We start from the raw sequence: 453,327 nt of genomic DNA on the forward strand, positions 1-453,327 counted from the left end.
GCAGGAGTGAGCGGGTAGTGGTCTCCGACAACCGATCCAGACAGCAGTACGGCCAGTTCGAGAACGGCATGTCCAAAATGGGCTTTCCCGGCCCGGATGAAGATGATGGTGGTGCGGCGGTGCCGAACGAAGACACCGCGGGGGTGGGAGGGACCCCTGCGCGGGAAACCGGAGACGGTCCTGGCGGGAAGGTGGCCGGGTCGTTCCTGGGCCTGCGTAACTGGCGCCTGCGATCCAAGCTCGCGGCCGTCCTGATCATCCCGACGCTGACCGCGCTCGCGCTCGGCACGCTGCGCGTGATCGACGACAGCGGCGAGGCGGCGAGGTTCCAGGACACCGCCGACCAGGTCGCGTTCGCCGACAAGATCACGCTCGTGGTGCACGAGCTGCAGAGCGAACGCGCGCTCGCCGTCGCCAACATCGCCTCCGACGACCCGTCGCGCCAAGCCGGTCTCGACGCGCAGATCGCCAAGGTCGATCGCGCCGTCGACGACCTGCGTGCTTCGGCGAACCAGATCAATCCGGACGACCAGGACACGAGGGACCGCTACTCGCGTGGTCTGCAGCGGCTCGACGCCCTGCGCCCGCTGCGCGGCGCGATGAGCACCTCGCTGCTGGGCGACACCCCGGTCCTCATCGCCTACTCCGGCGTCCTCGACTCGCTGGTCCAGCTCGGTCGCGAGGTGACCACCGCGGTCGCCAACCGCGACGTGCTCCGGCTCGGTGTCACCGTGCAGGCCATCAGTGAGAGCAAGGAGTTCATCGCCCGCGGTGACGCGGCGCTGCTGATCGCCTCCTTCCGCTCCTCCTTCCCCGGCGACCTGTTCGACCAGGCCCGCTCGGCGGTCGCGAGCGGCGACGCCTCGACGGCGGCCTTCCTCGCGAACGCCAGCCCCGAGCAGCGGCAGCTCTACTCGGACACCTTCTCCGGCCCCGAGGTCGACGACCGCCGCCGGATCACCACGATGGCGTTCTCGCTGCATCAGCAGAACGAGACGCCGTCGATCGACAACGTCGCGCTGGGCAACGACAGCCGCGTCGCGCTGGACAAGCTGCGCGCGGTCGAGACCAACCTGCTCGGCCAGCTGCGGGCACAGGCCGACGGCTTGGCGACCGACGCGATCAACTCGGCGTGGATCGGTGGCGCGATCGTGCTGCTGGCCCTGCTCGCGGCGCTGTTCCTGATGCTCGTCATCGCCCGCCTGATGCTGCGCCCGCTGCGGGTGCTGCGGAAGACGGCGCTCGACGTCGCCTACACACGACTGCCGGAAACCGTGCAAGCGATCCTGGACGACCCGGACCCGGTCAACGCCGCGAAGCGGTCGGTCGAGCCGGTGCCGGTCACCTCGCGTGACGAGATCGGTGAAGTGGCGCGGTCGTTCGACGTCGTCCACGAACAGGCCGTCAAGATGGCCGCCGAGCAGGCCCTCCTGCGCGAGAACGTCAACGGCATCTTCGTGAACCTGTCCCGCCGGTCGCAGCGGCTGGTGGAACGCCAGCTCGGCGTGATCGACCGGCTCGAGGCCGACGAGCAGGACCCGGACCACTTGGCCAGCCTGTTCGAACTCGACCACCTCGCCACGCGGCTGCGCCGCAACGGTGAAAGCCTCCTGGTGCTTTCGGGCGCCGGTCTCGCGAAGTCGGTGCCCAAGCCGGTGCCCGCCGCCGACGTCATCGGCGCCGCGGTCTCGGAGATCGAGCAGTACGCCAGGATCGAGGTCGGGATCGTCCCCGAGGTCGCCGTCCAGGGCTTGACGATCCACGACCTCGTGCACGTCCTCGCGGAACTGCTGGACAACGCCACCTACTTCTCCGAGCCGGAGACGAAGGTGACCGTCCGCGCGGTGATCACCCGCAAGAAGGCCCTCGCCATCCAGGTCACCGACCACGGTGTCGGGATGACCGAGGAACGGCTCGCCGAGGTCAACACCAGGCTCGCCGAACCGCCGGACCTCGACGTCTCGGTGACCCGGCGGATGGGCCTGTACGTGGTCGCGCGCCTGGCCCGCCGTCACGGCATCGAGGTCAGGCTGCGGGAGAACGAGGACATCGAGGGCGGCGTGATCGCGCGGGTCGTCGTACCCGCCGAGCTGCTCACGCAGATGCGGCCCGGCGTGCGGAACGCCCCGCCGTCGAACCGCTCGGAAACGTCGATGCCGTCGATGTCCGAGATGTCGGCTTCACTGCCGAGCATCCCGGCGTCCGACCGCGGCCTGGAGATGACCCCGCCACCGCCGTCGAAGCCGCCGGCCGCCCCGCAGCCGGTCGCGAACCAGGGCGGGCTCGTCCCGCTCGACCAGCCGATCAGCCTCGACGACCTGGTCGCGGGCAAGAACGCGGCCGGACCGTTCCTCAGCCCGGCGTCCCCCGCTGAGGAGGTCCCGGCGTGGCCGACGGCGGACGACATCTCGCCGCCGAACGGCGACGGTGCCTCCAGCGGCACGGAGACCCAGTTCGCGTCGCTCGTGCTGCCGAAGCGGGAGCCGAGGTACGCCCCGGTGAACCCGGTCGAGTCGCCGCGGCAGCCCGACGAGTCCGCCGACGCGGGCAAGTCGGCGCTCGACGACGACGTCCCGACCAGGCGGCTCCCGATCTACCAGTCGGTGCTCTCGCGCTGGTTCAGCGAAGGCGACGAGGCCGGCGGTGACACCCCGACCACCTACACGGAGCCGGTCGAGCCGGAGCAGCAGGACCACGACGGTTTCGACGAGCCGGTCGAAGCCGTCGACGAGTCCGCCGAAGAGGCGTTGCCCACTCGGACCCCGCAGAGTGTTCCGCCGGAGACGGTGCTCCAGGACAATGGCTGGCGCAGCGCGTCCGACGACGGCTGGCAGGCGGCACAGGCCCTGTACGAAGACCGGAACGACGAGATCACCCCGGCGGGCCTGCCCAAGCGGGTGCCGAACCAGTACCTCGTCCCCGGTTCGATCGGCGGGAACGAGCCGAAGAAGGAAGACTCGTTCGCCGACAAGACCTCCGGAATGCCGGGGACGGGCGCTATCGCCCGCTCGGCGACGGCGGCGAGGAGTCGGATGGCAAGCTTCCAACAGGGCTACAAGTCGGGACGGCACGCGTTGAAGGAACGCCCGATAGACGCGCTGGATGACAACGGCGTTCCGGTGACCGGCGGAGGTTCCTCCGCCGATGACAGCAGTAAGGAGTGAAGGTGACACGGGCGGGTGCGATGCAGCCGGGCGGTCCGGCGCAGCCTGGCGGCCAGGCGCAGGGTAAAGGACACACGAGCAGCTTTGCCTGGCTGATCACGGATTTCGTGCACCGGGTCCCGGGCGCGGCGCATGCCGTGGTGGTGTCGGCGGACGGTTTGCTGCTGGCCTCCTCCAAGGGGCTTCCCAAGGACAGGGCCGACCAGCTCGCCGCGGTCGCGTCGGGGCTCACCAGCCTCGCGCGCGGTGCGGCGAAGGTCTTCGAAGGCGGCACGGTCGCGCAGACGGTGGTCGAGATGGCCAACGGCTTCCTCTTCCTGATGTCGGTGTCCGACGGTTCCTGTCTGGCGGTCCTCGGGTCGCCGGAGAGTGACATCGGCCTGGTCGTCTACGAGATGACCCTGCTGGTGGAACGCGTTGGGCAACAGCTGACACCGGAGATGCGCGCGCAACTGCAGGGCGCGTCGGTCCGCCGCTGAGCGACCGGGAACCGAGGAGAATGCCGTGGACGACGGGCGCTTGAGGGGCGATGGCCGGCTCGGTGACGACTTCTCCGGCGGGTGGTCGGAACGTGACGACGGCCGGGAGGACTGGACGTCCTTCCGGGACCGGGTCGACCGCGAATGGCGATCGCGCCGGGCACAGGGGTCGGACAACGACCCCGTGTCACCGGACGAGGCCTCCCGCTGGCTGACCGATTCGAACGCGGGACAGGGACCCGCCGATTTCAGCGTCACGGACTACCGGGAGCGTCTTCTCGGTGGCCCTGGGGCGGAACTGTTCGGTGGTGGCAGCGGCCCGCTGTACGACTCGGGCGAGTTCGCCAAGTTCTCCTTCGACAAGGAGGAGGAGCGCCGGGCGGCGGCCGCCGATCCGCTCGCCGCGGCACTGCCGCAGCAGGCGCAGAACGAGTTCGTCGACGAGCAGTACACCACCGACGTCGAATCCTCCGGCCTGGTCCGGCCGTACTTCCGCACGCGGGGACGGACCAAGCCGACGTACGACCTTGCCATCGAGGCGTTGATCTCGACCAGTGAACAGGGACGTGTGCTCGACCGGGTGCGCGTCCCCGAACACCGGTCGATCTGCGACCTTTGCCTGGACACCCGGTCCGTCGCCGAAGTCGCGGCGCTGTTGCGCCTGCCGCTCGGCGTGGTCCGGGTGCTGATCGGAGACGTGGCCGGCCTCGGCCTGGTCCTGGTGCACACCGCCAGCCAGAACGTGGGTGACCGGCCCAGTATCGAGTTCATGGAGAGGGTGCTCAGTGGGCTTCGGAGAATTTGACTCCGACGCGAATGCGCCGCAGGTGGCCGGGCCGACGTCGTCGGCCAAGATCGTGGTCGCTGGCGGATTCGGATCGGGGAAGACCACGCTGGTCGGGGCGGTTTCGGAGATCGATCCGCTGACCACCGAGGCCATGATGACCGAGGCCAGTACCGGCGTCGACGACAATTCGGCCACCCCGAACAAGTCGACGACGACCGTTGCCATGGACTTCGGCCGGATTTCGCTGGACTCGGATCTGGTGCTGTACGTGTTCGGTACGCCGGGCCAGCACCGGTTCTGGTTCATGTGGGACGACCTCGCGGTCGGCGCCATCGGTGCCGTCGTGCTGGTCGACACGCGGCGGCTCGCCGACGCGTTCCCGTCGATCGACTTCTTCGAGAACCGGAAGCTGCCGTACGTCGTGGCGATCAACTGCTTCGACCGGCTGCTGCACCACCAGATCGAGGACGTCCGGCACGCGCTGACGATCTCGCCGTCCGTGCCGATCATGGCCTGTGACGCCCGGGAACGTGAGTCCGCCAAGCAGGTGTTGATCTCGGTCGTGCAGCACGCCATCGCACACGATTCGGCGTTGCGCGCGGGATAGGACAGACGAAAGCCCGGAGCGGATGCGGCCGTTGGAGTGAACTCGGCAGGCTTCACCCGCTTCGGGGTGTGGTGCACCAGCCGGCGCGGGCGCGGGGCGATCCCTTTCACGCGATCCTGTGCGGGCCTTGCCCGATCAGGTGATTGAAATGTCGGTGACCTGCGGCGACATCGCTTCACACCTGGTCGCGTCCGGCCACCATGGGGTGACCCACGAATGCGCGGTTCGCGATGAGTCGACGCGGTGAGCGGCTGGACGTTCACGTTCGGTCAACACCCTCGGCCGGGTGGCGGGCTCGACACGATCGGCGTGACGAATACGCTGGGTGGAGGCGTCTTTCGGCTCGCCGGTGCCCAGGTCGGTGCCGACCGGGGAGAGATGTCCGGACCACGCCGCCCAGGTGGTCTTGACGCAGCGAGGAGGGACTTGTGACGGCATCCGGACAGCAGAGCTCGTTCGGCTGGCTCATCACGGATTTCGCGCGCCGGGTTCCCGGTGCCGCGCACGCCGTGCTGGTCTCGGCCGACGGACTTCTCCTCGCGCCGTCGGAAGGGCTGCCGCAGGAACGCGCCGAACAGCTGTCCGCGGTCGCGTCCGGATTGATCAGCCTGACCGCCGGCGCGGCGCGCTGCTTCGACGCGGGCGGGGTCAACCAGACCGTCGTCGAGATGGAACGCGGGTACCTCTTCCTCATGTCGGTCGCCGACGGTTCGTCGCTCGCCGTACTGGCCGCGCCGACCTGCGACATCGGCACCGTCGCCTACGAGATGACCCTGCTCGTCGAGCGGGTCGGGCAGCAGATCACCCCCGAGCTGCGGGCGCAGCTGCAGGGCGGCGTCCGTGGGTAGCCGCCGATGAAGATCACCGGATTCACCGAACCGGAACCCTCCGGCTGGGACTCCCTCTACCAAGGCGCCGAGCGCGAAGCCTACGACTCCCCGAGCAGGTTCGAGCTGAGCTCGATCAGCATGGTCATGCCGCGGCGTCCGGCCGCGCCGCCGGAACCGGTCCCTTCGCCCATGCCGTCGCCGCTCCGGCAGCCGTCGCCGCGTCCCGCGTCCGCGGGAAACGGTGCCGCTGGTCCGGGCCCTTCGGGTAGCGCGCCCGCTTCGGTCTATCTGCCGACTTCGGGCTCCCGGGTCCGGCCCTACACGCGTACCGGCGGGCGCACCCGCACCGCGCACGACCTGGCGCTGGAGGCACTGGTCTCGACCAGCGACCAAGGCCGCCGGTATCGCGGCGTGCGGACCATCGAGCACCGGCAGATCTGCGACCTCTGCCTGGACACCCGGTCGATCGCGGAGATCGCCGCGCATCTGCGGCTGCCGCTGGGCGTCGTGAAGGTGCTCGTCGGCGACATGGCGGACGCGGGGCTCGTCCTGATCCACCAGACGGAGCTGATCCTCGGCGACTCCTCCTCGCGCGCTTTCATGGAGCGCGTCCTTCAAGGCCTTCGCGACCTCTGACCCTCCCCTCCCCGCGTTTCGTCCTCTAGTTGCGGTCGTTCGCTTCCCTAACTACCGCAACCAGAGGACGAATTGCGGTCCTTGCGCCGGGGCAACGATCCTCGAGTTCGACTACCTTGCGGTGACTTATCGGCACGTTCGGTAGTGCCCTGGGCTGCTTTTCGATAGAACCACGGTCGTACGTGGACTGAACCTCAGCGTGACGCCGGTCCCCGTGATCTGCGTTAACCTGGTCGAGGAGTAGCCGGTGGGATACTGGAGAAAGCATCCTAGGAAGGATCTGGAAGCTGTTCTGGATCACTTCCATCGGGCAGGATGGCGGATCTTGGATCCACCCACCTACTACACCGTCAGGTGCCCGTGCGGGCAACATCAGCGTTGGATCCACCTGACACCGAGCGGTTCCAACTACGGGAAGAACGCGTTGTCCTGGCTGCTGCGCCAACCTTGCTACGAGATCGAGGGAGGTTCCTGATGGGCGTGACCGTCCATGCGCATTGGGTCTTCATCGCCGACGGCGCCGATGATCTCTTCGGCTACTGCGACAAGGTGATGCAGGCTCTCCTTGATCAGGAGCGCTGTGTCACCGGGTTCGCGGACAGCGCGGTCTCCGCGGACGCCGGTCGTCGGGTGATGGAGATCGAGGCCGATATCTCCAGCGACGACCTGTCGCACGCCATCGCCGAAGGGCATGCGGCGGTCCGGGCCGCCTTGCACTCGGTCGGGATCGGGACACCTGAATGGCCGACTCATGGCGAGGCCATGTCACTGGTGCTAAAGGATCTCCGGACCGAACAGCTCGTCTAGCCCGGCCCAGGGCTCGCAACCACTACCGCAAGCAGAGGACGAATTGCGGTCGTTCGCTTCACCAACTACCGCAACTAGAGGACGAAACGCGAGGGTCAGTCTTCGACGAGGGCGGCCGAGGTGATCCGGTGCAGTGGGTAGCGCTCGTTGTCGGTTCCTTCGAGGACCCCGCCGCCGACTCGCATCGGCCGCACCACGCGCTGGCTCGCCGTCCCGCGTGAGTCGACGAAGCCGATCCACACCTCGCGGCGCTCCATGGTCGCCTGGGACAGCAACGCCAGCGTCGCGGACGTGTCCCCGGCGCCGCCGCCCTGCGGCGCGCGCACCGTCTCGCCGCGACGGCGCGCCGAAGCGGCGTCACCGGCCCGGACGTGCGCGACGATCTTGCCGACCTGATCGTCGGTCAGCCCGGCCTGCTCCCCGGGTGCCCGGCGCGCGGCACGCGCCTTCGCGGGCAGACGACGTCCAGACGGCCTGATGTCCATGACGCGTCCGTCAGGCCCTTCGGCGGCCGGAGCGAACCCGGCGGTGCGAAGGGCGTCGAGGACTTCGGCGAGCGGGTACGAACTGATCAGCACTGTGGGCGCGATCATGCGCAGCCCGTAATCCGCGGCGACGGGGCTGCCCATGACCTCCGCGAGCAGCGACGCGTCGTCGCAGCGCAGGAACGACTCGGCGGCCCCGCCGCGCAGCCGCCCGTGACGGCGGGCGACGTCGTCGATCAGATAGGTGAGCCCCTGCGGCACCGGCGTCGCCGACCGGGCCGCGAACAACGCGTGCAGTTCGCCCGCGGTCCGCCCGGTGTCGAGCGCGCGCCGCACGGAGGTCTCGGTGATCCGGTAGACGGTGGCGTGCCCTGCCGATTCGATGTCGGCGACGGCGGTCATCTCGCCCGCGAGTTCGGCTTCCAGCGGCCCCGGCGCGACCACGGTCAGGTCGGCCTGTACCAGGACGTGGTCCACCGGACGCGGCAGCGCGTCCACCATCGCCTCGACCGCGCCGGGCCGGTCATCGGCCAGCAGTGCCCGCGTCGCCGTGGTGAGCCCGCCGAGCCCGATCAGGCCGAGCGCGGCCCCCTCGGCCATCGTCCAGCGGACGGTTTCGTCCCGCAGCCGCCCGCCCCGCCGCGGTGCGCGCCAGGCGAGCGCGGCGACCAGTTCCTCGGTGCTCTTGACCCCGGCGCCCTCGGGCAGCGCGGCCAAGGCGAGGAGGATCCGCCGCCGAGACGTCGGCGCCAGCGGCCTCCGCAGGTCTTCCGACAGCGGTGCGATCGGCTTGTCCTTCACGTCCCGCCCGCCGGCGAGACCGGGCAGCCGGGGCAGTTCGAGCCAGGCCTGCGCGACCGTCATCCAGCGCTGCGCGGTCGGCGACGCGAGCCAGGAATCGGTCAGCGTCGTCGGCACCCATTCCGGCGTGGTCGCTTCGCTGTCGGCCACCAGCCCGGCGCCGACCGCGATCTCCGCCAGCAGCGACACCCGTGCCTCGTCGGCGTCGAGATCCTTGGCGAGCTTCTTCAGTTCGCGGACCCCGAGCCCGCCGGACTTCAGTACCGGTGGCGGCGTTTCCGACCACGCGCGCAGCAGGTTTTCGGTCTGGCGCAGGAACTCCATCGCCTCGCCTGCCGCGGTCGAGTCCACTGTAGACCGCTGATGCGGATGCGCGGGGAGTGCCGGTTCGCGCAGCGACGCCGGTTCGAACACCGACCCGCCACGCAACGCGATCCCGAGTTCACGCGGCAGTTCGACGGTCTGGTCGTCCCGGCGCAGCAGCAGGCCGCGCGCGAGCAGCCGCTGCACCGGCGTCCGCGCCCGCTCCAGCGGCACGTCGGCGGACGCGTCACGAGTGCGGCCGATAGGCGGCCCGGCGGCCAGCGTCGTCAGCAGGGCACGTTCGTCCTCACCGGCCTCCGCGAGCGCGGCCTCGATCTCCGGTCCCGTGAGCGCGGGCGATGACGCTCCCAGCCCGGCGGGGAAGGGGCCGAGCGCGTCGCGCGCCGAGGGCGGGACGCGCAGCGCGTCGTCCTCACCCCAGACCAGCGCCCGCGTGCGCAGCAGCGCCAGCGGTTCGCCGATCCCGGTACCCACGAGCCGCGCGACCTCGGCCGCGGCGACCGGAGCGGTGTCGGCTCCGGACAGCAACAGGGCGTCGAGCACGGCGAGGGTGAAGGTGTCGAGGTCTTCGCAGGCGCGCGCGACGGAGCCCGGCGTGCCGGCCCGGGTGGCGAGCACGATCGTGTCGGACGGGGGTGGCGTGGACAGGTCGCGACGCGTGCGCAGGAGCGCGGCGAGTGCGTCGTCGGACTCCTGGCGCAGCCAGTCCGCCAGGGATGGCGCGGGCATAGACGACCAGGATACCGGGCGGGTGGTAGCCCGGCAGTCGCGTTCGGGCAGACTGTCCCGTGAGAACAGCTTGACCATGCTCTGGAGGACGTTGTGGCGAAGGGCGAGAACAACAAGCGCGCGGGCATCGATCCCACGTGGCCCGGTGAAGACGGGGAGCACCCCGTCACCGAGCTCGCATCCGATCGGCAGGGTGCGCTGTCCCCGTTCGGCGACGTGACCTTCCCGCTCGACGCGGTGCCGTACGTGCACCCCGAGACCGAGATCAACCGGTAGGAAGTTACTGGTCAGTCACCCCGGCGAGGCTTCGTGGCGGTCGTCACGGGAGTAGGTTTTCGCTCGACCTATTCGAGCGTTCCTCAGCGGGGGTAGTGCCATGCCGGTTCCCGGTCCCGGATATTCGATCACCGTCCGGGTGGAGGCCCCCGCGTCGTCCACCGCGGCGGGTGACCTGACCACGGCCGTCGGCCGGGTCGGCGGCGTGCTGACCGCGTTCGACGTCGTCGAGTCGCACCCCGACTCGATCGTCGTCGACATCAGCGCCAACGCCCTGTCGGAGAATCACGCGCAGGACATCACGCAGACCCTGGACTCGCTTCCGGGCGTACGGGTCCGCAAGGTCTCCGACAGGACGTTCCTGATCCACCTCGGCGGCAAGATCGAGGTCACCCCCAAGGTCGCGCTCCGTAACCGTGACGACCTCTCCCGCGCGTACACGCCGGGTGTCGCGCGCGTCTGCCAGGCGATCGCCGCGAACCCCGAGGACGCGCGCCGCCTGACCATCAAGCGGAACACCGTCGCCGTCGTCACCGACGGCTCGGCCGTGCTGGGGCTGGGCAACATCGGCCCGGCCGCCGCGCTCCCGGTGATGGAGGGCAAGGCGGCGCTGTTCAAGAAGTTCGCCGACGTCGACGCGTGGCCGGTGTGCCTGGACACCCAGGACACCGAAGAGATCATCAAGATCGTCAAGGCGATCGCCCCGGTCTACGCCGGAATCAACCTGGAGGACATCGCCGCGCCGCGCTGCTTCGAGATCGAGGCACGCTTGCGCGAGCAGCTCGACATCCCGGTGTTCCACGACGACCAGCACGGCACCGCGATCGTCGTGGTCGCCGCGCTGCGCAACGCCCTGCGCGTGGTCGGGAAGAACATCGAAGACTGCAAGATCGTGGTCAGCGGGGTCGGCGCGGCCGGATCGGCGATCATCCGCCTGCTGCTGGGCAAGGGCCCCGGCGACATCGTGGCCGCCGACATCGACGGCATCGTGCACTCCGCGCGCGGCAACCTCGACGACAACCTCACCTGGATCGCCGAGCACACGAACAAAGAGCAGCGGGCGGGCACGCTGCACGAGGCGCTCGTCGGCGCCGACGTGTTCATCGGGGTCTCGGCGCCGAACCTGTTCGGTGCCGAGCAGGTCGCGACCATGAAGTCCGACGCCGTCGTGTTCGCGCTGGCCAACCCGGACCCGGAGATCGACCCGCTGGAAGCGCAGAAGCACGCCGCCGTCGTCGCCACCGGCCGCAGCGACTTCCCGAACCAGATCAACAACGTGCTCGCCTTCCCCGGCGTGTTCCGCGGCCTGCTCGACGCGCACGCCCACCAGATCGACGACTCCATGCTGCTCGCGGCGGCCGACGCCATCGCGGACGTGGTGGACAACGGCAAGCTCAACGCGTCGTTCATCGTGCCGAGCGTCTTCGACAACGCCGTCGCGCCCGCCGTGGCCGAGGCCGTCAAGCGCGCGGCCAAAGCCGTCCAGAAGTGACAGCAAAGGTCCCTTGCTCCATTCGGGGCCGACGTCATCACTGAGACCGACCCCGGGGCCGACTTCAGGGTGACGCCCCCGGCCGTCGCCCGCTCCTAGGCTCGATTCCGACCAGGAATTCGATCTTGACCGGGGGTTGGGGATGAATCGCTCTGTCCTGAGCAGAATCGGGGCACTCACGGCCGCGGCGGTGACCGTGGCGGTACTCGTACCGGCCACGGCGTCCGCCGCGGCATCGTCTGTGGTCTGGGGGCCGTGTCCGGAGGACGTGGCCGCGCCGGGGGTGCAGTGCACCACCTTGAAGGTCCCGCTCGACTACCGGAATCCGGGCGGGCCCGCCATCGACGTCGCCGTGTCGAAGCTGGCCAGCACCGAGCCGGCGAAGCGGCGCGGCATCATGCTGACGAATCCGGGCGGCCCCGGCGGCCCGGGGCTGACCATGCCCAACGGCCTGCGCGCCGCGGGGATGCCGTCGAGCGTGCTCGACGCGTACGACATCATCGGGTTCGACCCTCGGGGGATCGGCCGCAGCACGCCGGTCACCTGCGATCTCGAACCCGAGCAGCTGGTCAGCAACGTCCCGCCGTACGCGCGCGACGCGGCGGCGGTGGCGAAGCGGGCGACGGACGTGGCCGGTGTCGCGAAGCAGTGCGGTGAGTCGAAGACCGCGGCGAACCTGCCGTACATGACCACGGCCAACACCGCACGGGACATGGACCGCATCCGGGAAGCGCTCGGCGAGAAGAAGCTTTCCTATTACGGCGTCTCGTACGGCAGCTACCTCGGCGCCGTGTATTCGACGCTGTTCCCGCAGCGGACCGATCGTGTCGTGCTCGACAGCGTGACCGGCCCGGGCGGGCTCGACCCGGCGACCTCGCGCCGGCTCGCGGAGGGTTTCCAGGACCGCTTCCCGGACTTCGCGAAGTGGGCGGCGGCACGGCACGCCAGCTACGGGCTGGGCCGTACTCCGCAGCAGGTGACGGCCAAGTTCTACGAACTCGCCGCCAAGCTCGACGGCGGCACGGTCCCGGGGGTGGACGGCGCGGCGTTCCGGATGGGCACGTTCGGCGCGCTGTACTCGACCCGTTCCTTTCCCACGCTGGCGCAGCAGTGGCAGGCGCTCGACGGCGAAGGCGTCGTGAAGCAGACCGAGCAGACCGCGCAGGTCGACATCGGCAACGTGCTGTCCGGTCAGCTGCACGTGGTCTGCAACGACGTGAACTGGCCCGAGAACGTCGCGACCTACCAGCGCAACGTCGAGAAGGACCGGGTCAAGTACCCGATGTTCGGCGCGGCCGGGGCCAACATCTGGGCGTGCGCGTTCTGGCCGTCCGAGCCGATCGAGCCGCAGGTGCGGATCGGTGACCGTGGCCCGTCGAACATCCTGCTGGTGCAGAACCTGCGTGACCCGGCCACTCCGCTCAGTGGCGCCAAGGAGATGCGGCGCGCGCTCGGTGACCGCACGCGGATGGTGTCGGTCGACGACGGCGGGCACGGGGTCTGGCTGGGCTCGGAGAACGCTTGCGGTAACAACGCCGTCAACCGGTTCTTCGTGGAAGGCAAGCGTCCCGCGCACGACACGGCCTGCGCCGCGGACAAGGGCGGCCTGTTCGACTCGATGACTCCGCGGCAGCGGCAGGATCGGGAGAAGGCGCTCGACGAGGTTCGCTCGAAGCAGCGCGTGTTCTGAGGACTAGCCTGCTGGAGTGAGTGAACTCAGCCACGTCGACCATACGGGCGCCGCCCGGATGGTCGACGTTTCCGGCAAGACGCCCACCGCCCGCACCGCGCTGGCGGGCGGCACCGTGCACACCACGGCCGAGGTGCTCGGCCTGCTGGCCACGGACGGGCTCCCCAAGGGCGACGCCCTCGCGACCGCTCGGATCGCGGGCATCATGGGCGCGAAGAAGGTGCCCGAGCTGATTCCGCTGTGCCACCAGATCGCGCTGTCCGGGGTGAAGGTCGAGTTCGTCCTCGACGAGACCGCCGTGCACATCACCGCGACCGCGAAGACGAACGACCGGACCGGCGTCGAGATGGAGGCGCTGACCGCCGTCGCCGTCGCCGGGCTGACCCTGCACGACATGATCAAGGCCGTCGATCCCGCCGCGACCCTCGACGACGTCCGCCTGATCCGCAAGGACGGCGGCAAGGCCGGGACCTGGGAGCGGTCGTGAGCCGGGTCGCGAGGGTGATCGTGGCGTCGAACCGCGCCGCGAAGGGCGTCTACGAGGACAAGACCGGGCCGGTCATCACCGCCTGGCTCGCCGCGCGTGGCTGGGACGTGCCGGACCCCGTGGTCGTCCAGGACGGGGATCCCGTCGGTGAGGCCCTGCGCGACGCCGTCGCGGCCGGGGTCCGGGTGATCGTGACGACCGGCGGCACCGGTATCTCACCGACCGACCGCACCCCGGACGTCACCCGCGCGATCCTCGACTACGAACTCCCCGGCGTCGCCGACGCCATCCGAGCCGCTGGTTTGCCCGCTGTGCCCACGGCGGTGCTCTCACGCGGGGTCGCCGGTGTCGCCGGGCGGACCCTCGTGGTGAACCTGCCAGGGTCACGCGGCGGTGTGAAAGACGGCTTGGGCGTCCTCGACGGGATCCTCGACCACGCCGTCGACCAGCTGGCGGGCGGCGACCACCCACGGGAGGCACAGCAGTGAACGTTCGGGTCGCACGGATCGCGGTGGTCGACGAGCCGCTTTCGGTCGAAGAACACGCCCGGCTGGTGGACGACGCGGCCGCGGGCGCCGTCGTCACCTTCGGCGGGGTCGTGCGGGACCACGACGGCGGGCGCTCGGTGAACCGGCTCGCCTACGAGGGACACCCCAGCGCTTCGGAGGTGCTCGCGGAGGTCGTCGCGGATCTCTCGGCGAAGTGGACCGGCGTGCGGGCCGTCGCTGTGAGTCACCGGCTGGGCGCGCTGGCCATCGGGGACGTCGCGCTGGCGTGCGCCGTGGCCGCCGAGCACCGGGGCCAGGCCTTCGCCGCCTGCTCGGAGCTGGTGGACGAGGTCAAGGCGCGGCTGCCGGTGTGGAAGCACCAGCACTTCACCGACGGCAGCGACGAATGGGTCAACTCGCCGTAGACCGACGGCGGACGCAGCGACCGACCGGGCCGCGGGACGTCGCGAAAGCCACTTTCGGGACGTCTGATGTCTCGAAAGTGGCTTTCGCGACAGGTGGCTCCCAGGGCGACACCTCGCACCATCGCCGTTTCGCGGCAACTACCGGCGGGGGTGTCGGACCGGGTATTGCCTACCTGTGCCGGACCAGGCCGAGAGTGGACGATGGAAGATCTCGGACCTGAGCGTTCCGAATCCTCCACGCTCGATTTCTTGCCCGCGCCGCCGTCCCGGGACGCAACAGAGCCCCACCGCCGGGGGAATGGCGCGGTGGGGCTCTGTCAGTCGCGACGTGGCCACGCGGGGAATCCCGCGGGCATCACGACTTACTGGTGCTCAAGAGCTCACTTGGTGGCGAGCTTCTGGCCGACGACGATGAAGTCGGCGTTCGGCACGTATTCCTTGTTCAGCTCCTGCAGCTTCTGGTAGCCGCCCTGGACGTTGAACTTGGAAGCGATCTTGGACAGCGTGTCGCCGGCGACGACGGTGTAGTCGCCCTTGGGGTGCGAGCCCGCGACATTGGCGGCGGCCGGAGCCGGGGCCTGCTGCTTGGCGACAGGAGCGGTCGACTTCTTCGGGGTCACCTTCTTGGTGGCCTTCGGGGCGGTCGACTTGGCCTTGGCGGGGCTGGCGGAGCCGCCCTTCTTGCCACAGTGCGGCCACGCGCCGATGCCCTGGCCCTGGAGGACCCGCTCGGCGACGGCGATCTGCTGCTCACGCGACGCGTTGGCGGCGCTGCCGGTGCCACCGTAGGCACGCCAGGTGCTCTGCGAGAACTGCAGGCCACCGTAGTAGCCGTTGCCGGTGTTGGTGCTCCAGTTGCCGCTGCTCTCGCACTGCGCGATGGCGTCCCAGTTGGTCGCCGACGCGGGGGTCGCGGCGATAGCGAGGGGGGCGCCGACCGCGACACCCGCGATGGCGACGCGGGCGATGTGACGGGTGGCGGCGGACATCTTGCGGTGCTTGCCTCGGTACGACATGTGAGTGGATCTCGCTCCCTGCGCCTACGAGCCTGTGCTGAGGGAAAGACCCGCGGGTCTGGCCGGCCGTCTCAGGCCGGCTGACTTCACCGGACGCACGTCGCGTCGGTTCGGTCCCCTCGTCCCTGTCCGGAAATGCTTTCGCTCGGGGTTGGGTCCGGGAATTCGTTGGACAGGGCTAGGCGCTACGGGTTCCCGGTGGTGCGTGGTCGGTCGGGGCCAACCGAAAAGCGACGGTACGTAACGAACGGCCTGATCGGAAATTATTCGAGCTGTGACCTACATCACAGTAACAGCACGCAACCCATAACGATTCGGCTGTTTCCGCAGGTCAGTGGGCCGTTATCGGACCGTTTCCTGGCCGAGATAATTCACGGATCGTGAGGCTTGCATCACGTGGATTAAGCGATGACTGGACCATTCGTGCGCCTTCGCGCGGTAATGGGCCGCGCACTTTAGCGAGACCTCAAGAAGTTCGCCAGTCCACTCAGGTCATCCGTATTCAGGTGGTCGACCCCGGCTGCGACCAGCTCTTTCCATAACGCGTCGCGCCCTGGTCCGGCGATATCCGGCGTGGCCCAGAAACGCACGCGCTGACCCGCCGCGTGGGCCCTTTTGACCATTTCGTGTAGTTTCGCCCGCTCCCCGGCCGGGAAAGGACCGACGCCGGTCCAGGTGAACAGGCCGGTCCAGGAGTCCGAAACCAGCGGGGTCACGCGGGGGTCCGAGCCGATGCCGAGGTCGTTCTCGTCCTTGATCCGGCCGTCATAGAAGGCGAGCCGGAACTTCTGCCCGAGCATCACGTCCTTCGGCCGCCCGCCGGAGATCACCGCGGTGACCGCCCGCTTCTGAACGTGCCCGAACGCGTACAGAGAGAAGAGGAAGGAGTAGCGCGGATCGTACAGCCGCTTCTCCAGCGCCGCGTAGGTGCTGTTCGCGTCCCCCTTGACGTCGATCAGCAGTTGGAACTCCGCTGACGCCTTCCCGGCGGGAAAGCGTGCCTCGAAGGGGGCCCGCTGCCGGTAGACGCCGGCACCGTGGTTGGCCAGGACGCGCTTGCGCAGCGGCTCCAGGTAGAGCGACTCCAGGGTGCGGTCCGGGCGGGTGTCCGCGAGGTCGTGCGCGACCAGCAGTTGCCCGTCCACCAGGAAGATGTCGGCCTCGACGCTGGTGAAGCCCTGATCGAGCGCGTCGTGCAGTGGGCGCGTGTGCTCGTAGTCGTTGTGGCTGTGCGCCCGCGGCAGCGGCCGGACGCCGCGTTCGTGGGCGGCGGCAGGCGCGGTCGCCAGGCTCGTGGCGGCGACCGCGGCGAGCAGCGCGGCGATGATGCGGCGGGGAGTGATCACTGGCGCATCCTCGGCCGCTTCGGCGTCCGGTCGGTGAATTCCGGACGGACGGGGGGTCAAAGGCCCCGGAACGGCTCGCGGGGGAGCAAGGGACCTTTGCTATCGCTTTCCCGCGTTCGCGCTGGTCAGCCGCCCGCGAACGGGGGTAAGACGTCCAGTTCGGAGGCGTCGGCCACCGGCTTGGTGAGATCGCGCACCGCGACACCGTCCAGCAAGTACGAGACCGCGTCGAGCAGCTTCGCCAGCTTCTCCGGGTGGATTTCCCGCAGGCGGGCGACGGCGTCGGCGACGCGGGCGCCGTCCGGCAGCGTCACCTTCTCTTCGTCGAAACCCGCGGCCGCGCGGGCCGAGGCGAAGTACCGCACCACGATGGTCACCATGTCAGCCGCCGATCGCGCTCATCGGCCGGATCGGCTGCGCGAAGCCGGCCTCGTTGATCTCGTGCCCGGCGAGCTTGCCCCACATGGTCGCCCGCCACGCGTCCGCCACCTCTTCTTCGCGCGCGCCCGCGCGCACGAGGGCGCGCAGGTCCGTCTCGTCGTTGCTGAACAGGCAGGACCGCACCGCGCCGTCGGCGGTCAGCCTCGTGCGCTCGCAGGCGCCGCAGAACGGCCTCGTCACCGAGCCGATCACGCCGACGTCGCCCGGCCCGCCGTCGACCAGCCAGCGTTCGGCGGGCGCCCCGCCGCGCGCGGCGGGGAACGGGGACAGGGAGAACGCCTCGCCGAGCATGCCGAGGATCTCGTCGGCGGTGATCATGTCGCGCCGGTTCCAGCCGTGCTGCGCGTCCAGCGGCATCTGCTCGATGAAGCGCAGGTGGTAGCCCTCGTCGAGGCAGAACCGCAGCAGTGGCACGGCCTGGTCCTCGTTCAGCCCGCGCATCAGCACCGCGTTGACCTTCACCGGGTCCAGCCCGGCCTCGCGGGCCGCGGCCATGCCGGCGAGCACGTGGGGCAGCCTGTCGCGACGCGTGATCGTCTCGAACAGCGCGCGGTCGACGGTGTCCAACGAGACGTTGATGCGGTCCAGCCCGGCCGAGGCGAGCGCCTTCGCGCGCTTCGCGAGGCCGATCCCGTTGGTGGTCATGGAAAGCCGCGGCCGCGGTTCGAGCGCCGCGATCCGCTCGACGACGTGCTCCAGGCCCTGGCGCAGCAAGGGTTCGCCGCCGGTGAGCCGGATGTCGGTGACGCCGAGCCGTTCGACGGCGACCCGCAACAGGAACACGAGTTCGTCGTCGGTCAGCACGTCCGCGCTCGGCATCCATTCGAGCCCTTCGGCGGGCATGCAGTAGGTGCAGCGCAGATTGCACTTGTCGGTGAGCGACACCCTCAGGTCGGTCGCGACCCGGCCGAAGGTGTCGATCAGGGCTGGGTTGTCCGGCCTGGGCACGGCGGGGCGACCACGTGTACCGGGGACACGGGGAAACCCGAGATCGACTGCTGTCATTACCACCACACTAACCCCGATGCGGGCGAAAACCGACTGTCTGGAATGTATTTCGCAGCGAATCGGTTTCTCCCGAAGGGTTTGCCGGATGGCGAAATACCCGCTCTCGGCGGAGGAAATGGCCCGCTTCGCCCATCCCGGCAGGGAAGGCGGCACGCTGACCGTGCTCCGGCACGCCAGGATCGCCGAGCGGAGGGGCCTGTCGGCCACCGACCACGACGTCCTCGAACTCATCGGCCAGACGCCGGGACCGTTGACACCGGGCAGGATCGCCGAACTGACCGGCCTGCCGACAGGCGCTGTGACCGCCGTCATGGACAGACTCGAGAAGGTCGTTCCCGGCGCCATGGACCGCCACGCGCCGCTCTTCGAATCCGCCTCGAGGAGCCCTCCCCGGCGGAGCGGAAAGTGCTCGAGCGTTTCCGGAGCGCGCTACTCGATGGCCTTCGCCCGCTATGGCAATTCCTCGCGTCCATAGCTTTTCCGCATCTGCGCCAAGTATCCTCCGGTCATGCCGCAATTTCGGTTGTCTGAAGCCGCTCGCCTGCTCGGAGTCAGCGATGACACCGTCCGCCGCTGGGTGCGCGCCGGCCAGTTGAGCGCGTTCGACGACTCGGCGGGCCGCAAGGTCGTCGACGGCGCCGAACTCGCCGCGTTCGCCAAGGCGCAGGCCGAGCAGCCCGAGGATCCCTCGAACGTCGGCCGTTCCGCGCGCAACCGGTTCGTCGGCCTGGTCACCGAGGTCATCACGGACAAGGTGATGGCGCAGGTCGAACTGCAGTGCGGTCCGCACCGCGTGGTCTCCCTGATGAGTGCCGAAGCCGTTCGCGAACTCGGGCTGCGGCCGGGAGTGCTCGCGGTCGCCGTCGTCAAGGCGACCACCGTCGTGATCGAAACCCCGGAAGGAAGCCGATGAGGAGACTTGCCCCCGCACTGCTCGCGCTGGCGCTGGCCGCGACGGCCTGCGGTTCTTCGGAGCAGCCCGTCGCCGCGAAGGCCGAGGCGAGGACGTTGACCGTGTTCGCGGCGGCGTCGCTGACCGAGTCCTTCGGGAAGCTGGGGAAGCAGTTCGAGGCGCGGAACTCCGGGGTCACCGTGAAGTTCAGCTTCGAGGGCTCCTCGGCGCTGGTCCAGAAGCTGACCCAGGGCGCGAAGGCGGACGTGTTCGCCTCCGCCGACCAGGCCAATATGGACAAGGCCGCCAAGGGCGAGGTGATCGACGGGCAGCCGTCGGTGTTCGCCACCAACCGGCTCGCCATCGCCGTCGGCAAGGGCAACCCCAAGGGCACCAAGGGGTTCGCGGACCTGGCGAAGGACGGGCTGACCGTGGTCGTCTGCGCGCCGCAGGTGCCGTGCGGGTCGGCGGCGAAGAAGGTTCAGCAGTCGTCCGGGGTCACGCTCAAGCCGGCGAGTGAGGAGCAGGACGTCAAGTCGGTGCTCGCGAAGGTGCAGTCGGGCGACGCCGACGCCGGTCTCGTCTACGTCACCGACGCGACGTCGGCCGCCGGGAAGGTGGACAAGGTGGACTTCCCCGAGTCGGCAGGCGCGATCAACGACTACCCGATCGCGGTGGTGAAAGACGCTCCCGAGGCGCGGCTCGCCGGGCTGTTCAGGGACTTCGTCCTCAGCGCGGAGGGCAAGAAGGAACTGGCGAAGGTCGGTTTTGGCGCGCCCTGATCCCGCGTTTCGTCCTCTAGTTGCGGTAGATGCGCGTGCATCTACCGCAACTAGAGGACGAAACGCGGGGGCCGGGGTCCCGTGGGTGCTCTGGCCGCCGGCCGTATGCGCGCTGGCGCTGGTGGTGCTGCCGGTCGTCGGCCTGCTGGCGCGCTCGGATCTGAGCCGGTTCCCGGGTCTCATCGCTTCGCCGTCGTCGCTGAACGCGCTCAAGCTCTCGCTGGTCACGGCCGGACTGTCCACTGTGGCCTGCGTGCTGTTCGGCGTCCCGCTAGCCGTCGTCCTCGCGCGCTCGAGGGCGCGAGGCATCCGCGTACTGCGCGCGGTGGTGCTGCTACCGCTGGTCCTGCCGCCGGTGGTCGGCGGGCTCGCGCTGCTGTACCTGCTGGGCCGCAAGGGTTTCCTCGGCATCCTGGTGACCGCTTTGACCGGTGAGCAGGTGCCGTTCACCACGGCCGCGGTGGTCATCGCGCAGACGTTCGTCGCGATGCCGTTCCTCGTGGTGAGCCTCGAAGGCGCCCTGCGCGGCGCCGGTGACCGCTACGAACGGGTCGCCTCGACGCTCGGCGCGAAGCCGTGGACGGTGTTCCGCCGGGTCACGCTGCCGCTGCTGATGCCCGCACTCGGTTCGGGGATCGTGCTGAGCTTCGCGCGGGCCTTGGGCGAGTTCGGCGCCACGATCACCTTCGCGGGCAGCCTCGAAGGCGTGACCCGGACCCTGCCGCTCGAGGTCTACACCCAGGCCGAGGTCGACGTCGACAGCGCCGTGGCGCTCGCGCTGCTGCTCATCCTGGTCGCCGTCGCGGTGATCGCGCTCGCCCGGCCGCGCGCGCTCGAAGGAGTCCGGTCGTGACCCTTTCGGCCGAGATCGCCCTCCGGCGCGGCGAGTTCGCTTTGGACGTCGAGTTCGACGTTCCCGACGGCGGTGTGCTCGCCCTGCTCGGCCCGAACGGGTCGGGGAAGTCCAGTGTGCTCGGGTGCCTCGCCGGGCTGCTCCGCCCGGATCGGGCGCGGATCACCTTGGACGGCCGCGGCCTGGCGGGCCTGCCGCCGCACGCGCGCGGCATCGGCCTGCTGTCCCAGGACGCCCTGCTCTTCCCGCATCTGTCCGCTTTGGACAACGTCGCCTTCGCGCCGCGTTCGACCGGCGCCGGACGCGCGGAGGCGAAGCGGCGTGCGCGGGAGTGGCTGACCGAAGTGGACGCGCTCGAACTGGCCGATCGCAAGCCCGCGCAGCTCTCCGGCGGCCAGGCGCAGCGGGTCGCGATCGCGCGGGCACTGGCTGCCGAGCCGGGACTTCTGCTGCTCGACGAGCCTTTCGCCGCTCTCGACGTCGACGCGGCGCCCGCCATCCGCGGCCTGCTCCGGCGGGTTTTGCGCTCCGGGCCGCCGACCGTGCTGGTCACCCACGACCCGCTCGACGCGCTGGCGCTGGCCGATCACGTCGCCGTCCTCGGCGGCGGCCGGATCGTCGAACGCGGCGAGACCCGGAAAGTCCTCGCGGCGCCGCGCACGGCGTTCACCGCGCGGATCGCCGGGCTGAACCTGGTGCCCGGCGTCGCCGTCGAGAGTGGTTTGCGCACGTCAGGCGGGCACTTGGCGGGGATTCCGGCGAAGGACGTCGTCGCGGGCGAAGCGGCCGTGGCCGTTTTCGCGCCCAGCGCCGTCGCCGTGTACCTGCGGGAAGGCGAGCACCGCGGCAGTCCGCGCAACACCGTCGAGGGAATCGTGGACGCGCTCGAACCACACGGACCGGTGATCCGCGTCCGGGCCCGCGGTGACGACTGGGCGGCCGGTCTCGCCGCCGATCTGACCCCCGCCGCGGTCGCCGAACTGGCGCTCGAACCCGGGACCCCGGTCAACCTTTCGGTCAAGGCGGCGTCCGTGGCTGTTCACGCCGTCGCGGATCACTAAACTCAGCGGCATGAACGAGCGCCGTTGGACGTACCTCAGCGACATGGATGGCGTGCTGGTCAAGGAGGAGCACCTCGTGCCCGGCGCGGACGAGTTCCTCAAGGAGCTGCGCGCCAACGACGTCGGCTTCCTGGTGCTGACCAACAACTCGATCTATACCCCGCGTGACCTGCGGGCGAGGCTCGAGCGGACCGGTCTCGACATCCCCGAGGAGGCCATCTGGACCTCCGCGCTGGCGACCGCGAAGTTCCTCGCGTCGCAGCGGCCGAACGGCTCGGCGTTCGTGATCGGCGAGGCCGGGCTCACCACGGCGTTGCACGAGGTCGGCTACGTGCTGACCGAACGCGACCCGGACTACGTCGTCCTCGGCGAGACGCGCACGTACAGCTTCAGCGCGATAACCCGCGCGATCAGGCTCATCGAGGGCGGCGCGAAGTTCATCGCCACCAACCCCGACGCCACCGGCCCCAGCGTGGAGGGCTCCATGCCCGCCACCGGCTCGGTCGCCGCGCTGATCGAAAAGGCGACCGGCCGTTCGCCGTACTACGTCGGCAAGCCGAACCCGCTGATGATGCGCTCGGCGCTGCGGCGGCTCGGCGCGCATTCGGAGTCGACGCTGATGATCGGCGACCGGATGGACACCGACGTCCACTCGGGAATCGAGGCCGGATTGCAGACGATCCTGGTGCTGACCGGCATCTCCAGCCGGGAAAGCGCCGAGCACTACCCGTACCGGCCGACCAAGATCATCGACTCGATCGCCGATCTGGTCGGGCGCACCGGCGACCCGTTCGGCGAAGGCTGAGCGAGGCGGCGGCGGGAGCAGGGATTATCGTCACAGAGATGCACGACGATCAGCCTCCGTCCCCGACCTATGTGGTCGGTGACGTGCACGGACACCGGGACGAGCTGGCCGGGGCGCTCCGGGAGAAGGGGCTGCTCGACGCCGACGACGACTGGGCCGGTGGTGAAGCGACCCTCTGGTTCCTCGGCGACTTCGTCGACCGGGGCCCCGACGGCGTCGGCGTCATCGACCTGGTGATGCGGCTGGAACGGCAGGCGGCCAAGGCGGGCGGGCACTGCGGGACGCTGCTGGGCAACCACGAGATCCTGCTGCTCGGGATGTACCACTTCGGCGACACGGAGGTGCCGTCCGACTTCGGGCCGCGCAGCTTCGCGCGCAGCTGGGAGATCAACGGCGGGCTGCTCGCCGACCAGGACCGGCTCACGCCGCAGCATATCGAATGGCTGACGTCGCGCCCGATGCTGACGCTGGCCGCCGACCACCTGCTGATGCACTCGGACACGCTCGAGTACCTCGACTGGGGCGCCGGCATCGACGAGATCAACGCGCACGGCCGCGAGATCCTCGAAGGCAGCGACATCCAGGCCTGGTGGGACGTGTGGCGGCGGATGACCACGCGGTACGCCTTCCGCGGCCCGGAAGGCGCCGGCGTCGCGCAGCAGCTGATGGACCGGCTCGGCGGCGAGCGGATCGTGCACGGGCACAGCGTCATCGCCGACCAGCTCGGCATCCACCCGGCGCAGATCGAGGGGCCTTATCTCTACGCGGGCGGGAAGGCGCTGGGGATCGACGGCGGGTTGTTCGTCGGCGGCCCTTGCCTGATCATTTCCCTGCCGTGGCGGCCCGAAGACTGAGCCGAGCGCACGGCCGGCACGCCTTACGGCAGCTCCACGATCTCCTTGCCCAGCGGCATCAGCGAGACCGGGATCATCTTGAAGTTCGCCACGCCCAGCGGGATCCCGATGATCGTGACGCACAGCGCCACTCCGGTCAGCACGTGCCCGATCGCGAGCCACAGCCCGGCGAAGAGGAACCAGACGACGTTGCCGATCGTGGAGGGCGCCCCGGCGTCGTGCCGGTCGACCACGGTGCGGCCGAACGGCCACAGCGCGTAGGCCGCGATCCGGAACGACGCCAGCCCGAACGGGATGGTGACGATCAGGATGCAGCAGATGACGCCGGCGACGACGTAGCCGAGTGCCATCCACAGCCCGCACAGCACGAGCCAGACGACGTTCAGGATCAGGCGCATCAGACGTGCAACTCCCCACTGGCCACGGTGACCGCTTGCCCCGAAAGCAGGATGCGGCCGCCTTCGGATTTCATCCGCACGATGCCACCGCGCGCCGAGGCCTGCTCACCGACGAGGTCGTCCCGGCCGAGGCGTGCGGCCCAGTACGGCGCCAGGACGCAATGCGCGGAGCCGGTCACCGGGTCCTCGTCGATGCCGATGCCCGGCGCGAAGTACCGGGTGACGAAGTCGATTCCGTCAAGATCACCCGGGGCGGTGACCATCAGCCGCCCGGTCCAGTGCGTGCGCAGCGCGGCCAGGTCCGGAGCGAGCGATCGGACCACCGCGGCGTCGTCCACCACCGCGAACAGGCTCTGGCGGCCACGTCCGACGTACTCGAGGGAGACACCCGGCAGGATCGAGGACAGGTCGTCGTCCGATTCCCGGGGCGGATCCGCCGGGAAGTCCATCGACACCCAGCCGTCCTCGGCACGGCAGCGCAACTCGCCGCTTCTCGTCGTGAAGATCTGCTCGCCGCCCAGGACGTGCGTGGTCGCCAGCGTCGCGTGCCCGCACAGGTCGACCTCGGTCTCCGGCGTGAACCAGCGAAGCGACTTCGGCCCTTCACCGCTGACCTCGACGAAGGCCGTTTCGGCGTGCTTCAACTCGGCCGCGACGGACCGCATCCAACCCGCGTCGCCCGGCGAGTCCAGCAGCACGACACCGGCGGAGTTGCCGGCGAAGGCCTCGGAGGTGAAGGCGTCGACGATGTAGAGGCGCATGTCCACGACGATAACGGGCATCCGGGAGCCCGGCCTCCGGGTTTCCCCCGAGGTGTCGCGGCTCTCCACTTGCCGGTGGCCCTGGTCACCGGGGCTTTCTAGACTCGACGCGTCGATGCCGCCGAACGCAGGAGTCTCCATGCCCGACGCCCTCGCTTCACCGAGCTATGCATCGGGAATCTCGGCCGCCCCGCTGCTGGGGGACACCATCGGCGACAACTTCGATCGCACCGTCGCCGCCTTCGGCGACCGTGACGCTCTGGTCGACCGCGCGGCGGGGAAGCGCTGGACCTACGCCGAACTCGCCGCCGACGTGGACGCGCTCGCGCTCGGTCTGCTGGACCTCGGCGTCGCGAAGGGTGACCGTGTCGGCATCTGGTCGCCGAACCGCGCGGAGTGGACGCTCACTCAGTACGGATGCGCGAAGATCGGCGCGATCCTGGTCACCATCAACCCGGCGTACCGTTCGCACGAACTCGAGTACGTGCTGAACCAGGCCGGGATCAAGCTCATCGTGGCCGCGAACTCGTTCAAGACCTCGGATTACGCGGGCATGATCGCCGAAGCCGGGCCGAACTGCCCGGCACTGGAACACGTCGTGCTGCTCGACAGCCCCGCGTGGCCGTCGCTGCTGGAGATCGGCGGCAAGGCCGACCGCGCGTCGCTGGCCGAGCGGCGGAGCGAGCTTTCCGCGGACGACCCGATCAACATCCAGTACACCTCCGGCACGACGGGCTTCCCCAAGGGCGCCACGCTGAGCCACCACAACATCCTGAACAACGGTTACTTCGTCGGCGAACTCTGCGACTACACCGAAGCCGACAAGGTGTGCATCCCCGTGCCCTTCTACCACTGCTTCGGCATGGTGATGGGCAATCTCGCCGCCACCAGCCACGGCGCGTGCATGGTCATCCCGGCGCCCGCGTTCGAACCGAAGGCCACGCTCGAAGCCGTCGCGGCCGAGAAATGCACGTCCCTGTACGGGGTTCCGACGATGTTCATCGCCGAACTGGCCGACCCGGACTTCGAGTCCTATGACCTCTCCTCACTGCGCACCGGGATCATGGCGGGCTCGCCCTGCCCGGTCGAGGTGATGAAGCAGGTCATCGACCGGATGGGCATGGCGGAGGTGTCGATCTGCTACGGCATGACCGAGACGTCGCCGGTGTCCACGCAGACCCGTGCGGACGATTCGGTGGAGCGGCGGGTGTCGACGGTCGGGCGGGTCGGGCCGCATCTGGAGGTCAAGGTCGTCGATCCGGAGACCGGGCTGACCGTGCCGCGCGAGGAGCCGGGCGAACTCTGCACGCGCGGCTACTCGGTGATGCTCGGCTACTGGGAGCAGGCGGACAAGACGGCCGAGGCGATCGACGCGGCGCGGTGGATGCACACCGGTGACCTCGCGATCATGGACGCCGACGGGTACGTCACCATCGCCGGCCGGATCAAGGACATGGTCATCCGCGGCGGGGAGAACCTGTACCCGCGTGAGATCGAAGAGTTCCTCTACACCCACCCGGACATCCTCGACGCACAGGTCATCGGTGTCCCCGACGTGAAGTACGGCGAGGAACTGATGGCGTGGGTCCGCCTGCGCGAGGGCGCGTCACCGCTGACGACCGAGGCGCTGCGGGAGTTCTGCGAGGGGAAGCTGGCGCGCTACAAGATCCCGCGCTACGTCCACGTCGTCGAGGATTTCCCGATGACGGTGACCGGCAAGGTGCGCAAGGTCGAAATGCGGGAGCGAGCGATCGGCATCCTCGGACTGGAGGCGGCGGCCTCGGTCCGACACGCTTGACACTTCAAGGCAACCTGTCACAGCGCTGAGGCGTGTTCTTGGTGCGGCAGGAAGTTCCGCAGAGCGCGGGACGGTGGGGGCCGCCTAGGGGAAACATGTCCATCCACCAGGGTAAACGTCTACTGGCCACGCTCGCGGTGGCCGCGGCTCTTCCGCTCTCCCTTCCCGCGGTCGCGAGCGCGGCGGCGGGCCCGGTCGATCTCGGTCTCCTGCCCGGTGACGAGCTGACGACGGTGACGGCGGTCGGCGACCGCGGGCAGCTCGTCGGGGAGTCCTGCGGCACCGAGCCGCACACACATTTCTGCACGGCGGTGAAATGGGACCGGACCGGCCGGATCTCCGTGCTGCCGTCACTGGGCGGCGGTTTCGGCTCGCCGAAAGCGATCAACGGGACCGGGGTGGCCGTCGGCAACTCGACCGGACGGGACCTGAGCACGCGGGCCGTGCGCTGGTCGCCGGACGGCGCGATCACCGAACTGCCCGCGTCGCCGGGCGGCCGGACCTGGGAGGCGACGGGGATCAGCACGCTCGGCGTCATCGTCGGATCGGGTCAGGACGCCGGCAGCCGTCAGCACGGGCTGCGCTGGGACCCGTCCGGGAACGTCACGGTGCTCGCCGCCCCGCCGGTGGCGGGCAACTACCACGCGACCGCGATCAGCCGTGACGGGCGGTTCATCGCCGGGCAGCTCCACGGCGACGACGGCCTGCGCCGGGTCCTGCGCTGGGACGCGTCCGGCGCGGTCACCATGTTCGCCTCCACCGAGGACAGCTGGTTCGGCGAGCTGAACGCCTCCGGCGAGATCGTCGGCAGGACCACGGTCAACGACCGGTACGCGGCGGTGAAGTGGACCGCGGACGGCCGCATGACCGAACTCGGCTGGCTGAACTCATACGCCACGGAGGCACTGGGGCTCAACGGTTCCGGGGTCTCGGTGGGAATGGGCTACGTCGATTCCCCGAGCGGTTCCCTTCCCGCTCCGGTGCGCTGGGCGAGTGACGGGACGATGACGCTGCTGTCCGGTACCGACGGCCAGGCCGAAGACATCGACCCGCGGGGCCGGATCGTCGGTCGCGCGGGCAACGCCGCGCTCTGGGACGCGAACGGGGTGCGGACCGACCTCGGAACGCTGCCGGGCGGCGGTTTCAGCCGCGCGCAGCTGATCGGTCCCGACGGGACGATCGCGGGCGGCGCGGTCGCCGCGGACGGCAACTGGCACGCCGTCTACTGGCCCGCGAGGTAGGTCCCGGAACGCGCTAAGCCGTCGCAGCGGCCGCGGCCGCTGCGATCGCCTTCGCGTCTTCTTCGCCGAAGGTCTCTTCGAGGTTCTCCGGTGAGTAGTCGAGGTCGATCCGCTCCACCGGCATCCCGCGCGCGGACTCGATCGCGCCGAGCCGCCGCTGCGCCCGGTCGGCCGCGTACTGGATGATCTCCTCCGGCTCGTTGTCGAACGGGACCTCCTCGAACTGGTCCTGCACCCACTGGATCATGTGGAGCGCGTGGGGAAGCAGCTCACCCATGCGTTGCTGCACCGCGTCCCAGAGCGAGTCGTCGGCGGCGACGTGGCGGCGGCAGGTGAAGGTGCCCCAGGCCATGTGACGGCGTTCGTCGTCTCCGATGCGGCGCACGAGTTCCTGCATCCCCGGCAGGATGTCGTGTTGCGTGCAGATCAGCTGCCACGAGTAGTAGCCGGTCAGCGCGAGGCTGCCTTCGACGACGTGGTTGTAGGTGACACTCGCGCGGATCTGGTTGAGCGGACTGGGATCGTCCTCCAGCGCCCGCAGCGACCGCGGTAGCTCTTCGTAGAAAAGCTTGCGGTAGTGGGGATTCTCGGCGACGTACGGATGCAGGTCCTCGGTCAGCCCGACGGCGTCCATCCAGCGCCGGAACACCTCGGTGTGCTTGGCCTCTTCGAAACAGAACTGCGTCAGGTACATCTCGTCGCCGAACCGGCCGGTCGCGGACATCGCCCGCATGAACGGCTGGATGTCTTCGGTGACAGCTTCTTCCCCCGCGATGAACTGCGCCACGAGGTACGTCGCCGATCGCCGCTGCTCCGGGTTCAGGGTTTCCCAGCCCTCGCGTTCACGGGAGAAGTCGATGTCGGCGGGATTCCAGAACTTCTCGTTGCCCTTGACGAACAGCCGCAGCGGGAACGAGTCCCAGTTCAGCCCGCCCTTGCGCAGTGAGGAAAAACCGGTGCGCAGCTCCGAGAGCGTGTCGGTCATGACGTCCCCTTCGAATCGGTGATCAGCGCCCGGATGGCGGGCGCCAGCACGGCGACGACGGATGCCGCCGCCTCGTCGGCCGAATGCGTCGGCATGACGAGGTGGGACAGGGAAAGCCGCACGACGGTCTCCGCCAGGAGCGTGGCGGACCCCGCCGGAAGCGACGGCTCGAACTCGCGGTACTGCCCGGCCGTGACCTCGGTGGCGACGGTCAGGATCGGTTCGCCCCTGGTGGTGAGCAACGGCAAGAGGTCTTCACCGGCCCCGGTCCCCAGCGCGGTGGCGACGAGACGGTTCTCGCGGGCGTGCTCGATCGTGTAGACGACGGCCTCGCGGATCCCGCCGAGGAGGTCTTGTGCGTCCTCGACGCGCAGCCGGATGCCGTCCAGGAACTCCGATGTCGTCCGGAGCACGACGGCCTGGGCGAGCGCGGCCTTGTTGCCGAACTCGTTGTAGACGGTCTGCCTGCTCACCCCGGCGTGCGCGGCGACGTCCGCCATCCGCAGCGTCGTGAAGCCGCGCTCGGCGAGCAGTTCGGTGGCGGCGTCGAGGAGGGCCTCCCGCAGAGAGGCCTTGGTCCGATCGGAGAAGCTCGTGATCTCGCCCACACCCCAGCTTGACACAGAACGCGCCCATGTCAAAGAAGTTGACGAGTACCTGTCCGATGTAAATCTGTCGGTGGTGGCGGCTACCGTGGCGATGTGGGCATCACCGTGGGGTTCGACCTCGACATGACACTGATCGATCCGCGGCCGGGCATGGTCGCGGTGATGAACGCGCTCGGCGTGGAATCCGGTCTGCCGCTGGACGGCGAGTTCTTCGCGGCCAACCTCGGCCCGCCCCTCGACGACAGCCTGCGCGGGTTCGGGGCACCGGAAGCGCGCATCCCGGAACTGGTGACGCGGTTCCGCGCGATGTACCCGGAGACCGTCGTGCCGGTGACGGTGGCGCTGCCAGGCGCGGCCGAAGCACTGCACGCGGTCCGCGAAGCGGGCGGGCGCACCGTCGTCGTCACCGGGAAGTACGGGCCCAACGCGAAACTGCACTTGGACGCCCTCGGTCTCGAGGTCGACGTCCTGGTCGGAGAGCTGTGGTCGACACAGAAGGCGGCCGCGCTCACCGAGCACGGCGCCAGTGTCTACGTGGGGGACCACCTGGGCGACGTCCGCGGCGCGCTGGCGGCGGGCGCGGTACCCGTCGGGGTCACGACGGGCCCGTGCACCAAGGCCGAGCTGCTCGCGGAAGGGGCCGACGTGGTGTTCGACTCCCTGACCGAGTTCCCCGGCTGGTTCAGCTCTTTCGGCGAGCCTCGCGAACCAGCGCGATCAGGCCGAGGGCAAGACCCAGCGGAGTGATCACGCCCGCCGCGGCGGACAGCCACACCGGCAAGTTCTCCAGCCCGGCCGCGAACAGGACGAACACGGCTGTGACGGCGATCATGCCGATCGCGAACAGGCCGATGCCCACGCGCATGAGGACGGGTTTGCCGGGCTTTTCGGGGACGGCCACGGCGGCCTCCTTTGCTGCGGTCTCCATGAAGCAGAGGGTATCCGCCGGTATCGGCTTCTCCACAGGGCGTGTGTCGGGATACGCTTAGGGGACGCGCGCCCTGGGTACGCCCCCGGGCGCGTTCGTTGTGAGCGGGACAGCAAAGGATTGGTGAGAGAAGTGCCGACCGGCAAGGTCAAGTGGTACGACGCGGAGAAGGGTTTCGGTTTCGTCACCCAGGATGGGGGCGCCGACGTCTACATCCGTAAAGCCGCGCTGCCGCAGGGCGTCGAAGGGCTCAAGGCGGGCCAGCGCCTCGAGTTCGGTGTCGCCGACGGCCGCCGCGGCCCTCAAGCGCTCTCTGTCCGCTTGCTGGACCCGCCGCCCTCGGTCGCCGAGGCGCGCCGCCGTCCCGCCGAGGAGCTGCACGGGCTCATCGAGGACATGATCAAGCTGCTCGAGCTCAAGGTGCAGCCGGACCTGCGGCGCAACCGCTACCCGGACCGCAAGAACACCAAGCAGATCGCCGAGATCATGCGCGCCGTCGCCCGGGACCTCGATCCCTGATCGGCGCCCTTGCCGGTGTTATGAACGGTCCGTTCATAACAAATCCTTGTAATGAACGGACCGTTCATAACAGAGCCGTCGTCGGGTCCGAGGCACGCCAGGTGCCTCAAGATCCCCCGCGGCCCCGCGAGACCGGACCCGCCGGTGGCCCCACCAGTCACTCGCGGCCAGGTGAACTCAAAGGGTCGACGGCTCGACCTGGAGCGACCAGATCGCCGTGGTGACCGCTTCCGCGTCCTCCGGACGCCCCGTCTGGCTGATCACCGAAGCCTGCGCCACCTCGACGACGAGGATCTGGTCGTCGGGCCGGGGTGTCGTCACGGTGTAGGCGAACCGGTCCAGCGACGTGATGATGTCCTGCTTCAGTTCCTGCGGCTCACCTTGGCCGTTCACGTACTGCACGGTGACCTTCCACGGCGATTCCGCGATCCCGCTCGGCACCGAGATCTGCACCGGTTTCCCCGGCCGGACGCGCAGTTTGCCCGCGGCGTCGGGTTTGGTGGTGCACTGGGCGCTCGCGATGTCGCAGGACGCCAGCGGGGTGACGTTCACCGTCTCCCCGTCGGCGAAGAAGGTCACCTCTTCGGGGCCGGGGGCCGAGCAGCCGGCCACCACGAAACCACCCGCCGCGAGCAGGGCCAAGATACGAAGTCGCCGCATACGGTGAAGATTACGAGCCCGGCCGCCACCGGGAGTCACCGGCCTCCGACGGAAGGGGTGATTCGCTGGTCGGCTCGGGGCGCAGCGGCCGGTCGCCGCCGAGACCCGGGATCAGCGAGGTCCCGCGCCGGACCATGAACGTCTGGATGAAGCCGAAGGCCAGCAGGATCGACAGCACGAGGAAGCCGATCCAGTACGTCGGCGGCAGCAGCAGGCCGACGGCGCCGCCGAAGCACCAGGCCATCTGCAGCACGGTCTCGGACCGCCCGAACGCCGAAGCGCGAGACTCTTCCGGCAGGTCTTCCTGGATGACGGCGTCGAGACTGATCTTCGCCAGCGCGCTGGCGGTCGCGCCGACGAGCGCGACGATTGCCGCCGTCGCCAGCCCGGCCGCCACGGTGGCGATGATCGCGATGCCCAAACAGGCTCCGACACAGGCCAGGATCACTTGATCCGGTTTGCCGAAGTGCAGCCGCGAGCCCAGCGCGTTCCCCAGGAAACCACCGGCGCCCGCCGCGGCGCCGATGAGGCCGAGCAGCAGCAACTGGTCGAACGGGCTCTGCCCGCTGCCCTCGGCCTGCGCCTTCACCGCGAACGCGGAGAACATCATCAGGAAACCGGTCAGCACGCGGACGGTGCCGTTGCCCCACAGCGAGATGACGATCTGCCGTCCCATCGGCTGCCGCTGTTTCTTGATCCGCCGTTCGGGATGAGCGGACAGCGAAGCCGGGACCTCGCCCTCGGTCTTCTCGACCCACGACGGGATCCGCATCGACTGCACGGCGGCCGCGACGCAGATCAGCATGGTGAACCACAGCGCGCCCTGTGAGCCCCAGATCGCGTTGACCCCGCTCGCCAGCGCGCCGAACACGCCGGCGGCGACCAGGCCGAACACGGTGAGCCGGGCGTTCGTCTTCGAAAGGGTGATCTCGGGTGGCAGCACCCGGGGGGTCATCGCCGCCTTGAGCACGGTGAACGACTTCGACAGCACCATCATGCCCAGCGCCGCCGGGTACAGGAGCCAGTCGTCGAAGTGCAGTGCCATCACGATCGCCATCAGTGCCTGACCGGCCGAAGACACGCACATCGCGAGTCTGCGGCCGCGCTGGATCTTGTCCAGTGCCGGGCCGATCACCGGCGCCACCAGCGCGAACGGGGCGATCGTGATGAGCAGGTAGAGCGCGACCTTCCCCTTGCTCTCCCCGCTGGTGGCGGCGAAGAACAGGGTGTTGGCCAGTGCGATCGCCATCGCGGCGTCGCTGGCGTAGTTCAGCATCACCGCGTACGTCAGCGAAGTCAGCCCCGATTTGTCGGCGCCGTCCGCCTTCGTCGCGCGCTGGAACGCGCCGACGGCCTGCCCGGTGAGCTGACGGCTGCGCATCGCCGCGACCCGGGTGACCGTGATCTTCTTCGGCAGCTTCGGCATCGCGCCCGCCCGCGGCGGGACAGCCGTCGTCGGATGCTCCTGCGGCACTTCCTCGGCTCCGCGTGGCTCGCCCGCGTAGCCGCCGGTGTCGTAGTGCTCGTACTCGCCACTACCCGGCGGCCGCTCGTCGTAGAACCCACCGGGACGACGCCGGACGGGTTCGGTCTGCCGCTGCGAAGGATCGGGATACGGCCGCGCGCCACGCGGCGGTGTCCGAGGCGGAGGCTGGTGGTGCCCCATCGGGATCGCGCCGGTGCGCGCCTCGTCGGCGGTCGGCCCGGCCGGATACGGCTGGTACTGCGGGTGGGGCTGTGGCTGGGGGCGGGGCGGGACCGGCGGCACCGGCTGCTGGTCGACCCGGGTCGGCGGCGGCGCGGACCAGCTGCGCGCCTGGGACGCGCCGGGCTCCGGCGTCCACTTCCGCTTGCTCTTGCGGCCGCGCTCCTTACCCGACCGGCCGGAACGCGTGCCGTCGGGTTTGGAGTTCGAGCCGAAGATTCCCACCCTTCAATCCTGCCTTACCCGGGACCCGCCGTGCGCGCTTACCACTGCTTTCTAGGCAGCGGGGACGAACTTCACCCGGAACATCTTGGGCCAAAGCTTGCCGGTGAGCAGGAACTCGCCGGTGCCGGGCACCGCCGCGATGCCGTTCAGGACGTCGGCGGAGCTTCGTTCGTCGGGAGTGAGGAGCCCCGACGCGTCGATCTCGCCGGTGACCCGCCCGGACGCGGCGTCGATCCGCAGGATCTTGTCCGTCTGCCAGACGTTCGCGTACACCGAGTCCCCGACGCACTCCAGTTCGTTCAGCTGGTCACGCCCGACATCGACGCTGCCTGTCGGCGCGAAGGACACGGGATCGCGGAACGTCAGCTTCGACGAGCCGTCGCTCATCACCAGCCGCCCGTCGTGGTGGCACAGGCCCCAGCCCTCGCCCGTGTAGTCGACGCGCCTGCGTTCGGCCAGCGTCTTGGCGTCGCGTTCGATCGCGACGCCGTCCCTCCAGGTGATCTGCCAGGCCGTCGCACCGAGCACGGTGATGCCTTCGCCGAACAGCCTCGGCAGTTCCTGGCGAACCGATGGCGCCGCGCCCGCGGGCCCGGCCCGCATCGACGACTTCCCGGCCAGGCCGGTCCCTTCGTACAGCGTCTTGCCGGAGAACTCGAGGCCCTGGGTGAAGGCGGTCGCGTCATGGGGCAGGAACGAAAGGACGCGCACCTCGAGTTTCTCCGGCGCGGGCGGGGCGGCGCCGCTCACCGGCGCGGCGGCGCAGCCACCGAGGACGGCGGCCAGCAGGAGCGAGGTGGTCATCAGCGTGCGCACGCGGACAGCCTGACACGGCTCGCGATATCGCGTGCGGCAGAATGGGGGCATGACCCTGCTGTTGACCCTGGACGACGGCTCTATCCAGCGCAAACTCGCCGAGGCGGTCGATCTCGCCCGCGCCGCGGTGCTGGAGGACGCCGGTGCCGAGCAGGTCGGCGCGCACGTCGGCGTCGACCGGGAGGACGCGGTTTCCGCGAGCCACCTGTTCGAGGCGACCGTGTCGGGTTATCGAGGTTGGCGCTGGTCGGTCACGGTCGCGCTCGCCGGCGAGGCGGAGCCGATCACGGTCAGCGAGGTCGTGCTGATCCCGGGCCCGGAAGCGCGGGTCGCCCCGGCGTGGGTGCCGTGGGATCGCCGCGTCCAGGCCGGTGACCTCGGGGTCGGCGACATCTTCCCGGTGGAGAAGGACGACCCCCGGCTCGCCCCGGCGTACCTGGCGTCCGACGACCCCGCGGTCGAAGAGGTGGCCATGGAGACCGGTCTCGGCCGGATCCACGTGCTTTCCCGGTACGGCAGGCTCGACGCCGCCGCCCGCTGGCACGACGGCGAATTCGGCCCGCGGTCGGACATGGCGCGCAGCGCGCCGGACGTCTGCGGCAGTTGCGGGTTCTTCGTGTCGCTCGCGGGGTCGCTCAGCGCGGCCTTCGGCGCGTGCACCAATGACATCTCCCCGGCGGACGGCCACGTCGTCGACGTCGCGTACGGCTGCGGCGCGCACTCCGAGATCGAGGTCGAGGTGACCTCGTCGGTGCCGGTGGCGGAACTGGTCTACGACGACTCGCTGATCGACTTCGAGTCCGCTCCTGAGGCTCCCGCCGAGCCCGAGCCCGCCGAGGTCCAGCCGGAGGTCGAGCCCGAGGCCGCCGCCCCGTCCGCCGAGACGGAGACCGCCGACGAAGCTCAGGTCGAAGCCGAAAGCGCCAGTGAGCACTGACCCGTTCGGCACCGAGCGGCTCCGTGCCGCCGTCCTGCGCGCCTGGGCGGATTCACCGACGCGGTTCACCGAGGACACCAACACGGAGAACGATCTGCGTGTCGGCGGCTACCGTGACCGGCTGTTCGTCGAGCTGGCGCAGAACGCCGCCGACGCCGCGCTGGCCGCCGGTGCGCGTGGCAGGCTCCGGGTGTCCGTTGTGGACGGTGAACTGAGATTCGCCAATACGGGTGCGCCGCTGGACGCGCGCGGCGTCGAATCCCTCGCCTCTCTTCGTGCTTCCGGCAAGAGTGAAGAGACTGTCGGCCGCTTCGGCGTCGGATTCGCCGCCGTGCTCACGGTTTCCGCCGAACCGCGGATCGTTTCGGCGACCGGCGGGGTCGCGTTCTCCGCGGGTCGCACACGTGCGGAAGCGGGTCGCACCGGCGATGTCCCCGTGCTCCGGCTTCCGTGGCCGGTCGAAGGCGACGAACCTCCCGTACCCGAAGGCTTCACCACCGAGGTCCGGCTTCCGGTGCGTGAGGGCGTCGACCTCCCCGCGTTGCTGGCGGACCTGAAGAACGACATCGGTGATCTGCTGCTCACCCTGTCCTGGCTGGAGAGCATCGAGGTCGAAGGGGGCGCCTGGCACCGCACCGATCTCGGCGACGGCGTCGTGGAACTCTCGTCACCGGACGGTTCCGCCGAGCACTGGCAGGTCCACCGCGGTGAGGTCGTCTGGGCCGTCCCGCTCGACGGATCCGGCTCACCGCGTCCGCTCGGCGAGGACGTCCTGCACGCCCCGACGCCGACCGATGACGAACTTTCCCTGCCCGCGCGGCTGATCGCGACGCTGCCGATCGAGCCGTCGCGCCGTCGCGCCCTGCCGGGGCCGGAGTTGACCGCGGCACTGAAGGACGCCGCGCGGGAGTACGTCGATCTCGTCCGTTCCCTGCCCTCGAAGGAACGTCTGGCGCTCGTCCCCGGTGGCGGCTTCCCGCGTTCCACTGTGGACGGAACGCTGCGCGAGGCCATCCTCGAAAATCTCACCGATTCGCCTTGGCTTCCCGCGCAAGCAGGTGATGACTTGCCGGGGCGTCAGGCGCGGGTGCTCTCGGTGGACGTACCGGGGCTGGCGCCCCTGCTGGCCGATTTGGTGCCAGGACTGGTCTCACTGTCCGGTGTGGACCTTCGCGCGGTGGGTGCTCAGGCCCTTTCGCCCGCCGAGGCCATCGAACTGCTGACCGGGGCCCGGCGCGAGCCGTCCTGGTGGCACTCGCTCTACGACGTGCTGCTCCCGGCGCTCGAAGCACACGACCTCACCAAGGACGATCTCGGCGCCCTGCCGGTCCCGATGTCGGACGGCCGCACCCTGCCCGGCGTGCGTGACGCGCTGCTCGTCGGCGGCTCGGCGGAACTGCTCGAACTTCTGTCCGATGTGGACATCATCGGCCTCCGGCTCGTGCACCCGGCCGCGGCGCATCCGTTGCTGGAACGCTTGGGCGCCAAGCATTCTGAGGCGAGGGACCTGCTCGAAGCCGACGCGCTGAGCGCCGCTGTCGAGCGCAGTGCCGAAGACGTCCAGTCCGGTTTGGACGGTATGGCGCTGGCGGGCGCGGTGCTCCGCCTGATCGCCGAAGTCGGCGACGACGCCCCCGAATGGGCGGGTGCCTTGGCCCTGCCGGGCGAGGACGGCTGGCGGCGCGCGGACGAACTCGTCCTGCCCACTTCGCCGCTGGGCGACATCTTCGACTCCGAGGTGTTCGAAGAAGACGGCGCGTTGTCCGTGCTGGACGAAGATTTCGCCGAAGACTGGCCGGTGGGCACGCTCGTCGCGGTCGGCGTGCTGGATTCCTTCGCGCTGGTCACCGACGAAGACCCGCTGGAGCCGGAACACGGCCTGCCCGACGAGCACGACTGGTGGGACTCGTCCGAACGGCCGCCGTCCCGGGTGCTCGCCGTGCGCGATCTCGACCTCGTCGCCGACGACGCCTGGCCCGAAGCCCTGCGGCTGCTGGCTTCCCGCCCGGAAACCTGGCGGGCCCTCACCGAACCCGGCGGGCACGCCGGCTGGTGGCTCGCGCGGTACGCGCTGCTCGACGGGCACGCGCCGCTCGACTGGCGGATGCCGGACGCCGCCGCGTTGGCCGGTCTCTACGACGTCGTCCCGGATTCGGGGCTGAGCAAGGAGATCCTCCTCGCCGCGGGGATACGGACGGAGCTGGGAACCGAGACCGCCGAGGACGTCGAAGACCTGCTGGAGCGACTCGGAGATCCCGAGCGCACGGTGAGCCCCGGGCTCGCTTCCCGGGCGCACGCCGTTCTCGCGGAAGCAGGAGTGGACGTCGAAGCGCCGGAACGTGTCCGGGTCGCGGACGGTTCGGCCGCCGACGCCGGGAACGCCGTCGTACTCGACATGCCGTGGTTCGCCGCCGTGCTGGCGCCGGAGCGGATGGTCGTCTCGGCGAGCGGCGCCGGGGCGCTGGCGGAACTGCTGGACCTGCCGCTGGCGAGTGGTCTCGACGCGAAGGTCACCGAAGACGGCGAGTTCGTGCCGTGGACGGAGCTTTCCGCGCTCCGGCTGGCCGCCGATCAGCTGGGCGTCGAGCTGCCCGAGGGCGGGGTGCTGCTGCACGAGGCGCTGACGGTGACTTTCGAGGACGCGGAGCACGACGTCGCCTGGTGGTCCGACGACAGGCTGCACGCCGCCGACACCCCCGAAGGCCTCGGGCGGGCCTTCGCCTGGGCCACCGACCGGTGGGCCGATCGGCACGTCCTCACCGCCCTGCTCGACGACCCCTCTCCGTCGGCCCTCCTCAACTGACGCGATTCGTCCTCTGGTTGCGGTACTTGCGCGTGCAAGTACCGCAACCAGAGGACGAATCGCGCGGGAAGATCACAGGCGTTGGGCACTTTTCGAGCCACGCCGGGCGGCGGCGCGCTGCCACGCGATGATCGCGAGGCCGATGAAGCCGAGCACGAGACCGGAGAAGGACGTCTGCACCCAGATGCCGTCGGTCACAAAGAACAGGACCACGGTCGCGATCGCCCACAGCGCGGTACCTACGATCACGACCGGCGTCAGGTCGGTCAGCCGTTTCGGCAGTTCCGGCGTTGGCCGCAATGAACCGTTCACTTCCCCGGAATTGATCGATTCGCCCACGTGGGGAAGGGTACCCGGCAACGGGCGAAGGGTGGTACGCGATGGCGGAGCAGCGCACCCGGTCCACACTGGACCGGTACTTCAAGATCAGCGAGCGCGGCTCGACACCGGGACGTGAGGTCCGCGGCGGGATCGTCACCTTCTTCACGATGGCGTACATCGTCGTCCTCAACCCGCTGATCATCGGCAGCTTCTCCGCTTCCGACGCCGGCGCGCACAAGGACGTGCTGGGCGACATCCTCCCCGTCCCGCAGGTCGCCGCGGTGACCGCGCTGGTCGCGGGCGTGCTGACCATCATCATGGGGCTGGTCGCGAACTATCCGTTCGCCATCGCCACCGGCCTCGGCATCAACAGCCTGATCGCGGTCACCTTCGCCTCGCAGATGACCTGGCCGGAGGCGATGGGCCTGGTGGTGATCGAGGGACTGGTCATCGTCCTGCTGGTCTTCGCCGGGATCCGCACGGCGGTGTTCAACGCCGTCCCGGCACCACTCAAATCGGCGATCGCCGTCGGCATCGGCCTGTTCATCTGCCTGATCGGCCTGGTCGACGCGGGATTCGTCCGGCGCGTCCCGGACGACGCGAAGACCACCGTGCCGGTCGGGCTCGGGATCAACGGCTCGATCGCCTCGTGGCCGACCGTCGTGTTCGTCGTCGGCCTGCTGGTCACCGGCATCCTGGTCGCGAAGCGGGTCAAGGGCGCGATCCTGATCGGTGTCCTCGCCTCGACCGTGCTGGCGATCGTGGTCGAATCGATCGCGAAGGTCGGCCCGTCCAAGGGTGTCAACCCGCAGGGCTGGAACCTCGGCTACCCGGCGCTGCCCGAGCAGGTCCTCGGCCTGCCGGATCTTTCCCTGGTCGGCGACATCTCCTTCGGCGCCTGGACGCGGTTGCCGGTCATCACCGTGGTGCTGCTGGTGTTCACCCTGGTGCTGGCGGACTTCTTCGACACCATGGGCTCGATGACCGGGCTCGCCAAGGAGGCGGACCTCCTCCCGCCGGACGGCAAACTCCCGAACGTCGGCAAGGCCCTGTTCGTCGACGGCACCGCCGCGGTCGCGGGTGGCTTCGCGTCGTCGAGTTCGAACACCGTCTTCGTCGAGTCCGCGTCCGGCATCGCCGAGGGCGCCAGGACCGGGCTCGCGAACGTGGTCACCGGCGTGCTCTTCATCGCGGCGATGTTCCTGACGCCGCTGTACCAGGTCGTCCCGGTCGAGGCGGCGGCTCCGGCACTGGTCGTCGTCGGCGCGCTGATGATGAGCCAGGTCAAGGAGATCGACTTCGCCGACTTCACCGTCGCGCTGCCCGCGTTCCTGACCATCGTGGTCATGCCGTTCACCTACTCGATCGCGAACGGCATCGGCGCGGGCTTCGTCAGCTACGTCGTCATCCGCGCGGTCACCGGCAAGGCGAAGGGCGTGCACCCGCTGATGTGGGCCATCGCGGTGATGTTCGTGGCCTACTTCGCGGTCGGGCCGATCCAGGCCGCGCTCAACTGACCAGCGGTCATGTCAGCCGTGGGCGATCTCACGGGCCGATGATCCGATCGTGAGGTATGCTAACTATATGTCCGGAGACACGCACGAGCGCTCATTGGCGAGCCGCCTGCGTCTCGCGGTGGTGCGGCTCAATCGACGGCTACGGGCCCAGCGGGCAGGCGACGGTATCTCGCTGACCCAGGTGTCCGCGCTGTCGACGCTGCACAAATGCGGTGCGCTGACCCCTGGCCAGCTCGCCGCGAAGGAAGGCGTCCAGCCGCCCTCGATGACGAGGGTGATCGCCGCGCTCGAGGAGATGGGTTACGTCGAGCGCAGGCCGCATCCGACGGACGGCCGTCAGGCCATCGTCGAGTTGTCGGACCGTGGCCGGTCGTACGTGGTCGAGCAGATCACCGCGCGGGAGATCTGGCTGGACAAGCAATTGGCGGAGTTGAGCGCGGAGGAACGGGAAGTGCTCTCTCGCGCCGCCGAGATCATCGACAGGATGGCGGGGAACTAACAGCGGTGACGACCACGGGTAGCGAAACGCAGTGTCCTTCCAAGACCACCGCCACCCGGGAACCCGCTCCACCACCGCCGCCCGCGCGCGAGAAGCCGCGCGCGTCGATGTTCTCCTCGCTGAAGGTGCGGAACTACCGGCTCTTCTTCACCGGCCAGGTCATCTCGAACATCGGGACCTGGATGCAGCGCATCGCGCAGGACTGGCTGGTGTTCACCCTCAGCGGCAACGACCCGATCGCGCTCGGCATCGCGGTCGCGTTGCAGTTCACGCCGACTCTGTTCCTCTCGCTGTGGGCCGGGGTGCTGGCCGACCGGGTCGACAAGCGGCGGCTGCTGATCGGCATCCAGATCGCCGTGCTGGCGCAGGCGGTCGTCCTCGGCGCGCTCGATCTGAGCGGTGTCGCGGCGTTGTGGCACGTGTACCTTCTCTGCTTCACGCTAGGCGTGACGGCATCGCTGGAAGTGCCCGCGCGGCAGTCGTTCGTGGCCGAGATGGTCGGCAGGGACAAGGTCACCAACGCCGTCGCGCTCAACTCCTCGATCTTCAACATGGCCCGCATCGTCGGCCCGGCCATTGCGGGCTTCGCGATCACCTGGGTCGGCACCGGCTGGCTGTTCATGGCGAACGCGGTGAGCACGGGCGCCGTCATCGCCGCGCTGGTGATGATGAACCCGGACAAGCTCTTCCGCGGCCCGGTCATCCCGCGTGAGAAGGGGCAACTGGCCGAGGGCCTGCGATACGTCCGGCGGCGCAGTGACCTGATGACCGTGATGGTGCTGGTGTTCTTCGTGAGCACGTTCGGCATCACCTACTTCACTTCGCTGCCCATCGTCGCCGCGAACGTCTTCCACACCAACGCCGACGGCTACGGTCTCCTGTCGACACTGGTCGCCGTCGGCACCTTCACCGGCGCGCTGATGTCGGCCCGCCGCAACACCCGCGGTGGTCCTCGCGTGCGGTTGCTGCTGATCTCGGCGTTCCTGCTCGGCGCGTTCGAGGTGGTTACCGCGTTCATGCCGACGTACCTGACCTTCGGCTTCGCGCTGATCCCGCTCGGCTTCGCCACGATCACCTTCCTCAACACGGCGAACGCGCTGGTGCAGACCGCGGTCAGCCCGGAGATGCGCGGCCGCGTGATGGGCCTGTACGTCCTGGTGCTGATCGGCGGCAATCCCATCGGCGGCCCGATGACCGGCTGGATGGCCCACGCTTTCGGTGGCCGCTCGCCGTTCTACATCGGCGGCGCGATCTCGGCGCTCGCCGCGGTAGTCTGCGCCGTCGTGCTGATCCGGCGCGGTGGGGTGAGTTTGCCGGTACGGCGGTTCGGAAACGGGCTGCGCGTGCTGAAGAGGGAGCGGGTGTGAACAAGCTCGGTGTCGAACCGTCGGTGACACGCTGGAACGACGGCGAGGCCCGGTTCCTGGACTGGACCATCGACGGCGTCGCCGTGTGCTCGACGGTTTCCACCCAGCACCAGACGCCGCTTTTCCTGGACGACGCCGGGTGGCGTGAGTGTGCGGTCGAAACGCTTTCACGGCTGCTGGGCCACTTGCCGGGTGACTTCGACGACGGACGGGTCGCGTTGCTGATGTGCCCGCTGTGCGGTGACCTCGGCTGTGGGGCGTACAGCGTCGAGGTCGTCTTCAACGACGACAGCGTCGAGTGGCGGGCTTTCGGCTGGCAGGTCGACTACGAGGCTTTCGAGCCTGAGCAGGAGGAGTACCGGTCCGTCATGGCCCGTTTCGACCGGACGGCGTACGAGGCCCTCCTCGGAGACCTCCTGTCGAACTACCGGGCCTAACGGCCGAGCAACGGCGGCACCGTCTTCTCGGCGAGCCCGGTGAGATCGCCGGTGCCCTTGAACTTCACCGTCTCCCCACGCGGATCCCCGGTGAGCTGCACGACCACACTTTTTTCGCCGACCTGGGCGGGGAGTCCCGCGATGGACGTGGTCGCCCGGACGTCCGACGACAGCTCGCTGTAGTCCGCCGTCACGCCGTTCAGCTCGCAGGCGGCGAAGAAAGTGGGCTTCGCGCCGTCGGCCGGGACCCCGAGCGCGCGGCCGAGTTCGGCGCACAACAGCCACGAAATCACCGGGAGCGGCTGATCCTTGATCGGACCGGGCGCGGTCTTTTCGTACGGGATCTCGCCGTCTTCGCCGATTTTCGGCAACTTCGGACCGGGCGGCGTCGCACCGGCGATCAACGCCTCGGCGAGCGCCTTCGCCTTGCTCTCCGTCTCGGGGACTTCGAGGACCCTGCCGCGGACGGCGACGTTCAGCACCGGCGAGGCGCCATTGCGCGGCGCGACGTCGACCAGCTCGACGCTCAAACTGGTGCCGTCCTTGTCGGACGCGATGACCGCGAGCTTTCCGGCGACGGTGGTCCTCGTGGGCACACCCCGGCTCGTGTCCTTGGGCAGCGCGGGGATCATCTGGGCACTGACGTCGAGTTCTGCGGTGACCGCGTGACAAGCCCTTCCCGCCTCCCGCAACGTGCGGCCGCCGAGGATCTCTTCCCAGCGCTGCTCCGGGATCGCCTGGCAGAGCACCTGCGCGCCGGTGCCACCCGTCAGCGCGGTCACCATCTCACCCGTCGGCATCGGGACCGGGCGGAGCGCTTCGCCGGACGTGGACGGCCAGACTTCCGGGAGCTTCGACTCCGGCTCGTCGTCCTTGTTCAGCAGGGTGATCGCGACGACGATGCCCACGCCGAACAGCAGCAGGACACTCGTCAGCGCGCAGCCCGCCCAAATCCACATCGGACGGTCGGTCTTACGCGCGATGGCGCGATAGTCGTTCCCGGTGGTCACGGGGTGAAGCTAGCCTTTCGCGGCGCGGCTGTCCGGCGAAACGCCACCCCGATGAGAGATCGGAGAGTTGGGGGGCTTCAGGACGCTGCGCAGGGTCGCGAAGGTGGCGCAGAGTGAGGGGTGAGTGGAAACTTGCCGCTCAGAAGACTCAGGGGAACAGTCGGCCGTCACCCGGAAGGGTGAGATCGGCGTCTCCCGGTCGAGCCTCTTGCCGAAGTAGATGAGGTTAGGCTAACCTCATACGTATCCGCTTCGTGGTGGGAGCGGCAGTCAGTTCGGGAACGGACGAAGCCCCGCAATCGGGTCACCCCCGGCGGCGGGGCTTCGTTCATGCCGGGGGTTCATGGTCGGTGACCTCGCCGGTCTGGTCAAGGCCGTTCCGGCACTCGGGCGAGTTCGATCCCGGACTCCGTCCAGGATCTCCCGGTCGAGGTAGGCGGCGACGGCCTGACACCTCGACGTCGCTGGAGGTCAAGAAACGAAAAGCGGGGCCCTTCCGGAGGAAGAGCCCCGTTTCGTGGTGGAGGGTCAGCCGAGCAGCAGGCCGTTGCCACCGGCGACGGCGTTGTCGAACCGCTTGGAGATCTCGGCCCAGTTGAAAATGTTCCACAGGGCCTCGACGTACTTCGGCTTCACGTTCTTGTAGTCCAGGTAGAACGCGTGCTCCCAGACGTCGACCAGCAGGATCGGCGTGGTCGGCAGGACCAGGTTGTTGTGGTGGTCGCGCAGCTGCTGGGTGATCAGCGTCTTGCCGATCGGGTCCCAGGAGAGCGCGGCCCAGCCGTTGCCCTGGATCGTGGTGGCGACCGCGGTGAACTGCGCCTTGAACTTGTCGAAGGAGCCGAACGCCTCGTCGATCGCGGAGGCCAGTTCGCCGGTCGGCTTGTCGCCGCCTTCCGGCGACAGGATCTTCCACCACACGACGTGGTTGGCGTGCCCGGCGAGGTGGAACGCCAGCGTGGTCTGCAGGCCGACGATGTCGCCGAAGTTACCGGCGTCACGGGCTTCGGCGAGCTTGTCGAGCGTGTCGTTCGCGCCCTTGACGTAGGTCGCGTGGTGCTTGCTGTGGTGCAGCTCGTTGATCTCGCCCGAGATGTGCGGCGCCAGTGCGCTGTAGTCATAGTCGAGATCGGGGAGCACGTAGCGGGCCATCGGCCCTCCTTCTGTCTTCGACACAAGCTTCCAAGGACGAACTTAGTCGTCTTCACCCGTTTGCGGCGACTGGGGCGCCGTGTTCTCCCCAGGTGGAACGACTCGTTCGTAGCGGCTGTACCCGTAGGGGCGACCGCTCGAAACCAGCCTGCTAGCTCCAGTTAGGTGGAGGTCAAGGCGATGTGACGGCGGTCATCGAGGGCCGGTGAGTTCGCGTGATCCAACGGACGACACATGTGATCCGATGGACGACACGTGTGTCCAGCCGGACGACACGCGGCGGGACCGGCCGCGCCCGCGTGTCGTCCGTCCAGTCACGCGTGTCGTCCATTGGAGCACAGGTGCCGTCCCCACAGTCACGCGAAACGCCACTCACGACCCACGTGGGTCAGGCCGCGCGGTAAGAGTCCAGCTCGCCCGCCAGTTCGTCGAACACCGCGATGTTGCATTCGAAGGCCACGATCGCCTCGTCGATCAACCGGGCGCGCTCGTCCTCGGTCCACGGCGCCGAGTTCAGCTGCTCGCGGTAGTTGTCGCGGAACTTGGGCGCGCTGCCCAGCTGGTCGAAGTGGTAGAACAGCGACCCCGCCTCGGTCACCCCGTACTTGCGCTCCAGCAGCCGCCGGATGACCTGGCCGCCGGCGATGTCGCCGAGGTAGCGGGTGTAGTGGTGCGCGACGAACCCGCCGGACCAGTCCGACGCCTCGGCCACGCGCCGCGCGTAGCGCTCGGTCGAGGGCAGCGGGCGGACGGTCTCGCGCCAGTCCGGGCCGACGAGGTGTTCGAGGTCGCGTTCGAGGCTCGGCAGCCGCCGCAGCTCCTCGAACACGAATTTGCCGGCCACCGGATCCTGCGCCAGCTTGTCGGCGGCCTGCTCGATGGCCTGGTAAATGAAGTAGTACTGGATCGCCAGCCGGGTGTACCCCTCAAGCGAGAGTCCGCCGCCGAGCAGCGCGTTCATGTACTCGGAGTGGTTGGCCCGCTCGTGGGCGGGCAAGGTGGAGGCGCGCAGGGTCGCGGAGAACGGCCCGGATGCGACGTCGGTGGTCACCGGCATGGACAGAGCCTCCAAGCATCGATCTGACATGCTGTCAGAAAGAGCGTAAGCCACAATCCCGGGTTAGATACCCTGATTTTCAGGTTTTTCCCGGTCATCCGCCATTCCGACCGCTCTGAGCACGAAGCGGACGGCCCCCTCGATCGCGTCGTCCAGCCGTTCGGGTGGCACGTCGACGACCTGGCGGCTGCCCAGCGCGGCGGTGATCATCGGGATCAAGACCTCGGGGTCCTCCTTCGGCACCCCCTCGGCGAGGATCTCGCGCAGCTGGCCGGTGATGGGGTCGGCGTGCGCGCTGATCCGCCGGTACGCGGCGGGCGCCAGCGCCGACGCGAGCGCCGTCCCGGGCGGCAGGTGGTACTCGGCCAGCACCCGCAGTTGCAGCCGGACGAACGTCGCGAGCTTCGCGATCGGGGTGTCCGCGGTCGCGACGGCCGCCGTCAGCCGTTCGACGTACCGAGTCGCCTCGTCCTCGACGAAGGCGACCAGCAGGCTTTCCTTGTCGGGGAAGTGGTTGTACATCGCCGTCCGGCCGAGGCCCGCTCCGGCGGCGACTCCGGCGAGCGTGACCGCGTCGAACCCGCGCTCGTACAGCTGCCCGCGCAGGACGTCGAACACCCTGCTGCGGACCTCGCGCCGATGCTCCTCCAGCGACCGGCCGATGATCTTGGGCACGAGCCACCTCCCTGGAGGAACTCTAAGCCTCCAGCGACCAGGTGTGCACCGGAGTCTCCGTGGCCGACAGTTCCAGGTACCTGCCGAGCATCCGGGTCAGCGCGGTCTCCCGTTCGGTGCCGCGCTCCTCCGCGCGCAGGACGTACTCCCGTTGCCACGCGGCGCCGGTCCGCCTGGTGAGACAGCGCTGCTCGATGATGCCCAGATAGCGCTCTCTCGCCTCGTCCGAAACATCCGATCGGCGTAGTCCCTCGTGCGCCAGCGGCAGCAGGACCCGCAGCACCAGCTCGTCCGGCGGGATCCAGCCGATACCCGGCCAGTACAGCTGCGCGTCGAACCCCCGTCGCGCCGCCGCGTACATGTTCTCCTCGGCCGCCTGGAACGACATCTGTGTCCACACTGGACGGTCGGCTTCGGCCAGTGCCCGCTGCGCGCCGTAGAAGAAGGCGGCGTTCGCGACCATGTCGACGACGGTCGGGCCGGCGGGCAGCACGCGGTTCTCCACCCGCAGATGCGGCAGGCCGTCGACGACGTCGTAGACCGGCCGGTTCCAGCGCCACACGGTGCCGTTGTGCATTCGCAGTTCGGTGAGTTTCGGGGCCTGACCGGAGTCGAGCGCCTCGATCGGGTCCTCTTGGTCGGTCTCGGGCAGCAGACCGGGGAAATACCGGACGTTCTCCTCGAAAAGGTCGAAGATCGAGGTGATCCACCGCTCGCCGAACCACACCCTCGGCCGCACGCCCTGGTTCTTCAGCTCCTCGGGCCTGGTGTCGGTGGCCTGGAGGAACAGCGGGATCCGCGTCTCGTGCCAGAGCGTCTTGCCGAGCAGGAACGGCGAATTGGCGCCGACGGCGATCTGCACCCCGGCCAGCGCCTGCGCCGCGTTCCAGTGCGCCGCGAACTCCTCCGGCGCGACCTGCAGATGCAGCTGGACCGAGGTGCAGGCGGCCTCGGGCAAAATCGATTCGGAGTAGCTGCGCAGGCGCTCCGGCTGCCTGCCCGGCAGCGGCGCGCCTTCCATCGAGAGCACCGTGCGCTCACCGCGTGCGGCGAAGATCCGATCGTTGAGCAGCGAATACCGCGCGTTATTGGTGAGCCACTTCTGGTCGAAGTGCTCGTGCCGCAACGTGGGAAGAATGCCGATCATCGCCAGCGAGGCGCCGGATTCCTCGGCCTTGCGCGAGGCCGCGCTCAGATACGCGCGGAGATCGTCCTCCAGCTGGAGCGCGGACTCGCCGGCCAGCGGCCGCGGTGGCACGTTGAGTTCCAGGTTGTGCTGGCCGAGTTCGGTGGTGAAAGAGGGGTCGTTCAGCGCTTCGAGCACCAGCGCGTTCGTCATCGACGGGCGCATTTCCTCGTCGACGAGGTTGAGTTCGACCTCGAGCCCGATGTTCTTGCGCGGGAAGGAAAAACTCCCGTCGGTGAGCATTCGGGCGAGCGTGTCGAGGCAGCGCTGGACCTTCCGGCGGTACCGTCCGCGATCCTGCGGTTTCAACGGGTCCGCCGAAAGTTCCTTACCCATGTTCGTCGAGCTCCTCTTGGCCACGATCCGCGGGGTTCCAGGCGGGACTGCCAGGCGGCCCAACGGTTTCACGCCTCGCCATCGCCCGGCTAGCGGCCAAACTGGTGCTCTCTGTCACTAGGGGTTAACTTACAGCAAAATGCGCCCGTTCGTACCACCTGCCCGTGGACGTTCGGAGGCAAACGGTTCGCGGCGGGCGGATGACACACTCTCCGGGTGGCTGAACTGATCACCATCGACGACCCCGGCGACCCGCGGCTGGACGATTTTCGCGACTTGTCCACCGCTGATCGGCGGCCGGACCGGCCAGGTGGGCGAGGCCTGGTGATCGCCGAAGGCACCGTCGTGGTCGAGCGGCTCCTCAACTCCCGGTATCCGGTGCGCGCTCTACTCGGGGTAGCGCGGCGATTCGAAGAATTGCGCGCCGAACTCGACGGCGTCGACGTCCCCGGTTATGTGACGTCGGCCGAGACGATGGCCGAAGCCGTCGGATTCCACCTGAACCGCGGGGTGCTGGCCGTCGCGGACCGGCCCGTCCCGCCGCCGTCGGTCGAGGAGGTCATCGACGGTGCGCGCGTGCTCGCGGTGCTCGAAGGCGTCGGTGACCACGAGAATCTCGGCTCGCTGTTCCGGAACGCGGCCGCGCTTGGCGTCGACGGGGTCCTGCTCGGCAGCGGCTGCTCCGACCCGCTGTACCGGCGCAGCGTCCGCGTTTCGATGGGGCACGTCCTGCGCGTTCCCTTCGCCACCTTCGGGTCCTGGCCCGGTGACCTGGATCTGCTGCGGGAACGCGGTTTCCGCATCGCGGCCCTCACTCCCCGTGCGGACTCTGTTTCGCTGCGCGAGTTACGGGACCAGACGCCGGAGCGGATCGCGTTGATGCTGGGCGCGGAAGGACCGGGACTGACCGAGGAAGCCATCGCCGCCGCCGACGTCGCGGTGCGGATCCCGATGCCCGAGGGCGTCGATTCGCTGAATATCGCCACGGCGGGCGCGATCGCGTTCTATGAGACGCGTCCACCGCTATCGTGAGCACCCGAGCGATCACGAGGAGAACCCATGGAATTGCGGATCCGTGAGGGACGCGCGGTGCTGGCGGGCCCCGGCGGCGACAGCGCGCACGAGGTGGACCCGCACTCACTCGCGATCGGTTCGGATCTCGCTCAGGCCTTGCACGAGTGGGCCCGCGTCGCGTCCGCCGTCGAAACCGCCGCCCGGCCCGGGGAATCCGGCACCGAAGCCGCTTCCGTGATCTCCCAGCGAGGCCGCCAGCTCGCTCAGCGCGTCGCCGCCACGATGGGCACTTCGGTCCGGTTCGTCGACCCCGTCTCCGGCGACGGCGTCATCATCGACCCGCCTGCCCCCGCGCCCCGCAGCGAACTCGCGCGGCGGCTATTCGGCACACCGGATCCCGCCGGGGAACCGACGCCCTGGCTGACCGGCCTGACCGTCTCCGCGTTCGCCGCCGCGGTGGTCGTCGTGGCGATGCTGGCGCTGGCGAACACCCTCGCGCGCGAGACCAGCGGCTGGCTCGCGCTGATCGCGTCCGCCGTGGTGACCGGCGGGATCACGCCGTCGCTGTGGCTCGCGCGGCGCGTGCCGATCGTGCGGTGGGCGTCCTTCGGCGCCGCCGCGGGGATCGCGATCGCGTGGATCGGCGTGCTGATCGTGGTCTTCTGAAAATCGGAAACGGCGCAGTTCCCCGGGCGCACGTAATGGCCCCTCCACCGGAAGGGGCCATCACGTGCGAATTCAACCTCGTTGCGAGCGGACGCCCAGTAAGACGTCTTCCCAGGATGGAACGATGGGGTGGTTCTTCTTCCCCTTCGCCCGTGGGGCGGGTTCGGCCACTTCCTCCGGCTCGTCAGCCGGAAGTGGTGGCTCGGCCTCTTCTTCGGGTTCCGCGATCGGCGCGTCGATCACCTTCGCGACCGGCTCGTCGGGTACCGCATCCAAGGTGGGCTGGATGACCGCGTCCCTGCCGGGGTCCAGCGCCCGAACCGTGCGCGGGGCACGGTAGGCGTTGGGGTTGAGCAGGACTTCGGCGTTCTCGTCGAGCGCCTGCACGGTGCCACCGTGCGCGCCCGGCGCGAACGACCAGTGCGCGCGGTTGTCCGAACGACCGGCCTTCCAGCACAGCACGACGACCCACTTGCCGTCGTCGCCGCGCCAGGAGTCCCAGGTCGCTTGGCTGTAGTCGTGGCCGCGGAGACCGAAGGAGTGAGCCATGACCTCGCCGAGCGTCTGCACGTCGGGGCCGTCTTCGCGGATCGGATGGGCGCGCTGCGCGAGTTCGGCCGTCCGCGAGCGCTCGAGCAGGACCGGGTACGCGAACCGCTCGACCCGCTGCACGGTCACGCCGGCGCTGCTCGCGACCTGCTCCACGGACTCACCGGCCCGAATCCGTGCCTGGATCTCGCGTGGCCGCATTTGGCTCTCCAACTCGATCTCGATCTGGCCGAGGCGGGTGATGTCACCCCTCGCCGCCGCTCGCAGCCTCTCGTCCGCGGGGAGCAGGAAGCGTGTGCGGCTCGCCGGGTCTTCGCACACGATGGACTTACCGTCCTCGTGCAGCCCAACCACACGTAGCGCTCGCATTCTCGCCTCCCCTGCTCTTCTTCACCTTTGTGGGTGTCAACGCTAGTACGGCGCGTCGCCTTGACGTGCGAGGCGCGCCGATGTCCTGTGTCCTGCTCACTATTTTCTTCATGGCCGCAAGTGCATTCTGCTGGAGCAATTCAGGGCTCGCAGAGTGACGCGCCGGACACGCACTGTCACGATCGGGGGAATCTACGGCAGCCGCACCCGGACGACCAGTCCACCGCCGCGACCGCCGGGTTCCGCGCCCGCTGTCCCGCCGTGCGCCTTCGCGATGGACCGGACGATCGACAATCCGAGCCCGGCGTTGCGCGAGTCACCGGTCCGGTCGCCCGAAAGCCGCCGGAACGGCTCGAACAGCGCGGGCACGGCGTCCAGCGGCACCCGCGGGCCGGTGTTGCGCACCGCCAGCGCCGGATCGCCGCCGACGTCGACGTGGATCCAGCCACCCTCGCGGTTGTAGGTGATGGCGTTGTGCACGAGGTTCGTGGCCAGCCGTTCCACCAGCACGGGATCGCCGGACACCGTCCGCGGCCGCAACCGCGCCTCCACCGTGACCCCCGCTTCTTCGGCCATGGACGCCGCCGAGCGGATCACCGTCGCCACGACCTCGTCCAGCCGGACGGGGCTCCGCGCGGCCAGTCCGCGGTCACTGCGGGCCAGCACGAGCAGCCCTTCGATCATCCGTTCGCTGCGTTCGTTGGTGTAGATCAGATGCTCGCCGAGCTTCCGGACCTCCGGGCTGACGTCGGGATCGGCCATCGCCACCTCGACCAGCGTGCGCTGCACCGCGAGCGGGGTCCGCAGTTCGTGGGAAGCGTTGGCCACGAAGCGTTTCTGGCTGTCGAACGACACGGCGAGCCGGTCGAGCATGCCGTCGAAGGTGTCCGCGAGTTCCTTGAGTTCGTCGTCGGGGCCGTCGAGGTCGATCCGCCGGTCGAGGTTCTCGGCCTCCAGTTTCCGCGCGGTCGAGGTGATCGCGTGCAGTGGCCGCAGTACGCGGCTCGCCATCAGCCAGCCGAGCAGCACCGCGAGCGCGCCGGCGATCGCCAGCGCCACCAGCGATTGCCACAGCAGTGCCGAGAGGACGTCCGAGCGGTACTCGGTGATCGAGGTCGCGACCAGCCGGCTGGCTTGGGCGCGCTCGGCGGGCATGATGGTCGCCGTGTCCATGGGATACGCCGGGACGCGCTGGAGCGAGACCTCCGCGGCGGTGTCGGCGAACGCGGCGGTGTCCGGCAGCGACGAGCTGACCAGCAGGTAGTTGACGATCAGCAGGGCGAGCCCGACGACGAGGAACGCTCCGCCGTAGAGCGCCGTCAGCTTGGTGCGCAGGGAAAGCCGGAGGGGTTTCACGACCCGAACCGGTAGCCGGCGCCGGGCACGGTCTCGATCAGCGGCGGCTCGCCGAGTTTGCGCCGCAACGTCATCATCGCCACCCGGACGGCGTTCGTGAACGGGTCGGCGTGCTCGTCCCACGCCTTCTCCAGCAGTTCCTCGGCGCTGACCACGGTCCCTTCGGCGCGCATGAGCACCTCCAGTACCGCGAATTCCTTGGGGGACAAGGGAAGAAACCGGCCGTCGCGAGACGCCTGATGCCGGGGCAGGTCGAGGACGACGCCACCGCGTTCCAGCACCGGCGGCAGCGCCGGCCGCGCGCGCCGCGACAGCGCCCGCACCCGCGCGACGAGTTCGGCGAACGCGAACGGCTTCGTCAGGTAGTCGTCGGCGCCCAGTCCCAGCCCGGCCACCCGGTCGTCGACGTCGGCGGCGGCCGTCAGCATCAGGACCCGTGCCTCGCCGCCCGCCCTGAGTACCGCGACGCAGACCTCGTCGCCGTGCACGACCGGGAGGTCCCGGTCGAGCACGACGACGTCGTAACCGTGCACCCCCACCCGGTCCAGGGCCTGTTCACCGTCGTAGCAGACGTCGACGGCCATGGAGAACCGTCGCAGGCCCTCGGCGATCGTGTCCGCCAGCAGGCGCTCGTCTTCCACCACCAGCACTCTCACCAGGTCAGTCTGCCCCGGGTGGGGGTAAGCGCGGGATAAGCGTCCCCTTCAGCAGACCGGGTGCGACTGCCGCGCCGGGATCACCCGCTGGGGCGTGTTCGGGGCGGATCGCGTACGACTTTCCGGCGACCAGGTCGCCGAGGTGTGGTCGCCAGGGGCTAGTTCGCCCGGAAAGAAGCAAATCTCTGTGCTGCTGGACTGTAAGCACGGCATAAGCGACTTCGCTTACCGCCCCGGAATCGCCCGCTCCGTAGAAATCAGGCCGTCGAGACGACCGAAGGAGCAGCGATGCGAAAACGACCGATGGCGGCACTGATCGCCGGAGCGGTCTTCGCGCTGGTGGCCGGTTGCGGTGGTGGCGGGGACGGTGGCGACAAGGTCGCCTCGATCTCCTCCCCGCCCGCCGCGGGCACGGGCGACGGGAAACAGGCCGACAACGTGTCCGACGAGGACAAGATGCGCAACTTCGCGAAGTGCATGCGCGAGCACGGGATCGACATGCCGGATCCCAAGACCGACGGCGACGAGCAGGGCACGATATCCATCGAGGCGGGCGAAGGCAGGCCCGACGAGAACAAGATGAAGGCCGCGAGCGACGCGTGCCGGAAGCTGTTGCCGAACGGTGGCGAGATCAAGCCGCCCACGCCGGAAGAACTCGACAAGATGCGCAAGGAAGCGAAGTGCATGCGGGAGCACGGCATCGACTTCCCGGACCCCGACCCCGGCAAGGGCGGGGCCGCCATCGCGCTGGGCGACGCGAGCGGTGACCCCAAGAAGTTCGAAGAAGCGGCGAAGGCCTGTGGTCTCGGCATGAGCATGAGGGTGGCCCCGGCGAAATGAGCGAACACGAAGGACCCGGCGGCGTACGGCGTTCGCGCCGGGCGCGCTGGTTCGTCATCGCGGCGGTCCTCGTCGTCGTGGCCGGGACGATGTCGGTGGTCGTGCTGACCAGGGTCACGTCGGAGGCTCAGCAGGCCGGGCAGCCACCGCCGCGGGTGGAGACCGCGAAGGTCGAGAAAACCGACCTTCAAGAGGAGGAAGAGGCGAACGGAACACTCGGCTATGGCACGGAAAACGCGCTCGCCGGCCGGAAGCAGGGGACCATCACGTCGCTTCCGGAAGTGGGCTCGGTGCTTACGCGTGGCAAGGCTGTCTACGGTGTCGACGCCAAACCGGTGCCGCTGTTCTACGGCACCCTGCCGTTCTTCCGTGACCTCGCGGACGGGGCGGCGGACGGCCCGGACGTCAAGCAGCTGGAAGAGAACCTGAAGGCACTCGGTTTCGGCGGTTTCGGCACGCCCGACAAGAAGTTCACCTCGGCCACCGCCGCCGCGCTGAAAAAATGGCGGAAGTCGCTGGGGCTCGAGCAGACCGGCACCTTCGGTCAGGGCGACGCCGTCCTCGCCCCGGGAGAGATCCGGGTTTCGCAGGTCGCCGCGCAGCTCGGCGGCCCGGGCGGCGGTGAACTGCTGAAGTACACCGGCACCGAGCGCCTCGTCGAGGTCAAACTCGACGCCGCCGAACAGGCCATCGCGAAGCGGGGCGACAAGGTGGGGATCGACATCACCGGCGGCGAGACCGCGACCGGGGTGATCACCGACGTCGGCAAGGTCGCGGAAACCGGCAAGGACGCCGCCGGGCAGGACGACGGCAAGCCGACGATCAAAGTGAAGATCACACTGGACGATCCGGCCGCGGCGGGATCGCTCGATTCGACGCCGGTCTCCGTGCGTTTCACCAAGGAAGTCCACAGTGGAGTGCTGGCGGTCCCGGTCGGGGCGCTGCTCGCGCTCGCCGAGGGTGGATATGCCGTCGAGGTCGACGAAGGCGGCAAACGGCGCCTCATCGCGGTGAAGACCGGCCTGTTCTCCGGCGGCCGCGTCGAGGTCGCCGGAACCGGCCTCGCCGCCGGGATGCGGGTGGTGACCACCTCATGACCCCGGTGCTGGCCGTGCGCGGCGCCTCGCGCACCTATCCCGGCGGCGTGCGCGCCCTGCACGAAGTGACACTGTCCATTGAGGACAGGGAGGTGGTCGCCATCGTCGGGCCGTCCGGCTCGGGGAAGTCGACGCTGTTGCAGCTGATGGGCACACTCGACCGGCCGACCGACGGGGTCATCGAACTGCGCGGGCACGACGTCGCGAAACTGCCCGACCGCAAGCTTTCCGCGTTGCGGTCGCGATGGATCGGCTTCGTGTTCCAGCAGTTCTTCCTCAGTGAGGGGGTGAGCGCGGTCGACAACGTCGCGACGGGCCTGCTGTACGCGGGGGTGCCGCGGCGGAAACGGCACGAACGGGCGCTGGCGGCGCTCGACCGGGTCGGCCTCGCGCATCGGGCCGGTCATTTCCCGAACGAACTCTCCGGCGGGGAACGGCAACGGGTGGCGATCGCGCGGGCGGTCGTCAACTCGCCGTCGATCCTGCTGGCCGACGAGCCGACCGGGAACCTCGACACGGGCAACGGCGCGGCGATCCTCACCCTGCTCGCCACGCTGAGCTCACAGGGGACGACGGTCGTGATCATCACGCACGACCGGGAGATCGCGGCGGGCATCCCACGGCGGATCGAACTGCGGGACGGCCGGATCCGGCTCGACACCGGGACGGGGGTGCTGGTGTGAGCGCACCCGTCCTCGACAAGGTGCCGACGCCGAATCCGGCCCGGCTCGGCCCGCGTGACGTGCTGACCCTCGGCGCGCACGGGATGCGGACGCGGCCGATGCGGGCGGTGCTGTCCGCGCTCGGCATCGGGATCGGGATCGCCGCGATGGTGGCGGTGCTCGCGATCCCGGCGTCGGGAGCGAAGGCGCTTCAAGACCAGCTGGCCGCTCTCGGCACCAACCTGCTTTCGGCGGGGCCGGGCAAGACGATGTTCGGCGGTGACGCGACGTTGCCCGACAGCGCGGTGCCGATGGCGAAGCGGATCGCGCCGGTGACGGCGGCGTCCGCGACCGGGTCCACCGACGGGACCGTGCGGCGCACGGACAAGATCCCCGAGGACGAGACCTCCGGCCTAGGCGTCTACGCGGCGACGCCGGACCTGCTCGACGTCGTCGGCGGACAGATCCGGGACGGGTGGTTCCTCCGGGACGCCACTCGCGACTATCCGGTCGTCGTCCTCGGTTCGGTCGCGGCCGCGCGGCTCGGGATCGACCACATCGACCAGGCCGAACCGCCGCAGGTGTTCATCGACGGGCATTGGTTCACCGTCGGCGGGATCCTCGGCCCGATGCCGCTCGCGCCGGAGATCGAGCGGTCGGCGCTGGTCGGCTGGGACGCCGCGAAACGGCTCCTCGGCTTCGAGGGACATCCGAGCACGGTGTACGTCCGGGCGAAGGATTCGCAGGTCGAAAGCGTCCGCTCGGTGCTCGCGCAGACGATGAACCCGGAAGCGCCCAACGAAGTCGAGGTGCGTCGCCCGTCGGAGGCGCTGGAGGCGCAGAAGCTGACGGAGAACACGTACAGCGCCTTGTTCCTCGGGCTCGGCGGTGTGGCGTTGCTGGTCGGCGGCGTCGGCGTGGCCAACACGATGGTGATCTCGGTGCTGGAGCGGCGCCGGGAGATCGGCCTCCGTCGCGCACTCGGCGCAACGAAACGGCAGGTCAGAGGCCAATTCCTGGCCGAGTCGGTGCTGCTGTCCGGGCTCGGCGGGATCGCCGGGGTGCTGGTCGGCGTCCTCGTGACGTCCGGGTACGCGCTGAGCCAAGGCTGGCCGGCGGTGCTGCCCGTCGGCGCCCTGCTCGGCGGCGTCGGGGTCTCGGCACTGGTCGGTGCCGTCGCCGGTGCCTACCCGGCCATGCGCGCGGCCCGGCTCCCGCCCACCCAGGCCCTCGCCTAGCCCGCGTTTCGTCCTCTAGTTGCGGTAGTTCGGGTTACGAACTACCGCAACTAGAGGACGAATTGCCCAGAGGACGAGTCGCGGAGTGGCGGTGGGTAGCCTCGCCGGGTGCTGGTGGGATTGTCGGGGCGGAAACTCGCGGGGGCGTTGCTCGCGCTCGAAGTCGTCGTGGTCGCCGTGCTGTTCACGCTCAAGGTGTTCGACGGCCAGGACCTCGAGGTCTACATCGGCGGCGCGCGGCTGCTCCTCGACTCGGGCGACCCGTACGGCACGTGGGTGCAGACGCACGGTGGCTGGCTGCCCTTCACCTACACGCCGTTCGCGGCGGCGGTCTTCCTGCCCGGCACGCTGCTGTCCGCCGCGCTGGCGACGAGACTGGTCGGACTCGCGTCGATCATCGCGGGCGGAATCGTCGTCTACGTCTTCGTGGCGACGCTCAACGGCTCGCTCACCGACCGTGCGAACGTCCGTGGCCGCGCCATCGCCGTCCTGGCGGCGATCGGGGCACAGGCCGTCGGCGGCATCATGGAGCCGGTCCGCTCGACGCTCGGCTTCGGCCAGGTCAACACGCTGCTGATGCTGATCGTCGTCCTCGACGCGCTCCTGCCGGGCCGCGCCCGCACGAAGGGGCTGCTGATCGGCGTCGCCGCGGCGATCAAGCTGACCCCGGCCTTCTTCATCCTGTTCTTCTTGTTCCGCAAGGACTTCCGCTCCGCTGCCCGGGTCGTGGCCGGGTTCGTCGGCGCGGGCGCGCTGATGTTCCTGGCCGCGCCGGACGCGTCCGCGAGGTTCTGGACGAACATCCTCTTCGACACCAGCCGGATCGGCGATCGTGGTTACGTCGGCAACCAGTCGCTGCGCGGGATGCTCGCGCGGTTCGGGCTCGGCTCGGCGGAGGACGTCGTCTGGGTGCTGGCCTCGGTCGTCGTGGTCGCGCTGACCGCGTTCGTCATCGTGCGCGTCGCGGAGCCGGTGTTCGCGCTGACGGCGTGCGCCGTCGGCGGGCTGCTGGTGTCCCCGGTGTCCTGGACGCACCACTGGATCTGGTGCGTGCCGATCCTCGCGCTGCTGCTCTGGGCCCGGTCGGTCGTTTCCCGCGCCCTCGCGGCCGTGACGGTGGCGCTGTTCGTGATCGCGCCGATGTGGCTCGCGCCGCGGCCCGCCGGGAGCTTCGGCTGGTGGCTGGTGACGGAGTCCTACGTGCTGTACGGCCTCTTGCTGCTCGCGCTGGCCGCCAAGTACGTGAAGGCCCCCTTCATTGCGTCCAGCGCAATGAAGGGGGCCTTCACGGAAAGCTAGCTCAGCCCAAGCGCTCGACGACGTACTCGATGCTTTGGGTCAGCTTCGTGATGTCGTCCGGGTCGATGGCCGGGAACAGGCCGACGCGCAGTTGGTTGCGGCCCAGCTTCCGGTACGGCTCGGTGTCGACGATCCCGTTGGCGCGCAGCACCTTCGCCACCGCGGCGGCGTCCACCTCGTCGGCGAAGTCGATGGTGCCGACGACCTGCGAGCGCAGCGACGGGTCACTGACGAACGGCGTCGTGTAACCGGTCTTCTCGGCCCACTCGTACAGCCGCGTCGACGAGTCGCGAGTGCGCGCGGTGGTCCACTCGAGACCGCCGTTGGCGTTCATCCACTCGATCTGGTCGGCCAGCAGGAACAGCGTCGACACCGCCGGGGTGTTGTACGTCTGGTCCTTGCGCGAGTTGTCGAGCGCGGTGGTCAGCGACAGGAACTCGGGGATCCAGCGGTCGCTCGCGCCGATCTCACCGATGCGCTCGACCGCGGCGGGCGAGGCCAGCGCGATCCAGAGGCCACCGTCGGAGGCGAAGGACTTCTGGGGCGCGAAGTAGTAGACGTCGAAGTCCTCGGCCTTGACCGGCAGGCCGCCCGCGCCGGAGGTGGCGTCGATGGCGACCAGTGCGCCTTCGCTGCCTTCGGGGCGACGGACCGGCACCGCGACACCGGTCGAGGTCTCGTTGTGCGCCCAGCCGACCAGGTCGGCACCGGCCTCGTAGGCGATCTCGGGCGCGCTGCCCGGGTCGGCCTTGACGACGATCGGGTCGGCGAGGAACGGGGCGCCCTTGGTCACCGTGGCGAACTTCGAGGAGAACTCGCCGTAGGTGAAGTGCTGCGCGCGCTCCCGCACGAGCCCGAACGCGGCGGCGTCCCAGAATGCGGTCGTCCCGCCGTTGCCGAGGACCACTTCGTAGCCTTCGGGCAGGGAGAACAATTCGGACAGACCCGCACGCACGCGGCCGACGAGGGACTTCACCGGCTTCTGACGGTGCGAGGTGCCGAGGTAGGTGGCACCGGATTTCGCCAGGTTGGCGAGCTGCTCGTCACGGACCTTGGACGGTCCGCAGCCGAAGCGGCCATCGGCAGGCTTCAGGTCCGCGGGGAGGGTCAACTCAGGTGCGTCGGTCATGAGGCCAGTCTCTCAGGTCGGGATGGACCTGCTGACAGTTGGTGCCGCGTGTCCGGCATATGAGATCGGCGATCTCCCTCCCGCCGTTGCCGACCGCCGGGTAGCTTCTCGCCCCATGGCGACAGTGCACGAACGATTCCCCGTGCCCCCCGAGGCGTTGTGGCAGGCGCTTCCCCACGGGGTCGACGCGGTCAAGGGGCAGAACCCGTACTACGACGCGGCCGCCGGCTACGTCACCTTCTCGACCAAGCTCGGCTTGTTCAGCTACGGGCAGACGGTCACCGTGAAGGTCGAGCGGACTCCGGAGGGCTCCGGGCTGGCGATCCAGACGAGCCTGAAGTTCGGTTTCGTGGACTGGGGCGAGGGCAAGCGCATCGCCCGCAAGTTCATCGCCGCCGTCGGGCACACTCCGGCCGTCTGATGCCCGATCCGCAAGGGGTGCCTGTACGTGAAGGACCCCTTCATTGCGTCTAGCGCAGTGAAGGGGTCCTTCACGTACTTCAAGCGAGTCAGCGCCAGCCGTCGGGGTCCACGCCGCCCGGGATGGGCGCGGCCGGGTCGAACGGCGTGCGCGAGAAGATGAACGTCGCGAGGTCGAGGTGGTTCGGCTTTCCGGCCGAGTCCCGTCCGACCCGCAGCGTTTCGCCCGCGTAGTAGGCGTCGAGGCCGACCCAGGTGTCTTCGCCGACCGGCGCGAACCGTGACGCGCGGCCGGGGCCGTCGGTCGGCGCGAGGGAGAACAGGCCGCCCGGGAGCAGGCGCAGGTGGTACGGCGTGGGGCCCCAGTGCCAGAGCCCGGTCAGCTCCAGCAGCTTCGGGTCCACAGTGGACGGCTGCCATTCCGCGGGCATGGACGGCTCGTGCTGTTCGGTCAGGTTCATCAGGTCGAGGCACAGCTGCGTGATGCCGACGCCCGCCGTCGAGTTCGTCAGCACCAGCGCGCCGATTCCGGCGCCTCCGTCGACCAGGGAGCAGGCGAGGAAACCCGGCATCGACCCGGTGTGCCCGGCCAGCCGCCTGCCCTCGGCGCGGACCAGCATGACGCCGAGACCGAATCCGGTGGTCCAGGTGTCGCCGTCGTCCACGGTGACCATTTCGCGCATCTCCGCGACGGTCTCTTCGCTCAGCACGCCACCGGTGTGGCCGCCGAGGAACGCCGTCCAGCGGCCGAGGTCGGTGACCGTCGACCACAGCTGCCCGGCGGGCGCCATCGCGCCCGCGTCCGGCGACGGCTCCGGCAGGAGGACGTCGGCGAAGGGGTGGACGGCGAACCCGTTCGCGTGCGCGCCTTCCGGATGCGGCGAGGTCCGGGTCATCCCGAGCGGCCCGAGGATCTCGGCGCGGACGACGTCGAGCCACGACTGCCCGCGGTGGCGGGCGACCAGTTCGCCGAGCACGCCGTAGCCGACGTTGCTGTAGTGGAACCGGCTGCCCGGCCGGAGCCGCGTCGCGCCGTCCTTGAGGCTCTCGACGAGCGCGGCCCAGTCGGCGCCCACCGTGCGCTCCCACCAGGAACCGGGTGATTCCGCGGTCAGGCCAGAGGTGTGCGAAAGCAGCTGCGCGATGGTGGCCGCGCCGAACGCGGTGCCCGGTAGATGCTTTTCGAGCGGGTCGTTGAGGTCGAGCTTGCCTTCGTCGCGCAGCCGCATGACGGCCGTCGCGACGAGTGTCTTGGTGATCGACCCGAGCCGGTACTGCGTGTCGTCACCCGGTGTCTCGCCGTCGACGCGGCCGCGTCCTCCGGACCAGGCGATTTCACCGTCGCGGACGACAGCGGCGACGAGGGACGGGGCGCGGCACGAGGATTGCTCGTGCGCGAGGCGGCGAAGCAGCGCCGATTCGGTCGTGGCAAGCATGGGATGCATTGTGCCTACCCGAGCAGGCCCAGCCGCATAGCGGTGGTCACGGCGGCCGTCCGGTCCGAAACGTCCAGTTTCCCGAAGGCGCGCAGCAGATGGGTCTTGACCGTCGCTTCGCTGATGTGGAGCACCCGCCCGATGTCGGCGTTCGTGCTTCCCCGCGCCACCAGCCGCAGTACCTCGATCTCACGCGCCGACAACGGCGACGCCGTCGGGTTGCGCACTCGGTTCACCAGCTTCCCGGCGACCGAAGGCGCCAAGACCGTCTCGCCACGTGAGGCCGCCCGGATCGCTGCGGCCAGCTCCGCGCGCGAAGCGTCCTTCAGCAGGTACCCGGAGGCTCCCGCTTCGACGGCGCGCAGGATGTCGGCGTCCGTCTCGTAGGTGGTGAGCACGACGACGCGCTGCCCAGGCCGGTCGGCGAGGATCTTCCGGGTCGCGCCGACGCCGTCGAGACCGGGCATCCGCAGATCCATCAGGATCACGTCGGGCTGCTTGACCCGGCTCAGCGCGACGGCCTCGTCACCGGAGCCCGCTTCCCCGACGACGCTCAGATCCGGTTCGGCCTCCAGCATGCCGCGCAGGCCTTCCCGCACCACGGGGTGATCGTCGACCAGCATGATCGTGATCACGCGGGCACCTCCAGTTCCAGCGTCGTCCCCGCACCGGGTTCGCTCGCACACCTCACGATGCCACCGACCTGCTCCGCGCGTGCCCGCATCCCCGCCAGGCCGAAGCCGCCGGTGGGCCCGGCGGGGTCGAACCCCGCGCCGTCGTCGGCCACGCCGAGCCGGACTTTTCCGTCCATGACGGACAGACGGAGGGAGATCCTGGTGGCGCGGGAATGTTTGCGGACGTTGCTCAGTGCCTCCTGCGCCCCTCGCAGCAGGACGACCTCGGTGGCCATCGGCAGCGCGGGCAGCGGGCCGTGGATCTCGATCGTGGCTTCGATCCCGGCCTCCTCGGTGAGCCGTTCGGCCTGTCGTCGCAGGGCCTCTTCCAAGGAGTCGGAGGCGAGCGCCGACGGCCCCCGCGCCGCGACCATCGCCCGTGCTTCGGCCAGGTTCTCCCGCGCCGTCCGCGCCGCCAGCCCCAGATGGCGCCGGGCCGCCTTCGGATCGATGTCCATTTCGGACTCGATGGCCTGGGTGAGCGTGACGATGCTGGTGAAGCCCTGCGCGAGCGTGTCGTGGATCTCGCGGGCCATGCGCTCGCGTTCGGCGGCCGTGCCGGCCTCACGGGAAAGCCGGGCGACCTCCGCCTGACTGGCTTCCAGCTGTTCGATCAGCGCGGCCCTGCCTTTGCTCTGCTCGATGATCTGCGTGGTGTAGCGGCCCGCCAGGAGGCTGAAGATGATCAGGATCGCCGTCATCGGCACCAGGATGCGCAGCGCGGGCTGGTCGAGGCCGCCTCGGACGATCGACGACAACGGCCCCAGCAGCACCGCGACCGTGGTGAGGACCGACGCCGTCTTCGTCGGCAACGTCATGTAGAGCACGGGGCAGGCGAAGAACAGGATGAAACTCGAAGTGGTGGTGGCGAACGTGGCCGCCGTCAGCAGGACCATCAGGACCCCGGTGGACAACCAGGGGGTGTCCTCGTGGTCCGGGCCTTTGATGAGGCCGCGTCCCCGGACCAGGTAAGTGATCCCGACACCGACCAGGCACAGGATCGCGACCGTCTTGTCGGCGGTGGTGTCGTCCCCGATGAGGATCAGCGCCGTCGTCGCGACGAACGTGATCCCGAAAAGGACCTCCCAGAGCCAGAAAAGCCGCTCCCAGGCGTTCACCTGCCGTCGTTCGACCAGCGGAACGCCAGCTTCGCCAGCAGCAGCCCCGCGGCGCACCACGCCGTCAGCGCCAGTGCCACCATCGGAAGTTCCCATGTCCCCGCCATCTCCTGTGTCGCGGCTTCGGCCGGAAGGAACACCGAGCGGAAGCCCTGGCAGATCCACTTCACCGGGAAGAACGAAGCGATGTCGACCATAACCTTCGGCAGGGTGGTGATCGGCGTGACGAACACCCCGGAGATGAACTGCAGCGCGATGTAGATCAGGTTGGTCACCGCGACCGCGCCGCTGACCGTCTTCGTAGCCGAGCTGAGCGCGATGCCGAGGAGCGTGCAACTGGTGATGCCGAGCAGGAACACCCACAGCGCGGTCAGCAGCTTCATCGGATCGGTGGGCAGGTCGAGGTCGAACAGCAGGCTGCCGACAATCGACATCAGCACCACCTGGGCGATGCTCGTGGAGCCGACCAGGATGATCTTGCCGATGAAGTAGGACGCGGCGGGCATCGGCGTGCCGCGCAACCGCTTCAGCGCGCCCAGCTCGCGATCGGCCGCGAGGTTGATCCCGATGCTGGTGAACGACGTCGAGACGATGCCGGACCCGATCATGCCCGCCGCCAGCACCTGGCCGGTGGTGATCGTCGTGCCGGGCATCGAGGAGTTCAGCATCGAGCCGAGCAGGATCATGAGCAGGGACGGGAAGGCGAACGTGAAGATCACCTGTTCCCGGATGCGGAAGAACTGACGGAGTTCGGCGGCGCCGCGGATGAGGCCGAGCGACAGGGTGCCGGGAAGCTTGCCCGGGTGGGTCAGCGTCGTCAGCGTTGTCATCGGGTTTCTCCGATCAGGCCGAGGTAGGTCTCTTCGAGGGTGGGCCGGTGGACGGTCAGCTCCGACGGTTCGCGGCCGTCGGCGGAAAGCTCGCGGACGAGCTTGGCCGGAAAAGGGGTCCGTTCCCGGTGAACGCCGTTCTCATCGGCCCAGCGGACGGTGGCTTCCGCGGTCGCACGGCCGCCCAGCGTCCGCGGCGTCCCCTCGGCGACGATCTCACCGCGCGTGATGACCGCGACGCGATCGGCCAGCGCCTCGGCCTCGTCGAGATAGTGAGTGGTGAGCAGGATCGTGGTGCCCTCGTGGGTGAGACTCCTGATCAGCTCCCAGAACCGGCGCCGGGCCGCCGGGTCGAACCCGGTCGTGGGCTCGTCGAGGAACAGCAGTTCCGGCCGCCCGATGATGCCGAGCGCGACGTCCACCCGCCGACGCTGTCCCCCGGAAAGGCTTTTGACGCGGGCACCCGCGTTCTCGGTCAGGCCGACCTTCTCGATCACTTCGCCGACGTCACGGGGATCCGGGTAGTAACGGGCGTAGTGCCGGACGGTCTCGGCGACGGTGAGTTCGGCGGCGTCGTTGGCCGTCTGCAACACGATCCCGAGCCTCGCTCGCCAAGCCCTGCCCGCGGTGCCGGGATCCTCGCCGAGGACGTCGACCTCGCCGGACGTCCGCCCGCGGTGCCCCTCCAGGATCTCGACCGTCGTCGTCTTGCCCGCCCCGTTGGGGCCGAGCAGCGCGAACACCTCGCCCCGTTCGATGTCGAGGTCGACGCCCCCGACGGCCAGGTGGCCCGGGTACTCCTTGCGCAACCCGCGCACTTTCACTGCGGTCTTCATCTGTCGATCGTGCTGCGCGGAACCCCTCTCCCGGGACGCCCGCAGGACTGAACCCGGTTGTCCACCGGTCGATGGACACCGGTGTCACCGCCCCTCCCGCGATTCGTCCTCTGGTTGCGGTCCTTGCACGCGCAACTACCGCAACCAGAGGACGAATCGCGGGAGGGGGAGCGGGTTGTGCACAGGCGAGGGGGGTTGTGGACAAGTGCGGCGAAGATGATCTTGGAACCGTGGTGATGGCCGGGGTTTGGGGCATCGTCGAGTCGTGTCCAGAAACCTCACCAGCGAGTTCTCCGGTCCCTTCCTCGGTAGCCATGCCGTCAGCGAAGGGGACCTCACTCGCGCCCAGCTCCGTTCAGGCCTGTACAACCGCCTGTTCCAGGATGTCTATGCCCCGGCGGGTATCCGCCAAGACCACGGGCTGCGGTGCAAGGCCGCGGCCCTCGTCGTGCCCGACGGCGCGGTGCTGACCGGTTGCTCTGCCGCGACGGTGCGCGGGTTCCCGTTCGCGCTCGCGGATGATCCTGTTGAATTCGTCGTGCCCGAGCAGGAGGGCTTTCACGGTCTGTGCGGAGCTCACCTCCGCCGCACCAGGCTCCTCGGCGAGGATTTCGAGCCGTGGCGCGATGGCCGGATCGCCACCCCTCTGCGCATGACGATGGACATCCTCACCAACACTCGCCTCCATCGCTCCTTCCCGCGGGTGGTCGGCTTCCTGGATGTCCTGCTCCGCGCGGGATTCGTCGACCGCGACGCGCTGGAGGGGTACCTACGATCCAGGCATGACCACGGCATTGTCCGGGCGCGCCAGGCGTTCGCCCTCTCGGATGGGCGAGCGGAGTCGATTCCGGAATCCGAGGTCAGGGTATGGCTGAACCTCCACGACATCGAGGCGGAGCCCCAGGTGGAGGTCTACCGGGACGATCATTTCCTCGGCCGTCTGGATCTCGCGATCCGGGAGGCGAAACTCGCCATCGAGTACGACGGCGCGTGGCACCTCGAAGGCGAGCAACCGCGCTTGGACGCCCGGCGGCGGGCACTCATCGAGGCGGAAGGATGGGAGTTCATCGTCATCACCAAGGAAGAGTTGTACGTCGACCCGAAGGCGATGGTCCACCGGGTGCGGGCAGCCCTCGCCGCCCGCGTTTAGTCCTCTAGTCGCGGTCCTTGCACGCGCAACTACCGCAACTAGAGGACGAATTGCGGGGGGTGGGCGTGAGGAGGGTGCGGATGGAGGTTTCCAGGGAAGGGACCAGGGCGGCCGGGTCGGCGGACGTGAGCATCCGGTTCGCGAAGCCGTCGGTCAGGGCGAGGACGGCGTCGGCCAGCTCGGAGGCCGCGAGGTCGTCACGGACGTGTCCCTCGGACTGGGCTTTCTCGAGGTACTGCGTCGTGAGCTCCTGTAGTTCGTCGTAGCCGGTGCGGAGGAACTCGGCCCACGACGGCAGAACGGCGGCCCGGGCGGTGAAGGCGTTGATCACGATCACCTCCGCGCGGCGCTGCTCGTCGAGGGGCATCGCCTCGATCAGCAGCCGCAGCAGCAAGTCCAGGAGATTCCCGGACTGATCGAGGGTGTTCCAGCGCTGCTCCAGGAACTCACTCGTCAGGTCGAGCGCGAAGCGGAACAGTTCTTCCTTGGTGGAGAAGTACTTCTGCACCGCACCCGCGGACACGCCTGCCTCGACGGCGACCGAGCGCACGCTGACCGCCTCGACGCCCTCGCGCGCGACGATGCGCAGGACGGCACCGGCGATCTCCCGGCGGCGCTCGGCACGATCCACGATTTTCGGCACGGCCGCATCCTACTTTTCGGCGGACTCCTTGCCCGGCTGGAGCCTTTGGAATACATTCGTATCCGAAAAGGGGGTACTGGGGTGGACGAAGTCGCGCAGAAACGGCGAGCGGAGGAGAACCGGCTCGCCGCCGCACTGGCCAGGGGGCCGGCGGAGGTCCTCGACTTCCTGCTGCCGTTGTGGGTGGGGAGTCAGCTCGGCGCTTCCGCCGCCGAGGTCGGAGCGCTCGCCGCGTTGGAGACGCTGGTGTCGTTCGTGGTCCGGCCGATCGCGGGCTCGCTCGCGGACCGGTTCGACCGAGGGCGGCTGGCGGCTGCCGGTGCGGTCCTTTATGGACTGTCCTTTGTGGCCTACGCATTGGCGCCCGGAATCGAGGTCGCTTATGGCGCGGCGGTTCTCGGGGGCACCGGAGGGGCGCTGTTCTGGGTCGCGTTGCGGGCCCGTGTGGGGGAAGGGCTCGAACGCGACGACGGCGCCTTCAGCAAGCTGTTCGCGGCCGAGGGCAGCGGCACGTGGATCGCGTTCGTGGTCGCGCTGACCGCGATCGCCTGGATCGACTACCGGGGCGTGTTCTGGCTGGGTGCGGCGGCCTGCGCGGTGGCCGCGGTGGTGCTGCTGAACGCCAAACCCGCGCCGGTGCGGGAAGAAAGCGCGCCACGGCTTCGGCAACTGGGCAGGCGGCTGCGACCGATGCTCGTCCTTGTCGCGCTCACCGCGATGGCCGAGGCCGGGGTCGCGCTCCTGCTCCTGATGCACCTCCAACGCGGGCACCGGCTGGGACTCGGCGAGATCGCCGCCGTGTTCATCCCCGGGTTCATCGTGTACAGCTTCCTGCCGGACCACCTCCACGGCTTCGTCCGCAAGGTCGGCCGGACGAGGGTGCTCGCCCTGGCGATGGTGGCGAGCGCGGCCTTCGCCGCAGGGTTGTCCTTCGCGCCGAACCCGATCGTGCTCGCGGTCATGTGGATCCTGTCCGCGGCGGCGTTCGCGGCGGCCATCCCGGTGGAGCAGGCGGTGGTCGCCGAAGCGGCCGGGCTCAGCCTCGGCCGGGCGATGGGGATCTACGAGAGCGCGGCGCTACTCGGAGCGACGATCGGGATGTTCTCGGCGGGCCTGTTCTACGGCTCGGACACCGGCTGGCGCATCGCGTGCTTCGGCGCGGCGGCGCTTCTGCTTTCCGGATCGTTCGTGGTCCGTGGCACCGTACGGCGGGTCGGAGTTGCGGAGTTTCCCGTGGAACCAGCGAAAACGGTGTCACAGAAGGAAGAACCGGCGCTCCGCATGATCGAGGAGGGATCACAAGAGGCCGAACCGGTGAAGGCCGATACGAACAAGCGCGCGAATCCGATCCGGAACTGGGCGATCCACGCGGGCGTCTATGTCCTCGCGCAGGCGGCGCTGGCGATGGCCGGATACAGCTGGCCGGTCGAGGCGGTGTTCGGCGGGCCGCACGACGCCGGCTGGTTCTGGAACTGGAGTGGTCACTGGTTGTTGAACCTCGGCCGGATCTGGACCTTCGTCTTCGTGCTCGACACGGTCTGGACGGCGGGCCGCGCGATGATGGGAAAGCGGCCTTATTGACATGTTGTCTAACATGACATCATGTCTCATACGTGGGTGACGGCCGGCGACGGTGTCCGCCTCTCGGTCCGGGTGACCGGTGTCGACGACGCGCCCACGGTGGTGCTCGTCCACGGATATCCGGACAACGGGTCGATGTGGGACGGTGTCGCCGCCCTGCTCGAATCCCGGTACCGGGTCGTCGTCTACGACGTCCGCGGCGCGGGTCGTTCGGACAAGCCTTCGGGACGCAAGTCCTACAAACTGGACCAGCTGTCCGATGACCTCGCCGCGGTCGTCGATGAAGTCCAGCCGCAGGGCAAGGTTCACCTGCTCGCGCACGACTGGGGCTCCATCCAGACCTGGCATTCCGTCACCGGCGACAGGCTGCGGGGACGGCTCGCGTCGTTCACGTCGATCTCCGGGCCGAGCCTCGACCACGCGGGAGCGTGGTTCCGCGCCCAGGTGCGCCCGAGCCCGAAGCGGCTCAAGAACGCGCTCGCCCAAGGAACACACTCGACGTACATCCTCGGCTTCCAGATTCCTTTGATACCGCAGCTGTTGTGGCGCACCGGCGCGATGGGCGCGCTCATCGGCCGGATGGACCCCGCCGCCGCGGCACCGTCTACTTCGGACGGCTTGTACGGGCTCAACCTCTACCGTGCCAACATGTTCACGCGCCTCTCCCGGCCGCGGCCCCTTAAGGCCGAGATCCCGGTGCAGGTGCTCGCGCCCACCGGCGACAAGTTCGTCACCACGCCGTTGCAGACCGAGATCGAGCGCTGGGCGCCGGACCTCCGGGTCCGCCGGATCGTCGGCACGCACTGGGTGGTCCGGGAAAAGCCGCGGGTGATCGCCGATGCCGCCGCCGAGCTGATCGATCACGTCGAAGGCGGCGAGGAAAGCCGCGCGCTGAAACGAGCCCGGCGCTCGGGTGGGTTCGCGGACAAGCTCGTCGTGGTCACCGGCGCCGGCAGCGGGATCGGCCGCGCGACCGCGCTCGCTTTCGCGGACAAGGGCGCCGACCTCGTCCTCACCGACATCAACGGTTCCGCCGCCGCGGACACCGCGAAACTCCTGCGGGACAAGGGCGCCACCGTCGGCGAGTACACAGTGGACTCTTCCGACGCCGAAGCGGTCGAGAAGTTCGCCGTGCGGGTCAAGGAAGAGTTCGGGGTTCCGGACATCGTCGTGAACAACGCGGGCATCGGCCTGTCCGGCCCGTTCCTCGACACGACGGTCAAGGACTGGGAACGCCTGATCGACGTGAACCTGTGGGGAGTCATCCACGGCTGTCGCGTCTTCGCCGAGCAGATGCGGGATCGCGCCGAAGGCGGCCAGATCGTCAACGTCGCCTCGGCCGCCGCCTACCTGCCGTCGAAGATCCTTTCCGCCTACGCCACCACGAAATCCGCCGTGCTGACGCTGAGCGTGTGCCTGCGCGCGGAGCTCGCCGCCGAGAACATCGGCGTCACCGCGATCTGCCCCGGCATCGTGAACACCAACATCACCAGCACCACCCGATTCGTGGGTGTCGACGACGTCGAGCAGAAGCGGCGCCAGAAGTCGAGCAGCAGGCTGTACGCGAAACGCGGTTTCGGCCCGGAGAAGGTCGCGCGCGACATCCTGCGCGCGGTCGAGAAGGACAAGGCGATCCAGCCGTCGACGCCGGAGGCCAAGGCCGCGCTCGTCCTGTCCCGGCTCACTCCAGGCCTGCTGCGGGCCGCGGCGAAACTGGACGTCACCCCGTGACATCCGCCAGGCGGCCCCGCCGGATGACAGCGGAGGCACGCCGAGAGGACCTGATCCGCGCCGCGCTGGACCTGTTCGGCTCACGCGCGCCCGAACTCGTCACGGTCGACGACATCATCGCCCGCGCCGAGGTCTCGCGACCACTGTTCTACCGGTACTTCTCCAGCCTGCGGGAACTGCAGGTGGAGGCGCTGAAAACGGTCACTGAAGGGCTCATCGACGGTCTCGCCGGACTAGACGAAGGCCCGCCCGAAACACGGCTGCGGGCCGCCGTCCGCGGACTGATCGACGTCGCCGACCACTACCGGGCGGGTTACGTCGCCTTGCTGCGCAGCGGTTCGGTGATCGCGACCTCGGAGACGGACGCGGCGATCGACGAGGTCCGCAACCGCGCCGTCGAGCTGATTCTCGACGCGCTGGGAGTGTCGGAGCCCTCGCCTATGCTCCTGCTGACCTTGCGCTGCTGGACAGCGGTGGTCGAGGGCGCCCTGTTGAGCTGGCTGCAGGAACGCGCCTTGTCCCGGGAGATACTCGACGGGTGGCTGGTCGATCAGCTCACGGCCATGCTCGCGACGACCGCTTCGCACGATTCCTCGGTCCCGCAGGTGTTATGAACGGACCTTTCATAACACTTTCTGTTATGAAAGGTCCGTTCATAACACGCGCTAGGACTGCTTCGCGACCAAGTCCCAGCCTTCGACGTCCTCCGGACGCCGCGGCTCGGGACCGACGTACTTCGCCGACGGACGCACGAGGCGGCCGGTCTTCTTCTGCTCCAGGATGTGCGCGGCCCAGCCCGCGGTCCGCGCCGAGCTGAACATCGCGGGCATCATGTGCGGCGGAACCTGGGCGAAGTCCAGGATCACGGCCGCCCAGAACTCGACGTTGGTCTCGATCGGGTGATCCGGACGCCGCTCGCGCAGCTCCTTCAGCGCGACCTGCTCCAGCTCCGCGGCCGCCTCGTAGCGCGACGCGCCGAGTTCCCGGCAGGTGCGGCGCAGCACGCGCGCCCGCGGGTCCTCCGCGCGGTACACGCGGTGCCCGAAGCCCATCATCCGTTCCTTGCGGTCCAGGATGCCCTTGACCAGGCCGACGGCGTCGCCGGTCTTCTCGACCTCTTCGATCATCGGCAGCACCCGCGCCGGCGCGCCGCCGTGCAGCGGGCCGGACATCGCGCCGATCGCGCCGGACAGTGCCGCGGCCACGTCGGCGCCGGTCGAGGCGATGACGCGGGCGGTGAAGGTCGAGGCGTTGAGGCCGTGCTCGGCGGCCGAGACCCAGTAGGCGTCGATGGCCTTGACGTGGGCCGGGTCGGGCTCGCCGCGCCAGCGGACCATGAACCGCTCGGTGATCGACTTCGCCTCGTCGACCCGGGTCTGCGGGACGGCGGGCTGCCCGATGCCGCGGGCGGACTGGGCGACGTAGGAAAGCGCCATCACCGAAGCGCGGGCCAGCTGGTCGCGGGCCTCCTCGTCGGTGATGTCGAGCAGCGGCCGGTAGCCCCAGATCGGGGCGAGCATGGCCAGCGCGGCCTGGACGTCGACCCGGACGTCACCGGTGTGCACGGGCAGCGGGAACGGCTCCGCGGGCGGTAGCCCGTGGCCGAACCGGCTGTCGACCAGAAGGCCCCAGACGTCACCGAAGGTCACCTTGCCGGCGAGGTCCTCGATGTCGACACCGCGATAGCGCAGCGCGCCACCGTCACGGTCGGGTTCGGCGATTTCGGTCCGGAAGGCGACAACGCCTTCGAGACCCGGTCGGAAACCGTCGTCGACCTGGTCGGACGGCTGATTGGTGCTGATCGTGGAGGCACTCACTGTGGTGAAACCTTTCGATGCGCATTCCCCGGCTTTGTGTTTCACGCGTGGACGGGATACACGCAGCGAAGGCGCGCCACATCGCACGGATGGACAAACTTTCCTCCACGTCGGGGCCAGGGGCAATCGAAAGATGTGGTGGTTTCGGTCACGATTACGAGAACGATTCAGTGAAAGTGGCCTTCGTACGCGAAGAGTTACGGTGACGTTCACTTTGCGTGCACCGGGTGCCGAGGTAAATCCTGCGTTTCGAGAACCGGCGCCGGGCGGTTTCCGGTGATAGACCTTTCTCATGCTCTTGAGTCTCTATGACCGGGACAAACTGCTCATCCCCGTCGCGGCGGACGTAGCTCGCAAACGGCCGAACTACCCAGAAGCGGTGGCGTTGATCACCGGCCACGTGCTCGAAGGCGCCTGCGTTGAAGCTGGCGATACTAAAGGTCCCTTGCTTCGCTCTGGAGTGGCTGGTGGGCTTGTGTGGCGACAGCACATGTCGCGAAAGCCACTTTCGAGACGTCAGATGTCCTGAAAGTGGCTTTCGCGACATGTCCGGTAGGACGCGAAGAGCGCTAGAACTTGGTGCCCAGCCAGGTCATCGCGACCGGGCCGCCCGTCGTGACGCCGCCGATGTGCTCCAGCAGCGGGAACTCCTGCCAGGTGACGTCGGCGCCGAGAGCGCGGTAGCGGTCGCGCAGGCCCTTGCCGACCGAAAGCGGGATCAGTTCGTCCAGCGACGCGTGGTACAGGTAGACCGGCGCGCCCGGTTTGGCCCTGCCTGCCAGGTTCTCGCCGAGCCGGGCCTGCCAGCGCGGGCCGGCCGAAACGTTCGGCACCGTCGTGAAGTCGTTGAGCCGCGCGAAAGGCGCCGCCGCGCCGAGTTCGACGGTGCACGCTTCCTTGACCTTCGCGACGGCCCTCTCGCCCTTCGCGTTGAGCACGTCGTCGAACGGCAGTTCCGGGTACGCCGTCGAGTAGCCGACAGCGGCGCCGAGCACCAGGCCGAACGCGGGACCGCCGTCGTTGAACTTCAGGACCGCGTTCAGATCCGCCGGGACACCGCCCTCCGCGACCCCGACCAGGTTGACGTCGGGCGCGTAGGAAGGTTGCAGTTCACCGGCGAACGCCGCGGCCTGGCCTCCTTGTGAGTAGCCGAAAACGCCGACCGGCCCGGTCTTGGACAGTTCGGCTTCGGGAACCCTGGCGGCCGCGCGGGCGGCGTCGAGTACAGCGCGGCCTTCGGACTGGCCGACGGCGTAGGTGTGTGTGCCCGGCGTGCCGAGGCCTTCGTAGTCGGTCACGACGACCGCCCAGCCGCGCGAAAGCGCTTGGCTCATCAGGAGGACTTCGTTCTCGGACCCGTTCATGAGCCGGTTCGACGGCGCGCAGCGATCGCCGAGGCCGTGGGTGCCGACGGCGTAGCTGATCAGCGGGCGCGCCCCCTTCGTCCACGGCGTGGGCGGGACCAGCAGAATGCCCGACACCGTGTTCGGCTGTCCTGTCGCCGAGGTCGAGCGGTAGGTGAGTTTCCAGGCCTTCGCCGGCGCGGTGGCGATGACCGGCTTGTAGTCGACCAGGTCCCCGGGGGCGCTCGGCGCGGCTTGCGCGGCGGGCGCGCCGAGCAGGGCGGCTGCGAGGGCTGAGACCAAAACTGTCCGAAGCACCGTTGCCTCCAGTTTGGTAATCGAGATTTTCGCAATGTAGGCGGTGTTGCTAGCATCTGGCAATCCCTGTTACCGAATCGGGGGAGGCCGAGTGGCCCGCACGTACGGCGGGGTCGGACCCGAGCAGCGGCGCGCCGAACGGCGTGAACGCCTGCTTGTGGCGGCCCTCGACCTGTTCACCTCGACGGGCTACCAGCAGGCGAAGATCACCGAGTTGTGCACGCGAGCCGGCGTCTCGACGCGGAACTTCTACGAGGAGTTCGAGAGCAAGGAACAGGTGCTGCTGACCCTGCACGAGCGCATCAACGCCCTCGCGCTCGAGCACGTCACCGGCATCCTGAAACGTCTGGAGGACGCCGACGCGGTCATCCGGATCGGGACCCTGCTGGACGTCTTCGTCAGCACCGTGACGTCGGATCCCCGGATGCCGCGGCTGAACTACGTCGAGGCGGTCGGTGTCAGCGCCGCTTTGGAGGCACAGCACCGGGAATGGGTCGACAGGTGGGCCGCGTTCATCGAAACCGAGGCCCGCCGCGCCGCCGCGCACGGCGTGGCGCCGGACCGCGATTACCGCCTGACGGCGATCGCGCTCGTCGGCGCGGCGACCGGGCTGCTGCGGGAATGGCAGGCGCACTCGCCGCCGTTGCCGGTCGCCGACGTCGCCGCCGAACTCCGGGCCCTGATGCTGGCCGCGATCACCCGGCCCGTCTGACCCCCCGCGTTTCGTCCTCTAGTCGCACACGCATGTACCGCAACTAGAGGACGAAACGCGTCAGGAGACGGCGGAAGCCCGGCGGAAGGTGTTGTGCAGGACGGCCAGCAGCGCGTCACGGACCGACAGCCGCTGCCGGGCGTCGAAGGTGATCAGCGGGACGTCTTCGCTCACCGCGAGCGCCCAGCGCACGTCCTCGAGATCGTGTTTGAGGGAACCGTCGAAGATGTTCACCCCGACCACGAACGGCAGTCCGGCCTTCTCGAAGTAGTCGACGGCCGGATAGCAGTCGTCGAGCCGCCGGGTGTCGACGATGACGAGCGCGCCCAAGGCACCCAGCACGAGGTCGTGCCACATGAACCCGAACCGGTCCTGCCCCGGCGTGCCGAAGAGGTACAGTTTCACCTCTTCGTCGATGGTGATGCAGCCGAAGTCCAGCGCCACCGTGGTGGTGGTCTTCGACGGCACCTCCCCGCCCGTGCCGTCGACGGCCGCGCCGGTCGAGGTCATGGCCGCCTCGGTGGTGAGCGGTTTGATCTCCGAGATCGCCCCGACGGTGGTCGTCTTGCCGACGCCGAACCCGCCCGCGATGACGATCTTGACCGGGGTCGGCGGTTTGGCCGCCACCGGTTCAGCGAATTGCTTCGAGTCCACGAATGACCCTTTCGATCATGCCGAGGTCCTGGGTGAAGGCTCCGGCCGGGCGCCGGAGCACCACATAGCCGAGCGCGGCGAGGTCCGCCACGAGCACCCTGGCCACGCCGATGTGCAGGCCGAGCATCGCCGCCACTTCGGCGACGGATTTCGTTTCCCGGCAAAGGGAAACGATCTCCCGTCGTTCGAAGGTCAGCCTCGCCTGCGACGCCGCGCCGAGCCTGCTGGTGAGCACCTGCGCTTCTATTTCGAGCGTGCCGTCTACCGGCTGCGCACGGCCGGCGGTGAGCAGATACGGGCGCAGCGGCGAGATGCCCTGTTCGCCGCCGCGGGGCCGGGGTACCTGATCGTCGCTCATTCCCTATCCCCTCGTCATTTCAGCTGCCGACGCTCTTCTTGAGTTCCTCGATCAGCGCGGGGGTGAGCACCTCGGTGGCCCGGTTGGCGAACATCGCCATCTCGTAGGCGATCGTGCCGAGGCTGGCCTGCTTCGTGGCGAGCACGCCGAGCGAACAGCCGATGCTGATCGTGCAGACCAGCAGGTAGCCCTGCTCCAGCTCGATGATGATCTTGTCGGGTGAACCGAGCGGGTGGCTCTCGGAGACACCGTGTGCCAGGCCGAGCATCGCCGAGCAGATCGCGGCCAGCCGGTCGGCGTTGGCGCGTTCCAGTTCGGACGACATCGCGATCAGCAGGCCATCGGCCGACACGGCGATCGCGCCCATCGCACTCGCCGTGTTCTGTGCGAAGCGCGTCACCAACCAGTTGAAGTTCCGGGCTTCGACGCTGACTCCGGTCGTCATCTCTTGCTCTTCTCTCTCTGTTCCATCTCCGGGTTGACGGCTTTCTCCAACCCGTCACTGAAGGCGTCGAACGCGGCACGTTCGGCCTCGGGGTCACGCATGCCCTTGGGCTTGGCGGTGTTCAGGGCGGCCCGCGCGGTCTGGTGCCGTGCGGCCGGTCCTTTCGACAGGCCCGGTGCCAGCTGGGCACCGGGGACCCGCCGGGTGAGGCCGCCGCGGGAGGCGGCGGGCACGGGGGTCGGGGTCGGCATGGGCATCGGGTTGCCCGCCGGTGGGCTCACCGGGGGTGGCGGGGCTTGCGGCGGCACCGATTCTGCTGGCCCCCCGGTGGCCTTCGCGAGTCCTGCCTCGAAACCGTCGAAGGCCGCTTTGGCCGCTTCTGGATCATGCCTTGACTTCTGCCGCGACGGTGCCTCGGGGGCACCGGGAAGCTGCGCGCCCTTGACCCGGCGCCGCAGCCCGCCGCGGGTCTCCCCGGAATCGGCGACCGGTGCCGGCGCGGGAGGCTCGTAAACGGGCAGTGGCACGGGCGGCGGGGTGGGTTCTGGCATCGGCGTCGGCTCCGGGAGTTCCTGGTCGGTCTTGCGGAACCACCGGAAGTCCTTGGGGCGCTGGCCGTCGCGCGGGATCATCCCGGTGATCGCCAGCGTCGGCAGCTCGCGCCCGGACGCCTTCTCCCGGGGCTGGGGCGAGGACTGCCTCGGGGCGGGTTCGTCGCCCGGTTCCGCGGTCGGCCACGCCGGTGGCGGAACGGACTTCCGCACGGGCTGCCGATAGGTCAGCAGATTCGGCGGCACGGCGATCCGCGCGGTGATGCCGGCACCCGGCTCGGTCTCGGTCAGCTCGACCTTGAGCCCGTGCCGCCGCGCGAGCCGCCCGACCACGAACAGGCCGAGCACACTGGTCGGCGCCAGTTCGAGCCGCTCGCGTTCGACCAGCCGCCGGTTCTCCTCGGCGAGCCGTTCGGCGGTCATGCCGATGCCCTGGTCCACGATCACGATCAGGCAGGAGCCGTCGGGGAGGATCTTCGTGCCGACGTCCACAAAGGACTCCGGCGGGGAGAACGACGTCGCGTTCTCCAGCAGCTCGGCGAAGATCAGCACCAGATCCGAACCGAACGGCGACGACAGCAGGACGTCGCCCATCGAGCCCAGCCGGACCCGCTGGTAGTCCTCGATCTCCGCGAGCGCCGAACGCAACGCCGTCGACAGCTCGATCGGCCCGGAAATCCTCGCCTCGTCGCGGTTTCCCGAAACGACGAGGAGGTTGTCCGCGTTCCGGCGCAACCGGGTGGAGAGGTGGTCGAGCCGGTAGAGGCTCGCCAGCAGGGCGACGTCCTGTTCGTTGCGCTCCAGTTCGTCGACCAGCGCCAGCTGCCTGCCCACCAGGTTCTGCGTCCGCTTCGCGACGTTGGCGAACATCAGGCCGACGTTGCGCCGCGTGACGGCCTGCCGTTCCACCAGTTCGGCCGCGGTGGCCTGTACCCGGTTGAACGCCTCGGCCAGTTTCCCGAGTTCGTCCTGGGAGGACACGTCGATGGTGGCCAGTCGTGGCGCGAGTTCTTCGGCCTGCTCGGTGTCGGTGACGCGGACCAGTTCGGTGCTCGCGAGGTCCGCGACCGACGTCGCCGCCGTGGTCAGCTTCCGCAGCGGATCCGCGATCGACCGGCTGACCGCGATCGCGAGACCACCGACCAGCAGGAACAGCACCCCGGCGCCGGCGCCGATCGTCCACGCCAGGTTCTGCGCGGCGTCGGCTCGCGCGGTCGCCGCGTCGGCGATGCCGGTGGTGACCGTGTCCTGTGCGAGCCGCCGCTGGTTCGACTGGGCCTCGACGGCGCCGAGGATGTCCGGCAGCAACGCTTGCACGGCCTGCTGGCCCCTGGTCTCCGGGAGCTTGGCTTCCAGCGCGTCGACCCGGCGGCCCGTCTCACCCTGTTCCACCGCGACGACCTGCGTCGCCTGGGCGACATCGGCCTGCTGCACGAACCGTTCGAGGAACAGCGACGATTGCTGCTTCGCGTCGTCCAGCACCGGTTCACCGGAATCGGGGGTGATCGCCACGATGATCAGCGCCACCCCGCGCAGCGAGTTCTCCTCGTTCGCGCGCAGCAGCGCGTCGAGCGCCGTCAGCTGCCGGGTGCCCTCCGCGTCACTGGTCTGCTGCGGGACGAGCCGCAGCGAGTTGATCACCGAGTCGATCACCGCGTGATACGTCCGCGCCACGCTGTCGAGCGAGGCGCCGCGCCGGAGCGCGTTCTCCCGGATCTCGTTCAGCGACCCGATCCGCACCAGTGCGGCCGCGAGTTCTTCCGGCGCGTCGGCGCTCAGCTGCGAACGCACCTGGTTCACCGTGTCCGCGACGACGCCTTGCTGCTTCTGCATCGCCGTGCTGCTCGCCGACGAAGACGCGATGTAGTGCGCCGTCAGCAGCCGTTCCCGTTGCAGTTCCCACGCCAGCGTGCCGAGGGCGCGGGCCTGTGACGCGACGTCGGCGGTGGTGCGGGCGGACCGGGCGTCGTCGATCTCCCCGGCGACGTAAGGCACCGACACCAGGACCACGGCGGTCAGCGGCAACATCAGGAGCAGGTTGAGCTTGCCCCGGATGCCGAGTCTGCCGAGCAACCCGGAACGCGGGGTGCGTTCCGGCCGGGTCTTCCCGTGCCTCATGATCACCTTTCTTCTCAGCCCCGCCCGAGGTGCCCGCGGTGCTGCTCCCGGACGAGGTCTTCGATGGACGCGCGCAACGCGAGGAACTCGGGCGCGCGTTTGACCGCGAGGTCACGTTCGCCGGGCAGGTCGACCACGATGTCGGCGGCCACCCGGCCGGGGTCCGAGGCCAGCACCACGACGCGCCGTCCGAGGAACACGGCCTCTTCGACGTCGTGGGTCACCATCAGCACCGTGGTGCCGGTGTCGGTCCAGATCCGGCGGATCAGGACCTGCATGTCCTCTTTGGTCTGGACGTCCAGCGCGCCGAAAGGTTCGTCCAGCAGCAGCACGTCGGGCTCGCACACCAGCGCCCGCGCGATCGCGACCCGCTGCTTCTGGCCGCCGGAAAGCTGTTTGGGCAACGACTTCCGCAACCCGTCGAGCCCGGTCTCTTCGAGATACCAGTCGATCCGGCGCGCGCGTTCGGCCTTGTCGATGCCGAGCAGTTCGAGTCCGAACGCGACGTTGCTCTCCACCGTGCGCCACGGGTACAGCGCCCCGTGCTGGAACACCAGCCCGCGATCGGGGCCCGGTCCGGTCACGGCGTCGCCGTCGAGGGTGATCAGGCCCTCGGTCGGTTCGGCCAGCCCGGCGATCAGCGAAAGCAGGGTCGACTTGCCGGACCCGCTCGCGCCGACCACGCAGACGAAGTCGCCGCGCGCGACGTCGAGGTCGATCCCGTCGAGGGCCCGGGTTGTCTTGCCTCGAACGGTGTAGTCCTTGGCGACGGCCTTCAGCTCAAGCGTCACGCCGCCCACTTCCCGACCCTGGACCGCAGCTGCCGCAGTGCGACGTCGATGACCAGGCCGAGGAGGCCGATCACGATCAGCAGCGCGAAGATCCGGTCGGTCTGGGTGAACCGCTGTGCCCGCATGATCCGCAGGCCGAGCCCGGCGGTGGCGTTGATCAATTCGGCGACCACCACGAAGTTCCACGCGGCGGCGGCGTTGACGCGGGTCGCGTCGATCATGCCGGGCAGCGCGTGCGGGACGATCACCTTGCGCAGGACCTCGCCGCGCCGCGCGCCGAGCGTGTACGACACGTCGATCAGCGAACGCGGCACCCCGCGGACGGCGTCGGCCGTCATCAGCGTGTTGAAGAAGACCGTGCCGAGGAACAGCACCGCGACCTTCGACGGCTCGCCGAGGCCGAGCCAGATCATCAGCAGCGGGATGAACGCGCTCGCCGGAAGGTAGCGCAGCATCGCGATGACCGGTTCGAACAGCGCCAGCCCGGCGTTGAACGTCCCCATCACGATGCCGAGCGGGATCGAGACGATCACCGCGAGCCCGAAACCGAGCAGTACCCGCTGGGTGGTGGCCCAGAGATCGCTGAACAGTTCGCCGGACTCGATCATCTTGAGCAGCGCGTCGAACACCGCGACCGGGGTCGGCAGGAACGTCGGCTTGATGGTGCCCAGCGCGTTCAGCGTCACCCAGATCAGCAGCGGGATCGCGAACGAGGCCACCGCCAGCGTCCACCGCCAGCGCGCGGGGATCGGTGTCCGGAGCGAGAACAGCGGGGAGGCGTTCGGCTTGAGGCCCGCCCGGCGGGGCAGCGGCGACCAGTCCGGTCGCGCGCCGCCCCGGCGACGGTCTTCCTGCGCTTCGGCGAGCCGCTGCTCGTCGTCGAGAAGCCGCGCTTCGGCCTCGTCAGCGGCGTCCGTCCGCTGAGCGGCCTGCCTCGCCGCGTCCGTGGTGCTCACTTCACCGCCTTGACGTACTGGTCGTCGAACAGCCCGTCGAAGTTCGGCCGGTTCTGGGCGAGGCCGTTGGAGATGATGAAGTCGGCGATCCTGCCCGCCTGGAAGTTCAGGTGGGCGGGGGTGACGCCGGGGGTGAACGCGTCGAGGTTCTGCTGCTTGGTGAAGATCGTGGTGCCCGCGTCGTAACTCTTGTACTCCTCGATCGACACGGCGCCGCGTTTCGCCATGATCCGCACGGCCTCGTCCCGGTTCTGCTTGATCCAGTCGATCGTCTGGAACCAGGTGGTCACCAGTGCCTGGACCTCCTTCTTGCGCTCCTTCGACATCTGCTCGGAGACGACAAGGTGGTCGGGGATGGCGCCGGGGAACTCGGCGGAAGTCGCGATCGCGCGGCTGCCCGGGCGCTCGAGCGCTTTCGAGGTGAAGGGTGCGAAGGCGGCGACGGCGTCGACCTGCTCGCCGACGAACGCGGCCGCGGCGGCGTCGGTCAGCAGCGGGACCAGTTCGACGTCCTTCTCGGTCAGCTTCGCCTCTTGCAGTGCGAGCAGCAGGAGGTAGTGGTCGACGGTGCCCTGCTCGACGGCGACCTTCTTGCCCTTGAGGTCGGCGACGCCGGTGATCCCCTGCCGGGCGATGATCTTGTCGTTGCCGGTCGAGTTGTCGTTGACCAGGACGACCGACAGCTTCGCGCCACCGCTGACCGAGGCGAGCGTGTCGTTGAGGGTCTGGCTGTTCGCGTCGATCGCGCCGGAGGAGAGCGCGTTGATGCTCTCGGTGTAGCTGTCGAACCACTTCAGGTCGACAGTCACGCCGTTCTTCTCGAAGAGGCCTTTCTCCTGGGCCACCGCCCACGGGAACCAGCCCGGCCACGCGCTGTAACCGATGGTGACCTTGGCGCCGGAAGCGGCCGTGCTGTCGGAACAGGCCGAAAGGGCCGTCACACCAGCCAGCGAAAGTGCACACAACAACGCCGTCATGACACGGCGGGAACGGGAAATCACAACGCACTCCTGGGGAAGGGGAGTAACAAGGTCGTAGAAAGTTCCGGCGGCTCGAGCGCAGGAGTGATCGACCGGTGTCGTGCCCCCTCGCGGGAGTCCGGCCGGCAATAGCGGATGGAGCGACCGCACACCCGGCCATCCCCTCCGAAACCTCTGAACACACTGGATAGAGGTGATCACCCCGTTGCCCTCGGCGGCGATCCTATCGAGTGGCGCAAGGCCTACCTAGTGTGATCATCAGCTCTTGCCCGAATTCCTGTCACATTCTGCTAACCGGATGCCGCTCGCCCCTTCGGGCGGCGTCTCGGCAGGTGGGCAACCCCGGGTGCGGCGGCGTGCGTCCTCCGGGTGGCGGGTGAAAATTTCGCCGGTCTTCGGGAGGGAGCAGAGGATGAAGATTCGTTCGGCCGCGCTGTGTGCCGCGGCGGCGGCGTTGGTGGCCACGGTGCTCGGAGCGGGACAGGCGAACGCGACCAGACCGTCCAGTTTGGTCCTTGCCCCGGCCGCGATCGTCGCAGGTGGGACGGTCATCGCGGATATCTACTGCCTGCGCCCGTCAGGGGCGGGCGAACTCGCGACGACACTCACCGCCGACGGTCTCGCCGCGCCGATTCCCCTGCGGGTGGTGGGAGACGGCGGCACCGGCGGCATCGGTGTCGCGTTGCGGGGCGACGGTCCGGTAGGGACAGTGCCGGGCCGGTACACGGCGTCGTACGACTGCTGGGGCTGGATCGTCCGCGCGGAGTTCGTCGTCACGAACTGACAGCGCGACACCGGGGAAGCGAAGGCCGATTTCGGGATTTCGACCGTCCCGGGAGTGGCCTTCGCCGTGTTCTCCCGCTCACGGTCTAGGCGCATCTCGTGGCTATGTGTCGCGAGGATAATTTCTATCGTCCGACAGAATTAGACCGGATCCTCGTGCGGCGCGAGTGGGTGATGGGCCGAATGTCGTAATCAATTATCCGGAATCGCGGAAGAAAAGGGGCGGGGAATTGCGGGAGGGCCGTCGATTTTCGAAGAACAAGTTCGTGTGAACTGGTGGAGTCGTGAGTGGCGAGGACGGTGGGAGCCGCGAACGCCCCTGTAGCTCACTTCAAGCCGCCAGGACCGACCTTGATCGATCAGGGGCCGGCAGGTGAGCAGAAGGTGACGGCTTGCGGTCCGGCGGTTGCACACCGATGATCGGCGAGGGGTGTCCGGTGTCACCGTTCAGTGGGTTTCGCCGCCGCCTTCCAGGCAATACCGTCGGCGGCAAAGCCGAAGTCACAGATGCCCTGACCGGGTACGGAGGTTTGGCGGATGATGCCGGAGATCAAAGATGGCGCTGTCGGCGGAGACGACGCCGTCGTACGCCTGCCCGGGATGCGGGTCGCCTACGAAGGCGCGGCCTTCGACGAGTCCGCGCTGGCGGAGACCTGGACCGTCCAGCTGCAAGACTGGCTGAACCAGGCCGTCTCCGCGGGGATCGCCGAACCGAACGCGATGGTGCTGGCCACGGCCGATCCGGAGGGCAGGCCGTCCTCCCGCACCGTCTTGTGCAAGGGCCTCGACGAGCGCGGCGTCGTGTTCTACACGAACTACACGTCCACGAAGAGCCACGACCTCACGGCGACGCGCTACGCGTCGGTCACTTTCCCGTGGTACGCCCTGCAACGCCAGGTCCACGTGCGCGGCGAGGTCGAGAAGGTCAACGTCGCCGAGACCGCCGAGTACTGGGCCTCCCGCCCGCGGGGCTCGCAGCTCGGCGCCTGGGCTTCGCCGCAGTCCCGCGTCGTCGACGGCCGCCGCGCCCTCGAGACCGCGCTTCACGGCATCGAGCGCCGCTTCGCCGACGTCGAGAACATCCCGTTCCCGCCGCACTGGGGCGGATGGCGCATCCGGCCCGACTACGTCGAATTCTGGCAGGGCCGTGAGGACCGCATGCACGACCGGCTCCGCTACGTCCGCAACGACGACGGCTGGCGAATCGAGCGCGTCGCGCCGTAGCTCTACTCGCGTGAAGGCCCCCCTTTTCTCGGCTCAGCCGAGGGAAGGGGGCCTTCACGCGCCAGCCGGGTGACGTAAATCGCGCGCGGTTGGTTAGTTAGCGCGGCTAAGCTACCGGGTTGTGGGTGACGACGTGGGGGTTGAACAGCGTAAGGGTGTCCGCAAGCTGTTCGGCTCGATCGTCGTCGACACCCGGCCGCTCAAGATCCCCGCGTTCCGCCGTCTCTGGCTGTCCACCGCGGTCACCGCCGTCGGCAGCCAGCTCACCGCCGTCGCGGTCCCCAAACAGGTCTTCGACCTCACCGGTTCGTCGGCCTACGTCGGCCTGACCGGTCTGGTCGCCCTGATCCCGCTGCTCGTCTTCGGCCTCTGGGGCGGCGCGATCGCGGACGCCGTCGATCGCCGCAAACTCCTGCTCGTCACCAACGTCGGGGTCACCGCCACCTCGGGGGTCCTGTGGCTCCAGGCGTTCCTGAACATCGGCTCGGTCTGGCTCGTCCTCGCCCTGCTGGCGGTCAACCAGGCGTTCTTCGCGATCAACATGCCGACCCGCGGCGCCGTCGTCGCGCGGCTGGTGCCGGACAACCTGATCGCGCCCGCGACCGCGCTGAGCAGCACGATGGCCACCTTCGGCGCGGTCTTCGGCCCGCTGCTCGCGGGTTCGCTGATCCCGATCCTCGGCCTCTCGACGCTCTACCTGATCGACGTCATCGCGCTGACCCTGACCCTCGTAGCGGTCTGGAAGCTGCCCCCCATCCCGCCGCTCGGTGAGATCGCGCGCCGCGCCGGGATCCGCGACATCATCGACGGCTTCAAGTACCTGGCGACGCAGAAGATCCTGCTGGCCTCGTTCCTCGTCGACATCATCGCGATGGTCGCGGGCATGCCGCGCGCGCTGATCCCGGAGATGGCCGAGCGCACCTTCGGCGACCCGCCCGGCGGCGGCCCGGCGCTGGGCTGGCTCTACGCCGCGCTCCCGGCGGGCGCGATGCTGATCGGCCTCTTCTCCGGCTGGCTGACGAAAATCCAGAAGCAGGGTGTCGGCGTGATCGTCTCGATCTGCGTCTGGGGTGGGGCGATCGTCGGCTTCGGGCTCGCGAATTCGCTGTGGCTCGCGGTCTTCTTCATGGCGCTCGCCGGGGCCGCCGACATGGTCAGCGCGATCTACCGGATGTCGATCCTCCAGGTCGCCACCACCGACGAGATGCGCGGCCGGCTCCAGGGCGTGTTCACCGTGGTCGTCGCGGGCGGCCCGCGGATCGCCGACCTCACTCACGGCTGGGCCGCCGCCGGGGTCGGCACGGCCGCCGCGGCCTCCGGCGGCGGGGTGCTGGTCATCGTGCTGGTCATCGCGGCGGCGTTCCTGATCCCGTCCTTCCGGCGGTACCGGGCCCCGGTGGGCTGACCGGCCGGGGCTATCGTCGGGCCCATGCGTATTTCACGGGCGATCATCCTGTTCGCCGCTGTCATCGCGACCGTCACCGCCTGCTCGTCCGGGGACCAGAAATCGGACGACGCGGCCAAGCCGTCGAGCCAGGCTCCCGCTCCCTCCGCCGCGCCGAGTTCCTCGGCCGTGCCCACCGGTGGCACCGGTGCGAAGGAGCCGTGCGCGCTGTTGCCCGCCGAGGCCGTCGGGAAAGCGGTTTCCCTCGAAGGTGTGACGTCGGCGCCGGGACCGGTACAGGACAACGCCGCCAACGGCGGCAAGGCCAAGAGTTGCGTCTACTCGGCGGCCGGCAAACAGATCGGCGCGCTCGCGGTGACCCGCTTCGAGGGCAACAAGATCAAGCCCGCGGAAATGGTCGCGGCGTTGAAGAAGGCGAAGCCGGGCGCGAAGGACGTCGCCGGTGTCGGCGAGGGCGCGCTCTACTACGTCGACGAGAACAAGACCGCGACGCTGGCCGCGGCCGAACTCGTGAGCGACGTTCCGGTGCTGGTCAACTACACCGGGCCGACGAAGATGACCCAGGAGATGATGACGCCGCTGGTGAAGACCGCGGTCGACGCCAACTGACCGATTTACCAGATCCGCGCTTCGCCAACCCGTGACGAAGAACTGACCAAACCGGACTGTCGGCCACACAGGTGATGCGGCACACTCTTGCCGCATGGCGGACACGACGACAACAGAACAGACCGGTCCGGCCGGTCAACCGAGCCTCAACCGGGTCATGGGTTCCAAGCTCCTGCTGTTCTTCGTGGTGGGGGACATCATCGGGACGGGCGTCTACGCGCTCACCGGGCAGGTCGCCGGCCGGGTGGGCGGGGCGCTGTGGCTGCCGTTCCTGATCGCGTTCGTGGTCGCGATCATGACCGCGTTCAGTTATCTGGAACTGGTCGGCAAGTACCCGCAGGCGGCGGGTGCGGCGCTGTACACGCACAAGGCGTTCAAGATCCGCTTCCTCACCTTCATGGTGGCGTTCGCGGTGATGTGCTCGGGGATCACGTCGGCCTCGTCCGCGGCGAAGGCCTTCGGAGACACCTATCTCGCCGAGTTCATCACCGCGCCGATGCCGCTGGTGGCGATCCTGTTCGTGATCGGCCTCGCGCTGATCAACTTCCGCGGGGTCTCCGAATCGGTGAAGACCAACGTGGTGCTGACCTGCATCGAGATCGGCGGCCTGCTGATCATCATCGGGGTCGGCGTGTGGGCGGTGCTGAACGGCAACGGGGACGCGTCGCGGCTGGTCGAGTTCGACACCGAGAACCAGACGATGCTGGTGGCGATCACCTCGGCGACCTCGCTGGCGTTCTTCGCGATGGTCGGCTTCGAGGACTCGGTGAACATGGCCGAGGAGTGCAAGGACCCGATCCGGATCTTTCCGAAGGCGATGCTGTGGGGCATGGTCATCGCCGCGACCATCTACATCCTGGTCTCCGTCACCTCTTCGCTGCTGGTGCCCGCCGACGAACTGGAGGCCGCCAAGAGCAGCGCGCTGCTGAAGGTGCTCGACGTCGGCGCCCCCGGATTCCCGCGTGAGGTCTTCTCCGCGATCGGTCTCTTCGCGGTCATCAACTCCGCGCTGATCAACATGCTGATGGCCAGCCGCCTGCTCTACGGCATGGCGAACCAGCGGATCATCCCGAAGCAGCTGGGCACGGTGCACCCGTTCCGCCGCAGCCCGTGGGTGGCGATCGTGTTCACCAGCGTCATCGCCATCGGCCTTGTGTCCTTTGTGGACATCAGCGTGCTCGGCGGTACGACGGCGTTGCTGCTGCTGGGGGTGTTCGCCATCGTCAACGTCGCGGTACTGGTGCTGCGCAAGGAGAAGTCGGCGCACAAGCATTTCCGCGCGCCGACGATCATCCCGGTGCTGGCCGCGATCTTCTGTGTCTACCTGGTGACCCCGTTGTCCGGGCGGCCCGCCCGTGACTACAAGGTAGCGGCGATCCTGCTCGGCGTCGGCATCGTGTTGTGGGGGATCAACTGGCTGGTCATGCGGGCGACGCACCGCGAGGAGGACCGGCAGCCCCTCGAGCCGCCGATCGGCTGACCTGCGCTAGCCACGGCTGAGCGATTGGTACTCGACCGGGCTGTGGGCCGAGAACACGGTGATTTCGTCAGCGTGTTCCCGGCTCAGCTCGCGCAGCCGCTCGACGTTCTCCAGTCGCGGTTGGCGCAGCGTCTGCACCATGTTCTGGAACAGGGTCATCCCCGGCGGGCAGTGCGGCTTCACCGGATCCAGCTGACCGTGGAAGAAGTACGCGTCGCCGGCGTGCAGCAGCCAGCCGTCACCGGTGTCGACCGCGACACCGGTATGTCCCTCGGTGTGTCCCGCGAGCGGCACCAGCAGGATCTCCGAGGGCAGGCCCTTGAGTTCACGGACCGCCTGGAAGCCGAACCATTCGTCGCCGGCCTCGTCGTACTTGCTCCACAGTGGACGGTGCGCGAACTGGTTGGCGCGGAAGCGGAGTTTCTCGCTTCCGTTGCGCGGGGCGGTCGCCACGTCGTGTTCCTCGGCGCGGACGTGCACGACGGCGTTCGGGAAGTCCGCGAGCCCGCCCGCGTGGTCGACGTCGAGGTGGGTGCAGATGATGTGCCGCACGTCCTCCAGTTCGTGGCCGAGCGCTTCGACGTGATGGGCCGCCGTTTCCGTCTCGACAGGTTTCGCGCCGACCATCACCGTGAACGGCGTGCCGAGCCAGGCGCCCGGCCGCGCCACCCCCTGGCGGCCGAATCCCGTGTCCACCAGCACGAGTCCGTCGCCGGTCTCGATGAGCAGGCAGTGCGCCACCAGCTCCGCGCGGCGCAGCAGACCCGGCTGGCCGTCGAGGAACTTGCCTCCCGGGGCGCGCATCGTGCCGCAGTTCAGGTGGTGGACCTTCATATCCTGCTCCTCTGGCCGAACCGTTCGAAGGCGGTGACGTCGTGCGCGGCGAAGACCGACACCTCGTCACCGTTGTTACTGACAAGTTCGCGCAGCCGGGGCTGGTTGTCCAGTCGTGCCGTTTTTCCCGTCCGCATGTACGACTCGAAGAAGCCCAGTGCGATGGGGATGTGCGGCTTCCGCCCACAGTAACCTCGTCCGCATGGCCAATCCCACCGGAGAGCAGTTCGAGATCACCCGCGGCAACGCGCGCGCCGTCGTCACCGAAATCGGTGCCGGGTTGCGCGCGTTCGAGGTCGGCGGGGTGCCGTACGTCGAGGCGTTCGCCGCGGACGAGAAGCCCCCGAAGGGTGCGGGGCAGGTGCTGCTGCCCTGGCCGAACCGCACCAAAGGCGGCCAGTGGGTGCATCAGGGGGAGAAGCAGCGGCTCGCGATCACCGAGGAGGCGCGCGGCAACGCGATCCACGGTCTGACCCGGCACGAGGAGTGGGAGCTTCTCGAGCACGCCGAGTCCTCGATCACCCTGGCCATCGACGTGCCGGCGCAGGAGGGCTGGCCGGTGCCGCTGCGCGCGACGATCACCTATGAGCTCTCGCCGCGCGAACTGGTCGTGACGCACGAGATCCGCAACGAGGGAGAGAGCCCGATCGGCGTCGGGCTCGGCACGCACCCCTACTTCCGTATCGGCGACGTGCCCACCGACGAGCTGACCCTGACGCTGCCCGCGAGCCGCGTGCGGCCGTACCTCGGCGACGAGCAGATGCCGTACGCCGACGAGCAGGACGTCGAAGGGACCGAGTACGACTTCCGGTCCGGCAAGCTGCTCGAAGGCGTCGACCTGGACACGGCGTTCGGCGGGCTGAGCGTCGCCGAAGACGGCAACCACCACCACGTCCTCTCGCACGGGGAACAGGAACTGGTGGTCTGGGCGGGGCCGGACTTCCACTGGGCACAGGTGTTCACGCCGGACGACCTGGTCGGCCGCGGCCGGGCCGTGGCCATCGAGCCGATGACCTGCCCCGCCGACGCGCTCAACACCGGCACCGACCTGATCGACCTGGAGCCCGCCTCCTCGTGGACCGGCAGCTGGGGAATCCGGGTCCGCTGATGACGTCACCGTCGCCGCTCCGGCTGGGGCCCGTGGACGCGGGCGAAGCATTCACCTTGCAGCTCGCGGCCTACGTCCCGGAAGCGAGGGCGCACGGGAACCTCGACCTCCCACCGCTGCTGGAGACCCTCGAACAGGCCAAGGAGGCCCTGGGCGATCCCGCGTGTTTCGCCTGGGGCATCAGGGAATCCGGACGGCTGGTGGCGAGCGTCCGGATCGTCGTGGACGGTGCGGCCGGACTGGTCGGCAGGCTCGTCGTGGCCCCGGACAGGCAGGGACACGGGCTCGGCAGCTCGTTGCTGCTCGCCGCCGAAGCGGCGATGCCGTCGCCGGTGACCGTGTTCCGCCTGTTCACCGGCGAGCTGAGCGCCGGTCCGCTGCGGATGTACTCGAAGCTCGGCTACGTCGAAACGCACCGGACGCCCGAGAAGCACTACGAACTGGTCCACTTCGAAAAGCCCCGCGTGCGCCAGGACGGCCCAGTTCGTTAGCGTGTCAAAGTATGTCGAACAAAGCATTGGTCAAGGCCATCGTCGGTGGTTACGTCGTCCCTGTCGACGGTGAGCCGATCGAAGGCGGCACGGTCCTCATGGGGAACGGGAAGATCGTCGCGGTCGGCACCGACGCCGACGTCGACGTCCCCGACGACGCCGAACTGATCGACGCCGCGGGCGCCTGGGTGCTGCCCGGGTTCATCGACGCGCACGCCCACCTCGGCGTCCACGAGGACGGCGAAGGCTGGTCGGGCAACGACACCAACGAGATGACCGACCCCAACGGCGCCCGGTTCCGGGCGATCGACGGGATCGACCCGTACGAGCCCGGCTTCGACGACGCGCTCGCGGGCGGCGTCACCAGCGTCGTCATCAAACCCGGCTCGGGGAACCCCATCGGCGGGCAGACGATCGGCGTCAAGACGTGGGGCCGGACCGTGCTCGACATGATCTTCGCCGAGGGTGTCAGCGTGAAGAGCGCGCTCGGCGAGAACCCGAAGCGGGTCTACGGCGAGAAGAAGCAGACGCCGTCGACCAGGCTCGGCGTCGCGTCGACCATCCGCGACGCGTTCACCGACGCGCGCAACTACGCCGCCAAGCGTGACCACGCCGCCGGTGAGGGCAAGCCGTTCGACGTCGACCTGACCAAGGAGACCCTGTCGAAGGTCCTGGACGGCGAGCTGTTCTGGGACCAGCACGTCCACCGCGCCGACGACATGGTCACCGCGATCCGCCTCGCCGACGAGTTCGGCTACAGACTGGTGATCAACCACGGCACCGAAGGGCATCTGATCGCGGACCTGCTCGCCGAGCGGGACGTGCCGGTGATCCTCGGCCCGCTGTTCACCACCAAGTCCAAAGTGGAGCTGCGCAACCGCACCCTGCGCGCCCCCGGCATCCTCGCCAGGGCGGGCGTGCGGATCGCGATCACCACGGACCACCCGGTCGTGCCGATCAACTTCCTGGTCTACCAGGCGGCGCTGTCGGTGAAGGACGGCCTCGACCCGGAGACCGCGCTGAAGGCGCTGACCGTCAACCCGGCCGCGATGCTGGACCTCGACGACCAGGTCGGCTCACTGAAGCCGGGTCTCGACGCCGACGTGGTCATCTGGTCGGGTGATCCGCTGGACGTGATGAACCGGGCCATGCGGGTGTTCGTGCGCGGGCGCGAGGTCTACCACTTCGACGAGGAGACCGGAGTCGGCGTCACCGAGGAACGCCGGTACCGCGAGGGCTGAGTTCGGTCTTGCCAGGACAGACCCATCTGTGCTCTCATGTGTGACACACTGGGGAGGGTGTGTAACACATGAAGCGCTGGGTTCTTGTCCTGGTGATCGGGTTCGGCTTCTTGGGTGTCTGCCTGTTGTGGGCGACCGAAGACTCGAGCGCCATCAAATGCGACGGCAGGATCATGTCGTACGGCGACGTCTGCGAGACCACCAAGGGTGGCCGGACCGTCCGTACGGAGACCTACGACCAGATGAAGGCGGGTGCCGAAGTCCGGGAGAGGGCCTTCAAGAACCATGGTGGGTGGGTGGGTGGAGTCGGCGTCGCGCTGACCGGGCTGGGCGCGACGATGCTGATCCGTGGGCAGCGGCGCGCGTCGCGGGCCGGTGTGACGGCGCCGCGAGGTGGACAGCCGCAGTGGCAAGCGCGGCAGCGGTGGCAAGGCCAGCCTCAGCCGGAATTTCCGCTGTGGCAAGGAAACCCGCCGTATGTGAACCAGGCGGTTCAGCAGTACCCGCCGCCCCGACCCGGCCCGCCGGCGCAGGCCGTTCAGCAGCCGTACCCGCCGCAGGGGGCCTGGCCGCAGCAGCACCCGCCGCGACAGCAACCGCCGCAGCAGTTCGGCCCGACAGGGCACTGACTACGAGCGGCTAGGCCAGAAGCTGATCGAGATCGAGTTTCACCGGAAACGGCTCGGCGGCGGCGATGACACCGGTCATGGCCGGAGTGTCCTGGTAGCCGAGTTCGCCCGCCTGGTGGCAGGCGACCAGGGAGACGGGCTCGCTGAGATCTACGATCCAATAGTGCGGAATCCCCGCGTCGGCGTACTCGCCGTGTTTGGTCACGTAATCGGTGCGCTTCGAGCCCGGTGACACGATTTCGACCACGACGACGACGTCGTCCGCGTGGTACATCGTATCTTCCTCGTCGATCCGCTCACCTGCCTCACGGAGGGCGATGATCAGATCCGGTCGCCGGGCGAAACCCGGCTCGCCGGGCGGCACCAGTCCCAGATCGACGTCGATGTCCTGGACGAACTCGAGGTGATCGGGTAGCTGTGGTTCCAGTTGCCTGGCCAAGGCGTACAGCGCCTTGTTGTGTCTCCTCTCGGGGCTCGGCGACAGGACAAGACGGCCTTCCACGAGCTCGGTGAATCCGGAATCGGGCTCACCGAGCGCCGCGTATCCCGCGACCGACAGCAGGTGATCCAGGATGGCCCACCCTGGTTCACCGTGCGACCCGACCGTGGAGTCGGGAAGGGCTGTCACAGCGTCTCCTCACGTCTTCCACAGTGTCTCACGGCTCCTGAGTGACCAATGGTGATCGTACCAGCGCTCAGAGTCAGCCTTTCCGTAGTTCCCGTGCGATCACCATGCGCTGGATCTGGTTCGTGCCCTCGAAGATCTGCGGCACCTTCGCCTCCCGCATGTACCGCTCCACCGGGAAGTCCTTCGTGTATCCGGCGCCGCCGAGGACCTGCACCGCGTCGGTGGTCACCTTCATCGCGCCGTCGGTCGCGACGAGTTTCGCGATGGACGCCTGCCGCTGGAACGGCAGTCCGCGGTCGCGGCGGCGGGCCGCGTCGAGGTACATGGCGCGCGACGTCTCGACGGTCGCGGCCATGTCCGCCAGCAGGAACTCCAGGCCCTGGAACTCGATGATCGGCCGTCCGAACTGCGTGCGGCCCTTCGCGTATTCGAGCGCCTCGTCCAGCGCGGCCTGCGCGAGCCCGACGGCGCACGCGGCGATGCCCAGCCGTCCGGAGCTGAGCGACGACAGCGCGATCTTCAGTCCCTGGCCCTCTTCACCGACCAGCCGTTCGGTGTCGACGGCGGCGTCTTCGAAGATCAGCTGAGCGGTGGTCGATCCGGTGAGGCCCATTTTCCGTTCGGGCGGCGCGGCCGAGAGGCCCGTCGTCGAGGAGTCGACGAGCAGGCACGAGATGCCCTGTCCGCCGTCGTCGCTCGTGCGCACCATGGTCGTGTAGAAGTCGGCCTCGCCCGCATGGGTGATCCACGCCTTCGTGCCGTTCACGATGTATCGGTCGCCGTCGAGCCGCGCGCGGGTGGAGAGGGCGGCCGCGTCCGAGCCGGCGTGGGTTTCGGACAGCGCGTACGCGCCGAGCAGGTCACCCTCCAGCATGTCGGGCAGCCAGCGGTCGCGCTGCGCGTCGGTGCCGTGGTGCGCCAGCGCGAAGCAGGACATGGTATGCACCGAGAGCCCGACGCCGACGGACATCCACGCGGCCGCGATCTCCTCCAGAACCTGAAGGTAGACCTCGTACGGCAGGTCGCCGCCGCCCCAGCGTTCCGCGTACGGCAGGCCGAGCAGCCCGGCGTTGCCGAGCAGGCGGAACTGCTCGCGCGGGAAGTGTGCGGTCTCTTCGTACTTGCTCGCGATCGGAGCGAGTTCTTCCCGCGCGATCTCCTTGGCCAGGCCGAGCAGATCCTGGGCCTCGGTGCTGGGCAGCAGACGGTCGGCAGGCATGACTTCTCCGAGCTGAGCTGTACTCAAAACAGTACTGTGGGCTGATTCAGCGTACAGTAGAAGGCGCTGGGAAGACACCATCCGCGTAAGGGATAGTGAGCCGATGACCTCGCGCCGCCAGCCCACCGCGCGCCAGAGAGCACTGCTCTCGGAGCTTGAGGCGGTCTTCCTCGCCGAAGGCTTCTCCCAATTCACGCTGGACGACCTCGCCGCCAGGTTGCGCTGCTCGAAGTCGACGCTCTACGCGCTCGCTCCCAGTAAGGAGCAGCTCGCGGTGAAGGTCGTCACCCATTTCTTCAAGGGCGCCGCCGAGCTGCTGGAGGAGCGGATCGCCGGGATCGACGACGCCCGCAAGATCCTCGGCGAGTATCTCGCGGGTATCGCCGAATACCTGAATCGCGCCTCGGCCGCGTTCATGACCGACATCGCGGAATTCGCGCCGGCGCGGGACGCGTATCAGCTCAACAGCCGCGCGGCGGCCGCCCGGATCCGGTCGTTCATCGACCGCGGCGTCACCGACGGCGTCTTTCGCGAGGTGCACGCGCGGCTGATCGCGGAAATGGCGGGATTGATCATCGAGGGAATCCAGACCGGAGTGGTCGGGCAGCGTGCCGGGGTGACCGACGCCGAAGCCTTCACCGCGCTTTCGGAACTCCTTCTGAGTGGGATTGGCACGCGCCGGCGTCTCCGTTGAGGGTGGCGGCGGGGGCATGGAGGGAGGCTCCCGCGGAAATTGTCTTGAAATGACAATTCTGGTGGTGGAACCACTGCCTCGGCTAGCATCGCGCCCGTGATCGTCGTAGGTGGAGAGGCGCTGGCCGACCTCGTTCCCGGTGCACCGTTGGATTCCACTGTGGACGGTGGGTTGCGCGCGTTGCTGCCCCGGATGGGTGGTGGTCCCTACAACGTCGCGCTCGCCGCCGGTCGGCTCGGCGTGCCGACGGGCTTCCTCTCGCGGGTCTCGAACGACCGTTTCGGGGTCGCGCTGGTGGACCGGCTGCACGCCTCCGGCGTCGACACCGCCTTGCTGCAAAGGGGAAACGAGCCGACGACGCTCGCCGTGGTCGCACTCGACGAGAAGGGTTCCGCGCGCTACACCTTCTACACCGAGGGCACCGCGGACAGGCTGGTCGGTGATCCCGGTCCACTGCCGGAGAATGTGACGGCGCTCTCGCTCGGCACCCTCGGCATGGTGCTGGAACCGGGTGCGAGCACCTACGAAACCGTGTTGCGCCGCGAATCCGCCCGCGGTGTCCTGACCGTCCTCGACCCGAACATCCGGGCGGCGCTGATCACCGACCCGGCGGCGTACCGGGCGCGGTTCGAGTCGTGGCTGCCGCATGTCCGCCTGCTCAAGATCTCCGACGACGACACGGAATGGCTCGCCGAAGGGGCCGATCCGGTCGAAGCCGCAAAGGTCTGGACCTCTTGTGGAGTCGACGCCGTTGTGCTCACCCGTGGTGCGAAGGGGTTGTCCGTCATCACACGGGCGGGGGAAATCGCCCAGGTCCCGTCACGCCCAGTCGCCGTCGTAGACACGATCGGCGCCGGTGACACCGTGCAGGGCGCGTTGCTGGCGTGGCTGTACTCGAACGAGGTCCGCGACGTGTCCACTCTCGACGCCGGCGGCTGGCGTTCGGCGCTCGAATTCGCGGCGAAAGCGGCGTCGATCACCGTCTCGCGGAGTGGGGCGGAACCGCCGACGGCCGGGGATATGGCATCCGCCGTGTGAACCTGGTCCCAAAGCGGCTGTTGTGAGCAACTCACCCGCTGCGCGTTGACCCCACTCTCGACTAGCGTGGTGGGGAATTCATACCCCAGCGGGGCGGTGTGCAGCGAGGCCGTGGGTCACGCGCGTGAAAGAGGGCGTACCTGTGGAACCTACAGGCGCCGCCGGCCCGTGCTGAACGTGAGAGGGACTTACATGTCCGACGCGACGACGGCTGCGGGGCAGTCCGGCGAGACCGCGACGCTGCGCCTGCCCAATGGCGAGCACGAGTTCAAGGTGATCCACCCCGTCGAGGGCGCGCCTGGGATCGAGCTGGGGAAGCTGCTGGCGACGACCGGGTACATCACCCACGACCCGGGGTTCGTGAACACCGGTGCCGCGTCCTCGGCCATCACCTACATCGACGGTGACGCCGGCATCCTGCGCTACCGCGGATACCCGATCGAACAGCTGGCCGAGAAGTCGACCTTCATCGAGGTCTCCTATCTGCTCATCTACGGCGAGCTGCCCACCGAGACGCAGCTGTCCGAGTTCACCGAGAAGATCCAGCGCCACACCCTGCTGCACGAAGACCTGAAAGCCTTCTTCAGCGGCTTCCCGCGCGACGCGCACCCGATGCCGGTGCTCTCCAGCGCGGTATCGGCGCTGTCGACCTTCTACCAGGACTCGCTCAACCCGTTCGACGAACCGAACGTGGAGCTGTCCACCATCCGCCTGCTGGCCAAGGTCCCGACCCTGGCGGCGTACGCGTACAAGAAGTCCGTCGGACAGCCCATGCTGTACCCGGACAACTCGCTCGGCCTCGTCGAGAACTTCCTCCGGATGACCTTCGGTTTCCCGGCCGAGCCCTACGAGGTCGACCCGGACGTCGCCAAGGCACTCGACCTCCTGTTCATCCTGCACGCCGACCACGAGCAGAACTGCTCCACCTCGACCGTGCGTCTCGTCGGCTCGTCCGAGGCGAACCTGTTCGCCTCGATCTCGGCGGGCATCAACGCGCTCTTCGGCCCGCTGCACGGTGGCGCCAACAGCGCGGTCCTGGACATGCTCGAGGGCATCCAGGCCGAGGGCGGCGACGTCGCGAATTTCGTCACCCGCGTGAAGAACAAGGAAAAGGGTGTCCGCCTGATGGGCTTCGGGCACCGGGTCTACAAGAACTACGACCCGCGCGCGAAGATCATCAAGAACACCGCGGACGACATCCTCTCCAAGCTCAAGGGCGGCGACCAGCTGCTCGACATCGCGAAGAAGCTGGAAGAGACCGCGCTCTCGGACGACTACTTCATCGAGCGGAAGCTGTACCCGAACGTCGACTTCTACACCGGTCTGATCTATCGGGCGCTCGGCTTCCCGACGAAGTACTTCACCGTGCTGTTCGCGCTCGGCCGCCTGCCGGGCTGGATCGCGCACTGGCGCGAGATGATCCAGGACCCGGCCACCAAGATCGGCCGCCCGCGGCAGATCTACACCGGCTCCGCGGAGCGGGACTACGCGCCGATCTCGGAGCGCTGACCTTCGCCTCGGCAAGTGTTATAAACGGTCCGTTCATAACAAGATCCGTTATGAACGGACCGTTCATAACATCCGGGACTGCGCTCACCGGCGGTACCGCATAGGGTTGCCGGAGTGACCAGAGAAGCCCCCGTAGTGCTGTGGTTCCGCCGCGATCTCCGCCTCGGCGACCACGCCGCCCTGCTGGAAGCCTCGGAGCACAGCAAGCACGTCCTCGCCCTGTACGTCCTCGACGACGCGCTCCTCAAACCGTCGGGCGCCCCGCGCGTCGCGTTCCTGCACGGTTGCCTGAAAGCGCTGGACGACCAGCTCGGCGGCCGTTTGATGCTCGTCAAGGGCGATCCGGTCAACGAAGTCGTCAAGGCCGCCCGCGAGATCGGCGCCTCGGCCGTGCACGTCAGCGCGGACACCGGCCCGTACGGCCGCCGCCGCGACGTCGAGGTCAAGAAGGCGTTGGCGGAACACGACATCGCGTGGACCGAGACGGGCTCCTCGTACGCCATCACGCCCGGCCGGATCACCAAGCCCGACGGCGAACCCTACCGCGTGTTCACCCCGTTCCACCGCGCGTGGGCACGCCACGGCTGGCCAGGGCCCGCGGACACCGGTGAGTCCATAGTGGACTGGGTGGAGCCGCCCTGGTCGGTGAAACTCCCGAAATCCCCTTCCCTCAAAGGGATGGAGCTACCCGAGCCGGGCGAGAAGGCGGCGCTGGAGCGCTGGCACGAGTTCCTGGACGACGGTATCGAGACCTACGACGAGGATCGCGACCGTCCGGATCGTCCCGGTACGACAAGACTTTCGCCGTATCTGCGCTGGGGTTGCGTCCATCCGCGCACCCTGCTCGCCGACATCGCCGGGAACGAGGGCACCGGCGCGAAGTCGTTGCGCGGCGAGTTCGCCTGGCGTGAGTTCCACGCCGACGTGCTGTGGCATCGCCCCGAAACCGCGCGGAAGAACTACGATTCCCGCTTCGACGCCATGGAGTACGAGAGTGACGACGAAGCCTTCAAGCGGTGGTGTGCGGGACGCACCGGGTTCCCGATCGTCGACGCCGGGATGCGGCAGTTGCTCGCCGAGGGCTGGATGCACAACCGCGTCCGGATGATCGTGGCGAGCTTCCTGGTCAAGGATCTGCACCTGCCGTGGTGGCTCGGCGCACGGCATTTCATGCAGCATCTTGTCGACGGCGACCTCGCGTCGAACCAGCTGAACTGGCAGTGGGTCGCCGGCAGCGGCACCGACGCCGCGCCGTACTTCCGGATCTTCAACCCGACCACACAGGGGGAAAAGTTCGACCCCACCGGCGAGTACGTCCGCCGCTACGTCCCCGAACTCCGTTCCGTGCAAGGGAAAGCCGTGCACAAACCGAAGGACGTCAAGGGCTACCCCGCGCCCATGGTCGACCACGCCCACGAGCGCCAAGTCGCCCTGGAGCGCTACGGCGCCATCAAAGGTACGTGAAGGCCCCCTTCCCTCGGCTCAACCGAGGGAAGGGGGCCTTCACGCGCGAAACGATCAGCCCTTCAGGGCGTCGGTCAGCTTGATGCGGCTGCCGACCCGCAGGACGCTGTTCTGGTAGATCCGCGCGCCCAGCCAGGTGAACAGGGCGATGGCGCCCACGGTCAGGCCCAGCGACAGCGCGATCTCCCACACCTCGACGGTCCCGGCCGCGATCCGGGCGGGCATCAGCACCGGCGACAGCAGCGGCACCAGGGAAAGGATCTTCGTGCCCGTGCCTTCCGGCGACTGCGCCAGCAGGTTGAACCCGACGACGAAGCCCAGGATCAGCACGATGTTGACCGGGCCGATCACCGACTGGGTGTCCTCCTGCCGGGAAACCAGCGAACCCATCGCGCCGTAGAGGACGGCGTACAACAGGAACCCGAGCAGGTACCACACCACGCCCCACAGCAGCGCGCCCGTCGCGACCCCGGACAGCGTCAGCACGTTGGTCGCCGACGCGACGATCAACCCGGCGCCGCCGATGATCACCAGCTGCGTCAAGCCGACCAGGCCGAGCCCGATCACCTTGCCCAGCAGCAGATGCCACGGCCGGACGGTGGACAGCAGGATCTCGACGACCCGGCTCGACTTCTCTTCGACCACGCCCTGGGCGACCAGCGTCCCGTAGGTCACGATGCTCATGTACAGCAGCACCGCCACGATCAGCCCGATCACCATCCGCTGGGCCTTCTCCGGATCCGGCGGTTTGATCGAGTCGACCTGGACCTGGGTGGCGGAGACCGTCCGCAGCACCTGGTCCGGGTTCTCCACGACTTCGGAAAGCTTGCCGTTGAGCACTTCCTGCTGCGAAACACCGGTCAGCAGGGCACGCAGCTTGTTGTCCAGTTCGGACTTGACGAGCACCTTCAGTTCGGTGGCGTTGCCGGACAGCAGCGCGTCGAGATCGCCGTTCTCGACCTGCGCCCGGCCCTGCGCCGGATCGGCGACGGTGACGGTTTCGATCTCCTCGCCGACCGCCGCACCCGCCGTCTGGAGCTGCTGCGCGATCCCGGCGGTCTGGCCGGTGAGGCCGATCTTGCTCTTGTCCTCGTTGCTGATCAGCGTGGACTGCAACAGGACGTAGCCCATCAGCATGACCAGCAGTACGGCGGTGCCGATCACGAAGGACCTGGTGCGCAGCCGCGTGTTCAGCTCACGTTTGGCGATGAGCCAGACCGCGCGCCATGGCGAGACGGTGTTCATGCGGAAACTCCTTGTGTGGCGGGCTTCTCGGCGACGGCGTCGCGGAACAACTCGGTCAGCGAACGCCTGCGCTTGGTGAACTCGGTGACCGGGCCGGTGGCCAGTGCCGCGGCGAGCACGGCCTGATCGTCGGCGTGGGCTTCGAGTTCGAGGATCGCCGTCGGGCCGTTCTGCTCGACCGACCGGACACCCGGGACGGCCGAGGCCCAGCCGGGCGCGGCGTTGGGCGCGGTGACGACGAGGCCGTTGCCCGCGCCGGCGGTCAGTTCGCCGACGGTGCCGGAGGCGACCATCCGTCCACTTCGGATGATGCCGACCCGGTCGCACAGCCGCTCGACCAGATCCAGCTGGTGACTGGAGAACACCACGGGCACGCCGGTCGCGGCCTTCTCCCGCAGCACCCCGCTCATCACGTCCACGGCCAGCGGGTCGAGGCCGGAGAACGGCTCGTCCAGCACCAGCACCCGCGGGTCGTGCACCAGGGCGGCCGCGAGCTGCACGCGCTGCTGGTTGCCGAGACTCAGTTTCTGGACCTCGTCCTTGCGGCGTTCGGTCAGGCCGAGCCGGGCGATCCAGTTCTCCGCGCCGCGGTGCGCGTCGTTGGCCGACATCCCGTGCAGTTCGGCGAGGTAGACCAGTTGCTCCAGCACCTTCATCTTCGGGTACAGCCCGCGTTCCTCCGGCATGTACCCGATATGCGTGCGGGTCTCGTGGGTGATCGGCGCGCCGCCGAACCGCACCTGGCCGGAGTCGGCCGCCAGCACCCCGAGGACGATCCGCATCGTGGTGGTCTTGCCCGCGCCGTTGCTGCCGACGAACCCGAACAGTTCACCGGGCTGAACCTCGAAGCTCACCTCGTCCAGCGCGACCTTCGCGCCGTAACTCTTGGAGATCCGGTCGATCTCAAGCTTTCCCTCGCTCATTTCCACTTCCCCTCCTCGAAATACCGCACCAGCGCCGTGAAACCCCGGTGGACGCCGGAGACCGTGCGGTTTCGCTGGACCAGGCCGTCCAGCTTGACGTTGCTCACCACCGAAGTGGCCCGGTACACCAGGATCGCCCGCCCCGCCCCGGCGAGGACCCCTCCGGCCACCAGCACGACGGCGACCATCCCGATGGACACCTTGTAGCGCTTCTTGTCCCCGGTCACGCGGGGCTCCCCTCGTCGAAGTCGGTGAAGTCTTCGGGATCGTCGTCCGGCAGCGTCCAGCCGAGGATCGTCGCCGCCGACGTGGTCCCGGCGAGCAGCAGCGCGGTCAGCATGATCGCGATGCGGAACCCCGCGTCCTCCGTGTTCGAGATGATGATCGAGTAGACCATCCCGACCATCATCAGGCCGACCAGGATTTGGTAGCTGACGTAGGTGACCCGGTGGCGCATTTCCCGTTCGCGTTCGTCGAGCCGGAGCGAGAAGCCGCCGCTCATCTTGCCGGTGAGGATGCGCAGCAGCCAGTGAGCGGTTCCGGTGATCAAGGCGCCGCCGAACCAGAGCCCGAAGAAGATCGGCCCCTGCTGGGTTACGAACAGCGAGGCACCGACGAGCAGCATCAGGTTCCCGAGGATCACGAGCAGGCTCAAGTGGCGGCGACGGCGTCGCGTGCGCCAGGTCGGCAGCTTCCTGGCCCGTCTGAGTTCCACCTCCTCGAACCGCTCCTGCTGTCGCTCCCAGCGCGCGGCGAGCCACCCTTGTTTCCCGGTCATGTTCCCCCCTCCCGGTAGACCTGAGTGGACAGTGGCGTGAACGGTTCGCGGCTGAACACGGCCTCCACCGGGAGGTCGAACACCGCGCAGATGCGGAACGCCAGGTCCAGGCTCGGGTAGTGGTCCCCGCGTTCGAGTGCGCCGATGGTCTGCGGGTTGACCTCGACCGCCGCCGCGAGGGCGGCCCTGCTCAGTCCACGCTCCGCCCGAAGCACGGGAAGCCGGTTGTAGATCGGCAGCTCTTTGCCGCGTCTGACCGGACTCATAGAACATACTGTTGCAAAAACCCAACGTCTCGTCAAGTTGAGGGCGCGCTTCACCGCAAGTAGAGGACTGGTTGCGGTGGGTCAGCCGAGCCCGGCGAGCGACTTGCCGACGAGTTCCTGGACGCGGGCACTGGCGGCCTCGGCTTCGGGGGCGACCAGGCTGAGCCGGGTGCGGCGCTCCAGGACGTCCTCGACGTCGAGCGCCCCCTCGTGCCGCACCGCCCACACGACCTCGGCCGCGCTGATCTCGGTCCCGTCGAACAGGGGCAGGCCCAGCTCCGGATCGACCTCGCCGAGTGCCGCGATCTTGGGCGCTTCGGTGCCGTACTTCGCGACCAGCCGGGCGGGGGCATCCACAGTGGACAGACGGCTACGCTGGATCGCGCCCAGCAGGGGAAGCCTGGAAGTGGTCGACGGCCCGGCGCGGAGCCCGGACCGGTTCACCGCGGCGTCGACGGCGTCCTCCGCCATCTTCCGGTACGTCGTCAGCTTGCCGCCGACAACGGTGAGCACACCGTCGGCGCCGGTCACCACCGCGTGTTTGCGGGAGAGATCCGCGCTTCTCCGATGGGCTCTCAGCGGGGAAGAGTGCTTCGAGCCGAGCCCCCCGGCGCCTTCGACCAGCGGCCGCAGCCCGGCGAACGAACCGGCGACGTCGGCGCGGGTCAGCGGGCGGGTGAACGCCTTCGACGCCACTTCGAGCAGGAAGTCCACATCGGACTCCGGCACGACCGGTACGCGCGGGACCGGGCCGTCGGTCGGTTCGTCGGTGACGCCGACGAACACGCGACCGTCGGGTTGCGGCAGCAGGAAGACGAACCGGTTGTTCTCCCCGGGGACGGGCACGTTGACCGACGTCGCGCCGATCCGCGCCGCACCCGAGGCCAGGATGAGATGGGAACCGCGAGACGGCCGCAGCCGCACCGATTTCGCCAGCTCGCCCGCCCAGACGCCCGTCGCGTTGATCACCTGACCGGCGCGGATCTCCACTTCCTGCCCGGTGAGCCGGTCCCTGGCCAGCACCGAACCCGCGTCGAGCCGGAGCGCCTCGACCCTGGTCAGGATCTTCGCGCCGCGTGACGCCGCCGTGCGCGCCAGGCTCACCACGAGCCGCGCGTCGTCGGTCAGCGCGCCGTCATAGGCCAGCAGCGCGCCACGCAAGCCTTGGGGGGTCAGGCCTGGCGCGAGCGCCAGCGCCTCCGCGGCCGGGATCGACCTCGGCCGGGGAAGCACCGACGCGGGCGTCCCGGCCGCGCGGCGGAGACCGTCTCCGGCGACGAGTCCGGTCATGATGAACGCCTGCTGGCCGCGGGAGGTCTCGCGGTACAGGGGGAACAGCTGCGGGATCGCCCTGGTGAGATGCGGCGCGGTGCGCGTCATGAGGATCCCGCGTTCGACCGCGCTTTCGTGCGCCAGCGCCAGATCGCCCTTGGCGAGGTAGCGAAGACCGCCGTGGACCAGCTTGCTGGACCATCGCGACGTCCCGTATGCCAGGTCGTACGCCTCGATCAGGGCCACCGACAGGCCGCGCGCGGCCGCGTCCAGCGCGATCCCGGCGCCGGTGACCCCGCCACCGACCACCGCCAGGTCGACCCGCTCACCGCCGGCGAGTGCCGCGAGTTCCCGCTCGCGGCGCAGGGCGTTGAGTGAGCCCGGCGTCACGGCCGCAACGCCGCGTCGAGCACGTGGGCGAATTCCGCCATCAGGTGGTCCTCGTTCACGTCCGCGGTGGCGGGGCGGTAGGAGAAGGCGAAGGACTGGATGAGCAGCAACAGGGTGCGTGCCTGCGAAGGCAGGTCGCCCTTGCGGATCGAGCCGTCTTCGTGGCCCGCCCGCAGCAGGTGCAGGATCACGCCCTCGGCGAAGCGCTGGGTCTTCCCGAGCCGCTCGACGATGTAGGGCAGGACGAGTTCGGGGTCGAGGTCGAGCAGCGTGCGGAACAGCGGATCGCCCGACAGCACGGCGACGGCGGCGGCCGAACTCCGCACCAGCCTTTCGCGGAAGTTGGCCGGTTCGGCGTCCGGCTCGGCGGCGCTTTGCAGCAGTCCGCCGAATTCACGGGTCATGAGGGTCGCGAGCACACTGCGCACGTCCGGGAACCGGCGGTAGACGGTCATCCGGCTGACCTTCGCGGTCCGCGCTATCTCCGCGAGCGTGGTCCGCCTCACGCCGACGGCGAGAACGCACTTCTTCGCCGCGTCGAGCAGAACGTCGTCGGACACACGCGTGGAGGCCTGGCGGGACCGGGTGTCCGCCAGCGCCGAAACGCCTGTTTCCGCAGGTGAGTGACGTTGTACGTCCATATGTAACACTGTAGTCGTGACAGAGCTTGTTGACCACCGGTTAAGACGATCCTGGACGCCTGAGGCCGGTGACGCGGCCCACCTTCCGGCGAGGGCACTGCGGTGGCTCGTCCAGCGTATCGGTCCGCTGGGCCCGGCGGCACCGTTCGCGGAGATTTCAGCGGCGTCCGTTCCCGATTCCGCGCTCGGCGAACAGCCGAAACATGACCTCGAGGAACTCGTCGGCGCCGAGCACGTCTCGGTGGTCCCGGGGGAGCGGCTCGCGCGGGCGAGCGGCCTGTCCTATTCGGACCTGTTGCGGCGACGGGGGTTCGGTGACTTTCCGGTGCCGGACGCCGTCGTCCTGCCGGGGAATCCCGACGAAGTCCAGTCGGTACTGGAAATCTGCGCGCGGCACGACGTCGGCGTCGTCCCCTTCGGCGGTGGGACATCGGTGGTCGGCGGGGTTTCGGCACTGCGCGGTGACAAAACCGCGGTGATCGCGCTCGATCTCACCAGGCTCGGCGACCTGGTCTCCGTCGACCCCGTGTCCCGGATCGCGGTCCTTCAGGCGGGTGTCACCGGCCCGGAGGCCGACCGGCTGCTCGCCGCGCACGGCTTCACCCTCGGGCACGTGCCGCAGTCCTACGAACGCGCCACCATCGGCGGCTTCGCCGCGACCCGGTCCGCGGGGCAGGCCTCGTCGGGTTACGGCCGGTTCGAGGACATGGTTTCGGGTGTCCGGCTCGCGACCCCGCGCGGTGAATGGAAACTCGGTGTCGCGCCCGCGTCGGCGGCCGGACCCGACCTGCGGCACCTCGCCATCGGCAGCGAAGGCGCGCTCGGCGTCATCACCGAGGTCGCCCTCCGCGTCCGGCCGGTGCCGGAAGTGCGCCGCTACGAAGGCTACGTCGTCGACGGCTGGGAGAACGGCACCGCGGCGGTGCGTGAACTCGCCCAGCGGCACGCGCTCGCGGACGTCACGCGACTGTCCGATGTGGAGGAAAGCGAGGTTTCGCTGGCGCTCAACGACAGTTGGAAGACCAAGGCGTTGCGCCGGTATCTCCGGGCTCGCGGGATCTCAAGTCCTTGCCTGCTGATCGTCGGCTGGGAAGGCGCGTCGAAGCGCGAGGTCGCGCGGCGCCGTCAGGACACCACGAGGGTGCTGGCGCCGTTCGGCGCCGTCCGGATCGGGCGGACACTCGGCGAATCCTGGCGGCGCGGCCGGTTCTCCGGGCCACGCCAGCGGGATGCCTTGATGGACAACGGCGTCTGCGTCGAGACCTTGGAAACGGCCGCCTATTGGGCGGAACTGAGCGACCTTCGCGACGCCGTGCGTGCCGCGCTCACCGCCACACTCGGCCGGGCCATCATCATGTGTCACGTCTCGCACGCCTACGAAACGGGCGCGTCGCTGTACTTCACCGTGCTCACCGCCCGCGACGAGGCCGACCCGATCGGCCAGTGGCGGCGGGCGAAGGCGGCGGCGTCGGAGGCGATCACCGGGATCGGCACCATCACGCACCACCACGCCGTCGGCGTCGACCACGCGCCTTATCTGGCGGGGGAAATCGGTGAGATCGGCGTCGCAGTGTTGCGGGCGGCGAAGAAAGCCGTCGACCCGGCCGGGATCCTCAATCCCGGGAAGCTTCTTTGACCAGGCTTCCGGCGTCGACCAGCGTGCAGTCCAGGCCGTGCGTCTCGGCGGGGATCCCTTCCAGTGCCGCGGCCCGGCGCTGTTCGAGGTCGGCGACGCGGATGTGCCTGCCGTCCACGAGGATCGGCAGCCGGATGTCCGCCGCGCCGACGTACGCCACCACGTCGTCGAGCACGGTGCCGTCGTCGAGGGTGATGGCCGGCGCGGTCAGCCGAACCAGGCTGTAGCGCCGGCCGTTGCCTTCGCAGCGATCGAGGACGCCGAGCTGCTCCGGCGTCGCGAACCAGACGGAGTGCTCCTCGACAACGCCCGGCGCGGCGGCGAGCGTCGCGGGCCGTTGCCCGTCCCGGAATCGCAGGCCGGACGCCCAGACCGCGGCGAGGTCGGTGCAGCGCGCGTGGCAGACGACGACCGGACCCGTCAGGCCCATTTTTTCCCGCAACCAGGTGATCTTGGCCGGGCAAGCGTTCGAGCCGTAGGCGAGCACGGCCTGGCGTTCGCGCCAGCCCTCCGGCGCCGTGTCGAGGCTGTGCCCGGCGCCGTCGAAGTGGACGAACGAATGCCCCGGCCGCGCCCCCGGATACGGGTCGGCGGGGAAATCGGCGTCGGTGAAGAGTTTCACCACGTCACCACGCTGCGGAGGACGTCACCCTGGTGCATGCGCGCGAAGGCCTGCTCGACGCCGTCGAGCGCGATCCGTTCGGTGACGAACTTGTCGAGCGGTAGCCTGCCCTGGAGGTAGAGGTCGATCAGCATCGGGAAATCACGTGAGGGCAGGCAGTCGCCGTACCACGACGACTTGAGCGAGCCACCGCGCGAGAAGAAGTCGATCAGCGGCAGCTCCAGCCGCATGTCCGGGGTCGGGACGCCGACGAGCACCACCGTGCCCGCGAGATCACGGCCGTAGAAGGCCTGGCGCCACGTTTCGGGCCTGCCGACCGCGTCGATCACGACGTCCGCGCCGAACGAATCGGTGAACTCCTGGATCGCCTCGACGACCTGGTCTTCGCTCAGCCCCTTGCTGTTCAGCGTGTGCGTGGCGCCGAAGTCCTTGGCCCAGGCCAGCTTCCGGTCGTCGGTGTCGACGGCGACGATGGTCTTCGCCCCGGCGAGGTGCGCCCCGGCGATGGCCGCGTCACCGACACCGCCACAGCCGATGACCGCGACGGAGTCGCCGCGGCTCACCGCGCCGGTGTTCAGCGCCGCGCCGAGACCGGCCATCACCCCGCAGCCGAGCAACCCGGCGACGGCCGGTTCGGCGGCCGGATCGACCTTCGTGCACTGTCCACTGTGGACGAGCGTCTTTTCGAGGAACGCGCCGACCCCGAGGGCCGGGGACAGGGCGGTGCCGTCGGCCAGTGTCATCGGCCGGGCGGCGTTGAACGTGGAGAAGCAGTACCACGGCTTTCCTCGGCGGCAGGCGCGGCAGGTGCCGCAGACCGCGCGCCAGTTCAGGATCACGTAGTCACCCGGTTCGAGGTCCGTGACGCCGTCGCCGACGGCCTCCACGAACCCGGCTGCCTCATGGCCGAGCAGGAACGGGAATTCGTCGTTGATCCCGCCCTCGCGGTAGTGCAGGTCGGTATGGCAGACGCCGCACGCCTTGACCGAGACGACGGCCTCGCCGGGCCCGGGATCGGGCACCGTCACGGACTCCAGCGAGACCGGTTCACCCTTGGCGCGGGAAACGACGCCCTGGACCTCGTACGGCATGCCCACCTCCGATAGTCGACTCCGAAGCTTGCCACGGAACCGCTTCGGATCGCGACATCCGCACGGGTGCGTTATCGGTTCAGTGCCCCGGAGTGATGATGTAGGCGACGCCGCCCGGAGCGCCCGAGACCCCGCCAGTGGTGTTGTACCGCTTGGTGCGCTGCCAGATCGTCTCGAACTGGTGTCGCTTGTAGACATTTCGGACCTGGTCGTTGCTACTGGCGGCCGGGTCGTTCGCGATCACGTCCCCGTCCTTCGTGAAGCCGACGACGACCATGATGTGCCCGGCCGTGCCATAGCCCGCGCCGTCGAGTTCCTCGGCCTTGAACGACTGCGACGTGATCACCGGGATGCCGCGCGCGATGTAGTTCTCGAGTTCGTTCAAGGAGTGCAAACGGGTGATGTGCCCGCGCAGTCCGAGTGAAGCGGCGTACGCGGTGTTGAACGGCCAGTTGCCGGTTCCGTCGTAAGCGTGATCGAAGGTGTAGCGGGCGGCGTACGCGACGGTCGGATCGATGTAACCCTCCGGGATCCACGTCATGTCCTCGCGCTTGGGCCGTTTGCCCCAGTACTCGGCGACCATTTCGGTGGACGTCGGGCTGCACCAGCTCTCGCCGCCACCGCCGTACTCGGGGAACTGTCCTTTGTGGAGGTTCTGGGCGTAGGGGGGCACCTTGAGTTCGATCCCGGTGGCGCGGCCCGGTTTCGTCGCCTGGACCTCGAACCGGTCCGGGACCAGCGACGTCATCGCGCCGAGCGAGGTGACCGACGGCGTCGCGCGGGAGCCGGCCTCGCGGTACAGGCTGATCCGCAGTCGATACGACCGGAGCGCGACGCCGGCCTTCATGATCAGCGTGTCGACGTCGACCGCCGCGTCGGCGTCGCTCTGGCCGTCGACGCTGGTGCGCTTGATGTCGGCGTCCCCACTGGCCCACCGGCCCATGACGTACCAGGCCGTCTCGGTGCCCGACGAGGTGCGGCCCTTCGCTTCGATCTTGAGCCAGGTCTTGGCCGGTGTCTTCGCGTTCCACGAGGCGATCAGCTGGGAGGCGTCGAAGCCCTGAGTGTGGCTTCCCGACGTCCATCGGCCGTACTCGTAGGTCTTCGTGGTGCCGAGCGCGGGTTCGGTGTGCTCGATGGTGCCGATCGGGCGGTCGATGCGCAGTTCGCCGTGGTGGAGGTCGAGCCCTTCCAGTCTGCCGTCGCGGAAACCGCGCTGACCGGACCATTCGTGGTAGTCGATCGACTCGTCGTCCGGCTTGCCGGGGCTCGCCTCCACCGTCTGTGCCGTCACCGCGGTCATTGTCGCGATCGTCAGCAGCGTGACCAGCCCTCGTATGCGCATCCCGGCTCCATCCTCCGTGTCCACCCAGTAGGCAAGGGATTTTCGCCGGTCGCGCGAGGTATGTAAACAGTTGTCTGCAAGACGGCCTGAGTCTGTGTCGTTTTCGCGACCAGCCCCCGCGTTTAGTCCTCTAGTTGCGGTACTTGCACACGCAAGTACCGCAACTAGAGGACGAAACGCGGGAGATCCGGGTCGTGGTCAGGCGAGGGGGTTCGGCAGCAGGAGTTCGGTGTTCTGGTCCTGTGGCGTGCCGACGGCGGTGAGCGAAGCGTGGATGTCGTTGTACGAGAGTTCGCGGTACAAGGACGCAAGCGCTTGCGTCGAGGTGTCCGAGTACGGAGCCTCGTACGGCGCTTCGGCTTCGATCAGGGTCGTGAACAGCGACAGCGTGCCGTCGGCGTTGTCGGCGACCTCGATGATCCGAGCGTGCTGCGGGAAGTCGATGTGCGACGCGGTGTTGATCTCCCAGAACCCCTGCTTCGCCGTCTTGCCGGGGTGCGGGGTGATCTTGTTGCGATGCGTGTGCCCGTTGACCCACGCCAGCACGTTCGGGAACCGGTGCAGCAGCGAGACGAACGTGTCACCGTTGAGCCGCGGCTCCAGCGGATGCCGCGCGTCCGGGAGCACGTTGCCCATGGTGTCGCTGGTGTGGTGGCTGAACAGGATGAACAGCTCGTCCGTCACGTTCCGGGTGACCTCGCGGCCGAAGAAGTCGTAGTACGTCGAGCTGTTGCGCTTGAGCGTGTTCTCCACCCAGGTGAACTGCCCGAGCCCGATCGACCCGTCGGCGAGCCCGGCCATCGTCGTGGTGTCGAGGCTGATGCCGACGACGCCCGGCGCGATCCGGAAGGTGTAGTACACGTTCCGCCCGTCGGCGTTGTTGCCGCTGAACCCGTGCCCCACCGGGCCGGGGCCGGTGTTGGCCGCGTCGAGGTGGTGCTGGACGAACTCCGCGGTGCTGAACGGCCGCCGTCGCGCGTCGGGGGTGATCTCGCGGATCGTGCCCGAGCCGCCGAACAGCTCCGTGATCGGCACCCCGGATCCGGCGTTGATCGCCTTCGCGAGCCTCCTCGACGTCGTCTCGTCCTTGCCGATCACCTTGAACCGGCCGGTGTACCAGGCGTCCATCCCCGGCAGATCCGGCACCGTGCCGACGATGCTGTCGTCGTGGTTGCCGAAGGTGCAGAACCACGGGACGTCGAGACCCGGCGACGTGAACGTGTTCGAAGCCGCGCCGAGCAGGCCGGGCAGCTGCGGGAAACCCTTCTTCGTGTAGGCGTCGTCCAGCGGCTTGCCGGGGTTCCAGTAGTGCGAGGACCCGGAAGTCTGGACACCTTCGTGCGTGTTCGGATCACCCGAGGCCGGGTTCACCGTGCCGCCGTTGAGCACCTTGAGGAACCATTCGAGTTCGATCAGCTCGTGGTTGTCGGTGTTGTCGCCGGTGGTGACCATGAAGTCGATCGCCCGCCCGGTGAACGGGCCCGCCTTCAGGCTGTTCACCCGCTCCACCAGCGCCGTCGTCGCGACCGGGCCGAGGGTCTCCTGCGGCCGGTGCGCCGAGCCGACGAACGGGTGCAGGTACTCGAACCGCGCCGGGCTCTCGGCGTCGGTGAAGTGCAGGTCGGTGAACTGCGCGAACGAGGCCATCGCGCGGCGCCGGTCGTCGCGGCCGGACTTCGGCGCGGCGAGATCGCCCCGGACCACGAGCGGCCAGCCGGGGCCCGCGGTCAGCCGGGTGTAGGCCGGACCGCTTTTCACCGGCGCCGCGGCGGATTCCAGTGTGGTACCCGCGGTGCGCGCCGCCCGGCTCGCGGTGCGCGCCAGTGCCCGGTCGAACGCGTTGGCGGTCGGGGTGCACAGCAGCAGGCCGACGCCGGCGGCGCCTGCGGTGGTGAAGGTGCGCCTGGAGATGTCGGCCATGGCGGTGCCCCTACTCGTCGCGGGTGGGTGTCGCGGAAGGACGATGCCGGACGACGTTAGCCGGGGAGTGAACAGCGGAAAAGGGTAATGCGAAAATTTGTCACGTTCGGCCGAACGCTTTCGTCGTCGTGGTGGTTAAGCTGGTCGCTCGGCTGGTGAGGAGGTGGCCCCGGTGGGTGCTTCGGCTTGGTCTGTCCGCGGCCGGTTCGACGGCGACCCGGAAGCGGCGCTGGACGCGATGAAGGCGCGCGTCTTCGAGGAGGGCGACTATCTCTGGGAAGAGGACGAACTCGGCCGCCCGGATTCGATCGAGGACTTGTACGAGGTGGAGAGCGTCCAGGAGTCCGGGACCCATTCGGTGCTCGACGTCCACGAGTTCATCAGCGCCACCGGCGAGGACGACTTCGGCACGATCCGGCCCTTGACCGACGCCGAACTCCTCACCGCCTTCGGTACCGAGGAGCCGTCCGTCGCCGGCTTCGACGAACTCGACAAGGCCGGACGGCTGCCGTACGAACGCCGCCCGCGCTGGAGCGCGAACTGCGCGCTGCTCTACGAGGACGACGTCGCCGTCGAATTGGCGATCTGGGGCGTTTCCGGAGATTAGAGCCGGGCTTCGAGCCCGTCGAGGATCACCTCGACGCCCAAAGCGAAGACGTCCTCCCCGGTTTGACGAGCGAAGGCCGTGCCGAGCCTGCTCACGTGGGGATAGGCGGCGAGCCGCTCCAGGAACCCTTCGTCCGGCTTGCGCACGGGGAGGGTGTCCACCGAGGCGAGCACGTGTGCGGTGAGCAGCCGCGAAATCCCCGCCGTGTCCTCTTCGGAAAAGCCCGCCTCCAGCAGGATCCGCGCGGTCGTTTCGATGTGGCCCAGCCGATGCGGCCCGGTCGGAGGTCGCTCGCGCAGCAACGCGGCAGCGTCCCGATGGCTCAGCAGCAGAGCGCGGAACTGGTGGAGCCCGCTCACGAGCTGGTCACGCCACGGCTGGGTCCGGTCGATCTCGAAGGCGTCGGCGCAGATCGCTTCGGCGACGAGGTCCAGCAGTTCCGCCTTGTCCTTCACGTGCCAGTACAGCGTCGGCGAGCTGACGCCGAGCTTCGCCGCCAGGCGCCGGGTGCTCAACTCCGCGAGCCCGGTTTCGTCGAGCAGGTCGACCGCCGCGTCGGTGATCTTGGCGAGATCCAGCGAGCCTTTGCGTGCCACCCGCCGACTCTATCAGTGATAGATTTGTCCCTATCACTGATAGAGAACGGGGGAAGTGATGCTCTGGACACCGAAGATCCGCCTGGTCACGGTGCTGTGCTCGATCGTTTTCGTGGCCGGGACCGCACTGCAGAACTACGTCGTCATCGATCTGGACCTGATCGAAGCGAGCATGCGGCGCAAAGGCGTGGAAACCGGCGACGCGCCCGCCTACCTGAACGCGTTGCGGCTGGTGGGAAAGGTCTTCATCGTCGGGAACGCGCTCGGCCTGCTCGTGTGGTTCCGGTGGCGCCTGCTGTTCTGGCCGGTGCTCGCGGTCAACGTCGGCCAGTCGTGCGGTGTGTTCGTCGTGCCGTTCGAGGTGCACCGGGCGGCGATCGACGCGCACGGCTGGCCTGGCGTGCTTCCGTCGCTGGTCACCGATGGCGGCGCGGTGATCCTGTCGATCGTGTTGAGCGTCGCCTACGTCCGCTCGCGGCGCCTCACGCGGACAGGCGGCCCAGTTCCGCTTTGACGGCCTCGACCGCGGCCTTCGTCTCGGCGGCCGGATCGGCGCCGTCGCGGACGATCCGGCCGAGCGCGTCAACGAGCGCGGTGTTCGCCGTCGATGTCCACAGTGGACCGGCGGCACGGCCGTTCTCCTTGACCAGCCGGGCGGCGTCGGTGGTGGGGGCGAGCTTGTCGAGCACACTCAGGCGCGCGGGCAGATGAAAGCCGAACTCGGTGGCGAATTCCTGCTGGAAATCGGTGCGCTCCAGCCACAGCCACTTGACGAAATCCTTGGCGGCGTCGGGGTTCAGGCTCTGGGAAGACACCATCGCGCTCAACCCGCTGACCGGGACGGACGGCGCGCCCGCCGCGTCGAGCCGGGGGAAGGCCAGGACGCCGAAGTCGTCCTTCATGGTGTCCTGGATCTTCGGCAGGTTCCACAGCCAGGTCCACTGCATGGCGGTGAGCCCGTCGATGAACGGGATGGGGTCCGCCCAGTCCGTCGAAGCACCCAGGAGCAGCGAACCATTGAGGTCACGCAGTTTCGCGAACGCCGTCGCGGCGCGGGGATCGTCGAAGCCGACGGACCTGCCGTCCTTGAGGTAGTCGAGCCCCGCGGCCCACAGCAGCGGACCGGCGAGCGCGGCCGCGCCGGCGTCGTTGCCCGCGAACAGCCCTTTGACGCCGTCCTTGGAGAGTTTCCGTGCCGCGTCGACGAGTTCGTCGAGCGTCTGCGGCGGCTGGACGCCCGCCTCTCGCAGGAAACTCTCGCGGTAGAAGAGGACCTGGGTGTCGAGCGACTGCGGGATCCCGTACGTTCTGCCGTCGACGGTCTGGGCCGCGAGTACAGACTGGGTGAAGTCCCCGCGCACGGGCCCGATGACGTCGTCGAGCGGGACGAGCAGGTTCTGCCGGACGCGGTCGACGGTGACCTGGCCTTCGAAGACGTCCGGGACCGGGCCGGCCTGGAGCGCGGCGGCGAGTTTCGTCTCGTAGTCGTCGGGGTTCCACTGCACCGTGACCTTGGACTTCCGGTACGCGGCCGCGTAGCGCGTGACGGCTTCCTGGACACCCGTTTCGGGGTACGGGTGGTACCACTGCGCGAGGTCCACCGGCTTCGGTTTCGGCCGGGTCACCCCGGCGGAGTAAGCCGTCGACGGGGCCGGCTTTCCTGAGTGGACGGTGTTCGACCCGCAGGCGGAGAGCACGGCCGTCCCCGCCATCGCGAGGAACGCGCGCCTGCTTGTCTTACCCACCGACAAAACCCTTCCGTGCGGGTCATCTCGGGAGACAGCGTCCCTCAAGATGACCCGCACGGGAGGGCAGGCGCGCGGGAGATTAACCCGTTAGAGCTGGCTGATGTCGAGTTTCCCTTCGGAGTGGAACGCCCGCAGCCGCTTCTTGTCGAACTTGCCGACACTGGTCTTGGGGACTTCGTCCACAAAGGTCCAATTCTCCGGAAGCTGCCACTTCGCGACCTTGCCGGACAAGAACTCGCGCAGTTCTTCGGCCGTGACGGTCTGGCCTTCCTTGAGCACGACGGCGACCAACGGGCGCTCGTCCCACTTCTCGTCGGGGATGCCGACCACGGCCGCCTCGGCCACCGCGGGGTGCGCCATCACCTGGTTTTCCAGGTCCACCGAGGAGATCCACTCGCCGCCGGACTTGATGACGTCCTTCGCGCGGTCGGTGAGCGTGAGGTAGCCGTCGGAGCTGATCTTGCCGACGTCGCCGGTGCGCAGCCAGCCGTCGTGGAACTTCTCCGGGTCGGGCTCGTCACCGGTGGTGCCGCCGTAGTACGACGCCGCGATCCACGGGCCCTGCACCTCGAGTTCGCCGACACTTTCGTTGTCCCACGGCAGTTCCTCGCCGTTGTCGCCGATCAGCCTGGCGCTGACGGACGCCGGGAACCGGCCCTGGGTGTAGCGGTACTCCCACGCCTTCTCGCCGGTCGCGGCGGCGGGCGGACGCGCGACGCTGCCCAGCGGCGACGTCTCGGTCATGCCCCAGGCGTGCAGGATCGGCACGTTGTAGCGGTCCTCGAAAGCGTGCATCAGCGACGGCGGCGCGGCCGAGCCGCCGACGACGACCTCACGCAGGTGCGAGATGTCCTGCGGGTTCGCGTCGAGATGTGAGAGCAGGCCCTGCCAGATCGTCGGGACGGCCCCGGCGAAGGTCGGCTTCTCGACGTCGAGCATCCGCGCGATCGGGGCGGGCTGGAGGAACCGGTCCGGCATCAGCAGTGACGCGCCGACCATCAGCGCCGCGTACGGCATGCCCCAGGCCATCGCGTGGAACATCGGGACGATCGCGAGGGCCTTGTCGTGCTGGGCCAGCCGCATGCTGTCGGTCATGGTGACCTGCATCGAGTGCAGCCAGATCGACCGGTGGGAGTACGCGACGCCCTTCGGGTCACCCGTGGTGCCCGAGGTGTAACACATCGCGGCGGCCGAGCGCTCGTCCACCTCGGGCCAGTCGAAGGTGTCCGGCTGGCCCGCCAGCAGTTCGTCGTAGGAGTGCACCTGGACGCCGTCGGGCGCCGGGAGAGTGGAGGCGTCGCCGTTGGCCACGATGACGTGACGCACGGTCTTCAGCTCGGGGAGCTGCTTCGCGAGCAGCGGCACCAGCGTGCCGTCGACGATGACGACCTGGTCCTCGGCGTGGTTGGCGACGAAGACCAGCTGCTCGGGGAAGAGCCGGATGTTCAGCGTGTGCAGCACCGCGCCCATGGCGGGGATGGCCAGGTACGCGGCCATGTGCTCGGCGTTGTTCCACATGAAGGTGCCGACGCGCTGGTCGCCGGTGATGCCCAGGCTCCGGAGGGCGTTCGCGAGCCGGGCGGCGTGCTTGCCGAGCTCGCGGTAGGTCTCGCGACGGGCTTCTGAACCGGTCCAGGTGATGACTTCGCTCTCGGAGTGCACCGTGGTGCCGTGGCGGAGCAGCCTGCCCAGTGAGAGCTGCCCGTCCTGCATCGTGCTCAACATCGTGTACTCCCGTGGGGCTCGTTCTCCGGTGAACTGGGACTGTAAACCGGACCGGCGAACTGGTCGGTAACGTCGCAGGCAACTGTTCGGTCACAGTGTCGCGCTAACGGGTGGCCGTCGGTTCGGGTCAAGATCGTCAATAATTCGTTTTTTTCCTGCCATGAAACGAAAAATGGCTAGCAGTGCGAAGTCGCGGCATCGCTCATAAGGGTGATGAACGCCATCGAATCGCTGCCCGAAAGGCGTGTTTCCGCAGGCTGGGGCGGGTTGCCCATGGCGTGGTCGAGGGGTAATAAGTGCGTGTCGGTTTCACGGTCGCGGAACGGGTGGCGTTTACTGGGGCCGTGGTACAGAGACGGCTGGCCAGCGCTTGCTCTCGCAAGCATGGGTAAAGGCCGTCGGCCGCGAAAGCGGAGACCTGAGATGAAAGGACTACTACGTTGGCTCTGCCCACGTTGACTCCGGAGCAGCGCGCCGATGCCCTCGCCAAGGCGGCTGAGGCTCGCAAGGCGCGCTCCGAGCTGCTTGCGTCGATCAAGTCCGGCAAGGAGAGCATCGACAAGGTGCTCAAGCAGGCCAAGGAGAACAAGACCATCGGCAAGACGAAGGTCACGCAGCTGCTGAAGGCTGTCCCCGGCCTGGGCGCGGTCAAGGTCGCCGCCCTGCTGGAGCAGGCCGGCATCGACCCGGACCGGCGCGCCGCCGGCCTGGGTGAGCGGCAGCGCGAGGCCCTCCTCGAGGCGCTGAAGTAACGCTTCCGCCCAGGTCACGGGCTGTCCGGGGGAAGGTGTTGCCTGAGAGGCTTGTTGCCCGGGCAACACTTTCCCCTGGTCTCAGCCGGAGCCTGGGACGCTGGTGAGGTGACCACCAGTACCGCACCGGCGACCCCGGCAGACCTGGCCGCCCGCTACGAGCGGGGAGACTTCCTCCTGGCCACGGCCCGGCACGCGCTCCTCGCGAGCGGTGTCGCGGCCACCGCGACCGACACCGATCCGGCGCGGCTGTCCCGGGCACTCCCGGGGCTGTTCACCGGCTCGGGTGCTCCGATCGCGGTCGGAGTGCTTCCCTTCGACACGAGTGAGGGCACTTCGACGCCGGGCCACCTGGTTCTGCCTCGTACGGTGCGCCGCGCGTCGTCCGATCGCGCGGCCGTCCCGCCGCGCACCGCGCTTGTCCGGCCGGTGCAGGTCACTCCCGTGCCCGAACCGGAGGCGCATCTCGCCGCCGTCCGCGCGGCCGTCTCGGCGCTGAGCGACCGGGACCTGCGCAAAGTGGTCCTGGCCCGCGCGCTCGATCTCGACTTCGCCGAGGCCGTCCCGGTCGCCGACGTCGTCCGGAACCTGGCGAACGGCAATCCCCGGCACACCACCTACGCCGCGCGGCTGCCCGGCGGGCGCACGCTCGTCGGTGCCACCCCCGAACTCCTGCTTTCCCGCACCGGCGGTTCGGTCCTGTCCCGGCCGCATGCCGGGTCGATGCCCCGGTCGGCGGACCCGGCGATCGACAAGGCCAAGGGTGAGGCCCTGCTGGCGTCCGAAAAGGACCACCTCGAACACGCCGTGGTGGTGGAGTCCGTCGTCGAGATCCTGCGGCCGTTCTGCCGCGTCCTCGACGTCCGCGGCCCCGAACTGGTCTCGACACCCGCGATCTGGCACCTTTCGACCACCGTCACCGGCGAGCTGGTCGACCAGGACGTCACCGCGCTGGACCTCGCCGCCGCGCTGCATCCGACGCCCGCCGTCTGCGGCACCCCGACCGCCGCCGCGCGCTCGCTGGTCCGGGAACTGGAGCCGTTCGACCGCGCGTACTACGCGGGCGCCGTCGGCTGGGTCGACGCGGCCGGAGACGGCGAATGGGCCGTCGGGATCCGGTGCGCGGAGATCGCCGACACCTCCATGCGGCTGTACGCGGGCGGAGGCATCGTGCCCGCTTCCGACCCCCGGACCGAACTGGACGAGACGTCGGCGAAGTTCCGCACCCTGCTGGCCGCCATGGGTTTGGAGATCTAGACCCCCTCGCGTTTCGTCCTCTAGTTGCGGTAGTTGCACGCGCAACTACCGCAACTAGAGGACGAAACGCGGGGTTAGAGGGTCACGAAGGTTTCGGTGACCGAGATTTCGTCGGTGGTCAGCAGCGCGACGGCGGCGCGGTAGCCCTCGGTCGCCTTCAGGTCCACGAGCCGCGTCCGCGCCGGGTCGAGGGCGGCGTCGCCCGACCGGACCAGCCGCGCCTCCTCGTCGTACCCGGAGAACGTGATGCTCTGGAGCGGGATCTTGAGGCCCTTCCCGGTGGCCTTCATGACGGCCTCCTTGCGCGTCCAGTACGTGAAGAACGCTGTCGTGCGCCGCACGTCGAGCAGACCGGAGATCGCGGCCTGCTCCGCCGGGCTCAGCGCGTATTCGATGAGTGAGTCGTCGGCCCGCCTGGTGGCGGTCTCGACGTCGAGCCCGACCGGGGTCCCGGCGGTGGCCGCGACGCCGATCAGGTCGCCGGAATGCGAGATCGACAGCATCAGCGCGGCACCAGGCACCCTGGGACGGCCGTGCGGTTTGCCGCAGTCGTCGCAGGTCGCGTCGAAGCTCACGTCCTCGACCGCCACGCCGAGCCGCTCGGCGGTGACGGTCTTCGCCAGCACTCGGCCGGTCAGGAACCGGCGTTTGTCGATGTCCTGGCGGTAGTTGTCGTACCGGCCCTGCTCCAGCTCGTCGAGCAAGGCAAGGAACCGGGGTTCAGCGGGCAGGGGCGGGGACCAGCGGACCGCACATTCGATCACGTCTCCTTTCTACCCGATTCCGCATGTTCGTCGAGCAGTGTCGCTTCGTCGAACGGTGACCGGCCGCTCAGCGTCCGGTCCAGCTGCTCGCGGTCGATCTCCTTGGTCCAAGTGCCGATCAGCACGGTGGCGACGGCGTTGCCCGCGAAGTTCGTCAGCGCGCGGGCCTCGGACATGAACCGGTCGATGCCGACGATGAACCCGACGCCGTCCACCAGCTCCGGCCGATGCGACTGGAGGCCGCCCGCCAGCGTCGCGAGCCCCGCGCCGGTGACGCCCGCGGCGCCCTTGGACGCGATGATCATGAACACCAGCAGGGAGATCTGCTCGCCGATGGTCAGCGGTTTGTCGAGCGCGTCCGCGATGAAGATGGACGCCATCGTCAGGTAGATCGCGGTGCCGTCGAGGTTGAACGAGTACCCGGTCGGCACGGTGATGCCGACGACCGGTTTCGACACCCCGGCGTGTTCCATCTTCGCGATCAGCCGCGGCAGCGCCGATTCCGACGACGACGTCGACAGGATCAGCAGGAACTCGCGGCCGAGGTACTTCAGCAGCTTGAAGATGTTGACCCTGGCCAGCAGGCCGAGGATCAACCCGAGTACGACGAACACGAACAGCGCGCAGGTGATGTAGAAGCCGAGCATGATCACCGCGAGGCTCTGCAACGCCTTCCAGCCGGTCTCGCCGACGACGGCGGCGATCGCGCCGAACGCGCCGATCGGGGCCGCCCACATGATCATCGCGAGGATCCGGAACACGAGCCGCTGGATGTGCTCGATGCCGCGGCGGATCGGCTCGCCCTTCGTGCCCAGCTTCTGGAGCGCGAACCCGGCGAGCAGCGCGACCAGCAGCGTCTGGAGCACCTCGCCCTCGGTGAACGCCGAGACCAGCGTCTTGGGGATGATCCCGAGCAGGAATTCGACGGTGCCCTCGGTTTTGGCGATCTGGTCCTGGCCCTTTTCGGCGATCTCGGGGGTCAGGTGCAAGCCGGAGCCGGGTTGCAGGATGTTGCCGACGACCAGGCCGATGACCAGCGCGACCGTCGACATGACCAGGAAGTAGCCGAGCGCGAGCCCGCCGACGCGGCCGACCTTCGCGGCCTTCGCGACCGAGCCGACGCCGAGCGCGATCGTGCAGAAGATGATCGGCGAGATCATCATCTTGATCAGGTTCACGAACCCGGTTCCCAGCGGCTTCAGTTCCTTGCCGAGGGCGGGGAACAGGATGCCGACCGCGATGCCGAGCACCACCGCGACGATGACGGCGATGTAGAGGTAATGGGTCCGGTCCCGCTTCGCCGCGGGTGCTTCCGTGCTCATGGGTGCCCTTCGACGAGATGGGGACAGCTCGCGAAAACTTATGACAACTTCTCGGCGAACGACAAGCCAGGCGGTACGCTGAACTAAGCGAGCGCTTAGTCAATGTCGAACAGGAGCGGGCTGACCATGGATTTCTCTCTGAGCGTCGAGGAACGCGAGGTGCGCGACTGGGTCCGCACGTTCGTCCAGCGCGACCTGATGCCGCGTGAGCAGGAGGTGCTGCGCCGCGAACGCGCCGGTCAGCCGGGCCTCACCGGCGAGGAACTGCGCGAACTGCAGCTGAAGGCCAAGGAGTCCGGCTTCTGGGGTGTGCAGACGCCCGAGGAGTACGGCGGCATGGGGCTGTCCGCGGTGATGACCGCGTTGCTGGAGGCCGAACTGGGCCGCACGTTCGTGCCGTTCCGCTTCGGCGGCAACGCGGACAACATCCTGTACTACGCCAACGACGAGCAGAAGGAGCGCTACCTGCTCCCGACGATCTCGGGCGAACGCAAGTCGTGCTTCGCGATCACCGAACCCGGCGCGGGCTCGGACGCCAAGGCCATCCGGACCTCCGCCCGCAAGGACGGCACCGACTGGGTCATCAACGGCGAAAAGACTTTCATCACCGGCGGCAACGAGGCCGACTTCGTGATGGTGTTCGCGATCACCGATCCTGAGAAGGGCGCGAACGGCGGCGTCACCTGCTTCCTCGTCGACCGTGACGCGGGCTGGAAGTCCGAATACATCGACACCATGGGCGAATGGGGCCCGGCGGCGCTGGTCTTCGAGGACGTCCGCGTGCCGGAGACGCAGATCCTCGGCGAACTCGGCCACGGTTTCGACCTGGCCATGCAGTGGATCGGCGCCGGGCGCTACCTGCTGCCCGCCCGCGCGATCGGCTCCTGCGAACGGCTGATCTCGATGGCCATCGAGCACGCCAACACGCGGGAGACGTTCGGGCAGAAGATCGCCGAGCGCCAGGCGATCCAGTGGATGATCGCGGACTCCGGCACCGAACTGGAGGCGCTGCGCTGGCTGGTGCTGCACGCCGCCTGGCAGGTCGACCAGAAGGTGGACTCGCGGCACGCGCAGTCGATGGCGAAGCTGTACGGCGGGGTGAAGGCGAACGAGATCGTCGACCGCGTCCTGCAGATCCACGGCGGAATGGGCTACACGCGGGAACTGCCGGTCGAGCGGTGGTACCGCGAACTGCGGCTGCTGCGGATCTACGAGGGCACCGACGAGATCCAGCGCCGGACCATCGCGCGCAACCTGCTGAAGGGGCACGTCAAGGTCGGGGGCACCTTGGGCTGAGGCGTGTTATGAACGGACCTTTCATAACAAATTCTGTTATGAAAGGTCCGTTCATAACATCGGCCGCTAGTCGTCGTCCTTCTGAGTCCGCATCGCGATCGGGACCCCGGCGAGGTCCTCCTCGTTGCAGAGAAGCTTCACGTCATAATACGGCGAACCCTTGCGGTCGTCGTAGTCGAGATGGACGGCCAGCACATCGACCGGTTCCCCGAGCCACTCCTGAGCCTGGCGTAGCCATGTCGCGCACCGTTCGAGGGCCGTGGGCAGGTCGTCGTCGCGGAATCCCACCGGGCGGTAGGGGACGTCCTGCACCTGATCACGGGGGTTCGAAGGCACCGGCAACGCCGGCGAGAGACCCGAGTCGTCCAGTTCGAGTTGGATCGTTTGCTCAGTCACCCTTCGAGCGTCCCCCAGACAAGCCGTCTGAGCAAGGCGTACAGGGCAGGAGTCGCCGCTAAACGGGCACTCGCCACACTCCCGAGACCACTTCACGGCAGTTTTGCAGTGCCGTGACGTCCAGACGACGTGTGCAGCCTAACGCCCGCAGCGCCAGTTCCGCGTAATGCGACGCCAGTTGGTCGAGGGTGAGCGGCCCGTGTGGCGAATACCACCGCGCGACCCCGCTGCACATCTCCACCAGTGCGAGCCGGGTGACCGAAGGCTGGCCGGTGTGGAAGACGCCTGCCGCGACACCGTCTTCGATGGCGTCGGCCCACAGCCTTTCGTAGGCGTCGCGCAGCGCCACCACTTCGGCCCTGGCACCGGGGGTGAGCGCGTGCACCTCGTTGTCCACCACGCGGGTGTCATCCGGCTGGATGGCGTGCGCGAGGACGTGCAGCGCCACCAGGGATCCGAGCCGCGACACGGGATCGGCCAGCCCGGCGGTCGCCAGCTCGGCCGCGTCGAGCAACCGCCGCAGCGACTCGTTCATGATGGCGACCAGCAGATCCTCTTTGGTGCCCATGTAGTGGTACAGGCTGGCCGACGACAGATCCGCCTCCTGGGCGAGATCCCGGATGCCGGTGCCGTGGAAACCCTTGGTGGCGAACAGTTTCACCGCGGCCTGGCGGACCCTTTCGCGGGTGTTCAGAGCCATTTTTCAGTGGTCCTGTCCCATGAACCGGCACGCGGGTCCGCCGCCTTCTTCAACTCACCCTTGGCGACCCGTTCCGACGGCGTCATCGGCAGCTCGGTCACGAACGCCCAGAACCGGGGAACCTTGAAGTAGGCCAGTTTCGCCGAGCAGAACTTCGCCAGGTCGGCCGGTTCGCACTGGTGGCCCTCGTGCTCTTCGAGGACGAGATACGCCTTGACCTCCTCGCCGCGGATCTCGTCCGGCACCGCGACGACGGCGGCGAGCTTGACCGCCGGATGTAGCTGCAAGGCCCGCTCGACCTCGTCGGCGGAGATGTTCTCGCCGCTGCGGCGGATCATGTCCTTGGTGCGGCCCACGTAGTACACGCGGCCCTCGTCGTCCATTGTGGCCAGATCGCCGGTGTGGAACCAGCCGCCGTCGAAGGCGCGCCTGGTCGCTTCGACGTCGTCGTGATAGCCGTGCATCAGTCCGACCCCGCGGATCAGCAGCTCGCCGGTTTCCCCGCGTGGCAGGGGTTTCCCGGCCGCGTCCGCGATCATCACCTCGCGGGTGGGCGCGGGCCTGCCGAGGCAGCCGGTGCCGATCGTCTCCTCGTGATCGGCCGGGTACATCCGGATGTCGCCGCCGGTCTCGGTCATGCCGAAGGCCTCGTACCACGGCGTGTCCCAGCGCGCTTCGAGCGCGGCGTGCAGGTCTCGCGGGATGGCCGAGGCGCAGATCGCGCGGACCTGGTGTGCCTTGTCCAGTTCGCTTTCCGGCTGGCGCAGCAGGAGTGTCGGCATCAGGCCGAGGCAGTAGAACCAGGTGACGCCGTGTTCGCGGACCTTCTCCCAGAACGTGGACGGGTGGAACCGGTCGAGCACCACCAGCGTCGCGCCGCCCGCGAGCCCCAGCGCGACGTTCCACTGTGGATCGATGTAGTGGAACGGTTGCGCGGTCAGGACGACGTCGTCCGCGCCGACCGTGGGGAAGTCCGTTGCCAGGCTGATCGCCAGTGTCGTCCAATACCGGTTCGGCAGTACGCAGCCCTTGGGCGCGCCCGTGGTTCCCGAGGTGTACTGGATGTTGACCGGGCGCTCGCCTTCGCTCGTGAAGGCCTGGTCGCCGCCGGGATCGGTGAGTTCGCCTGGCGTGAGCACCCGTTCCAGGGAGGTTTCCGGCGCGATCTTGTTCAGCAGCTCCAGGAATTCCTCGGCCGCGACGGCGAACCTGGCGCCGGAATGCCGGAGGACGTGGGCGCCGTCGAATTCGCGATACCCGGTGTTGACCGGGACGAGCACCCCGCCGATCTTGGCCAAGGCCAGCCACAGCAACGGGAATTCGGGCTGGTTGCGCAGCATCACCGCGACCCGGTCGCCCGGCCGCACGCCGAGGTCCACCAGCGCGCGGGCGAATTCCGTGCTGCGCGCGTCGACGTCGGCGAAGGTGAAGCGTTCGCCGCCTGCGTCGAAGACCCACGCCGTCTTGTCCGGCCAGAGCGCGGCGGCCCGGCCGGTCAGTCCGAGGAGGGTGTCGATCCCGGCGAGCGAGGTCATGTCCGGCTCCGGAACGCCTCGGCCGACGCGGCGACCTCGGCGGAGTGCTCGGTGATCAGCGCGTGGCTGACCTCGAGTTCGAGCGCGGCGTCCAGTGAACTGTCGATGCCGGAATCGAGGGCGCGTTTGGCCATGGTGGCCGCGGCGGCCGGATGGGCGGCGATCCGGGCCGCCCAGTCGAGCGCGGCGTCCATCAGGTCGTCGGCGGGCAGGACGGCGTTGACCAGGCCGAGTTCGCGCGCCTTGGCGCCGCTCACCCGCTCGCCCAGCAGCAGCAGTTCCTTGGCCTTCAGCGGGCCGACCAGTAGCGGCAGCAGCCGCGACGCCGCACCCGTGACGCTCAGCCCGAGCGAGACCTCGGGGAAGGCGAACACCGCGTCTTCGGCGGCGAGGATCAGGTCGCAGCCCATCGCGAACTCCGCCCCCGCGCCGATCGCGTACCCGTGGACCGCGGCGATGACGGGCTGGCGGAGCCCGCGAAGGCGGCGGGTGACGTCCTGTAGCCGATCGAGCCGAGCCCTGGAATCAACTGTATCCCCGGACGGGGCGGGCTCCTTGAGGTCGTGACCGGCGCAGAACGCGCGACCCCGGCCGGCGAGCACGACCGCCCGCGCGTCCGAGCGCGCGGCCGCGTCGAGCGCTTCCAGCAGGTCTTCGACCAGTTCGGCGACCACCGCGTTGAGCCGTTCGGGGCGATTCAGCCAGATCACGCAGATGCCGTCGTCGAGTGCGTAGTCCACGGTGCTCATGACGCCGAGCCTAGACGACCGATCGATCGATCGATAGGGTCGGATCCATGCGGGTCGACACGGTTTACGAGAATGCCCGATTCCTCACCGGTACAGGGGAATCCGTAGCTCTTGCCGCGCTGAATGGCCGAATTGTGGCGTTGGGTCACGATGCCGCCGCGCTTTCCGCGAAACGTCGGGTCGACCTCGGCGGCTTAGTGGTGGTGCCCGGCTTCCACGACGCGCACAACCACATGGCCTGGTTCGGCATGGCTCTCGACGACGTCGCGCTGTCGGATTGCCGCAGCGTGGACGAGGTGTACGACGCCGTCGCGCGGCGCGCGGCCGACACGCCGCCCGGCGGCTGGATCATCGGCAGCGGCTACGACCAGAACAAGCTCGCGGGCGGCCATCCGACGAGGCAAGGGCTCGATCGTGCCGCACCCGGGCATCTCGTGCGGCTCAAGCACACGTCCGGGCACATGACCGTGGTCAACTCCGCGGTGCTGGAGCGGCTGGACCTCGCCGACGTCCCGGTGGGTGGTGACGTCGTCCGCGACGAGGACGGTTCGCCGACCGGGCTGCTGGCCGAACAGGCCCAGCTGATGCTGCGGCCGCTGACCTACCCGACGCCGGTGGAGACCGTCGTGCGCGGGCTGGACCGGGCGAGCGCGCGCTACCTCTCCGAGGGGATCACGAGCGTCCAGGAAGCCGGGATCGGCGGGGGTCTCGTGGGCGAGACCCCCGCCGAACTCGCCGCGTACCAGCTGGCGCGCGACCGCGGGGTGCTGCGGGTGCGGAGCACGGTGATGGTCGCGGCCAGTGTGCTGCATGAGCTGGACGCCGATGCGGGCTTCGGTCTCGACCTGGGGATGCGCACCGGGTTCGGCGACGAATGGCTGCGCATCGGCGCGATGAAGCTGTTCGCCGACGGTTCGCTGATCGGCCGGACCTGCGCGATGCACGAGCCGTTCGCCGGCGAGCCGGACAACGTCGGCTACTTCCAGGTGCCCGAAGACGAGATCGCGCGGACGATCGCCGCGGCGCACAAGGCCGGCTGGCAGATCGCGACGCACGCCATCGGCGACCGCGCGATCACCGTCGTCCTCGACGCCTACGAAGCCGCGCTCAAGGCGGATCCGCGGCCCGATCACCGGCACCGCATCGAGCACTGCGCGGTGCTGCGGCCCGGAGAGCTGAAGCGGCTGGCGTCGCTGGGGCTGATCGCGTCGCCGCAGGGCCGGTTCGTCAACGAGATCGGCGACGGGATGCGCGCCGCCCTCGGCCCGGAACGCGAACCCTGGTGCTACCGGCTCAAGAGCCTGCTCGACGCGGGATGCGTCCTCCCCGCCAGCTCGGACCGCCCGGTCGTCGAAGGCGCGCCGCTGCTCGCGCTGGCCGACATGGTGCGGCGGAAGACCGCGTCCGGCGTCGTCCTCGGTCCTGACGAGCGGCTGACCCCGGCCGAGGCGTTGCACGCCTACACCTACGGCTCCGCTTACGCCGCCTTCGCCGAGAAGGACCTGGGCACGCTGGCGCCCGGCAAGCTCGCGGACTTCGCCGTCCTCTCGGCCGACCCGGCCGACGAGTCCACTTTGGATTCGATCCAGGTCGTCGCCACCGCCGTCGGCGGCGACCTCGTCTACGAACGGAGCTGACACTGATGCCGGTACGGGACGCCGTCGCGGACGACATCGAGGAGATCTGCGCGCTCATCGAGGAGCACGCGGTCTACGAGGACAAACACGACCTGAAGCTGGACCGCCAGGAGATGGCCGGGTTTCTCTTCGGACCCGCTCCCAAGGCCTGGGTGCTGCTCGCCACCCCGCCGGACGAGCCTGCCGAGGTCGCGGGTTTCGCCTTCTGCAACTGGAACTTCTCCACCTGGGAGGCCAGGCCGGGAATCTGGCTCGACGACCTCTTCGTGCGCCCCGCCCACCGCCGGTTCGGCCTCGGCCGGGAGCTGCTCGACGAGCTGGCCGCCCGGACGCCGGGCCGGGTCGAATGGGACATGCAGGAGGGCAACGAGAAGGGTGAGGCGTTCTACGCCCAGCTCGGCGCCGACACCGTCCCCGGCTGGATCCGATACCGCTGGCGGCCGCACGCGGGGTGAGCCGCGAGCGAGCGGCAAGCCGTAAACTCGCACCCATGGGTGAAGGGGCACATCGCAGGTCGTCGTCCGTTGAGGACTACGTCCGGGTGATCTACGGGCTGGTGGAACGCGGTGAGGCCGTCACCAACACGTCGCTGGCCGGACGGCTGGAGGTCAGCCCGTCTTCGGCGTCCGGCATGGTCACCAAACTGTCCCAGCTGGGGCTGGTCGCGCACGTCCCGTACCGCGGGATCGAGCTGACCACCGACGGCAGGCAGCTCGCCCGCTCGGTGCTCCGCCGCCACCGGCTGATCGAGACCTACCTGGTGTCCGAACTCGGCTACACCTGGGACGAGGTGCACGCCGAGGCCGACGCGCTCGAACACGCGGTGTCGGACAGGCTCGTCGAACGCATCGCCGCGAAGCTCGGCAACCCGGTGCGGGACCCGCACGGCGATCCCATCCCCGCCCCCGACGGCAGCGTCGAGGAGATGCCGATGCGCATCCTCGACGACCTCCCGCCCGGCGCGGTCGGCGAGATCGTCCGCGTCTGGGACACCGATCCGGAACTCCTGCGGTATCTCACCGAGCACGCCATCAACCTCGGCGAGCGGATCGAGGTCGTCGAACGCCGGCCGTTCGGCGGCCCGATGGTGGTCAAGGTCGGCTCGCCGCCGGACGCGGCGACGCACGCGATCGGCAAGGAGATCGCACAGGCGCTGTCGGTCGCGCTGCGCTGACCTGTGTCCACTGTGGACACATTTCGCCAAGCGGCTCCGGTGGGAATTTCCCCTACGTCCCTGCATAATTCGGCTCTCGGGCACGTCACCCACATGCCGGGCGGATAGGTGATCTAAGGCCCTTCCGATCATGTGTTCGCCCGCCTAGGCTGCGCTGTTCCGGGTGGCTAGCGAGCGTGCGAAGGCGATGACGATGACCGGTCAGCGGACACACACCATCGACCGGGGGGTGGCGGAAGGACGTGAACTCAGGCGGCTGCTGGAGCGCGGACCGTTCGCGGACGCCCTCAGGGCGGCGATCAGGGCGAGGGGTCTCGGTCTCGACCGGATCCGGTATCGGCTGCGGGGCCGGGGGTGCTCGGTCAGTCTCGCGACGCTGAGCCATTGGCAGTCGGGACGGTGCCGTCCCGAACGGCCGGAATCCCTGCTGGTACTCAAGAATCTCGAGGAGGTCCTCGGGGTGCCGCCGGAGTCCCTGTCACGGCTTTTGGGGCCACCGCGCGGCCGGGCGGCCCGGTGTACGGTGCCCGGCGAGGGCTTGGTGATGCCGCGAGGCCGGGAGACGTAGAGGCTGGGTGGCGGAGTTGGGCCGTTCCCCTTGGAACCAGACCACAAGCGTGAACCCGCCCCGGTCGAAGGCCCCGTGATCGCGGACGCGGGTCCACCGAGAGACAGAGGGAGAGCCGGTGCGGGCGGTCGTTTTCGAGGAGTTCGGGGTGCTGCCCGAGGTGTGCGAGGTGCCGGATCCGGTGGTGCCGCCGGGCGGGGTGGTGATCGCCGTCGACGCGACCGGCGTATGCCGCAGCGACTGGCACTCCTGGCAGGGTCACGACACGTCGGTGAAACTGCCGCACGTCGCCGGGCACGAACTCGCCGGCCGGATCACGGCGCTCGGCGAGGGCGTCCGCGGCTGGTCGGCGGGTGACCGGGTCACCGTGCCGTTCGTCTGCGCCTGCGGCACCTGCGCCCAGTGCGTGGCCGGTGACCAGCAGATCTGCGATCGTGAGTTCCAGCCGGGCGCGACGCACTGGGGCTCGTTCGCCGACTACGTCGCCATCGAGAACGCTGAGGTCAACCTCGTGGCGCTGCCGGACTCGCTGTCCGCGGCCGAGGCGGCGGCGCTGGGCTGCCGGTTCGGGACGGCGTTCCGGGCGGTGCTGCGCCAGGGCGGGGTCCGGCCCGGTCAGTGGGTCGCGATCCACGGCTGCGGAGGCGTCGGTCTCTCGGCGATCCTGCTGGCCGTCGCGGCCGGTGCCTCGGTCATCGCCGTCGACCCGTCTCCGCAGGCCAGGGCGCTGGCCACGCGGATGGGGGCTGTTTCGGTCGTCGACCCTTCCGGCTTCGAGGGCCACGAAGCCGTCGCTCTCCATGTCCGGGAGCGGACCGGCGGCGGCGCGCACGTCTCACTCGACTGCCTTGGCTCGCCGGCCACCTGCGCGGCCTCGGTCGGCAGCCTCCGGAAGCGGGGACGCCATGTCCAAGCCGGACTGATGCCGCCCGCGCAGGGCATCGCGCCGATCCCGATGCACCGGGTGATCGGCGGGGAACTGGAGATCGTCGGCATCCACGGCCTGCAAGCGCACGAGTACCCCGAGATGCTGCGGGTGGTGGAAACCGCCGGGATCGATCTCGCGGGCATGATCGGCGGACGCGTCGGCCTCGACGACGTCCCCGCCGTGCTGGCGGAGATGAACGACCCGGTGCCCGCGCGGGCCGGGGTGACGGTGGTCGAATTCGGTCCGTGACCGGGTGAACGCACTGGGGTCAACTGGCCGATCGGAGTAGTCCGAAAGGTGGCTTCCCGCGGCTCGTTGTGGCAGGTTTTTCCGCTGTGACAGTCACGGACGCTCCGTCCCGGCCGCGTTTCGTCCAGCGCCTGCTGGCCCGGTTCACCGCGGCCGGTGTGCTCGTGCGGGGCCATCGGATCGTCGGCGCGCGTCCTGGTTCAATCGACGCGTGGATGCGCTGATCCCCCGTCCGAGGGCCGAAGTCGCGCCCGGTGCCGTGCACATCCCCGACTGGCTCGATCTCGGGGAACAACGCCGCCTGGTCGAAGCCTGCCGCGGCTGGCGTGGCTACCGGCAGACGCGGCTGCCGAACGGCGGCGTGATGTCCGTGCGGACGGTCTGTCTCGGGTGGCATTGGTACCCGTACCGGTATTCACGGGTGACCGACGACGGCTCCCCGGTGCTCCCGTTTCCTTCCTGGCTGGGCGATCTGGGGCGGCGGGCCGTCCGTGACGCCCACGGGTCCGCGTCGTACGAGCCCGACATCGCGCTGGTGAACTTCTACGACGCCGCCGCGAAGATGGGGATGCATCAGGACAAGGACGAAGCCTCGCTGGAACCCGTCGTGTCGCTGAGCCTGGGGGACGCGTGCGTCTTCCGGTTCGGGAACACGTCGGATCGCGGGCGGCCCTATACGGATGTGGACCTGCGGTCGGGGGATCTGTTCGTGTTCGGCGGGGAATCGCGGCTCGCGTTTCACGGGGTGCCGAAGGTGCTGCCGGGGAGCGCTGATCCGGAATTGGGGTTGGCGGGGCGGTTGAACATCACTTTGCGGGTTTCGGGGCTTCCTTCGCGTTCTTAAGGTGCTTCGCTTTACTTGGGAGAGTGGCGTTTGAGTCAGCCGAGGTCGTACAACACAGGCCGACCACAGTGACAGTGCCAAAGGTCGGCGGCGGCTCCGGTTCACGGCTCGCCGGGACACGATATCCCGGATGCGGCGTGCTCGGATCTGTGGCAGGTTGCCTCCGTGCCGGACGATCACCACGCAGCGACCCCGAACTGGCCGAAGCCGGATGTTCGTATCGTCCAGCTGGCCGGTCCCGAACTCGATTCGCTCGCCTGCGGCGACCTCGCGGGAGCGAATGCGACCAGTCCCGTGCCGCTGACCGCCTACCTGGCCGGGCCGGATCGGCGCGGGCTGTGGCGGATGCGCAGCGGACAGGTCGCGGCGGACCCCGACGCCGCCGCCTGGGTCACCGGCATCATCTGGGATCGGCGGCAACTGCTGGCAGTGGGCACGGCCGGCTACCACGGGCCGCCCGATGCATCGGGGATGGTGGAGATCGGCTACGCCGTCGACCCGGTATATCGGCGACGCGGTTACGCGCGGGCGGCGCTGGAATCGTTGTTGGCCCGTGCCACCCGGGAGCCGCGGGTGCGCACCGTGCGGGTCACGATCAGCCCTGACAACACGGCCTCCTCCCGGTTGGCATCGCAGTATGGCTTCGTCGAGGTCGGCGAACAGTGGGACGACGAGGACGGGCTCGAGATCATTTACGAGACCCCCGCGGACCAAGAGCGCACCGGTGCTTGAGTGAGCCGGAACCGTACCCGCTGCCCCGGCCGAACCTGCGCGGCCAGATCCAAATCGGCCTCGTCCACCACCGCGATCACCGGGTAGCCCCCGGTCACCGGGTGGTCGGCCAGGAACAGGATCGGCTGTCCCGAAGGAGGAATCTGCAACGCGCCCGGCACGGCGGCCTCAGGCGGCAACTCCCCGTCGCGCGCCCGCCTGAGCGCCGCACCCGAAAGCCGCACGCCCACCCGATCGGCGTCGGAGGTGGCAACGTAACCAGAAGAGGCCAAAGTGGACAGTGCGCCGGGAACGAACCACGGAACCCGGGGCCCCGGAGTGATCCGCAGAACCGGCGCGTCGGGCAAGGGGGCACGAGGTGCGAGATCGACACCGGGATGGTCCAGAACCCGCCGGCCCACCGGCAAGGTCGTCCCGGCCGACAACACCGGGGGGCCCAGCTTGCCGAGGGTGTCGGTCGCCCGGGCACCCAGCACCGGTGGGACGTCGATGCCGCCGCGCACGGCGACATAGCACCGCAAACCCCGGGAAGCCGTGCCGAGCACGAGGTCTTCACCCGCGCGGAGGAAGACCGGCGAGTCAGGGCCGGCGGCCCGTCCGCCCGCGGTGATCGAGCAGGGCGCGCCGGTGACGGCGACGGTCGCCGGTGCCGGGAACCGCAGGACGAGGCCGCCCAGCACCGCCTCCAGGGCCGCGTTGCCTTCGGGGTTCCCGACCAGCCGGTTCGCCAGCCGCAGCGAACCGCGGTCGGCGGCGCCGGACCGGCCGACGCCGATCGCGGCCAGGCCGGGACGCCCGAGATCCTGCACGGTGGTGAAGATCCCCGGCCGGACGACTTCGATCTTCGAGGTCATCGGAGACCCGCTGAAGAGAACCGGATCCGGGTGCCCGGCGCCAGCAGGTTCGGCGGCTCCCGGTCGACGTCCCACACCGGCAGCGTGGTCCGCCCGATCAGTCGCCAGCCGCCGGGCGAGGCGTTCGGGTACACCGCCGTGTACTCGCCCGCGATCGCGACCGATCCGGCGGGCACCCGGGTGCGCGGGCTCGTCCGGCGCGGCAGGCGCAGGGCGGGGTCGAGCCCGGTCAAATACGCGAAACCCGGTGCGAAGCCGCAGAACGACGAGACATACGTGCCGTCCTCGTGCCGCCGGACGACCGCCTCCGCCGACATTCCGGCGGCCGCCGCGACGTCGGCCAGGTCCGGGCCGTCGTAGTGCACCGGCACGACGATCTCGGCCGCCTCGCGTGGGGCGACGTCCACAGTGGACCTGTCCAGGATCGCGCCGGCGAGGCGATCGTGGTGTGTCCGGCCGGGATCGAACCGGACGAGCAGGGTCCGCGCTGCCGGGACCAGTTCGATGACGCCGTCCGGCGGATCCCGCTCCAGCGACGCGTGCAGTCCGAGTACCTCCGACGGATCATCGAAGTCGACCATGGCCGCGCGCGCCCCATAGGGCAGCACTCGCATCACGCGGCCTCGAGGAACGATCCGATGTGGACACTCGCCCCGCCGAGTCCCGCGCGGATCCGGCGCGCCAGTTCGACGGCGCCGGGTGTGTCGCCGTGCACGCAGAGCGAATGCGGCCGGAGACTCAGTTCGGTCCCGTCGTCGGCGACGACCTTGCCGGTGGTCGCCATCACGACCGCGCGGTCGGCCACCGCGTCGGCGTCGTGGAGCACGGCGCCTGGCAGTTTCCGGGACACCAGCAGGCCTTCCGGCGTGTACGCGCGGTCCGCGAAGGCTTCGGCGTACGCGGGGATCCCGGCTTTTTCGGCCTGCTTGGCCATTTCCGATCCAGGCGGGCACAGCAGCGCGAGCCCGGGGTGGAACCGCCGGAGCGCCTCGACCACCGCGCCCGCCTGCTCCGGGTCCACCGCGGCCGTGTTGTACAACGCCCCGTGCGGTTTGACGTACCGCACCCGGGTGCCCGCCGCGTGAGCGAACGCGTCGAGCGCGCCGATCTGGTAGAGCACGTCGTCGGCCAGGTCGGCCGGGGCGACGTCCATCGCCCGCCGTCCGAAGCCCGCCAGATCGCGGTAGGCGACGTGGGCGCCGATGACGACGCCCCGTTCCGCCGCGCGTTCGCAGACGCGCCGCATCACCGACGGGTCACCGGCGTGGAAGCCGCACGCGACGTTCGCGCTGGTGACGATGTCGAGCATGGCGTCGTCGTCGCCCATTTTCCAGGCGCCGAAACCCTCGCCGAGGTCACTGTTGAGATCAATACTTTCGAGATCCATCAGGCCACCCTGAACTCACTGTCGAGCTTGTCGGTCACGAACATGTGGCCCGGCGCGTGCGTGATCGCGAACGGCGGCCGCGAGGCCATGAGCGCCGCCTGCGGGGTCACGCCGCACGCCCAGAACACCGGCACGTCACCGGGTTCCGGGTCGACAGGGTCCCCGAAATCAGGGCGGGCGAGATCCGCGATGCCGAGCGCGGCGGGGTCGCCGATGTGCACGGGCGCACCGTGCACGGCAGGCATCCCGCGGGTGATGCGTACCGCGTCGTCGACGCGGTGTCCGGGGAGCTGCCGCATCGAGACCACCATCGGCCCGTGCAGCCGCCCGGCCGGGACGCACTCGCGGTTCGTCACGTACATCGCCACGTTGCGGCCCTGGTCGACGTGCCGCAGCGGGATCCCCGCCGCGGCCATCGCCGATTCGAAGGTGAAACTGCAGCCGATCGAGAACGCGACCATGTCGCTGCGCCACACCCCGCTCGCGTCCGAGATCTCGCCGGACAGCGCGCCGTTCCGCCAGACGCGGTAGCGCGGCAGGTCGGTGCGCAGATCCGCGCCGCGCGCCAGCCGCGTCGAAGGGTCGCCGGGGTCGCTGACGTCGAGTACCGGGCAAGGCCGCGGGTTCCGCTGGCAGAACAGCAGGACGTCGTAGGCCCAGTCCTCGGGGACGGCGATCAGGTTGGTCTGGGTGAAGCCGTTCGCCCAGCCGGTGGTCGGCTGTTCCGTGCCCGCGCGGAACAGGGCGCGGGCCTCGCCCGGGGACATCGTCGCCGGTTCGCCGAAAGTGGTCATCGCGGTGCCTCCTCCTCGATTGTCGTCACAGGAGTTCGCGGCCGCGAGTCTCGGGCAGGCCGAGCAGCGCCAGTACGGCGATGCCGTAGCCGACCGCGCCGAACACCATCGCGCCGCCGGCGCCGAGGAAACCGACCACGGCGGGGAAGGTCGCGCCGATGGCCCGGCCGAGGTTGTAGGTGAAGCCCTGACCGGTCCCGCGCAACGCCGACGGGTACAGCTCGGCGAGGAACGCGCCGAACCCGCTGAAGATCGCGGACATCGAGAACCCGAGCGGGAAACCGAGGAACAGCACGAGGGTGTTCGCGCCCTCGGGGATCTGCGTGTAGGCGATGATGAGGCCCGCCGACAACACCGAGAACAGCAGGAACGTCTTCTTGCGCCCCAGGATGTCCGTGAGATAGCCGCCGGTGACGTACCCGATGAACGCGCCGGAGATCAGGAACGCGAGATAGCCGCCGGTCCCGATCACGGTGAGGCCGCGGGTGGTCTTCAGATAGCTCGGCAACCAGGTGGCGAGCGTGTAATAGCCGCCCTGGACACCGGTGGCGAGCAGCGCGGCGAAGAACGTCGTGCGCAGCAGGTCCGGTTTGAAGATGCCCGCCAGCGAGCCGCGTTCCTTCTTGGCGGTCCGGGCCGCTTCCGCGACGGGCGCGTCCTGGACGTTGCGGCGGACCCACAGCACCAGCAGCGCGGGGATGACGCCGGTCCAGAACATGACGCGCCAGGCGATGTCCGGGCTCCAGACACTGAACACGACCGTGTAGACGACGACCGACAGCGCCCAGCCGACCGCCCACGCGCTCTGCACGAAGGCGACCGTGCGGCCGCGGTACCTCGCCTGCGAGTACTCGGCCACCAGCGCGGCGCCCGCGGCCCATTCACCACCGAAACCGAGGCCTTGCAGGGCGCGGAAGACGAGCAGCGTTTCGAAGTTCGGCGCGAACCCGCAGAGCACGGTGAAGATCGTGTACATCGCGATGGTGATCTGGAGGGTGCGCACGCGGCCGATGCGGTCGGCGAGGACACCGGCGCCGATGCCGCCGATCGCCGAGACCACCAGCGTCGTCGTGCCGAGCAGTCCGGCTTCGCCGCCGGAGAGGCCGTAGTACGCGGTGATGGCGGCCAGGCCCAGCGGCAGGGTCTGGTAGTCGAACGAGTCCAGCCCGTACCCGCCGAACGCGCCGATGAAGGCCCGGCGGCCTCGCGAACCGAGCGTGCGGAACCAGGCGAAGGGGCGTGTGTCTTCGGTGGTGGCTGTCGCGTTCATCGGCACCTCCAGAGGATGGATCTCATCGTGGCACGGGTCACATGAGCAACCACTCTAGGTATTGTTCAACAATTCCACAAGAGGATCTCTGGCTTGTCCTCTTGTGCCTGAGTAGGATCGGTTACGTGACGATCGCGGAGGGTGGTCCGGTCTCAGTGCGAGGACTCGAAGCCGACCGGGGCATGATCAGCCGCACCAGCACCGCCGAGCGGGTCGCGGGTGTCCTGCGCACGCGGATCGCCGAAGGGTTCTTCCTGCCCGGCGTCCGGCTGTCGGAACACGACATCGGCTCGGCGCTCGGCGTCTCCCGCAACACGCTGCGTGAGGCTTTCCGCCTGCTCACGCACGAACGGCTGCTGACCCACGAACTCAACCGCGGCGTCTTCGTGCGGGTGCTGCCCGTCGAGGACGTCGTCGACCTCTACAAGGTGCGCAAGGTCGTCGAGTGCTCGGCGGTGCGGGCGGTGACGGAGAAGCCTCCGACGTTCGCGAAGCTCGCACGCCTGGTCGAGGACGGCAAGCTCGCCGAGCGGGGTGAACGCTGGCAGGATCTCGGCACCGCGAACATCCGGTTCCATTCGGCGATCGCGGAACTCAGCGGCAGCGAACGGATCGACGAGCTGATGCGCGGCATCCTGGCCGAGCTGCGGCTGGTGTTCCACAGGATGGCCGACCCGCGGCGCTTCCACGAGCCGTACCTCAAGCGCAACGCGGAGATCCTCGAGCGCATCGAAGCCGGCGACGGCCTCGGTGCCGAAGCGCTCCTCGCGCAGTACCTCACCGACGCCGAAAACCAGCTCGTCGAGGCCTACGCCGAACGCTCCCCCTGACGCAATTCGTCCTCTAGTTGCGGTAGTTCGGGGTACCAACTACCGCAACTAGAGGACGAAACGCGGAGGAGGGGGCGGGGTTAGGGGGTGGTCCACTTTTGGTTGGGGGCGCCGGAACAGGTCCAGAGCTGCAGGCGGGTGCCGTTCGCGGAGCTGTTCCCGGTGGCGTCGAGGCATTTGTCCGCCTGCGGGTTCACGATGTCGCGCGCGCCGCTGATCGCCCATCGCTGCGCGCCGGAACCGTTGCAGTCCCAGAGCTGGACGACGGCGCCGTCCGCGGTCGAGCCGCCGGAGACGTCCAGGCATTTGCCCAGCGCGCGGATCGTGCCGTCGCCGCCGATGGTCCAGTTCTGCGCCGCGTTGCCGTTGCAGTCGGTGATCTGGATCGGCGTGCCGTTGGCGGTGTTCGCCGCGGCGACGTCGACGCATTTGCCGCCGATGCCGGTGATCCGCCCGCTCCTCCCGGCGGTGTCGCCGGAGTTGACGTGCACGTAGTCGACGACGAGGTGCTGCGGGAAGACGGTGCCGGAATTCGGGTCACCCGGCCAGTAGCCGCCGACCGCGAGGTTCAGGATCAGGTAGAAGGGGTGGTCGAAGACCCAGCGGTTGCCGTTGAGGTCGGCCGGGGTGCGTGTCTGGTAGAGGTTTCCGTCCACGAACCACCGGATCTGGTTCGGCGCCCAGTCGACGGCGTAGGTGTGGAAGTCGTCGGAGAAGTTCGGGCCGTTGTAGCCGGCGCCGATGCCGCCCGCGCCCGAGTAACCGGGGCCGTGGATGGTCCCGTGCACCGTGGTGGGCTCGAAACCGACGTTCTCCATGATGTCGATCTCGCCGCTGCCGGGCCAGCCGACGTTGCCGATGTCGGCGCCGAGCATCCAGAACGCGGGCCACATCCCTTGTCCGCGCGGAAGTTTCATGCGGGCTTCGAACCGGCCGTAGGTCTGGGTGAACCGGCCCTGCGTGGACAGCCGGGCCGAGGTGTACTCGCAGCGCCCGTACCAGCAGTTGTAGTTGCCGGGATTCTCCTTCTTCGCGGTGATGACCAGGTTGCCCTGTCCGTCGAGAGCCGCGTTGTTCGTCCCGGAGGTGTACCACTGGCGTTCATGGTTGTTCACGTTGTCGCCGGTTTCGAAGTGCCACTTCGAGGTGTCGATGCCGGCGCCCGCGGGGCCGTTGAAGTCGTCGGTGAACGTCGCGGCCAGGACCGCGGCTTCGGAGGCGGGGGCGTGGGCTGTCGCGGGGAGCGAGCCGAGCAGGACGGCGGCGGCGAGGACCGCGGCGCTCCTTTGGAAGACACGGCGGAACCTGGAGGAGATGGACATCGTTGTCGCCTCTCTGACCGTGGGGGACCCGAGGAGAAGGCGCACGGCGGAACCACTTTGTTGCGCCTGGCAACAAAGTATGCATGGTCTTTACCCTTGCGACAAGACGTATTTTTCGGCCTCGAATTAAGGCTCAGGCGGCCGTGCCCCGCTTCGAACCGGCCGTTCGCGGGTCCGCGCCCTGGTCCAGCAGGGCGGCGACCGGAAGGGTGGCGGCTCCTATGGCGACGGCGTCCGGCCCCAGCTGGCCGAGCTCGATCTCGGTCTGGTCGAACACGTGCGCGAGCGCGTGCTCGCCCGCCACGCGCCGGATCTCGGGCAGGTACTCCTCGCCGAGTGCGAGCCCGGCCCAGCCGCCCAGCACGATCCGCTCCGGGTTGAACAGGTTGATCAGGTTCCCGATCCCGGCGCCGAGGTAACCCGCGGTCTCCTCCAGCACCTTGGCCGCGGCCTTGGCCTTGCCCGCCGACTCCAGCAGGGCGGCGAACTGCGTCTGTTCGTCCTCACCCGTGGTGGGTTTCCCGCCGCGTGCCTTGCGATAGCGCGAGAGGACACCCTCCGCGCCGACGTAGGACTCCAGGCAGCCACGCGATCCGCAGCGGCATTCCTGCCCGCCGTAGACGATCGTCGTATGGCCCCATTCGCCCGCGCTGCTGGTGGAGCCCCGGTAGGTGGTGCCGTCGGTGATCACGGCCGCGCCGACCCCGGACCCGATCAGGACGATCACCGCGTGCCGGGCGCCGCGGCCGGCCCCGAACCACATTTCCCCCTGGCCCTGGGTTTTCGCGCCGTTGTCGACGAACAACGGCAGCTCGACGCCTTCCGCGCGCAGAAGATCGGTCAGCGGGACTTCTTTCCAGCCGATGGTGGGCGCGTGGACGCGGAGCGCCGCGCCCTGTTCGACGGTGCCGGGAACCCCGACGCCGACGCCGAGCACGGTCGCTTCGTCGATCCCCGATTCCGCGATCACTTCCCGGAGCCCGGACGCCACCTGGGTGACGGCCGCGGCCGCGTCGGGTCGCGGGGAGGCGAGGGGGTGTTCGACGGTGGCGAGCCGGTTCATGGTGAGGTCGAACAGTTCGACCTTGACCCCGGTTTCGCCGATGTCGACGCCCGCGACATGGCCGTACGCCGGGTCGACGCGGAGCAGGACGCGCGGCCTGCCGCCGTCGGACTCGACCAGCCCGGCCTCGGTGATGAGGTGTTCTTCGCCGAGTTCGGCGGTCACGTTGCTGACGGTCGCGGCGCTCAAACCGGTCAGACCGCTCAATTCGTGGCGGCTGAGCGGGCCGTCGAAGTAGAGTTTCGACAGCAGGAGGGAACGGTTGTGCCGCCGCAGGTCACGGACGGTGGTGCGCTTGGCAGGCATGCGGATACCCATCTCATGGCGGCGGACCTTTCCAGAATGCCCCACGACCTTAGCCTCCGCCATGTATCAACTGGTGAAATAAGGCGGGCAGGCGCTATGGCGGGGGACGCGAACTCATCGGCATCCTGCCCCCGATTTCCGATGGGGGTCGGCAGCTCGGCTTACCAGATCGAAGCGCGGTCGCCGAAGACGGACGAACACCGTCCATTCGGGACACCTACGGCCAGTCGCACTGGGCGATCGACAACGATGACACCGGCGAGGCCGCCTGCGACCACTACCACCGGATGCCTGCCGACATCGCACTGGTGAAGGAACTCGGCGTCGACACCTACCGGTTCTCCGTTTCGTGGCCGCGAGTGCAGCCACGCGGGCGCGGCGGTGTCAACCCCGCCGGGATCGGCTTCTACTACCGGCTGGTCGACGAACTGCTCAACAACGGCATCGATCCGTGGCTGACGCTCTACCGCTGGGATCTGCCGCAGCACTGCGATGCTCGTGTTCGAGCGGCTGAGCGACCGCGTCCGCTACGTCCACGGCGAGGCCGACCGCGGGGCCGCCCGGTTCGAGGACGGCTCGGGACGCGCTTCTACCTCGACGCGCTCGTGCGCGGCCGGTATCCGGAGGACGTCCTCGAGGATTTCGCGCGGCAGGGCATCCGCCTGCCAGCCGAGCCGTGAGATCGGTCCATCATCGCGGCCCCGCTCGACTTCCTCGGCGTCGACTACTACTTCGGCACGCGGTATTCCGGGGTGGAGGAGAACGGGGACGCCGTCGGGCATTTCGGGCTGCCGTCGACGGTGCTGGGCCGGGAGATCCTGCCGGGCAAGCTCACCGAACTGCTCGTTCGCGGCTACTTCGCCTGATCCTTTTTGGACAGTTTCGAATGGGCGTACGGCTACGCCAAACGGCTCGGCCTGGTGCGGGTCGACCGGGACACCCCGGCGCGGACGATCAAACGGAGCGGGCTGGCCTACCGCGACATCGTCGAGCGGGTGCGTGGCGGACGGCGGTAGGGCCTGCTCCACCATCGATCCGGCGGTCCGCTCCCTGTTTCCCGATGGGCCCGCGTCCTAGGTTCGGCAGCGGAAAGTTCTTGCCCGTACCGGAAAACGTGGGGGACAGTGATGACCGTCAGGCTCGAACAACGTGACCGCCAGGGGGCGGCGCCACGGAAATCGTGGTGGCGAAGGCCGTGGGTGGGGCCCTTGGCCGTTGTCGTCGTGGTGTTCTTGGCCTTTTCGCTGCCGCCGTATCTGGCGATGGACCCGTCGCTGTCACGGGTCCCGCAGCCGCCCGGGTTCACCTCGCACTACTGGTTCCTCTCGGCGCATGTGCTGTTCGGCTCGATCGCGATGGTCGGGGCGCTACTCCAGATCTGGCCGTGGTTCCGGGCGAAATACCCGGCGGTGCACCGGAAGATCGGCCGGGTGTACGTCTTCGCCGGGGTGCTCCCGGCCGGGCTGCTGGCGCTGACCGTCGGCGCGATGAGCCCGTTCGGCCCGACGACGAGGGTGGCCAACGTCCTGGCCGGGGTGCTCTGGCTGGCGTGCACGTTCGCCGGCTGGCGCGCGGCGAGGCAACGCCGGTTCGGCGACCACCGCCGCTGGATGATCCGCAGTTTCGCGCTGACCATGTCGATCGTCGTCAGCAGGGTGGTCGGTCCGGTCACGGTGATCGTGCTCGGACCGCAGTTGGAGACCACGTTCGGCGGCAGCGAACTCGCCTTGACGCAATCGGTCGCCGGGATCACGGCCTGGCTGAGCCCGGCACTGGTCATCCTCGTCACGCAGTGGTACCTCGACCGCCGCCCGGTCAGGACGAAGCCAGCGATCGCGCGATGATCGTCCGCTGGACCTCGGACGCGCCTTCGTAGATCCGCGGCGCCCGGACCTCGCGGTAGAGGTGTTCGAGCAGATGCCCCCGCCGCAGCGCCCGCGCGCCGTGGATCTGCACGGCCGAGTCGACTACGTACTGGGCGGTCTCGGTGGCGAACAGTTTCGCCATCGCGGCCCGGCCGGCGAGGTTCCGCTCGCCCGCGTCGTAGGCGGCGGCCGCGGCGTAGACGAGCAGGCGGGACGCCTCGGTGCGGGTCGCCATTTCGGCAAGAGTGTGGGCCACGGTCTGCTGCTTCAGCAATGGTCCGCCGAACGCGACCCGGGTCTGGGCGTGGGCGACGGCGGCGTCGAGCGCGGCCTGCGCCATTCCGACCGCGAACGCGCCGACACTCGGCCGGAACAGGTCCAGCGTCCGCATCGCGACGCCGAAACCACGGTCCCGCTCACCGAGCAGTTCGTCCCGCTCGACCCGGACGCCGTCGAAGACCAGGGTGCCGATGGGATGCGGGCTGACGAGGTCGAGATGGTCACCGGTGAGCCCGGCGCGATCGGCGGGGAGGACGAACGCGGAGACGCCACGCGAGCCCGCTTCCGGGGTGGTGCGGGCGAAAACGCTGTAGAAGTCGGCCTCGGGGGCGTTGGAGATCCACATCTTCTCGCCGGTGAGGCGCCAGCCGTCGCCGTCGGGCTCGGCGGCGAGTTCCAGCGCCGCCGCGTCCGAACCCGCGTTCGGCTCGGTGAGCGCGAAAGCGGCGATGGCGTCACCCGCGGCCACGGCGGGAACCCACTTCGAGACCTGCGAATCCCGTCCGGATTGGAGTACCGGATACGTGCCCAAGCCCTGCAGTGCCAACGCAGTCTCGGCTTCGGTGCTCTGGCTCGCGAGGGATTCCCGCAGGATGCAGAGATCCGTCGCGGCGGCCTCGCGGCTCGGACTGCCGCCGTCGACACCGGGGAACAACCGGGAAAGCAGGCCGAGCGCGCCCATTCCCTTGAGCAGTGGCCGGTTGACCGCGCCTTCGGTGCCGGATTCGGCCAGCGGGCGGAGCTTTTCGGCCCCCAGCCGCCGGACCTCGTCGGCGAAGGCGCGTTGATCGGGGGTCAGCGCGAAGTCGGTCATCGATCGCTCCCAGGTCGCCAGCGGGCGTGCGCGGTGCCGGATTCCCCCGAGCGAAGGAGTTCCAGCCGTGGTTTCGGGTCGTCGCTGCGGCCGCCCCGCGGTTTCCGGCTGCCCGCCGCGTACTGTTTCGGCCACGGCATCGGGTAGTCCTGTTCGGCGGCGGCGTGCAGTGTCCACTGTGGATCGTAGAGGTGTGTCCGGCCGAGGGCGCAGAGATCCGCGCGGCCTGCCAGGATGAGCGAGTTGACGTCGTCGTAGGAGGAGATCGCGCCGACGGCGATCACCGCGATCCCGTACTCGCGCCCGATCTCGTTGCGGACGCGGTCGGCGTACGGCGTCTGATAGCTGCGGCCGTACTCGGGTTTCTCCTCGCTGACGACCTGACCGGTCGAGACGTCGATGCCGTCCGCGCCGTGCTCGGCGAACGCGCGCGCGATCTCGACGGCTTCGTCGACGTCGATCCCGCCGTCGTACCAGTCGGTCGCGGAGATGCGGACCGTCATCGGCCGGTCGGCCGGCCACGCCGCGCGGACCGCGTCGAAGACCTCGAGCGGGAAGCGCAGCCGGTTCTCCAGTGAGCCGCCGTGCTCGTCGGTGCGGCGGTTGGTCAGCGGGGACAGGAAGGACGACAGGAGGTAGCCGTGTGCGCAGTGGAGTTCGAGGAGGTCGAATCCGGCGCGGCCGGCGGCGCGGGCGGATTCGGCGAACTGCTCACGGATCTCTCGCAACTCGGGGACGGTGAGTTCGCGCGGGGTCTGATTCGCGTCGCTGTACGGGATCGCGGACGGGCCGCAGACCTCCCAGTTGCCTTGTCCCAGTGGCTGATCGATCCCGTCCCACATGAGTTTCGTGGAACCCTTGCGCCCGGAGTGTCCCAATTGGACACCGATCCGCGCGGGCGTGTTGCCGTGGACGAATTCGGTGATCCTGGCCCACGCCTGCTCCTGCGCCGAGGTGTACAGGCCGCCGCAGCCCGGGGTGATGCGGCCGGTCTCGGACACGCAGACCATCTCGGTCATCACCAGCCCGGCGCCACCGAGTGCCTTGCTCCCCAGATGCACCAGGTGGAAATCGGCCGGGACGCCGTCCTCGGAGGAGTACATGTCCATCGGCGAGACGACGACGCGGTTCGGCAGGTCCAGGTTCCCGATGCGGAACGGCTGGAACATCGGCGGCCGGACGTCGGAGGCTTGAGTGGACGCGAACCAGGTGTCCAGTTCGGCGGCGAACTCGGGGTCGCGCAGCCGGAGGTTGTCGTAGGTGACGCGGCGGCTGCGGGTGAGGATGTTGAACGCGAACTGCGCCGGGTCCTGATGAGTGTACTGGCCCAGGTTTTCGAACCACTCCAAGCTCGCCTGTGCGGCGCGCTGGGTCGAAGTGACGACAGGACGGCGCTCGGCCTCATACGCCTTGAGTCCACTGTCCATATCGGACTGCTCGTGCAGGCAGGCGGCGAGCGCGAGCGCGTCCTCCATGGCGAGCTTCGTGCCGGAACCGATGGAGAAGTGCGCGGTGTGGGCGGCGTCGCCGAGCAGGACGACGTTCTCGTGCCGCCAGCTCGCGCAGCGCACGGTGGCGAACGCGGTCCACTTCGAGTTGTTCGCGAACACCTGGTGGTCGCCGAGGACTTCCGCGCACAGTTCACGGATGACCTCGATCGACTTCTCGTCGCTCTCGCCTGGCGCGAGTGACGTGGCGGCGATCTCGCCGAACGCGCGCTGCCAGACGTCCTCGTGGAGTTCGAGGATGAAGGTGCTCGCGGTGTCGCTGTAGGGGTAGCCGTGGATCTGCATGATCCCGTGCGGGGTTTCGAGCACGTGGAACTTGAAGGCGTCGAAGACCAGGTCGGTGCCGAGCCAGATGTACTTGCAGCGCCGGGTCTGGATGTCCGGCTTGACGGTCTCGGCCAGCGCGGCGCGGGTCGGCGAGTTGACGCCGTCCGCGGCGACCACGAGGTCGTACTCCGCGCTCGCCTCGGCCACGCCCGGCGCCTCGGTGCGGAAACGCACGTCCACGCCGAGTTCCGCGCACCGGCTCTGGAGGATGCCGAGCAGCCGTTTGCGGCTCATCGCGGCGAACCCGTGCCCGCCGGAGGTGTGCACCGTGCCGCGGAAGTGGACGTCGATGTCGTCCCAGCGCGCGAACTCGCGCCGCATGGCGGCGTGGATCACCGGATCCGCGTGTTCGATGCCGCCGAGGGTCTCGTCGGAGAACACCACCCCGAAGCCGAAGGTGTCATCGGGCGCGTTGCGCTCCCAGACGGTGATCTCGTGATCAGGATGGAGCTGTTTCGCCAGCGTGGCGAAGTAGAGCCCCGCCGGGCCGCCGCCTAACACCGCGATACGCACGTCGCTCAGGGTATGTCGCGGTATGTACGACCGTCAACGACGCGGGATATGCTGACCCGCATGGAGCGCATCAACCCGCCCGGGCTCGGCCGCCCTTCCGGTTTCTCGCACGCTGTCGCCGCGAGCGGACGATTCGTCTTCCTCGCTGGTCAGACGGCACTGGACGAGGAGAACCGCATCGTCGGCGAAGGCGTTGTCGAGCAGTTCGAACGCGCGCTGTCCAACCTGCTCACCGCGTTGCGCGCGGCGGGCGGATCACCGTCGGACCTGTGCAGCGTGACCATCTACATCGTCGACATGGACGACTACCGCGCCCACGCGCGCGAGATCGGCGCGGTGTGGAAGCGGCTGGCCGGGAGTGAGTATCCGGCGATGGCGGGGATCGGCGTGAGCCGTCTTTGGGACGTCGAGGCGCTGGTCGAAGTGCAGGGCTTCGCGGTGGTCTAGTACGGGATTCCGACACCGTCTCGTCCGTCCAAGCACGCGTGTCGTCCGTCTGATCACACGTGCCGTCCGTTCAATCACGCGTGCCGTCCATTAAGCCACGTGGCCTCAATGGACGACGCGCGTGATCAGGTGGACGACGCGCGTGATCAGATGGACGACTCGCCTGAGGGCTGATGCGGGCCGGGCTAATTGGGCAGCGTGCGCGAGACGTGGGCGGCCGCGGCCTCACCCAGCCGCGAGTGCAGCGTGAAGAACAAATCCGCGGCCCGGATCCCGGCCCACGCGGGCGGTAGCAGTTCGGCGGGCAGCCCGGGGTCGAGGTAGGGCAGGCGCCGCCAGTCGGTCAGCACCCGGACGTAGTCGGCGAACGCTTCGGCCTCGTCCGTGGTCTTGCGCCGTTGCCAGCGCCGGAGCGCGGGCGTGTGCTCGTCGAGGAAAGCCGTGTAGAGCGTTTCGAGCTGGTCGAGGTCCCACCAGTCGCGGATCTTCTCCCGCACGTCGCCGAACGCCAGGTGCTCGGCGTGGAAGAGGTCGGCGTAACTCTCCAGTTCGAGCCGTCGCAGCATGTCGGCCGTGGCGTCGCGCAGGTGCGCGGGCGCGATCCAGACACCGGACGACGCGGTTCCGAAGCCGAGTCTGGCGAGCTGGGTGCGAAGAACATGCCTTTTGTGCCGTTCGGCTTCCGGGACGGAGAACACCGCGAGCAGCCAGCCGTCGCCGGGGGTGGCGCGTGCGCGACGGAAGATCCGCTCGTCGCCTTCGCGCAGGATGGCCAGCGCGGTTTCGGAAAGTTCGTACCCGGCCGCCCCGTCCCGCCGCACCGCGGAAAGGATCCCGCGCCGCTTCAGCCGGGAAATGGACGACCGGACGGCTGGTTCCTCGACGTCCACCCCGGCCAGCAGGTCGATCAGGGAACGGACCGAAAGCCAGCCGCCTTCTTCGCGTGAGTAGAGGCCGTACACGGTCACGATGAGCTGGCGCGGTTGCGCCGTTCGCCCCGCGCCGTCGACTTCGGTTGTCTCCGACACGACCGTCACCCGGTCACCATAACAACGACCGTGAGCCCATGTTTCGGTCGTGACCGAAGCGTTCCGCACTTAGCGTCGCGGTATGGAGAATCCGCTGATCGAAGCCCCCGTCCCGCCGGTGCCCCAGGACGTCGAGCCGGGTGGCGTCCGATGGCTGCGCGCGAACGTCGCCCGGTTCAGCCGCCCCGGTGACCATCCGCGGCGCCGGGCGCTGGTGCTCGCCGAACTCGCGCCGATGGCGTCGTTGCGGGACAAGGCCTTCGCGCTCACCCGGGAACTGCGGGACGAACCGGTGGACCGGATCGGGTGGACGGTCCCGGTCGCCGTCCTGGCCGCCGAACTCGGCCTGCCGGACGTTTCCCGTGACATCGCAACGGTTTCCGCCGCCTACCACCCGCACACCGAGACCGGCCCCGACGCCGAGGAGGCCATGCGGCGGCTGATCGAGGCCTGCGGCGGGGACGTCGGTGAGCGGACGGCCGCGCGGATCGGCCTGCTGGTGCAGGCCTGCGACGCGACGGCGAGACTGCTCGGCAAGGCCCTGGCCGCGCGTCGGCCCGGTGAGGACGCCGTGAGCCTGCTCGACCGGGTCCTGCGCGAGGACCCACCGGTCCGGATCACCCGGCGGTGGGTCGGCGGCGAGGTCGTAGAGGTGGACCTGGCGAAGCATCCGTTCGGAGCGGGGCCCAAGCGGTGCCCGGGGCGGGCGCACGCCCTCGAAGTGGCCGCGGGAATTCTCGACGTCCTCTTGCGCGGAGACTGAGTAGCCTCGGCGGGAGAAAGATCGATTCTGGAGGAACGATGCCGGACCCGCTGGACTGGAACAGGAACATCATCAAGGAATTCCGTGAGAACGAGGGGAAGGTGGGCGGCCCGTTCGAGGGCGGCTCCCTGCTGCTTCTCACGACCACCGGGGCGAAGAGCGGCGAGCCGCGGACCTCACCGCTCGCGTATGCGGAGGAGGACGGCAAGTACGTCATCGTCGCGTCGTACGCCGGGGCCGACAAGAACCCCGCCTGGTATCACAACATCGTGGCGAACCCGAAGGTCACCATCGAGGTCGGCACGGAGAAGTTCGACGCGACCGCGACCGTCGTGCTCGAAGACCGCGCCGAGCGCGACCGTCTCTACGCGAAGATGGTCAGCCTCATGCCGGGCTTCGCCGAGTACCAGAAGAAGACCGACCGGGTGATCCCGATCGTCACGCTTTCGCGCTGAGTCAGCGCGCGCCGCTGGGGGCCTCGACGGCCTCGGGCTTCTTCAGTTCGGCTTCGGCCGCACGCAGCGCCTTGTGCTCCTGGCGGCGCGCGATCAGCTTCTTGCCGGTGACGATCATCGGCTGCTCCACCCAGCGGTGGATCAGGTCCGCGATGCCCAGCCCGACCGCGAACACGGTCAGCGCGCTGATCATCCGGTGCTCGCCCAGTGGCGGGATCGCCGCGACCACGACGAAGTGCACCGGTCCTTGCAGCAGGTAGAGCGAGTACGAGCGCTCACCGACGAAGCGCATCACCTTCGTCGCGAGCAGCCAGCGCAGCGGCCCCGGCGAGACCAGCACGACCAGCAACATCGCCGACAGCAGGCCGTAGGCGATCAGCAGGCCGAGGTTGCTGCCGGTCTCCCACCACAGGCTTTCCATGTTGACGTGCAGTGCCGCGAACGCGCCGAACACCGGGATCGCGGCAAGGGGATGGGTCAGCGGTTTGATCACCGCGTAGGACCGGCGGTAATGCATCGCGATCGCCAGCACGCAGCCGATCAGCAGGATCGCGTAGTGCACCGTCGACCGGTAGATCGGCGCCTGCGGCCCGTTGAGCACCCAGCCGCTGGTGACCCCGACCAGCCCGGCCATCAGCGCGAACGCGGCGAACGCCAGCGCGAACTTCCGCCAGGCCGCGGCCAGCCCGGCCGCGCCCGCGACCACCAGCAGGAACGGCCAGAACAGGTAGAACTTCTCCTCGATGCCCAGCGTCCACGAGCCGCTGAAGAAGTTGTCCGGGCCGTTCGGGCTGCTCGCGGGGAAGAACTCGTTGAAGAACGTCAGGTAGTACTTCAGCGCGTGCGGGAACTCGCGGGTGAAGAACTCGCCGCGCAGCCATACGAACACGACGATCCCGCCGAGGATCACCAGGTACGGCGGCAGGATCCGGAACACCCGGCGCAGGTAGAACGCCGAGAGCGAGATCCGGCCGGTCCGGTCCTGCTCACGCAGCAGCAGCGTCGTGATCAGGAAACCGGACAGCACGAAGAAGATGTAGACACCGACCCAGCCGGAAAGCCAGCTCCACTTCGGACCCGCGAAGTGGAAGAGGATCACGATGGTGGCCGCGATCGCGCGCAGCCCGTCGAGCGCGGGGAACCGGCGCATGGCGAGGAACTCGTCATGGTCCAAAGTGCGCACAGTGCCCCCTGATGGCGGTATCGGCCCGGAAGTATACGGGTGCCCGCCGGTGCGCCTTCCGCCCGGATCGATGCCTCCTGCATGCGGATTTCGGAGATCACCCAGCGTCACTCGCCGGTTCGACGTTGTGCGTGAGCCGGAACCGGTTCGCCGGGTCGACGGCCTTCTTGATCTTCGCGAGGCGTCGCAGGTCCGCGGTCGAGTACACCTCGGGCGCCTCCTCCGCCGGGTCGCTCTCGCCGTAGACGAAGGTCAGGAGTTTGCCGGTCGACCAGGGCTTCAGCGCTTCGAACAGTTTCCCGTGCGCGCTTCGGATCTCCGCGATCGAAGCGTCGTCCACCACGGACAGTGCCCGGACGGTGAAGCGGGCTTCGCGGTCCCAGCCCACGCCCGGGTGCTCGGGCACGTCGGACAGCGCGCCGCCGAGCAGGTCCAGCAGGACGACGGTCGGCACCGGGGCGTCCGGTCCGGCGTGTTCGAGGATCGCGTCGAGCATCGTGTCGTTCAGTTCGGACACGGTGGCGTTGTCGGCGCGGTAACCGTGCGGGAACGGCGGTTCGTTCGCGATCTTGCCCGATTCGGTGAACGGGATCTCGGCGAGCGTGTCACCCAGTACGGGGGCGGCGGCACGCAGCGGCGCGACGAGGCGTTCGCCCTCGGCGGCGTCGCCCAGGTACGCGATCCGGATCTGCGCGACGTGCTGCCCGCGCAGCGGCTCGGGCACCATCGGCAGGTCCGGCATCGGGACCATGCCCAGCGACGACGTCATCTCACGCGGCGCCTCCGCCGCCCAGTCACGCCAGGCGCGGAGCACCGCGGCCAGCGATTCGGTGCCGAATCGCAGGCTCCCGCCGTACAGCCGGGTGACCGGGACGAGCCGGAATTCGAGCGCGGTGACGATCCCGAAGTTGTCGCGGCCACCGCGCAACGCCCAGAACAGGTCCTGTTCGGTGTCCGGGGTGGCGCGCCGGAGTCCGCCGTCGGCGGTCACGACCTCGATGGCGGTCACCCGGTCGGCGGCGAGGCCGTACTCGCGGCCGAGCAGGCTGAACCCGCCGCCGAGGGTGTAGCCGACGACGCCGACATCGGGGAACGAGCCGCTCAGCGGCGCCAGCCCATGTTCGGCGGCCGCCTCGATGACCGCACCCCAGCGCACGCCCGCGTCGACGCGGGCGATGTCGCCGTCGATCCGGATCCCGGTCATGTTCCGGGTGGTGACGAGGACGCCGCCCTCGAAGGGGACGCCCACGCCGTGCCCGGTCGAGTGGACCGCGATCGGGAGGTCGTGTTCACCGGCGTACCGGACGGCCTCGACGACGTCGGTGGCCGAGGCCGCGGGCACGATCACGGCGGGGCGGCGGGGGACGGCGGTCTGGAAGCCGGCGAGTTCCTGGTCGTAACCGGAATCGCCAGGGCGGAGCATCGTGGTCATGACACCAGCCTGGTCTCGATCCGGTCAGAAGTCCAAGATCTGGTTTGTCTGGAAACTAGAATCACCGGTTATGGAACTGCGTCAGCTCGAATACTTCGTCGCGGTGGCCGAGGAGGCGAACTTCACCCGGGCCGCCGAGCGGCTGCACGTCGCGCAGCCCGGCGTCAGCGCCCAGATCCGCCGTCTCGAACGCGAACTCGGGCAGCCGCTGCTGGACCGGTCGGCTCGGGCGGTGCGGCTGACCGAGGTCGGTGCCGCCGCGCTGCCGCACGCGCGGGCCGCGCTCGCCGCCGTCGCCGGGGTGCGGCTGGCGGTCGAGGAACTCACCGGGCTGGTCCGCGGCCAGGTCGCGATGGGCATGGTGTCCTCGCGCGGCCCGGTCAACCTGCCGGATCTGCTGGCGCGGTTCCACGAAGACCACCCCGCGGTGGACATCACGCTCGCCGAGGCGACCTCCGACGTCCTGCTCGCGGGCGTCGCCGACGGCCGGTTCGACATCGCGCTGATCGGGCTCTCCGGCGAACCGCCGCCGGGGATCGGCTTCGAGGTCGTCCTCGACGAGCCGCTCGTCGCGATCTCGGGCCCGGAGGATCCGCTCACCGCGCAGGCCACGATCACGCTGTCGGAACTGGAAAGCCGCTCGCTGGTGAGCCTGCCGAAGGGCACCGGCATGCGCGCGATCGTCGATGCCGCCTTCCTCGCCGACAGCGCGCGGCCGCGGGTGACGCTGGAGGCCGGCGATCCGAACGTCGTCGCCGAACTGGTCGGGCGCGGGCTCGGCGTCGCCGTGGTGCCGATGTCGCTGGCGACGCACTACCCGGAACTGCACGCCATGGAGATCACGCGGCCGGCCGGGCTGCGCGCGAAGCTGGCGCTGGCCTGGCGGACGGAGGGGCCGGTCAGCCCCGCCGCCCGCGTGTTCATCAGTCAGGCGAGGGCGCTGCTCGGTTTGTGAGGCCGGAAATCGGCGGCGTGGTCGGCCGCCCAGGTCTCGAAGTCCAGTCCCGGCCTGCCGGTGACGTCCTGGACGGTCGAGGTGACCTCGCTCGGTTCCGTCGCCAGTGCCCGGAACCCGGCGAGCATCGTGTCGACGATGAAGTCCGGCATCTTCGCGAGCATCGCCTCCCGCGCGGCCTCCAGCGAAAGCTCCTCCCAGCGCGCCGGGCGACCGGCGGCCTCGCCGATGATCCGCACCTGCTCGATCTGGGTGATCGGCCGCGTGCCGGTGAGGACGTACTTCGCTCCCGCGTGCCCATCGCCGGTCAGCGCCTCGACGGCCACCGCGGCGATGTCCTTCTCGTGGATCAGCGGCATCGAGGCCTCGCCGTACGCCCCTCGGACGACGCCGTCCGCGCGGATCGCGGGCGCCCAGCCGAGAGCGTTCGTCGCGAAACCGTGTGGCCGCAGGAAAGCCCAGTCGACGCCCGACGCTTCGATCGCCTCTTCGACGGTCCGGTGCCAGGCGCCGATGGGGTTGTCCTGCTCCGCCAAGGAATCGTCGACGGCACCCGAGGACAGGAACACGACGCGTTTCACGCGTTCGCCGAGCAGTGACACCGTGGGCACGAGTGCCTCGGCGGAACCGTTGAGCATCAGGAACACGGTGTCGACGCCGTCGAGTGCCGGCGCGATCGTCTCCGGTTTCGCCAGGTCACCGCGGACACCGTCCGGCGGCGGGTTCCGGCTCAGCGCCCGGACCGGCACGTCCCGCGCCCGCAACTGGGCGACTACTCGCGCACCGACGTTGCCGGTCGCTCCGGCGACCAGGATCGGCTTCACGCCGCCACCGCCGAGACGATCGGGCGGTACCGCTTGACCGACCCGCCTTCGGTCATGCCGGGATAGGTCTGCACCTTCTTCCAGGTGTCCGTCGTGCCGATGCCGTTCGCGCCAGGAGCGGCGAGCGCGGCGAGGTGTGCCTCGGCGCTGGCCCATTCCGCGTAGTTCAGAACACGGGTCCCGTCGGTGCTCACGTGGAAGTACCCCGAGATCCCGCCTTCCGGTCGCACGGGTTCCGAGTCCAGCGCGGTGAAGACGAGGTCGATCCAGTCCCGCTGCCGCTGTTCGTCGGGCCCCTCGAACTCGACCGAGACGACCACGAGCGCTCCAGGGGCCCCTTCGCCCCGGTTCCCGCGGTAGAGGCGGTAGACGGGCGCGCCGTTCAAACCCTCGACAGCGTCTTCGCTGGTCCACTGCTCGTAGGTGAAGGCGCCGTCGTGATCGATTCCCTCGTACGCGGTGAAGGAGACGAGTCCTTCGCCACGGCGTCGCTCGAACGCCTCACGCGCGGCCTCGGCACTCGGCCACTCCCGCGCCACCGTCACCAGTTCCCCGTCCGGTGTCGGCCAATGTCCTTTGTGGATGGTCATTTTCGCGATCCCCTGTTCCGTCATGCCTCCAGCGTGGAACTTAAACAAGGGTTCAAGTCAAGCTAGGATCGTGGACATGTCCGAACCGCCGGCCGAACTGACCATCGGCGAACTGGCCCAACGCAGCGGTGTCGCCACCTCCGCCCTGCGGTTCTACGAACGCCAGGGCCTCATCAGCAGCAGGCGGACCAGCGGGAACCAGCGCCGGTACCCCCGAGCCATGCTCCGCGTGGTCGCGTTCGTCCGCGCGTCGCACCACCTCGGCATCCCACTGGAGGTGATCGGCGGCGTGCTCGACTTCCTGCCGGAGGGCGCCGCGCCGGACCAAGCGTTCTGGCAGCGCGCCTCCCAGTGCTGGAGCACCGAACTCAACCAGCGCATCGAGAAACTCGAATGCCTGCGCGACCGGTTCACCGAGTGCATCGGCTGCGGCTGCCTGTCCTTCGAGCAGTGCGTGCTGGTCAACCCCGGTGACGTCCTCGCCGCCCAAGGTCCCGGCCCGGCCCGGCTGATCAACGACTGACCGCGGCCAGTTTCCGTTCCAGCAGCCGCCGTTCGGCACTGTTCTCCGCCCGCCGGATCGCCGCCTCGTAGGCCTGTGCCGATTCCGCCGGACGGCCGAGCCGGTGCAGCAGATCCGCGCGGATGGCGTGGTACAGGTGGTAGTCCTCCAGGTGGAGTTCGTCGATCGCGCCGAGTGCCGCGCCGGGGCCGTCCACCTCGGCCACCGCGACGGCGCGGTTGAGCGCGACGACCGGCGTCGGGTTCAGCGTCAGCAGCAGGTCGTACAGCTGGACGATCTGCGACCAGTCCGTGCTCGCCGCGCCGTCGGCGTCGCTGTGCACGGCGTTGATCGCCGCCTGGATCTGGTACGGACCGGGCTGGTTCCGCCGCAGGCAGGCGCGGACCAGCGTCTGCCCTTCGGCGATCAGCTCCCGATTCCACCGCGACCGGTCCTGATCGGGCAGCAGGACGACGTCGCCGTCCTGGCCGGTGCGGGCGGCCCGGCGGGACTCGGTGAGCAGCATCAGCGCCAGCAGCCCGGTGACCTCGGGTTCGTCGGGCATGAGGTCGGCGAGCAGCCTGCCGAGCCGGATCGCTTCGGCGCACAGGTCGTCGCGCATCAGCCGTTCGCCGGAACTGGCCGTGTGGCCCTCGTTGAACACGAGGTAGACCACGGCGAGCACCGAACGCAGCCGGTCCGGCAGATCGGCGTCGCCCGGGACGCGGTACGGGATCTTCGCGTCGCGGATCTTGCCCTTCGCCCGGACCAGCCGTTGCGCCATCGTCGTCTCGGGGACGAAGAACGCGTGCGCGATCTCGCCGGTGGTCAGCCCGCCCAGCAGTTTCAGGGTCAGCGCGACCTGCGCGGTGACGGCCAGCGCGGGGTGGCAGCAGGTGAAGATCAGGCGTAAGCGGTCGTCACGCACGGGCCCCTCCTCCGCTGGTTCGTCGGCCGCGTGGACGAGCACGGCCTGGGCGTGTTTGTCATCGCGCGCGGCTTCCCGGCGCAACCGGTCGATGCCCTTGTTGCGGGCGGTCGTGATGATCCAGCCCGCCGGGCTCGGCGGCAGACCGGTGGACGGCCACCGGTCCACCGCCGCGGCGAAGGCGTCCTGGACCGCTTCCTCGGCGAGGTCGATGCTGCCGAAGACGCGGACCAGGACGGCCACCGCGCGGCCGTACTCCTCGGTGAAGACCCGGCCGATGTCTTGCGTGCTCAGGGGACGCACGAAGGGTCTTCCTCGCCCTGGAACGGCCGGACCTCGATCGGCAGGCCGGTGATCTCGGCGATGCGGCGGCCCCAGTCGAGCGCGGCGTCCAGATCCGGCACCTCGACGATGGTGAAGCCGCCCAGGTGCTCCTTGCCTTCGGCGAACGGGCCGTCCGTCATCACGATGTCGCCGTTCTCCTTGGCCCGCAGCACGGTCGCCGTGGTCGGCGGGTGCAGCCCGGCCGCGAACACCCAAGCGCCCGCGGCCTGCATCTCGGCGTTGAGCGCCTGGAGCTTGCGAGCGATCGGCTCGAGGAACTCCGGCGGCGGGGTGGGGCCGTCGGGCTGGTAGAGGCTGAGCAAGTACTGGGTCATGGCGTCCTCCTGTGTCGAAGCGGCTTGTCACTTCCTATACGAAGGACGTCCCGCCGTTTCGACATCGGCGTCGAGATTTTTTCTTCGCGGATGTTTCCGCGGTTCAGACCGCGTTCAGTAGCTGTGTGGTGGCGGCGTGGAGCCGCTCGGCTTCTTCGGCGGTGGCGTCGTCGAGCGTGAGTCGCTTGCTTCGCGCGTAAGCGCTCAAGGGGGTATCCGGCCGGTTCGCGATGAGGTCGAGCATCGGGAGGATCGCCTTTTCCGGCGGTGTTCCGAGGACCTGCGCCATGACGGACACCATCGCCCGCGACGCCTTGCCCAGCGCGCCTTGGTGGCTCGTCCGGACGAAACCGGGGTTGTAGAGCACGTACCGCACGTGGTCGGACGCGAGCCTGAGCGCCGACAGCAGACCCATCCGCCTGCTCTGCATGTTCGCCGTCTTCCAGGTGAACCCCTGTGACAGCTGGAAATCGTCCCAGTGGATGGCGTCTTTCGGGGCACCGGGAACGGTGGTGTCGAGGATCAGTGGCCGCTCGGCGGCGGCGAGCACGCCTTGCAGTTCCGACGCGAAGATGTGGCGGCTCAGGTAGTAGAGCGCGAAGGTGTGTTCGAAGCCTTCGCTGGTCACCTGCCTGTCTCGGTGCACGTACGCGGCACCGAGTACCAGTGTGTCGACGGCGGGGAAGCGTGCGGCGATCTCCTTGGTGGCGCGGCGATTCTCCGCGACCTCGCGAAGGTCTGCCTGGACGAAGTGCGCGTCGCCCTCCAGCGTGCGGAACTTCGCCTCGCTCCGGCCGACGATGACGACGGTGTGGCCCTCGCGCAGCCGGTCCGCGGCCAGTGCGCGGCCGAGGCCGTCGGTGCCCCCGGTGATCACGATCGTGGACATGGTCTCCTCCTGTTCCGGAACACTTGATCCGGAAAACCACCGTATCCGAAACATGTGTTCCGGAACAGGTAGGATCGCGGCATGACCACTTCGCGGCGTCAGCGCTGGGACGCGGCGCGAAACCGGACGCAGGTGCTGGACGCCGCGCGCGAGTCCTTCGCCGAACGCGGTCTCGCGACGGACGTCCGGGAGATCGCGCGGCGGGCGGGCGTCGGCGTCGCCACCCTGTATCGGCATTTCCCGACGAAGGACGACTTGGTCAAGGCCGTGCTGGAGGAGGACGTCGCTGAGTGGACGGCCGTCTCGGAGCGGGCGAAGGCCGCCGAAGACGCGTGGGAGGGAATCGGCCTGTTCGTGGAGCGGACCCTCGCCATGATGGCCCGGCACCGGGCGTTCCTCGACGGGCTCACCGTCACCGAAGGCGCGCTCGACGCGTGCCGCGCCCACCTCGCCGAGAGTCTCGGCGACCTGGTCGAACGTGCGCACCGCGAAGGGCGGCTGCGGGCGGGAATCACCTCCGCGGACATCGGCCTGCAGATCCTCGCGCTCGGCCGGATCGTCGAACTGACTGCCGGGCAGGACGACGTCTGGCGCAAGCACGCCGGTCTCGTCCTCGGCGCGCTACAGGCCTGACTGGTACTGCCGGACCCAGGTCGGGCAGGCCGTGCCACCTCTGCGCGCGAGCCGGTTTCCTGGATTCCGGAAGCCGACAGCGAGTCCACTGAGGAGAGACAAATGACGAACACCCAGGCACGGCACTCCGGCAGGGTCGCCGTCGTCACCGGCGCGTCCAGCGGAATCGGCGAAGCGACCGCGCGGCGGCTAGCCACCTCCGGTGCCGCGGTCGCGCTCATCGCCCGGCGGGCCGACCGGCTGGAGACCCTGGCCAAGGAGATCGAACAGGACGGCGGGACGGCGCTGGTGATCGCGGCCGACGTCGCCGACGCCGGCGCGATGCGTGCCGCGGCGACCGAGGTCGAAGCGAAACTGGGCCGGGCGGACCTGCTGTTCAACAACGCCGGCGTGATGCTGGCCGCGCCGATCGACGAACTCGCGACCGGCGACTGGCAGCGCATGATCGACGTCAACATGACCGGGCTGATGAACTCGATCGGCGCGTTCGTCCCGCACCTCGTCGCTTCGGCGGCGGAGAAGGGCGTCGCCGACCTGGTGAACACGTCGTCCATCGGTGCGCAGGCCATCTTCCCGTCGTTCGCCGTCTACGTCGCTTCGAAGGCATACGTCACGCACCTGTCGAAGAACCTTCGCGCCGACCTCGGCCCGAAGGACGTACGGGTCGCGGTGGTGGAGCCCGGTCTGGTCGACACCGAACTACAGGGCCATGTCACCGACGCCGGCGCGAACGAGTGGCTGGACGGCGTGCGCGAGACGCTGACCTGGCTGGAGCCGGGTGACATCGCCGAGACCGTGGCGTTCCTGACGTCGCTCCCGGCGCGGGCCAATGTCCAGCAGATCACCGTGATGCCCACGGCGCAGGTCTGATCACGGGAAGAGGATCCGGGCGATCGCGCGGGCGGCGGTGTCCGGATCCTCCTGGAGTTCGGCACGTAGCGCGCCGGTGAGCCACAGGTTCGCGAAGCCGTGCATCAGCGACCACGCGGCGACTCCCGCCATCTCGTCGTCGCTGACCGAAGACGCGCCATTGGTCAGCAGGGCGCCCGCGCGGTCACGGGCGGCGGCCAGCGCCGCGTCGTCCGCACGGTGGAGTTCGGGGCGGAACATCACCTCGAAATGCGCGCGATGCTCGATCGCGAACCGCACGTAGGCCACGCCGACCTCGACGAAGTCCCGCTCGCCCTCCGCCGCGAGGGCGTCCGCGAGCAGTCCGTATCCCTCGGCGGCCAGTGCGGTGAGCACTCCGGCCTTGTCCCCGAAGTGGTGCACCGGCCCGGCGTGCGAGACGCCCGCGCGCCGGGCGAGATCGCGGAGGCTGATCCCGGCCGGACCGTGTTCGGTGATGGCCGCGATGGCGGCGTCGAGCACGGCCCGGCGAAGGTCGCCGTGGTGGTACGGACTCATGCCGATGAATCTAGTCATTGACAAGATGGCTCGCAACAGCGCATCTTGTCAGTGGAAAGTTCCCGGCTCGGAAGGCTTGGTCATGGATCCCGGTCTCGTACCCGTACTGATGTTGGCCGCCGTCACGGCGACGTTGTTCTTGTTGGGGCTGGCGGGCGTCCGGCGCCTGAAACCCTGGCCGGTGGCCGTGCGCGGCGGCGTCGCGGCACTGTTCGTGACGACAGGACTCGCGCATTTCATCGGCATGCGCGAGGAACTCGTCGCGATGGTGCCGCCCGCGTTGCCCGCGCCCGCGCTGCTGGTCACCGTCACCGGTGTCCTCGAACTGGCGGGCGCCGCGGCGGTGCTGTGGTCGCGCACCGCGCCGTGGGCGGCCGCCGGGCTGACCGTCCTGCTACTGGGGATGTTCCCGGCGAACGTGGACAAGGCGCTGAACGGGCCGGTGACGTCGGTGCTGGACGAACTGGTGCCGAGGAGCCTGACGCAGGTGGTCTTCCTCGCCGCGACGGTATCTCTGGTGGCGCATTACGCGCGTACGCCGAACAGACCCTTTGCCCAAAGGAGACCTTAAGTCTTTCCCAAGTCCGGGCCTCGCTCTCGGGAACCGCCCTACCATCTGAGAATGAAGATCTCCTTGTGGATCGGATTCTGTGGGTTGTGCATCCTCGCCGGGCACATGCTTCTCGGTGCGGTGGGTCTCGTACTGCTGATGAGCTGTCTCCCGGCGGGGCGCGATCACGAATCCGGTGACAGAAAAGGGAAAACGCCCGCCCGGCTGGCCTGAGGAAGGCCTCACCCGAGTGAGCTCGCGAAAGCGAGAGCGCCCAGAACCGGAACGGCGATCGCCGTGATCACCACCGTCCGTCGGCTCGGTTCGGGACTTTCCAAGAATGCGCCGATACCGGCCGGAATTAACGCGACACAAAGACCGACGGTGCCGATGATCGACACGATTTCGGTTCCTTTCAGTACGCCGAGCGGCAGCAGTCCCATCGTCGCCAGCCCGATCGACTGGACGACGCCGAGCGCTTTCGCGCGATAGGCGGCGAACGCGAGCACGTACCAGCCGAACATGATCGTGAACGACAGGAAACTGAACAGATGTGGATCCTGATATGACTCGCTGACCACGTTCTCCGCGAAACCGGCGCCACGCCGGGTGGCGAGTCGCATCGCGGCCTGGTCGATCCCGGCGTGGAAGGTCCGTTCGAAGAGTCCGATGAGGACGAACAGACCACCCCAGGCGGCCAGTGCCTGCTTGGTGCGCCCGATCTTCGTCGCGAGCGCGATGATCGCGGGGAACAGCAGGACGTTGCCAGCCAGGAAACACGTGTAGGCGGCCGTCATCAGGCCGGGATGGTCGCTCATCGCCCTGAGCTGATCGGGGAAGAAGAAGGAGAAGCGCGACCGCAGCAGCGTGCCGGTGAGCAGCAGCACCGGGCCGAGGACCATCGAGACCGCGGCGACGCGGCGGCCGGGAAAGACGTAGTCGGTTTCCATGCCGGTGAGCCTGCCGATCGCGGCGCCTGCGCGGATCGGCCCACGGTCCGGTTCGTGGCCTCAGACCGTGGGTGGACACTTGAGCGGGTTCGCGGCAGGTGCTGGGGCGGCGATCGCCGGTTATCGGGCTGTTCCGTTGGTGGGGCGGCTTACCGCACACGAGGCTGGACAGGGCGCGTGAGCGGTTCGGGGAGCGGTAGCCGATTTTCGGCAACGGGCCCAGAATGGCGACCGAGGGCCGACCGCGCCTTGCCGGTCTCGCGATAACTGTTCGGTTGATGGCACGACCGGTGACGCGCGTGACGAGGACGGCCGTGTGGCTGCTTTTTGGCTATAGGTACCGGAAAGGCTGGAAGATCGTCCCGGATCTCGCCTCAGCGGTGGCGACCATCGCACCCGCGTGACCATCCACAAGCGACAATGCGAACGCGACTTCCTGTGTCACACTCCGCGTGCTCTCACGACACTGCGACAACCGCGCCAGGGCCCGGAACCGGAGTGCGATGCCCTCCGACGCCGCGACAGCCGCAGAATCCCTGATATCCAACAACTTCAACGAATGAGTGACCTCCTCCAAAAACCCTCGGATCGGTTGCCTCTTCCACTAGCGCCACAGACGCGGCCTTGTGCAGGTCCACGCAAAGAAGCCTACAACCCGCCACCGACACTTCCAGACCACGCGGCCACGGCAAGACATCGCGAGGCTTCGATCGGTCGAGCCCGCCGAGCGTGCCGCTCGACCGCGCTCGGAACGGTGTGTGCCTTCGAAAGCGTGAAGACTCCAAGCCGCCAGCCCGGCCGGTTCGCGCCGCTGTTCGGTGTCCGGCCGAGGCCGGACACCGAACAGCGCGACTCCCTCAGTTCGTGTCGAGTGCGACCGCGACGTCCCCGATCGGCAGCGGGAAGTCGCCGATCTTGCTCGCCGCGCCGGTCAGCAGATTGACGGTGGCGAACGTCGACGGCGAGCCGTTCGGCGGGTTGAGTACGGCGAACGCGGTCGCCGAGACCGTCTTGCCGTTGGTCAGGTCGCTATAGATGTCGAAGCCCGCGAGCGGGCCGGTGTCGAAGCCGAGCGCGCCGGTCGCCGCCAGGAAGCCGCTGTTGGCCGGCGATTGGACGAACACCTGGTCGCTGTTCGTGCCGATGACGAACAGGGTGGTCGCGGTGTCGAGGTTGAGGTCGTTGTTCGTGTAGGCGGCGGCCGTGACGCCCCGGGTGGGGCCGCCCAGTGGTGGCGTGGTCAGGATGGTGTCTTCGGTCGTGGTGTGGCCGCCGAGATCGTGCCGCAGGTTCTGGCCGTAGTCGCTGATCACCCGGAGCCGGTCGGCGGCCGGGTTGAAGTCGACGCCGAAGTTCGTGCCGTACAAGGGAACGCTGAGTTGTGAGACCTTCGTGACGACGACGTCGGGTGCCTGGGGCGGAACCTTGATCGTGTAGACGCAGCCCTTGTTCCCCACTCCGTACAACACGCCGTTCTGTACCCGGAAGTCGATCCCGATCAGGCTCGTCTCCCCGCAGGTGAGGCCCTGCGCGAGCCGGACCCAGTCGAGTACCGCGGGTCTGTCGGTGGAGAACATGGCCATCAGCTTGCCGTCCGACGAGATCGCGTACGCCTTCAGACCGGCGGCCTGTGCCGAACTTCCGCTCGCGGTCCCGACGACGAGCGCCGCCGTGACGGTCACCGTGGTGGCCGCCGCGAACAAGGCCTTCTTGAGTCGTGCCCTCATCCGTACTCCCCTCAATGGAGAAACTGTGCGGCACAAGCTAATCGGTGACTCTGGACGGCCATTGGACGTCGATTGGACCCGGCGTCCGGCGGATTGCGGCCGCGGGGAATCGGCGGAACAGTGGGAGGACAACGGATTCAGGGGGAGCGATGATGATCAAGAACGCCGCCGGGGTGATGGTTCTCTTCGCCGGCCTCACGTTCGCCGCGGAAGGTGAGGCGAACGCGGCGCGGGATTGCGCTTCCGGCGTCAAGACCATCAAGCCGGTCGTCCTCGAAACGCCGAAAAAGTGGACCTACACCTACGGTCTTTCCTGGTGCGCGGACGGCGGAAAGGTCACCTGGGCCGAGCCGTCGGTGACGCCGCGGGTGCACGACGTGGCCTGCCGCTGGGCCGGCCGGATCGAGGAATCGGTGCGCCCGGTACCGGACAGCGTCACCTGGAGCGCGTACGACATGGGTGAGTTCTCCTGCCGTGACAACGCGGGCAAGGAACACGGCGTCAACCCGTGGGTCGTCGTCACCTTCGACCCGGCGGGTGGATACGACACCCGGAGTGGAATAGCCGCGGCGTGAATCAAAGGCGGAGGATCGACTCGACGGCGGCCGACGCCCGTCTTCGCAGCGCGCGGTAACCGGCTCGCTCGGCCAGCGCGAGCGCTTGGCGGGCCTGGCCGAGGTCGCCGGTCGCGGTGGCAAGGCCGATGAGCGCGTCGACTTCGGGATACCTGTCGCCGGTTTCCCGCAGCAGGGCCAAGGCCTGCCGGTACCGGTGGACGGCGTCCCGCCGATGCCCCGCGCGGTGATGCACGACGGCGAGCGCGACCAGCGCTTCGCCCTCACCGCGCGGTTCGCCGGTCTCCCGCGCCAGCCGCAGCCCGTCGCGCGCGTGGTCGAGCGCGTCGGTGAGACGGCCGAGATCGCAGCACACCGAGGCGAGCCTGCCGAGCGTTTCCGCCTCCCCGGCGCGATTCCCGGCGTCACGGTGCAGGGCGAGCGCCTCGGCGAGCAGTCCGGCCGCTTCGGTCGCCCGGCCGCGAGCGTGCTGCACCTGCCCGAGGTTGCTCAGGTTGATCGCCTCCCCGTAACGCGAACCGATCCGGCGATACCGGCGCAGGGCGCGGGCGTAATGCCCGGCCGCCTGGGGCAGATCGCCCATCTCCCACTGGACGAGTCCCAGATTGCCGAGCGCGACGGCTTCTCCGGCTGGCCTCCCCGCCCGTCTGCTCAACTCAAGTGCCCGGGAGAACCGCGCCGCGGCGGCCGGAAGCCGTCCGGACTGCCAGTACGCGCAACCGAGGTTGCCCAGCACCGCGGCCTGCGTCTCCACCCAGCCCGCCCGCCGGGCGAGCACGAGCGCGCCGGTGTAGTGCCGGACGGCCTCCCGGTACCGGCCCTGGCGGAAACTCAGGTCGGCGAGGCTCAACCGGGCGGCCGCGCGGGCGCGCGGATCGCCGTCCTCTTCGGCGGCGGACAGCGCGGCCCCGGCGGCCGCCCGCCATTCCACCTGACGCAAGGACATCCAGAAGTAGCCGCGCAGCGCGTCGGCCAGCAGCCAGGCCACCGGACGCGGCCCGTTCCGTGCCGCGTCCTCGACGACGGCGACCAGATTGCCCAGTTCGGTCTCCAGCCAGTCCGCCGTGTTCTCCCTCACCGCGGCCGGAACGGGACCGTCCGGTACGGACAGCGGGATGCGGAACATGTGCGGGTAAACGATTTTCGCCGCGTGGTCGACGGCTCGCAGATACCACTCGTGCAACCGGCGGCGGGCGGATTCCCGTTCGGCCGGGGATTCCCGCGACTCCAGTCGATCGGCCGCATAACGCCGGAGCAGGTCATGGAACCGGTAGCGATCAGGCGCGTGCTGTTCGACCAGATGCGCGCCCGCGAGCGTGTCCAGCATCCGGCTCGCCTGGTCCGTACCACTGAGGATCTCCACCGCTTCGACACCGATGTCGTTGCCCGGAACCAGGCTCAGCAGCCGGAACAACCGTCGCGTCCCGGCGGGCAACGCAGCGTAAGAGAGATCGAAGGCGGTACGGACGGCGATCTGTTCGTCGCCGGGGACCGTGAGCGCGGCGAGCAGATTGCCCTTGCGCAACTCGATGGCGTAGTCCTCGATGCCGTCTCCGGGATTGTCGGCGAGGTTCGCGGCGGCGATCCGCAGCGCCAGCGGCAGATACGCGCAGAGTCCGGCCACCTCGGCGGCCGCCTCGCGTTCGGCGCGGATCCGGTCGGAACCGAGCACCCGCCCGAGCACTTCGAGTGCCTCACCGGGATCGAGCATGTCCAGGGTGAGCCGCCGGGCGCCGTGCAGGGCGACCAGGCCGGTCAACCGGTCGCGGGCCGTCACCAGCACCAGGCAGCCGGGCCCGGCGGGCAGCAGCGGCCGGACCTGCTCGGCGGTGTCGACGTTGTCCAGCAGTATCAAGGCCTTCCGGTCGGTCATCAGCGTCCGGTACAGCGCGGACGCGGTCTCGGTGTCCGCGGGCAGCCGTTCGGCGGGAACGTCCAGCGCGGACAGGAACCGGGTGAGCACTTCGAGCGCCGTCGCCGACGGGGCGGGCGAATGGCCGCGCAGGTTCGCGTAGAACTGCCCGTCGGGGAACCGGTTCTTCATCCGGTGCGCCCAGTGCACGGCGAGCGCGGTCTTCCCGGCGCCCGCGGTTCCCGTGACGGCCGCGATCGCCACCGTGCCACCGGAACCCGCCGCCCTCGGTACCAGCTCGTCCAAAATGGACAGTTCGACGGCCCGGCCGGTGAAGCCGGGTGGTCCGGCGGGCAGCTGCCGTGGGACGCGAGCGGCTGGACGCGGGTTCGCGGGCGGGTCCCCCTCGTCGAGCAGGGCGGCGTGCGCGGCGAGGAGTTCGGGTCCGGGTTCGACCCCCAGTTCTTCGACGAGCCGCTCGCGAACCTCCTGGTAGAGCCGGAAAGCCGTCGCTCGCTGGCCCGCGCCGTGGTACGCGCGGATGAGCCGGGCCTGGGCGGGTTCGTCCAGCGGCTGGTCCGCGGCGGCCTCGGCCAGCTCCGTCAGCACCTCCCGGGCGGCGCCGATGGCGAGCATCGCGTCGCCGTACCCGGCGAGCAGCCAGCGGCGCTCCGCGACCAGAGAAAGAACCTTCGGATGCGTTGCGAGCAAAGGGAGATCGGCCAGCGGTTTGCCGCGCCACCAGCGCAGCGCCTCGCCGAACAGGGCAGCGGCCCGGCCCGTCTCGCCGTCGCGCCGGGCTTCGTTCGCCTCGGCGACGAGCCCGCGGACGTGGGGAAGGTCGACGTCGACGGCGTCCCAGCGCAGCGCGTATCCACCGCCGACGTGCGGCAGGATCTCGCTCCCGGACCGGGCCGGGCGGTCGGGTTCCAGCAGCCGCCGCAGGTGTTTGACGTGCGTCTGGAGGACGTTCACCGCACTGCGTGGCGGCCGTTCACCCCAGAGCGCGTCCACCAGGTCCTGCTTGGACATCGCCTCGCCGCCGGCGAGCACCAGCAAGCCCAGCACGGCCCGGCGGCCGGGTGGGCCGAGGTCGAGTTCCGTACCGCCGTGCCACACCCGCAACGAACCCAGCACCTGGATCCGCACTACCGTCGGCGCCACCGATGGGAACGTAGTGAGCCTTCCCGCGCCGCACAAGGACGAACCGCGGAAAGGGCCCCGCTGCGACCGGCTTTGGGGCCGCTCAGGCTAATGCCCGGCGGGCTGGAGGTCGTGGCCGTTCCAGGTGAACCGGGCCGTGGTCACCGCGTCGTCCCCGTCGCCACCGGTGATGAGCTGGTGGATCCCGACGCCGCTGAGTTCGGCGTAGGTGCACCACTCGTGGTCCGACGTCAGCATCAGGTCGAGGTCGAGCGCGGACAGCAGCCCGAACACCTGCCCGCGGTTGGTGGTGTCGACGCCGACGAACACCTCGTCGAGCAGGATCACCCTCGGCGCCTCCGGCACGGCCTGGTAGTGCGCGGCGACGGCGGCGAACAGCGGCAGGTGCAGCGCGATCGCCTTCTCCCCGCCGGAAAGCGCGCCGTGCAGCTTCTTGGTCAGCAGCTGCCAGCCCGCCCCGTTGGCGCGGTCCACCTTGACCACGAACCGGTGCCACGACGTGTAGTCGAAGACCTGCGCGAGCTGCTGCTCCCAGCTGGTCGCGGTGTCGTCCGCCTTCGCCTGCTCGACACGCTCCCGGAAGAACTTGTGCAGCGATTCGCGGTCCTCGGCCCTCAGCTGGTCCGGATCCTTCAGCAGCAGGTCCCGCGCGGTCTTGGTGCCCGGCGGCAGGTCGGGGGAGACCTGCCAGACCAGCCGGACGGCGACCCTCGACGCGGTCCGCACCCGTTCCAGGCGCGCGTTCATCCCGTCGACGAGGTCGTTGGCCTGCCGGATCCTCGCCGCGAGATGGCGGCGGGTGTCGCCGGTCAGCGTCTTGTCGAACAGGTCGCTCTCGCGGCCGGTGATCTCGTGCCTGCTCTGTTCCGCTTCCGCGTAAAGGATCTTCAGCAGTTCGGCGGCGCCGACCCGCAGCCCGTCGACGACGGCGGTGAAGATCTGGACGTCCTCGTCGGTCTCCAGATCGAGTTCCGCGCGCGAGCTGAGCGTGTTCCGGCAGGTGTGCACGGCCTCGGAAAGCCGGTGCAGTGCCTCGCCGAGGTTGCTCGGCGCGTGCGGCACGGACGGCCACGCCGCGGCCACCAGGCGAGCCGTGTCGAGGGCCGCCCGCACCCCTTCGGAGGCGGACAGGGTGGCCTGGAACTTCGGCAGGTCCTCGATTCCGCCGTCGGCGGGGAAGACTCCGGTGGCGAGCTTCCGGAACCGGAGCGCGGCGGCGTCCTGCTTAGCGGTGGCGTCTTCGCGGGCCCGCGCGTCGGTCGTGCGCCGCACGCCGAGCGCGCCCAGCCGGACCGCGAGTTCCTTGGCGTCGGAGTTGGCCGCGCGGAGTTCGTCGGCGAGTTCGCGCAGTTTCGTGCGCAGGCCGTCGATTTCGGCGAGCACCTCACGCTGGCCGGTGCCGACGGTGCCCTCGATCGCGTCGAGCTTCGCGGTGAGCTTGGCGCGTTCGGTCTCCGCCTCGGAAGCCTCGTCCTCGCGGCGGGCGGCGTTCGCCTCCGAACGCTCCGCCTGCTCGGCGAACGTCTCGGCCCGCTGGGTCGCCGTGAGCAGGTTCCCGTGTTCGTACAACCAGTTCTCGCCCTGGTCGGAGTAGGTGCGCAGGGCTGTGGCGAGCGCGGTCAGCGGCGTGCGTTCGGTCGGCAGGCCGCCCTCGGAAGCCTGGCCGGTCAGCTCGTGCAGTGCGGTCTTGGCTTCGATCTCCAGCGCGGAGACGGCCGCCTCGCGGTGGCGGACGGTGGTGTCGGCGGCGGTCAGGTCGGCCTCGGCCGTGGTCAGTTCTCCAGTCGCGGCAAGGAGATCATCGTGGCTGGGACGGGCGGCGCGTTCGATCTTGATCAGCTCACGCCTGCCACGCAGCGCGGCCAGTTCGCCTTCCAGCTCGGCGATGGTCTTCTCATGGCCGGAGATCTCGTCACGCAGTCCGGCGATCCGGCGTTCCCTGGCGTGCAGGCGGGCGGAAGCACCGATGTAGGTGGGGGCCCCCTTCGCCCAGCTGCCCGACAGGCTGCCCATCCGCCAGCCACCGTCCGCGCCGATCGCGGCGGGACCCGCGGGCAGCGTGTCGTCGAAGGCGATCACCTCCAGCACCCGCCGGATCTTCGCCGGGGCGACCCCGGCGTCCGGTTCCGGCACGAGGACGTCGGCGAGCGAACGGCCGGACGCCACGGGCAGCGTCCCGGTCTCGGCGAGCACGTCGTGCCCGTCGACCACACCGTGGGAGTTCACCCAGGCGTCCAGCAGCCCGGCGCCTTCGAGCGCGGCTTCGATCCCGGCGTGCGTGTCCTCCGGTACGGAACCGGCGAAATCGACCAGCCGCCACAGCGGGGCGCCGCTCATCTCGGCCCGGTCCGCCGTCCGGGTCTTCGGCGCCGCGGGCGCGAGGACGTCCTCCGTTTCGAGCACGCCCGCCTCGACCAGGAGTTCGTCGTGCTCGGCGCGCGCGGTGGCCAGCGCGGCACCGGTCGCCGCCTCCTGCCGGACGATGTCCTCCAGCACGGTCTCGGCGACCGCGCTGATCTTGCCCAGCAGCGAGACCTCCGCCTCGGCTTCCCGCACGAGCGCTTCCGCGTCGGGGAAACGCAGCTCACGGCAGCCGATCGCCCATTCGGCGAGCCGGGTGCGCAGATCGCTCAGCGCCAGTTCGCGCGTCGCCGACGTGAGATCCAGTTTCTCTTGCGCGGCTGAGAAATCCGACCTCGCCCGGTCCAGCTCCGCCTCGGCCTGATGGCGGCGGCCGACGGCGCGTTCGTGGTTGTCCAGTGCCCGGCCGAGGGTCTCGACCTGGTCGCGTTTGCCGCGGACGGCGGCCTGCAACAGCGGACGGAGCCGGATCGGTTCCGCCAGTCCGGCGACGAGTTCGTCGTGCACCCCGGCCAGGTTCGCGCGGGTCGCGGCGGCCCGGACCTCGGTCTCCCGCGAGCGGACGAGATCGGCCTGCCGTTTCGCGACCTGCCGGGCCGCCCGCGCGCGCTCCTCGTCGGCGTTCGCTTCGGCACGCAGCCGGTCGGCGTCCGCGCGAAGGGATTCCGCTTGTTCCGTCGCGGAAAGCGCGCGCTGTCGCAGCTTGTCGAGTTCCTGGCCCTTTTGGTACGACTCGGATTCGGTCAGCCCGGAGAGGCGGGCTTCGGCTTCCTCGACGTCCTTTTCAAGCTGCACCGCACGTTCCTCGGCGGCTTCCTTGCTCGCGGCGACCTCGTCGTACTCCTCGGCCGACCGGCGGGCGGCCGCGGCGAGCTTGTCGAGTTCGGCGGTCGCGGTGATGAGGTTCGCGGCACCCGCGCGCAGGACGCGCTGGGCGTAGGTCTTCTGCCGCGCGGCGAGCGCGCGGGTCGCGTCGACCTCGGTCTCCAGCGAGCCCAGCTTCTCACGCTGCGCGTCGAGCCGTTCGAAACCCTCGGCGAGATCCGCGATCTCCTGCTGCCCCAACGGCGGGAGCGCGCGGGACAGCAGGTTGGACAGCAGGCTCGGGTCGAGCCGCTGCGAGAGTTTGGGCATCCGCAGCTGGAGCAGCGCGGTGATGAGCGCGTCGTACCGCTGTTCGCTCAGGCCGGGGAACAGTTTCGCGCGGATCTCGGTGCGGTATCCGGCCGCGCCCGCGTGCACGGTCCCGCGTTCGCCGAGGTGCTCCTCCAGCGCGTTCTTGGTCAGCGGCTGGCCAGCCTCGTTGACCAGCGGCAACCTGTCGCCGACACGAAGCCCGGTGGTGAAGAAGTCGGCGTGCACCGTGCTGGTGTGCGTACTCGCCTGCAGCCGCGCGCCGCAGGTGAACCACTTGTCCTCGGCCATGCGGAATTCGAGCCATACGTACCCGACGCGCGTGGCGCCGGAAGCGCCTTCGCCCATCAGGTTCCAGTGCATGCTGCGTTCGCTGGTGCCGAAGGTCGACAGCCGGTTGGCGCGCAGGCTCGCGTCGAACAGGAACGGCAGCAGCAGTTCCAGTGCCTTGGACTTCCCGCTCCCGTTGGGGCCGCGCAGCAGCAGGCGCCCGTCGTGGAACTCGAAGATCTCGTCGTAGTAGCGCCAGATGTTGAGGATGCCCGCCCGGGACGGGATCCACCTCGTCACGGTCACGGCGCCTCCTCGTTTCGGTCGGTGTACCTCGCGGCGGCCGGGAGTGGCCGGACGAGTTCGGCTTCGACGCGGACCAGCCCGAAACTCCTCAGCACCGCGAGCGCGTCCACGGTCAGCCGTCGAACGCCGTCCTTGCCCCGGTGGGTCCTGGCCCAGCGCGGGAACCGTTTCAGCAGTTTGGCGGTGGCTTTCTGCAGGTAGTCGGTCGTCCGCGGCTCGTCCAGCGCGTCGAGCAGCAGGAGCGCGGCGACCTTGGCGTTGCTGCCGTCGTCGGGGAATTTCTCGTCGGTGGCCAGCCCGTCGACGTCGACCAGCAGCACACCCTCCGCGCGTTCTTCGAGGACGAAACCGCCCTGTTCCGCGGCGCGGCGCAGCAACTGGCGCCCGGTCGGCGACCCGAGGTACGCGCGCTCCTCCGCGGTCAGTTCGCCGAAGTAGAGGACGGGATCGTCGACGAGGCGCCGGAAGACCGCATGCCGGAGCCACAGGTTCCGCTGGACGTCGGAGGCGCTCGGCGTGTCCTCGTGACGCCCCGACGAGAGGCCGTAGCGCTGCTCGTACGACACCGCGTCCAGCAGTTCCTCGAACCGCAGCACGACGTCGTCGGCGGGCACGGCCAGCCGCGACGGCCCGACCGGGGCGGCGAGCAGGCGCAGCAGCAAGGTCGCGTCGACCCGGAACAGCGCCTTCGCCCTCGCATCGTCCACAAAGGACTCCGCGTCGCCGTCGGCGACCGACAGGACGCCGTAGGACTCCAGCAGGTGGAGGACGTCCACGAACGCGATGCGCTCGGCCCGCGCGGTGACGTCGAAGGTGGTGACGAGGTCGTCGGCGGAACTCGCCCGTGCGACGCGGTCGGCGAGCAGGCCGATCGTGGTCACCGGCACCGTGAGCAGTTCGGCCGCGACCACGCACAGCAGGACGTAGCGCCGCCGGTCGAACGCCGGCCTGCCGGACCGCAGCCGCCGGGCGGGACGGCTGGGGTCGGCGGCGGCGCGGACCTTGACCAGCCGGGCGTAGCCGAGCCGGGGTTCGACGGTGAGCGTCCAGCCGCAGTAGTAGTCGAACCACTGCCGGATGGGTTCGCGGCGGCGCCGGACGAGGTCGAAGGTCTCGGGGGAGCCGCGTTCGCCGATCAGCGGCGTGGCCAGCATCGCCCGGATCCCGCGTGCGACCTCTTCGCGCTCCGCGATGACCAGTTGGTTCGTGAGGCTCACGCACCGCCTCCGGCCGTGCTGATCTCGATTTCGTAGTCGGGGCCACGGAAGACGCCGCTCGTGGTGGTCAGGCGCGCGACCGCGCCGTTCGGCGGCGGCCGCAGGACGATCTCGATCTGGCCGTCGGACGTCGTGCTCCGCCGGGCGCCGCCGGTGCCGGGAGTGCTGCCCAGCGCCTGCCCCAGCAGGTCCAGCAGCCGCTCGAAAACGGTGTGGTCCAGCTTCTCGAACGCCGAAAGCCGCACGACCCCGCCGGTGTCGAGCATGCTCCACGCCGCCTCGAGTTCGGCACGCTCGGCGACGGCCTGCCGGACTCGTGCCGCCCTGATCTCGGAGACGTCACGGACCCTTCCGGTCCTGGTGAACCGTTCGGTGCGGCCCGCCGACCGGAGCAGCTCCGACACCTCGACCGGCGGCGCGTCGAGCCAGGACGCCGTCGTGCTGACCACTTCGGGGTCCGCGTGGGCCAGGTGCGCGTGTCGCGCGGAACTGAGCCCGAACATGGTGGACCACAGGCGATGCAGGTCCTCCTGAGCGGGGACGACGGTGAACCACCGCGCCAGCTCACGGAAATCCGCGACCGCGCTGCTCGCCCGGCGACGTGACTCGGTGATCCGGTCCAGGACCTGGAGAAGCGTGATGATCGCCCGCCGCGCTACCTGATGGAGATCCTCGACCCGCGGCGTCGCGCCGTTTTCGGGCAGGAACCACGCGCGAAGCCCGTCCCAGCGGGCCTCGCGGGCTTCGAGCCAGCGCGGGTCCGCGCTCGGCAAGGTGGCCCCGTTGAGCGCGCGCCGGTGCACGCGCTCGACGCCGTACTCGTCGATTTCCTTGATCCGGGTGGCGATGGTGTGGGTGTGGTGCTCCAGGTCGTTCAGGAACTCTTGCAGGTAGGCGACCGTGGACGCCTTGACCTCGTGGAACGTCGCGAGGTCGGCTTCGGCGTGCAGCAGGCGCTGGAGGTCGCCGTTGAACCGCTTCGTGTTGTCCCGGAACGCCTCGAGGTGGCTCTCGATTTCGGTGAGCACGCTGAACACGCGCCGGTCGGTGCCGTCCTCCAGCTGCTTGACGAGTTCGCCGAGCCGCTCACCCAGCGCGTCGAGGGTGGCCGTCTGAAGCGCACCCGTCGCGTTGAGCACTTCGTTCGCGCGGACCACACCCGCGTACGCCGCTTCGCCGAGCCGGGTCAGCGAGTACTGAAGATTGCGACGCTCGTACTCGGAAGCCGTCCGGTAGTCACCCGCGTGGTGCTGGACGACGTCGAGATGGCCTTGGTTCCTGAGCTGGTCCAGCGCTTTGACCAGCTCTTCGTCGTCCAGCGTCTCCAGCCAGCCGGCTTCCCGCAGCCGCGGGCGGAGGTCGTCGATGCCGAGCGCCGTCACGAGCCGTTCGTTCGCCTCGCCGAAGGCGTGCAGGATCGCCAGGGGAAGCCCGGACCTGCTGCCGTCGGTGAAACGGAACATTTCGGGCGGTACCCGGATCGGATCCATGCGACCTCCGGCACTGATGCGTGGAGCTACACGTTAGGGGGTCACCCAGGCGAGTCCGAACGGCCCATCTTTTTCACGCTGCGTGCTCACGTGGTGAACAGTTCGAGGCGCACCGTGGTCCCATCGACGGTGACCTCGCGGACCACGCGACGGCCGTCGACGACCCGGTCGTCGTTCATCACCCCGGGAGCGAAGTGCGAAGCCTCGAGCAACTCGGGTAGGTCTTCCGCCGGAAGGGTGAGGACGACCTCGTACCTCGCGTCGATACCCCGGTCGTACTTCGTCTCCAGCACCTTCCCGCTCGCGGGCATCGAGATCCCGCCGAAGCGGAAGGCGTCTTCAGGCTTCGGGACGTCTTCTGACGTCGTGCAGCCGGCCAGCAGAAGGGCCAGGGCCGCGAGCAGGAGCTTCACGCACGGTGGGACGTAAGCGTTCCGTCACACTTGGACAGGGATGACAGGAGCGCCGTGGCGCGTTCTACTGGATACCAACGACCAGAGGAGATTTACCGTGACGGAAAAGGCTGTTCTCGCGGGCGGCTGCTTCTGGGGCATGCAGGACCTGTTCCGGCGGCACCCCGGAGTCGTCTCCACCAGGGTCGGCTACACCGGTGGAGACGTGCCCAACGCGACCTACCGCAACCACGGCTCGCACGCCGAAGGCATCGAGATCGTCTTCGACCCGGCGCGGCTCACCTATCGCCAGATCCTGGAGTTCTTCTTCCAGATCCACGACCCGACAACGCGTGATCGTCAGGGCAACGACATCGGCGTCAGCTACCGGTCGGCGATCTACTACACCGACGACACCCAGAAACAGGTCGCCGAAGAGACGATCGCCGACGTCGACGCCTCCGGCAAATGGCCGGGCAAGGTCGTCACCGAAGTGACCCAGGTCGGCGACTTCTGGGAAGCCGAACCCGAGCACCAGGACTATCTGGAGCGCATCCCCAACGGCTACACCTGCCACTACGTTCGGCCGGAATGGCAGCTGGGCGAGCGCTGAGCTATGCCATGGCGGTGAGGCTCTGATTGGCTTCGTCGAGGTCGAAGCCCGCGGGGTCGAACCGGCTGGGGTCTTCGAGGCCTAGCCAGTGGAGGACGTCCTGGTGTTCCTCGTGGCGGGGATCGCCGAGGATCTGGATCAGCCGCGCGTAACCCCCGGTGCCGCCGACGTCCTCCGGCGGGCACGCCGCCTGGCCCGCGACACAGCGCGGGTAGTGCCCGTCGGCCGTGGCGGCCGTGGCTTCCTCGACGAGGATCTCGTGGTCCCAGCCGTCTCCGAAGTCGTAGGTGTACAAGAGGCGGCCACCAGGCTTCACCAGTTCGTCCAGCCGTACTTGCCGTTCGTCACGGTATTGCAGCTCAGGGTCGGCCTCGCCGTAGTGGGTCTGCCCGTCGAGGAAGTAGTGCAGGTGGTAGTTCTCCCAGCCCATCGCGGCCTGGACGACGGCGTGCAGCCGGTCGAGCCGGATGGCCGCCGGAACCAGCACCCGTCGCCACACCGGGAGACCTTCGATGTTCAGCAAGGTGATCTTCACCTGGTAGATCGGATCACCGGCTTCAGGCGCGCCCGATAGCTTTCGCATGCCCGACCGGCCGAGCTCGGTCAGCTCCGCGGATTCGTCCTGGAGGGTCACCGCCCCCAGCCGCCGCAGGACCTCGAGTGTTTCCTTGGTGTCGCGGTCAGTCGTGATGCGCAATGCCTCGCGTTGAAGTTCGGTGACGTCGTCCAGGACGTAAGGCGCGCTCACCACATTCCAGACGGTCGTGCGCAAAGTCGCGATGCCGACAGCGCCGTCCGCTTGGTACAACGAGGTCAAGACCGCACTGCTGCCGTCGGCGAATTCCGGGCGCAGCAAGGACTCACCGAAGCCCGAGGGCAGAAAGGCCTGGCCAAGCTGGTCTAACCCGGCGAACAGCGCGAGCCACAGCGCCTCTGGGTCGTCAAGCAGGGCCCGATTCTTCTTCACCGGCACCAGTCGCTGCCCCGTTTTGCGGACCAGCCGCGCCACCTTGGCGCATTCCACGACGAGCGCCAGGTCGAGCAGGTCCTCGCTCGACCTGGTCCGGTACACGCGGTCGCCGATGACCGGGTCGATCACGTCACCGGTGCCCAGCAACGACACCAGCGTCCTGGCGTCGACCAAGGTGATGCGCCCGGTCTGGGTGAGCTTGCGCCCCGTGCCCACCCATCCGGTGAACGTGCGCACCTGCTCGACCAGTTCGGACTTCGCCGCGAAATCCATGCCGTGAAGTCTAGGTTCCGGCTTCCGCGACCGCGGTCTCGCGGTGATGTCGAGCCAAGCCAAAATGTGAGGCAAGTCACGTCTTATTTGTCCGGTTACCGGGGGTCTCCGCCCCGCCATGATGCGAGCACCGAGTTCGACATCGTGAGGAGACTCCATGACCGACAAGGCGGATATTCCGCTGTTTCCGATGCCGCGCGCGGCGGGTTGCCCCTTCGACCCGCCGCCGGAATTGACCCGGCTCGCCGACCGGGCGCCGGTGTCGCGGGTGAGGCTGTGGGACGGCAGTACGCCGTGGCTGGTCACCCGTTACGAGGACGTGCGAGCGGTCCTGGCCGATCCGCGGATCAGCGTCGACGCCACGCGGCCTGGCTTTCCGCACACCAACGCGGTGAGCAAGGCGCGCGACACGCGGATGAAGACCCTGATGCAGCTGGATCCGCCGGAACACACCGCCCAGCGGCGATTGCTGACCTCGGAATTCACGATCAAGAAGATGGAGGCCTTGCGGCCCAGGATCCAGCAGATCGTCGACGACCACATCGATGCCATCCTCGCCGGTCCGAAGCCGGTGGATCTGGTGGAGGCGCTGGCCTTGCCGGTCCCCTCGCGGGTCATCTGCGAACTGCTAGGCGTGCCCTACGCCGACCGTGAGTTCTTCCAGGGAGTGGCCCGCACGCTGGTCATGGACCAGTCCGATCCCGAACAGGCGATGGCCGCCAGCGAGGAGCTGAACGCCTACCTGGAGGCGCTGGCGGTCACGAAGAACGCGGACATGCTCGGCGCCCTGGCCGTCGATGGCGCGATGACGCCACGCGAGATCGCCATGCTTGGCCAGCTCCTCCTGGTGGCCGGGCATGACACCACCGCCGCCATGATCGCTTTGGGCACGATCGCGCTCCTGACGCGTCCGGATCTCCGTGACGGCGACGACTCCGCGGTGGTGGAGGAACTCCTCCGGTACTTGTCGATCACTCACACCGAAGCCCGTCGTGTCGCGCGCGAGGACCTGGAAATCGGCGGCAAGCTCATCCGCGCCGGCGAAGGTGTCATCGCGGTGAAGAGCACCGCGAACCGGGATCCCTCGGCCTTTTCAGACCCCGGCACACTCCAGGTTCGCAACGCCCGCCACCACGTCGCCTTCGGCTACGGCAGGCACCTGTGTCTAGGCGCTCCACTGGCTCGTGTGGAGCTACAGGTCGTCTACGGCACTCTCCGTCGCCGCATGCCGACCTTGGCACTGGCCATACCGCCAGAAGAGCTGCGATACAACGAGAACGCGATCTTCTACACGGTGCGGGAGCTGCCCGTCACCTGGTAAAGGTCACTCAGACCCGCTTTGACTTGTTCCGGCGTCATGCCGTCCTGTCGCAGGTAGGCGTACTGGGCCGCCGCCAGCGGTGCGAGCAGCGCCTCCGCCCGGAATCGCGCATCCGCGGTCGGCTCGATCTCGCTGATCAGCGCGACCAGGTGACTGCGGTGCAGCCGGTACGCGCCGGTCACGAACCGGGCCATCGGTGTCTCGGTCTCCGCGACCATCAGCAGGGGTCCGTGCGCCTCAAGCCTGTCGACGTACGCGCTGATGAACGCCCTGAGTCGTTCCTTCGGCGCCGCCCCCGGCCCCAACGGGGGCGGCCCGCTGATGAACGACTCCTGGAACTCGCGCTCGTTCTGGTCCAGAAGCGCCTGCGCCAACGCGCCCTTGTCCGGAAACCGCCGGTACACCGTCCCGATCCCGACGCCCGCCTCCGCCGCGACCTCGTCCAACGCGAGCCCCTCGACCCCCTTGGCCGCCACGAGCTCGGCCGCGGCCCGGACGATCTTCTGCCGGTTGCGAGCCGCGTCCGCCCGCTCGACCGGGCCGGATCCTGCGATGGGAAGCACGCGGTGAGTTTAGTCGGTGGACAAGTGGAACTTTCTCCGCTTAACTAAGTGGAGAAAGTTCCACTTAAGGAGACTTGGATGTCCGTCGAACACTTCACGAGCGCCGGCGCTTCGACCTGGTTCCAGCGGCTTGACCAGCAGATCTTCCTCGCCGACGTTCTCTCTGAGGACAGCAACGCGGCGATGTCCGTCGGTTCGGGCGCTACCGGAAGGGGGAGAAGAACCCGTGGAAGATGACCTACGACGAGGCTCTCGTCATCACGTCGGGCACTTTCACCGTCGAAGGGCCCTCAGGGCCGGTGACGGCTCGCGCCGGTGAGGTGATCTACCTGCGTGCCGGAACCGAAGTCGTCTACGTCGCCGAGGAGGACACGGAACTGGTCTACGTCACCTATCCGCACTGGCTGGCGGCGACCGAAGCCTCCGCCGAAGCGCACCGCCTCGACGACTTCCACGAGGCCTGAGGTTCGGAAAACGCGTTATCGCGCGGTTTCGAATACGAATTCAATTGAATTCGGCGTGTTCTGGTTCATGAACTTGATTGTTGCTTGGTGGGTGCGGACTATCAGGATCGATTGCTATCCTGCGGCGTAATCTTGATCGCCAAGATCGCTGGAGGGTTCCGGAATGGGGCGGAAGAAAGCGACGTCGACTGGTCCTCCTCCGTGGACCCAGCGCGACGAGGCGTTGCGGTACACCTGCTATCTCGCGGCCATGGTCGCGGGTGGACACGACCTCAGCCTGACACCGGAAGTGCTCGCTCCCTTTCCGGCCGTCAACGCCGATGATGAGCGGCTGTGGGCCGTCGGGCAATTCATCCTGTCCGATTTCCGGGCGTTGGGAAATGGAAGCTGGCAGGTCAATACGCCGATGGTCGTCGGCACTGGGGCGGTGGGGTTGGGTTTGGTCGCCGGATCGCTGATCGGTGGGGCTGTCGCCAAGTCCCGGGCGCGCGCGGCGGCGCAGGCGGCTGCCGTTCCTCGATGGGTGCCGATGGATCGAGGTTCCGTCTATGCCAGCAGCTACGGCTTCTACCTGTACACGCCACAGGTGTTTCGGTGGCGCTGGAGCGCCATGACCGCGGCGAGCATCGTGGCTCCGGCGACGTTGCATTTCGCCGGGGACAGCGCTAGTGGCCCGATCTCGTGGCTTCTGCAGTCGGACTACGCGGAGCTGTTGTTCGTGATCTGGGCTCTCAATCAACATCCTCAGCATCCGCAACTGGTGACGGGTGGCTGGCTGCCCCGAGGGTGGCTCCAGCACGCCCGGGCTCATGGCAGGCAGCCCGACATCGTTCCAGCACTCATGCCCGCCCTGCCGCCGGCGGACACTTCAGTGGCTGCCGACTGAATCGGCGAGAGCTCGCAAGTCGTCCATCAGGGCAGGCAACATCAGTTCTTCCTCGATGCGCAGGCCGCGCAGCTCCATCGCCGCACGGAGTCCGGTGTCCCAGGTGGCCTCCACCGGCCTGCCGGTCAGCTCGCCACCGGTCGCCGTCGCCGCGGTATACGTGGTGGCGTCGAACCGCCACGGCTGCCAAGCGACCCGGCCACGCAGTGTGTTGCCGATCCGGATGCCACCCCAATCGAAGTCACCGTGATACCTGAACCGGGCACCGTCCGCGATGAGCAGGTCGAGCAGACGCCACACGGCAGCGGACGGCTGGCCGCTCACGCACACCAGAGGAGGGCAGCGGGGGCCCAGTTCGTCGGCTGCCGAGGCCAGGACTATCGGGTTCTCACAGACCGACACGATCTCGCCTCCGGCTCCGAGATCAGCGAGTGACAGCTGACGCAAGGTCAGAACGCAGGGTTCCCCGGTTTCCTTGGCCAGTGCGAGGATCCGGCCCGTCACCGTCTCGCCGCCGCCGGGCAAACCGAGGCACAACACGGACGACGACAGCTCGTCGCGGTGCACACCGACCGCCGCCCAGGAAGTACGGCGTTCGCCCGCCGTTCCGTCTCCCGCCGGTGGTGTGCCACGGAGGACTCTCGCCGCCGAGAGGACGATCGTCGCCAAGGGGCGCCCGTCGTCCAGGCCGTGCGCGTCGCCCGTGGTTTCCGCCGCGAGGCGGCCCAACGCGATGCCCTCCGAGGGCAGCTCGGCGAGTACGCGGACCGCGGCGGTGATCAACGCCGAAGCGCTCCCCGGATCGGAAGCCAACCTCCGGACCAGGCCGGTGGCGTCCAACCAGCCGCGCCAAGTCACCAAAGCCGGACGTCGTGCGACCAGCTTGTCCAAGGGCAGGTACGCCGCCGCCCATGCCGCGGCTTCGGTCGCCCGGTCCGGTACGGTTCCGATCAGCAGCCGGGTCGCGTCGGCGAGCCCGTCCGGTGCCGAACCGCTGCGCCGGAGCACCGCGTCGACTTCATCGAGAGAAACGCTCAGGGAGCTACCGGTACCGGCCCGGCGGCCGAGCAACCGCTCGATGGCCCTGCGCTGGTCCTGTGTCGCCGAACCGAGGGTGACGATTCCGCTCAACGGCTTGCCGGTGACCATCCTTCTGCGCAAGCGATCGAGCAGCCACGCCGTCTCTTCACCGCCCAAGAGCCTGCGGAGGCGGTCAAGATCGGCCATCAGGCACTCGGGACATACGGGATCGGCCGTCGCTCCTGGACCCGCTCGCGGCCGTTCCATCGCCAGGGCGTCACCAGCACGGCGTCGATTCCGTCGCGCCGGGCGAGCTGCGCGATGGCCAGACCGGGCACCTGCGGGTAGCAACCCCATTCGCGTTCGCTGGTCATCACGACGTCGAGGTCGAACGCCGCGAGCAGGCCGAGGCATTTGGCCCGTGAGTCGTCGTCGACACCGGCGAACGCTTCATCGAGCGCGACAAGACGTGGCGTGTGCGGATTGGCCGAAGACGAGTAGAACGAGGACGCCGCGGCGAAGAGGGGAACCGACGCGGCGAGCACCCGTTCGCCGCCGGAAGCCGGGCCGGTCGCCGACCGCCATTGTCCGTCCTGGTAGCGCTGGATCGCGAATTCGTGCCAACTCCGGTAGTCCAGCGCACGCGTCAGTTGTTCGACCCAGCCACCCGCCGCGTCCTCGGCGTGCTCGCGGTTGATCTGCTCCTGCAGGAACCGGCCGACGGCGTTCCGGTCTTCCGCGCTCCAGGCGTCGGCGATCTGCCGTAACAACCGGTCCCGCACGCGATCGAGTCCGTCGGGCGCCGTCCGCGAAGTACGCCACTGCAACCGCAGGCGCATTCCGGTCGACGTCGGCCGGGCTTCCAGGTCGCCGTTGATGGACCGGACCTGGTCCTCGGCGTTGCCGATCAACTCTTGCAGCGTTCCCGCCACTTCGTTGATGAGGTGGTTCTCGAGGATCTCGCGTTCCTTCGCCGAAAGCAGGTTCGCCCGTTGCTCGTTCTCCACCTCCAACGCGGCCACCAGGGTCGGAATGTCCTGAGTGCGCCCTTGGAACAGCACATCGACCACGATGATCCCGTCCCGCACGGTCATGCCGACCGAGTGGCCGTGCCTCGACAGCGCGTCGGTCAGCAGCTTGTGCTCGGCCGAAACGCGCTGCTGCACCAGCTCCCAAGGCCGGTCCGCGTCGTCCACGCCGTCCAGCGCGGCGTTGATGGCCCGCGCGAGGGCGACCGCCGGATTGGGCGCCCATTCCTTGTCAGGGTCGGGAAAGTCCAATTCGGGAATGGCCGTCGTCAACAGTCCTGTCGTCGCGAAGGCCCGCAGCTCACCGATGGCCTGGTCACGTTCGGCCACGGCGGTCGCGATCGATTCCCGAAGCGTCACGCGCCGCCCGTTGGCCGTACCCCGCTCTTCGCGCACGACCTGTTCGTCTCTGCGCACCTGCTTTTCGCGGGCTTCTCGCTCATCCAGGTCCGTAGCGACCGCGGCCAGCTTCCGGTAGAGCTCATCGACTCCCGCACCCGCGGTCTCGACCAGGACGCGGTGGCGTTCCGCGACGATCTCGGCTTCGGCGCGGGCGTTGACGGCCGACTCCCGCGCTTCGCCGTGGTGTTCGGCAGCGGCCAGCAGTTCGTCTTCCGCCTTGACCGCGTCCGCGCGGGCCCGAGCCAGTGCCCGCGCCGCGGGCCAAAGCCCGGCCAAGGCGACCCGGTAGTCACCAAGGGCTCCGCGAACCCGAGCCAGTTCCTCGAGATCCGTTGGCAGACCGACATCGCCGGCGAACTCGATGACCCTTTCGCGAGCCTGTTCGGCCTCGTCGGAGCATTCGCCGGAAACCACGACGGCTTCATCGAGGCGGACGTCGATCCGGCGTTTGGACTCGTGTTCACCGGCGAGTTTGACATGAGTGTCGCGGAGATCGTTGTCGTTCGGCTGAGCCCGGTGTTCAGCGGTGAGGGCGGCTCGCTGGGCGGTCAGCCTGTCCACGGCGTCCGCCAGCTCGGCAAGGTGCCGATCCAACCGGGCGGCCTCTTCGCGCAATCGCAGAATCCGTTCCCTGCGCGCGGCTTCGCGTGCGCCCTCGCCCAGGTAGCCGGCCTTGTCCTTGCGCCACGCTCCACTCAACACGCCGACGGCGAACCTGCCGTCCACCGCGACCCAGGTGTCCGCACCAGGCCCGAGACCGATCGCGCGCAAGACCGTTTCGACCACGTCGTCGGCCAGGGCCGCGGCTTGGGGATCGGCCCGATCGATCGCCGGTGCGAGCACAGCGGTGAGGCCGCCTGCCGGGGCGGCGATACCGGGCTTGACGACCACGTCGCCGGTCAACCTGCTGTGCAGCCCGCCATCCGGGGTCACCCAAGCATCGAGAATGCCCGCGGCCTCCAAAGCCGCTTCGAGTCCGGCTCGGTGCTCATCGTTGACGCCGGGGACGAAGTCCACGACTTTCCACAGCGGAGCGCCAGGGCGGTCGACTCGTGCTTCTTCGTCACGGGTGTACGGCCTTGGCGGAGCGTCATGCCCGCCTGCCTCCAGCCGTGCGATCTCATCGGCGATCGCTCGTCGCTCGTTCTCCGCCGCTGTTCGTTCGGCGTCCAGGGCTGCCTGCCTGCGACCGAATTCGGCGGTCGCCCGCAGCACCGCTTCTTCCACGGCTGACGCGGCCGGATTCGCGCCCGCGAGGGTCTCGGTCCACGCGTCAAGGGCGTCGAGCAGATCGTCCACATCGGACAGTCTGATCTGCTCCGTGCTCGCCGCATAGGAGCGGTAAGCGTCGACGAGTGCCGCACCGTGCTCGACGATGGCTGCTTCGGCCACGGTGATCCGCTCAGCGGCGCCCTGCTGTTCGGCGGTGATCCGGTCCACGCTTTCGCGTGCCGAACGCAACGCGGCTTCGGATTGTGTCGCGGCGTTGAGCAGCCGCTGCAGCTGGTCGACAGCGTTGCCCTGCCGTTCGATGAGCGCCTGCCCGGCACGCTCATCTTCGTCGGCGACGACAGCGGCATGCCCCTCGGCCACGTAGGCCGCCTCGGCGGCTTCCTGGGCGATGTCCTTGGCCTGCTCCAAAACCGCGAGGTCGGCGGCGGTCGTTCGCCGTGCCGTTTCGGCTTGCTCTTCACGGCGCCGCAGGTTGCCGACGGCCGACGTCAGGTCACGCTCTCGCTCGGCGGCGAACTTGCTAAGCCGGTCGGCCTCTCCTCCCACCTGTTTCAGGTTTTCGGCGTCCCGCATTTCCGGACTGCTCTGCAGCGCGGCACGTCGTGCCTCCAGCCGGGTCCTCGCCGTCGTCAACTCGCCGAGCAGTCTTTCTGTTTCTTCGAGTGCCACCGTCGCTTTTTCATAAGCGGCCTCGGCTTCGCCCAGCTCGCGGCCGAGCTGTTCGTACTTGCTGTGGGTGTGCCGCACCGGAGCCGCCCGGCGTTTGGCCGCGATCCGGGAGTAGCGCCGGTAATGGCCGAGAAACTGTTCCGCCGCCGTCTTCGCTTCGGCGAGAGCGCGTAAGGTCTCCCGCTCCTCGTCCAGCCCACGGAACGCTTCCGCGACCGTGGCCACCAGTGCCGGGTCGAGCGGCGGAAGTGCCTCGGTGAGTGCCCGGGACAGCAGTTTCTCGTCCGGTTTCTTCGACAGCTGCGGCTGCCGAAGCTGGATCAGCAGATTGACGAGGGCTTCGTAGCGGTGGATCCCCAGTCCGAACAGGGCTTCGTCCACCGCACGACGGTATTCCGACGCGGTGTCGTACACCAGGCCGTGCCCGTCCACGGCGTCCTTGAGCTTCTCCCTGGTCAGCGCCACCCTGGTCGGGCTCACCAAGGAGAGGTCCCGGCCGACGCGCTGGTCGGTGACGAAGAACCAATGCCTGGCGATGCCGCGTCCGGCGACGGCCTTGAGCCCGCAGCCGATCGTGCGGTATTCGGCGCTTCCGTCGGGAAGGGCACGGCCGAATTCCAGCCAGGTATAGCCGAGGCGTTCGTTGTGCGGATGTTTCCCGCCGAGCAGCAGGTTCCATTCCATGCGTTTGTTGCGGTCGCCGTCCGGTTCCACCCGGTGTGCCGACAACTCGCCGTCGAGCAGGAACGGCAGGGTGAGCGCGAGCACCTTGGACTTGCCGGTTCCGTTGTTGCCGCGCAACAACAAACGGCCGTCGTGGAAGTGGAACTCTTCGAGGTCGTAGTAGAACAGGTCGACCAGGCCGGCACGGAGTGGTTGCCAGCGGGCCCTGTCCGGGACGGGCGAAGTCATTTCCCGGTCTTCCTCTCCCGAATGGTGGGTGCGTCGAGCCGATAGCGGCCGATCGCGGGCAGCGCACGCACCATCGGCGGATCCCCTTCGGAATCCTCCACGAGGCGCAGTGCGCGCAGCTTGTGCAGCGCGATGGCGAGGAGTTCCTCGTCCGCACCTTCTTCGGTGACCCCGCGACGCCAGTAGGTGGCGTGCTCGCGGGCGATCTTCCTGACATACGCCAGTACCCGTTCGACGGGCACGGGCCCGTTCCGCGCCGCGAGGTACTCGGCGACGAGAAGGGTGACGTGGCCGTCGGTGCGCTGCTCGGGCATCCGCACGTCGGTCAGTTCGTCGTCGGGATCGACCATCGCGATGCCCTCGGCGCGGACTTCGGCGACCAGGCCGACGGCGTCCTCGATCCGGTGCGTTATCGCGTGGCGCTGGCTGGCCAGGTACGCCTGCTCGTCGTCGGCCAGCTCCTCGTAGTAGACCACCGGATCTTCGAGCAGGCGGCGGGTGAGCCGGTGGCGTAACGCCCGGTTGCGCAGGTCGTCGGTGTCGGCGACGGGCTCGTGGGCGAGTTGTTCGAGCCTGGTTTCGAAATCGGCGGCCTTGACCGTCGAGGGGCCTCGGCCACTGGTCAAAAGCGCGGCCAGCACCCGGCGCTGGACGTCGTACAGGACGTCTCCGTTGTCGCTCAGGTAGGAGTCTTCCTCGCCGGCGACACGCTCGAGGACACCCCAAGTGAGCAGCAACCGGACCGCGGCGACGAGATCCGAACGTTCGTCACGCCTGCTCAACGTGAACGACACCCCGGCGTCGATGAGCTCCGGCTCACCCGCGGCCGCGAGCACGCCTTCGGCGAGGCGGCCGAGGGTGATCTGCGCGTCGGCTCGCTCCAAAACGGCCAGTGCCAAGCAGAGCAGGACGTACCTGCGGCGGCCGAACGGTGGTTTGCCCTTACCGTCTCGCGCCGGATGGGTCGCGTCGGTCAGCGTCGGCGCGGTTTTGAACAAGCGCGCGGATTCCGCGCCGACCAGCAGCCGCCAGCCGGTCTCCGTGGCCAGCCAGTCACGCAGGTCCGCCGCATGGCGCCGGACCAACCGCAGTACCTCGTCGTCCGCCCCCGCGGTCAGCAACGGCTTGGCGAGCAGCGCCCGCAAAGCTTTTCGCTTCTGCGCGGCGGTTTCCTCGCCAAGCACGGTCACGCGATCGCCTCCACCCGGCCGTCTCCGGTCAGGTCGATGATCTCGATCAGATGCTCCGGCCCGCGGAGAGTCCCGTCCTCGGTGTCGATGCTCACCGTTCCGCCACCCCGTACGAGGGTCAGGCGAACCTCCATCGTGCCGTCGCTCGTGGTGGTCCGGACCACGGGATCGCCAGGTGCCCGGGCCGAGAGCGCGTCACCGAGAAGGCCGAGGAACAGCCGGAACGCCCGCGCGTCGAGTTCTCCCAAAGCGGACAGCCGTGTCGGTCCCGGCGTCGCCAGCCGCTCACGTGCCGCGGCGACCTGCTCGGTCTCGAGAGCCGCCTGCTCGGCCAGGATCCGCCGCTGCTCCGCGCGGTCCGAGACCCGGTTGGGCTGACCGCGCCGCTCGTAGGATCCTGTCCGGCGTAACTGCGGGCTGATGTGCACCCCGGCCGCTTGCCGCCACGGCGTACTCGGCGCGGGTTGCTCTTCCTCCCACGCGGCAACGGTTTCGCTGTCGACCGTGAGATGCCGCGCCGAACCGAGCCCGAACGCCGTCCGCCACAGCCGATGCGCCGCGTCGTCGTCCGGGGCCTGGGCGAACCACCGCGCCAGCGTCCGGAAATCCGCCGAGCGATCGGAACGCCCGGAACGACGTTCGTTGAGCGCGGCCACCGTGTCGATGAGCTGGGTGATCGCCGTGACAGCGGCCCCACGCAGCAGCCGCGCCTGCGACTGACGGCGAGAATCGGCCGAAACAAACCAGTCGTGCAGCCCCCGCCACCGATTTCGCCAAGTGTCGTAACAACTCTCGATAGCGGCCGCATTCTCGTGATCATCAGGCGCGACATCGACCGCGTCGCGTTTCGCGGCCACCATGAGCAGCTCTCGCACACCGGCTTCTTCGATCTTGCCCAGGAGCGTCGCGATCTCCGCACCCCGGTTGGCAAGATCGGCGATGAACCGGTTGACGTAGTCGATCAGCCGCTGCTTGTAGGCGACGAACGCCTCCACGTCCCCGTCGGCGAAATCGATGACACGACGTAGCGACGCCATGAACGCCTGCGCGTTGTCGGCCAGTCCGGTGAACCGCTCGGCGAGCGCGAGCAGCAGCAAATGCACCTTCGCCGGGTCAAGCTCCCGCGCCCCCGCCAGCTCCACCAGCGCTCGCAGCTGCGCCGCGATGTCCTCCAGCGCCACCGACTGCAGCGAACCCCGGCGCCCCAGCGCCTGGTCATAAACCGCGAGTGCCTCTTCCGCGGCCTGGCCCGCCGCAGTGAGCTGGTACAGATATCGGGCACGATGGAAGTCGGCGACACTGGTTACCCGGCTGGTGTCGGGATCGGCCCGCAGATTGCCCCACTCGACCAGCTTGTCCAGCGCGTCCGCGACCTGTTCGATGTCACCCGGCCTGCCCAGGTCGGCCGCGACGTCCTCCGGCCGCATGTGCACGATGAACCGGTCCCTCGCCCGCGCGAACGTCAACAGGACGTCGCGATAGAGCGCCGCGTTCGGCGCACTCAGGTGCGCGAACGGCTGAGGCTCCTGGTCGGTGGTCACGATCCCATTATGGAGAGGGCACCGACAGTTCCGATGGCACCCCTCCGGATGCCTGGTCAGAGGGGAACCGTTCTTGCCCGGCATCCGGTGTCGTCGGCACCGGCGTCGCAGGTGTGATCAGCGGCGCCGCTTGTGTTTGTCGCGCTGGTCGGATCGGGACATTCCGGCCAGAGGATGCACGGTGGCGTGCCGAGGGCGACCCTCGCCGAGCTGAGCTTGGGCCAGGTTGCGTAGCTCGTCCAGGCCGGTTAGGTCGGGGTGGCCGGAGGCCAGCAGCGCCGCCACCATCTCGCGCGCCTGGCCGGTCGGGATCTCGGCGAGCGCGCCGGTAATAGCGGCGGAGCCGCCGATTTCCAGCAGGTGGAGGAATTGCTCGGTCATCGCGCGCAGCCCCTCCTCCGGGGCGAGCTCGTCGACAGTGATTTCGCCGTCATCGATCAGCATCTGCGTCACGATGGGGCCTAGCTGCTGGTCCGCGCGCAATTCGTGCAAGAACGCGGACCGGTCGGGGATGGTCTGGGCCAGCACGTCGAGCATCGCGGCCGCGCGGATGCGGAACGGGCAGCCGCGCACCCCGTCCAGCAGGCGGGGCAGTCCGCGCTCCTGGCCGCCGTGCGTGGTCAGCCACTCGGCGATCTCCGCCTCGGCCGTTTCCGGGCTGTAGTGCTCGGCGATCATGCCCAGCAGCTGTGCGGGTTCAGCTTCGGACAGCTCACCGACCAGCGGTGCGTAGCGACCCGCGCGCAGCAGCTGGGCGTGTACCGCCCAGGTCGCCAGGGGCGTGAGCGAGATCAGCTCCACGGGACCACCGTCAGGGTCGAGCCCGGCCCGTAGCCGGTCCATGGCGTCTGACGGCAACGGCGCGGGTTCGTGGGGCTCCAGGTCCCAGTCACGGTTCAGATCGGCCCGATACACCGGATCGGGCCGACCGACGGTCAACTCGACCGCGCCGAATTCGGCCACCACGTTCAGCGGTCGCCGCAGGTCCGCGCCGACACCGTCGCGCCACCGCATCGTCGTCGCGGCATCGAAGTCGCCGACGTAGAACGCTTCGGTGCAGGCCGACCAGACGCTTTCGGCCATCCGGATCACCGGTATCGGCTCGGGCAGCCCGTAGACAGTGTTGAGCACATCGGGCAGCACCTCGTCGAGGATGCCGATACGGCAACGCCATCAAGATGCTCCGGCAACTACCCGTTGCAGCTCGTGGTCTTCCTCTCACGGCAGTGGCCGGTCAGGCTGGACCTCGAATACTCGCCGCGTACGGCGGACCTTGTCCATGAAAGGCGGGCTGAACATCTCGACGGTGTGCGAGTACCGGATAATCGCTGATTGTCGTGCATCCGCCTTACGGATCAACGTCAGACTCTGCTCCGTCGATCGAACCGTCCGTCGCTCAACGTAGTGCGTCGTGATCACCGAGAGAGGTGAATCAACAACAACCCGTTCTGCGCTGGTGTTGGCGCAAACGGCCGCGAGCGTGATAACCGATAGTAATAACGGGTTCACCAGATCGAGTGGCGAGCTGTTGTAATGCTTGGGCGTCGATGGCCGACGTGATGTTGTGTTCTGTGCCGCTAGTCGATTTGCGGTCAGGCGTAGGCACACCGAGGGGGTGACGCCACGTGAGTGATGTCTCGGCCGTGGGACGCGCTGCGTTTAACGAGTCGTTTGGCGATCGTGTGCGGGCACTCCTACGTACTCGGCCTGTGGCCGACGCGGCGGACAACGCGACACGCCAGTCATGGGGAGCGTACGGCTACGACGTTGTGACGCTCGCACTGGCAGCCATCGACACGGTGATCGCCAGGCAGGGTTTCGACAACGAAGTCACCTATGACGAGGTTGTCGCTGGGCTCGGTGCGCTGGGCGCGAACGCTCATCCGGACCGTCCCGCCGACGAACACAGTGCGGTCGCGCGATATGTCGTCGACGCGCTGCTGAATCGGCGGGAACGCGAAGCGCCGTACAGCTATCAGATTTCGATCTTCGGCCGTGACACCGACGGATCCGTTCGTCATCGGCTGATTCCGGCCGAGTTTCGGCTGTTGACCGAACACGAGGATCACTCCAGGGGCATCAATGTTCTCCGTGCATCGACGGACGCGATCAACGCCTTGGTCGGCGGACTGGAGTTCGACGTCGAGGACGAGCAGGCCGCGGTCGAACTCATGCTCGCCCGGCAACTCGAACGAGGAGCGTTCGGGCAGGCGGAGAAGGCGGCGGAACGATCACGACTGCTTTCCGTTCGCTATGCCGACGAGCTGCGGACGCTCCTGGCAGACACGGTGCGGGACATTCGGACGGTGCTCGCCCAGTGGGCGGAGCACGTGCCGGAGCAGTTGGAGCGCAACCGCGCGCATCTCGAGGAACGGCTCGCGGCGGAATCCAGGCTGCTTGACCATGTCCGCGGTGCGCTGGACGCCGCGGACGCGGAACCCGCGGTGGCTACGGCGGCTGCCCGCATCGCGGGTCTGCTCGAGGAGTGCCGTAAGCGGCACACCGAGCTACATGGAAGATTGGTCAGCGCGCGGATCATCTTCCTTGACGAGCAGACGCGCCAGTCGTTTCGGCCGGTCGGTGGATTGCGAAACCCCGACATCACAGACGGCGTGCTCGTCCCGCTACTCATGATGCCTGCCGCCGACGCGGTCGACCCTGCTGAGACGTTCGCGATCCTGCTGGCAGGCACCCGGGTGCCACGGATGGTCCGCTTCGCCGACCTGGTCGATGATCTGCTCGCGCCACGTCGCGAACCCACACCGGAGGAACCGCCGGCGCCCGAAGAGGAACTCGGCGATCCTGATCCACCTGCTGTGCCCCCGGCAGTTCTCGCCGCTGCCGCCAATGTGGTTGACGCTATCGGGTTGCCCGCGCGTCTTTCCGATCTCCTCCTCGCGGTTCGGGTGGCAGACCTGACGGACGGGGTCGATCGCCACGCGGTCGAACGGCTCATTGCCCTCGCGGTGCTGTGGAACTACGCACCCGAGACGGCGCAGGACGTGTCCACGGCGGTAGATACGGCTGCTCGTGTTCTCGGGCAGACGGCGGTGGTGGACGCCGACGGCACGCGGATCACCGTGCCCGGCTGGTCAGGTGACGACCTGATCGTGGCTGACGACGAGGAAGCACTCGCACGATGGGCAGCGACGTATTCGGTGGCCGTACGAGGTGATCGGGAGGCATCATGACCCTCAGCCAGCGCGATCTCGCCGATGTGGGCGTGCTCATCGGCTGCGCCCTGCGTCCGAAGACACGCCCCGGTGCCGACTCCGACTATCGGACCCTTCTCGGTCGCTACCGCGCCGATGTGGAGTTCCGGAACGCGGTCGACAGCATCCTCGACGGGTTGGACGCGCAGGTGCTGTCCGACTCGGATCTCGGATTGGTGCTCGGCGTACGCCGAGAGTCGGTGTTCGCTTATCACGTTTCGGATCTCCCGAATGTCGGTGGTGTGCGAGAGCGGTTGCTGGTTGGGCTCGTCAGCGTCGCCATCGCGGCGTACGCATTCCCGACTCCGGCCGACTTCGATGACGACCGCGTGCGGTGGGTGTCTGTCGATGAGATCGAACGCTTCGTCCGCGATATGTGCGATCAGCTCAAACGAACACCGGAAAAGACGTCAAGGGAGGACGAGTCGTTCGAGGAAGCGTGGCGTACCTACGACCGGTTGTCTCCCGGATACAAGGCCGACAAGGGAAAGAGAAAGGCACGCCGGTCTTCGGCATCGTCGCCCTACTGGGTCGCACATGTGCTCACCTGGATGGTCGACCAAGGACTCGCCCGGCCCGCACCTGCTCGTGGACCGGAGGTTTTCCAGCTGCTCGAACGGTTTCGAATCCAGGCAGGCGAACTCGCGGGGAACGCCACATACGACTTGCTGGCCGCGATCCGTCGCGGTGACTACCCGGCTGAGGGGGCGGGGGCGTAGTGACCTACCAACTGTCACGTCTGCGGCTGGCGAGCGTCGGTGACCGGGCCGCACGATTCACCGACCTTACGCTCGATATGTCATCGTCCGAAATGGCTGGTCAGCAGGAACCGATCGACTCGATTCTCTGGTTGCGCAACGGGGGTGGCAAATCAAGTCTGCTGTCCCTTTTCTTCGCTCTGCTTCTGCCCTTGCGAAGGGACTTCATGGGGAGGTCCGTCAAGCGCTATCTGGAGGACTACGTCGCTGCCGGCGACACCAGCCACACGGTCGCTGAGTGGGTGGCGCAGTCCGATGGCGGGTTGTTGCCACCGCCGCGGCTCATCACTGGCGCGGTGTATGAATGGGTCGATCGGCGCAAGCCAGTCGACCCCGACCGGGACCGGGACAAGCTCAAGGGTTGGTATTACACCTTCTTCGCGGTGCCAGGTGTACTCGATCTCGCCCACCTGCCCGTTCACGACGAAACGGACCGGATAAGGCCGATGTCCGATTTTGTCCGGTCGCTGCGTGAGATCGCGGCATCGCAACCACAACAGTTCCTGTTCTCGATCACTGACCAGCGCGGCCAATGGATGGAGACGCTCACCGCACGGAATCTCGACCCTGCGTTGTTCGGCTACCAGAAGCAAATGAACCACTCGGAAGGCGGGGTCGCCGAGCCGTTCAACTTCCCATCAACGGACAAATTCATCGACTTCTTGATCGACCTGACCGTCGACAGCGCGCAACCCGACCTCGTGGCGGCCAACCTTCGGAAGGTCATCGACGTCATCGGCCGCAAGCCGGATCTGCTTGTCGATCGCGATTTCTGCGCCGAGATGGCGGGCAAGCTCGATGTGCTGGCCGAAAGACACAGCCATGCTACGAACGCGGCCCTCGAAGCAGCCGAGGTGCGGCATGCAGCTGCTCGTCTCGCTGGCGCGTTCCGGAGCGCGGCGTCAGCTCAGGAGATTGACAAGGAGTGGTTCGCAGGGGAGGAGAAGCGCCTACGCGACGAAGCCCACGCGTTGGACCGCGAACGCAATCGTGTCAACGACACCGCGAACGAGCTGCTCAGGATCGCTGCCAAACATCGGCACGCCACCGCGGTGGCAGCACGTGCCGAGGCTACGACCGCGGCTGATAGCGCCAAAAACGAGAACTCGGCCTGGGAGGCCGTCGAGCCGCTAGCCGAGCTTATGGAAGCGGAACGTCAGGCAGAACACGTGCGCGTACAGATGGTTGCGGAGGAAAGGGAGACAGCGCCGCTGCGGGCAGGCCGGGATGACGCCGCTGCCACCCTGAAAGCCCGCTACCGGGAACTCGCTGACGACGAGCGCGTCGCCGAGGGACTGGAGAAGGCGGTCGCTGAGGAGGCCAATTCGAACGCGGACAGCGAGTCAGATCGAGTGCAGAAGAACCGCGAACTCGCCACTGAAGCCAGGGTGCGTGCGGAGAGCTTACGTGGTCAGGTGATAGAGATCGGCGAAGAGGTCGAAGCCGCGGTGAACCGAGCCGATCTGCCGGACGTCGATGCCGTTCCCGCAGTCGTCCTCGCCGAGTCGCGCGCGATTAAACGTGAAGCCAGCAAACAACTTGACGGAGTACGCAAGCGGCGGAACGAATGGCCGCCGCTGCGTAAGTTGTTGGGCGAACAGCGGAGAAAGTTGGCGGAAGATCGCGCTGTGAAAGCGGCCGAACGGGATCACCTGGCTGCGGACCACAAAAAGCTCGCCGTGAGTGTCGACGCGCTCGCAACCGACGTCAGGCTTGCTGAACTGATGCAGCTCGAAGAAGGCGGGCGGCTCGACCTGTGGGCTGAAGCCGCGGATCTACGCGCGACCTTAACACGTGCGGCTTCGACCGCTGAATCGGCCATTGTGGACACTCGTGTCGACGCGGCGGATGACGATCGCGCGCTGGACGGCTTGCGCGCTGACGATTTCCTACCTACTACTCGCGATGCACAACGTGCCGCCGAATTGCTCGTCGACAAAGGGGTGCCGGCACGTCCTGGGTGGGAGCTGTTGCGTGACCTCGTGCCCGAGTCTGAACGAGTGAGCGTGCTGACAAACGCTCATGTCGCGGAACTCGCCGCTGGTGTGGTCGTCGCTGATGTCGACGCCGCAGTCGCACGTGCCGCCGTGGCATCCCACGACTGGCGGACTGTTGCCCACGTGACGGTGTGCACCGCTACACAGATGCAGCAAGCCTTGAGTACGGCGGCACCCGAATGGCTTGTGGTTCCCAGCGATCCGGCGCTGTTCGATTTGGCCGCCGCGGAGTCCGCGCGAGCGGAGCGAGAACTGCGGCGTCAGGAACAGGATCAGCGAATCGTCGCACTTCATGATCAGGCGAAGGCGGATCGGATACTTCTGGGGACGTTGGAGACCCTGCTGCGGGACTGCCCGGCCGGCCACCTGGACGCGCTGGAAAAGACCATTGAAGAATATGGCGAGGCGATCGAAGAGATCGAGACCGCGGATGGGGAACTTCGTGAACAGATCGAGGAACTCGATAGGCAGGACTCGGCGGACGCCGACACGGAAACGAGGCTAAACAGGAAACTCGCGTCACTGGAGGGGAAGATCGAACGTCTGGACACCCTCGATGGCAGGGTGTCCGAACTGCCGGAGCTTCGGCGAGAGATTGAGCGTCTCGACAAGGACGTAAAGGCATACAACGGTTTTGCCGAGGGCGCCGCAGCTCGCGCGAAGGACTATCAAGATGCCGAACGAGCTGCTCGTGACAGCGTTGTAGAGCACAAGGCCAACAGAGAACGGTATGAGCGGGATGGCAGCGCGATCTCACTCCTCGACGTCGACCGTGACGCTGTTGTCACTGGAGTCGGCGAACCTCTTTCGGTGCTGCAGAGCCGATTCGTTGAGCTCAACTCGCAGTGAGCGACAGTCGCTGCGCAGTCCGTGTTAGCCGAACGGCTCAATGCTCACATCGAGCGCGGCAAACGAGCCGAACGAACACTCGCGACCTGTACGGAGCCCATCCGCGAGCGGGCAGCTGTACTGCTCGGCACAGGCGATGGGCAGGACTCGGAACGCCGTGCGGCGGCACGAGGACGTTCCCGAGACGAGGCCGACAAGGCCCTGACGAAACTGAATAGTGCCGAGTCCGAGCTTGAACACGCAGAGGAGGAAGTCAAGCGTCGGACGCCGCGTGACCGGTTGCGGCACGCACAGCTCGAAGTCGAACCCGCTACCGAGGCCGAAGCCCGTGAACTGGCTGAAACGGAGTCCATGCGGGCTACCGAGATGAGTGGCCGAGTCACCAACCTCCATCGAGAGGCAGACGAGGCCGGCAACTCCGCGACAGCTGCGAACACGGCCGCCCAGGTGTTCGGCCAGCAAGCCAGCCGGCTCGGCGATGCCACTGCTCCCACAGCTGTGCCGGATGGAGTGGCGGCGTACAGCGGTGACGATGCCGAGGCCGCATTGAAAGCTGTACTCGAACGTTTGAATTCGGCTACCGCCATCGCCTCGTCGGCTACGCACCGTGCGGAGAAGGCAATCGGTGATGTGCGGCGACTGGCGTCAGAGAACCGGTTCGCCGGTATTCCAGACGCGATCAGAGACCGGTACACCGGGGACGACCCCGAGGTCTTGGCTGAGCGGGCCGCCGCTCGTGCCGCCGAGATGCGGGTACGCCGCACAACCATCGAGGGGCAGCTCGCCGACATCGGGCGCGACCAGCGACTCGTGGTGGTGGAAATCGCCGCGCTGGTGCGTGACGTGCTCGCGAATCTTGACTCCGCACACCGGCACTCGAAGCTGCCAGGAACCCTGGGCGGGTGGGGTAACGAACACTTCCTGCGGATCAGGTTCGCCCGTCCCAGCGGCGACGAGGATCTGCACGCCCGGATCGACGCCGTCGTCGACCGAATCGTGACAGAGAAGTCGAAGCCCGAAGGCCTTGCCCTGCTCAAGCGATGTGTGCACGAGGCAGTGGCACCGCGCGGATTCACGGTCAAGGTGCTCAAGCCGAACAGCGACCTGGCGGTCGAGCCGGTCGACGTGACTCATCTCGGCAAGTTCTCCGGTGGCGAAAAGCTCACGGTATGCGTCGCGCTGTACTGCACCCTCGCTCGGCTGCGCGCGGTCAACCGCGGTCGGGGCAGGGATGCGCTCGGTGGCACGCTCGTGCTGGACAACCCGTTGGGCACGGCCAGCCACGTGGCCCTGCTGCGGTTGCAGCGGGACGTGGCAGCCGCGCATGGCGTGCAGCTCGTCTACACAACCGGCGTAGAAGATCTTGGCGCCGTCGGGCAGTTTCCGAACGTGCTGCGGATGCGTAACGCGCCAGGATCGCTCAGGACGCGAAGGTACGTTGTTCTGGAGGAGCGCTTCGGCTCAGCCGTCGAGGGCATCACAAGTGCTCGTGTGTCGAGTGACGAGCCGACGAACGGGGTTGCGTCGTGAAGCTGACCGCCTTGGCTCAGCATCTTGCCGATACGGTTGCGGTAGCGCCAAAGCAAAAGATCGAAGTCGAGACGTTGTACGTCGCCTCGGTCTCGTTCGACCGCAGTTTGGCGACTACACCGACCGCACGTGGCGAGATCCGTGCGGCGTTGGACGAGTTGGTTACGGCCGGGCTGGTGCTGTTCCCAAGCGCGGCACGATACTTCGACACCCGCGATACTCCGCCGTTGCCAATGTGGGTCCGTCGCCCGCCGCGCGAGCGCGTCGATCGCCAGACGAGATCACCGCGAGTGTGGCCGACTGCGCTCGAGGCGGCCGGCCGGATCGCAAGCCGATCAGACGAGCTCAGCTTGCTTGACAGAGTAGCCACTTTTCTTCGCGACGGCGGCGCGACGAGGCCTTCTGTGCCGACGCGCGAGAGATCGCTGGAACTGTTCGGTGACGAGAAACGGCTTGATGGGCTCGCTGCGACCAGACTGTTCACCTCCGGGGCGCTTACGCTAAATCTATTGCGCTGTCACTCTGTACCGATCCCTTTTGTCTCACAATGGGTTCCAGGGGTCAATGACCCTCTGGGCGCGGCATTGCTTATCGCCGAGAACCATCACACTTATACGTCACTTCTTGAAGTCACGCGGCATAATGCGGCCGTTGGCGGTTCGGGGCGGCATGTGGGATATGGAACAGGAAACCAGTTTCCATCGGCTGTGTTGTCGGTTCCGCTGTTGTCTCCACAGCCTGACAGGATCGTGTACTTCGGCGACGTTGATCTGAAAGGGTTGCAGATACCGGCAACAGCGAGCACGGCCGCGACACGGGCTGGTCTTCCGGCCATCGTTCCGGCATTTCCGCTATACGAGCTTCTTTTCGAGGTGGGGCAGGAGCTGCCGGCCGCACGAGTATCGGCGGACGCCGGGGCAGAAGCGGCCGCGTGGTTGGGTGTGCTCGCTGAACAAGCGTGCGACCTTCTGGTCGGAGGCGCACGTCTTCCCCAGGAAGCGGTTGGATACGAACTCTTGATGCGCCGCGGCGAAGCATTGGACCGAGTGTGAACGCAGTAGCGCTGGGCGACGAGAACGGGCAGGTCACCACTTCGATGGTCGTGGGCCTGGTGAGGTGGGCTTGGGACCGGTCGCGGGCGCCTTGACCGGCGGGCATACCAGGCGAAGTGTCACTATCCGTAACTGGTCGCCGCATTGTTGATTGACAAGCGATACGCCTGGGCGAGTCCGTAGGTCGCCGTGATCGCGGTCATGAGATCAGGGACCTAACCAGCAGCTGCTGCCACCAGGGCTGATCGGCAGTACAGGTTACGGTGCGGACACTGCCTGCAGTGAGCTGAAACATCTGATCCTTAGGTCCGATGACTAGCCATGATGAACGGATGTCAGGCGGCCCCGGCACGCCGACCTGGGCAGCCCTGGGCGCCGTGCCAGGATGGAGGGCCGACAGTGCCGAACCTGATGAGAGTCGATGAATGACTGAGCCAAGCCACACAATCAAGAACCACGCGGCGTTCATCTGGTCGGTGGCAGAAAAGCTACGCGGGGTGTATAAGCAGTCCGAGTACGGCAAGGTCATCCTGCCGTTGACCGTCCTTCGGCGGCTGGACTGTGTCCTCGAGCCGAACAAGGCGAAGGTCCTCGCCGTGTATGAGCAGTTCGGTGACCGGCCAGACTTTCTCCGCTCTGCGGCCGAGGTGCCGTTCTACAACACCTCGAAGCTCACCCTGACCCGGCTGCTTGACACCCCTGACGACCTCGCCGACCAGCTGAAGGTCTACCTAGCAGCGTTCTCCGAGGACGCGCGGGATGTGCTGGAGAAGTTCGAGTTCGACAAGCAGATCACCAAGCTCGGCCGGTCGAACCTGCTGTACCTGGTGGTGTCGCTGTTCTGCGAGATCGACCTGCACCCGGACACGGTGTCCAACATCGAGATGGGCTACTTGTACGAAGAGCTGATCCGCAAGTTCTCCGAGCTGTCCAATGAGACCGCGGGTGAGCACTTCACCCCGCGCGAGGTCATCCGCCTCATGGTGGACCTGTTGCTCACCGACGACCCGGATCTGGCCAAGCCAGGCATCATGAAGAGCATGCTCGACCCGGCCTGCGGCACCGGCGGCATGCTGTACACCGCCGAGCATCGGTTGCGTGAGCTGAACCCGCATGCCACCCTCCGCCTCTCCGGCCAGGAGTTGAACGAGGAGACCTACGCGATCTCCCGATCGGACTTCATGGTGAAGGGCGAGGACGCCGAGATCGCGTTCGGCAACTCATTCACCCAGGACGGGTTCGAAGACGAGCAGTTCGACTATCTGCTGGCCAACCCGCCGTTCGGCGTCGAGTGGAAGATGGTCGCCGACAAGATCAAGCAGGAACACGCCGATAAGGGTTTCGATGGCCGCTTCGGCGCCGGCTTGCCGCGTATCAGCGATGGTTCCTTCCTGTTTCTACAGCACATGATCTCGAAGATGCGCCGCCCGAACCGGGGCGGCGGCCGCCTCGCGATCGTCTTCAACGGTTCCCCTCTCTTCAGTGGTGCTGCGGGCACTGGCGAGTCGGAGATCCGCCGTTGGATCATCGAGAACGACTGGTTGGAGGCGGTGGTCGCGCTTCCCGATCAGCTCTTCTACAACACAGGCATCTCCACCTATCTCTGGATCGTCACCAACCGCAAGTCGAAGCAGCGTCAGGGCAAGGTCCAGCTCATCGACGCCCGCGACTACTTCGTCAAAATGCGCAAGAGTCTGGGCAACAAACGCAAGGAAATGTCGCCGGAGCAAATCAACGAGATCGTCCGCCTGCACCACGACTTCACCAAAGGCGACAAGGTCAAGATCTTCTCCAATGAGTCGTTCGGCTTCCTGCGTATCACGGTCGAGCGCCCGCTGCGTCTGCGATGGGAGGTGACCGAGGAAACCCGCGCCAAGTTTGCGGTGGACAAGAAGGTCGCCAAACTCTCGGCCGAGGTCCGTGAGGCGCTGCTGACTGGCTTGGATCGCTGGGGCGACGAGGTCATCACCGACAAACCTGTGGTCCGCAAGAAGGTCATTGAACTGATGGCCGGCGCTGGCCAGCGAGGCAAGGCCCTCCAAGACACCCTTCTGGATGTGCTCTCTGTTCGCGACCCTGATGCCCCGCCAGTACTGGACGATAAGGGCGCCCAGGTTCCAGACCCCGACCTCCGTGACTCCGAGAACGTCCCTTTGCCTGAAATTCCAGTCACCTTCGAAGCTGACGTCAAGGCGCGACTGGCCACTGTGGAGTACAAAACAGCGGTCAACGACTACCTGACCGCCGAGGTCCTCCCGTACGTCCCCGACGCCTGGATCGACCACGACAAAACCAAGATCGGCTACGAAGTTCCGTTGACCAGGCACTTCTACAAGTACGTGCCCCCGCGGCCACTCGCTGAGATTGACGCTGAGATCAAGCAGCTGGAAAAAGAAATCCAGGATCTCTTGATCGAGGTGACTGAATGAGTTGGGAAAGAATCCCGCTTCGACACGCGACTGTTGTGTTAAATCGTGGCACAGCGCCTGATTACTGCGAAGACGGTCCGGTTCGGATGATAAGTCAGGCCGCGAATCAAGGTGCGGGAATCGACTGGAATCGTACCAGGTTCCATGCTTACGACGGAGATCCGCGTAGGCTGAAGGGATTTCTGCAACCGGGCGATTCGTTCGTCAACTCTACTGGGACGGGCACACTTGGCCGTGTCGGCTGGTTCTCGTCTGGCCCGGACTCGCGTCCCTGCGTAGCAGATGGCCATGTCACCTTGGTTCGCTTCGATCCGAAACATGTACACGATCGCTTTGGATACTTTTTTCTCAAAAGTGACTCATTTCAAAACTTTATGTTTGAAACGTTGGTCTTCGGATCAACTAATCAAATCGAGCTTAGCCGGGAACGAATGCTTGGTGTTCCTATTTGCGTTCCTGGCGTGGCTGACCAACGAGCGATTGTGGACTTCCTTGATGTTGAGACCGCCCGTATCGACGCTCTGGTCGCCAAGAAGTACCAGTTGATTCGGGTTCTGGCCGAGTGGGAACAGTCGGAGATGCTCGAAATTGCAGGGGATTGGCGCAGGTGTGACACTGTAAGTCTCCGACAGTTCGGCACTTCAGTACTTACGGGGCCGTTTGGAACACAGCTTGCAGCTTCTGAATACATCTCAGGTGGGGTGCCGGTTATTAATCCGACGCATATCAAGCGTGGGAAGATCACTCCCGAGGAGATCGTGTCGGTTGCAGCTTCTGCGGCCGCGCGGCTCAGTCGGCACAGGTTGAGTGCAGGCGATCTTGTAATGGGGCGAAAAGGTGATGTTGGTCGCACCGCTATCGTTGATGCGCGCGCCGACGGTTGGCTTTGTGGGAGTGATTCAATTGCCATTCGGCCATCGCCGGAGCGGCTGATTCCGGCTTATCTAGCGATGGTGATGAGTATTGATATTTATCGTCAACAACTTATGGCGAAGTCGACCGGTGCGACGCTGGCGAACGTCAACGAGTCAACCTTGAAGGATCTTCGGGTACCCCACAGAAGCGTCGTTTCACAGGAAGAATGCGTGCGCATGGCTGAACATGTTAATGAATGTTATGAACGACTTGTTAGTGCCCTCGAGCAGCAAATCTCCTTGCTTCGGGAACACAGGCAAGCTTTGATTACGGCGGCCGTTACAGGGGAGATGAAGGTACCGGGGGTGTCTTGATGAAGCCGGACGAGGGCGCGTTTCAGGCTGAGATCGTTGCTTGGCTGGTCGATGTGGGTGGGTACGAGAAGGTCAGTGACCACGAGTTTGACCGGGTGGCTGGGCTCGACTTCGGGGTTGTGCTGGAGTTCGTCGGCGCTACCCAGGTTGAGCAGTGGGAAGAGCTGGTCGCGAAGTACGGCGACGTGGGAGCCGCGCAGCGAGGGTTCGAGGCCCGTCTCGTCAAAGAACTGGACGCGCGTGGAACCGTGGATGTACTGCGGCGCGGAGTGGTGGACCGGGGTGTCACGATTCGGCTCGTGTACTTCAAACCCGCCAGTAGTGTCACGCCGGAACTCGTCACACGGTACGAGAAGAACGTACTCGCTGTCGTCCCGGAGTTTCACTACGACCCCAATAGCGAGAACCGGATCGATCTCGCGCTGCTGGTCAACGGGTTGCCAGTCGCGACCGCCGAGTTAAAGAACGCGTTGACTGGATCGGGTATTGACGACGCCAAAGCGCAGTATCGAGATGCTCGCGATCCGAACAACGTGACGTTGGCCCAGCGCTGCGTCGTACATTTCGCGGTGGACACCGAGCGGGTGGCGATGACCACTAGGCTGGCCGGGGCGAAAACGCGGTTTCTGCCGTTTGACCAGGGGAACGACAGGGCCGCTGGGAACCCGTCGAATCTGAACGGGCAACGTACCGCCTACCTTTGGGAACGGGTTTGGCAACGTGACGCCTGGCTGGATCTGCTGCAGAGGTTCGTACATGTGGAGAATCTGCCGAGGGGTAGCAAGCGCGCGCGAAACATGATCTTTCCGCGGTTTCACCAGTGGGACGCGGTGCGCAAACTCGAAGAGGCTGCCAAGACAGAAGGGCCTGGGCACGATTACCTGATCCAGCACTCCGCGGGATCGGGGAAGTCCAACACGATCGGCTGGCTCGCGCACCGACTCTCCACGGTGCACGGCGCGGACGAGCGCCCAGTGTTCGACAAAATCGTGGTGATCACCGACCGGCGGGTGCTCGACAAGCAGTTGCAGGAGACCATCTACCAGTTTGAGCACCAGTTCGGGCTGGTGGAAAAGATTGACAGCGACTCTGGCCAGCTTGCGACCGCACTCGCCGGGCAGCGCGCTCGGATCATCATCACCACTCTGCAGAAGTTCCCTGTCGTCGTGGAGCAGGGCCTCCAGCTCCCGGACCGGAACTACGCGGTCATCGTGGACGAGGCGCACTCCTCGCAGACGGGGGAGTCTGCCACCAAACTCAAGGCGCTGCTCGGCGCCGGGGAACCGGAGCGGACCGACGACCCGGTCGGAGATGCGCTCGCGGCCATGGCTAAGGCGCGCGGAAAGCAGCCGAACATTTCTTTCTTCGCGTTCACGGCGACGCCGAAGGGGCGCACGCTGGAAATGTTCGGCAGGCGTAACTCCACCACTAAGCGGCGCGAGGCGTTCCATCTGTACTCGATGAGGCAAGCCATCGAGGAGAAGTTCATTATCGATGTGCTCGCCAATTACGTCACCTACCAGACGTACTGGAACATCGAGAAGAAGGTTCGCGACGACCCGGCGTACGACCCACGCAAAGCGGGTGCCGCTATCGCCCGGTTCGTCAGCCTGCACGAGTCGAACTTGGCGCAGAAGGCCGAAGTCATCATCGAGCACTTCCGGCGGCATGTTAAGCACAAGATCGGCGGCAGGGCCAAGGCAATGGTGGTCACCTCCTCCCGCGAGCACGCCGTCCGCTACACAGAGGCGCTGCGGAAGTACTGCGACGAGCACGGCTACCGGATCGGTGTGCTCGGTGCGTTTTCCGGCACCGTTGAGGTCGATAAAGTCGATCACACGGAAACCTCGATGAATGGATTTCCCGAATCCCAAACCGCCAAGGAGTTCGCCGGCGAAGAATGGCATTTTTTGGTGGTCGCGGAGAAGTATCAGACCGGGTTTGACCAGCCATTGCTCTACGCCATGTACGTGGACAAGACCCTGTCCGGTCTGGATGCCGTCCAAACCCTGTCGCGGCTCAATCGTATCGCCGACGGGAAGGACGGCACGTTCGTTCTCGATTTTCGTAACAAGACCGAGGATATTCAGGAATCGTTTGCCGAGTGGTACACCAGCACTGTTGCGCAGCCTACCGACCCAAACCTGCTGTATGACACGCGGCACCAGCTCGACCCCTACGGCGTTATCTGGCCGGACGAGGTGGAGAAGGCCGTCGCGCTGCTCATCGGCAACGGGAAGAACCACGGCCGGGTGCACGCCGCGCTCACCCCGGCTGTCGACCGGTTTCATGGCCTCGATGAGGACGAGCAGAGCATGTTCCGGGATGCGCTCGCCCGGTTCCTGCGCACCTACTCGTTCCTTTCTCAGATCGTTGAATTCACCGACAGCAAGCTGGAAGCGGACTTTCTGTACGGCAAGGCGCTGTCCGCGTTCATCAGGCCAGCCGGTGAAACCGGGCTCGATCTCGGTGCCGAGGTCGAGCTGGCCTATCTGCGCATCGAGAAGACATTCGCTGGATCTATCGAGTTGTCCGATGAAAGCGGTGACGTCAGTACCATATTCTCCGGAGCGGGAAAGCAGACCAAGGCGGAGGAGGAGCCGCTTTCGGCGATCATCGCCAAGCTGAACGAGCGGTTCAACACCGACTTCGCCGACGGTGACCGGGTGCATCTGGACGCCATGGTCGCCAAGATGATCGACCGGCCGGAGGTACAGCGCGCCGCCGCGGCCAATACCGAGGACAACTTCCGGCTGTTCCTAGCCAAGATCTTCACCGAGGAGATCGTCAACCACGTCAACGTGTCCAAGGACCTGAGCCTCACACTCATCGACAATCCGGACGCGCAGTCGATGGTGCTCGACACCTACTTGAAAATGGTGCAGGGCAAGGCGAAGGTGGCTTACCAGGAACACTGTCCGATCGGTGACCTGCTCGGGCCGGACCTGGAAAGCGCGCACCTGGAGTACAAGGCTTCGCTGTCGATCACCAAGGAGGGCGTGCGGTACAAGCCGTTGGAGACCGCCAGCCTCAAGACCATCGCGGCGTTCGCCAATAGCCGTGACGGCGGCACGTTGCTCATCGGAATCCACGACAGTGGTGTGCCGGTTGGGCTGGAACCGGACTTCGCGCACCTTCGCAAGCCGGACAAGGACGACACGGACCTATTCGGGCTGCATCTCAACAACCTCATCGTCGACTCGATGGGTGCCGCGCTCGCCGCCAACGTCAGTCGGCAGATACACGAGATCGACGGCAAGAGCGTCTGCCGGATACATGTCCACCCGTCCGGTTTCCCGGTAGACGCCCGGGTCACGGTCGAGAAAAAGGGTCAACAGCACAAGGAGACCAAGTTCTTCGTGCGCACCGGAAACTCCACCCGAGCCCTTGAAGAGCCTGAGAAGGTCAAGTACGTCTTGTCTCGCTGGCCGGCCAGCTGACAATGTAGCCAGGAGCTTGTTGTGAACAGGGGGAGAGCGTGAACGTCGGCTTGCATATTTCCGTCAGGGTCCCCTGGCAGGACGCAGGGTGGTCTGGGGTGGTCTGTGACGACCCCTTGGGCAACGCCTCCTGTGTGCTGCTCAAGAACATCGGAAGTAACCGCGATGACGCCTACGAGCTACGACATGCGGGAAGGCCGTTTCACGAGATCGACAACGCGCGCATTCCGTGCCTGGACGAGCGGGGCACCTTTCTGAGCCCTCGCTCGTACGATCGTGTGAAGGAACACCCGTACCGGTTCAACCCCGCTCTTAGCGGGTGCCTGCGACCAACGACGGTCACGATCCCCGCATACGCCGCCCATGCCATTCCGTACCGTTGGCTGAACAGGTCTACCGTGGAGGACGTAGCGCGGGATGTAGATGTCGACTATCGTCCTGAGCTTGAGGAGTTCGTGGAGGCGACGCTCAAGTACACCCCAGCGTGGGTGATGCACGGTGACAACCAGAAGGAACTGATAGATCGGTTCTGGGCAGACATCGAGCCGGAGTCGTCGCTTGTCTTCTTCTACGCCAAGCATTCTCCGTTCGATGGCAGCGGACCGGAACGGAATTTGCTGGTGGGCGCGGCGCGTGTGACCGGAATCGAGCCTCCAGGTCCGTGGAAGACCAACGGTCGCTCTCCTTTCCCTAACCATATGTGGGAAACGACGGTCAAGCACTCGCTTCGCCTAGACGGTCTCGACGGCATCTTTCTGCCGGTGACCGAGCTCGCCAAGCTTGACGCGGACGGGACGGATGTGTCGTCTGCGTTGGTCCGGGTGCCCGAAGAATTCGGCCGCGAGTTCTCCTACGCCACCGAACATGTTTCGTCGGACACCGCGATCGCCATACTTGAGCGCATGTTCGAGGCGGCGCAGCGGTGCGCCGAGCTCGGAATTGACGTTCCTGGCGCCTCGTTGGACTGGGTTTCGGACCGCGTCGGCGAGCTTTGGCTCAGCCGTGGTCCCGCGCCCGGCCTCGGCGCCGTGCTGAAGGCCCTTGGCGTTCGGTACGGATCGCTGGTCGCACGCAAGATCGTGGCGGTGACTGCGGAAGGGGTTGACCCGTGGGATGTTCTGGTCGAGGCATTGGAGGGTCGCAGCCCGCATAAGGAAGTCGTCGAGGAGATTTCGACCACGCCTCGCAAGGTGTGGCGACGTCTTGATGATATCCGACGCCGCGCATTCAAACTGATGTCCCGTTTCCAGCTCACCTATGAGCGGGTCGCAGCGATCATAGAGTCCGAAGATTGGTCGGGATTTCTTGATAATCCGTACCTCGCTTGCACGCTACTAGTGCAGCCTCCCTTGCGTCTTCCGTTTAATGTGATCGACCGGGGTTGCTACCCGAGTGCGTCCATTCGCACGCGGTTTCCGTTGGAAGAGCCGTCCGCGATGAGTGACGACCTCGATTCGAGGCGTGTCGAGGCGTTGCTAGCGGATGTACTCGAGGAAGCAACTCGACAGGGGCATACCGTGCTGCCGCTGGACCACGCCCTTTCTGCGATTGAGCAGCGCGCGCTCAAGGAGCGGTGTCCTGTCACCGAAGAGGTCCTGCGCGCGCACAGGTTGCATCCCAGCGATTTGCTTTACGAAGAGGATGCCTGGGCGCCGCTCGTCGGTGTGACGTTGGCCGACGGATCGCCCGCGTTCAAGTTGGTGTATCGGTACGAGCAGGCCGTGTTCATTCGGCGGTGGCTGGAAAGTCAACGAGCGATACCGCGCCTCCCGGTGCCGGATCGGCTACCTGAGCTGATCGATGAGGTTCTCGGCAAGCACAGACCGGCCGACGAATCGGATGCTGAAGCGGAGCGCCGAGCTCGACGAGAGAAAGCAGATGCGCTCGCCGAGTTGTTCGCGTCGCCGCTGACTGTGCTCAACGGCCGCGCGGGCACTGGAAAGACCACGCTGATCCGGGCACTCGTCCGGCATCTCACCGACGTGGGTCGACAAGTGCTGCTGCTGGCTCCCACCGGAAAGGCGCGGGTACAGCTCCAGACAAAGGTAGATCACGAGGCGAAGACTCTCGCTCAGTTCCTCTCCGCTTGTGGACGTTACGACCGGGAGCGCGGCTACTATTGCACTCCGGAGAGGAAGAAAGCACCCCATTATGACACCGTCGTGGTGGACGAAAGCTCAATGCTGACCGAGGATCAACTCGCCGCCTTGCTCGACGCACTCCCGCAGCCGCGGCGGCTCATTTTCGTTGGCGACCCTCGGCAGCTGCCGCCGATCGGTGCGGGACGTCCGTTCGTCGACCTGATCACCTTTCTGGTCGACGAGGAGGAGCTGCCCGCGTTCCCCAAGGTCGCGCCCGGCTATGCCGAGCTCAGTGTGCTCCGCAGACAGGCCGGGCAGACGAGGGACGATCTCCAGCTCGCCGCATGGTTCTCGGGAGACGAGATCCCCGATGGCTTCGATGAGGTGTGGCAGCGTCTGCACACCAACGTTCTAGAGTCCAGCCTGGCAGCGATCCCATGGCAGAACAGACGACCCGAGGACGTGATTCGCGAGGCGCTCGGCGCTCGGCTGGGTATCACAGGGCCGGACGAGTTCGAGTTGTCCTACGGGGGACGGCGCAACGGTGAATGGGTGAACTTCGAGACGGGGTCGGCCGAGGACTGCGAACGCTGGCAAATTCTCTCGCCGACCCGGGGACGCGGATGGGGCACGGTTGAGATCAATCGGCGGCTGAAGCACCGCTTTCGCGAGCGAGCGATGAGACACGCCCGCCTACCCGACGCCAAGCGGTGGGTTCCCAAGCCGATTGGCGTTGAGCAGATAGTCGTCGGTGACAAGGTACTCAACACGCGAAACCAGCAACGCGCGGACGGCTTTCCGAGGCACACAGGTCTCAAGTACGTCGCTAACGGCGAGATCGGTTTGGTGATCGGTAAAATCGGGAGAAAGGGAACGCGTCCGAAGCAGACGAATGTCGAGTTCTCCTCTCAGCTGGGCACCCAGTACGGCTACGAGAAGGATGACGAGGAAGATCCGACGCTCGAGCTCGCCTGGGCCATCACCATCCACAAGTCCCAGGGGTCGGAGTTCGGCACGGTATTTGTGATGTTGCCCAGCTCGGTTCGTCGGCTGTCGAGAGAGATGCTGTACACGGCGTTGACGCGTCAGCAGGAATCCGTTGTGCTGCTTCACGAAGGCACTATCAACGAGCTGTTCGAGCTGACGAGCGCGGCGGGTTCGGAAACCGCACGTAGGCTCACGGATCTTTTCGGTCCACCTGACCCTCGGCAGGTCAGGTTTCCGGATGGCCAGACCATGGGCGTGTACGACGCCCGCCTGATCCATCTCACCGCCAGCGGCGTCCTCGTCCGCAGCAAGAACGAGGTCATTGTTTCCCAAATCCTCGACGAGCTGGCTCCCGGTTCTTGGAGCTATGAGGAACCACTGACCATCAACGGGTGGACCCGTAGGCCGGACTTCACCGTCGCGGCCGGCGGCCGAAAGATCTATTGGGAACATCTCGGAATGTTGGAGCTTCCCGAGTATCGGAGGAACTGGGAACGCAAGAAGGCCTGGTACGCCGATGGTGGAGTCCTTCCGCACGAACAGGGTGGCGGGCCTGAAGGAGTTCTGATGTGGACAGACGACGCCGATGGGGTTGATGTGCCGGGCTGGACGGAACACGCTCGTGCGGTCATCGGCACCGGCGCTGCGCTGCCCGTGGCGCCGGTGCGTACGAGGAAAAAGACGATCCGACGGACTCGATGACGATCCCGGCGGGTTGAAGAACAGCGGAGCCGGTCGAATTCGCCTGCCTTGACGCCTGGATGAACGCTTGCCACTCGACGGGTGTGGAGCAGTAGTGCGGAGCCAGCGTCCGGTCCTTGGAGCCCCACATATACCTGCCGCCGCACTTCGCGATGTCGTGCTTGATGCGGGTCGCAAGGGCTGATCGATGGTCAAGGCTTGATGCTGCGCTACGCGGAACGGGAACTCAACGACGCCGCGTTCGCCGGGATGCGCGGTCGCAGCTCGACGCTCTGGCGCACCGAACTCAGGCACGTACTGGACCTGGCCGCCTGACTGAGCAAGGTGGCCGCCGAACGATGCGATGGCACCGCTCGGCTGGCGAAGAGGCTCACTGCGGAGGTGCGCGTCCTTGATCCGTGCCCATCCTTGGAGTGCCCCCGGCAGGATTCGAACCTGCGACACCCGCTTTAGGAGAGCGGTGCTCTATCCCCTGAGCTACGAGGGCATGTACTGCCAGGCACAGCCTACCGGGTGGTCGCCCCCTTCTGGGTAGGGAGGTGCCCGTCACGCGCGAGTCCGGGCAGGGAGGGCATGCGGCCGGCGAGGTGAACCGCGGGGATGCCCCGAACGGCGGTTGCGTCACGGAAGCAAGGGGAGCATGGCGCGCAACCCGGCCACTGGCCGTGTAGTGACACTCGACCTGCGGATCCGCGCCCGAGCGGCCACACTCGACCCCAGCGAAACAGGGACTGAATCGAAAGCTAGATCGACACAGATGACCCGCACGGGTCACTCGTACGTGTCTGGTTTCGAAACGCTGAACAACAGTAGGTAATCTTCGTTAACGGGACGCGAGACGCCGCTCCCCCGGCTGCCGGAGGGCTTCGTTGATCAAGCTCATGTTCGCCGACGACGAGGAACTGGTCCGTTCGGGCCTGCGTGCCATGATGTCCGGCGCCGCCGACATCGAGATCGTGGGCGAGGCGAGCGACGGGAGGTCAGCGGTCGAGGTCGCCCGGCGGTACCACCCCGACGTCGCGTTGCTCGACATCAAGATGCGGGCCCCTGACGACGGCATTCGCGCGCTCAGGGCCATCCTCGCGTTGCCGGATCCACCGACCGTCGCGATGTTGACCACGTTCGACATCGACGACTACGTCAGTCTCGCGCTCAGGCTCGGGGCCAACGGCTTCCTCCTGAAGGACATCGACCCGGCGGCGCTGCTCAGGGCCGTGCGGGACCTCGCCAGGGGTGGCGCGGTGCTGGACCCGGGGGTCGCGGCGCGGATGGTGCAGTCGCACCGGGACGAGCAGCGGGCCGCGCAGCCGGCGCGCAAGTTGCTCGCGTCGCTGTCCGAGCGGGAGCGTGAGGTCGTCGGGCTGATCGGGCAGGGGATGTCCAACGCGGAGATCGGCGGGCGCCTGCATCTGTCCGAGGCCACGGTCAAGGGTTACGTCTCGGCCGTCCTGTCCAAGATCGGCGCGGCGAACCGGGTGCAGGCCGCGCTGCTGGCCTACCGCGGTGGCCTGCTCGACCAGTAATGATCCTCACCGCGCTCGAGTTCCTCGGCTTGATCGCGTTCGCGGCTTCGGGTGCGCTCGCGGCGGTGCGATCGGAGTTGGACGTGTTCGGGGTGGTCGTCGTCGGGCTCACCACGGCGCTCGGCGGCGGGATCATCCGTGACGTCCTGCTCGGGATCACGCCGCCGACGACCCTGCGGACCTGGCCTTACCTCGCGGTCTGTGGCGGGACGGCGCTGGTCGTGTTCGTGTTCCATCCGCAGGTCGCGAAGCTGCGGCGCGGCGTGCTGCTCGCCGACGCGCTCGGGCTCGGGGTGTTCGCGACGGCGGGTACCACCATCGCGTTGAACGCGGGGGCCACTCCCTACGCGGCGTGCCTGATCGGGATGACGACGGGTATCGGTGGCGGCGCGGTGCGTGATCTCCTGCTTCGGGAAATCCCGCTCGTGCTGCGGAAGGAGATCTACGCGGTCGCGGCGCTCGCGGGGGCCGTGCTCGTCGTGGTCGGTCACGCTCTGCGACTGCCGGCGGGTCCGGTGACGGCCGTATCAGCTGCCGCGGTCGTCGGTGTCCGGATGCTCGCTTTGTGGCGGAGATGGAACGCACCTGTTGCAAAAGGCCCCGAGACCGGCTGAAACGCCTTGCGGACCGCTCGATTTCCTTTGTTTGTTCTGTGTGTGTTCTTAGGCGAGTCTCAGCACGCTGCGTAAGACTGTCGCCATGCGCATCCTCGTAGTGGACGACGACAGGGCCGTCCGTGAATCACTCAGGCGATCCCTTGAGTTCAACGGGTACCAGGTCGAAATGGCCGGGGACGGCGCGCAGGCCCTGGAAGCGATCATCGCCAACAGACCCGACGCGATGGTCCTCGACGTGATGATGCCGCGGCTCGACGGCCTGGAGGTCGCCCGACGCCTGCGAAGCACCGGTGACGACCTGCCGATTCTCGTGCTCACGGCGCGGGACACCGTGTCCGATCGCGTGTCCGGTCTCGACGCCGGCGCCGACGACTACCTCCCGAAGCCCTTCGCGCTCGAAGAGCTCCTCGCTCGCCTTCGCGCGCTGCTGCGCCGTGCCATCCCGGATCCGCAGGCGGCGCAGAACGCCGAGATCCTGTCGTTCGCGGACCTTACCTTGGACCCGGGGACGCGGGAGGTGCGCCGGGCCGGGCGGGAGATCAGCCTCACGAGGACCGAGTTCGCGCTGCTGGAGCTGTTCCTCTCCTACCCGAAACACGTCCTGACCCGCAGCCGGATCCTGGAGGAAGTATGGGGATACGACTTCCCGACGTCGGGCAACGCGCTGGAGGTCTACGTCGGCTATTTGCGCCGAAAGACCGAGGCTGGGAGCGAACCGAGGCTGATCCACACGGTCAGGGGAGTGGGCTACGTGCTCAGGGAAACCCCGCCGTGACCGACCCGGTCCAGGTCGGCGACGTGTCCGGAAAGGATCCGCGCGGCGACCGCTGGAGCACGCGGCGCTTCTCGCTCCGCGGCCGGGTGACCCTGCTCGCGGCCGCTTCGGTGGCGGGCGCGGTGGCGCTGGTGTCCCTCGGTGCGTACCTCGTCGTGCGCGACAACCTCTACCAGCAGGTGGACGACAACCTGCTGGCCCGCGCACAGGCCGCGGTCGACTCGCCGCAGGTGCAGACCGAACTGCAGCAGGTGCCGGGCGCCTTCCTGGCCAGCGCGGACCTGCAGATCGGCCAGCTGACGGTCGGGGAGAAGATCCGGCTGACCTATCCGCAGTCCGGCAGCCGTCCGCCGTACGGCGAGGACGAGATCGCGGTCGCCTCCGGGGACAAGGCGTTCTCCCTGCGCACCGACCCGAAGACCGACAGCCGGGTCGTCGCCCTCCCGCAGGGCGCGGGGCAGGCGATGGTGCTCGCCCAGTCGCTCGGCCCGACCAAGCGCACCTTGAACGAGCTTTCGGTGGTCCTGTTCCTGATCGGCGGCGCCGGGATCCTGGTCGCCGCGGCGGCGGGAACGGCCGTCGCGCGAGCGGGGCTGAGGCCGGTCGACAGGCTGACGTCGGCGGCGGAACGCGTCGCCACCACGGGTGACCTGCGGCCGATCCCGGTCAGCGGCGACGACGAACTCGCCCGCCTCACCCAGAGTTTCAACACGATGCTCGGCACGGTCGCCGAATCGCAGGAACGGCAACGGCAGCTCGTCGCCGACGCCGGTCACGAGCTGAGAACCCCGCTGACCTCGCTGCGCACGAACCTCGAACTGCTGCTCTCGGCGAGCAGGCCGGGCGCGCGCACGCTGTCCGACGAGGACCGCAGCGACATCGAGGCCGACATCCGCGGCCAGCTCGACGAGCTGACCCAGCTGATCGGCGACCTCGTCGAACTCGCGCGCCAGGACGAGCCGCGGATCGAGCACGAACGGGTCGAGATGGTCGACGTCGTCGAGCGCGCGCTCGACAGGGCACGCCGCCGCGCGGGCGAGATCGAGTTCGACGTCTCGCTCCAGCCGTGGGTGCTGACCGGCGACACCAGCGCGCTGGAACGCGCGGTGCTGAACCTGCTGGACAACGCGGTGAAGTTCTCGCCCGAAGGGTCGACGGTCGGGGTCCGGCTGTACCCGGTCGGCGACGGCACCGCGGTGCTCGAAGTCGCGGACGCCGGGCCGGGGATCGCCGACGAGGACCTGCCGAAGGTGTTCGACCGCTTCTACCGCTCTTCCGAAGCGCGGACGCTGCCCGGTTCCGGGCTCGGCCTCGCCATCGTCCAGCACGCGGCGCAGCGGCACGGCGGCGACGTCTACGCGGGACGCGCTCCCGAAGGTGGCGCGCTGATGACCCTGCGGCTCCCGGGAGCCCCTGCCTGAGGGGTGATTACCCTGACGGGTGATGAGCACCGAGAACGCGCCTGAGACGCCGCCCCGTCGTCTGCTGTGGACACTGCTGGTGGCCGCGGTGCTGCTGGCGGCCGACCAGCTGACCAAAGGGTGGGCCGTCGACGCCCTGACCGGCCGGGCGCCGATCCCGGTGATCGGCGACTTCATCCACTTCCGGCTGCTCTACAACCCGGGCGCGGCGTTCTCCCTCGGCGCCGGTTCGACCTGGATCTTCGCGATCCTGGCCGCGGTCGCGGTGGTCGCGCTGCTGTGGATCTCGCGCAAGGTCCGCTCGGCGGGCTGGGCGATCTCGCTCGGGTTGCTGCTCGGAGGCGCGGCGACGCACCTGGGTGACCGCCTGTTCCGTGACCCCGGCTTCGCGCGCGGCCACGTCGTCGACTTCATCGACTACAACGGCTGGTTCGTCGGGAACGTCGCCGACATCGCGTTGTTCTTCGGCGCGGTTTCCCTTTTCGTGCTGAGTTTCCGCGGCGTCCCGATCGACGGCGTCAAGCAGACGGCCGAGGAATAGTTAGGCAGAACTCGTTCTCCTCGGGATCGGCCGCTCGACATCGTCGCCTGTCAGATCCAGGTGTACGCGGTTCTTGACGACTTTCGACTCCGGAACCAGATTGAAGAAGAGCCGTGGACCCGAAGCGGCTTCGACGAGCACCGAAGGGTCGTCTTCGGGACCGCTGAACCCCAGAGAGCGAAGGCGCTCAAGCTCTTCTTCGTCGTAGGGTGCGACTTCGTAGCCGTCGCGCCATGTTTGATCATGTAGGATTTTGTGTAGTTGATCCGGTTGGCAGTGGTGCAGGGAGGCTTCGTGCTCGCGCGGCAACGACAGGCGTTGATCCTCGAAGAGGCGCGCCGGACCGGGGCGGTCCGGGTCAGCGACCTCGTCACGAGGCTCGGCGTCTCCGACATGACGGTGCGCCGCGACCTCGACGTGCTCGCCGGCCGGGGGCTGGTGGAGAAGGTCTACGGCGGCGCCACCTCCATCGTCGGCAAAAGCACCGACGAGCCGGGCTTCGAGGCCAAATCCGTGCGTCAGCGCGCGCAGAAAGAGGCCATCGCCGCCGTCGCGGGCGGGCTGGTCCGGCCGGGCACCGCGATCGGCATCTCCGCGGGCACCACCACGTGGACGCTGGCCAGGGCGCTCGACGAGATCCCCGGCCTGACGATCGTCACGAACTCCATCCAGGTCGCCGACGTGCTGCGCGGCGCGAACCAGCCGGATCGCACGGTGGTCCTCACCGGCGGCGTCCGCACCCCGTCGGACGCGCTGGTCGGGCCGGTCGCCGTGCAGAGCCTGCGCTCGCTGCACCTGGACGTCGTCTTCCTCGGAGTGCACGGGATGGCCGACGGCCCCGGTTTCACCACGCCGAACCTCACCGAATCCGAGACCGACCGGGCGCTGGTCGAGGCCGGCCGCAAACTGGTCGTGCTGGCCGACCACACCAAATGGGGCATCGTCGGCATCTCCACCATCGCCGGGCTCGAAGAGGCCGACGTCGTCGTCTCGGACGACGGGTTGTCCGACAACGCGAGGGAAACGCTCACCGAGCAGGTGGGTGAGCTGATGATCGCCGAAACGGCGGAGACGGCTGAGGCTGAAGAAGCGTGAAGCGCACGGTAAGGCACCTGGCCGACGGCCGGGAGATCATCTATTTCGACTCGCCGGGCGCGCCGGAGCGCACCGCCGAGGACACCCGTGACCTGCCTCAGGTCGCGGCGGCGTCGGAGATCCGGCGTGACCCGCTGACCGGCGAGTGGGTGGCGATGGCCGCGCACCGGCAGACGCGGACCTACAAACCGCCCGCCGACCTGTGCCCGCTGTGTCCCACCAAACCCGGGAAGCCCAGCGAGATCCCGGAGCCGGACTACGACGTCGCGGTGTTCGAGAACCGTTTCCCCTCCTTCGCCCGCGATGTCATCGGCGATTCGTCCACAGTGGATGGCGCGGGGCTGGTGCCGGTCGCGCCGGGTGCCGGCCGGTGCGAGGTCGTCTGTTTCACCAGCGACCACGACGGTTCTTTCGCCGGGCTGACGGCCAAGCAGGTCCGCGCGGTCGTCGACGCCTGGGCCGACCGCACCGCCGAACTGTCCGCGATGGACGGTGTCGAGCAGGTGTTCCCGTTCGAGAACCGGGGTGAAGAGATCGGCGTGACGCTGCATCACCCGCACGGTCAGATCTACGGGTACCCGTTCGTCACGCCGAAGACCGAGCGGATGCTGGAGGTCGCGCGTGCCTACGAGGCCGAGCACGGCCGTCCGGTGCTGGGCGACGTCCTGGCCGCCGAGCGTGAATCCGGGACGCGGGTCGTGGTCGCGGGCGAGCACTGGACGGCGTTCGTGCCACCCGCCGCGCGCTGGCCGGTGCAGGTCCAGATCGTGCCGCATCGCCAGGTGCCCGACATCCCCGCGCTCTCGGACGCCGAGCGTGACGAATTCTCCGATATCTACCTCGAAGTCCTCCGCCGCTGCGACGGCTTCTACGACCGGCCCCTGCCCTACATCGCGGCCTGGAACCAGGCGCCCGCCAAACGCGATCGCGAACTCGGCTGGCTGTACCTGGAGGTCTTCTCGGTCTTGCGGTCCAAGGACAAGCTGAAGTACCTGGCGGGGTCGGAGTCCGGGATGGCCGTGTGGATCAACGACGCCACCCCCGAGCAGATCGCGGAAAGGCTGCGCGCCACTCGCTGACGGGGTCATACTCATGTGCGATGCACAGCATGGGCTCAGGAACTTCTCAGGACCATCGCGCAAGGTGGGGACATGACCGAGAACGACCCCAGCGGCCAGAACGCCGAGCAGGCGCGGCAGGCAGGTGCTCAGCCGGACGCGACCGGCCTCGGCGGCCATGCCACCCCGCACGGCGGAGCGCAGCAGGCCCACTCCTCCGAACAGCAATACAATCCGTGGTCGCCCCAGGCCCAGACGCAGACCCAGCAGGCGCCCCCTCCGGAGCAGCCGGCGCCGGGTCCGTACACCCAGGGGCACCACATCCCGGGCCAGCAGCCGCCCTACACCCAGCCGGGCCCGTCGGTGTACACGGTCCCCCAGCAACGGCAGGCCTCGAAGTCCACTTCGGGCAAGCTGCTCGCCGGTGTCGCGGCCATCGCGCTGGTCGTCGGCGGGGTCGCGGGCGGCACGGTCGGTTTCCTGACCGCGGATTCCTCCGGTGGCGGCTCCGTGAACGCGCTCGACGCGCCGAAGCCCGCCCAGCAGACGGGCAACCTGCCCGCCGGTTCGGTCGAGTCGGTGGCGCAGAAGCTCTCGCCGAGCGTCGTGGAGCTCCAGGTGTCCGGGCGTTCGGGTGCGGGCGAGGGCTCCGGCTTCGTGCTCAGTACCGACGGCTACGTCCTCACCAACAACCACGTCGTGGAGGTCGCCGCCGCGGGCGGGCAGATCCAGGCGGTGTTCCAGGACGGCAAGAAGGGTACGGCGACCGTCGTCGGCCGCGACCCCACGACGGACATCGCCGTGGTGAAGGTCAGCGGCGTCAGCGGGCTGACCCCGGTGGAGCTGGGCCGGTCCGACGACCTGCGGGTCGGGCAGCCGGTGGTCGCCATCGGTTCGCCGTTCGAACTGGCGGGCACGGTGACCTCGGGCATCGTCAGCGCGTTGAACCGGCCGGTGAGCGCCGGTGGCGGCGGCGACCAGACCACGGTGATGTCGGCGGTGCAGACCGACGCGGCGATCAACCCGGGTAACTCGGGCGGGCCGCTCGCGAACATGGCGGGCCAGGTCATCGGCATCAACTCGGCGATCTACAGCCCGAAGTCCAGTCAGGGTCAGGGCGGCGAGAGCGGCGGCAACGTCGGCATCGGTTTCGCGATCCCGATCGACCAGGCGCGCCGCACGGCCGACGACATCATCAACACCGGGCAGGCCACGCAGACGTTCATCGGCGCGCGAGTGCAGACGGCGCCGACCGGTGGAGCGCAGCTCGGTGAGATTTCGCCGGGTAGCCCCGCGGAGAAGGCGGGCCTCAAGTCCGGTGACGTCGTGACGAAGCTGGATGACCGGACGATCCCCAACGCGGACGCGCTCGTCGCGGAGATCCGCACCCGGGCGCCGAACGACAAGGTCAAGTTCACCCTCGGCGGTGACAAGGTAGTCGAGGTGACCCTCGGCGGCCAGCCGGTCACCCCGAATTAAACGCTCGGCCGCGGTGCGCGGCCGAGACCAAACCCCGGCTCGAACCCCCAGCGGGCCGGAACCAGAGCCACGCGCGACCGGCTGCCAATCCCGGTCGCGCGTGGCCCTTTCAACGCCGCTTTCAGAGCGCGGCCACGGCCACGCCGAGCCAGACGACGGCGAGGGTGAGCCCGTCGGCGGCCCGGCCAACCGTCCTGATCGTGCCGGCCACGGCGCTGGTGGTGAACCATCTGGTGCTGACGAGCTGGTGAGGTGGATTCGATGACAGAGCAGGGCCGGGTGCTCGTGGTCGACGACGACGAGACCGTCCGGGACGTCGTCCGGCGGTACCTGGAGGTCGCGGGCTTCGACGTCGACGTCGCCGGGGACGGCACCGAAGGGCTGCGCCTGTTCTCCGCGACCGGGCCGGACCTCGTGGTCCTCGACGTCATGATGCCCGGGCTCAACGGGCTCGAGGTGTGCCGCCGGCTGCGGCAGGTGAGCCAGGTGCCGGTCGTGATGCTGACCGCGCTCGGAGAGGAGGAGAACCGGATCGCCGGACTCCAGCTCGGCGCCGACGACTACGTCACGAAACCCTTTAGCCCCAAGGAACTCGCGCTGCGCGTGGCGTCGGTGCTGCGGCGGGCGCGGATGCCGCGGCCCGAACCGGCCGCGCGTCAGCTCACCGACGGCGACCTGTCGTTGCGGATGACCGCGCGGCAGGCGGCCCTCCGTGGCGCCGAACTTCCGTTGACCAGCCGCGAATTCGACCTGCTCGCGTTCTTCCTCGCCCATCCCGGCGTGGCGTTCTCGCGCGCCGATCTGCTGGAGAAGGTCTGGGGCTGGGACTTCGGCGACCAGTCCACGGTGACCGTCCACGTGAGACGGTTGCGGGAGAAGATCGAGCGAGATCCGGCGAAACCCGTCCGCGTCGCCACCGTCTGGGGCGTCGGCTACCGGTACGACCCGGTGCGGCCGTGATCGGCTCCGGGGAGTCGTTCGGCGAGATGCTGGCGCACGCCTGGCACATCCTGCCGTTCGCGCTGCTGTTCGCGCTGCCGGTGGTGCTGCTCGGCGTCCTGGCGCTGTACCTGCTCAGACGCGGTTCGCTCGCCAGCACGATGACGATCCTCGTGCTGATCCCGGTGCTCGCGACGCTGACCGCGGTCCTCGGGATCAGCGGGTTCATGTTCACCCCCGCGCTGACCACGATGACCCTGGTCTGCCTGCTGGTCGCGCTGGTGACCGTGCCACCGGCGCTCGCGCTCGGCCGCGCGATCGCCCGCCGCAGTGTGTGGGAACGCGAGGCACGGGAGCGGGAGCGCGCGGCCGAGGCGTCGCGGCGCGAACTGGTCGCGTGGATCAGCCACGACCTGCGCAGCCCCTTGGCCGGGATCCAGGCGATGGCCGAAGCCGTCGCGGACGGCGTCGTCGCGGAGCCGATCGAGGTCACCGGCTACGCGCGGCGGATCAGCGGCGAGACCACCCGGCTGTCCGGCATGGTCGGCGACCTGTTCGAGTTGTCGAGGATCACCGCGGGCGCGCTGCGGCTGACCATGGCTTCCGTGCCGCTGCGTGACGTCGTGAGCGACGCCGTCGCCGCGCAGGCGCCGCTCGCCGAGCAGAAGCGGGTGCGGATGATCGAGTACGCCGACGTGTGGCCGGTCGTCTCCGGCAGCGACCCCGAGCTGGCGCGGATCGTGCGCAACCTGGTGTCCAACGCCGTCCGCCACACCCCGCCGGACGGGACGGTCGCGGTCCAGATCGGCATCGACGGCGGCGAGGCGCTGCTGGCCGTCGACGACGGCTGCGGCGGGATCCCCGACGACGAGATCGGGCGCGTCTTCGACGTCGCGTTCCGCGGGACCCGGGCGCGGACCCCCGAACGCGGCGGGCTGGCGAGCGGCGGCGGACTCGGCCTGGCGATCGCGAAAGGCCTCGTCGAGGCCCATCGCGGCCGGATCGGGGTCCGCAACCACGGTCCGGGATGCCGGTTCGAGGTCCGGCTGCCGTTGGCGATGCCCTAGAGCCGCAGGAAACCCATGTCCGGGAAGTGGGCAGGCGCGATGATCGCGCCGGTCTCTTCGGCTTCGGCGAGGAACCGCTGCCGGGTGCGGAGGGCCAGGTCCGGGTCGAGGTCGCTGAGGAAGCTGACCCGCGTGTCCGTCAGCTGCGCGGGAGTGTGCAGGACGTCGCCGAGCACCAGCAGGCGTTCGTCGTCCGCGGTGATGTCGAGGACGTAGTGGCCCGGCGTGTGCCCGGGGGCGTGCCGCGCCACGATCCCGGGCGCGATCGGGACGTCGCCGCCGCTGATCGCCTCGGTCAGCCCGGCGCCGCGGGCGGTCTCCATGCCGACACGGCCCCATTCGCCCGTCCCGGCCGGCTCGATCAGGGCCTCCCAGTCGAGTTGCCCGAAGACGACCTGGGCGCCGGGGAAGGTCAGCTCGCCTTCGGGGGCGATCCAGCCGGTGTGGTCGTTGTGCAGGTGGGTGAGGAAGACGGTGTCGATCTCGCCGACCGGGCACCCCGCCTTGTCCAGCGCGGCCGCGAGGTCGCCGCCGGTGCCCATCGGCGGCGTCGGATCGCCTTTGGCGGGTGTCATGCCCTGGGGAAACGCGAACTCGCGCGGCCCGAGCCCGGTGTCGACGAGGATCGTGCGGCCGTTGCCGCGGATCAGGTACGCGCCGGTCGGGACGTGCACGGTGCCGTCCTCGTCGAGGACGTCCGGGTGGGCCTCGGGGTCGAGACCGGGGAAGAACGCGAGCGGCAGCCTGATCAGGCCGTCCCCGAGCGCCTCGATCTCGATGTCTCCGACGGTGATGCCCACCCGAACCCCCCAAAAGTCGCTTCCGTTGCCGGGAACGACAACCGGCCGGGGGCGTGGTCTGTTCCCGGTTTCAGCGACCGATGTAGCCGGGCGGACGCGAGGAGCCGTGGGCGCACAGCAGATCGGCGATATGGGAGCCTTCGGTGGCGGCCCCGGATCCGCCGCGCACGTCGGGGAATCGTCACAACTCGTGGCCCGGGACACCGCGGCGGCGAAGATCAGCCGAAACCGGATACGGTGTGCGTATGGAACGGAGCGCACAACGGCTTGGCCGCGCACTGGTGGTCATCGTGGACGACCGTGTCGCCCACGGCGAACACGAGGACAACACGGGACCGCTGGTCACGGAGCTGCTCGAAGAAGCGGGCTTCATCGTCGACGGTGTCGTGGTGGTCGAGGCCGAGACGGCCGCGATCCGCAACGCGCTCAACACCGCGGTGATCGGCGGCGCCGACCTGGTGATCACCGTCGGCGGCACCGGGGTCTCCCCGCGCGACCGGACCCCGGACGCGACCGCCGGTGTGCTCGACCGCCCGATCCCGGGCATCGGCGAGGCATTGCGCGCGTCCGGTCTGGCCGCGGGCGCGGTGGACGCGGGCATCTCCCGCGGGCTCGTCGGCGTCTCCGGCAGCACGCTGGTGGTCAACCTCGCGGGTTCCCGCGCGGCCGTCCGCGACGGCATGGCGACGCTCTCGTCGCTGGTGCCGTACGTGATCGACGAGCTTTCCGGGCTCGAAGAGGCCTGAACCTTGGCGGAAGACCAGGACAAGCGCCCCACCGAGGCGACCCGGCGCCGGGTCGACGAGATCTTCGGCGACGTCCTGCCGGACACCACCTCCGACGAGCGAGAGCCGGGGCAGCGCACCCCGGACTCCGACTCGTGGTACCTGGAGAACCGGCCGCCTCACCACGACCGGTGATCCTGGTCAGCGTGCGCGGTCCTGCTGCGCGCGCAGCAGGTCGCGGATCTCGGTGAGCAGTTCGACGTCGGTCGCCTCCGCCGGGCCCGCCTCTTCACCGCGCTTGCGCCGCTCCTGCACGTGCTTGACCGGCAGCACGATCACGAAGTAGACGACGGCCGCGACCAGCACGAAGTTGATCGCCGCGTTGATCACGCCGCCGAAGTCGAGGAACGTGGAGTCGTTCTCGGCGAGGATGTTGAACCCCAGCCCCTTGGCGGCGTCCGAACCACCGATGGTGTTGATCAGCGGCTTGATCAGGCCGTTCGTGAAAGCCGTGACGATCGCTGTGAACGCGGCGCCGATGACCACCGCGACCGCGAGGTCGACGACGTTCCCGCGCATCAGGAAGTCCTTGAAACCCTTGAGCAAGACGCTCTCCTCTTCACAGCTTTTGACCGGGGGGACGCAGGCGCCCGCTTGAACGGGCGCGAGCTAGCGGAGGGTAACCGCCAGGGATCGTTCCAGCGAAGTGGCGGCGACCCGTGTCGCGATCGCGGCGGGCAGGGAGAGCAGCACCAAAGGTCCCTTGCTCCCGGCGCGGGCCGCCCTCGGCTCCGCGGTGTCCGGCGCGCCGACGGCCGCCACGACGGCGGCGCTGGCCAGCACGGACGCGTCGCGCCCGGCCTCGGCGGCCGCGACGACGTCGACGCGCTGACCCGGTCTGAGCAACTCCGCGACCCCGGCGTCGGCGAGCCTCACCGGCACGGTCGAACTCCCCGGATCACCCGTTCCGGGGATGGCCGCTCTCACCAGCCGGACGTCGGTCAGCGGCTCACCCGCCCGCGCCGCGCCGACGAGCATCCGGCCCTCGACCGAGGCGGCCTGGTCGGTGGCACCCTGTGGACGGACGTCCTCCGGGAGGTCCACGACCTCGAGGTCCCCGGCGCTCAGCAGCGTCCCGGCCGGGAGGTCACGGGCGGAGACCACGGTCGCGGCGCCGGGCGTGCCCCGCGCGGACCCGGGCAGGACGAGCGCGACCAGGCCGCCGAGCAGCAGGGACAGGGCCAGCCAGCGGCGCAACAGCCGCGCCGGCCTGCCCTGGAGTCTTCGTGGGACGGGTAGAGCGTGGAACACGGGATTCCCCCTCGTCGATCGGTGATGATCTCGACGCTAGGGGGCCGTGGCGGGGCCGGGAAGAACGAAAACCCCCGGCTGTGGATAACCGGGGGCCTGTGGACAACTCGGGACGTCAGGAAGCGGCGGCGGCCGTTTTCGTCGTACCCGTGGAGGAGGATGACGCGCTTTTGGTCTCCGGCTTCGACTCGGACTTCGACTCCGACTTGGTCTCGGTCTTGGCCTCGCTCTTGGCGGGGGTCCCCGAGGTCGTGTTGGCCTTCGAGTCACGCGAATCGTTGCGGTAGAAACCGCTGCCCTTGAAGACCACCCCGACCGAGCTGAAGACCTTGCGAAGCGGGCCCGAGCACTGCGGGCACACGGTCAAGCTCGCGTCGGAGAACGACTGCACGGCCTCGAAAGCGTGGTCGCATTCCTTGCAGGCGTATTGGTAGGTGGGCACTGCCGCTCCTTCGTGCATTGGCACTCAACCGACAAGAGTGCTAACACAACACGGTACCGGGGCATTCCGCCGCAGGTCAAACAAGGTTTCCCAAGGTCACACGACGCCCTGGTCACACCGTCTGCACCGCGCTGGATCGTCACCTGCCCGGGGCTGAAGGGGTGGCTGCGATGACCGGCACTTACGTCGTCTTGGCCAAGCTCGCGGAGCAGGTCAGGTCCCGCTCGCGCCGACGTGGAAACTCGGAACATCCGGTCTGTCGGGGCGGGAAAACGCCGCGGTGCTGGGTTTGACCCCTCAGCGGGTGAGCCAGCTGATCGGAAGCAAGGAAGGGTACGACCGCGGACGGTTGAGTTCGCGACGATCGAAAGGGAGCCGTCCGATGAGTGAGTTGCGAGGTTTGCTGGCCGAGGTCGCCGCCAGGGTGGCCGACTACCGCGAAAGCGTGGCCGACGGGCCGGTCTTCCCGGAGGAGACGGACATTCGCGACGCGCTCGGCGAGCTGCCCGAGCATCCTCGCCCGGCGGCTGACGTCATCGGCGAGTTGGCCGAAGCCGTCGCGCCCGCGCTGGTGGCGACGACCGGGCCGAGGTACTTCGGGTTCGTCACCGGTGGCGCGCTCGACGCCGCGACGGCGGCCGACATGCTGGCGACCGGCTGGGACCAGTCCGCTTTCAACGTGGTCACGTCACCGGCCGCCGCGATCGTCGAGGACGTGGCCGGCGAGTGGCTCAAGGACGTCCTCCGCCTGCCGTCCACCGCTTCCTTCGGGTTCGTGACCGGCGGCCAGGGCGCGAACACGGTCTGCCTGGCCGCCGCTCGTCATCACGTGCTGGCGCGGGCCGGGTGGGACGTCGAGCGCCGCGGCCTGAACGGGGCACCGCCGCTCAAGGTGATCGCGAGCGAGGAGCGCCACGCGACGATCGACCGGTCCTTGCGTCTGCTCGGCTTGGGCACCGACGCCGTCACGCCCGTCGGCGCGGACGGGCAGGGCGCGATCGACATCGACGGCCTCGAGCGGACGCTTGACGGGCCCGCAATCGTTTGCCTTCAGGCCGGGAACGTGAACAGCGGCGCCTTCGACGACTTCGCCGCCGCGACGGAGATCGCCCATCGGCACGGTGCGTGGGTCCACGTCGACGGCGCCTTCGGGCTCTGGGCGGCCGCGAGCCCCGCAAGTCGTCCTCTAGTTGCCGGGGTCGAGCGAGCGGATTCGTGGGCGGTCGACGGGCACAAGTGGCTCAACGTCCCCTACGACAGCGGCTACGCCTTCTGCGCCCATCCCGGGTCGCATGCGGCCGCGATGTCCCTCACGGCCGCGTATCTGACCGGCCAGGGCGACGGCGACGTGCGAGCGCCGAGCGACTTCGTGCCCGAGTCCTCCCGTCGGGCGCGGGGATTCGCGACGTGGGCGGCGCTCGGCGAACTGGGCCGCGCGGGGATCGCCGAGCTGGTCGAGCGCTGCTGCGCGCTGGCGAGGCGGTTCGCCGAGCAGCTCACGAAAGCAGGCTTCACCGTCGTGAACGACGTGGTGCTGAACCAGATTCTCGTCAGCTTCGGCGACGAAACGGATCGAGTCGTCGAAGCTGTGCAGCGATCCGGCGAGTGCTGGATGGGGACGACCACCTGGCACGGCCGGCGCCTGATGCGTGTCTCCGTGTCCAGTTGGAGCACGACCGAAGCCGACGTCGACCGCAGCGTCGCGGCGATTCAGGCGGCCTGGGCGTCCGTCGCGTCCAGGGGATAGGCGTAGCTCGCGCCGCCGAGACGCCGCGCGGTCGCGTGCAGTGCGGCGTTGGCTTCGCGCATACGGTGCAGCGTCACGGAATCTCCGGGTGGAGCGGTCCGCTGGACGCCGAACAGCACGGTGTACGGATCCCGCGCGGCCGGGACCTGGGGAGCGGCCACCCGCGCGGTCGGGAAGAGATACAGCAAGACACTGCCGCCGACGCCGAGCATGTCGGGCGTCAGCTCGGAAAAAGCCGCCGCGAGAACGGCTTCCGCGTGCTTCCCCGGCAGCAGCACGTTGGCGCGCGGATGCGGGTGGTACCACGAACCGGTCGACCGCAGCCGCGCTTCGATCGGCTGGATCCGGTCGAGGAAGTCCCGGTAAGCCGCTTCGACGATCTCGGCGGAATCGTGCCGGAGGTCGCCGATCGGCGGCGACTGCGTGCTGACCGCTTCCAGGACGAAACGCCAGTGCCCGTCCACGTACTGCGCCTGACCGTCCACGTGGTCGAAGCGGAGTTCGTCCACCAGTCGCCGCTGATCGCCGAGGTAGGCGCCGAGATCGTGATACGTCAGGCGGTGCCGACGGACCTTCGCGGGCGCCCGGGTCAGCGCGACGGTGGCGCGCGTGATGATCCCGTGCCGCCCCTGCGTCCCGCGGACGGCGTCGAAGAGTGCCGCGTTGCCGGTGGGCGAGCAGGTCACCAGTTCACCGTCGGGGGTGACGACGTCGAGGTCGTGGACGTTGTCGGCCTGTGAGCCGTACCGGTGGCTCGCGCCGCCGAAACCGCCGGTGGACAGCAAACCGCCGACGGAAAGGTCGAGGTAGTCGGGGAGTACCGGCGGGACGGTGCCGGCGCGCAGGGTCGCGTCGACGACCGCGCGCCAGCGGGCGCCCGCGTCCACGCTGATCCGGTCCGGCCCGAACGGGCGAACCCCGCCGAGTGTCGACATGTCGATGACGATTCCGGCGCCGGTCAGCGCCTGTCCGTCGACCGAATGCCCGGCACCGCGTGCCACGACGGGGATTCCGTGTGCCCGGCCGAAGCGCACGAGTGCCGCCACGTCGACCGCGGTGGCCGGGAAGGCGACGGCGAGCGGGCGGCGGTGGACATGGCCGCCGAAGTCCCGCTCAGCGTCCGCGAGGTCACGTTCGCGGACGCTGAGCGTTCCGGCGAGTTCGGGCAGCGCCACGGCTCCGCGTCCGGGGATCGCCAACCGGGGTTCGAAATCGTGGTGTGCCACGGGATGCGACCTCCGGTCCGGGGAACTGCCCTCTCCTGGAGTGAACGACGGTATCGGCCGCGGGCGGCGGCACGCCTCTTCCCGATTGCGAGCAGTCGTGGATAAGCCTGGCCGCACGTCTCGCCCCTAGCCTGACCGAAGGGCGAAGGGAGCAAAAATGTCGGTCGACGACGCGGGACGGCTCGGGCTGAGGGCGTTGGCGGATCTGGCGACACCGATGGCGGTACGCGTGGCGGCCACGTTGCGGGTCGCCGACCACATCGCCGGCGGGGCGCGCACCCCGGCCGAACTCGCCGCGGCCACCGGCACGCACGCGGGTGCGCTGGACCGCCTGCTGCTGCACCTGGTTTCCGTCGGCCTGTTCACCAGGGACGATTCGGGCGCCTACACGGCGACCGAACTGGGCGAGCAGCTCCGGGACGGCCATCCGCGCAGCAAGCGGAAGTGGCTCGACATGAACGGCGCCATCGGCAAGGGCGACTTGAGTTTCGTGGACCTCGCGCACGCGGTGAAGACCGGCGAGGAGTCCTATTCGGTGCGCCACGGTGTCCCGTTCTGGGACGACCTCAGCGGCGACGCGGAACTTTCGGCGTCGTTCGACGCGCTGATGGGGCACCACATCGCGCTGGACAACTCGGGCATTGTCGACGCCTACGACTGGGCGAGTCTCGGCCACGTGGTCGACGTCGCCGGTGGTAGTGGTGCACTGCTGGAAGCGTTGCTGATCAAGCACTCCGGGCTACGCGGCACCCTGGTCGACCTGCCTGGCCCGGCGGCGAACGCGCGGGAGCGCTTCACCGGAAACGGCCTGGCCCCTCGGGTCGACGTCGTGCCGGGAAGCTTTTTCGACCCGTTGCCCGCCGGTGCGGACGCGTACGTGCTGTCGGCGATCATCCACGACTGGGACGACGAACCGTCGGTCGCGATCCTGAAGCGCTGTGCGGAGGCGGCCGGGGAAGACGGCGTCGTCTTGCTGGTCGAGGCGATCGGTTCCGACGGCGAGACTCCGAACACCGGGATGGACCTGCGCATGCTCATCTACAACGGCGGCAAGGAGCGCGGCCTGTCCGAACTGGCGGAGCTGGCGCGACGGGCCGGGCTCCAGGTGCGCGGGACACACAGGGTGGGCCGGAAGTCTTATATGTCCATTGTGGAATTAGTCAAGGCGTAGCCGAGGTCCGTGAAGGCCTCCTTTTGAGGGACTCTGGGTCCCTCAAAAGGAGGCCTTCACGGATTTTCAGGCGGCGTCGGCGACCTGAGTGAGACGCGAGGCGATGTCAGCTCGTAGCGCCTTCTTGTCCACCTTGCCGATTCCGGTGGCGGGCAGGGCGTCCACGACGACCAAGCGCTCCGGGAGCTTGAACCGGGCGGCGCCCGCGGCGAGCATCAACGCGTGGAGGCTGTGCAAGGAAACAGCTTTCGTGGCGACCACGTAGAGACAGACGACCTCGCCGAGCTCCGCGTCCGGCATCGCGACGGCGGCCGCGTGCTCGACACCGTCCAGTGCGAGGGCGAACGTCTCGATCTCCTCGGCGTTGATCTTCTCCCCGCCCCGGTTGATGACGTCCTTCTCCCGCCCGGAAACCACCAGATAGCCCTCGGGTGTCATCCGGACGATGTCGCCGGTGTTGTACCAGCCGTCGATGAACGATCGCGCGTTCAACTCCGGTGAGCGGTAATAGCCGCGCGTCGTGTAGGGGCCGCGGACCAGCAGGATGCCCGGCTCGCCGGGAGGAACCGGCGCGCCTTCTTCGTCCACCAAAAGGATTTCGTCGTGCGGTGAGATCGGCTTGCCTTGGGTGTGCAGGATCAGCTCGTCCGGGTCATCGAGCCGGGTCAGGCACAGAAGCCCCTCGCCCATCCCGAAAACCTGCTGCAGCGTGCACCCGAGCTTGGGCCGTACCCGCGCCGCCAAAGCGGGATCGAGTTTGGCCGCGCCGATCTGGATCATCTCCAAAGTGGACAGATCCCAGCCGGGATCGGTGTCCAGGTACTCGATCCACCGGTGCAGGATCGCCGGCACCGCGGACGTCGCGGTGATCCGCTCGCTCTCGATCAGCGGCAACGCCTGCTGGGGCGCCGGTGACGGCGCGATGACGACCCGCCCGCCGGAGATGAGCGCGCCGAGGATCCCCGGCCCGGTGTTGGCGAACCCGTGTCCCAGCGGCAGCACCACCAGATACGAGGTGTCCGGCCCGAACCGGCAGATCTCCGACGCCGTCTTGATCATGTAGCTCAAATCGTCGCCGCTGCGCGGGATCAGCTTCGGCAGCCCGGTCGTCCCGCCGGACAGCAGGAAGGTCGCGACGGCGCTGCCTGTCGGCGCGGCGGCGTCGAGCGCCTGCGAGACCTCGGCGGGCTCGTCCGTGACGAACAGCGAGCGAAGGTCGATGTTGCCGGGATGCACGTCCTCGCCCACGACGAAGACGAGCCCGTCCGGCAGCACCTCGCGGGCCAGCGTCTGGTGGTCGAATCCCTTGTGGACATCCGGGACGACGATCGCGGTCGCCTCGGCGTTGGCGAGAATGCCGCCGATCTCGTGCTCACGGAACTGCGGCATCGTCCACACCGGAACCGCGCCGAGTCGCAGACAGGCGACCGTGGTGACGACGAATTCCCAGCAGTTCGGCAACTGGACGACGATCCGGTCGTCGGCGCCGATCCCGGCCGCGCTCATCCGGATCGCCGCGCCGTCGGCCTTCGCCAGCAGTTCACCGAAAGTCAGCCGTACGTCCCCGTCGACGAGGCAGACCTCGTCCGGGTACTTCCGCGCGGTGTCGGCGAGATGCGCCCCCAGTGACCGGCCTTCCCAATAGCCCTCGGCGAAATAGCGGTCCGCGACGTTCCTCGGCCAAGGCACGACTCCCGTCCCGGTCGACCGCCCCGCTGATCCCGGCATGGCTGCTCCTCCTCGCTATGGGTCCCGAACGGACCCTAGGGACGCGATGCGCGCGCGGGCGTCTCGAACCTTGCGCACGCACTCGGGGATCGCTCGAGGATCCCGCGCAAGCAGTCGAGGAGATGCCTTGGCGAGGCGCCAGGGCAGACGCTGTGCGTACAACGAGACGCCGGAATTTTGTGTTGTCTCCGCCTCAGGCGACCTATTATCTCGAGGAGCGAGGACTTGAGCGAGTACAAAGCACCCGACGAAGCCATTGCGATCATCGGTATGAGTTGCAGGTTCGCTCCAGACCTCGACTCCCCGGAGAAGTTCTGGGAGTTCCTGGCCGATGGTAAGAGCACCGTCAGTGACATGCCCGAAAAGCGGTGGAAGTCCTACGCGGCGAGCAGTCCACAGGCGACCGCGATCCTGAGGGGGACCACGATCCGCGGTTCCTTCCTCGACGACATCGAGGGGTTCGACGCCGACTTCTTCGGCATTTCCCCGCGTGAGGCGGACTTCCTGGACCCGCAGCAGCGGTTCATCCTCGAACTGGCCTGGGAGGCGCTGGCGGACGCGGGTGTCCCGCCGCTGTCGCTGCGCAACTCCGACGCCGGTGTGTTCGTCGCCGCCAACTCGAACGACTACGGCCGCCGCCTGCTGGAGGACCTCCCCCTCACCGGCGCGTACGCCGTCAACGGCACGACGTTCTACGGGATCGCGAACCGCGTTTCCTACTTCCTCGACGTCCGCGGCCCGAGCATGGCCGTCGACACCGCCTGCGCCGGATCGCTGACGGCACTGCACATCGCCGCGCAGAGCCTGCGCACCGGCGAGACGTCGATCGCGCTGGTCGGTGGCGTCAACATCATGGCCACCCCGGCACTGAACGTGGCGCTGGAGGGCGCGGGCGCGATGTCGCCGGACGGCACCAGCAAGGCCTTCGACAAGAACGCCGACGGTTACGGCCGCGGCGAGGGCGCCGGCGTCATCGTGCTGAAGCTGCTTTCGGACGCGATCCGTGACGGCGACCCGATCCAGGCCGTGATCCGCGGCAGCGGCGTCTTCCAGGACGGCCGCTCCGAGGGCATGATGGCGCCGAACGCCGAAGCGCAGGCCCACATGCTGCGCGAGGTCTACGAGCGCGCGGGTGTCGACCCGTCCACTGTGGACTACGTCGAGGCACACGGCACCGGCACCCCGACCGGTGACGGTGAAGAGGTCGAGGCACTGGCGGCCGTGATCGGCGCCGTGCGGTCGACGGAGAACCCTTGCCTCGTCGGTTCGGTGAAGCCGAACATCGGGCACGTCGAGGGTGGTTCGGGGATCACCGGCGTGATCAAGACCGTGCTGGCGCTGCGCAACGAGCAGATCCCGCCGAGCCTGCACACCGAGCCGAACGAAGCGATCTCCGACCCGTCTTCGGGGCTGAAGCTGGTCGGCGAGACCACCCCGTGGCCCGCCGGTGAGCACACCCGACGCGCCGGCGTGTCCAGCTACGGCGTCGGCGGCACCATCGCCCACGTCGTCCTCGAAGAGGGCCCCGCGCAGCCGGAACTCAAGACCGGTAAGGAAACCAGCGACGGCACGCGGAAGGTCTTCCCGATCTCCGCGATGTCGGAGGCCGGTCTGCGCGCGCTCGCCGGTTCCGTCGCGGACTGGATCGACGCCAACCCCCAAGCGTCCCTTTCCTCGATCGGGTACACGCTGTCGCAGCGGCGTTCGCACCTTCCGCAGCGCGGCACCGTCATCGCCGCCTCCACCGGACAGCTGACCGAGCGGCTCCGCGCGCTGGCTGTCGACGAACCCGCGTCCGGCATCCTGCTCGCCCGCGCCGGACAGCAGAGCGACGGCGCGGTGTGGGTCTTCTCCGGGCACGGTTCGCAGTGGTCCGGCATGGGCCGTCAGCTGCTCGCCGAGCACGCCGGATTCGCCGCCACGATCGATTCGCTGGCCGGGGTCTACCGCGAGGAACTGGGCTGGACGCCGCGTGAGGCGATCCTCGACGGCGGCCCGTGGACCGCCGCGCACGTCCAGGCGCTGACCTTCGCCATGCAGGTCGGCCTGGCCGTGGTGTGGGGCAGCCGCGGTGTCAAACCGGGCGCGATCATCGGGCACTCCGTCGGCGAGATCGCCGCCGCGGTGGCCGCTGGTTCGCTCGACCTGCTCGAAGCCGCCCGTTTCGCCTGCCGCCGCGCGGCCGCGTTGCAGCGGCTGGAGGGCGACGGCGGCATGGTGCTGGCGAGCCTTTCGTTCACCGAGGTCCAGGCCAAGCTCGGTGACCGCCCCGACCTCGTCGCGGCGATCTCCGCGAGCCCGACGTCGACCGTCGTCTCCGGTGACAAGGGCGCGATCGCGGAACTCGTCACGCGGTGGCGTGAAGAGGGCATCGACATGCGGGTGGTCGACACCGACATCGCCTTCCACAGCACGCATGTGGACGCGGTGCTGGAAGAGGTCGCGGCCGCGGCGCGGCAGCTGAACCCGCGCACGCCGTCGGTCAGCCTCTACAGCACCGCGCTGACCGACCCGCGGTCCGGCGTCGCCCGTGACGGTGACTATTGGGCGGGCAACCTGCGTAATCCGGTCCGTTTCGCCGAGGCTGTCGAGGCGGCGTTCGAGGACGGGCACCGCGTGTTCGTCGAGGTCTCGTCGCATCCGGTCGTCTCGCACTCGATCATCGAGACCGCCGAGAGCCTCGGCATCGACGACCTGGCGGGCTGCGCCACCTTGCGCCGCAACACCGACGAGGTCGGCACGCTGCTGCACAACCTGGCGAAGCTGCATGTCCAGGGGGTCGAGATCGACTGGACGCGGGACTTCCCCGAGGGTGACCTGCTGGGTATTCCGGCGGCGGCGTGGCAGCACCGGCCGTACTGGATCTTCCCGGAGACCGGCGCCGACACCGGCCTCGGCAGCGGGCACGACCCGGAGAGCCACAGCCTGCTCGGCGGCCGGATGACGGTGTCCGGCGCGCCGTCGCGGCAGGTCTGGCAGACCCGGCTCGACATGGACAGCCGTCCGTATCCGCAGAGCCACGGCCTGGTCGGGGTCGAGGTCACCCCGGCGGCGTCGATCATCAACACCTTCGCCCTCGCGGCGGAGGAAGAGGTCGCGCCGGCGCTGACCGACATCGTGCTGCGCACCCCGCTCGCCGTGCAGCCGGCCCGGATCGTCCAGATCGTCAAGGAGGGCCGGTCGCTCGCGCTGGCCACCCGTGTCGCGGACGAGACCAGCGCCGACAGCGACGAGTGGATCACGCACACCACCGCCTCCATCGACACGAGCGCCAGGGTGCCGGAGGGCCGGATCGAGTTCGCCACGATCCGCGACCGCCTGCCGTCGGGGTCGCTCACCAAGGCCGACGAGATGTTCGGCCGCATGGGTGTCGAGGGCTACGCCTTCCCGTGGACCATGAGCGAGCTGTACTACGACGACGTCGAGCAGCTCGCGCTGATGGACTGCGTCGCGCCGCCCGCGAAGCTCGCGACCAGCTGGGCGCACGTGATCGACGCGGCGCTGACGATCAGCGCGATGGTGGTCTCGCCCGGTCACGCCACCGTGTTGTGGATGTCGCGCGGCATCGAGAAGGTGGCGTGGAAGGGGGAGCCGCCCGCGCGGATCATCGTGCACGCCGTGCGGTCGCCGAAGTCGCCGGAGGACACCGTCGACGTCCTGGTCGCCAACGAGGACGGCGACATCGTGTCCGAGGTCATCGGCCTGAAGTTCGCGGCGGTCGAGCACCTTGGCACCGCGGTCCTGCCGCGTGACCTGGTGCACGAGGTGTCCTGGCACGAGCTGCCCGAGGCCACCCTGGCCTCGGACCTCGACCAGATCGTCGTGATCGGCCCGCCCGCCACGACCGGCACCCTGGTCGAGCAGTTCACCGCGGCGGGGGTCACCGCCACCGCGGTCGAGGTGGCCGTCGACGGCGAACCGCTCGACCTCACCGCCGAACTGTTCGCGAACCCGGGCGCGGTCGTGGTCGCGCCTTCGCGGGCGGCGGAAGGCGAGCGGCTGGAGGACGCGACCGAGCGCGCGACGTGGTCGCTCATCCGCACCTCGCAGCGGATCGCGGAACTGCAGGCGACGTCGAAGGGCAAGGTCGCCACCCAGCGGATCTGGGCGGTGACCAGCGGCGTCCGCCACGGCACCGACGAGCGTTCGGTCGCGCACGGCCCGCTGTGGGGCGTCGGCCGCATCATCGCCGGTGAGCACCCGGAACTGTGGGGCGGCACGATCGACGTCGAGCACTGCACGGCGCCGGACCTCGGTGCGCGGCTGATCGACGTCTTCCGCGGCCCGGCCGGGGACGAGGACGTCATCTCGCTGACCGGTGAGGGCGCGGAAGTGGCCCGGTTGAGCCAGATCACCCGCAGCGCCGACGGATCCCCGCTGCACTGCTCGCCTTCGGGCACGGTGCTGATCACCGGTGGTCTCGGCGGGCTGGGTCTCGAGGTCGCCCGCTGGCTGGTCGACCGCGGTGCCCGCCGCCTGCTGCTGGCGGGCCGCCGTGGCCTGCCGCCGCGCGCGGACTGGCCTTCGGTGACCGACCCGGACGTGCGGCACCAGATCGACAGCGTCCTCGGCCTCGAAGCGCTGGGTGTCACGGTCGGCGTGCTGGCGCTGGACATCACCGACGAGGACGCGGTCGCGTCGGCGCTGGCGCCGGGTGCGCTGGGCCTTCCGCCGGTGACCGGCGTCATCCACGCGGCCGGTGTCGTCAACGACGCGCTGGTGGACAAGGTCGACCAGGACGGGCTGCGTGACGTGTTCGCGCCGAAGGTCGGCGGAGCGCTGGTGCTGCACCGGCTCTTCCCGGCGGGCTCGCTCGACTTCTTCGTCCTGTTCTCCTCGTGCGGCCAGTTCGCCCGCCTCTCCGGGCAGGCGAGCTACGCGGCGGCCAACTCGTTCCTCGACGCGCTGGCCACGCACCGCAACTCCGGCGGTACCCACGACACCATCAGCCTCGGCTGGACCGCGTGGCGCGGTGTCGGTCTGTCGCAGGACATCGCGACGACCATGCTCGAAGCGAACTCCCGCGGCCTGGAAGCCGTCTCCGCCTCGGAGGCGTTCCGAGCCTGGGCGTTCGGTGACCGGTTCTCCTCGGACTACCAGGCGGTGCTGCGGGTCCTTCCGACCCCGCCGCACCAGCGGAAGCTGCCGATGTTCCGCGAACTCACGGTGGTCGACGACAGCGCCGAGGCCAACGCGGGCAACGGGTTCACCGTCGACTTCGCGAACCTGTCCGAATCCGACGCTCGCGAGAAGGTCACCGGCGACGTCCGCGAGCAGGTGGCGGCGGAGCTGAACCTGGAGGCCGGAGACATCGAGCTGAAGCGGCCGCTGGTCGAACTCGGTGTCGACTCGGTGATGACGGTGGCGCTGCGGGTGCGGTTGCAGCGGCGCTACGGGATGGACCTCCCGCCGACCATCCTGTGGGCCAAGCCCACCGTGGCCGCGGTGTCCGACCACATCTACACCAGCCTCGCCGAGCTGGCCGAGCACCAGGCCGAAGCGGCCTGATCCCCCGCCGAAGGGCGTGGGTGGCCTTCGTGGCCGCCCGCGCCCTTCGGCGCGTCTTTCGAGAGGTGGGTCCATGGCCGTCGAACCGATCACCCGGTTCCTGCTCGCCGTCGGCGCGATCCTGCTGGTCAGCCATTTCTGCGGGGAGGTACTGCGAAGGGCCGGCCAGCCACCGGTGCTCGGCGAGATCGTCGGCGGGCTCCTGCTGGGGCCTTCGGTACTGGGCCTGATCTGGCCGTCAGGTGGCGCCTGGCTGTTCGCACCCGAAGTGCTGTCCAACTTGGACAGAGCGGCGCAGCTGGGGCTCGTCGTGTTCATGTTCCTGCTCGGCTGCGAACTGCGGACCGACCGGATCGAACGGAAGTCGCTGGTCGGCGCGGTGGTGCTGGGCGGGATGGGGTTGCCGTTCGCCGCCGGGATCGGCGTCGCGTTCGCGGCGTCGTCCGTGCTTGCCGGAGCCGGAGCGCCGAAAGCGGGTTTCGTCCTGTTCTTCGCGCTCGCGCTGGCCATCACCGCCATGCCCGTGCTGGCGCGGATCCTGGTCGACCTCAAGATCGAGCGGACCGGCCTCGGCGCGCTTTCCCTGACCAGCGCGGCCATCGGCGACGGCATCGCCTGGCTGACCCTGACGTTGATCCTGGTGGGCACCGGGGTGCACGGCAGTGGGAACGTCGTCACCACGGCGATACTGGCCGTGGCACTGGTCGTCGGCACCCAGCTGGTCGTTCGCCGGGTGTTGAGCAGACTGGTGACGCGGATCGAGTCCGAAAAGGTCATGACCGTGCTGCTGCTCGTGGGCGCCATCGGGTTCGCCGTGCTGACCCAGATGCTCGGCCTGCACGCGCTGCTCGGCGCGTTCCTGTTCGGCACCGCCGTTCCCCGCGACTGCCCGCTCGTGGAACGGATCAGCGAGCAGTTGCGCGGCTTCACCGTCGTCGTCCTGCTGCCGTTGTTCTTCGCGCTGGTCGGGCTGAGCACGTCGATCGGCCTGCTGGGCACGGATGTTTCGCATTGGCTGCTGTTCGCCGGGGTGCTGGTGGTCGCGCAGCTGACCAAGTTCCTCGGCGCCGGCGGCGCGGCCAGGCTGGCGGGATTACCCGGCAGACAGGCGATCCAGCTCGGAACGCTGATGAACTGCCGCGGTGTCACCGAACTCGTCGTCGCCACGATCGGGCTGAAATACGGACTGGTCAATCAACTGGGGTTCACCATTCTCGTGCTCGTCGCGGTCGTCACCACGGCGATCACGGGACCACTGATGCGGTTTCTCATCCGGCGGGAAATCTCCGAGGTCATCGGCAATCAAGAAGACGTTCCGCCTCGCGAACGGCTGTCACGCTCGGTGTCCGAGTAACCAAGGAAAACGAGGGACGGAGGAGCAGTGCAACCGCATCCCTGTGACTGTAGCCCGATGTGCGTGTTACGGGCGACCAATCCGATGCAGATCCGGCCGACCCGCACGGGCGGCAAGACTTTCGCTTCGGCATCGGCTTATTGGAAGGCCGAGCCGGACAGCGCGGATCTCGCGGGGCGGATCGTCCGGTACGTCGTCCTGGCCCATGATCCCGCGGTGCCGGACGTCGCCGCCGACTACTGGATGCACAGCGAACGCTTCTACCGTGCCGTGGTCGACCCGCTCGAAGCCGAGATCGGCCACGATCTCGCGTACCGGCGGCTCGTCGCGCAGCCGGCCGACACGTTCGCCGAACGGCGGCTCGAAGAACGCGTCGTCGCGCTGCTGGACGAAAACCCTTCGCTGGCCTCGAAGCTGGCCCAGGAGGCGGACGCGGCGGACGACAACGTCTACATCAACTACTTCCGCGGCAGGCTCTACGAACCGGAGTCCGAGCCCGCCGGCCTCGACCGGCTGACGGACCTCGCTCGTGGCGTGCGCTCGCGGCCGTCCGGCACCGGCGACGAGATCCTCGTCGTCGTCCCACTGTCCGATCGGGACGGCGCGGGCCGGATCCGGAACCTCACCGCGTGCCTGCTCGCGTTGCGCGACCAGACGTTCCCGGCCGATCGGTATCGGGTGACGGTGGTCGAGTTCGACGAGAAGCCGCGGTGGAAGCACGTTGTCGAGCCGCTGGTCGACCACTACGTGCACATCGAGGGCGAAGGGCTGTTCAACAAGTCCTGGACGCTGAACGTGGGCGTGCGCGAGACCCTCGGCGCGGCAAGGACCTTGTGCCTGCTCGACGCGGACATCCTGGTGGACCGGGAGTTCCTGGAGCGCAACCACGCGCGGTTCGCCGACCAGCGCGCCGACGCTCATCTGCCGCACACCGAAATGCTGTCGCTGGACGGCCCTTCGAGCGACTGGCTGATCGAACGACGGTGTGGCGAGAACACGCCGGAAGCGCCGTTGGCCGGGGCACGCGGGCTGCTGCTGCGCGACGTCCCGGGCGCGTGCCTGTGGACGCGGCCGGAGATCTTCACCCGCATCGGCGGCTTCGACGAGCGCTACAAGGGCTGGGGCGGCGAGGACGAGGACATGCTCTACCGCATTTCCGCGGCGGGCGACGTCACCCAGTACGACGACGTCTTCCTGCACCTCGCGCACCGGCGGCCGCCGATGCGCAATGCCGAAGGGAAGCCGTTCAACGCGCACGTCGAAGTGGGCAGTTGGACCGGCGAGTCCGGCTTCGGGGACGCGTCCGGTGTGGCGAGCGGCGATGAGTAGCGGGCTGGAGATCCATCCGGTGAAGGACGTGCGGCGGCAGCGGATCGCGATCTCGGGGATCTTCCTGATGGTCGGGATCATGCTCGGCTCGTGGTTCGCGCGGGTGCCGCAGCTGCGGATCGAACTCGGGCTGAACTTCGCCGAACTCGGCATGGTGCTGCTCGCCCAGACCGTCGGCGTGCTGCTGGCGATGCAGCTGGCCGGTCACCTGTCGAACCATCTCGACAGCCGCGCGGTCATCCGCGTCACTTCACTGGTGCTGCCGTGGTTCCTGCCGCTGATGGCGGTGATGCCCGGTGCGATCACCGCCGGTCTCGGGATGCTGACCTGGGGCGTGATCGCGGGACTGCTCGACGTGTCCATGAACGCGCAGGGCGTCGAAGTGGAACGGCGGGCGCGGCGGCCGGTGCTCAACAGCCTCCACGCGGTGTGGGGGATCGGCGCGCTGCTCGGCTCGGGCGGCACGGTGCTGGCGGTCCGCGCGGAATGGTCGCTGAGCGCCCATTTCTGGGTCGTTTCGGTGGTCCTCGTCGTGATCGCGTTGTTCAGCGGCCGCTGGCTGCTGACGGAATCCCGGGCTTCGTCGCCTGCCGCGGAAAAGGCGCCGAAGGTCGGCTTTTTCTCCGGCTGGACTCGCGCGGTGATAGTCCTCGGCGGTCTCGGCGCGGCGGTCGCGCTGTGCGAAGGCGCGGTTTCCAGCTGGGGCGGCGTGTTCCTGAGCGAGCAACGCGGCGCGGCGGCGAACATCGCGTCGCTGGGCTACTTCGCGTTCATCGTGGCGCAGACCGGGACCCGGCTGATCGGCGACCGGCTGCACCGGCGATTCGGCGCGGTGGCGCTGGTGCGGTGGAGCATGGTGATGACCGCGGCCGGCGTCCTGCTCGCCGTCATGGTGCAGAGCGTCTGGTTCGGCCTGGCGGGACTCGCGATGGCGGGCGTCGGGCTGGCCGTGGCGATCCCGATCATCTCCAGCGCCGTCGGGCACGGAACGAAGTCCAACACCAGCCTGGCGATCGCGCGGTACAGCACCCTGCACAACGCCGGGGTGCTCGCCGGGCCCGCCATCTTCGGATGGCTGGCGCAGACGTTCGGGATCAGTACGGCGCTGACCTTGCTGTTGGTGCCGCTCGGCGCTATCTGCGCCTTCGCGGCGGCCACTGCTCCAGCTTCGGTTGCTTCGAGGAGTTCGTCCACTTCGGACTCTTCGGACTCTTCGCCGGAACCGGTGGTTCCTCGGGCTGCTTAAGGCCTCCGCGATTCGGCACCTGGTCGCGACGCTTGCGTGTGCAAGTACCGCAATCAGGTGCCGAATCGCGACGGATGTGCGTTGTGTGATCGCGGTCCGGCGGTGAAATCACTCTCCAGTGGTAAATGTGCCGGTTCGCTGTTGCTGAAAATTACGAACATTTGTTCGGCGAATTTCGGTATCGTGGAGGTGTGTCCGAGACCTTCCTCCCTGAACTGCCGCAGGAGTTGTGGCGCGCCGGCAAGCTGGAGCTCGCCCATGGCGTGACGCACCTGTTGCAGGTGATGAGGATGGCCTCCGCCGGGGTGGGGAAGTACTTGGCGGAGATCGAGTCCCGTGGCACGGAAGACCTTTTCGGGTACGGCAACGCGTCGTCGTGGTTCGCGGACGTGGCGAGGATTTCTCTCGGCGATGCTCGTGATGTGGTGAAACGGGCAGTGGCGTTGAATCCGGCGCCGGGGGTGGGTGACGCCGAGATCGCGGCGTTCGCGCCCGAGACCGGTGCCGCGGCCGCGGACGGTGCGATCGGGGATCAGCACAGCGATCTGATCTTGGAGATCTTGCGGAAGATTGCGTCCGATGTGCCGCGGGAGAAGGTCGAGGGCGCGGACAAGATCCTCGCCGGCCTCGCCCGCCACGCCGGGCCCAAAGAGATCGCCGAAGCCGGTGCCGGCATCCTCGCCCACCTCGATCCGGACGGGAACGAGCCGAAGGACCCCGAACCCGCCCCGCCGCGGCGGGAGCTGTTCGTCGAGCGCCGCAAGGACGGCTTCTGGAGAGTGTCCGGGCTGCTGGATCCCGAGACCGGGGCCCGCACGGCGGCCGTGCTGGACGCGTACGGGGCGCGGCGGCCGGTCGACGAGTTCGGCCAGGCCGATCACCGGACCATGCCGCAGCGCCGAGGTGACGCGTGGGCCGACGTTCTCGACCTCGCCATGGCCTGCCCCGACCAGCCGGGTACCGCCGGCTACCGCACCCTCGTGCACGTGACCGTCAGCCTGGAAGACCTGAAAACCGGCTTCGGGAACGCCTGCCTGGACTTCGTCGGCGAGATCACCGCCCGCGAGGCGCGGATGATGGCCTGTGACTGCCTCATGATCCCCGTGGTGCTCAGCGCGGCCGGTGAACCCCTGGATGTCGGGCGCATGAAACGGTTCGTCACCCCTGGCCAGCGCCGGGCCCTGAACATCCGCGACGGCGGCTGCGCGTTCCCGGGCTGTCATCGGGCGCCGAAGCACTGCCACGCCCACCATATCGAGCACTGGGCGGACGGCGGGCGCACGGATCTCCGGAATTTGGTGCTGTTGTGCGGCTTCCACCACCGGCTGATCCACCACGACGACTGGCAAGTCCGGATCGCGGCCGACGGGATACCGGAGTTCGTGCCGCCGCAGTACCTCGACCCGTTGCGACATCCCCGGCGCAACATCCTGCACCGCGTCGTGACCTAGCCCTTGCGTGACCGAAGAGCCCGCCAGCCACACCGGCGACGGGCCCTTCGACATGCCCATGTCCGGACCGCTTCGGCCGCGGGGGTCGTGAGTGGCGATCCAGTGGCTGTCACGAGGCCACCCGGCAGCAGCCGGGCGGGGAAGATTCAAGGTCCTGAATCTTCCCCGCTCGACCACAGTTTTCGGCGCCCTGGCTCCAAAAGACGTCAGGCGGCCTGAGCCTCAGCCTGCGCCGCACCCGAGATGGCGGCGTACCCGCCGGCCACCAGCGCCTGCGCGGCACCGGCGTACCACTCGGGCTGGTCGGGGGCGTCGGTGGCGAGCCCGTCCACGTACCGGTTGAACAGCGAGAACAGTGAAGCGATCAGGACGGTGTCGTGGATGTCGGCTTCGGAGGCGCCGGCGGCCTTGGCGTTGTCGATCAGGGCGCTGGTGACCGAGTGGCCGCTCTCGCGGGTGGCGAGCGCGACCTTCAGCAGGGCACGCAGCTTGTCGGAGATGGGCGCGGACGTGATGTCCTTCTTGGCGGCGGCGACGGTCTCGGCGCCGCCTTCGATCTGGGCGGCGGAGAAGGCGCCGTGTGCTTCGGCGCAGAAGTAGCAGTCGTTCTCCTTGGACACGACGGCGCCGATCAGCTCGCGCTCGCCGGTGGTCAGCGAGCTCGGGCCGCGCAGCAGGGTCTCGACCAGTTCGCCGAGCGGTTTCGCGGTCTCAGGGCGGAAAGCGAACAGGCCGATGATTCCGGGCTTGGTGGGATCCACCGTGATATGCGACATGCGTCCTCCAGGGATCGACGTAGACACCCGATGGTCTGCCCCGCGCACCCCCGGAAACAATATTCCCGATTGCTCTGCCCCTCGTGGGAGACCCCGCATTCAAGGAGACGTACACCTCCGCCCGTCGTGGAACCGTGGAGGGCACGGAACCGAGCGGAGGGCGGGTCACGATGCAGGCGCAGGTGCAGACGACGTTGCGCGTCGCGGCCAAGGACGTCGTGGCCGAAGGCGTCGTCACGCTGATCCTGAAGGCCGCGGACGGCGCGCGCCTGCCCGACTGGACGCCGGGGTCCCATATCGATCTGGTGCTGCCCGGTGGGCTGACCCGCCAGTATTCCCTGTGCGGAGACCGGTGGAACGCCCATGAATACCGCGTCGGGGTCCTCCGCGAGATCGACGGCCGTGGCGGGTCCGCTTACGTCCACGACGAACTCGAGACAGGCGACATCGTCGGAGTGAGCCGCCCCCGCAACAACTTCCCGTTGGTGCCCTCGAGAAACTATCTCTTCATCGCGGGCGGGATCGGGATCACGCCGCTGCTTCCCATGATCCACCAGGCGGAACTCACCAACGCCGGCTGGAACCTCGTCTACGGTGGCCGATCGCGGAACTCCATGGCGTTCAGGGACGAACTCGAGTCCTACGGCGATAAGGTCCACATCGTCCCCGAGGACGAACAGGGCCGCCCGGATCTGCAGACCTGGCTCGGTGAGGTCCGTGACGGTCTCCGTGTCTACTGCTGCGGTCCGCCGGGGCTGCTCGACGCCGTCGAGAACGCTTGCGCCCCTTGGCCCGCGCCCACTTTGTGGACCGAACGTTTCTCGGCGCCGGAGCAGGGCGCGCCGGTGCGCGACGAGCCGTTCGACATCGTGCTGGCGCGACGTGGGGCGACCGTCACCGTCACCAAGGACATGACGGTCATCGACGCGATGCGCACGGTCGGCGTCGACCTGCTTTCGTCCTGTATGGAGGGTGTCTGCGGCACCTGCGAGACCACGGTCCTCGACGGTGTCGTCGACCACCGCGACGCGCTGCTCACCGCCGAGGACCGCGCGGCCGGGGACTGCATGTTCCCCTGCGTCTCACGTTCGTGCACCGACCGGCTCGTACTGGATCTGTAATTCGCGGAGGCCGTGACCATGACGTCGTTGCCCGTCATCGACATCGACCCGTTCGGCACCGAGGTGCTGACGGATCCGTACTCGCTCGAGCACGCGCTGCTCGACGCCGGGCCGCTGGCCTATTTGAGCGCGCACGACATCTACGCCGTCGCCCGGTACGACGCGGTGTACGCGGCTTTGCGCAACTGGCAAGGGTTCCAGTCCGGCGCGGGAGTCGGTCTGTCGAACTTCCGTACCGAGAAACCGTGGCGGCAGCTGAGCATCGTCGTCGAGGCGGACCCGCCCCATCACGACGCCCCGCGACGCGTTCTCGCGAACCTGCTCGGCCCGCGCGTGCAACGCAGACTCCGCGCCGAATGGATGGCCAAGGCGCACAAGATGGTCGGCAAGGTCCTCGACGGCACCCCCGGCAGCACGGTCGAATTCGACGCCGTGACGGCGATCGCGGAGAAGTTCCCGCCGCGCGCTGTCGGCGACGCGCTCGGGCTGCCGGAAGAAGGCCGCGAGAACCTGTTGCCCTTCAGCGACTTCCTCCTCAACGCCTTCGGCCCGCGCAACGAACTCGTCGCGGCCGGCGCGCCGCACGCGAAGTCCCTGACGACCTGGGTCATGGAGCACTGCCGGCGCGAGGCCCTCAGCGAGGACGGCCTCGGCGGGCAGATCTGGGCGGCCGCCGACCGCGGCGAGATCACCCACGAGCAGGCCCCGGGTGTCGTGCGGTCGTTGTTCGCCGCCGGGTTCAACACCACCGTGCACGCGCTCGCCGCGGTCATGCACGCGCTGGTCACGCATCCCGAGCAGTGGGCGCGGCTTCGCGCGGAGCCGTCGCTCGCGCGGATCGCGTTCGACGAGGCCGTGCGCTGGGCCTCCCCGGTGCAGACGTTCTTCCGTACCGCGGTGGGCGATGTCGGAGTCGGCGACCACGTGGTGCCCGACGGGGCGAAGGTGCTGATGTTCCTGGGCGCGGCCAACCGCGACCCCCGGCGCTGGACCGACCCGGAGAAGTTCGACCTCTCCCGCGACCCGTCCGGGCACGTGGGCTTCGGGTTCGGCCTGCACCAGTGCGTGGGGCAGAACCTGGCGCGGCTCGAAGCCGAATGTCTCATCACCGCGCTCGCGGAGCGCGTGGAGACGCTGGAACTGGCGGCTCCCGGGGAGCGGCGCCTCAACAACACGTTGCGAGCCTGGCATTCCATCCCGGTCCGGGCCCGGCTCGCGCACTAGAAAGGCTGAGCGGAATGAACGAAACCGAGGGGCAGGCCGAACTGCTCGCCGTCGACGCCGAGTACCTGTGGCACCCGTGGTCACCGAGCCGGGTCAGCCCGGACACGCTGGTCGCGGTGTCCGGCGAGGGCTGCGAGGTCACCGACGCCGACGGCCGCACTTACCTCGACGCGAAGTCGTCCGGCTTCAACGCGACGCTGGGCTACGCCTGCCGTCCGGTCGTGGACGCGATCGCCGCGCAGGTGGCGAAGCTGATGACCTACGACATGGGCGAGGGCGCCAACATCCCGGCGATCCGCCTGGCGCAACGGATCGGGGAACTGGCAGGCCCGGCGCTGACCCGGACCTTCTTCTGCAACAGCGGTTCCGAGGCGATGGAGGCGGCGATCCGGATCGCGCGGTTCTACCAGGCCGTACTCGGTTCGCCCGAGCGCGGACTCGTCGTCTCGCTGCACAACGGCTATCACGGCGCCACGATGGCCGGGGCCGCCACCGCCGGAGCGCCGTCGCCGATCTCCGACGAATTCACGCCGAACGGGTTCGTCACCGTTCCAGGCCCTGAAGAAGGCATCGGCGCGTTGAAAGGCTTCCTGACCGACCACGGAAGGCGCACGGCCGCAGTCCTCGTGGAGCCGGTCCAGTCGCGCGGTGCCTACGTCATGCCGGAGGACTACCTGCGCGGTGTGCGGGAACTGTGCGACGAGCACGGGATCCTGCTGGTCCTGGACGAGGTCACGACCGGTTTCGGCCGGACCGGGCTGATGTTCGGATACCAGCACGCCGGCGTCCAGCCGGACATCCTGGCCACCAGCAAGGGATTGGCGGCGGGATACATCTCGCTCGGTGCCGTCACCACCACCCAGCACGTCTTCGAGGTCTTCGACAGCAACAAGAAGATGGCCGGGTTCGTGCACGGGCACACCCATTCCGGGCACGCCACCGCGTGCGCCGCCGGACTCGCCGTCATCGATCACATCGAGTCCGAACAGCTCCTCGCGAACACGCGGGCCCGGGGCGAACAGCTGCTGGCCGCCCTGGAACCGTTGCGGGAACTGGCTCGCGTGACCGACATCCGCGGCCGCGGCCTGATGATCGCGGTCGAGATGGACCGGTCCCGCCGGGCCGCGCAGGTGCGGAAGCTGATGCGGGACAACGGGGTCCTGGTCCGGCGCACCGGCAAGAACGTCGTGCTCGCGCCGCCGCTGATCCTCACCGCGGCCGAGGCGGACCGGATCTCGCGGGAACTCCTGTCCGCCGCGGAGAAGGCCGCCCTCATCGAGTACTGAGGGCGGCCCCTCCGGGGGTCACAGCAGGATGTCGTCCAGCAGCTTGGCGAAGCCTTCCGGGTCCCAGATGAAACCGCCGTGGTCGCCGGGGAACTCCGTCACCGGCACCCCGAGTTCGTCGGCGAGCGCGGCGCACGTCCGCCGGGTGAGCAGGCCGCCGGAGTCCGCGCCGAGGCCGACCACGACCCGGAACGGCCCGTCACGCAGCGCGTCGAGCCGCGGCTCGTACCGCGTGGTCGTGCGGAGTTCGTGGACGAAGAACCGGCGCCCGTCCTCCAGGTCCTGCTCGGGGGAGTCGCTCGGCGGCGGGCCTGCCTCGTCGTCCTCGAAGCCCGAGGTGCCGAGGAACTTCGCCCAGGCCGCTTCGAGGCCTTCGGTCTCGAACGCGTTCACGATCTCGTCGACTTCGGCGTGCTGCTCGGCAGCGTCGGGCAGCAGGGTCAGCGCGGGCGGTTCGTGCGCGACGAGCGTCCGGACCCGGCCGGGGTGGCGGGCCGCGAGCGCGAGCGTGGTCATCGCACCGCCGCTGGAACCGAACACGTCGGCCGTTTCGGCACCCAGGTGGTCCAGGAGCGCGACGACGTCCTCGGCGCGCTTCTCCGGGCTCGAGTCCTCGTCCGGGTCGTCCAAGGGGCTCCGGGAGATACCCCGGGGGTCATGGGTCACCACGGTGAACCGGCTCGCCAGCGCGTCGGCCAGCGGCGCGAACGCGTCCGCGGCCATCGGTGAGCCCATGGCCAGCAGCAGCGGTCCGTCGCCGCGGACCTCGTAGTGCAGCCGGCCGCCGGGAATGGTGATCTCGTTCGTGCTGGTCATCTCGATCGTCCTTCCGCTAACTTCCGCCCGTCGGGTGGCGGCGTCACAGGTTGGACTCCGGGCCGGGCGCGAACTCATCGCTCGCGCCCGGCAATTCCGGTCATTCACCCGACAGTGGTCATCCGGCGGTGAAGATCCTGCCCATGATCCGGCGTGAAACGGCCCGCGGCGAGTACGCCAGGAACGCCGTGAGCAGGCGTGCGATGGTTCCGGGCACGGTGATCGTGCGCCCGGTGTCCCACGCCTTCAGGCCACCGCGGACGACCTCTTCGGCGGTGGTGAAGCCAGGCGTCTTCTCGACCGTGTCACCCAATCCGGCGACGTCGCCGAACTCGGTCGAGGTCGCCCCGGGGCACAGCGCCATGGCGCGTACACCGGTCCCCGCCAGCTCTGCCGACAGCGACTCCGTGAAGGACAGCAGGAAGGCCTTCGTGGCGCCGTAGACGGCCATGTTCGGGGTGGCGAAGAAGCCCAGGTTCGACGCGACGACGATGATGCCGCCCGACCCGCGCGCGACCATCTTCGGAACGGCCTGTGAGACGAGGTTGACGTTCGCCGTCACGTTGAGCTGGATCATGCCGAGGGCGTCGGACGGCTCGCTCTCGTGGAAGCGGCCACGCGAGCCCCGGCCGGCGTTGCAGACGACGAGGTCCGCACCGCCGAGTTCCTCGGCTCGCCCGAGGATCGCCTCGGCCGCGCCATCCGAAGTGACGTCCCTGACGAAGGGGACGATCCAGCCGTCGGAGCCCTTGGCCAGCTCTTCGAGCCGGTCCGCGCGGCGGGCGACGGCGAGCACGCGGTAACCGCGGCCTCGCAGCACCCGAGTGAACTCCGCGCCGATGCCGGACGACGCTCCGGTGACCACGGCCAGGGGAGCGTCGTGGACGGACCCGCCGGTCATGACCGGACCAGCGAGGGCTCGCCCAGGCGCACCGGGACCTCCTTGTGGCCGTTCATGATGAACGTCCCCTGGCCTTCGAGCTCGTCGACGCCGACAGCGAGCTTGAGGTCCGGGTAGCGGGCGAACAGCGCCGGGAGCGCGAGCCGCAGCTCCAGCCGCGCCAGCGGCGCGCCGAGGCAGAAGTGCGCGCCGTGCCCGAACGACAGGTGGGTCTTGTCGGCGCGGGTGGCGTCGAACCGCCCGGCGGTCTCGCCGTGGTTCTCCGGGTCGCGGCCGATGGCGGTGAAGCCCATCAGCACCGGATCGCCCTTGCGGATGGTGACCCCGGCGACCTCGACGTCCTCGGTCGCGTACCGCAGCGGGAGCTGCGCGACCGGGGCGTTGACCCGCAGGGCCTCTTCGATGACGTCGTCCCAGGAAACCTGGCCGCTGTCCAGGAGTGCCTTCTGCTCGGGCTGGCTCAGCAGCGCGACGACGGCGGCGCTGAGCGCGTTCATGAGGGTCTCGGAACCCGCGCCGAGCATCAGGTGCAGGGTGCCGACCATCTCCTCGTCGGTGAGCCTGCTGCCGTCCTCCTCGCGCGCGGCGAGCAGGAGGCTGGTCAGGTCGTCGCCGGGGTTCTCGCGTTTGAACTCGGCGAGCTCGGTCAGCTCCTGATGCCACAGCTCGACGTTCGCCTCGGCCTCGTCACCGGAGGTGGTCGTGGTGACGTTGACGCCCGCGCCACGCAGGGCGGACGCGCGGGCCGACTCCGGCACCCCGAACATGTCGCAGATGACGCGTGCGGGCAGCGGGGTGGCGAAGCGGCCCTTGAGGTCGATGACCTCGTCCGGGCCGAAGCCGGAAAGACCGTCCAGCAGGTCGTCGACGATCTTCTGGATCAGCGGGCGGGTCAGCTCGACCTGCTTCGGGGTGAAACCACGGGAAACCAGCTTGCGCAGGCGCTGGTGGTCTTCACCGTCGTTCGTGGTCATGTTGTCCATCAGGAGCCAGCCGATCAGCGGCCAGTTCGAGGGGATCTCGCCCTCGGTGTACTTGGTCCACTTCTGCGGGTCCTTGGCGAACCGGTTGTCGGCCAGCACCTGGCGCGCCGCCTGGTAGCCGGTCACGGACCACCCGATCACCCCGCCGGGCAGCTCGACCTGGGTGATCGGCCCCTGTGCGCGGAGAGCCTCACTCTCGGCGTGAATGTCCGTACCCGCGATGTCCAGGGTGTAAGGGCAGCGGCTTTCCATCGGATCTTCTCCTCAACGATCGAAAAAGGTGGAATCAGGAGCGGAAGAACACCGTGAGCAGTGGGGCGCCCGCCTTCTGGTTGAACAGGTGCCCCTCGTTCATGCACACGTACTGGCCGTTGGGCAGCCCGTCGGCGAGGGCGTGGCAGTTGTCGATCAGCCAGGAAGGGCTTTCCCGGCCGCCGATGACCAGGGTCGGCACCCTGATCCCGGGCAGTTGGTCGAACGGGACGGACTCGTGGTTCGCGTCGAGGATGGAGTCGTAGAGCGTCGTCGGGGCCATGGCCTCGAACGACGGCCAGATGGGAAGGGACTTGAATCCTTCGATGGTCTCCGAGCTGAACCGGACGTTCTCCTTGAGGAACAACGCGACGGCGTCGGCGCGGTGATCGGCGGCGACCATCCGCTCCAGATCGTCCATATAGGACTCCGGAAGCTGATGACCGCCGTAAGTGGGTTCGTACAGCGCCATCCGTCCCATCGGGACACCTTGGGCCGCCGCCCGCATGGCGATCAGGCCGCCGGTGCAGTTGGCGAAGACGGCCGCGTCGGGGCCAGCCGCCTCGAGTACCGCCGCCAGGTCTTCGACCTCCCGGTCGATCGTGTATCCCGACAGGCCGCCGTTGTCCTCGCTGTTCCCGCGACCGCGGCGGTCGTAGTTGTAGACGGTGAAATCCTCCGAGAGCAGTTCGGCCAGGTCGGCGAACATGGCCTTCTCGTTGAGCCCGCCGCCGAGGATGATCACCGGCGGGCCTTCCCCGGATTTCTCGAAGGCGATCCGCGTCCCGTCCGCCGATGTCACGTGTTCGAGCACGAGACCGCGTGCCCCGAACCCGATGTTGCCGAGACTGGCCGCGGTTTCCTGGTTCGCCATCACGAATCTCCCGCCTGTCGAAACCCGCTTCCCACGCTAGGTCGCGCTCACCTCGCTGCCATCTCCCTGCTTGCCGGCATGCTCCGGCCGCGGGCCGCCCGGTGGGGAGGCGAACCCGACATAGTGCGCAAAGGGTATAGGTGATCGAGAGGCTTCGGCTTCTTCGAAACTGCGAACAGAATTCGTTGACAAGCAACGACGAAGATCCGTAACTTTATCACCGGAAGCGCTGGGGAATACCTCGAAAATACCCATCGCCATTCATTCCGGCCAAACCCCGATGAAGGAGAAAACAGTCATGCGCAAAAACGTCTTCGTGAAGTCCGTCGCCGGTGCCGCCGCCGCTCTCGGCATGCTGGTCGCCTTCCAGGCGCCCGCGTCGGCCGACGCCCCCTCGGCGACGGTGACGCCGTCGTCCGGGTTGGCCGACAACGCCGTGGTCCAGGTGGGTGCGTCGGGTCTGACGGCGGGCACGGCCTACACCGTCGGCGAGTGTGCCGAGGTGTCTTCCGGAGTGCTCGCCTGCAACGCCGCGGCGCGGGTGGACGTGACCGCCGCGGGTGACGGCACCCTTTCCACTCCGCTGACCGTGAAGAAGAGCTTCGAAGGAATTCTTTTCGACGGCACTTCGTACGGCACCGTCGATTGCGCGGCGGTCACCTGTGTGATCGGCCTCGCCGACGACGCGGGTAATGGTCCGGCCGGGGTCGCCATTTCCTTCCAGTAAGAGCGATCGCACGACGGAATAACAAAGGGCACGGGTCGCCTCGCGGCGATCCGTGCCCTTATGTCCGCTTGAGGCGAACTTCATGATCGTCAAGTCGTAACTCATCGGTCAGGGGTGAGGTGGACCCTGCCCGATCGTGCGATCGGAACCTACGCTCGTTTGCGCAGCTCAATGGGGGATTCTGGACCGCAAAGGAGCACTTGTCGTGGCACGTCCAATCGAAAAGATCGTGATCGTCGGTGGAGGGACGGCAGGCTGGCTGTCCGCCGCGTACCTGAATCGAGCCTTCGGCGGAAAAGTCGACATCACCCTGATCGAATCACCGCGGATCCCGCGGATCGGGGTGGGGGAGGCCACCGTTCCGACCCTGCGGACCACCTTCGCCTTCCTTGGGATGAAAGAAGAAGACTGGATGCCGAAGACCAACGCGGTCTTCAAGTCCGCCGTCCGGTTCAACGACTGGCGCAAACCGCACGAGGGCCGCGACAGCCACACCTACTACCACCCGTTCTTCGACGTTCCCGAACCCGCGGTGCAGAACTACGAGAAGCCGTTCCACAAGCGGTTCGGCCGTGGCGTCTCGCTCGCGCACTTCTGGCTGAAGCAGCGCTTGGCCGGCGACACGCGGGTGCGCGAGACCTTCGGTGACGCGGGAATGGCGCTACAGCGTCTCTGCGAACTCAACAAGGCCCCGAAACCGTTGCCCGGCACCGACGCTCCGGACCCCGGCTACCGCTACGCCTACCACTTCGACGCCGCGCTGATCGCCAAGTACCTTCGCGAACTGGCGACCGGCCGCGGCGTGAAGTTCGTTTCGGCGGACGTGACCTCGGTGACCGTCGACCCGCGCGGCACCATCGAGAAGGTCGTCACCGACACCGCCGGCGAGATCGAAGCCGATCTTTTCCTGGACTGCACCGGATTCCGGGGCCTGCTGATCAACAAGACGCTGAACGAGCCGTTCGTCAGCGCCAACGACGTCCTGCTGTGCGACTCCGCCGTCGCGCTTCCCGCGCGGCACCGGGAGGGCGGCCTGCGGCCGTACACCTCCGCCACCGCGAAGCCGGATGGCTGGATCTGGGAGATCCCCCTCGCCGACCGCGACGGCACCGGTTTCGTCTACTCCAGCGCGTTCACCACGCCGGACAAGGCCGAGCGGCGGTTGCGCGAGCACCTCGGCGGCCGTGGATACGACATCGACGGCAACCACATCAAGATGCGGGTGGGGCACAACCGGCGTTCGTGGGTGAACAACTGTATCGCCGTCGGGCTGTCGAGCTGCTTCGTCGAACCGCTGGAATCCACCACGATCGCCCTCATCGAATACCAGCTCGCGTTGCTGGTGCTGCACTTCCCGGATTCGGACTTCGACGAGCGCCGCAAGGCCCGCTACAACGAACTCATGGTCGGCGCGTTCGAGGACCTGCGCGACTTCATCGTCATGCACTACACGCTCACCGACCGCGACGACACCGAGTTCTGGAACGCCGTGCGGGAGGCGCCGATCCCGGCGAGCCTGGAGGAGAAGCTCACCGAGTACGCGGAGAGCGTCATCATCCCGGACGGCAGCCAGTTGCGGTTGTTCGAGACCCGCAGCATCTGGGCGATCCTGTCCGGAATGGACTTCGGCTTCAAGAAGGCGCCGCCGTCGGTCGAGAAGATGAACGACGCCGCCGCGTGGGAGATGTTCGAGAAGATCGACAAAGAACGCGAGATCTACTCGGCCGGACTGCCCGGCCACCGCGAGTACATCGAGGCCCTGCACCGCGGCTTCTGATCCCGCGTGAAGGCCCCCTTCCCTCGACTCAGCCGAGGGAAGGGGGCCTTCACGCGGAGTACGGGTCAGCCTGCGAGCGGGAGGTCCGGACGGTCACCCCTGTCCTGGCCGTCGATGCTGTGCAGGTGCCGCTTCTTGTTCCCCTTCAGCAAGGTGAAGGTCACGCCGAGGCCGATGACGGCGAAGACCACGCACGCGATGAACGCGGCCCGGAGCCCGGTGGTGAACTCGGCGGGCCCGCCCGGCGCGGCGGTGAACGACGTGGACACCGAGGTGACCACGGCGACCCCGAGCGCGCCGCCGATCTGGAACGAGGCGACGTTGATCCCCGACGCCGCACCGCTGTCGGCCCGCGGCACCCTGGACAGCGCGGCCACCGAAGCGGCCGCCATGCCCGCGCCGAGACCCGGGCCGAAGACGACGAGGCCCCACAGGATGTCGGCCCCGTAGCTGCCGTCGACCGGGACCTGCGAGAGCAGCAGGCAGCCGGCGCCGAGCAGGACGAGACAGGCCGCGACGACCGGCCGGACACCCATCCGCGTGACCACGGCCTGTCCGACGTAGGCGCCGAAGAACGCCAGTGTCGGCATGACGGATTGCAGCACGCCGAATTCCAGCGGGCTGTAGCCGAGGACGACCTGGCCGTACATCGAAATGGTGACCGAGAGGCCGAATGCCGCCATACCCATCGCCACCGTGACGAGGTTGCCGCCCGCGAGCGCCGGGCGCCGGATCAGCGCCAGCGGCACGAGTGGCGACGCCGAACGCTTCTCCACGGCCACGAACAGCGCGAGCAGCGCGGCGGCGACCACGAACAGGATGAGTGTCGGCGCGCTCGTCCAGCCCCACACCGGCGCCTGGACGACGGCGAGGATGATCGCGACGAGTGCGAGTGTACTGATCACGGCCCCCGCGACGTCCTGGCTGCGGCGCTTGCCGGAAGCACGGCTCTCCCGCAGGAGCACCGGGGCGAGCAGCATGACGAGCACCGCGATCGGCACGTTGACGTAGAACACCCACTGCCAGCCCAGGGTCTGGGTGAGCAGCCCGCCGACGAGCAGGCCCGCCGTCGCGCCGATCCCGCCGATCCCGGACCAGCCGGCGAGCGCGGTGTTGCGGCTCTTGCCCTCCGGGAAGGTGTTCATGAGGATCGACAACGCCGTCGGCACCATCAGCGCCGCCGCGATCCCGCTGAGCGCCCGCGCGGCGATGATCACCGCCGGGCTCCACGCCAGCCCGCAGAGCACCGAGCCGACGAGGAACAACGCCGTGCCGAGCACGAACACCCGGCGCCTGCCGAAGTGGTCGGCCGCCCGGCCCCCGAGGATGAGCAGCCCGCCGAAGGTGATGAGCTTCGCGCTCAGCACCCATTGCGCGTCGGCGGGTGCCATCCCGAGGTCGGGCGCCAGCGAAGGCAACGCCAGGATGACGCTCTGCGAATCCAGCAGGACCGCGAAGTTGGCCGCGCACAACAGGACCAGCGCGGCCCAGCGGAATCTGACGGCGTCGCCCGCCGCTTGGAGATGACTCACCGGAACTCCTTGTTCTTGGGCGAAAAGCGGATCAAGCCGCGGAACGCTCGGCGTCGCCGGTGTCGGTCCGGGGCGGCGGAAGGGGGGTGACGGTGGCGTTCTTCTTGCCGCCGCCGGAGAGCAGGACCCGGCGCATCATCGACGGCTTCATCAGCGCCTGCGGCGGGTCGATCAGTGAGATGGTGCGCATGAACCCGCGGGCCACCACCGGGTCGTTGGCGGCGGCCGCCATCACCTTCGACATGTAGGCGTTGCCGATCTTGGTGGCGAGGGTGCGCTTCCCGCGCACCGTCTCGTAACCGAGGTCGGCGGAAGCGGACATCATCCACGGCGAGTCGGTCGCCTTGGCCAGGTCGCGGAAGTAGCCGCGGAAGTCCGGCTCGACACCCTTTTCCAGATGCTTGCGCAGTACGTTCGCGCCCATCGCGGCGACCGTCATGCCCTGGGCGTAGACGGGGTTGAAGATGCAGGCGGCGTCGCCGAGGATCAGGTACCCGGCGGGGAAGCGGCTCAGCTTCTCGTAGTGGCGGCGGACGCTGGCCGGGAACCGGAACGATCCGGCCGGCGCGCGCTGCTCCGCGTTCTCGATGGCGTCGTAGACCTCCTTGACCGGCAACGTCTTGGCGTAGGCCAGGAAACCTTCGTGGTCGGTCGGCGCCCGGTCGCCCGCGATGCCGGTGAGGGTGAGGGCGTACCGGTCGGCGAGGCGCGCGAAGATGCCGCCGCGCGGGAAGTCCGGGGTCGCGGTCGGGACCAGCGCGATGTCCTCACCGAGCGGGTCGACCGGCAGCGGGCCGACGAAGTCCATCGTCGTGTAGGTCAGGTCCATCTGGACCTTCTCCTCCGGCGCCTTCTCGTAGCCGAGTTCCTCGAGCCAGCGCGGGGACCGCGAGCCGCGGCCGGAGGCGTCGACGATCAGGTCCGCGCTGATGACCTCCTCGCCACCGCCGTCCCGGCTCTGCACGCGGACACCGGTGATGCGTTCGTCGCGCTCGTTCGAGACCAGGCCGACGATGTCCGTGCGCTCACGCAGGACGACGCCGGGGCGGGGCAGCGTGCGGGAACGGAGGAAGTGCTCGATCACCGGGCGGTTCGCGGCCACACAGGCCATCCCGGTGTCGGTGACGGCGAACATCTCGCCGTTGAAGTAGTAGTGGCAGGTCGAGCCGTAGTCGCCGACCGGGACGCCCGCCGCGATCATGTCGTCGACGAACCCGGGGAACAGGTCTTCGATGATGATCCGCCCGCGTTCGAGCAGGGCGTGGATGTGGATCGCCCACGAGATCGCCGGGCGCGGGTCCGTCCCGGCCGCGGTGAGGTCGTCACGTTCGATGACGGTCACCTGGCGGTAGGCGTCGGAAAGCACGCGGGCGGCGAGCATCCCGGCGATGCTGCCCCCGAGCACGACGGCGTGATCGCCGATTTTCGTTCCCATTGGCGTATGCCTTTCGGTGATCAGGTGAGTGGGCGGACACGAAAAACGCTATGCCGCTCCCCAGGTGTCCTCTTCTCCCGCTTTGCGAGGCGCTTCTCCGCGGTTGCGAGCTTGGTCCGAGGCGGTGTTCCGGCGCCCGGTGAACGCGTAGTTTCCGATGTGGACCTCCGCGTCACGAGGAAGGAGAACGGAATGGGTTCGGCGTTCGTCGTCCGTTACCAGACGACCCCGGAAACCGCCGGTGAGAACAAGGAATTGGTGGAAGCCGTCTTCGCGGAATTGGCGCGGGAACAGCCCGGGGGGCTGAGCTACGCGTCGTTCAGGCTCGACGACGGGGTGAGTTTCGTCCACGTCGGTGTCGTCGAGGGCGATGGGAACCCTCTAGCCGCTTCGACCGCCTTCCACGAGTTCCAACGGGGCATTCGCGAACGGGCCCCGGAAGGACCGGTACCCAGTGGGGCCACGCTCATCGGCTCCTATGGCTTCTCCAGTGATCACAACGGAAACGAACGACAGGAGACAGACCGATGACCGCAACCGCCGACACCGCCACCGGAGTGGCCGCCCTGCCCGGCCAGATCGTCGCCGCCTGGGCCCGCCACGACGCGGAGGCGTTCGCCGACGTGTTCGTCGAGGACGGCACGATGATCCTGCCCGGCGTCCACGTCAAGGGCCGCGACGACATCGCGAAGTTCATGGGCGGCGCGTTCGCCACGGCCTATCAGGGCTCCCAGGTCACCGGCACCCCGTTCGACGTCCGCGAGATCGCGCCCGGAGTCGTCGTGCTGTACACCGAAGGCGGCGTGATCCAGGCCGGTGACACCGAGGTCGCCGAGAACGCCAAGGTGCGTGCTTCGTGGACCGCTGTCCTGCGGGACGGCGAATGGAAGCTCGCCGCCTACCAGAACACGCCGCGCGACTGACGGCTTTCGCGCGAAGGAGTCCCTGCCCGCGAACTTCGCGGGCAGGGGCTCTTTCACTTACCTCATCGGAAGAACTTCGTCAGCAGTTCGGCGCCCAGCGTGTCGTCCATCAGGTGCCCCGCGGTGTCCATGGTGACGTACTCACCCCGCGGGATCCCGTCGGCGACGGCCTGGCACATGTCTTTCATCCACTGTGGACTCTTGTTCCCGCCGAGCACCAGACCGGGCACCGTGATCGCGCTCAGTTCCTCGGCCGGGACGCGGTCCGCGTCGTCGGACAGGATCGAGTCGTACGGCATCGAATGCGCCATCGCCTCGAACGCGGGCCAGATCGGATGCGTCGAGAAGAAAGCGATCTCGTCCTCGGTGAAAAGCGCGTCCCATTTCAGGAACAGGGAGACGGCCTCCTTGACCCTGTCCTGTTCGAGCAGCTCCCTGAGCTGCTCGGTGTAGCCGGGCGGGACCTTCGGGCCGCTGTACGGGGGTTCGTACATGGCCAGCTTGAGCATGGGGACGCCACGCGCGGCCGCCGGTACGGCGATCATCGAGCCGGTGCAGTTCGCGAAGACGTGGGCGGTGCCGCCCGCGGCCTCGATCACCGCCTCCAGGTCCTCGATCTCGATGTCCACTGTGTACGGCCCAACGCGCTTGTCGTCGCTGTCACCGCGAGCACGGCGGTCGTAGTTGTACACGGTGAAGTTCTCGGACAGGCCCTCGGCGAGTTCGGCGTGCATCGCCTTCTCGTTCAGGCCGCCGCCGATGATGATCACCGGCGGTCCGGTGCCCGACTTCTCGTAGGCGATGGTGGTCCCGTCGGCGGACCTCACCGTCTCGATCGGGAGGTCGCGGTTGCCGTAGTCGAGGTTCTCGATGTTGGCCTGGTCAGTCACGGTCCGAACCCCTCGCTCGCAAGGCCTGCTTGAACTTCCGGAGATCGTCGAGGAACAGGTCGGGCGCCTCGAGGCCCGGGAAGTGACCACCCCGGTCGAGCCGCCGCCACTGCACGATGTCGGAGAAGGCCCGGTCCGCGTAGGTGCGGATCGGCTCCATGATGTCGTACTTGTACGCCGCCACACCGATCGGCGTGGAGATCGGCGGCAGGGGCGCCACGAACGTCCTGTATTCCTCGAACCTCGGGTGCGCGACGGCCAGTTCGGGGTGCGGCGTCGCCGAGGTCCGGGTGAACTGGGCGTTGTCGCAGTAGAAGTGCGCCGCGTTGCCCGCCGAGCCGGTGAGCCAGTAGAGCGTCACGTTGGCGAGCAGGTCATCGCGATCGAAGACCTCCTCCGGCGAATCGACGGCACCCGACCAGCCGTGGAACTTCTCGATGTACCAGGCGAGTTGCCCGACCGGCGAATCGGCGAGACTGTAGCTCAGCGTCTGCGGCCGGGTCGCGTGCTCGACCATGTACCCCGGCGCGGGGAACATGTACGGGTCGAGCAGTTCGAGTTCCTCTTCGCTCAGGCCTTCGAGATCGCTCGCGCCGGCGGGCGGGGTCACCAGGAAGTTGACGTGTGCGGCGAGCACGTTCTCCGGCTTCATCGCGGCCAAGATGATCGAAATGAACGAACCCCAGTCCGCGCCCTGGACGATGTAGCGGTCGTAGCCGATCTCGGCCATCAGCTTGCCCCAGATCTCCGACATCTTGGGGACGGTCCAGCCGTGCTGGGTCAGCGGAGTGGAGAAACCGAAACCCGGCAACGTCGGGATGACGAGATGGTAGGCGTCCTTCGGGTCGCCGCCGTGGGATCGCGGGTCGGTCAGCGGCCCGATGAGGTCCAGGTACTCGATGATCGAACTCGGCCAGCCGGTCGTCATCACCATCGGCGTCGCGTCCGGTTCCGGCGAACGGACGTGCAGGTAGTGGATGTTCGCCCCGTCGATGTTCGTGACAACCTGGGGGAACTGGTTGATCTTCGCTTCGGTGGCACGCCAGTCGTATTCGGTGCGCCAGTACTCGACGAGTTCCTTCAGATAGGACTGCGGCACACCGCGGGTCCAGCCGACGTCGGGAGTCTCGGCTGGCCAGCGGGTGTCGTCGAGCCGCCTGCGCAGGTCGTCGATGGCTTCCTGCGGAATGTCCACTTTGAACGGAGTCATGACCGGGTCCTCAGTACGTCGGTGATGGCGGCGGAGATCTCCGCGGCCTGTTCTTCTTCGAGCACGAGCGGCGGACCGACGACGAGCGTGGGACCGTAGTCACGGGCCAGGACGCGGTGCTTGCCGCGCAGGTCGTCGATGATCGCGACCATGCGGTCGAACGGCATCGGCTCGCCGGTGTCCGGGTCGGCGGTCAGTTCGATGCCGACCATGGCGCCGTGCACGCGGACGTCGTGGACGTTCGGGAGGTCACGGATGCCGTCGAGGCCCTCGGTGAACCAGCTCTCGATCTTCTTGGCCTGGCCGAGGATGTTCTCCCGTTCGATGATGTCGAGGTTCACCAGCGCCAGCGCGCACGCGACCGGATGCCCCGAGTAGGTCAGCCCGTGGAAGAAGAACTTCTCCGGGTTGCCGACCATGACCTCGCCGATCTCGTCACGCATGAGGACGGCGCCGAGCGGCGCGTAGCCACTGGAGATCCCCTTGGCGGTGACGATGATGTCCGGGCTGTAGTGCGCCGAAGCGAACCAGTCGCCCGTGCGGCCGAAGCCGGTGATGACCTCGTCGGCGATCAGCAGGATGCCGTACTTGGACAGCAGGGTGCGGATCCGCGGCCAGTAGTCCTCAGGCGCCACGATGACACCGCCACCGCCCATCACCGGCTCGCCGATCATCGCGGCGATCTTCTCCGGTCCGATCCGGAGGATCTCGGTTTCCAGTTCCTGCACCAGAAAGTCCGTCGGGTCCTGCCCGCCGAACATCTCCGGATGAGACAGCATGGGCGGGCTCACCTTGGCGACGTGCGGCATGGTCGGCCCGGCGCCGAAGTGCATGTCGTCCATACCGCTGACCGAACCGCCGGCGAGAGTCGTTCCGTGGTAACCGAACTGCCGTCCGATGATCCAGGTCCGCTCGGTGTCACCGCGTTCGAAGTGGTACCGGCGCGCGATCTTGAGCGCCGCCTCGGTCCCGTCCGAACCACCGCTGGTGAAGTGGATCTTGGTCATCCCCGCCGGGGCGAGCTCCGCGAGGCGGGCGCCGAGCCGGATCGCGGGCTCGTTCGAATATTCGCGCCACAGCGAGAAATACTCCAGCTTCTCCGCCTGTGCCGCCGCGGCCTCCGCGAGTTCGGCGCGCCCGTGGCCGACGGCGACCACCCAGTTGCCACCCGCCATCCCGTCGATGAACGGGACGTCCGCGGCGTCCCACACCACGGATCCCTTGCCGCGGACGAAGATGTTGCGCTCGGTCCGCGTCGGGTTCTGGTGCGGGTGGATGAGGTGCTTGCGGTCCAGAGCCTGAAGCGCGGCCGCGTACTCCGCGCTCCCCCGCGCCTCGCTAGCGATGGTCATTTCGGCGTTCCCTCCGCGGATTCCGGCATCAGACACCACCCACGCTAGGGGAGACGGCCTCGGTGGTCTTCTCAACGATTGCCGCGGGATTCAGGAGTTCTTCCCGCAACCGAGGAGAATCCGGGTCCCCGTCGATCTTGTTCAATTTCCGTTATGGTCGATTTCGTCGTGGTTGGGGCCGGTGCGGCCGGTTGCGTCCTCGCCAACCGGTTGAGCGCGGACCCGTCCGTCTCCGTCGTGCTGATCGAAGCAGGGTCGTCCGACGATCATCCGAACTTCCAGGTCCCCGTCGCCGGGGGAAAGTTCTTCAAGACCCGGTACGACTGGGATTTCGACACCCATCAGGAGCCGCACCTCGGGGGACGGCGGGTCTACCTGCCGCAGGCCCGTGTCGTCGGCGGCGGGAGTTCGGTGAACGGCGGCGCCTACGTCCGGGGCAACCGCGCCGACTTCGACGAGTGGGCCCAGCCCGGCTGGGATTTCGTCGGGATACTCCCGTTCTTCCGGCGTTCGGAGGACAACGAACGCGGCGAGGACGAGTTCCACGGTGTCGGCGGACCGCTGCGGGTCAGTGACGGACGGACGGGGAATCCCAGCTCCGCCGCGTTCACCGAGGCCGCGCTCGAGGCGGGCTACCACCACAACGCCGACTTCAACGGCGTCACCCAGGACGGGTTCGGCGTATTCCAGGTGACACAGCGGGATGGCCGCCGGGCGAGTACCTCGTCGGAGTTCCTGCGTCCGGTGCTGGGCCGTCCGAATCTCACCGTCGAGACCGACCTCGAAGTGCACCGCGTCCTCGTCGAAAACGGCAGGGCGGTCGGGATCGTCGGCAACCGGCTCGACGAGATCATCGAAATCCGCGCCGAGCGCGAAGTCATCATCAGCGCCGGTACCTACAACTCGCCGAAGATCCTGATGCATTCGGGGATCGGCCCGGCCGATCACCTCCGCGCGTTCGGTCTCGACGTCGCCGTCGACCTGCCCGACGTCGGGCAGCACCTCCAGGACCATCCGCATGTCTGGCTGAGTTTCGGCCACGACCAGCCGGTGAGCCTCCTCGCCGCCGGTGAGCCCGAGCACGCCGAGCGGTACGAACGCGAGGCGGCGGGTTTCCTCACTTCGGGTGGCCCGGAGACCGGGGGCTTCGTGACGGTCACCGGTGACGCCCCGGATCTCCAGCTCATCTGTATGCCCTTGATGGTCTCCGACGGCTTCCTCTCGCCGCCGTCCCGCCACGCGCTTTCGTTCGGTGCCTCCGTGGCGAAACCGCGCACCCGCGGGAACGTGACCCTGTTCAGCCCCGAACCCACCGCCAAACCGAAGATCGTGCAGAACTACCTCGCCGATCCGGCCGACCTGGCGATGGCGATCGAAGGCGTGCGGATCAGCCTGCATCTCTCCCGGCAGGTGGCGCTCAAGCCGTACACGCTCGACGCCATCGCGGCGCCCGCCTCCGACACCGAAGCGGATCTGGCTGATTTCACCCGGCGTAACGTGCTCACCGGCCACCATCCGGTGGGTACCTGTGGAATGGGCCGCGTCGTGGATGCGCATTTGCGGGTTCTTGGAATAGAATCACTTCGTGTCGTGGACGCTTCCGTCATGCCGACGATCGTGCGGGGCAATACCAACGCCCCGGTCATCGCCATCGCCGAGAAAGCGGCGGAGTTGATTCTCCACGCGGGCACCTGAACTACGACGGCTCATGAACTACGACGAGGAAGATCCGATATCATGGCTGACAACACACCGCAGGCGATCGACGTGACCTTCACGGCCGAAGTCATTCCCGACAGCAACAGTGGCTGGCCGTGTGTGAACATGCCGGACTCCGCGGAGTTCTTCGGCACCGGCAAGGCCGTCAAGGTCAGCGGCACCGTGGACGGCCACGACTACGAGGCGAGCATGCTGCCGATCGGCGGTGGCGTGCACATGATGCCGCTGCGCAAGCCGTTCCGGAAGGTCATCCAGAAGGAGATCGGCGACAAGGTCACCGTGCACCTGACCAAGCGGATTTCCTAGCCGACACAACGCAAGGGGCCGGACCGAGGATTCTCGGTCCGGCCCTTTCGCGTGGGGCTATTCGCCGCCGGTCCAGATCGGCCGCAGCTCGACGCTCTGCCCGGGAGCGGCGAACTCCTCGGCGATCTCGTCGGCACGGGCCTGGTCCTTGGCCTCGATCAGGAAGAAGCCGGCGAGGTGGTCCTTCGTCGTCGAGTAAGGACCTTCACTCTTCTTCGCCGAGCCGGATTCGTACTCGTAAAGGCTCGCCTTGGCGGGGTCGCCGAGCGCTTCCCCGCCGACCAGCTCACCGTTTTCGTGCAAACGGCCGAGCAGCGCCTCGAATGCCTCGAAGTGCTTCTTGCGCTCGTCCGCGGAAAGGCCGGCGAATTCCGGGGTGAATTCCTCCACCGGGTGTCCCCACGGCTCGGGGTGCGAGTAGAGCAGGACCATGTACTTCATTGTTTCCCCTTCTTACTTCCGCTTGTAGGCGGCCATCGTGGCAGAACCGAATCCGGCGATCAGCACGACACTCGCGACGAGCACCCAGATGATCTCGCCGACGTCCGGGTTGCCGCTCATCAGTCCGCGCATCGCGGTGACCAGATGCGTGATCGGGTTCCAGCTGACCGCGGCTTCGAGCCAGCCGGGCATCGTGGACGGCTGGACGAACACGTTGGACAGGAAGGTCAACGGGAACAGCGCCACCATGCTCACGCTCATCACGGTCTTCTCCGACCGCATGGAAAGCCCGAGGAACGTCCAGATCCAGGAGAGCGAGAACGAGAACACCAGCAGCAGGGCGACGGCGCCGACGGTACCGGCGACGCTTCCCAGGTTGTAACCCATGATCAGGCCGACGCCGATGATGACGACGCAGCCGATGAGGTAACGCAGGAAGTCACCGAGCAGGTAGCCGACGATCGTGGCGGGGCGCCAGATCGGCAGCGTGCGGAACCGGTCGAAGACACCCTTGGCGATGTCGCTGTTCACCGCGACCCCGGTGTACATCGTGATCATCACGACGGTGATCGCGAGGATGCCCGGGAGCAGGTAGTCCAGGTACGCCTCGGTCGAACCGCCGATGGCGCCACCGAAGAGGTACGTGAACATCACGGTCATGATGATCGGGAAGCCCGTGACGTCGAACAGCTGCTCGGGCAGGTGCTTGATCTTCAGCGCGGCGCGCCACCCGAAGGTGAGCGACGCGGACAGCGCGCTCGGGCGCTTGGGCCGTTCGACCGACGCGAGAACCGCGTCGAGAGCGGTGGGGTCGGCTGCCCGGGTTTCTTCGGGAGCCTCGGTCGTTTCGGTCGGCTTGATGGTGGAAGTCATCGGTTCGCCCCCTCCTTGGCGGCGTTCTCCGGCGTCGCGGGCCGGTCGGTCAGCGCCAGGAACACTTCGTCGAGACTCGGCTGCCCGAGCGAGAATTCGTCGACGACGATGTCGCGCAGCGAAAGCTCGTGCAGGGCCTTGGAAGCCCACTCGGCCATACCCGCGTCACCGTCCACACCGGGGATGCGGGCGCTGACGAGGACCTCGTCGTGTTCCGAAAGCGTTGGCTGCTCCAGGAACCGCGCGAGCACGCCCTGCGCGTCGGCCCGCTGGTTGGCGTGCCGCAGTCGCAAGTGGATCGCGCCTACCCCGATCGACGCCTTCAGCTGGCCCGGCGTGCCCTCGGCGATGACCTTGCCGTGGTCGACGACCGCGATGCGGCTGGCGAGCTGGTCGGCCTCGTCGAGGTACTGGGTGGTCAGCAGCACCGTGGTGCCGCGTTTGACGACCGCGCGCACGATGTCCCAGACCTGGTTGCGGCTACGCGGGTCGAGACCCGTGGTCGGCTCGTCGAGGAAGAGCAGATCCGGGGTGTTGACGATGCTGGCCGCGATGTCGAGCCGCCGCCGCATACCGCCGGAGTAGTTCTTCACCTGACGACCGGCGGCCTCTGTCAGCCCGAAGGCGTCGAGAAGCTGCTCGGTGCGCGCCTTCGAGGCGGCCTTGCCGTGGCCGAGCAGACGGCACAGCAGGATCAGGTTCTCCGTGCCGGTCAGGTCGTCGTCCACCGAGGCGTACTGACCCGTCAGGCTCACGCGGGCACGGACGGCGTCCGACTCGCGCACCACGTCGTGACCGAAGACCTTGGCCTGTCCTCCGTCGGGACGCAGCAACGTCGCCAGCACCTTGACCGAGGTCGTCTTCCCCGCGCCGTTGGGCCCGAGGACGCCGTACACCGTTCCCGCGGGAACGGTGAGGTCGAGACCGTCGAGCGCGCGTTTGTCACCGTAGATCTTCGTCAACCCGGACGCTTCGATCGCGGGATCCCCGTCGCGGACCTTTGCCATGATTGAACCCTTCTGGTTCTGTTTACCTTGCATTGTGTCGACGGCGGATCACCACGAACAGTGATCAGGCCACGACCGCGATGTGAAGAGTTCATGGTCACCGATCAAAAGCACGAGCTCTTCTCCTGGCGTGCCACCTCCCTTGCCGCGCGCAGTCGAGGAGAGGCCGCGCGGGCTGGACGGCCGAGAATCTTCAGCATTGCCTGATGGCGCCTTAGGGAGGACGAAAATGAGCTGGTACTCCGACGATGGCCTGTGGTCGGGCTTCTCCGAGCTGATGTGGCCGCAGCGGCTGACGGTGGAGGCGGACGAACTCGTGCGGGAATCACCGTTGCTGGCCTTCCCGGCGGGTTCGCGGGTGCTCGACCTGTGCTGCGGGCCGGGCCGGTTCGTCGTACCGCTCGCCCGTAAGGGTTACCAGGTGACGGGGGTCGACCTCAACGCCCCCGTGTTGGACCGCGCCAAGCAGGCCGCCGCCGACGCGGGTGTCCCGGCCGAGCTGGTGCAGGGCGACATGCTCGAATTCGTCCGTCCCGGTGGATTCGACGTCGTGTTGAACATGTACACGTCATTCGGCTACTTCGACGACGCCGAGAAGAACCTTCAGGTGCTGCGCAACGCGCACACGAGCCTGGCGCCGGGCGGCAAACTGCTGCTGGAGGTGTACGGCAAGGAGATCGTCGCGAAGAACATCGGCCGTACGCACGCTTTCCCGCAGCCCGACGGTATCGCGTACATGCGGCACAGCGTCCTCGACGACTGGACGAAGCTGCGCACTGACTGGACCCTGGTCGACGGCGACACCGCCCGCTCGGCGCACATCCAGTCCTACATCTACAGTGCCGCCGAACTGCGGCGCCTGTTCGAGGACGCCGGCTTCACCGACATCGAGGCCTACGGTGGTTTCGACGGCGCACCCTACGACAAGCGCGCCAAACGGCTGATCGTTCAGGGCATCAAAGCCTGAGCACGGTCACCCGAAAGGCCCCTCTCCTGATGACCGATCCGGGAGAGGGGCCTTTCGTCATACGTGTGCCGGACTGTCCACAAGGGACGCGAGGAGTTCCCGGACCCGGCGGTCCATGTCGTCCCGAAGCGGCCGGATCCCGGTGACCCCTTCGTGTTCCGGGTTGGGGACGATCCACTCGACGTACCGGGTCCCCTCGGCGATCGGGTAGGTCTTGCAGCCCATGGTGATCACGACGTCGGCGGCCGCCACGTCCTCGTAGGTGACCTGGCTCGGCACTTCGCCCGAGATGTCGACGTCCCATTCCGCGAGCGCGCCCGCCACCAGCGGATTGATCCGCTCCGCCGGATCGCAGCCCGCGGACCGCACGGTCACCCGGCCGAATCCGTGGTGCTTCAGCAGTGCGGCGGCCATCTGCGACCGGCTCGCGTTGTGCACGCATACGAAGAGGATTTCCGTCATCGTCCGCCCATTTCGTCGGTTCTGTGGCCCGGTCACGAGATTACCCGTGAAATCCTCATCGGCACCGCATGGGAAAAGGGGGCGCAATCGAGGAGAACTTCATCGGGCCGTCCCATTCGCAGCATGGGAGAAGAGGATGTTGTATGGCCACTGACAGACTTTCGCCATGACCGAGATACGGGTGAGCGGTGCCGTCATGGCGCATCCTCGGCGCAGAGAAGAAGCGGAAGCGCTCGCGCGGCTCGATCCGGCCGGCGCGACACGGGTCGTGCTCGATCCCGAACCGGACGGTCCGCCGACGGCCGCGCGCACCACGAAACGGGCCTGGAGCAGCGTTCCCGACGACGCGACGCACTTTCTCGTCCTCCAGGACGACGTTCAGCTCGCCGAAGGGTTCTTCGAGCACGCGAGGAAAGCGGCCGAGCGGCTGCCGGACGACGCGATCGCGTTCTACGCCAACTGGAACTCCCGCAACGGCGCGGCCGTGCGGATGGCGGCGGCCGCGGGAGCGGACTGGGCGACGGCGGTCAACGAGTACGCGCCCTGTCTCGCGCTGATGCTTCCCGCGGAAATCGCCCGCGGCTACGGCGGCTACGCGGTCCGGAACGGTGACCGCTGGCCGTGCGACGTGCTGATGTTCCGGTATCTCAAAGCGCTGGAAGTCCCGATCCGCATCGCGGTGCCGAACACCGTCGAACATTCCGGCCTGCCCAGTGTCGCCGGAAACGACGCGCACGGCCTGAGGCGTTCCGCGTGTTTCTCCGGAACCGCTCCTTCGGCCGCCGGTGACGTGGTCGCCGAGCATGAAGTGATCCCCTTTCACAAACACCTGACTTCCGAATGCGCCGTGCGCGGCGACGGGTACTGGGAGTACCTCGGAACAGAACGGCTCCTGCGGCGATCGGGGATTTCGCCGCGGGAGTGCAGAACCGAATTCGAGCGCGGAGCGGACCTGTCCGAAGCCGCCTGGCAGACCTGGCTGACCGCGTTCACCATGGGTCTGTCCACTGTGGAACACAGCGGCGCGGTACTGGATCAGGCGCTCGCGACCATCGGTCCGGGCGGGGTCTGCGATCAGCTCCTCGCGGCCGAAATCGAGGCGATCACACCCGCGCACCACGACGTCGCCGTATGGGGCTTCGCCGCGGGACGCGACCGAGCGGCTCGTCCCAGGCGGCCTAGGCGCGGGACCGGGATCCAGGTCGCCATCACCGGGCCCGGCGGCCCGCTCGCCGGGCACCTGTCCGGACTGCTGGCCGAACTCGGCCACGACATCGTCGACAGCGCAAGGGCTTCCGAATCGACGAAGCTCGTTCACCTCGGTGACGCGGCGGATCCCGGCGACGTCTTCTGCGCCATCGTCGACACCGGGCCGCGCGAGCACGTCCTGCGGTTCGCGACGCCGATCGGCCCGCATACGTCGACGGAAACCCTGGTGGCGCACTGGATCGAGCTGGCATGGACGCGGCAGGCCCTGCCGGTCGATCCCGACCGGGTCCACCAGTTCACCGACGTGCGGGACATGGCGAGCGCGATCGACGCGGTGCTGTCCGGGGGACCGGTCGCGCCGGTGTACGACATCGCGACGGCGACCCTCACCGGGAACGAACTGGCCAAGATCGTCTGCACTTCGGTGCGCGTGGTTCCGACGGAGTACGTCACCTCGTCACCGGACACGCCCGTGCTGAAACTGGGACTCGCCGCGGCCGAACTCGGCTGGACGGCTACGATCCCACCCGACGAAGCCGTCCGCGCGTTCGGTAAATGGCTCGCCTACGACACGGACCGGGTCCGATGAGGATCCTCGTCGCGGGGCCGGTCCCCGAAGCCAGCGACTATGGCAACGGCGTCACCGCGCGCCGCTGGGCCCATCTGCTGAGGGACCTCGGGCACGACGTTCGCGTCGTCCAGGACTACGACGGCGGGCGGTACGACCTGCTCATCGCGTTGCACGCACGGAAAAGCGAGGCCGCGATCCGCGCCTTCGCCGCCGAGCGCCCGGACGCGCCGATCGTCATCGCGCTGACCGGCACGGACCTCTACCCGGATCTGGTCACCGGCGGTGTCGACCTGAAGCTGCTCGAACGCGCCGCGCGGATCGTCGTCCTGCAACCGCGAGGAGTCCGGCAGGTTCCGCTCGCTTTGCGGAGCCGGACCAGGGTGATCACCCAGTCGATGCCGCCGATTTCGGGCGCGACGCCGTCGGAGGACCGTTTCGAGGTCGCCTTCCTGGCGCATGCCCGGCCGGTCAAGGATCCGCTGCGGCTCAGCGAGGCGGTGCGGAAACTGCCTTCGTCGTCACGGATCGCCGTGACCCACGTCGGCGGCGTGCGCGAGGACGACATCGGCGACCGGCTGCGCGCCGAGTCCACGGAGAATCCGCGCTATTCGTGGCTCGGCCCACTGCCGCGGCCGGAAGCGCTCGCCGTGCTCGCCCGCAGTCGCCTGCTGGTGCTCACTTCGCTGCACGAAGGCGGCGCGAACGTCGTCACCGAAGCACTCGCCGCCGGGGTCCCGATCGTCTCCACCCACATCCCCGGTTCGGTCGGGCTGCTCGGTGAGGACTACGCGGGCTACTTCCCCGTCGGCGACACCGACGCGCTCGCCGACGTCCTCGACGCCGCCGAGCACGACCGCGACGGGCTCTACACGCGATTGCGGTGGCAGTGCGCCGCCCGCCGCGCTTCGGTCGATCCGGAGCGCGAAACCGAGTCATGGGAACGACTGCTCGCCGAAGTGGTCCCAGCGAACGCCGGATACGAGGGAGTGCGATGAAACTCAGGAAGAGCGTTCCGAAGGTCGGGGGCGGCGGGGTGCACCGGGAGTTCACCTCCGAACAGACTTACGCCCGGATCGAGCCGCATCTGCGGCGTGCCGGGGTGACCCGGGTCGCGGAGATCACCTGGCTCGACCGGGTCGGCATCCCGGTCTACAACGCCATCGCGCCCCGCTCCAACGACATCATCTCGGTCTACAACGGCAAAGGCCTGACCAACACCGACGCCAGGACGTCCGCGGCGATGGAGGCGATCGAGCGGTTCTCCGCCGCGCTGCCGGTGCGGCCGCAGGTGATCGCGTCCTACGAGGAACTGGTCGCCGAAGGCCGCATCGTGCTGGACCCGCGCGAGAACAACGCGGAACTCTCCGCGAACTACCGAGACGATCTCCCGATCTCGTGGGTCGAGGCGTACGACCTGATGAACTCCGAATCGATCCTCATCCCGCAGGCGTCCGCCGTCTACGGGCTGAAGTTCCACGAACCTCCCTGCTACAAGGTGCTTTCCACCAACGGCCTGGCTTCCGGCAACAGTCTCGAAGAGTCGATCTGCCACGCGCTCACCGAACTCATCGAACGCGATTCGATGACCAACGCCGAACTCGTGAGCAGCCAGCTGGCGCAGGTGCTGGAGAAGGGCATCTTCGTCGAGCCGCAGCCCGAGCACGTCACGTCGTACCTGCGTGAGCTGCACCCGCACGTCGACCTGGAAACGCTGCCACCGCTGGCGAAGTCCCTCGTGGGCAAATTCCACGACGCCGGTCTGAAGATGCGCATCGTGCACATCACCTCGGATCTGGAGATCCCGAGCTTCCTCGCCGCCACCTCCGAAGACCTCGGCCCGACGACGTCGCAGGGGCACGGCGGGTTCGGCACGCATCCCGACGCGAGCGTCGCGCTCATCCGCGCCATCACCGAATGCGCGCAGGGCCGCGCGGTCGACATCCAGGCGATGCGCGAGGACATCCGGCTCCCGACCGAGAACGTGTCCAAGTACCAGAACCACGTCCAGCGGTCGGCGACCATCGACAAGGGCGCGTGGGCCTGGCAGCCGATGCGCAAACAGGTCGCGTTCGACGAGATCCCGTCGTGGACCACCGACGACGTGATGACCGACATCGAGCTGATCCTGGACCGCCTCCGCGCGGCGGGCATCGACCGCGCGCTCGTCGTCGACCTCTCGCCGCCGGGGATCCCGGTCAACGTCGTGCGGGTGATCGTGCCGCGGCTCGAATCGTGGGCCGTCGACCACTGCAAGATCGGCCCGCGCGGCGCGGCGGTCTGGAACGACACGCTGCTGGAACTGTCCGCCCGCATCCGGGCCGCCGAACTTTCCAAGCCCGCTTAGGAGATCGTCATGCGCGCAGTGGTTTTCATCGGCCCGAGCATCGACCGCGAGTCGGCTTCGGCCGAACTCGACGTCGAGTTCCTGCCGCCGGTCAAACGAGGCGACCTCGCCGAACTGCTGGCCCGGCCGGAACCGCCGGAGGCCATCGGCATCGTGGACGGGCGTTTCCTGCAGAGCCTCTGTATCTCACCGAAGGAGGTGCTCGAAGCGATGGACCGCGGTGTCACGATGTTCGGTTCGTCGAGCATGGGTGCCCTGCGGGCGGCGGAATGCTCGCCGTTCGGCATGGTCGGTGTCGGCAAGATCTACGAGGAGTACCTCTCCGGCCGGATCGACGCCGACGACGAGGTCGCCGTCACCTACGACGAGGAGAACCTCGCGGCGCTTTCGGAGCCGATGGTGAACATGCGGTTCGCCGTCGCCGCCGGCATCGAGGAGGGCGCGTTCGCCCCCGAGACGGGGGAGCGGTTCCTCGAGATCGCCAAGGAGCTGTACTTCCCGCAGCGCGTCAACCGGACCGTGCTCATGCTGCTGCGCCGGGAACTCCCGGAGGCCGAGTACGACCGGATCGCCGCCTTCTTCGCCGGCGGGGCCCCCGACACGAAACGCGAGGACGCCTTGTTGCTCCTCGCGGCCATGCGGAACCACCTGGACCCGCAGATCAAATCCGTCGAAGACCGAGGTGCGCTGTGAACATCGACCCCTCCCTCGCCCCGCTGGCCGGGTTCGGCCCCGAACAGCTCGAAAGGTTCCTGGAGGCCGTGCGGACGTCGTCCGAGGGCGTCCAGGGCACCCTCGAGTCCCTGACCATGACGATCATGACTTCGATCGAGTGACCGAGGCGATCAGGAATCGAGAAGCGCCGGACGCCGGCCTCACCTAGCGTCACCGGCATGGACATCAGCATTCACGGAAGCTTCCTCCCGCAGACCGACCCCGAAGCCGCACTGGCGTTCTATCGCGACCTCCTGGGCTTCGAGGTACGCAACGACGTCGGTTACGACGGGATGCGCTGGCTCACCGTCGGCCCGCCGGGGCAGCCCGTGTCGATCGTGCTGCACCCGCCCGCCGTCGACCCCGGCGTCACCGACGACGAGCGCCGCGTCATCAGCGAGATGATGGCCAAGGGCACGTACGCGGGCATCCTGTTCTCCTCGGACGATCTCGACGGCCTCTTCAAGCACCTCGCCGAGGCGGACGCCGAGATCATCCAGGAGCCGACCGACCAGCCGTACGGCCTGCGCGACGGGGCCGTCCGTGACCCGTCCGGGAATTTGATCCGTATCCAGCAGCGCGTCTGAAATCATCGGGTGCGGGCACGGACGTGGATCCGTTCGCCCTGGCTGCCGAAGAGGCTGAGCACCTCCACCCGCCCGCGGCCGGTGGAGCCGAACCAGTGCGGCGTCCGGCAGTCGAACTCGGCCGCCTCGCCGGGGCCGAGCACGACGTCCTGGTCGCCGAGCACCAGCCGGAGCCTGCCGCGCAGCACGTAAAGCCACTCGCGGCCGGTATGCGTCCGCGTCCGGGGTTCGTCGTCGCCGGGCGGGATCGTCATCTTGTAGGCACGGGGCCCGTCCTCGTGCCGGGTGAGCGGGATGAGGACCCGGCCGTCCGAGGGCGGTTCGAGCACCCTCGGTGAGGACACGATCTCGTCGACGCGCAGGCCCAGCGCGGCGATGACCGGCAGCAGCAGTTCGAGGCTCGGCTTGCGCTGCCCGGACTCGAGCCGGGACAGGGTGCTGGTGGAGATGCCGGTGGCGCGGCTGAGTTCCACCAGCGTCGTCCCCTTCTTCTCACGAGCGCGCCGCAACCGGGGCGCGATCAGCTCGATCGCCGCGGTGACGGCGGGTTGGTTCTCCATTCCGCCAGCACAGCAGTGCGTCCCGATTCCGGCAAAGTTCTTTGCCGGAACAGCCAGACGCTTCGGATGCTGGTGCCATGTCCGAATCTTCGCGGCTTCCCGCCGGCGTCTATCTCCTCGCTTTCAGCCTGTTCGCGATGGGGAGCGCCGAGTTCCTGATGGCCGGCGTCCTGCCCTCGGTCGCCGGCGACCTCGACGTCTCCCTGTCGTCCGCCGGAGCGCTCATCACCGCGTTCGCGCTCGGTGTCGTCCTCGGCGGACCGCCGTTCGCCGTGCTCAGCCTGAAGTGGCCGCGGCGAACGGCGCTGATGACCACACAACTGGTGTTCGCCGCCGCGATCGCGGCAGGACTGCTCGTCGGTGACTACTGGATCCTGCTGGTCACCAGGTTCGTCGCCGGCCTCGCCTACGCCGGCTTCTTCGCCGTCGCCGCCGTGACCGCGATCAGCCTCGTGACGCCCGATCGCAACGCCCGCGCCTCGGGCGTCGTCGTCACCGGGCTCAGCGTCGCCATGGTGGCCGGGGGACCGGCGGGCACCCTGCTCAGCAATCTCACGGACTGGACCGGCGGCTTCTGGGGCGTCGTGGCGCTCACCGTCCTGGGCGTGTTCGCCTGCGCCGCGGGCTTGCCCGCCACCACGTCCACCGCGCCGAGCCTTTCCGGCGAACTGCGCGCGATGCGTTCTTGGCGCCTGTGGAGCGTCTATGCCGTCACGATCCTGAGCACCGCCTCGTACATGGTGTCCTTCAACTACCTGTCGGCGATGTTGGCGGACGTCCTTCCCGCCGTCTGGATCCCCGCCGTCCTCGCGCTGTTCGGCATCGGCGCCTTCGCCGGCCTGTCCCTCGGCGGCCGGATCGCCGACCGGCGCCCACGCCACGCACTTCTGGGCGGCGTCCTCGGCATCGCGGTGTTCTCCGCCCTGCTCGCTCTCTTCGCCGCCTCCGCTTGGGTTGTCGTGCCTTTGGTGTTCCTGCTGGGTATCGCGGCTTTCGTGATCAACCCGGCGCTCTACGGGCGGGTCTTCGCCCTTGCCGGTTCCGCCCCGACCCTCGCCGGTGCCACCACCGTGTCGGCCTTCCAGTTGGGCATCAGCCTCACCCCGGCCTTCGCCGCCGGGGCACTCAACCTGGGCGCCTCGCTGACCGCCATCCCGTGGATCGGCGCGGCCCTGGCGCTGGTCACGGTGCCACTTGTGCTCGTTTGCTAGCATGCGAGCATGGCTCAGGTCGAGAAACGGCAATTCAACGTCTATCTGCCGCCCGACCTCATCAAGCGGGTGAAGCACGCGTCCGTCGATGCCGACGAGTCGCTCTCGTCGTTCGTCGAACGGGTGCTGGAGGACTACCTGCTGCGCACCAGTGAGGAACGCGAACGATGAAAGTTGTGCCGATCCGCTACAGCTCGGATGTCGCGGCCATGACACGGTTCTATGAGGCACTCGGCCTGCGGGTCGAGTCGAAGTCACGCCCCGGCGGGTGGGTCGAACTGCCCGCCGCGGGCGGGATGCTGGCCATCCACCGGTCCTCCGGCGAGGACGTGGGCCGCTGCGAATTGGCCTTCGAGGTCGGCGAACCGCTGGAAGACGTCGCGGCGCGCCTGCGGGCGGCCGGTTTCGAGCCGGGACCGCCGATGGACGAAGGCTTCGGTCATTCGCTGCGCGTTCGGGATCCCGACGGCGTGTGGGTCCAGCTCAACCTGTACGACCGAGACCTCTACACATGACAGGAGTCCGGCTGGCGGCCGGCATCGTCGCGCTCGAATTCGCGGCCGCGGTGACCGGTTTCGTCGCCTCCACCCTGCTGCCCGTCGTCGCCGGCGATCTCGATGCGAGGGACAGCCTCGGACTCCTGATCGCCGGCTCGTCCCTGGGCCTGTTCGTCGCTCTTCCCTTGGCGAGCCGGGTTCTCGCCCGCCTGGGCCCGCGCGGCACCCTCGCCGTCGGGATGATCACCTACCTCGGCGGACTCCTTCTGGCCGCGATGTCCCGCACGGCGTGGATGTTCGCCCTCGGTCAGTTCTCCGCCGGTCTCGCCAGCGGTCTCCTGGCGGTCTTCGGTATCAGCACGGCGATCCGGCACCTCGACGAACGACTCCGGCTGAAGGTGGTCGCGGCGTCCTCGGCGATGTGGATCGTCCCCGCCCTGATCGGCCCGGCCGCGACCCTCGGCCTGGAACACCTCGTCGGCTGGCGCTGGACCCTGCTGCTGCCGGTGCCCTTCGTCCTTTTCGGACGGTTACTGGTCGTGCGCGCCGCCCGTGGCTCCGCAAATTCCACCGAGACGCCACGCCCGCTGTCGCGGACCCTGACAGTGCCGCTCGGCGCGGCGTGTGTCGTGTTCAGCAAGGGTTCCTGGCCGATCGCGCTCGCCGGTGCGGCGATCACCGTCATCGGGATGATCGCGATCCTGCCCACCGGAACCGCGCGGCTCCGGCCCGGAACCCCCGCCGCGCTCGGCGCGATGGTGCTGTTCGCGATCGGCTATTTCGGCGCGGACAGCCTGATCACCGTCCTCCTGACGACCGAATCCGGGGCGAGTCTCGGCCAAGCCGCGATCGTCCTGAGCGCCGCCCCTCTTGGCTGGGCCGTGACCAGCCTCGTCGCGACCCGCTTCACCTCGCCGCACTTTCCCGTCGTGGGCTTGAGCCTGACCGCCCTCGGCACCGGGGCCCTCGCCTTCGGCGATTCGTTCGCCGTGGCCCTCGTCGCCTGGACCTTGGCCGGAATCGGCGTCGGACTCGCTTATCCAGGCCTGTACATCAGAGCCACGACCGCGGGCTCCAGCGGTTTCACCGCCGCAGAACTCGCGACCGCTGTCATCACCGCGGAATGCGTCGGGCAACTGCTGGGCCGGGCCGTCGGTGGCGCTTTGAGCACCTCCGACACCGGTCTGTTCGCCTCGTACGCGCTGTTCGCCGTGGCCCTGGCCGCTTCCGCGAGCGCCGCAGCCCGCACATAGACCCTCTGGAATCTGAGTGAACCGGCATCCCGTGTCGCGTTGGGCGGCACGGCAGAGACCCTCTGAAATGTCAGAAGGGCCACGTCCTAAAAGGAAGTGGCCCTTCTGACTACCTGTTGTGGAGCTGAGGGGAATCGAACCCCTGACCTTCTCGATGCGAACTGTCGGCATCGACGTTTCCCCAGGTCGTTGAGGTCATGCTCAGGGCCATAGACGCTGCTGACGATCGGTCATGGTCGCTGAGGCTGCTGTACTTTGCTGCTGTACAGCAGCCTTGTCGCCGCTGGTCAGTGCGTTGTGCCTCGCTCTGAATCTATCGCACTCCGGACCCTCGTGGCTGTTCTGAGTGCCCTGGTGCCTGCTCGTCTCCGATCCCCCTCGTCACTGCCACGCCTTGCGTTGAGTCGGTCGTGTCAAGGCACGCTTTCCCGCCTTGATGCGGGCGGCTCAGCGTAAGACGCTGAGAAACGAGGGACCCTTGGTGACCACTCCACGTCGGTCGGGTGGGGTCGGTGATCGGACCGTGCTACTCCTGGGCCTCCGTCGTCGTTGGCGGCGCACCGTGGGTGCTGCCCTGCGGCGGGCTCGCCCGGCGGCGCCTGCCGAGAGCGGAGCGGTAGGCCGGCGTCGCCTCTTGGGCGAAGCCCGCCGTACGGGTGGTGACCCGCGCGCCGCCAACGGCGGCGCGCCTTGATCCCATAGAGCCAAATTCGGCAGGAATCCCAAGTAGCCCCGCGCGTACGACGTGCCAAGGTGCTTACACGCGCAGGGTCTTCAAGATCTCGTCGGCGAGACTGGCGTTACCGGCGGCGATGAACTTCTGGCGCGGGTTCATCGCAGCGGCGATGTCAGCGAGCGAATCGAAGCCGTAGTCAAGCGAGAGTGGCTGGCCGTGTAGGTCGATCACGCTTCCGCCTGCTGCGTGAAGCACGTAGTGGCCTGGTGCGAGGTCCCAGATAGCGAACCCCTTCGCGAACTCGACGGTGGCATCGGTCAGCCCAGCGGCGATATGGCACAGGCTCACCGAACCGAAGTCGACGCCAATGCGTCCCTTCTTCTTGCCCCCGGTGGATGGCGCGCTGAGCGCTGTAAGGAAGCCGCTTTGCTGCGCAAGGGGTACGAACCGGGCATCTGGGCGCATGAGGTAATTGGTGACCAAGGCTTCAGCGAGGCTGGCTTCCGAAGGTCGGTCAAGAACGTACTGCGTCTGGTCAGCCGTGATCATGAATGCGCGGTCAACACCTTCGGCGTCCCGTGCGCCGACGTAGAGCTGAATGTGGTGGAAGATGTCTCCGATAACCGAAACTACAGGCCTCGCAAGAGCGCGAGAGTAGATCATGATGTGCGTGTAGCCGTAGAGGCCTCTCACTGCGAGTTCGCTGGTGTCCAATGGGTCCACGAGGACGCATAGATCAGGTTCGGGATCTGACCCAATCACCTCGGGGTCGGCCTCTTCTGAGGCGTAGACAAAGGAAGGGATGTTTTCGACTAGGGCTTCCTTGTAGCGCTGATGCATCCACAGGTCGAATTCTGAAAGAAAGTTGTCGTTATGACGAGTGTTTTTCTGTTCGCCACGCTTTCCTGAAAGGGCTGCGTGAACAAGTCGCGGGCGTATTTCGAGCATGATTTCCCGGACTAGAGCAACAATTCGCGCGGCCAAGTCGGGAATTAATGTTTCGCTGTCCATTCGGTGCCGCCTTCGTGGCTATCGCAGTTCCAACGGGGGTTCAATTCCGGGAGGGCTCATGGTTGCGGCGATGAAGATAGCAGAGAAGTCCACCTTGCGCAGGTTTCGCGCACCGGCAAGACTATCGAAGTTGCTCGCGCGAGGGTCATCTCCTTCGGTCATTGCTCCGAAAACTGCGAAGTACAGATCCGCTGTCGGATAGCGCTCCCGGACCTGCTTCGCGAGGTAGCCAATAGCGTCAGAATGCTTGACCTCGAAGTCACATAGCACAATTGTGGAGTGCTCCCTGGCGTCAGGAAAGACGGAAGCGTTGTCAAGCTCGATTCCTCCACCGCGAACCTTATTGCATCGCAGATATCCAATTGGGCATCGCGAGAATCGCGAAGAAGAAAGAAAAGTCGCCATTACCAAACCGGCTTCGTTAATCCCAAAGCAAATATCGACATCGAGGCGACTGCCGAGATTCTTGATCTGACTACCAAGTTGTTCGATACCTAGACCGAATGTGCCCCAATTTAGATCCAGCAAACGGCCCGGCTGGGGGTTCGGTAAAGATAGCACGTCGAGTTTCACGTCGCCAAATTCTGTCCGTGGAACCTCAAGGGCGTATTCCTCGCCAATTTGATTTCCTTGTTCGGCACGCGGTTCGACACTGTCGACCGTTTGGATGTCAGGCGTTTGTGTGCGCTCATCCGCTTTGTCCTGAGGCGGCTCGGGTACGAACTCGATTCCGCCGTCGTGCGGTTGAAAGAGTTGTTCGACTTGCCATCCGGGGAGCATGGTTTCGAGGATGCGGCAGTGGTCGGGGTAGGGCAGACCGATGAGGTCGCCGGATAGCCATCGGTAGAACTGGGCTTTGCTGGGGTGTGTTCCGCGTAGCTTTCTGTCGAGTTTTTCGGCGATGGCGTCGTATTCGCGGCAGAAGGCGCGGTAAGTCTGGAGGTGGAGTCCTCGGAGCAGGACTTTGAGAACGTTGGGGCGCTCGTCCTGGGTGGCTGTCTCGTTGGTCACGAGACCACTCTACCACCAAGAAGAGACTCCGCGAGACTAGATGTGTACGAGATGCGTTCAGGTGAGTACTCCATGGTGTCGTGACGAGACACACGTTTGGCCGATTGTTGTAGGTACGCCGGTAAAGGCGTGTCGGACAAGCGGGAAGGTTTCACGCAGCATGGCTATCAATAAAGGTATCCGGTTCGGTATCTCGCACGATGAGGCGTTTCCTCTGGGTTTGGTGATGGTGGGTGAGGTGTCGGCGGACAACGAGTATCAGTCGCGTGAGGATCGGGCGGCGGGTCGGCCGGTGCGGCAGCGGGTTGATGAGGTGTCGGGTAAGCGGCAGTGGAAGTTCACGGCGACGGATCCGAGCGAGGAGAAGGCGAAGCGGGCGTCGTTCGAGGTGACGTTGCTGGCGGATGTGCAGCCGGTGCCGACGGTGGGTGAGGTGATGCCTGGTATGCGCCCGGTGGAGCTGGAAGGGCTGACGGCGGAACCGAAGGTCGCGGGGCAGGGTGAATACAAGTACCTGTCGTATGTCTTCCGTGCGACGGGGTTCAAGGCGGCGGGCAGCGGTAGCGGTTCGTCCTCGGGCGGGAAGGGATCGCGTCCGGCCTCGGCGGCGGCTGGCGAGTCGGCGGCCAAGGCCGCGTAGGCGGCATTACTTCAAGTCGGGAAGTGGTGTCGTTGTGCCGAAAAAGAAGCGCGTGCCGCGTGAGGAAATGTGGAGGACGGCGTACTACGCGTATAACGACGCGTCGAATGCCTTAGCGAGGGTGCGGGGCTCGAATACGCGGGAGTTGGTTCAGGCGGCGTCGGCGTCGCGGGCGGTGGCTCGGTTGTGGCGGGATCTGGCGGCTGGGCCGGATGTTCCGTGGTGGACGTATGCGGCGGTGGTGTCGGCGGTCCAGGTGTTCGAGGGACAGGCGGCGGTGTGGGAGCGACGCGCGGAAGGGAGTGACAATGTGGGACAAGCCGGGTCTGACCTGGGTAATCGGCCCGTGGGACGAAGTGACAGTCGAGGAAACGGGACCGGACCCGGCTTTCCCGCCGGTGCTGATGATCTCGGGCACGTCGGGTCTCTTGACGATTCGTCCCCCAAGCACGCCAAGCACGTGGATGACTCGCGTGCGGTTCCTTCACCAACTCCGCGACGGAGCGGACGAACTAGCGGCGTTATTGGCGAAACGGGCGGCCGAGTAAAAGAAATCGGAGGCCGTGATGAGTGAGGAAAAAGTGTCCCGCGACCCCGATTTTCCGCGCACGCTTCTTGCGGCTCGCGGAGATATGGTGATGCGTATTCCCTCGGGCAAGGACGACCCGGTTTATTGGGTGAAATATCACCGTCACAACGTGAAGATGTTCAAGGCGGTCGCGGTTTCTGATCCCGACCATAAATGGGAATGCCTGGCGTGGGCCGATATCGAACGGCGACGGGTGGAGGAGTTCACGAACCGGCCGGAATGGCGGCAGGCAGATGATGGGCCGTCGGGGGTGGTGTCGTGATGGTGGCGCGGCCGAATGCCTGGGGTAAGTCGTGGGAACCATCGGAGTTCAACGCGGCCGTGTATCTGCGGCGTCAGCGGGAGCGAATGAACTGGAGTCAGGCAGAGCTGGCCGCGCGGGTGGGGGTGAGCAACGCGACTATTTCCCGGGTCGAGACCGGTCAAAGTCCGATTACGTCGTTGGTAATGTTGATGCGTTTGTGTCAGGAGCTTGCGATTGGTTTCGATGATCTGCTGTCGCTGGTGATTGGCGATTACCGGATGAGGGCGGGGGGTTGGCGTGACCGGGATTGAGACGACTCGGGAGTTCGAGCGGCGAATGTGGCGAGTGTGGTCGGATCGTCCGTGTCCGGACACGTCGCGTGCTGGTGGCTGGATTCGGTGGGTGCGTGTCACTCGGGGTTTAAGTGCTGATGAGGTCGCTGACCGCGCGGATATCTCGACTCAGTTTATCTATGAGCTGGAACGTGGCAGGCGGCGGCTGGAGTCGACGGAAAAGGCTTTGCGTTTGGCGGACGCGTTGAATCAGGACCCGTTGCGGTTCATGCTTCGCGTGCTGGCAGACATTCTGGAGGACCAGGCGTTCTATGTGCCGGAAATCGGTGAGCGGGTGTGAACGGTCGCGACTCGGATAAGGTGCCTCTCCTGCATGACGGTTCGGCGCTGGACGGGATGACGGCGGCGGAGTGGTTGCGGCGGGCTCGGAAGTATCGGCGTTTGACGCAAGTGCAGCTAGCCGAGCGATCCGGCGTCAGCAAGAACCATGTCAGCCAGTTGGAGCTGGGCCAGCGGGCGTTGTCCAAGGTGGATACGGCGGTCCGGCTGGCGGATGGCCTGAACATAGCGCGAGAGCATGTGTGGCTGGTCGCGCTCCGAGATTTCGAGCGTAAGGAGCGTGCCCGTTTGAAGAAATGATCATGTAGTTGACAACTGAAAAGAAACAATTTTCACACGTGGGGACGCGTGTTAGATAAACGCGTCCCCGTGTGGCTAAAAGTGTCCCTATAGAACGCAGAACCGGCCGTGTGGCTACCAACCTTGAACCGGTTCTGCGCCTGTCCACTGGAGTAAGTGAACAATGCAAAAGATAAACGATGACAAGAGGTGTGCGTCAACGGGGGTCACCCGAACGCGCTGCCCTGGATGTAAGAGGTTCGCTCGGCTGCTGCCGGGTGAGGAGAAATGTTCCCCGTGTCTGGGGATGCTGCCGTTGCCGATCGTGCTTCCCGTGCGGGGTGGTCGGCGATGAACGCACAGGAAGTGATGACCAGTCTCGCTGTCGGCGGTGGGCTGGCGGTGGTGCTGTGGATACTGGCCAAAGTCGGCCGTGTCCTGGCGGCTGTGTTCGAGGCGCTGGCCGCGCTGGCGATCCTCGGCGTGGCGCTGTGGGGCGTGGCGCGGGCGGTCGGCTGGGTTGTTCGGCAACTGGTCACATACTGGCGTACTTGCCTGGCGCTGCTGGGCTTGTGGGCCTGGTGCACGGTGCTGGGCTGGGTCTCCCTGGTCGTCACGGTCGGCGTCCTGGCGCTCGTGCAGCTCGTGTGGTGGCGCTGGGATGCGGTCGGGTATGACCAGTGGTGCGGGCGGTGGCTGCGCGGGTGGTGGCTGCGCTGGGCGCTCTACGGGCGGAAGCTGGCCGGGTGGTTGCACGCCTGCGGCCTGACGGTCCGGGATAACGCGATCCCGGTCGACGTGACCGTGAACCTGGTGTCTCGTCGGCGCAAGCGTGAGGCGGTCGCGAAGGCACGTCAGGCGTCCGGTGTCGCGGTGCCGAAACTGCTGTCGGTGCGGTCGGGTCCGTCGTGGGATGAGGTCCGGGTGCGGCTGGTTCCGGGGCAGAAGCCGGAAGACTTCGATGAGGTCGCGCGGGAACTGGCTGTGGCTCGAAAAGTCTCTCGCTGTCAGGTTCGGGAGCTGGAGCCGAATGTGGTGTCGATCGACTTCATGCGCCGCGATCTGCTCGACTCGGCAGTGATGTGCCTGCCGGTTCCGGAACTGATGCCTACCGATGGCACGGGGGTGGATCTGCGGGCGGTGTACGCGGGGTCGACCGAGTACGGGACGCCGTGGACGGTTCCGCTGATGGGCCGGGGCGCGCACACGCTGGTGGCCGGTGCGACGGGTGCCGGTAAAGGGTCGGTGATGTGGTCCCCGCTGGTGTCTGCGGCCCCGGCGATCCGGGCGGGTCTGGTGCGCATGTCGGGGATCGACCCGAAAGCGATGGAGCTGTCCTATGGGCGGGGGATCTTCACCCGCTACGGGCAGTCGGGTAAGGAGGCCCTGGAGATCCTGGACGCGCTGATCGATGAGCTGGAGAACCGTAAGCGCGTCTTCGCCGGACACACCCGTGAGGTGCCGCTCTCGACCGAGTTTCCGTTGGAGCTTTTGGAGTTCGATGAGATCGGAGCCCTGACCCGGTACACGGACCGGAAGACCCGTGAGGCCATTGTGGAGCGGGTAGCGATCCTGGCCACCCAAGGCCGGGCGCTGCTGTTCACGGTGCGCGGCTATGTGCAGGAGCCAACGAAGGACACGGTTCCCGTGCGGGAACTGCTGCCGCGTCGGGTGGCGTTGCGGGTGACGTCGAAGACACAGGTTCCGATGGTGCTGGGTGACGGCGCGTATGAACGCGGTGCGTGGGCGAACCGCATCCCGGAGGGCTCGGCCGGTGTCGGCTACGTCTGGGGCGAAGGTATCCGCGAACCGCTGCGTGTCCGGGCCGGGTGGGTGTCGGACCAGACCGTCAAGCACTTGGAGTACTACGTCACCAACGGTGGTGCCTCGGTCGTGCACCTGTCCGATCGTCGCGGCGAGAGGGGGACGGCATGAACCGGCTGATGGTGTTCCTGGACGCGATCCGCGACCACCTGGACGAACACGTGCTGCCTCCGGCGGCGCTGGTGTCGGTGTCCTCGCACCTCGATCCGATCTCGGTCCAGCTCGACGTCGACGTCCTGAACAAGGTGGCGGCGGCGTTGCTGCGGTGGGTGTCCACGTTGGACACCGTGGCGGGTTCGATCGTGCGCACACCCGGCGACAGTGTCGTGCTGTCGGTGACGGGGCGGACTCCGTGTGGTGTCCCGGTCAAGGTCTACGGCGTCGTCGCGTACAACTCGGACACGTTCCCGGACCTGCCGGTATCCACCCGGCAAGACCTGCCGATGGCTGCCCTGCATGGCTGGGCCACGGCTGAGGGGGTGGCTGCCTGATGGTCAACGCAAGGACGACAGATACCCAGGTCGAGGGCACTGTTCCCGCTCCGATCGGACGAAGCCGCGGGGCGTTGTCGGCGGAGGTCGTGAAGGCCACGGCGGAGAAGCACGGCGTGTGTGTCCGGCCGTTCACGATGGAGGTCGGCGACACCGACACCGGGGAGATTCGCTACGTTCCCGTGCCGTGCGGGTCCACTGTGGAATCGGTGTGTCTTCCTTGTGCTCGCAAGGCAAAGGCGCTTCGTCAGGCGCAATGTCGTGAGGGCTGGCACATGACCGAAGAGCCCGTGATCATCCGGGAAACGCCGTCGCAGAGCCAAACGGAGCTGGTGGCGTTGAGGGCTGACCTGGCGGGGGCTTACCGGGAGGCGGTGGCGGCCGGTGATGAGGTCGAGGTGGAAGAGATCCGCACGGAGGTCGCCTCGGTGGATGAGGAGCTGCGGGCGTCGGGCATGACGGGTCGTCTCCCGGGTCTCGACGTCCCGGAGCGGAAGGCGGTGAAACGGTCCACGAAACGGCGGCAGGACGCGCCGAACCTTCCTCGACGCAAGGTGTCGTCGGCAACGGTGGGACGGGAGTACGCGGGGCGGTTCCGGCCGTCGATGTTCGTCACGCTCACCTGCGACACCTACGGCCCGGTGCGGTCGGACGGCTCGCCGGTGAACCCGACTTCGTATGACTACCGGCGGGCGGCTCGGGACGCTGTGCACTTCTCCGCTTTGGTGGACAGGTGGTGGCAGAACCTGCGGCGCGTGGTCGGCTGGGATGTGCAGTACTTCGCCACCGTGGAACCCCAACGGCGGGCGGCTCCGCACCTGCACACCGCCCTCCGTGGCTCCATCTCGCATGAGGTCATCCGGATGGTCACTGAGGCGACCTACCACCAAGTGTGGTGGCCCAACCACGACGAGATCGTCTACACGGACCGGGAACCGTTGTGGGACATGGATTCCCGCTCGTTCGTGGACCCGGACACCCGGGAGCCACTGCCGACGTTCGATGAGGCCAAAGAGGCCGTCGAGGAACCGGCCCACGTGGTCACGTTCGGTCGTCAGGTGCACTCGAAGGGAATCTTGGGCGGCACAGAGGAATCCGGCCGTCACATCGGCTACCTCACCAAGTACCTGACCAAGTCCACCGGTGAGGTGGTCGACGCCGACACGGTAGGACAGCGGGATCACCACGACAGGTTGCACGCGGAACTGGCGGTGACCCCGTGTTCGCCTCGGTGCGCGGTGTGGCTGCTGTACGGCATCAACCCCAAGGGAGCCAACGGGAAAACCGTTCCCGGGCACTGCAAGGGCCGTGCTCATCGCCGGACCACGTTGGGGTTGCCGGGTCGGCGGGTGCTGGTGTCCCGGAAGTGGTCGGGCAAGACGGTGTCCGATCACAAGGCGGACCGGAAGGCGTTCGTGGTGTCCGCTCTGGCCGATATCGGTGTGGTCAAAGAGGAACCGGCGGCGGATCGGTTCGTGTGGCGCAAGGTCGAACCCGGCGACACCCACTGCCCACCCCGGGATCACCTAGTCATGCGAGCCATCGCTGAGCGGATCACCTGGCGGGCCGAGTACGACAGAGCACTACTCGCCGCACAAGGGCCACCGGGCGAACGTCTCGAAACTTCGGCAACTCGGCAAGCGGCGTAAGGGGGAACTGATGATCACGCGTAAATGGCACACCGTCGCAGAGGTGGCGGAGATGCTGGGCTACGGACTGTCTAAGACAAAGACGCTGGTCGCCACCGGGCGGATTCAATCCGTCAAGGACGGTCACAACCGGCGGATTCTCCCTGAATGGGTTGATCAGTACATCAATGATCGAGTGGCGGAGGCTGCCTGATGACTGGGAAGGCGCGTGCTGACGGGGAAGGCTCGATTTACCCCCACCGCAACGGCTTCGCTGCCTACGTGTGGGTCACGACTCCCAGCGGGGAGAGGAAGCGCAAGTACGTCTACGGCAAGACACGCGAGGAAGTTCACGATAAGTGGTTGAAGCTGCATCAGGAAGCAAAGAAGGGGCCTGTCGCGACACGGGTTCCGAACTTGGGGCCGTACCTGAACTACTGGCTTGAGGAGGTCATCCGGCCGAACCGGGCACCCAAGACGTACGTGAACTATGAGCTTTTCGTTCGGCTGTACATCGCTCCGTTCTTGGGAGACAAGCGTCTCGACCGTCTGCAACTTCGTGAGGCACAGAAGTGGGTCAACAAGTTGCCTACGGTGTGCCAGTGCTGCGCACAGGGCAAGGACACCCGCAGGTCTCGGGCCAAGCAACGGTGTTGCGCGCTCGGGCGATGCTGCGAGCAAGCGCCGTCGGGCCGCACCATCAAAGACATTCGGGACTGTCTGCGTAGCGCGTTGAACTACGCGTGCCGCGAAGAGTTGATCAGCCGGAACGTGGTGGCGCTCGTGACTTTGCCGTCTCTCCGGAAGCCGAAGCGTCAACGGTGGTCGAGTGATGAGGCTCGGAAGTTTCTTGAGTCGGCCAAGGCGGAGAACGATCCGCTGTACGCAGCGTATGCCCTCGTCCTGATCATGGGTATGCGTGAGGGTGAAGTGCTCGGTCTTCCGGACGAGGCGATCAACTTCGAAACGTCGGAGCTGGATATCTCCTGGCAGTTGCAAAGAGTCCAGAAGAAGCTTCTGCATCGCCAGACGAAGACACCGACGTCTGACGACACCATGCCCCTGATCGACATCGTCACAGCCGCGTTGAACCTGCGGTTGGAGCGTCGGGGGAGGGACAAGGAGAAGGCTGACGCCTGGCTAGACAGCGGGCTCGTGTTCACGACCGAGCACGGCACGCCGATTGAGCCGCGTAACTTTCTCCGGTCGTGGGCGACGCGATGCAGAAAGGCCGGTGTCCGGTACATCACCGTGCACGACGGTCGTCGCTCCTGCGGGTCGCTGCTGGCGGATCTCGACGTTCACCCTCGGGTCGCGATGCGGATTCTCCGGCACGCTCAGTTCGCGGTCACGATGGAGATCTATACCGAGATCTCGTCGGACCAGACACGGGCGGCGCTCAAGAAACTCGGAGACAGCTTGCAATGACCTGCTGCTGTACTTTGCTGCTGTACGGGTAGCAAAAAGGCCCTTCCCGACTCCCTGGGAAGGGCCTTTGAGCTGCTGTGGAGCTGAGGGGAATCGAACCCCTGACCTTCTCGATGCGAACGAGACGCGCTACCAACTGCGCTACAGCCCCTCGTGAAACTTGCCCCCTCATTCAGGGCTCCATGAGCTTATCAGTGGCTCACGGAGCCCCGAACGCGGGGGTCACTCTCCGGAGGCCCGGCGGAAAGGCCTGGTCCCGGGCTCGTCGAGTTCGTGGAAGGCCGGGTCCTCGTCGTCGAGGTCGACGACGACGGCTTGGCGCCGGAGGCGGGACATCGGGGACGGCTTGCGCTCCACGGCAGCCGAACGTTCGGCGGCGACGACCTCGATGTCCTCGCGGGACTCGCGGGACTCGTGGAGTTCGTCGTCGGCGATCGGCGGGCGGCGTGGGGTGCGAGTGTTGTTGTAGCGGGCGAGGCGGCGCTGCCGGATGTCGTTCTCGATGCGGACCTGGCGGCGCAGGTACGCGAGATAGCCGATGAGGACGGCGTCGACGACACCGTTGGCCCACCAGACCATCGGCGTCAGGAAACCGGCGACGACCGCGGTCGTGACCACCAGCACCAGGAGCGCGATGACGATTCGCTGCCGGAACGCGTACTTGGCGCGCGCGGCGATGTCGGCCGCCTCGGGGTCGAATCCGCCTCGGCCGGGCCGGTAGCCCGCGCCTTGGCGTTCTCTTTCGGTGTGCGACCCGCGCGAGGGCTGGGGAAGCGGTTCGGCTTCCGGCTCCTCGTCTTCGAGGTCGGCGTCGAGTTCCGCCTCGAGCTCGGCCAGATCGTCTTCTACCGACGGTTCCGTGTTCTCCGCCATGGCGAACTCCTCCGGTCCCTCTTGGCGTGTGCTCCCGCTCCGCACGACTCGCGCCGCCAAGGCTGAGTCCGTCGTCCGGGCGACCTGCTGGCGCTTGCGGGCGACCATGGGCACGAGAACGACGAGCCATGCCGCTGCGAGCGCGACGATGATCACCGAACTGGGCATCTCCCGTCACCTCCCCCGATCCACTGCTGTAGTCACGCTAGCCACAACAGTCACACACGCCGCGCAGACTCGCCGGTTTCGATCACAGAAAATGCCTCACCAAATTAGGTGAATCTCACAGTTTGTGGTAACGCGATCACGGGAATGACCCGGTGATGGGGTCAAACGCGCTCGGCGAGGCCCTTCGCGACCAGCCGCGAAACCAGTCCGTCACCGGTCTCTTCCTTGGTGACGGCGTAGCAGAAATGGTCCCGCCAGCCGCCCGCGACGTCGAGGTAGCGTTCGAAAAGCCCCTCTTGCCGGTAGCCCGCCTTGGCGAGAACCCGCAGGCTGGGGGTGTTTTCGGGGCGGACGGTCGCCTCGAGCCGGTGCAAACCGCCGAAATCGAAGACGTGGTCGGTGACGAGGGCGACGGCGCCGGTCGCGACGCCGCCGCGGACGATGTCCGATGACACCCAGTAACCGATCCAGGCCGATCGGAGCGACGCCCGGATGACGTTACCCACAGTGATCTGTCCGGCGAAGCGTCCATCGACCGTGATGGTGAACGGAAGACACTGTCCGCGCCGGGCCAGGCCGCGCAGGGCCAGCCATTGCGACGGCCACGACCAGAACGCGTTGCGATCCGGCCACGGCCCGATGCCGGTCGGTTCCCACCTCTCGAGGTGCTCGCGGTCCCGCAGCCGGACACGGCTCCACTCGCCGGCGTCCCGCAGCCGGACCGGCCGGACGGCGAGGACACCGGCGGGCACCCGGAGCGGCCCGAGTTTCGCGGGCCAGCCGGGGTGCCTGCTCTCGATCGGATACGCGCCGCCGGAGATCGGTGCGCCCATTACGCCCGCTGGGCCAGGAAGGTCACCTTGACCTGCTCGCCCGCGGCGACCTCGGTGAGGTCTTCGTCGATGTTGATCAGGCAGTTCGCCTCGGCCAGCGACGCGAGCAGGTGCGCGCCGGAGGTGCCGAGCGGCTGCACCAGGTACTCGCCGTTGCCCTCGTCGCGCAGCAGTTGGCCGCGCAGGAAGCCTTTGCGTCCCTTGGTCGAGGTGATCGGGGAGAGCAGTCGCGCGCCGACGATCCGGCGGTGCGGGTTGCGGGTGCCGCGCGCGGCGCGGATCAGCGGGCGGACCAGCACCTCGAACACGACGAGCGCGCTCATCGGGTTGCCGGGGATCAGGAATGTCGGCACCGAATCGGGGCCGAGCCTGCCGAAGCCCTGCACCGAACCGGGGTGCATGCCGACGCGGGTCATGTCGATGTGGCCCAGGTCGGACAGCGCCGCGTGGACCTCGTCGCCCGCGCTTCCGCCGGCACCGCCCGCGACGACGACGATCTCCGACATCAGCAGGCGGCCTTCGACGATCTCGCGCAGCCGTTTCGGATCGCCGGGGACGATGCCGACGCGGCTCACCTCGGCGCCCGCGTCCCGCGCGGCCGCGGACAGCGCGTAGGAGTTGACGTCGTAGACCTGCCCGACCGACGGGGTGCGGTCGATGTCGACCAGTTCGTCGCCGACGGACACGATCGAAACCCGTGGTCGCGGGTACACCAGTACCTTCGCCCTGCCGACCGCGGCGAGCAGGCCGACCTGCGCCGAGCCGATGGTGTCGCCCTTGCGGACGGCGACGTCGCCGATCTGCACGTCCTCGCCGGTCCGGCGCACGTAGCCGGCGGACGGCACCGACTTGTGCACGGTGACCTTGGCCTGGTGGCCGTCGGTGTAGGCGGTCGGGACCACGGCATCGGCGAGTGTGGGCAGCGGCGCGCCGGTGTCGACCCGCACGGCCTGGCCCGGCTGCAACCGACGCGGCTGGCGGGAACCGGCGGCGATCTCGCCGACCACCGGCAACTGCACCGGCTCCTGGCCCGCGGCGCGGACGTCGACGCTTCGTACCGCGTAACCGTCGATGGCGGCCTGGTCGAAACCGGGCAGCGCGTGTTCGGCGACGACCTCTTCGGCGCACAGAAGGCCTTGGGCCTCGGAGATGGCGACTCGGACCGGACGCGGGCGTACCGCGGCGTCCAGGGTCAGCGCGATCTGATCCTCGACGGAACGGAACTGTCCCGCGTCTTCGGTCTCGGCCGCTTCGGCGATGGGCTCCGTCATGACTGGGGGATCTCGATCCGTTCGTTCGACCAGGCACGCGATGAAGGCCCGTCGGTGAACTGAAGTTCACCGCCGTTACCAGGAGTGATGCGGTCCGAAGTCAGGGAAATCGCCCGATCGGGCAAGCTCCTCGTCGTCCGTGCCGCCGGGGTGGTCGCTGCGCCTGTCATAGGCGTGAAGCCTAACCTGACCATGTGGGCAAGCCCGGCAATGAACACCTGAGCAAAGCGGAGTGGCGTTCCCGGATAACTGCCGAACGGCGTTCACAGGTGCCGGAGGACCGGGCGCGGGAGGCGGTGTCGCTGGCCGTCGCGGCCGCCCGGCTGCCGGGCGCGGTCGTCTGCGCGTACGTGCCGTTCGGGACCGAACCGGGCTCGACGCGGCTCCTTGATCAACTTCTCGACCAGGGCAAACGTGTCCTGCTGCCGATCGTGCCCGACGAGCCGGGTCCGCTCGGCTGGGCCGCCTACGAAGGCCCGTCGACGCTCGGGCCGGGCAGGCTGCGCGGGTTGCTCGAACCGACCGGCAGACGGCTCGATCCCGACACGCTGGGGACGGCCGATCTGGTGCTGATCCCCGCGCTCGCCGTCGACGACGAAGGCGTCCGGCTCGGCCGGGGCGCCGGGTATTACGACCGGTCGCTCTCCTTCGCCGCGCCGGGCGCCGCGCTGATCGCCGTCGTCCGGGACGCCGAACTCGTGCGTGAGTTGCCCGCGGAACCGCATGACGTCCGCATGACCGGGGTACTGACCCCGGAGCACGGCCTGGCGCCGCGACCGGTAATACACTGACGCCCCGACGCAGTGGTTCAGAAAGGGCACAATGAGCTCTGACGCGCACCTGTCCGATCGTTTCGCCGAAACGCTGTCGAAAATGCGTTCCGCTGGGGCACACGCCAGGGAACTGGCTGCCCTGCGACGGCGGCTCGAGCAGCTGTCCGAACCCGGCGCCGGTGAATTGCCGGGAAACGAACTCGAACCTCTCGGTGACATCAGCAGACTCGTGGAGCTGCCCGAGCCGGACGCCGAGGAAGCGCGCCGGGTACTGGACCGCACGGCCGTTCTCAAGCTCAACGGCGGTCTCGGTACGAGCATGGGGCTCACCGGGCCGAAGTCGTTGCTGGAAATCAAACCGGGAAAGACCTTCCTCGACGTCATCGCGATGCAGGTGCTCTCGACCCGCGAGAAGTACGGCGCGCGCCTGCCGCTGATCCTGATGAATTCGGCGGGCACCCGCGAGCCTTCGCTGGAGTTGCTGAAGAAGTATCCCGATCTCGCCGACGAGACCATCCCGGCCGACTTCCTCCAGGGACGCGAACCGAAGATCACCGCAGACGGGAAGCCCGTCGACTGGCCCGCGAACCCGGAACTCGAATGGTGCCCGCCGGGGCACGGCGACATCTATGTCGCGCTCGCGGTGAGCGGGATGCTCGAAACGCTGCTGGCGGAAGGCATCCGCTGGTGCTTCGTGTCCAACGCCGACAATCTCGGCGCGCTCCCGGACGCCAGGATCGCCGCTTGGCTCGGAGGCGAGGACATCCCGTTCGCGATGGAGACCGTGCTCGGCACCGCGGCCGACCGCAAGGGCGGGCACCTCGCGCGGCGCGGCGGCCGGATCGTGCTGCGCGAGTCCGCGCAGGTGCCCGACGGTGACGACTCGTTCGGCGATGTCGCGAAATGGCGCTTCTTCAACACCAACAACATCTGGTTCGACCTCGGACGCCTGAAGGCCTTGCAGGACGCCGACCCGGCCGCGCCGGCACTGCCGCTGATCGTGAACCGGAAGACCGTCGACCCGGCCGACGCGGCCAGCACGCCGGTGATCCAGCTCGAAACGGCGATGGGCGCGGCCATCGGTTCGCTCGAGGGCGCGCGGGCCATCGAGATCCCGCGGACCCGGTTCGCCCCGGTCAAGACCACCGACGACCTGCTCGTCGTCCGCTCCGACGCGTATGTGCTCGACGACGGCGGGGAGATGATCCCCGAGTTCACCACCACCACCCCGCCGGTCGTGTCGCTGAGCAAGGAGTTCTACAAGCTCCTGCCCGACTTCGACGCTCGCATCCCCGACGCTCCTTCGCTCAAGGAGTGCACGAGCCTCGAAGTGGACGGCGACGTCACCTTCGGGAAGAACGTCGTCGTCCGGGGCGACGTGAAGATCGCCGGTCCGAAAACCATCCCGGACGGCGAAATCCTCTAGTCCCGCTGGGCGATGAACACGTACTCGCGTCCTGGACGGTCGGGGGCGTCCCGGACGTCCAGGACGCGGAAGCCGTGTTCGCCCAACAGCGTTTCCAGGTCTTCGCGCTCGCGGAACCACAGTTTCGAATCCGAGGTGACGACCTCGCCGTCTTCGAACCGGTAGCTGTACCGGAACGAGACGAACGGGAGGTCGACCTCGGTGACCTCGCGCCACTGCTCGACCTCGCCGACGCCTGGGACGTCGATGGTGTCGTGCGCGGTGTCGGCTGCCCAGTCCTCCCAGGCGCGGCGGTCCGGGCGCCGGATTTCGAACACCAGGTGCCCACCCGGTGTCAGCGCGGTGTGGACGCCTTCGAGAGTCCGGTTCCATTCGTCGTCGGTCAGGAAGACCTGGGCCACGTTCCCGGTCATCACCGCGAGATCGGCGCCCGCCTCGCCCACCGCCTTCGCGTCACCCATGGACCCAGGTGATCTTGCCTTCCGGATCCTTGGCCTTGGCGATCTCCAACGACGCCTCGGCCGGATCGACCCCCACGACCTCGATCCCGCGTCCGGCGAGGAGAACGGCCAGGCAACCGGTGCCGCAGCCGACGTCGAGCACTTTCTTCGCCCCGAGTTCGCCGATGATGGCGAGGTAGTGGTCCAGGTCGTCGCGAGCGCCGTCGAAGGCGTCGTAGATCGGTGCGAGCCGGGCATGGGCGAAGAGCGCGTCAGGCATTCGGCGACGATAGTTCCGGGACGCGTTCGGGGGCCACGGATTTACGCCAGGCCCGTTCTCCCAGCAGTGCCAGGAAGGCGGGCAGCAGCACTCCGCGGACCAGTGTGGCGTCGATCAGCACGGCGACCGCCATCCCGACACCCATCATCTTGTACTCGATCGCGCTCAGCGTGATGAAGACGCTGAACACGCCGACCATGATCACCGCCGCGCTGCTGACCACTCCCGCGCTGGTGCCGGTGCCGCGGACGATCGCGGTCACGGCGCCGTCGCCCCGGCGTTCGCGGATCCGGCTGAGGATGAAGATGTGGTAGTCCATGCTCAGCCCGAGCAGCAGGACGAACATGAACATCGGCAGCCAGCCGACCACCCCGCCGTACGGGGTGAATCCCAGCAGGGAGGCGAAATGGCCGTCCTGGAAAATCCAGGTGAGCACGCCGTAGGCGGCGCCGATCGACAGCAGGTTGAGCACGATCGACACGAGTGACACCGCCACGGACCGGAAAGCCAGCAGCAACAACAAGAACGCCGTCAGCAGCACGAAACCGAAGACCAGCGGCATCCGCTCGATCACCCGGTCGGCGAAGTCGCGGGCGCTCGCCGTGCGGCCCGACACCGCGACCTCGACGCCGTCCACCTTCCCGATCGTCTCAGGCAGCACCTCGGTACGCAGTTTCGCCAGCGCGGCGTCGGCTGCCGGGTCGCGACCCGCTCCGGACAACGGGACCCGGACGACCACCGCGTCGCCGACGTCGGCGACGGCGATCGGTTTGTTGAGCATCCCACCGGTCTCGCCGATCCGGCGTTCGAGGTCCGTGATCGCGGCCCGCAGCGCCGGGCTGTCCACCGGACCGCCGTTCTCGGCCGTCAGCACCACCGTCGCCGGGTAGACGACCCCGGGAAAGGCTTCCTGGGTGCGGACGGCGGCGTCGATCGTCGCCATCGAGCGCGGCAGGCTTTCCGCCGGTGTCGGATCTTGCAGGCGCATGCCGAGCGCGGGCAGGGTGAGCAGGATCAACAACGCGGTCGCGAGCCCGCCCCACAGCGCGGGCCGCCGGGTGACCGCGCGGGCGATCGCGGACCAGAACCGGGAGTTCTCCGCGGCGGTGCGCCGCTTGCCCAGCCAGGGAATCCTGCCGCGATCGACCTTGTCGCCCAGCAGGGAGAGCAGCGCGGGCAGCACGGTGATCGAGCCGAGCACGGCCAAGCCGACCACGAACGCCGTGCTGATCGCGAGACCGGTGAAGTTGTCGAGTCCGGTGAGCACCAGCCCGCTCACGCACAGGACGACCGTGACCCCGGAGACGATCACGACGTGCCCGGACGTTTTCGCCGAGATCCGGATGGCGTGGTCGACGGAGTGGCCTCGCGCGCGTTCTTCTCGTTGCCGCCTGAGGAAGAACAGCGAATAGTCGACGCCGACGGCCATACCGATGAGCAGGGTGATCACCGTCGTCGCGCTGTTGATCGGGGTGAAGTCGTCGACGACGGAGAGGAAGCCGAACGTCGCCGCGACACTCGTGCCCGCCAGCAGCAGCGGGACCGACGCCGCGACCAGCGCCCCGAAGACGATCAGCAGGATCACCAGGGTCATCGGCAATGACAGGAACTCCGAGCGTTTGACGTCCTCCCGGATGCCCTTGTCGACAACGGACGACAGACTGAGATCTCCGGACAGGCCCAACCGGACCGACGGATGCCGCGCGGCGACCACGTCGACCTGCGCGGCCGCGGTCTCGAAGTTCGGGCGGATGTCCTTCTCCCCGCCCGCGATCGATAAGCCGACGAGACCGGACGCGCCGCCTGCCGAGATCCGCTCGGCGCCATCGGTGGCCAGTGGCGAGCGGACGTCGGCGACGGAGCCGGATCGGGTGAGCGTCGTGACCAGGTCTTCGGTCGCCCGCCGGAGTTCTTCGTTCGCGGCGAACGGCGGTGCGCCCGGCTCCTTCGCCTCGATGAGGATGTTCTCTCGTAAGGGGTCGAAGCTGCTCTGGGCGTTCAAGGCGGTCTGCGCGCGGCCGGATTCGCCGGGATCGGTGCTCCGGCGGCTTTCGCCGTCCAGCAGCGTTCCCGACAGCAGGGCGATGACGACGAGGGCGACCCAGCCGACGAGGGTGAGCGCGCGATTCCGCACGGACCAGGCGGCGATTCTTTCGGGCAGCATGAACTACAGTCCTTTGTGTGAAGGAGTGAGATGCCTCGGGCGAGGTTTTTGCTTCTTCTTTCCTGGGTCGTCGAGTTGCCGCTCGGCGGCCCAGGGTCTTTCCAAGCCGGTGGTCAGTCGACCTCCTTGAGGATCCGTTCGACCGAGCCCACGCTCTTCTGGAGATCCGCGAGGCGCCCGTCGAGTTCGGTGAGTTTGCGTTCGGTCTCTTCCTGCGCCTGGACGGCCTTTTCGGCGAGCCTGCGGTATTCCTGTTCACGCGCGAGCGCGCCCCTGGCCCGGATGGTCGCGCCGAACTGCCACACGACCACCGTGATCACCACGGTGAGGAACACGAAGATGCCGATCAGCCCGACGACCTCCTGCCACTGATGCCACTTCATGGTCGTTCCCCCTGATCGACGGTGTCCGGTGCGGTGAGCGTCGGCGCCGCGGCGGCGATGGTGCCGGGGCTCAGCTCGACCAGGAACGGGTTCACCTCGTAGAACTTCATCGCCTTCCCATCCTCCGACAGCTCCAGTGAGGCCGAAACGAGCCCGGCCGCCTCCAGTTTGCGCAGATGGAGCTGCAACAGCGCCCGGCTGATGCCGAGCTCTCGCGCCAGCTGGCTCACGTACGCGCGCTCGGCGCGGAGCGCCGCGACGATCCGCAGCCGGTGCGGATTCGCCAGTGCCCCCAGCAGTCGCAACAGCTCGTCGCCGGAGGGTCCGGTGGCGGTCATGGCGAACTCCTGCACATGCCAAAGAAACCTAGCAGGTGCTGGTTCGGTCTACCAGGTGTTCGAGCCAGACGTTCGGTTCCACGTACACGCCGACGTCCACCGCCGAGGAGGCGAGAACCGGCGCGATCCCGCCCGGCACGGTCGTGAGGCCGTCCTGGAGTTCGACGCCGGTCCACGCCTTCCACTGCGCGAAGGTGCCCGTGATCGTCATCGCGAACGGTGCCACCTTCACGAACCGTGCGCCGAGTCGTTCGTGCGTCCGCAGCCACGGGTCCTCGGGCAGCCCATCCGGGCGACGGCGGGCGATGTAGTCCTCAAAGGACAGTCCGGGTTCGTTCTCCTTCCCTGCCGGGCGGACCGGCACGACGAGGTTGCGCATACCTGTCTCCGAGGCGCGTTTCTTCAGTGCTTCCAACGCTTTCGTGGCCAGGCCGCCGCCACGGCGGCCTGGCGCGACCAGCACTTCGAGTGCGATCAGCGTATTCGTCTCACGGGTGCTCATCAGGTCTTCCGCGGCCCAGATCAGGGCGGCGTCCCAGCCGTGGTCCGGCAGTTCCGGGCGTTCGGCCGTCGGGAACCCGACCGGGACGGCGGCCGCTCTCGCCACCGGGACGCCGTCTTCCAGCAGCACGAGGAAGTACTCCGGCCAGCGAGCGGCCAGATGGGACGACTTCGCCAGCAGGCCCGTCTGGTCGTACAGGAGGAATTCGCCACCGACGCCGCCCAGGTCGAGCGCGGGCGCGCGCAGGTCGGGCCGGGTGGCCAGGTCTTCGATCACGATCATGTCCTCAGTAGAACCCGAGGACACTTGCTCTCACGAGGTGGTTTTCGGGGTGGGCCTAACGCACCGGCAGCGCGCGGCGCCGTCCGGTGAGGCCGGTGGTGTTGAGGTTGGCGCGCTCGCCGGCGGAATGCCCGTCGAGGTAGCCGCTGCCGGACAGCCGCCTCGGCGGTGCCGAGCGCAGATCGCCGTACTGCTCGTCGTATGCCTGCTTGACCATCGCCGTCCGATCCTGGATCACCAGTTCGGCGGAGCGATGGCCCGCGGCGGCGGTGTGGGTGCGGGCCGCGGTGTCTTCACTGTTGCGGAGCCGTTCGTAGACCGCGCCGGAGAATCCGTGCAGCCATGTGCGCCGGTACGCGGCCAGCGATTCGCCCGCGAACACGCGGTTCTCCGGGCGGACCCTGGTCAGCTGGGTGGTCGCCTGCAACAGCAGGCTCGTGTACAGCAGTTCGGTCCGCTCCAGGTCGGTGCGGAAACCGAACACCGTCACCGCGGTGACGGACTGGCCGAGCCGGTGCAGCAGGGCCCGGCAGCGCAGCGGATGCGCGATGTTGGTGAGCAGTCCCGCCTTGTCACGGCTGTACGGGTTGTCGAGCGGGATCATGATCTGGGTGATCTCGTCGGCTGTCGCCCCGGAGGCGGCCAGCAGTGCCTGATCGATGCCGTACCTGGCGATCAGTTCGGCTGCCTTGGTGTTGTAGGACTCGGCTTCGGCCTCGGTGACCGCCGGATCCTCCGCTTTCGCGAGAAGTTTCCGGACGCGCGCGAGCAGCGTGTCGTGATCGGGCATGGCCCCCCTTCCTGATTGGGTTGAAGCGGATCAACCTAGGAGAGGGGTCCGACAATATTCGGGTGAGATGCCCGGATCCCGGCAAGGGGGTGGTATGTCGATCGACGTGTCGGTGGTCGGTTCCGGTCCGAACGGGCTCGCGGCGGCGGTCTTGCTGGTCAGGGCGGGGCTGTCGGTCGAGATCCACGAAGCGGCGGACGAGATCGGCGGGGGAACGCGGACGGCTTCGCTGTTCGACGACGACGTCCGCCACGACATCTGCGCCACCGGGCATCCGATGGCCGCCGGACTCGCGTACGAAGACCTCGACCGGACCTGTGACGCCCTCGGCACGGACGGACCCCGGTGGCGCCGCCTGCTCGACCCGCTGGCCGAACGCAGCCGCGAACTGGTCGATCCCCGGATCGCAGCCCTTCTCCCGGCCAGAATCGCGATGCTCGCCGCCGGTCTGGAGCGCCGCCTGTTCACCGGCCCGGAAGCGCCCGCGCTCCTTGCCGGTGTCTCCGCGCACGTGATGAGCCGCCAGCCTTCACTCGCCGCGGCGGGCGCGACGCTCCTGCTCGGCCACCTCGCGCACTCGACAGGCTGGCCGATCGCCCGCGGCGGAAGCCAGGCCATCACCGAGGCGCTCGCCACCGACGTCCGCGCGCACGGCGGGCGGATCCACACCGGCAGCCGGATCACCGATCTGCGGCAACTGGCGAACTCGCGGACGGTGATTCTCGACGTCGCCCCACGCGGTTTCCTCGACATCGCCCGCGACCTGATGCCGCCGCGCTACCGGAAGGCGCTGGAGTCCTACCGCTACGGTCCCGGCGTGGCGAAGGTCGATTTCCTGGTGTCCGAACCGGTTCCGTGGGCGGTGCCGGAGGTCGGCAAGGCGGGCACCGTCCACCTCGGCGGCACCCGCGACGCGGTGTACGCCGCCGAAAACGCCATCGTGCGCGGGGAAGATCCGGACGACCGCTTCGTGCTCGTGTCCGATCCGATGGCGATCGACCCATCCCGAGGGCTGCCGGGCAAACGGCCGGTGTGGGCGTATTGCCATGTACCGCACGGGGATCCCCGTGACGCCACCACGATCGTCCGGCAGCGGATCGAGCGGTTCGCGCCCGGGTTCTCCGACACGATCCTGGCGAGCCGCTGCCTCACCGCGCCGGAACTCGAGGCGTACAACGAGAACTACCCTGGCGGTGACGTCGCGGCCGGCGCGGTGAATCTGCGTCAGCTGCTCGGACGGCCCGTCGCGCGGTGGAACCCGCACCGGACCCCGCTCGGCGGTGTCTTCCTGTGCTCCGCCGCGACGGCGCCGGGGCCCGGCGTGCACGGGATGGGCGGCTGGCATGCCGCGAAAGCCGTACTGGGCAAGGACTTCGAGTAGCTTCAGCCAAGGTAGGCGTCGAGCGTGACGGCCAGCGCGCTTTCCGGTGACGGCGCGAAGCTGGCGCCCGCCAGTCCGCCCCAGAGCCACAGTTGGGCGAGGCCGTGCAGCGACGCCCACAGTGAGGACGCGAGCAGTCGAGGATCGGTGGCCGGATGCCAGTCGCCGTCCTGGACCTCGGCGACCAGCGCGGCGAAGAAGTCGAAGACGGCGCTGCTCATCCGCGTGAGTTCGGGATCGTCCGGATCGATCAGATCCCGGCGGAACATCAGCTCGAACATCGCCGGATTGGCCAGGGCGAAGTCGACATAACCGTGGCAGGCGGCGATGAGCCGCTGCCGGGGTGTCCCGTCCGGCAGGCCGAAGCCGCGGTCGAGCAGTTCGGTGTAGCCGCGGGTGGCGACGGCCGAGAGCAAGGCCGCGCGGCCGGAGAAATGCCGCAACGGCGCTCCGTGCGAGACACCGGCCGCCTTCGCGATCCCTCGCAGCGTCACCGCGCTGACGCCTTCTTCGGCCAGCAGGTTCGCCGCCGTGTCGATCAGGCGAGTTCGGGCGCCCACGAGCGGGTCTCCTCGAGGACGGGCAGGAGGTCCGGGCGCTTGGGCAGGAAGCCGTCGCCCGGCTGGCGGCCGACGAGCCGGTTGCGGAACCGGCTGAACGCGACAGGCAGGACCTCCCTGGTCAGCCAGCGCAGGTCGTCCCGCAGACAGGGGCGTCCGGCCGAACCGGGGAGCGGTTCGAGCCAGGCCGGGTCGTGGGCGACGCCGAGTTTGCCGAGCACGTGCCCGGCGAGGCGCCGATGGCCCTGCTCGGACAGATGCAGCCGGTCCGGGCCGAAATAGCGGGAATCGTGCGCCGCGTGGTCCGGCCAGAGGTCGACGAGTGTCGCGCCGTAGCTGACGGACGCCTCGCGGACGGCGTCGTTCAGCGCGGTGATGCGCGGACGCATGCGGTGACCCATCGGCATGCGGTGGGAGATGTCGCTGAGGGTGAAGGTGACGACGGACGGCGCGAACTCGGTGCAGGCGCGGATGGCGGTGTCGACGCGGCGAGCGACGGTGCGCGCGTCCCAGCCGCGGCTCATCACGTCGTTGCCGCCGCCGAACAACGCGATCAGATCCGGCTGGAGCTTGCTCGCCGCCTCGGTCTGCTCGGCGTGGATCTGGTCGAGCCTGCGCCCGCGGACCGCGAGGTTGGCGTAGCGGAATCCGGGCTCGTCCTCGGCGAGGCGTCCCGCGACGAAGTCCGCCCAGCCTCGGTAGAAGCCACCCGACGGATGCGGATCGGCCAGCCCTTCGGCGCAGCTGTCGCCGAGCGCGACGAAACGTCGGTAGCCCATCCAGATCTCCGTAACCACGAGTTCACCTTGTAGACACTGTCTATCAAACTTATGTAGACGCTGTCTACTCACGCACTCCAAGCTGCTGGAGTAAACGAACGATCGTGCTACATTCGGAGGGGTGAGCACACTCGAAGTAAACGAGGTCTTCGTCGGGCGACCGTCCGTACTCGGGGTGAAACGCGAGGTCCCGGTGTACAGCGCGATTGCGAAATCGCGGGTGGAGGCGGTGTCGCTGGAACTGGACGAGATCAACCTCGCCGGTGACGACCAGGCGGATCGCACCGTCCACGGCGGCGCCGACAAAGCGGTTTACGTCTATCCTGCGCCGCACTACGCGACGTGGTCCGAGCAGGGTTTCGAAGTGGCCGCGGGCGACTTCGGGGAGAACCTGTCGGTGACGGGCGCCGACGAACACGACGTGCGGATCGGCGACATCTGGGCCTGGGGAGACGCGCTGGTCCAGGTCTCGCAACCGCGTACGCCGTGTTTCAAACTCGCGATGAAGACCGGGCGTAAAGACGTCATCCCGGCGATGATCGACTCCGGCCGCAGCGGCTGGTACCTGCGGGTGCTGCGGCCGGGCGAGGTCCCGACTTCGGGGCACCTGACGCTCGAAGAACGCGATCCGGTGAACCCGACGATCGCCGAGGTGTACGTCGCGTCGTTCACCAACATCGCCCAGCTGGACGACGATCGCTCGGCCGCGTACTGGGCGCTGCTGGACCGGGTGCTGGCGGCGCCGTCGCTCTCCCGGCAGTACCGTGACGGCCTGGAATCGGCGAAACGGCGGCGGGAGGAACGGAATGCCGGTTGACGGCCGGGTGGCCCGCGGCGACGCGACGAGGCGGACCGTGTTGCGGCGCGCCGTCGACATCGCCTCCGTCGAGGGGCTCGAAGGGCTGTCGCTCGGCAGGCTCGCCACCGAATTGGAACTGAGCAAATCCGGTGTGTTCGCGTTGTTCGGTTCCAAGGAGGAACTCCAGCTCGCGGCGATCGAGACGGCGAGCGCGATCTTCGCGGAGAACGTCGCCGGGCCGACCATGGAGGTCGAGCGGGGGATCGCGCGGCTGCGCGCGTTGTGCGCGAACTGGCTGGACTACTCGGAACGCCGGGTGTTCCCCGGCGGTTGTTTCTTCTTCAACATCGGCGCCGAATTCGACGCGCGGACCGGCCGGGTCCACGACGCGGCGGCGAACGCGAGCCGGGCTTTCGCCGAGTTCATCCGGACGGCCGTCGTGGAGGCGAAGAACGCCGGTCACCTCCGCGAGTCCGTCGACGTGAACCGGCTGGCCTTCGAACTGCACGCCCTCGGCCGGGCCGCGAACGCGGATTCGGTGATGTTCGGCGGCACGGAGCCCTATGAGCTGGCCCGTGCCGCCATCACCGCCCGCCTCGACGCCGCGGCGAGCTGAAACCGGCTACTTCCAGTCGACCTGTGTGGACCGGTAGAAGTCGATTCCCTGCTGAACCCACCGCGGGCTCTGCTTCGCCAGCCGGAGCCGGTACGCGTCCCAGGTGCGGGACGTCTTGGGCGACCAGCCGATCTCGGCGTAACCCGGCAACCTCGGGAACGCCATGAACTCGATGTGCTCACTGGTCACGAGCGTTTCCGACCACAGCGGCGCCTCGACGCCGATGACGTTGTTCTCCGTGACGCCCTGCAGATACGTGGCCGGATCCCAGTCGTAACCGGTCTTGACCTCGATCAGCCCGGCCCAGGCCAGCCCGAGCGGCGTCTGCGGGTGGTACTTCATGTCCATGTAGGCCTTGTTCGCGGGCGACATCAGGATCTTGTTGCCCCTGGCCGCCGCCGCGGCGACGTTCGCGTCGGTGCCGGTCGTGCCCCAGAACTGCGGGACGGCCGAGACCGGCGGGGTCGTCTTCGCGATGTCGTGCCAGCCGGTGATCAGCTTGCCGTACTTCGCGACGATCGGCTGAACCTTCTTGGCGAAGGTCTGGTAATCCTCCGGAGTGGTCGCGTGCGCCTCGTCGCCACCGATGTTGATGTACTTCCCCGGGGTGATCGCGGAAAGTTCGCGAATGACGTCGTCGACGAACTTGTAGGTGATGTCGCTCTTGATGCACAGCGAGCTGTAGCCGACCTCGATGTCCGTGCGCGGCGGCACCGCGACGCCGTCGCAGTTCAGCTCGGCGTAGGAGTGCTGGGCCGCGTTGGTGTGCCCCGGCATGTCGATCTCGGGAACGATCGTGATGTGCCGCGAAGCCGCGTAGCGCACCAGGTCCTTGTACTGCTCCTGCGTGTAGTACCCGCCGGGAGCGCCGCCGACGGCGGTCTGGCCGCCGACGGTCGCCAGCTTCGGCCAGCTCTTGATCTCGATCCGCCAGCCCTGGTCGTCGCTCAGGTGCAGGTGGAGGGTGTTGATCTTGTACTGCGCGATCTGGTCGATGTAGAGCTTGACCTGCGCCGGCGTGAAGAAATGCCGCGCGACGTCGAGCATCGCGCCGCGGTAGCCGAAGCGCGGGTAGTCGAGAACGGTGCCGCCCGAGACCACCCACGAGCGGTGCTGGACGGTCTTGGCTTCGATCGCCGACGGGAACAGCTGACGTAGCGTCTGCACGCCGAGGAACAGGCCCTCGTCGGTGTTCGCCTTCAGTGTCACGCCGGACGGCGACACCTTGAGCTGGTAACCCTCGGTGCCGACGCGGCCGCCCGCGCGCCCGGTTTCGAGGGAGATGGCCGGGCCGCCGCCGCGGTGGCCGCTGACGACGGGAAGCCGGTAGCCGGTGGCGGGCCGGAGCAGTCCGGCCAGGTAGTCGGCGACCTGCTTGCCGTCGCGGTCGGTGCGGATGACGGTCGCGGGGCTGAGCCGGAAGTTCGCGCGTGGATCGGCCTTGGCGTCGACCGGCACGGGGACGACGTCGGTCACGCTCCGTTCGGCCTTCGCGTGTTGCGCCGCGTTCGCCGTCGCGGGCAGGCCGAACGTCACGAGACTCAGGACGGCCACGCCGAGCACGGTTCTGGACAGGCGTTTACTCATGGAGCACCTCCGGTCGGGGTAACTGGAGACTCTCTGCTCTTAGAGGTATAGACCAATAGGGCAAAGCCGACAACACCCGATCGGACTACGGAGGCGTACCGGTCACCGGTCATTCACCGCGCAAGACCGCTTTCAGGGCATCGAGAACGCTCGCGTCCTCGATCGTCGAGGGCACCGCTTCGTCGCGGCCGTCGGCGATGCCTCGCATGGTCTTCCGCAGGATCTTGCCGGACCGCGTCTTCGGCAGCGCGTCCACAATGGACACATCGCGGAACGCGGCGACCGGTCCGATGTCGCGCCGCACCAGCGCGACCAATTCGGTCTCGATCGTTTCGGCGTCGGCGTCGACCCCCGACTTCAGCACCACGAAACCACGTGGAAGCTGGCCCTTGAGCTGGTCCCGGACACCGATCACCGCGCATTCGGCGACGGCGGGGTGCGACGCCAGCACGGCCTCCATCGAACCGGTCGAAAGCCGGTGACCCGCGACGTTGATGACGTCATCGGTGCGGCCCATGACGAACAGGTAACCGTCTTCGTCGACGTATCCGGAGTCACCCGTCAGGTAGTGGCCGTCGTACCGCGAAAGGTACGACTCGTGATACCGCTCGTCGTCCTGCCACAGGGTCGGCAGCGAACCCGGCGGGAGCGGCAGCTTGATGACGATGGCGCCTTCCCGCCCGGCGGGGAGGGCGTCGCCCGCCTGGTCCAGGGTCCGCACGTCCCAGCCCGGAACCGGTTTCGTCGCGGAACCGGGTTTGACCGGCATCGGTTCCAGGCCGCGCGGATTCGCCGCGATCGGCCAGCCGGTCTCGGTCTGCCACCAGTGGTCGATCACCGGCACGCCGAGTTTCCCGTGCGCCCAGTGATACGTCTCCGGATCGAGCCGTTCGCCTGCCATGAACAAGGACTCGAACCCGCCGAGCTGGTATTTCTTCACTTCGTCCGCGTCCGGGTCGGCCTTCTTGATCGCCCGCAACGCCGTCGGCGCGGTGAACAGCGCCTTCACCCCGTGGTCGGCGATGACCCGCCAGAACGCGCCGGCGTCGGGAGTCCCGACCGGCTTGCCCTCGTACATCACCGACGTCGCCCCGATCAGTAACGGCGCGTACACGATGTAGGAATGGCCGACGACCCAGCCGACGTCCGACGCCGTCCACCACACGTCGCCGTGATGGACGTCGTAGATCGCGCCCATCGACCAGGCCAGCGCGACCGCGTGCCCGCCGGTGTCGCGCACGACGCCCTTCGGCTTCCCCGTGGTGCCGGAGGTGTACAGGATGTACAGCGGATCGGTCGCCGCGACCGGCACCGGATCGGCGGGAGCGGCCTTCGCGACCAATTCGGCCCAGTCGACGTCGCGCTCGCCCAATTCGGCACGGGCTCGTTCCCGCTGCAGCACCACCACCTTGTCCGGCTGATGCGCCGTGCCCGCGAGCGCCTCGTCGATGATCGGTTTGTACTCCACGACCCGCGTCGGTTCGATCCCGCACGACGCGGCCACGACGACCTTGGGTTTCGCGTCTTCGATCCGCGCCGCCAGTTCCTTCGGCGCGAACCCGCCGAACACCACCGAATGCACCGCGCCGAGCCGGGCGCACGCGAGCATCGCGATCGCGGCCTCGGGGACCATCGGCAGGTACACGATGACGCGGTCGCCCTTTTCGACGCCGAGCGAGGCGAGCGCGCCGGCGAACCGGGCGACCTCGTCCAGCAGTTCCGCGTAGGTGAACCGGCGAACCGAATCGGCCACCGGCGAATCCCAGATCAGCGCGACCTGGTCGCCGCGGCCGTCCCGGACGTGCCGGTCGAGCGCGTTGAACGCGGTGTTCAGCTCCCCGTCCGGGAACCAGCGGTAGAAGGGCGCCTTCGACGCGTCGAGAGCCCGCGTCGGCGGGTGGGTCCAGTCGATCGCCCGCGCGGCGTCGAGCCAGAAACCCTCCGGGTCTTCGAGGCTCCGCCGGTAGGACTCGGAGTACATCGAATGCTCCTTCGCGCTCGGGTACGGACCCCATCATGGACTCACCACCGGGTGAACGCCTGGTGATAACGACGGGGAGACGCCCGCGGCAACCCGGCAACCCCGTGAGGGCACAGGGCGTCCTAAGCTGAACCGGGGGAAAACCGCCGGAAACGGTCTCGACTAGCGAGGGGAGCAGGGTCCATGGGACTAGCGAGCGCGCTGCTTTCGTTCGCGCACAGCCTGTTCGGGCCAGGGATCTGGCCAGGGGACTGGGTGTGGGCGACGAGCACCGCGGGAGCGCTGGTCGCGCTGCTGCCCGCACTGGGAGCGATGATCGTCGCGATCATCCGCAAAGGCACCGGCAATCGCTACGACGTGGTGACCCTGTCCATTTTCGGTGGGATCGGCGTCGTCGCCGTCTTCCTGCTGCCGTGGCTGCTGGCGACCGGCGTTTCGCAGGCCTATCAGGAGGCCGCCTCGTCGAAGTCGGTCGGTGATTCCGGGTTTTCCGCCAGTGACCTGTCGACGTTCAACTCCGACTACAGCCCGTTGATCGGCGCGCAGAGCGAGTACCTCGGCCGCGGCCAGAACGTGTACGAGGTCCTGTTCTATCCGAACGGGATGCAGCTGAGCTACATCTTCTACCTGATCCTGCTGGTCGGTTTGCCCGCGCTGTCGCTGCTGTTCGTGATGCTGCAGGCACGCACGGCGTTCCGTCGCGGCCCGAAGTGGCCTTCGCGGTTCTTCTGGATCCCGTTCGTGCTGATGGTGCTGGCGAGCGTCGGCATGGGGGCGAACACCGCTGTGCACTTCTGGCTCGGCTTCCTGCCGTTCAGCGTCCTCGGCCTGATCCCGGTCGCACTGGTCGGCCCGCCGCCGTGGTCGGTGATCAACCGGCCGGATCCGCAGCCCCGGCAGAAGATCGAGCCGTACCGTCCAGAGCCGCCCGCCCCGCAGCCGCAGCAGCAGTTGCCGCCCCCGCCGCCCAAGCAGTACCCGGCGACGGCGCTGGCGCAGGCCCCCGAACCGCCGCCCGCGCTGGCTGCGGTGCCGGGCCCGGTCCCGGCGCCCCCGGGTTCCCGCAATTCCGGCGGCGGCCGCTACAAGCGCGTCCGGCGGCTCGGCCACGGTGGCTTCGGCACCGTCTGGGAAGCGGTCGACACCCAGCTCAACCGCACTGTCGCGCTGAAGATCGCGCACGCGCCGGACCGCGACACCGAGGAGCGGATGCAGCGCGAGGCCAGGGCGCTGGCCGTCGTGAACCATCCCAACTGCGTCCGCGTGTACGACCTCGTCGAGGAGCCGGACGGGCTCGCGCTGGTCATGGAATACCTCGAAGGCAAGTCGCTGTCCGAGATCGTCGACTCGCAGGGCCCGCTCGACGACATCGCCGCCGGGCGGCTCTGGTCGACCATGGCCGGCGCGCTCGCCGCGGCGCACGAAAAGGGCGTGCTGCACCGCGACCTCAAGCCGTCGAACATCATCCTCGACCGCAACGGGCTGGCCCACCTCATCGACTTCGGCATCGCCCGCAGTCAGGGCGACTCGAAGATGACCGCGACCGGGATGATGATCGGCACGCCGGACTTCGTCGCCCCCGAGCAGGCGATGGGCTCCCCGGCGAGCCCGGCGTCGGACGCGTGGCAGCTCGCCGCGACGGTCAGCTACGCGCTTTCGGGCCAGCCGCCGCGCGGCACCCGGGAGACCCCGATGGCCGCGCTGATGGCCGCCGCCCGCGCCGAACCGGTCTCGAAGCTGCCGAACCGCAGCGCGCACGCCCGGATCCTCATCGCGTCACTCGACCAGGAGCCCCGCCGTCGGCCGACGCTCGCCGCCGTGCGGCGCGACGTCGAAGGCTGGCTCGCCCGTGCGGGCAAGTCGCCGGACGGTCCGGTGACCCAGGTCGTGCCGCGCCGCCCTCCGCGGCAGCAACAACCGCAGCAGACGCGCCACCAGCAGCCGCAGCCCCAGCGTCACCCGCGCTGACCTGCGAAAGGGGAGCAAGGGACCTTTGCTAGCGTTCGTTAGCGTACTAACTAACGCTAGCGAAGGTCCCTTGCTCCCCCTTGGTCGATTCAGGCGATGATGACCCAGGCCCCGTCGCGCCACGCCATGGTGAACGTTTTGGGGTCGGCCGCCATCATCGCCGCCTGCGGCGAGATCGCCCCCGGCGGGACCACGACCTTGTCCGGGCCCTTGCTCTGCACCTTCGCCCGGTCGACGCGGGTGAGCTTCAGCTTCTTGAGGTCGTCCTCCGAGAACATCCCGAACTGCATCGGGGTGAGGGAGCGGCACTCCTTCATCCCGCCGTCGAAGGCCGGTGCCGTGATCCGGCAGACCGTTTCGAGGTCTTTGGCGCCCAGCGCGTGGTGGTAGTCCTCCATCGTGCTCGCCGCCCCGTCCGGGGTGTGCGCCGCCGAGCCGCCGGTGGCGGGCTTGGTGACCTCGGAGACGGTCGCGGCGGTCGCCGAAGGCCTTGAAGCGCTGGGCTGCGCGGTCGTGCTCACGCTCGTGCTCGGCGCCTCCGAAGTGCTCGGAACGGCCGAAGTCTGGGGCGACGCGGTTCCCGGTGTCTGCTCTTCGCAGCCGACGATCAAGAACAACGCCGTGGCCGCAAGGGCCACTCCGAGCGGTCGGATCGTCATGATTCCCCCTGTCGAACTGCTACTGACCAGGGGAGAGTAACAACCTGACTCGAAGTGTCACAGCCAAATGGGGAAACCCGCCCTCGACGGGAGACCGAGCCGCTCCGGTCTGGTGCCTTTGGTCGCGTTCGCGGTGTTCACCGCGAACGCTCGCTCGTGTGCTGATGAAGCCGACCTGCCCGTTCACTTCCAGGACGGAAGCCACAACTCGGCGTTCCAGTGCTCGTTGGTGATCGCGTTGCCGTTGAGGATCGGCCACAACCAGGCGAAATTGGCCACGACGAGACCCACATAGAGTGCGACGACGAGCATGCCGGTACCCCGCCGTTCGAACCCGCGTTTCGCGGCGCCGAGGATCTGGCCGAGGACCAGCGTCAACCCCAGTACCAGGAACGGCGCCAGTGGCGTCGCGTAGAAGTAGTACATCTGGCGGTCGAGGTTGGTGAACCACGGCAGGAAACCGGCGAAGTAGCCGACGAGCACGGCGGCGTAGCGCCAGTCCGCGCGGAAGACCGACCGCCACAGGCTCCAGCCCAGCATCGGCAGCGCCAGCCACCACATCGCGGGCGTCCCGATCAGCATCGTCGCCCGGATACAGGTCGACTCGCCGCAGCCGGTCGCGTCGGTGCCCCCCGCGTACGCGTAGAGCATCGGCCGCAGCCCCATCGGCCAGGTCCACGGCTTCGACTCCCAAGGATGCGGCTTGTCCTTGGGGGTCACGAGGTTCGCGTGGAAGTCGAGGACGTTCATCGTGTAATCGCCGAGTGACCGCAGCGCGGGTGGCATCCAGGCCCAGAAACCGGGGTCGAGATCTTTGATCGACACATAGTTGCGGTCGGTCGCGGTCTCGCTCGCGAACCAGGCCCAGTAGCAGGCGAGATACACCAGGACCGGGATGACGACGATCGCCCACAGCGCGGGCAGCACGTCGCGGCGCAGCGTGCCGGCCCACGGCCGCCGCACCCCGGCGGCGCGGCGCGCGGCGACGTCGAAGAAGACGGTGAGCAGCCCGAACGCGGCGATGTAGTACAGCGCCGACCACTTGACGCCGAAGGTCAGCCCGATCATCAGGCCGCCGGCGAACCGCCACCACCGGAAACCCAGCTTCGGACCGAACCGGGACTCGCCGATCCAGCCTTCGCGGACGGCCACGGCCAGCCGCCGCCGTACCTGGTCGCGGTCGCACAGCACACAGGCGAACGCGGCGAGCACGAACACCGCGATGAAGATGTCGAGCATGCCCATCCGTGACTGCAGGTGCAGCACGCCGTCGCTGATCACCAGGATTCCGGCGACCGCGCCGAGCAGTGTCGAACGGGTGAGCCGCCGCGCGACCCGGATGGTGAGGAACACGATCAGCGTGCCCGCCAGCGCGGGCATGATCCGCCAGCCCCAGGCGTTGTAGCCGAACAGCCACTCGCCGATCGCGATGAGGTGCTTCGCCAAGGGCGGGTGCACGATCAGCTCGTAGCCGTAGTTGTCTTCGTAACCGCCGTTGCGCAGCATCTGCCACGCCTGCGGGACGTAGTGCTTCTCGTCGAAGACGGGGGTGCCCTTGTCCGTGGGCGTGGCCAGGTTCTGGATCCGGACGACGCCGCCGATGAGCGTCAGGACCAGCGTGACGATCCAGCCGCGCAGGCGGTCGGTCGGCATGCCGCGGCCGAGGAGGGTGGCCTCCCGGTCGCTCGGTGGCCGGAGCGCGTCGACCGGATCCGGCCGCACGCTCTCGTTGTCACGGGTCAGCAGCGCGGTCACGGGGCATGATCCTACGGGCGGAAGAGTGAACTCGGTGTCCGGATCTGCGAACCGGTTAACCTTCGTGAATGACCGAAGGACGCCTCGTGCTGGCAGCCACCCCGCTCGGAGACGTCCGCGACGCTTCGCCGCGCCTGTCCGAAGCCCTCGCGACGGCCGATGTGATCGCCGCCGAGGACACCCGGCGCCTGCGCTCGCTCACCGCCGCACTCGACGTTTCGCCGGTCGGACGGGTGGTCAGCTTCTACGAGGACGTCGAGACCGCCCGTCTGCCGAAACTGCTCGAATCGCTTCGATCGGGCGAGACGGTGGTGTTGGTGACCGACGCCGGGATGCCGAGCGTCTCGGATCCCGGCTTCCGCCTGGTGGCGGCCTGTGTCGAGGCGGATGTGCCGGTGACCTGCCTCCCCGGCCCGTCCGCGGTGACCACGGCGCTCGCGCTGTCCGGGCTCCCGTGCGACCGTTTCTGTTTCGAAGGATTCGCTCCGCGCAAGCCCGGTGAACGCGCCAAATGGCTCGGGTCGCTGAAGGACGAGCCCCGCACGGTCGTGTTCTTCGAGTCTCCGCACCGCCTCGCGAGCACGCTTTCCGATGCCGCCGACGTCCTGGGCCCCGATCGTCGCGCCGCGGTCTGTCGCGAATTGACCAAAACGTATGAAGAGGTCAAGCGCGGTAATTTGCCTGATTTGGCCGCCTGGGCAAACGAGGGGGTCAAGGGGGAGATCACGGTTGTTCTCGCAGGGGCGCCTCCGCGTTCGGTGAGCGTCGCGGACCTGGTTTCGGAAGTTTCGTCGCGGGTCTCGGCGGGCGAACGCCTCAAGTCCGCCGCCGCCGAGGTCGCCGAGGCCACCGGGGTCTCCAAGAAGGAGCTTTACGACGCCGTGCTCGCGTCCCGCACCAAGAGCTAGGACAGCAAGGCCGCCGCGGCCGCATACGCCTTCGCGGCGTCGGGCTCGGCGCCGGTGATGACGTCGGTGTAGATGAAGGATTCCCCGATCCGCACCAGCAGGTAGGCCAGGTCCTCGACCGGCAGCGGTGGGGCAAGCCGTCCGGCCGCGACCTCTTCGTCCAGGAACTCGCGCATCTTCGCGATCGCGCGACTTTGGACCACGCTGGCCTTCGTCGTCAGGATCCGCAGCGCGCGCTCCGGTTCGGCGCGCAGGAACTCCCGGAACGGTTTCGAGTCGTTCACGGTCCGGACGAAGGTGCCGACGAGGTCCGCGATCCCTTCCGAGCCGCGCCCGAGTTTGTCGGAAGCCCGCGTTTCGAAGACCTCGACGGTCATCGACCACAGGATCTCGCCGAGCAGCTGATCCCGGCCGCCGACCCAGCGGTGCAGGGTGGCTCGGCTGATTCCCAGCTCACCCGCGAGATCCCGCATGTCCACCCGGCGGCCCGCCAGGAACCAGGCGCGCGCGATCGTGAACGCGCGCAGGGCGTCCGGGCGCGACGAAGTCAACTGGCGTTCGAGTGCGGTGTCGATGAGTGAAACATATCACGCTATGTCTCATAGATGAGACATATGCAAGAATGTCTCATCTCGACGAGGAGGATGCGGATGCGCGCAGTACAGGTGACCGAATTCGGCGGACCCGAGGTGCTCAACCTCGTCGACCTGCCCGATCCTGTTCCCGGCCCAGGTCAGCTGCTCGTCGAGGTCGACCGGATCGGCGTCAACTACGCCGATACGCACCAGGCCGAGAACTCCTACCTCGCGCCGAGCGAACTCCCGCTCGTGCCCGGCGGGGAAGTCGTAGGCCGCACCGCCGACGGCAAGCGTGTCGTCGCGCTGCTCAACGGCGGTGGCGGCTACGCCGAGCGCGCGGCGGCGGACGACGTCACCACCTTCGCCGTTCCCGACGGCATCGACGACCTGACCGCGCTCTCCTTCATCGTCCAGGGCACCACCGCCGCGCTCCTGCTGCGCAAGAGTGCCCACCTCGAGCCCGGCGAATCCGTCGTCGTGCACGCGGCCGCGGGCGGGGTCGGTTCCATCGCCGTCCAGCTCGCGAAAGCGTGGGGAGCGAGCCGGGTCATCGCCACCGCCAGCAGCGACGAGAAGCGTGGCCTCGCCCTCGAACTCGGCGCCGACGTCGCCATCGACTCGCGCGCCGAAGACATGACCGACGCGCTTCGCGAGGCGAACGGCGGCAAGCGTGTCGACGTCGTTCTCGACATGACCGGCGGCACCGTCACGGATCAGAGCATCGCGGCGCTCGCCCCGTTCGGCCGCCTCGCGTTCTACGGGATGGCCAGCCGCGAGCAGCCGAAGCCGATCGAAGCCCGCAACCTCCTCGGGCACAGCACCACCGTGTCCGGGATGTGGCTGCCGCACGCCTTCAAACTTCCCGGAAACGTCTTCGGCCGCACACTCGACGAACTCTTTTCACTGGCGCTCGCCGGGCGGATCCGCGCCGTCGCCGGCGGCGAGTACGCGCTGTCCGACGCGCGCGCCGCCCACGAGGCCCTGCGCTCGCGCGGAACGGCGGGCAAGCTCCTGCTGGATCCCACCAGGTAGCTCAGCCGAGCAGACGCTCCAGCGGAGCGGACTTGTGCAGGCATTCCTGCCATTCCGCTTCGCTGTCGGAGTCCGCGGTGATTCCGCCGCCGACTCCCAGCGAGATCGTGCCGTCGTGGATTTCGAAAGTTCTGATCGCGACGTTCAACTCCAACCCGGCGATCGGCGAAGCGAGACCGATCGCGCCTGTGTAGACGCCGCGCGCCGCCGGCTCCAGTTCGGCGATCAAGTCCAGTGCCCGGATCTTCGGCGCGCCCGTCACCGAACCCGGCGGGAACGTGGCCGCGAGCAGATCCGCGTCGCCGACGCCGTCGGCGATCCGCCCCTCCACAGTGGATTCAAGATGCCAGACCCCGGGGGCGGGCCGGACCTCGAGCAGTTCGGGGACGCGCACACTGCCGGTGGCGCACACCCGGCCGAGATCGTTGCGGACGAGATCGGTGATCATCACGTTCTCGGCGACGTCCTTGGTGGATTCCCGCAGCCGTTGCGCGAGGTGTCCGTCGGAGGCGTTCCTGCGCGGCAGGGTGCCCTTGATCGGTGTCGACCGGACACGCTGCCCATGCCTGGCCAGGAAAAGCTCAGGGGAGAAGGACACGATCGAGCCCCAGTCGCCTGCGACGTACGCCGCCCGGCGGGCTTGCAGGCGGCGCACGCCCTCCGCGAACAACGCGATCGGATCGCCGTCGAATCCTCCGCTGAAGCGGGCGCAAATGTTCGCCTGGAACAGCTCGCCGGCTTCGATCGCGTGCACACACGCCTTCACCGCGTCGTAGTGCTCCGACGGAAGCGGACGCGACAGTGGACCGGAACTCCACGTCGTCATTGCGGGAAGCTCGGCGAGCAAGGAGTCCACCGCGGACACTTCGCCGACCGGATCCGGGTCGTCATCGGGAACCAGGGCCTCGAACCACCACGAACCGTCCGCGTCCAGCCGCAGTATCCGGTCGACCCAGCCCCAGACCGCCGGGGGAAGGCCGCCGGAACGGCCAGAAGGATCGGTCAGGTCGTAACTCAGGTAACCGAACCAGCCGCCCCCGACCGCGCCGGGCACCGCGTCCCTAATCGGCGGCATCCGAGTGGGGATCGCGAACGCCTCGGCCACGTCGTGAACAGGAGCCAGGGCAGCGTTCAGGGCGATGACCGCGCGCGAAGAGAACCAGTCTCCGGAAAGCGCCGCGGGAGGCGCGAGCCCGAGCGAGCGGGCGTGCACCCCCAGCGTCGTCAGCGCCCGCTCGGGCGCGACGTCCGTCCGCAGTTTCCGGCACATCAACCGCACGCGACATTGTCGCTGTCCGGGTGGACGAAAAGGCAACCCGCGCCGACCGGAAAGTGACATCCGCGACCACGTGCGCCGATGCGGGTGACGTGGTGCACACCCGCCGTAACCGGTGGATCGCTACAGGAGTACGTCCCCGAGCGTGAAGGGATAGACGACGGCGTCCTGTGCGATCGGTCCGTCCACACCGGGCAACCCGGTGCCGAAACCGTGCTGGTGCAATCCCAGTCGCGAGTGGAACCACCCCGGCCTTCCCGGGATCTCGTTGTGCCTGACCAGCCACAACACTACTTCGCTGTCCGCCCACTTGTCCGGGTGCAGGCGGTCCGTCCAGCAGTCGAGCCTCGCGTACACGAGGACGCGTTCGACGCGTGCCGCGTGCCTGACGTGTTTGATCCACGCCTTGACGAACCGGTCGTCGACGCTGGGCGCCTCCACTTCGAGCGCCGGCGCGAGCGAACCGGGTGCGAAGGCGCCGAGCGCGCTCGCTGTCCGCACGAAATGGTCCGCTTGATCATGGACCGCACCGGGACGCGCGTAGTGCCGTGCGCCGGTGTGGATACCGGCGTGCTGCGCGCCCGCCAGATTGCGTTCCGCGGCGACGTCCCGCCAGTTGGTGTTCTCGCTGACGGTGACCGAGGCGAACCGGATGTCGGCGCCACGCACCGCCGCCCAGTCCGTCACCGTCTCCCGGTGGGACAGGGTGACGCCGTGTTCACCTTCCGGATCGATCAAAGCCACCTGTCCTCGAATTTCGCCCCAGTTCGCCCGAAAGGTCACCTTACGTCCGCGGAGCGGCCGCAAGGTGACCTTTCGGTACAGCGTGTCTCAGGCGTTTTCGCGTTGGAACGTCCGTGAGCCCCACCAGATGGCCAGAACCGCCATGACCAGCACCACGACGCTCCCGGTGAACAGCGCGTCCATCGAGAAGTCGCCGCGGAAACTGTTCCGCTCGACATCCACCACGTGCCGGAACGGATTGATCCGGGAAATCGTGTACAGCCATTCCGGCGCCGAGCCCGTGGTGATCGGGAACAGGATCCCGGACAGCAACAGCAACGGCACGAGAACCGCGTTGAGCAAAGCCGGGAAGGTGTCTTCACTCTTGAGAGTCAGCGCCAGCGCATACGAGCAAGACGCCAGCGTGATCGACAGGAGGAAGACGATCACCAGGCTCAGCACGACACCGCCGAACGGCGCGTTCAGATCGAAGACCAGATAAGCCAGGGCGATGATGAGCAAAGCCTGGACGACGGTCTGCAACGCGTTCGCGAGTACCTTGCCCAGCAACAACGCCACCCGGCTGACTGGCGTGACCCGCATCCGCTCGACCACACCCGAGCGGTATTCCGCGAGCAGGCCGAACCCGACGAAGGAACTGCCGAACAGCGCGAGCTGCGCGATGATCGCCGGGGTGAAGATCATCCAGCCGTCCACATCGGACAGGCCCTGTGCGTTGAGTGCCTTCACCAGCAGCGGCCCGAAGAAGAACAAGTAGAGCAGCGGCTGCATGACGCCGATCGCGAGCCAAGTCGGGTTGCGCAACGCCGCGAGCATGTCCCGGCGGAAGATCAACCAAGTGTCATGCAGCATGCGTGGCCTCCTTTTCCGGAGCGTCGTCGACCGGCGCGCCTTCTTCGGCGTCGCGCAGGCTTCGACCGGTCAGGGTCAGGAAGACGTCGTCGAGCGTCGGCCGGTGTACCTGCATGGACGTCATCGTGATGCCCCGTGCGTCCAGCGCCCGCAGCAACTCGGGCATCGCGGTGTCCCCGCGTGGCACCCGGAACCGCACCGTGCCGTCGGTGACGGTCATTTCGTGCGTTCCTTCGAGCCTGCCCGCGACCTCCGCGGTCTCCGCCGCCGATTCCGGTGAGACCCCGATGACGACACTGTCGCCGGAGACCCTCGCCTTCAGCGAATCCGGCGTGCCTTCCGCGACGATCTTCCCCTCGTCGATGACGATCAGTCGGTCGGAGAGCGCGTCGGCCTCGTCGAGGTAGTGCGTGGTCAGGAAGACCGTGACGCCCTGCTCGTCGCGCAGCCTGCGGATGTGGTCCCACAGGTTCGCGCGGCTCTGCGGGTCGAGCCCCGTCGACGGTTCGTCGAGGAAGACGAGGCCGGGCGAGTGGATCAGCCCGAGCGCGATGTCGAGACGACGGCGCTGTCCACCCGAGAGTGTCTTGGTCGTCCGCTGGTCGAGTCCGGCGAGGTCCAGCTGGTCGGCGAGGGTGGCCCCGCGCGCGAGCGCGTCCGCCTTGCTCATCCGGTACAGCCGTCCCTGGAACTCGATCTCCTCGACGACCTTGCTTTCCGGCGCCGTGCCCCCGCCCTGGGCGACATAACCGATTCGCCGGCGCACCCCCAGTGGGTCGGCGAGCAGGTCGCAGCCGCCCACCGTCGCCTCGCCGGCTGTGGGCTTGAGCAGTGTCGTCAGCATGCGCAGTGTCGTGGTCTTCCCCGCGCCGTTCGGCCCGAGGAAACCGACCAGTTCTCCGGCCGAAACATCGAGATCGACACCCCTGACCGCGTGAACCTCGCCCCCATTGCGGCCCTTGCGGCGGAAGCGCCGCTCAAGGCCGCGTGCCTTGATCATGTGGACTCCTTTCCGATACCCAGCTAGTCAAATTTGACTAGCTGACGGACGCACTGTGCCCTAGGTGTCGTTCCGTAGTCAAATTTGATTACTTGGGTGGCGCGCCGAACACAGCGCTGTCGTCGCCTTCGCCCGCCATCACGTACTCGCCCGCTTCGAGGCGGCCGATCAGATCCCTCATCCACGACACGTTCGCTTCCGCGTGCGCGCTCCAGAGGCGATACAGCTCGCTGACGTGCGGTGGTTTCCCCAAATCGATCGCGTGCTCACGGGCGTAGTGGGTCGATTGAGTGTGCGCTTCCATATTCGCCAGCTGCTGTTTCAGCAGGGCCAGCACCTGCGCGCGGGGTAGCGTCGGCATGAACGTGACCGCCGCCGACAGCGTGTACCCGGTCGCGTCGTCGCTCGACAACGCCCTGCCGAGGTGCACGAGGAACTCGGTCTCACCGTCTTCGGTCAGTTTGTACGCGATCCGATCCGGTCCGCCGCCCGCTTCGATGTCCTCGACTTGCTCCAGGAGGCCTTCGGCGGTCATCTTCTTCAACGCGTGATAGATCGACCCCGGCTGGACATTGCCCCACTTGTCGGCCGCCCACGAGAGAAGCTCGCGCCGGACCTGGTAGCCGTGTGCCTTCCCGTGCATGCGCACGACACCCAGCACCAGCAGACGCGTGGCGGACACCGAAGCCTCCGATCCTCTCCCGGACAACAATGCCTTAGACGACGTCCGTAGGCTAAACAAGCATGAGCACCCCAGTGTTGACTGCGGTGGCCTGGCCCTACGCCAACGGCCCCCGCCACATCGGCCACGTGTCCGGATTCGGCGTCCCGTCCGACGTCTTCTCCCGCTACCAGCGAATGGCCGGCAACCGGGTGCTCATGGTGTCCGGGACCGACGAACACGGCACCCCGATCACCGTCCAGGCCGACAACGAAGGCCTGACCTCCCAGCAGACGGCCGACAAGTACACCCGTCAGATCGGACAGGACCTCCAGGGGCTCGGCCTCACCTACGACCTTTTCACCCGCACCACCACGGGCAACCACGCCGACGTCACGCAGCAGATCTTTCTCGCGCTGCACCGCAACGGCTACGTGGTCCCGAAGACCACGCGGGGCGCGATCAGCCCCTCGACCGGCCGCACCCTGCCCGACCGCTACATCGAGGGCACCTGCCCGATCTGTGGCTACGACGGCGCGCGCGGCGACCAGTGCGACAACTGCGGCAACCAGCTTGACGCCGCGGAGCTGATCAACCCGAAGTCCCGGATCAACGGTGAAACGCCGAAGTTCGTCGAGACCGAGCACTACTTCCTCGACCTGTCCGCGTTCGTCGAAACCCTGGGCAAATGGCTGTCCAGTAAGACCGACTGGCGCCCGAACGTCCTCAACTTCACCAAGAACCTGATCGACGACATGCGCCCGCGGCCGATCACCCGCGACCTCGACTGGGGCGTGAAGATCCCGCTCGACGGCTGGCGCGACCAGCCGATGAAGCGCTTCTACGTGTGGTTCGACGCTGTCATCGGTTACTTCTCTGCGAGCGTCGAATGGGCGCGCCGATCCGGCAACCCGGACGCCTGGCAGGAGTGGTGGAGCAACCCGGAGGCCCGCTCCTACTACTTCATGGGCAAGGACAACATCACCTTCCACGCCCAGATCTGGCCCGCCCTGCTCTTCGGTCACAACGGCGAGGGCGACCGAGGTGGCGTGCCCGGCAAGTACGGCAAGCTGCACCTGCCCGACGAGATCGTCTCCAGCGAGTTCCTCACGATGAGCGGCTCGAAGTTCTCCACCTCGCGCGGCACGGTCATCTACGTCCACGACTTCCTGCGTGACTTCGGCCCGGACACCCTCCGGTACTTCATCTCGGTCGCGGGTCCCGAGACCCAGGACACCGACTTCACCTGGGACGAATTCGTTCGGCGGACCAACTTCGAGCTGGCCAACGAGTGGGGCAACCTCGTCAACCGTTCCATCGCCATGGCCCACAAGAACGTGGGCGCCATTCCTCGTCCGGACGCCCCCACCGCGGCCGACGAGGAGCTCAAGGAGCTGTCCCGCAAGGCCTTCGACACCGCGGGCGCCCACCTCCAGCGATCGCGGTTCAAGGCGGCGGCGAGTGAGGCCATGCGTGTCGTGACCGCCGCGAACAGGTACCTCTCGGATCAGGAGCCATGGAAGCTCAAGGATGACCCCGCCCGCCGGGACAGCGTCCTGCACACCGCCCTGCAGGTCGTCTCGGACGCCAACACGCTACTGACCCCCTTCCTGCCCCACTCGGCTCAGAAGGTGCATGAGGCGCTCGGCGGCTCCGGTGTCTGGGCGGCGCAGCCGGAACTCCAGGAAGTCGAGGACCTCGACATCCCCGGCCGGATCAACCCCATCATCACCGGGGACTACAAGACCGAGCAGGCGCGCTGGAAGTCCGTGCCGATCGAGGTCGGCAAGCCGCTCGAAAAGCCGACCCCGTTGTTCGCCAAGCTGGACCCGGAACTAGGCGAGACCGGTCCCGAATGGGCACCGATCTCGAAGTGATCAGCTGATGGGTGCGGAGAAGAAGGAACTGCCGCCGATCCCGGACAGGTTGCCGGTCTCGGTGGTGGACGCGCATACCCACCTCGACGCGTGCGGCGCGGTCACCGCGGCTGATGTGACAGCCATGGTCGATCGCGCCGAACGCGCCGGCGTTTCACGAGTGATCACCGTCGCGGACGATCTCGCGGCCGCCCGCTGGGCGACGCAAGCGTCCACTTGGGACCCACGGGTTTGGGCCGCCGTCGCGCTCCATCCCACGCGTACCAAGGATTTCGGTGAAGCGGAGAAATCCGAAGTGGAGAGTCTCGCGAAAAAGCCCAGAGTGGTCGCAGTCGGCGAGACCGGCCTCGACTACTACTGGGACTACTCGCCCCACGACGCTCAGCAGGACGCCTTCCGCTGGCACATCGATCTCGCCAAACGGCTCGGCAAGCCGCTGATGATCCATGATCGAGACGCTCACGAAGACGTCCTACGGATCCTCGAGGAAGAGGGGGCGCCAGAGCAGGTCGTCTTCCACTGTTTCTCAGGGGACGAAAAGATCGCTCGCCGATGCATCGACGCCGGCTACGTGCTTTCGTTCGCCGGGACGGTCAGTTTCCGCAACGCACGCGGCCTTCACGAGGCGGCCCGGATCGTTCCGGCGGACCAGTACCTTGTCGAAACGGACGCGCCGTTTCTGACCCCCCACCCATTCCGTGGGCGACCGAACGAGCCCTACTGCGCCGCCTACACCGTTCGTCACCTCGCCTCGCTCAGGGGTGAGGCGGTATACGAGGTGGCCGAATCAGTGCGAGTGACCGCGGAGCGAGTCTTCCGCTTGCCGACAGTCACCCCCAGTTGAACGGACTGCGACATTAGTGATCAGCAATGGCCCACTCTGATGAGTGACCAACGTCACGACACTCCGGGCGGTGTTTGCGCAACCCGGCGAGGTTCGTTACTGTCCCGTGATCGTGCCGGTCGGTACTCGCTCATGCGGTTTCCGGCTGTTACGCCCACAGTCACGTCAGTGCACGTCGGGGAAGCGGAACCGGGAGCGGTACGGCCTGGAACCGTGACGATGGCGCTGGCTGCGGGTGTCGGACTTCTAGAGGTGTGCCGAAGTGCGCATCGAGACGAAGGACGTTGTGGAGCGGTAGTCGAGTTCCTTGACGTCTTGGGAAAGGGAACGACCCAGTGACTGGTAGCAGTAGGCAGGATGGCTCGCGCCTCGGCGCAGAGACGAACACCTTCGCTTCCGCCGGTTCGGTTGCCGTGCTCGACCGCGACACGCAGTACGGCGAGCTGGACTACTCCGACGATCCACGCATCACGCACCAGGACGTCCTGGCCGCGCTCGGTCCCGACGCCGACACCTTGATGGCCGAGATCGACGTCGACGTCGACGAGCTGATCCGCCTCATTAGCGCCGAGACCACCATGCTTCCGCCGATCGTCATTCCGGACGAGCTGGCCGAGGACCGCACCGCGGGCGCGCCGATGAAGGCCGCGACCAAGGACGAGGTCATCTCGAGCGCGACCCGCGTCTGGAAGAAGCGGTTCCTCAAGGGAACCGTCATGGCGGTGTTGCTCACCCTCGGCGGTGGCGGCGCGGCCGCGATGGCGATGAACAAGAGCGTCACGCTCGACATCGACGGTCAGCAGCAGACCGTTCACAGCTTCGGCGACACGGTCGGCGAAGTCCTCGAAGACGCCGGGCTTTCGGTCGGTGCGCACGACTCCCTCTCCCCCTCGCCTCAGGCCGCGGTCGGCGACGGCGGCGTCATCAAGCTGGAGCGTGGCCGCAAGCTCAATCTGGTCGTCGATGGCGTATCGCAGGAATCCTGGGTTCGCGCGACCAACCTCGGCGAGGCCCTGAACCAGCTCGGCCGTTCCGATCTCGCGAAGTCCGGCACCTGGACTTCGATGCCGCAGAACGGTGAACTGCCGCTCGAGGGCGCCACCGTCGAGGTCAAGACCCTCAAGAACGTCACGGTCTACGACGGAGCGAACGAACCGCGCAAGGTTCAGACCAACTCCCTCACCACCAAGGAATTCCTCGGTGAGCTGCGGATGACCCTCGGCCCGGACGACGAGGCCGTCGGTGGTCTCGACGTCAAGCTGGTCGACGGCGCCGAGGTCCACATCAGCCGGACCGGCGTCACCATGGTCAAGCAGAACGAGGAGATCGCGCCGCCCGAGCAGAAGGTCGACGACCCGGAGCTCGAAAAGGGCAAGACCAAGGTCGAAGACCCGGGCACCCCGGGCCAGAAGACCGTGACCTACAAGGTCACCAACCGCAATGGCAAAGAGGTCGGCCGCGAGAAGGTCTCGGAAGAGGTCACCACCGAGGCCAAGCCCAAGATCGTCAAGGTCGGTACGAAGAAGCCCGCCGATCCGGTCATCGGTGACGCCGGCGCCTGGGACCGCATCGCGCAGTGTGAGTCGACAGGTAACTGGGCCGCCAACACCGGCAACGGCTACTACGGTGGCTTGCAGTTCAACAAGAGCACCTGGGACGCCTACGGCGGCTCGCAGTACGCCGCTTACCCGCACCAAGCCAGCAAGGCCCAGCAGATCGCTGTCGCCGAGAAGCTTCGCGACGACCGTGGTGGCTACGGGGCCTGGCCGCACTGTGGCAAGAAGGCCTGACCGTCAGATCGTTCTCCTTTCCTGAAGGCCATCGTGTGGGTTTCTGCCCGCAAGGTGGCCTTCAGGCCGTTTTGGGCAACTGTGGCTGCGTAGTGCCGGATCTCTGTCTCGACAGCCGCGCCCACCAACGCTGAGGCATGAGGTGGGTCACTGCTCGAGATCGTTCAGCGGCCTTGTCCGTCCGGGCGCCGCTGTCGTCGCTATACCGGCTTTGGTGGCTCTCATTCCGGGCTTGGCTGGCCTTAGGACGGTCCGACGGCGTCTGGACAGGCTCCGCGGGCTGAGGCGGCTCGGCGACCCGCTGCGGCCCCTGTCGAGGCAAAGGAATCTCCGGGCCGTTTTCCGCTAAGTCGACTATTTCCGCGAAAGCGTCGCCGCGCCTCTCCGCAGGAGTTCGAGGGTCCGCTTCTCCGTTCGGGGCCGGATGCGCGAGCGGCACCAGAAGGGCGTTCAGGCGAGCGCCGGTCTCGGGATCGAGGTTGCCGCGCATGTCCCACCGGCCGGTGCGTTTCTGGCGCAGCCAGAATTCGCTTCGTCGAGTCTTCGGGCTGGGATCCTCGACGTCGTTCCCGTCGGGGTCGAGACGCGCGAGCACGTCTGTTCCGGCCATCGTGACGTCGCGCGGTCTCGCGACGGTGGCGAGATCGACCAGGTCCTTCTCTTCATCGAGTCGGACGTCCGCGGCGATGTGTTCCGGCAGCTTCCGCATGACAGTGACGATTCGGTCGATGCTGCCCTCGGCCAATACACCGGCGGCGGCCGCGGCTCCGGTCAAAGGCGCGACGGGTGGAGTCAAGGTCCCGTCGCGCGCCCGTCTCGAGTTCAGTGCGAGTGCTCGAGCAGCCACCTTCTTCGCTTCGGCTCGGGGAACCCGGGCTACGTGCTCGTAGAAGACGGCGATCGAGTTGTACCCAAAGAGCTCTCGGACACCCCGTGACTCGATCTCGGCCAGGATCTGGCCGACTTCGGCGACAAGACGTCGCCCTTCGCGTAGCCGTGTCTGCAACTCATCGAGAAGCAGTTCGGCGTCACCTTCCGGCAGGTTGAGCGGGAAGGCCTTGGGAATGTTTGTGCTGGTCATCCCTCAATTGTCGAGGCAGATTCGAACTAATGCACGGTATCGATCGGGTGGATCATGATCACGCTCCGGCGGTGCGAACTTGCCCCGATCACTCTTGCGTATGACGCGGGTCGGCTCGGAGAATCCGTAAGGATGGTGCGGGCGCGGCGCGGTCCATCGGAGCCCGGCAGCATCCTCAGGGGCGGCCGGGGTCGGACTGGTCGTCCACCGGCCAATCGCGGCTTATGAAGGCTGGCTACGATCGTCGAGTGACTGAATTGCTCGGGCCTGCGGAGATCAGGGCGCTGGCGGCCGAGCTGGACGTACGGCCGACCAAGAAGCTCGGCCAGAATTTCGTGCACGATCCCAACACGGTGCGGCGGATCGTCGATCTTTCAGGAGTCGGCGAAGGTGACGTCGTACTGGAAGTCGGTCCGGGGCTTGGCTCGCTGACACTTGGGCTGCTCGCGACCGGCGCCGAGGTCGTCGCGGTCGAAATCGATCCTGTGCTGGCCGGGCGGCTCCCGAACACCGTGGCCGAACGCGGTGGGGCCGAAAGGCTGACGGTCGTCGAGGCGGATGCTCTGCGCATCACGGTGGACGACCTGCCTCAACGGCCGACGGCACTCGTCGCGAATCTGCCGTATAACGTCGCTGTTCCCGTCGTGCTTCATCTGCTCGCCGAGCTGCCGTCGCTGACCAGCGGTCTCGTAATGGTCCAGACCGAGGTCGCCGACAGGATGGCGGCCGGCCCGGGTAGCCGGACTTACGGAGTGCCCAGCGTCAAGCTCGCGTGGTACGGAAAGACACGCAAGGTCGCCGCGGTACCTCGCTCGGTGTTCTGGCCCGTTCCCAACGTGGATTCAGCCCTGGTCGCATTCGAACGAGGCGAAGTCGTGTCGTCCGTGGACAGGGAGCGGCTGTTCGCCGTGGTCGACGCGGCCTTTTCGCAGCGGCGAAAGACGCTGCGGGCGGCGTTGGCGTCATGGGCCGGTTCCGCCGAACGCGCGGGGGAGTTGCTCGAAAAGGCGGGTGTCGACCCCAAGACCCGCGGTGAACAGTTGGATGTTCACCAGTTCGCCCGTATCGCGGCGGCAACCGACTGACCGACGTCGCGGATGTGATCGGCACCGCGCGGGCGAGTGCCGTCCAAGGTCAGCACGACAGCGTAAATCCTCTAGTCGATCTACCTGGTCAAACCTGTATTCGCAGGCAGTAGCCCTGACGGGGCCTCGAGGCCGCAGTTGTATTCCCATACTATGGGCAGTGGATCCTGTATCGTGGACGCGACCAGACGTGTGATCTGCGCCTACGCGCTTGCTTTCATCTAGTGGGATCGGTTTTACTCAGTGAGCCATCCCGAGCGACTGAGAGACCTGGCTCGCCGAAGTCGCAGCAACCACCCTCAACAGGGCAGGTGCTACCGCCAGGACCGATGGAGGCTGTGCCTAATGAACAGGGTCACCCACCCGCTCCTGCTGACCAGGCGACGTGTAGTCGATGAAGGTCGCCGCACGGTAAGTGCGTGTCGACGCTCCACCGTTACTGCCTGAGTCTTTCCCTTACCTCTGAAGCCCGTCCGTTCTGGACGGTTACTCGGTGACGGTTGGCGCGCTCGAAAGAAGCAGCGCCCCATTTGCATGGAGCCCTTCGTGATCACTGTCGAAAACCTGTCCAAGTCCTTTCCCCTCAACGGAAATCCTGTCGTCGCCTTGCGCGATGTCAGCGTGGACATCCAAGCCGGCTCGCTGTTCGGAGTCGTCGGTCCGGCTGGCTCCGGCAAGTCGACCCTCGCTCGTTGCATCGGACTTCAGGAGCGCCCGGACCGAGGAGTCGTCCGCCTCGACGGCCTCAACACCGGCACGCTTGACGGCCGCCGTCTGCGGGAAATCCGACGGCAGGTCGGTGTCGTGAGCACCAAGCCGGAGTTACTCGCCGAACGCACCATCGCCGGCAACATCGCGTCGCCGCTCGAACAGCTCGGCCTCGACGGACCGCAGCGCCGTAACCGGGTCGGCAACCTTCTCGACCTGGTCGGCCTCACCCCGCGAGCGGGGCAGCGGCCGGGTGACCTGACGGAGGGGCAGCTGCGCCGAGTGGCCATTGCCAAGGCTCTGGCCGCCGGGCCGTCCGTGCTACTGGCCGACGACCCGACCGCCGGTGTGCAGCCCGAGGAGTCCGGTGCGGTCCTGACCGTGCTCGACCGTGCGCGCGCCGAGCTCGGAGTCACCGTGCTGCTCACCACTCCCGACGCCGGTGTGGTCCGCCGTGTCTGCGACGACGTCGCGGTTCTCGAGGCCGGGGCGATCATCGAACGTGGAACCGTGCTCGACTTGGTCTCCGACCCGACCAGCCGGACCGCGCAGGCACTGCTGCCCTCGATCGAGACCGGCCGGGCGCAGGCGTCGAAGTACGACCGCGCGGTGGACGTCGTGCTTGTCGGCTTCGCCTCGGTCGGTGCGCTGCTGCCTGAGGCCGCTGGTCGCTTCGACGTCGAACTCGCCACCATCGGAGGCGGTCTGACCCGGATCGGCGACACGCCGGTCGGCAGGTTCCGTCTCGGTGTGCGCGGTGAGCGTGCGGATGCCGCGCTCGCCTGGATCGCCGAACGTGGCGGCCACGTCACCCACCCGGTCCGCGGCCCGCAGGGTGTCGCTGCCTGAGTCCTCCACGACCGGGCCGCCCTGGATGAAATCGTCCAGGGCGGCCGTTTCGTGTCTGGCTCGCCCTGGTCTCTTTTCTCCTGGTGGCAGCACAAGTGGAGCGGCCACGTAGGCTTGACTCGTGCTCGCCGTCGTCCCGCCCCCAGTAACCGTCAGGGTTCCCGCCAAGGTCAACCTGCACCTGTCGATCGGTGACGTACGCCCGGATGGATACCACGAGCTGGTAACCGTGTTCCAGGCGCTCTCTCTCACCGACGAGGTGACCGTCGCGGTCACCGAAGACCCGGGCGTCGAGGTCTATGGCGAAGGGGAAGGTTCCGTACCGACCGGGGCCAACAACCTCGCGTGGAAGGCGGCGCAGGCGCTGGCGGCCCACGCCGGCAAGGCGGACGGCGAATCCAAGGTCCGGGTGGTGCTTCGCAAAGGAATCCCCGTAGCCGGCGGGATGGCTGGTGGCAGCGCTGACGCGGCCGCGACCCTGGTAGGGCTCGCGTCGCTTTGGAAACTCGACATCTCCCGCGACGAACTGGCGGGTATCGCGGCCAAGCTCGGCAGCGACGTTCCTTTCGCGCTCTACGGCGGGACCGCGTTGGGTACCGGCCGAGGCGAGCAACTGGTGCCGGTGTTGTCGAGACACACGTTCCATTGGGTTCTGGCGTTCGATCAGCGTGGCCTTTCGACCCCGCGGGTGTTCGGCGAACTGGACAGGTTGCGCGAAGAGGGCAGCCCGCCGCGAATCGGTTCGCACACTCCGGTGGTCGAAGCGCTGGCGTCCGGTGACCCGCGGCAGTTGGCGCTGCTTCTCGGTAATGACCTTCAGGCGGCCGCCGTCTCGTTGCGTCCTGGGCTGCGTCGCACGTTGCGGGCGGGAGTCAACGCGGGCGCGCTCGCCGGAACCGTATCCGGGTCTGGGCCGACCTGCGCTTTTCTGTGCGCGGATGCCCAGTCGGCCGTCGAGGTCGCCGCGGAGCTGTCCGGTGCGGGGGTTTGTCGTACGGTTCGGGTCGCACACGGGCCGGTTCCCGGCGCCCGGCTGGTAGGTGGGGACGACGCGCCGCGGCCGGCGCCACCTCGAGTGCACGCCTGAGGATGTCCGAAATGGACATCGACCAATTCGTTGTGGTGCAAGCTTTTTGGAAAGGATCGGCTGAGGCATGGCCAACTTGGTCAACCTGGAGTCGGTGAGCAAGTCCTTCGGGGTGCGCCCGCTGCTCGACGGTGTTTCGCTCGGCGTCGCGGAGGGGCAGCGCATCGGCGTCGTCGGTCTCAACGGGGGCGGGAAGACGACGCTGCTGGAGGTTCTCGCGGGGATCAGCGAGCCGGATACGGGACGGGTGAGTCAAGTCCGCGGTTTGCGAATGGCCGTGGTCACCCAGCGGACTGAGCTCCCGGTCGGAAGCACGGTCGGCGACGTCGTGCTGGAGCGCTACGGCGCCGAGCACGAGTGGGCCGCCGACGCGCGGGTCAGGTCCATTATGGATGGCCTGGGGATCACCGCTCTCGGTGTCGAAACGTCGACGGCGAACCTGTCAGGTGGCGAACGCCGCCGTGTCGCGCTGGCGGCGGCCCTCACCGGTGAACTCGACCTCGTGGTCCTCGACGAACCTACCAACCACCTCGACGTCGAAGGTGTGCGCTGGCTCGCGGATCACCTGCTCAACCGCAAAATCGCGGTCGTGGTCGTCACCCACGACCGGTGGTTCCTCGACACGGTCGCGAGCGTGACTTGGGAGGTCGCCAACGGTCGCGTCGAGCAGTACGAAGGCGGGTACGCGGACTGGATCTTCGCGCGGGCGGAGCGGGCGAGGCTCGCGGCGACGGCCGAGGAGAAGCGGCAGAACCTGGCACGCAAGGAGCTCGCGTGGCTGCGTCGCGGTCCGCAGGCCAGGACTTCGAAGCCGCGTTATCGCGTCGAGGCGGCAGAGGCGTTGATCTCCGACGTGCCGGAGCCGCGTGATTCGGTCGAGCTGCAGGCATTCGCCCGTCGACGGCTGGGAAAGACCGTGCTGGAGGTCGAGGACGCCACGCTGACCGTCGGCGACCGCACTCTGCTCGATCACGTCACCTGGCGGATCGGGCCCGGTGATCGGATCGGCCTGGTCGGGGTCAACGGGTCCGGCAAGACGACACTCTTGAAGCTGCTCGGCGGTGACAAGGAGCCCGAGACGGGGCGTCGCATCCAGGGAAAGACGGTCAGCCTCGCGCACCTGCGGCAGGAGCTCGACGATCTGCCGGGCGATCTCCGCGTCCTCCAAGCGATCGAAGAGGTCTCCGGCAGGGTCGTTTTCGGCAAGCAGGAACTCTCCGCGTCGCAGCTGGCCGAAAAGCTGGGGTTCCCCGCGTCGAGGCAGTGGACCCCGGTCGAAGACCTTTCCGGTGGTGAACGACGCCGCCTCCAGCTGTGCCGGCTTCTCATGGCCGAGCCCAACGTACTGCTGCTCGACGAACCGACGAACGATCTCGATATCGACACTTTGCAGCAGCTGGAAGACCTGCTCGATTCGTGGCCGGGCAGCCTCGTCGTCGTTTCGCACGACCGGTACCTGGTGGAACGCGTTTGCGACACGATCGTCGCCCTGTTCGGGGACGGGCACGTGACCCACCTCCCCGGTGGCATCGAGGAGTACCTCGACCGGCGGGTCAAGAGCCTGGAAAAGGCAGGTGCCGACCGGAAGTCGGGGAGTGGGCAGTCGTCCGAGCCCAAAAAGAGTGCCGCGGAACAGCGGGCGGCACAGAAGGAACTGTCCCGCCTGGAGCGCAAGCTCGACCAGCTGCACACCAAGCAAGAGAAGCTGCACGCGGCGCTGCTCGCGGCGGCGACCGACCCCACGAAGCTCATCGAGCTCAACACTGAACTGAAGGCCGTCGAAACGGAAAAGGAGGAGGTCGAGTCCCAGTGGCTCGAGACCTCCGAAGCGATCGAGTGAGTTCACTCGACGGCGAGCGGGTGGCTCCAGGGCGGACAGTACTGTGACGCGCATGAGTCGGTTCGTGGACACGCTCGTCGCCACTGCGGCGGGGCGAGGTCAGCAGCGAGGAATGGTCACGGGGGAGCCCAAGGAGCCGGTTCGGCGTACCTGGGCCGAGATTCACGAGCAGGCAAAGCGGGTCGCCGGAGGGCTGGTCGCTGCCGGACTTGAGCCGGGCAAGGCGGTGGCGGTCCTGGCGGCGGCGCCGTCGCTGATCGCGCCGACGGTGCAGGCGGTGTGGCTCGCCGGTGGCAGCGTGACGATGCTGCACCAGCCCACTCAGCGCACCGACCTCGCCGAGTGGGCCGAGGACACCGTTCGTGTGCTGCGGATGATCGGGTCCGATTTGGTTCTGCTCGGTGAGCCGTTCGACCAGTTGGGGCCGGTGCTCACCGAGCATGGCATCGCCTTCCAGGTGATCACCGAGCTGCTCGAAGCCGAGCCGCTGGTCGAGCCCGTGCCGACGGTCGAATCCGACACGGCACTTCTGCAGCTGACCAGTGGGTCGACGGCCGATCCGAAGGCCGTTCGGATCACCTATGGAAACCTGTATTCGAACGTCAAGGCGATGGTCGATCGCGCCGAGTTCGACTTCGACGTTGACGTGATGGTTTCGTGGTTGCCCACCTTCCACGACATGGGGATGGTCGGATTCCTGACGGTCCCGATGACGTTCGGTGTCGAACTTGTCAAGATCACCCCGCTCGAGTTCCTGTCGGGCCCGTTGATCTGGCCGCGGCTGATCAGCAAGTACAACGGCACGACCACGGCCGCGCCGAACTTCGCCTACGCGATCGTGGGCAGGCGGATGGCTCGTGAAGAGGACGACAACGCGTACGACCTCTCGAAACTTCGGATCGCGCTGAACGGCGCCGAGCCGATCGACGAAACGGCAGTACAGACGTTTGTCGAGGCCGGGGCGCGGTTCAAGATGCCCGCCGAATGCGTCTTTCCCGCTTACGGCATGGCGGAGGCGACTCTCGCGGTTTCTTTCGCGCCCCTGTTCACCGGACTGACGCTGGACGTCGTCGAAGCCGACGCGCTCGAGGCGGACAACCGCGCTGTGCCGGTGCCCGAGGGCGATCCGCGACGCGGCACCGACGACGTCCGTTCCTTCGCGGTGCTCGGGCCGCCGCTCGACGGGCTCGAGGCCGAGATCGTCGACGACAAGGGCACTGTGCTCGGAGAGCGCCAGGTCGGGGAGATCCGTCTACGCGGTGAGGCCGTGACGCCGGGGTACCTGACCATGGACGGTCCTGTCGCGACACAGGACGGGAACGGCTGGCTGCTCACCGGCGACCTCGGCTACCTGATCGACGGCATGATCGTGATCTGTGGTCGTCGTAAGGACGTCATCATCATGGGCGGCCGGAACCTGTACCCGACCGATATCGAACGGGCGGCGACGTCGGTCGAAGGGGTTCGGGCGGGCAACGCCGTCGCCGTGCGGATCGACGCGGGGAGCCGCCGGGAGCGGTTCGCCATCGTCGTCGAATCAAAACTCGCCGGCGATCCCGACATTGAGAAGGCGCTGGCGAAGGAAGTCGCGGCCAAGGTGCGCGGTGCGGTCGACATGCGGCCCTTCGCGGTTGTGGTGCTCCCGGCGGGAAGCTTGCCCAAGACGCCCTCGGGCAAGGTCAAGCGGGCTGCGACCGCCACCCAGTTCGCGGACAAGATCGCCAAGAACGCGGCGACCACCTGACACGAGAGGGACGGGCTCGCGAACATCGCTGGCCCGTCCTTCTCGCGGAGTCAGCGTCGTCGCCAGGGCGGTTTGCGGGTGTGAGTGTGTTCCAAAGCCGGCGCGATGTAGTAGGCGGCGGACTGGGAACGTCCGGCCAGCGTGCCTTCGACGTCACGAAGGAACGCGTCGACGGCTGCTGGGTCATAGCCTCGTTTCGAAAGTGGCGCTTTGGCGAACGCCACGTTGTGGACGTCCGAAACCGACAAGTCGTCGTCGCCGTCGAGCGTGGCGGCGACCCGTTCGAGGAAGGCGTCGACCGCGGGTTCGTAATAGCCCCGGGCGCCGATCGGCGCCCGGTCGAACTGCCGGGTTCTTGCCTCGAACGCGGTGACGGGCACTAGCGCTCCCGCAGGAACTCGACGAGCCCGCGGTCCGGAACGGCGCGTTCGGCGGTCGCTTGCTCCTCCTCGCGCGCGCCGGGTACGCCGAGTACCTGCTGGCCGGTCCGGTGGGCGAGTTGCCCTTCGATCTTGTCGAGGAAATCGTCGACTTCACGTTCGTCGTAGCCGCGCTTCCCGATCAACGGACGCGAGAACATGACGTGATGGACCTCGGCCGCCGTCAGGTCGTCCCGGTCCGAGATCGTGTCCGCGATCCGCTCCAGGAACGCGTCGACCTCATGTTTGGCATATCCGCGCCGCCCGATCGGGGCGTTCGGGAAAATGGCGCCGGTGATGTCTTCGGCCGTAAACGACATGAAACTCTCTCCGGTTTCGGTGGGGAATGCGATCTCCGCATTCCGTCCTAACGGGTTTGAGAGTTCTCCGGAAGAGCTCGCGCTATTCCACGACTCGATCAGGGCGTGGTGAAACGCCTTCGAGTGACGAGTCGTAACACACTGCTATGGGTGGGTTCAGCCAGCGTGGAAGGTGTTCTGGGCCGCGACCAGGCCGGTGCTGATCAGCGCTTCGACGGCGTCGGCGCAACGATCGACCTCGAAAGCGAGTTCTTTGCGTTCGACCGTCGAGAAATCCTTCAGCACGAAATCCGCCGGATCCTGTCGGCCCGGAGGCCTGCCGACGCCGAAACGGACACGGTAGTAGTCCTTCGTGCCCAGGGATTTGGTGATCGAGCGGAGGCCGTTGTGGCCGTTGTCACCGCCGCCCAGCTTCATCTTGAGCGCACCGAAGTCGATGTCCAGCTCGTCGTGGACGACCACGACACCGGCCGGGGGGATCTTGTAGAACCGGGCCACGCCGACCACGGGGCCGCCCGAGAGGTTCATGTACGAGCGCGGCTTCGCCAGGACGACGCGCTGCCCGGCGAGCCTGCCTTCGAGGACCTCGGCACCGCTCTTGTGGGCTTTGAACTTGCCGCCGACACGGGCGGCGAGTTCGTCGAGCACCATGAAGCCGACGTTGTGCCTGTTGCCCGCGTATTGGGGGCCGGGATTGCCAAGGCCGGCGAGCAGGATCTGCTCGCCGGCCCCGGGAAGTGCTGCTTCGGTCACATGAGTGACTTTATTCGGCGGTCTCGGCGGTGGTCTCGGCCGCCTCGGCAGCCGCGTCTTCGCCCTCGAGCGCGGACTCGGACGGCGACTCGTTCACGGCCACGACCAGGGCATCCGGGTCGGTGACCAGGGAGGCGCCCTTCGGCAGGGTGACGTCCGAAGCGTTGATCTGGGTGCCGGCGACGACGCCCTCGACCGAGACCTCGACCTGCTCGGGGATATGCAGCGCCTCCACCTCGATCTGGATGGCGTCGAGGTCGGTGGTGACCAGGGTGCCCGGGCCGGGGGTGCCGGTGACGACGACGGGGATGTCGACGGTGACCTTCTCGCCGCGGATGACGACCAGCAGGTCGACGTGCTCGATGTAGTTCTTCAGCGGGTGGACGACGATGGTCTTCGTCAGCGCCAGCTCGCTCTTGCCTTCAAGCTCGAGGGTGATGACGGCGTTGCTGCCGTTCTCACGCACGACGCGGGCGAACTCGAGGGCGGGCAGGGCGTAGTGGCGCGGGTCCGAGCCGTGCCCGTACAGCACCGCGGGGATTTTGCCGGCGCGACGCGTGCGGCGCGCGGCACCCTTGCCGAATTCGGTGCGGGGCTCGACGGACAGGCGTACCTCGGACACGGTGTAGCACTCCTTCAATTCACCAACATGTTCAGCGAAATCATGCTGAGGTGGGGATGGTTCGGGGCGGTTCTGGTGTTCGGCGGCGAGTTCCACGGGCGTGCTCGATCGCGGGTGGCCACTCAAGCCGCCGCGTCGATCACGTCGGGCACCAGGTGCTCACGGAACCCGCCTCGCCGAGACCGGGAAAGTGTAGACCAACCGGTCGTGCCGGGGTCCCGCCGGGTGGCTCGGTGAGGTGACAAGTCGGTGACAGCTGCTTCGGGAACCCGCGGATGCGGTGGTGCGCGACCCCTTTCCTAAGGTGTGATCTCTTCGCACGCGAGACACAGGGAGCGGAATGCCGGCACGACGGTTGAGAATCGGAGCGGTCGCCGTCTTGTGCTGCCTCGTGGCCGGTTGCGACGTCGCGATCGACGGGGCGGCGGGGATTTCGTCCGCCGAGCAGCAGCGGGTGGATCGGCGCACCGAGCAGCGCGGCGCTGTCGAGAGCGCCTTGAAGGCGCTGGAGCAGGCACCCGCCGTTATCTACAAGTCGACAATCAAGGATGCCGCGGGCAAACCCGCCGAATTGCTGTTCCGCATCACCCGCAATGGCAGCGCGTACGGCGCGCTGCCGGTCGACGGTCAGGCCATCCAGGTCATCTCGGCCGACAAGCAGCTGTACCTTTCGGCGACCCCGGAGTACTGGAAGGCGCACGGGCTCGGCAACAGCGACCAGTACGGCACCAACTGGGTCCGCACCGACAGCACGGACCTGCCGGTGAACGCCGTCGAGGTGCTCAACCCGCGCAAGGCCGCGTCGACACTCCGGACAGCGGTCTCCGCGATGAATCCGCTGACCGATCCGGTTCGGTCGAAGTTGCCCGACGGAACCGAGGTCTACGACGTCGGGAGCGGGCTCGGGACGCTGCGGGTGACCACCGCGGCGCCGCACCGTGTGGTCAGCTTCGCGCCCTCCCTCGTCGACGCCGCCGGTGGTAAGACGCTCGGTGCCGAGATGCGGGTCGAGCCGCTCACCGGGGACGCGCTGAAAAAACTCCAAACCGATCTGGACGGCGCGATCGGCGGGGTCGGGCAGCCGTTCGACGCGCTCGCCCAGGTCAGCGTCAGCGTGGTCAACGACAAACTGGACTGCACGGACTTCGTCGGTACCTGCCGGGCGACCATCGACGTCGCCAACACCGTCATCGGCAGTGTGAGCGGGACACCCGTGCGCCTGGCGCTGACCGTCGAGTTCAGCGCCCAGTCTCTCGGGGCGCAGACCTGTACGGCGGACGCCAACGCGGCACCGGACACCACGACGAGCATGACCTGTGAGGTCAAGTTCAGGCTGCCGAATCGGAACGCCAGTTACCAGGTCCAAGCGAAGCCCGCGGCTCGCGGTGAGGTCCGGGCTCCGGTCGACGTCAACGGCGTACGCGAAAAGCTCAAGTCCGAGTTCGCCACGCTGGGTGGCTGACCTGCACACTCACCCACGGGTGCGTTACATACGTTGAAGTAGTCGATCTCGCGTTCTTAGCATCGGCCTTGTCGCCGATGAAAAGGGAGAAACGCGATGGCGAAGTTGGTTGTGTTCGGAGGAACCGGTTACGCGGGCGGGAAGATCGCCGCGGAAGCGCGCGGCCGCGGCCACGAGGTCCTGGCGGTGTCGAGGAACGCCGAAGGTGAGGGGACCAGGGCGGGGTCGCTTTACGACGAGGCCTTCCTCGCCGAGGTCGCCAAGGGTGCCGACGTCCTGGTGATCGCGGTCCACGGGCAGAGCGGCCTGCTCGGTGCGGTGCCCTCGATCGCTCAGGTCGCGAAGGACAACGGAGCCCGGCTCGGCGTGGTCGGCGGGGCCGGCAGCCTGCGCGTGGCTGAGGACGGGCCTCGGCTGATCGACACCCCCGAGTTCCCGGACGAGTACAAGGGCGAAGCGGGGGCACACGCCGAGGTGCTGGAAGCGTTCCGGAAGCTCCCCGAGGACATCGACTGGTTCTACCTCAGCCCGGCCGCCGAGTTCGGCGCGTGGGCCGAGGGGGAGCGGACCGGCGACTTCCGGCTCGGCGGTGACGTACTCCTGGCCGACGAGAACGGTGGATCGAAGATCGGCGGTGCCGACTACGCGATCGCGTTCGTCGACGAAATCGACAAGCCGGAGCACCGCCGTCAGCGCTTCTGCGTCGCTTACTGACCGGACAGTTCCTTCACGACCGGCGCGAACGTCTCCAGCATCGGGTCGAACACCGTGATGTAGGAAAAGCCGTACCGTTCGCGGCGTTCCTGGAGTTGCCGGACGATCTCGTCGACCGTCCCGAACAGCAATTGGGGCGTTTCGAGCAGGGTGTCCACGTCGAGTCCGTCTTCGTCGTCGTCCCGCCAGGACTCGGCGGCCGCGCGCCGGTCGGCCGTGACGACGACGCGCTGGACGAGCATGTTCAGTTCGGGATCCCGGCCGTTCGTCTGTGAGCGGAAGAAGGCGACACGTTCGTCCATGCGCTCGGCGTCGTCGAGGCGGAAGGTGCCCGGCGGTTTTCCCGGTGCTTGACGAAGACCCGCGAAGCCGGCGATGTCGGCGTGACGGGCGGCCAGGGAGAGCACGCCGTCGCTGTTGCCCGCGACGAGCAGCGGCGGAGGCGTGACTCCCTCACTGTCGAAGTGTTCGCGCAGGTGGTCGAGGCTGTTGGTGAGGTACTCGATGCGTTCCTTCGCGGGAATCCACGGCAGGCCGGCATCGTCGAATTCCGATTTCATGTGGCCGGAGCCGAGGCCGAGGTCCAACCGGCCGCCGGTCATCTTCACCGTCGTGGCGACTTCGCGTGCGAAAAGCGCGAAGTTGTAGAAGGGCACATTGGAGACGAGAGTGCCTACGCGTGGCCGTTGGGTCACTGCGGCAGCCATGGTCAAGGCCGGAAAAGGCGCGTCCCGCCCCGGCCCGAGATGATCGGGCACGGAGATGACGTCGTATCCGAGGGCCTCGACGCGAAGGCACTTCGCGACCCAGTCTTCGCGGTTCTCGGCGCCCCACAGGTTCACGCCGAATTTGAATTTCCCCATGAACGGCAACCTAGCCACGTCGGGAGGTCCGGCGCGCGTCGTTTCGCGAGGAGCCGAAATCGCAGCAAGGGACCTTTGCTCTCACTCTCCGGAAGAGAGCGAGAGCAAAGGTCCCTTGCTGCGATGAGATCAGGCGTTGCCGTCGAAGAGGGACGTGACCGACCCGTCCTCGAAGACCTGCTGGATCGCCTGCGCCAGCAGCGGCGCGATGGACAGCACGGTCAGGCCCGGGAACCGCTTCTCCTCCGGGATCGGCAGCGTGTTGGTGACGATCACCTCGCGCGCCTTGCAGTTCGACAGCCGCTCGGTGGCGGGGTCGGACAGGATGCCGTGGGTCGAGGCGATGACGACGTCGGCGGCGCCTTCGTCGAGCAGGGCCTCGGTCGCCTTCACGATCGTGCCGCCGGTGTCGATCATGTCGTCGATCAGCACGCAGAGCTGACCGCGGACCTTGCCGACGACGCGGTTGGCGACGGCCTGGTTCGGCTTGTCCGGGTCGCGGGTCTTGTGGATGAAGGCGATCGGCCGGTCACCCAGCTGCGCCGCCCACTTCTCGGCCAGCCGCACGCGGCCCGAGTCCGGCGAGACGACGGTGATGTTCTCGCCGTGATAGGTCTTGTTGATGTGCGCGGCCAGCACGTTCTGCGCGAGCAGGTGGTCGACGGGGCCGTCGAAGAAGCCCTGGATCTGCGCGGTGTGCAGGTCGACCGTCATGATCCGGTCGGCGCCCGCGGTCTTGAACAGGTCCGCGATCAGGCGCGCGGAGATCGGCTCGCGGCCCTTGTGCTTCTTGTCCTGACGCGCGTACGGGTAGAACGGCATGATCACGGTGATCCGTTTGGCGCTCGCCCGCTTGAGGGCGTCCACCATGATCAGCTGCTCCATCACCCACTCGTTGATGGGCGCCGGGTGGCTCTGGATCACGAACGCGTCGGTCCCGCGCACCGATTCGTTGAACCGGACGAAGATCTCCCCGTTGGCGAAGTTGTGCGCGGTCTGCGGGACGACCGTCACGTTGAGGTGCTTGGCGACCTCTTCGGCGAGCTCCGGGTGTGCGCGCCCGGAGAAGAGCATCAGGTTCTTCTTCGGTGTGCCGGACTTCGAACTCATGCTGGCGACTCCCCGTCGTTTCCCTTATTTGAATCGGACACGGCGGTGGTGTCCTGCTTCGCGGCGGAAGCTGCTTCCGCCGCGGGTGTGCCCGGCCTGCGCCGGGTCACCCAGTCTTCGATGTTGCGCTGCGGCCCGGTGGAGACGGCGAGCGCGCCCGGGGGCACGTCTTGCCTGATCACGGTGCCTGCTCCACTGTAGGCGCCATCGCCGATGGTCACCGGGGCGACGAACGTGTTGTCCGCGCCGAGCCGCACATGGGAGCCGATCGTGGTGTGGTGCTTGTTCACGCCGTCGTAATTGACGAAAACGCTGGAACAACCGATGTTGCTGTTCTCGCCGATGGTCGCGTCGCCGACGTAGGTCAGGTGCGGAACCTTCGTTCCGGCGCCGATGTCCGCCTTCTTCGTTTCGACGAACGCGCCGAGCTTGGCCTTGGTCCCCAGCTTGGTGCCGGGACGCAGGTAGGTGAACGGGCCGACCTTCACGCCGTCGCCGAGTTCCGAATCGGAACCGTGCGTCCGCACCACCGACGCGCCCGCGCCGACGGAGACGTTCTCCAGAGTGGTGTCCGGGCCGATCTGCGCGCCCTCGCCGACCGACGTCGAGCCCTTCAGCTGCACGCCGGGTTCGATGACGACGTCACGCGACAAGGTCACGCCCGCGTCGATCCAGGTGCTCGCCGGGTCGACGACGGTGACGCCAGCCCGCTGCCAGCCGCGGACGATGCGCCGGTTCAGTTCGGCGCCGAGGACGGAGAGCTGCACGCGGTCGTTGACGCCTTCGGTCACCCACGGGTCGTCGTTGACCAGCGCGCCGACACCCTTGCCGTCGCCGCGGGCGATGCCGAGGACGTCGGTGAGGTAGAGCTCGCCCTGCGCGTTGTCGGTCGAAAGCTTAGAAAGGCCGTCGACCAGCACCGAAGCGTCGAAGGCGTAGACGCCGGAGTTGATTTCGGCGATTTCGTGCTGTTCGGGGGTGGCGTCCTTCTGCTCGACGATGGAGGTGACGACACCGTTCTCGTCGCGGATGATCCGGCCGTAACCGGCCGGGTTCTCGACGACCGCGGTCAGCACGGTGACCGCGTTACCGGTCGACGTGTGCTCCGCGACCAGGGAAGCGAGTGTTTCGGTGTCGAGCAGCGGGACGTCGCCGTAACTGACGACGACGGTGCCGGTCAGCCCGCCCGGCAGGGCCGAGAGCGCGCAAGACACGGCGTGGCCGGTGCCCTTCTGCTCCTCCTGGACGGCCGTGACGACCTCGCGCCCGAGCGCTTCGCCGGCCTTCGCCAGCTGCGCGCCGACCGAGTCGCGACCATGGCCGATGACCACGACCAGGTGTTCCGGACTCAGTCCCGCCGCCGCCCGGACCGCGTGCTCGACCAGCGGACGGCCGGCGATCGGGTGCAGCACCTTCGGGGTGGACGAGCGCATGCGGGTGCCCTCACCCGCGGCGAGGATCAACGTGCTCAGCGGGCCGGTCACGGCACTCCCAACATTTCACCAACGGTGGTTGTCGGGCATTGATCCTACGGGGGCTGCCCGGCGTCCCACGCGGGGTCGGTCGGAGCATCCTCACCGGGCCATCCGGTCGCCGGATCGATGGCCATCGAGTTCACCGACGACACCTGGTTCCCGCCACCACGTTTCGCCTGGTACATGGCCGCGTCGGCACGTGCCAGGACCTGTTCGGCCCGCTCCTGCGGCCGAAGTGAAACGAGCCCGACGGAGAGGGTGACACCGTGCGAAAGGTGGTGCGGCAAAGATGCGACGGCATTCACAGAACGACCCAGCGCCTGTTTCGCCGCCGACGCCGGAGCCCCAGGTAGAAGCACGATGAACTCGTCACCGCCGTATCGGGCGACGACGTCGTCGCCGCGCAGGGCGTCGCGCAGCGTGCTCGCGATGACACGGAGCACGTTGTCGCCTTCGGCGTGCGACTGCTTGTCGTTGACGTCCTTGAAACCGTCGAGGTCGACCAGCGCGACCGCGAGCGGCTGGTCGTCCGCGGACGACGCCAGCGAACGCAGCTTTTCGTCGAGCGCGCGACGGTTCGGGAGCCCGGTGAGCGGGTCCTGGAGGGCTTGCTGGGTGATCGCGCCGTGCTCGGCGGACAGCCGTTCGTGCTCCCGCCGCGCGTTCAGCGTGGCGATCTGCGACTCCCGCAGCGACCACATCTCCGATTCGAGGATGGTCGCGTAGTCGATCAGGGACTGGCTCGCCCCCGACGCGTAGTCCGGGGTGGTGTCGAGCCTGGCCAGCTCGCGGGCGAGGTTCAGCCGCATCGACGGCAGCGAGCCGTCCTCGTTGTCCTCGCGAACCTCTTTGAGCACCTGCAGCGCGTTTTCGCGACGGCCGCCGTTGTCCAGGCAGCGGGCCAGCGCGATGGCGATGATCTCGCGTTCGTGCGGGAACACCAGTTCCGGATTCAGCAGCGCGTTCAGCCGGTCGATATGAGACGAATCGGGCGAAGCCAGCGCGGCCGCGGCGGCGAGCACGCCGACCTGGTCGATCGCGGGCACGTTGGCCTTGCGGGGGAACAGCGACTCGGTGAACGGGCCCTCGGCGGCCTGCGCCATCGACGCCGCGGTGCGGAACTTGTCCGCTCCCTCGTCGTACCGCTCGATGCGTTCGAGCCGCAGGCCCCAGCCCAGCAGCATCTTGACCCGGTTGATCAGCTGGAGCGCGATCTCGTGCGGGCTCGCGCTGTCGCGGATCGCCTGCGCGGCGCGGGCGATGGCCTCTTCGGCCGCCTCGTAGACGCCCAGCTGGTTCAGCACCAGCCAGCAGTCGACCAGGGTCGTGGACAGCATCCGGTCCCAGTTGCGCCTGCCGACCTGGCGGTCCGGGACCGCGGAGTCGTCGAGGATGGCCAGCGCCCTGGCGATCTCGGTGAGGGCGGCGTCCTCCTGCTTGGCGATCACCAGACGGCGGCCGCGCATGGCGTGCGCGTCGGCCCGCATCAGCGCGAGACCGTGCCGCCTGGTGTGCGCGAGCATCTCGTCGAGCCTGGGTTCGGCTTCGGCGGCGAGACCGCGGGTGACCAGCCTGGCCATCGCCGAGTAACGCAGCAGCTGGGCGACCAGCAGGGGTTCGCCGCGGCGCTGCGTCTCGTCGAGGAGTTCGTCGAGACTGGTGACGATGTCCAGCTGCTCGGCGTAGCTGACGCGCTGGATGGCCGCGCCGAGTTCGCGCGCGCGACCATGGAGCCAGGCGTCGGACATCTCCGCAAGCGCCGGCCGCCTGCTGCTGGTCGTCGCGTCCTCGGTCAGCCGCACACACCCCCACCGTTGAAAACGCCGCTGGTCATCTGTTCGTCTGCTCCGCCGCCAGGATTCGAACCTGAACTGTCAGAACCAAAATCTGAAGTGCTGCCGATTACACTACGGCGGATCGATCCTGGTCAGGATAGCCATGCCGGAGACCTCCCCGTGCGCCCGGGGGTTGCGTCACCGTCGCGGGCACTCCACAGGGGACGAAACCTCCTGTACCGTAACTTACGGCATCGTAGGTAAGGTCACCCTTAGGGAAACCCTCGGGGTTGCGCATAGAAAAGAAGTGACTGCATGACGGCTACCCTCGACCGTTCCCAGAAGCCCGCGAAGGGCCCCAAACCGGTCACCGACGGACAGCGGTCGAGCGCCGTGCAGCTGTCTGTCTACCTCGGGGTCATCTTCCCGCTCGCCGCGCTGCTCGCGGCCGTCCCGTTCGCCTGGGGCTGGGGACTGACCTGGGTCGACGTCGGCCTCTTCGTGGTCTTCTACGCGATCAGCGGACTCGGTATCACCGTTTCGTACCACCGGTACTTCACGCACGGCTCGTTCAAGGCCAAGCCGTGGCTGCGCGTCGCGATGGCGATCGCCGGCAGCATGGCCGTCCAGGGCCCCGTGATCACCTGGGTCGCCGACCACCGGCGCCACCACGCCTTCTCCGACCGTGACGGCGACCCGCATTCGCCGTGGCTGTTCGGGACCTCGCCGCTCGCCATCGCCAAGGGTTTCTGGCACGCCCACATGGGCTGGCTGTTCGAGCGCGACCAGAGCAACGCCGAACGGTTCGCGCCGGACCTGGTGAAGGACCCGGCCATCAAGAAGGTCGACCAACTGTTCTGGCTGTGGAGCCTCCTCACCCTGACGCTGCCCGCGCTGCTCGGCGGGCTGATCACCTGGTCGTTCTGGGGCGCGCTGACCGCGTTCTTCTGGGCCGGGCTGGTGCGCGTCTGCGTACTGCACCACGTGACCTGGTCGGTCAACTCGGTCTGTCACATGATCGGTGAGCGCCCGTTCGCCGCACGGGACAAGTCGGCCAACTTCTGGCCGCTGGCGATCTTCTCCTTCGGCGAGTCGTGGCACAACCTGCACCACGCCGACCCGACCTCGGCGCGGCACGGCGTCCAGCGCGGTCAGATCGACATCTCCGCGCGCCTGATTTGGATCTTCGAGAAGTTCGGCTGGGCCCATGACGTGCGGTGGCCGACCCCGCAGCGCCTCGCGCGCATCGCCGCCGAAAGCAAATAGCGAGGTCGCGTTAGTCTTCTGCAATGGCGGGGAGACGGCGAACCAAACGTGAAGCGGTCACCGGGGCGCGTCCTGTCGCTCCGGTGGCCCGGGTGCGGATGACGGGGACCGAGCGCAGGCAGCAACTTCTCAACGTCGCCAGAGCCCTCTTCGCGGAGAAGGGTTTCGAAGGCACTTCCGTCGAGGAGATCGCACACCGCGCGAACGTCTCCAAACCGGTGGTCTACGAGCACTTCGGCGGTAAGGAAGGTATTTACGCCGTCGTCGTCGACCGCGAAACGCAGCTACTGCTCGACAGGATGGTCTCCACCCTCCACGGTGGACATCCGAGGGTGATGCTGGAGCAGGCGGCGATCGCCTTGCTCTCCTACGTCGAGGACTCGCACGACGGTTTCCGCATCCTGGTGCGGGATTCGCCGGTCGCGAGTTCGACGGGCACGTTCTCCACGGTGCTGAACGACATCGCCAGCCAGGTCGAGCACATCCTCGCGCAGCAGTTCGCCGCGAGGGGCTACGACGAGAAGCTGGCCGCGCTGTACGCGCAGGCGCTCGTCGGGATGGTCGCGCTGACCGGGCAGTGGTGGCTCGACGCCAGGAAACCGAAGCGGGACGAGGTCGCCGCGCATCTGGTCAACCTCGCCTGGAACGGTCTGTCCAATTTGGAGCACAAACCGAAACTTCGGCTGTACTGAGACCTCGGTCGCGCGGCGGTAACGTTTCCCGGCCGGTGAGCGGTAGGTCCCCCACAGAGATCAGCAAGCTGGGGGAACATCGTGGAAAACTATCCCGCGCCCGCCGTGGAACAGCTGGTGCCGCGGAAGAAGACGTGGCTGAAGCCCGTCATCCGTCTTGGCATCCTGGGCGTCATCGTCCTGGCCGGGATTCTCGTCGCGAATCCGTTCACGGCGTCGAGTACCGAAGTCGGCTCCTGCCTCAAGGGCGACGTCGACAACGCGGACAGTGTGAAGAACGCCGAATGCGGGACGCCGGAAGCGAACTTCAAGGTCGTCGGGAAACAGGGCGGAAAGTCGGAAATCGGGCTACAACTTTCGGGCGGGTCCGAATGTGACGAGTATCCGACCGCCGATCTGTACTACTTCCAGGGTAAGAAGACGGCTATCGACGGCACCCTGCTCTGCCTGGAGAATCTCAAGAACCCGGGTGCGCGGTTGCCTGCCATCGGGGACTGCCTCCCCGGGGATGTCTTCGCGGCCAAAAAGCTCGAGAAGGTGGACTGCGCGGGAGCGCATTTCAAGGTGCTCGCCATCGAAAGGCAGTCCGCACTCGCCCTGGAGAGCTCGGCTTGCGCCTCGGTGCCGTCGACGGACATGAAGCTCACCTGGCAGTCGGGCGCGGGCGGGCTGATCCCGCGCGAACGGGTGCTGTGCCTCGATGAACTGAAGTAGCCGTCAGCGCAGGAGGCCGGTCTCCCGCAGGTGGTCGAAGATGATCTTGTCCACCGCGGAGACCCGGTCCCTGTCCGCGTAGCCGAGCCAGGCGACCTCGTCGATCTCGCTGCTGGCCGCGAGCGTTCCGGCGAATTCGGCGGTGTAGCAGGTCATCCGGACCACGGTCCCCGACGCGCGCCCGTCCGCCTGTGCCTCGAAGACCCCGGCGGGCGTGATGCTCGCCGGGGCGATCTCGACGGTCAGTTCTTCGCGGATCTCCCGGATCAGGGTCTCGGCATCGGATTCGCCCGCTTCGCGTTTGCCGCCCGGTAGGTAGAACACGGATTTGCCGCGCGAACGGGTGCTCAGGATCCGGCCGTCCCGCAAGAGGAGCCACGCGATCTTGTCGATCACGGCTCAGCCCAGCGCCGCTGCGGTCTCGGCGGTCGTCAGGACTTCGCCGAGCCTCGGGAACACCTTGGTGACCGCCGATTCGTGGGAGATCGCGGCGATCCCGGCCATCGCGTCCGAAACGGCGACGGTCTCGTAGCCGTGGTCGGCCGCGGCACGCAACGTCGATTCGACGCCGTACTCCGTGGCGATCCCGCCGAGCACCAGCGTCTTCACGCCGAACCCGCGCAGGAGTTCGTCGAGTCCGGTGCGGTAGAACGCGCCGATCGTGTACTTGGTGATCAGGTGTTCGCCGTCGCGCGGTGTCAACTCGGCGACCAGTTCACTGCCGGGTGGCTGTTCGTCGACGTCCGGCCGGTGTGCCCGCACGTGGACGATCGGAGAGCCGGCGGCGCTGAAGGCGTCTCGCAGCAGGACAGCGTTCGAGACGACTTCAGCGCCTTCGATGGGGACTGTCTCCAACGCGACGATCCGCGTCTGGAGGTCGATCAGGACGAGCGCCGTCGTCGCCGGGTCGATCTTCGTCATGCAGGGGAGCCTAGTGTGCCTATGCTGGACGTATGGGGCAGCACAGGGAAGTAGTGATCACCGGCGGCGGAACGGGAATCGGCTACGCGGTCGCGGCGGCGTTCGCCGCTCAGGGCGACCGGGTGACGATCACCGGCCGCCGCGAACAGGTTCTCACCGAGGCCGCGACGGTGCTCGGCGCGAACCCGGTCCCGTTCGACGCGGCCGACCCGGACGCGGTGGAGCGGGCGCTGGCCGACTTGCCGGAGCGGGTCGACGTCCTGGTCAACAACGCGGGCGGCAACACGGATTTCCGGAACGGCTCCGACGGCGGCCTGAAGGCGTTCGCCGCGAGCTGGCAGGCGAATCTGGACGCGAACGTGTTCAGTGCCGTCCTGGTCACCCGCGCCTTGCGGGAAAGGCTCGCCGACGGCGCGCGGATCGTCACCATCGGCTCCATCGCGGCCCACACCGGCGCCGGTTCCTACGGCGCCGCCAAGGCCGCTCTGGAGGCGTGGAACGTCGATGTGGCAAGGGAATTCGGGCCGCGCGGGATCACCGCGAACATCGTCGCGCCCGGGCTGGTCGGGGACACGGAGTTCTTCAACGGCAAGCTCAGCGACGAACGCCGGGCGTGGCTCATCGGCAACACGCTGACCAAACGCGCCGGTGAGCCCGCGGACGTCGCCGAAGTGGTGGCCTTCCTGGCGAGCCCGGCCGCGCGGCACGTCACCGGCCAGGTCGTCCACGTCAACGGCGGCGCTCACTTCGGCCGCTAAGCCCCAGGCGAGACGCGCAGCAGTTTGTCGTCCTCGCCTTCCGAGGTCGTCACATAGAGGGCGCCGTCCGGGGCGCTGCGGACGGCGCGCAGCCTGCCGAACTTGTCGTCGAACTCCGGCGGCAAGGTCACCTCGGTGACCTTGCCCGCGTCGTCGAGGCGGAACAGCAGTAGCTTCTGCCCCTTCAGCGCGGTCACGGCGAGCGAGCCTTCGAGCGCGCCCCACCGCGATCCGGTGAGGAACTCGGCGCCACAGATCGCCTCGGTGATCTCTCCTGTCGTCCACAAAGGACTGACGGCGTCCGGGAACCGTTGCTTGTCGGTCATCGGAACGTCTTCGTCGTAGCTGGTTTCGGTGCCGCCCTTGGACGGATCCCAGCCGTAGTTTCCGCCGGCGCGTTCCATGTTGACTTCGTCGTCGATGGTCGGCCCGTGCTCGGCGGTGAACACCTGCCCGGAACCCGGCCGGACCGTGACGCCCTGGACGTTGCGGTGCCCGTAGGTGAACACGCGTTGTTCGTTCGGGTTCGTCGACGTGATGAAGGGATTGTCCGGCATCGGGTTCCCGGTCTTCGCGTCGACGCGCAGCACCTTGCCGCCGAGGCTCGTGCGGTCCTGGGGGAAGGCGGGGCGCGCGGTGTCGCCGGTGCCGACGAGCAACGCGCCGTCCGCGCCGAACGCCGGACGGCAGCCCGAATGCCGTCCGCTCGGGTTCACCGGCAGTCCCGTCAGCAGGTCCTTGACCTTGGTGGCGCTCGCGCTGTCCTCGGACAGCTTCCAGGTGACCAGCCGGATGTCGACGGCGTTGTCACCTTCCTTGTGCGTCTGACAGGTGATGAACTCCCGAGACGTCGCGAAGTCCTTGCTGATCACCATCCCCATCAGGCCGCCTTCGCCGCGTACGTGGACGTCGGAGAAATCGGCGGCGACGTCGCGCTTCGCGCCGTTGTCGATCAGGGCCAGCTTCCCGGGGCGCTGGGTGACGAGGATCTTCCCGTCCGGCAGGAAGCCGACGTCCCAGCCGTGTTCGAGCCCGGCGGTCACCTGCTCGACCTTCAGTTTCGTCACGGCGGGTTTCGAGGTGACCGGCGGCGCGCTCTGCACCGTTTCGCTCGACGCCCCGGAGCAGGCCGTGACCAGTAAAGAGAGGGCGACGATCGCGACGAGGACGGTAGTGCGCATGGCATCAGCATGCCATCGTGCTCGATCGCCCGCGAGGAACGAACCGGTCATCCGGTCAGGATCTTCGCCGTTTCGGCGTCGGCCGGAAGGAATGTCTCCAGTTTCAGTTCCGACACCGTGACGTCGGCGGCCGTCGCGAACGTGGTGATGGCCGTGATCAGCCGCAGTTCGCCCGCCGAAGTGGACAACCGCATCGGGACGGCGAAGCCGAGGTGATCGGGTCCCGGCGGCTCGAGCGCCGGAACGTAACTTTCGAGTTCGGCCAGCAACGTGGTCAGTCGCTCGTCGGGGGCGTGCGCTATCTCCTGCGTCAGCCGTTCGAGGATGTGCCTGGCCCAGACCGCCAGGTTCCGGACGCGCGGCGCCATCCCTTCCGGATGCAGAGCGAGCCGCAAGGTGTTGACCGGTTCTTCCAGCAGCTCCGGCGCCACGTCCTCGAAGAGCAGGTCGAGTGCGTCGTTTCGGGCGATCAGCACGCCGTAGCGGTCGACCACGACGGCCGGGTACGGGCGGTGCCCGTCGAGCAGCCGCCGCATGCCTTCGAGGACCGGGAGGAGTCCGGGGTCGTCCAGCGACCTTTCGGGAAAACCGGGGGCGAAACCGGCTGCGAGCAGCAAACCGTTGCGTTCGCGGAGGGGGAGTTCGAGCGATTCGGCGACGCGCAGCACCAGGCCGCGGCCGGGGATCGACCGGCCGCCCTCCAGGAAACTCACGTGCCGTTGGGTGGTCCCGGCCCGAAGCGCCAGTTCCAGCTGGGACAACCGCCGCCGCTCGCGCCAGCCCTTGAGCGCGGGGCCGAATCCGGAAACCATGGTCACCATCCTGGCCGAGACGCGCTCGGCGCCGCCATTCCCTCGAAGGAATTGAGACGATTCCCCGGTGCGGAGATGCTCCGAACATGAAATTCGGTCTGGTCGTCCCCACTTATCGGTCCATCCTCGACGCCGGGCGCACCGCGCCGGAAATGGTCGCCATCGCGGTCGAAGCCGAACGCCTCGGCCTCGATTCGGTCTGGGTCGGCGACACCTTGGCGAAGGCCCCTATCGATCCGTTGACGTTACTCGGCGCGTTCGCCGCCAGAACCGAACGGGTCACCCTCGGCACCGCCGCGCTGCTTCCGGCACTGCGGGATCCGCTGCTGACCGCGAACGCGATCCTTTCCCTCGATTTGATCAGCCAGGGCCGGATCACCCTCGGCGTCGGCGCCGGGTTCGCCGGGCGCAGCGAGCCGGAGTTCGCCTTCACCCGGGTCCCGTGGGAGCGCCGCCGCGCGCGGCTCGACGACATCGTCGCGCTGTGGCGGCACGTGTGGAATGGCGAGAGCGGTCCGTTTCACGGCGAGGTCCTGCACTACGACACCCTTCCGGAGTACCCGGAGCCACCCCGGCCCGGTGGTCCGCCGGTGTGGCTGGCCGCGTTCACGCCAGGCGCGCTGGAACGCGCGGGGCGGCTTTACGACGGCTGGCTCCCGTACCCGCCCGACGTCACCGATTACGTCGATGGCCTCGCGAAGATCCGCGAAGCAGCCGTACGTCCGGTGACACCCGCGTTGTTCGCGACAGTGCTCATCGAGGACGACTCGATCCGGGCCCGCAAGCGGCTGGAGGACTACGCGTGGCGGAACTACGGCGCTCCACTGGACTTCGTCGAGAAGATCCAAGTGCAGATCGCGGGCAGTCGCGAGGAGGTCGCCGAGAGGCTTCGCGAATACGTGAAAGCGGGTGCCGAACACGTGCTGATCCGCATCGCCACGCAGGAACCGGCCGAGTTCGACGAACAGCTCCCGAAGGTGGTCGAGGCCCTGCCCAGGTAATCGCGCGGCGAACTGTCGGTGCCCCCACGTAGGCTAGGACGGTGACAAACGCTCCATTGTCCGGACTCCTTCATTCCATCCTTCCCGATCCGGCCCTTCGCGGGGTCGTCGAGCGGGCCGGCGCCCCGCTGCTCGAGCTGCAGGGCGCGATCGCCACCCGCCAGCTGGTCGCCGGGGCCCTCGCCGCGGACGAGGGCGCGGGCCGCCCCGTGCTCGCGGTGACCGCCACCGGCCGCGAGGCCGACGAACTGACCGCTTCGCTGAAGTCGTTCCTCGGCGAAGGCGCCGTCGCCGACTTCCCGTCCTGGGAGACGCTGCCGCACGAGCGGCTGTCCCCGCGCGCGGACACCGTCGGACGGCGACTGGAGGTGCTGCACCGGCTCAAGACGGGTGCCGACGACCTGCGTGTCGTCGTCGCGACCGTCCGCAGCCTCATCCAGCCGATGGCGCCCGGGCTCGGTTCGCTCGCGCCGATCGACCTGGTCGTCGGCGAGGAGCAGAGCTTCGAAGGGCTGCTCGACCAACTGGTCGAGCTGGCCTACACGCGGGTGGACATGGTCGAGAAGCGCGGCGAGTTCGCCGTGCGAGGCGGCATCCTCGACCTGTTCGGGCCGACGGCGCAGCATCCGGTGCGCGTCGAGTTCTGGGGCGACGAGGTCAGCGAGATCCGCGCGTTCGCGGTATCCGACCAGCGGTCGCTGCCAGGGGAGATCCAGCACGTCAGCGCGCCGCCGTGCCGTGAGTTGCTGCTCACCGAGCCGGTGCGCGCGAAGGCCGCCGAGCTGGCGACGACCTACGAGGCGGACGCCCAGCTCACCGAGATGCTCACCAAGCTGTCCGGCGGGATCCCCGTCGAGGGTATGGAGGCGCTCATCCCGGTGCTGTGCGAGGACGAGCTGGAGCTGCTCACCGACGCGATGCCCGAGGGCACGCACGTGCTGGTGGCCGATCCGGAGAAGATCCGTGCCCGCGCGGCCGACCTGGTCCGCACCGGGCAGGAGTTCCTCGAAGCGTCGTGGACCACGGCCGCCGCGGGCGGTCAGGCGCCGATCGACCTCGGCGCGTCCGCGTACCGAGACCTCGCGGAGATCGCGAAGCACGCTCAGGAGACGAAGCGCCCTTGGTGGACGCTGACGCAGCTGGCCAGTGACGATCCCGACGTCTACCGCGTCGCGATCGAGGCCGCGCCGAACTACCGGGGCGAGGTGGAGCGCGCGACGACCGACCTGCGCGCGCACACGGCCGCCGGCGGGACGGCCGTGCTCGTCGTCGCTGGGCACGGCACCGCGGCCCGCGCGGTCGAGCAGCTGTCGGCGGGCGACGTGCCCGCGTCGCTGGCGGAAGGTCTCACCGGTCCGCTGACGGCCGGCGTCGTGACGGTGACGTGCGGCGGTCTCTCGGACGGCTTCGTCTCGCCGGAGCGCGCTCTCGTGGTGCTGTCCGAGTCGGACCTGACCGGCAGGGGCTCCGGTGCCGGAACGTCCACAAAGGACTTCAATGTCAAGATGCCGTCGCGGCGGCGCAACGCCGTCGACCCGCTCGCCCTCAAGACCGGCGACTACGTCGTGCACGACCAGCACGGCATCGGGCGGTTCGTCGAGATGGTGCAGCGCACCGTCGCGGGCGCGACGCGCGAGTACCTGCTGCTGGAGTACGCCTCCTCCAAGCGCGGACACCCGGGTGACCGGCTGTTCGTCCCGACCGACCAGCTCGACGAGGTCTCCCGTTACGTCGGTGGCGAGCTGCCGACGCTGAACAGGCTGGGCGGGTCCGACTGGAAGAACACCAAGGCCAAGGCGAAGAAGGCGGTCAAGGAGATCGCCGCCGAGCTGGTGCAGCTCTACGCCGCGCGGCAGGCCGCGCCAGGGCACGCGTTCGGGCAGGACACCCCGTGGCAGGGCGAACTCGAAGACGCCTTCCCGTTCACCGAGACCAACGACCAGCTCGCCGCGATCGACGAGGTCAAGTCGGATATGGAACGCGGTGTCCCGATGGACCGCGTCATCTGCGGCGACGTCGGCTACGGCAAGACCGAGATCGCGGTCCGCGCGGCGTTCAAGGCGGTGCAGGACGGCAAGCAGGTCGCCGTGCTGGTGCCGACGACGCTGCTCGCGCAGCAGCACCTCAACACCTTCACCGAACGGATGAGTTCGTTCCCGGTGAAGATCAGGGGACTCTCACGGTTCACGAACAAGGTCGAGTCCGACGCGATCCTCGAACAGCTGTCCTCGGGTGACGTCGACATCGTGATCGGCACGCACCGCCTGTTGCAGACCGGGATCCGGTACAAGGATCTCGGACTGGTGATCGTCGACGAGGAGCAGCGGTTCGGCGTCGAGCACAAGGAACACATCAAGGCGCTGCGCACGCACGTCGACGTGCTGACGATGTCGGCGACCCCGATCCCGCGGACGCTGGAGATGTCGCTCGCCGGGATCCGTGAGATGTCCACGATCCTGACCCCGCCCGAGGACAGGCACCCGATCCTGACCTACGTCGGCACGTACGACGACAAACAGGTCGGCGCGGCGATCCGGCGCGAGCTGCTGCGCGACGGCCAGGTTTTCTACGTGCACAACAGGGTTTCCTCGATCGAGAAGGCCGCGAAGCGTATTCGCGAGCTGGTGCCGGAGGCGCGCGTCGTCACCGCGCACGGGCAGATGAACGAGGACAAACTCGAGAAGATCATCCAAGGTTTCTGGGAGAACGAGTACGACGTGCTCGTCTGCACCACGATCGTCGAGACCGGGCTGGACATCTCGAACGCGAACACACTGCTGGTGGAACGCGGTGACCTGCTGGGGCTCGCGCAGCTGCACCAGTTGCGCGGCCGGGTCGGGCGTGGACGCGAGCGCGGGTACGCGTACTTCCTGTACCCGCCGGAGGCGCCGCTCACCGAAACGGCGCACGACCGGCTGGCGACCATCGCGCAGAACACCGAACTGGGCGCCGGCATGGCCGTCGCGATGAAGGACCTGGAGATCCGCGGCGCGGGCAACATCCTCGGCGCGGAGCAGTCCGGGCATATCGCGGGCGTCGGTTTCGATCTGTACGTGCGGCTCGTCGGCGAAGCGGTCGACGCGTTCCGGCGGCACGCGGGCGCGGACACGGCGGAGGAGGAAGAACTCGCCGACGTCCGGGTCGATCTCCCGGTGGACGCGCACATCCCGCACGACTACGTCCCCGGCGAGCGGCTGCGGCTGGAGGCGTACCGCAAGATCGCGGCCGCGCCCGACCAGGCGGGGCTCGACGCGGTGCGCGAAGAACTCGTCGACCGTTATGGCCAGCCGCCCGCGGCGGTGCGACGGCTGCTCGCGGTCGCCGCGTTCCGGCACACCTGCCGCGCGGCGGGTGTCACCGAGGTCGCCGTCCAGGGCTCGTCGATCCGGTTCGCGCCGTTGCCGCTGGCGGATTCGCAGCTGGTGCGGCTGAAGCGCCTGCATCCCAAGGCTCTCTTCAAGGCCGTGACGAACACGGTTTCCGTGCCGAAGCCGACCGAGGGGGCGGCGGGCGGCCGCATCGGCGCTCCGGCGTTGCGGGACGAGGAATTGCTGGACTGGTGCGCGAAGCTGCTGACGAATCTGATGAAGTCGCCGGCGCCCGTCGCGTGAGCGAACCCGAATCGCGACTTACGACCCGGTTCTCTCGCCGGGGCCGGTATGAGAGGGTAGGCCCTGTGATGCGGATCATGGGGCGCCGTCGCGCGCTGGTCGGGGTTCTTGCCGGGTCTCTCCTCCTCGCCGGGTGCAACGCCGGACCAGGTCAGGTCGGTGCGGCGGTGATCGTCGACGGCGAGTCCGTTTCGGTGGATCGCGTGCAGCAGCTGATCGACAAGGCCGTCCGTGAACATCCGTACGGGCAGCAGCTCGCCAAGGAGCACAAGCTCGACCTCGTCGGCCGCGAGATCGTGCGGCAGGAGATCCTCCACGACCTCACCGAGCGAGCCGCCCAGCGCGAAGGCGTCCAGGTCGACGAGTCCCTCGTCGTGGCCGCGTTGCAGAACGATCCGCTGGCGAAGCCGATGGAGGCCAAACAGCAGAACGATCCCGCGCTCAGCGTCCAGCAGCTCGTCGCGCGGGTGCGGGACCACCGCGAAGCCCTGGTCGACGCGGCACTGCAAACGCAGCTCGCGCTGAAGTACCTGGACAAGCTCACCGTCACGTTCGATTTCAGCTCGGTCTCCTCGACCGACGCCACCGGATCCGACGCGGACAAGCTGCGCGAGCAGGCGATCGAGAAGGCCCGGCGGTTCGCCGCCTCGCCGAACGCGGCCGCCGAAGTGATCCAGCAGGACCAGAAGACGTCCGACACGCAGGCGGGCACCGGGCAGAAGCTGCCGGCGATGCAGTCGCCCGCGACCGCGGCCACCGTCCTGTTCGGTCTAGAACCCAACACCGTCGCCGCGTTCCAGCCGACACCGCAGCAGCCGCTGTGGGTCGTCGTCGTGGTGCGTGAGCGGGCCGCGGACAAGCCCGTCGCGTCGGATCAGCCCGCCCAGCCCACCGCTCAGCAGTTGGCAGGAGTCGGTATCCGCCTCCTCCAGCCGTACCTTGACCAGGTCGACCTCAAGGTGAACCCCCGCTACGGCGTGTGGGATGTTGTCGGCATGGACCTCGCGCCCAACGAAGCTTCGAAGAAGGGCATCGTGCTGCCTGTGCACGGTGCCACCCCGCAAAACCCGTGACCGCTGCCGTCGTCGTGATCGCCCGCGGGGCGACACTGCCCGCCGAGGCACTTCCGATTTTGCGGACCAGCGAAGCCGTGTACGCGGCTTCGGATGTCGATGCCGCCGTTTTCGGGGTCCCCGCGCTCGGTGACGCACAGGTGCGCGACCTCGTGCTCGTCGCCGGTTCGCGAACGGAACCGACGGCCGCGGCGTCGATCAGGGCGGGCGCGCGGGTGGTCGAAACGCCCGTTCCGCCGCTGGTCGAGGCGGCCGAGGTGATGGACCGACTCCGCTCGCCGGGCGGGTGCCCGTGGGACGCCGCCCAGACGCACGAGTCGCTGCGCCAGTACCTGGTCGAGGAGACCTACGAGCTGCTCGACGCGATCGAGGAGGGTGACAGGGCGGCGCTGCGCGAGGAACTCGGCGACGTCCTGCTCCAGGTGCTGTTCCACGCACGCGTCGCCATCGAGGACACGGACGATCCGTTCGGGATCGACGAGGTCGCGTCCGATCTGGTCACGAAGCTCGTCGGACGTCATCCCCACGTCTTCGCCGACGCCCCGCGGGTCGTGAGCGTCGATCAGCAGAACCTCAAATGGGAGGAACTGAAACAGGCCGAAAAGAGCCGCGAATCCCTTGTGGACGGCGTCGCGCTCGGTCAGCCCGCCGTCGCGCTGGCCGGGAAGCTCGGGCAGCGCAGCGGCCGGGCCGGGATTCCGCTGGACTTGTTCCCCGAAGGTTCCGAAGCGGCGGCCCAGTTGTTCCGGGTGGCCGCGACCGCTCGGCGGGCCGGTATCGATCCCGAAGGCGAACTGCGTGCGGTCGCGAAGCGGTTCGCGCGCGATATCCGCGACGCCGAACAGGCCGCCCGCGACGCCGGTCTCGAACCGACGACACTCGAGGCCGACGGCTGGCGCAAGTTCTGGCCCAGCTAGATCGTCAGCACGAGCTTGCCCTGGACACGTCCGGATTCGCTCAGATCGTGTGCCTTCGCCGCCTGTTCGAGCGGGAGGACGTCGGCGATCGAGGCCCGCAGTGAACCGGCGTCCGCCAAATCGGCGATTTCAACCAGGTCCGGTCCGGACCGTGCCCGACGATGTCGATCAGCGAACCGCCCGGTTCGAGCGTGTCCGGAGAACGAGGACCGTAGTCGCCGGAGATCGTGTCCAGCATGACGTCGACGACCAGCGATTTCGCGAAATCGCTGGTCGTGTAGTCGATCAGCTCGTCCGCGCCGAGACTCCGGAGGAAGTCGTGCTTGGCCTCGCGCGCCGTGCCGATGACGTACGCGCCCCGGGCCTTCGCGATCTGGACGGCGAGATGACCGACCCCGCCCGCCGCGGCGTGGGCGAGTACTCGGTGTCGCGGCCCGACCGGAAGAGCCGGGTGAGCGACTGCCACGCGGTCAGTGCCGCGATCGGGAGCGCGGCCGCTTCGACGTGATCGAGCCTTTTCGGTTTCGGCGCGAGAGCGTCCTCGCTGACCGCGACGTACTCGGCGTACGAGCGAATGCTGACTCAGACACTCCGCTCCCTGGAACGGGACGGGCTGATCCGGCGAGACGTCTATCCCACCGTCCCGCCGCGGGTCGAGTACGGGCTCACCCCGCTCGGTGTCGACGTCGGCAGGCTGACGAACACCGTCGCCGAATGGGCCGTCGAGAACGTCGACCAGATCTTCGCCGCCCGCTCCGCTTTCGACGAGAAAGCGGCCGAAGCCGTACAGCTGCTGTGACGCGGAACACGGCTGGGTGAGAACCGTTTTGGTGGACTCGGCGTCTTGCCGGGTGTGAAGGGAACGGAACCGGACGAAGAGCAACTCGTCCGCCGCGCGGCCAAGGGTGACCGTGCGGCGTTCGAGGAGCTCTACCGCCGCACATCGCCGTGGCTGGCCGTGCGCCTGCGCCGTCGCTGCGCCGACGAGCAGATCGTCGCCGAGGTGATGCAGGAAACGTATCTGGCGGTTTGGCGTGCGGCCGGGGCGTTCGCCGGTGCGGCCGTCGGCGGGAGCGCCGTCGGCTGGTTGTGGACGATCGCCGCGAGGCGGCTCATCGACGCCTTCCGCCGCCGGGCGAAGCACTCTCAGCCGCTGCCGGTCGCGGAATCGGCCATCGCACCCGCCGCCGAGGACGAGGCGCTGGCCGGTGCGGTCGGCGACCACGTCGGCGACGCGCTGCGGCGGCTCGCCCCTGAACTGCGCCAGGTCTTGCAGGCCATGGTGCTCGACGGGCTGACCGTCCGCGAGACCGCGGTCCTGCTCGGCCTGCCGGAAGGAACTGTCAAGACCCGCGCCAGGCGGGCTCGGATCGCGATGCGGGAGGCGCTGTCGTGAACAAGGAACACGTGTCCGGACGGCTCCTCGCCGGTTACGTCCGCGGGGACGACGGCTTGGCCGGTGACGAGGTCTGGGCGGTCGAAGCCCATCTGGAGTCGTGTGCGGACTGCCGTGAGCAGCTCGCCGTGCTCAGCATGCCCGCGGTCTCGGCTCTGGTGGACGACGTCTGGGCCGGGCTGGGCCCGAAACTGGCCGAAACGGGGCCAGGGCGGTCACGAACCCGGTGGGCCGGGCGGCTGCACACCTGGGTGACGCCGGTGATGCTGCCCTGGCTGGTGATGATCATCCTGATCCCGGCAGTCGGCTTCCTGCTGGACTGGTACGGGTTGACCAGCAGCGAGAACTACTCGTTCGTCCAGCTCTTCTCACCTGTGCTGCCGGTGCTCGGGGTCGCGGTGTCGTGGTCCAAGGGTCTCGATCCCGCTTACGAACTCGTCACTTCCGCGCCGAGGGGAGGGTTCTACCTGCTGCTGCGCCGGACGACGGCGGTCCTCGCCGTCGTCTTGCCGATACAGGCCCTCTCCAGCTGGCTCGGCGGCGGTGGATTCGGGCTCGGGCTCCTGCCGAGCCTGGCCTTCACCACCGGGACGCTCGCGCTCGGCGGGCTGATCGGGGTGACCCGTGCGGCGTATGTCCTGGCCGGGGTCTGGGTGGCGGCGGTCTTGGCGCCCACGGTGGCTTCGCAAGGACGAGCCACCGTGCTCGAACCCCGGCTGCTTCCGCTGTGGGGCGTGATCTTCGCGCTGACCATGGCCGTCGTGGTGCTCCGCCGGAGCGCCTTCGGCCTGCTCGGCGGATCTGAACGATAGAACGAAGAGGAGAACATGATGCGTGCTGTCGGGGCCGCGGAGGTCGCACCGACGACCTACGCGTGGCAGATCAAGGCGGAGGGACTGAAGGTCCGGGTCGGCAAACGCAAGTTCGCCGTGAACGGGCTCGACCTGGAACTGGGTGCGGGGGTGCACGGCCTGCTCGGCCCGAACGGGGCGGGGAAGACCACGCTGATCCGGGCACTGGCGACGGTGCTCCGGCCGGCGGAAGGAGGGCTGACGCTGCTCGGCGAATCCGTCGGGGGATTCACCGATCAGCGCCGCCTGCGCCGCCGTATCGGCTATCTGCCGCAGAATTTCGGTTTCTACAAGCGATTCACCGTCCGCGAATTCGTCGAGTACATCGCCTGGCTCAAGGAGATGGCAGGAAAGGACATCCCGGGAGCGGTGCAGCGTTCGATCGAGCGGGTCGGCCTCGCCGATCGCGCCGACGACAAGATGAAGACGCTCTCCGGCGGGATGGTGCGGCGGGTCGGGATCGCGCAGGCGATCGTGAACGATCCGGACGTCCTCCTGCTGGACGAGCCGACCGCCGGACTCGACCCCGCGCAGCGCGTGCGGTTCCGGGACCTCATGCAGGAACTGGGCAGGGAGGCCTGCGTCGTCGTCTCGACGCATCTCGTCGAGGACGTCGCGACAGCCTGCACCGACGTCGTCCTGTTCGAAAACGGGAAGCTCGTCTTCCAGGGCACCCCGGACGAACTGGCCGCGGCCGGGAGCGAGGAGTACGTCGGCGACAGCCCGATCGAGCGCGGCTATTCGGCGCTGCTGGGGCACGAGCCGGGGAGGGGGAACTGGTGAACACCCGTGTCCTGCGGACCGAACTCCGCCGTTCCATCGCCCCTTGGGCCACGCTCGCGATCCTCGTCGTGGCGTTCGGGTTCCTGTACTCGTTCAGCGGGCCGTGGTCGAAGGCGCCGCTCGCCTGGGACGAAAACTGGGTGCTCGCCGCGGAGTGGAGCCGGTTCCTGCTGGTGTTCCTGTGGCCGATCGCGATCGGCGCCGGTGCCATCCAAGGCATGCGGGACAGCCGGTCGGGCATGGTCGAACTCCTGACCACGATGCCGCGGCCCGGCTGGCACCGGGCCGCGAAACTCGGCGGTGCGCTGGGTGGCCTGCTGGTGCTGGGCTATCTGCTGATCTTCGCCGCCGGTGCCGTACAGGTGATCTTCAACGGCACGTTCTTCACCTTCGGCTGGCTGCCGATCGTCGTGGTCGGCGTGCTCGCGATGCTCGCGGGCGCCTGGATCGGGCTGGGGATCGGCCGGTTGCTGCCGCATCCGCTGACCGCGCCCGCGGTGGCCGTCGTCGCTCTCGTGACCGTGCTCTTGTTCCAGATCGCCGGGTCGGAGGGCAGTGTGCTCGTGGGCGCGCTTCCCTCCCGGGTCGCCTTGCTCTCTCCCGCGATGGACGTGATCAACGATCCGTTCAACACCACCGCGGGCCGGATGGATCTCGGGCAGGGGATCTGGCTCGCCGGACTGGCCGCGACCGGACTGCTCCTGCTGGCGGTCCGCTCCCTCCGGGCGAAGGTACTCGCCGTCGTCCCCGTGCTGGTGGCGGCCGCGATCGCGGTGCCGATCCTGCCCGCGACCTTCGCCGAGGCCAGGGTCGTCGACTCCCGCGCGACGGCGATGATCTGTGACGGACCGGTCTGCGTCCCCCGCATGCTGGAGCCCGAACTCGCCCGTCTCGCCGGGCCCGGGAAGGAAGCGTTGCGGCTCTTGGGAACGTTACCGGACGCGCCGGTCAAGGTCATGGTGTTGGATCGGCGGCTGAACTCTGACGAGGTGCCGCCGCGTGCCGCGGACACCGTCTTCGTCGACCTGCTGGATTGGTCCATTCGATCGACCATGAATTCGGGCAGCATGACGCGGACACTGGTCGCCGGCGCCGGGACGCCGACCTGTTACACCCTCCACGGCGCCGACAAGTCCTATTTGGACGAACTCACCGCGCGGTCGATCACGTCGAGCTGGTTCGTCGGCGAGTGGAAGATGCCGGGGAATTCCTGGCTGAGCGACGAGACGAAGAACGAGGTCGCCCAGAAGTCGGAGACCTTCCGTGCCCTTCCGCCCGACGTGCAGCGTTCGCGGATCATCGCGGTGCGGCAGGCGGCCCTGACCTGCCAGGGCAACCAGCTCGACATCCTCCTCGGGGGCGCCCGATGAGGTGGGCGGTGCTGTACGCGCGCTCGCGGGCCGTGCCCGCGTCGCTCGCGGCGCTGGTGGTGAGCATGTCCGCGCTGTGGTTGCCGGCACGGGACCGCTGGTCGGAGATCCCGGTCACCTTGGCGCTCACGGTGGCGGTCGCGGTGATGGCCATCGGCCTGAGCGGGCAGGACGTCGATCTCGACCGGACCGCCGCGATCCGGTGGATTCCCCGTCGTGGCCTGCATCTGCTGCTGATCGGCGGCCTCGCCGTCGGAGCCGTGCTCTTGCTGCGGCTGTGGGAGGCGGAGCGGGTTCCGGTGGAGATCATCGTCCGGAACGGGGCCGGATTGCTCGGCCTCGCCGGGATCGCGGCGGTGCTGTTCGGCGGGGCCTTCGGATGGGCGTTGCCGCTGCTCGCGCTCGTGGCCGCCCTCGTGGTCAGGGTCGCGTCGTCGGATACGGGCACCGTGAGCCTGGTAGTGACTTGGCTCTTCCAGCCCGGCGACGTGGCCGCCGCGCTGTGGACCGCCGTGGTGTTCGCCGTGGCCGGCTTCGGGACCTACGCGGTCTTCGGTGCCCGTCACTGACCGCAGGTGAAGTGTTATGAACGGACCTTTCATAACAAAATCTGTTATGAAAGGTCCGTTCATAACACGCGTGGGTCAGACGTTCCGGTTGTGCGGAACCAGATCGAGCGGATCGTGGTCCGGGTCGTCGACACCGAGGCTGATGATCCGCGACGGGTGGAGCCGGATCACCGCGCCGTCGAGATGACCGTCGGCCGTGCGGGCGTCGGTCAGCGCTTCGGCCCGGCCGCGGATCTCGAGGCAGCGGATTCTCGGCGGGTCCTGCGATGGCATGTCGTCCACCACGAAGGCGGCTTGCCCGTTGGCGGCCACGTTACGGAACTTCTTGCTCTTCGCCAGTTCATAGCCGGTGATGTCGATCGTCCGGGTCTCGGTGTTGTAGGAGTAGCCGACCGGGCTGATCTGCAACGTCCCGTCCGGCTGAGCCGTCGCGAGCCGTCCGAGTCCCTGGGTGGCGAGGTAGTCGAGTTCCGTTTCACTGAACATGGACCCAGTGTTCAACCTCTACTTAACTGGACGTCAAGAAACAGGTTCCCGGCCCATAAACCACCTTCGCGGGGGCCCTGCGGCAGGGCGAAAGGGGCGGATCCGGTGTGTCACGAGAATGACCTGCCCGCCATCCACGGTGGCCCGTCTCTTCGCCCCCACCGGGAACAGAGGAGATCGATCAGCGCGGCCGGGCGCTCGCCCTCAGCTCGAGCCGGGCGTCGAAGAGCGAGTCGTCCGCCGGGCCCGTCCGCGGCGGTTCGACCAGCTTTTCGCGATCTTTCGTCGGCACGTCCAAAGCGACGAAATCGGCGAAACGCAGGAACGGACCTTGTCTAGGCGGAAAGCATCCGCAGGTCAGCGCGAACAGAGCAGATCACAGAACGAATCGGTCCCGTCGGAGCCGGTTCACCTTCGGCTGGTTTGCTCATCCGAATGGGTCAACCCCTGGCAGCGTGGCGAAGTAGTCTGGCCGGGTGGCCGAAACCACCCAGTCGCGTGTCGACGCCCCGGAGCACCCAGCACGCCCTCTGCCGCCGTACGTCCCCAGGCTCGCCTTTGCGGGTGGCCTCGTGCTCACCGGCGTAATTCTGATCATGACCGTGGGGATGAACCGGCCGGGCGGGGAGGAGCCGCCACCGCCGGCGGAACCGCAGCCCGCGCTCGCGGTGCCCGACCAGAAGCCGCAGCCCGGGGCGGCGACGCCGCGAGCCGGGCTCGCCGCGCCACCCGACCGGCCCACCGTTTCCGACGCGGCCGAACTGGAGACCTGGGCGAACCGGGTGGCCGCGAAGACCCGGATCTCCGTCACCGAACTGTCCGCGTACGGCCGGGCCGAGATGTGGCTCCGGCGGCAGAAGCCGGGCTGTCACCTCTCGTGGGCGACCCTCGCCGGCATTTCCCGCGTCGAAGCGGCACAGGGCAGACTCGGCCCGATCATGCTCGCGCCCGACGTCTGGGCGAAACAGGCCATCCGGGCCACCAGCGACGGGAAACAGCCGGATCCGAAGAACCTCGACGACGCCGCCTTCGCCACCGCCCGCTACCTGTGCGCCGCCGGCGACGACATCGCCACCCCGGAGGGCTGGTGGAAGTCGATGCGGGTGTTCAACCCCGCCGTCCCGTACGTCCAGGAAGTCTTCAGCGCGGCCGACGCCTACGCGGACGCCAGCGTCGCGCCCTGATCTTCGAGCACCAGATCGAAGTTGAGCGCCGACGCCATCCGGTAGGCGTCGCCCGCCGCGACGACCAGCTGCGCCATCGGATCGACGACGTTCCCGGCCGCCCAGACGCCGTCCACGGTCGTCCGGCCCTGCGCGTCCACCGTGATCGAGCCGTCTTCGGCGCGTGCGCAGCCGAGCTGGGAGAGGAGCCGGTCGTGTGGCACGAACTTGGGGCCGACGAACACGACATCGCGTTCGACGAGTTCGCCGTCGACCAGCCGGACCCCGGCCAGCCGGTCGTTTTCGACGGCGAGTTCGGACACCTTGCCGTCGACGATCCGGATGCCAAGCCCGGTCAGTTTCGCCCGGTCGTCGGCCGAGATCTGCCGGGTGTGCGTGAAGAAGGTCAGGTCCTTGCTCCACTGCCAGACGATCAGCGCCTGATGGACCGACTTCTCGGAGGTGGCGAGCACGCCGAAGCGCTGGTCGCGCACCTCCCAGCCGTGGCAGTACGGGCAGTGCAGCACGTCGGTGCCGAAGCGTTCCGCGACGCCGGGGACGTCCGGCAGCTCGTCGGCCAGTCCCGTGGTCACCACGATCCGGCGTCCCCTGATGACCCGGCCACTCGCCAGTTCCACCGCTTTGTCGTGCCGCAACCGGTGGACGACGTCCTCGACGATCTCCACGCCGTACCCGCGGACTTCGGCGCGGCCTAGCGCCAGTAGCTCTTTGGGGGGAATCCCGTCCCTGGTCAGGAAACCGTGCGCGTGCGCGGCCGGGGCGTTGCGCGGGGTGCCCGCGTCGATCACCACGACCTCGCGCCGTGCCCGGCCGAGGACCAGTGCCGCGCTGAGGCCGGCGACGCCGCCACCGATGATCACCACATCGAATTCGTTCTTCATGGTTCCGAGCATCCGATTTCGACGGAGATCTGGCAAAGTTCATTGCCGGTTTGGCAAACTGGAGAAATGGAGGACATCGAACGACGGCTCGCCGAGGTCGGCCCGAGGCTCAAGCTGCTCCGCAAGGAACGCGGCACCACCCTCTCCGCGCTTTCGGAGGCGACGGGGATCTCCGCCAGTACGCTTTCGCGGCTCGAATCGGGCACGCGGAAGGCCACCCTGGAACTGCTGCTGACGTTGTCGGAGGCCCATCAGGTCCCGCTCGACGAACTGGTCGGCGAACCCGAGCCGTCCGATCCGCGGGTCCGGATGAAACCGCAGAAATTCGGCCGGTTCACCGCCTGGTCGCTGAGCGCGCAGCCGGGCCAGCCGCAGGCGTTCAAACTGCTGATCCCGGTCGAGGACATCGAACCGGTGCAACGGACGCACGAGGGCTACGAATGGATGTACGTCCTCAGTGGACGGTTGCGGGCGGTGCTCGGCGACCGCGACTTCACGATGGGGCCGGGTGAGGCCGCCGAATTCGACACGCGGGTGCCGCACTGGTTCGGGAGCGCGGGGCCGGGGCCGGTGGAACTGCTGGTGCTGTTCGGCAAGCAGGGCGAGCGGGCCCACCTGCGGGCCAGGTCCACATGAGAGTCAGTCGCGCAACGCGATCCGCGCGCTGACCTCGCTGATCGCTTCCAGGTATTCCGGGATCGGATGCATCGCCGACGCGATCCGCATCTGCGCGAGCGCCTCGGTCAACCGGCCGAGGCGCTGGAGGGTCCGTCCGAGCACGAACCGCGCGTAATGATCGGTGGGGTCCAGTTCCAGCACCCGGGTGAAAGCGCGCTCGGCCCGCCGCAACTGCGCGGAGTGGAAGTACGCGCGGCCCGCCAGCAGTTGCACGCTCGGTTTGTCGGTTTCCTCCTCCAGCAACGGCTGGAGCGCCTTGAGGGCGTCGAGCGGTCTGCGGCTTTCGACCAGCGCCTCCGCCTGCCGGAAGGCACGGAACCGGGATTCGCCGGACGAGTCCGGACCGGGTTCGGGGTCGGGTTCGGCATCCATCATGGTCCGCTCCACGATACCCCTGGGCAGGGTCGTTCACGAGGAGCTGAAACGGTCATGGTGGACTGTCCTGCCATGAGCAGTGCCGAAGAAAGCGAGCCCGGCTACCTCGGTCTCGCGCCGTACCTCTATTACTCCGACGCGACCGAAGCGGTCGCGTGGCTGGTCAGGGTGTTCGGGTTCACCGAGGAAGTGCGCTTCGCCGACGCTTCCGGCGAGGTGTTCCAGGCCACGCTGTGCGCCGGCCCGGCCAAGATCCAGCTGGCCGGGGTCGGACCCGAATACTGGGACGCCAAGGGCGTCGACGGGCCGGTCGGCCAGCTGAACATCATCTACGTCGCCGACGCCGACGCGCAGTACGAGCGGATTCGCGCCGCTCTCGGCGACGACGCCGACCTCGACGCGCCGCAGGACCAGCCCTACGGCGCCCGCGTGTTCACGGTGTCCGACATCGGCGGCAACAGCTGGACGTTCTGGCAGCAGTTCTCCGACACCGTCGAGCTGCCGTCGGGCTGGCGGGAAGTCCGCGCAGGTGAACCAGTCGCCGAGGATTAAGCCTTACGGAGCGCGCTATGTGGCGCGTGCCTCCAACGGGTGAACCACGCCGACGGCTAGGCTGAGCCCGTCACCGCAGGCACAACCCACATGAGGAGCATGGCGTGGCGCTCATCGAGCAGGTAGGCGCTCGCGAGATTCTGGACTCGCGAGGCAACCCGACGGTCGAAGTGGAGGTGGCTCTCGACGACGGCACGCTGGCGCGGGCCGCGGTCCCCTCGGGTGCGTCCACCGGCGAACACGAAGCCGTCGAGCTGCGTGACGGCGACACCGGCCGGTACAACGGCAAGGGTGTCGAGCGCGCGGTCGCGGCCGTCCTTGACGAGATCGGCCCGGACCTGGTCGGCACCGACGCCGTCGACCAGCGCATCGTCGACCAGAAGCTGGTCGACCTCGACGGTACGCCGGACAAGGGCCGTCTCGGCGCGAACGCCATCCTCGGCGTTTCGCTCGCCGTCGCGAAGGCGGCCGCCGATTCCGCCGAATTGGAGCTGTTCCGCTACCTCGGCGGGCCGAACGCACACGTGCTGCCGGTGCCGATGCTGAACATCCTCAACGGTGGCGCGCACGCCGACACCGAGGTGGACATCCAGGAATTCATGATCGCGCCGATCGGCGCCGAGTCGTTCCGCGAGGCCCTCCGCTGGGGCACCGAGGTCTACCACTCGTTGAAGTCGGTGCTGAAGGGCCGCGGCCTGGCCACCGGACTCGGCGACGAAGGCGGCTTCGCGCCCAGCCTGAAGAACAACCGCGAAGCGCTCGACCTGATCCTTCAGGCGATCGAGAAGGCCGGGTACGCCCCGGGCCGCGACGTCGCGCTCGCGCTCGACGTCGCCGCGACGGAGTTCTTCTCCGACGGTGCGTACACGTTCGAAGGCGCGAAGAAGAGCGCCGAGCAGATGTCGGCCTACTACGCCGAACTGCTGCGCGACTACCCGCTCGTGTCCATCGAGGACCCGCTGAGCGAGGACGACTGGGACGGCTGGGTCCAGCTGACCGCCGAGGTCGGCGAGAAGGTCCAGATCGTCGGCGACGACCTGTTCGTCACCAACCCGGACCGCCTCGAAGAGGGCATCACCCGCCGCGCCGCCAACGCGCTGCTGGTGAAGGTCAACCAGATCGGCACGCTGTCGGAGACCCTCGACGCGATCTCGCTGGCCACTTCGTACGGCTACAAGTCGATGATGAGCCACCGGTCCGGCGAGACCGAGGACACCTTCATCGCCGACCTCGCCGTCGCGACCGGTGTCGGCCAGATCAAGACCGGCGCCCCGGCGCGCGGTGAGCGGATCGCCAAATACAACCAACTGCTGCGGATCGAGGAGACCCTCGCCGACGCGGCGCGCTACGCCGGCGACCTGGCTTTTCCTCGGTTCAGCCCCGAGGCGTAACCGGCCATGGCGGACCGGGGGAGGGCGCGGACCCGTCGTAACGGGCGCGCGGAAGGCGGTGGCTCCGGCAGGGGCCGCCGACCCGAGCGTGCCCGCCGCACGACGACCACGGAGGTCCGCGCCCGAACCCGGCTGCGCCGCAGCCTGGCGGCGAAGAGGGCGTCGGGTGCCGCGAAGGTGCTCGGCATGTCCACCACCCGCCGGGCCGCGGTGGTGGCGATCGTGGTGTGCGCGCTCGCGTTCACCATCGCCGTCCCGCTGCGCACGTACCTCAGCCAGAAGTCCGAGGTGACCGAGCAGCAACGACTTCAGTCCGAACTGCAACGGACCGTGGCCAACCTGGAAGGGCGCAAGGCCGAGCTGAGCGACCCCGCGCAGATCGAGGCGGAGGCCCGTAAACGCTTCGGTTTCGTGAAGCCTGGCGAGACGCCGTACATCGTGCAACTCCCCGAGGACAAGGCGCCCGAGCAGGGGCAGCCACAAGGCCAGCAGCCGGTGCCGGCGGGTTCCTGGTACGAGAAGCTGTGGGATCAGGTCGCGGGCGACTGAAACCCTCCCTTTAGCCTTATGGTCGTGAACAGCACGGAAGAGTCTTCTTATGAACCTGTGACCGACGCCGACCGCGAAATTATCGCGGAACAGCTCGGCCGGGCACCCCGTGCGCTGCGCGCCGTCGCCGCGCGCTGCCCGAGCGGCCACCCGTCGGTCGTGCAGACCAGCCCCCGCCTCGACGACGGCACTCCCTTCCCGACGCTCTACTACTTGACCTGCCCGAAGCTGACCTCGATGGTCGGCACGCTCGAGGCGTCCGGGCTGATGAAGGAAATGACCGACCGGCTCGCGGAGGACTCCGAGCTGGCGGCCGCGTACCAGCGGACCCACGAGAGCTATCTCGCCGAACGCGACGCCATCGACTCGCTCGGCCACGAGGTCAGCGCGGGCGGGATGCCAGGACGCGTCAAGTGCCTGCACGTCCACCTGGCGCATACGCTCGCCGTCGGTTCCGCGGTCAACCCGTTCGGGGACGAAACCCTCGCGCTGCTCAAGGCGAACGGGTGGCCGTCGGGTGATTGCCAGGGGTAACGCCTGCCCCCGCTGTACAGATAGTTCCTCCAGGTGGGTTAATTCACCCGTTGTCGACCAACTGTCCTGCCCGATGGGGTGAAACCGGTCACCACATGCGGCAGGCTGGGCACCGGTCGTGGGTTGTCGGGGTGGGCAGATAACGGATCGCCGAGTCGTGATCCGCCAGGAGGGTTCTGAGGTATGCGCGTGAGGCACGTGCCAGGCGCGGTGACCGGTCATGTCCGGAGACTCTGTCTCCGGCACCGCACGATCGCCGCGGTGACCGGAGGTGTCCTCGCCATCGTCCCGGCCGGTGCCGCGGTCGTCGGGGCGGGCAGCTGGGCCGCGACGGCGAGCACGATCCATTCCGGCGACATCGCTCTCGTCGGCGGCTATGACCCGAAGAACCCGCTCGTCCATCAGATCGGTGTCGACGGCAGCCTGCCGAACGCGCCGACCCCGCTCCCGCTCCCCGCGGACGAGCTCCCGAGCGGACCGCTCGGCATCCCGGTCACCGCGCTCGCCGCGTACCGCAACGCCGCCGACGTCCTCATCGCCGAACAGCCCGGCTGTCATGTCGACTGGGCGTTGATCGCGAGTATCGGCCGGATCGAGTCCAATCACGCGCGCGGCGGTTTCGTGGACGCCAAGGGCAACACCCTCGAACCCATTCTGGGCCCGCAGCTCAACGGCGCCGGTCCGTTCGCGGCCATCCCGGANNTCCACGTGGAAGGGCTACGCCTCCGACGGCAACGGCGACGGCGAGTCCAATCCGAACAACATCTTCGACGCGGCGCTGGGCACCGGCCGGTACCTGTGCTCCGGCGGGCTCGATCTGTCCAAACCGGATCAGCTGCGCGCGGCCGTGTTCCGCTACAACAACTCCGACACCTACGTGAACACCGTGCTGATCTGGGCCGAGGCCTACCGCACGGGCGTGCTGCCGACCCCGGACAGCAAGGTGCCCATCGGCGCCCCGAACGCCGCGGCCGCGCCGCCGCCCGCTTCGGTTCCGCCGCCTCCGGTGCCGTCGACGCCGCCCGGTTCGGTGACGCCGCCGCCTTCGACTTCGCTGCCGTCTTCGAACTCGCCCTCGTCGTCGAAATCGCCGACGTCGGCCCCGAAGCCGCCTTGCTCGCCGGTCACCGTGACGGAGACGACAACGACCCCGAGCCCGACGACCACGACCACTACGACGACTCCGAAACCGCCGCCGACGACCTGTTCCTCGCCGACGACGACCACCACGACGACGACGGTGACGTCAACGAGCAGCAAAGCCATCGACCCCTACTGATCGGCATTGTCTAAGCTCGGGGCATGCCTCGTGTTGCCGCGATCGACTGTGGGACCAACTCCATCCGCCTGCTCGTCGCCGAGCTGACGCCCCGCCACGACGGGACGGTCGACCTGCGTGACCTGCACCGCGAGATGCGGATCGTCCGCCTCGGCCAGGGAGTGGACGCCACCGGCAAGCTGGCCCCCGAGGCGCTCGAGCGCACCCGCGAGGCGCTGGCCGACTACACGATCGCCGCGCGCCGCAAAGGCGTGGAGAAGGTCCGTATGGTCGCGACGTCGGCGACCCGCGACGCGAGCAACCGCGACGAGTTCTTCGCGATGACGCGCGAGGTGCTCGGCGTCGAGGCCGAAGTCATCAGCGGCGACGAAGAGGCCCGGCTGTCCTTCACCGGCGCTGTCGGTGAACAGGATCCCGACGACGGCCCGTTCGTGGTGGTCGACGTCGGCGGCGGTTCGACCGAACTCGTGGTCGGCACCTGGGACGGCCGCCAGGCCGAGGTCAGCGCGGCCAAGTCGGTCGACATCGGCTGCGTCCGGATCACCGAACGCGCGCTGAAGTCCGACCCGCCGACCGCGGCCGAGATCGCCGAAGCCCGGGAGCTGGCCGCCAAGGTGCTCACCGAGGCCTTCGACGTCGTGGACGTCTCGACCGCGAAGACGTGGATCGGCGTCGCGGGGACGGTCACGACGCTGACCGCCGTGGCGCAGGGGTTGCCCGAGTACGACTCCGAGCGCACCCACCTTTCGAAGCTCTCCCGCGCCGACATCGACCGTGTCGCGCGGTCGCTGCTGACCGCCGATCACGCGACGCGCGCCGCGAACCCGGTGATCCACCCCGGCCGGGTCGACGTCATCGGCGGTGGCTCGGTGATCGTGCAAGTACTGGCCGAGCAGTTCGCCACGCGCAGTGGTCCCGGCGAAATGGTGATCTCCGAGCACGACATCCTCGACGGGATCGCGCTGTCACTGGCCTGAAGCCGGGGTTTTCTCTTACATGAAGCCATTTCTTTGGGTGATCACCTGGTGACCTCCAGTCCGGATTAGGCCATTCGGTGGCATCTTGCTGCTACCAACGTTGTGCTCTAACCGGGTGGTCCGGCACACCGTCACACATTTGCAACACCAACGCACTGTGATCGGGTTCACCTGTCCCATAGCGTCGTCTCACCTTCTGGGCGGTAGGGCGCGACCAGCGCCCGCCGGACTATCCGACGACGAGAGTTGGAGGGGACATGCGGGCTTCACGCGGGTTCTGGGGAGCGACGGCGGTGGTGGCCACGGCGGCCCTGCTGCTGACGGCCTGTGGAGGTGGTGGGTCCAGTCAGGACAAGGGATCCGGTGCCGCCGACGCCAACGCGGCGGTCTCGGTTTACGGCACCGAGCCGGAGAACTCGCTGATTCCCGCCAACACCAACGAACTCGGCGGGTCCAAAGCCCTCAAGCCGGCCTTCTCGGCGCTGGTCGGTTACAAATCCGACACCGCCGAGCCGTACAACCTGATGGCCGAATCGATCACCACGACCGATTCCAAGGTCTTCGACATCAAGATCAAAAAGGGCTGGAAGTTCCACGACGGGACCGAGGTCAAGGCCAAGAACTTCGTCGACGCGTGGAACTACAGCGCGAACGGCAAGAACGGCATGCAGAACGCGGCCTTCTTCGAGCAGATCCAGGGCTACGACGAGATCAGCGCGAAAGAGCCGGCCGTCAAGGAGATGTCCGGGCTCAAGATCGTGAACGACCACGAGTTCCAGGTCACCCTGAAGGGCCCGTTCTCGGTGTTCGCCACCAAGATCGGCTATCTCGCCTTCGCGCCCCTGCCGGACAAGTTCTTCGCCGACCCGGAGGCGTTCGCCAAGGCCCCGATCGGTAACGGGCCGCTGAAGTTCGTTTCGCGCACGCCGAACCAGAACATGAAGCTCACGCGGTACGACGAGTACCAGGGCGAGGACAAGGTCAAGTTCAAGGACCTCGAAGTCCGCATCTACACCAGCCAGGAAACCGCGTACCAGGACCTGCTGAGCAACCGCCTCGACTTCATGGAGGCGCTCCCGCCCGCGGCGAAGGCAGGCGGGAAGTACAAGACCGACCTCGGTGATCGTCTGGTGGAAGGCAAACTGCTCGGCATCGCCGCGCTCGCCGTCCCGTACTACGTCCCGGGTTACGACAACCTCGACCTGCGCAAGGCGATCGCGCTCGCGATCGACCGCGAGCAGATCGTCAAGACCGTCATGAACGACACCTACGCGGCGGCAGACGGCTACGTCTCACGCGGTATCGAGGGCTACCGGCCCGGCGTCTGCGAGTTCTGCAAGTTCGACCCGGTGAAGGCCAAGGAGTTCTGGGCGAAATCCGGCTACACCGGCAAGCTGACCATCGCCTCGAACGCGGACGGCGGACGCAAGGAACCGCTGGTCGCGGCGTGCAACAGCATCAAGAACGCGCTCGGCGTCGAATGCGACTTCGTCCCGGCGACCGACTTCGGCCAGTGGCGCAGCATCGTCAACGGCAGGCAGCTGACCGGGATGGGCCGGTCCGACTGGTCGGCCGACTACCCGTCGATCGAGAACTACCTGAACCCGCGCTACAAGAGCACCGGTTCGTCGAACGACTCGACGTACAACAACCCGGCCGTCGACGCGCTGCTGAAGCAGGCGGACCAGACCGCCGACAAGGCGGCCGCAATCAAGCTGTACCAGCAGGCGGAGGACCTGATCGCGAAGGATTTGCCGCAGATCCCCGTGTGGGAGGAGAAGGGCGTCGGCGGCAAGTCGAACCGGCTCAAGGTCGCGAAGCTCGACTTCGGCCGTCTCGCGGACTACTCGTCCATCGAGGTCGCCGCGAAGTAACCGCGTGGTCGTGCGGGCCGGGAGCGGCGGATCACCGCTCCCGGCCCGCCGGAACCCCGGCTCCCACCACGCGATCCCCAGGACGGCACGCCCATGTCCCAGTACATCCTCAGACGACTGCTCCAGCTCATCCCGGTCTTCTTCGGCACCACTTTCCTCATCTACGCCCTCGTGTGGGCGGTGCCCGGTGACCCGTTCGCCGGCAAATGCGGTCAGGTCGCCTGCCCGCCCGCCTACATCGAGATGATGACCGCGAAGTTCAACCTCGACGATTCGATCTTCGTCCAGTACTTCAAATACCTCGGGAACCTGTTCACCGGCGACTGGGGTGAGACCTTCAACGGTGTCTCGGTCGGCGAGCTGATCGGGAACGCCTATCCGGTGACCGTCCGGCTCGCGCTCATCGCGGTGGCCATCGAGGCGATCATCGGGCTGTCCGCCGGCATCCTGACCGGCCTGCGCGGCAAGGGTTTCCTCGACAACCTCGTGCTGATGTCCACCACGTTCCTGATCTCGATCCCGGTGTTCGTCACCGCGATCGTGCTGCAGATCATCCTGGGATCGGAACTGGGCATTATCGACGCGAGCGTGTCCGAGGACGCCACGATCGGCGAACTGATCGTGCCCGGAATCGCGCTGGGCAGCCTGTCCATGGCCTACATCGCCCGGCTGACCAGAACGAGCATCGCGGAGAACCGGCACGCCGACTACGTCCGCACGGCCGTCGCGAAAGGGCAGCCACGCAGCCGGGTCGTCGGCGTTCACCTGCTCCGGAACTCGGTGATCCCGGTGCTGACCTTCATCGGCACCGACATCGGCGCGCTCATGGGCGGGGCCATCGTCACCGAAGGCGTGTTCAACATCAACGGCATCGGCGGGCTCATCTTCCGCGGTATCCAGAACCGGGAGGGCGCCACCGTCACCGGCGTCGTCGTCCTGCTGGTGATCGTCTACCTGCTGGTGAGTCTCATCGTCGACCTGCTCTATGCCGTTCTCGACCCGAGGATCCGTTATGACTGACCCGAACGTGGCCGGTAAGGTGTCCTCTGTGGACATCGCGGCCGCCGGTGTCGCCGATGATTCCGCGCTGGCGCACAAGCCACGCAGTCTCGGCGGCGACGCCTGGCGGATGCTGCGCCGCAGGCCGTCCTTCATCATCTCCGCCGCAATCATCGCGCTCATCGTGCTCATCGCGATCGTGCCCGATCTGTTCAGTTCCCGTCCGGCCGGGTTCAGCGATCTGACCCACGCCAACGAAGGGCCGTCCGGGGACGCCTGGTTCGGTTACGACAACCAGGGTTATGACGTCTACGCGCGGACCATCCACGGCGCGCGGGCGTCGTTGCTGGTCGGTGTGTTCGCGACGGTGCTGACGATCCTGATCGGTTCGATCGTCGGGATCGTCGCCGGGTACTACGGCCGTCTCGTCGACAGCCTGTTCTCGCGGATCGGCGACATCTTCGCGGCGCTTCCGTTCGTGCTCGGCGCGATCGTCATCCTCACGACGTTCAACGCCCCCGGCACGAATCCGGGCGCGGTCACCATCATCGTGCAGGTGGTGTTCTCGATCGCGGCGCTGAGCTGGCCGGTGGCGATGCGGATCATGCGGTCGGCGACGCTGGTGGCCAAGCAACTCGACTACGTCAAGGCCGCGCGCGGGCTCGGCGCGAGCACGCCACGCATCGTGTTCCGGCACCTGCTGCCCAATACGGTCGCGCCGGTGCTGGTCTACGGGACCATCGCGCTCGGCGCGTTCATCGGCGCGGAGGCGACGCTGGCCTATCTCGGTGTCGGCGTACGGCCGCCGGTCGTTTCGTGGGGCGTGATGATCAGCGACGCACGGGACTACTTCCGGGTGAACCCGCACATGCTGTTGTTCCCCGCCGGGTTCGTGACCGTCACCGTGCTCGCGTTCGTCATGCTCGGTGACGGGATCCGCGACGCGCTCGACCCGAAGGCCCGGTGATCTGCTGTGTCCGACGAATTACTGCTAGAGGTGGAAGACCTCCACGTCGAATTTCGCACGTCCGATGGTGTCGCGACCGTGCTCAACGGTGTCGACTACTCCGTACACGCCGGGGAAACCCTTGCCGTGCTGGGAGAATCCGGCTCCGGCAAGAGCGTGACCGCGCAGACGGTGATGGGGATCCTCGACAGCCCGCCCGCCGTCGTCACCGGCGGGGCCGTCCGGTATCGAGGCGAAGATCTGCTCACCGCCACCGAAGAGCGGCGGCGCGAGGTACGAGGCGGGGAGATCGCGATGATCTTCCAGGACGCGCTTTCCGCGCTGAACCCGGTCTTCACCGTGGGGTTCCAGATCGAGGAACAACTGCGGGTCCGGCTCGGCATGTCCAAAAAGGACGCTCGCAAGCGGGCGATCGAACTCCTCGACACCGTCCGCATCCCGGCCGCCGCCCGGCGGATCCGCGAGTACCCGCACCAGTTCTCCGGCGGGATGCGGCAGCGCGCGATGATCGCGATGTCGCTCGCGCTCGACCCCGACCTGCTGATCGCGGACGAGCCGACGACCGCGCTGGACGTCACCGTGCAGGCCCAGATCATGGACCTGCTGGCGGAGATCCAGGCCGAACGGCGGATGGGGCTGATCCTGATCACGCACGACCTGGCGGTGGTCGCCGAGGTCGCCGACCGGATCGCGGTGATGTACGCGGGCCGGATCGTCGAACAGGCCGACGTCGCCGAGTTGTTCCGTTCGCCGGGGCATCCCTACACCGAGGCGCTGATGGCCTCGCTGCCGCGGCTCGACCTCAAAGGACAGACGCTGGAGACCATCAAGGGCCTGCCGCCGAGCCTGCTGAACGTCCCGCCCGGCTGCCCGTTCCATCCGCGCTGCCCGCGGGCGCAGAGCCGGTGCGAGTCCGAGCGGCCCGCCCTGCACAGCCTCGGTTTCGGCCGGGTCAGCGCGTGCCACTTCGCCGACGAGGTGGTGAGTGGTCGTGTCTGAACCCATTCTGCGGGTCGAGAACCTGGTGAAGTACTTCCCCGTGCGAGCCGGGGTCCTCTTCAAACGCACGATCGGCCACGTGAAGGCGGTCGACGGGGTCTCCTTCGATCTCATGCCGGGGGAAACCCTTGGCGTGGTGGGGGAATCCGGCTGCGGTAAGTCCACTTTGGCCCAGGTGCTGATGCGGCTGGAGGAGCCGACGGGCGGGCTCGCGACCTTCGAAGGCCGTGACATCTTCGCGTTGCGGGGAGCCGAACTCAGGAAGCTGCGGCGCGAAATCCAGGTCGTGTTGCAGGATCCGTACACCTCGCTGAACCCGAGGATGACGGTCGGCGACATCATCGGCGAACCCTTCGAGATCCACACCGAGGTGGCGCCGAAGGGATCGCGGGCGGCGAAGGTGCGGGAGTTGCTCGACGTCGTCGGGCTGAATCCCGAGCACATCAACCGCTATCCGCACCAGTTCTCCGGTGGCCAGCGCCAGCGCATCGGGATCGCGCGGGCACTGGCCTTGCGGCCGAAGGTCATCATCTGTGACGAACCTGTTTCCGCCTTGGACGTTTCGATCCAGGCGCAGGTGATGAACCTGCTCGGTGAATTGCAGAAGGAATTCGGCCTTTCCTACGTGTTCATCGCACACGACCTGTCCGTGGTGCGCCACCTTTCCACGCGGGTCGCGGTGATGTATCTCGGCAAGATCGTGGAAATGGGCACGGAAGAGGAGATCTACGAACATCCGTCGCATCCCTACACGCAGGCGCTGCTGTCCGCGGTTCCGGTCGCGGACCCGGCTTTGCGCGGGCAGCGACAGGTGATTCGCCTGGAAGGGGACGTCCCGAGTCCGCTGGATCCGCCGTCGGGCTGCCGGTTCCGCACGCGGTGCTGGAAGGCGCAGGACGTTTGCGCGGATCGGGAACCCGAATTGATCACGCGGACCGGTGGGCATTTGTCCGCCTGCCATTTCGCGGAGGAGAAAACCGTCGTTCCCTGACGGTGTGGTTTCATGAATCGTTTTCTTCAGGAGGCAGGAAATGAAAAGATCGAGATCTCTTGTCATCGCGCTCGCGGTACCGTTGTTCGGTGCGATCGTCGCGGCTCCGATGGCGTCCGCGCAGCCACGGCTTTCCGGTGCGGCGACCGAATTCTCCGTTCTGGCCCGTGAAGGGCAAAGTGTCGCTTCGGTCGAGAAGGCGATCCGCGCCGCCGGGGGCACCGTCGTGACGAGCAACGCCGCCGTCGGCTTGATCACCGCGACCGCGCCCGCCAACGGTTTCGCCGAACGGGTCTCCGCGGACCGCTCGGTTTTCGGGGCGGCCAAAGCGAAGCCGATCGGCACCGCGCCGAAGACCGGCAAGGCGAAGGTCAAGCCGAATCTCGTGGAGAAGGAGAGCCGCGGCGCCGCGTCGGCCAAGAAGCCGGCGCACCCGCAGGCCGTCGGCATGGACCCGCTCGACGATCAGCTGTGGGGGCTCAAGTCCGTCCGTTCGGACCTTTCGCGGACCAAGCAGCCGGGTGACAAGCGCGTGAAGGTCGGCGTCATCGACACCGGCGTCGACGGGAGCCACCCCGACATCGCGCCGAACTTCGACCTCGCCGCGTCGCGGAACTTCACGAAGGACATCGTCTCCGACGTCAACGGCGCCGTGGTCGACGGACCGTGTGAATATCGCAGCTGCGTCGACCCGGCGAACCACGACGACAACGGGCACGGCACGCACGTGGCCGGCACCATCGGCGCCGCCGCGAACGGCTTCGGTGTCTCGGGTGTCGCGCCGAACGTGACGCTGGTGAACATCCGCGCCGGCCAGGACTCGGGCTTCTTCTTCCTGCAATCGACCGTGGACGCGATCACCTACGCCGGCGACGCCGGTGTGGACGTCGTCAACATGAGCTTCTACACGGACCCTTGGCTCTACAACTGCGCGTCCAACCCGGCCGACTCGGCCGCGGAGCAGGCTGAGCAGCGCACCATCATCGAGGCGACGACCCGCGCGCTGAACTACGCGCACCGCAAGGGCGTCACCCAGGTGGTCTCACTGGGCAACCAGCACAGCGACCTCGCAGCCCCGCAGCCGGACGCTTCGAGCCCCGGCTACCCGTCGAACAGCACGCACCCGCGGCAGATCGACAACGCGAGCTGCCTCTCGCTGCCCATCGAAGGCCCGCACACGATCGGCGTCTCGTCCTTCGGCCCTTCGCAGGCGAAGGCGGACTACTCGAACTATGGCGTCGAGCAAATCTCGGTCTCCGCGCCCGGTGGCTACTTCCGTGACTACTTCGGCACCCCGTGGCACCGCACGGTCGAGAACCAGATCCTCTCGACCTACCCGCGCAACGTCGGCGTCGCGGAAGGCAACATCGACGCGGCCGGGAACGTCACCCCCGACGGTGTCACCGCCGGTATCCAGAAGGCGACCGCCGCCGACGGCCGCGTCGGCTACTACCAGTGGCTCCAGGGGACGTCGATGGCGTCGCCGCACGCGACCGGTGTCGCCGCGCTCATCGTTTCGCAGTACGGCAAGGGGTCGCGCGACTTCGGGCTGAACCCGGACGCGGTGCAGCGTGTCCTCGAAGGCACGGCTTCGGACATCGCCTGCCCGGTGCCGCGGACCGTCGACTACCTGAAGGAGGGCCGGGACGCTTCGTTCACCGCCACGTGCACGGGTGACGCTTCGTTCAACGGCTTCTACGGGCACGGTGCGGTGGACGCCTGGTCGGCCGTCACCCGCGGTTCCCAATACCTACGCGGCTGATCCCTCCTGGCGATAGTCGGACGCGTTATGAACGGACCTTTCATAACAAATTTTGTTATGAAAGGTCCGTTCATAACAGCCGGTGGTGCTCAAGCGGCCCGGTCCTGGCGGACGACCACCACGTTCGGTCGAGGTCGGCGGGATGCCGCGCGGAAGGCCGAGCGGAGCTCCGCGACGACTGCATCAGGTTCGGTCCGCAGACGCGAAGGGAGCGTCTGCACAACGACGATCCCAGCTGCGGCGTAGCGATTGTTCCTGTCGATGGTTTTCGCGAAGTCAGCCTTCTTGAAATGGAAGTCGAAGGAGTCGACCTCCCAGGCCAGTCCTACCTCATCACACCACTCGTCCGGCATGGCGATGTAGTTTCCTCGCGGATCGTAGATCTTGACGTTGTGTTCGGCGGGAGGGAGTCCAGCCTGCGTCCAGACCGACGTGGCGATCGCCTCGGGTACGGACTTGATGTTGGTGCTGATCTCTTTCAGGACCGCCCGAGGTGTCGCTGTCCCTCGCTTGCTGCCCGAGTCGAGTTGGTCCATCAGCTCGGGTGTCGTGCAGTGCCCGGACTCGACGGCCTCGATCAGTAGCGCGCGAACAGGATCAAGTTCCCTGATGCGGCGTACACCGTCGAGTACCGCGCGGGCCGGTGCCGCAACAGGAATACCGTCGATGATTCGTGTCGTCGGCATGTGGATGGTTCGCTCGACCAGCGCGAACTTCGCGCTGTTGACACGATGTTTCTCTGGTATCAGGAGGTGAACCGACCGATCCGGCGGTACGTTCTGGAGGCCGTAGCGTCGCGCTGCTTCGAAACCTGTGAGTACGCCGAAGCCGTTGGCGTGCATGAGCGCGGCCTCGATACGTTGTCGCGCCGATGGTCGATCTCTGGACAGCAAGACGATGCCTGGTAGTAGGTGTGTCCATCTGCCGCCAGGCAGACATCTTCGATACGACGTCATCGGAGTGATGCCCAATCGCTCGAGGGCCGCCACCCGGATCACGCCGTGTCGGCTGTGTTGTAGTAGGTAGGCTTCTGTGAAGGATGAGCTTGCGATGTGCACCTGGACAGAGTCGGGCGTAGGTCCGACAAAAACTCTGTGGTGGCTGTTATGAACGGACCTTTCATAACAAAATCTGTTATGAAAGGTCCGTTCATAACACGCTTTGAGGCGGCCCGAGGCGAGCTACTTCCCCGAAGCGGCCTTCACGAACTTCGCCAGGTCCTTCGACTGCTGCACCCGAGACGCCTCGTTCACGTACATCATGTGCCCGGCCGGGTAGTAGGCCGTGTCGATGTTCTCCCGCAGTTCCTCGGGAATCTGCAACCGCGCCAGAACGTGTTCTGAAGCGAAGTAAGGTGTCGCGCCATCGTAGTGACCGAAAGCGACATGCACCCGCAGATGCGGATTCGAGCGCATGGCCGAGGCGAGTGAGTCCACAGAGGACACCGAGCGGCCCTCGAAGTCCGAGTACGACCAGGCCTTGAACACGTCCGTCGAAAGGACCTCGTACGGCAGGTCGTTTTCGTAACCCAGTTCCGCGCGCACGTAATGGTTGAGTCCGGCGGCGTAGGCGCCGATGATCCGCGAGATCGACGGGTCGTCGCTCATGTGCTCGCGGCCGCCGTCCGGCTCCCAGGTGGTGAACCGGCCGTCCATCCGGCCGACGACGAGACCCTTGTCCCGCAGCAGTTCGGTGAAGTACCGGACGTGCTCGATCCGCAGGTTCACCCGGTCCACATAGGACTCGCTCAGGCCTGTCAGGGAAGCGAGCGTGGACACGGCGTCGGCGCGGTCCTGTGTGGACAGACGGGCACCGCGCGCGAGGGCCCAGGGGAGTTCCTTGGCGGCGAAGTCCTCGGCGTCCGCGAGGACGTCGTCGAGCGGACGGTCGCCGTGGAGGCCGTGGTAGTGCGCGATCGCCGCGTACGTCGGAACGAAGAGCGTGTACGGGAGGTCGTTGCCCTCGGTGAACCGCAGCGTGCCGAGGTCCAGCACCGAGGAGATCAGCAGTAGGCCGTTCAGGTACATCCCGTGGCGCTCTTGCAGATGCGCCGCCAGCCCGGCCGCGCGAAGCGTGCCGTAAGACTCGCCCGCCAGGAACTTCGGCGACAGCCAGCGCTGTTTGCGCGAGACCCACAGCCGGATCACCTCGCCGATGGACTCGATGTCGGCCGTGTACCCGTGGTACTCCTTGGCCTTCTCGCCGTCGACAGCGCGCGAATAGCCGGTCGACACCGGGTCGATGAACACCAGGTCGCTGTGCGCCAGCAGGGTTTCCTGGTTGTCGGTCAGCCCGTAGGGCGGCGCGACCGGGTCGTCGACGTCGCCGGACAGCACGCGGCGCGGTCCGAGCAGACCCAGGTGCAGCCAGACGCTCGCCGAGCCGGGGCCGCCGTTGAACGCGAACGTGACCGGGCGCGAGCCGGGGTCCGCGTCGTCGAGCGTGTAGGAGGTCACGAACACCTCCGCTTTGGGCTTGTGGCCCTCGGACTTGCCGTCGGTGATGACCTCCTTCCTCAGCACGATCCGCCCGGTCTGGGCGGTGTACGCGAGCTTCTTGCGCTTGAGCGTCAGCGTGTGCTTCGTGGTGACCAGGTCGTCGATCGGTTCGACCTTGGTTTCCACCGACGGGGTGTCCTTCTCGTCGGTGGTCTTTTCCTCGGGATCGGTGTCCGGCATGATCCCAACTTACTGGCAGTCTGTACCGGTGGACATCGTCACGGCGCATGATCGCCCGAACACGACCGCCGAAGCGATCGAAATCCAGGAGACGCTGCGCGGCCTGGTCGATCGCGAGGATCGTTGCCCACAACAGATCCTGACGGTCACCGGTTTGGACGTCGCCTACGACGAGGGCAGCGGCCTCATCGCCGCCGCCGCGGTCACTCTCGACACCACCGATTTCCGCGTCGTGGAAAAGCGGACCGTCGTCTCCGAAGTCTCCTTTCCGTACGAACCGGGTCTTTTCGCCTTCCGTGAGCTGCCCCCGCTGCTCGATGCCCTTCGCGCGCTCGACCACAGTCCGGACCTCCTGGTCTGCGACGGGCACGGGCTGGCTCACCCGCGCCGGTTCGGGCTGGCATGCCACGTCGGCGTCGTGACCGGCTTGCCGACCCTCGGTGTCGGCAAGACCCGCTTCATCGGAAAGCACGGCGAGCCAGGGCGGGAACGCGGTGCCAAGGAACCCCTGGTGGACGACGGCGAGGTCGTGGGCATGGTCCTGCGCACCCAGGACGATGTGAAACCCGTTTACGTCTCCGTCGGCCACAAGATCTCGCTGGACAACGCGTGCCGACAGGTGCTCCGGTTGTCGCCCGCGTTCCGCCAGCCGGAGACGACCAGGCAAGCCGACCGCCTCTGCCGCGCCGCGTTGAAAGAAGCGTCATGAGGTTCCGCTCGCTCGCCGAACTCGACGCCGAGGTCGTCGGCTGCCGCGCCTGCCCGCGGCTGGTCGCGTGGCGCGAGGAGATCGCCGTGGTCAAACGCGCGGCTTTCGCCGGTGAGACTTACTGGGCCCGGCCGGTGCCCGGTTTCGGCCCGCCGGACGCCTCGCTGGCGATCGTCGGTCTCGCCCCTTCGGCACACGGCGCGAACCGCACCGGCCGTCTCTTCACCGGCGACCCGTCCGGTGACGTTCTCTTCAAGGCGCTTCACCGGGTCGGGGTCGCGTCGCAGCCGACGTCGACCCGGATAGGTGACGGTCTCGAGCTCCGAGGGGCCCGGATGGTCTCGCCGGTGAGATGCGCGCCACCCGCCAACAAGCCCACACCTGAGGAACGGGACACCTGCCGATCCTGGCTTGCCGAAGAGCTGACGTTGCTGAAACCGACGCTGAAGGCCGTCGTGGTGCTCGGCGCGTTCGGCTGGCAGGCGCTGCTGCCGGTGCTCGCGGAGGCGGGCTGGCCGGTCCCCGCGCCACGCCCGAAGTTCGGTCACGGAGTCGAACTGGAACTCGGCGACCTGCGCCTTTTCGGCTGTTATCACGTGTCGCAGCGCAATGTCCAGACCGGTCGCCTGACCCTTGACATGGTGTGCGACGTCCTGGCCTCCGCGACCTCGGCGGCCGGCCTGAACTGAATCGGTGCGGAAACCGTGGCGACGCTGGTCACAGCCGGATGGGGTCTGCGAGCGATCTCAGCTGATGGGTGCGACTATAGGAATATGGCTGGTGTTAAGTCGGAACCGACACGGATCCTCGTCCTTGGTGGTGGGTACGTCGGGCTCTACACGGCGTACGGGCTTCAGAAGATGCTCCGGGCCAACGAAGCGTCCGTGACGGTCGTTGATCCGCAGCCGCACATGACCTATGCCCCCTTCCTGCCCGAGGCGGCGGCCGGTGCGATCGAACCGCGGCACGTGGTCGTGCCGCTGCGGCGCGTGCTCAAGCGCTGCCACGTGCTCACCGCGCGGGTGACGAAGATCGAGCACGACCGCAAGGCCGTCACGGTCGAGGCCGCCGACGGTCACGTCGAGCAGCTGAACTACGACGTCCTCGTGGTCGCGCTCGGCGCTGTCGCGCGCATCCTGCCGATCCCCGGCCTGGTCGAAGAAGGTATCGCCTTCAAGACCATCGGCGAGGCGATCTACCTGCGCAACCACGTCATGACGAAGCTGGACGAGGCCGCCAGCACGCTCGATCCCGAGCAGCGCAAGCGCCTGCTGACGTTCACCGTCGTCGGCGGCGGGTTCGCCGGTATCGAGGCGCTCGCCGAACTCGAGGACATGACCCGCTTCGCGGTGGAGCACTACTACCCGAACCTCAAGGTCGAAGACATCCGCTGGGTGCTCGTCGAGGCGGCCGGGAGGATCCTCCCCGAGGTGCGCGAGACGCTCGGTGTGTACACCGTCGAGCAGCTCGAGAAGCGCGGCATCGAAGTCTATTTGTCGACAGCCGCGAAGTCGTTCGAGAACGGCCACGTCGTGCTTTCGGACGGCACCGAGTTCGACACCGACACGATCATCTGGACCGCCGGTGTGAAGGCGAACCCGGTGCTCGCCAGCTCGGATCTGCCGCTGGACAAGCGTGGCCGCGTCGAAGCGACCGCCGCGATGCAGGTCGTCGGGCACCCCGACGTCTGGACCGCCGGTGACAACGCCGCCGTGCCGGACCTCTCGCGTACCGAGCAGGACCCGACCGCGACCTGCCCGCCGAACGCGCAGCACGCCGTTCGCCAGGCGCGTCTGCTGGCGAAGAACATCATCAAGGTGATCCGCGGCGGCAAGCCGAAGGACTACTACCACAAGAACCTGGGTGCGGTGGCCAGCCTCGGCCTGCACAAGGGTGTCGCCGACGCGCTGAACCTGAAGATCAAGGGCTTCCCGGCCTGGCTCTTCCACCGCGCGTACCACCTCAAGGCGATGCCGACGTGGAACCGCAAGATCCGCATCCTGTTCGACTGGATGCTCGGTGGCCTGTTCCGGCGCGAGGTCATCTCGCTCGGCCAGATCAACAACCCGCGCGAAGAGTTCGACAGGCTGTCGAAGTCCTGAGCCCGTAGCTCCGTGAAGGCCTCCATTCCTACGCTGAAGGTAGGGAAGGAGGCCTTCACGGCGTTCAGGGTATGTCGGTGCGGGCATTGCGGAAGTCAGTACCCGCCGTTCCGCTCGCCACCGGTTACGTGACGAACTCAGGTTCTGCATCGCGCCTCAGGCCGTTTGGAACGAGCTCGGCCTTCGTTGGCTTGAATATCGGCGTACCGAGGCGGCGAACTGACGCTCATCGCCTAGGCTGTCGGTGCCCCGGTAGCCCAACTGGCAGAGGCAGTCGACTTAAAATCGACCCAGTGCGGGTTCGATCCCCGTCCGGGGCACTCACACCATCCCCGCCACGATCGTCAGCTCCACTTCACGTCGGCGAGTTCGATCACTTCCGTCCAATTCAGGCGGACGTCCTCGGCTTCCGCGGCGAGGCGTTGGGCCGGGGTGAGCGTTTCGGCCAATTCGGCCTCATAGTGACCGTCACCGGCTTGGGAGACGCTCGTCCGGCCCAATCCCCATTGGTCCGCGCGGTGGAAGATCGCGGCCTCCAAGGTGGCCGCTTCGACAGGCCTGCCGAAGCGCAGTAGTACCTCGACGGCGACATGACAGACGTCGCCTTCGGCTTGAAACCAGGTGATGGCGCGTCGCACGGCGTCGGCGGCGTCATCGAAAGGCGACCGAAGCGCTCTCGCTCCCGGAACCGCCCACGGTGGACGAGCGCTGTACTGCGGTATTCAGGGCTTGAGGAATCTCTGGCTGCCCCTCGGCGGTCTCCGTCCCGGCCACGGAACCGTGCTTTCGGTCGCCGAGGCGGGCGGGGGTGACACCGAGTTCATCGGGAACGCCGTGATGACCGTTCAGAACACCGCGGTCCAGACCGACGGCGTGCTGTTCCAGGTCGACGTGCAATGGGACAGCGGGCTCTGCATCTGGGTGAAGTACGTCGAGGTCCTGTGATGTCGTGACGGGGGAGGCCGGAATCACCACTTGAGCGAAACCAGGAGGACGGCCGCCCTTCTGGGCACGACCGGTTCCGCTCTGTGGACGTCCTGGTTCCCACGGTCGGCCGCCGCCGACAATGGTCGCCATGACCGGAACCGGCCTGACCGACGAAGCCACCTACGACCGCACACGGCTCGCGCAGTGGCGTGCGGGGCAGGCGCGAGGTGACGGGATGTCGCGGCGCGGGCTGCTCCGGCTGGCGGCCGGTGGCTCACTCGCGCTGACGGCGTTTGGCGCGCTCCCGGCGGCGACGGCGTCGGCGGCCTCGCCGATCGTGAAGCCCTTGCCGCCGGAGCTTTTCGAGGTCTACGGCACCAACGCGGAAACGCGGTGGGAGGCCCTGAGCGGCCAGGGCTATCTCACGCCGGTCGACCGGTTCTTCGTGCGAAACCACACCTCCACCCCGTCGATCGACGCCGGCACCTGGAGTCTGAAACTCTTCGGCACCGGGCTGCGCGGCGCGCCGACAGCGGACAGGCCGGTCGAGTTCACCTACGCCGACTTGCTCCGGTTGCCGTCGGAGGCGATCACCGCCGCCATCGAATGCGCGGGCAACGGCCGGAGTCACTTCACCGGTCAGCAAGGACAGACGGTGGCTGGGACGGCGTGGAAACTCGGCGCCATCGGCGTCGCGCGCTGGTGTGGTGTCCGGCTCTCGACGGTGCTGGCCAAGGCCGGGCTGACGCGGCACGCGGTGGACGTCCTGCCGGAGGGCTTGGACGCCGACTACGTCACTGGCGGGGTCAACCTGGGGAAGGTGCGTCGTCCGCTGCCGGTCGCGAAGGCGTTGCAGGACGTCTTGCTGGCCTATGAGATGAACGGGCGTCCACTGCCGCCGGACCACGGGCATCCGGTGCGGCTCGTCGTGCCGTCCTGGGTGGGGATCTCGTCGATCAAATGGCTGGGGCGCATCGAGGTCTCGGAAACGCCGCTGGTCTCGCCGTGGAACACGCAGTACTACCGGCTGCTGGGGCCGGGCTACCCGGCGGAGGGCACGGTCGTGACCCGGCAGGTGGTCAAGAGCGCCTTCGAACTGCCGTGGAATGCCGAGTTCACGGCCGGTGGCAGGCACGTGCTGAGTGGCCGTTCGTGGTCGGGCAACGGCCGGATCCGGCGGGTCGAAGTGAGCACCGGTGACGGCTGGCGGCGGGCGAGGTTCGTGGGCGCGGCGGCGGATCGCGGCTGGCAACGCTGGGAAATCCCTTGGCGCCCCAGTACTTCCGGTAGCCACACCCTGCGGGCACGGGCGACGGACATCATCGGCGTCACCCAGCCGGACGTCACCCCGCACAATACGCAGGGCTACCTTTTCGACGCCGTCGTCCGGCATCCGGTCCGGGTGGTGTGAGATGACGCAGTCGGTCGCGGTGAGCGGGGAACCGACCGTCGAACTGACCCTGGCGTTGCGGGTGAACACCGACTCCGAGCACGCCGCCGCGATCGCCGCGCGCCTGCTCGAGTCCTTTGAGGACACCGTCGGGGTGACCCTCACGACGCGGACCTTCCAAGCGGGCGAAGCGACGTCCGCCCAGGTCGTCGAACTCGCCGGACGGCGGCGACGCCTCAGCGGCTCCGCGCCGCCGCTGCGCATCGAGCCGGATTCGAGACGAGTGCTGTTGCACGGCGAGGTGCTGGAGTTCACCAGGCTGGAGTTCGATCTCCTGCTGTTCCTGAGCCGGAATCCGGACCGCGTCTTCGACCGCGTCACGCTGATGGCGCGGGTGTGGGGCCTGGCCGGTGGCAACGGGCGGACCGTCGACGTCCACGTCCGGAAGATCCGCGGGAAACTGGAACCCGTGCTGACGCCGATCACGACGGTGCGCGGGGTGGGTTACCGATTCGACGGGGCGGGGCACGTGCTGATCGCGGACTGAAGGCCTCAGTCCCGGCCGTACGTCACCCGGCGAAACCGGGAATGTGAAGATGGAGTCGTGACTCCCACTTACGTCTTCGTACACGGCTCCAACAGCAACTCGTTCACCTGGGGACCACTGCAACGCGAGCTCGCCCTGCTCGGCCACCGCACGCTGGCCGTCGACCTTCCCGGACACGGCTTCGACGCCGGTTTTCACGCGGCCTACCAAGCACCCCAGGACAGGGAAGCGCTGGCCACGGCACCGTCGAAGCTGGCCGGCGTCACCTTCGCCGAGACTGTCGGACACGTGGTGGACGTCGTCCGCAAGGCCGCCGAGCACGGGCCGGTCATCCTGGTCGGGCACAGCCGAGGCGGGGTCACGCTCACCGGGGTCGGTAACGCGATCCCGGAACTGGTCGACCGGATCGTCTACATCTCGGCATGGTGCTGTGTCGACATGACCGTGGGCGAATACATGCAGGGACCCGAGAACGCGAGCAGCGCGCTCAATGACGTCGGCGCGGTCGTCGTCGCGGACCCCGCCGCGCTCGGCGCGTTGCGGATGAACTGGCGGACCGCCGATCCCACGTTGCTGTCCACGCTGAAGACCGCGATGCTCGAAGACGGCACCGAGCAGGAGTTCTTCGCCTACCTCAACACCCTCGAACCGGACGAGAGCCTCGACGCCGGCACCGAGCGCGCCGACGCCGCCACGTGGGGCCGGATCCCGCGCACCTACATCCGGCTCACCGAGGACCTGTCGATACCGATCGCGTTGCAGGACCGGTTCATCAAGGAGGCGGACGCGCTCACCCCGGACAACCCGACCGACGTCCACTCGCTCGAAAGCAGTCACGTCGGCTTCCTCCTGCACCCGCGGGAGGCGGCGACCATCCTTTCCGGACTCGCCTGACGGACGGACAAGTCACCAAGGGCACCTGATCAGTTCCGCGATCGGGGTGGGATTCAGCCCGTTCGGCAAGCGGTACGGGATCGCCGTGCAGCTCATGCTGGTGGGAATCTTAGCCGGGACACGGGTTCTCTCGGGAGTCTTCGAACTTCCCGAAGCCGTGCCCGCGATCACGGGCTTGGCAGCTCGTGCCGGGTTTCGGCGGCGCGGTGGTTTCGGCCAAGACCGCTTCCGGCGAATTCGCGATGGCCGCCCGCACCGGGAGTGTGACGGCCGAACCATGAAAGGCCTCCTTCGCCATTCTCGGGGTGGCGAGGAGGCCTTCGCGATTCCGGCATGATGCGGTCATGACCGAGCCCGCCCATCCGTTCGCCCCGCCCGCCCACGAACGCCGCTGGATCGAAACCGTCACCGAACTGGCGAAGGACTTCGCCGCGAGCGCCGCCGAGTTCGACGAAACGGCCGAATTGCCCATCGCCAACCTCCGTGCCTTGCACGCGACCGGACTCGACAGGGCGACCCTGCCCGCGGAGTTCGGCGGTGACGATCTCAGCTATCGGTCCTACGGCGAGATCGTCAGGATCCTCAGCGCGGCTTGTTCCTCGACGGCGTGCATCTGGGTGATGCACATCGGCGCCGCCGTCGGACTGGTCCAGCTGTCCGCTCCCGAAGTGGGCCGCTTCTACGCGGGGGAACTCATCGAAGGCAGGCGATTCGCCAACGCCCTGTCGGAACCGAGCAGCGGCAACATGTTCCTGATGCCGCAGCAGAGCGCCGAGCCCGTCGACGGCGGCTTCCGGCTCACCGGCGCCAAGCGGTTCGTTTCCGGCTGTGAGGTCGCCGACCACTTCCTGGTCAACGCGCTCGTCGACGGTGTGCCCACCTTCTTCGGTGTGTCACCGGACGACACGATGACCTTCGTGCCCATCTGGGACACGATGGGACTGCGGGCCAGCCGCAGCCAGCTCGTCTCCTTCGGAGGGACCGTGCTGCGGGAAGACCGCAGGTGCCCGCCCTCGGCCGAACGGCGCCCGAACCACATCGGAGCCGGGCTCGCCTTCCTGTCCCTCGGGATAGCCGACGCGGCGGAAGAAGCGCTGATCTCGCATTCCCGGAGCCGTGTCATCCCCGTGACCGGGCAGCCGCTCGCCGAAATGCAGTGGTTGCAGTTCGAGGTCGCGGACGTCCACACCCGTCTCGAAGCCGCTCGGATGTACTCCCGGAACATGGCGTGGCTGGCGGATCGGAACTCGCCGGAATTCCTGCCCGCGACCATGACGGCGAAAGTGCTCGCGAACGACATCGCCCGCGACGTCGCGCAGTTGGCGCTGAAAGCCGGAGGCGGCTCGGGCTTTTTGCGCACTTCGCCGATCCAGCGGCTGTTCCGGGACGCGCAGGCGGGCGGGCTGATGGCCTATTCGGCCGAAGTCTGCAAGGATCGGATCGGGAAGACGGTGCTCCTGCCGCGGGACTGACCTCGGCTGACCGACCGGGTGACGTCAAGCCCGGCCGGTCCCGCCGAAGCGGGTCAGCAGCAGCCGGTGCCGCAGCAGTCGCAGCAGTCGTCGATCCGCATGGTCATCCACCTCCTCCCTCAGGCTCGCGGTCAGGCGGGCACCACGCGCCGGGAAGGGGATCGGCGCATTCGTCGCCGGACATCCCGGACAGCATGGAAGTGAGTTCGGCGTGCAGCGCGCCGAGTCGCGTCATCTCCGCTTCGATCTCGGTGAGATGGCGTTCCAGCATGGTTTCGGCGGGTTCGCAGGGGCACGCCCCGGTGTCGCGGACGCTCAGCAGGTCACCGATCTCCGTCAGGGTCAGCCCGAGCCGCTGCGTGCCCCGGATGAACCGCAGCCTGTCGATGACTTCCTCGTCGTAGCGCCGGTGCGCCCCGGTGGTCCGTGCCGGGGTGGGAAGGAGGCCGATGCGCTCGTAATAGCGCACGGTGTCCGGACGCACGCCTGCCCGGGAGGTCACCTGGGAGATGGTCAACGCCGCCGGTGTCGCGTCGGTTCGCATGGTTCGAGGGTAGAACTTGGACCCGGCTCCAGAATCAAGTGCGAATCCTCTGGGGCTCACGAGAAGAAGACGGCAGCCTCGCGCGTCCGCATCATCGGAACGGGTGCAAACGGCGAGAGGACGGCACGGTGACTGACTTCCGGAACGTGATCAAGGACCTCACCACGGAAGGTGAACAGGTCGACGCTCTGGTGGCCGATCTGGACGACGCGGGCTGGGCGCTGCCGACGCCCGCCGTCGGCTGGTCGGTCAAGCACCAGATCGCCCACCTTTCCTTCATCTTCAAGATCGCCGGACTGTCCGCGGCCGAGCCGCGGAAGTTCGCCGAACTCGCGAAGACCTCGATGGCGCGCGGGTTCGACGCCGCCGTCAACGCGGCCCTCGACGACTACCTCGGCGATCCCGACGAGGTCGTGCTCAGCCGGTGGCGCGCCGAACGCGACGCGGGCATCAAGGCGCTCGCCGCCGTCCCGGCGGACCAGGTCGTGCCGTGGCTGGTCAACCCGCTGCCGCCCGCCATTCTCGCCTGCGCCGGGATGATGGAACTGTTCGCGCACGGCCAGGACGTCGCGGACGCGCTGGGGGTGCGCCCCGAACGGACCGACCGGCTCGCGTACCTCGTCGGTTTCGCCGTCCGGGTGCGGGACTTCGGGTACGAGGCAAGAGGCCTGACCCCGCCGGAGCAGGAATTCCGGTTCGAGATCACCTCGCCGTCCGGGCAGCTGTGGACTTTCGGCCCCGAGGACTCGCGACAGCGGATCACCGGCAGCGCGGAGGACTTCTGCCTGCTGGCCACGCGGCGCCGTCACCGTGACGACCTCGACGTCCGTGCCGAAGGCGCACTGGCGGACCACTGGCTGGACATCGCGCAGGCGTATCGCGGTCCGGCGGGCGAGGGGCGCAAACCAGGGCAGTTCGACCGCTGATGACCGCGCCGGCTTCCATGGTGATTACTACGGCATCATGGAAGTCGCGGTGGGCCCCGCGCGATGCGATCGTCGGTGCACACGGGGTCTAGGAGGCGATCGTGGCACGGGTGTGGCTGATCAGACACGGCGAAAGCGAGACGAACGCGGGTCTTCCCGGCGGTGAGCCGGGGGCTTCCGCCCTGACCGAGCTCGGCAGACGGCAAGCCGCCGAGGTCGCGGAATCGTGGGCCGATCCGCCCCGGTTGATCGTGACGTCGCCGTTCTTGCGGGCACGCCAGACCGCCGAACCGACGATCGAGCGATTCCCCGGCGCGGAGCGCGAGGAGTGGCCTGTCCAGGAGTTCACGTTTCTCGGCGAACTCCATGGACAGGTCACCACCACCGCCATCCGCAGGCCGTACACCGAGGCCTACTGGGACCGGGCCGATCCGCACCACGCGGTGAACGGCGCGGAATCCTTCGCCGGACTGCTCATCCGTACCCAGGATTTCCTGGCACGGCTGGGAGAACGGGAACCCGGGCCGATCGCCGTCTTCACGCACGGGCTCTTCATCCGCGCTGTCATGTGGTCACTGCTGACCGGGATCACCACTCCGGACAGTGCTGCCATGCGCGGATTCCGCACGTTCGCCGACACCTATGTCGTGCCGAACGGCAACATCACGGAACTGCGGTACACCCCCGGGAAGCGGATCCCGCGAGTGGTGGTCCCGCTCGCTTCCCGGTTCGCCGCCCGCTAGGGCTTCAGCAGCAGCCGGAGTTCGTTCACCCCGGTCATGTTCGGGCTGGGGATGAACGACGGCGGGGCCGCCGGATCGGTGCGCAGGTCCGGGAATCGGTCCAGCAGGATGTTCAGCGCGGTCTTGCCTTCCAGCCTGGCGAGCGGAGCGCCGATGCAGAAGTGGATGCCGCGGCCGAACGCCAGATGCGGGTTGTGCGCCCTCGCCGGATCGAAGATGCCCGGATCCGTGAACGTGCGCGGATCCCGGTTCGCCGCCGCGACCCAGACGAAGAGCATGCTGTCCGCCGGGATCGCCCGGCCACCCAGGTCGACCTCGGTCGTCGTGGCGCGCGCGACGAGCGCGAACGGGCTGAGGAAACGCAGTGATTCCTCGATCGTGGCGGGCAGCAGCGAACGGTCCTCTCGGACACGCCGGTACTCGTCCGGATGGGAATCCAGGCACAGCACGGTGTTCCCGAGCAGCATCGTGGTGGTGATGTGGCCGGCGAGCAGCAGCACGTTCGCGAAGTTGACGACTTCGTTCTGAGTCAGTTTCTCGCCGTCGACCTCGGCTTGGACGAGTTTGGTCAGCAAGTCCTCGCGCGGGTTCCGCCGCCTGTCGTCGACGTGTTCGGAGAGGTAGCTCACCAGGTTGTTCACCTGTTCGCGCGTTTCCTCGGCGGCTTTCTTGTCCTCCTCGGTCTGCTTGAGCAGCGACCGCTGCTGGCTGTTCCGCAGCAACTTGTCGACCCATTCCTTGAACAGATCGCGATCGCTCGCCGGGATGCCGAGCAGTTCGGCGATGACGATCACCGGTAGCGGATAAGCCAGGTGGGTCACCAGTTCCATCGAGTCCGTGCCATCAACGGCGTCGAGGAGTTCGTTCGTCAACGCGGCGATCCGCGGTTCGAGGTCCGCGACGACCTTCGGGGTGAAGGCGTGGCTCACCAGCGTGCGCAGTTTCTTGTGGTCCGGCGGATCCATCTGGAGCAGGTTGCCTTCGACGAACTGATCCTTGTCCGGCGCCATCTCCTCGGGGATCAGTCGAGTGGTGTCGGAGGAGAACACCTTGGGATCACTCAGGGTCTTCAGTGCCTCGGCGTGGCCGTAGACGTGCCACATGCCCGCTTCGGGATCGAAACGGACCGGGTCGGCCGGGAACTCGTCCCGAAGCCAGAACTGGCTTTCGTGGACACCCCAGGTTTCGGCGATCGTGGTCATGGCTTGCCCCCTTCTTCTCGTGGTGGAAGAGCTCGGATCAGACGGGCTCCTCGGTGCCGTCCTGCCGGTAGATCCAGGCGCGATAGGACGAGATCAGCTCCCGGAACGCTTGGATCACTTCGGCCGCGGTGGCGGCGACGTCCGCCGGTGATGGCGGCTCCGGTGGCTCGAACGCCCTCCGGATGATGTGCGCGAGGGCATCGGCCTTCTCCTCGGACGTGAGGCTGGTGCCGTCGTTGGTGAAGCTGTCCATCAGATAGAACCCCAGCGCCGAGGCGCGCAGGGTGAAGAGCAGGTCCGGGATGTCGTCGCGCAGCAGTCCACGGTCGGTCATCGTCTTCAGGTACCGCTCGGTGACGACGGCGTCCTGGTCCTGCAAGGGATGTTTCTTCAACCGGCCCAGCAGTTCGGTGTTGCCGGTGATGAGCGCGCCGAGCAACGGATTCCGCTGGGTGTACAGGAAGACCGCCCGCTGGAATCGATGCGGGATGACTTCCGCCGGATCTTCGTCCAGCCGATCGAGGAGACTCTCGGCCGCCCGGAGTGATTCACGCAGGAGCAACGCGTGGAAGAGGTTCTCCTTGGTGCGCCAGTGCAGGTAGACCGTGCCCTTCCCGACGCCGGCCTGGTTCGCGATGTCCTCGATGGTGACCTTGCGGTAGCCCAGCCGCGTCAGCAGGACGCCGGCCGCGTCGAGGATGCGATCGGCGCGGCCGGCGGTGCGGTCCGGACGTTCTGTCACGTGCGCTCCCCATCTCTGACGTCGTGACCAGATTTGCTTATCTGGTCATCCGGTCAATTCGACGGTAGCGCTGGATGGACAGTTTCCGCAAGGAAAGCGGTGGTTTTTAACGCAGATGGTGGGCGAGGAAGAAATTCCAGATGACCGGCGTCGCGTTGACGACGGTCGGGGTGGCGGAGTCATTGTTCGGTGCCGTGCTCGGCCAGACGTGCCCGGCGCCTTCGACTCGATAGTGCTGGAGCGAGCAGCCGAGCCAGCGCTGGATGATGACGCCGGTCTTCGGCGAGTACTGGACCGGCCGAGGGAAGCAGTCGTCCCGGTCCGCCCACCCGGCGAGCCAGTCCGGCAGCGCCGGCAGACCCTTGGCGGGATTCCCGGTGTAGGGGATCGTCGTGTCGGCGGTGCCGTGGAAGTCGAGGATCGGCGCCGGACGAGACGGATGGCACGCGCCGCCCTGCGGGTAGAACGCGCCGGCGACCGGGGCGAACGCCGCGATCCGGCCCGGCATCCGGCAGGCGAGGACACCGACGAACCCGCCGCCGTTCGACTTGCCCGTCGCGTAGATCCGGCGGGAGTCGACGCACAGTTCCCGCTGGAGCGTGTTCAGCAGATCACTGGTGAAGAGCACGTCGTCGGCGGCCGCCGAGTACGGCGCGCCGGTCCAGGCCGATTCACCGTCGGTACCCGGAAGGCCTTGCGGGTAGACGGAAATCGCGTCGTACGACGAGAACCCGGACAGTTCCTCCTGGTATTTCGATGTTCGCTTATGGCCGTGGAACGACAACACCAGCGGCGTCGGCCGCGACGGCCGGTACCGCGCGGGAACATGCACGGTGTACTCGCGGGCCAGTCCGCCGGACGTCAAGGTCCGCAACGTCGTCGTCCCGGCGGGGACCGGCGACGGACGATGACAGCCAGTGGTCGGCACCGGGCGGTCGATCGCCGACGGAGCGGCCGACGCGACCGGCCCGGCGAGCAGGCTCAATCCGGCAGCGGCGGCCGCCGTCAGTGCGAGACGGCGTAGATACTTCGTGGGACCAGGCACGCGATCCTCCTTGATCGGGCGGCGGGGCGGTGATCAGGGTCACTCCCGGCACCGGCCTGGTCAGCATTGTGTTCATTGAGTTTTCGGACCGCTTTTCACGTCACCCGGCCGGCGGCCCGGTGCGACCGCTTCGCCGGTACTGGCGGTCGATCAGTCGCAAGCCTGTTTCGCCGCGAGGACCCGGGTCAGTGCCTCGTCGACCCGGGCGGCCGGAAGGTCGCCGGACGCGAGCGCCTTCTCCAGCGTGGTCAGCACCGTGTCGACGTTGCCGCCGGACGACCACAACGCCTGATCCGCTCCCGCCTGCAAGGCCTTGAGCACCGCCGTCGGCAGCGGGTACTGCGACGTGATCGCCTTCATCGCCCCGAGATCGTCCGTGATCACCGGGCCGTCGAACGCGTATTCCGTCCGCAGCAGCCGGTACGCCGGCGCCGACAGGGTCGACGGCGTGCCGCCGGTCAGGTCGGGCACGTCCAGATGTCCGACCATGACGCCGATCTCGCCGTATTCGTCGATGTCCCGGTACGGCACCAGGTCGACCTTCCGCAGCGAGGCCAGCGGTGGCGTCCGCACCAGTCCCTTGTGGGAGTCCCCTGTGGCGTGCCCGTGCCCGGGGAAGTGCTTCAGCACCGGCTGCACCCCGGCGTCTCGCAAGCCCTGTGCGAACGCCAGGACGTACTTACGCGCGACCTCGGGGTCCGAGCCGAACGACCGGTCACCGACGATGTCGCGGTCCGGCTGGTCCGTGATGTCGGCGTCGGGCGCGTAGTCGACGGTGACGCCGCGGGCTCGCATCTGCTTACCGCGTTCGGCGCCCTTCGTCCGCACCTGTGCCGGCGTCATGCTCGCGGCCATTTTCCGGGCACTCGGCATATCGCCGTCGAGGGCGTCGATCCGCTGAACACGGCCGCCTTCCTCGTCGATCGCCACCGACACCGGGACCTTCGCGGCCCGCTGCACCTCGTCCAGCGCGCGGTTCTGCAGCAGGGCCGTCTCGTTGCCGCCGAGGAAGATCCCGCCGATCTGCTGATCGCGCACCAGTTTCACCGCCGCCTGCGGATCACCGGCGTTCACGCCGACCACCATCAGCTGGGCCAGTCGCTGCCGGGGGTTCATCCCGGCGATGACGGCTTCACAGCCCGGAGCAGGCGCCCGCTCCGCCCTCGGTGACGGCGAGGGAGTGGGCGGACTGCTGCTGGGCGGGCTCGAAACGGTGCCCTCGCGCGGCGGTACGGTCCCCGCCGGCTGTGCCGACCCGGCCTGTTGGTTCGCTGTACCGCACTGCACGCTGGTGGCCAGAACGGCGGCCGCTCCCAGGATGACGGCCGCCCATCGCTTCGTCGTCTTCGGTCGCCCGGAGTTCATCAGCTCGTTTCGTTCGTCGTTCATGACGGTACCGACGGTAACCCCAGTTGCCCTTTAGTACGCGCTCGCGTGCCCTTTCGTTCGTCCTCACGCGGGCTCCGGCTTCGGCCTCACCTCCTTCCTCATCCGTGTTCTCCCTCGTCAACCCGCTGCTCGGACTTGACAACTCGATCTGCTCCGTTTTAGATTACCACATGGTTATGGAACCGCAAGGTTATCAAAGGTCGCTCGCCGCCGCGGCGTGAGAGACCAATCGTGAGAACTCGAACTCGTGAGAACGGAAAGGCGGGCGACCGTGGCCCAGGATCTGCTCGATGCCACCTTCGCGGCACTCGCCGACCCCACCCGCCGCGCGATCCTCGCGCGGCTCGCACGCGGCGAGGCCACGGTGACGGAGCTGGCCGAGCCGTTCGCGATGAGCCAGCCCGCCATCTCCAAGCACCTGAAAGTGCTGGAGCGGGCGGGGCTGGTGGCGCGGGGACGTGACGCCCAGCGTCGCCCTTGCCGACTGGTGGCCGAGCCATTGAAGAACGCGAACGAATGGCTCGGTGACTACCGCCGCCATTGGGACGAGGCCTTCTCTCAGCTGGACCTCGTCCTCGATGAAGAACTGCGGCACCCGGAGCGCCGGGACGAGACCGATTGACCACCGCACGAGCGGAAAGGAACAACACGATGGGACGCACTCTCAGCGTGGCGAAATCCGGCGATCTCGAGATCGTCATGACGAGGTCCTTCGACGCGCCGAGGGCACTCGTGTTCGACGCGTGGACCAAACCGGAACTGGTGCGACGCTGGTTCGGCCCGCGCGACTGCGAGGTCGTCGAATGTGAGATCGATCTGCGGGCCGGAGGGAGATGGCGCTACCGGCTGCGCCACGGCGGCGGGATGGAGATGGTTCTACAGGGCGTCTACCAGGAGATCGATCGTCCGGAAAGGCTCATCTCCCTTGAGACGAACGAGGACTGCGACGCCTCGGAAGGGCAGGCTCTGGCAACCCTGACACTGAAAGAAAACAGCGGCATCACCACTCTGACGCAGGTGCTGCGGTACAGCTCGAAGCGGATCCGGGACGCCGTGCTCGAATCCGGAATGGAGCGGGGCGTCGGTGAAGGGTTCGACAAACTGGCCGAGGTCATGGCAGTCCGGGCGGAGGTGTGAACGAAATGAACGCCATCGCGGACCGGTATCGCGTCCGGGCCGATGCCTTCGAGGGCAAGGTCGCCGCCGTCGAGGCCGGGCAGTGGGAGAACAGGTCCCCCTGTGAAGAATGGAACGCGAGGGATGTCGTCGGGCACATCGTCGACATGCACGGAGCGATGCTGCGGCCCCTCGGACGTGAACTCGGACCGGCGCCGGCACTTCTGGCGGACCCGCTCGGCGCGTTCCGGTCGGCCCGGGCCGATGTCGAAGCCGTCCTCGCCGACCCCGTGCTCGCCGCCACCGAACACGAGACGCCGATGGGGAGGGTGACGGCCGAACAGCACATCGACCGGGTCGTCAGTGCCGACATGGTGGTCCACGGCTGGGATCTGGCGCGTGCCACCGGCCAGGACGACACGATCGACCCCGAGGAGGTCGCCCGGATGTGGCCCGGCGCCCAGGCGATCCCCGAGGAGATGAGGACCCCAGGTGCCTTCGGGCCGGACATCGTCGTCTTCGGCCCCGAAGTGAAAGTGCCCGACGACGCGTCCTTACAGGACAGGCTGCTCGGGTTGATGGGCCGCGACCCGAGCTACTAACGGGTCAGACATGGATGCCCCGGTGCCGCCGCACGGGCAGGGAAGAACCGGTACCTCGGCGGTGTCGGTCCCGTTGGCCGCGGCCAGGACACGTTCCAGAACCGATAGAGAGGTGGTGAGCAAGGAGATCTGGTTCTGGATCCGAGTCCTGGCGATCTCGAGTTCGGCAGTCAACCCCGTGAAGGCACCAAGTGCGTCTCGTCGCCGGAAACACAGGGAAGGAGTTCCGCGATCTTGCCGCTGCACAACCCGGCCGAATAGAAGAGCTGGATCAGCAGAACCCGGGCGATGTCGGCCTCGTGAACGTCCGGTAGCCCGTTGCCGGATCGATCGGGACGCAACAGGCCTTCGGTTTCGTAGTACCGCAACGAGCGGACACTCACCCCGGTCCGCTCCGCCAGTTCGCCGATCCGCATGAGCCCACATCAACCGCGACCGAGGTTGACCGTGACGCCGGTGTCAGGGTTTAGCTTCGCGCTCATGAGGTTGCTCGAAGCACTCCGCGGCACCGCGATCCAGCTGCCGAACCGCATCGCGATGGCCCCGATGACCCGGGGACGTGCTGACGACACGACAGGCGTGCCACATCAGCTGACGGCCGAGTACTACGCGCAACGCGCGAGCGCCGGCTTGATCGTGAGCGAAGGCATCTGGGTTTCCCGGACCGGCAAGAGTGGCCCAGGTATCCCGGGACTGGTGACCGAGCGGCAGGCCGAGGCTTGGCGTGAAGTGACGGAGGCCGTGCACGAGGAAGGCGGCCGCATCTTCGCGCAGCTCTGGCACGCGGGGCGGGGCAGCCATCCAGGTGTGATGGGCCGGACGCCGGTGGCGCCGTCGGCGGTCCGGCAGGCCGGGCAGATCTTCGTGACCGATGGCTGGACGGACACGGTCAAGCCCGCGCGCTCGGTGAGGATGAGATCGGCGAGGTCGTCCAGGACTTCGCCGTGGCGGCACGGTTGGCCATCGAGGCGGGTTTCGACGGTGTGGAACTCCACTGTGCGAACGGATACCTCATCGAGGAGTTCCTCGCCGCGACACCAACCGCAGGAGAACCGGTACGGCGGTTCGGTCACCGCCCGGCTCAGGTTCCCGCTCGAGGTCGTGGCGGCCGTGACCGGCCAGATCGGCGCGGCCAAGGTCGCCCTGCGGATATCGCCGGGCAATCCGGAGAACGACATCGTGGAAGACGACTGGAAGGAGGTGTACTCACGATTGCTCGCGGAACTACATCGGTACGAGCGTACTTGCACGTCATCGACACTCCTGACGCCGAGGCGTTGTCCCACCTGCGGCCGTTGTGGTCAGGGACGCTCGTCGCGAACCTCCGTTCCGGAGAACCGACCTCCGGGAGGGGGGAGTCCTTGATCGAGTCCGGGCTGGCCGACGTCGTCGCCTTCGGGAGACTGTTCATCGCGAACCCGGACCTGCCCGCCCGCTTCGCGCTCCGTGCCCCGCTCGCGCAGGCGGACCACGACGTCTATTACGGCGCCCGGCTCGACGGCTACACCGATCTCCCCGCCTTCGAACCGGACTCGGCGAAGTTCGCCTGTTCGGCGCGCAGCTGATCTTCGCCGCCCGATCTACAGTGCGGGGATGGCGAAGACGGCAGTGGAAATCGCGGCGGCTGTGCGTGCCAAGGAACTCGACCCGGTCCAGGTGACCCGTGAGGCGTTGGCCAGGATCGCCGCGGCGGACGGGGTGGTCGGCGCGTTCCGCCGGGTCCGGGCCGAGGAGGCGCTCGCCGAGGCCGCCGCCGTCGCCGAACGCGCGGACCTGGCCGACCTGCCCTTGGCCGGGGTGCCGATCGCGGTCAAGGACGTCGCTTCGGTCGAGGGCGAGTACGCCTCGTGGGGATCGCGTGCGGGTTCGTCGACGGTGTCCACAGAGGACGGTGAGATAGCGCGGCGGCTACGCGCCGCCGGTGCGGTGATCATCGGCCTGACCCGGGTGCCGGAGCTGTGTGTCTGGCCGTCGAGTGACGATCCGGACGGGACGGCGCGCAATCCGCGCAACCCGTCCTACGCGGCGGGCGGCTCGTCGGGCGGGAGTGCCGCGGCCGTCGCGGCCGGGCTGGTGCCCATCGCGCACGGCACCGACGGTTTGGGCTCGATCCGGCTTCCGTCCGCCATGTGCGGGATCGTCGGTCTCAAACCGGGTAAGGGCGTGGTCCGCGTCCCGGGGGAGAACGGCTGGTTCGGCCTGTCCACGCACGGGCCGATGGCGACCACCGTTGCCGACGCGGCCGTGCTGATGTCGGTCCTCGCCGAACAGCCCGGCCTGGCGAATCTCACCGCCCCGAAGCGGTCCCGCATCGCCCTGTCGACCCGTGCCCCGCTGAGCACGGCCCCGTTGCCGCGGGCGTTCGGCCGAGCGGTCGCGCGGGCAGGCAAGCTGTTCAGTGCGGCCGGGCACACGGTCGGGCCCGGAACGCCTCGGTACAATCCCGGCGCCATCGGCGGCATCGTCGCGCGCTGGGTCGCCGGCCCGGCCGAGCAAGCGGCCGAGTTCGACTTCCGAGCGCTCCAGCCGCGTACGCGCACGCACGTCCGGCTCGGTCGTCTTCTGGCCTCCCGAATCCGGGAGAGCACCCGCGAGCGGTGGCTGGCGCGCACCGAGGAATTCTTCGCCCAGCACGACGTCCTGGTCACGCCCATGCTCGCGAGCCTTCCGCTCAAGGCTCGCACGTGGCACGAAAGCCGGTGGATCGCCAACGCACTGCCGTCCCTGCGGGTCGCGGGGTTCGCCGGGCTGTGGAATCTCGCGGGCTATCCGGCGATGTCGGTGCCGGTCGGCGTGCACCCCTCGGGCATCCCGGCCTGTGTTCAGCTCGTCGCCGCACCCGGCGGGGAAGCGCTCCTCCTCGGGCTCGCCGCCCAGCTTGAAGCGGCCAATCCCTGGCCTCGCACCACCGCCTCCTGACCCTGGAAAGAGAGCAAGGGACCTTTGCTATCGCTCTCCAAAAGATTGATAGCAAAGGTCCCTTGCTACTTCTCGCTGGTCAGGAGCCGGTTTTGGCGGGTGACGGCTTCTGGCCGTTCGCCTTCGGACCGTTCTGCTCACCTTGTCCGTTCTTCGGCGCCGCGGCGGGCGCCGAAGAAGCGGTCTTGGCGGGAGCTGGCTTGGCCGGAGCCGGGGCGGCGGCCTTCGGCGCGGGCGCTTCGGCGGGCTTGCCCGCCGGCTTTGTTTCCTCGGCCTTGCTGTCGCCGCCGACGAGCTTCGAAGCGTGCGGGATCACCGACTCCTCGGGCAAGGCGGCGAGCATCGCCTCGCTGCCCTTCAGGACCTCGTCGGCCTGCATCAAGCTCTTGCGAGCCTGCTCGCGAATCTCCGCCAGCCGCTCGACCTTCCGCTGGGCGGCGGTCGTGCGCTGGGCGGCGGTCGTTGTGGCCTCGTCGAGCCGGCGCTTGGCCTCGGCCGTCGCTTCGTCGACGCGGCGCTTGGCCTCCGCGGTGGCCTCCGCGATCCGGCGCTCGGCCTGGTTCTTGCTGGCCGTCTGCTGGTCGGCGATGTGCTTCTCGTGCGACGTGCGCTGAGCCGTGATCGTCTGCTCGAACTCACGCTCGATCTTGCGGCGCTTGCGTTCGGCCTCGTTGTCCAGCAGTTCCCGGCGCTGGGCGGCCTCGACCGTCAGCCGCTGGACCTCGGCCCGCGTCTCGGCGAGCGCGGATTCGTGCTCGGAGTGCAGCGCGTCCGCCTGCTTGTCCAGCTCGGCGAGGAGCCGCGTGTAGCGCTCACGGAGCTTCTTCGAAGCCTCACTCGAGGACGCCCAGTGCTTCTCGGCCGCGACCTCGGCACGCTTCGTGATCTCGTCCGCGCGCGCTTGCGCGAGCGTGACGGTGCGCTGCATCCGCTCGTCGAGGTCTTCGAGTCGCTCCGGCGGCTTCTTCAGCTCCTCGATTCTGGCGTTGAGCTTCGCCACCTCGTGGCGCACGGTTTCGAGTTCACGCGCGGCCGACGTCGCCTGCGCGATCGCGGCGTCGCGGTCGGTGATCACGCGATGCAGCTGGGCTTCGAGATGATCCAGATACTGGCGCACTTCGTTCCGGTCGAAGCCGTGCCAGGCCTGGGTGTACTCGCGCCGCAGGGGCAACAGGCCGTTGTCTCGCTCGGGAACCATGGTCACGACGGTACCTGCGTACTCGGCGTCGCCGTTGCCAGGCTTGGCGATTCACCGACGTGTGTTGGCCCCTAGCTGCTGTCCCTCACCTGAACGGCCGCCACCCGTGTGCGCAGTGTCACCAATGGAAGCCGCGGCTGAGCCGGGCGAGGGCCACCGCCGCCCGGGACAGATGCTGCTCGCCCTTCCCGATCTTGAGTCCGCCGCCGCCACCCGCGGCCGCGGAGTCCGGGAACACACGGAATCCTTGATAGGCCACGGCATCCGTGAGTCCTGGGGTGAGCGTGTACGCGAGCCCGATCGCCTGCCCGGCAGGTGTGCCGATGTGTTTCGGACGTTCCTTCAGCGCCTTCATCACCATGTCCGCGGCCTGATCCGGCGATTTCGTCGGAAACGCGTCGTAGATCTTCGTCGGCCGGATCATCGGTGTGCGCACGAGTGGCATGTGGATGGTCGTGAAGGTGATTCCGTCGCCGTGGGTCTCGGTCGCGGCGATCCGGGAGAAATAGTCCAAAGCGGCCTTCGACGCCGCATACGCGGAAAAGCGCGGCGCGATTCCCTGCACGCCGATCGACGAGACGTTGACGATGTGCCCGAATTTCCGCTCGGACATATGCGGCAGCACGGCGAGGATCAGCCGGACCGCGCCGAAGTAGTTGATCGCCATCGCGCGCTCGTAGTCGTGGAACCGGTCATACGACAGTTTGATCGAGCGCCGGATCGACCGGCCGGCGTTGTTGACGAGCATGTCGATCCGGCCGTGCTCGGCGAGCATCGCGTCGACGGCCTTGCGCACCGACTCTTCGTCGGTGAGGTCGGCCGGGTACACCGACGCCGTACCGCCGGCGGCGATGATCTCGTCCCGGACCTCTTCGAGTTCGTGCTGCCGTCGCGCCACGAGCAGCGGCACCCCGCCCGCGGCCGCGACCTTGATCGCGGTCGCCCGGCCGATACCCGACGACGCGCCGGTGATGATCACGCGCCTGCCGTCCAGTTCGCCGCGCGGGCCGTGCTTGCGGGCACGGAACGGGTCAAGGTGCTCCCGCCAGTAGCGCCACAGCGTGGGCGCGTAATCCTCGATCCGGGGCACCTCGACGCCCGAGCCGATGAGTGCCTTGCGCGTCGACGCCGACGAGAACACCGACGGGAACGCCATGGTCTCCAGCAGTACCGGCGGGATGCCGAGCCGCTCCAGCACCGCGTCGCGCGCGATCGTGAAGCCGGGGATGTGCTCGCTCAGCTTCACCAGGTTGACGATGGCCTTGGAGACGCGTTCGTTGAGCTGCACGGAGATCGTCGGCGCGCCGGCCGCCTTCGCGAAGGCGTTGTAGACCGAGACGACCGGCTGCGGTTCCGGGTTGACCAGGTGGAACGCGCGCCCGTCCAGGCCAGGCGTGGTGATCAGCGCGTTCAATGACTCGGCGACGTAGTCGACCGGGACGACGTTGGTGTCGCCGAGGTCGGGGCCGACGATCGGCACGTCGGGCAGCCCGGCCAGCCTGTTGATCGCGGGGAACAGGTAGTACGGGCCGTCGATCTTGTCCATTTCGCCGGTCTCGGAGTTCCCGACCACGACCGCGGGCCGGTACACCCGCCATGGCACGTCCTGCTGTTCGCGCACGAGGCGCTCCGCCTCGAACTTCGTGCGGTGATACGGCGTGACGAGCCGCTGGCCGACGTCGAACATCTCCTCGGTGAACATGCCCTCGTGGTCACCGGCGACGGCGACCGAGGACACGTGGTGCAGGCGGCCCGCGTTCAGCTCGGCGGCGAGCGCGATCACCTGCGCGGTGCCTTCGACGTTGGCCTTGATGCTGTCTTCGTCGTCGGCGGTGAGGTCGTAAAGGGCGGCGAGGTGCACGACGTGATCGACACCGCGAAGCTTCTCTCGATCGTCTTCGCCGACCCCGAGCAACGGCTCGCCGAGATCACCGGTGACGAGGGTGACGCGTTCCGGATGCGGCCAGGCGTTCACGAGTTCCGCGAGTTTGTCCCGTGAGGACGCGCGGACGACGAGCGCGACCTTGTCGACGTCCTCCCTGGTGAGCAGCAGCCGGGTGAACTGGCGCCCGATCAGTCCGGTCGCCCCGGTCACCAGAAAAGTCGCCATCCGCTTCACCCTTCACCGTGCTCGCCCGCGTCCACCGGCATTCTGCTGCATGACGACGGTGCTGACCACCACGGCATCGGTGAAGTTACTAACGGGTAACTAGGCCGGGTCGGCGATGGCGACCCGGTTTTCGGCGTAGCCGGTTTCCCCGCCGACCCAGCGGCCGCCGCAGGTGACGAGGACGATCCGGTGTGGACCGGACTGACCGAACAGCTCGTCCGCCCGTTGCGGCAGCTCGTTCTTCTTCAGCGTGATCAGCTGGGAAATCTTGTACTGCCGAGACTTCCCCGCCTTGTCGACCACGGTGACGCCGCCGCCGATCCGCTCGGTCCACAGCTCCGCGAACGGGCCTGTCGCACCCTTCCAGTTCACGTGCCCGGCGAACACGCTCGCCCCGGTGGCCGAACTCAGCTCGGCCCCCCACCAGGTCACCTCACCGAGGTTCTCCGGCACCGGCAGCTCCGCGCCCGGCCCGAGGTCCTTGCGGATCAGTTTCGCCGCGCCGCCCGCGGGCAGCCGGATCGTTCCGGGACCCTGCGGTTTCGGCGCTTCGGGTTCTTTCGACGGCGGTGGGGCGGCGGCCGACGACGGCGGCGTCGTGGGGGCGATCTCCGGCGGAGGCGTGACTTCCTGTTGTGCGGGCGCCGCCGGGGCCCCACCCGCGACGGAGACGGAGGCGGGCTGTGCCGTCCCCGCCACCACGGTCGTCGGCGGCCAGATGATCAAGGCCGCGACGAGGTCCGCGCACAGGACCGTGACGGCTCCCAGCGCGAACCCGCGTCGTACAGACATTCCCGAACCTCTTCAGCGTCGCGAAGACCGCCGCGCGGCCACGCCCACCATCACCGAACCGAGCAGCGCGAGCGCGCCGACGCCGAGGATCCCGGCGGTCGACGCCGAGTTCTCGACGGTGCCCTGCATCATCGCCACCGGCCGGTCACCGGCGGGAATGGCGCGTGGCACCTCGTTGGGCGTGTTGGCGACCTTGAGCGCCAGCGTCTCACCCGGTTTGACCTCACCGCAGGCGGACGGCGGATCCTTCGGGTCGAACGCGTTCGTGTAGCCCGGCGGCGCGTTGACCTCGACCACGCAGATCTCCTGCGGGGTGCGCAGGTTCTCCACGGTGACCGTCCCGGTCTCACCCTCGGTGGTCACGACGGTGGGCTTGCCGTCGGCGCCGTGGAGCGGCTTGCCGTCCTGGCCGACGGCGGCGGTGGTCTTGTCCTTGGCGGTGATCCGCAGCGTGGCGCCCGCGATGCCCTTGTCGGTTTTCGCGTCGACCTTGGTCACCTGGACCTTGCCCGGCTTCGAGACGACCGCGACACCTTGGGCCTTCAGTTCCTTCTCGCCGCCGGTCGACACGACCTTCTGAACACCGGTCTCGACGGGGAACTGCACGTAAGGCCGGTCCGCGGGGGCGGACAGCGAGCTGGCCAGCTTCGGCTGATCACCGGTCGGCGTCACCTTGACCGTGACTGTGCCGTCTTCGCTGGTCTGCACCGTGGTGGCCTTCGCGGCCTTGGCGGTCGAAGTCGACGCGGGCTTGGTGCTCTCACCGCTTTCGACGGTCGCGTTCGATGGCGTGAGCTGCACCGGCACGCCGGAGACACCCTTGCCCATGGCGTTCTTGACACTGATCGTCCACTCGCCCGCGGTGCCGATGTGCTGGTCTTCCTTCGGCGGCGCGATGGCGGTGGTCCACGGGCCACGGTTCGCCTCGGCGTCCTTGGTCAGTTTCTCGACGGCCGTCGCGGCGTCGGCGTGCTGCGCTTTCAGCTCGGCGAGTTGGCCCTGGACGTCGTAGCCGATCTTGTCGGGCTTGAGGTCCGGTTTGAGGTCGGCGTCGGAGCGTGGCTTCGACGTCCATGAGTGCAGCAGATGCGCGAGCGCGGCCGCCTCGGCGTTGTCCTTGGTGCCGCCGTAGCGGAGCAGCAGGTAGGAGATGTTGGCGGCGGTGTCCTCGGGGAGCTTCGCGCCCCACTTGTCGAGGAGTTCGTCACCGGGCTGGTACTTCTCGTTCGTGTCCGGAGCCTTCAGCTGGAAGGAGACGCAGAACACGTGCTTCCCGCCGACGACGTAGGAACCGAGCCAGTCGCGGTCTCTGGGCTTGCTGTCGACCGTCTGACCGGGCGTGACCTGATAGCCGACGCCTTCTTCCTTGGCGGCCGAGGCCGGTGTCGCCGCGACGGTGGCCGACAGGGCGCCGAGCAGGCACGTCGCGATCAGGCTGGTCAAGGCGCGCGAACGCACGCTCGGGTGTGTGGTCCACCCCATGGTGTGTTGACTCCTTTGGCCGTGTGCTGCCTTCGACGCCTTTACGCCGACGCAGGTCACACGATCGATAGGTTCCCCGACACGCCTTCGGTGATTATCCGAACACGCATCGTGCAGGGTGGCCTGTGATCAGCGGTTTTGGCAAGAGGTCATCAGGTGGGGTATCGGTGAACGGTCGTGATCTCCGCCGCATACGGTGTGGGGGATGGGTATCTCCCCGAATGTGAGTAAAGTCGTCTTTACTTCGACGGGAACCGGGCGGCCCCCGCGGTCGTTGAACCCGATGCAGGTGCCAGTAGATCCAGGAGGATCAGGTGCGATCCAGTAGCAACCCGGCGTTCCGGAACCTGCCGCGTGGCGCGGCGGAGTACGGACCCAACGTAGGCTTCAACCAACCCCAGGGCGGGGTGCCCGGCTACGGCCCTCCGCAGACCTCCGCCGGCGCTGACGACCGTCCGATGACCGTCGACGACGTCGTCATCAAGACGGCGCTGAGCCTCGGCACCGCGCTGGTGACCGGTGTGCTCACCGCGATCTGGGCGATCAGCCAGATCCCGCTGTCGGCGTCCGGCAAGATCCTCGGCATCCCCGGTGCCGTGATCGGCGCGCTCGTCGGCTCGATGATCGTCGGCCTGGTGATTTCGCTGGTGATCATCTTCAAGAAGATGCCCAGTGGCCCGCTCACGCTGGCTTACTCGGCCGTCGAGGGTGTCTTCCTCGGTGCGATCAGTGGTCTTTTCGAAGCGCTGTATCCCGGTATCGCGCTGCAAGCGATCGTCGGTACCGCCGGCGTCTTCATCGCGATGCTGGTCGTCTACAAGACGGGTGCGGTCAAGGTAACCCCGAAGTTGACGAAGTGGATCATCGGCGCCGTGGTCGGTGTCGCGATCATGATGCTGGTCAACCTCGTCACCAGCCTGTTCTTCGGTTTCAACCCGCTGCGTGACGGCGGTCCGATCGCGATCATCTTCAGCCTCGTGGTGATCGGTGTCGCGGCGTTCAGCTTCCTGCTCGACTTCGACCAGGCCGACCGGATGATCCGCGAAGGCACGCCGTCGAAGTGGTCCTGGTACGTCGCCTTCGGCCTGATGACCACACTGGTCTGGCTGTACCTCGAGATCCTGCGGTTGCTGTCGTACTTCCAAAACGATTGACCCGGGTCTTTCCGTGGAAGGGCGCTCCGAGCGATCGGGGCGCCCTTTTCCGTCACGGTGAATACTCTGCTGACATGACCGAGCAGAAACGTTCGAAATGGTTCTGGGTGGGCATCCTGGTGCCGGTCGCGATCGTGGTGATCAGCGCGGCGACCTGGGTCACCGGATACCTCTCCAGCGCGGACGGCACCGTGGTGGGCGACTGCTACGCGGTCACCACCTTCGGCGACGTCGATGCCGAACCGGCGAAGGCGGACTGCGGTTCGATCGAGGCCAACACGAAGCTCGGCGCGAAGGCCGAAAGCGGCGATGCCTGCCCTCAGGGCGAGTACGACCAGTTGACCGTCGACCGCACGTTTTCCTCCTACAAACTCTGCATGATGATCAACGCCAGGCAGGGCGACTGCTTCGAGAACTTCCTCGCCGACAGCGTGGCGTACCAAAAGGTGGAGTGCTCGGATCCCACGAAGGACGCGGAGGTCGTGAAGGTCATCGAGGGCGCTTCGGGTGATACGGCTTGCGACAGCACCGAGGCGACCGATCTGAAGAGCTACTCGACGCCGCCTTCGACGGTCTGCGTCAAAGCCGGAAAATAGCGACCTCGACCAGGGCCTTTCACTCGTATGGGGGGCCGATGCGTAGCATCGATCACGGTAAGTGTTTGATACCGAGGTTCTCATTCCTCTTCACAACTGTGAGGTTTCTCGGTGACCACTTCCCAACCGGCCCCTGGGGGCCAAACGCCGGTGGGACAGCCCGACGCTTTCGGTCCGCCTCCCGGCGTCCAGCCGGCGGCACCCAAGCGGTCCAAGTTCGCGTGGCTGAAGTTCGCCCTTCCGATCGTGATCGTCGTACTCGTCGCCGGCGGGTACGCGGTCAACTACTTCACCGGCACCGACGGTGCCAAGGTGGGTGACTGCCTCGCGGTCACCGAATTCACCAGCAAGGCCGACCCGAAGCAGGCCGACTGCGGGACCGCCGAAGCCAACGTCAAGGTCGCGGCGAAGGTGGGCGACAACGAATCCTGCCCGGAAGGCGCGTACGACGAGTACTCGCAGTCGGGTCGTATCTCGTACAAGCTCTGCCTGATGGTCAACGTCAAGCAGGGTGACTGCCTGGCCAACTTCGGCGCCGGGACCGCGGGCTACAAGAAGGTGCCGTGCTCGGACCCGGCCAAGGAGGTCGAGTTCGTGAAGATCGTCGACGGGCAGGCGGACAAGGCGGCGTGCGAAGGCACCGAAGCCACCAAAGCCATCAGCTATTCGACCCCGCCGACCACGATGTGCGTCATCGAGGGCGACAAGTAGTACCTGTTTCTCCGTGAAGGCCTCCTTCCCTCGGCTCAGCCGAGGGAAGGAGGCCTTCACGCGCTCCGGCCGGACGGCGCGGGAGCAAGGGACCTTCGGTATCGCCGCCGCCATCCGGGCGCGGGGGAGCGGCCATTCGTCGCACAGTGTGGGACGGGCTGCGACCGGATGGTCACCGGCCCTAACGTTGCTCGTCCCCAACCGCCGATCGACCTGGAGTCCTGGTGGCGACGACAGAAACCCAAGCCGGTGAGAAGAAACTCCTCGACTTCCCGACCTCCTGCGCCGCCCCGATCCCGCGACCGGAGGAGCCGATCAAGATCGTGCCGCTGGCCGTCGCGGGTGCCTTCGCGGTCGGACTGACCTGGTACGTCTGGGCGGCGCACGGGGCGAAGTTCGGCGTCCTGATCATTCTCGGCCTGCTGCTCGGCCTCGCGCTCTTCCACTCACGCTTCGGCTTCACTTCGGCCTGGCGCCAGCTGATCGCGGTCGGCAACGGTCAGGGCCTGCGGGCGCACACGCTGTTGCTCGGCACGGCCGCGACCCTGATCGCGTTGATCGTCGGCACCGGCTCCGGACTGTTCGGCAGCACGCCGAACCCGACCGCGGGCGGGCTGGGGCTCGCGCTGTTCGTGGGCGCGACGATCTTCGCCATCGGCATGCAGCTGGGTGGCGCGTGCGCGTCGGGAACGTTGTTCGCGGTCGGTTCCGGACAGTCGACGATCGTGCTGACCCTCGGCGGGTTCATCACCGGTTCGGTCCTCTACACGTGGGCGTATCCGCTGCTGTCGGGCTGGCCCGAGTTCAAGGGGATCCTGCTCGCCGACCACGTCGGCTGGTTCGGTTCGTGGGTGATCACGGTCGCCGTCCTCGCCGCGATCGTGGTCGGCACCCGGTTCGTGCAGAAGCGCCGCAACCCGCCGCCGGTCGACGTCGTCCCGACCGCGCACGGGTTCGCCCGGATCTTCCGCGGTTCCTGGCCGATCCTCGTCGGCGCCGTCGTCCTCGGTGTCCTGGCGGGCGCGGTCTTCCTGGTCTCCGGCGGGATCTGGGGTGTCACGAGCGCGTTCAGCCTGTGGGGCGCCAAGATCCTTCAGGTGTTCGGGCTGCACCCCGAAACGTGGGAATTCTGGCGGCTCAAGGCGAACGCGGCTTCGCTGGCGGCGCCGATCTGGAAGGACAAGAACAGCCTCACCGACATCGGCATCATGATCGGCGCGGGGGTCGCCGCCGCGGCCGCGGGCGCGTGGAAGATCCACAGCTCGATCCCGTGGCGTACCGCCGTCGCCGCCGTGCTCGGCGGGATCCTGATGGGTGTCGGGGCGCGGATGGCGGGTGGCTGCAACATCGGCGCCTACCTCGGCGGGATCTCGGTCGGCAGCCTGCATGGCTGGCTGTGGGGGGTGTTCGCGCTCGGCGGCACATGGATCGGGCTCAAACTGCGGCCGCTGTTCGGGCTCGGCAATCCGGTTCCGACGGACAGCGTCTGCTGATCACTGTCGGTAACGCTCTGTACGCGAGTCTGCCCTTTCGGTCCGCATGCGGGAAAAAGTTGGCAAGTAAAACCCGTGTTCGGCTACCCTCGGCTACATCTTCGCGCTTGTGCATCGAGGCACAAGCGCTTTGGGGGAAGGCCTGGCGACGGCGCCGGGCGTCAATTCCGCAGTCGCGACCGGCGGGGGTCGTCGCGTCAGCCGAGTACCAGGGGACGGATTCTTCATGTCAACGCAAAGTCCGGCCGCGCCGGGCGGCGACAAACTCGACGCGGGCGTGCTCAAGGTCGCCGCCGTCGTCATCCTCGGCGCTATCATGGCGATCCTCGACACGACGGTCGTCAACGTCGCGCTCCAGAAACTGACCATCGAGTTCCAGACCTCGTTCGACACCATCCAGTGGATCGCGACCGGCTACATGCTGGCGCTGGCCACGGTCATCCCGATCACCGGCTGGGCTTCCGACCGGTTCGGCACCAAACGGCTCTACATGACCGCGATCGGGCTGTTCCTGATCGGCTCGATGCTCGCCGGCATGGCATGGGACGTCGAATCGCTGATCGTCTTCCGGGTCTTACAGGGCTTCGGCGGCGGCATGCTGATGCCCGCCGGTATGACGATCCTGACCAGGGCCGCCGGACCGCACCGGATCGGGCGCGTGATGGGCGTGCTCGGCGTGCCGATGCTGCTCGGCCCGATCGGCGGCCCGATCCTCGGTGGCTGGCTGGTCGACGCGGTGAGCTGGCGCTGGATCTTCTACATCAACCTGCCGATCGGCCTGATCACCATGGCCCTGGCCTGGCGCCTGCTGCCGAAGGACCGGCCGGAACCTGGCGAGCGGTTCGACTTCGTCGGCATGCTGATGGTGTCGCCGGGCCTGGCGGCGCTGATCTTCGGCGTTTCGAACATCCCGTCGGCGGGCGGTGTCGGCGCGGTGGAGGTCTGGCTGCCCGCGCTGGCCGGGGTCGGGTTGCTGGTGGCGTTCGTGTTCCGGGCGAACCGGGTCACGAACCCGCTGGTCGACCTGCAACTGTTCAAGAACCGGTCGTTCTCGGTCGCCATGGTGACGATGACCTTCTTCTGTGTCGCGTTCTTCGGCGCGATGCTGCTCCTGCCGACGTATTTCGTGCTGGCGCGCGGTGAATCGGCGATGAACGCCGGTCTGCTGCTCGCCCCGCAGGGGTTCGGCGCGATGCTGACCATGCCGATCGCGGGCCGGTTCGCGGACAAGATCGGCGCGCGGAAGATCGTGCTGCCCGGTCTCGTGCTGATGCTCGCCGGGCTGATCGCCTTCACCCAGCTCACCGCGACGACGCCGTACTGGCTGCTGCTTTCGGCGCTGTTCGTGATGGGACTCGGCATGGGCGCGACGATGATGCCGATCACCTCGGCCGCGTTGCAGACGCTCAAATCGCAGGACATGGCGAAGGCGTCGACAGCGACGAACATCCTCCAGCAGACCGCGGGCGCGATCGGCGCGGCGGTGCTGTCGATCATCCTGGCGGCGCTGCTGGCCGGGAAGTTCGGCGTGCCGACCGCGCAGGGGCAGCTGGCGGCGACGGCGGCGGTGTCCGACCCGGCGACGCACGAGGTGGCTTCGGGGCTGACCGCGGACGCGTTCTCGACCACGTTCCTGTGGTCGATGATCCTGCTCGCGCTGTGCCTGATCCCGGCGGCGTTCCTGCCGAAGACCAAACCCGCGCTGCCCGAGGGAGTCGACGGCGAGGTCTCCGCTGCCCCGCCGATCATGACCCACTAGGGCCCGGAAGGGAGCAAGGGACCTTTGCTCACGTTCGTTAGCACGCTAACTGACGTGAGCAAAGGTCCCTTGCTCCCTGTCCACAGGTCAGCAGGTCAGGACAAGCGCTCCAGGACCATCGCCATGCCCTGGCCGCCGCCGACGCACATCGTCTCGAGGCCGAACTGCTTGTCGTGGTGCTGAAGCGAGTTGATCAGCGTCGAGGTGATCCGCGCGCCGGTCATGCCGAACGGGTGGCCGACGGCGATCGCGCCGCCGTTGACGTTCAGCTTGTCGAGGTCGATCCCGAGGTCCTTGTACGACGGGATGACCTGCGCGGCGAACGCCTCGTTGATCTCGACGAGGTCGATGTCGCCGATGGACATCCCGGCGCGGGCGAGCGCGCTCTTCGACGCCTCGACCGGGCCGTAGCCCATGATCTCCGGCGACAGTCCCGAAACACCCGTCGAGACGATGCGGGCGAGCGGCGTCAGACCCAGCTCGCGAGCCTTCGTGTCCGACATGACGATCACCGCGGCGGCGCCGTCGTTGAGCGCGCAGCAGTTGCCGGCGGTGATCCGGCCGTCGGGGCGGAAGACCGGCTTGAGGCCGGAGACGCCTTCGAGGGTGACGCCGGCGCGCGGACCGTCGTCCTTCGAAACCACGGTGCCGTCCGGCAGGGTCACCGGGGTGATGTCCTTGGCCCAGAAGCCGTCCGCGATGGCCTTCTCGGCGAGGTTCTGCGAACGGACGCCGAACTCGTCCATCTCCTCGCGCGAAACGTTCTTCAGGCGCGCGAGGTTCTCGGCGGTCTGGCCCATCGCGATGTAGACGTCCGGGATGGCACCGTTCTCGCGCGGATCGCTCCAGCTGTCGGCACCTTCGGCGGCCATCTGCGCGGTGCGAGCCTCGGCGTCGGCGAACAGCGGGTTGTGGGTGTTCGGCCAGGAGTCCGCGCTGCCGTTGGCGAAGCGCGAAACGGTCTCGACACCGGCGGAGATGAACACGTCGCCTTCGCCCGCCTTGATCGCGTGCAGTGCCATGCGGGTGGTCTGGAGGCTGGCGGAGCAGTACCGCGTGATCGTGCACCCGGGCAGGTGGTCGTAGCCGAGTTCGACGGCGACCGCGCGGCCCATGTTGAAGCCCTGTTCGCCACCGGGGAGACCACAGCCCAGCATGAGGTCTTCGATCTGCGTCGGGTCGAGTTCGGGGACCTTGTCGAGCGCGGCGCGGACCATCTGCACGGTGAGGTCGTCCGGGCGGATGCTCACCAGCGACCCCTTGCCGGCGCGGCCGATCGGGGATCGGGCGGTGGAGACGATGACGGCTTCGGGCATGGAACGACACTCCTTCGGGTCGCGCAGGATCCGGATCCAGATTCGCTAAGCGGGTGCTCACCTCATCCTCCACCGCCGGGTGGTGCGGGTCAAAGGCGAACGCGATCCACGCCACTCTTTTCGGGGGCACGGCTGGGAGACACAGCCGGGACAGTCCGATGGCACAATCACCGGCTGTGGGGAGCGAATCAGCCATTGGTGAGCATCGAGTCCTGTCCACTCGCACCATCGCGTTGTGGAGCGCCGGCGTCCTGATCGTGGCCGGACTGGCGGCGATGCTCCTCCTCTGGCGGCTCGGCGGCGGAACCTCGCAGGATTCCGCGAAGCTCGACGCACTGCGTACGGCGGCGAACATCGTCGTCGGTACCGGTGGGGCGGCCGCGCTCCTGCTCGCCGCCCGGCGCCAGCGCTCGGCCGAACTCGACCTGGTGCAGAAGGACCACGACGCCACCGAGCGCCGGATCACCGAGATCTACAGCAAGGCGGCGGATCAGCTCGGCAGCGACAAAGCGCCCGTGCGGCTCGCCGGGCTCTACGCGCTCGAACGGCTGGCGCAGGATTACGAACCGCAGCGACAGACCATCGTCAACGTCATCTGTGCCTACCTGCGCATGCCTTTCGACCCGGCCTCTGCCGATCCCGAAGCCAAGCAGGAGATCCAGGTCCGGTTGACCGCGGAACGGCTGCTCGGCCTGCACCTCCGGTACGTCGAGGGCGAGACGAACGGAGCGTTCTGGCCGGACATCGACCTCGATCTGGTCGGCGCGAAGCTGACGAAGCTCAAGCTGGTGAAGTGCCGCATCCGCTCGGCGGTGTTCCAGGAAACGGAGTTCGCCGACACGACTTCGTTCCGGAACACCACCTTCACCAGCAAGGCTGATTTCAACAACGCGCGGTTCACCGGACTGGTGGACTTCCGCAGTGTGGACTTCGGAAGTGTCGGTTCCCAGTTCAAAGGGGCGTTATTCGAAAGTGAAACCGACTTCGGTGAGAAAACCGTCGCACGATTGAATGGTGCAGTCACCCGGACAGACCACGGACTGCGCCGGAAATGGCCGAAAGATTGGTCGGAACGGGCGATTCCCGGCCGGGAGGGTTACGCCGATCTGGTCACGATCACTGTGGAGTCAACAAAACCGATAGACTGTCGCTAATACCCACCGACTGAACCGACCATGGAGGGAGGTGCGGTAGGTATGCGTCCGGAAAATCGGTTCTCTTGCCTATGCGACGCGATTCAGCTGTCCTCCGGGACCGGGTTCGCGCTGTGCGCCTGCCGGTTCCTCCAGGACGGGATGGCGCTCCGACGTGTCGCGGCCCTCCGGCCGGGCATCCGTTGCACGCGCGGCTTGGTGGTCGCATGACCGGCGCAGCGGGAGCCTGACGGATCCCGCTCCACGCCGCCCGCCTGACCGACGCGCACCTGGGGGTCCGTCCGGCGTCAGCGTGACCCGGCCGGGTGGACTGCGCTGATGAGTCCTCGGCGGGGAAGCGTGCCTCGGACTGGACAGCCCCCGACCTGCGCCGATTAGGCTGTCACTCGTGGATTACGTCGAGCACATCGTGGACCTCGTGGGCAACACCCCTCTGGTCAAGCTGAACGCACTGGCCGAGGGGCTGCAACCGCTCATCCTGGCCAAGGTCGAGTACGTCAACCCCGGCGGCAGCGTCAAGGACCGCATCGCGCTGCGGATGATCGAAGCCGCGGAGCGCTCCGGCGAACTGAAGCCCGGCGGCACCATCGTCGAGCCAACGTCCGGCAACACCGGCGTCGGGCTGGCCATGGTGGCGCAGCGCAAGGGGTACAAGTGCGTGTTCGTCTGCCCGGACAAGGTCAGCGAGGACAAGCGCAACGTGCTCAAGGCCTACGGCGCCCGCGTCGTGGTCTGCCCGACCGCGGTCGCGCCGGAGCATCCGGACTCCTACTACAACGTCTCCGATCGTCTCGTGCGCGAGATCGAGGGCGCCTGGAAACCGAACCAGTACGCCAACCCGGAGAATCCCGCCAGTCACTACCACTCGACCGGCCCGGAACTCTGGCGCCAGACCGAGGGCAAGATCACGCACTTCGTCGCGGGCGTCGGCACGGGCGGCACGATCTCGGGCACCGGCAAGTACCTCAAGGAGGTCAGCGACGGCCGCGTGCAGGTCATCGGCGCGGACCCCGAAGGCTCGGTGTACTCCGGCGGATCCGGACGGCCGTATCTGGTCGAGGGGGTCGGTGAGGACTTCTGGCCGGAGACCTACGACCGGAGCGTCGCCGACCAGATCATCCCGATCTCGGACGCGCACTCCTTCGACATCACGCGTCGTCTCGCGCTCGAAGAGGGGCTGCTCGTCGGTGGCTCGTGCGGGATGGCCGTCGCCGCGGCGCTCAAGCTCGCCGAGGGCCTCGGCCCGGACGACGTCGTGGTCGTGCTCCTTCCCGACGGCGGCCGCGGCTACCTCACCAAGGTGTTCAACGACAGCTGGATGTCCTCCTACGGCTTCCTGCCGCCGGACTCGAGCGGCGCGACCGTCCGCGACGTCCTGATGAAGAAGAGCGGTTCGCTGCCGAGCCTGGTGCACAGCCACCCGAACGAGACGGTCGCCGAAGCGGTGGCGATCCTCGCCGAGTTCGGCGTCAGTCAGATGCCCGTGGTCAGTGCGGAACCGCCGCTCATGGCGGCCGAGGTCGTCGGCGCGGTCAACGAGCGCGATCTGCTCGAGGCGCTTTTCACCGGCAAGGCCCAATTGGCCGACCGGCTGGAGCAGCACATGTCGCCGCCGCTGCCGACCATCGGCGCCGGTGAACAGGTGGGTTCGGCGATGAACGCGCTCTCGGGCGCCGACGGCGCGCTGGTGCTGATCGACGGCAAGCCGGCGGGCGTCGTGACCCGGCACGACCTGCTCGCGTTTCTCGCAGGACGGTAAAGAGGCATTTCATCGGATGGCCGGGCCGGGCGTTACGAGCGGCCCACCCGGCTATCCGATAGCGTGTCGGGTGAGTTGAACTTTTATGTCCTCGTCAAGGGGGTTCAAGACCCAAATGAGTGCTCCGCAGCCACCGAATCAGCCTTGGGGTGGCGCCCAGCCACCGCAGGGACCCCCGAGTGGCCCCCAGCCGCAGCAAGACAACCCGTTCGGTTCCCCGGAACCGACCCAGGTGGTGCAGCCCGGCCCGCCCGCTCAGCCCGATTACGGGCAACCGCAGTACGGGCAGCCTTCGTATGAGCAGCCCCAGGGTGGCGGGTTCGGCGACACGCCGGAGCCCACACAGGTCGTGCAGCCGGGTTCCGGCGACGCGAACGCGACCCAGGTCGTGCAGCCGGTGAGCTCCGGCGGGGAGACCCCCGCCAGTGAGTCCACCCAGCTCGTGCCGCCGGGTTCGCAGCCGCCCGCCATCCCGTACGCCCCGCCGCCGAGCGCGGCCGACAACCCGGCCGCCGGTGCCTACGGCGCCCAGGGTGGCGGTTTCGGTCAGCAGCAGGGCTTCGGCGGGCCCCAGCAGGGCGGGTTCGACCCGTCGCAGGGTCAGCAGCAGCCCGGTTACGGCCAGCCGCAGCAGGGCTTCGGCGGACCGCCGCAGGGCGGTTTCGGCCAGCAACCCGGTTTCGGCGGACCTCCGCAGGGCTACGGTCCCGCTCCCACCGGTGGCGGCGGCGGGAACCCGTTGTTCGGGTTCATCGCCGGTGGCCTCGTCGGCCTTCTCGGTCTTCTCGCGCTGATCTTCAGCTTCGTCTACTTCGGCGACGCGAGCGACTTTTCCGAAGGGGTCGACAGCCAGTCCGCCAAGATCGGCCAGGAGGCTGTCGACAGGCTTCTCGACCAGTTCGGTCTGGCGTCGCCCGGCACCGTCTGGCTCTACGTGATCCTGTTGCTGGTCGCTTCGATCGTCGCGACGGCGGCCGGTGCCGGTCTCGCGCTGGCGGGCAAGCTTCCGGCCTCGCTCAAGAAGATCGTGCCGATCGCGGTCACCGCGAGCGGTGCGCTGCTGACCCTCTTCGGCATCCTGCTCCTCGGCGCCACGACCGCGTCGGGTGAAGGCATCCCGCGAGGTGTCAGCATCGGAATCGGCCTGCCGCACCTGATCTTCGGCATCCTGATCCTGATCATCGGTGTACTCGGCCTGATCCCGCCGACCGCGCAGTTCGTCGGCCTCGGTGGCGGCGGCTCGGTGCTCGGCGCCCCGCAGGGCGGCCAGCCCGGTGGTTTCGGTGGCCCGCCGCAGGGTGGCTTCGGCCAGCCGGGGCAGCCGGGTCCGTACGGTCAGCCGCAGTCAGGCCCCTACGGTCAGTCCGGTCAGCCGGGACCCTCCCCGAGCGGGTTCCCGCAGCAGGGGCAGCCCGGTGGTTTCGGGCAGCAGCCCGGCCAGCTCGGTCCGCCCAGCGGTGGTTTCGCCCAGCCGGGTCAGCCGCCGCAGGGTGGCTACGGCCAGCCGCCGCAGCAGCAGCACGGTGGTTTCGGGCAGCAGCCCGGCCAGCCGGGGCCGCCGAGTGGTGGTTTCGGTCAGCCGGGTCAGCAGCCCGGTCAGCCGCCGCAGCAGTGGTGATTCGCCGCCACTGAACGGTTTCGTTCAGAACGCCCCCAGCCTGTCGGCTGGGGGCGTTCTGTTTACGCCGATGTCTTCACGAATCGCCGCCACGACCTGGGCCACGGCGCTAGGGTGAGCGCCGTTAACCCACACCCGGCTGATGGGGGCGACGTGACCGGTCCGTACGGATATCCCGCACAGCAGCCAGGACCGGCCGGATTCGGATACCCCGCACCGCAGACGCGGCCGACCGGGGCGACGGCGATCATCGCGGCGTTGCTCGGGCTCGTCGCCGCGGGGGGCGCCGGGTACATCCCGGTCTATTTCTTCCTCAGACTGTCGTCCGGATTCAGCATCGACGATCTCCCCGGTCTCGTGCTCACCGTGCTGGGCCTGTACCTGCTGGCCGCGCTGTTCCTGCTGATCGGCGCGCTGTCGGCGTTCTTCCGCTCGGTGGCAGGCGTCGTCCTGCTGGTACTCGGTTCCCTGATGGTGATCGCCGCCGTCCTGATGGAACCGGTGGCGTTCAACGGGACCTACAGCCTGTACTTCCGTGCGCAGTTCGAGTTCAGGACGTTCGTCGCCATCGTGCGGGTGGTCCTGTTCGCGGTCGTTCCGCTCACGTTGATCTTCGCGATCATCCCGCCGACCCTGAAATACCTGCGCCGGCGGCCTTCCGCCGCCCCGCCGTATCGGCCGCGGGATCAGGTTCCCGGGCAAGGCGGTTGGTGAGATCCTGGACAGTCCGAACTCACCTGGGGAATTTCTCGGTCAAGACCGTTCTTCGGCGACCGCGATCGGCGCGGCCGCCCTCGCTTTCCTGTGCGGCATGCCCTGTTGCTCCTGCGGAAGTCGCTCGGCCGCACCCTGACGCCGGGACGGCGCTCGCGCTGGTGGCCACCCTGCTCGCGAACGGCGAGGCGCGGGCCCGCTTTTTCGCCGAGGTGGACGGGCAGCCACTGGTCACGAGTGAAGTCGCCGCGTTCAGGTTGTTCGCGATGGCTCTAGCCCTCTGGTGCGTGACCCGCAGTTCGGCGTCGGCTGGCTCCTCATCCTGCTCCCGGCGACCGCGACCCTCGTGCTGGCGCTGCTCCCGCAGACGGCGCGCTGGCCGGCGGCCGAGAAGCAGCCCGCGATGGCCATGCCGCCGCAGAACTCCGGGTATCCGCCCGCTCCCGGCCCGCAGCAGGGCCCGCCGCCCGGACAGTGGTGAGTTCGCTCCCAGCCGCTGGGAACTCGCGGTGGTGGTCGTACCCTGGACGGTATGGCCGACGACTACTCTCTGCTGGGCTTCGAGACACGCGCGATCCACGCCGGGCAGACCCCTGATCCCCGGACCGGCGCGGTCATCGTGCCGATCTACCAGACCTCAACCTATGCGCAGGACGGCGTCGGCGGCACGCGCGAAGGCGACTACGAATACTCCCGCACCGCGAACCCCACGCGCACCGCGTTGGAGGTCGCGCTCGCGGCGCTCGAAGGCGCCCGGCACGGTCTCGCCTACTCGTCGGGAATGGCGGCCAGTGACGTCCTGCTGCGGGCGACCCTGCGCCCCGGTGACCACCTCGTGCTCGGCAACGACGCGTACGGCGGCACGTTCCGGCTGATCGACAAGGTGCTCAGCCTGTGGGGTGTCGAGCACACCGTCGCCGACCTGGGGAACATCGCCGAGGTCCGGGCGGCGATCCGGCCGGAGACGAAGCTGATCTGGTGCGAGTCGCCGACCAACCCGATGCTGGGGATCGCCGACATCGCCGCGCTGGCCGAGGTCGCCCACGGCGCCGGCGCCCGCTTGGTCGTCGACAACACCTTCGCCACCCCTTACTTGCAGAACCCGCTTTCGCTGGGTGCCGACGTCGTCCTGCACTCGACGACCAAGTACCTCGGCGGGCACTCCGACGTCGTCGGCGGCGCGATCCTGACCAACGAGGACGAACTGCGCGAGCAGCTGTTCTACCTGCGCAACGCGGCGGGCGCGGTGCCCGGCCCGTTCGACGCGTGGCTGACCCTGCGCGGGATCAAGACGCTCGCGCTGCGGATGGAGCGGCACAGCGACAACGCCGAACTGATCGCCCGCATGCTGCTGAAGCACCCGAAGGTCGAGCGCGTCTACTACCCGGGCCTGCCGGAGCACCCCGGCCACGAGATCGCGTCGAAGCAGATGCGGCGGTTCGGCGGGATGATCTCGTTCACCCACGTCGATGGCGAACAAGCCGCGCTCGACGTCGCCTCGAAGACGAAGCTGTTCATCCTCGCCGAGTCGCTGGGCGGGATCGAATCGCTCATCGAGCACCCGGGCCGGATGACCCACGCGAGCACCGCCGGATCCACGCTGGAGGTGCCGGACAACCTGCTGCGCCTGTCCGTCGGCATCGAGGACGGCAGCGACCTGGTCGACGATCTGGCCAAGGCCCTGGGCTGACCGCCGCCGAGCCCAGAGAGGAAGCAAGGGACCTTTGCTATCGTTAGCGTACCCACGCTAACCAAGTGGCAGCAAAGGTCCCTTGCTCCTTTCGCGCTGGTCAGCGCAGTGTGGTGGGAGGAATTGCCCCGGTTACGGGCGGAAGTTGCCGGGCGTGACGCCGGCCTTCGCGTCCGCCTCGTGCGAGGTCCCCTGCGGCGCGGCGGGCAGTTCGGAACCGTCGACGCAGCCGCCGACGAGTTCGATGTGGTTGTCATGCCGGATGTACTGGCCCGGGTCCACGCAACCGGCGCGATCGACCGTGTAGACGGCGGCGCCGGTCAGCAGCGCGGCCGAAGTGAGGGCCAGGACGACCGGGAGCATCCCGGCGGAGCGGGTCGCCCGGACCCTGCCGATGTTCCCCCGTGCCATGCGCACTCCCTGGTCGCCTTCGCCGCCATCGTCAAGAGTACCCGGACGGTGAACTTGTCACGTGACTTATCCGTCAGGTGGCACCATCCGGCCAGTGAGCGGCCGGCTCAAGGCACCTGCCGGGTGTGCTGAGAAAGCGCGCGATGAAGGGGCCGTTCGTGAGTCGAGTCCTAAGTGGACGGTGGCCCGGTGATGGCGGCGACCGCGAGTTCGCGTTCGGGTTCGCCGACCTCCGGCACGGTGAACCGCAGTGCCCGGATGTGGGTGAGCAGTTCGGGATCGGGCGCCACGTCGTGCTCGCGCAGGTAGTAGGCGACCGCGCCCGGCCAGTACCAGCGGCCGTCCGTGCGGAAGTTCAGTGGTACCAACGGCTCCCGGTCGGGATCGAACGCGTCGGCGTCATAGGTCCGCGAAGCAAGGACGACCGGCGCGCCGTCGAGGTACTCCAGCACGCGGTCCCGCTCGGCGGAAGACAGTCGCTCACGGTTCACCACCGGACGGCCGGACTCGTCGAGACCGTCGTGGACGCGGGGTGAGCGCAGTCCTTCCGGTGCTTCGGCGCGCGGGGTGGCCACCAGCGGCCCGGCCACCGGCGCGGGGTCCAGCCCGGCTCGCTGCCGCAGCCACCGCGGGATGTTCTGCTCGGCCCGCGGGAAGAACCGGAGTTCGTCCTGGAAGCCGATCGGTGGCGGCGCCTGCCGCCACGGCGGCTCGACGTCCGGGAGGAAGTCCGTGCTGAGCACCGTCGCCGAGCCGTAGACCAGGATCGCGCTCAGCCAGGTCCCGCGACCGGGCTGGTACATCCCCGTACGCAGGTTTCCGAGCAGTTGCACGGCCTCCGGATTCGGCTGGACCGGTCGTGGCAGACCGTCCTGACCGGTGACGAGCAGGTCGACCTCGACATGCCTGCCCGCCGCCCGGTACTCGACGCGCATCTGCTGCCAGCCGGGCGGGAGCGGGGTCGCGAGGGCGTGACCGATCTGCCAGACGAGCTGCTGTTGCTGCTGCTGGGTCAACGGCGTCGGCTGGGTCATCGTCCGTCCTCAGTCGGTCTTGGCGCCGGAGGCGGCCAATCCACGCTTGAACCAGTCCGGCATGTACGCCTCGCCGCGGGGGAACCGTTCTTGCTCCAGAGCGAACTCGGCCGGTGCGGGGTACGGCTGGAAGTCGGGCTCGTTCTGCCAGTTGTACTGCGCGCGGAACCGCGACGGAGGCTCGATGACGAGCCTCGCCGAGAACCAGGTCCCTTCGCCTTCCTGGTACATCCCACCGCGCAGCCGCTGGAACATGCGCCACGTCTCGACGGACGGTTCCCACACCTGGTAGGTGCCGTTCGGGTCGAGCACGCCGACCGCGACGTCGATGTTCTTGCCGACCACCCGGTAGTCCAGCACCACCTCACGCCAGCCCGGCGGCAGGGCGCCGACCACCGACAAGGTGATCTCGCCCAGTAGCTCGTTCTGTGCGATGGGATCGAGCTGAGGCCATTGAGCCATCCGGTAAATCCTCCTCGTGGTCACCGCTGGAGTGGCGACGACCCATCATGGCACGGGGTTCAGGCCGGTGTTTCCCGTTCCTGCTCCAGTTGTGCGCCTTCGGCGACCAGGTTCCGCAACCACGGCGGGACGTGTTCCTCGTCGCGCGGGAACGCTTCCAGGTCGCGGGTGAAGGCGGTCGGGTGCAAGGGCGGCCACCATTTCGGATTCTCGTCGAAGGTGAACGAGAACTCGGGTGCCGCACCGGGCGTCATCACGAGCGTCGCCGAGAACCACGTTCCGCGACCTGGTTCGTACATCCGGGAGCGCAGCTCACGGAAGCCGTTCCGTACCTCGGCGGGCAGCTCGATGTCCCCGCTCCGGCCGTCGCCCAGCCGGATTTCCGTGGCGTAGTCGTAGGCCAGCACCGTCGCGGACACGGTGAGGCTGATCTTCGCCCAGCCCTCGGGCGCGGCCGCCCGCAGAGCCGAGGCGATGTCCTCGGTGAGCACGTCGGTCATTCGTTCGCTCCGTAGTGGGTGCGCGCGCCGTAGTTGACATCGGCGGGATCGTTCGGGAAGTCGCGTTGCTTGGTCACCCGCGACAGCTCGACCGGTTTCCCGTCGGGACCGGGCACGGGAATGCCCTGGTCGTCGACCTCGTACACGACCTCCTGCCAGCGCATGGTGACGTTCTCCGGAACGCCGTTGCTGTCGCCTTCGGTCCTGACCTGGTAGTTCTCGATCTCGTGGCCCGGCCGCTCGGCATAACGGCCGAGCTCGACCTCTTGGGCCCGCCAGGAAGCCTCGTGGACCCAGCCGTCCCGGTAGTTGCCGCTGTTCGAGGCAGCCATCTGGGGATGCATGTTGACGTACTCGCCGGGGCCACCCATCTCGTTGGCCGCGAGGTGACCGCCCGCCCAGCGAACGTGATCGAAATCGTCGGCGTACTCGGGATGGTTCGCGAAGGCGACCTTGCCCTCCTTGTTGGACCTGTCCTGCGAAGCCTGGTCCCGGAAGTCCTCGTTCTGTCCGCGGAAGGCCGGGTCGCCGGTCATGGCGGTCGGCCTCCCGTTCTGTCCGACCTCGAAGGTCCACGCCTTGCTCGGGTCGTGGAAGTTCGCGACCCGGTACTGCGTGCCCGGCTGCAACGGGTAGCGCAAATCGGGGTTGTGGAACGGCTTCTGGCCACCAGGGGTCGCCTCGACGTGCGTGACCTTGCCGTCGGCGTCGGTGAAGAACCGGCTGGTGGCACCGTTCTTGTACTCCACCTTGTACTCGGCGTTCCCCGCCAGTGGCTTTTCGCCGCGCAGTGCCTGCGGGACCCCTTCGGGGTCCAGCTTGCGGTTCCTGGTGCGCGGCTCGACGTCGTCGATGACCTTGGGCGAGTCGATCGGATCGTGCCCACCCGGCCGGTCCCGCTGCCCGGTGAATTCGGAGTCGTCCCGGCGGTTCCAATCGGCGAAACGCTCGTTGAACTCCGGCGAGTCGCGGTTGATCGTCCGGGGCCGCGGAACGTCGTCGTAGGGCGGGTGGCCGGCGTCGTCACCGTCGCCGCGGCTCTGGGCGCTGTCGGCGTCCACGTCCTGCTTGTCCGCGTGCGACGTGTCGGGTGTGAAGCCGTCGTCGCTCGCCCGGTGGGCGGTGCCGTCGGGGCTGTGGACGTCCCATTCGCCGTTCGGCGGGATCTTCGGGCGGGGACGGCCGTCGGGGCCGATCTCGTAGTCGGACGAGAAGACGCGCCCGTTCGAGTCGGTCCACGCCGGCTTGCTCGGCGCCATGACCTCGGTGTCGAGTTCCCGCGACAGACGGCGCGCGAAATCGTTCGAGCCCGCGTCGCAGCCGATCAGCCGGATCGGGCGGCCGTCGTAGTCCCCGTTGCGGCGCAGGATGTCCGCGAACTCCTCCGGGGTGTACGTGCGGTTGCCGATGCGGGCGTGCCCGTCCGGCGTGACGTGCACGTCGACCGTGTAGCGGCCGTCCGGGTCCGGGTGGACCCGGTGCGGCAGATCGCCCATGTCCGCGTCTCCGCGGTGATACGAACTGCCCGCGGGGGTGCCTTCGGAATGCCGCTGATTGACCTCGTCCGGCGTCAGCGGACGGTCCGGCTCGCCGTCGGGGCCGCGGTCGTGCGGTGAACCGTCGGAGCGGTGCGGATCCTGGCGCGGGCCGTGCCCGTCGGGACCGTGACCGTCCGGCGAACGCGGCGGGCCGGTGTGACCACCGGGACCGCGGCCGCCGGGGCCGGTGTTGCCGGGACCCGCGCCGCCTGGCCGGTTGCCGGGGCCATGGGTGCCGGACGTGCCGGTGTGCGGCTGGGCGCCGGGGCCGAAGTCGTTGCCACGGGCGACGGGCTGCGGCTGGTTCGGCCGCCCGCCGGGGCCGGTCTGGCCGGGACCACGGCTGGGGCCGGTGTAGGTGTCGGGACCGCGCGGGGTGTGCGTGTCCGGGGTGCGCGGCGAGCCGGGCGTGCCCGTCCAGCCGCCGCCTTGCCTTCCGCCGGGCGAACCCGGGGAGCCGCCCGGAGCGCCTTGGGGCGGTATTCCGCCCGCGACCGGCTGACCCTGCGGCGGAACGCCGGGAGAGCCGTCGCCGCCGGTGCCGCCGCGCTGCGACGGGACGTGCGAGGGTCCGGCGTCACCGAGACGCGGTGCGGTGGGCGCCGTTCCGCTGGTCGTCGTGCCGCTGTCGGTAGGCCGCGTGGGGCTGCCGTCGCCGCCGCCGTGGTCACCGGGCGACGGGTCGGACCGCGGGGTGGGCGAACCGCCGCCGTCACCGCCGTGCGTCCGGGGTGAGCCGCCGCCGTCGCCGGTGTGACTGGGGGAGCCACCGCTGTCGGTCCGGGTGTGCGGCGCAGGGGAGCCGCTGTCCGGTGTGTGGCTGGGCGAGCCGCCGGTGTCGGTCCGGGTGTGCGGGGCTGGAGATCCGCTGTCCGGGGTGTGGTTCGGCGAACCGCCGGTGTCGGCCCGAGTGTGGGGAGCCGGAGAACCGCTGTCCGGTGTGTGGCTGGGGGAACCGCCGCTGTCGGTCCGGGTGTGCGGCGCAGGGGAGCCGCTGTCGGGTGTGTGGCTCGGCGAGCCGCCGCTGTCCGTACGGGCAGGGCTCGGTGAGCCGCCGTCGGGCGCACGGTTCGGAGTTCCGGAATCGCCAGGGGATCCGCTGTCGGACCGGGTGTGCGGAGCCGGGCTGTCGGTGCGGGCGGTGCTGGGGGAACCACCACCGTCCGGCGAGTTGCCGAGGTTTCCGTCCGAAGTGGACGGTGAGTCGCCATCGCCGGTACGGCTGGGAGATCCGTCGCCGTCCCTTGTGGACGGTGAGCCACCGCCGTCGCCACCGCGAGTGGTGGTGCCTGACGGAGTGCCGCCGGAATCGCCGTTGGAGCCCGAATCGCCCGAGCCCGAATCATTCGAACCCGAGTCACTCGAGCCGTCACCGGAGCGGCCGGAGTCACCGGAACCACTCGAGTCGCCGTCGGAGCCGTTCGAGCCGGTGGAACCGTCACCGTCCGGGCCGTCCCCGGATCCCGTGCCGCCACCGTCGGGTCCGCCGGACCCGCCGCCGCGGCCACCGGGCTGGACGAAGCCGCCGGCCTTGATGTTCTTGGGGTTGAGCGCGTCGAGTCCGGTGATCTTGCCCGCGATCTTGCCGAAGATCTTGATGATCTTCTCGAAGACGTCGACCAGCTTGCCGAGCAACGGCGAGACCCGCCGCATCGCGTCGCACAGTTCCTTGAGCTTGTCGGCGATCTTCGCGGCCCACTTGGCGATCGCGGTGACGGCCTGCGCGACCACGATCGGCGTGCCGAAACCGAGGGAGAACACCGTCTCCATGACCCACGCGATGAGCTTGCCGACGGCGTCCGCGATCAGCTGGCGGATGAACTCACGGACGAAGGCGACGATCTCGCCGAAGATCATCACGACGGTGCTGATCCCGCCCGCGACCGTCGCCGCCGCGCTGATCGCCTCCGCCTGCTCCGCGGCCTGCTTGCGGTACTGGTCGGCGGCGTCGCCGGTCCAGCCGGAAGTGCCGTTCTTGACCTTGTTCGCCAGGTCGACCTGGGTGTCTTCCAGCTTCTTGGCGACGTTGCCCCAGGTCTCGGAGTACGACTGGATCACCGGCGGATCGCCTGCCACCGCGTCCAGCATGTCCTTCAGCGGCTGCATGTGTTCCATCAGGAACGACGCCACCGACGACATCAGGTAGCCGAACGGGTCGATCGCGGCGCTGGCGATCTCGCCCGCGAGGCTCAGCACACCGAGCCCGCCGCCCACCCAGTCGCCGTTCGAGATGCCGTTGAAGGCGTCCATGGCCGACTCGGCGACGCCGATGCCCGCCGCGTAACCGTATTCGCTGTTCCCGGCCGTCAGCGGCCCCGGGCCGTCGCCGTCTGTCGGTGCCTTCGCGACGAGCGGATTCCCCTCGGGCATCAGTCAGGCACCTGCGCCTTCTTGAATTCCGCGGCGAAGTTCTCGTCCTGCGTCTGGTAGGCGTTGGACGCCGAGCGCACGTTGTTCGCCACGGCGGTCGCTGCCTCGACGGCCTTGTTCAGCGCGTTGATGCCGAACTCCTCCACCGGGTCGAGCATCATCCGGAACGGCTGGCAGATGATGCCGTACGCGTCGGTCGGCATGCTCACCTGCTGCGCGGCGTCGACCGCCGTGCGCAGACCGTCGGCGATGCCGTCGATCTGCTTGGCGTGCGCGTCGAGGTCGGCGCCGAGCTCGTAACCTTTGCCTGCCATGGTTTCTCCCCTCTACCAGGCCGGATGAACGTCTAAGAAAGGATGCTGCCGCCGAAGTCGTCATCGTCGTCGTCCCGCGTGCGGCGCCGCCGCGGGATCGGCTTCGGCTGCGGCGGGTTCGCCTGCGCCGGCGGCGAGGGATCTTCCTCCTCCGGGCCGAAGCGGTGGTGCCGCTCGGGCGCCGGCGGAGCGAGGTCCTCCTCCGGGGGTGCTTCCGGGAAGGTGCTCTGGGCCTCCGCGATCACGCGGCTCGCCGTCTCGTCGCCTGCGCCGACCGTCTCGGCCATCGCCGCCTGCAGCAGTTCCGGGATCCGTGACTGCGCGAGCTGCACGAGCCGCATGACCTGCGACGAGACCTCGGCCATCCGCTTGCCGCTCGCGGCTTCGGAGATGACGAGATTCGTGAGCAGGCCCTTCGAATCGATCGTCACTTCGATGGTGTTGTCCTTCGACCGCTCCGTCACGGTCTGCCCCTGCATGCGGGCGGCCATCGCCTGATAGCGCGCGGCGGTCTCCTGGATCTGCTTCGTCCAGTTGTCCACCATCTGTTCGCTGGCGTCGACGTTGTCCGGCATCGGGGCCCTTCCACAAGCTGCATGCTGACGTAAACACACTGACGATCCGAAGACACGACCGGTTCCGGTGCGCTCGAAGTTTAGTGCTCGTCCGGTGTATCACCCCGGGCCGACAAAGTCGGAACCATCACGTAGCGAAAGGGCCCCTCACCGCACAAAGTGCGATGAAGAGCCCTTTCACGCCCTGCGAACTGCCGGGTCAGAGGTCGCCGCGGCGCCGCGCTGATGGCGCCTCGCCGTCAGAGATTGCCTCGGCGCTCCTGTTCGCGCTCGATGGCCTCGAACAGGGCCTTGAAGTTGCCCTTGCCGAAGCCGAGCGAACCGTGCCGCTCGATGAGCTCGTAGAACACCGTCGGGCGGTCGCCGATCGGCTTGGTGAAGATCTGCAGCAGGTAGCCGTCCTCGTCCCGGTCGACCAGGATGCGGTGCTCCTTGAGCTTCTCGATCGGCACCCGGACCTCGCCGATCCGCGCACGCAGCTCCGGGTCGTCGTAGTAGGAGTCCGGGGTGTCGAGGAACTCGACGCCCGCCGCGCGCATCGCCTTCACCGTGGCGATGATGTCGTTGGTGGCCAGCGCGATGTGCTGGCAGCCCGCGCCGCCGTAGAACTCGAGGTACTCGTCGATCTGCGACTTCTTCTTCGCGATCGCCGGCTCGTTGAGCGGGAACTTGACGCGGTGGTTGCCGTTGGAGACGACCTTGCTCATCAGGGCCGAGTACTCGGTCGCGATGTCGTCACCGACGAACTCCGCCATGTTCACGAAGCCCATGACGCGGTGGTACCAGTCGACCCAGTAGTCCATCTTGCCGAGTTCGACGTTGCCGACACAGTGGTCGACGGCCTGGAACAGCCGCTTCGGCGCGCCCTCGGGGCGGACGATCTTGCTCTCGCGCGGCTCGTAGCCCGGCAGGTAGACGCCGGTGTACTTCGACCGGTCGATCAGCGTGTGGCGGGTCTCGCCGTAGGTCGCGATCGCGGCGATACGCACGGTGCCGTGCTCGTCGGAGACGTCGTGCGGCTCCTCGAGGACGGTGGCGCCCTGCGCGCGGGCGTGGTCGATGCAGCGGTCGACGTCGGCGACCTCGAGCGCGAGGTCGATGACGCCGTCGCCGTGGCGGCGGTGGTGGTCCAGCAGCGAGGAGTCGGGCTTGACGCCACCGGTGATCACGAAGCGGGCCGAGCCGGACTTCAGCACGAACGACTTGCGTTCGAAGTCGCCGGTCTCGGGACCGGAGTACGCGATGAGCTGCATACCGAACGCGACCTGGTAGAACCAGGCGGTCTGCGTGGCGTTGCCCGCGATGAACACCACCGCGTCCATCGACTTCACCGGGAACGGGTCGGTCGAAGAGTCGTGGTCGACGAGCCCGACGAGCTGACGCAGCTGGTCGTAGCTCACGTCGTCAAGAGCACCCTGGGGTTCCACTGTGTGCGTCATGTCATGAAGCATCCGAGCGCGTGACAAAATGCGCAATGGTCAAAGATTTCGCTGCACACTATGCCCAGTGAAGCCCGCGATGGCGCGGTCATAGTGGACAACCTGTGTAGGAGGTAGGCGCGATGTCGGAAGCACTCGACGCGCTGGACGCGCGGCTGCTGCTGTTGCTCACCGACTCGCCGCGGCTCGGCGTGCTCGAATGCGCGCGCCGCCTCGGCGTCGCGCGGGGCACCGTGCAGGCTCGGCTGGACCGGCTGACCGAACGTGGGATCCTCGGCGGTTTCCCGCCCGAACTCGACCTCGCGGCGATGGGATACGGCCTCACCGCGTTCGCCGTCCTGGAGATCGCCCAAGGCCGCCGGGCCGAGGTCGCGGAGGCGCTGTCGGCGATCGACGAGGTGTGCGAGGTCTACGCGACGACAGGCCAAGGCGACCTCTTCGTGCGGATGGTGGCGCGCAACAACGACGACCTGCAACGGGTGGTGGACGAGGTGGTCGGCGCGCCGTACGTGCGGCGGACGTCGACGTCGATCGCGTTGTCGACGCCGGTTCCGCCGCGCGTACGGCCGCTGCTGGAACGGCTGGCGCGGAGCTAGCGCACCTGGTGCAGGTACCGCGCCGCCGACCGCTGGACGGCCTCGTGCCCGCCGGTGCGGATGATCGCGTCCCACCAAGCGCCGTAGATCGCCTCGAACTCGTACGGTTCCAGCAGTTCGGCCGCGCGCCGGACGACCTCCGGGCGCTCCGGGATGAGGTTCGGGTAGCTGTACATCATGCCGACGAACCGGCGGTCCGGGATGACCTGGAGGATATCGCCCGAGAGCAGCGCGCCGAGGCCGTTCTCCCCGCCGGGCCAGTGCAGCACCGTCCCGCCGTCGAAATGCACGCCGAGGTTGATCAGCCGCAGGCCGGGGGCGACGTCGAGGGTCACCCCGCTCCACAGCTTGATCGCGGGATCCGGCCTGCCGATCCACTGCCGGTCGCCCTCGTGCAGGTAGATGGGCGCGTCGAAGGCGTGGGCCCACTCGACCATGGTGGTGTAGTAGTGCGGATGGCTGATCGCGATGCCGGTGATCCCGCCGAGTGCACGGACCCTCGCGACGAGGTCGTCGTCGATGAAGCCCGCGCAGTCCCACAGGAAGTTGCCGGATCCGGCCTTGACCAGCAGCGCCCGCTCGCCGATGGCGAAGTTGGGTGTGGACCCGACTCCGACGAGGCCGGGTCCCTGCTCCTCGACGCGGGCCGTGTACGTCCCGCTCGCGCGAACGGTGTTCAAATCGGTCCACCGCTGTCCGGCCTGCGGGATGTACTGACGTTCGTCTTCGCAGATCGGGCAGTCGGACCGGGGTTCCGCGTACTGCATGCCACAGGCGACGCAGATCGGTAGCTCGCTCATGATCCCTCCAGGTTGATCCGGAGGTCACGCTAACGGCTCATCCGCGCGCCCGGCCATGTCGGGCCGGGCGCGCGCGGAGGCTTATTTGCCGGTGTAGGGCACGGCCTTGACGAGCGTCACTTTCTGGATGTTGCCGTTGGGCAGTTCGTATTCCCGGGTCTCACCCTCCTTGGCGCCGAGCAGCGCCTTCCCGAGCGGGGATTCCGGGGAGTAGACGTCCAGATCGCCTTCGGTGCCTTCTTCACGGGTCGCCAAGAGGAAGTTCTCGTCGACGTCGTCACCGTCGTAGCGCACGGTGAGGACCTTTCCGGGACCGGCGCTGCCGTCGTTGGCGGGCGCCTCACCCACCTTGGCCGAACGGAGGAGTTCCTGGAGGTGGCGGATGCGGGCTTCGTGCTGGCCCTGCTCTTCGCGCGCGGCGTGGTAGCCACCGTTCTCCTTGAGGTCACCCTCCTCCCGGCTGTCGTTGATCTTCGCAGCGATGACCGGGCGGAGCTCGATGTAGTGGTCGAGTTCCTGCTTGAGTTTGTCGTAGGCATCCTGGGTCAGCCAGGTCACCTTGGTGTCGCTCACGGTCACCATCTCCTCGTAGGGGCCTGCCAGGCTTGGGTGTACAAGCCGGCCGCCAGACCGGCATGGCGTGCCGACCTGGTTGAGATAAAGGAAAAACACGGCCCGTCTCGGGCCGTGCCGGTAGATCAGAGTAACACGGCGCGCGACAGCGCCGCCGGTCATTTCGGTCGCGCCTCGGCGTTGGGCGCCCGTTTCACCCCGTTGGCCGCTATGGCCTTGACAGGTACCGTGGTACATCGTATGAGCATCCGAAGATATCAGCCGTGACCGGCTTTCCGATGCTCTTGATGGTGGTAGTCACCCTGCTGTTCTTCGAACCAGGCTGAATCAGGACCTCTTTGCGCCCGCTTTCGGCTCCGGCCTTGTCGCGGACCCGGACGACGCACACTCCGGGACGGTTCACGTCGTCCCTGGTCACGTTGATCGTGATCTCCATCGCGTCGCCCGGCTTCTCGTCGAACGAGACGCGTTCGCCTTCGATGGGCGCGCCGCCGAAGTTCGTGTACATCACGTAGGCGATACCGCCGCTGACCAGCAGTGCGATCACCAGGTACAGCACCCGCCGCCAGCGGGCGGGCCGCGCGGCGCGGGTCTTGCCGTAGCGGCTCTCGAGCAGGTCCGTCCGGGTGCTTTCCGCGGTGGGAGCATCCTGTCCCGTGCTCAACCCGGGCCTCCCGGTTGGTGTCGTCGTGCTCGCAGGGACAATGAAGTCGTATGCGAGTGGTCCCCCTCGAGTATCCGCGCCCGGTCGCGCGGGCCGTCAGGCAGGGTCGTGGGGGAATAGGGAACGAGAAGGGGACGTTCGGAGCATGGTGCTAGCCGATGAACCGCCGAAGTCACGCCTCCGCCTGATGGCGGTGCACGCGCACCCTGACGACGAGTCGAGCAAGGGTGCCGCCACTCTGGCCAGGTACGCCGCCGAAGGGCACGAGGTCATGGTCGTGACCTGTACCGGCGGCGAGGCGGGCAGTGTGCTGAACCCGGCCATGGACCGTCCCGACGTACTGGCCAACATGACCGACATCCGCCGGGAGGAGATGGCCCGCGCGGCCAAGATCCTCGGCGTGAGCCACGTGTGGCTCGGGTTCCTCGACTCGGGCCTGCCCGAGGGCGACCCGCTGCCCCCGGTCCCGGAGGGCTCGTTCGCGGTCATCCCGCTCGAAGAGTCGACCGGCGCGCTGGTGAAGGTCATCCGCGAGTTCCGCCCGCACGTGATCGTCACCTACGACGAGAACGGCGGGTACCCGCACCCCGACCACATCCGGACGCACGAGATCTCGGTCGCGGCCTTCGACGCCGCCGGCGAGGCGGAGCGCTACCCGGACGAGGGCGAGCCGTGGCAGCCGTTGAAGCTGTACTACGTGCACGGGTTCTCACGCGCCAGGATGACCGTGTTCCACGAGGGCCTGCTCGCGCGCGGGCTGGAGTCGCCGTACGAGGAATGGCTCAAGTCGTGGGACCCGGAGAAGGCCGACGTCATGGAGCGGGTGACCACCCGCGTCGAGTGCGGCGACTACTTCGAGCAGCGTGACGAGGCCCTCAAGGCACACGCCACCCAGATCGACCCGAACAGCCGCTGGTTCGCCGTCCCGCGTGACCTGCAGCGCGAGGTCTGGCCGACCGAGGAGTACGAGCTGGTCCGCTCACTGGTGGACAGCACCCTGCCGGAGGACGATCTGTTCGCCGGTTTGAAGGAGGGCTAGATGAGTTTCGTGGTGCCGGCGTTCGCCGTCGTCCCGGTGACGGCTGCGTCGCAGTTCCTGGCGCAGCAGCCCGGCAACGGCGACAACGGCGGCCAAGGTGAGGATTTCGGCAAGTCGTCACCGGTGGGTTTCCTGATCCTGATCCTGTTCTTGATCGCCGTCGCGCTGCTGGTGCGGTCGATGACCAAGCACTTGAAGCGGCTCCCGGAGAGCTTCGACGAGCCGGCCGCTTCGGAGGCTTCCGCTGACGAAGCTTCCGAGAAGGCTGTCGCCGACGCGCCCGCGGAGCCCGCCGCGAAGGCGAAGAAATCCGACTGAGCGTTTCTTCGGCCGAGCCGAGCTTGGATCGGTGGTCCTGACTTCGGCATGCGACCCTGGGCTCATGTCGAACCGCCTGAAGGCCGCGACCAGCCCGTACCTGCTTCAGCACGCCGACAACCCGGTGGACTGGTGGCCCTGGGGTGAAGAAGCGCTGGCCGAGGCGAAGCGGCGGAACGTGCCGATCCTGCTTTCGGTCGGTTACGCGGCCTGCCATTGGTGCCACGTCATGGCGCACGAGTCGTTCGAGAACGAAGCCACCGCGACGCTGATGAACGCGAACTTCGTCAACATCAAGGTCGATCGTGAAGAGCGCCCGGACATCGACTCGGTGTACATGGCGGCCACGCAGGCGATGACCGGCCAGGGTGGCTGGCCGATGACGTGTTTCCTGACGCCGGAGGGTGAGCCGTTCCATTGCGGCACCTACTATCCGCCGTCGCCGCGGCCGGGGATGCCGTCGTTCTCGCAATTGCTGGTCGCGGTCGCCGAAGCCTGGGGTGAGCGCCCGGGGGAACTGCGTTCCGGCGCCCAGCAGATCATCGCCCACCTCACGGAGAGGAGCGGCCCGCTGCCGGAGTCCGCTGTGGACGGTGCCGCGCTGGACGGGGCGGTCTCGGCGCTGCGCAAGGAATACGACGCCGAGACCGGCGGTTTCGGGGGAGCGCCGAAGTTCCCGCCGACGATGGCGTTGACCTTCCTGCTCCGTCACCACGAGCGCACCGGATCCGATCTCGGCCCGGTCGAGCACACCGCCGAGGCGATGGCGCTGGGCGGCCTCAACGACCAGCTCGCGGGCGGATTCGCGCGCTACTCGGTCGACGCCCGCTGGGAAGTGCCGCACTTCGAGAAGATGTTGTACGACAACGGTTTGCTTTTGCGTTTCTATGCTCAGTTCCAGGGCGTGACCGGGCACGAGTACGCCCGCCGGACGGTCGAGGAGACCGCGGAATTCCTGCTGCGCGACCTCGGGACGGCCGAAGGCGGGTTCGCCGCTTCGCTCGACGCGGACACCGACGGCGTCGAGGGGCTCACCTATGTCTGGACGCCCGCGCAGCTCGTCGAAGTGCTCGGAGAGGAAGACGGCGCTTGGGCGGCCGAGCTGTTCCAGGTGACCGAGCGCGGCAACTTCGAGCACGGTGCCTCGACGCTGAGGCTGCGTGAACCGCACCCCTCGGATGGTGAACGCCACGAACGGGTCCGGCGGGCGCTGCTGACCGCTCGCGACGGACGTCCTCAGCCCGCCCGTGACGACAAGGTCATCGCCGCCTGGAACGGGCTCGCGATCGGCGCGCTGGCCAAGGCCGGTTCCCGGCTCGGCCGTCCACGGTGGATCGACGCGGCCACCCGTGCGGCGGCTTTCCTGATGGACAGCCATTTCGTGGACGGACGACTGCGCCGGACCTCGCGCGACGGCGTCGTCGGCACGACCGCCGGAGTGCTGGAGGACTACTCGTGCCTCGCCGAAGGGTTGCTCGAACTCCACCAGGCGACCGGGGAGCCGCGCTGGCTCGCCGACGCGATCACGCTGCTGGACCTCGCCCTGGCTCATTTCGGCGTTCCGGACTCACCGGGCGCCTACTACGACACGGCCGACGACGCGGAAGTCCTGGTACAGCGGCCTTCCGACCCGACCGACAACGCGAGTCCGTCGGGGGCCTCGGCGCTGGCGAACGCGTTGCTGACCGCGTCCGTGCTGGCCGGGCACGACCAGGTGGGCCGCTACCGCGAGGCGGCCGAACGGGCGCTGGCCCGCGCGGGACGGCTCGCCGCCCACGCGCCGAGGTTCGCCGGGCACTGGCTTTCGGTCGCCGAAGCCGCCGCCGCGGGGCCGGTCCAGGTCGCCGTGGTCGGACCGGACGCCGCCTCACGGGAGGAGCTGCTGGCCGCGGCCGTCGCGTCGCTGCCGGACGGCGCCGTCGTCGTGAGCGGGATTCCGGACGCGGACGGCGTGCCGCTGCTCGCCGACCGTCCGCCGGCCGGAGGAGCGGCCGCCGCGTACGTGTGCCGCGGCTACGTGTGCGAGCGCCCGGTCACCACCGCCGAGGAGCTGCGCTCTCAGCTCACCAGTCCCACGCCATAGGCTTCGTGGACGTCGACGGAGCACTCGTCACCGGGCCGTCCGGGGTGTGGCCGCCCGCCGCGGCCGGCGCGACCACCGCCAGTTGAGCCGCTCCGAACAGGAGAGCGCCGATCAGGATTTTCTTCAGCATGCCGTTTCCCTTCCCCGAGAATCACTGAAGGGGATACGTCCGCGCAGGTCATCAGGTTGCCCCTGATTACGCCGGAGGAGAACACGCCTGAATCTCGGCCGTTGCGAGCGTAGCGTTGTAATCATGTAATCGCGGAGGCGAGCATGTACACCTACTTCAGGGCGGAGAGACAGATGGGACGCGGTGGCTGGAAAGGCCGGGGCGGCTGGCAGCAGGCGGAGATCCCGTCGGCGGACGACGCGGGCGCGTGGTTCGGCGGGCGGCTCCCGGAGGGGTGGTTCACCGGGGATCCCGAGGTCACGGTGGATCGCGAGGAGATCGTCATCGTCGGCGAACTCCCGCCACTCACCGGCGAATACGCCGACGACGCCGCCCGTGCGGCGGCCGAGGACGGCCGGATCAGCCGGTTCCGCGAGGAGACCCGAGACGAGCGGATCGAGATCGCGCGCCAGGCCGAGCACCGGTATCAGCGCAAGGTCGCCTGGGGCGCGAGCCTCGGCGGCACGCGGCACCTGTTCACCACGCATTCGGCGCCGGTCATGACCAGGCTGCGGCAACCGGAACGCCTGGTCCTCGACACCCTCGTCGACGCGGGCGTCGCGCGGTCGCGGTCGGAGGCGCTGGCGTGGGCAGTCCGGCTGGTCGGGCAGCACGCGGACACCTGGCTCGCCGAGCTCCGGGAGGCGATGACCAAGGTCGACGATCTCCGCTCACAGGGACCGGACCTTTCCTGAAGCCGCGGTCCGGCCCTGGACGAGTGATTCCGTGAAGGTCGTGTGAAGTGCGCCCCCGAGGAAGGACGACCTCGGCATAGGGGCATACGGCAGCCAATCGGACGGTTCGACTCGCATGGTGTCCTCTGGGGACAGTCACTGAGCTTCGCGTGATTTGCGCGGAATCAACCGTCTGGAGCCAGCGGCGCTCAAAGTCCGAGGGTTGCCCAACTCACACGTCCGTGGCCCGCGGGTGAGCGATTGCCGCTTCGACGGCGTCGCGAACACGGAGAACGCCCTGAAACACGTCGATGACCTGTGCTTCGAGAACACCACGATCAACGGGGAACCGGTCTGATTCGTCCTGCGCTCCTCGATGCGGTGCGGCAGGCTGGGCGCAGACCGCACCGCATCGGAGGAATCGTGGACACACCAGGACTTCCCGCGAAGATCGACCCGGACGCGCTGACCACCGTCCTCGATGGACGGTGGGCCGAACTGCGTCGCGCGGTGCGCGCGCAGATGGCCGCGGAGGACTTCAAGGACCCTGTCGACCTCGACGTCGAAGCGCACCGCGCACAGGTCCTCGAGTGGCTTCGCCTGCTGGCCCGCACCGACCGGCCGGGGCTCGGTTTCGACCCGGCGTTCGGCGGTGGCGGTGACGTCGGCGGCTCGGTGACGTCGTTCGAGATGCTGGGCTTCGGCGACCTCTCGCTGATGGTCAAGGCCGGGGTCCAATGGGGCCTGTTCGGCGGCGCCGTGCAGCTGCTCGGCACCGAGCGCCACCACGAGCGCTATCTGCGCGGGATCAAGGATCTGGACCTGCTGGGCTGCTTCGCGATGACCGAACACGGCCACGGCTCGGACGTCCAGCACCTGCGGACCACCGCGACCTACGACCCGGACACGCGTGAGTTCGTCGTGCACACGCCGGATCGCGGCGCGATGAAGGAGTACATCGGCAACGCCGCCCGCGACGGCGAACTCGCGGTCGTGTTCGCGCAGCTGATCACCGGCGGCGAGTCGCGCGGCGTGCACGCGTTCGTGGTGCCGATCCGCGGCGAGAACGTGAGCGGCGTCGAGATCGAGGATTGCGGGCGCAAGGCCGGTCTCAACGGCGTCGACAACGGGCGGCTCACTTTCACCCAGGTGAGGGTTCCGCGTGAGGCACTGCTCAACCGGTTCGGTGATGTCGCCGAGGACGGGACGTACACGAGCCCGATCGAAAGCGACGGCCGCCGGTTCTTCACCATGCTCGGCACGCTCATCCGCGGCCGGGTCAGCGTCGCGGGAAGCGCCGGCAGCGCGACGAAACGCGCGCTGGCGCTGGCCGTCCGGTACGGCGAGCAGCGGCGGCAGTTCGCGCGGCCCGAGGGCGAGGAGGTCGTGATCCTCGACTACCGCGCCCACCAGCGGAAACTGTTGCCGGCGCTGGCGACGTCCTACGCGCTGCACTTCGCGCAGGAAGCGCTTGTCGCGAAGCTTCACGACATCGCGGAGGACGCGCCGGAGGAGGAGCAGCGCGAGCTGGAATCGCGGGCGGCCGGGATCAAGGCCGTCTCGACGTGGCACGCGACGGCGACCATCCAGACCGCTCGCGAGGCGTGCGGCGGCTCCGGGTACCTCTCGGAGAACCTGCTCGCCGGGCTGAAGGCCGACACAGACGTCTTCACCACCTTCGAGGGCGACAACACCGTGCTGCTCCAGCTGGTCGCGAAGGGCCTGCTGACCAGCTACAAGGACCATTTCGAAGACCTGAGCCCGCTCGCGACCGCGCGGTTCGTGGCGGAGCAGTTCGTCGAGGCCGTGATCGAACGGACGTCCGCGCGCAAGGTCGTCGAGCGGCTCACCGACGCTGACGACAGCGACGTGCTGTACTCGCGCGAGTGGCACCTGAAGCTCTTCGAAGACCGCGAAGAGCACGTACTCGGCGGAGTCGCGCAGCGCCTGCGTAAAGCCGCGTCGGATCCCTTCGGTGTCTTCAATGACGCCCAGGACCACGTGTTGCGTGCCGGGCGGGTGCACGTCGATCGGGTGGTGCTGGAGGCGTTCATCGACGCTATCGAGCGCTGTGCCGACGCGGAGGCGCGCGAGCTGCTTGAGCGGGTCTGCGACCTCTACGCGCTCGCGAACATCGAGGCGGATCGGGGCTGGTTCCTCGAACACGGGCGCCTGACCTCCGGGCGCTCGAAGGCCGTCACCGCGGCGGTGAACACGCTGTGCGCCGACCTGCGTCCGCACGCGCGGACACTCGTGGACGCCTTCGCTATCCCCGAGCAGTACCTAGCGGCTCCGATGCTGCGGGACTGACCACCGCCCGCTGCTCGGCGAGTTCGGCTCGCAACGCCTTGACTTCGCGGGTCAGCTCGTCGAGATGCTCGCGGGTGACGGCCTGCGCGTTCTCGTCGGCCTCGGTCACCCGGCGGATCAGCCACGACGCCAGGGTCGCGGTGACCACGCCGAGCAGGGCGATCCCGGCCACCATCAACCCGACCGCGACGACGCGGCCGGTGCCGCTGACGGGATAGCGGTCGCCGTAGCCGACCGTGGTGATCGTCGTGATCGACCACCACACCGCGTCCGGGAAGTCGGTGATCGGCGCGTCCGGCGCCGCCCGTTCGGCGTCGAGCACGGCGAGTGCCGAACAGAACACGATGAGCGCCGTCGCGCCCACCGTGTAGACCACGACCCGGCCCCGCAGCGAGAGGCCCGCGTTGCGGTTGAGGACGTTGAGCACCATGACCAGCCGGAGCAGCCGCAGCTGCCGGATCAGCGGGAGCATGATGATCAGCAGGTCGAAGATGGTGTTCTTCAGGAAGTCCCGTTTGTCCTTGGCGTGCTTGAGGCGGACGCCGTAGTCCAGGGCGAAGACCGCCCAGGAGAGCCAGGTGACCACCTCGCACCAGACCTTGCCGGTGTGCCCGAGCGAGGGTTGGAGGATCGGCCACGCGTAGGCGGCCAAGAACAGTACGGCGGCGGCGTTGAGCGGCCACTCCATCCGCTTTTCCCACATCGGGCGTCTCCTCACCTGGCCTTTTCCAGGTGCGTACGTTAAGCGATGTCGAGCGCGGTTCCATAGAGTTTCCCGGTTTTGAGGGTGATGAAAAGCCTGCGCTCGTCCGGGTCCTCCGGTGTTCGAACGACTTCGGAGAGTTCCGCTTCTCCTTCCACGACCGCGAAGGTCCAGTGATCGGCGCTGGAGACGTAGAGGGACGCGTGCGGATTGTTGCGGATCTGCCTGACCTTGAGGCGATCTTCGGTCGTGCTGATCCGGATCTCGCGGGTCTCGGGATTCCAGTCGTAGACGACGGTGGAGAGGTGCGGGCGGCCGTCGCGCTTGAGGGTCGCGAGGGCGCCGAAGGTGTGTTCGGCGAGGAAGTCACTGAGGGCGGCGTCGTCTAGTGGGCGGGGCGGTGCGTTCTTGGCCATGGTGGCGATCTTGGCCTGTGTTCCGGGACTTGCGGAAGAAGGCACTTTCTTGTGCCAGAGGGAACACGCGTGTGTCTCTCCTGGTCACTCAGCCGAACGGTTGATCCGCTTTTCCACCCTGCCCTCCTCCGTCCGGTTGAGGTGCCCGCGTCGCGATCCCGCGACGATGAACGCATGGGGAACACGATGAACGAGCTGAGTCGACGCGGGCTGCTTGCCGGTGCCGGAGCCGTGGCCGTCAGCGCGACGGTCGGCGGCGTCGCCGACGCGGAACTTCACGAACCCGGTGCGGTGACGGTCCGTCCCGGCGACTCCCGTTACGACGGTTTGGTGCGTGCCAACAACTTCCGTTTCGTGGGGAAGCCCGACGAGGTGCGCCTGACCGGATCGACCGGCCAGGTCGTCCGCGCGGTGTCGGACGCCGTGCGGTCAGGCCGGCGGATCGCGGTGCGCAGCGGCGGGCACTGCTTCGAGAACCTCACCGCCGATCCGGCGGCGCGGACGCTGATCGATCTGTCGCGAATGGACGCCGTCGGCTACGACTCCGCGCGACGCGCCTTCTTCGTCGAGCCCGGCGCGACCCTCGGGCAGGTGTACAGGACCCTCGGGCGCGGTTGGGGCGTGACGATCCCGGCGGGAGGCTGTCCCGAAGTCGGCGCGGGCGGGCACATCGCCGGTGGCGGGTACGGCCCGCTGTCGCGGCGGTACGGGGCCGTGGTCGATCACCTGGAAGCCGTCGAGGTGGTCGTGGCCGATCAGCCGGGCGTCCGTGCCGTGGTGGCCTCCCGAGACCAGAACCACGACCTGTGGTGGGCGCACACCGGCGGCGGCGGGGGCAACTTCGGCGTGGTGACCCGCTACTGGCTGCGTTCGCCCGGCGCCACCGGCACCGACCCGTCCCGTCTGCTGCCGCCGCAACCACGGGAGATGCTGACCTGCCTCGCCGTCTGGAACTGGGACGATCAGGCGTTCACCGAAATCGTCGGGAATTTCGGCGCCTGGATGGAACGCAACAGCGCCCCTGGCTCACCGAGCACCGGCCTGTACCCGATCCTGCACCTGAAGCACCGCGACACCGGCACCCTCGAACTCACCGTTCAAGCCGATGCGGACCTCCCCGGCGTGGATCGGCTGGTGACCGGCCTCGTCACCGCGCTCGGCGTCGAGCCCGCGTACACCTACCGGTACAAGGCGCCGTGGTCACACGCGACGACCTGGCCCGGCCTCGGGCAACCCGGTGATGTGGCGACGCGGCGGTACAAGATCAAGGCCGCGTACCTGCGCCGGTCGTTCACGCCGGCCCAGCTCGCGACGATCCACCGGCACTTGAGCGAGGCCACGACGGTGCGGGGCGGGATTCAGGTCATCGGTTACGGAGGCCAGGTCGCCGCCGTCGCTCCCGAGGCGACCGCGATCGCGCAGCGCGGGGCGATCATGAAGGCCGTCTACAGCTCACTGTGGCTGGAACCGTCGGATGACGCGGCGAATCTGTCCTGGGTGCGTGAGTTGTACCGGGACGTCTACTCCGCGACCGGTGGGGTGCCGGTCGATGACGGCTCGTACATCAACTATCCCGACGTCGACCTGGCCGATCCGGCCTGGAACACGTCCGGAGTGCCTTGGTCGACGTTGTACTACCAGGGGAACTATCCGCGTTTGCGGCGGGTGAAGGCGCGGTGGGATCCGCGGAACGTCTTCACGCACGCGCTGGGGATCGAGTTGCTGTCGGGCACTTGACGCGATTCGGGCGACCCCGATGGGAGGCAAGTGAGGATTGGTGACTGCGGTTGCTGAACGCTGCCGACCACAGCGGCAACTCGGCTGTGGTGCGGCTGATCGGCCTAAGCGACGACGATCAACTTCGGGACTGGCTCACCAGCGGCTGGACGGTTGATTCCGTGAAAATCATGTGCAGCTCAATGAGGTGCTGTGACTGTCCGTAGAGGCGCTTCGCGCGTGGAAGCGTCCTTGGTTCACGCTGAAGGACGTCCTCGCTCGAGATGCACTTCACGCGACCTTCACGGAATCACTCATCTAGGCGTACATCGCCAGCCAGATCGCGATGTAGTGCGAGACAGCCGCGAGAACCGTGCAGGCGTGGAAGTACTCGTGGTACCCGAACGTGTCCGGGAAGTGGTTCGGCCACTTCACCGCGTAGAACACCGCGCCCAGTGTGTAGAACAGCCCACCGACGCAGAGCAGTACGAGCGCCGCGATCCCGGCGTGCGCGCCCAGTTCGGGAAGGACGAAGACGGCGACCCAGCCGAGTGCGATGTAGATCGGCACGCCCAGCCACCGTGGCGCGTTCGGCCACAGCATCTTCAGGGTGACGCCGCCGATCGCGCCGCCCCACACGATCGCGAGCACGATGTACCCGGTCGGCTGCGACATCGCCAGAAGGGCGAACGGCGTGTAAGTGCCGGCGATGAACAGGAAGATCATCGAGTGGTCGGCGCGCTTCATCCATTCGTATGCCCGTGGGCTCCACAAACGACGGTGGTAGAGCGCGCTCACGCCGAAGAGGCCCAGTACGGTCAGGCCGTAGACCGAAGTGGACAAAACGGCGATGGGCGACACAGTGGACGCCGCGAGGCTGATGAGGGCCGCGGCTCCGGCGACGGCGCCGAAGAAGGACCAGAAGTGAAGGTGGCCCCGCAGGCGAGGACGTGTGTCCACCAAGGGCGTGGGGCCGGACGGCTGGGGTTCGGTCTCTACGCTCACTCTCTCAGGTTACGGCACCGTAGGTTTTTTGCCAGTGTCCGTGGCGCGTCCCACTGGGGCCCGCGGGGTGACTACCCTCCACTGGCGTGAGTCTTCGGTCCTTCTTGTCAGACGTCGTGTACAGCGCCTACGGCAGGCGCCTGATCCAGCAGGCCAAGGGGCGTCATCCACGCCACATCGCCATCATGCTGGACGGCAACCGCCGCTGGGCGCGCGAAGCGGGCTTCACCGACGTCGCCGACGGCCACCGGGCCGGCGCCAAGAAGATCGCCGACTTCCTGAGCTGGTGCAACGAGGCCGACGTCGAGGTCGTCACCATGTGGCTGCTCTCGACCGACAACCTCGGCCGCGCGGCCGAGGAACTCAGTCCCCTGCTGAAGATCATCACCGACGTCACCGACGAGCTCGCCGCGCCGCACACGCCGTGGCGGCTCCGCATCGTGGGAGCCCTTGACCTGTTGCCCCCGGAGGTCGCGAAGGCCCTCAGCGCGGCCGCGGAACGCACCGAAGGGCGTTCCGGGATGGAGGTCAACGTCGCGGTCGGTTACGGAGGGCGTCAGGAGATCGCCGACGCGGTCCGCAAACTTCTGCTCCAGCACGCCGACGAAGGCACCTCGATCCGCGAGCTCGCGAAGATTTTGGACGTCGACCATATTTCCGAACACATGTACACCTCGGGTCAGCCGGATCCGGATCTGATCATCCGTACCTCGGGTGAGCAGCGGCTTTCCGGATTTCTGCTCTGGCAATCGGCGCATTCGGAATTCTGGTTCACCGAAGCTTATTGGCCCGCGTTCCGCCGGGTCGATTTCCTGCGTGCCATGCGTGATTACGCCTGGCGTCACCGGCGCTTCGGTTCCTGAGGTGCCTGACCTCGGACAAGACGAAGGCCCCGGAGTGCACTTCCGGGGCCTTCGTCGTAGACGCTGAAGATCAGTGGTGGTGGTGCTCCAGCGGGTGGAGAATCAGAGCCGGGGTGGTGGCGATGCCCGTGTGGGTGCCGGCGACCAGCGAAGGGGCGCCATAGCCCAGCGCGCCACCGCCCTCGATGAAGGTGTTGTTAGCGTTACCGAACGTGGGGTCCGGATTACCGGTGGTGTCACCGGTCGCGGCGAACGCGGTTCCGCCGACCATCATGAGACCCGCGGCGACGGCGAGAACGAAACCGGCCTTTTTCGGCTCTGCGCACACTCCTTGGTAGAGATATTCAGGTGAACGGGGCACGGAATCCGGTGGGTGTGTCCCGCGGTGAGAAAAGTACTCGCTTCACCGGGACGGTGACCATCTCGTCAGCCCATTGTGTGGGGCGAGAAAGGTGCCTTTCACTCAGTACGGTTCTCTGTCTCTGACGCAAAGGCGCTCCGCTACCCAATGTGGTAGAAGCCCGAGTTCGATCAGGTGAACGCCCTCTGTCGCGTTGATCCATCCGGGTCACGTCGAAGAGCGTCCCTGAATGGTGATCATCACTACTTATCGTGACGGTGACCAGGCGTTGATGTCCCGCGACCGACAGTGAGATGACGGTTTGGCGAATCACCGTGGTGGCTGCCTGCGCGATCGCCCGGACGCAGGTACCTTCCGGAAGTGAGGGTTCGCGTCCCATGCGGACTCTCACGGGAGGCCCTGGTCGTGGCAGTTGTCGACAGGGCGGCACAGCCGCCCAGTGGATGCACGAGGGGGCCGGCACCCGGCCCTCGTGGCCGAGCCGTCTGACGCGGAAGGCGTCGGAAGGAGCGGTTGGCCAGGGAAGTGCCCGGCCCAGCGAGTGCGGGCGTGGTGCCACGCCCACGAGGGAGATGCCGTCGTGACTGCGCAGCGTTCACCCCGCAAGGCCTCTGGCCGTTCTTCGACCGGTGCCCCTGGCCCGGAGAAAGCCTCGATCTCGCCCGAATCCCAGCGGTCCACTTACGTGCTCGACACGTCGGTCCTGCTCTCTGACCCCTGGTCGGTGACCCGTTTCGCCGAACACGCGGTCGTGCTCCCGCTGGTCGTCATCAGTGAACTGGAGGCGAAACGTCACCATCCCGAACTGGGCTGGTTCGCGCGTGAAGCGCTTCGCATGCTCGACGACCTGCGTCGTCAGCACGGGAGGCTCGACGCGCCGATCCCGATCGGTGAGCACGGCGGCACCCTGCAGGTGGAGTTGAACCACTCCGACCCCACGGTGCTCCCGGTCGGCTTCCGCACCGACTCCAACGACCACCGCATCCTCGCCTGCGCGCTCAACCTGGCGGCGGAACGCGCGTCGGTCACGCTGGTGACCAAGGACATCCCCCTGCGTGTCAAAGCGGGCGCCGTCGGCCTGGAGGCCGACGAGTACCGCGCGCAGGAGGTGACGCCCTCGGGCTGGACGGGGATGGCGGACGTGGACGTCCCGCAGACCCTGGTCGACGCGCTGTTCAGCGGCCCTTCCGTCGATCCGGCGGAGTTCGGGATGCCCGAGGTCGGCGAACTGCCCTGTCACACCGGCCTGAGGCTGCTGGCGGGCAGTTCGAGCGCGCTGGGCCGGGTCACCGCGGACAAGCGGATCCGGCTCGTGCGGGGTGACAAGGAGGCGTTCGGGCTGCACGGCCGTTCGGCCGAGCAGCGGGTGGCGCTGGATCTCCTGCTGGACTCCGACGTCGGCATCGTCTCGCTGGGCGGGCGCGCCGGTACGGGTAAGTCGGCGCTCGCGCTCTGCGCGGGGCTGGAGTCGGTGATGGAACGCCGCCAGCACCGCAAGGTCGTGGTGTTCCGGCCGGTGTACGCGGTCGGCGGCCAGGAACTGGGCTACCTGCCCGGTTCCGAGAGCGAGAAGATGCAGCCGTGGGCGCAGGCGGTGTTCGACACCCTCGGCGGGCTGGTCAGCCAGGACGTCCTCGACGAGGTCTTCGACCGCGGCATGCTCGAGGTGCTCCCGCTGACGCACATCCGCGGGCGGTCGCTGCACGACACGTTCGTCATCGTCGACGAGGCGCAGTCGTTGGAGCGCAACGTGCTCCTGACCGTGCTTTCGCGGCTCGGCACGGCTTCGCGGGTCGTGCTCACGCATGACGTCGCGCAGCGCGACAACCTGCGGGTCGGACGGCACGACGGTGTTTCGGCGGTGATCGAGAAGCTCAAGGGGCATCCGCTGTTCGCGCACGTCACGCTGACCCGTTCCGAGCGTTCGCCGATCGCGGCGCTCGTCACCGAGATGCTGGAGGACCACGGTTAGCCGATCGGGGAGTCCCTTGGGGACAGTCCTAAAGGGACTCCCCGTGCTTCCCTCGCACCGCGGCGAAATCGGCGTCGTAGGTAGGGCCGTGGGAAAGGCGGTCCGGCGCGGCCGTGGAATAGAAACACGAGATCGCCGGGATGACGAACGGGTCGCGATCGGCGGTGAGGCTCAGCAGGAGATCCCAGTCGTCCATTTCGACCAGTGATTCGTCGAAGCGGGCTTCTTCGAGGCCCGCGCGATGGGCGACGGCGCCGGTGTCGGCGAGGTTCTCCTTGAGCAGGGCCCCACGGCTGTACGGCTTCAGCAGCAGGCTCGGCAGCCCTTCGACGTCGTCGATGACGTACCCGCCGTACGCGACGGTGACCTCCGGGTGCTCGCCGAACGCCCAGGCCAAGGCCTTGAGCCACAAAGGATGCATCGTGTTGTCGTCGTCCAGGTAGGCGACGACGTCACCGGTCGTTTCGGCGAGCGCGGCGTTGCGTGCGGCGCTGACCCGGTGGTGTGCCACGCGAATCGTGCGGATACGCGGATCTTCGAGGGCCGCGAGCACCTTGGGCGTGGAGTCCGAACTGGCGTCGTCCGCGACCACCAGTTCCCAGTTCCGATAGTGCTGCGCCTGCACCGACGCGATCGCGCGGGGCAGCAGGGTGGCGCGGTCGTGCGTCGGCAGGACGACCGAGATCTTCGGCGTGGTGGTGAGTTCCAGCGGTTCGAGCCACTGGGTGAAGGTCTGGACGGCGCGGGCCGCTTCGAGCTTTTCGGTCCGGAGATGCAGGCCTTCGAACGCGGTGTCGTGGCTGTCGAGCCAGCCGTCGAGCGCTTCCTGTCTGGCCTCGATGGCTTCCTGTTTGGCCTCGACGGTGGTGGTGCGCGCGGCGCCGTCCCGCAACGCCCGGCCGTGGTCCTCCAGCCAGGCGGTGTGGTGGTCCAGCACCGCGCGCAACCGGTCCAGTTCCGCGGCCTGGTCCGCGACCGTGGACCTCAGCGCGGCGATTTCCTCTGTGTGGCGGCGGTCCACCGCCGCCGCCGCGATTCGTCTCAGGGGCTTCACCCGGTGCACCCTAGTGCTTTCAGGGCTCGGAGATCACCAGCCGGCGGGCAGCGGCCGCCCTTCCGCGAAGCCCGCGGCCGACTGGATGCCGAGCAGCGCGCGCTCGTGGAACTCCTCCAGCGTCCTCGCGCCCGCGTACGTGCAGGCCGAGCGGACGCCGGAACCGATGGAGTCGAGCAGGTCTTCGACGCCGGGGCGAGCCGGGTCCAGCGCCATCCGGGACGCCGAGATGCCCTCTTCGAACAGACCCTTCTTGGCGCGCTCGAAGACGTTGTCCGTGCGGGTGCGGGCGCCGACGGCGCGCTTCGACGCCATGCCGAACGATTCCTTGTACGGCTTGCCCTGTTCGTCGTGGCGCAAGTCGCCGGGGGATTCGTGGGTACCGGCGAACCACGAGCCGACCATGGCCGAGGACGCGCCGGCGGCCAGCGCGAGCGCGACGTCACGCGGGTGCCGCACCCCGCCGTCCGCCCAGACGTGCTTGCCCAGTTCCCGGGCCGCGGCCGCGCATTCGGCGACGGCGGAGAACTGCGGGCGGCCGACGCCGGTCATCATCCGCGTCGTGCACATGGCGCCGGGGCCGACACCGACCTTGACGACGTCCGCGCCCGCGTGGATCAGGTCGCGCGTGCCCTCCGCGGTGACCACGTTCCCGGCGACCACCGGGACCTGAGGGTTCACCGACCGGACGGCCTTGAGCGCGGAGATCATCTTCTCCTGGTGGCCGTGTGCGGTGTCGACGACCAGTACGTCGACACCCGCCGCCAGGACGGCCTCGGCCTTCGCCGCGACGTCGCCGTTCACGCCGATCGCGGCGGCGACGCGCAGATTCCCGCCGCCGTCGACGGCCGGGGTGTAGATCTCCGCGCGCAGCGCCGCGATCTCGGTCAGGACGCCCGCCAGCCTGCCGTTTTCGTCGGTGCCGAGCGCGAGACGGCCGCCGTGGGCGTGCAGGCGCTCGAACACCTCGCGCGGCGGGGTGCCCAACGGGACCGTGACGAGCGCGGGCTCCGCGACGTCACCGAGCCGCGCGAAGCGGTCGACACCGGCGCACGCCGCTTCGTCGACGACGCCGACCGGCTTGCCGTCCTCGTCCACCACGACGACGGCGCCGTGGGCGCGTTTGCCGACCAGGTTCAGCGCGTCGGCCACCGCGTCCCCGCCGGTCAGCACGAGCGGGGTGTCCCAGACGGTGTGACGGCTCTTCACCCAGGTGACGATGTCGGCGACAGCGGCCGTGTCGACGTCCTGCGGGAGTACGACGAGCCCGCCGCGCCGGGCGACCGTCTCGGCCATCCGGCGACCGGCGACGGCGGTCATGTTGGCCACCACGATCGGGATCGTCGCGCCGGTGCCGTCCACAGTGGACAGGTCGACGTCGAAGCGGGACTCCACGTCCGAACGGTTCGGCAAGAGGAACACGTCGTCGTAGGTCAGGTCGTGAGCGGGCCGATGCCCGTCGAGAAAGCGCACGAGGCCCCAGGATACCCGCGTGGGACAATGACGGCATGACCGACCGGGACCGCGACGAAGCCGGACGAGCCCGCAACGCACGCCCTCGTGACGGTCTCGGCAGGCCGCTCCCGTACGGCGCCGACGGTGTCGAGCGGCAGCCCGAGGGCATCGAGCGGGCCCCCGAGGACACCATCGCCGAGGCCCAGCGCCTGCTCGACGCGGGCCGTCCGTTCCACGCGCACGAGGTGTTCGAGGACGCGTGGAAGGCCGCCGACGGGGCGGAGCGGGAGCTGTGGCGCGCTCTCGCGCAGCTCGCCGTCGGCCTGACCCATGTGGCCAGGGGCAACGGCAACGGCGCGGTCTCGCTGCTGGAGCGCGGCGCGGACAACATCGAGCCGTTTCGCGAGGCCAGGCCGCACGGGATCGACATCCCCGGATTGCAGGCTTGGGCGCGGGAGATGGCCGACGAGGTGAAGGTGCGCGCACGGGTGGAGCCGGTCGCGCCTCGGTTACTGGGCCAATAGCACCGTCTCGCCGCACCTTGAGTACTGGACATACCGCGGGTATGTTACTTCGAGTAGGGATACTGCTCGGTAGGTAACGGCGGGAGGACACGCGATGAGCGAGCCCAAGGAACTGCTGGCCGAACCGCTGAAACTGCGGTGCGGCGCGATCCTGCCGAATCGGCTGGCCAAGGCCGCGCTGAGCGAGCAGCTCGGTGACCGCCGCAACCGGCCGACCGCCGAACTGGCCGAGCTGTACCGGACGTGGGCGCGAGGCGGGGCCGGGACGCTGATCACCGGCAACGTCATGGTCGACCCCACCGCGCTCGGCGAGCCCCGCAACGTCGCCGTGCCCCGGGAGCCGGACGCGACCGGGTTCACGCCCTGGGCCCGGTCGGCGGACGGGACCGAGACCCGGTTGTGGGTCCAGCTCAACCACCCGGGGCGCCAGAGCCCGCGGTTCCTGTCCAGGCAGCCGGTCGCACCGTCCGCGGTGCCGTTCGGCGACCGCGGTATCCGTTCGGTGTTCGCGACGCCGAGGGCGCTGACCGGCGACGAGATCGAAGCGATCATCGACCGGTTCGGCGTGGCCGCGCGCACCGTCGCCGACGCCGGGTTCACCGGCGTCCAGATCCACGGCGCGCACGGCTATCTCGTGTCGCAGTTCCTTTCGCCGCTCACCAACCAGCGCACCGACGGCTGGGGCGGTGACGCCCAGCGGCGGCGCCGGTTCCTGCTCGAAGTGGTCGCTCGCGTGCGCGGCGAGGTCGGTGACTCCGTGCCGATCGCGGTCAAGCTCAACAGCGCGGATTTCCAGCGCGGCGGGTTCAGCGAGGAGGAATCGCTCGAAGTCGTCCGTGAGCTGGGGGAGGCGGGCATCGACCTGCTGGAGGTCTCCGGCGGCACCTACGAGAAGGCCGCCATGATGGGTTCCGGCAAGGCGAGCACGGTCCGCCGTGAGGCCTACTTCCTCGACTACGCCACGAAAGCGCGGCAGGTCACCGACGTCGCGCTGATGGTCACCGGCGGTTTCACCAGCCCGGAAGGGATGGCGGACGCGCTGCGCTCCGGCGCGCTGGACGTGATCGGTCTCGGCAGGCCGCTGATCGTCGATCCGGCGCTGCCCGGCCGTCTGCTGGGCGGCGAGGACGTCCGTGCCGAACGCGGGGCCCCGAAGACCGGCATCCGGCTGGCGGACAGCCTGCTCGAGATCCAGTGGCACACCCAGCAGATGCACCGGGTGGCCGCCGGGAAACCGGTGGACCGGCGGCTCGGCGTGGTGCGGACGCTAGTGCGCGCCGGCGTCGCCGATCCGCTCAACGCCTTCCGCCGGGTCCGGGGCTAGGTAGTCGTCCGGTTCGTCCCTACGGCTGAAGGTGCCGTCGAAACCGACCGCGGCCGCCGCGAGGCCGAGGAACAGCACACCGATCAGCACGCAGTTGAAGGCGACGGCACCGTAGCCGTTGACGCCCGGGTCGACGAACGGATACGGGTGGAACCCGGTGATCGCGCCACGCACCAGCGTGACCGCGAGCCAGCCCAGCGGGTACAGCAGCGACCAGGACAGGACCCGCCACGACAACTGGCCGCGTGGCCCGAACAGCAGCCAGCCCGCGACGCACATCAGCGGCGACACCTTGTGCAGCATCGTGTCGGCGAACACGGCCCAGCCGTGCAATTCGTAGAGGTCGGCGAGCGCGACCTGGAAGACGACGCCGGTCACGGTGATGCCGACGAGGCCGGTGAGCCTCAGGACACCGAAGAGGGCCGACCGGCCCGCGGTGCCGAGCGCGAGCAGCAGGCAGGCGATGCCGACCAGGATGTTCGAGTCGATGGTGAAGAAGGCCAGCAGGTTGGCCACCCGCCCGGCCGGGGTCTCGAAGGTGCCGCCCGTGGCGCCCGCCGAGACCGGGATCTGCGCGGCGAGGCCGGCGATCACCACCAGTGCCGTCGCGCCGAACCAGGCACGCGCGATCTTGGAAGCCTGCATTCTGCCTACTTTATGGGTGACCGGGCCGGTACGTCCCGTCACCGCCGCAAGCCGCCACTCGATCGGGCGCCCCTTCGTCGCGATTCGTCCTCTGGTTGCGGTAGTTGGTAGCGCGAACTACCGCAACCAGAGGACGAATCGCGGGCTACCCCCGGGGGGCACTCACTCAAGGTTTTAGGAGGGCCCGCACGGTGTCGATGGTGTCGGCGTCGGCGGCCTCCTTGTCGGGCCGGTAGCGCACGACCCGCGCGAAGCGCAGCGCCAGCCCACCCGGATACCGCGTGCTCACCTGGGCCCCGTCGAGTTCGATCTCGACGACGATCTCCGGCCGGACGTGCACCACCCAGTCCGTGCGGTGGGTCTCGATCTCCTGGAACGTCTTCGTCTGCCAGGCCAGCAGTTCGTCGGTCATGCCCTTGAACGTCTTGCCGACCATGATCGGCGGCCCGCCGTCGGGGTCGCGCGCGCCGAGATGCAGGTTCGACAGCTTGCCGGTGCGCCTGCCGTGTCCCCATTCCGCGGCGAGCACGACGAGGTCGATCGTGTGCACCGGTTTCACCTTGAGCCACGCGCGCCCGCGACGGCCCGCCGCGTACGGCGACGCGAGATCCTTGACCATCACGCCTTCGTGTCCGGCGGCCATCGCGGCTTCCAGCACTCCCTCCGCCGAAGCGGGCGCGATCTCACCAGGGATGACGTGCTCGCCCGCGACCTTGTGCAGGGCGGTGTTCCGTTCGGAAAGGGGCGTGTCCAGCAGATCGACGCCGTCCAGATGCAGGCAATCGAAGAAGTACGGCCGCAACAGCAGGGCCTTGACCTGCTCCTCGCGGGTGCTGCCGAAGCGGCTCATCGTCTCCTGGAACGGCCTCGGCCTGCCGTCGTCGGTCAGCGCCAGCGTCTCGCCGTCGAGCACCACCGACGTGCAAGGCAGCGAGCGCACCAGGTCCACCAGTTCGCCGACGCTGCCGGTGATTTCCCGCAGTGTCCGCGTGTAGACGTGCACCTCGTCGCCGTCGCGGTGGACCTGTATCCGCGCTCCGTCCATCTTGTACTCGACCAGCGCCTCGGCGTGCTCGGTGATCGCCTCCTCCAGCGACTCCGCGGGCGAAGCCAGCATCGGCCGGATCGGCGTGCCCAGCGCCAGTTTGAACTCCGCGAGCCGCTCCCGGCCGCCGGTCATCGCCGCCAGACCCGTCACCGGTAGCTGCCCGGACAGCATGAACGCCCGCCGCACGTCCTCGGCCGGGATCTCGGACGCCGCCGCGATCGCGTCCACCATGATCCCTTCGAGCGCGCCCTGCCGCAGCTCGCCGGTGAGCAGCCGGAACAGGAACTCCTGCTCGGCTTTGGTCATCTTGGTGAACAGCGCCCGCAACGTCTCCGCGCGCAGCTTCACCGATCCCGAACCGGACGCCGCCCCCACCGTGCCGAGTGCCGTGTCGACCTCGGCCACGGACAACGACGGTTCGGCGGCCGGAGTCGCGTCCAGTTCGGCCAACGTCCGCCAGCCGGTGCCGATGCGGCCCTGCGTCGGCTGCCCGGTGAGGAACGCGACCACCGCCGGAAGCTCCGGCTCACCGGCGGCGCGCAGCAGCGCGGCCAGGGTGGCGATCTTCGCCTTCCTGGACCTCGTGGCGGCCAACTCGGCCGACGCGGTCACCACCGCGGTGAACAACATGGGTCCATCATGACCCCGGGCACCGACAGTTTCGCGTTGAAGCCGGGCCGCTCAAGCGTGAGCGGGATTCGTCACCCAGCTGGCGAGCAGGCCGAGCGCCCGTTCGCTGTCGGAGCCGGGCTCGGCCGTGTAGACAACCAGTGCCTGATCCGGGTCGTCGGGCAGCCGCAGCGTCTCGTAGCGCAGCCGGAGTTCGCCCACCACCGGGTTGATCATCACCTTCCACGCGTGCGCCTTCTCGCGCACGGTGTGCTTCGCCCAAAGCTTCCGGAACTCCTCACTGCCGAGTGAGAGTTCGCCGACCAGCCGCGCGAGGTACGGGTCGTCCGGGTACTTCCCGCTCTCGGCGCGAAGGTTCGCGACGACCTCCTTCGCGACCGTCTCCCACTCCGGGTGCAGCTCGCGGGCGTGCTCGTCGAGGAAGAACATCTTCGGGATGTTGCGCTCGCCGGGCGGACAGGCGGCGAAGTCGAAGGACAGCGCGGAGCCGAGCGCATTCCAGGCCAGCACGTCCAGGTACCGGCCGAAGACGAACGCCGGGGAGTGGAGGGCGTTCAGCATCGTCCGCAGTTCCGGCCGGACCCGCTGAGCCCGGGGCCGGGCGACGCGTTGGCGTTTCGGGGTGGCCAGGTTCCGCAGGTAGGTCTTTTCGTCGCGGTGCAAGCGCAGCGCCCGGCTCAGCGAATCGAGGACGGAATCGGACACGTTCCGCGCCCGGCCCTGTTCGAGCCGCGTGTAGTAGTCGACGCTGATCCCGGCCAGCTGCGCCAGCTCCTCGCGCCGCAGCCCGGCGACGCGGCGCTGGTTGAACCCCGTCGGCAGGCCGAGGTCCGCCGGGTCCAGCGCGGCCCTGCGCGCCTTGAGGAAGTCGCCCAGTTCGGCCGTGTCGTTCATGTCGACGAGTATCTCGGAAGTCGGGGGCCGCGTGCCTGGTCCTGTCAGACCCAGGTACTTATGGTCCTGTCCACTGCTCAGGTTCTGGCTCTGTGCCGAAGACCAAAAGACCGACATCGTGGAGCCGTGGACAGTGAACGAAGAAGTGTGACGATCGGCGTACTGGGGGTGCTGATCGTCGGCGCGTCCGTGCCGGTGACGGGAATGCTCGACGGCTACCCGGTGATCACCGGGCAGGCGCTGCGTTACGCGCTGGCGGGAGCGCTCCTGCTGGCGTGGGCGCGGCTGACCGGCCGTCCGTTGCCGCTGCCCGGCCCGCGTGACGTGCCGTCGCTGATCGCGCTCGCCGCGACCGGGATGATCGGGTTCCAGGCGTGCCTGCTGTTCGCGCAGCGCTACGCCGAACCCGGCCTGGTCGCCGCGTTCCTCGGCGGCACACCGCTCGTGCTGGCGCTCGCCGGCCCGCTGGCGAAGGGGCAACGGCCCTCGTGGGCGCCGGTGACCGGGGCGGTGCTCGCCGGACTCGGGATCGCGGTGCTCTCCGGCGGCGGTGCGGCGCGCTGGCAGGGACTGGTGCTCGCGGCGTTGGCGATGGTGTGCGAAGCGCTGTTCACGTTGCTCGCCGTCGGCGTGCTCGACAGGCTCGGGCCGCTGGCGACCGCGACGTGGAGTTGTTGTACCGCGGGCGTCGGCGGCGCGGTGGCCGGCACGATCGCCGACCCGTCCAGCGCCTGGGTGTGGCCGGACGGGCGTGAACTGATCGCGCTCGGCTATCTGACGGTCGTCGTCACGGCGATCGCGTTTCTTCTTTGGTACTCGGCGGTTTCGGCGCTGGGCGCGGACCGGGCCGGGGTGCTGGTCGGGCTCATGCCGGTCTCCGGGCTCGCCGTCTCGCTCCTGATGGGAATGCAGGATTTCCGTGTCTCCCAGGTGATCGGTGTCGCGCTGGTGTCATCGGGCGTCGTGATCGGCTTGCGCCGCCGCGAGTTCGGTGAGCCGCGCGCCTTTGACGCCGAAGTGCCTCACGACGTCGCCGCCGATGATCGCGACCATGACCGCGCGCAGCGGTCCGGTGAAGGTGACCTTCTGGACGAACTCCGTCCCGCCGTCGACCGCGGTCAGGCGTAGCACGAGATCCATGGCACCGAGCGGAATCGGCTGGCGGATGGCGATCTCGCGGTCCTGGACCAGGGACGTGATGGTGAACGGCTCGGCGACCCGTGAGTGCACGCGGCCGCGGAATCCGTTCGGTACGAGGAATCCGGTCGAGCCCACCTCGGCGGGGCCGTGCAGGTCGACGCCGACGAGGTCCGGATCCCAGGCTGGCCACCGGGTGAAGTCGGCCAGTGCGGCCCAGAGACCGGACGGACGGCAGGGCAGGATTTCGCGGGAGGTTCTGGTCCAGGTCATACCCCGACGATATATGGAACTATCAGTCTCGTAAACTGGGCCGCATGACACGAGGCAGGCCGAGGGAAGAGGGAATCGACGTGGCGGTCCGCGAAGCCGTGCGAGCACTGCTGACCGAATCCGGTTACCAGCGCTGCACGATCGACGCGGTCGCGGTGCGGGCGGGGGTCGGCAAGGCCGCGGTGTACCGGCGGTGGCGGTCCAAGGCGGAACTCGTGTTCGCCGCGGTGATCCATCCGGAGGAGCTCGAAGCGCCGGAGGACACCGGTTCGCTGCGCGGGGACGTGGCGGCGGTTCTCGAGGTTATCGAGTCCTCTTTGGACAGTGCTGAACTGCGGCAGGCGCTGCCGTCACTGCTCGCCGACGTCCGGGCGGATCCGGTGCTGGAGGCGCGGTTCGGCGAGGTGTTCCTCGAGCGTGAGCGCGGTTATCTGGTCCTGATGCTGGATCGGGCCGTCGCGAGAGGAGAACTCTCACGGCGGCCCGATCCGGCGCTCGTCCACGCGATGCTGCTCGGGCCGGTGCTGACGTGGCTGCACCTGTTCACCGAACCGCTCCCCTCGATCGGGTTGGCGGCTTCGCTCGCTTCACCGCTCCATGCGGCTGTGGTCGCTCTCGGTGCTTAGCGTCCTCCGCGCGCCATCCGGAGCACGTCGAGAGCTTCGTCCAGCTGGGCTTCGGTGAGTTTGCCGTTCGCGACGTGACCGCGTTCGATCACGACCTCGCGGATCGTCTTCAGCTCCTTGAGGGCCTGCTTCGCGATGGCGGCGGCCTCTTCGTAGCCGATGTAGGAGTTGAGCGGGGTCACGATCGACGGCGAACCCTCGGCGTACTCCCGCGCGCGGTCGGCGTTCACCGTCACACCCGCGAAAACCTTGTCCGCCAGCAGTCGCGAGACCGCCGCGAGCAGCCGTGCCGATTCGAGCACGTTGCGCGCGATGACCGGCAGGTTCACGTTGAGCTGGAAATTGCCCGCCGCGCCGGCGAAGGCGACCGCGGCGTCGTTCCCGATCACCTGCGCGACGACCTGCAGCGTCGCCTCCGGGATCACCGGGTTCACCTTGCCCGGCATGATCGAGGAGCCCGGCTGGAGATCCGGCAGCGCCAGTTCGGCGAGCCCGGTGCGCGGGCCGGAACCCAGCCAGCGCAGGTCGTTCGCGATCTTGTTGAGCGACACCGCGACCGTGCGCAGATGGCCCGAAGTCTCGACGACGCTGTCCTGCGTCGCCTGAGCCTCGAAGTGGTCGCGCGCCTCGGTCAACGGAAGTCCGGTCACCGAAGCCAGTTCTCGCGAAACGGCCGCGCCGAAGCCCTCGGGCGCGTTCAGCCCGGATCCGACCGCGGTGCCGCCGATCGGCAGCTCACCGAGTCGCGGCAGGCCCGACTTCAGGCGCTCGACTCCGAATCGGACCTGCGACGCCCACGCGCCCGCCTCCTGGCCGAAGGTGATCGGGACGGCGTCCATCAGATGGGTGCGGCCGGACTTCACGATGTCCGCCCAGTCCGCCGCCCGCTTCGTGATCGCGGCGTCCAGGTACTCCAGAGCGGGGATCACGTCCGAGAGCACTGCTTCCGTCGCGGCGACGTGGATCGTCGTCGGGAAGGTGTCGTTGGAGGACTGCGAAGCGTTGACGTGGTCGTTCGGGTGGACGTCGCGGCCCAGCGCCTTCGACGCGAGCGTCGCGATGACCTCGTTGGCGTTCATGTTCGACGAGGTCCCGGAACCGGTCTGGAACACGTCGATCGGGAAATGCGCGTCGTGCTTGCCGTCGGCGACCTCGTCGGCGGCCTTCGCGATCGCCTCGGCGACGTCGGCGTCCAGCACGCCGAGTTTCGCGTTGACGCGCGCGGCGGCCGCCTTCAGCAGGCCGAGCGCGCGGATCTGGGCGCGCTCCAGGCCCCGGCCGGAGATCGGGAAGTTCTCGACGGCGCGCTGCGTCTGCGCGCGGTAGAGGGCCTCGACGGGGACGCGCACCTCACCCATGGTGTCGTGTTCGATCCGGTATTCCTGTTCAGCCATGCCTCAAGTTTCGCGCAGTGACCCCCGGCGCGCTCCGTGTCTTTGGGCACGCGAGGGCTAGGATCGATTGTGTTCTCGATCACGCCGCCCACCACCGGCCGGGAGAGTGCCGAATGAGCGAGTCCGCTGGGGAAACGTCGTACGACCTCGTCATCATCGGGGCAGGTCCGACGGGCCTTTTCGCCGCCTACTACGCGGGATTCCGCGGCCTTTCGATGGCCGTCGTGGATTCACTGCCGGAGGCGGGTGGTCAGGTCACCGCGATGTACCCCGAAAAGATGATCTACGACGTCGGCGGGTTCGCCGAGATCCGGGGACGGGATCTGGTGCAGGGCCTGCTCGACCAGGCGGCGCCGTGGAAGCCCGCGTATCTGCTCGGACGCAAGGCCGAAAAGCTCGAAAGCGTCGAGGACGGCATCACCATCACCCTCGACGGCGGGCAGGCCCTGCGCGCCGGGGCGGTGCTGATCACCGCCGGGATCGGCGAGTTCACCCCGCGCCCGCTGCCCGCCGGGAACGGCTGGCTCGGCCGCGGCATGGTCCACTTCGTGCCCGCGCTGCGAGCGCACGCCGGCCAGCACGTGGTCGTCGTCGGCGGCGGGGACTCGGCGTTCGACTGGGTGCTCGCCCTGCACCCGGTCGCCGCGAGCGTCACCCTCGTGCACCGGCGCGCCAAGTTCCGCGCGGCCGAGTCGATCGTGCGGCAGGCGCGAGAACTCGGCGTGCGGATCGTCACCGATGCCGAAGTCACCCGGTTCCTCGACCGCGACGGTGCGCTGGCGGAGGTCGAAATCCAGGTCAAGGGCGCAGAGGCGGCGGAGGTGCTGCCCGCCGATTCGGTGGTCGCCGCGCTCGGTTTCACCGCCGATCTCGGGCCGATCGAAAGCTGGGGGCTGAAGATCGACCACCGCGCGATCGCCGTCGACTCGACCATGGCGACCCCGCGCGAACGGGTCTACGCGGCGGGCGACGTCGCGGCGTACCCGGGTAAGGTGAAGCTGATCGCGACCGGGTTCGGGGAAGCGGCGACGGCGGTCAACAACATCGCGGTCCTGCTGGATCCGGACGCGCATCTTTTCCCCGGTCACTCCAGCAACGCGGAGTAGCGAAGTGTTATGAACGGTCCGTTCATAACAAATTCTGTTATGAACGGACCGTTCATAACACTTTAAGCGGGCGAAGTAGGCGAAGCGGTCTTCTCCGCGATCCACTGCGCGTAAGCCACCACCGAAGTCGCGATCGACGGCGACGTCGCGCACACCGGGTCCGCGTTACCCGGGCGGCTGATCGCGCCCAGCAGCACCCACTTCTCGGCCACCTTGGCGACTTCGGGACCGCCCGAATCGCCGTAGCACGAACCCGAATTCCCGCCCGGGTTGTCGGTGCACAGTTCGACGGCGCCGTCGAACTTCGCCGTGCAGCGCGCGCCTTCGACGATCTTCGTGTCCAGTTGCAGCAACTTCGCCGGACCCTTGCCACAGCCCGAAGTCGGGCACGTCTGACCCCAGCCGAGCAGCCGCGTCGGCGTCCCCGGCGCCACGACGGCACCCACCGGGACCGGCGCCGCCTTCACCGGTGCGGCCAGCCGCACCACGGCGAGATCGCCGCCCGCGTGCTCGGGATCGGGGTTGTAGGAGGGGTAGACGATGATCTCGACGAGTTTCGCGAGCTCGCCACCCTGGGTGTTGTCGTTGCTGCCGATCCGCGCGCTCAGGTTCGCCGGGTTCTTGCCCTCGACACAGTGCCCCGCCGTCACCAGCCAGTCCGATGCGATCAGCGCGCCGCCGCAGAAAGCCTTACCGGAGGCCGAATGCAGCGACGCGATGAACGGATACGGCTCGTCGGCCTCTCTGCCGCCGACGAGGTCGCCCGCACCCGTGGCCTGTCCGACCGGCGTGAGGACCATCGCCGCGAACAGGACCACGAGCACGCGCTTGAGCACGGATTCTCCTTAGGGGAGCGGGGGAATTACGTCGTCTTCCAGTGAATCGTCGAGGTGGCCGTCGAAGTTGACGGACGAGTACGAGCGGAGTTTGGTCAGCCGGTGGTAGCCGTCGATCATCCGGACGGTGCCGGACTTCGAGCGCATCACGATCGACTGGGTGGTCGCGCCGCCCGCGCGGTAGTGCACGCCGCGCAGCAGGTCGCCGTCGGTGACGCCGGTGGCGCAGAAGAACACGTTGTCGCCGCGGACGAGGTCGTCGTTGCCGAGCACGCGGTCGAGGTCGTGGCCCGCCGCCAGCGCCTTCTCGCGCTCCGCGTCGTCCTTCGGCCACAGGCGGCCCTGGAGTTCGCCGCCGAGGCACTTCATCGCGCAGGCGGCGATGATGCCTTCGGGGGTGCCGCCGATACCGAGCAGCATGTCGACGCCGGTGCTCGGCCGGGCCGCGGCGATCGCGCCGGCGACGTCGCCGTCGGAGATGAACCGGATGCGGGCGCCCGCGTCGCGGACCTCCTTGATCAGCTGTTCGTGCCGCGGCCGGTCGAGGATGCACACGGTGACGTCGGAAACGCTGGAGTTCTTGGCCTTCGCGACCCGGCGGATGTTCTCCGCGACCGGGGCGGCCAGGTCGACCTTGCCCGCGGCGTCCGGGCCGACGGCGAGCTTCTCCATGTAGAACACCGCGGACGGGTCGAACATCGCGCCGCGTTCGGCGACCGCGAGTACGGCCAGCGCGTTCGGCATGCCCTTGGCCATCAGGGTTGTCCCGTCGACCGGGTCGACCGCGACGTCGCAGTCCGGCCCGTCGCCGTTGCCGACCTCTTCCCCGTTGAACAGCATCGGGGCTTCGTCCTTCTCGCCTTCGCCGATGACGACCACGCCGCGCATCGACACGGTCGAGACCAGCTGGCGCATCGCGTCCACGGCGGCGCCGTCTCCGCCGATCTTGTCCCCCCGCCCCACCCAGCGGCCCGCGGCCATCGCGGCGGCTTCGGTCACGCGGACCAGTTCCATCGCGAGGTTGCGATCGGGCGCTTCACGGCGTCGAGAAGAGCTGGCGGACGAGGTGGGGGTGGGCATGAGGCCTCCCGGGTCAGGAACTCGGCGGGGTCTCAGTCTCTCAGATACCCACGGTGGTTCGGTGGCTCAAGAGCATGGTGAACGTCACTGACCGTTGCCGCCCTCGTCCTCCACCGACGACAGCGCGGCTTCGATCCGCTCGCGCGCGCCTTCGAGGTGGTGCTCGCAGACCTTGGCCAGCTGTTCGCCCTTTTCCCAGAGGGCGAGCGACTGTTCCAGGGACAGCCCGCCCGCTTCGAGCTCGCGGACGACCTCGACAAGCCTGTCGCGGGCCTGTTCGTAGCCGAGTTCGGCGGTCTCGCCACCGGGTTTGCTCACGCTGTGCTTCCTTCTACCGGACGTCGATGCTTGCCGATACCCGCGCACACTACCGCGCCGGCCATGGCGTTGTCGTAACCCACGAAGGCGAGAGCGAACTCCTGTCCGTCACCCTCCGCGATCGCCGCGAGAAGGTTCTCCTGGGCCCGCGCCACCCGTTTGCGGTGCGCGGAGCCGTCCGAGAACCACCATCGGGTGCCGACATGTTCCGCCGTCGCTTCGGAGAGTCTTCGCAGTTGGGAGTCGAGGCCGCGTTTGACGCCGAATTCGCATCCGGCCAGCAGGACCGTCCAGCATTCCCCGGCGGCGCGGTCGGTCAGCAGCGCGTTGCGCAGCACTTCGGGGGCGTCGGCGCGCTTCGCGGCGTCGACGGTCAACGGCAGAAAGGTCAACGCCCCTCCTCCGGCTCTCCCGCGACGACGGCGCCGAGTGCGCCGTCGACCACGCGGACGCGCAGTTTCGCGCCGTCCGTGACTTCGGAGACGGACCGGAGTACCTGGAGGTTGCCTTCGGCGTCGGTGTACTGCACCACCGCGTAGCCGCGTTCGAGGGTCGCCGCGGGGCCGAGCGCGGTCAGCCGCGCGCGGGCGCTGGCGATCTCCGCCTGATCCTTGGCGAGCAGGGTGAGCATCGCGCGGCGCCCGCGTTCACGGTGGATTTCGACGTCGTCGGAACGGCGCTGGACAGGGCCGAGCGGGTCGGCGAGCACCGGGCGGCTGCGCATCTGGTTCAGCAGCCTGACCTGCGTGTCCACCCAGCCGTGCAGGGCGCGGCGGCCGCGGTCGCGCATCTGGTGGACCCGCTGGGTCTCCTCGCGCACGTCGGGCACGATCCGCTTGCTGGCGTCGGTCGGCGTCGAGCAGCGAAGGTCGGCGACGTGGTCGAGCAGCGGGGTGTCCGGTTCGTGCCCGATGGCGCTGACCACCGGGGTCCCGGCCGCCGACACCGCGCGGCACAGGGCCTCGTCGGAGAACGGCAGCAGATCTTCCACACTGCCGCCGCCGCGCGCGATCACGATGACGTCGACGTCCGGGTCGCGGTCCAATTTGGACAGTGCCTGGAGGATCTGCGGGACGGCGAGCGAACCCTGCACCGCGGTGTTGATCACCTTGAACGCGACATGCGGCCAGCGGGCCTGCGCGTTCACCAGCACGTCGCGTTCCGCGGCGGACGCGCGGCCGGTGATCAGCCCGATTCCCTTGGGCAGGAACGGGATCTTGCGTTTGCGCTCGGGGGCGAACAGGCCTTCGGCCGCCAGCAGCCGCCGCAACCGTTCGATCCGCGCCAGCAGTTCGCCGATGCCGACCGCGCGGATCTCGTTGGCGCGCAGGCTGAACGAACCGCGGTTCATGAAGAACGTCGGTTTCGCGTGCACCACGACGCTCGCGCCCTCGCGCAGCGGCGGTTCGATCGTGCGCAGCAGGCCCATCGGGCAGGTCACCGACATCGAGACGTCCGCCGACGGGTCGCGCAGCGTCAGAAAGGCGGTGTTGGTGCCCTGGCGGGCCGAGATCTGCGTGACCTGGCCCTCCACCCAGACCACGCCGAGCCGGTTGATCCACTCGCCGACCTTGCGGGCGACCGTGCGGACCGGCCACGGGTTCTCGGCGGTGGTGGACGGGCTCGCCGGAGCGGAGGTGGGCTCGGCGCTCACGGGCCTTCCGCGCTGTCGCCGTCTTCTGTTTCCGCCTTCTTCACGTTCCCGATGCGACGCGCGAGCATGCCGACGAACGACGGCCGGTCGGCGTTCGCGCGTTCGTAGGTCAGCAGTTCCTCCAGCTGCGCCAGATCGAACCGGCGCAGGCGGGCGCGCAGCTGCGGCAGGGTGAGCGTGTCGTAGTCCTCCAGCCCGGCCGGACCGGAGTCGACGGGGGCGCGCGCGCTGTCGAACTCACCGTCGGCGTGGTCCTCGGCGAGCGCGCGCTCCTCCTCGGCCCACGGGTCCTCGGTGAGTGCTTCGAGATCGTGGAAGTGACCGTTCGTCTCAGCGCGCGGCTCGGGGACGTCGGCGTCTTCACGCAGCGGGATCACGCACGAGTCGCGTTCGTAGCGGCGTTCGGGCTCGTCGGGCGGGAGATCCTCGTCGAAGGTCGCCCAGCTGGGAGCGTCCTCGACCGGGCGAAGGACCGACAGCGCGTCGTCACCCTTGATCGCGAGTTCGGTGACGTGCTGCTGCACGCGCATGGAGAACTGGAGCACCTGGCTGACCACCGTGACAGGGAGGCCAGTGAGCTGCTTGGGAAGTTCGCGAACCCGCTCGGCGGTGGTGACGGCGAGGCCCGCGGCGACCCGGAGGGGGAGCGGGAGAGGCTTCATACGTCTAGCCTGCCGTATCTGGTCCATCCTGCCCAACCGAACGGGTGGGTCGGCTCACCGGACGTGACTCCACGCACATACTTTAGAGGGGTTCCCAGGTCACCTAAACGTGAGTGCGAGGAGCCTCCGGGGCAGCCCGTACCCTGGGGGCATGAGTTCTGCGAGTCCCGGAATCACGCCAGCCGGCAGTCCGACGATCACCGAGTCCGGTGTGCCGGCAGGTGGCAAACGTGTCCTGCTCGCCAAGCCTCGCGGCTACTGCGCGGGCGTCGATCGTGCGGTCATCGCCGTCGAAAAGGCACTCGAGCTCTACGGCGCACCCGTGTACGTGCGCAAGGAGATCGTGCACAACCGGCACGTCGTGGAGACCCTGCGCGAACGCGGGGTGATCTTCGTCGACGAGACCTCCGAGGTGCCGGAAGGCGAACTGGTGGTGTTCTCCGCGCACGGCGTTTCGCCCGCGGTGCATGCCGAAGCGGCCGAGCGCAACCTGCGGACCATCGACGCGACGTGTCCTCTTGTGACGAAGGTGCACAAAGAGGTCAACCGGTTCGCGAAGGACGACTACGACATTCTGCTGATCGGCCACGAAGGCCACGAAGAGGTCGAGGGCACCGCCGGCGAGGCTCCCGACAAGGTGCAGCTCGTCGACACCGCCGAGGACGTCGACAAGGTCGAGATCCGCGACCCCTCGAAGGTCATCTGGCTTTCACAGACCACCCTTTCGGTGGACGAGACCATGGAGCGCGTCGATCAGCTGCGGGACAAGTTCCCCGGCTTGGCCGACCCGCCCAGCGACGACATCTGCTACGCCACCACGAACCGCCAGGTCGCGGTCAAGGCCATGGCCGCCGAGTGCGATCTGGTGCTGGTCGTCGGCTCGACGAATTCGTCCAACTCGAAGCGGCTGGTCGAGGTCGCGCTGAAGGCGGGTGCGCGCGCGTCGTACCTGGTCGACTTCGCGCACGAAGTCGACGAAGCGTGGCTCGAAGGCGTCGAGACCGTCGGTGTCACGAGCGGCGCTTCGGTGCCGGAGGTGCTGGTCATGGACCTGCTGGCGTGGCTGGCCGAGCGTGGCTGGGGCAACGTCGACGAGGTCACCACGGCGAACGAGAAGATCGCTTTCGCGCTGCCGCACGAACTGCGGAAAGTCGGCAAGGCCTGAGGCCCCCGATCCGGAAAAGGGCCGTCCGAGGATCTTCTCGGGCGGTCCTTTTTGCTGGTCAGCGGCTCAGGTGAGAGCAAAGGTCCCTTGCTTCAGCGCTCGTCGTCCCAGGGGCGGCGACGCGGCGGCTGACCGCCACGGCGAAGGTCGTCCGCCCGCGGCGGACGGCGGCGCGGGGCGCCTGGGGCGCTCTCACCGCGAGGGTCGCGACGGCGAGGTTCGCCGTCTTCCGCCGGACGCGGGCGCCGCGGCTGTCCCGGCGGCGGGGGCTTGCGGACACCGGACTCGGCGTCGCGGCGAGGACGGCGTTCGTCGTCGGCCGGACGGCGGCGCGGCGACGGCGCGTCGTCCCGCGGCGCGCCGCGGCGCGACGGCGGGGGCGGCGTCTGCCCGGTCCGGGAGGCCGGACGGCGAGGGCCCGCCGCGGCCGGTTTGGCCGAGGCCTTGGCCTCCTCGCGACGCTCCGGCTTGGCGTTCGACTTCAGCTTCACCGAGGCGTCGGGATCGCGTTCGCGGTAGATGCGGAAGACGCCGATCGCCAAGGTGAGGCCGGTGGTGATGGCCATCGTCGGGAAGCCGTTGATCAACGGGCCGCCGACGTCGACGGCTCTGGACAGCAGGTCCGTGCCCTTGCTGCCGTCAGAGGTCAGGAGGATGACCCCCGGCACGGTCACGGCCAGGACCAGGGGCGGCTGCACCATCGGGCCGAACAGCCCGCGGCGCTGGACGGCCACCACCGCGGCCACCGCGCCGACGGCGTAGCACGCCTTGAACAGCAGGCCCAGGTCCTTCTGCATCGTCATGTCGACGAAGGCGCCAAGGATGGCGAGCCCGAAGCCCACCAGTACGGCCGCCCACCAGGGCAGCCCACGCCTGGCGCCGACGAGGGGACGCTCGTCCCAGGCAACGGGAACGTCGTCGGCATCAGGATCGCTCTGGCGATCGCGAATCGCGGTCACAGGCCCCACCGTATATCCACGCAGCGGACATACCGCCAACAGGCGGTAGGTCAATCGCCTGGTAGTGGTCATCCCCGACCACCCGGACGGATTGTCCGGGTGCTTCTCGGAGGTAGGACGGGCGAGGGGGCGACAAGGTTGTCAGGAGAGGTGAAACGGAGCCTCCGGTTCCGGAAACCGCAGGTCGCGAAGGGCGTAGTCCGATCCTCGTGAGTGACAGGGATGGTCTTCGCCTGTCCGCCGATTTCGATGACGCGCCGGTGCGGGCGACCGACACGACCTCGGCGACGATGGGGGAATCGGGACACTGAACGTCCCAAGTCCTGCATCGTCAACGCTCAGCCGATCAAGCGCAGGTAGCTGGGCGACCGCGCCCCGGTCACCCGAAGTACATGAAGGCCTCCTTGCTTGCGCTAGGCGCAAGCAAGGAGGCCTTCATGTACTGGGATGGGCCTCACGCGCCGTCGCTGTGGCTGGTGGTGTCGCTGGGACTCAGGGTGGTGCGCCGCATGAGGGGAACTTTGGGGGACCCTAGGTTCCTCAAGGAGTCCTTCACGGACCTCCGGTCCCGCTACCGGTAGGCGCTCACGAGGGCCGTCACGACGCGGGGAGTTCGTCCGCCTTCCGGATCATCGGCACCTGAGCCGGGCTGCCCGCGGCGTCCGTCAGCGGGGAGACGGTGCTCCGGAAGCTCTCGAGCGCTTCCAGCTCCCGGCGCCGGGCCGAGATGAAGCGCTGAAGGTGGGTGCTCGACAGGTTCAGCGCGTCGACCGCGTTGCCCGCGGCCCGGTGCGCGGCCGCGGCGCCCGCCCGGACCTGCTCGACGTCTTCGACCAGTGCCCGCTCGGTCGCGGCGAACAGCGCGGCGGACGCCAGTACGGCGAAGCCGGTGGGCCCGCACAGGAAGACGCGCCGGTCCAGCATCCAGCGCAGCAGTTCCGGGTCGGTGTCCAGCGCGGCCACCACGGCCGCGTCGGACGGGACGAACATGATCGTCCCGTAGATCGCGTCGGCCCAGCGCTGGTAGCCCTTGCCCGCCAGTTCGGCCGCCCGCGACCGGAGTTGCCGGACGTGGACGCGCAGCGCGTCGAGCCGTTCTTCGGGGTCGTCGGTCTCGACCGCTTCGGCCCAGCAGGCCATGCTCGCCTTCGCGTCGACGGGCACCGTCCGCCCGCCGCCGACCCGAAGCACCATGTCCGGTTTCGCCGCGCCGCCGCCCGCCAGGTCCGTTTGCAGGGTGAAGTGCAGTTCTTCGCGGAGCCCGAGTGCGCGGGCGGTCTCCAGGAGCACCTGTTCGCCCAGTTCGCCGCGGCCGCTGATGGACGCGAAGGCGACCTCGTACCGGCGAAGCGCGAGTTGCTGCTGATCCGCCTTCGACCGTTCGGCGGCGACCAGTTTCGCCGCGGCGTCCGCCCGCCGCATGCCGTCGTTGTACAGCCGCCACAGCAGCGCGACCGCGACGAGCAGCAGAAGCGCGAGCACGACGGCCGCGGTGGTGATCACCGTCGCCACCGGTACCTCCCCTCCGGATCCGAGTCGGGACATCATGGCGGAACCCACCGACAAAAACTCCGGTGGCCGGTCGCGCTCCGTATCTGACCTGCGCCGTCCCCGGCGTGTCGGAAAGCGCGGCGGTGCCAAGGGCGCGCCTCCCCTGCTCGGCCGGTGCGCGGCCCTATTTTGGGCTGCGTGAAGCTCCTGCACACGTCCGACTGGCATATCGGCCGCACCTTCCACGGCGCCGATCTGCTCGCCGAGCAAGAAGCCGTGCTCGGTCACCTCGCCGACCTCGTGATCGCCGAGTCGGTCGACGTCGTGCTCGTGTCCGGGGACATCTACGACCGCGCGGTGCCCTCGGCGGAGGCCGTCCGCGTGGCCACCACCGCACTCGGCAGGCTCCGTCAGTCCGGGGCGCAGCTGGTGATGACGCCGGGCAACCACGACTCCGCGCCGCGGCTGGGCGCGTTCGCCGACTTCGCCGCGGCGGGCGGACTGCACCTGCGTGCCACGATCGACGGCCTCGCCGAGCCGGTGCTGCTGCCCGACGAACACGGTGACGTCGCTCTCTACGGCATCCCCTACCTCGAACCGGAACCCGCCCGCCACGCCCTCGGCGTACCCGAAGCCCGTGGCCACACCGGTGTCCTCACCGAGGCCATGCGGCGGATCCGGGAGGACCTCGCGAGCAGGCCGTCCGGAACGCGGTCGGTGGTGCTCGCGCACGCCTTCGTCACCGGCGGCGAGCCGACCGAATCCGAGCGGACCATCGCGGTCGGCGGAGTCGAGCAGGTGCCGGGTTCGGTGTTCGGCGGCGTGGACTACGTCGCACTCGGCCACCTGCACGGGCCGCAGACCCTGGCCGAGCACCTGCGCTATTCGGGCAGCCCGCTGGCGTACTCGTTTTCCGAGACACGTCAACGGAAGTCGGTATGGCTGGTGGACCTCGGCGCCGACGGTCTCGCCGAGGTCCGGCGCCATGAGCTCCCGGTCCCGCGGCAGCTCGCGATGCTCCGCGGCGAGCTGGCGGATCTGCTGTCGGACCCGGAACACGACGGCCTCACCGAACATTTCCTCTCCTGCACGGTCACCGACCGGGTTCGCCCGATCGACGCCATGCGCAAACTGCGTGAGCGGTTCCCGCACGCCGTGCACCTGGACTGGCAGCCGGAAGGCGGGCACGACGGCGCGGCGCTGAAGTACGCCGAAGCCGTCCGCGGGCGATCCGACGTCGAGATCACGCGCAGTTTCCTGGAGGACTGCCGCGGATCCGCGCCGTCGGACAGCGAGGAGCGGCTGGTGCTGGCGGCACTGGGCGCCGCGGGCAGGGAGCGCGAAGTATGAGGCTGCACCGGTTGGAGGTCGCCGCTTTCGGGCCGTACGCGGGCCGCGAGGTGGTGGACTTCGACGCGCTCGGCGCCGACGGGTTGTTCCTGCTGCACGGCGATACCGGCGCGGGGAAGACGACCTTGCTCGACGCCATCGCGTTCGCGCTGTTCGGCACGGTTCCCGGCGCTCGTGGCGAGGTGAAACGGCTGCGCTGCGATCTCGCCGAGCCCGACCAGGTCACCGAGGTCGTCCTCGAACTGACCGTGCAGGGCCAGCGGATGCGGATCGCGCGCAACCCCGAGTACCAGCGGCCCAAACGCCGCGGCGAGGGAATGACCCTCCAGCAAGCTAAAGCGGTGCTGAGCTGGGTCGGCACGGTGCCGGCCGGACACGTCGCCGAAGGCATCACCCGGATCGACGAGGTCGCGCGCACGGTCGAACGGCTGATCGGCATGACGCACGAGCAGTTCTTCCAGGTGGTCTTGCTGCCGCAAGGCGAATTCGCGCGGTTCCTGCGGGCGAACACGGCCGAACGCGAGGAGTTGCTGGAGCGGCTGTTCGGCACCGAGCGGTTCGCGTGCGTCGAGAACTGGTTCGCGAACCTGCGCGCCGAACGCGGCCGCGAGTTGTCGGCGCGGCAGCAGTCGCTGCGGGAGTGGGTCGCGCGGTTCGCGCAGGTCGCCCAGGATGAAGCGCCCGAAGAGGGACAGGCCGAGTGGGTCGACGCGGTGCTCGCCGAGTCGGCCGAGCGTGTCGCCAAGGCACAGGAGCGGGAGGCGATAGCTCGCGCGGCGGCGAAAACGGCCGAGATCGTCTGGCAGGAGGACCGGTCCACCGCTGAACGGATCCGTCGGGTGCGCACCGCGTACACGCGCCTTTCGGCGATCGCCGAACAGGCGGGGCAGCGCGCGGAGTGGGCGGAAGAGGTCGAGGCGGCTCATCGGGCGGCGGGTGTGGTCGCGGAGGCCGATCTCCTCGAACGCAGACTGGATCAGCTCGCGGAGGCCGAGTCCACGGAAGCCCTCCGCGTACAGGAAGTGCCTGATGCCGCGGACGGTTCCGCCGCCGAGCTTCGCGCTCGTGCCGGCGGTTTGCGTGAAGAGGCGGGTGGCCTCGCCGAACTCGTGGCGGAAAGTGAGCAGCAGCAACGGGATCTGGCGCGACGTGAACAGCTGAACGCCGTCGCGGAGAAGGCAGGGAAGCAGGCCGAAGACTTCGCTGCCGAACTGGCTTCCGCGCCTGAGAAGGTCTCGGCCCTGCGTACTGAAGCGGCCGCGGCCGCCGAAGCCGTCGCGAAGCTCGACGGCGCCCGCACCCGCGTCGATGAACTGGCCGCCCTGGTCCGCGACGCCGACGAAATGCCTCGGGCGGAACAGGCCGTCACGCGAGCGCGTGGTGTGGTCAGTGAGGCCGTGGACGGCCATCAGAACGCCCGTCAGCACCGGCTGGACCTGCGGGAGCGGCGTCTCGAAGGGATGGCGGCCGAACTCGCCGCCGGTCTGCTCGACGGCGAGAACTGCCCGGTCTGCGGGGCGACCGAGCACCCGTCGCCGGCGACGCACACCGGCGGACTGGTCGATCCTGAGGACGAACGCCGCGCCGAAGTCGCGGAGCAGCAGGCACACGTCCGGCGGGAAAAGGCGAAAGCCGCGTTGCAGGAAGCCGAAAACCGCCTGGAAGTCCTGGTCGGACGGCTGGGCGAGCATACGGCGGAGACCTTGCGAGCCGGACTCGGCGAGGCACGGCGAGTGGTCGGCGCGTTGTCGGAAGCGGCCGGGCGCAAACCCGCGCTCGACACACGACTTCGTGACCTGGAACGGAAAATCGAGCGGCTGACCGACCAGCGCGGGGTGGCCGAGCGACAGGCGGTCGAGGCCGCCGCCGAGGTGCGCGGTTCGACGGAGCGGCTGGCCGAACGGGAACGGCGGCTGGAAGCCGCGCGCGGCGAGTTCGCCGACGTCGGGGCGAAGCGTCGGCACCTGCTCGGCTTCGCGACCCGCCTCGACGCGCTGGCCGAAGCGCGGCTCGCCGTCGTCGGTGCCCGCGAACGCCGTGACGAGCAAGCGAAACTGGTCAAGGAAGCGTTGCGGGCCAAGGGTTTCACGAATCTCGACGAGATGCGCGCCGCGTCACGCCCGGAAGAGCAGATCACGAAACTGGAGAACAGCCTCGCCGACGCCAAGGTGATGGATCGGGCCGCCCGCGAGGAACTCGCGCAGCCTGAGCTGTTCGGCATCTCGCCGGAGGACGAGATCGACATCGCGGCCTCCGAGGAGCTGGCGCGAGACACCCGGGGCGAGGCCGAACAGGCGTTCGCGGCCCTGCGGGCGGCCAAGACCCGGCACACGGACCTGACCGGCCTGGCCGAGCGGATGACGTCCTTCATGGCGGAACTGGTGCCGGTCGAAAAGCGTTATCACGAACTGAAGGCGCTGGCCGAGGTGGTCAACGGGCGTGGGCAGAACGCGCGCAAGATGTCGCTGCGCTCGTACGTCCTGGCCGCGCGGCTCGAGGAGGTCGCGGTCGCGGCGACCGCTCGCCTGCGGACGATGAGCCAGGGCCGCTACTCCTTCGTGCACTCCGACGCGGCCGGCGCCCGGGGCACCCGCGGCGGTCTCGGTCTCGACGTGCTCGACGACTACTCCGGCACCGTCCGGCCCGCGAAGACGCTGTCCGGCGGCGAGTCCTTCCTCGCGTCACTCTCGCTGGCGCTGGGCCTCGCCGACGTCGTCGCCGCCGAAACCGGCGGCGCGCTGCTGGACACGCTGTTCATCGACGAGGGCTTCGGCACTCTGGACGCCGAGACGCTCGACATCGTCATGAACATCCTCGACGAGCTTCGCGCCGGTGGGCGCGTGGTCGGGCTGGTGTCGCACGTGGAGGAACTGCGGCAGCGGATCCCGACCCGGCTGCGGGTGCGGAAGGCGCGCGCCGGCTCCTCGATCGAAATCCACGCCGCGTGACTTCTCGGCTGTTATGAACGGACCTTTCATAACAAAATTTGTTATGAAAGGTCCGTTCATAACACGCGCGAAGGGGCACTCAGGCGGCTTCGTGGGTCAGCAGCCACTGCTTCGCCGGAACGCCCCACCGGAAGTTCCCCACCGCGCCGCCGGTCCGCACCACCCGGTGGCACGGCACGAACAACGCCGCCGCGTTCTTCGCGCAAGCCGACGCGGCCGCCCGCACCGCCGACGGATTCCCCGCCAGCGCCGCGTACTCCGCATAGCTCACCGGCTCACCGGCGGGCACCTTCCGCAACATTTCCCAAGCGTGCTCCCGGAAAGCGCCGGACCGCTGCCGCACCTCGATGTCGGCGACCGCGTCCAGGTCGCCGTCATGGTACCGGCGGATCGCGGTGCTCACCGGCCCCAGGTCCCGTCGCTGCTTCACCTCACCGGGAGCCAGCGACGGCGAGATCAGCGGTGTCAGGTCGCCGACGTCACCGGTCCAGCCCGAGGCGAGGACGGCCCCGTCATCCGCCACCACGGCGGTGAACGGGCCGATCTTCGTGTCCATTGTGGACCAATATGCGATGCTCATCGTTCTTCCTTTCCAGCGCGCCACAGGTACATGCCGGCGTACGAGGACCAGGGCTGCCAGGCCCGTCCGCGTTCGGCCAGCGTCTTTTCGTCGTCGGCGATCCCCAGTGCGGCCGCGCCTCGGCGCAGCGCCGGATCACCGGTCAGCAAGATGTCCGGTGCGCCGAGTACGCGCATCAGGACGTAGTCCGCGGTCCGGGGCCCGATTCCCGGGAGGTCGAGCAGCTCCGCCCGCATTTCCAGGGGATCGCGGCCGACGTGGACCGAAACGCCGTCCGCCAGTGCGCGGGCCACCACGGCCACCCGCCCGGGACCGTGTTCGGCGACCTGCGCGGCCGTCGGGAAGACCGTGGTCACCCCTTCCAGTGACTCGTCGCAGCTGGGCACCCGTTCGCCGAGGGCGTCGGCGAGCGACGCTGTCTCGGCGG

434 protein-coding genes, 4 tRNA genes, 7 pseudogenes and 1 riboswitch (1 of these 446 only partly in view) are annotated in these 453,327 nt (G+C 68.2%); of the genes and pseudogenes, 239 read left to right on the top strand and 206 right to left on the bottom strand.

All coding sequences use genetic code 11. The features are described from left to right. Positions 1–68 precede the first annotated feature (68 nt). The 7 genes from BS329_RS10335 to BS329_RS10370 all read left to right on the top strand — a co-directional run bounded on the left by BS329_RS10335 (position 69) and on the right by BS329_RS10370 (position 7,310). Entirely contained in the window at positions 69–3,164 is a 3,096-nt protein-coding gene (locus tag BS329_RS10335; RefSeq protein ID WP_076160131.1) for a sensor histidine kinase, read from the top strand. Positions 3,165–3,184: 20 nt separating this feature from the next. Beyond that, positions 3,185–3,643, top strand: a complete 459-nt coding sequence (locus tag BS329_RS10340; RefSeq protein WP_085939650.1) for a roadblock/LC7 domain-containing protein — start codon at positions 3,185–3,187, stop codon at positions 3,641–3,643. Positions 3,644–3,668: 25 nt separating this feature from the next. Next, positions 3,669–4,448 carry a DUF742 domain-containing protein gene (locus BS329_RS10345; protein WP_076158620.1) on the top strand — a complete coding sequence of 260 codons (780 nt, stop codon included), beginning with the start codon at positions 3,669–3,671 and terminating at the stop codon, positions 4,446–4,448. Continuing rightward, entirely contained in the window at positions 4,429–5,037 is a 609-nt protein-coding gene (locus BS329_RS10350; protein ID WP_026467043.1) for a GTP-binding protein, read from the top strand. The genes BS329_RS10345 and BS329_RS10350 overlap by 20 nt, the downstream gene beginning before the upstream one ends. A gap of 428 nt (positions 5,038–5,465) precedes the next feature. Continuing rightward, positions 5,466–5,885, top strand: coding sequence for a roadblock/LC7 domain-containing protein (locus BS329_RS10355; protein ID WP_038507851.1), 420 nt, complete (start codon positions 5,466–5,468; stop codon positions 5,883–5,885). A 6-nt stretch (positions 5,886–5,891) separates the two neighbouring features. Continuing rightward, complete coding sequence (locus BS329_RS10360) at positions 5,892–6,503, top strand: DUF742 domain-containing protein (RefSeq protein WP_076158623.1); 612 nt, start codon at positions 5,892–5,894, stop codon at positions 6,501–6,503. 474 nt (positions 6,504–6,977) lie between these two features. Then, positions 6,978–7,310, top strand: a complete 333-nt coding sequence (locus BS329_RS10370) for a hypothetical protein (protein ID WP_076158628.1) — start codon at positions 6,978–6,980, stop codon at positions 7,308–7,310. A 95-nt stretch (positions 7,311–7,405) separates the two neighbouring features. Here BS329_RS10370 and BS329_RS10375 read toward each other — a convergent pair whose 3' ends face one another. Further along, entirely contained in the window at positions 7,406–9,649 is a 2,244-nt protein-coding gene (locus tag BS329_RS10375) for a helicase-associated domain-containing protein (RefSeq protein WP_076158630.1), read from the bottom strand. A gap of 93 nt (positions 9,650–9,742) precedes the next feature. Between BS329_RS10375 and BS329_RS10380 the strand changes: the two genes are divergently transcribed. The 5 genes and pseudogenes from BS329_RS10380 (at position 9,743) to BS329_RS45130 (ending at position 14,507) form a co-directional block, all read left to right on the top strand. Further along, positions 9,743–9,925, top strand: a complete 183-nt coding sequence (locus BS329_RS10380; protein WP_076158633.1) for a hypothetical protein — start codon at positions 9,743–9,745, stop codon at positions 9,923–9,925. Positions 9,926–10,025: 100 nt separating this feature from the next. After that, positions 10,026–11,417, top strand: a complete 1,392-nt coding sequence (locus BS329_RS10385; RefSeq protein ID WP_076158636.1) for an NAD-dependent malic enzyme — start codon at positions 10,026–10,028, stop codon at positions 11,415–11,417. 142 nt (positions 11,418–11,559) lie between these two features. Next, positions 11,560–13,107, top strand: coding sequence for an alpha/beta hydrolase (locus BS329_RS10390; RefSeq protein ID WP_076158638.1), 1,548 nt, complete (start codon positions 11,560–11,562; stop codon positions 13,105–13,107). Positions 13,108–13,123: 16 nt separating this feature from the next. After that, the gene (gene moaC, locus BS329_RS10395; RefSeq protein ID WP_076158641.1) at positions 13,124–13,594 is read left to right on the top strand and encodes a cyclic pyranopterin monophosphate synthase MoaC; all 471 of its coding nucleotides are present in this window, start codon (positions 13,124–13,126) and stop codon (positions 13,592–13,594) included. Next, positions 13,591–14,507 (top strand): annotated as a pseudogene (locus BS329_RS45130) (molybdenum cofactor biosynthesis protein MoaE). Before moaC ends, BS329_RS45130 begins: the two are co-directional and overlap by 4 nt. Before the next feature lie 380 nt (positions 14,508–14,887). Here BS329_RS45130 and BS329_RS45135 read toward each other — a convergent pair. The 4 genes from BS329_RS45135 to moaA form a co-directional block, all read right to left on the bottom strand. Then, positions 14,888–15,523, bottom strand: coding sequence for a transglycosylase family protein (locus BS329_RS45135; RefSeq protein ID WP_076158648.1), 636 nt, complete (start codon positions 15,521–15,523; stop codon positions 14,888–14,890). 455 nt (positions 15,524–15,978) lie between these two features. Then, positions 15,979–16,869, bottom strand: a complete 891-nt coding sequence (locus BS329_RS10415) for a phosphatidylinositol-specific phospholipase C/glycerophosphodiester phosphodiesterase family protein (protein ID WP_076158651.1) — start codon at positions 16,867–16,869, stop codon at positions 15,979–15,981. 125 nt (positions 16,870–16,994) lie between these two features. Next, complete coding sequence (locus BS329_RS10420) at positions 16,995–17,249, bottom strand: MoaD/ThiS family protein (RefSeq protein ID WP_076158653.1); 255 nt, start codon at positions 17,247–17,249, stop codon at positions 16,995–16,997. Between the two features lies 1 nt (position 17,250). Continuing rightward, positions 17,251–18,315, bottom strand: a complete 1,065-nt coding sequence (moaA, locus tag BS329_RS10425; RefSeq protein WP_076158656.1) for a GTP 3',8-cyclase MoaA — start codon at positions 18,313–18,315, stop codon at positions 17,251–17,253. Between the two features lie 88 nt (positions 18,316–18,403). Here moaA and BS329_RS10430 point away from each other — a divergent pair, with 88 nt between their 5' ends. The 7 genes from BS329_RS10430 (at position 18,404) to BS329_RS10460 (ending at position 23,565) form a co-directional block, all read left to right on the top strand. After that, positions 18,404–18,793 (top strand): MarR family transcriptional regulator, encoded by a 390-nt coding sequence (locus BS329_RS10430; protein ID WP_244197099.1) that lies wholly within the window; start codon positions 18,404–18,406, stop codon positions 18,791–18,793. 33 nt (positions 18,794–18,826) lie between these two features. Continuing rightward, entirely contained in the window at positions 18,827–19,231 is a 405-nt protein-coding gene (locus BS329_RS10435) for a TOBE domain-containing protein (protein ID WP_076158658.1), read from the top strand. Next, positions 19,228–19,992 (top strand): molybdate ABC transporter substrate-binding protein, encoded by a 765-nt coding sequence (modA, locus tag BS329_RS10440; RefSeq protein ID WP_076158661.1) that lies wholly within the window; start codon positions 19,228–19,230, stop codon positions 19,990–19,992. The genes BS329_RS10435 and modA overlap by 4 nt, the downstream gene beginning before the upstream one ends. A gap of 85 nt (positions 19,993–20,077) precedes the next feature. Continuing rightward, positions 20,078–20,845: an ABC transporter permease gene (locus BS329_RS10445; protein WP_076158664.1), complete on the top strand. Its 768-nt coding sequence runs from the start codon at positions 20,078–20,080 to the stop codon at positions 20,843–20,845. Continuing rightward, positions 20,842–21,906, top strand: coding sequence for a sulfate/molybdate ABC transporter ATP-binding protein (locus BS329_RS10450; RefSeq protein ID WP_076158666.1), 1,065 nt, complete (start codon positions 20,842–20,844; stop codon positions 21,904–21,906). The genes BS329_RS10445 and BS329_RS10450 overlap by 4 nt, the downstream gene beginning before the upstream one ends. Before the next feature lie 10 nt (positions 21,907–21,916). After that, positions 21,917–22,711 (top strand): HAD-IIA family hydrolase, encoded by a 795-nt coding sequence (locus tag BS329_RS10455; RefSeq protein ID WP_076158669.1) that lies wholly within the window; start codon positions 21,917–21,919, stop codon positions 22,709–22,711. A gap of 38 nt (positions 22,712–22,749) precedes the next feature. After that, the gene (locus tag BS329_RS10460) at positions 22,750–23,565 is read left to right on the top strand and encodes a metallophosphoesterase (protein WP_076158672.1); all 816 of its coding nucleotides are present in this window, start codon (positions 22,750–22,752) and stop codon (positions 23,563–23,565) included. A gap of 23 nt (positions 23,566–23,588) precedes the next feature. On the opposite strand, the gene BS329_RS10465 is transcribed toward BS329_RS10460, so the two are convergent. Together BS329_RS10465 and BS329_RS10470 are read right to left on the bottom strand one after the other, a co-directional pair. Then, the gene (locus BS329_RS10465) at positions 23,589–23,963 is read right to left on the bottom strand and encodes a YccF domain-containing protein (RefSeq protein WP_076158675.1); all 375 of its coding nucleotides are present in this window, start codon (positions 23,961–23,963) and stop codon (positions 23,589–23,591) included. Continuing rightward, complete coding sequence (locus BS329_RS10470; protein WP_076160134.1) at positions 23,963–24,724, bottom strand: PhzF family phenazine biosynthesis protein; 762 nt, start codon at positions 24,722–24,724, stop codon at positions 23,963–23,965. Before BS329_RS10470 ends, BS329_RS10465 begins: the two co-directional genes overlap by 1 nt. A 139-nt stretch (positions 24,725–24,863) precedes the next feature. Between BS329_RS10470 and BS329_RS10475 the strand changes: the two genes are divergently transcribed. Both BS329_RS10475 and BS329_RS10480 read left to right on the top strand, forming a co-directional pair. Continuing rightward, a complete protein-coding gene (locus BS329_RS10475; protein WP_076158678.1) occupies positions 24,864–26,522 on the top strand; it encodes an AMP-binding protein in 1,659 nt (552 codons plus the stop codon). A 95-nt stretch (positions 26,523–26,617) separates the two neighbouring features. Continuing rightward, a complete protein-coding gene (locus tag BS329_RS10480; RefSeq protein ID WP_076158680.1) occupies positions 26,618–27,763 on the top strand; it encodes a hypothetical protein in 1,146 nt (381 codons plus the stop codon). 13 nt (positions 27,764–27,776) lie between these two features. On the opposite strand, the gene BS329_RS10485 is transcribed toward BS329_RS10480, so the two are convergent. Together BS329_RS10485 and BS329_RS10490 are read right to left on the bottom strand one after the other, a co-directional pair. Further along, positions 27,777–28,748, bottom strand: a complete 972-nt coding sequence (locus BS329_RS10485) for a R2-like ligand-binding oxidase (RefSeq protein WP_076158683.1) — start codon at positions 28,746–28,748, stop codon at positions 27,777–27,779. Continuing rightward, positions 28,745–29,356 (bottom strand): TetR/AcrR family transcriptional regulator, encoded by a 612-nt coding sequence (locus BS329_RS10490; protein WP_208619195.1) that lies wholly within the window; start codon positions 29,354–29,356, stop codon positions 28,745–28,747. The genes BS329_RS10485 and BS329_RS10490 overlap by 4 nt, the downstream gene beginning before the upstream one ends. A gap of 93 nt (positions 29,357–29,449) precedes the next feature. Here BS329_RS10490 and BS329_RS10495 point away from each other — a divergent pair, with 93 nt between their 5' ends. After that, a complete protein-coding gene (locus BS329_RS10495) occupies positions 29,450–30,103 on the top strand; it encodes an HAD family hydrolase (RefSeq protein WP_076158685.1) in 654 nt (217 codons plus the stop codon). Here BS329_RS10495 and BS329_RS10500 read toward each other — a convergent pair. Continuing rightward, a complete protein-coding gene (locus BS329_RS10500; RefSeq protein WP_076158688.1) occupies positions 30,039–30,284 on the bottom strand; it encodes a hypothetical protein in 246 nt (81 codons plus the stop codon). The genes BS329_RS10495 and BS329_RS10500 overlap by 65 nt on opposite strands. Before the next feature lie 132 nt (positions 30,285–30,416). Here BS329_RS10500 and BS329_RS10505 point away from each other — a divergent pair, with 132 nt between their 5' ends. Next, positions 30,417–30,803: a cold-shock protein gene (locus tag BS329_RS10505; protein WP_016337551.1), complete on the top strand. Its 387-nt coding sequence runs from the start codon at positions 30,417–30,419 to the stop codon at positions 30,801–30,803. Positions 30,804–30,980: 177 nt separating this feature from the next. On the opposite strand, the gene BS329_RS10510 is transcribed toward BS329_RS10505, so the two are convergent. Genes BS329_RS10510 through BS329_RS10520 form a run of 3 tightly spaced genes read right to left on the bottom strand, consistent with a single transcriptional unit; the run spans position 30,981 to position 34,209 of the window. Continuing rightward, positions 30,981–31,445, bottom strand: a complete 465-nt coding sequence (locus BS329_RS10510; RefSeq protein WP_084749621.1) for a DUF2771 family protein — start codon at positions 31,443–31,445, stop codon at positions 30,981–30,983. A 28-nt stretch (positions 31,446–31,473) separates the two neighbouring features. Then, on the bottom strand, positions 31,474–33,393 hold the full coding sequence (locus BS329_RS10515) for an MFS transporter (RefSeq protein WP_076158693.1): 1,920 nt from the start codon (positions 33,391–33,393) through the stop codon (positions 31,474–31,476). Positions 33,394–33,444: 51 nt separating this feature from the next. Continuing rightward, complete coding sequence (locus BS329_RS10520; protein ID WP_076158695.1) at positions 33,445–34,209, bottom strand: glutaminyl-peptide cyclotransferase; 765 nt, start codon at positions 34,207–34,209, stop codon at positions 33,445–33,447. 49 nt (positions 34,210–34,258) lie between these two features. Between BS329_RS10520 and BS329_RS10525 the strand changes: the two genes are divergently transcribed. Beyond that, positions 34,259–35,146 carry a DUF3027 domain-containing protein gene (locus tag BS329_RS10525; protein ID WP_076158697.1) on the top strand — a complete coding sequence of 296 codons (888 nt, stop codon included), beginning with the start codon at positions 34,259–34,261 and terminating at the stop codon, positions 35,144–35,146. Beyond that, positions 35,136–37,949 carry a sacsin N-terminal ATP-binding-like domain-containing protein gene (locus BS329_RS10530; RefSeq protein WP_076158700.1) on the top strand — a complete coding sequence of 938 codons (2,814 nt, stop codon included), beginning with the start codon at positions 35,136–35,138 and terminating at the stop codon, positions 37,947–37,949. Before BS329_RS10525 ends, BS329_RS10530 begins: the two co-directional genes overlap by 11 nt. Positions 37,950–38,021: 72 nt before the next feature. Here the strand turns inward: BS329_RS10530 and BS329_RS10535 are convergent, their stop codons facing one another. Then, the gene (locus tag BS329_RS10535) at positions 38,022–38,249 is read right to left on the bottom strand and encodes a DUF2530 domain-containing protein (protein WP_076160139.1); all 228 of its coding nucleotides are present in this window, start codon (positions 38,247–38,249) and stop codon (positions 38,022–38,024) included. Positions 38,250–38,329: 80 nt separating this feature from the next. Here BS329_RS10535 and BS329_RS10540 point away from each other — a divergent pair, with 80 nt between their 5' ends. The 4 genes from BS329_RS10540 (at position 38,330) to BS329_RS10555 (ending at position 42,090) form a co-directional block, all read left to right on the top strand. Next, on the top strand, positions 38,330–39,787 hold the full coding sequence (locus BS329_RS10540; RefSeq protein ID WP_076158702.1) for an NCS2 family permease: 1,458 nt from the start codon (positions 38,330–38,332) through the stop codon (positions 39,785–39,787). Between the two features lie 67 nt (positions 39,788–39,854). Further along, positions 39,855–40,286, top strand: coding sequence for a MarR family winged helix-turn-helix transcriptional regulator (locus BS329_RS10545; protein WP_076158705.1), 432 nt, complete (start codon positions 39,855–39,857; stop codon positions 40,284–40,286). A gap of 107 nt (positions 40,287–40,393) precedes the next feature. Then, positions 40,394–41,653 carry an MFS transporter gene (locus BS329_RS10550; protein ID WP_076158708.1) on the top strand — a complete coding sequence of 420 codons (1,260 nt, stop codon included), beginning with the start codon at positions 40,394–40,396 and terminating at the stop codon, positions 41,651–41,653. Continuing rightward, positions 41,650–42,090: a hypothetical protein gene (locus BS329_RS10555; RefSeq protein ID WP_076158711.1), complete on the top strand. Its 441-nt coding sequence runs from the start codon at positions 41,650–41,652 to the stop codon at positions 42,088–42,090. Before BS329_RS10550 ends, BS329_RS10555 begins: the two co-directional genes overlap by 4 nt. Here the strand turns inward: BS329_RS10555 and BS329_RS10560 are convergent. The 5 genes from BS329_RS10560 to BS329_RS10580 all read right to left on the bottom strand — a co-directional run bounded on the left by BS329_RS10560 (position 42,087) and on the right by BS329_RS10580 (position 47,506). Next, positions 42,087–43,100, bottom strand: a complete 1,014-nt coding sequence (locus BS329_RS10560; protein WP_076158714.1) for a hypothetical protein — start codon at positions 43,098–43,100, stop codon at positions 42,087–42,089. The genes BS329_RS10555 and BS329_RS10560 overlap by 4 nt on opposite strands. 528 nt (positions 43,101–43,628) lie before the next feature. Beyond that, positions 43,629–44,252, bottom strand: coding sequence for a superoxide dismutase (locus tag BS329_RS10565; protein ID WP_076158717.1), 624 nt, complete (start codon positions 44,250–44,252; stop codon positions 43,629–43,631). 388 nt (positions 44,253–44,640) lie between these two features. Then, entirely contained in the window at positions 44,641–45,309 is a 669-nt protein-coding gene (locus tag BS329_RS10570) for a biliverdin-producing heme oxygenase (RefSeq protein WP_076158720.1), read from the bottom strand. A gap of 63 nt (positions 45,310–45,372) precedes the next feature. Further along, positions 45,373–45,984: a TetR/AcrR family transcriptional regulator gene (locus tag BS329_RS10575; RefSeq protein WP_076158723.1), complete on the bottom strand. Its 612-nt coding sequence runs from the start codon at positions 45,982–45,984 to the stop codon at positions 45,373–45,375. Positions 45,985–46,006: 22 nt separating this feature from the next. Beyond that, on the bottom strand, positions 46,007–47,506 hold the full coding sequence (locus tag BS329_RS10580) for a glutamate-cysteine ligase family protein (RefSeq protein ID WP_076158726.1): 1,500 nt from the start codon (positions 47,504–47,506) through the stop codon (positions 46,007–46,009). A 216-nt stretch (positions 47,507–47,722) separates the two neighbouring features. Between BS329_RS10580 and BS329_RS10585 the strand changes: the two genes are divergently transcribed. Beyond that, positions 47,723–48,538 (top strand): TrmH family RNA methyltransferase, encoded by an 816-nt coding sequence (locus BS329_RS10585; RefSeq protein WP_076158729.1) that lies wholly within the window; start codon positions 47,723–47,725, stop codon positions 48,536–48,538. Positions 48,539–48,565: 27 nt separating this feature from the next. Further along, the gene (locus tag BS329_RS10590) at positions 48,566–49,186 is read left to right on the top strand and encodes a DUF2537 domain-containing protein (protein ID WP_076158732.1); all 621 of its coding nucleotides are present in this window, start codon (positions 48,566–48,568) and stop codon (positions 49,184–49,186) included. Between the two features lie 72 nt (positions 49,187–49,258). On the opposite strand, the gene sepH is transcribed toward BS329_RS10590, so the two are convergent. The 3 genes from sepH to BS329_RS10605 all read right to left on the bottom strand — a co-directional run bounded on the left by sepH (position 49,259) and on the right by BS329_RS10605 (position 52,116). Next, a complete protein-coding gene (gene sepH / locus BS329_RS10595) occupies positions 49,259–50,104 on the bottom strand; it encodes a septation protein SepH (protein WP_076158735.1) in 846 nt (281 codons plus the stop codon). 192 nt (positions 50,105–50,296) lie between these two features. Continuing rightward, complete coding sequence (locus BS329_RS10600; RefSeq protein ID WP_076158737.1) at positions 50,297–51,460, bottom strand: ATP-binding protein; 1,164 nt, start codon at positions 51,458–51,460, stop codon at positions 50,297–50,299. After that, positions 51,457–52,116 (bottom strand): response regulator transcription factor, encoded by a 660-nt coding sequence (locus BS329_RS10605; RefSeq protein ID WP_076158740.1) that lies wholly within the window; start codon positions 52,114–52,116, stop codon positions 51,457–51,459. The genes BS329_RS10600 and BS329_RS10605 overlap by 4 nt, the downstream gene beginning before the upstream one ends. 288 nt (positions 52,117–52,404) lie before the next feature. On the opposite strand from BS329_RS10605, the gene BS329_RS10610 reads away from it, so the two are divergent. The 5 genes from BS329_RS10610 (at position 52,405) to BS329_RS10630 (ending at position 57,252) form a co-directional block, all read left to right on the top strand. Beyond that, entirely contained in the window at positions 52,405–52,956 is a 552-nt protein-coding gene (locus BS329_RS10610) for a hypothetical protein (protein ID WP_076158743.1), read from the top strand. After that, positions 52,953–54,053 (top strand): peptidoglycan-binding protein, encoded by a 1,101-nt coding sequence (locus BS329_RS10615; RefSeq protein WP_076158746.1) that lies wholly within the window; start codon positions 52,953–52,955, stop codon positions 54,051–54,053. Before BS329_RS10610 ends, BS329_RS10615 begins: the two co-directional genes overlap by 4 nt. Continuing rightward, positions 54,050–54,736, top strand: coding sequence for an ABC transporter ATP-binding protein (locus tag BS329_RS10620; RefSeq protein ID WP_076158749.1), 687 nt, complete (start codon positions 54,050–54,052; stop codon positions 54,734–54,736). The genes BS329_RS10615 and BS329_RS10620 overlap by 4 nt, the downstream gene beginning before the upstream one ends. Further along, positions 54,733–55,953, top strand: a complete 1,221-nt coding sequence (locus tag BS329_RS10625; RefSeq protein ID WP_076158752.1) for an ABC transporter permease — start codon at positions 54,733–54,735, stop codon at positions 55,951–55,953. Before BS329_RS10620 ends, BS329_RS10625 begins: the two co-directional genes overlap by 4 nt. 108 nt (positions 55,954–56,061) lie before the next feature. After that, complete coding sequence (locus tag BS329_RS10630; protein ID WP_076158755.1) at positions 56,062–57,252, top strand: glycosyltransferase 87 family protein; 1,191 nt, start codon at positions 56,062–56,064, stop codon at positions 57,250–57,252. A gap of 1 nt (position 57,253) precedes the next feature. On the opposite strand, the gene serC is transcribed toward BS329_RS10630, so the two are convergent. Beyond that, positions 57,254–58,381, bottom strand: coding sequence for a phosphoserine transaminase (gene serC, locus BS329_RS10635; RefSeq protein WP_076158758.1), 1,128 nt, complete (start codon positions 58,379–58,381; stop codon positions 57,254–57,256). 115 nt (positions 58,382–58,496) lie between these two features. Here serC and BS329_RS10640 point away from each other — a divergent pair, with 115 nt between their 5' ends. Continuing rightward, positions 58,497–58,802 carry a hypothetical protein gene (locus BS329_RS10640; protein WP_076158761.1) on the top strand — a complete coding sequence of 102 codons (306 nt, stop codon included), beginning with the start codon at positions 58,497–58,499 and terminating at the stop codon, positions 58,800–58,802. 88 nt (positions 58,803–58,890) lie between these two features. Here the strand turns inward: BS329_RS10640 and BS329_RS10645 are convergent, their stop codons facing one another. The 5 genes from BS329_RS10645 to BS329_RS10665 are packed head-to-tail and all read right to left on the bottom strand — an operon-like array spanning position 58,891 to position 63,695. Then, complete coding sequence (locus tag BS329_RS10645) at positions 58,891–60,237, bottom strand: serine hydrolase domain-containing protein (protein ID WP_076160141.1); 1,347 nt, start codon at positions 60,235–60,237, stop codon at positions 58,891–58,893. Positions 60,238–60,251: 14 nt separating this feature from the next. Beyond that, positions 60,252–60,872: a response regulator transcription factor gene (locus tag BS329_RS10650; RefSeq protein ID WP_076158764.1), complete on the bottom strand. Its 621-nt coding sequence runs from the start codon at positions 60,870–60,872 to the stop codon at positions 60,252–60,254. Beyond that, on the bottom strand, positions 60,869–62,029 hold the full coding sequence (locus tag BS329_RS10655) for a sensor histidine kinase (protein ID WP_076158767.1): 1,161 nt from the start codon (positions 62,027–62,029) through the stop codon (positions 60,869–60,871). Before BS329_RS10655 ends, BS329_RS10650 begins: the two co-directional genes overlap by 4 nt. Continuing rightward, positions 62,026–62,850, bottom strand: a complete 825-nt coding sequence (locus BS329_RS10660; protein WP_084749623.1) for an ABC transporter permease — start codon at positions 62,848–62,850, stop codon at positions 62,026–62,028. The genes BS329_RS10655 and BS329_RS10660 overlap by 4 nt, the downstream gene beginning before the upstream one ends. A 5-nt stretch (positions 62,851–62,855) precedes the next feature. Then, entirely contained in the window at positions 62,856–63,695 is an 840-nt protein-coding gene (locus BS329_RS10665) for an ABC transporter ATP-binding protein (RefSeq protein ID WP_143252966.1), read from the bottom strand. A 265-nt stretch (positions 63,696–63,960) separates the two neighbouring features. On the opposite strand from BS329_RS10665, the gene BS329_RS10670 reads away from it, so the two are divergent. Further along, the gene (locus tag BS329_RS10670) at positions 63,961–64,845 is read left to right on the top strand and encodes an endonuclease domain-containing protein (RefSeq protein ID WP_143252967.1); all 885 of its coding nucleotides are present in this window, start codon (positions 63,961–63,963) and stop codon (positions 64,843–64,845) included. 4 nt (positions 64,846–64,849) lie between these two features. Here the strand turns inward: BS329_RS10670 and BS329_RS10675 are convergent, their stop codons facing one another. Continuing rightward, entirely contained in the window at positions 64,850–65,488 is a 639-nt protein-coding gene (locus BS329_RS10675) for a TetR/AcrR family transcriptional regulator (protein WP_076158776.1), read from the bottom strand. 81 nt (positions 65,489–65,569) lie between these two features. Here BS329_RS10675 and BS329_RS10680 point away from each other — a divergent pair, with 81 nt between their 5' ends. From BS329_RS10680 to BS329_RS10690, 3 genes are read left to right on the top strand one after another with little or no spacing between them, the layout of a single operon-like run. Next, on the top strand, positions 65,570–67,069 hold the full coding sequence (locus BS329_RS10680; RefSeq protein ID WP_076158778.1) for an MFS transporter: 1,500 nt from the start codon (positions 65,570–65,572) through the stop codon (positions 67,067–67,069). Positions 67,070–67,105: 36 nt separating this feature from the next. After that, entirely contained in the window at positions 67,106–68,800 is a 1,695-nt protein-coding gene (locus BS329_RS10685) for an SDR family oxidoreductase (protein WP_076158781.1), read from the top strand. 23 nt (positions 68,801–68,823) lie between these two features. Then, a complete protein-coding gene (locus BS329_RS10690; protein ID WP_076158784.1) occupies positions 68,824–69,414 on the top strand; it encodes a TetR/AcrR family transcriptional regulator in 591 nt (196 codons plus the stop codon). Between the two features lie 51 nt (positions 69,415–69,465). On the opposite strand, the gene BS329_RS10695 is transcribed toward BS329_RS10690, so the two are convergent. Then, positions 69,466–70,617 (bottom strand): citrate synthase 2, encoded by a 1,152-nt coding sequence (locus tag BS329_RS10695; RefSeq protein WP_076158787.1) that lies wholly within the window; start codon positions 70,615–70,617, stop codon positions 69,466–69,468. Positions 70,618–70,909: 292 nt separating this feature from the next. Here BS329_RS10695 and BS329_RS44465 point away from each other — a divergent pair. Then, a pseudogene (locus BS329_RS44465) lies at positions 70,910–71,077 on the top strand (urease subunit gamma); the annotation flags it as partial. Positions 71,078–71,186: 109 nt separating this feature from the next. On the opposite strand, the gene BS329_RS10700 reads toward BS329_RS44465, so the two are convergent. After that, positions 71,187–72,278, bottom strand: coding sequence for a lipase family protein (locus BS329_RS10700; protein WP_076158790.1), 1,092 nt, complete (start codon positions 72,276–72,278; stop codon positions 71,187–71,189). Between the two features lie 91 nt (positions 72,279–72,369). On the opposite strand from BS329_RS10700, the gene BS329_RS10705 reads away from it, so the two are divergent. Beyond that, entirely contained in the window at positions 72,370–72,990 is a 621-nt protein-coding gene (locus BS329_RS10705; RefSeq protein WP_076158793.1) for a TetR/AcrR family transcriptional regulator, read from the top strand. A gap of 60 nt (positions 72,991–73,050) precedes the next feature. Here BS329_RS10705 and BS329_RS10710 read toward each other — a convergent pair whose 3' ends face one another. The 7 genes from BS329_RS10710 to BS329_RS10740 are packed head-to-tail and all read right to left on the bottom strand — an operon-like array spanning position 73,051 to position 79,864. Further along, positions 73,051–73,644, bottom strand: a complete 594-nt coding sequence (locus BS329_RS10710; protein ID WP_076158796.1) for a GTP-binding protein — start codon at positions 73,642–73,644, stop codon at positions 73,051–73,053. Then, positions 73,622–74,002 carry a DUF742 domain-containing protein gene (locus tag BS329_RS10715; protein WP_076158799.1) on the bottom strand — a complete coding sequence of 127 codons (381 nt, stop codon included), beginning with the start codon at positions 74,000–74,002 and terminating at the stop codon, positions 73,622–73,624. The genes BS329_RS10710 and BS329_RS10715 overlap by 23 nt, the downstream gene beginning before the upstream one ends. A 19-nt stretch (positions 74,003–74,021) precedes the next feature. Further along, positions 74,022–74,447: a roadblock/LC7 domain-containing protein gene (locus BS329_RS10720; protein WP_005156032.1), complete on the bottom strand. Its 426-nt coding sequence runs from the start codon at positions 74,445–74,447 to the stop codon at positions 74,022–74,024. Beyond that, positions 74,444–77,116 (bottom strand): sensor histidine kinase, encoded by a 2,673-nt coding sequence (locus BS329_RS10725; RefSeq protein WP_076160149.1) that lies wholly within the window; start codon positions 77,114–77,116, stop codon positions 74,444–74,446. Before BS329_RS10725 ends, BS329_RS10720 begins: the two co-directional genes overlap by 4 nt. A 14-nt stretch (positions 77,117–77,130) precedes the next feature. Continuing rightward, positions 77,131–77,907, bottom strand: coding sequence for an ABC transporter ATP-binding protein (locus tag BS329_RS10730; RefSeq protein WP_076160147.1), 777 nt, complete (start codon positions 77,905–77,907; stop codon positions 77,131–77,133). Next, positions 77,904–78,863, bottom strand: coding sequence for an ABC transporter permease (locus BS329_RS10735; RefSeq protein ID WP_076158802.1), 960 nt, complete (start codon positions 78,861–78,863; stop codon positions 77,904–77,906). The genes BS329_RS10730 and BS329_RS10735 overlap by 4 nt, the downstream gene beginning before the upstream one ends. After that, entirely contained in the window at positions 78,860–79,864 is a 1,005-nt protein-coding gene (locus BS329_RS10740) for an aliphatic sulfonate ABC transporter substrate-binding protein (RefSeq protein WP_084749563.1), read from the bottom strand. Before BS329_RS10740 ends, BS329_RS10735 begins: the two co-directional genes overlap by 4 nt. A 391-nt stretch (positions 79,865–80,255) precedes the next feature. Between BS329_RS10740 and BS329_RS10745 the strand changes: the two genes are divergently transcribed. The 5 genes from BS329_RS10745 to BS329_RS10765 all read left to right on the top strand — a co-directional run bounded on the left by BS329_RS10745 (position 80,256) and on the right by BS329_RS10765 (position 85,344). Continuing rightward, entirely contained in the window at positions 80,256–80,627 is a 372-nt protein-coding gene (locus tag BS329_RS10745) for a hypothetical protein (protein ID WP_076158808.1), read from the top strand. A gap of 536 nt (positions 80,628–81,163) precedes the next feature. Next, positions 81,164–81,850, top strand: a complete 687-nt coding sequence (gene pdxH / locus BS329_RS10750; RefSeq protein ID WP_076158811.1) for a pyridoxamine 5'-phosphate oxidase — start codon at positions 81,164–81,166, stop codon at positions 81,848–81,850. Positions 81,851–81,971: 121 nt separating this feature from the next. Then, the gene (locus tag BS329_RS10755) at positions 81,972–83,255 is read left to right on the top strand and encodes an MFS transporter (protein WP_076158814.1); all 1,284 of its coding nucleotides are present in this window, start codon (positions 81,972–81,974) and stop codon (positions 83,253–83,255) included. Between the two features lie 24 nt (positions 83,256–83,279). Next, positions 83,280–83,864, top strand: coding sequence for a DUF3558 domain-containing protein (locus BS329_RS10760; RefSeq protein ID WP_076158817.1), 585 nt, complete (start codon positions 83,280–83,282; stop codon positions 83,862–83,864). 94 nt (positions 83,865–83,958) lie between these two features. Continuing rightward, on the top strand, positions 83,959–85,344 hold the full coding sequence (locus BS329_RS10765; RefSeq protein ID WP_076158819.1) for an APC family permease: 1,386 nt from the start codon (positions 83,959–83,961) through the stop codon (positions 85,342–85,344). 6 nt (positions 85,345–85,350) lie between these two features. On the opposite strand, the gene BS329_RS10770 is transcribed toward BS329_RS10765, so the two are convergent. Both BS329_RS10770 and BS329_RS10775 read right to left on the bottom strand, forming a co-directional pair. After that, on the bottom strand, positions 85,351–86,178 hold the full coding sequence (locus BS329_RS10770; RefSeq protein WP_076158822.1) for an MBL fold metallo-hydrolase: 828 nt from the start codon (positions 86,176–86,178) through the stop codon (positions 85,351–85,353). Beyond that, positions 86,175–86,315 (bottom strand): hypothetical protein, encoded by a 141-nt coding sequence (locus BS329_RS10775; RefSeq protein WP_244197101.1) that lies wholly within the window; start codon positions 86,313–86,315, stop codon positions 86,175–86,177. The genes BS329_RS10770 and BS329_RS10775 overlap by 4 nt, the downstream gene beginning before the upstream one ends. 65 nt (positions 86,316–86,380) lie before the next feature. Between BS329_RS10775 and BS329_RS10780 the strand changes: the two genes are divergently transcribed. From BS329_RS10780 to BS329_RS10795, 4 genes are all read left to right on the top strand, one after another. Then, positions 86,381–87,286, top strand: a complete 906-nt coding sequence (locus BS329_RS10780; RefSeq protein ID WP_076160154.1) for an aldose 1-epimerase family protein — start codon at positions 86,381–86,383, stop codon at positions 87,284–87,286. Beyond that, positions 87,286–87,777, top strand: coding sequence for a GNAT family N-acetyltransferase (locus BS329_RS10785; RefSeq protein WP_076160151.1), 492 nt, complete (start codon positions 87,286–87,288; stop codon positions 87,775–87,777). The genes BS329_RS10780 and BS329_RS10785 overlap by 1 nt, the downstream gene beginning before the upstream one ends. A gap of 11 nt (positions 87,778–87,788) precedes the next feature. Then, positions 87,789–89,018: an amidohydrolase gene (locus BS329_RS10790; RefSeq protein WP_076158824.1), complete on the top strand. Its 1,230-nt coding sequence runs from the start codon at positions 87,789–87,791 to the stop codon at positions 89,016–89,018. Between the two features lie 68 nt (positions 89,019–89,086). Beyond that, a complete protein-coding gene (locus tag BS329_RS10795; protein ID WP_076158827.1) occupies positions 89,087–89,647 on the top strand; it encodes a hypothetical protein in 561 nt (186 codons plus the stop codon). A gap of 10 nt (positions 89,648–89,657) precedes the next feature. On the opposite strand, the gene BS329_RS10800 is transcribed toward BS329_RS10795, so the two are convergent. Further along, the gene (locus BS329_RS10800) at positions 89,658–90,275 is read right to left on the bottom strand and encodes a Uma2 family endonuclease (protein ID WP_084749565.1); all 618 of its coding nucleotides are present in this window, start codon (positions 90,273–90,275) and stop codon (positions 89,658–89,660) included. 73 nt (positions 90,276–90,348) lie between these two features. Further along, positions 90,349–91,494 carry an acyl-CoA dehydrogenase family protein gene (locus BS329_RS10805; RefSeq protein ID WP_076158830.1) on the bottom strand — a complete coding sequence of 382 codons (1,146 nt, stop codon included), beginning with the start codon at positions 91,492–91,494 and terminating at the stop codon, positions 90,349–90,351. A 103-nt stretch (positions 91,495–91,597) separates the two neighbouring features. Here BS329_RS10805 and BS329_RS10810 point away from each other — a divergent pair, with 103 nt between their 5' ends. The 4 genes from BS329_RS10810 to BS329_RS10825 all read left to right on the top strand — a co-directional run bounded on the left by BS329_RS10810 (position 91,598) and on the right by BS329_RS10825 (position 96,199). After that, complete coding sequence (locus BS329_RS10810; protein WP_076158832.1) at positions 91,598–92,188, top strand: TetR/AcrR family transcriptional regulator; 591 nt, start codon at positions 91,598–91,600, stop codon at positions 92,186–92,188. A gap of 96 nt (positions 92,189–92,284) precedes the next feature. Beyond that, positions 92,285–93,226, top strand: a complete 942-nt coding sequence (locus tag BS329_RS10815) for a carbohydrate kinase family protein (RefSeq protein ID WP_076158835.1) — start codon at positions 92,285–92,287, stop codon at positions 93,224–93,226. Positions 93,227–93,418: 192 nt separating this feature from the next. After that, positions 93,419–94,735: a citrate synthase gene (locus tag BS329_RS10820; RefSeq protein WP_076158837.1), complete on the top strand. Its 1,317-nt coding sequence runs from the start codon at positions 93,419–93,421 to the stop codon at positions 94,733–94,735. A 114-nt stretch (positions 94,736–94,849) separates the two neighbouring features. Next, entirely contained in the window at positions 94,850–96,199 is a 1,350-nt protein-coding gene (locus BS329_RS10825; RefSeq protein WP_076158840.1) for a cryptochrome/photolyase family protein, read from the top strand. A 54-nt stretch (positions 96,200–96,253) separates the two neighbouring features. Here BS329_RS10825 and BS329_RS10830 read toward each other — a convergent pair whose 3' ends face one another. The 7 genes from BS329_RS10830 to BS329_RS10860 all read right to left on the bottom strand — a co-directional run bounded on the left by BS329_RS10830 (position 96,254) and on the right by BS329_RS10860 (position 101,633). Further along, the gene (locus BS329_RS10830; RefSeq protein ID WP_076158843.1) at positions 96,254–97,444 is read right to left on the bottom strand and encodes an ABC transporter permease; all 1,191 of its coding nucleotides are present in this window, start codon (positions 97,442–97,444) and stop codon (positions 96,254–96,256) included. Further along, a complete protein-coding gene (locus BS329_RS10835; RefSeq protein WP_076158845.1) occupies positions 97,441–98,367 on the bottom strand; it encodes an ABC transporter ATP-binding protein in 927 nt (308 codons plus the stop codon). The genes BS329_RS10830 and BS329_RS10835 overlap by 4 nt, the downstream gene beginning before the upstream one ends. After that, complete coding sequence (locus BS329_RS10840) at positions 98,364–98,594, bottom strand: hypothetical protein (protein WP_076158848.1); 231 nt, start codon at positions 98,592–98,594, stop codon at positions 98,364–98,366. The genes BS329_RS10835 and BS329_RS10840 overlap by 4 nt, the downstream gene beginning before the upstream one ends. Beyond that, on the bottom strand, positions 98,591–99,145 hold the full coding sequence (locus BS329_RS10845) for a hypothetical protein (RefSeq protein ID WP_076158851.1): 555 nt from the start codon (positions 99,143–99,145) through the stop codon (positions 98,591–98,593). Before BS329_RS10845 ends, BS329_RS10840 begins: the two co-directional genes overlap by 4 nt. Further along, the gene (locus BS329_RS10850; protein ID WP_034308595.1) at positions 99,142–99,411 is read right to left on the bottom strand and encodes a helix-turn-helix transcriptional regulator; all 270 of its coding nucleotides are present in this window, start codon (positions 99,409–99,411) and stop codon (positions 99,142–99,144) included. Before BS329_RS10850 ends, BS329_RS10845 begins: the two co-directional genes overlap by 4 nt. A gap of 81 nt (positions 99,412–99,492) precedes the next feature. Continuing rightward, positions 99,493–101,073, bottom strand: a complete 1,581-nt coding sequence (locus BS329_RS10855) for a glycerol-3-phosphate dehydrogenase/oxidase (protein WP_076158854.1) — start codon at positions 101,071–101,073, stop codon at positions 99,493–99,495. Then, positions 101,070–101,633: a TetR/AcrR family transcriptional regulator gene (locus BS329_RS10860; RefSeq protein ID WP_076158856.1), complete on the bottom strand. Its 564-nt coding sequence runs from the start codon at positions 101,631–101,633 to the stop codon at positions 101,070–101,072. Before BS329_RS10860 ends, BS329_RS10855 begins: the two co-directional genes overlap by 4 nt. 97 nt (positions 101,634–101,730) lie before the next feature. Between BS329_RS10860 and BS329_RS10865 the strand changes: the two genes are divergently transcribed. After that, complete coding sequence (locus BS329_RS10865; RefSeq protein WP_084749568.1) at positions 101,731–103,350, top strand: FAD-binding oxidoreductase; 1,620 nt, start codon at positions 101,731–101,733, stop codon at positions 103,348–103,350. Here the strand turns inward: BS329_RS10865 and BS329_RS10870 are convergent. The 4 genes from BS329_RS10870 to BS329_RS10885 all read right to left on the bottom strand — a co-directional run bounded on the left by BS329_RS10870 (position 103,328) and on the right by BS329_RS10885 (position 108,328). Continuing rightward, positions 103,328–103,975: a gamma-glutamylcyclotransferase family protein gene (locus tag BS329_RS10870; protein WP_076158859.1), complete on the bottom strand. Its 648-nt coding sequence runs from the start codon at positions 103,973–103,975 to the stop codon at positions 103,328–103,330. The two genes, BS329_RS10865 and BS329_RS10870, sit on opposite strands and share 23 nt — an antisense overlap. Then, positions 103,969–105,063: an S-(hydroxymethyl)mycothiol dehydrogenase gene (locus tag BS329_RS10875; RefSeq protein WP_076158862.1), complete on the bottom strand. Its 1,095-nt coding sequence runs from the start codon at positions 105,061–105,063 to the stop codon at positions 103,969–103,971. Before BS329_RS10875 ends, BS329_RS10870 begins: the two co-directional genes overlap by 7 nt. Positions 105,064–105,142: 79 nt before the next feature. Then, a complete protein-coding gene (locus BS329_RS10880) occupies positions 105,143–106,408 on the bottom strand; it encodes a C39 family peptidase (protein ID WP_076158864.1) in 1,266 nt (421 codons plus the stop codon). 198 nt (positions 106,409–106,606) lie between these two features. Continuing rightward, on the bottom strand, positions 106,607–108,328 hold the full coding sequence (locus tag BS329_RS10885; RefSeq protein WP_076158867.1) for a TIGR03767 family metallophosphoesterase: 1,722 nt from the start codon (positions 108,326–108,328) through the stop codon (positions 106,607–106,609). A 172-nt stretch (positions 108,329–108,500) separates the two neighbouring features. Between BS329_RS10885 and BS329_RS10890 the strand changes: the two genes are divergently transcribed. Then, complete coding sequence (locus BS329_RS10890) at positions 108,501–108,935, top strand: hypothetical protein (RefSeq protein ID WP_076158869.1); 435 nt, start codon at positions 108,501–108,503, stop codon at positions 108,933–108,935. Here the strand turns inward: BS329_RS10890 and BS329_RS10895 are convergent. Continuing rightward, complete coding sequence (locus BS329_RS10895) at positions 108,932–109,531, bottom strand: TetR/AcrR family transcriptional regulator C-terminal domain-containing protein (protein WP_076158872.1); 600 nt, start codon at positions 109,529–109,531, stop codon at positions 108,932–108,934. The genes BS329_RS10890 and BS329_RS10895 overlap by 4 nt on opposite strands. Positions 109,532–109,589: 58 nt before the next feature. On the opposite strand from BS329_RS10895, the gene BS329_RS10900 reads away from it, so the two are divergent. Continuing rightward, entirely contained in the window at positions 109,590–110,045 is a 456-nt protein-coding gene (locus BS329_RS10900; protein WP_076158875.1) for a hypothetical protein, read from the top strand. On the opposite strand, the gene BS329_RS10905 is transcribed toward BS329_RS10900, so the two are convergent. Together BS329_RS10905 and BS329_RS10910 are read right to left on the bottom strand one after the other, a co-directional pair. Then, complete coding sequence (locus BS329_RS10905) at positions 110,014–111,276, bottom strand: ABC transporter substrate-binding protein (RefSeq protein ID WP_076158877.1); 1,263 nt, start codon at positions 111,274–111,276, stop codon at positions 110,014–110,016. The two genes, BS329_RS10900 and BS329_RS10905, sit on opposite strands and share 32 nt — an antisense overlap. Positions 111,277–111,366: 90 nt before the next feature. Then, complete coding sequence (locus tag BS329_RS10910) at positions 111,367–113,004, bottom strand: long-chain fatty acid--CoA ligase (protein ID WP_076158880.1); 1,638 nt, start codon at positions 113,002–113,004, stop codon at positions 111,367–111,369. A 440-nt stretch (positions 113,005–113,444) separates the two neighbouring features. On the opposite strand from BS329_RS10910, the gene mihF reads away from it, so the two are divergent. Then, a complete protein-coding gene (gene mihF / locus BS329_RS10915; RefSeq protein ID WP_005155963.1) occupies positions 113,445–113,756 on the top strand; it encodes an integration host factor, actinobacterial type in 312 nt (103 codons plus the stop codon). 108 nt (positions 113,757–113,864) lie between these two features. Continuing rightward, positions 113,865–115,013, top strand: a complete 1,149-nt coding sequence (locus BS329_RS10920; protein WP_076158883.1) for an isochorismate synthase — start codon at positions 113,865–113,867, stop codon at positions 115,011–115,013. A gap of 74 nt (positions 115,014–115,087) precedes the next feature. Here BS329_RS10920 and BS329_RS10925 read toward each other — a convergent pair whose 3' ends face one another. Together BS329_RS10925 and BS329_RS10930 are read right to left on the bottom strand one after the other, a co-directional pair. Further along, the gene (locus tag BS329_RS10925) at positions 115,088–115,777 is read right to left on the bottom strand and encodes a 4'-phosphopantetheinyl transferase family protein (protein WP_076158885.1); all 690 of its coding nucleotides are present in this window, start codon (positions 115,775–115,777) and stop codon (positions 115,088–115,090) included. After that, on the bottom strand, positions 115,774–117,099 hold the full coding sequence (locus BS329_RS10930) for a cation:dicarboxylate symporter family transporter (protein ID WP_076158888.1): 1,326 nt from the start codon (positions 117,097–117,099) through the stop codon (positions 115,774–115,776). Before BS329_RS10930 ends, BS329_RS10925 begins: the two co-directional genes overlap by 4 nt. 126 nt (positions 117,100–117,225) lie before the next feature. On the opposite strand from BS329_RS10930, the gene BS329_RS10935 reads away from it, so the two are divergent. Next, on the top strand, positions 117,226–118,395 hold the full coding sequence (locus BS329_RS10935) for an acyl-CoA dehydrogenase family protein (protein ID WP_076160162.1): 1,170 nt from the start codon (positions 117,226–117,228) through the stop codon (positions 118,393–118,395). Positions 118,396–118,461: 66 nt separating this feature from the next. Here the strand turns inward: BS329_RS10935 and BS329_RS10940 are convergent, their stop codons facing one another. The 4 genes from BS329_RS10940 to BS329_RS10955 are packed head-to-tail and all read right to left on the bottom strand — an operon-like array spanning position 118,462 to position 121,775. Next, entirely contained in the window at positions 118,462–118,791 is a 330-nt protein-coding gene (locus BS329_RS10940; RefSeq protein ID WP_076158891.1) for a hypothetical protein, read from the bottom strand. A 58-nt stretch (positions 118,792–118,849) separates the two neighbouring features. After that, the gene (locus tag BS329_RS10945; protein WP_143252969.1) at positions 118,850–119,491 is read right to left on the bottom strand and encodes a TetR/AcrR family transcriptional regulator; all 642 of its coding nucleotides are present in this window, start codon (positions 119,489–119,491) and stop codon (positions 118,850–118,852) included. Beyond that, positions 119,482–121,026, bottom strand: a complete 1,545-nt coding sequence (locus BS329_RS10950; protein ID WP_076158894.1) for an AMP-binding protein — start codon at positions 121,024–121,026, stop codon at positions 119,482–119,484. The genes BS329_RS10945 and BS329_RS10950 overlap by 10 nt, the downstream gene beginning before the upstream one ends. Continuing rightward, positions 121,023–121,775 carry an enoyl-CoA hydratase/isomerase family protein gene (locus BS329_RS10955; RefSeq protein ID WP_076158897.1) on the bottom strand — a complete coding sequence of 251 codons (753 nt, stop codon included), beginning with the start codon at positions 121,773–121,775 and terminating at the stop codon, positions 121,023–121,025. Before BS329_RS10955 ends, BS329_RS10950 begins: the two co-directional genes overlap by 4 nt. 47 nt (positions 121,776–121,822) lie before the next feature. Here BS329_RS10955 and BS329_RS10960 point away from each other — a divergent pair, with 47 nt between their 5' ends. The 8 genes from BS329_RS10960 (at position 121,823) to BS329_RS10990 (ending at position 127,907) form a co-directional block, all read left to right on the top strand. Further along, positions 121,823–123,412 carry an amidohydrolase gene (locus tag BS329_RS10960; RefSeq protein ID WP_076158899.1) on the top strand — a complete coding sequence of 530 codons (1,590 nt, stop codon included), beginning with the start codon at positions 121,823–121,825 and terminating at the stop codon, positions 123,410–123,412. Between the two features lie 5 nt (positions 123,413–123,417). Beyond that, on the top strand, positions 123,418–123,867 hold the full coding sequence (locus BS329_RS10965) for a GNAT family N-acetyltransferase (RefSeq protein WP_076158902.1): 450 nt from the start codon (positions 123,418–123,420) through the stop codon (positions 123,865–123,867). A 35-nt stretch (positions 123,868–123,902) separates the two neighbouring features. Next, positions 123,903–124,586, top strand: a complete 684-nt coding sequence (locus BS329_RS10970) for a metal-dependent transcriptional regulator (protein ID WP_076158905.1) — start codon at positions 123,903–123,905, stop codon at positions 124,584–124,586. A gap of 187 nt (positions 124,587–124,773) precedes the next feature. Next, complete coding sequence (locus tag BS329_RS10975; protein ID WP_076158907.1) at positions 124,774–125,154, top strand: transcriptional regulator; 381 nt, start codon at positions 124,774–124,776, stop codon at positions 125,152–125,154. 118 nt (positions 125,155–125,272) lie between these two features. Beyond that, on the top strand, positions 125,273–126,331 hold the full coding sequence (locus BS329_RS10980) for a zinc-dependent alcohol dehydrogenase family protein (protein WP_076158910.1): 1,059 nt from the start codon (positions 125,273–125,275) through the stop codon (positions 126,329–126,331). 86 nt (positions 126,332–126,417) lie between these two features. Continuing rightward, the gene (locus BS329_RS43840) at positions 126,418–126,555 is read left to right on the top strand and encodes a hypothetical protein (protein WP_167480001.1); all 138 of its coding nucleotides are present in this window, start codon (positions 126,418–126,420) and stop codon (positions 126,553–126,555) included. Continuing rightward, positions 126,543–127,175 (top strand): alpha-ketoglutarate-dependent dioxygenase AlkB family protein, encoded by a 633-nt coding sequence (locus BS329_RS10985; protein WP_076158912.1) that lies wholly within the window; start codon positions 126,543–126,545, stop codon positions 127,173–127,175. The genes BS329_RS43840 and BS329_RS10985 overlap by 13 nt, the downstream gene beginning before the upstream one ends. A 165-nt stretch (positions 127,176–127,340) precedes the next feature. Then, a complete protein-coding gene (locus BS329_RS10990) occupies positions 127,341–127,907 on the top strand; it encodes a GNAT family N-acetyltransferase (protein WP_076158915.1) in 567 nt (188 codons plus the stop codon). Here BS329_RS10990 and BS329_RS10995 read toward each other — a convergent pair. From BS329_RS10995 to BS329_RS11015, 5 genes are read right to left on the bottom strand one after another with little or no spacing between them, the layout of a single operon-like run. Beyond that, on the bottom strand, positions 127,868–128,761 hold the full coding sequence (locus BS329_RS10995) for a 5-oxoprolinase subunit C family protein (RefSeq protein WP_076158917.1): 894 nt from the start codon (positions 128,759–128,761) through the stop codon (positions 127,868–127,870). The two genes, BS329_RS10990 and BS329_RS10995, sit on opposite strands and share 40 nt — an antisense overlap. Then, positions 128,758–129,375: a 5-oxoprolinase subunit B family protein gene (locus BS329_RS11000; RefSeq protein ID WP_076158920.1), complete on the bottom strand. Its 618-nt coding sequence runs from the start codon at positions 129,373–129,375 to the stop codon at positions 128,758–128,760. The genes BS329_RS10995 and BS329_RS11000 overlap by 4 nt, the downstream gene beginning before the upstream one ends. Next, complete coding sequence (locus BS329_RS11005) at positions 129,375–130,133, bottom strand: LamB/YcsF family protein (RefSeq protein ID WP_076160168.1); 759 nt, start codon at positions 130,131–130,133, stop codon at positions 129,375–129,377. Before BS329_RS11005 ends, BS329_RS11000 begins: the two co-directional genes overlap by 1 nt. Positions 130,134–130,147: 14 nt before the next feature. Beyond that, on the bottom strand, positions 130,148–130,915 hold the full coding sequence (locus tag BS329_RS11010; protein ID WP_208619202.1) for a putative hydro-lyase: 768 nt from the start codon (positions 130,913–130,915) through the stop codon (positions 130,148–130,150). Between the two features lie 52 nt (positions 130,916–130,967). Then, positions 130,968–132,212, bottom strand: coding sequence for an MFS transporter (locus tag BS329_RS11015; RefSeq protein ID WP_076158925.1), 1,245 nt, complete (start codon positions 132,210–132,212; stop codon positions 130,968–130,970). A gap of 182 nt (positions 132,213–132,394) precedes the next feature. On the opposite strand from BS329_RS11015, the gene BS329_RS11020 reads away from it, so the two are divergent. Next, positions 132,395–133,042 (top strand): GntR family transcriptional regulator, encoded by a 648-nt coding sequence (locus BS329_RS11020; protein ID WP_076158928.1) that lies wholly within the window; start codon positions 132,395–132,397, stop codon positions 133,040–133,042. An 80-nt stretch (positions 133,043–133,122) separates the two neighbouring features. On the opposite strand, the gene BS329_RS11025 is transcribed toward BS329_RS11020, so the two are convergent. Continuing rightward, the gene (locus tag BS329_RS11025) at positions 133,123–134,364 is read right to left on the bottom strand and encodes a glycoside hydrolase family 16 protein (protein ID WP_076158931.1); all 1,242 of its coding nucleotides are present in this window, start codon (positions 134,362–134,364) and stop codon (positions 133,123–133,125) included. A gap of 133 nt (positions 134,365–134,497) precedes the next feature. Then, positions 134,498–135,745 (bottom strand): ROK family transcriptional regulator, encoded by a 1,248-nt coding sequence (locus tag BS329_RS11030; RefSeq protein ID WP_084749572.1) that lies wholly within the window; start codon positions 135,743–135,745, stop codon positions 134,498–134,500. Positions 135,746–135,939: 194 nt separating this feature from the next. Here BS329_RS11030 and BS329_RS44470 point away from each other — a divergent pair, with 194 nt between their 5' ends. The 3 genes from BS329_RS44470 (at position 135,940) to BS329_RS11040 (ending at position 137,577) form a co-directional block, all read left to right on the top strand. Continuing rightward, a complete protein-coding gene (locus tag BS329_RS44470) occupies positions 135,940–136,413 on the top strand; it encodes a family 1 glycosylhydrolase (RefSeq protein ID WP_244197134.1) in 474 nt (157 codons plus the stop codon). A gap of 192 nt (positions 136,414–136,605) precedes the next feature. Beyond that, a complete protein-coding gene (locus tag BS329_RS44475; protein ID WP_244197102.1) occupies positions 136,606–136,749 on the top strand; it encodes a family 1 glycosylhydrolase in 144 nt (47 codons plus the stop codon). Positions 136,750–136,941: 192 nt separating this feature from the next. Continuing rightward, complete coding sequence (locus tag BS329_RS11040) at positions 136,942–137,577, top strand: DUF2306 domain-containing protein (RefSeq protein ID WP_244197103.1); 636 nt, start codon at positions 136,942–136,944, stop codon at positions 137,575–137,577. On the opposite strand, the gene BS329_RS11045 is transcribed toward BS329_RS11040, so the two are convergent. Both BS329_RS11045 and BS329_RS11050 read right to left on the bottom strand, forming a co-directional pair. Beyond that, positions 137,549–138,691, bottom strand: coding sequence for an acyl-CoA dehydrogenase family protein (locus tag BS329_RS11045; RefSeq protein ID WP_076158933.1), 1,143 nt, complete (start codon positions 138,689–138,691; stop codon positions 137,549–137,551). The genes BS329_RS11040 and BS329_RS11045 overlap by 29 nt on opposite strands. Further along, positions 138,688–141,039: a bifunctional salicylyl-CoA 5-hydroxylase/oxidoreductase gene (locus BS329_RS11050; protein ID WP_076158936.1), complete on the bottom strand. Its 2,352-nt coding sequence runs from the start codon at positions 141,037–141,039 to the stop codon at positions 138,688–138,690. Before BS329_RS11050 ends, BS329_RS11045 begins: the two co-directional genes overlap by 4 nt. Before the next feature lie 48 nt (positions 141,040–141,087). Here BS329_RS11050 and BS329_RS11055 point away from each other — a divergent pair, with 48 nt between their 5' ends. Then, positions 141,088–141,486, top strand: coding sequence for a RidA family protein (locus BS329_RS11055; RefSeq protein WP_076158939.1), 399 nt, complete (start codon positions 141,088–141,090; stop codon positions 141,484–141,486). 185 nt (positions 141,487–141,671) lie between these two features. Here BS329_RS11055 and BS329_RS11060 read toward each other — a convergent pair whose 3' ends face one another. Then, entirely contained in the window at positions 141,672–142,523 is an 852-nt protein-coding gene (locus tag BS329_RS11060) for a PaaX family transcriptional regulator (RefSeq protein WP_076158941.1), read from the bottom strand. Between the two features lie 73 nt (positions 142,524–142,596). On the opposite strand from BS329_RS11060, the gene BS329_RS11065 reads away from it, so the two are divergent. Then, positions 142,597–143,277, top strand: a complete 681-nt coding sequence (locus BS329_RS11065) for a cytochrome P450 family protein (RefSeq protein ID WP_076158944.1) — start codon at positions 142,597–142,599, stop codon at positions 143,275–143,277. Between the two features lie 38 nt (positions 143,278–143,315). Continuing rightward, positions 143,316–143,732 carry a nitroreductase family deazaflavin-dependent oxidoreductase gene (locus BS329_RS11070; protein ID WP_076158947.1) on the top strand — a complete coding sequence of 139 codons (417 nt, stop codon included), beginning with the start codon at positions 143,316–143,318 and terminating at the stop codon, positions 143,730–143,732. A gap of 1 nt (position 143,733) precedes the next feature. Here BS329_RS11070 and BS329_RS11075 read toward each other — a convergent pair whose 3' ends face one another. Further along, complete coding sequence (locus tag BS329_RS11075; RefSeq protein WP_076158950.1) at positions 143,734–144,915, bottom strand: acyltransferase family protein; 1,182 nt, start codon at positions 144,913–144,915, stop codon at positions 143,734–143,736. Positions 144,916–145,012: 97 nt separating this feature from the next. Beyond that, on the bottom strand, positions 145,013–146,347 hold the full coding sequence (locus BS329_RS11080; protein ID WP_076158952.1) for an FAD-binding oxidoreductase: 1,335 nt from the start codon (positions 146,345–146,347) through the stop codon (positions 145,013–145,015). A gap of 70 nt (positions 146,348–146,417) precedes the next feature. On the opposite strand from BS329_RS11080, the gene BS329_RS11085 reads away from it, so the two are divergent. Then, positions 146,418–147,302, top strand: a complete 885-nt coding sequence (locus BS329_RS11085) for a LysR family transcriptional regulator (protein ID WP_076158955.1) — start codon at positions 146,418–146,420, stop codon at positions 147,300–147,302. Here the strand turns inward: BS329_RS11085 and BS329_RS11090 are convergent. Both BS329_RS11090 and BS329_RS11095 read right to left on the bottom strand, forming a co-directional pair. Beyond that, positions 147,275–148,126: an NAD(P)H-binding protein gene (locus tag BS329_RS11090; protein WP_076158958.1), complete on the bottom strand. Its 852-nt coding sequence runs from the start codon at positions 148,124–148,126 to the stop codon at positions 147,275–147,277. The two genes, BS329_RS11085 and BS329_RS11090, sit on opposite strands and share 28 nt — an antisense overlap. Then, positions 148,123–148,740 carry an antibiotic biosynthesis monooxygenase gene (locus tag BS329_RS11095; protein WP_244197104.1) on the bottom strand — a complete coding sequence of 206 codons (618 nt, stop codon included), beginning with the start codon at positions 148,738–148,740 and terminating at the stop codon, positions 148,123–148,125. Before BS329_RS11095 ends, BS329_RS11090 begins: the two co-directional genes overlap by 4 nt. A 52-nt stretch (positions 148,741–148,792) precedes the next feature. Between BS329_RS11095 and soxR the strand changes: the two genes are divergently transcribed. Further along, entirely contained in the window at positions 148,793–149,239 is a 447-nt protein-coding gene (gene soxR, locus BS329_RS11100) for a redox-sensitive transcriptional activator SoxR (protein ID WP_076158961.1), read from the top strand. Here soxR and BS329_RS11105 read toward each other — a convergent pair. The 3 genes from BS329_RS11105 to BS329_RS41815 all read right to left on the bottom strand — a co-directional run bounded on the left by BS329_RS11105 (position 149,229) and on the right by BS329_RS41815 (position 151,694). Continuing rightward, on the bottom strand, positions 149,229–150,449 hold the full coding sequence (locus tag BS329_RS11105; RefSeq protein WP_076158963.1) for an RNA polymerase sigma factor: 1,221 nt from the start codon (positions 150,447–150,449) through the stop codon (positions 149,229–149,231). The genes soxR and BS329_RS11105 overlap by 11 nt on opposite strands. Continuing rightward, positions 150,437–150,805 (bottom strand): YciI family protein, encoded by a 369-nt coding sequence (locus BS329_RS11110; RefSeq protein WP_076158966.1) that lies wholly within the window; start codon positions 150,803–150,805, stop codon positions 150,437–150,439. The genes BS329_RS11105 and BS329_RS11110 overlap by 13 nt, the downstream gene beginning before the upstream one ends. A gap of 103 nt (positions 150,806–150,908) precedes the next feature. Next, positions 150,909–151,694, bottom strand: coding sequence for an SDR family NAD(P)-dependent oxidoreductase (locus tag BS329_RS41815; protein WP_076158968.1), 786 nt, complete (start codon positions 151,692–151,694; stop codon positions 150,909–150,911). Positions 151,695–151,775: 81 nt separating this feature from the next. Here BS329_RS41815 and BS329_RS42455 point away from each other — a divergent pair, with 81 nt between their 5' ends. Together BS329_RS42455 and BS329_RS11125 are read left to right on the top strand one after the other, a co-directional pair. Beyond that, complete coding sequence (locus BS329_RS42455) at positions 151,776–152,327, top strand: TetR/AcrR family transcriptional regulator (RefSeq protein WP_076158971.1); 552 nt, start codon at positions 151,776–151,778, stop codon at positions 152,325–152,327. Between the two features lie 102 nt (positions 152,328–152,429). After that, positions 152,430–153,197 (top strand): SDR family oxidoreductase, encoded by a 768-nt coding sequence (locus BS329_RS11125; protein WP_076158974.1) that lies wholly within the window; start codon positions 152,430–152,432, stop codon positions 153,195–153,197. Here BS329_RS11125 and BS329_RS11130 read toward each other — a convergent pair whose 3' ends face one another. Next, positions 153,198–153,734: a TetR/AcrR family transcriptional regulator gene (locus tag BS329_RS11130; protein WP_076158976.1), complete on the bottom strand. Its 537-nt coding sequence runs from the start codon at positions 153,732–153,734 to the stop codon at positions 153,198–153,200. Between the two features lie 82 nt (positions 153,735–153,816). Between BS329_RS11130 and BS329_RS11135 the strand changes: the two genes are divergently transcribed. After that, positions 153,817–154,305 (top strand): DoxX family protein, encoded by a 489-nt coding sequence (locus BS329_RS11135; RefSeq protein ID WP_076158978.1) that lies wholly within the window; start codon positions 153,817–153,819, stop codon positions 154,303–154,305. A 51-nt stretch (positions 154,306–154,356) separates the two neighbouring features. Continuing rightward, the gene (locus BS329_RS43305) at positions 154,357–154,518 is read left to right on the top strand and encodes a hypothetical protein (protein ID WP_158075769.1); all 162 of its coding nucleotides are present in this window, start codon (positions 154,357–154,359) and stop codon (positions 154,516–154,518) included. Positions 154,519–154,526: 8 nt separating this feature from the next. Here BS329_RS43305 and BS329_RS11140 read toward each other — a convergent pair whose 3' ends face one another. Continuing rightward, positions 154,527–155,234, bottom strand: a complete 708-nt coding sequence (locus BS329_RS11140; protein WP_076158981.1) for a hypothetical protein — start codon at positions 155,232–155,234, stop codon at positions 154,527–154,529. Positions 155,235–156,091: 857 nt separating this feature from the next. Continuing rightward, a complete protein-coding gene (locus tag BS329_RS11150; protein WP_076158986.1) occupies positions 156,092–156,961 on the bottom strand; it encodes a DUF4394 domain-containing protein in 870 nt (289 codons plus the stop codon). 152 nt (positions 156,962–157,113) lie between these two features. Between BS329_RS11150 and BS329_RS11155 the strand changes: the two genes are divergently transcribed. After that, a complete protein-coding gene (locus tag BS329_RS11155; RefSeq protein ID WP_244197105.1) occupies positions 157,114–157,536 on the top strand; it encodes a hypothetical protein in 423 nt (140 codons plus the stop codon). 1 nt (position 157,537) lies between these two features. Here BS329_RS11155 and BS329_RS11160 read toward each other — a convergent pair whose 3' ends face one another. From BS329_RS11160 to BS329_RS11180, 5 genes are all read right to left on the bottom strand, one after another. Beyond that, a complete protein-coding gene (locus BS329_RS11160) occupies positions 157,538–160,552 on the bottom strand; it encodes an AfsR/SARP family transcriptional regulator (RefSeq protein ID WP_244197106.1) in 3,015 nt (1,004 codons plus the stop codon). An 87-nt stretch (positions 160,553–160,639) separates the two neighbouring features. After that, positions 160,640–164,623: a TIGR02680 family protein gene (locus BS329_RS11165; RefSeq protein ID WP_076158990.1), complete on the bottom strand. Its 3,984-nt coding sequence runs from the start codon at positions 164,621–164,623 to the stop codon at positions 160,640–160,642. Continuing rightward, positions 164,620–165,840, bottom strand: coding sequence for a TIGR02678 family protein (locus BS329_RS11170; RefSeq protein WP_076158992.1), 1,221 nt, complete (start codon positions 165,838–165,840; stop codon positions 164,620–164,622). Before BS329_RS11170 ends, BS329_RS11165 begins: the two co-directional genes overlap by 4 nt. Then, on the bottom strand, positions 165,837–167,330 hold the full coding sequence (locus BS329_RS11175; protein WP_076158995.1) for a TIGR02677 family protein: 1,494 nt from the start codon (positions 167,328–167,330) through the stop codon (positions 165,837–165,839). Before BS329_RS11175 ends, BS329_RS11170 begins: the two co-directional genes overlap by 4 nt. Positions 167,331–167,416: 86 nt before the next feature. Further along, positions 167,417–167,743 (bottom strand): hypothetical protein, encoded by a 327-nt coding sequence (locus BS329_RS11180; protein WP_076158998.1) that lies wholly within the window; start codon positions 167,741–167,743, stop codon positions 167,417–167,419. 97 nt (positions 167,744–167,840) lie between these two features. Between BS329_RS11180 and msrA the strand changes: the two genes are divergently transcribed. Then, the gene (msrA, locus tag BS329_RS11185; protein WP_076159000.1) at positions 167,841–168,335 is read left to right on the top strand and encodes a peptide-methionine (S)-S-oxide reductase MsrA; all 495 of its coding nucleotides are present in this window, start codon (positions 167,841–167,843) and stop codon (positions 168,333–168,335) included. A gap of 1 nt (position 168,336) precedes the next feature. Here msrA and BS329_RS42460 read toward each other — a convergent pair whose 3' ends face one another. Continuing rightward, positions 168,337–169,578 (bottom strand): plasmid pRiA4b ORF-3 family protein, encoded by a 1,242-nt coding sequence (locus BS329_RS42460; RefSeq protein WP_143252973.1) that lies wholly within the window; start codon positions 169,576–169,578, stop codon positions 168,337–168,339. A 157-nt stretch (positions 169,579–169,735) separates the two neighbouring features. On the opposite strand from BS329_RS42460, the gene BS329_RS11195 reads away from it, so the two are divergent. Further along, on the top strand, positions 169,736–170,899 hold the full coding sequence (locus BS329_RS11195; RefSeq protein WP_076159003.1) for a cytochrome P450: 1,164 nt from the start codon (positions 169,736–169,738) through the stop codon (positions 170,897–170,899). On the opposite strand, the gene BS329_RS11200 is transcribed toward BS329_RS11195, so the two are convergent. Beyond that, positions 170,866–171,462, bottom strand: a complete 597-nt coding sequence (locus BS329_RS11200) for a TetR/AcrR family transcriptional regulator (protein WP_076159005.1) — start codon at positions 171,460–171,462, stop codon at positions 170,866–170,868. The two genes, BS329_RS11195 and BS329_RS11200, sit on opposite strands and share 34 nt — an antisense overlap. A 233-nt stretch (positions 171,463–171,695) precedes the next feature. Here BS329_RS11200 and BS329_RS44480 point away from each other — a divergent pair, with 233 nt between their 5' ends. After that, complete coding sequence (locus tag BS329_RS44480; RefSeq protein WP_244197107.1) at positions 171,696–171,926, top strand: cupin domain-containing protein; 231 nt, start codon at positions 171,696–171,698, stop codon at positions 171,924–171,926. A gap of 163 nt (positions 171,927–172,089) precedes the next feature. Next, positions 172,090–172,812, top strand: a complete 723-nt coding sequence (locus BS329_RS11210) for a hypothetical protein (RefSeq protein ID WP_076159008.1) — start codon at positions 172,090–172,092, stop codon at positions 172,810–172,812. Here the strand turns inward: BS329_RS11210 and BS329_RS11215 are convergent. The 5 genes from BS329_RS11215 to BS329_RS11235 all read right to left on the bottom strand — a co-directional run bounded on the left by BS329_RS11215 (position 172,795) and on the right by BS329_RS11235 (position 181,950). Next, positions 172,795–174,039 carry a TIGR02679 family protein gene (locus BS329_RS11215; protein ID WP_076159011.1) on the bottom strand — a complete coding sequence of 415 codons (1,245 nt, stop codon included), beginning with the start codon at positions 174,037–174,039 and terminating at the stop codon, positions 172,795–172,797. The genes BS329_RS11210 and BS329_RS11215 overlap by 18 nt on opposite strands. Beyond that, complete coding sequence (locus BS329_RS11220; protein WP_076159013.1) at positions 174,039–178,076, bottom strand: TIGR02680 family protein; 4,038 nt, start codon at positions 178,074–178,076, stop codon at positions 174,039–174,041. The genes BS329_RS11215 and BS329_RS11220 overlap by 1 nt, the downstream gene beginning before the upstream one ends. Then, a complete protein-coding gene (locus BS329_RS11225; RefSeq protein ID WP_084749579.1) occupies positions 178,073–179,266 on the bottom strand; it encodes a TIGR02678 family protein in 1,194 nt (397 codons plus the stop codon). Before BS329_RS11225 ends, BS329_RS11220 begins: the two co-directional genes overlap by 4 nt. After that, entirely contained in the window at positions 179,263–180,807 is a 1,545-nt protein-coding gene (locus BS329_RS11230) for a TIGR02677 family protein (RefSeq protein WP_076159016.1), read from the bottom strand. The genes BS329_RS11225 and BS329_RS11230 overlap by 4 nt, the downstream gene beginning before the upstream one ends. Positions 180,808–180,924: 117 nt before the next feature. After that, positions 180,925–181,950 (bottom strand): hypothetical protein, encoded by a 1,026-nt coding sequence (locus BS329_RS11235; RefSeq protein WP_076159019.1) that lies wholly within the window; start codon positions 181,948–181,950, stop codon positions 180,925–180,927. Positions 181,951–182,516: 566 nt separating this feature from the next. Here BS329_RS11235 and BS329_RS11240 point away from each other — a divergent pair. From BS329_RS11240 to BS329_RS11280, 9 genes are all read left to right on the top strand, one after another. Then, positions 182,517–183,998 (top strand): hypothetical protein, encoded by a 1,482-nt coding sequence (locus tag BS329_RS11240; RefSeq protein WP_076159021.1) that lies wholly within the window; start codon positions 182,517–182,519, stop codon positions 183,996–183,998. Further along, complete coding sequence (locus BS329_RS11245; protein WP_076159024.1) at positions 183,995–184,738, top strand: hypothetical protein; 744 nt, start codon at positions 183,995–183,997, stop codon at positions 184,736–184,738. Before BS329_RS11240 ends, BS329_RS11245 begins: the two co-directional genes overlap by 4 nt. Then, positions 184,738–187,623, top strand: a complete 2,886-nt coding sequence (locus tag BS329_RS11250; protein ID WP_076159027.1) for a coiled-coil domain-containing protein — start codon at positions 184,738–184,740, stop codon at positions 187,621–187,623. Before BS329_RS11245 ends, BS329_RS11250 begins: the two co-directional genes overlap by 1 nt. 21 nt (positions 187,624–187,644) lie before the next feature. Further along, positions 187,645–189,153: a hypothetical protein gene (locus BS329_RS42465; RefSeq protein WP_143252974.1), complete on the top strand. Its 1,509-nt coding sequence runs from the start codon at positions 187,645–187,647 to the stop codon at positions 189,151–189,153. Then, the gene (locus BS329_RS42470) at positions 189,150–190,205 is read left to right on the top strand and encodes a hypothetical protein (protein WP_143252975.1); all 1,056 of its coding nucleotides are present in this window, start codon (positions 189,150–189,152) and stop codon (positions 190,203–190,205) included. Before BS329_RS42465 ends, BS329_RS42470 begins: the two co-directional genes overlap by 4 nt. 425 nt (positions 190,206–190,630) lie before the next feature. Further along, positions 190,631–192,634, top strand: coding sequence for a type I restriction-modification system subunit M (locus BS329_RS11265; protein ID WP_076159035.1), 2,004 nt, complete (start codon positions 190,631–190,633; stop codon positions 192,632–192,634). Then, entirely contained in the window at positions 192,631–193,863 is a 1,233-nt protein-coding gene (locus BS329_RS11270) for a restriction endonuclease subunit S (protein WP_244197108.1), read from the top strand. The genes BS329_RS11265 and BS329_RS11270 overlap by 4 nt, the downstream gene beginning before the upstream one ends. Next, positions 193,863–197,303 (top strand): RNA-binding domain-containing protein, encoded by a 3,441-nt coding sequence (locus BS329_RS11275; RefSeq protein ID WP_076159040.1) that lies wholly within the window; start codon positions 193,863–193,865, stop codon positions 197,301–197,303. Before BS329_RS11270 ends, BS329_RS11275 begins: the two co-directional genes overlap by 1 nt. Before the next feature lie 134 nt (positions 197,304–197,437). Then, complete coding sequence (locus BS329_RS11280) at positions 197,438–201,073, top strand: ATP-dependent DNA helicase (RefSeq protein ID WP_244197109.1); 3,636 nt, start codon at positions 197,438–197,440, stop codon at positions 201,071–201,073. Positions 201,074–201,487: 414 nt separating this feature from the next. On the opposite strand, the gene BS329_RS11285 is transcribed toward BS329_RS11280, so the two are convergent. Further along, positions 201,488–201,560 (bottom strand) — tRNA-Arg (locus BS329_RS11285). Positions 201,561–201,942: 382 nt separating this feature from the next. On the opposite strand from BS329_RS11285, the gene BS329_RS11290 reads away from it, so the two are divergent. The 10 genes from BS329_RS11290 to BS329_RS11340 all read left to right on the top strand — a co-directional run bounded on the left by BS329_RS11290 (position 201,943) and on the right by BS329_RS11340 (position 211,588). Then, positions 201,943–202,596: a response regulator gene (locus BS329_RS11290; RefSeq protein WP_076159046.1), complete on the top strand. Its 654-nt coding sequence runs from the start codon at positions 201,943–201,945 to the stop codon at positions 202,594–202,596. Then, entirely contained in the window at positions 202,596–203,210 is a 615-nt protein-coding gene (locus BS329_RS11295) for a trimeric intracellular cation channel family protein (RefSeq protein ID WP_076159049.1), read from the top strand. Before BS329_RS11290 ends, BS329_RS11295 begins: the two co-directional genes overlap by 1 nt. Before the next feature lie 85 nt (positions 203,211–203,295). Beyond that, positions 203,296–203,988: a response regulator transcription factor gene (locus BS329_RS11300; RefSeq protein WP_076159052.1), complete on the top strand. Its 693-nt coding sequence runs from the start codon at positions 203,296–203,298 to the stop codon at positions 203,986–203,988. Next, complete coding sequence (locus BS329_RS11305) at positions 203,985–205,409, top strand: HAMP domain-containing sensor histidine kinase (RefSeq protein ID WP_076159055.1); 1,425 nt, start codon at positions 203,985–203,987, stop codon at positions 205,407–205,409. Before BS329_RS11300 ends, BS329_RS11305 begins: the two co-directional genes overlap by 4 nt. 22 nt (positions 205,410–205,431) lie before the next feature. Then, complete coding sequence (locus tag BS329_RS11310) at positions 205,432–205,950, top strand: signal peptidase II (RefSeq protein WP_076159057.1); 519 nt, start codon at positions 205,432–205,434, stop codon at positions 205,948–205,950. A 294-nt stretch (positions 205,951–206,244) separates the two neighbouring features. Further along, positions 206,245–207,045: a DeoR/GlpR family DNA-binding transcription regulator gene (locus BS329_RS11320; protein WP_076159060.1), complete on the top strand. Its 801-nt coding sequence runs from the start codon at positions 206,245–206,247 to the stop codon at positions 207,043–207,045. Beyond that, a complete protein-coding gene (galT, locus tag BS329_RS11325) occupies positions 207,042–208,124 on the top strand; it encodes a galactose-1-phosphate uridylyltransferase (RefSeq protein WP_076159063.1) in 1,083 nt (360 codons plus the stop codon). Before BS329_RS11320 ends, galT begins: the two co-directional genes overlap by 4 nt. A 72-nt stretch (positions 208,125–208,196) precedes the next feature. After that, entirely contained in the window at positions 208,197–209,582 is a 1,386-nt protein-coding gene (locus BS329_RS11330) for a S1C family serine protease (RefSeq protein ID WP_076159066.1), read from the top strand. A gap of 261 nt (positions 209,583–209,843) precedes the next feature. Further along, positions 209,844–210,542, top strand: coding sequence for a response regulator transcription factor (locus BS329_RS11335; RefSeq protein ID WP_076160189.1), 699 nt, complete (start codon positions 209,844–209,846; stop codon positions 210,540–210,542). Further along, complete coding sequence (locus BS329_RS11340; RefSeq protein WP_076159068.1) at positions 210,539–211,588, top strand: sensor histidine kinase; 1,050 nt, start codon at positions 210,539–210,541, stop codon at positions 211,586–211,588. Before BS329_RS11335 ends, BS329_RS11340 begins: the two co-directional genes overlap by 4 nt. Here BS329_RS11340 and BS329_RS11345 read toward each other — a convergent pair. Next, positions 211,585–212,388: an MBL fold metallo-hydrolase gene (locus tag BS329_RS11345; protein WP_076159071.1), complete on the bottom strand. Its 804-nt coding sequence runs from the start codon at positions 212,386–212,388 to the stop codon at positions 211,585–211,587. The two genes, BS329_RS11340 and BS329_RS11345, sit on opposite strands and share 4 nt — an antisense overlap. 245 nt (positions 212,389–212,633) lie before the next feature. Here BS329_RS11345 and BS329_RS11350 point away from each other — a divergent pair, with 245 nt between their 5' ends. After that, entirely contained in the window at positions 212,634–213,134 is a 501-nt protein-coding gene (locus BS329_RS11350; protein ID WP_005155592.1) for a MogA/MoaB family molybdenum cofactor biosynthesis protein, read from the top strand. A 3-nt stretch (positions 213,135–213,137) separates the two neighbouring features. Beyond that, on the top strand, positions 213,138–213,308 hold the full coding sequence (locus tag BS329_RS43845) for a hypothetical protein (RefSeq protein ID WP_167480002.1): 171 nt from the start codon (positions 213,138–213,140) through the stop codon (positions 213,306–213,308). A 6-nt stretch (positions 213,309–213,314) separates the two neighbouring features. Here BS329_RS43845 and mscL read toward each other — a convergent pair whose 3' ends face one another. The 3 genes from mscL to BS329_RS11365 form a co-directional block, all read right to left on the bottom strand. Next, positions 213,315–213,719 carry a large-conductance mechanosensitive channel protein MscL gene (mscL, locus tag BS329_RS11355; protein ID WP_076159073.1) on the bottom strand — a complete coding sequence of 135 codons (405 nt, stop codon included), beginning with the start codon at positions 213,717–213,719 and terminating at the stop codon, positions 213,315–213,317. Positions 213,720–213,782: 63 nt separating this feature from the next. Next, on the bottom strand, positions 213,783–214,424 hold the full coding sequence (locus BS329_RS11360) for an SAF domain-containing protein (RefSeq protein ID WP_076159076.1): 642 nt from the start codon (positions 214,422–214,424) through the stop codon (positions 213,783–213,785). Between the two features lie 115 nt (positions 214,425–214,539). Then, positions 214,540–214,866, bottom strand: coding sequence for an FmdB family zinc ribbon protein (locus BS329_RS11365; RefSeq protein WP_076159079.1), 327 nt, complete (start codon positions 214,864–214,866; stop codon positions 214,540–214,542). A gap of 382 nt (positions 214,867–215,248) precedes the next feature. On the opposite strand from BS329_RS11365, the gene BS329_RS11370 reads away from it, so the two are divergent. Then, positions 215,249–216,613: a pyridoxal phosphate-dependent decarboxylase family protein gene (locus BS329_RS11370; protein WP_076160192.1), complete on the top strand. Its 1,365-nt coding sequence runs from the start codon at positions 215,249–215,251 to the stop codon at positions 216,611–216,613. On the opposite strand, the gene BS329_RS11375 is transcribed toward BS329_RS11370, so the two are convergent. Continuing rightward, positions 216,577–217,839 (bottom strand): FAD-binding protein, encoded by a 1,263-nt coding sequence (locus BS329_RS11375; protein WP_076159082.1) that lies wholly within the window; start codon positions 217,837–217,839, stop codon positions 216,577–216,579. The genes BS329_RS11370 and BS329_RS11375 overlap by 37 nt on opposite strands. Before the next feature lie 157 nt (positions 217,840–217,996). Here BS329_RS11375 and BS329_RS11380 point away from each other — a divergent pair, with 157 nt between their 5' ends. Further along, positions 217,997–219,010, top strand: coding sequence for a methyltransferase (locus tag BS329_RS11380; protein WP_076159084.1), 1,014 nt, complete (start codon positions 217,997–217,999; stop codon positions 219,008–219,010). Positions 219,011–219,076: 66 nt separating this feature from the next. On the opposite strand, the gene BS329_RS11385 is transcribed toward BS329_RS11380, so the two are convergent. Then, positions 219,077–220,738, bottom strand: a complete 1,662-nt coding sequence (locus BS329_RS11385) for a (2,3-dihydroxybenzoyl)adenylate synthase (protein WP_076159086.1) — start codon at positions 220,736–220,738, stop codon at positions 219,077–219,079. Positions 220,739–220,963: 225 nt separating this feature from the next. On the opposite strand from BS329_RS11385, the gene BS329_RS11390 reads away from it, so the two are divergent. From BS329_RS11390 to BS329_RS11410, 5 genes are all read left to right on the top strand, one after another. Further along, positions 220,964–226,246 (top strand): type I polyketide synthase, encoded by a 5,283-nt coding sequence (locus BS329_RS11390; protein ID WP_076159088.1) that lies wholly within the window; start codon positions 220,964–220,966, stop codon positions 226,244–226,246. Between the two features lie 73 nt (positions 226,247–226,319). Then, positions 226,320–227,600, top strand: coding sequence for a cation:proton antiporter domain-containing protein (locus tag BS329_RS11395; RefSeq protein ID WP_076159090.1), 1,281 nt, complete (start codon positions 226,320–226,322; stop codon positions 227,598–227,600). A 57-nt stretch (positions 227,601–227,657) separates the two neighbouring features. After that, positions 227,658–228,929: a glycosyltransferase family 2 protein gene (locus BS329_RS11400; RefSeq protein ID WP_076159092.1), complete on the top strand. Its 1,272-nt coding sequence runs from the start codon at positions 227,658–227,660 to the stop codon at positions 228,927–228,929. Beyond that, positions 228,922–230,175, top strand: a complete 1,254-nt coding sequence (locus BS329_RS11405) for an MFS transporter (RefSeq protein WP_084749581.1) — start codon at positions 228,922–228,924, stop codon at positions 230,173–230,175. Before BS329_RS11400 ends, BS329_RS11405 begins: the two co-directional genes overlap by 8 nt. A gap of 191 nt (positions 230,176–230,366) precedes the next feature. Then, a complete protein-coding gene (locus BS329_RS11410; RefSeq protein WP_076159096.1) occupies positions 230,367–231,626 on the top strand; it encodes an HNH endonuclease signature motif containing protein in 1,260 nt (419 codons plus the stop codon). A gap of 206 nt (positions 231,627–231,832) precedes the next feature. Here BS329_RS11410 and BS329_RS11415 read toward each other — a convergent pair whose 3' ends face one another. Beyond that, the gene (locus BS329_RS11415; RefSeq protein ID WP_076159098.1) at positions 231,833–232,402 is read right to left on the bottom strand and encodes a carboxymuconolactone decarboxylase family protein; all 570 of its coding nucleotides are present in this window, start codon (positions 232,400–232,402) and stop codon (positions 231,833–231,835) included. Positions 232,403–232,485: 83 nt separating this feature from the next. Between BS329_RS11415 and BS329_RS11420 the strand changes: the two genes are divergently transcribed. From BS329_RS11420 to BS329_RS11430, 3 genes are read left to right on the top strand one after another with little or no spacing between them, the layout of a single operon-like run. Then, positions 232,486–233,523 (top strand): PDR/VanB family oxidoreductase, encoded by a 1,038-nt coding sequence (locus tag BS329_RS11420; protein ID WP_482746706.1) that lies wholly within the window; start codon positions 232,486–232,488, stop codon positions 233,521–233,523. An 18-nt stretch (positions 233,524–233,541) separates the two neighbouring features. Then, positions 233,542–234,747 carry a cytochrome P450 gene (locus BS329_RS11425; protein ID WP_076159101.1) on the top strand — a complete coding sequence of 402 codons (1,206 nt, stop codon included), beginning with the start codon at positions 233,542–233,544 and terminating at the stop codon, positions 234,745–234,747. A gap of 14 nt (positions 234,748–234,761) precedes the next feature. Next, positions 234,762–236,033 (top strand): aminotransferase family protein, encoded by a 1,272-nt coding sequence (locus tag BS329_RS11430; protein ID WP_076159104.1) that lies wholly within the window; start codon positions 234,762–234,764, stop codon positions 236,031–236,033. An 18-nt stretch (positions 236,034–236,051) separates the two neighbouring features. Here BS329_RS11430 and BS329_RS11435 read toward each other — a convergent pair whose 3' ends face one another. From BS329_RS11435 to BS329_RS11450, 4 genes are all read right to left on the bottom strand, one after another. Further along, the gene (locus tag BS329_RS11435) at positions 236,052–236,849 is read right to left on the bottom strand and encodes an alpha/beta hydrolase (protein ID WP_076159106.1); all 798 of its coding nucleotides are present in this window, start codon (positions 236,847–236,849) and stop codon (positions 236,052–236,054) included. A 118-nt stretch (positions 236,850–236,967) separates the two neighbouring features. Further along, positions 236,968–237,750: an SDR family NAD(P)-dependent oxidoreductase gene (locus BS329_RS11440; RefSeq protein WP_076159109.1), complete on the bottom strand. Its 783-nt coding sequence runs from the start codon at positions 237,748–237,750 to the stop codon at positions 236,968–236,970. Further along, positions 237,747–238,985, bottom strand: a complete 1,239-nt coding sequence (locus BS329_RS11445; RefSeq protein ID WP_076159112.1) for a cytochrome P450 family protein — start codon at positions 238,983–238,985, stop codon at positions 237,747–237,749. Before BS329_RS11445 ends, BS329_RS11440 begins: the two co-directional genes overlap by 4 nt. 34 nt (positions 238,986–239,019) lie before the next feature. Continuing rightward, on the bottom strand, positions 239,020–239,859 hold the full coding sequence (locus BS329_RS11450; protein ID WP_076159115.1) for an alpha/beta fold hydrolase: 840 nt from the start codon (positions 239,857–239,859) through the stop codon (positions 239,020–239,022). A gap of 298 nt (positions 239,860–240,157) precedes the next feature. On the opposite strand from BS329_RS11450, the gene BS329_RS11455 reads away from it, so the two are divergent. Together BS329_RS11455 and BS329_RS11460 are read left to right on the top strand one after the other, a co-directional pair. Then, complete coding sequence (locus tag BS329_RS11455; protein ID WP_076160198.1) at positions 240,158–240,586, top strand: enediyne antibiotic chromoprotein; 429 nt, start codon at positions 240,158–240,160, stop codon at positions 240,584–240,586. Positions 240,587–240,791: 205 nt separating this feature from the next. Beyond that, the gene (locus tag BS329_RS11460) at positions 240,792–242,363 is read left to right on the top strand and encodes a tryptophan halogenase family protein (RefSeq protein WP_158075770.1); all 1,572 of its coding nucleotides are present in this window, start codon (positions 240,792–240,794) and stop codon (positions 242,361–242,363) included. 65 nt (positions 242,364–242,428) lie between these two features. Here BS329_RS11460 and BS329_RS11465 read toward each other — a convergent pair whose 3' ends face one another. Both BS329_RS11465 and BS329_RS11470 read right to left on the bottom strand, forming a co-directional pair. Continuing rightward, positions 242,429–243,895 (bottom strand): MFS transporter, encoded by a 1,467-nt coding sequence (locus BS329_RS11465; RefSeq protein ID WP_076159118.1) that lies wholly within the window; start codon positions 243,893–243,895, stop codon positions 242,429–242,431. Between the two features lie 31 nt (positions 243,896–243,926). Further along, entirely contained in the window at positions 243,927–245,330 is a 1,404-nt protein-coding gene (locus tag BS329_RS11470; protein WP_076159121.1) for an FAD-dependent oxidoreductase, read from the bottom strand. 192 nt (positions 245,331–245,522) lie between these two features. On the opposite strand from BS329_RS11470, the gene BS329_RS11475 reads away from it, so the two are divergent. Continuing rightward, positions 245,523–245,861, top strand: a complete 339-nt coding sequence (locus BS329_RS11475; RefSeq protein WP_076159124.1) for a hypothetical protein — start codon at positions 245,523–245,525, stop codon at positions 245,859–245,861. Beyond that, positions 245,858–246,253, top strand: a complete 396-nt coding sequence (locus BS329_RS11480; protein ID WP_076159127.1) for an SgcJ/EcaC family oxidoreductase — start codon at positions 245,858–245,860, stop codon at positions 246,251–246,253. The genes BS329_RS11475 and BS329_RS11480 overlap by 4 nt, the downstream gene beginning before the upstream one ends. Before the next feature lie 62 nt (positions 246,254–246,315). Here BS329_RS11480 and BS329_RS11485 read toward each other — a convergent pair whose 3' ends face one another. Genes BS329_RS11485 through BS329_RS11495 form a run of 3 tightly spaced genes read right to left on the bottom strand, consistent with a single transcriptional unit; the run spans position 246,316 to position 249,705 of the window. Next, entirely contained in the window at positions 246,316–247,143 is an 828-nt protein-coding gene (locus tag BS329_RS11485) for an alpha/beta fold hydrolase (protein ID WP_076159129.1), read from the bottom strand. Continuing rightward, entirely contained in the window at positions 247,136–248,353 is a 1,218-nt protein-coding gene (locus BS329_RS11490) for an epoxide hydrolase family protein (protein WP_076159132.1), read from the bottom strand. Before BS329_RS11490 ends, BS329_RS11485 begins: the two co-directional genes overlap by 8 nt. Continuing rightward, positions 248,350–249,705, bottom strand: a complete 1,356-nt coding sequence (locus tag BS329_RS11495; protein WP_076159135.1) for an aminotransferase family protein — start codon at positions 249,703–249,705, stop codon at positions 248,350–248,352. The genes BS329_RS11490 and BS329_RS11495 overlap by 4 nt, the downstream gene beginning before the upstream one ends. Before the next feature lie 153 nt (positions 249,706–249,858). Between BS329_RS11495 and BS329_RS11500 the strand changes: the two genes are divergently transcribed. Both BS329_RS11500 and BS329_RS11505 read left to right on the top strand, forming a co-directional pair. Next, entirely contained in the window at positions 249,859–251,400 is a 1,542-nt protein-coding gene (locus tag BS329_RS11500) for a GMC family oxidoreductase (RefSeq protein ID WP_076159138.1), read from the top strand. Between the two features lie 42 nt (positions 251,401–251,442). Next, positions 251,443–251,730, top strand: coding sequence for a DUF1905 domain-containing protein (locus BS329_RS11505; RefSeq protein WP_076159141.1), 288 nt, complete (start codon positions 251,443–251,445; stop codon positions 251,728–251,730). 57 nt (positions 251,731–251,787) lie between these two features. Here BS329_RS11505 and BS329_RS11510 read toward each other — a convergent pair whose 3' ends face one another. Genes BS329_RS11510 through BS329_RS11520 form a run of 3 tightly spaced genes read right to left on the bottom strand, consistent with a single transcriptional unit; the run spans position 251,788 to position 254,051 of the window. Further along, positions 251,788–252,171 (bottom strand): YciI family protein, encoded by a 384-nt coding sequence (locus tag BS329_RS11510; protein ID WP_076159144.1) that lies wholly within the window; start codon positions 252,169–252,171, stop codon positions 251,788–251,790. 12 nt (positions 252,172–252,183) lie between these two features. After that, positions 252,184–253,044 (bottom strand): ABC transporter permease, encoded by an 861-nt coding sequence (locus BS329_RS11515; RefSeq protein ID WP_076159147.1) that lies wholly within the window; start codon positions 253,042–253,044, stop codon positions 252,184–252,186. Next, positions 253,041–254,051, bottom strand: coding sequence for an ATP-binding cassette domain-containing protein (locus BS329_RS11520; RefSeq protein WP_143252976.1), 1,011 nt, complete (start codon positions 254,049–254,051; stop codon positions 253,041–253,043). The genes BS329_RS11515 and BS329_RS11520 overlap by 4 nt, the downstream gene beginning before the upstream one ends. Positions 254,052–254,280: 229 nt before the next feature. Here BS329_RS11520 and BS329_RS11525 point away from each other — a divergent pair, with 229 nt between their 5' ends. Continuing rightward, on the top strand, positions 254,281–255,018 hold the full coding sequence (locus BS329_RS11525; protein ID WP_076159154.1) for a class I SAM-dependent methyltransferase: 738 nt from the start codon (positions 254,281–254,283) through the stop codon (positions 255,016–255,018). A 57-nt stretch (positions 255,019–255,075) separates the two neighbouring features. Here the strand turns inward: BS329_RS11525 and BS329_RS11530 are convergent, their stop codons facing one another. Continuing rightward, on the bottom strand, positions 255,076–255,480 hold the full coding sequence (locus BS329_RS11530) for an arsenate-mycothiol transferase ArsC (protein ID WP_076159157.1): 405 nt from the start codon (positions 255,478–255,480) through the stop codon (positions 255,076–255,078). A 166-nt stretch (positions 255,481–255,646) separates the two neighbouring features. Between BS329_RS11530 and BS329_RS11535 the strand changes: the two genes are divergently transcribed. From BS329_RS11535 to BS329_RS11555, 6 genes are read left to right on the top strand one after another with little or no spacing between them, the layout of a single operon-like run. Beyond that, the gene (locus tag BS329_RS11535; protein ID WP_076159160.1) at positions 255,647–257,278 is read left to right on the top strand and encodes an NAD-dependent epimerase/dehydratase family protein; all 1,632 of its coding nucleotides are present in this window, start codon (positions 255,647–255,649) and stop codon (positions 257,276–257,278) included. Further along, positions 257,275–258,255 (top strand): selenoneine biosynthesis selenosugar synthase SenB, encoded by a 981-nt coding sequence (senB, locus tag BS329_RS11540; protein ID WP_076159162.1) that lies wholly within the window; start codon positions 257,275–257,277, stop codon positions 258,253–258,255. Before BS329_RS11535 ends, senB begins: the two co-directional genes overlap by 4 nt. Then, on the top strand, positions 258,252–259,604 hold the full coding sequence (locus BS329_RS11545) for a YcaO-like family protein (RefSeq protein WP_076159164.1): 1,353 nt from the start codon (positions 258,252–258,254) through the stop codon (positions 259,602–259,604). The genes senB and BS329_RS11545 overlap by 4 nt, the downstream gene beginning before the upstream one ends. 9 nt (positions 259,605–259,613) lie before the next feature. After that, positions 259,614–260,297 (top strand): TfuA-like protein, encoded by a 684-nt coding sequence (locus BS329_RS11550; RefSeq protein ID WP_076159167.1) that lies wholly within the window; start codon positions 259,614–259,616, stop codon positions 260,295–260,297. Beyond that, the gene (locus tag BS329_RS43310; RefSeq protein ID WP_158075771.1) at positions 260,294–260,440 is read left to right on the top strand and encodes a hypothetical protein; all 147 of its coding nucleotides are present in this window, start codon (positions 260,294–260,296) and stop codon (positions 260,438–260,440) included. The genes BS329_RS11550 and BS329_RS43310 overlap by 4 nt, the downstream gene beginning before the upstream one ends. 57 nt (positions 260,441–260,497) lie before the next feature. Further along, positions 260,498–260,905: a VOC family protein gene (locus BS329_RS11555; protein ID WP_076159170.1), complete on the top strand. Its 408-nt coding sequence runs from the start codon at positions 260,498–260,500 to the stop codon at positions 260,903–260,905. 2 nt (positions 260,906–260,907) lie between these two features. On the opposite strand, the gene BS329_RS11560 is transcribed toward BS329_RS11555, so the two are convergent. Further along, positions 260,908–261,465, bottom strand: a complete 558-nt coding sequence (locus BS329_RS11560; RefSeq protein ID WP_076159173.1) for a helix-turn-helix domain-containing protein — start codon at positions 261,463–261,465, stop codon at positions 260,908–260,910. A gap of 77 nt (positions 261,466–261,542) precedes the next feature. On the opposite strand from BS329_RS11560, the gene BS329_RS11565 reads away from it, so the two are divergent. From BS329_RS11565 to BS329_RS11580, 4 genes are read left to right on the top strand one after another with little or no spacing between them, the layout of a single operon-like run. Further along, positions 261,543–262,676, top strand: a complete 1,134-nt coding sequence (locus tag BS329_RS11565; RefSeq protein ID WP_076159176.1) for an MFS transporter — start codon at positions 261,543–261,545, stop codon at positions 262,674–262,676. A 9-nt stretch (positions 262,677–262,685) separates the two neighbouring features. Next, entirely contained in the window at positions 262,686–262,847 is a 162-nt protein-coding gene (locus tag BS329_RS11570) for a CopG family transcriptional regulator (RefSeq protein WP_076159180.1), read from the top strand. Beyond that, positions 262,844–263,191, top strand: coding sequence for a VOC family protein (locus BS329_RS11575; RefSeq protein WP_076159183.1), 348 nt, complete (start codon positions 262,844–262,846; stop codon positions 263,189–263,191). Before BS329_RS11570 ends, BS329_RS11575 begins: the two co-directional genes overlap by 4 nt. Beyond that, complete coding sequence (locus BS329_RS11580) at positions 263,188–264,426, top strand: MFS transporter (RefSeq protein WP_076159185.1); 1,239 nt, start codon at positions 263,188–263,190, stop codon at positions 264,424–264,426. The genes BS329_RS11575 and BS329_RS11580 overlap by 4 nt, the downstream gene beginning before the upstream one ends. Positions 264,427–264,952: 526 nt before the next feature. On the opposite strand, the gene BS329_RS43315 is transcribed toward BS329_RS11580, so the two are convergent. From BS329_RS43315 to BS329_RS42475, 3 genes are read right to left on the bottom strand one after another with little or no spacing between them, the layout of a single operon-like run. After that, positions 264,953–265,126, bottom strand: a complete 174-nt coding sequence (locus BS329_RS43315; protein ID WP_158075772.1) for a hypothetical protein — start codon at positions 265,124–265,126, stop codon at positions 264,953–264,955. 57 nt (positions 265,127–265,183) lie between these two features. Beyond that, positions 265,184–266,113 carry an inositol monophosphatase family protein gene (locus BS329_RS11585; protein WP_076159188.1) on the bottom strand — a complete coding sequence of 310 codons (930 nt, stop codon included), beginning with the start codon at positions 266,111–266,113 and terminating at the stop codon, positions 265,184–265,186. An 18-nt stretch (positions 266,114–266,131) separates the two neighbouring features. Beyond that, on the bottom strand, positions 266,132–267,124 hold the full coding sequence (locus BS329_RS42475) for a hypothetical protein (protein WP_143252977.1): 993 nt from the start codon (positions 267,122–267,124) through the stop codon (positions 266,132–266,134). Between the two features lie 160 nt (positions 267,125–267,284). Here BS329_RS42475 and BS329_RS11595 point away from each other — a divergent pair, with 160 nt between their 5' ends. The 10 genes from BS329_RS11595 to BS329_RS11645 all read left to right on the top strand — a co-directional run bounded on the left by BS329_RS11595 (position 267,285) and on the right by BS329_RS11645 (position 274,879). Then, complete coding sequence (locus BS329_RS11595) at positions 267,285–267,764, top strand: hypothetical protein (RefSeq protein ID WP_076159193.1); 480 nt, start codon at positions 267,285–267,287, stop codon at positions 267,762–267,764. 566 nt (positions 267,765–268,330) lie between these two features. Next, the gene (locus BS329_RS11605; protein ID WP_143252978.1) at positions 268,331–268,615 is read left to right on the top strand and encodes an AMED_5909 family protein; all 285 of its coding nucleotides are present in this window, start codon (positions 268,331–268,333) and stop codon (positions 268,613–268,615) included. Further along, a complete protein-coding gene (locus BS329_RS11610) occupies positions 268,615–268,908 on the top strand; it encodes a helix-turn-helix domain-containing protein (protein WP_076159202.1) in 294 nt (97 codons plus the stop codon). The genes BS329_RS11605 and BS329_RS11610 overlap by 1 nt, the downstream gene beginning before the upstream one ends. 91 nt (positions 268,909–268,999) lie before the next feature. Further along, on the top strand, positions 269,000–269,230 hold the full coding sequence (locus tag BS329_RS11615; RefSeq protein ID WP_158075773.1) for a helix-turn-helix domain-containing protein: 231 nt from the start codon (positions 269,000–269,002) through the stop codon (positions 269,228–269,230). Further along, on the top strand, positions 269,227–269,529 hold the full coding sequence (locus tag BS329_RS11620; RefSeq protein ID WP_076159207.1) for a helix-turn-helix domain-containing protein: 303 nt from the start codon (positions 269,227–269,229) through the stop codon (positions 269,527–269,529). The genes BS329_RS11615 and BS329_RS11620 overlap by 4 nt, the downstream gene beginning before the upstream one ends. Before the next feature lie 330 nt (positions 269,530–269,859). Further along, a complete protein-coding gene (locus BS329_RS11625; RefSeq protein ID WP_076159209.1) occupies positions 269,860–271,443 on the top strand; it encodes an FtsK/SpoIIIE domain-containing protein in 1,584 nt (527 codons plus the stop codon). Further along, positions 271,440–271,823, top strand: coding sequence for a hypothetical protein (locus tag BS329_RS11630; protein ID WP_076159212.1), 384 nt, complete (start codon positions 271,440–271,442; stop codon positions 271,821–271,823). The genes BS329_RS11625 and BS329_RS11630 overlap by 4 nt, the downstream gene beginning before the upstream one ends. Then, a complete protein-coding gene (locus tag BS329_RS11635; protein WP_076159215.1) occupies positions 271,823–273,472 on the top strand; it encodes a replication initiator in 1,650 nt (549 codons plus the stop codon). Before BS329_RS11630 ends, BS329_RS11635 begins: the two co-directional genes overlap by 1 nt. Before the next feature lie 10 nt (positions 273,473–273,482). Next, complete coding sequence (locus BS329_RS11640) at positions 273,483–273,665, top strand: helix-turn-helix domain-containing protein (RefSeq protein WP_076159217.1); 183 nt, start codon at positions 273,483–273,485, stop codon at positions 273,663–273,665. Beyond that, the gene (locus BS329_RS11645; protein ID WP_076159220.1) at positions 273,665–274,879 is read left to right on the top strand and encodes a site-specific integrase; all 1,215 of its coding nucleotides are present in this window, start codon (positions 273,665–273,667) and stop codon (positions 274,877–274,879) included. Before BS329_RS11640 ends, BS329_RS11645 begins: the two co-directional genes overlap by 1 nt. Positions 274,880–274,957: 78 nt before the next feature. On the opposite strand, the gene BS329_RS11650 is transcribed toward BS329_RS11645, so the two are convergent. From BS329_RS11650 to glp, 4 genes are all read right to left on the bottom strand, one after another. Then, positions 274,958–275,030 (bottom strand) — tRNA-Ala (locus tag BS329_RS11650). Between the two features lie 71 nt (positions 275,031–275,101). Continuing rightward, on the bottom strand, positions 275,102–275,920 hold the full coding sequence (sepX, locus tag BS329_RS11655; protein ID WP_076159223.1) for a divisome protein SepX/GlpR: 819 nt from the start codon (positions 275,918–275,920) through the stop codon (positions 275,102–275,104). 161 nt (positions 275,921–276,081) lie between these two features. Beyond that, complete coding sequence (locus BS329_RS11660) at positions 276,082–276,753, bottom strand: GNAT family N-acetyltransferase (RefSeq protein ID WP_076159226.1); 672 nt, start codon at positions 276,751–276,753, stop codon at positions 276,082–276,084. After that, positions 276,753–278,024, bottom strand: coding sequence for a molybdotransferase-like divisome protein Glp (gene glp, locus BS329_RS11665; protein WP_076159228.1), 1,272 nt, complete (start codon positions 278,022–278,024; stop codon positions 276,753–276,755). Before glp ends, BS329_RS11660 begins: the two co-directional genes overlap by 1 nt. A gap of 218 nt (positions 278,025–278,242) precedes the next feature. On the opposite strand from glp, the gene BS329_RS11670 reads away from it, so the two are divergent. Next, positions 278,243–278,815 carry a 5-formyltetrahydrofolate cyclo-ligase gene (locus tag BS329_RS11670; RefSeq protein ID WP_076160204.1) on the top strand — a complete coding sequence of 191 codons (573 nt, stop codon included), beginning with the start codon at positions 278,243–278,245 and terminating at the stop codon, positions 278,813–278,815. Between the two features lie 31 nt (positions 278,816–278,846). After that, positions 278,847–280,223, top strand: a complete 1,377-nt coding sequence (locus tag BS329_RS11675) for a UTP--glucose-1-phosphate uridylyltransferase (protein ID WP_076159231.1) — start codon at positions 278,847–278,849, stop codon at positions 280,221–280,223. Here BS329_RS11675 and BS329_RS11680 read toward each other — a convergent pair. From BS329_RS11680 to BS329_RS11705, 6 genes and pseudogenes are all read right to left on the bottom strand, one after another. Then, positions 280,220–280,943, bottom strand: a pseudogene (locus BS329_RS11680) (class I SAM-dependent methyltransferase). The gene BS329_RS11675 and the pseudogene BS329_RS11680 sit on opposite strands and share 4 nt — an antisense overlap. Then, complete coding sequence (locus BS329_RS11685) at positions 280,936–283,107, bottom strand: MMPL family transporter (protein ID WP_076159234.1); 2,172 nt, start codon at positions 283,105–283,107, stop codon at positions 280,936–280,938. The pseudogene BS329_RS11680 and the gene BS329_RS11685 overlap by 8 nt, the downstream one beginning before the upstream one ends. A gap of 113 nt (positions 283,108–283,220) precedes the next feature. Then, on the bottom strand, positions 283,221–283,490 hold the full coding sequence (locus BS329_RS11690) for a hypothetical protein (RefSeq protein WP_076159237.1): 270 nt from the start codon (positions 283,488–283,490) through the stop codon (positions 283,221–283,223). After that, a complete protein-coding gene (locus tag BS329_RS11695) occupies positions 283,487–283,828 on the bottom strand; it encodes an ArsR/SmtB family transcription factor (protein WP_076160207.1) in 342 nt (113 codons plus the stop codon). The genes BS329_RS11690 and BS329_RS11695 overlap by 4 nt, the downstream gene beginning before the upstream one ends. 28 nt (positions 283,829–283,856) lie before the next feature. Beyond that, the gene (locus tag BS329_RS11700; protein WP_084749586.1) at positions 283,857–284,612 is read right to left on the bottom strand and encodes a GNAT family N-acetyltransferase; all 756 of its coding nucleotides are present in this window, start codon (positions 284,610–284,612) and stop codon (positions 283,857–283,859) included. A gap of 55 nt (positions 284,613–284,667) precedes the next feature. Continuing rightward, the gene (locus tag BS329_RS11705) at positions 284,668–285,402 is read right to left on the bottom strand and encodes a DUF2786 domain-containing protein (protein WP_076159240.1); all 735 of its coding nucleotides are present in this window, start codon (positions 285,400–285,402) and stop codon (positions 284,668–284,670) included. A 94-nt stretch (positions 285,403–285,496) separates the two neighbouring features. On the opposite strand from BS329_RS11705, the gene BS329_RS11710 reads away from it, so the two are divergent. Continuing rightward, a complete protein-coding gene (locus BS329_RS11710) occupies positions 285,497–286,783 on the top strand; it encodes a phytoene desaturase family protein (RefSeq protein WP_076159243.1) in 1,287 nt (428 codons plus the stop codon). A 2-nt stretch (positions 286,784–286,785) separates the two neighbouring features. Here the strand turns inward: BS329_RS11710 and BS329_RS11715 are convergent, their stop codons facing one another. Beyond that, on the bottom strand, positions 286,786–287,343 hold the full coding sequence (locus BS329_RS11715; RefSeq protein ID WP_076159246.1) for a TetR/AcrR family transcriptional regulator: 558 nt from the start codon (positions 287,341–287,343) through the stop codon (positions 286,786–286,788). Continuing rightward, positions 287,322–288,122 carry an SGNH/GDSL hydrolase family protein gene (locus tag BS329_RS11720; RefSeq protein ID WP_076159249.1) on the bottom strand — a complete coding sequence of 267 codons (801 nt, stop codon included), beginning with the start codon at positions 288,120–288,122 and terminating at the stop codon, positions 287,322–287,324. Before BS329_RS11720 ends, BS329_RS11715 begins: the two co-directional genes overlap by 22 nt. A gap of 121 nt (positions 288,123–288,243) precedes the next feature. On the opposite strand from BS329_RS11720, the gene BS329_RS11725 reads away from it, so the two are divergent. Beyond that, positions 288,244–288,939 carry an MOSC domain-containing protein gene (locus tag BS329_RS11725; protein WP_076159252.1) on the top strand — a complete coding sequence of 232 codons (696 nt, stop codon included), beginning with the start codon at positions 288,244–288,246 and terminating at the stop codon, positions 288,937–288,939. Then, on the top strand, positions 288,929–289,537 hold the full coding sequence (locus tag BS329_RS11730) for a TetR/AcrR family transcriptional regulator (RefSeq protein ID WP_076159255.1): 609 nt from the start codon (positions 288,929–288,931) through the stop codon (positions 289,535–289,537). Before BS329_RS11725 ends, BS329_RS11730 begins: the two co-directional genes overlap by 11 nt. Positions 289,538–289,543: 6 nt before the next feature. Here the strand turns inward: BS329_RS11730 and BS329_RS11735 are convergent, their stop codons facing one another. Next, positions 289,544–291,124, bottom strand: coding sequence for a family 20 glycosylhydrolase (locus BS329_RS11735; protein WP_076159258.1), 1,581 nt, complete (start codon positions 291,122–291,124; stop codon positions 289,544–289,546). A 109-nt stretch (positions 291,125–291,233) separates the two neighbouring features. Further along, positions 291,234–293,105, bottom strand: coding sequence for a propionyl-CoA synthetase (locus tag BS329_RS11740; RefSeq protein ID WP_076159261.1), 1,872 nt, complete (start codon positions 293,103–293,105; stop codon positions 291,234–291,236). Positions 293,106–293,288: 183 nt separating this feature from the next. Here BS329_RS11740 and BS329_RS11745 point away from each other — a divergent pair, with 183 nt between their 5' ends. Next, entirely contained in the window at positions 293,289–295,073 is a 1,785-nt protein-coding gene (locus BS329_RS11745; protein ID WP_076159264.1) for a serine/threonine-protein kinase, read from the top strand. Positions 295,074–295,162: 89 nt separating this feature from the next. Here BS329_RS11745 and BS329_RS44485 read toward each other — a convergent pair whose 3' ends face one another. Both BS329_RS44485 and BS329_RS11760 read right to left on the bottom strand, forming a co-directional pair. Continuing rightward, positions 295,163–295,732, bottom strand: coding sequence for a hypothetical protein (locus BS329_RS44485; RefSeq protein ID WP_244197110.1), 570 nt, complete (start codon positions 295,730–295,732; stop codon positions 295,163–295,165). Between the two features lie 183 nt (positions 295,733–295,915). Then, positions 295,916–297,487 carry a dolichyl-phosphate-mannose--protein mannosyltransferase gene (locus BS329_RS11760; protein WP_076159270.1) on the bottom strand — a complete coding sequence of 524 codons (1,572 nt, stop codon included), beginning with the start codon at positions 297,485–297,487 and terminating at the stop codon, positions 295,916–295,918. Between the two features lie 68 nt (positions 297,488–297,555). On the opposite strand from BS329_RS11760, the gene rsmI reads away from it, so the two are divergent. Then, a complete protein-coding gene (rsmI, locus tag BS329_RS11765; RefSeq protein ID WP_076159273.1) occupies positions 297,556–298,395 on the top strand; it encodes a 16S rRNA (cytidine(1402)-2'-O)-methyltransferase in 840 nt (279 codons plus the stop codon). Here the strand turns inward: rsmI and BS329_RS11770 are convergent. Continuing rightward, positions 298,392–298,946: a QsdR family transcriptional regulator gene (locus BS329_RS11770; protein WP_076159276.1), complete on the bottom strand. Its 555-nt coding sequence runs from the start codon at positions 298,944–298,946 to the stop codon at positions 298,392–298,394. The two genes, rsmI and BS329_RS11770, sit on opposite strands and share 4 nt — an antisense overlap. Before the next feature lie 99 nt (positions 298,947–299,045). On the opposite strand from BS329_RS11770, the gene BS329_RS11775 reads away from it, so the two are divergent. Further along, the gene (locus tag BS329_RS11775) at positions 299,046–300,005 is read left to right on the top strand and encodes a quinone oxidoreductase family protein (RefSeq protein ID WP_076159279.1); all 960 of its coding nucleotides are present in this window, start codon (positions 299,046–299,048) and stop codon (positions 300,003–300,005) included. 1 nt (position 300,006) lies between these two features. Here the strand turns inward: BS329_RS11775 and BS329_RS11780 are convergent, their stop codons facing one another. The 5 genes from BS329_RS11780 to BS329_RS11800 all read right to left on the bottom strand — a co-directional run bounded on the left by BS329_RS11780 (position 300,007) and on the right by BS329_RS11800 (position 304,559). Beyond that, on the bottom strand, positions 300,007–301,284 hold the full coding sequence (locus BS329_RS11780; RefSeq protein WP_076159282.1) for an aminodeoxychorismate synthase component I: 1,278 nt from the start codon (positions 301,282–301,284) through the stop codon (positions 300,007–300,009). 120 nt (positions 301,285–301,404) lie between these two features. Further along, complete coding sequence (locus BS329_RS11785) at positions 301,405–302,019, bottom strand: glycoside hydrolase family 25 protein (protein WP_076160215.1); 615 nt, start codon at positions 302,017–302,019, stop codon at positions 301,405–301,407. 93 nt (positions 302,020–302,112) lie between these two features. Beyond that, positions 302,113–302,877: an ABC transporter permease gene (locus tag BS329_RS11790; protein ID WP_076159284.1), complete on the bottom strand. Its 765-nt coding sequence runs from the start codon at positions 302,875–302,877 to the stop codon at positions 302,113–302,115. Continuing rightward, complete coding sequence (locus tag BS329_RS11795; protein ID WP_076159287.1) at positions 302,867–303,877, bottom strand: ATP-binding cassette domain-containing protein; 1,011 nt, start codon at positions 303,875–303,877, stop codon at positions 302,867–302,869. The genes BS329_RS11790 and BS329_RS11795 overlap by 11 nt, the downstream gene beginning before the upstream one ends. A gap of 88 nt (positions 303,878–303,965) precedes the next feature. Then, complete coding sequence (locus BS329_RS11800; protein ID WP_076159290.1) at positions 303,966–304,559, bottom strand: PadR family transcriptional regulator; 594 nt, start codon at positions 304,557–304,559, stop codon at positions 303,966–303,968. Between the two features lie 62 nt (positions 304,560–304,621). Between BS329_RS11800 and metG the strand changes: the two genes are divergently transcribed. From metG to BS329_RS11815, 3 genes are all read left to right on the top strand, one after another. Next, the gene (gene metG / locus BS329_RS11805) at positions 304,622–306,415 is read left to right on the top strand and encodes a methionine--tRNA ligase (protein WP_084749588.1); all 1,794 of its coding nucleotides are present in this window, start codon (positions 304,622–304,624) and stop codon (positions 306,413–306,415) included. 7 nt (positions 306,416–306,422) lie between these two features. Beyond that, positions 306,423–307,259: a TatD family hydrolase gene (locus BS329_RS11810; RefSeq protein ID WP_076159296.1), complete on the top strand. Its 837-nt coding sequence runs from the start codon at positions 306,423–306,425 to the stop codon at positions 307,257–307,259. Positions 307,260–307,672: 413 nt separating this feature from the next. Further along, positions 307,673–309,049, top strand: coding sequence for a resuscitation-promoting factor (locus BS329_RS11815; RefSeq protein WP_076159299.1), 1,377 nt, complete (start codon positions 307,673–307,675; stop codon positions 309,047–309,049). A 61-nt stretch (positions 309,050–309,110) separates the two neighbouring features. Here BS329_RS11815 and BS329_RS11820 read toward each other — a convergent pair whose 3' ends face one another. Continuing rightward, positions 309,111–310,130, bottom strand: a complete 1,020-nt coding sequence (locus tag BS329_RS11820; RefSeq protein WP_076159302.1) for a DUF222 domain-containing protein — start codon at positions 310,128–310,130, stop codon at positions 309,111–309,113. 248 nt (positions 310,131–310,378) lie between these two features. Here BS329_RS11820 and rsmA point away from each other — a divergent pair, with 248 nt between their 5' ends. The 5 genes from rsmA to BS329_RS11845 all read left to right on the top strand — a co-directional run bounded on the left by rsmA (position 310,379) and on the right by BS329_RS11845 (position 317,443). Further along, entirely contained in the window at positions 310,379–311,215 is an 837-nt protein-coding gene (gene rsmA, locus BS329_RS11825) for a 16S rRNA (adenine(1518)-N(6)/adenine(1519)-N(6))-dimethyltransferase RsmA (RefSeq protein ID WP_076159305.1), read from the top strand. A gap of 245 nt (positions 311,216–311,460) precedes the next feature. Continuing rightward, a riboswitch (SAM riboswitch) is annotated at positions 311,461–311,551 on the top strand. Between the two features lie 210 nt (positions 311,552–311,761). Beyond that, entirely contained in the window at positions 311,762–312,772 is a 1,011-nt protein-coding gene (locus BS329_RS11830) for a methionine ABC transporter ATP-binding protein (RefSeq protein ID WP_076160218.1), read from the top strand. A 121-nt stretch (positions 312,773–312,893) separates the two neighbouring features. Next, entirely contained in the window at positions 312,894–313,859 is a 966-nt protein-coding gene (locus BS329_RS11835; RefSeq protein ID WP_076159308.1) for a 4-(cytidine 5'-diphospho)-2-C-methyl-D-erythritol kinase, read from the top strand. 67 nt (positions 313,860–313,926) lie between these two features. After that, complete coding sequence (locus BS329_RS11840; protein ID WP_076159310.1) at positions 313,927–315,699, top strand: ABC-F family ATP-binding cassette domain-containing protein; 1,773 nt, start codon at positions 313,927–313,929, stop codon at positions 315,697–315,699. 52 nt (positions 315,700–315,751) lie between these two features. Continuing rightward, complete coding sequence (locus BS329_RS11845; RefSeq protein WP_076159313.1) at positions 315,752–317,443, top strand: fatty acyl-AMP ligase; 1,692 nt, start codon at positions 315,752–315,754, stop codon at positions 317,441–317,443. Positions 317,444–317,493: 50 nt separating this feature from the next. Here BS329_RS11845 and BS329_RS11850 read toward each other — a convergent pair whose 3' ends face one another. The 4 genes from BS329_RS11850 to BS329_RS11865 form a co-directional block, all read right to left on the bottom strand. Continuing rightward, positions 317,494–317,823, bottom strand: a complete 330-nt coding sequence (locus BS329_RS11850; protein ID WP_076159315.1) for a DivIVA domain-containing protein — start codon at positions 317,821–317,823, stop codon at positions 317,494–317,496. After that, the gene (locus BS329_RS11855) at positions 317,823–318,182 is read right to left on the bottom strand and encodes a DivIVA domain-containing protein (protein WP_076159317.1); all 360 of its coding nucleotides are present in this window, start codon (positions 318,180–318,182) and stop codon (positions 317,823–317,825) included. The genes BS329_RS11850 and BS329_RS11855 overlap by 1 nt, the downstream gene beginning before the upstream one ends. Positions 318,183–318,338: 156 nt before the next feature. Then, positions 318,339–318,935, bottom strand: a complete 597-nt coding sequence (gene pth, locus BS329_RS11860; RefSeq protein WP_076159319.1) for an aminoacyl-tRNA hydrolase — start codon at positions 318,933–318,935, stop codon at positions 318,339–318,341. A 10-nt stretch (positions 318,936–318,945) separates the two neighbouring features. After that, a complete protein-coding gene (locus tag BS329_RS11865; RefSeq protein ID WP_076160221.1) occupies positions 318,946–319,557 on the bottom strand; it encodes a 50S ribosomal protein L25/general stress protein Ctc in 612 nt (203 codons plus the stop codon). Between the two features lie 340 nt (positions 319,558–319,897). Between BS329_RS11865 and BS329_RS11870 the strand changes: the two genes are divergently transcribed. Then, positions 319,898–321,019 carry a hypothetical protein gene (locus tag BS329_RS11870; protein WP_084749589.1) on the top strand — a complete coding sequence of 374 codons (1,122 nt, stop codon included), beginning with the start codon at positions 319,898–319,900 and terminating at the stop codon, positions 321,017–321,019. 96 nt (positions 321,020–321,115) lie between these two features. Then, entirely contained in the window at positions 321,116–321,733 is a 618-nt protein-coding gene (locus tag BS329_RS11875) for an NAD(P)-dependent oxidoreductase (RefSeq protein ID WP_076159321.1), read from the top strand. On the opposite strand, the gene BS329_RS11880 is transcribed toward BS329_RS11875, so the two are convergent. From BS329_RS11880 to BS329_RS11900, 5 genes are all read right to left on the bottom strand, one after another. Continuing rightward, the gene (locus BS329_RS11880) at positions 321,727–322,596 is read right to left on the bottom strand and encodes a TIGR03621 family F420-dependent LLM class oxidoreductase (protein ID WP_076159323.1); all 870 of its coding nucleotides are present in this window, start codon (positions 322,594–322,596) and stop codon (positions 321,727–321,729) included. The genes BS329_RS11875 and BS329_RS11880 overlap by 7 nt on opposite strands. Before the next feature lie 129 nt (positions 322,597–322,725). Beyond that, entirely contained in the window at positions 322,726–323,706 is a 981-nt protein-coding gene (locus tag BS329_RS11885; RefSeq protein WP_076159325.1) for a ribose-phosphate diphosphokinase, read from the bottom strand. Continuing rightward, positions 323,703–325,190: a bifunctional UDP-N-acetylglucosamine diphosphorylase/glucosamine-1-phosphate N-acetyltransferase GlmU gene (glmU, locus tag BS329_RS11890; RefSeq protein ID WP_076159327.1), complete on the bottom strand. Its 1,488-nt coding sequence runs from the start codon at positions 325,188–325,190 to the stop codon at positions 323,703–323,705. Before glmU ends, BS329_RS11885 begins: the two co-directional genes overlap by 4 nt. A 44-nt stretch (positions 325,191–325,234) precedes the next feature. Continuing rightward, positions 325,235–326,983: a GGDEF domain-containing protein gene (locus tag BS329_RS11895; RefSeq protein ID WP_076159329.1), complete on the bottom strand. Its 1,749-nt coding sequence runs from the start codon at positions 326,981–326,983 to the stop codon at positions 325,235–325,237. A gap of 43 nt (positions 326,984–327,026) precedes the next feature. After that, a tRNA-Gln gene (locus tag BS329_RS11900) sits at positions 327,027–327,098 on the bottom strand. 173 nt (positions 327,099–327,271) lie between these two features. Here BS329_RS11900 and BS329_RS11905 point away from each other — a divergent pair. From BS329_RS11905 to BS329_RS11915, 3 genes are all read left to right on the top strand, one after another. After that, positions 327,272–328,222, top strand: coding sequence for an acyl-CoA desaturase (locus BS329_RS11905; protein ID WP_076159331.1), 951 nt, complete (start codon positions 327,272–327,274; stop codon positions 328,220–328,222). A gap of 98 nt (positions 328,223–328,320) precedes the next feature. Next, a complete protein-coding gene (locus tag BS329_RS11910) occupies positions 328,321–328,914 on the top strand; it encodes a TetR/AcrR family transcriptional regulator (RefSeq protein WP_076160226.1) in 594 nt (197 codons plus the stop codon). Positions 328,915–328,995: 81 nt separating this feature from the next. Continuing rightward, positions 328,996–329,628: an LppU/SCO3897 family protein gene (locus BS329_RS11915; RefSeq protein WP_076159334.1), complete on the top strand. Its 633-nt coding sequence runs from the start codon at positions 328,996–328,998 to the stop codon at positions 329,626–329,628. 3 nt (positions 329,629–329,631) lie between these two features. Here the strand turns inward: BS329_RS11915 and BS329_RS11920 are convergent, their stop codons facing one another. After that, positions 329,632–330,024 carry an NUDIX hydrolase gene (locus BS329_RS11920; protein WP_076159336.1) on the bottom strand — a complete coding sequence of 131 codons (393 nt, stop codon included), beginning with the start codon at positions 330,022–330,024 and terminating at the stop codon, positions 329,632–329,634. A gap of 3 nt (positions 330,025–330,027) precedes the next feature. Further along, entirely contained in the window at positions 330,028–330,549 is a 522-nt protein-coding gene (locus tag BS329_RS11925) for an isochorismatase family protein (RefSeq protein WP_076159339.1), read from the bottom strand. A 32-nt stretch (positions 330,550–330,581) separates the two neighbouring features. Between BS329_RS11925 and BS329_RS11930 the strand changes: the two genes are divergently transcribed. Further along, the gene (locus BS329_RS11930) at positions 330,582–331,307 is read left to right on the top strand and encodes an SDR family NAD(P)-dependent oxidoreductase (RefSeq protein WP_076159341.1); all 726 of its coding nucleotides are present in this window, start codon (positions 330,582–330,584) and stop codon (positions 331,305–331,307) included. On the opposite strand, the gene BS329_RS11935 is transcribed toward BS329_RS11930, so the two are convergent. Both BS329_RS11935 and BS329_RS11940 read right to left on the bottom strand, forming a co-directional pair. Beyond that, the gene (locus tag BS329_RS11935; protein WP_076159344.1) at positions 331,304–332,488 is read right to left on the bottom strand and encodes a PQQ-dependent sugar dehydrogenase; all 1,185 of its coding nucleotides are present in this window, start codon (positions 332,486–332,488) and stop codon (positions 331,304–331,306) included. The genes BS329_RS11930 and BS329_RS11935 overlap by 4 nt on opposite strands. A 47-nt stretch (positions 332,489–332,535) precedes the next feature. After that, positions 332,536–333,300 (bottom strand): helix-turn-helix transcriptional regulator, encoded by a 765-nt coding sequence (locus BS329_RS11940; RefSeq protein ID WP_076160228.1) that lies wholly within the window; start codon positions 333,298–333,300, stop codon positions 332,536–332,538. Between the two features lie 86 nt (positions 333,301–333,386). Between BS329_RS11940 and BS329_RS11945 the strand changes: the two genes are divergently transcribed. The 4 genes from BS329_RS11945 to BS329_RS11960 all read left to right on the top strand — a co-directional run bounded on the left by BS329_RS11945 (position 333,387) and on the right by BS329_RS11960 (position 339,902). Then, positions 333,387–334,301 (top strand): LLM class flavin-dependent oxidoreductase, encoded by a 915-nt coding sequence (locus tag BS329_RS11945; RefSeq protein WP_076159347.1) that lies wholly within the window; start codon positions 333,387–333,389, stop codon positions 334,299–334,301. 56 nt (positions 334,302–334,357) lie between these two features. Further along, the gene (gene mfd / locus BS329_RS11950; protein WP_076159349.1) at positions 334,358–337,912 is read left to right on the top strand and encodes a transcription-repair coupling factor; all 3,555 of its coding nucleotides are present in this window, start codon (positions 334,358–334,360) and stop codon (positions 337,910–337,912) included. A gap of 68 nt (positions 337,913–337,980) precedes the next feature. Continuing rightward, complete coding sequence (locus tag BS329_RS11955) at positions 337,981–338,985, top strand: hypothetical protein (RefSeq protein ID WP_076159352.1); 1,005 nt, start codon at positions 337,981–337,983, stop codon at positions 338,983–338,985. Beyond that, positions 338,982–339,902: a nucleoside triphosphate pyrophosphohydrolase gene (locus tag BS329_RS11960; RefSeq protein WP_076159355.1), complete on the top strand. Its 921-nt coding sequence runs from the start codon at positions 338,982–338,984 to the stop codon at positions 339,900–339,902. The genes BS329_RS11955 and BS329_RS11960 overlap by 4 nt, the downstream gene beginning before the upstream one ends. On the opposite strand, the pseudogene BS329_RS11965 reads toward BS329_RS11960, so the two are convergent. Continuing rightward, positions 339,899–340,368 (bottom strand): annotated as a pseudogene (locus BS329_RS11965) (zinc-binding dehydrogenase). The gene BS329_RS11960 and the pseudogene BS329_RS11965 sit on opposite strands and share 4 nt — an antisense overlap. A gap of 108 nt (positions 340,369–340,476) precedes the next feature. Here BS329_RS11965 and BS329_RS11970 point away from each other — a divergent pair. From BS329_RS11970 to BS329_RS11995, 6 genes are read left to right on the top strand one after another with little or no spacing between them, the layout of a single operon-like run. Continuing rightward, complete coding sequence (locus BS329_RS11970; RefSeq protein WP_076159358.1) at positions 340,477–340,701, top strand: winged helix-turn-helix transcriptional regulator; 225 nt, start codon at positions 340,477–340,479, stop codon at positions 340,699–340,701. A gap of 54 nt (positions 340,702–340,755) precedes the next feature. Then, positions 340,756–341,298, top strand: coding sequence for an RNA polymerase sigma factor (locus BS329_RS11975; RefSeq protein ID WP_076159360.1), 543 nt, complete (start codon positions 340,756–340,758; stop codon positions 341,296–341,298). Further along, positions 341,295–342,110 (top strand): zf-HC2 domain-containing protein, encoded by an 816-nt coding sequence (locus tag BS329_RS11980; RefSeq protein ID WP_076159363.1) that lies wholly within the window; start codon positions 341,295–341,297, stop codon positions 342,108–342,110. Before BS329_RS11975 ends, BS329_RS11980 begins: the two co-directional genes overlap by 4 nt. An 18-nt stretch (positions 342,111–342,128) precedes the next feature. Next, positions 342,129–342,932 carry an ABC transporter ATP-binding protein gene (locus BS329_RS11985; protein ID WP_076160231.1) on the top strand — a complete coding sequence of 268 codons (804 nt, stop codon included), beginning with the start codon at positions 342,129–342,131 and terminating at the stop codon, positions 342,930–342,932. Beyond that, positions 342,929–344,302: a hypothetical protein gene (locus BS329_RS11990; RefSeq protein WP_076159365.1), complete on the top strand. Its 1,374-nt coding sequence runs from the start codon at positions 342,929–342,931 to the stop codon at positions 344,300–344,302. The genes BS329_RS11985 and BS329_RS11990 overlap by 4 nt, the downstream gene beginning before the upstream one ends. After that, positions 344,299–344,871 carry a hypothetical protein gene (locus tag BS329_RS11995; protein WP_076159368.1) on the top strand — a complete coding sequence of 191 codons (573 nt, stop codon included), beginning with the start codon at positions 344,299–344,301 and terminating at the stop codon, positions 344,869–344,871. Before BS329_RS11990 ends, BS329_RS11995 begins: the two co-directional genes overlap by 4 nt. Positions 344,872–344,946: 75 nt before the next feature. On the opposite strand, the gene BS329_RS12000 is transcribed toward BS329_RS11995, so the two are convergent. Beyond that, on the bottom strand, positions 344,947–345,357 hold the full coding sequence (locus BS329_RS12000; protein ID WP_076159371.1) for a PPOX class F420-dependent oxidoreductase: 411 nt from the start codon (positions 345,355–345,357) through the stop codon (positions 344,947–344,949). Positions 345,358–345,833: 476 nt separating this feature from the next. Here BS329_RS12000 and BS329_RS12005 point away from each other — a divergent pair, with 476 nt between their 5' ends. Then, positions 345,834–346,541 carry a lysozyme family protein gene (locus BS329_RS12005; RefSeq protein ID WP_076159374.1) on the top strand — a complete coding sequence of 236 codons (708 nt, stop codon included), beginning with the start codon at positions 345,834–345,836 and terminating at the stop codon, positions 346,539–346,541. Here BS329_RS12005 and BS329_RS12010 read toward each other — a convergent pair. Next, positions 346,514–347,434, bottom strand: coding sequence for an NAD(P)/FAD-dependent oxidoreductase (locus tag BS329_RS12010; RefSeq protein WP_076159376.1), 921 nt, complete (start codon positions 347,432–347,434; stop codon positions 346,514–346,516). The genes BS329_RS12005 and BS329_RS12010 overlap by 28 nt on opposite strands. A gap of 54 nt (positions 347,435–347,488) precedes the next feature. Here BS329_RS12010 and BS329_RS12015 point away from each other — a divergent pair, with 54 nt between their 5' ends. Next, complete coding sequence (locus BS329_RS12015) at positions 347,489–348,058, top strand: helix-turn-helix domain-containing protein (RefSeq protein ID WP_076159379.1); 570 nt, start codon at positions 347,489–347,491, stop codon at positions 348,056–348,058. Positions 348,059–348,061: 3 nt separating this feature from the next. Here the strand turns inward: BS329_RS12015 and BS329_RS12020 are convergent, their stop codons facing one another. Next, positions 348,062–348,475, bottom strand: a complete 414-nt coding sequence (locus BS329_RS12020; RefSeq protein ID WP_076160233.1) for a tetratricopeptide repeat protein — start codon at positions 348,473–348,475, stop codon at positions 348,062–348,064. Between the two features lie 72 nt (positions 348,476–348,547). Between BS329_RS12020 and BS329_RS12025 the strand changes: the two genes are divergently transcribed. The 12 genes and pseudogenes from BS329_RS12025 (at position 348,548) to BS329_RS12080 (ending at position 361,349) form a co-directional block, all read left to right on the top strand. Beyond that, positions 348,548–349,027, top strand: coding sequence for a VOC family protein (locus BS329_RS12025; RefSeq protein ID WP_076159381.1), 480 nt, complete (start codon positions 348,548–348,550; stop codon positions 349,025–349,027). Positions 349,028–349,131: 104 nt separating this feature from the next. Continuing rightward, positions 349,132–350,418, top strand: a complete 1,287-nt coding sequence (gene eno / locus BS329_RS12030; RefSeq protein ID WP_076159383.1) for a phosphopyruvate hydratase — start codon at positions 349,132–349,134, stop codon at positions 350,416–350,418. Positions 350,419–350,604: 186 nt separating this feature from the next. Further along, a complete protein-coding gene (locus BS329_RS12035) occupies positions 350,605–350,967 on the top strand; it encodes a septum formation initiator family protein (protein WP_143253000.1) in 363 nt (120 codons plus the stop codon). Positions 350,968–350,985: 18 nt separating this feature from the next. Continuing rightward, positions 350,986–351,501, top strand: a complete 516-nt coding sequence (locus BS329_RS12040) for a DUF501 domain-containing protein (protein ID WP_208619196.1) — start codon at positions 350,986–350,988, stop codon at positions 351,499–351,501. Between the two features lie 183 nt (positions 351,502–351,684). Further along, a pseudogene (locus BS329_RS12045) lies at positions 351,685–352,780 on the top strand (lytic transglycosylase domain-containing protein). A 23-nt stretch (positions 352,781–352,803) separates the two neighbouring features. Further along, complete coding sequence (locus BS329_RS12050) at positions 352,804–353,757, top strand: Ppx/GppA phosphatase family protein (RefSeq protein ID WP_076159389.1); 954 nt, start codon at positions 352,804–352,806, stop codon at positions 353,755–353,757. A gap of 257 nt (positions 353,758–354,014) precedes the next feature. Continuing rightward, positions 354,015–355,631: a peptide ABC transporter substrate-binding protein gene (locus BS329_RS12055; protein ID WP_076159392.1), complete on the top strand. Its 1,617-nt coding sequence runs from the start codon at positions 354,015–354,017 to the stop codon at positions 355,629–355,631. Positions 355,632–355,724: 93 nt separating this feature from the next. Continuing rightward, positions 355,725–356,651 carry an ABC transporter permease gene (locus BS329_RS12060; protein ID WP_076159395.1) on the top strand — a complete coding sequence of 309 codons (927 nt, stop codon included), beginning with the start codon at positions 355,725–355,727 and terminating at the stop codon, positions 356,649–356,651. Continuing rightward, the gene (locus BS329_RS12065) at positions 356,644–357,597 is read left to right on the top strand and encodes an ABC transporter permease (protein WP_076159398.1); all 954 of its coding nucleotides are present in this window, start codon (positions 356,644–356,646) and stop codon (positions 357,595–357,597) included. The genes BS329_RS12060 and BS329_RS12065 overlap by 8 nt, the downstream gene beginning before the upstream one ends. A 6-nt stretch (positions 357,598–357,603) precedes the next feature. Further along, complete coding sequence (locus BS329_RS12070; RefSeq protein WP_076159401.1) at positions 357,604–358,596, top strand: ABC transporter ATP-binding protein; 993 nt, start codon at positions 357,604–357,606, stop codon at positions 358,594–358,596. Beyond that, entirely contained in the window at positions 358,589–359,587 is a 999-nt protein-coding gene (locus BS329_RS12075; protein WP_076160239.1) for an ABC transporter ATP-binding protein, read from the top strand. Before BS329_RS12070 ends, BS329_RS12075 begins: the two co-directional genes overlap by 8 nt. A gap of 40 nt (positions 359,588–359,627) precedes the next feature. Further along, positions 359,628–361,349 carry a S8 family serine peptidase gene (locus tag BS329_RS12080; protein ID WP_076159404.1) on the top strand — a complete coding sequence of 574 codons (1,722 nt, stop codon included), beginning with the start codon at positions 359,628–359,630 and terminating at the stop codon, positions 361,347–361,349. A gap of 89 nt (positions 361,350–361,438) precedes the next feature. Here the strand turns inward: BS329_RS12080 and BS329_RS12085 are convergent, their stop codons facing one another. Together BS329_RS12085 and BS329_RS12090 are read right to left on the bottom strand one after the other, a co-directional pair. After that, positions 361,439–362,191: a hypothetical protein gene (locus BS329_RS12085; protein ID WP_244197112.1), complete on the bottom strand. Its 753-nt coding sequence runs from the start codon at positions 362,189–362,191 to the stop codon at positions 361,439–361,441. 339 nt (positions 362,192–362,530) lie between these two features. Then, positions 362,531–364,027 (bottom strand): S10 family peptidase, encoded by a 1,497-nt coding sequence (locus tag BS329_RS12090; protein ID WP_076159407.1) that lies wholly within the window; start codon positions 364,025–364,027, stop codon positions 362,531–362,533. Between the two features lie 28 nt (positions 364,028–364,055). Here BS329_RS12090 and nfi point away from each other — a divergent pair, with 28 nt between their 5' ends. The 4 genes from nfi (at position 364,056) to BS329_RS12110 (ending at position 367,158) form a co-directional block, all read left to right on the top strand. Further along, complete coding sequence (nfi, locus tag BS329_RS12095) at positions 364,056–364,736, top strand: deoxyribonuclease V (RefSeq protein ID WP_076159410.1); 681 nt, start codon at positions 364,056–364,058, stop codon at positions 364,734–364,736. Beyond that, positions 364,733–365,425, top strand: coding sequence for a uracil-DNA glycosylase (locus BS329_RS12100; protein WP_076159413.1), 693 nt, complete (start codon positions 364,733–364,735; stop codon positions 365,423–365,425). Before nfi ends, BS329_RS12100 begins: the two co-directional genes overlap by 4 nt. An 84-nt stretch (positions 365,426–365,509) precedes the next feature. Then, positions 365,510–366,838, top strand: a complete 1,329-nt coding sequence (locus BS329_RS12105; RefSeq protein WP_076159416.1) for an NAD(P)/FAD-dependent oxidoreductase — start codon at positions 365,510–365,512, stop codon at positions 366,836–366,838. Between the two features lie 246 nt (positions 366,839–367,084). Then, positions 367,085–367,158 (top strand) — tRNA-Leu (locus tag BS329_RS12110). A 24-nt stretch (positions 367,159–367,182) separates the two neighbouring features. Here BS329_RS12110 and BS329_RS12115 read toward each other — a convergent pair. Then, positions 367,183–367,476 carry a hypothetical protein gene (locus BS329_RS12115; RefSeq protein WP_076159419.1) on the bottom strand — a complete coding sequence of 98 codons (294 nt, stop codon included), beginning with the start codon at positions 367,474–367,476 and terminating at the stop codon, positions 367,183–367,185. 91 nt (positions 367,477–367,567) lie between these two features. Between BS329_RS12115 and BS329_RS12120 the strand changes: the two genes are divergently transcribed. From BS329_RS12120 to BS329_RS12145, 5 genes are all read left to right on the top strand, one after another. Further along, the gene (locus tag BS329_RS12120) at positions 367,568–367,783 is read left to right on the top strand and encodes a hypothetical protein (RefSeq protein ID WP_076159422.1); all 216 of its coding nucleotides are present in this window, start codon (positions 367,568–367,570) and stop codon (positions 367,781–367,783) included. A gap of 130 nt (positions 367,784–367,913) precedes the next feature. Then, complete coding sequence (locus BS329_RS12125) at positions 367,914–369,176, top strand: sulfite oxidase (protein WP_208619197.1); 1,263 nt, start codon at positions 367,914–367,916, stop codon at positions 369,174–369,176. Between the two features lies 1 nt (position 369,177). Continuing rightward, positions 369,178–369,702: a winged helix-turn-helix domain-containing protein gene (locus BS329_RS12130; RefSeq protein ID WP_076159427.1), complete on the top strand. Its 525-nt coding sequence runs from the start codon at positions 369,178–369,180 to the stop codon at positions 369,700–369,702. A gap of 57 nt (positions 369,703–369,759) precedes the next feature. Next, complete coding sequence (locus tag BS329_RS12135; protein WP_076159430.1) at positions 369,760–370,596, top strand: alpha/beta fold hydrolase; 837 nt, start codon at positions 369,760–369,762, stop codon at positions 370,594–370,596. Positions 370,597–370,940: 344 nt separating this feature from the next. After that, positions 370,941–372,068, top strand: a complete 1,128-nt coding sequence (locus tag BS329_RS12145; RefSeq protein WP_076159436.1) for an acyl-CoA dehydrogenase family protein — start codon at positions 370,941–370,943, stop codon at positions 372,066–372,068. 103 nt (positions 372,069–372,171) lie between these two features. On the opposite strand, the gene BS329_RS12150 is transcribed toward BS329_RS12145, so the two are convergent. Next, positions 372,172–372,612, bottom strand: coding sequence for a heavy metal-responsive transcriptional regulator (locus BS329_RS12150; protein WP_076159439.1), 441 nt, complete (start codon positions 372,610–372,612; stop codon positions 372,172–372,174). A gap of 128 nt (positions 372,613–372,740) precedes the next feature. Between BS329_RS12150 and BS329_RS12155 the strand changes: the two genes are divergently transcribed. After that, the gene (locus BS329_RS12155) at positions 372,741–373,538 is read left to right on the top strand and encodes a TIGR03084 family metal-binding protein (RefSeq protein ID WP_076159442.1); all 798 of its coding nucleotides are present in this window, start codon (positions 372,741–372,743) and stop codon (positions 373,536–373,538) included. Between the two features lie 101 nt (positions 373,539–373,639). Then, the gene (locus BS329_RS12160) at positions 373,640–374,281 is read left to right on the top strand and encodes a histidine phosphatase family protein (RefSeq protein ID WP_076159445.1); all 642 of its coding nucleotides are present in this window, start codon (positions 373,640–373,642) and stop codon (positions 374,279–374,281) included. Here BS329_RS12160 and BS329_RS12165 read toward each other — a convergent pair. The 4 genes from BS329_RS12165 to BS329_RS12180 all read right to left on the bottom strand — a co-directional run bounded on the left by BS329_RS12165 (position 374,278) and on the right by BS329_RS12180 (position 378,659). Next, a complete protein-coding gene (locus BS329_RS12165; protein WP_076159448.1) occupies positions 374,278–375,483 on the bottom strand; it encodes a cytochrome P450 in 1,206 nt (401 codons plus the stop codon). The two genes, BS329_RS12160 and BS329_RS12165, sit on opposite strands and share 4 nt — an antisense overlap. 37 nt (positions 375,484–375,520) lie before the next feature. Next, positions 375,521–376,225 carry a TetR/AcrR family transcriptional regulator gene (locus tag BS329_RS12170; protein WP_076159451.1) on the bottom strand — a complete coding sequence of 235 codons (705 nt, stop codon included), beginning with the start codon at positions 376,223–376,225 and terminating at the stop codon, positions 375,521–375,523. A gap of 106 nt (positions 376,226–376,331) precedes the next feature. Further along, on the bottom strand, positions 376,332–377,270 hold the full coding sequence (locus BS329_RS12175) for a CE1 family esterase (RefSeq protein WP_076159454.1): 939 nt from the start codon (positions 377,268–377,270) through the stop codon (positions 376,332–376,334). A gap of 150 nt (positions 377,271–377,420) precedes the next feature. Then, positions 377,421–378,659: a glycoside hydrolase family 3 N-terminal domain-containing protein gene (locus tag BS329_RS12180; RefSeq protein ID WP_076159457.1), complete on the bottom strand. Its 1,239-nt coding sequence runs from the start codon at positions 378,657–378,659 to the stop codon at positions 377,421–377,423. A 271-nt stretch (positions 378,660–378,930) separates the two neighbouring features. Between BS329_RS12180 and BS329_RS12185 the strand changes: the two genes are divergently transcribed. Genes BS329_RS12185 through BS329_RS12195 form a run of 3 tightly spaced genes read left to right on the top strand, consistent with a single transcriptional unit; the run spans position 378,931 to position 380,377 of the window. Then, entirely contained in the window at positions 378,931–379,281 is a 351-nt protein-coding gene (locus tag BS329_RS12185) for an ArsR/SmtB family transcription factor (protein WP_076159461.1), read from the top strand. A 29-nt stretch (positions 379,282–379,310) separates the two neighbouring features. After that, positions 379,311–379,796, top strand: coding sequence for an SRPBCC family protein (locus BS329_RS12190; RefSeq protein WP_076159464.1), 486 nt, complete (start codon positions 379,311–379,313; stop codon positions 379,794–379,796). 5 nt (positions 379,797–379,801) lie between these two features. Then, positions 379,802–380,377 carry a TIGR03086 family metal-binding protein gene (locus BS329_RS12195; RefSeq protein WP_076160244.1) on the top strand — a complete coding sequence of 192 codons (576 nt, stop codon included), beginning with the start codon at positions 379,802–379,804 and terminating at the stop codon, positions 380,375–380,377. Between the two features lie 170 nt (positions 380,378–380,547). On the opposite strand, the gene BS329_RS44490 is transcribed toward BS329_RS12195, so the two are convergent. Continuing rightward, positions 380,548–380,793: a MerR family transcriptional regulator gene (locus BS329_RS44490; protein ID WP_244197113.1), complete on the bottom strand. Its 246-nt coding sequence runs from the start codon at positions 380,791–380,793 to the stop codon at positions 380,548–380,550. A 130-nt stretch (positions 380,794–380,923) separates the two neighbouring features. Here BS329_RS44490 and BS329_RS45140 point away from each other — a divergent pair. The 4 genes and pseudogenes from BS329_RS45140 to BS329_RS12210 form a co-directional block, all read left to right on the top strand. Beyond that, positions 380,924–381,133 (top strand): annotated as a pseudogene (locus BS329_RS45140) (oxidoreductase); the annotation flags it as partial. Positions 381,134–381,478: 345 nt separating this feature from the next. Next, on the top strand, positions 381,479–381,742 hold the full coding sequence (locus tag BS329_RS45145) for a hypothetical protein (protein WP_279628151.1): 264 nt from the start codon (positions 381,479–381,481) through the stop codon (positions 381,740–381,742). Next, complete coding sequence (locus tag BS329_RS44495; RefSeq protein WP_244197115.1) at positions 381,739–381,942, top strand: hypothetical protein; 204 nt, start codon at positions 381,739–381,741, stop codon at positions 381,940–381,942. The genes BS329_RS45145 and BS329_RS44495 overlap by 4 nt, the downstream gene beginning before the upstream one ends. A gap of 28 nt (positions 381,943–381,970) precedes the next feature. Then, positions 381,971–383,296, top strand: coding sequence for an amidase (locus BS329_RS12210; protein WP_076159467.1), 1,326 nt, complete (start codon positions 381,971–381,973; stop codon positions 383,294–383,296). Between the two features lie 79 nt (positions 383,297–383,375). Here the strand turns inward: BS329_RS12210 and BS329_RS12215 are convergent, their stop codons facing one another. From BS329_RS12215 to BS329_RS12230, 4 genes are all read right to left on the bottom strand, one after another. After that, entirely contained in the window at positions 383,376–384,494 is a 1,119-nt protein-coding gene (locus tag BS329_RS12215; RefSeq protein ID WP_076159470.1) for a coiled-coil domain-containing protein, read from the bottom strand. Between the two features lie 118 nt (positions 384,495–384,612). Further along, the gene (locus BS329_RS12220) at positions 384,613–386,604 is read right to left on the bottom strand and encodes an SDR family oxidoreductase (protein WP_076159473.1); all 1,992 of its coding nucleotides are present in this window, start codon (positions 386,602–386,604) and stop codon (positions 384,613–384,615) included. A gap of 99 nt (positions 386,605–386,703) precedes the next feature. After that, the gene (locus BS329_RS12225; RefSeq protein ID WP_076159476.1) at positions 386,704–387,396 is read right to left on the bottom strand and encodes a class F sortase; all 693 of its coding nucleotides are present in this window, start codon (positions 387,394–387,396) and stop codon (positions 386,704–386,706) included. A 12-nt stretch (positions 387,397–387,408) separates the two neighbouring features. Further along, entirely contained in the window at positions 387,409–388,878 is a 1,470-nt protein-coding gene (locus BS329_RS12230; RefSeq protein ID WP_076159479.1) for a SpaA isopeptide-forming pilin-related protein, read from the bottom strand. 314 nt (positions 388,879–389,192) lie between these two features. On the opposite strand from BS329_RS12230, the gene BS329_RS12235 reads away from it, so the two are divergent. The 5 genes from BS329_RS12235 to BS329_RS12255 all read left to right on the top strand — a co-directional run bounded on the left by BS329_RS12235 (position 389,193) and on the right by BS329_RS12255 (position 394,591). Further along, positions 389,193–390,032, top strand: a complete 840-nt coding sequence (locus BS329_RS12235) for a Bax inhibitor-1/YccA family protein (RefSeq protein WP_076159482.1) — start codon at positions 389,193–389,195, stop codon at positions 390,030–390,032. A 74-nt stretch (positions 390,033–390,106) separates the two neighbouring features. Further along, positions 390,107–390,628, top strand: coding sequence for an LppU/SCO3897 family protein (locus BS329_RS12240; RefSeq protein ID WP_076159485.1), 522 nt, complete (start codon positions 390,107–390,109; stop codon positions 390,626–390,628). 111 nt (positions 390,629–390,739) lie between these two features. Continuing rightward, positions 390,740–391,339 (top strand): LppU/SCO3897 family protein, encoded by a 600-nt coding sequence (locus BS329_RS12245; RefSeq protein ID WP_143252981.1) that lies wholly within the window; start codon positions 390,740–390,742, stop codon positions 391,337–391,339. Between the two features lie 224 nt (positions 391,340–391,563). Next, positions 391,564–392,832, top strand: coding sequence for a YeeE/YedE family protein (locus BS329_RS12250; RefSeq protein WP_076159490.1), 1,269 nt, complete (start codon positions 391,564–391,566; stop codon positions 392,830–392,832). Positions 392,833–393,058: 226 nt separating this feature from the next. Then, complete coding sequence (locus BS329_RS12255) at positions 393,059–394,591, top strand: DHA2 family efflux MFS transporter permease subunit (protein ID WP_076159492.1); 1,533 nt, start codon at positions 393,059–393,061, stop codon at positions 394,589–394,591. A gap of 95 nt (positions 394,592–394,686) precedes the next feature. On the opposite strand, the gene BS329_RS12260 is transcribed toward BS329_RS12255, so the two are convergent. Further along, on the bottom strand, positions 394,687–395,907 hold the full coding sequence (locus BS329_RS12260) for an acetyl-CoA C-acetyltransferase (protein ID WP_076159495.1): 1,221 nt from the start codon (positions 395,905–395,907) through the stop codon (positions 394,687–394,689). A 176-nt stretch (positions 395,908–396,083) separates the two neighbouring features. Here BS329_RS12260 and BS329_RS12265 point away from each other — a divergent pair, with 176 nt between their 5' ends. The 6 genes from BS329_RS12265 (at position 396,084) to BS329_RS12290 (ending at position 402,842) form a co-directional block, all read left to right on the top strand. Then, entirely contained in the window at positions 396,084–397,061 is a 978-nt protein-coding gene (locus BS329_RS12265; RefSeq protein ID WP_244197116.1) for a pentapeptide repeat-containing protein, read from the top strand. A gap of 388 nt (positions 397,062–397,449) precedes the next feature. Next, on the top strand, positions 397,450–398,820 hold the full coding sequence (locus tag BS329_RS12270) for a cystathionine beta-synthase (RefSeq protein WP_076159501.1): 1,371 nt from the start codon (positions 397,450–397,452) through the stop codon (positions 398,818–398,820). A gap of 232 nt (positions 398,821–399,052) precedes the next feature. Then, positions 399,053–400,438, top strand: coding sequence for a hypothetical protein (locus BS329_RS12275; RefSeq protein WP_076159504.1), 1,386 nt, complete (start codon positions 399,053–399,055; stop codon positions 400,436–400,438). 153 nt (positions 400,439–400,591) lie between these two features. Continuing rightward, positions 400,592–401,152, top strand: a complete 561-nt coding sequence (locus tag BS329_RS12280; protein ID WP_084749592.1) for a hypothetical protein — start codon at positions 400,592–400,594, stop codon at positions 401,150–401,152. A gap of 283 nt (positions 401,153–401,435) precedes the next feature. Next, positions 401,436–401,633, top strand: coding sequence for a hypothetical protein (locus BS329_RS12285; protein ID WP_076159506.1), 198 nt, complete (start codon positions 401,436–401,438; stop codon positions 401,631–401,633). A gap of 51 nt (positions 401,634–401,684) precedes the next feature. Beyond that, positions 401,685–402,842 (top strand): cystathionine gamma-synthase, encoded by a 1,158-nt coding sequence (locus BS329_RS12290; RefSeq protein WP_076159509.1) that lies wholly within the window; start codon positions 401,685–401,687, stop codon positions 402,840–402,842. A 132-nt stretch (positions 402,843–402,974) separates the two neighbouring features. On the opposite strand, the gene BS329_RS12295 is transcribed toward BS329_RS12290, so the two are convergent. The 8 genes from BS329_RS12295 to hppD all read right to left on the bottom strand — a co-directional run bounded on the left by BS329_RS12295 (position 402,975) and on the right by hppD (position 411,485). Further along, the gene (locus tag BS329_RS12295; RefSeq protein WP_076159512.1) at positions 402,975–403,253 is read right to left on the bottom strand and encodes a hypothetical protein; all 279 of its coding nucleotides are present in this window, start codon (positions 403,251–403,253) and stop codon (positions 402,975–402,977) included. 170 nt (positions 403,254–403,423) lie between these two features. Further along, positions 403,424–404,287: a ferredoxin gene (locus BS329_RS12300; protein ID WP_076159514.1), complete on the bottom strand. Its 864-nt coding sequence runs from the start codon at positions 404,285–404,287 to the stop codon at positions 403,424–403,426. Positions 404,288–404,296: 9 nt separating this feature from the next. Then, on the bottom strand, positions 404,297–404,749 hold the full coding sequence (locus tag BS329_RS12305; RefSeq protein WP_076159517.1) for a hypothetical protein: 453 nt from the start codon (positions 404,747–404,749) through the stop codon (positions 404,297–404,299). Between the two features lie 59 nt (positions 404,750–404,808). Further along, positions 404,809–405,249, bottom strand: a complete 441-nt coding sequence (locus tag BS329_RS12310) for a hypothetical protein (RefSeq protein ID WP_076159520.1) — start codon at positions 405,247–405,249, stop codon at positions 404,809–404,811. Then, positions 405,246–409,157 carry a hypothetical protein gene (locus tag BS329_RS12315; protein ID WP_244197118.1) on the bottom strand — a complete coding sequence of 1,304 codons (3,912 nt, stop codon included), beginning with the start codon at positions 409,155–409,157 and terminating at the stop codon, positions 405,246–405,248. The genes BS329_RS12310 and BS329_RS12315 overlap by 4 nt, the downstream gene beginning before the upstream one ends. Further along, positions 409,157–409,471 carry a type VII secretion target gene (locus tag BS329_RS12320; RefSeq protein ID WP_076159523.1) on the bottom strand — a complete coding sequence of 105 codons (315 nt, stop codon included), beginning with the start codon at positions 409,469–409,471 and terminating at the stop codon, positions 409,157–409,159. Before BS329_RS12320 ends, BS329_RS12315 begins: the two co-directional genes overlap by 1 nt. A 32-nt stretch (positions 409,472–409,503) precedes the next feature. Beyond that, positions 409,504–410,046 carry a YbaB/EbfC family nucleoid-associated protein gene (locus BS329_RS12325; RefSeq protein WP_076159526.1) on the bottom strand — a complete coding sequence of 181 codons (543 nt, stop codon included), beginning with the start codon at positions 410,044–410,046 and terminating at the stop codon, positions 409,504–409,506. A gap of 239 nt (positions 410,047–410,285) precedes the next feature. Further along, on the bottom strand, positions 410,286–411,485 hold the full coding sequence (hppD, locus tag BS329_RS12330; protein ID WP_076160248.1) for a 4-hydroxyphenylpyruvate dioxygenase: 1,200 nt from the start codon (positions 411,483–411,485) through the stop codon (positions 410,286–410,288). A 122-nt stretch (positions 411,486–411,607) separates the two neighbouring features. Between hppD and BS329_RS12335 the strand changes: the two genes are divergently transcribed. Then, complete coding sequence (locus tag BS329_RS12335) at positions 411,608–412,081, top strand: Lrp/AsnC family transcriptional regulator (RefSeq protein ID WP_034305441.1); 474 nt, start codon at positions 411,608–411,610, stop codon at positions 412,079–412,081. On the opposite strand, the gene BS329_RS12340 is transcribed toward BS329_RS12335, so the two are convergent. The 3 genes from BS329_RS12340 to BS329_RS12350 all read right to left on the bottom strand — a co-directional run bounded on the left by BS329_RS12340 (position 412,078) and on the right by BS329_RS12350 (position 414,118). After that, on the bottom strand, positions 412,078–412,881 hold the full coding sequence (locus tag BS329_RS12340) for an MBL fold metallo-hydrolase (RefSeq protein WP_076159529.1): 804 nt from the start codon (positions 412,879–412,881) through the stop codon (positions 412,078–412,080). The genes BS329_RS12335 and BS329_RS12340 overlap by 4 nt on opposite strands. An 81-nt stretch (positions 412,882–412,962) precedes the next feature. After that, entirely contained in the window at positions 412,963–413,463 is a 501-nt protein-coding gene (gene greA / locus BS329_RS12345; protein WP_020631458.1) for a transcription elongation factor GreA, read from the bottom strand. A gap of 199 nt (positions 413,464–413,662) precedes the next feature. Continuing rightward, the gene (locus tag BS329_RS12350; RefSeq protein WP_076159531.1) at positions 413,663–414,118 is read right to left on the bottom strand and encodes a DUF4307 domain-containing protein; all 456 of its coding nucleotides are present in this window, start codon (positions 414,116–414,118) and stop codon (positions 413,663–413,665) included. Between the two features lie 145 nt (positions 414,119–414,263). Between BS329_RS12350 and mca the strand changes: the two genes are divergently transcribed. From mca to BS329_RS12365, 3 genes are all read left to right on the top strand, one after another. Then, positions 414,264–415,157, top strand: coding sequence for a mycothiol conjugate amidase Mca (gene mca / locus BS329_RS12355; protein WP_076159533.1), 894 nt, complete (start codon positions 414,264–414,266; stop codon positions 415,155–415,157). Next, positions 415,158–415,475 carry a hypothetical protein gene (locus BS329_RS12360; protein WP_076159535.1) on the top strand — a complete coding sequence of 106 codons (318 nt, stop codon included), beginning with the start codon at positions 415,158–415,160 and terminating at the stop codon, positions 415,473–415,475. Positions 415,476–415,539: 64 nt separating this feature from the next. Then, the gene (locus BS329_RS12365) at positions 415,540–417,558 is read left to right on the top strand and encodes a thioredoxin domain-containing protein (RefSeq protein WP_076159538.1); all 2,019 of its coding nucleotides are present in this window, start codon (positions 415,540–415,542) and stop codon (positions 417,556–417,558) included. Here BS329_RS12365 and BS329_RS43320 read toward each other — a convergent pair. After that, a complete protein-coding gene (locus BS329_RS43320) occupies positions 417,539–417,688 on the bottom strand; it encodes a hypothetical protein (RefSeq protein ID WP_158075774.1) in 150 nt (49 codons plus the stop codon). The genes BS329_RS12365 and BS329_RS43320 overlap by 20 nt on opposite strands. 173 nt (positions 417,689–417,861) lie before the next feature. Here BS329_RS43320 and BS329_RS12370 point away from each other — a divergent pair, with 173 nt between their 5' ends. The 3 genes from BS329_RS12370 (at position 417,862) to BS329_RS12380 (ending at position 420,711) form a co-directional block, all read left to right on the top strand. Beyond that, positions 417,862–418,422, top strand: a complete 561-nt coding sequence (locus tag BS329_RS12370) for a hypothetical protein (protein WP_076159541.1) — start codon at positions 417,862–417,864, stop codon at positions 418,420–418,422. A 202-nt stretch (positions 418,423–418,624) separates the two neighbouring features. Further along, positions 418,625–418,759 (top strand): hypothetical protein, encoded by a 135-nt coding sequence (locus BS329_RS45150; protein ID WP_279628145.1) that lies wholly within the window; start codon positions 418,625–418,627, stop codon positions 418,757–418,759. 65 nt (positions 418,760–418,824) lie between these two features. Continuing rightward, positions 418,825–420,711 carry an acyl-CoA dehydrogenase family protein gene (locus BS329_RS12380; RefSeq protein WP_076159547.1) on the top strand — a complete coding sequence of 629 codons (1,887 nt, stop codon included), beginning with the start codon at positions 418,825–418,827 and terminating at the stop codon, positions 420,709–420,711. Here the strand turns inward: BS329_RS12380 and BS329_RS12385 are convergent. Both BS329_RS12385 and BS329_RS12390 read right to left on the bottom strand, forming a co-directional pair. Next, entirely contained in the window at positions 420,668–421,414 is a 747-nt protein-coding gene (locus BS329_RS12385) for a potassium channel family protein (RefSeq protein WP_076159549.1), read from the bottom strand. The genes BS329_RS12380 and BS329_RS12385 overlap by 44 nt on opposite strands. A 38-nt stretch (positions 421,415–421,452) precedes the next feature. Continuing rightward, complete coding sequence (locus BS329_RS12390; RefSeq protein WP_076159551.1) at positions 421,453–421,830, bottom strand: pyridoxamine 5'-phosphate oxidase family protein; 378 nt, start codon at positions 421,828–421,830, stop codon at positions 421,453–421,455. Positions 421,831–422,004: 174 nt separating this feature from the next. On the opposite strand from BS329_RS12390, the gene BS329_RS12395 reads away from it, so the two are divergent. After that, a complete protein-coding gene (locus BS329_RS12395; RefSeq protein ID WP_244197119.1) occupies positions 422,005–423,567 on the top strand; it encodes an FAD-binding oxidoreductase in 1,563 nt (520 codons plus the stop codon). A 297-nt stretch (positions 423,568–423,864) separates the two neighbouring features. On the opposite strand, the gene trhA is transcribed toward BS329_RS12395, so the two are convergent. Beyond that, positions 423,865–424,506, bottom strand: coding sequence for a PAQR family membrane homeostasis protein TrhA (gene trhA / locus BS329_RS12400; protein WP_076159554.1), 642 nt, complete (start codon positions 424,504–424,506; stop codon positions 423,865–423,867). A 131-nt stretch (positions 424,507–424,637) separates the two neighbouring features. On the opposite strand from trhA, the gene BS329_RS12405 reads away from it, so the two are divergent. Then, positions 424,638–425,414, top strand: a complete 777-nt coding sequence (locus BS329_RS12405; RefSeq protein WP_037306485.1) for an isoprenyl transferase — start codon at positions 424,638–424,640, stop codon at positions 425,412–425,414. Between the two features lie 70 nt (positions 425,415–425,484). On the opposite strand, the gene BS329_RS12410 is transcribed toward BS329_RS12405, so the two are convergent. Then, positions 425,485–425,742, bottom strand: coding sequence for a hypothetical protein (locus tag BS329_RS12410; protein WP_244197120.1), 258 nt, complete (start codon positions 425,740–425,742; stop codon positions 425,485–425,487). A 718-nt stretch (positions 425,743–426,460) separates the two neighbouring features. Between BS329_RS12410 and phoH2 the strand changes: the two genes are divergently transcribed. Further along, positions 426,461–427,747: an RNA 5'-3' helicase PhoH2 gene (phoH2, locus tag BS329_RS12415; RefSeq protein WP_143253003.1), complete on the top strand. Its 1,287-nt coding sequence runs from the start codon at positions 426,461–426,463 to the stop codon at positions 427,745–427,747. Positions 427,748–427,775: 28 nt separating this feature from the next. On the opposite strand, the gene BS329_RS12420 is transcribed toward phoH2, so the two are convergent. Both BS329_RS12420 and guaB1 read right to left on the bottom strand, forming a co-directional pair. Beyond that, complete coding sequence (locus tag BS329_RS12420) at positions 427,776–428,801, bottom strand: glycosyltransferase family 2 protein (RefSeq protein WP_076160254.1); 1,026 nt, start codon at positions 428,799–428,801, stop codon at positions 427,776–427,778. A gap of 33 nt (positions 428,802–428,834) precedes the next feature. Further along, positions 428,835–430,274: a GMP reductase gene (gene guaB1, locus BS329_RS12425; RefSeq protein WP_076159560.1), complete on the bottom strand. Its 1,440-nt coding sequence runs from the start codon at positions 430,272–430,274 to the stop codon at positions 428,835–428,837. Positions 430,275–430,309: 35 nt separating this feature from the next. Here guaB1 and BS329_RS12430 point away from each other — a divergent pair, with 35 nt between their 5' ends. Beyond that, entirely contained in the window at positions 430,310–430,780 is a 471-nt protein-coding gene (locus BS329_RS12430; protein WP_076159563.1) for a DUF309 domain-containing protein, read from the top strand. Positions 430,781–430,874: 94 nt separating this feature from the next. Next, on the top strand, positions 430,875–432,104 hold the full coding sequence (locus BS329_RS12435; RefSeq protein ID WP_076159566.1) for an NADH:flavin oxidoreductase/NADH oxidase family protein: 1,230 nt from the start codon (positions 430,875–430,877) through the stop codon (positions 432,102–432,104). On the opposite strand, the gene BS329_RS12440 is transcribed toward BS329_RS12435, so the two are convergent. From BS329_RS12440 to BS329_RS12450, 3 genes are all read right to left on the bottom strand, one after another. Next, positions 432,048–432,749: a Pr6Pr family membrane protein gene (locus BS329_RS12440; RefSeq protein WP_076159569.1), complete on the bottom strand. Its 702-nt coding sequence runs from the start codon at positions 432,747–432,749 to the stop codon at positions 432,048–432,050. The two genes, BS329_RS12435 and BS329_RS12440, sit on opposite strands and share 57 nt — an antisense overlap. Positions 432,750–432,915: 166 nt before the next feature. Beyond that, the gene (locus BS329_RS12445) at positions 432,916–434,427 is read right to left on the bottom strand and encodes an ATP-dependent DNA ligase (protein ID WP_076159572.1); all 1,512 of its coding nucleotides are present in this window, start codon (positions 434,425–434,427) and stop codon (positions 432,916–432,918) included. A 51-nt stretch (positions 434,428–434,478) separates the two neighbouring features. Continuing rightward, a complete protein-coding gene (locus tag BS329_RS12450) occupies positions 434,479–435,321 on the bottom strand; it encodes a helix-turn-helix transcriptional regulator (protein ID WP_076159575.1) in 843 nt (280 codons plus the stop codon). Between the two features lie 126 nt (positions 435,322–435,447). Between BS329_RS12450 and BS329_RS12455 the strand changes: the two genes are divergently transcribed. Further along, complete coding sequence (locus BS329_RS12455; protein ID WP_244197121.1) at positions 435,448–436,449, top strand: DMT family transporter; 1,002 nt, start codon at positions 435,448–435,450, stop codon at positions 436,447–436,449. Here the strand turns inward: BS329_RS12455 and BS329_RS44500 are convergent. After that, positions 436,423–436,731: pseudogene (locus BS329_RS44500) on the bottom strand (SRPBCC family protein); the annotation flags it as partial. The gene BS329_RS12455 and the pseudogene BS329_RS44500 sit on opposite strands and share 27 nt — an antisense overlap. 44 nt (positions 436,732–436,775) lie before the next feature. Here BS329_RS44500 and BS329_RS12460 point away from each other — a divergent pair. Next, complete coding sequence (locus BS329_RS12460) at positions 436,776–437,357, top strand: TetR/AcrR family transcriptional regulator (RefSeq protein WP_076159578.1); 582 nt, start codon at positions 436,776–436,778, stop codon at positions 437,355–437,357. Here the strand turns inward: BS329_RS12460 and BS329_RS12465 are convergent. Further along, positions 437,354–438,751 (bottom strand): class II fumarate hydratase, encoded by a 1,398-nt coding sequence (locus BS329_RS12465; RefSeq protein WP_076159581.1) that lies wholly within the window; start codon positions 438,749–438,751, stop codon positions 437,354–437,356. The genes BS329_RS12460 and BS329_RS12465 overlap by 4 nt on opposite strands. Positions 438,752–438,864: 113 nt before the next feature. Here BS329_RS12465 and BS329_RS12470 point away from each other — a divergent pair, with 113 nt between their 5' ends. Next, a complete protein-coding gene (locus BS329_RS12470; RefSeq protein ID WP_076159584.1) occupies positions 438,865–439,857 on the top strand; it encodes an NAD(P)/FAD-dependent oxidoreductase in 993 nt (330 codons plus the stop codon). A gap of 62 nt (positions 439,858–439,919) precedes the next feature. Here the strand turns inward: BS329_RS12470 and BS329_RS12475 are convergent, their stop codons facing one another. From BS329_RS12475 to BS329_RS12500, 6 genes are all read right to left on the bottom strand, one after another. Next, positions 439,920–440,693 (bottom strand): S1 family peptidase, encoded by a 774-nt coding sequence (locus tag BS329_RS12475; RefSeq protein WP_076159587.1) that lies wholly within the window; start codon positions 440,691–440,693, stop codon positions 439,920–439,922. Between the two features lie 9 nt (positions 440,694–440,702). Beyond that, entirely contained in the window at positions 440,703–441,773 is a 1,071-nt protein-coding gene (glpX, locus tag BS329_RS12480) for a class II fructose-bisphosphatase (protein WP_076159590.1), read from the bottom strand. A gap of 84 nt (positions 441,774–441,857) precedes the next feature. Beyond that, the gene (locus tag BS329_RS12485; RefSeq protein ID WP_076159592.1) at positions 441,858–442,091 is read right to left on the bottom strand and encodes an exodeoxyribonuclease VII small subunit; all 234 of its coding nucleotides are present in this window, start codon (positions 442,089–442,091) and stop codon (positions 441,858–441,860) included. Next, entirely contained in the window at positions 442,088–442,483 is a 396-nt protein-coding gene (locus tag BS329_RS12490; protein ID WP_076159595.1) for a hypothetical protein, read from the bottom strand. The genes BS329_RS12485 and BS329_RS12490 overlap by 4 nt, the downstream gene beginning before the upstream one ends. Further along, on the bottom strand, positions 442,480–443,745 hold the full coding sequence (gene xseA / locus BS329_RS12495; protein WP_076159598.1) for an exodeoxyribonuclease VII large subunit: 1,266 nt from the start codon (positions 443,743–443,745) through the stop codon (positions 442,480–442,482). Before xseA ends, BS329_RS12490 begins: the two co-directional genes overlap by 4 nt. Next, positions 443,742–444,407, bottom strand: a complete 666-nt coding sequence (locus BS329_RS12500) for a lipid droplet-associated protein (RefSeq protein ID WP_076159601.1) — start codon at positions 444,405–444,407, stop codon at positions 443,742–443,744. The genes xseA and BS329_RS12500 overlap by 4 nt, the downstream gene beginning before the upstream one ends. Positions 444,408–444,558: 151 nt before the next feature. Between BS329_RS12500 and BS329_RS12505 the strand changes: the two genes are divergently transcribed. Beyond that, positions 444,559–445,572 carry a 4-hydroxy-3-methylbut-2-enyl diphosphate reductase gene (locus tag BS329_RS12505; protein ID WP_076159604.1) on the top strand — a complete coding sequence of 338 codons (1,014 nt, stop codon included), beginning with the start codon at positions 444,559–444,561 and terminating at the stop codon, positions 445,570–445,572. A gap of 92 nt (positions 445,573–445,664) precedes the next feature. Here BS329_RS12505 and BS329_RS12510 read toward each other — a convergent pair whose 3' ends face one another. Beyond that, positions 445,665–446,531: a DUF6542 domain-containing protein gene (locus tag BS329_RS12510; RefSeq protein ID WP_076159607.1), complete on the bottom strand. Its 867-nt coding sequence runs from the start codon at positions 446,529–446,531 to the stop codon at positions 445,665–445,667. 597 nt (positions 446,532–447,128) lie between these two features. Then, entirely contained in the window at positions 447,129–448,043 is a 915-nt protein-coding gene (rmuC, locus tag BS329_RS12520) for a DNA recombination protein RmuC (protein ID WP_143252982.1), read from the bottom strand. Positions 448,044–448,220: 177 nt separating this feature from the next. Between rmuC and BS329_RS12525 the strand changes: the two genes are divergently transcribed. Next, the gene (locus BS329_RS12525; RefSeq protein WP_076159612.1) at positions 448,221–449,372 is read left to right on the top strand and encodes an exonuclease SbcCD subunit D; all 1,152 of its coding nucleotides are present in this window, start codon (positions 448,221–448,223) and stop codon (positions 449,370–449,372) included. Continuing rightward, a complete protein-coding gene (locus BS329_RS12530; RefSeq protein WP_076159615.1) occupies positions 449,369–452,320 on the top strand; it encodes an AAA family ATPase in 2,952 nt (983 codons plus the stop codon). Before BS329_RS12525 ends, BS329_RS12530 begins: the two co-directional genes overlap by 4 nt. A gap of 79 nt (positions 452,321–452,399) precedes the next feature. Here the strand turns inward: BS329_RS12530 and BS329_RS12535 are convergent, their stop codons facing one another. Continuing rightward, entirely contained in the window at positions 452,400–452,900 is a 501-nt protein-coding gene (locus BS329_RS12535; protein WP_076159618.1) for a methylated-DNA--[protein]-cysteine S-methyltransferase, read from the bottom strand. Then, positions 452,897–453,327, bottom strand: partial view of a DNA-3-methyladenine glycosylase 2 family protein gene (locus BS329_RS12540; RefSeq protein WP_076160258.1) — the end only. Its footprint extends 1,036 nt past the window's final position; the window shows 431 of its 1,467 coding nt (coding positions 1,037–1,467); its start codon lies beyond the right edge, outside the window; the stop codon is at positions 452,897–452,899. The genes BS329_RS12535 and BS329_RS12540 overlap by 4 nt, the downstream gene beginning before the upstream one ends.

The sequence above is a fragment of the Amycolatopsis coloradensis genome (assembly GCF_001953865.1).
GTDB lineage: Bacteria > Actinomycetota > Actinomycetes > Mycobacteriales > Pseudonocardiaceae > Amycolatopsis > Amycolatopsis coloradensis.

Coding starts and splice junctions, on each gene's coding strand:
- BS329_RS10335 (WP_076160131.1), top strand. CDS start 69: ATGTCCAAAATGGGCTTTCCCGGCCCGGATGAAGATGATGGTGGTGCG.
- BS329_RS10340 (WP_085939650.1), top strand. CDS start 3,185: ATGCAGCCGGGCGGTCCGGCGCAGCCTGGCGGCCAGGCGCAGGGTAAA.
- BS329_RS10360 (WP_076158623.1), top strand. CDS start 5,892: ATGAAGATCACCGGATTCACCGAACCGGAACCCTCCGGCTGGGACTCC.
- BS329_RS10370 (WP_076158628.1), top strand. CDS start 6,978: ATGGGCGTGACCGTCCATGCGCATTGGGTCTTCATCGCCGACGGCGCC.
- BS329_RS10375 (WP_076158630.1), bottom strand. CDS start 9,649: ATGCCCGCGCCATCCCTGGCGGACTGGCTGCGCCAGGAGTCCGACGAC.
- BS329_RS10385 (WP_076158636.1), top strand. CDS start 10,026: ATGCCGGTTCCCGGTCCCGGATATTCGATCACCGTCCGGGTGGAGGCC.
- BS329_RS10390 (WP_076158638.1), top strand. CDS start 11,560: ATGAATCGCTCTGTCCTGAGCAGAATCGGGGCACTCACGGCCGCGGCG.
- BS329_RS45135 (WP_076158648.1), bottom strand. CDS start 15,523: ATGTCGTACCGAGGCAAGCACCGCAAGATGTCCGCCGCCACCCGTCAC.
- BS329_RS10420 (WP_076158653.1), bottom strand. CDS start 17,249: ATGGTGACCATCGTGGTGCGGTACTTCGCCTCGGCCCGCGCGGCCGCG.
- moaA (WP_076158656.1), bottom strand. CDS start 18,315: ATGACAGCAGTCGATCTCGGGTTTCCCCGTGTCCCCGGTACACGTGGT.
- BS329_RS10430 (WP_244197099.1), top strand. CDS start 18,404: ATGGCGAAATACCCGCTCTCGGCGGAGGAAATGGCCCGCTTCGCCCAT.
- BS329_RS10435 (WP_076158658.1), top strand. CDS start 18,827: ATGCCGCAATTTCGGTTGTCTGAAGCCGCTCGCCTGCTCGGAGTCAGC.
- modA (WP_076158661.1), top strand. CDS start 19,228: ATGAGGAGACTTGCCCCCGCACTGCTCGCGCTGGCGCTGGCCGCGACG.
- BS329_RS10455 (WP_076158669.1), top strand. CDS start 21,917: ATGAACGAGCGCCGTTGGACGTACCTCAGCGACATGGATGGCGTGCTG.
- BS329_RS10460 (WP_076158672.1), top strand. CDS start 22,750: ATGCACGACGATCAGCCTCCGTCCCCGACCTATGTGGTCGGTGACGTG.
- BS329_RS10465 (WP_076158675.1), bottom strand. CDS start 23,963: ATGCGCCTGATCCTGAACGTCGTCTGGCTCGTGCTGTGCGGGCTGTGG.
- BS329_RS10470 (WP_076160134.1), bottom strand. CDS start 24,724: ATGCGCCTCTACATCGTCGACGCCTTCACCTCCGAGGCCTTCGCCGGC.
- BS329_RS10475 (WP_076158678.1), top strand. CDS start 24,864: ATGCCCGACGCCCTCGCTTCACCGAGCTATGCATCGGGAATCTCGGCC.
- BS329_RS10480 (WP_076158680.1), top strand. CDS start 26,618: ATGTCCATCCACCAGGGTAAACGTCTACTGGCCACGCTCGCGGTGGCC.
- BS329_RS10485 (WP_076158683.1), bottom strand. CDS start 28,748: ATGACCGACACGCTCTCGGAGCTGCGCACCGGTTTTTCCTCACTGCGC.
- BS329_RS10500 (WP_076158688.1), bottom strand. CDS start 30,284: ATGGAGACCGCAGCAAAGGAGGCCGCCGTGGCCGTCCCCGAAAAGCCC.
- BS329_RS10525 (WP_076158697.1), top strand. CDS start 34,259: ATGACCCTGCTGTTGACCCTGGACGACGGCTCTATCCAGCGCAAACTC.
- BS329_RS10540 (WP_076158702.1), top strand. CDS start 38,330: ATGGCGGAGCAGCGCACCCGGTCCACACTGGACCGGTACTTCAAGATC.
- BS329_RS10545 (WP_076158705.1), top strand. CDS start 39,855: ATGTCCGGAGACACGCACGAGCGCTCATTGGCGAGCCGCCTGCGTCTC.
- BS329_RS10550 (WP_076158708.1), top strand. CDS start 40,394: ATGTTCTCCTCGCTGAAGGTGCGGAACTACCGGCTCTTCTTCACCGGC.
- BS329_RS10565 (WP_076158717.1), bottom strand. CDS start 44,252: ATGGCCCGCTACGTGCTCCCCGATCTCGACTATGACTACAGCGCACTG.
- BS329_RS10570 (WP_076158720.1), bottom strand. CDS start 45,309: ATGCCGGTGACCACCGACGTCGCATCCGGGCCGTTCTCCGCGACCCTG.
- BS329_RS10580 (WP_076158726.1), bottom strand. CDS start 47,506: ATGGGTAAGGAACTTTCGGCGGACCCGTTGAAACCGCAGGATCGCGGA.
- BS329_RS10590 (WP_076158732.1), top strand. CDS start 48,566: ATGGAATTGCGGATCCGTGAGGGACGCGCGGTGCTGGCGGGCCCCGGC.
- sepH (WP_076158735.1), bottom strand. CDS start 50,104: ATGCGAGCGCTACGTGTGGTTGGGCTGCACGAGGACGGTAAGTCCATC.
- BS329_RS10610 (WP_076158743.1), top strand. CDS start 52,405: ATGCGAAAACGACCGATGGCGGCACTGATCGCCGGAGCGGTCTTCGCG.
- BS329_RS10615 (WP_076158746.1), top strand. CDS start 52,953: ATGAGCGAACACGAAGGACCCGGCGGCGTACGGCGTTCGCGCCGGGCG.
- BS329_RS10620 (WP_076158749.1), top strand. CDS start 54,050: ATGACCCCGGTGCTGGCCGTGCGCGGCGCCTCGCGCACCTATCCCGGC.
- serC (WP_076158758.1), bottom strand. CDS start 58,381: ATGACCGACGCACCTGAGTTGACCCTCCCCGCGGACCTGAAGCCTGCC.
- BS329_RS10640 (WP_076158761.1), top strand. CDS start 58,497: ATGGCGACAGTGCACGAACGATTCCCCGTGCCCCCCGAGGCGTTGTGG.
- BS329_RS10645 (WP_076160141.1), bottom strand. CDS start 60,237: ATGCTTGCCACGACCGAATCGGCGCTGCTTCGCCGCCTCGCGCACGAG.
- BS329_RS10665 (WP_143252966.1), bottom strand. CDS start 63,695: ATGAAGACCGCAGTGAAAGTGCGCGGGTTGCGCAAGGAGTACCCGGGC.
- BS329_RS10690 (WP_076158784.1), top strand. CDS start 68,824: ATGACAGCGGAGGCACGCCGAGAGGACCTGATCCGCGCCGCGCTGGAC.
- BS329_RS10715 (WP_076158799.1), bottom strand. CDS start 74,002: ATGAGCGACGATCAGGTACCCCGGCCCCGCGGCGGCGAACAGGGCATC.
- BS329_RS10720 (WP_005156032.1), bottom strand. CDS start 74,447: ATGACGACCGGAGTCAGCGTCGAAGCCCGGAACTTCAACTGGTTGGTG.
- BS329_RS10725 (WP_076160149.1), bottom strand. CDS start 77,116: ATGAGGCACGGGAAGACCCGGCCGGAACGCACCCCGCGTTCCGGGTTG.
- BS329_RS10745 (WP_076158808.1), top strand. CDS start 80,256: ATGAAGATTCGTTCGGCCGCGCTGTGTGCCGCGGCGGCGGCGTTGGTG.
- pdxH (WP_076158811.1), top strand. CDS start 81,164: ATGATGCCGGAGATCAAAGATGGCGCTGTCGGCGGAGACGACGCCGTC.
- BS329_RS10760 (WP_076158817.1), top strand. CDS start 83,280: ATGCGTATTTCACGGGCGATCATCCTGTTCGCCGCTGTCATCGCGACC.
- BS329_RS10765 (WP_076158819.1), top strand. CDS start 83,959: ATGGCGGACACGACGACAACAGAACAGACCGGTCCGGCCGGTCAACCG.
- BS329_RS10770 (WP_076158822.1), bottom strand. CDS start 86,178: ATGAAGGTCCACCACCTGAACTGCGGCACGATGCGCGCCCCGGGAGGC.
- BS329_RS10775 (WP_244197101.1), bottom strand. CDS start 86,315: ATGCGGACGGGAAAAACGGCACGACTGGACAACCAGCCCCGGCTGCGC.
- BS329_RS10780 (WP_076160154.1), top strand. CDS start 86,381: ATGGCCAATCCCACCGGAGAGCAGTTCGAGATCACCCGCGGCAACGCG.
- BS329_RS10785 (WP_076160151.1), top strand. CDS start 87,286: ATGACGTCACCGTCGCCGCTCCGGCTGGGGCCCGTGGACGCGGGCGAA.
- BS329_RS10790 (WP_076158824.1), top strand. CDS start 87,789: ATGTCGAACAAAGCATTGGTCAAGGCCATCGTCGGTGGTTACGTCGTC.
- BS329_RS10795 (WP_076158827.1), top strand. CDS start 89,087: ATGAAGCGCTGGGTTCTTGTCCTGGTGATCGGGTTCGGCTTCTTGGGT.
- BS329_RS10805 (WP_076158830.1), bottom strand. CDS start 91,494: ATGCCTGCCGACCGTCTGCTGCCCAGCACCGAGGCCCAGGATCTGCTC.
- BS329_RS10810 (WP_076158832.1), top strand. CDS start 91,598: ATGACCTCGCGCCGCCAGCCCACCGCGCGCCAGAGAGCACTGCTCTCG.
- BS329_RS10820 (WP_076158837.1), top strand. CDS start 93,419: ATGTCCGACGCGACGACGGCTGCGGGGCAGTCCGGCGAGACCGCGACG.
- BS329_RS10830 (WP_076158843.1), bottom strand. CDS start 97,444: ATGAACACCGTCTCGCCATGGCGCGCGGTCTGGCTCATCGCCAAACGT.
- BS329_RS10835 (WP_076158845.1), bottom strand. CDS start 98,367: ATGAGCGAGGGAAAGCTTGAGATCGACCGGATCTCCAAGAGTTACGGC.
- BS329_RS10845 (WP_076158851.1), bottom strand. CDS start 99,145: ATGACCGGGAAACAAGGGTGGCTCGCCGCGCGCTGGGAGCGACAGCAG.
- BS329_RS10850 (WP_034308595.1), bottom strand. CDS start 99,411: ATGAGTCCGGTCAGACGCGGCAAAGAGCTGCCGATCTACAACCGGCTT.
- BS329_RS10875 (WP_076158862.1), bottom strand. CDS start 105,063: ATGCCGTACGAGGTCCAGGGCGTCGTTTCCCGCGCCAAGGGTGAACCG.
- BS329_RS10880 (WP_076158864.1), bottom strand. CDS start 106,408: ATGCGCATACGAGGGCTGGTCACGCTGCTGACGATCGCGACAATGACC.
- BS329_RS10885 (WP_076158867.1), bottom strand. CDS start 108,328: ATGGCCGACATCTCCAGGCGCACCTTCACCACCGCAGGCGCCGCCGGC.
- BS329_RS10900 (WP_076158875.1), top strand. CDS start 109,590: ATGCTCTGGACACCGAAGATCCGCCTGGTCACGGTGCTGTGCTCGATC.
- BS329_RS10910 (WP_076158880.1), bottom strand. CDS start 113,004: ATGTTGAGCACGATGCAGGACGGGCAGCTCTCACTGGGCAGGCTGCTC.
- BS329_RS10930 (WP_076158888.1), bottom strand. CDS start 117,099: ATGAGCACGGAAGCACCCGCGGCGAAGCGGGACCGGACCCATTACCTC.
- BS329_RS10935 (WP_076160162.1), top strand. CDS start 117,226: ATGGATTTCTCTCTGAGCGTCGAGGAACGCGAGGTGCGCGACTGGGTC.
- BS329_RS10945 (WP_143252969.1), bottom strand. CDS start 119,491: ATGGCTCTGAACACCCGCGAAAGGGTCCGCCAGGCCGCGGTGAAACTG.
- BS329_RS10950 (WP_076158894.1), bottom strand. CDS start 121,026: ATGACCTCGCTCGCCGGGATCGACACCCTCCTCGGACTGACCGGCCGG.
- BS329_RS10955 (WP_076158897.1), bottom strand. CDS start 121,775: ATGAGCACCGTGGACTACGCACTCGACGACGGCATCTGCGTGATCTGG.
- BS329_RS10960 (WP_076158899.1), top strand. CDS start 121,823: ATGCGGGTCGACACGGTTTACGAGAATGCCCGATTCCTCACCGGTACA.
- BS329_RS10965 (WP_076158902.1), top strand. CDS start 123,418: ATGCCGGTACGGGACGCCGTCGCGGACGACATCGAGGAGATCTGCGCG.
- BS329_RS10970 (WP_076158905.1), top strand. CDS start 123,903: ATGGGTGAAGGGGCACATCGCAGGTCGTCGTCCGTTGAGGACTACGTC.
- BS329_RS10975 (WP_076158907.1), top strand. CDS start 124,774: ATGACGATGACCGGTCAGCGGACACACACCATCGACCGGGGGGTGGCG.
- BS329_RS10995 (WP_076158917.1), bottom strand. CDS start 128,761: ATGACCTCGAAGATCGAAGTCGTCCGGCCGGGGATCTTCACCACCGTG.
- BS329_RS11000 (WP_076158920.1), bottom strand. CDS start 129,375: ATGCGAGTGCTGCCCTATGGGGCGCGCGCGGCCATGGTCGACTTCGAT.
- BS329_RS11010 (WP_208619202.1), bottom strand. CDS start 130,915: ATGTCCCCGGGCGAGGCCCGCGCCCTGTTCCGCGCGGGCACGGAACAG.
- BS329_RS11015 (WP_076158925.1), bottom strand. CDS start 132,212: ATGAACGCGACAGCCACCACCGAAGACACACGCCCCTTCGCCTGGTTC.
- BS329_RS11020 (WP_076158928.1), top strand. CDS start 132,395: ATGATCAGCCGCACCAGCACCGCCGAGCGGGTCGCGGGTGTCCTGCGC.
- BS329_RS11025 (WP_076158931.1), bottom strand. CDS start 134,364: ATGTCCATCTCCTCCAGGTTCCGCCGTGTCTTCCAAAGGAGCGCCGCG.
- BS329_RS11030 (WP_084749572.1), bottom strand. CDS start 135,745: ATGGGTATCCGCATGCCTGCCAAGCGCACCACCGTCCGTGACCTGCGG.
- BS329_RS11045 (WP_076158933.1), bottom strand. CDS start 138,691: ATGACCGACTTCGCGCTGACCCCCGATCAACGCGCCTTCGCCGACGAG.
- BS329_RS11055 (WP_076158939.1), top strand. CDS start 141,088: ATGCTGACCCGCATGGAGCGCATCAACCCGCCCGGGCTCGGCCGCCCT.
- BS329_RS11065 (WP_076158944.1), top strand. CDS start 142,597: ATGGAGAATCCGCTGATCGAAGCCCCCGTCCCGCCGGTGCCCCAGGAC.
- BS329_RS11070 (WP_076158947.1), top strand. CDS start 143,316: ATGCCGGACCCGCTGGACTGGAACAGGAACATCATCAAGGAATTCCGT.
- BS329_RS11080 (WP_076158952.1), bottom strand. CDS start 146,347: ATGACCACGATGCTCCGCCCTGGCGATTCCGGTTACGACCAGGAACTC.
- BS329_RS11085 (WP_076158955.1), top strand. CDS start 146,418: ATGGAACTGCGTCAGCTCGAATACTTCGTCGCGGTGGCCGAGGAGGCG.
- BS329_RS11095 (WP_244197104.1), bottom strand. CDS start 148,740: ATGACGGAACAGGGGATCGCGAAAATGACCATCCACAAAGGACATTGG.
- soxR (WP_076158961.1), top strand. CDS start 148,793: ATGTCCGAACCGCCGGCCGAACTGACCATCGGCGAACTGGCCCAACGC.
- BS329_RS11110 (WP_076158966.1), bottom strand. CDS start 150,805: ATGACCCAGTACTTGCTCAGCCTCTACCAGCCCGACGGCCCCACCCCG.
- BS329_RS41815 (WP_076158968.1), bottom strand. CDS start 151,694: ATGTCCACGATCGTGATCACCGGGGGCACCGACGGCCTCGGCCGCGCA.
- BS329_RS42455 (WP_076158971.1), top strand. CDS start 151,776: ATGACCACTTCGCGGCGTCAGCGCTGGGACGCGGCGCGAAACCGGACG.
- BS329_RS11125 (WP_076158974.1), top strand. CDS start 152,430: ATGACGAACACCCAGGCACGGCACTCCGGCAGGGTCGCCGTCGTCACC.
- BS329_RS11130 (WP_076158976.1), bottom strand. CDS start 153,734: ATGAGTCCGTACCACCACGGCGACCTTCGCCGGGCCGTGCTCGACGCC.
- BS329_RS11135 (WP_076158978.1), top strand. CDS start 153,817: ATGGATCCCGGTCTCGTACCCGTACTGATGTTGGCCGCCGTCACGGCG.
- BS329_RS43305 (WP_158075769.1), top strand. CDS start 154,357: ATGAAGATCTCCTTGTGGATCGGATTCTGTGGGTTGTGCATCCTCGCC.
- BS329_RS11140 (WP_076158981.1), bottom strand. CDS start 155,234: ATGGAAACCGACTACGTCTTTCCCGGCCGCCGCGTCGCCGCGGTCTCG.
- BS329_RS11150 (WP_076158986.1), bottom strand. CDS start 156,961: ATGAGGGCACGACTCAAGAAGGCCTTGTTCGCGGCGGCCACCACGGTG.
- BS329_RS11155 (WP_244197105.1), top strand. CDS start 157,114: ATGATCAAGAACGCCGCCGGGGTGATGGTTCTCTTCGCCGGCCTCACG.
- BS329_RS11175 (WP_076158995.1), bottom strand. CDS start 167,330: ATGGATCCGATCCGGGTACCGCCCGAAATGTTCCGTTTCACCGACGGC.
- BS329_RS42460 (WP_143252973.1), bottom strand. CDS start 169,578: ATGGATTTCGCGGCGAAGTCCGAACTGGTCGAGCAGGTGCGCACGTTC.
- BS329_RS11195 (WP_076159003.1), top strand. CDS start 169,736: ATGACCGACAAGGCGGATATTCCGCTGTTTCCGATGCCGCGCGCGGCG.
- BS329_RS44480 (WP_244197107.1), top strand. CDS start 171,696: ATGACCTACGACGAGGCTCTCGTCATCACGTCGGGCACTTTCACCGTC.
- BS329_RS11210 (WP_076159008.1), top strand. CDS start 172,090: ATGGGGCGGAAGAAAGCGACGTCGACTGGTCCTCCTCCGTGGACCCAG.
- BS329_RS11215 (WP_076159011.1), bottom strand. CDS start 174,039: ATGGCCGATCTTGACCGCCTCCGCAGGCTCTTGGGCGGTGAAGAGACG.
- BS329_RS11220 (WP_076159013.1), bottom strand. CDS start 178,076: ATGACTTCGCCCGTCCCGGACAGGGCCCGCTGGCAACCACTCCGTGCC.
- BS329_RS11245 (WP_076159024.1), top strand. CDS start 183,995: ATGACCCTCAGCCAGCGCGATCTCGCCGATGTGGGCGTGCTCATCGGC.
- BS329_RS11265 (WP_076159035.1), top strand. CDS start 190,631: ATGACTGAGCCAAGCCACACAATCAAGAACCACGCGGCGTTCATCTGG.
- BS329_RS11270 (WP_244197108.1), top strand. CDS start 192,631: ATGAGTTGGGAAAGAATCCCGCTTCGACACGCGACTGTTGTGTTAAAT.
- BS329_RS11275 (WP_076159040.1), top strand. CDS start 193,863: ATGAAGCCGGACGAGGGCGCGTTTCAGGCTGAGATCGTTGCTTGGCTG.
- BS329_RS11295 (WP_076159049.1), top strand. CDS start 202,596: ATGATCCTCACCGCGCTCGAGTTCCTCGGCTTGATCGCGTTCGCGGCT.
- BS329_RS11300 (WP_076159052.1), top strand. CDS start 203,296: ATGCGCATCCTCGTAGTGGACGACGACAGGGCCGTCCGTGAATCACTC.
- BS329_RS11310 (WP_076159057.1), top strand. CDS start 205,432: ATGAGCACCGAGAACGCGCCTGAGACGCCGCCCCGTCGTCTGCTGTGG.
- BS329_RS11330 (WP_076159066.1), top strand. CDS start 208,197: ATGACCGAGAACGACCCCAGCGGCCAGAACGCCGAGCAGGCGCGGCAG.
- BS329_RS11335 (WP_076160189.1), top strand. CDS start 209,844: ATGACAGAGCAGGGCCGGGTGCTCGTGGTCGACGACGACGAGACCGTC.
- BS329_RS11350 (WP_005155592.1), top strand. CDS start 212,634: ATGGAACGGAGCGCACAACGGCTTGGCCGCGCACTGGTGGTCATCGTG.
- BS329_RS11370 (WP_076160192.1), top strand. CDS start 215,249: ATGAGTGAGTTGCGAGGTTTGCTGGCCGAGGTCGCCGCCAGGGTGGCC.
- BS329_RS11380 (WP_076159084.1), top strand. CDS start 217,997: ATGTCGGTCGACGACGCGGGACGGCTCGGGCTGAGGGCGTTGGCGGAT.
- BS329_RS11385 (WP_076159086.1), bottom strand. CDS start 220,738: ATGCCGGGATCAGCGGGGCGGTCGACCGGGACGGGAGTCGTGCCTTGG.
- BS329_RS11395 (WP_076159090.1), top strand. CDS start 226,320: ATGGCCGTCGAACCGATCACCCGGTTCCTGCTCGCCGTCGGCGCGATC.
- BS329_RS11400 (WP_076159092.1), top strand. CDS start 227,658: ATGTGCGTGTTACGGGCGACCAATCCGATGCAGATCCGGCCGACCCGC.
- BS329_RS11405 (WP_084749581.1), top strand. CDS start 228,922: ATGAGTAGCGGGCTGGAGATCCATCCGGTGAAGGACGTGCGGCGGCAG.
- BS329_RS11415 (WP_076159098.1), bottom strand. CDS start 232,402: ATGTCGCATATCACGGTGGATCCCACCAAGCCCGGAATCATCGGCCTG.
- BS329_RS11425 (WP_076159101.1), top strand. CDS start 233,542: ATGACGTCGTTGCCCGTCATCGACATCGACCCGTTCGGCACCGAGGTG.
- BS329_RS11430 (WP_076159104.1), top strand. CDS start 234,762: ATGAACGAAACCGAGGGGCAGGCCGAACTGCTCGCCGTCGACGCCGAG.
- BS329_RS11435 (WP_076159106.1), bottom strand. CDS start 236,849: ATGACCAGCACGAACGAGATCACCATTCCCGGCGGCCGGCTGCACTAC.
- BS329_RS11440 (WP_076159109.1), bottom strand. CDS start 237,750: ATGACCGGCGGGTCCGTCCACGACGCTCCCCTGGCCGTGGTCACCGGA.
- BS329_RS11445 (WP_076159112.1), bottom strand. CDS start 238,985: ATGGAAAGCCGCTGCCCTTACACCCTGGACATCGCGGGTACGGACATT.
- BS329_RS11450 (WP_076159115.1), bottom strand. CDS start 239,859: ATGGCGAACCAGGAAACCGCGGCCAGTCTCGGCAACATCGGGTTCGGG.
- BS329_RS11455 (WP_076160198.1), top strand. CDS start 240,158: ATGCGCAAAAACGTCTTCGTGAAGTCCGTCGCCGGTGCCGCCGCCGCT.
- BS329_RS11470 (WP_076159121.1), bottom strand. CDS start 245,330: ATGGGAACGAAAATCGGCGATCACGCCGTCGTGCTCGGGGGCAGCATC.
- BS329_RS11475 (WP_076159124.1), top strand. CDS start 245,523: ATGGGTTCGGCGTTCGTCGTCCGTTACCAGACGACCCCGGAAACCGCC.
- BS329_RS11480 (WP_076159127.1), top strand. CDS start 245,858: ATGACCGCAACCGCCGACACCGCCACCGGAGTGGCCGCCCTGCCCGGC.
- BS329_RS11490 (WP_076159132.1), bottom strand. CDS start 248,353: ATGACTCCGTTCAAAGTGGACATTCCGCAGGAAGCCATCGACGACCTG.
- BS329_RS11495 (WP_076159135.1), bottom strand. CDS start 249,705: ATGACCATCGCTAGCGAGGCGCGGGGGAGCGCGGAGTACGCGGCCGCG.
- BS329_RS11500 (WP_076159138.1), top strand. CDS start 249,859: ATGGTCGATTTCGTCGTGGTTGGGGCCGGTGCGGCCGGTTGCGTCCTC.
- BS329_RS11505 (WP_076159141.1), top strand. CDS start 251,443: ATGGCTGACAACACACCGCAGGCGATCGACGTGACCTTCACGGCCGAA.
- BS329_RS11510 (WP_076159144.1), bottom strand. CDS start 252,171: ATGAAGTACATGGTCCTGCTCTACTCGCACCCCGAGCCGTGGGGACAC.
- BS329_RS11515 (WP_076159147.1), bottom strand. CDS start 253,044: ATGACTTCCACCATCAAGCCGACCGAAACGACCGAGGCTCCCGAAGAA.
- BS329_RS11520 (WP_143252976.1), bottom strand. CDS start 254,051: ATGGCAAAGGTCCGCGACGGGGATCCCGCGATCGAAGCGTCCGGGTTG.
- BS329_RS11525 (WP_076159154.1), top strand. CDS start 254,281: ATGAGCTGGTACTCCGACGATGGCCTGTGGTCGGGCTTCTCCGAGCTG.
- BS329_RS11530 (WP_076159157.1), bottom strand. CDS start 255,480: ATGACGGAAATCCTCTTCGTATGCGTGCACAACGCGAGCCGGTCGCAG.
- BS329_RS11535 (WP_076159160.1), top strand. CDS start 255,647: ATGACCGAGATACGGGTGAGCGGTGCCGTCATGGCGCATCCTCGGCGC.
- senB (WP_076159162.1), top strand. CDS start 257,275: ATGAGGATCCTCGTCGCGGGGCCGGTCCCCGAAGCCAGCGACTATGGC.
- BS329_RS11545 (WP_076159164.1), top strand. CDS start 258,252: ATGAAACTCAGGAAGAGCGTTCCGAAGGTCGGGGGCGGCGGGGTGCAC.
- BS329_RS11550 (WP_076159167.1), top strand. CDS start 259,614: ATGCGCGCAGTGGTTTTCATCGGCCCGAGCATCGACCGCGAGTCGGCT.
- BS329_RS11555 (WP_076159170.1), top strand. CDS start 260,498: ATGGACATCAGCATTCACGGAAGCTTCCTCCCGCAGACCGACCCCGAA.
- BS329_RS11560 (WP_076159173.1), bottom strand. CDS start 261,465: ATGGAGAACCAACCCGCCGTCACCGCGGCGATCGAGCTGATCGCGCCC.
- BS329_RS11565 (WP_076159176.1), top strand. CDS start 261,543: ATGTCCGAATCTTCGCGGCTTCCCGCCGGCGTCTATCTCCTCGCTTTC.
- BS329_RS11570 (WP_076159180.1), top strand. CDS start 262,686: ATGGCTCAGGTCGAGAAACGGCAATTCAACGTCTATCTGCCGCCCGAC.
- BS329_RS11575 (WP_076159183.1), top strand. CDS start 262,844: ATGAAAGTTGTGCCGATCCGCTACAGCTCGGATGTCGCGGCCATGACA.
- BS329_RS11580 (WP_076159185.1), top strand. CDS start 263,188: ATGACAGGAGTCCGGCTGGCGGCCGGCATCGTCGCGCTCGAATTCGCG.
- BS329_RS43315 (WP_158075772.1), bottom strand. CDS start 265,126: ATGGGATCAAGGCGCGCCGCCGTTGGCGGCGCGCGGGTCACCACCCGT.
- BS329_RS11585 (WP_076159188.1), bottom strand. CDS start 266,113: ATGGACAGCGAAACATTAATTCCCGACTTGGCCGCGCGAATTGTTGCT.
- BS329_RS11595 (WP_076159193.1), top strand. CDS start 267,285: ATGGCTATCAATAAAGGTATCCGGTTCGGTATCTCGCACGATGAGGCG.
- BS329_RS11605 (WP_143252978.1), top strand. CDS start 268,331: ATGAGTGAGGAAAAAGTGTCCCGCGACCCCGATTTTCCGCGCACGCTT.
- BS329_RS11610 (WP_076159202.1), top strand. CDS start 268,615: ATGGTGGCGCGGCCGAATGCCTGGGGTAAGTCGTGGGAACCATCGGAG.
- BS329_RS11625 (WP_076159209.1), top strand. CDS start 269,860: ATGAACGCACAGGAAGTGATGACCAGTCTCGCTGTCGGCGGTGGGCTG.
- BS329_RS11630 (WP_076159212.1), top strand. CDS start 271,440: ATGAACCGGCTGATGGTGTTCCTGGACGCGATCCGCGACCACCTGGAC.
- BS329_RS11635 (WP_076159215.1), top strand. CDS start 271,823: ATGGTCAACGCAAGGACGACAGATACCCAGGTCGAGGGCACTGTTCCC.
- BS329_RS11640 (WP_076159217.1), top strand. CDS start 273,483: ATGATCACGCGTAAATGGCACACCGTCGCAGAGGTGGCGGAGATGCTG.
- BS329_RS11645 (WP_076159220.1), top strand. CDS start 273,665: ATGACTGGGAAGGCGCGTGCTGACGGGGAAGGCTCGATTTACCCCCAC.
- sepX (WP_076159223.1), bottom strand. CDS start 275,920: ATGCCCAGTTCGGTGATCATCGTCGCGCTCGCAGCGGCATGGCTCGTC.
- BS329_RS11660 (WP_076159226.1), bottom strand. CDS start 276,753: ATGGGCGCACCGATCTCCGGCGGCGCGTATCCGATCGAGAGCAGGCAC.
- glp (WP_076159228.1), bottom strand. CDS start 278,024: ATGACGGAGCCCATCGCCGAAGCGGCCGAGACCGAAGACGCGGGACAG.
- BS329_RS11675 (WP_076159231.1), top strand. CDS start 278,847: ATGAGCTCTGACGCGCACCTGTCCGATCGTTTCGCCGAAACGCTGTCG.
- BS329_RS11685 (WP_076159234.1), bottom strand. CDS start 283,107: ATGCTGCCCGAAAGAATCGCCGCCTGGTCCGTGCGGAATCGCGCGCTC.
- BS329_RS11690 (WP_076159237.1), bottom strand. CDS start 283,490: ATGAAGTGGCATCAGTGGCAGGAGGTCGTCGGGCTGATCGGCATCTTC.
- BS329_RS11695 (WP_076160207.1), bottom strand. CDS start 283,828: ATGACCGCCACCGGACCCTCCGGCGACGAGCTGTTGCGACTGCTGGGG.
- BS329_RS11700 (WP_084749586.1), bottom strand. CDS start 284,612: ATGATCGTGATCGAAGACCTGGCCACCCGGCCCGACCTGCGCGCGCCC.
- BS329_RS11705 (WP_076159240.1), bottom strand. CDS start 285,402: ATGCCCGATCACGACACGCTGCTCGCGCGCGTCCGGAAACTTCTCGCG.
- BS329_RS11710 (WP_076159243.1), top strand. CDS start 285,497: ATGTCGATCGACGTGTCGGTGGTCGGTTCCGGTCCGAACGGGCTCGCG.
- BS329_RS11720 (WP_076159249.1), bottom strand. CDS start 288,122: ATGGGCTACCGACGTTTCGTCGCGCTCGGCGACAGCTGCGCCGAAGGG.
- BS329_RS11730 (WP_076159255.1), top strand. CDS start 288,929: ATGCCGGTTGACGGCCGGGTGGCCCGCGGCGACGCGACGAGGCGGACC.
- BS329_RS11735 (WP_076159258.1), bottom strand. CDS start 291,124: ATGAGTAAACGCCTGTCCAGAACCGTGCTCGGCGTGGCCGTCCTGAGT.
- BS329_RS11740 (WP_076159261.1), bottom strand. CDS start 293,105: ATGTACTCCGAGTCCTACCGGCGGAGCCTCGAAGACCCGGAGGGTTTC.
- BS329_RS11745 (WP_076159264.1), top strand. CDS start 293,289: ATGGGACTAGCGAGCGCGCTGCTTTCGTTCGCGCACAGCCTGTTCGGG.
- BS329_RS44485 (WP_244197110.1), bottom strand. CDS start 295,732: ATGACGATCCGACCGCTCGGAGTGGCCCTTGCGGCCACGGCGTTGTTC.
- rsmI (WP_076159273.1), top strand. CDS start 297,556: ATGACCGAAGGACGCCTCGTGCTGGCAGCCACCCCGCTCGGAGACGTC.
- BS329_RS11775 (WP_076159279.1), top strand. CDS start 299,046: ATGCGCGCAGTACAGGTGACCGAATTCGGCGGACCCGAGGTGCTCAAC.
- BS329_RS11790 (WP_076159284.1), bottom strand. CDS start 302,877: ATGCTGCATGACACTTGGTTGATCTTCCGCCGGGACATGCTCGCGGCG.
- BS329_RS11795 (WP_076159287.1), bottom strand. CDS start 303,877: ATGATCAAGGCACGCGGCCTTGAGCGGCGCTTCCGCCGCAAGGGCCGC.
- metG (WP_084749588.1), top strand. CDS start 304,622: ATGAGCACCCCAGTGTTGACTGCGGTGGCCTGGCCCTACGCCAACGGC.
- BS329_RS11810 (WP_076159296.1), top strand. CDS start 306,423: ATGGGTGCGGAGAAGAAGGAACTGCCGCCGATCCCGGACAGGTTGCCG.
- BS329_RS11820 (WP_076159302.1), bottom strand. CDS start 310,130: ATGACCAGCACAAACATTCCCAAGGCCTTCCCGCTCAACCTGCCGGAA.
- BS329_RS11840 (WP_076159310.1), top strand. CDS start 313,927: ATGGCCAACTTGGTCAACCTGGAGTCGGTGAGCAAGTCCTTCGGGGTG.
- BS329_RS11845 (WP_076159313.1), top strand. CDS start 315,752: ATGAGTCGGTTCGTGGACACGCTCGTCGCCACTGCGGCGGGGCGAGGT.
- BS329_RS11855 (WP_076159317.1), bottom strand. CDS start 318,182: ATGTCGTTTACGGCCGAAGACATCACCGGCGCCATTTTCCCGAACGCC.
- BS329_RS11870 (WP_084749589.1), top strand. CDS start 319,898: ATGCCGGCACGACGGTTGAGAATCGGAGCGGTCGCCGTCTTGTGCTGC.
- BS329_RS11875 (WP_076159321.1), top strand. CDS start 321,116: ATGGCGAAGTTGGTTGTGTTCGGAGGAACCGGTTACGCGGGCGGGAAG.
- BS329_RS11880 (WP_076159323.1), bottom strand. CDS start 322,596: ATGGGGAAATTCAAATTCGGCGTGAACCTGTGGGGCGCCGAGAACCGC.
- BS329_RS11885 (WP_076159325.1), bottom strand. CDS start 323,706: ATGAGTTCGAAGTCCGGCACACCGAAGAAGAACCTGATGCTCTTCTCC.
- BS329_RS11905 (WP_076159331.1), top strand. CDS start 327,272: ATGACGGCTACCCTCGACCGTTCCCAGAAGCCCGCGAAGGGCCCCAAA.
- BS329_RS11910 (WP_076160226.1), top strand. CDS start 328,321: ATGACGGGGACCGAGCGCAGGCAGCAACTTCTCAACGTCGCCAGAGCC.
- BS329_RS11925 (WP_076159339.1), bottom strand. CDS start 330,549: ATGACGAAGATCGACCCGGCGACGACGGCGCTCGTCCTGATCGACCTC.
- BS329_RS11930 (WP_076159341.1), top strand. CDS start 330,582: ATGGGGCAGCACAGGGAAGTAGTGATCACCGGCGGCGGAACGGGAATC.
- BS329_RS11935 (WP_076159344.1), bottom strand. CDS start 332,488: ATGCGCACTACCGTCCTCGTCGCGATCGTCGCCCTCTCTTTACTGGTC.
- BS329_RS11940 (WP_076160228.1), bottom strand. CDS start 333,300: ATGGTTTCCGGATTCGGCCCCGCGCTCAAGGGCTGGCGCGAGCGGCGG.
- BS329_RS11945 (WP_076159347.1), top strand. CDS start 333,387: ATGAAATTCGGTCTGGTCGTCCCCACTTATCGGTCCATCCTCGACGCC.
- BS329_RS11955 (WP_076159352.1), top strand. CDS start 337,981: ATGCGGATCATGGGGCGCCGTCGCGCGCTGGTCGGGGTTCTTGCCGGG.
- BS329_RS11970 (WP_076159358.1), top strand. CDS start 340,477: ATGCTGACTCAGACACTCCGCTCCCTGGAACGGGACGGGCTGATCCGG.
- BS329_RS11985 (WP_076160231.1), top strand. CDS start 342,129: ATGCGTGCTGTCGGGGCCGCGGAGGTCGCACCGACGACCTACGCGTGG.
- BS329_RS11995 (WP_076159368.1), top strand. CDS start 344,299: ATGAGGTGGGCGGTGCTGTACGCGCGCTCGCGGGCCGTGCCCGCGTCG.
- BS329_RS12000 (WP_076159371.1), bottom strand. CDS start 345,357: ATGTTCAGTGAAACGGAACTCGACTACCTCGCCACCCAGGGACTCGGA.
- BS329_RS12010 (WP_076159376.1), bottom strand. CDS start 347,434: ATGCTCGGAACCATGAAGAACGAATTCGATGTGGTGATCATCGGTGGC.
- BS329_RS12015 (WP_076159379.1), top strand. CDS start 347,489: ATGGAGGACATCGAACGACGGCTCGCCGAGGTCGGCCCGAGGCTCAAG.
- BS329_RS12020 (WP_076160233.1), bottom strand. CDS start 348,475: ATGATGGATGCCGAACCCGACCCCGAACCCGGTCCGGACTCGTCCGGC.
- BS329_RS12025 (WP_076159381.1), top strand. CDS start 348,548: ATGAGCAGTGCCGAAGAAAGCGAGCCCGGCTACCTCGGTCTCGCGCCG.
- BS329_RS12035 (WP_143253000.1), top strand. CDS start 350,605: ATGTCCACCACCCGCCGGGCCGCGGTGGTGGCGATCGTGGTGTGCGCG.
- BS329_RS12040 (WP_208619196.1), top strand. CDS start 350,986: ATGGTCGTGAACAGCACGGAAGAGTCTTCTTATGAACCTGTGACCGAC.
- BS329_RS12050 (WP_076159389.1), top strand. CDS start 352,804: ATGCCTCGTGTTGCCGCGATCGACTGTGGGACCAACTCCATCCGCCTG.
- BS329_RS12055 (WP_076159392.1), top strand. CDS start 354,015: ATGCGGGCTTCACGCGGGTTCTGGGGAGCGACGGCGGTGGTGGCCACG.
- BS329_RS12060 (WP_076159395.1), top strand. CDS start 355,725: ATGTCCCAGTACATCCTCAGACGACTGCTCCAGCTCATCCCGGTCTTC.
- BS329_RS12065 (WP_076159398.1), top strand. CDS start 356,644: ATGACTGACCCGAACGTGGCCGGTAAGGTGTCCTCTGTGGACATCGCG.
- BS329_RS12080 (WP_076159404.1), top strand. CDS start 359,628: ATGAAAAGATCGAGATCTCTTGTCATCGCGCTCGCGGTACCGTTGTTC.
- BS329_RS12085 (WP_244197112.1), bottom strand. CDS start 362,191: ATGCACGCCAACGGCTTCGGCGTACTCACAGGTTTCGAAGCAGCGCGA.
- BS329_RS12090 (WP_076159407.1), bottom strand. CDS start 364,027: ATGCCGGACACCGATCCCGAGGAAAAGACCACCGACGAGAAGGACACC.
- BS329_RS12100 (WP_076159413.1), top strand. CDS start 364,733: ATGAGGTTCCGCTCGCTCGCCGAACTCGACGCCGAGGTCGTCGGCTGC.
- BS329_RS12105 (WP_076159416.1), top strand. CDS start 365,510: ATGGCTGGTGTTAAGTCGGAACCGACACGGATCCTCGTCCTTGGTGGT.
- BS329_RS12125 (WP_208619197.1), top strand. CDS start 367,914: ATGACCGGAACCGGCCTGACCGACGAAGCCACCTACGACCGCACACGG.
- BS329_RS12130 (WP_076159427.1), top strand. CDS start 369,178: ATGACGCAGTCGGTCGCGGTGAGCGGGGAACCGACCGTCGAACTGACC.
- BS329_RS12145 (WP_076159436.1), top strand. CDS start 370,941: ATGACCGAGCCCGCCCATCCGTTCGCCCCGCCCGCCCACGAACGCCGC.
- BS329_RS12150 (WP_076159439.1), bottom strand. CDS start 372,612: ATGCGAACCGACGCGACACCGGCGGCGTTGACCATCTCCCAGGTGACC.
- BS329_RS12165 (WP_076159448.1), bottom strand. CDS start 375,483: ATGACCACGATCGCCGAAACCTGGGGTGTCCACGAAAGCCAGTTCTGG.
- BS329_RS12180 (WP_076159457.1), bottom strand. CDS start 378,659: ATGAACGACGAACGAAACGAGCTGATGAACTCCGGGCGACCGAAGACG.
- BS329_RS12190 (WP_076159464.1), top strand. CDS start 379,311: ATGGGACGCACTCTCAGCGTGGCGAAATCCGGCGATCTCGAGATCGTC.
- BS329_RS12195 (WP_076160244.1), top strand. CDS start 379,802: ATGAACGCCATCGCGGACCGGTATCGCGTCCGGGCCGATGCCTTCGAG.
- BS329_RS44490 (WP_244197113.1), bottom strand. CDS start 380,793: ATGCGGATCGGCGAACTGGCGGAGCGGACCGGGGTGAGTGTCCGCTCG.
- BS329_RS12210 (WP_076159467.1), top strand. CDS start 381,971: ATGGCGAAGACGGCAGTGGAAATCGCGGCGGCTGTGCGTGCCAAGGAA.
- BS329_RS12215 (WP_076159470.1), bottom strand. CDS start 384,494: ATGGTTCCCGAGCGAGACAACGGCCTGTTGCCCCTGCGGCGCGAGTAC.
- BS329_RS12220 (WP_076159473.1), bottom strand. CDS start 386,604: ATGGCGACTTTTCTGGTGACCGGGGCGACCGGACTGATCGGGCGCCAG.
- BS329_RS12225 (WP_076159476.1), bottom strand. CDS start 387,396: ATGTCTGTACGACGCGGGTTCGCGCTGGGAGCCGTCACGGTCCTGTGC.
- BS329_RS12230 (WP_076159479.1), bottom strand. CDS start 388,878: ATGGGGTGGACCACACACCCGAGCGTGCGTTCGCGCGCCTTGACCAGC.
- BS329_RS12240 (WP_076159485.1), top strand. CDS start 390,107: ATGACCGAGCAGAAACGTTCGAAATGGTTCTGGGTGGGCATCCTGGTG.
- BS329_RS12255 (WP_076159492.1), top strand. CDS start 393,059: ATGTCAACGCAAAGTCCGGCCGCGCCGGGCGGCGACAAACTCGACGCG.
- BS329_RS12260 (WP_076159495.1), bottom strand. CDS start 395,907: ATGCCCGAAGCCGTCATCGTCTCCACCGCCCGATCCCCGATCGGCCGC.
- BS329_RS12290 (WP_076159509.1), top strand. CDS start 401,685: ATGGCCGACGACTACTCTCTGCTGGGCTTCGAGACACGCGCGATCCAC.
- BS329_RS12295 (WP_076159512.1), bottom strand. CDS start 403,253: ATGGCACGGGGGAACATCGGCAGGGTCCGGGCGACCCGCTCCGCCGGG.
- BS329_RS12300 (WP_076159514.1), bottom strand. CDS start 404,287: ATGACCCAGCCGACGCCGTTGACCCAGCAGCAGCAACAGCAGCTCGTC.
- BS329_RS12305 (WP_076159517.1), bottom strand. CDS start 404,749: ATGGCTCAATGGCCTCAGCTCGATCCCATCGCACAGAACGAGCTACTG.
- BS329_RS12310 (WP_076159520.1), bottom strand. CDS start 405,249: ATGACCGACGTGCTCACCGAGGACATCGCCTCGGCTCTGCGGGCGGCC.
- BS329_RS12315 (WP_244197118.1), bottom strand. CDS start 409,157: ATGCCCGAGGGGAATCCGCTCGTCGCGAAGGCACCGACAGACGGCGAC.
- BS329_RS12320 (WP_076159523.1), bottom strand. CDS start 409,471: ATGGCAGGCAAAGGTTACGAGCTCGGCGCCGACCTCGACGCGCACGCC.
- BS329_RS12325 (WP_076159526.1), bottom strand. CDS start 410,046: ATGCCGGACAACGTCGACGCCAGCGAACAGATGGTGGACAACTGGACG.
- hppD (WP_076160248.1), bottom strand. CDS start 411,485: ATGACGCACACAGTGGAACCCCAGGGTGCTCTTGACGACGTGAGCTAC.
- BS329_RS12335 (WP_034305441.1), top strand. CDS start 411,608: ATGTCGGAAGCACTCGACGCGCTGGACGCGCGGCTGCTGCTGTTGCTC.
- BS329_RS12340 (WP_076159529.1), bottom strand. CDS start 412,881: ATGAGCGAGCTACCGATCTGCGTCGCCTGTGGCATGCAGTACGCGGAA.
- greA (WP_020631458.1), bottom strand. CDS start 413,463: ATGGTGACCGTGAGCGACACCAAGGTGACCTGGCTGACCCAGGATGCC.
- mca (WP_076159533.1), top strand. CDS start 414,264: ATGGTGCTAGCCGATGAACCGCCGAAGTCACGCCTCCGCCTGATGGCG.
- BS329_RS12360 (WP_076159535.1), top strand. CDS start 415,158: ATGAGTTTCGTGGTGCCGGCGTTCGCCGTCGTCCCGGTGACGGCTGCG.
- BS329_RS12365 (WP_076159538.1), top strand. CDS start 415,540: ATGTCGAACCGCCTGAAGGCCGCGACCAGCCCGTACCTGCTTCAGCAC.
- BS329_RS43320 (WP_158075774.1), bottom strand. CDS start 417,688: ATGCTGAAGAAAATCCTGATCGGCGCTCTCCTGTTCGGAGCGGCTCAA.
- BS329_RS12370 (WP_076159541.1), top strand. CDS start 417,862: ATGGGACGCGGTGGCTGGAAAGGCCGGGGCGGCTGGCAGCAGGCGGAG.
- BS329_RS12385 (WP_076159549.1), bottom strand. CDS start 421,414: ATGTGGGAAAAGCGGATGGAGTGGCCGCTCAACGCCGCCGCCGTACTG.
- BS329_RS12390 (WP_076159551.1), bottom strand. CDS start 421,830: ATGGCCAAGAACGCACCGCCCCGCCCACTAGACGACGCCGCCCTCAGT.
- BS329_RS12395 (WP_244197119.1), top strand. CDS start 422,005: ATGGGGAACACGATGAACGAGCTGAGTCGACGCGGGCTGCTTGCCGGT.
- BS329_RS12430 (WP_076159563.1), top strand. CDS start 430,310: ATGACCGACCGGGACCGCGACGAAGCCGGACGAGCCCGCAACGCACGC.
- BS329_RS12435 (WP_076159566.1), top strand. CDS start 430,875: ATGAGCGAGCCCAAGGAACTGCTGGCCGAACCGCTGAAACTGCGGTGC.
- BS329_RS12440 (WP_076159569.1), bottom strand. CDS start 432,749: ATGCAGGCTTCCAAGATCGCGCGTGCCTGGTTCGGCGCGACGGCACTG.
- BS329_RS12445 (WP_076159572.1), bottom strand. CDS start 434,427: ATGTTGTTCACCGCGGTGGTGACCGCGTCGGCCGAGTTGGCCGCCACG.
- BS329_RS12450 (WP_076159575.1), bottom strand. CDS start 435,321: ATGAACGACACGGCCGAACTGGGCGACTTCCTCAAGGCGCGCAGGGCC.
- BS329_RS12460 (WP_076159578.1), top strand. CDS start 436,776: ATGACACGAGGCAGGCCGAGGGAAGAGGGAATCGACGTGGCGGTCCGC.
- BS329_RS12465 (WP_076159581.1), bottom strand. CDS start 438,751: ATGGCTGAACAGGAATACCGGATCGAACACGACACCATGGGTGAGGTG.
- BS329_RS12470 (WP_076159584.1), top strand. CDS start 438,865: ATGAGCGAGTCCGCTGGGGAAACGTCGTACGACCTCGTCATCATCGGG.
- glpX (WP_076159590.1), bottom strand. CDS start 441,773: ATGCCCACCCCCACCTCGTCCGCCAGCTCTTCTCGACGCCGTGAAGCG.
- BS329_RS12500 (WP_076159601.1), bottom strand. CDS start 444,407: ATGAAGCCTCTCCCGCTCCCCCTCCGGGTCGCCGCGGGCCTCGCCGTC.
- BS329_RS12505 (WP_076159604.1), top strand. CDS start 444,559: ATGAGTTCTGCGAGTCCCGGAATCACGCCAGCCGGCAGTCCGACGATC.
- BS329_RS12530 (WP_076159615.1), top strand. CDS start 449,369: ATGAGGCTGCACCGGTTGGAGGTCGCCGCTTTCGGGCCGTACGCGGGC.
- BS329_RS12535 (WP_076159618.1), bottom strand. CDS start 452,900: ATGAGCATCGCATATTGGTCCACAATGGACACGAAGATCGGCCCGTTC.